Source organism: Streptomyces cyaneochromogenes, assembly GCF_003963535.1.
Classification (GTDB): domain Bacteria; phylum Actinomycetota; class Actinomycetes; order Streptomycetales; family Streptomycetaceae; genus Streptomyces; species Streptomyces shaanxiensis.
In genome coordinates, this window is the sequence record NZ_CP034539.1 from 7,120,948 (window position 1) to 7,582,320 (window position 461,373).

A 461,373-nucleotide genomic window follows, 5' to 3' on the forward strand; every position below is an offset into this window, starting at 1 on the left:
GGCGCGCACGAGCTGATCGTGGTCGACGACGAGAGCGAGCTGCACGCGCGGCTCATCCAGCACTTCACGGAGAAGTACGATGCGTCGGCGACCGCCTTCGTCGAATTGCGGCCGTCGGTCCTGGTCACGGAATAGAGGGCCTCAGCACATATGAGTTCAGCGCACCACCCCGCACCCGAGGACGGAGGCCCACGCTTCCGTGCCTTCACACCCCGTGACCTGGACGGCCTGCTGCGGCGGATGTCCCTCACGCCCGCCGAGAGCCTCGCCCTGCGGGCCGTGGCGACGGTCCTGCCGTTCCGCACGAACACGTACGTGATCGACGAGCTGATCGACTGGACGGCCGTACCCGACGACCCCATCTACCGGCTGACCTTCCCGCAGGCGGGCATGCTGCCCCCGCCCGAGCTGCGCCGGATGGCGGATCTGCTGTCCGCTCAGGCGCCGCGGGCCGAGATCCTGCGGGCGGCCCACGAGATCCGCATGCGGCTCAACCCGCATCCCTCGGGCCAGCTCGACGCCAACGTGCCCGTGCACGAGGGCCGTCGCCTCACCGGGCTGCAGCACAAGTACCCCGAGACCGTGCTGATCTTCCCGCGCCAGGGCCAGACCTGCCACGCCTACTGCACGTACTGCTTCCGCTGGCCGCAGTTCGTCGGCGAGGCCGATCTGCGCATCGCGACCGACGACATCACCGCCACGTCCGCCTATCTGCGTGCCCACCCCGAGGTCAGCAGCGCGCTGATCACCGGCGGCGACCCGTTGGTCATGAGCACCGACGTGCTGCGTCGCTACGTCGAGCCGCTCCTGGAGATCGACACGGTCCGGTCGATCCGGATCGGCACCAAGTCGCTCGCCTTCTGGCCGTACCGCTTCACGTCCGACCGGGACGCCGACGACCTGCTCAGGCTGTTCGAGCGTGTCGTGGCGAGCGGTCGCCATCTGGCGCTGATGGCCCACTTCACGCATCCGCAGGAGCTGCGGCCGCCGGTCGTGCGGGAGGCGATGCGCCGGGTACGGGACACGGGCGCCGTGATCCGCTGCCAGGGCCCGCTGGTGGCGGGCATCAACGACAGCGCGGATGCCTGGGCGGAGCTGTGGGACGTCACGACGACCCTGGGTGCGGTGCCGTACTACCAGTTCGTGGAGCGGGACACCGGCCCGCAGGGCTACTTCGGGGTACCACTCGCACGCGGTCACCAGATCTTCCGGGACGCCTACGCACGCGTCTCCGGCCTGGCCCGCACCGTACGCGGCCCCGTCATGTCGGCGATGCCCGGCAAGGTCTGCGTGGACGGTGTCGCCGAGGTGGCCGGCGAGAAGGTCTTCGTGCTGCACCTGATCCAGGCCCGCGACCCCGCCCTCGTGGACCGCCCGTTCTTCGCGGCGTACGACGAGGGGGCCACCTGGTTCACCGACCTCAAACCCGCTTTCGGTGCGGACGAGTTCCTCCCTGGGCTGGAGGTGGGCTGAGCCATGAACTCCTCGCCGAGCCAGTCCGCGTTCACTGCTGCCTGGATTCTGGTCGCGGTGTTGCTCTCCCTGGTCGTCGCTCTCATCGCGGTGATCCTCAAGGTCGCCCAGGGTGAAGGGCTGACGACAGCCCTGCCGTCGGCCGCAGTGGCTTTCGCCGGGACGATGGCACTCTGCCTGCCCACTCTCACCGCCGCAGGTCTGCTGCAGTAGAACCGATCTCCGGTACTACCTCGCCGGGGACGTCTGCGCGTGCGGACGCCCCTGGCGAGAGCGCCACGTACACCAGACCGCCCACCGCCCCCGACAGCAGGAAGCTGCAGTCCACCCCACCGGTCCACGTCAGCAACGGCCCCTCGTACGACGGTAGTGAGACTGTGAGCAGGCCGACCGTCGCCCCCAGTGCCCAGGCGACCGTCGCCGGGATGTTCCACCCGCCCCGGTACCAGTAGGTCCCGCCCCGCGCCCGCCGGTTGAACACCTGGAGTGCCTCCGCGTCGTACACCCCTCGGCACCGCGCGAAACCGATCAGGGTGATGACGGCCCAGGGTGTGCCGATCGCCGTCAGCAGCAGCACGAAGGACGTCATCGCGTCCTGCGCGGACGAGTGGTAGTGGCCGATGAACACGCAGGCCGTGGCGATCACCGCGACCGTGTACGTGGCCGTCGCCCGGGACGCGCGCGGCAGGATGGCGTCCAGATCGAGGCCCATGGAGTAGAGCATCAGACCGGCGTTGCCGACCGAACCCGCCGAGGCGGCCAGCAGGAGCGGGACCAGATACCAGGCCGGGGACGCCGAGACGAGCGGTCCGGCGTAGTCGAGGGCCGCCCGGGCCGCGTATGACGTGAAGGTGCCGAACAGTTGCGGGACCAGCAGTCCCAGCAGCAGACCGAGCCAGGTCGCGTGCAGCACCCGCCGTGCGGAGTGGCGGGCCGGGGAGATGTAGCGGGTGTAGTCGCCGAGGAGCGTGATGAAGGCGATCGGGCCGGACAGGCCGGCCGCCACCGTCGCCAGCAGCCACGTCGGCCAGAAGCCGCCCAGCAGATAGCCGCCCGTCTCCGGCAGCGCGGCCGTCGTGAAGTTCGGGGCGTAGGCGATCACGCCGAGGACCAGCAGGGCCGTCATGCCGACCGCGAGGCCCCGGGACATCGCGAGCAGCACGCGGTAGCCGTACACCGCCCCGGCGACGGTCGCGGCGGCGAGGAGCGCGTAGACGACGCCGTACGACACGTCGTTCGCCGGCATGCCGACCAGGCGGCTCAGCACGCTTACCATCACGTCGCCGCCGATCCACACCGTCAGCGCGGAGTAGCCCAGCGCCAGCAGCAGGCCGACGACCGAGCCGACCAGGCGGCCCCGGACCCCGAACTGGGCGCCGGAGGACGTGGAGAGGTTCGTCGCCGTGCGCAGGGAGATCAGCGCCAGCGGGGCGGTGAGGGCCGTGCCGAGCAGGGTGCCCACCACGATCGACGTGACCGACTCCCACCAGTTCAGGCCGAAGGACGGGGGCAGCCAGCCGAAGACGATCACCCCGAGGCAGAGGTTCGACCCCAGCAGGATCGAGACGAGGTCCTGTGGGCCGCTCGTGCGTTCCTCGTCGGGAATGGTGTCGACTCCGCGCTGTTCCATCGGCATGGGTGCCTCCCTCGGTTTGAGTGACGTTCAATCTGAAGGGGTCGATGTTTGCTGTCAACCTTTCGGTTCGAGGAATCTCGTGTTTAGAGTGATGCTCTAAAGTGAAGTCGGGCAAGGAGGTGCCGCGTCGTGAGACTGACCCCCACGGAACGTGACCGGCTGCTGCTCTTCGGAGCCGCCGAGCTGGCCCGGGCGCGCCGGGCCCGCGGGCTGCGGCTGAACGTCCCGGAGGCGACCGCGCTCGTCGCGGACACCGTGTGCGAGGCCGCCCGGGACGGGGCCCGGCTCGCCGAGGCGATCGAGCGCGCCCGCGGTGTGCTCGGGCCGGACGACGTGCTGCCCGGCGTGGCGGACGTCGTCACCGAAGTGCACGTCGAGGCGGTCTTCGACGACGGCTCGCGGCTCGCGGTCGTGTCCGATCCGATCGGGGGCGGGCCCGGTCCGCAGGCTCCCGGCGAACTGCTGCCGGGGCCCCGGCACGCCGAGCCGGAGGCGGTCGTACGGCTGACGGTCCTCAACACCGCCACTGTGCCCGTCTCCGTGACCTCCCACTTCCACTTCTTCGAGGCCAACCCGAGGCTCGACTTCGACCGCGCGACGGCCTACGGCATGCGGCTCGCCGTGCCCGCCGGGTCCTCGGCGCGCTTCGGGCCGGGGGAGAGCGTCGAGGTCGGGCTCGTGCCCATCGGGGGTGACCGGATCGCCATCGGGTTCGCCGGTCTTGTCGACGGGGCGCTGGACGCGCCGGGGGCGAAGGAAGAGGCCCTGCGCAGGGCCGCCGCCTGCGGATATCTGGGAGCAGACCGATGAGCATCGACCCTTACGCCTACGCCGCCACCCACGGCCCCCGCGCCGGCGACCGCGTCCGCCTCGGCGACAGCGGGCTGACGATCCGCGTCGAGTCCGACTCCCAGCGGTACGGCGACGAGTTCCTCGCCGGGTTCGGCAAGACCGCCCGGGACGGGCTGCACCTCAAGGCGGCCGCCGTCCGGGAGACCTGTGACGTCGTCGTCAGCAACGTCGTCGTGATCGACGCGGCGCTGGGGATCCGCAAGGTCTCCATCGGGATCAGGGAGGGCCGGATCTGCTCGATCGGGCGGGCCGGGAATCCCGACACCCTCGACGGGGTCGACGTCGTGGTCGGCACCGGGACCTCGATCGTGTCCGGCGAGGGGCTGATCGCCACCGCCGGGGCCGTCGACACACATGTCCATCTGCTGTCGCCGCGCGTCATGGAGGCGTCGCTGGCGTCGGGCGTGACCACCATCGTCGGGCAGGAGTTCGGGCCGGTGTGGGGCGTCGGGGTCAACTCCCCCTGGGCGCTGCGGCACGCGTTCAACGCCTTCGACGCGTGGCCGGTCAACATCGGATTTCTGGGGCGCGGTTCGTCCTCCTCGCCCGCGCCCCTGGTCGAGGCACTCGCCGAGGGCGGTGCCTCCGGTTTCAAGGTGCACGAGGACATGGGCGCCCACACCCGCGCGCTGGACACGGCGCTGCGCGTCGCCGAGGAGCACGACGTCCAGGTCGCCCTGCACAGCGACGGGCTGAACGAGTGCCTGTCGGTCGAGGACACCCTGCGGGTGCTGGAGGGCCGCACCATCCACGCCTTCCACATCGAGGGGTGCGGCGGCGGACACGTCCCGAACGTCCTGAAGATGGCAGGCGTCCCGAACGTCATCGGCTCCTCCACCAACCCCACCCTGCCCTTCGGCCGGGACGCGGTCGCCGAGCACTACGGCATGATCGTCTCCGTCCACGACCTGAAGACCGACCTGCCCGGCGACGCCGCCATGGCCCGCGACCGCATCCGCGCCGGGACGATGGGCGCCGAGGACGTGCTGCACGACCTGGGCGCGATCGGCATCACCTCGTCGGACGCGCAGGGCATGGGGCGGGCCGGGGAGACCGTGCGCCGTACGTTCGCCATGGCCGGGAAGATGAAGGCCGAGTTCGGCGCCCCGGACGACGGCCACGACAACGAGCGCGTCCTGCGCTACATGGCCAAGCTGACCATCAACCCGGCCATCGCGCACGGCCTCGCCCACGAGGTGGGGTCGCTGGAGGTCGGCAAGCTCGCCGACATCGTGCTGTGGCGGCCGGAGTACTTCGGCGCCAAGCCGCAGCTGGTGCTGAAGGCCGGCTTCCCGGCGTACGGCGTGGTCGGCGACCCCAACGCCGCGACCGACACCTGCGAACCCCTCGTCCTGGGCCCGCAGTTCGGGGCGTACGGCGCCACGCCCGCCGACATCTCGGTCGCCTTCGTCGCCCGGGCCGCTCTCGACCAGGGCGGCGACACGATGCCCACCCGGCGCCGCAGGGTCGCCGTGCGCGCCGCGCGGGGCATCGGGCCGGCCGACCTGCGCCTGAACTCCCGTACCGGAGCGGTCGACGTCGACCAGCGCACCGGCCTGGTCACGCTCGACGGCGAGCCGCTGCGCTCCGAGCCGGCCGACTCCGTCTCCCTCAACCGCCTCTATTTCCTGTGACGTTCGGACAAGGACCCGCCATGACCACTCCCGCCGCCGACGGCTTCCGCATGCCCGCCGAGTGGACCCCGCACGAGCGCACCTGGATGGCCTGGCCGGGTCCGAACGTGACCTTCGAGGACCCCGAGGACCTCACGGCCGCCCGCCTGGCCTGGGCGTCGGTCGCCCGTGCCGTCCGCCGCTTCGAACCGGTGACGGTGGTGTGCGGTCCGGGCCAGTCCGAGGAGGCCCGGACGCTGCTCGGGCCGGGTGTGCAGACCGTCGAACGGGAGCTCGACGACGCGTGGATGCGGGACATCGGCCCCACCTTCCTGACCAACGGCGCCGGTGAACTCGCGGCCGTCGACTGGACGTTCAACGGCTGGGGCGCGCAGGACTGGGCCTCCTGGGAGCACGACGCGAAGATCGCCGCGTACGTGTGCGACCTCGCGGGGACGGCGCGGACGTACGCCTCGAAGCTCGTCAACGAGGGCGGCGCCATCCATGTGGACGGCGAGGGGACGGTCCTGCTCACCGAGACCGTCCAGCTCGGCCCGGAGCGCAACCCGCACTGGACGCGGGAGGAGGTGGAGGCCGAGATCCACGCGCATCTCGGCACCCGCAAGGCGATCTGGCTGCCGCGCGGCCTGACCGGCGACTACCCCCCGTACGGCTTCGGCACCCTCGGCCATGTCGACATCGTCGCCGCCTTCGCCCGCCCCGGCGTGGTCGTCGCCCATGTGCAGCCGGACCCGGCGCACCCCGACCACGAGGTGACGAAGGAGGTCGTCGGCCTGCTGAAGTCGCAGACGGACGCGCGCGGCCGCCGCCTGGAGGTCGTCGAGGTGCCCGCCCCGACCGTCCTGGAGGCCGACGGCCACTGGGCCGACTACTCCTACATCAACCACTACCTCTGCAACGGCGGCGTGGTGCTCTGCGGCTTCGACGACCCGCGCGACGAGATCGCGGCCGGCATCTTCCGGCGGCTCTTCCCGGAGCGGACGGTGACGCTGGTGGACGCGCGGACGATCTTCGCCGGCGGGGGCGGCATCCACTGCATCACCCAGCAGCAGCCGAGGGCCCAGGTCAGGTAGAACGTACGGGTGAACGTACTGCTCTGCGCCACCTGCGGAACCCGGCTGACCGAACCGGTCCGGCGGCTCGACGAGATGCCCGAGTACCCCGGCTGGGACGGGCTCCCGGGTCCGGACGGCCGACGGCACGGTCCGCCGAGCGTGCCGCGCGGGACGTACGTCGTCGTCCCGCTGCCGTTCGGGGCGCCGTTCGAGCCGGCCGGCCCCGACGAGGAGTACGACGGCATCGTGCCCGGCGGCATGTGGATGTCCGACGAGCGGGGCTTCCTGGTCTCCGCCGGGCCGTGCGGGACCTACGTCCTGCACCCCGACGACGTCGTGGACATCGCACCTCATCCCGACCCGCACCGCCTCATCGGTTGCTGCGGTCCGCACGGCCGGGCCGGAGTCAACCACGTCTGCGCCTGCGGGGCCGAGGTGGCGGTCGTCGCCGCCGACTGCACGAGCGGCTACGAGACCCGGCTCGTCCCGGACGCGGTTCGCGTGGCGGCCGTCGCATGACTGCGCCCCGTCGCCGTACCCCGGCCCCGCCCCGCGACGAAGTCCTCGCCGCCGCCATGCAGATGATCGCCGAGCTCGGCCTGGAGAAGCTCACCATGGCCGCGCTCGGCCGTGCGGTCGGGATGAGCAGCGGGCATCTCCTCTACTACTTCCACTCCAAGGACGAGCTGCTGCTGCGCACCCTGGAGTGGAGCGAGGGCCGGCTCGGCGCCGAGCGCGGCCGGCTGCTGACGCGGACGGCGACCGCTCGGGAACGGCTCGACGCGTACGTCGACCTGTACGTCCCCGACGGCCACCGCGACCCGCACTGGACGCTCTGGCTGGAGGTCTGGAACCGCTCGCAGAACGCCGACGACGCCGCACGCGACCGGCAGGCCGCCATCGAGGGCGCCTGGCACCGGGACCTGGTGGCGCTGGTTGCGGAGGGCGTCTCACGGGGGGAGTTCCGGGCGGTCGACCCGGACCGGTTCGCCGCCCGGCTGCGGGCGCTGCTCGACGGGTTCTCCATCCATGTGGCCATCGGGCTGCGAGGCACCGACCGAGCGCAAATTCTGCGCCACGTACGGGAGTTCCTGGATGACAGCCTCCTCGCGGACACCTGAGCACAGGTCCAGGTTGTACGCAATACATCGGATTGACCCTGTAGCGCGTGGTGCGTTTGCCTCTTGGGGAGCGCCGACCGCAGCACCCGATCCGGTGGAGGGAGACACCAACGGGGTGTCGGACGTCTTCCTACGGACAGTGCAATGACAACGACCGACCACGGGGGAACAACCATGCACAAGAGCAAGCGGCTCACCGTACTCACCGCTGTCTGCGTCGCCGCCGCGACGGCGCTGACGGCGACGCAGGCGGGCGCCGCGCCCCAAGCCCCGGCCACCGAGCGGGTCACCGTCTCCGGCACGGGGGAGCAGGGCACGAGCGATGCCTCAGGCCCCTACCTCAGCGCGAACGGCCGCTACGCCGCGTTCGGATCCAACGCACCGAACCTCGTGCCCGGCGACACCAACGGCGTGCAGGACACCTTCGTACGCGATCTGCGCACCGGGAAGCTGGAGCGGATCAGTGTCGCGACGGACGGCACCCAGGCCGACAGCGGCACCGACCCCGCGGCCATCAGCGCCGACGGCCGCTACGTCGTCCTCGTCTCGACCGCCGGCAACCTCAAGGACTGGCCGGCGCCGAAGGAGTACTGGGCCAGGGACATCTACGTCCACGACCGCGTCACCGGCCGCACCGAGTGGGTCAGCACGACCCCGGACGGCGGCTCCGCCTACGCGCACGGCGACGCGGCCATCTCCGACGACGGCCGGTACGTCGCCTTCAACGCCCGGCCGAACCGGGTGGAGACGGGCGAGACGGTCATCCATCCCGTCGTGTACGTCACCGACCGCCGCACCGGCGCCGTCGAACGTGTCACCAACCGCGACCACCCGAGCCGGGGCTCGTACCACCTGGACATGAGCGCGGACGGCCGCTACGTGGCGTACGACCGGTTCGAGCCGCGGGGCGGGGGTGGCTCGCTGATGGTCCACGACCGCCGCACCGGTACCGAGGAACAGGCCGACGTCACCCCGCAGGGAAAGCCCGCCCAGCGCAACGGCCTCGACCCCTCGCTCTCGGCGGACGGCCGCCATCTCGCCTTCACCTACGTCGGCGACGACCTCGTGCCGGACGGCGCCGCCGTCAACACGTCGACCTATGTGCGCGACCTGCGCACCGACACCACCCGAGGCATCGTCCACGACGGCTCGGGCGGCTCCGCGGTCATCGCCGGCCCCGAGATCAGCCGCAACGGCCGCTACGTCGCCTACGGATTCCGGCCCTCGCAGGGCCAGGACAACATCCACGTGAGGGACCTGCGCACCGGCACCTCCACCCTGGCCAGCGCAGCGCTCGCCGGCGGCCCGGTCACCGACGACAGCGTCTACGCCACCTCGTTCGGCGGCGGCGACAAGCTGCTCGGCCTCGGTTCGAGCTCCGCCCAGCTGGTCGCCGGCGACACGAACGGCCTCGGCGACGGCTTCGTCCGCCGCCTGCGGTGATCAGCGCAGTGTTCGCATCCTGAGACGGACGGTGAGCACGGGGGCGACTTGTGCCAGACTGCCCCCGTGCTCTCGTTCGCCATGATTATTGGCAGCAGGCGCGCCGGTCCGCAGTGACCGCCACGTACGACCAGGTACGGGTGGACACCGTCGTCCTCGACCCGCGCGCAGACCTCTCGCACCCGCGAGAGGTTTTTCTGTTTCCCGGCCCACCCGCAGCCGGGCGGAGAGCGTGAGGGACCATAGGTGGGGGCGGTGGAACCGGTCATTCCGGTAGACCGAGATCCATACTTCAGGAGCCTTACGACCATGACGGTAACCAGCGAGCTCGACGACTCGTTCCACGTCTTCGACACCACCCTGCGCGACGGCGCCCAGCGGGAGGGCATCAACCTCACCGTCGCCGACAAGCTGGCCATCGCCCGTCACCTGGACGACTTCGGCGTGGGCTTCATCGAAGGCGGCTGGCCCGGCGCCAACCCCAGGGACACCGAGTTCTTCTTCCGCGCCCAGCAGGAGATCGACTTCAAGCACGCCCAGCTGGTCGCCTTCGGCGCGACCCGCCGCGCGGGCGGCAAGGCGAGCGAGGACCCGCAGGTCAAGGCGCTGCTGGAGGCCGGCGCCCCCGTGATCACCCTCGTCGCGAAGTCCCACGACCGGCATGTCGAGCTGGCCCTGCGCACCACGCTCGACGAGAACCTGGAGATGGTCCGCGACACCGTCTCCTACCTGGTGTCGCAGGGCCGCCGCGTCTTCGTCGACTGCGAGCACTTCTTCGACGGCTACCGCGCCAACCCCGAGTACGCGAAAGCGGTCGTCCGCACGGCGTCGCAGGCCGGCGCGGACGTGGTGATCCTCTGCGACACCAACGGCGGCATGCTCCCGGCCCAGGTCCAGGCGGTCGTCTCGACGGTCCTCGCCGACACCGGCGCCCGGCTCGGCATCCACGCCCAGGACGACACGGGCTGTGCGGTGGCGAACACGCTGGCCGCCGTGGACGCGGGCGCGACCCACGTCCAGTGCACGGCCAACGGCTACGGCGAGCGGGTGGGCAACGCCAATCTCTTCCCGGTCGTGGCGGCCCTGGAGCTCAAGTACGGCAAGAAGGTCCTCCCGGACGGCCACCTGCGCGAGATGACCCGCATCTCGCACGCGATCGCCGAGGTCGTGAACCTCACCCCCTCCACGCACCAGCCGTACGTCGGTGTCTCAGCCTTCGCGCACAAGGCCGGCCTGCACGCCTCCGCGATCAAGGTCGACCCGGACCTGTACCAGCACATCGACCCCGAGCAGGTCGGCAACACCATGCGGATGCTGGTCTCCGACATGGCGGGCCGCGCGTCCGTCGAGCTCAAGGGCAAGGAGCTCGGCATCGACCTGGGCGGTGACCGGGAGCTGGTCGGCCGGGTCGTGGAACGCGTGAAGGAACGCGAGCTCAAGGGCTACACGTACGAGGCGGCCGACGCCTCCTTCGAGCTGTTGCTCCGCGCCGAGGTCGAGGGCAAGCCCCTGAAGTACTTCCAGGTCGAGTCCTGGCGCGCGATCGTCGAGGACCGCCCCGACGGCACGCACGCCAACGAGGCCACGGTCAAGCTGTGGGCCAAGAGCGAGCGCATCGTCGCCACGGCGGAGGGCAACGGCCCGGTCAACGCCCTGGACCGGGCCCTGCGTGTGGCCCTGGAGAAGATCTACCCCCAGCTCGCCAAGCTGGACCTCGTCGACTACAAGGTCCGCATCCTGGAGGGCGTGCACGGCACCCAGTCCACCACCCGCGTCCTGATCTCAACGTCCGACGGGGCGGGGGAGTGGTCGACGGTCGGCGTCGCCGAGAACGTCATCGCGGCGTCGTGGCAGGCGCTGGAGGACGCGTACACGTACGGGCTGCTGCGGGCGGGCGTGACGCCGGCCGAGTAGGCCGAACGGACCTCGCACCTGCCCCCGGTGCCGTCGTCCACGGCACAGTGGAGCGATGGACGACAAGGACGACACGGACACGGACGCCAGGAATCTCCTGGCCCGGGGGCAGGTGGCGACCCGGCTGCCCGCCCGGGACCTGGAGCGTGCGCGGCGCTTCTACGCCGAGAAGCTCGGTCTGGAGCCCGTCGACGAACGGCCGGGTGGGCTGCTGTACCGGTGCGGAGGCGCGGAGTTCGCGGTGTTCCAGTCGACAGGCGCCTCCCCCGGCACCTTCACCCAGATGGGCTGGCAGGTCGACGACGTCGAAGCGGTCGTGGCGGAACTCCGGCGGCGCGGCGTGCAGTTCGAGGAGGTCGACGTGCCGGGCCTGCACACGACGGACGGCATCGCCGAGATCGAGGGCCACTACCCGAGCAAGGGCTTCCGCGGCGAACGCGCCGCCTGGTTCCACGACAGCGAGGGCAACCTGCTGGGGATCGGTCAGCCGGTCGTCTGAGGCATCCCCGACGGCGTGCCTGTGGGAGCTCCTTCTCCAGCAGCGTGAAGGACTTGGGCGCCCCGCCCGGCTGCGGCTTGCCCTCCTTGTGGCCCGCGACGTGGTAACCGGCGTCCTGGTAGTAGGCGTTGAGACGCGCGTTGCCGGCCAGACAGTCCAGGCGCACCGATGTCCGTCCCACCGCGGCCACTCGGCGTTCCGCGGCCCTCAGCAGCAGGCGCCCCGTCCCGCGAGCGGCGGTGCTCCGGTCGACCATGAGCCGGTGCACGTACCCGGCCTCGGGCGGCTGCGGACCCCAGGCGGCCTCGTCCTCCCACCACGGCTCCCAGGCGCCGGTGACGCGCCCGTCGGCCTCCGCGAGCCAGACCTCGCCGCGCGAGATGACCCGGCGGAAGTGGTCCTCGTCCAATTCCCCCGGCCGCCACTGGCCCGTCACGCCATGGGCCGTCATCCAGCGGGCCGCATCGTCGCGGAGGCGGACGAGGGTAGCCAGGTCGGCCTCGCCGGCCCGGCGGACACGTGGATCATTCACGCCGGGATCCTCGCGCATCCGTGCCGTGCGAAAGATGGTTTCGTATACGCGTCAAGGGGGGCGGGTCTTCACTTACTGAAGGAACAATGCCCCTGATCCGGCCAGGGGTTGAGCGTGCACCGGTCCTGACGTGAAGTCTTGACGCCAATCGGCGCCGCCAGTTAACTCACGGCGCGAGTTAAGTCAAAAGTGGACTATGAGAGTCGAGGGATGTTCCATGAGAAGAACCGCCCTGCTCGTCTCCGCCACCCTCCTGACCACCCTGCTCCCGCTCAGCGCGGCCGCCCCCGCATCCGCCGCCGACGACCCCGCCCCGGTCCCCGTCGACCGCTTCGAGGGCGAGGTCCCCTTCGCGAGCCCGCCTGCCGAGGGCGTCTTCACCTGGGGCGGCGACAACGACGACCCGCCGGCCCTCCGGCTGGCCGCCCGCGACGACGCGCCCGAGGGCGAGCAGGTCCTCTCCGGCACGTACGACATCAGCGGCTACGGCGGCTTCACCCACACCTTCGCCTATGCCGAACCCGCCCACGACTGGTCCGCCCACAAGGGCGTCCGCTTCTGGTGGGACGGCCGGAACAACGGCAAGAAGATCGCCTTCGAGCTCAAGGACGGCGGCGCCAACGGCGAGGCCACCGAGCTGTGGACGACCTCCTTCACCGATGACTTCGGCGGCTGGAAACAGATCGAACTGCCCTTCACCGACTTCACTTATCGCACGGACTACCAGCCCGTCGGCGGCATCGACCACATCCTCGGCCTCACCGAGACCTGGGGATACGCCGTCACCCTCCCCGTCGGCGTCAAGGCTGAATTCGCCATGGACGGCGTCGAGTTGTACGGCAGGGCCGACCAGTCCCTGAAAGCCTCGGTCCGCACCGACTCCGCCGTCTATCCGACCGTCGAGGGCGGCACGGCGACCGCACGGCTCACCGTGGCCACGACCGGCGCCACCCCCCTCGACGAACCCGTCACCGTCACCTACGAGACCACCGGCGGCACCGCCGACCCCGGCAAGGACTACACCCCGGTCACGGGCACCGTCACCTTCCCGGCCGGCACGGCCTCCGGGGCCGCCCGCGAGGTCCGCGTCCCCACCCTGAGGGACAGGTCCGCCGAGCCCGCCGAGACGATCCCGCTGAAGCTGACCGTCACGGGCGCCAAGGCCCCGGCCGAGACCCCGCAGATAGTGGTCGACGCGCACGGACTGCCCTATCTCGACAGCAAGTTGCCCGTGCGCAAGCGCGTCTTAGACCTCCTGTCCCGGCTGTCGCTGGAGGAGAAGGCCGGCCAGATGACCCAGGCCGAGCGCGGCGCGCTCGCCACCTCCGGCGACATCGCCACGTACGCCCTCGGCTCGCTCCTCTCCGGCGGCGGCTCCACCCCGACGCCCAACACCCCCGAGGCCTGGGCGAAGATGATCGACGGCTTCCAGCTGAGGGCGCGGGCGACCCGCTTCCAGATCCCGCTGATCTACGGCGTCGACGCGGTGCACGGCCACAACAACCTGGTCGGCGCGACGATCATGCCGCACAACATCGGACTCGGGGCGTCCAGGAACCCGCAGCTGGCCTACCGGGCGGGCGCGGTGACCGCCGCCGAGACACGGGCCACCGGAGTCCCCTGGAGCTTCGCGCCCTGCCTGTGCGTGACGCGGGACGACCGGTGGGGGCGGGCCTACGAGTCCTTCGGCGAGGACCCGGCGCTCGTCGAGTCGATGGAGACCGTCATCCAGGGCCTCCAGGGCAGGCCCGACGGACGGGACCTGGACCGTGGCGACAAGGTCCTCGCCACCGCCAAGCACTTCGTCGCCGACGGCGGCACCGAGTACGGCTCCTCCACCACCGGGACGTACACCATCGACCAGGGCGTCACCAAGGTCACCGGGCAGCAGCTGGAGGCCGTCCACCTGGCCCCGTACGAGACGGCCGTCGACCGTGGCGTCGGCACGGTCATGCCGTCGTTCTCCTCGCTCGACGTCGTCGGCGACGGCCTGGGCCCGGTGAAGATGCACGCCCGCGCCGACATGATCAACGGTGTCCTCAAGGACCGCATGGGCTTCGACGGCTTCGTGATCAGCGACTGGCAGGCCATCGACCAGATCCCGGGCGACTACGCCTCGGACGTCCGTACGTCGGTCAACGCGGGCCTCGACATGATCATGGTGCCGTACGCGTACAAGGAACTCCACGCCACCTTGGCCGACGAGGTGAGGGCCGGACGGATCGGCGAGCGGCGGATCGACGACGCCGTGTCCCGCATCCTCACCCAGAAGTTCCGCCTCGGGCTCTTCGAGAAGCCGTACGCCGACACGAGCGGCGCGTCGCAGATCGGGTCCGCCGAGCACCGGGCCGTGGCGCGGCGGGCGGTGGCCGAGTCGCAGGTGCTGCTGAAGAACGCGCAGGGCGTGCTGCCGCTGAAGCAGTCCGAGAAGGTGTACGTCGCCGGATCCAACGCCGACGACATCGGCAACCAGAGCGGCGGCTGGACGATCACCTGGCAGGGCTCCTCCGGGGACATCACACCCGGTACGACGATCCTGGAGTCGATGCGGAGGAACTCGGCGCGGCTGACGTACTCCAAGGACGCCTCGGCCCCGACGGACGGCCATGACGTCGGTGTGGTCGTCGTCGGTGAGACCCCGTACGCCGAGGGCGTCGGCGACGTCGGCAACGGCCACGACCTGCGGCTGAGCGACGCCGACCGCGCGGCCGTCGACAAGGTGTGCGGCGCGATGAGGTGCGTGGTGCTGATCGTCTCCGGGCGTCCGCAGCTCATCGACGACGCGGCACTGTCCGGGATCGACGCGCTGGTCGCCTCCTGGCTGCCGGGCACGGAGGGCGACGGCGTGACGGACGTCCTCTACGGCAGGCGGCCCTTCACCGGGCAGCTCCCCGTCACCTGGCCGAAGTCGGAGGCACAGCTGCCGATCAACGTCGGGGACGCGTCGTACGACCCCAGGTTCCCGTACGGCTGGGGTCTGACCACGCTGACCAAGGTGCCCGAGGGCGGCGCCGTGACCCTGAAGGCGCTCGGCATCGCGGCCGCGGCCGCCGAGAAGGCCGGGGCCGAGGAGGCGGGCCGGGCGCTCGTCACCAAGGCACGGCTGATCGTCCAGCAGCGGGCCGCGGGCACGGGGATCACCGCGGCGGTGGCGGGGCCCTTCGCCGAGGCCGACCATCTGCTGGTGACGGGCCGGTACGGGGCGGCCGTGGAGCGGCTGCGGGCGGCGTACCGCGCGGCCTGAGCCGTCGTACCGCAGCGCGGCGTGGCACGACATCGGTCCCGGTGGGATTCGCCCGCCGGGACCGACCCTTTTGTCCGGCCCATCAGGTAGCGTCGAGGGTATGAGGACTCCGCTCTCCCGGGGCCTTATGCGCTTGGCTGTCGTGCCGGTCGCCGCGACGGTCGCGGTGCTCACGGCCGGCGCGCCCGGCGCACATGCGGCCACGGATGTTTCCCAGGTCGCCGAGGCGCTGCGCGAGGGTCCCGTCTACGTGGACCCCGCCGCCTCGGACCAGCTGTCGTCGGCTGACGCCGAAGCGCTCGCCGACAAGATCAAGGACGCCGACAAGCCGGTCTTCGTCGCCGTTCTCCCGGCCGACCAGCCGACCCGGAACCTCCTGCTGAACCTCCGTACGGAGACCGGTGTCACGGGCCTGTACGGGGTCCGCGTCGGTGATCGCTTCGACGCGGCGGCCGACGCCACCGTGATGTCCCGGCAGGCGGTGGACAACCTGGTCACCTCGGTGCAGAGCGCCGGCGACCCCAAGGCCCAGCTGAACGACTTCGTCGACACCGCGCTGCGCAACGTGGGTGGCTCGGCACCCGCCAGTTGGAGCGACGGCGGGGACGGCACGGGTGTGGACGTCGGCGGCCTGGTCGCCGTCGGCGTGGTCCTGGCGGCGGGCGGCGCGGGCGCGTACGCGCTGGTCCGGCGCAACCGGCGACGCCACGAGGAGGAGCAGCGGGCGGCGCTGGAGAAGCTGCGGGTCGTGGTCGACGAGGACATCACCGCCTTCGGCGAGGAACTGGACCGCCTGGACTTCCACCCGGCCGAGACCGGCGCCGACGACGCGATGCGCGCGGACTACGAAACCGCCCTGGACTCCTACGACCAGGCGAAACGGCTCATGGACGGTGCCCGCAAACCGGAGGACGTCAAGGCGGTCACCCAGGCCCTGGCGGACGGCCGCTTCTCCCTCACCCAGCTGGCCGCCCGCCGGGAGCACCAGCCGCTTCCGGCCCGCCGGCCGCCGTGCTTCTTCGACCCGCGGCACGGCCCGGCGGTGGCCGACGAGACCTGGACCCCACCGGGCGGCGCGGCCCGCGAGGTCCCGGTCTGCGCGGCCGACCGGACCCGTCTGTCCGAGGGCCGTGACCCCGTGATCCGCGAGGTCGACACCGAGTACGGCCGCCGGCCCTACTGGGACGCCGGCCCCGCCTACGGCCCCTGGGCAGGCGGCTACTTCGGCGGCGGCATCCTTCCCGGCCTCCTCATCGGCACGATGTTGGGCAGCATGATGGCCGCGCCGGCCTACGCGGCCGACTACGGGGCGGGGTACGGGTACGGCGGTGGCGGCTACGAGGGCGGTGACGTGTCCGGGGCGGACTTCGACACCGGGGACTTCGGGGGCGGGTTCGGCGGTGGGGACTTCGGCGGGGGAGGGTTCGACGGCGGAGGCTTCTGAGGATCCGGCTACAGGCGGACGAGGCGGCCCTCGGCGCGTGCGGCGGTGTGCTTCGCCGGGTGGTCCTCGCGGCCGCCGGGGCGTACATGGCCGGGGCCGGCGGCGAGCAGCCCGGCGATCGCCTCCGGCACGACCAGGGCGATCAGGACGGCGAGGGGCGCGCGCCAGCCGTCGGTGACGTCGTGGAGGACGCCCAGGGCCAGCGGGCCGAGGCCGGCCAGCAGATAGCCGATGGTCTGCGCCATCCCCGAGAGATCGGCGGCTACCTGCGGGCCGTCCGCGCGCAGCCCGAGCAGCGTCATCGCCAGCGGGAAGGCGCTGCCGGTCGCCGTACCGAGCAGGCACACCCACGCCCAGCCGAGAGCGGGGGCCAGCAGCAGGCCCGCGAGGGAGAGCAGTTGCGCCGCCGTCACGGCCACCACGAGGAGCCGCTGGCCGCGCATACGGGCGGCGGCGAGGGGGACGACGAACCCCAGCGGGATGCCGACGGTCAGCATCAGCGACATCATCAGCCCGGCCTGGGCGGGCGTGTAGCCGCTCGCCCGCATGATCTGCGGCAGCCACGCCACCAGCGTGTAGAACATCAGCGAGACCAGCCCGAGAAACGCCGACACCCACCAGGCGAGCGGGCAGCGCAGTAAGGATCCGCCCGTCGTCCTCGGCACCGGAGGCGGGGTCCTGCGATGCCTGCCGTCCGCTCCGGGCGCGGCCAGCAGCCCCCACACCGCCGCGGCCAGCACCGCGGGCACCGCCCAACCCGCCAGCGCGGCCTGCCATCCGGTCGCGGCGGCAAGCGGCACCGCGGCTCCGGCGGCGAGGGCCCCGGAGACGGCCATGAGCGTCATGGTGAGGCCGGTGAACAGTCCGATCCGCCGGCCGAAGTGGTCCTTGACGATCGCGGGCAGCAGTACGTTGCCGACGGCGATGCCGGCCCCGGCCAGCACCGTCCCCGCGAAGAGCGCCGTCGGCCACGGAACCGCCCGCACGGCGGCGCCGAGCGCCAGCACCCAGAGGGCGGCGCACAGGGCGGCCTGCGTTCCGAACCGGCGGGCCAGCCGGGGCGCGATCCAGGCGAAGGCGCCCAGGCACAACACCGGCAACGTCGCCAGCACGCTGACCTCGGTGCCGGACAGGGCGAGAGCCTGCCGGACGTTCCCGATGAGCGGCGAGGTCCCGGTGATCGCCGCGCGTAGATTGACGGCCAGCAGTATCAGACCGGTGATGAGCCACAGTCTGGTGGTCACGTGTGTTTCCCCCGTGGACGTGACGGCGGCCCCCTCCTCCGTCCAGGAGAGGGCCGCCGGGCTTTCGAGAAGTGCTCGGTGTGCCGGTGGGCCCAGGTGCGCCCGTGGGCTTCGGTCAGATGCTCACGCTGTGGTTGACCGGACACTTGGCCCTGCCGGCGGTGCGGAACGCCACACCGGTCGCGCCGACGGAGGCGGGCGTGCCGAGCTGCTTCAGGATCTCGTCGGACAGCAGGTCCTCCTTGCCCTTGAGGGCGTCGGCAACCTTCTCGTCGGAGACGAACACCAGCTCCGCGGCGATGTTGTCCTGAACGATCCGCGCCAGGTTGTCCAGGGCCACCCCGATCGGGTCCGACGGCAACTGCGCCGTGGGGATGTCGATCAGATGGGAGTCCACCTTCTTCTGGTTCATCATCGGCTTGATGATGATCTCCGCCTGGTTCAGCACCGACGTCGTCCAGATCGACAGCACGACCGTGTACAGGTCGGCCCAGGCGGCCTCGCCGAGCTGTGCCCGCCACTTCTTGCACAGGCCCTGAACCCCGGAGATCTGTGCCTCGGCGGCGTACTGCATGTTCACGCGGATCGCTGGGTACACGCGCCCCGCGAAGACCTGGAACGAGGCGATGTCGAAGGCGCGGGACCGGATGGAGTCGGCGATGAACGTGAGCGCCTCGTCGAGGATCTTCGCGCAGGAGTTGTGCAGTGCCTGCGGCAGCTTCGCCGCGGCGAGGTTGCCCTTCGCGGTGGTCAGCTTGTCCGCGAAGGCCTGCAGGGGCGTCGTCCAGGCGTCGGTGCCGGGGCCCTGCATCGCCACCATGTCGAGGTCGTGGGCGTCGATGCGGTCGGCGTTGGGGACGTTGGGGACTTTGTCCGACAGGTACTCCGCGAGCGTGGAGAAGATCCCCAGCGGCACGTGGGCGATGGACTTCGCCAGCTCGAACTCCTCCGCCACCGGGTGTTCCACGTACCGTTTGCCCTCGTGGACGAGGGTGAAGGTGCCGCCCTTCGCGTCGTTCTGCACCACGATCACGGGTCCGAGGTTCTTGACCAGATCGGCCTTCAGCGCCGCGTAGTTGGTGCGCATCGCAGCGTTCACCGCGCGGATGGAGTCCCGGGCGGCGCTCTGGGCGCTCACCGCCTCCGCGGCCGGGGTGGCGTCGAGGACGGTTGCCGTGGCCGGCTGGGCCGCCGTGTGGCCCAGGAACGTCGCGGCGCCCATGCCGCCCGCGCCACCGATGAATGTCCGGCGTGTTGCCATGACTTGCTCTCCGTAACGAATCGGTCGTCAGGTGTTCCCGCCTGGGGGGAAAGCGGTGGTGTGGGGGGAACTGACCCGCCGGGAGCCACGAAGGGCCGGGACGCGGGGAGCACTGCGAGAGGTGGATCCCTCTCCGGTGGATCCCTCTCCGGCAGCGTGGGGCTGCGGGGGCGCCGGAGAGGGGCAGTCGCGGGCGCGACAGGCCCGTACCGGTGCCTGTCGGACTCGCGCTAGGGTCTGTCGTTTGGATCAGGTCGGCTAAGAGAGACTGCGCCTCCTGGCTGACCCGAGCGGGGCGTGGTGCGTGCAGCTGCAAGGCGGAGGAGGGCGGCGACGCGGAGCGTCGGCAACCGACGACAACGCGGCAGATGCGCGTGCCACGCCCCGCGACGCCGGCATGATCCAAACGACAGGCCCTAGTAGTGCTTCGTTAGGTCTATGCGTTTGTGCTGATCAAGAGCATGTTGGAAGTGTGGACACGCATGAAGTGAACCGATTACGGGCCGCGTTGGCGCTGTTCGTGGCCGATGTGTTCGCCTCGGTGCCGCGCAAGGATCAGCGGGCCAAGGGCGAGTGCTATCTGCGGGGGTTGATGCTGGACGGCCGGCGCAAGTCGATCCAGCCGATGGCCCAGCGGCTGCCGGACGGGAACATGCAGGCCCTGCAGCAGTTCGTCAACCAGTCGCCATGGCAGTGGACGCCGGTGCGGCGGCGGATCGCCGAGCGGCTGGTCGAGGTGGTCAAGCCCGATGTGTGGGTCATCGACGACGTGTCGTTTCCCAAGTACGGGCGGGCCTCGGTCGGGGTAGCCCGGCAGTACTGCGGAGCGTTGGGCAAACGGGCCAACTGCCAGGTCGCCGTCAGCGTGCACGCCGCCACCGACACCGCCTCCTGCCCGCTGGAGTGGGAGCTGTTCCTGCCCGAGGAATGGGCCCACGACCTCCCGCGGCGCACGGCTGCGGGCGTGCCCGACGAGATCGGGCATGTGACCAAGCCGCGTCTGGCGTTGGGGCTGCTGGAGAGGCTGGCGGACTGGCTGCCGTCGGTGCCGGTGCTCGTGGCCGATGCCGGCTACGGCCGCAGCGTCGCCTTCCGCCTGGCCCTGGAGGAACGCGGCTGGTCCTACATCATGGCCGTCGAGCCCAAGGAGATCGCCCGCCCGGCCAATGCCATCCCATATCTGCCGCCCTACCAGGGCCTGGGCCCGCCCACACTGCCCCGCTATCGCGAACCGGCCCGCCCCCTGCACCAGCTCATCGATGCGCACGCCCGCTTCGAAACCGTCACCTGGCGCCAAGGCAGCAAAGGAACGATGACCTCACGCTTTGCGGTGCTTGAGGTGCGGCCCTCGGGCAAGGAAGCTACCCGCACCGCGCAGGAACAGGCCGGTGGACGCGGCCGGTGGGACGGGGTGCTGCCGCTGCGGACGCTGCTGGTGGAACAGCCCGAAGACGCCGACGCACCCACCGGCTACTGGATGAGCAACCTGCCCGCCACCACCCCCATCGCCGACCTGGTGCGCTTTGCGAAGATGCGCTGGCGTATCGAGCACGATTACCGCGAGCTCAAGCACGGGCTGGGCCTGGACCATTTCGAGGGCCGCACCTGGCGCGGCTGGCACCACCACGTCACCCTCGTCACCGCCGCCCAGGCCTTCCTCACCCTGCGGCGTTACGACCCAAAAGCCCGCACGACAGCCTGAGTCTCTACCAGGTCCTCGACGCGTTGCAGGACCTGCTGCGCTGCTGGGACGGTACCTGCACCACCTGCGGCCGCCCCCTCACCCCAAGCAGAACCAGAACCTAACGAAGCACTACTAGGTCAGCGCGGTGTGGGAGGGAACGACGACGCCGTACAGGTCGGCGATCGTCGCCAGCGCGCTTTGGTGGATCTGGGCGGCGGACACTCCGCCGCCCACCGACGGCAGCGGCCGGGTGGCGCAGGCGTCGGCGACCACGGTGGGCTTGTTCCCGCGCAGGAACGCGCCCTCCGCGGTGAACGTCACGCACATGTGCGTCATGAACCCGGCGATGACCAGGTTCTTGTTGCCCGCCCGGTCGACGAGGTCACCGAGTTCGGTGTCGACGAAGGCGTTGGGGGCCTTCTTCACCACGGTCCGCTCGCCCTTGGCGGGCTTGACCTTGTCGTGGATGCGGCCGATCGGCCGGCGGACGTCGTACGGGGTGTTCTCCCCGCCGTCGTTGACGATGTGGATGACCGTCCCGCCCGCCTCGCGGGCCGCGCCCAGCAGTTCGGCCGCGGCGTCCAGGGCGGGCCGCCAGCCGTCGAGTTCCATCACACCGCGGGTGTAGGTGTTCTGGTAGTCCACCATGATCAAGGTGGCGGAGGCGAGCGAAGCCGGCTTGTCGGCCAGGCCGTTGAGCTTGCGCAGCGTCGTCGTACCCGACGTGTCCGCCTCCGCCGCCTGCGCGGGGGAGTCGCCCAGCCGGGTGGCGCCGAACACCGCGGCCCCGCCGACGACGGCCGCACCGCCGACCTTCAGGAACCCACGGCGGGACGTGCCGCCCCGCTCCTGCTCCGCCATGTCAGGCCAGCTCCTTCCCGGACGCGACGACGACGCCGTACGCGTCGGCGATGGCCGCCAGCCCGCTGCGGTGCAGTTCGTCGGCGGAGACGTTCACGATCGACCGGGTGGCACACGCGTCCGCCGGGACGGTGGGCCGGTTGCCGCGCAGGGCCGCCGACGCCGACGTGTACGCGATGCACATGTGGGTCATGAACCCGGCGACGATCACGTTCTCGTTCCCGGCCTCGTCCACGAGCTTGCCGAGGTCGGTCCCGTGGAAGGCGTCCGGGGCCTGCTTGACGACCACGGGCTCGCCGTCGATCGGTGCCACGCGGGGGTGGATCTCGCCGATCTCCGCGCGGATGTCGTACGGCGACCCCTCGCCGCCGTCGTGCTGGACATGGATGACCTCGGCTCCGGCCGCGCGGGCACGGGACAGCAGATCCGACGCCGCTTCCAGGGCGGGCTTCCAGCCGTCGAGTTCCATCACACCGCGGGTGTAGGTGTTCTGGTAGTCGACGAGGATCAGCGTCGAGGACGCGAGGGCCGCGGGGGTTTTGTCGGCACCGCCGAGTGCGCGCAGCGTCTTGCTTGCCACAGGTCTTCTCCAAGGGTCGGGGGACTCAGCGAGTTGTTCAACAAGTTGTTGAACACGTATGCGACGCTATGGCTCGCACCGGGCTGTCGGCAATGACGTGCTATTTGCAGAAACCGACACCCGCGACCGCAGGTCAAGCAGGGGGTTAAAAGGTGGGGACCGTCAACCGGTTGATCGTGATCGTGCTGTTCGAGGGCGTCGACCTCCTCGATGTCACCGGCCCGCCGGAGGTGTTCTCCCTCGTCCCGCGCGAGACCGCCGAGCGAGTCGGCTACGAGGTCGTCCTGGCCGCCGAGACCACGGCGCCGGTGACGACGGCGGCCGGCGTGCGGATCCTGCCCGACACCACGTTCCATGACGTCGCGGAACGGGCGATCGACACGCTGCTGGTGCCCGGCTCCGTCGAGGTGGACAGCGAGCGCCGCATCCACCCCATCACCGACCCCGGCACGGTGGCGTGGGTGAAGGCCCTGGCCACCCGCACCCGTCGGGTGACGTCGGTGTGCGTCGGCGCGCACATCCTCGCCGCCGCGGGGCTCCTCGACGGCAAGCGCGCCACCACGCACTGGTCGACCGCGCAGCGGCTCGCCGCCGACCACCCGGCCGTCCGGGTCGACCCCGATCCCATCTTCATCCGTGAGGAGGGCGAGGTCTGGACCGGCGCGGGGATCAGCGCCTGCCTGGACCTGTCCCTGGCCCTGGTCGCGGAGGACTTCGGCGAGCAGGTCGCGCTGCGCGTCGCCCGCCAGCTCGTGATGTACCTGAAACGGCCCGGCGGGCAGTCCCAGTTCAGCGTGCCGTTGGAGCGGGTGTCGCCGACCCGGCGCATCGAGGACCTCCGGCATCACATCCTGAACAACATCGGCCGCCGCCTGACCGTCCCGGACCTGGCCGCGTACGCGCACGTCAGCGACCGGCAGCTCACCAGGATCTTCAAGACCGAACTCGGCACGACACCGCACGCCTACATCGAATCGGCCCGGGTCGAGCTGGCCGGCAACCTGCTGGAGACCACCGACGACACGCTCGACCGGGTCGCCTCCGTCTGCGGGTTCGGCACCGTCGACACGCTCATCAGGGCGTTCCGCCGCCGCCACGCCACGACGCCGAGCGAGTACCGGGCACGGTTCCGCGCCGTGCCGGTCCGGGAGACGTCCGAAGCGGGATGAGCAGGGCGCGTGCGGCACGGTACGGGACGGCACGGGACGACACGGCACGGCACGGGCCCGGCGTCCGAGGACGCCGGGCCCGTGAAAATGGAGGATCAGTCGGATCGCTCAGATCGCTCAGATCACTCAGATCACTGGGATCAGTCGGATCCGTGGGATCGGCGACGCGGCTCGGTCAGAGAGACGACGCGGCCGACGCGATCGCCGAGGCGAACGTCGAGACCTCGGTGTAGACACCGGGCGCGTTCGGCCGGGCGCAGCCTATGCCCCAGCTGACGATGCCGACCTGGATCCAGGCGTTGCTCGCGTCGCGGCGGAACATCGGGCCGCCGGAGTCGCCCTGGCAGGTGTCGACGCCGCCGGACGGGAGGCCGGCGCAGATCTCCTCGCTCGCGACGAGCCCGCTGTAGCCGCTGTAGGAACGGCACTGGGCGTCGCTCATGAACGGCACGTTGGCCTTGAGCATGTAGCGCTGCTGGCTGCCGCCCTCGGTGGCCGCGCCCCAGCCGGCCACGGTGAAGGTACCGGTGTTGTACTGCGTGGTGGTGGCGATCTTCAGCGTCGGCAGGTTGATGGGCTGGGCGAGCTTGATCAGCGCCCAGTCCTTGCCGGTGCCGTTGTAGCCGGGGGCCCGGTACACGTACGTGGAACGGACCTGGACCCGGCCGCTGGTGGACTGCAGGTCCACGACGCCGGCGGTCGCGGTGATGCTGGTGTTCGGGCCGGTCGAGCCCACACAGTGCGCGGCGGTGAGCACGATCTGCTGGGTGTACAGCGCGCCGCCACAGCCCATGGAGAGCCGGACCATGAACGGGAACTCGCCCTGCGTGGCACGGGTTCCGCCGACGACGCGCGAGTCGGCGGCCTGCGCGGCCGAGACGGGCTGAAGGCTGACGATCGCGAGAGCGGCGGCGCCGAGGACCGCGCATCTCTTGAGGGCGGTGAGGAGCTTCTTCAACGTGATGCCTTCCGTGGGGGGTTGGACATACGAACGTGGAGAGAGCGCTGAAATGTCGGGGGCATGTCAGATAGGAAGAGGACGGGGAGCGTCTTCTGGTTGGTGACATGCGCCGGTCAATTCTGTTGCTGGATTATGTGGATCCTGTGACTGCCCGGACAAGGGGCCAAATCCGGCCACGCCCGTTTCAGGACACGGGCTTCCCGGCTCAGGACCCGGCCCTCCCGCCCGGCCGCAGCCGCGCGTACCGTTCCCCGGCGGCATGCCACCAGCCGGGCGGCGAGGGAGAGTTGACGACAGCGGTCGGCTGATCGGGATGCAGCCCGAGCCGCCACAGAGCACCGGCGTCCACATGGACGGTGATCCACGCACGCCAGTGCCCGTCGACCCCAGGCGCGCACACCCGGTCCCAGCGGACCTCGTCCGCGCCGAACGGCATCCAGTCGATGCCGCGCTCACGCAGTCAAGCGCGAACGGCGGCCTGGGGCAGGGGAGACCCCTTCTCGATCTCGTACGAGGCGATCGCGACCCGCGCGGAACCGGGTCGGGACGTGTGCGTGGAAGTGGACGTGTCGGTCACACCGACGAGGATGCCCGAGGGCGACGCCCGTCCGCGCCCCGATTTCGCCGCCACGCCAAGGCCCCGGCGCCGCGCTCACGTTGACCGTGGCGGTCGCGGACCCACCGCTCGGCGTGGGTGCACCGGGAGCCGTGTAGATCAGGACACCTGGCCCGCCCCCTATAGGCCAGATCCTGACCTGTAGGCCGCCTACGTTGTCCCCATGACCCCCTCGGACGGCACAGCCCCCCTCGCCTTCGACTCCGCCACCGCCCTCGACGCCTGGCTGACCAGCCACCCCGCCCCGCATCCCGGCCTGTGGGTCAAGGTCGCCAAGAAGGGCTCGGGCATCCCGTCCGTCACCGCCGCCGAGGTCAACGACGTGGCCCTCTGCCACGGCTGGATCACGGGTCAGCGCAAGGGGCTGGACGCCGGGTACTTCCTGCAGCGGATCACCCCGCGACGGCCCGGCAGCCTGTGGTCGATGGTCAATGTGCGGCGCGTCGAGGAGCTGGCGGACGCCGGGCGGATGCGGCCCGCCGGGCTCGCGGAGGTGGATGCCGCGAAGGCGGACGGCCGGTGGGCGGCGGCGTACGAGTCGCAGAAGGACGCCGCCGTCCCCGAGGACCTCGCGGCCGCGCTGGAGCGCAACCCCAGGGCCAAGGCCGTCTTCGAGGGGCTCGGCAGGACGGAGCAGTACCTCGCCATGCTCGGCATCCTCCGGGCTCGCACCCCGAAGAGCCGGGCGGCCCGACTGAAGGCAGCCGTGGCGAAGCTGGAGAACTCCGTCACTCCTCCAGCGCCGCCTTCGCGAGCTTGATCAGCCGGTCGAAGTCGACGGCTCCGGGATCCCCGTGCGCGTTCTCGGGGACGTGCATGTGCCCGCACACCCCTTTGAACCCGTTCCACTTCGCCCCGCTCATCCGCTGACCGCCCTCGTTCCCGTACGACTTCGGGTACGCGGGCCACAGGGTCGGGCCCCGCAGCGGTACGTCATGCTCGATGTGCATCCAGGCCAGGAAGCGGGCGACGCCGAGCAGGGCCCACTCGGGGGCCTGAGGCCAGTAGATGTGCGCCTTGCCCGCGTCCTTCCACTTCGCGTGGGTCTTCGGGTCGCAGGTGCCGACCAGTTCGGCCTGGCAGACGTTCAGTGTGTTGGTCTCGACGCCGCCCAGCTTGTTGCGCAGCGCGCGAGACGAGACGTCGATGTCGAAGTGCTGGTACCACTTCAGCTTCTTGGCGGCCGGATCCGGCACCGCCGTGAGGTTCGGTGCCAGGGCACCGCCCTGGTAGTCGGGCAGCGAGCGGCCCTCGGTGGTGTGCAGGACGACGACGTTGACCTCCATCGCCCTGCCGCCGAAGTCGTCCTGGTACCAGCGGTCGCGGCTTGCTCCCGGATAGCGTTGCGGTCCCGTCTTGTTGGGCATTTGCGCCTCCCCCGATGCGGAATCTCTGCCTACACGACCGAGCACCCGCCCTCCTGATACGGGGGAGTGGGGGGCGGGTGTGCTCAGAGTGGGCGCGGAAGGGGCGCGCGGCGTGGTCGCCGAAGGGTCACGCGTTGCGGATCGCCGAGATGTCGAAGTTCAGCTTGATCTTGTCCGAGATCAGCACGCCACCCGTCTCCAGCGCGGCGTTCCAGGTCAGGCCCCACTCAGAGCGCAGGATCTGCGCCTTGCCCTCGAAGCCGACGCGCTCGTTGCCGAACGGGTCCTTCGCGGCGCCGTTGAACTCCAGGTCGATGGTGATCGACTTGGTGGTCCCGAGGATCGTCAGGTCGCCGGTGATGCGGTAGTCGTCGTCGCCGAGGGCCTCCGCCGAGGTGGACCGGAAGGTCATCGTCGGGAACTCCTCGATCTTGAAGAAGTCCGCGCTCTTCAGGTGGCCGTCGCGGTCCGCGGAGCCGGTGTCGATGCTGTCCATCTTGACGTCGATGGACGCCGTGGACGCGGACGGTTCGCTGCCGTCCAGGTGCAGCGATCCACTGAAGTCGAGGAACTTGCCCTTGACGTTGGTGACCATGGCGTGGCGGACGGTGAAGCCGATCGTGGAGTGGGCGGTGTCGATCGTGTAGTCGCCGGTCAGGGTGGAGAGCTCGGTGTTCGCCATGACGTGCTCCTTCGAGGGAAGTAAGTGATGCGTGATCTGATGTTGAATCTTGAACTACATCAACACAGCCGACCGTAGACCTATTCCGTTCAGGATTCAACATCATCCGCAAAGTGTTGGCGTGATTACGCTGAGGTGGTAGATGCCCAGGCATGACCTCTCAGCGCACCGGGCCCACGAGACCCAGCCGCCGAGCCGTCCTGCTCGCGGCGACGCTCCTGGCCACCACCGCCGGCACCGCCACCGCCGCCCACTCGGCCCCGGCCGACGCCTACGACACCCTCCGCCGCCGCTGGCTCGACATCGCCCTCGGCACCGGCTACGACCCAACGGCACAGCCGTACGCCGCCCGCCTCGCCGAGACCGGCACCCTCGCCCGCGGCTTCCGGGCCACCATGGCCCCCACCCCCACCTCCCTCTGGCCCGGCCACCCCTACGACCCGCCCGCCGGCATCACCCAGAGCTACGGCCGCCTGTGGACCATGACCCAGGCCTACGTCCAGCCCGGCACCGGCTCCACCGCCGACCCGTCCCTCCTCGCCGACGTCCTGCGCGGCCTCGATCACCTCTCCGCCACCGTCTACAACCCCGCCACCACCCGCTACGGCAACTGGTGGGAATGGCAGATCGGCAGCCCCCGCCTGCTGATGGACATCACGGCCGCCCTGTACGGCCACCTCACCGCCGCCCGGATCGACGCCGCCTGCGCCGCCGTGGACCACTTCGTCCCCGACGCCATGCTCACCGACTACTCCGGCACCTCCACCGGCGCCAACCGCGTCGACCTGTGCCGCGGCGTCGCCCTGCGCGGCATCCTCGGCCGGACCCCGGCGAAGATCGCGCTCGCCCGTGACGCGCTCTCGCCGGTCTTCCCGTACGTCACCAAGGGCGACGGCCTCTACGCCGACGGCTCGTTCGTCCAGCACACCCGGGTCGCCTACTCCGGCACCTACGGCCAGGTCCTGCTCGACGGCCTCGGCCGCCTCTTCGCCCTGCTCGCCGGCTCCGAGTGGGAGGTGACCGACCCGGACAGGCAGATCGTCCTCGACAGCGTCGAGCGCGCCTACGCGCTCCTCATCCACGACGGGTTGGTGATGGACAGCGTCAACGGCCGTGCCATCAGCCGGGGTCACCTCAAGAGTGACGACCGGCATGTCCTGCGCAGCGATCACTACCACGGGCAGGGGATCATCGCCGCGATCGCTCTCCTCGCGGGCGGCGCGAGCCGGACGGAACGCGAGCGCTGGCACGGACGGATCAAGGGATGGATCGAACGGGACACTGTCACGCCGATCTTGACGGCCCGTCAGTTCGATGTCGCCGACCTCGCGCGGCTGCACGCCGTCGCCGCACAGCCGGTCGCCGCCGCGCCCGAGCCCACCGGCCACCACCTCTTCGCCGCGATGGACCGGGCCGTGCACCGCCGCCCACGCTTCGTCGCGAACATCGCCATGGCGAGCGACCGCATCGCGTACTACGAGTGCGGCAACGGCGAGAACCCGCGCGGCTGGCACACCGGAGCAGGGATGCTCTCCTGGTGGGCGGACGGCCTCGCGGGCCAGTACACGGACTGGTACTGGCCGACCGTCGACTGGTACCGGCTCCCCGGCACGACCGTCTCCACGCTCCGCCTCCCCGACAAGGCCGGCGGCGAGTGGGGTGAGCCCAAGCCCGACGTGCGGTGGGTCGGCGGCGCCACCGACGGCGAGTACGCGGCGATAGGACAGCACCTGAAGGGACTGGGGTCGACGCTGGAGGCCCGCAAGTCGTGGTTCTGCGTCGAGGACGCCGTGATCTGCCTCGGGGCCGGGATCACCTGCACCGACGGTGTCCCCGTCGAGACCGTCGTCGACAACCGCAACCTCGGGGAAGGCGGCACCCAGGCCTTCGTACGCGGACCCGGCTGGGCGCACCTGGAGGGCCACGGCGGCTGGGTGGTGCCGTACGGCGATCTGCGCACCCTGCGCGAGGACCGCACCGGCGCCTGGGCCGACATCAACACCACCAGCACGACGGAGCGCCGCACCCGCCGCTGGCAGACCCTCTGGCTGGACCACGGCACGGACCCCGTGGACGCGACCTACGTCTACCTGCTCATGCCCGGCGCCGGCCGGCACGAGGTTGCGGCACGGGCCGCCCGCCGGCTGTCGGTCCTCGCCAACGACCGTGCCTGCCAGGCGGTCGACGTCCCCTCCTTGGGTCTGACGGCCGCCAACTTCTGGCGGGCGGGCACGGCGGGCCCGCTCACCGCCTCCGCCGGGGCGAGTGTGCTGCTCCGCCGACGGGCCCGTACCGCTACCCTCTGCGTGAGCGAGCCGCCGCGCACCGGCGAGCCGCTGGAGATCATCTGGGACCGCCCGGTGGAGCGGGTCCTGCACGCGGACGACTCGGTCGAGGTCCTCTTCGCGGGCCGCCGGCTGCGGGTCCGTGTCACTCCGGGGATGGTATGTACGACCCACCGTTGTGAGGTGGCTCTCAGGTGACGGCTTTGTGCGACCCCTACAACGCGCACGCCCCCTGAGCAGTCGGAAGGGCTGCATGCCGCCATGGTTCTGTTCAGGGGTACCAGGAAATGGGTCCGGAGACTGTACGGAGTCAACGGCTCGCTTTCCTTGGTGTCCTTCGTAAGGTCGCTACATGACCGTTTTGGAAGAGGCACCGGGTGAGCCGATCGACGCCCGCGGGCGGACCGCCGAGCTGCACGAGATCCGTGCGCAGGCGCTGGCCGGCCCGAGCGAGAAGGCGACCGCGGCGCAGCACGCCAAGGGCAAGCTGACCGCCCGGGAGCGGATCGAGCTGCTGCTGGACCCGGGTTCCTTCCGGGAGGTCGAGCAGCTGCGCCGGCACCGTGCGGTCGGGTTCGGTCTGGAGGCCAAGAAGCCGTACACCGATGGTGTCATCACCGGTTGGGGCACGGTGGAGGGCCGTACGGTCTTCGTGTACGCGCATGACTTCCGTATCTTCGGCGGCGCGCTGGGCGAGGCCCACGCCACGAAGATCCACAAGATCATGGACATGGCCATCGCGGCCGGTGCCCCGCTGGTCTCCCTGAACGACGGCGCGGGCGCCCGTATCCAGGAGGGCGTCTCGGCGCTCGCCGGCTACGGCGGCATCTTCCAGCGCAACACCAAGGCGTCCGGCGTCATCCCGCAGATCTCGGTCATGCTCGGCCCCTGCGCGGGCGGCGCGGCGTACAGCCCCGCCCTGACCGACTTCGTCTTCATGGTGCGCGAGACCTCGCAGATGTTCATCACCGGCCCGGACGTGGTCAAGGCGGTGACGGGCGAGGAGATCACCCAGAACGGGCTCGGTGGCGCGGACGTGCACGCCGAGACCTCCGGCGTCTGCCACTTCGCGTACGACGACGAGGAGACGTGCATCGCGGAGGTGCGCTACCTCCTGTCGCTGCTCCCGCAGAACAACCGGGAGAACCCGCCCCGGGTGGAGTCCTCGGACGCGCCGGACCGCCGCAGCGAGGTGCTGCTGGACCTGGTCCCGGCGGACGGCAACCGGCCGTACGACATGGCGAAGGTCATCGAGGAGATCGTCGACGACGGCGACTACCTGGAGGTCCACGAGCGCTGGGCGCGGAACATCATCTGCGCGCTGGCCCGCCTGGACGGCCAGGTGGTGGGCATCGTGGCCAACCAACCGCAGTCCCTCGCCGGCGTCCTGGACATCGAGGCGTCGGAAAAAGCTGCGCGCTTTGTCCAGATGTGTGACGCTTTTAACATCCCGATCGTCACTTTCCTGGACGTCCCCGGGTTTCTCCCGGGCGTCGACCAGGAGCACGGCGGAATCATCCGGCACGGCGCGAAGCTCCTGTACGCCTACTGCAACGCGACCGTGCCGCGGATCTCGCTGATCCTGCGCAAGGCCTACGGAGGTGCCTACATCGTCATGGACAGCCAGTCCATCGGCGCCGACCTCACCTACGCCTGGCCGACCAACGAGATCGCCGTGATGGGCGCGGAGGGTGCGGCCAACGTCATCTTCCGCCGTCAGATCGCCGAGGCCGAGGACCCGGACGCCATGCGGGCCCGCATGGTCAAGGAGTACAAGGCCGAGCTCATGCACCCGTACTACGCGGCCGAGCGTGGCCTGGTGGACGACGTGATCGACCCCGCGGAGACCCGCGAGGTCCTCGTCCGCTCGCTGGCGATGCTCCAGACCAAGCACGCCGACCTGCCGTCCCGCAAGCACGGCAACCCCCCGCAGTAACCCAGCGGATCCTTCGCGGTACCCCCGCGGAAACCTCAGCCACGGAGACTGACACCCATGAACCTCCCTGATATCCGCGTCGAGAAGGGCCACGCCGAGCCCGAGGAAGTCGCCGCCATCACGGCGATCCTCCTGGCCCGCGCCGCCGCCCAGCCGGCCGACACCACCCCGGCCCACCGGGGCCGCGCCAAGGCGGGCTGGCGTCGCCTGGAGCGCGAGCCCGGCTTCCGCGCCCCGCACAGCTGGCGCTGAGCCCCACAGAGCCCAACACGGCCCCGTCCTCCCCCTGTCGGGAGGGCGGGGCCGTCGGCATGATGAGGGGCCGTACGGAAGTCACCTGGGGGCGGCATGGGGGTGCGGGCGCAGGCGGAGGCCGCGCTGCGGGACCTCATCGATCACTACGACCGCGGAGGAGAGCCGGAACGGGCCGCCGTACGGGCCCTGTTGAGCCGCCGCACGTCGTTCCGCCGGGACGTGACGTGAAACGGCCCCGGCCGCCTCCCGAAGGAAGCGGCCGGGGCCGAAACGCGTGTGAACCGCCGCAGGCGCCGCGTGCTACCGCAGGCGCGCCATCAGCGCGTGCTCCACCAGCGTGATCAGCGCCGACTTGGCGTCCGCGCGGTGGCGGGCGTCCGTCGTGATGATCGGGGTGTCGGGGCCGATCTGGAGGGCCTCGCGGACCTCGTCCGGGTTGTACGGCTGGTTTCCGTCGAAGCCGTTGAGGGCGATGACGAAGGGGAGACCCGAGTTCTCGAAGTAGTCGACCGCGGGGAAGCAGTCGGCGAGACGACGGGTGTCCACCAGGACGATCGCGCCGATCGCGCCGCGCACCAGGTCGTCCCACATGAACCAGAAGCGGTCCTGACCGGGGGTGCCGAAGAGGTACAGGATCAGGTCCTGGTCCAGGGTGATACGGCCGAAGTCCATGGCCACCGTGGTGGTGGTCTTGTCCCCGGTGTGGGTGAGGTCGTCGATGCCCGCCGAAGCGGAAGTCATCACGGCCTCTGTGCGCAGCGGGTTGATCTCCGAGACGGCGCCGACGAACGTGGTCTTGCCCACGCCGAAGCCGCCCGCCACCACGATCTTCGCGGAGGTGGTGGAGCGGGAAGGACCGCCGCTAGAGCTTGCGAAGTCCACTGAGCACCCTTTCGAGCAGTGTCACGTCTGGCTGGCCGCCGGCGTTCTCGTCGCCGCCGGGCTGATGGATGGCGACCAGTCCCGCCTCCGCCAAGTCGGCGACGAGGATCCTGGCCACGCCGAGAGGGATCGTCAGCAGGGCCGAGACCTCGGCGACCGACTTGATCTCACGGCAGAGGTTGCAGATCCGCTGATGCTCGGGCAGCTGGCCCTGCATCTGGTGCGGCTGCGCGGTGGTGTGCACCAGCGCCTCGATGGCGAGCTGGTAGCGCGGGCGCGTCCGGCCGCCGGTCATGGCGTACGGACGCACCAGGGGGTTGTTCGATGCCCCGGCGGGCGCCGGCTCGGGGGCGCGTCGCTGCGGCTGCACCGGCTGGATACGCGGCGCCGGCGGCTGGTCGTACGGCGAGGGCCCGGGGCCCTGCGGGGCGTACGGCTGTCGCTGGCTCGGCTGGGAGGGGAAGTTGTACCGGTTCTGGGAACCGTCGCCGTGCCCCTGGGCAGGGCCGTACGACCAGTTGCCCGATGACGAACCGTCTGGGGGTGTTGCCACTTTCTCTCCTCCTCCGACTGTGCCTGGCACCCATCATGTGGAGCCGCGTCCCGAAACCTTACGGCTACGGGACGCCAAAACGCACCGACTGTCTGTTAGTTGAGCAGGCTGCCCTGGAGCTCGGCACGCAGATCCGGCGTGAGGACCGTACCGGCACGGTCGACCAGAAGCGCCATCTCGTACCCGATGAGGCCGATGTCCGCCTCGGGATGTGCGAGAACTGCGAGCGAGGAACCGTCGGAGACGGACATGATGAAGAGGAATCCTCGCTCCATCTCCACAACCGTCTGGTTCACGCTGCCACCCTCGAAGATGCGGGAGGCGCCTGCCGTCAGAGACGTCAGACCGGAGGCGACGGCCGCGAGCTGGTCGGCGCGGTCGCGCGGGAAGCCTTCGGACATCGCCAGAAGGAGTCCGTCGGCGGAGACCACCACCGTGTGCGACACCCCGGGGGTGTTGTCCACGAAGTTGGTGATCAACCAGTTCAGGTTCTGTGCCGCCTGGCTCATCGGGCTCACACTAACGCTCCTGGTTGTAGGTGCTGTCAGGGCCGAAGCCCTGGCCGTTCGTTTCGCTGTTTGCGCTGCGTCCCCGCTGGACACCGCGGCGCAGGTTGCTCAGCCTGCCCCGGACGTCCTCGGGAGCGCGGGAGACCTGTGGGCCGCCCTGTGGGGTGGCTTCGGCGGCTCCCTGGACCAGGTTGGCCTTGGGCACCCGCCGCGGCAGGCCGGAGGAGGTGACCCCGCCCGCCTTGGGCTTCCGGAGCTGCGAGGCCTGCTGCCAGCGCTCGTCGTTCTGCGAACGCCAGCTGCTGTCGCCGTTGCTCTCCGGTGTGGGGGCCGGCGTCTCCTGTCGCGCGGGCCGTGCGCCGTTGGCACCGCTCGCGGCGGAACCGCGGCGCGGAAGCCCGGCGTCGGTCATCGCGTGGGGGGCGGCGGGAGCCGGTCCCGGACGGTCGAAGCCTACGCGGTCGCGCTCGTTCGCGTCATCGGCCTGCGCGGATTCCGTTTCCGGAGCGTAACCGTCCGAGTAACCGTTGCGGTAGCCGTTCGACTGCGGCCAGTCGTCCTGGTGACGCCGCTGCTCGAAGGCGGGGAAGGACTCCGGGGCGGACGGGCTCGGGGCCGCGGGCTCCTCGCGGGTCGGCTCCGGATACGCGGGCTCGGGGTAGCCGCCGCCCGACGAGAAGGTGTCGTTGTCGGGCAGGCCGCCGTTCGGCGCGAAGTACGGGTCGTCGTACGACTGCCGCTGAGGCTCGTCGTACGCGGCCCGCTGCTGCTCCTCGTACGCCGCCTGCTGCTCCTCGTACGGCGTCTGCCGCTGCTCCTCGTACGCCTGCTGCGGGTCGTAGCCGCCGGGCTGCTCGGGGAAGCCGCCTCGGGCGTCGTAGCCGCTCTGACCGGTGAACTCGTCGTACGCGGGTGCCTCGCCAGGGGCCTCCGGACCGTGCGCCTGGGCCTCCAGGGCCGCACGGCGCTCCTCGCGCATCAGGGAGCGGCCGACGGGGTCCAGCTCGCGGATGTCGTCCGGGACCTCGGTGTAGCGGCTGTCGTCGAAGCCGAGCTCGGCGGCCGTACGCAGCGGCTGCTGGTTGAAGTTCTCACCCTGGAAGGCCTGCTCCGGGATGATCTGCGAGACGGTGAACTCGTCCTGGGACGGCTGCTGCTCGCCGCCACCGCCGTGCGTGATCGCGTCCGGCAGCATGACCAGCGAGGTGGTGCCGGCCTGCTCGCCGGAGGGGCGCAGCTGGACGCGGATGCCGTGCCGGTCGGACAGCCGGCCGACCACGAACAGGCCCATGCGCTGCGAGATCGCGGCGTCCACCGTCGGCGGGTTGGCCAGCTTGTGGTTGATGTCGGCGAAGTCCTCGGCGGTGAGGCCGATGCCCTTGTCGTGGATCTCGATCATGACCCGACCGTCGGGGAGACGGGTGGCCGTGACACGAACCTTGGTCTGCGGGGAGGAGAACGTCGTCGCGTTCTCCAGCAGCTCGGCGAGCAGGTGCACGAGGTCGGTCACGGCGCGGCCGTGGATCTCGGCCTCCGGGACGCCGGAGAGCTCGATGCGCTCGTACTGCTCCACCTCGGAGGAGGCGGCGCGCAGCACGTCGACCAGCGGGACCGGCTGGTCCCAGCGGCGGCCGGGCTCCTCGCCGGCGAGGACCAGGAGGTTCTCGCCGTTGCGGCGCATACGGGTCGCGAGGTGGTCCAGGCGGAAGAGGTTCTCCAGCTGGTCCGGGTCGGCCTCGTTGTTCTCCAGGTCGGTGATCAGGGTCAGCTGGCCCTCGATCAGCGACTGGTTGCGGCGCGAGAGGTTGGTGAAGATCGCGTTGATGTTGCCCCGCAGCAGGGCCTGCTCGGCGGCGAGCCGGACGGCCTCGCGGTGGACCTGGTCGAAGGCGCGGGCGACCTCGCCGATCTCGTCCCGGGTGTTGATCGGGATGGGTGCGACGCGGGTGTCCACGCGGCCGGGGTCGGTGCGCGAGAGCTGGTCGACCAGCATCGGCAGACGCTGCTCGGCGATACCGAAGGCGGCGTTGCGCAGCTGGCGCATCGAGCGGGACATCTGGCGGGCCACCATGCCGGCCAGGATGAACGCGGCGAGCAGGGCGACCACGACGGCGGCACCGGTGATCAGCGCGTCGCGCTTGGCGTCGTCGGCGATGTCGGCGGCCTCGTTCACCGCGGTGTCGGCCAGGTCGGACTCGATCTGGCGGTAGGCGTTGAACTTGAGGGTGTTGACCGCCCACCAGTTCTCGGCGGTGACGCCCAGCTGGGCGATCTTGGTGCGCTCGCTGGTGTCCGTGGACTGCATGGAGGCGATGGCCTTGACCATGTCCTCGGTCTTGGCCGGCGGCGGTACGTAGTCCGGGTTCTTCTGCTTGGCCGCCTTGGCCATGGCCGCGCCCTCGGCGAGGACCTCCTTCTTGGCGTCCTCGAGCTTCTGCGCGTCGGCCTCGGTGCCACCGCCGATGTACTCCTCGACGGCGATGCCCTCGAGATAGGCGTACGACGTCAGAGCGACCCGCTGGCTGGCGAAGCTGCTCGCCGACGGGCCGGGCTTGACCAGCAGGTGCATGCCGATGGAGCGCTGCAGCGACAGCGCCGCCTTGGTCAGCTCGATCGCGTAGACGGTACGGCCGTAGGAGGTGATGTTGCCGGTGCCCAGGCCGAGCTCGTTGGCGAACTCCGTCAGGGGGTGTGCGACCTCGACATAGCCCTCTTCGGTCTGCACACCGGTCAGCTTGTTGCCGTACGCCTGCGCGCGCAGTTCCGCGAGGCCCGGCTCGACGTCGCGAAACAGCCTCAGGCGGCGCTCCAGGCCTGCCTTCTGCGGCATGTTCTGCGCGGCCTCGTCGAACTCGTCCGCCGCGTCGTCCGTGTTGTCACGGGCCGCGGTGACCGTCTTGTCGTCCTCGCCCTTGCCCTGCAGCAGCGGGGCGGCGGTCACGTCACGTTCGTTGTAGAGGGCGTCGGCGTAGTTCAGCGAGGCTCGCACCAGACGCGCGGTGTTCTCCGCGTCCTCGGCCTCCTGCCAGGTGTCGATCGAGCTCTTCACCTGGAAGCCGCCCATGACGAGGCCGACGAGCACGGGTATGAGCAGGATCGCGTTCAGCCGGGTCGGCACGCGCCAGTTGCGCGGCGAGAGACGGCCACCGCTGGGTGCCGGCGTGGCCGATGGTTCCGATCCGGGCACAGGGACAGGCGCCGCTCCGCGCGGCGGCGGGGTGAAGTTGCCCCGGGCCGACGGCTCGGGACTGTTCTTGCTTCGCCTCACTCGACCAACAACCTTCCGGCGGGGTCGGCACCCTTACGTTGTGCCGCAGTGTCTCAGAGCCCAGTTCACCATTGAGTACGCAGTACTGCTGAGTACGTCTTTGACTATTGGGCAGTTCAGGCATTCCAGCACGTCGGCCTGCGCTCTTCCAAACAGTGGAAGCGGCGGATTCGAAGTGATGTAAGCCCTAGATAAAACGGTCATAAAGAGCGAGCCCCGTCAAAAGACGGGGCTTTCGTGCGCGTAGCGAGACCACGCGACCGCGACGAGTGGCCGTACCACCCGATTCCTCTGCCGAAACGTTATGAACAACGAAGCCGACCGTGTCAAAGGCCACAGTCGGCTCCGGCACAACTACGACAACTGCCGTATGACGCTGCCGACTTGATCTACCGCAGCCGTGCCATCAGCGCGTGCTCCACCAGCGTGATCAGCGCACTCTTGGCATCGGCCCGGTGCCGGGCGTCCGTCGTGATGATCGGCGCGTCGGGGCCGATCTGCAGCGCCTCGCGCACCTCGTCCGGCGTGTAGGGCTGGTGCCCGTCGAAGCCGTTGAGCGCGATGACGAAGGGAAGCCCGCTGTTCTCGAAGTAGTCGACCGCGGGGAAGCAGTCGGCGAGACGACGGGTGTCGACCAGCACGACGGCACCGATGGCACCGCGCACCAGATCGTCCCACATGAACCAGAAGCGGTCCTGGCCCGGCGTACCGAAGAGGTACAGGATCAGGTCCTGGTCCAGGGTGATACGACCGAAGTCCATGGCCACCGTGGTGGTGGTCTTGTCCCCGGTGTGCGTGAGGTCGTCGATGCCCGCGCTCGCGGACGTCATCACGGCCTCGGTGCGCAGCGGGTTGATCTCCGAGACCGCGCCCACGAACGTGGTCTTGCCCACGCCGAAGCCACCCGCCACCACGATCTTCGCGGAGGTGGTCGCCCGGCCTGGTTCAGAGCTTGCGAAGTCCACTGAGCACCCTTTCGAGCAGCGTCACATCCGGAGCGCCGCCGTTGTTCTCGTCGCCGCCCGGCTGGTGGATGGCGACCAGGCCGGCCTCAGCGAGGTCGGCGACGAGGATCCTGGCCACGCCCAGCGGCATGGACAGCAGTGCGGAGACCTCGGCCACCGACTTCACCTCACGGCACAGGTGGCAGATGCGCTGGTGCTCCGGAAGGAGCCCCATGAGCGCTGCCGGGTCGGCCGTGGTGCTGATCAGCGCCTCGATGGCGAGCTGGTAGCGCGGCCGGGTCCGGCCGCCGGTCATCGCGTACGGACGTACCAGCGGCTGGTCGCCCTCATCCTCGTACGGCTCCGCGTACGGATCATGAGAGGCGGTGGGCGGGGTCATGAATCCTCCGGGCGGGGACAGCAAGTCGGTCAGTCACGCCGTCTGGGTGGGGGCCAGTGCGGGGATTGTGGCGGCCGGACGGTGATTTGGTGAGACGGGTGGATCCGGGGCTGATCAGTGGAGCAGACTGCCTTGGAGCTCGGCGCGCAGGTCGGGCGTGAGCACGGCGCCCGCGCGGTCGACCAGCAGCGCCATCTCGTAGCCGACGAGGCCGATGTCGCATTCGGGGTGGGCCAGGACGGCGAGGGACGAACCGTCCGAGACGGACATGAGGAAGAGGAATCCTCGTTCCATCTCGACGACGGTCTGTGCCACGTTGCCGCCGTCGAAGATCCGGGACGCCCCCGCCGTCAGCGAGGTCAGACCCGAAGCGACGGCCGCCAGCTGGTCGGCACGGTCGCGCGGGAAGCCCTCTGACATCGCCAACAGGAGACCGTCGGCGGACACGACGACGGTGTGGGACACCCCGGGGGTGTTGTCCACGAAGTTGGTGATCAACCAGTTGAGGTTCTGTGCCGCTTGGCTCATCTGGCTCAACTAACGCTCCTGCTGGTGAGTGGGGCTCGGGAAACTGCCCGTCTGGCCGGTGCCGGCCTGACGACCTTGCGCGATACCCCGACGGAGATTGGTCAGTCGGCCGCGCACGTCATCAGGCGCACGCGAGACCGCCGGACCGCTTTGGTGCTGTTGCTGCTGAGCCGTACCCGGGACGAGGTTCGCCCTGGGCACCCGGCGCGGCAGGCCGGAGGTGGTGACACCGCCCGCGGCCGGCTGCCGGACGCGTTCTGCCTGCCGGACGAGGTCGTCGTTCGGCGAGCTGCGCCACGCGGTCGTGGACGCGGGGGGCTGGGAGGGAGCCGCAGGGGCCTGCGGCTGCTGCTGCGGAGCGGCGGCCGGCGCGGAGCCGTTGGCGCCGGGCTGGCGTCCCTGGCCCTGCTGGCTGCCGTGGAACCAGTTGGTCTCCAGCGTGTCGTACAGCGGGGTACGACCGTCGCCGGGGCCCGTCGCGGGCGGCAGCGCCTCGGGCTCCTGGCGGGCGGGCCGCTGCTGCGGGCGCGCCGGGGCCGGGGGCTGCGGGGCACCGAAGCCGGAATTGCCGCCGTACGCGCCGTTGGCCTGGGGCCGCTCGAACTGCCCGGTGGACTCGGGGTTCTGGCGACCGGGCAGGGCGTGCTGGCCCGTCGAGCTGCCGTCGTAGGCCTGCGGTGCGGCGAACTGGCCCGTCTGCGACGAGTTGTTCTGCCCGCCCGGGGCGCCGAAGACGTCGGGGCGGACGAACTGGCCCGTGTTCTGCTGTCCGCTCCCACCGGCGGGCGGGAACTCCGGGGCCGAGCCCGGGCCCTGGCGGCCGTCGAGGCGCGGGAGCGCCGGGATCTCCGTCGCCGAGGCAGGGCCCTGGCGGTCGTCGATCCGCGGCATCCGGGAGGTCTGTGCGGGGTCCTCGTCGTGCCCGCGCGGGGTGTCGAGCGAGGCGCGCGGCACCGGCGGCTGGGCGTTCTCGTCGCTCCAGCTGGGCGTGCGCTGCTGGTTGCCGCCCGGCAGCTCGGCCCGCGCACCACCGCGCGGCGGCAGCTGCGGCCGACGGCCACGACGGCTCTTCTCGGCACCGGCGGACGGGGAGGCGGACGGCGGGGACGCGGGCCCCTGCGGCCGGGACTGGTCGCGGCCGGCGGAGCCGCCACGGGAGCCGCCGAAGGGGTCCTGACCGGAACCGAAGGCATCCTGCCCCGACCCGAAGGCCCCCTGGCCCGGCCCGAACGGGTCCTGACCGGTACCCGCGGCCTGCAGCCCCTGCGGAGCACCCGGAGCCTGGCCGCCGAACCCGGCGCCCGCACCGGCCGGCGGCCGGCCCTGCGAGGGCGCGCCCGGACCCTGCGGCCCGCGCGGGGCGCCCGGTCCACCGGGAAGTCCGCCACCGTCACGCCCGGGAAGCGCGGCCCGCGGTCCCTGACCGGCGCCGAGCAGGCCCCCGCCGGACGCACCGGAGCCGGCACCGAGGGCACCGCCACCCGGCGCACCCGCGCCGAGGGAGCCGCCACCGGCCTGGGCCTGGCGACGGGCGGCAGCCGCACCGGCGGCGGCCTGCGCCGCGGCCGGACCACCGGAGCCACCGGGACCCTGGCCGGGCTTGCCCGGAGCGGGCTTCTTGCCGCCCTGGGCGACATCGACGGGGAGCATGACCAGCGCGGTCGTACCGCCGGAGTCGGACGGGCGCAGCTGGATGCGGATGCCGTGCCGCTGCGACAGACGACCGACCACGAAGAGGCCCATGCGGCGGGAGACGGAGACGTCCACGGTGGGCGGCGAGGCGAGCCGCTCGTTGATCGCGGCGAGGTCCTCGGGGGAGAGGCCGATGCCGGTGTCGTGGATCTCGATCAGGACGCGGCCGTCGGGCAGCGCGTGACCGGTGACCTTGACCTTGGTCTGCGGGGAGGAGAACGAGGTGGCGTTCTCCAGCAGCTCGGCGAGCAGGTGCACGAGGTCGTTGACCACGCGGCCGGCCACTTCGGTGGTCGGCACGGAGGCCAGCTCGATGCGCTCGTACTGCTCCACCTCGGACGCGGCGGCACGGAGCACGTCGACCAGCGGGACCGGGCGGGTCCAGCGTCGGCCGGGCTCCTCACCCGCGAGGACGAGGAGGTTCTCACCGTTACGGCGCATGCGCGTCGCGAGGTGGTCGAGCTTGAACAGGGAGGACAGCTGGTCCGGGTCGGCCTCGCGGGACTCCAGTTCGGAGATGAGCGAGAGCTGACGCTGGATGAGGCCCTGGGAGCGGCGCGAGAGGTTGGTGAACATCGCGTTGACGTTGCCCCGCAGCAGGGCCTGCTCGGCGGCGAGGCGGACCGCCTCGCGGTGCACGTCGTCGAAGGCCGCGGCCACCTGGCCGATCTCGTCCCGGGAGTGCACACCGACCGACTCGACGGAGGTGTCGACGTCCTGCGGGTCCGACTCCGACAGCTGCTTGACCAGCTCGGGCAGACGGTCCTGGGCGACCTTGGTGGCGGTCTCCTCCAGGCGGCGCAGCGAGCGGATCATGGAGCGGGCGACGACGAAGGCGCCGACCAGCGAGACACCGAGCACGAGCAGGATCAGCGCACCGGAGATGATCGCCTCGCGCTCCGACTCGTTGCGCAGCTCGCGGGCCTTCTGCTCCATGTCCTCCAGCAGCGTCGTCTCGATGGCGCGCATCTGCTGGATCTTGGTGGTGCTGTCGTCCACCCAGTCCCGGTACGACCGCTTGTCCAGCGACTGCAGACCGTTCGCGGAGGACAGGGCCCGGCTGGCGTAGGTGTCGCTGGCCTCGATCGTCGCGTTGTTGTCCTCGATGGAGCGCAGCAGGCCGGCGGCGGCCTGGGTGCCGTAGATGCTCCGGAAGCTCTTCAGCTCGGACCGCTGGCTGGTCAGCGCGGACTCGGCGTACAGCCGGTCGTTCTCGGAGAGGTCACCGAAGGAGTCGTTGTTGGCGGGCAGCGCCGCGGCGAGGACCGCGCGCTGGATGGACGCGTACTCCTTGGCGGTGGAGAAGGCCGCCAGGGCACGCGTGCTCTGGATCATCTCCGGGTTGCTGGTCGCCTCGGCCATGTCCTGGGAGAGGCCCAGCAGGTTGGTGATCAGACGGTGATAGGCCTCGACCGTCTGGGTGGAGTTCTCCTTGGCCTCGTAGGCGGTGTTGCGGATCTTCGCGATGTCGTTCAGGTCCCCGACGAGCTGGACCAGGTTGTCGCGAACGCCCCTGAGGTTGCCGTCCGTGGCGTTGTTGTCGATCTCCTCGGACGCCTCGATGAAGCTGTCCGTGGCGCGGTCCGTCTTGTCGCGGTAGCCCTTGACCGTGTAGTCGGTCGCCTTGCCGCCGTGCGCGAGCGGACCGGCGGACTGGTCACGCTCCTCCTGGAGCGCCGCGGCCAGCTCGGTGGCCCGCTTGGTCATGTCCGTCAGCAGCTTCATGTTCTCGAGCTGCTGGATGTCGTCCATGTTGTCGCTGATACGCAGCGCGCCCAGCGAGGTGGCGGCGACCACGGGGAGGGTCAGCAGCGCCACCAGACGGGTGGAGATGCGCCAGTTGCGCAGGGCTATTCGCGCACCGGGGCCCGGGGTGCCCTTCGGCGGCTTCTTCGCCGGTGGCGTGGGGGGAGTCGCCGCCCCCGAGGACGCCGACACGGCCGGACGCCCGGAGCGGTCCCCGCCGTCGACCGACGGTGCCGAGCCCGGGTTCTGGGCGTGCTGGGGCGAGGGACCTCGGTCGGTCCCGCCGTGCTCCGGCTCCGCCGAAGCGCTGCCATCCCTCTTGAAACGTCCCTGCACTAGCGTCGCAACCTCTGGACCAGGCGCCCCTCCGCGTGAGCGGACGGACACGGTGTCGGCGTATTGGGGAGCATCCTGAACACGCTCCCTGATAGTCGTGAGTGACCGGCGCTGGCTCCCCCTTCTCGCCGCCACTCGGCGCGTCGGTGCGCCCCCTGTGCGCCGGCTCGATCCTGCGGCGGTCCGTGGAATTCCAGCACAGTGCAGGATCTCCAACAAGGCCCGTAGGTCGAGCCGTGACATACGTGACGCCGCGTGAGGGCGAGATTACCTGCCGTAGAAACTTATCCCACCCAAAACGGACCTATGCCCGCGATCCTCTTACGCGCGAGAGGTGTCCCAGTCGCCATGATCAGGAGCGGAATGATGGGTTCAGGGGGTGAATGTCCGTTTCGTTGGGGTGGAGTGCGAGCCTGAATTGCCCGGTTTATCCACGCTCCCGTGAGCAAACTCACATACAGATCAGAGAGCCCCGGTGACTTCCCCGGGGAATCGCATGTTTAGCCTGACGCTTTACAAGAGGGACGCTTCTGCCAACCCGCGCCAGGCCGCAGGCCGTCCCGAGCCAGGCCCGGCGCTCCGTCACGACAGGACTCGGTACAACCGTGAAGACGACGACGATGTTCCGCACGATAGCCAACCCGCGGCGCACGACGCTGGCGCACCTCACCGACGCCGACGAACTGCAGATCCCGCAGCAGCCGGAGCACTCCGTCGACCTTCCCGCCCAGACCGCGAACCCCAAGCGCACCATCCTCGACAAGATCCCCGTCGCCGCCGCCCGGTAGTACGGCGACGCGCCGCCGATTGTTCAATCACATACGAACTTTGGGGCGGTTCGGCACGACGGGCAGGGCGCCCGCGGTAATGCGCGAGGCGCCCACCCCTCCCCGCGTTAGCCTGGAGCGTCAGACTCCAGCCGGCTCAAGTGAGGGGCGCAGCATCCCGTGCGCATCGCCAGATTCTCCATCGACGGGAACGTCGCCTTCGGCGCGGTCGAGGGCGACAGGCCGGACGAGCTCGTCCTCGACATCATCAAGGGCATCCCGTTCGCGGACTTCGAGCTCTCCGGTACGAAGGTCCCGCTGAGCAAGGTCAGGCTGCTGCCCCCGGTGCTCCCCAACAAGGTCGTGGCCTTCGGCCGCAACTATGCCGAGCACGCGCGCGAACTCGGCAACGAGGTGCCCGACGCCCCGTTCGCCTTCTTCAAGCCGTCCACCGCGGTGATCGGCCCCGGCGACGAGATCCAGTACCCGTCCTTCACCGAGGACCTCCACCACGAGGCCGAACTGGCCGTCGTCATCGGCCGTATGTGCCGCGAGGTCCCGCGCGAGCGCGTCAAGGACGTGATCTTCGGCTACACCTGCGCGAACGACATCACCGCCCGTGACGTCCAGAAGCGCGAGAAGCAGTGGGCCCGGGCCAAGGGCTTCGACACCTCCTGCCCGCTGGGCCCCTGGGTGGAGACGGACCTGGACGTCGAGACCGCGTCCGACCTGACGATCCAGCTCACGGTCAACGGCGAACAGCGCCAGCTCGGCCGTACCAGCGAGATGATCCACTCCATCGAGGACCTGATCGTCAACATCTCCGAGGCCATGACGCTGCTCCCGGGCGACGTGATCCTCACGGGCACCCCGGCAGGCGTCGGGGCCCTCAACGTCGGCGACGAGGTCGCCGTCACCATCGAAGGCATCGGCACTCTCACCAACAAGGTTGTCAAGCGTGGCTAGCGCACCCGGCTCCCCCGTTCGCGTCCGTTTCTGTCCCTCGCCCACCGGTAACCCCCATGTGGGCCTGGTCCGCACCGCCCTGTTCAACTGGGCGTTCGCCCGGCACCACCAGGGCACCCTGGTCTTCCGCATCGAGGACACCGACGCGGCCCGCGACTCGGAGGAGTCGTACAACCAACTGCTCGACTCCATGCGCTGGCTCGGCTTCGACTGGGACGAGGGCCCCGAGATCGGCGGCCCGCACGCGCCGTACCGCCAGTCGCAGCGGATGGACCTCTACAAGGAGGTCGCGCAGAAGCTGCTGGACGGCGGCCACGCCTACCGCTGCTACTGCTCCCAGGAGGAGCTGGACACCCGCCGCGAGGCCGCCCGCGCCGCCGGCAAGCCGTCCGGCTACGACGGCCACTGCCGCGAGCTGACCGAGGCGCAGGTCGCGGAGTACACGGCCCAGGGCCGCGAGCCGATCGTCCGCTTCCGTATGCCCGACGAGACGATCACCTTCACCGACCTGGTCCGCGGCGAGCTGACGGTCACGCCGGAGAACGTGCCGGACTACGGAATCGTCCGAGCCAACGGGGCGCCCCTCTACACGCTCGTCAACCCCGTCGACGACGCCCTGATGGAGATCACCCACGTCCTGCGCGGCGAGGACCTGCTCTCCTCCACGCCCCGTCAGATCGCCCTGTACAAGGCGCTGATGGAGCTGGGCATCGCCAAGGGGATCCCGTCCTTCGGGCACCTGCCGTACGTCATGGGCGAGGGCAACAAGAAGCTGTCGAAGCGCGACCCGCAGTCGTCGCTGAACCTCTACCGCGAGCGCGGCTTCCTGCCGGAGGGCCTGCTCAACTACCTCTCCCTCCTCGGCTGGTCGCTCTCCGCCGACCAGGACATCTTCACGACGGACGAGATGGTCGCGGCCTTCGACATCGCCGACGTGCAGCCCAACCCGGCCCGCTTCGACCTGAAGAAGTGCGAGTCGATCAACGGCGACCACATCCGGCTGCTCGACGTGAAGGACTTCACCGAGCGCTGCCGCCCGTGGCTGCAGGCCCCGTTCGCCCCCTGGGCCCCCGAGGCCTTCGACGAGGTGAAGTGGCAGGCGATCGCCCCGCACGCCCAGACCCGTCTGAAGGTGCTGTCGGAGATCACGGACAACGTCGACTTCCTCTTCCTCGCCGAGCCCGTCTTCGACGAGCCGTCCTGGACGAAGGCGATGAAGGAGGGCAGCGACGCCCTCCTGCGCACCGCCCGCGAGAAGCTGGAAGCGGCCGACTGGGCCTCCCCGGAGTCCCTGAAGGAGGCCGTCCTGGCCGCCGGCGAGGCCCACGGTCTCAAGCTCGGCAAGGCCCAGGCCCCGGTCCGCGTCGCCGTCACCGGCCGCACGGTCGGCCTGCCGCTCTTCGAGTCCCTGGAGGTCCTGGGCAAGGAGACGACCCTGGCCCGGATCGACGCGGCGCTGGCGAAGCTGGCGGCGTAACACCGACGCGCAGGTGAGGGGCGGCACCCGGACAACCGGGTGCCGCCCCTTCGGCATTGCGCAGCCCCCAACCGGCAGACGCACCGCCGTACCCCGGGTTACCGTCGGATCATGAGCATCCGGGCCGTGGTGTGGGACGTGGACGACACCCTTTTCGACTACACCACGGCGGACCGCGTGGGCATGGGCGCACATCTGCTGGCCGAGGGCCTGCTCGACGGGTTCGACAGCGTCGAGCAGGCCATCGTGCGCTGGCGGGAGATCACCGACGCCCAGTGGGCGCGGTTCTCGGCGGGGGAGGCCACCTTCCAGGGCCAGCGCCGCGACCGTGTGCGGGTGTTCCTCGGCCAGGAGCTGACCGACGCCGAGGCCGACGCCTGGTTCGAGCGGTACATCGGGCACTACGAGATCGCCTGGGCCCTCTTCCCGGACGTCCTGCCCGTCCTGGACGCCCTCGCCGCCAGCCACCGGCACGCGGTGCTGTCCAACTCCAGCATCCACGTCCAGGACCGCAAGCTGCGCGTGCTCGGCGTGCACGACCGCTTCGAGGCCATCCTGTGCGCGGCCGAGCTCGGCGTCTCCAAGCCGCAGGCCGGGGCCTTCCACGCCGCCTGCGAGGCCCTCGACCTCGCCCCGCACCAGGTCGCCTACGTCGGCGATCACCCGGAGATCGACGGACGGGGCGCTGCCGACGCCGGGTTGCTGTCCGTCTGGATCGACCGCGACGGCGCCCGCACCAGCGGTGACGCGCCCACCGGCCCGCACCGGATCGCCTCGCTCTGCGAACTCCCCGCGCTCCTTGGCTCGGATACCCGTTTTGGAGCCCCGTCCACCTTCAGGTAATGTTCTTCCTGCGCCGCCGGGGAGCGGGCCGAAAGGCCGGAACCGACGGAGCAAACTAGAACAAGAACCCCTCAGGGGCTTGCGTTCCAGTGGCCTATGGTGTAATTGGCAGCACGACTGATTCTGGTTCAGTTAGTCTTGGTTCGAGTCCAGGTAGGCCAGCTCGCAGAGCTCATCTGCAAAGCCCCCGTTGTGTAGCGGCCTAGCACGCTGCCCTCTCAAGGCAGTAGCGCCGGTTCGAATCCGGTCGGGGGTACTGGTTCCGATCTTGTCGGAATCGCTAGGGCCCCCGTTGTGTAGCGGCCTAGCACGCCGCCCTCTCAAGGCGGTAGCGCCGGTTCGAATCCGGTCGGGGGTACGAACTGGTCTAAACCACATTGGTCTATGGTGTAATTGGCAGCACGACTGATTCTGGTTCAGTTAGTCTTGGTTCGAGTCCAGGTAGACCAGCTCGGATCTGCGGAAACGTTAGATCCACGCCCCCGTTGTGTAGCGGCCTAGCACGCCGCCCTCTCAAGGCGGTAGCGCCGGTTCGAATCCGGTCGGGGGTACAACAGGAAGGCCCTTCGCTTCGGCGGAGGGCCTTCGTCGTGCCCGGCGCCGGCTACTCGTCGAAGCCGTACCGCCGCGTCGACTCCTCCTCCTGGGCCAGCCGGTGCAGGGCCTGCAGGACCGGCTCGTTGAGGATCGCCCCCAGGATCGCGAACTCGATCCGCTCCGCCTGTGACGGGTACGTCTCCATGTTGTCCAGGTCGAGTACGGCCGTCCGGTGCATCAACTCGGCGTACGGCGCGAGGAGTTCGGCCCCGAAGCCGTAGCCGAGCCGGCGGAACGCGGCCACCGCCACCACCAGCGAGCGGTACGCGGGGGAGATGGTCGTGAGCTGCTTGGCGTTCTCCCAGCCGAGCTGGTCCAGGAGCGCGCTGACCTCCTGATGGGCGGCCTGGACGTACTCGTCGTCCTGGTCCGGCTCCGGCACCTGCGGCAGCGCCCACATCGCGGCGCCCAGGCGGATCGCGCGGGGCAGGGAGTCGTCGTCGACATGTCCCAGCACTTCCTTGACCGTCGCCACCGGGACCCGGCCGACCTGGATCATCGCGCGGATCAGTCGCAGCCGGCGCAGATGCTCCTCGTCGTACTCGGCCGTCGTCGTGTTGATCTGACGGCCCGGCGTCAACAGCCCCTCGCGCAGGTAGTACTTGATCGTCGCGGTGGACACCCCGCTGCGCTCGCTCAGTTCGGCCAGCCGCATCTCTTGCGCCCTTCCTTGGGGAGTGCCACTATCCAAGCATCACTCGCAAGGATAGCGACGCTATCCGACAGGGGGGACGGGGGCTCGTCATGTTCGCCAAGCCGGTGCCGGGTCGCACCACCGCGGACGCCGAGGGCGATGTGGTCGTCCTGCTGATCGGGATGCGCATCAACCACTTCTGGGCCGTGCACCACTGGCTGCCGGTGGCGGTGGCCATGCCGCGGATGCTGCGCGAGCTGGGGAAGGCGCCCGAGCGCGGCCTGCTCGGCCATGTCCTGCTGACGGCCTCGCCGCGGACGTACTACGTCGTCCAGTACTGGGAGTCGAAGGAGAAGCTGTACGCGTACGCACACGCGTCGGGCCTGCTGCACCGCCGGGCGTGGTCGATCTTCAACCGCAAGGAGAAGGCGGGCAGGATCCGCCAGCACGTGGGGCTGTGGCATGAGGCCTACGTCGTGCCGGAGGGGTCGTACGAGTCGATCTACGCGGACATGCCGGCGTTCGGGCTCGCGGCGGCGCATGGTCAGGTGCCGGTCGAGAAGCGGGGGCGCTACGCCAAGGACCGGTTCGCGCACCGGTCGGCGAAGGCGGCCGAAGAAGTCGGCTGAGTCGGGGGGATCGGGGGAACGAGGGGGCCTGCCGCGGCGTTGAGGCAGGCCCCCTCGTCGATGTCCCGTCCGGGGTCAGCCGGTGCGGCGCAGGGCCTCGGAGAGGCGGGCGGCGGCGTCGATGACCGCCTGGGCGTGCATACGGCCCGGGTGTCGCGTCAGGCGCTCGATGGGTCCGGAGACCGAGACGGCCGCCACCACGCGGTTCGACGGGCCGCGTACGGGCGCGGAGACGGACGCGACGCCCGGCTCGCGCTCGCCGATCGACTGGGCCCAGCCGCGGCGGCGTACGCCCGAGAGCGCGGTGGCCGTGAAGCGGGCCCCCTGCAGGCCCCGGTGCAGGCGCTCCGGCTCCTCCCAGGCCATCAGGATCTGGGCCGAGGAGCCCGCCTTCATCGTGAGCGTCGAGCCGACCGGGACCGTGTCCCGAAGGCCGGACAGACGTTCCGCCGCCGCGACGCAGATGCGCATGTCGCCCTGGCGGCGGTAGAGCTGCGCGCTCTCGCCGGTGACGTCACGGAGGTGGGTGAGGACCGGGCCCGCCGTGGCGAGGAGACGATCCTCACCGGCCGCCGCGGCCAGTTCTGCCAGGCGAGGGCCGAGAATGAAACGGCCCTGCATGTCACGCGCCACCATGCGGTGGTGTTCCAGAGCCACGGCCAGCCGGTGGGCCGTGGGTCGTGCCAGTCCGGTGGCCGAGACGAGCCCTGCGAGGGTGGCCGGACCGGACTCCAGGGCGCTCAGGACAAGGGCTGCCTTGTCCAGAACGCCGACGCCGCTACTGTTGTCCATGAAACGATACTCGCGTCTCACTCTGTGAAACGCAAGTTCAATTTTCCGTGGAACACGCCACTCTGGAAGAACGAAGGCAGAGCGGCCCGCGGACCAGAGCGGGCTTGTCGGCAGACGCCCGGAAGCAGGGGCGCGGGCGCCGGCCGCCTTCTCAAGATCTCTAGTTGGGCCGGTGGACCGTATGCCGGCCGGAGGGAAAGCGATGGGTAGGACACTCGCGGAGAAGGTCTGGGACGACCATGTCGTCCGGCGCGCCGAGGGCGAGCCCGACCTCCTCTTCATCGATCTGCACCTGCTGCACGAGGTGACCAGCCCGCAGGCCTTCGACGGCCTCCGCAAGAGCGGTCGCCAGGTGCGCCGGCTCGACCTGACCATCGCCACCGAGGACCACAACACCCCGACCCTCGACATCGACAAGCCCATCGCGGACCCGGTCTCCCGCGTCCAGCTGGAGACGCTGCGCAAGAACGCCGCCGACTTCGGTGTGCGGCTGCACCCGCTGGGCGACGTCGAGCAGGGCGTCGTGCACGTCGTCGGCCCGCAGCTGGGGCTGACCCAGCCCGGTATGACCGTGGTCTGCGGTGACTCGCACACCTCCACGCACGGCGCCTTCGGCGGTCTGGCGTTCGGTATCGGCACCTCCCAGGTCGAGCACGTGCTGGCCACCCAGACCCTGCCGCTGGTCCGCCCGAAGACCATGGCCATCACCGTCAACGGCGAACTGCCCGACGGCGTCACCGCCAAGGACCTGATCCTGGCGATCATCGCCAAGATCGGTACCGGCGGCGGCCAGGGCTACGTCCTGGAGTACCGCGGCTCCGCCATCGAGAAGCTCTCGATGGAGGCCCGGATGACCATCTGCAACATGTCGATCGAGGCCGGCGCCCGTGCGGGCATGATCGCCCCCGACCAGACCACCTTCGACTACCTCGAGGGCCGTCCGCACGCCCCCAAGGGCGAGGACTGGGACGCGGCCGTCGCGTACTGGAAGACGCTGAAGACGGACGAGGACGCCGAGTTCGACGCCGAGGTCGTGATCGAGGCCGCCGAGCTGTCGCCGTTCGTCACCTGGGGCACCAACCCCGGCCAGGGTGCGCCGCTTTCGGCGTCCGTCCCCGACCCTGCTTCGTACGAAGACGCTTCGGAGCGGCTCGCCGCCGAAAAGGCCCTGGAATACATGGGGTTGGAGGCCGGACAGCCGCTGCGCTCCATCAAGGTGGACACCGTCTTCGTAGGCTCCTGCACCAACGGCCGCATCGAGGACCTGCGCGCCGCCGCCGAGCTCGTCAAGGGCCGCAAAGTCGCCGACGGCGTACGCATGCTGGTCGTCCCGGGTTCCGCGCGCGTGGGCCTGCAGGCCGTTTCCGAGGGTCTGGACGTCGTCTTCAAGGACGCCGGCGCCGAATGGCGGCACGCGGGCTGCTCGATGTGTCTGGGCATGAACCCCGACCAGCTGGCCCCGGGTGAGCGCTCCGCGTCCACCTCCAACCGCAACTTCGAGGGCCGACAGGGCAAGGGCGGTCGTACGCACCTGGTGTCGCCGCAGGTCGCGGCGGCCACCGCCGTGCTGGGCCACCTGGCCTCCCCGGCCGATCTGTCCGACGCCGAGACCCGTACGCCCGCTGGAGTCTGAGAAGTCATGGAAGCATTCACCACGCACACCGGCCGGGCCGTTCCGCTGCGCCGCTCCAACGTCGACACCGACCAGATCATCCCTGCTCACTGGCTCAAGAAGGTGACCCGGGACGGGTTCGAGGACGGGCTGTTCGAGGCCTGGCGCAAGGACTCCGAGTTCGTGCTCAACCGGCCCGAGCGCGAAGGCGCCACGGTGCTGGTCGCCGGCCCGGACTTCGGCACCGGTTCCTCCCGTGAGCACGCCGTGTGGGCGCTGCAGAACTACGGCTTCAAGGCCGTGATCTCCTCGCGCTTCGCGGACATCTTCCGCGGCAACTCGCTCAAGAACGGCCTGCTCACGGTGGTTCTGGAGCAGAAGATCGTGGACGCGCTGTGGGAGCTCACCGAGAAGGACCCGACGGCTGAGGTCACTGTGGACCTTGAGGCGCGTGAGGTGCGCGCCGAGGGCATCACCGCCGCCTTCGAGCTGGACGAGAACTCCCGCTGGCGGCTGCTGAACGGCCTCGACGACATCTCGATCACCCTGCAGAACGAGGACGACATCGCCGCCTACGAGGCGAAGCGGCCGTCGTTCAAGCCGCGCACCCTCCAGGGCTGATCCGAGGCCGCCACGCAAGGCGACTTTCGGACACCGCAACACCCTCCCAGTACCCCCGATCGGCCCCGATCGGGGGTACTGCCATGTCTGCACCCGAACGGCCCCGTGCTGCTCGGCGCCGACCTCAACTGCCCATGTTACGAGGGGCGTTGTCGGGGTACGCGAGTGCTGTAGCCGTGGCTTCCGCAAGTGCCCGGAAGGCCAATTGAGGCCGGAGTTGCACCCCTGGCAGGCGACAACTCGCCCCAGATGGCACAATCTGTGCATGGAACACGACGGCCAACTCGAGCTCTATGCGGCAGTCGCGGACCAACTCAAGGAAGCGCACGCAAGAGTGCGCGCACTGCAAGTCCCGGAGGGCGTACGGATGGCGCTGACCCGGAAGCTGCTGGTCATTACGGCCGCGGCCAAGCACGACGTAGCCGAAGCGACAAGGCGTCTGGAGCGGTTCATCGCGGACCTCGACGCGGGGCGATTCCCCGAAGAGGAACGCTGAACACCTTCGAGACCGTCGAGTCTGTTGCGGCACAAGGGTGATTAGCCCGTTTCGTGTTTGATTTGCGGTATATATCTGCCTAACGTGCGAAAAAGCTTGAACACTTTCGTTCTGGCGATGTCTCCGAAGGGGAAGACGTGAACAAGGCGCAGCTCGTAGAAGCGATTGCCGACAAGATGGGCGGCCGCCAGCAGGCCGCCGAGGCTGTCGACCACGTACTGGACGCGATCGTCCGCGCGGTCGTCGCTGGTGAGCGGGTCTCCGTCACCGGCTTCGGTTCGTTCGAGAAGGTCGACCGTCCGGCTCGTTACGCCCGCAACCCTCAGACTGGCGAGCGGGTTCGGGTCAAGAAGACCTCCGTTCCCCGCTTCCGCGCGGGTCAGGGCTTCAAGGACCTGGTGAGCGGTTCGAAGAAGCTCCCGCGGGGCGGCGAGGTCGCCGTCAAGAAGGCGCCCAAGGGCAGCCTGACCGGTGGTGCCGCGGCGACGGTCAAGAAGGCCGCCGCGAAGAAGACCACCAAGGCGGCCGCGGCGAAGAAGACCACGGCGAAGAAGGCGGCTGTCAAGAAGACCACGGCCGCCGCCAAGAAGACCACGGCGAAGAAGACGACGGCGAAGAAGACCACGGCCGCCGCCAAGAAGACCACCGCGGCGAAGAAGACCACCGCCAAGAAGGCGACGGCCAAGAAGGCCCCGGCGAAGAAGGCGACCGCCAAGAAGGCGCCGGCCAAGAAGTCGACGGCGCGCAAGTCCACTGCCAAGAGGACCACGCGCAGCAGGTAGGACCGCGAAGGGCACTCACGCGCCGGGCCGGACTCCGTGTGGAGTCCGGCCCGCGGCGTGTTCGGGGTTCTGCGACGGTCAGAGACCCAGAGACCCAGAGACCCAGAGATCCAGAGGCCCAGGGGCCAGAGGTTCAGAGTGTCTGCAAGGTCACCAACGTGATCCGCAGGGCGTCGCCCTGGCCTTCCGTCTCGATGCGCACCCGCTGACCGGGGCGCAACAGCCTCAGTCCGCCCGCGTCGAACGCCGGGGCGTCGAAGGGGACGGGGGTGCCGTCGTCCAGCAGCACGCTGCCGGAGCGGGTTTCGGCGTCGTAGGTGTATGCGGTGGCCTGCATGGCTGTCACCCTACGACGGGTTGTGGGGCGCGGAGCGCGGGGGCGTGGCCGCTACGGTTCCTCGATCAGCAGCCGTGCCGCTGCCGCCGCCGTGCGTGGGCCCACGCCCAGGGCCAGTGCGGCTCTGAGGTCGGCGCCGGTGTCCACGTCCTGGCGTACGGAGTCCACGTCGTCGAGGTCGAGTTCCGTGGCACCCGAGGCGCGGTGGCGGGAACGGGAATCCTCGCCGAATGCGGGCAGTAATTCATATCCCGGGGCTGCGGCCAGCAGGGTCGTGCCGATTGCCGCGGCGTCCGGGAGGAAAGCGCGCGGGAATTCCGCTGCCGACTCCAGGACCCGGGCCAATTCCAGCGGGCGCAGGGCGGGGAGATCGGCGTTCAGGGCCGCGACGGGGGTTTCGGGGCGGGACGAGCGTACGACCGCCGCCGCGTGCGCCAGCGCCGCGTTCAGGCCGCCGCCCGGCTCGTCGGGGACGATGTGGGCGCCAAGTGCGCCCAGCTCGCGGCCCGCCAGCACGTCGTCCGTGACGACTGCCACATCCTTCACCGCGGGGCAGGCCAGCGCCGCCGCCACGGTGTCCAGGGCGAAGGCGAGGGCCAGGCCGGGGCGCAGCCCGTCCGCCGCGGTGTCCGCGAGCCTGCTCTTCGCCCGCGCCAAGGGCTTCAGGGGTACGACCAAGGTCCACTGCACCAGCGTTTCCGTCCCTCTCTAGTCGCGGCCATTGTCACTCAGCCGTCACCAAGGCCATCTGGCGGTGGTGGCGGCGAGGCGTACGGTGTTCTCGACAGACCGGCGGCCTGGGGCGACACTTGTGCGGCCCCCCGGCCCGACGTCCTTGATACCTAGAGGAAGGTGCACGCGTGCCCCGCCGCAGAATCGGCTTCTGGTACCGCTTCGCAGCGGTGATCGCCAAACCGCCGCTGGTGGTTCTGATCAAGCGGGACTGGCGTGGAATGGAGAACATTCCGGCCGACGGCGGATTTATCACCGCGGTGAACCATAATTCGCACATTGATCCCTTCGCGTACGCGCACTTTCAGTACAACACCGGGCGCCTTCCGCGATTCCTCGCGAAGAGCGGTCTTTTCAAGAAGGGATTCGTCGGCGCCTTCATGCGCGGCACCGGCCAGATCCCCGTCTATCGCGAGACCACCGACGCGCTGAGCGCGTTCCGGGCCGCGATCGACGCCGTGGAGCGCGGCGAGTGCGTCGCGTTCTATCCGGAGGGCACGATCACCCGGGACCCGGACCAGTGGCCCATGACCGGCAAGACCGGCGCCGCCCGTGTCGCCCTGCAGACCAAGTGCCCGGTGATCCCGGTCGCGCAGTGGGGCGCCAACGAACTGCTGCCGCCGTACTCCAAGAAGGCCAACGTCCTTCCGCGCAAGACCCACCGGGTGCTCGCGGGCCCGCCCGTGGACCTCGCGCCCTTCTACGACAAGGAGATGACCCCGGAGCTGCTGAAGGACGCCACCGAGGTCATCATGGCCGCCATCACCCGCCAACTGGAGGAGATCCGCGGCGAGAAGGCGCCCGAGAGGCCGTACGACCCGCGCCAGGAGCGCATCGAGCAGCGGCGCAGGACGGCCGCGCAGACCCAGCAGGCACAAGCGCCGAAGGCCGGGCAGGAAGAGGGGCAGGGCACGTGAGCAAGCCCGTCAAGGCGGCGGTCCTGAGCGCGGGTTCGTGGGGCACCGCTTTCGGTATCGTCCTCGCCGACGCGGGGTGCGAGGTCACCCTGTGGGCCCGTCGCGCCGAGGTCGCCGACGCCATCAACTCCACCCGCACGAACCCCGACTACTTCCCCGGAGTCGAGCTCCCGGAAGGCATGCGGGCGACCACGGACCCGGCCGAGGCCATGGCCGGCGCCGACTTCACGGTGCTGTCCGTCCCCTCCCAGACCCTGCGCGCCAACCTGGCCGAGTGGACCCCGATGCTGGCGCCGGGCACGGTCCTGGTGTCCCTGATGAAGGGCGTCGAACTCGGCACCACCATGCGGATGAGCGAGGTCATCGAGGATGTCGCCAAGGTCGGCCACGACCGCATCGCCGTGGTCACCGGCCCCAACCTCGCCCGTGAGATCGCCGCGCGGATGCCCGCCGCCGCGGTCGTCGCCTGCACCGACGAGGCCGTGGCCCAGCGTCTGCAGGCGGCCTCCCACACGCCGTACTTCCGGCCGTACACCAATACGGACGTGGTGGGTTGCGAACTGGGCGGAGCCGTGAAGAACGTCATCGGCCTCGCCGTCGGCATCGCGGACGGCATGGGCCTCGGCGACAATGCCAAGGGCTCGCTGATCACCCGCGGTCTCGCCGAGACGACCCGGCTCGGCGTCGCGCTCGGCGCCGACCCGCTGACGTTCTCCGGACTCGCGGGTCTCGGCGACCTGGTGGCGACCTGCTCCTCGCCGCTGTCCCGCAACCACACCTTCGGCACCAACCTCGGCAAGGGCATGACCCTCCAGGAGACCATCGCGGTCACCAAGCAGACCGCCGAGGGCGTCAAGTCCTGTGAGTCCGTGGCGGATCTGGCCCGCCGGCACGGCGTCGACATGCCGATCACCGAGACGGTCGTGGACATCGTGCACGAGGGCAAGCCCCCGGTCGTCGCCCTCAAGGAGCTGATGTCGCGCAGCGCGAAGGCGGAACGACGCTGAGCGACGCTGAGGGAACGCCGCCCTCCGGACGCTGACTCGGCCCCTACGGGCGGGTACGCTCAACGCGATATGAGCACCGAGAACCTCCCCCAGAGCCCTGACCAGCCGCCCCGCAAGCCGCGTGTGGCCGTCGTGTTCGGCGGTCGCAGCTCCGAGCACGGGATCTCCATGGTCACCGCCGGCGCCGTACTGGGCGCGATCGACCGGACGAAGTACGACGTCCTGCCGATCGGCATCACGCAGAGCGGCCGCTGGGTGCTCACCGCCGACGAACCGGAACGCATGGCGATCACCGAGCGCCGTACGCCCAACGTCGAGCAGCTGGCCGAGTCGAGCGAGGGCGGCGTGGTGCTCCCCGTCGACCCCGCGAGCCGCGAAGTCGTCTACACCGAGCCCGGATCGGTGCCCAAGGCGCTGGGCGAGATCGACGTGGTCTTCCCGGTGCTGCACGGCCCGTACGGCGAGGACGGCACCCTCCAGGGCCTGCTGGAGCTCTCCGGGGTGCCTTACGTCGGCTCCGGTGTGCTCGCCTCGGCGGTCGGCCAGGACAAGGAGTACATGAAGCGGGTGTTCACCTCGTTCGGGCTCAAGGTGGGCCCGTACGTGGTGATCCGGCCGCGCGAGTGGGAGCAGGACGAGTCCGGAGCCCGCAAGAAGATCATCGACCTCGCCGGGGACCACGGCTGGCCGCTCTTCGTGAAGCCCGCGCGCGCGGGATCGTCGATCGGTATCACCAAGGTCGAGGACCTGGCGGGGCTGGACGAGGCGATCGCCGAGGCCCAGCGGCACGACCCGAAGATCCTCTTCGAGGCGGCGCTGCGCGGCCGGGAGATCGAGTGCGGGGTGCTGGAGTTCGAGGACGGCCCGCGCGCCTCCGTACCGGCCGAGATCCCCCCGCCGGACGCCCACGCGTACTACGACTTCGAGGCCAAGTACATCGACTCGACGCCCGGCATCGTGCCGGCGCCCCTGACGCCCGAGGAGACGGCCGAGGTGCAGCGCCTGGCCGTGGACGCCTTCGAGGCGGCCTCGTGCGAGGGCCTGGTGCGGGCGGACTTCTTCCTCACCGAGGACGGGGAGTTCGTGATCAACGAGATCAACACGATGCCCGGCTTCACGCCGATCTCGATGTACCCGCAGATGTGGCAGGCGAGCGGGATCAGCTACCCGGACCTGGTGGACCTGCTGATCCAGGCGGCGTTGCGGCGGTCCACCGGGCTGCGCTGACGGCTGCGTCGGTCAGTTGCCCACGGTCAGGTCGGCGATCCCTTCGGGGATCGCCTTCTTGATGGCCGGGGCCAGGTCGATCAGGGCGCCCGAACTGTCCACGCCCTCCGGCACGGTGACCTCGACGTACGCGCGGCGGCTCGCGCTCGTGAACCGGTACGCCCCGTCGTCCTGCTTCTCCATCAGCCACTTGACGCCTTCGACGCCACCGGCCACCGCGTCCTGGTCCCGCCCCTCGGCGACCTTGGGGTCGATCATCTTCGGGGGCCGTTCGACACCGCACCGCAGTATGATCGCCGGGTCCCCCCATCCCGCGGTCAGCGCGGACGCGGGCGAGGGGTCCTCACGGCTCTCACCGTCCACCTTGGCCGGCAGCACCTTGTCGAGGTTCCGGCACAGCTGCGTCGCCTTCGCGCCGGGGCTGGGAACCGCCGCCGACCCGCTGTCGTCTGGTGATGAGCAGCCCGCGGCGGTGATCAGCAGGACGAGCGCGGGCGACCCGATGGCAGAGGTGACAGAAATGCGCCGGTGACGGAAAGAGTTCACCGGCCAAGGGTAGACGGGGGCTAAAGATGGACGACCGGGCAGGTCAGGGTGCGGGTGATGCCGTCCACTTGCTGGACTTTGGCCACCACCATGCGACCCAGGTCGTCGACTGTGTCAGCCTGTGCGCGCACGATGACGTCATAAGGTCCCGTCACGTCCTCGGCCTGGATGACTCCAGGGATCTTGCTGATCGTCTCGGCGACGGTCGACGCCTTGCCGACCTCCGTCTGGATCAGGATGTACGCCTGTACCACGGAACCTCCAGGGCGGCCACGAGGATCATGTGGGGAAAAGGAACGCCACGGTATCGCGTCGCCGCTCGCCGCGGGGAGACCTGCGGGGGCCGGGGCTTGCGCGCCGGGGTGCAGGCACGACAGTAGTTGACGTACACCTCGACCGTAGCGAGGACAGCAGTGACGCGCGACCGGGTACGGACAGGGACAGAAGGGGCGTAAGGGCAATGAAGGGCACTGTTGGTGAGCTAGGGGAGTTCGGGCTCATCAGGGAGCTCACCTCCCGTCTCACCACCACCCCGGCGGTCCGGGTCGGCCCCGGCGACGACGCCGCGGTGGTGGCCGCGCCCGACCGCAGGGTGGTGGCCAGCACCGACATCCTGCTGGAGGGACGGCACTTCCGCCGCGACTGGTCCACGGCCTACGACGTCGGCCGCAAGGCCGCCGCGCAGAACCTCGCGGACATCGCCGCCATGGGCGCCGTACCGACCGCGCTGCTGCTCGGCCTGGTCGTGCCGGCCGAACTCCCGGTGACCTGGCCCAGCGAGCTGATGGACGGACTGCGCGACGAGTGCCAGGTCGCGGGTGCCTCGGTGGTCGGCGGGGACGTCGTACGGGGCGACACGATCATGGTGTCGATCACCGCGCTCGGTGATCTGCGCAACCAGGAGCCCGTGACGCGAGCCGGCGCACAGCCCGGCGACCTCGTCGCGGTGACCGGCTGGCTGGGCTGGTCCGCCGCCGGATACGCCGTGCTCTCCCGGGGTTTCCGCTCGCCGCGTGCCTTCGTGGAGGCGCACCGGCGTCCCGAACCGCCGTATCACGCGGGGCCGGCGGCCGCCGGGCTCGGCGCGACCGCGATGTGCGACGTGAGCGACGGACTGATCGCCGACCTCGGGCACATCGCCGAGGCGAGCAAGGTCCGTATCGACATCCGCTCGGGCGCGATCGACATCCCGACCCAGATGAACGACATCGGGCAGGCCGTCGGCGTCGATCCCATGCAGTGGGTGCTGACCGGGGGAGAGGACCACGCGATCGTGGCGACCTTCCCGCCGGACGTGAAGCTGCCGGCCCGCTGGAAGGTCATCGGCGAGGTCCTCAACCCGTCCGCGCTGCCCCAGGTGACGGTGGACGGGGCGCCGTGGACCAAGAAGGGCGGCTGGGACCACTTCGGCGGGGACATCGAGTCATGATCCCGGGCGTCCTTGCGGTGGCGGGCTCCGACTCCGGTGGCGGCGCGGGCATCCAGGCCGACCTGAAGACGATGCTCGCGCTCGGCGTGCACGGCATGAGCGTGATCACCGCGGTCACGGCCCAGAACTCGCTCGGCGTGCAGGGGGCTTGGGAACTGCCGGTGGAGGCGGTGCGGGCGCAGTACCGCAGCGTCGTCGACGACATCGGCGTACAGGCGGTCAAGACGGGCATGCTCGCGTCGGCCGAACTCGTCGAGACGGTGGCCGAGTTGATCGGCGGGACGGACGCGCCCGCCGTGGTGGACCCGGTGGGCGTCTCGAAGCACGGGGACTCGCTGCTGGCCGCCTCCGCGCTCGACTCGGTGCGTACGAAGCTGCTGCCGGTCGCGACCGTGGCGACGCCGAACCTCGACGAGGTGGCGCAGATCACGGGCGTGCACGTCGAGTCGGAGGAGCAGCTGCGGGAGGCCGCGGCGGCTGTTCTGGCGTACGGGCCGCGGTGGGTGCTGATCAAGGGCGGCCATCTGCCCGGCGACGCCGTCGATCTGCTGACGGACGGGTCGCAGGAGCACTGGCTGCGGGCGCCTCGGTACGACAACCGGCACACGCACGGGACGGGGTGCACGCTCGCCTCCGCGATCGCCTCGGGGCTCGCGAAGGGGCTGTCCGTGCCGGAGGCCGTGGCGGCGGCCAAGGAGTACGTCACCGGGGCGATCGAGGCCGGGTTCGCGCTCGGCGAGGGGATCGGGCCGGTCGATCACGGGTGGCGGTTCCGCGGCCGCTCGTAGCCGCTCGGGTACAGCAAAAAGCCGGTCCACTCGAGGTGGACCGGCTTTGTGCAGCGAACCGGCAGTGGCCGCGCGCTCAGCTGAGCGTCAGCGCGAGACCTTGCCGGCCTTGATGCAAGACGTGCAAGCGTTCACGCGCTTCGGCGTCCCGCCGACCACGGTACGGACGCGCTGGATGTTCGGGTTCCAGCGACGGGACGTACGGCGGTGCGAGTGCGAGATGTTGTTGCCGAAGCCCGGCCCCTTGCCGCAGACGTCGCAGTTGGCAGCCACGGGTCACTCCAAAGACTTCAGATGCACTTACGGATAATCCCGGCTTGCCGGGATCGAGATCTAGGATCAGAGATCTGAATGGCGTTGCCAGGGGAACGGCCCGATCTGCATCGGGCAACCGGAGCAGCATACAACGACTGCGCCAGCAGTACGAAACTACCATGGCTGCTCAGGGGGCCGCTCCCGGCCCTCTTCCGGTGCACCCCGGCCCTGGGTCTACGCTGCGTGCCACGTCCAGCAGCTCAAGGAGGCGCAGGTGGCGCAGGTGCCGCAGACATTCTTCGATGCTCTCGCGGTGCGCACCTGGTGCGGCCTCGCGTTGGAGTCGCTCGGTCGCGCCCGTGAGGAGATCGACGCGATCAACGTCTATCCGGTGGCCGACGGGGACACCGGGACGAACCTGTACCTGACCGTGGAGTCGGCCGTGGGCGCGGTCGAGGCGGTGTTCGCCGGGTACGAGCTGGATGCCGCGCGCGCGGGCGCCCCCTCGCTGGCGGACGCCGTGCGCGCGATGGCCCACGGCGCGCTGATAGGCGCCCGGGGGAACTCCGGGACGATCCTCGCGCAGCTGCTGCGCGGCATGGCGCAGGTGCTCGCCGCCGACGGCGCGTCCGCTCACACCGACGGACCGGGGCTGCGACTGGCGCTGCGGCACGCCGCCGACTCCGCCCGCCAGGCCGTGGCCCACCCCGTCGAGGGCACGGTCCTCACGGTCGCCGCCGCGGCGGCCGACGCGGCCACCGGGGCCGAGGGGGACTGCGGGACGGTCGCACGGGCCGCCTACGAGGGGGCGCGGGCGGCGCTCGCCGCGACTCCGGGCCAGCTGGCCGTGCTGGAGCGGGCCGGGGTCGTCGACGCGGGCGGGCGGGGGCTGGTGGCCGTGCTGGCGGCGCTGGTGGAGACGTTCACGGGGGAGGCGCCCCGGGGGGTTGCCGCCGGGGCCGTGACGGCGGGAAGCGTCGGCGCGGTTCATGTCCTCGGTGGCCCGCAGGAGCCCGGCGAGCCGGGTGAGTGTGCCGACGGTGCTGTGGGCCATGGGCAGGGCGGCCATGAGCAGGGCGGGCCCGCCTTCGAGGTGATCTACCTGCTGGAGGCCGACGACGCGGCCGTGGCGCGGCTGCGGGAGCGGCTGGACGCCCTCGGGGACTCGCTCGTCGTGGTCGGGGGCGACGGGCTGTGGAACGTCCATGTGCACGTCGACGACGCCGGGGCCGCCGTGGAGGCCGGCGTCGAGGCCGGGCGGCCGTACCGGATCCGGATCACCCACTTCGGGGCCGGTGACGTGCACACCACCGGTGGGGGCCGGCCGCCCCGGGAACGGGCCCAGCGCGCCGTGGTCGCCGTCGTGCCCGGCGAGGGTCTGGACGGGCTGTACCGCGAAGCCGGAGCGACGACCGTCCTCGCCCGCCCCGGGGAGCCGCCCGCGAGCGGGGAGCTCGTGGAGGCCGTACGGCGTGCCCACGCGCGCGAGGTCGTGCTGCTGCCCAACGACGCCGAGCTGCGCCACACCGCCGCGGCGGCGGCCGAGCAGGCCCGCGCGGAGGGCATCCGCGTCGCGCTGATCCCGACCCGCTCGGCGGTCCAGGGCATCGCGGCGCTGGCCGTGCACGAGGCGGAACGCCGCTTCGACGAGGACGTCGTGTCGATGACCTCGGCGGCCGGCGCGACGCGCTACGCCGAGGTCGCCGTCGCCGAACGCCAGTCGTGGACCATGGCCGGCATCTGCCAGGCCGGGGACGTCCTCGGCCTCATCGACGGCGACGTGGCCGTGATCGGCTCGGACGTCACGGCCACCGCCGAGACCGTGCTCGACCGCATGCTCGCGGCCGGCGGCGAACTCGTCACGCTCGTCCTCGGCGACGAGGCGCCGGAGGCGATCGCCGACCACCTCGAGGCACGCGTGCGTGAGTCGTATCTCGCCGTCGACACGGTGGTGTACCGGGGCGGGCGGCAAGGGGCGTTGCTGCTCATCGGCGTGGAGTGAGCCGACCCGCGGCCGCGCGTCACTCCTTGTCCTGCTCCGCGTCGGCCTGCTCCCGCACCACCTGGAGCATCTGCTCGGCCTCCGCCCGCCGCTCCAGTGCCGCCTCGTCCCCCTCCTCGGCACGGTCGTACGCCGCCAGCACCGCACGCGCGCGTGCCGCGGCCCGTTCCGGGCGGCTCAGGTCGGCCTCCAGCCAGCCCGCGGCGAGTTCGGCGCCCGTGCGGCTGTGCAGGGCGTCGTCGCCGAGGGAGGCGAAGACCGCGACGGCCCGTGTCATCCGGGACAGGGCCTCCTCCAGCGAGGCCTGGATCGACTCGTCCTCGGCGTCCTCCGCGGCGGACCGGGCCAGGAGGTCGCCGAACTGGCGGTGGGTGTGGCCGAGTTCGGCGGTGAGCCGCTGCCGCGCCTCGTCGTCGTCCACGGCGTCCAGCGCCGCCGCGCACTCCTCGACCGCGCTCGCCATCAAAGCGGCCGCCGCGTCGTTCCTGTCCTGAGCCTGCGCCTCCTCCACGCGCAACGCCAGCCATGCGCGTGCGCGCAGCGCGCGGACGAGACCGTGGACGTTGCCGAGGGAGCGCCACAGCGTGCCCGCGCGCGCGTAGGCCTGGTCCGCGTCGGCCGGCAGCCCCGCGTGGCCGAGCGATTCGGCGGCGAGGTGGGCGAGCGTGGCGTGGTCGTGCTGCTCGGGCCAGTGCCGGGCGATCTCGGCGGCCTGCAACCGGCGTTCGGCCGCGGCGTGGTGTTCGCCGAGCTCGCTCAGGCAGTCGCCGAGCCACCACTGCGTCTGGACGACCGCCCCGTCACCGTGCGTCTCGGCGTTCAGGTCGGGCAGCGCCGACTCCAGCACCTCGGCGGCCTCGGCGAACCGCCCCTGCCGCAGCAGGAACCCGCCGAGCTGCTGCCGTGCCCAGGCGCCCAGCGTGCGACTCTCGCCCGCCTCGTCGGCCCAGTGCGCTGCCTCCAGGGCGTGTTCGGCGGCCTCCTCGGACAGCCCCCGGCCGCCGAGCACCTCGGCCAGCTGGAGATGCAGCTGGGCCCGCCCCGGGGCCTCCAGATGCGGCCCGCCGTGCTCCAGGGCCGCCCGCAGCGCCCGCTCGGCCTCCGCCGTGTCGCCGAGGTGGTGCGCGAGCCCGGCCAGCCGCGCCTCGTACTCCACCGCGAACCACGGCAGCCCCGCCCCGACGAACGCCGCCGAGGCCCGCGCGAACAGCTCCGCGGCCCCCTCCACGTCCCCGGTGAGCGCCGCCAGCTCCGCGAGCATCGCCCGCGCCTCCGCGGCCCGCGAGGCGAGCCGTACGTCGTCCTCTGCCTGCCCGTCGACGAGTGCGAGCACCTCACGGGCCGCGGTCTCGGCGTCGGCCGCGGCGGCCCGCGGCACGGAGTCCTCCGGCACGGCGGCCGCCGCCTCGTGCACCCGCCGCATCAGAATCCGCGCCCGGCTCATCAGGACCGCCGCGGTCTGCCGTACGCCCGTGCCGTCCTCGGCGTACAGCGCGAGCACCTGGTCGTACAGGCCGGCGATCACCGTGCGGGCCTGCGCCACCTCGCCCGTGAGAGCGCGTACGTACGCTCCACGCGCGCGTGCCGCCAGCGCCTCCCCGGGGTCGCCCGCCTCCGCGTACAGCTCGGCGGCCTCCTCGAAGAGGTCGATGCCCTCGGGGCCCAGATCCATCGCCCGGTGGTCGGTGATCTCCGCGCGGTCGAGGGCGGCGAGCTCGGCGCCCCGGGCGGCTCGGGAGACGGCCGCCCAGGCCTCGATGGCGTTCGGCTGGAGGGTGTCCGACAGCCGCCGCGCCTCGGCGATCAGCGCGGGCAGGTCGGGCTCCGCGTCCTGCGGCACATCGGCGACGGCCGTCGCGGGCGGGGACACCGCCGTCGGCCGGGCCGCCGTACGCACCCCCAGCGGCAGCCGCTCCACCAGCGGCCGCTGGTCCATACGCGCGCGTGCCCGCTCGCTGATGTGTGCTGTGCCGTTGCGCTCGTCGAAGCGCGCTGCCAGCCCGAGGGCCTCCTCGCGCGCGTGGGCGGCGAGTTCGCGGGCGGTCCAGGCACGGTCCGCAGGACCGGAGACCTGCCGGTCGCCCAGCCCGAGCTCGGTCAGGCGGTCCATGAGCAGGGCCACCACGGTCATGAACTCCAGCTTGCTGCGCGGATGCCCGTCGTCCGTGAAGTACGCAGGCCGCTGCGCGAGCAGCTCCAGGCCACGGGCCTCGTTGCCGGTCAGCGCACAGAACTCCACGTGGTCCGCGTACGCCCCGCGCATGCTCTCCATGGTCCGTACGAGCCGGAAACCCCGCAGATGGTGGGCGCGGGCCTCGTCCACGCGGCCCAGACGCAGCAGCGGCGCCAGCGAGGACGCGAGGACGGTGTGCGGCTCGTGGGCGCAGGTGAACTCGCCCTGCAGGACCGGGGCCCACAGCCGCAGCGCCTCCGCGTCCCGGCCCCGCTCCGCCTGCCACCACCCCTGCCCGTGCAGTTCGCACGCGTGGCAGTCGGCCATGCTGTCGCGGTCGGCGGCCAGCCAGGCGCCGTACGCCCGCTCCGCGCGCGGGACGTCACCGACATGCGCGGCCACGCTGAACTCCGCACCGCGCACGGCCCGTTCGGAGTGCCCGGCGAGCCGGTAGCGGTGCTCCATCTCGCCGAGCCACTTCTCGACGGAGGCGAGCGGGATGTGCGGCTGGTCGAGCATGCCGGACGACATCCACTTGAAGACCCAGTGCAGCGAGTGCGTCTCGTACACGTCGAAGTCCTCGGGCCGCTCGTCCCACATGCGCAGCAGACGCGCGAAGGGGACGAACATCTTGTCCTTCTCGGAGCTGTAGTTGTAGACCTTCAGCTGGTGTCCGAGCGCCTCGATCACCGCGAGCGGGATGTTCAGCTTCTCGGCCTCGGCGAGCAGCTGCTCCGCGCGCGCGTTGCGGGCCGGACCCTCCGGCTCCTCGGAGTTCTCCGCCATCGCCCGGCGCAGCGAGTCGAAGGCGGTGATCCCGTCGGCTCCGTCGATCCCGCTCATGAGCGGCCCTCCTCGCCGTTCGTGGCCCACTCCAGCAGACCGATGAAGGCCCGGTTCAGCAGCGCCGAGTCCGCGGGCCTGAGCGGGCGCTGCGCCATCAGCAGCGCCTGCCCGTAGAGGGACTCGGTCGCGGTGCCGATGAGCTCCGGATCGCCCAGTGAACTGATCCGCCGGATCAGCGGGTTGAGGTTGTTCAGCACGAGACGCGCGCGTGGCGCGCTGCCGCGCAGCGAGCCCAGGATGCCCGCCCACAGGTCGTCGGCCTGTTCCTCCGCCTCCGCGCGCGCCTGCTCGTGCCGGGCCGCCCGGTCGTCGAGGTGCAGCGCGGGCACGGACAGCGGATGGAAGGCGCGCAGGACGACGTCACAGCCCAGGGGGTCGAGCCTGGCCCGCGCGGCCGCGAGGAAGCCCGACAGGGCCAGTTCCTCGGCCGGGTCGACGGCGTCCAGGTGGGCGGTCACGGTGTCCGCGTCCAGCTCGGCGACGACCGTCCCGGGCCGCACCGACGGCAGCGCCTCGACCAGCTCGCTGTCGTATGTGTAACCGCCGTTGATCACCCCGACGCCCTGCGCGGACGCGATCGGCGCGACCTGGCGGTACTCCTCGACGGTCCGCGTGAAGTGCACCACCGGGTGCCGCTGGGCGAACTCCTCCAGGGACAGCCGCCCGTCGGTCGTCTCGAAGGGCAGCCACGGCAGCATCGTGCGCAGCATCTCCTTGTCGTGCCGCGCGAGCGACTTCACGCCCAGGTGGTGCACGGACAGGAAGGCCGCCAGCCGTTCCGGATCACCGGCCGCCAGCCCGGTCAGCCAGGACCGAATCCTTTCGCCGAGCGCCTCCCGCACGGCCGCCAGCGTCTCGTCCTCGTACAGCGACTCGCGCGAGGCCGTGGGCCGCAGGCTGTCCGTGTCGAGCACGCACCGCACGAAGAACGCCCAGTCCGGCAGCAGCTGTTCGGCCCGCTCGGTCAGCAGCATGCCCTTGAGGTGGACGCGATGGCCGGCCCGCTGGGCGGGGCTGACCGCCGAGGGAAGGACGTACGCCACGCCGCGGATCCCCGCGAGCGGCACGTCCAGCGTGATGGAGTCCAGCGGCGTGAAGCCGAACAGGTCGTGACAGTGCCGGGCCAGGGCCACCCGTCGGTTGGCGGGGGAGGGGTACGGCCGGTCCCAGGGCGCCGGCAGGTCGGTGACCGCCTCGTCGCCGACCCGGACGTCGTACGGCAGCAGTGAGCCGAAGTCCCGCGCCAGCGCCAGGACGCGGCCCTCGGCCAGCCATTCGGCGGCACCGGCCCGCGCCACCAGGTGCACGGTGGTGCCCGGTTCGGCGCGGGCGTCGTCCGGCAGCGTCCGCACGGTGTACGAACCGTCGTCCGTGGCCGTCCACTCCACGGGCGGCGCCTGCGGCGTACGGGCGCTGCGGCTGACCACCCGGATCCGCTCCGCGACCACGAAACAGGCCAGCAGACCGATGCCGAACTGCCCCAGGAAGTCGGACCGGGCCTCCTGCAGACCCTCGGCACGCTTGGAGCTGCGGCCGATCGTCGCGAGGAGGTCGTGCACGTCCGCCTCGGTCAGCCCGACCCCGGAGTCCTCGACCCGCAGGGCGCCCGCGTCGGCGTACAGCCGCACCTTGGCCGGCGCGCCCGGCTCCTCGGCACGTCTGGCGGTGATGGCGTCGACCGCGTTCTGCAGCAGCTCGCGCAGGTAGACCTTCGGACTGGAGTAGAGGTGGTGGGAGAGCAGGTCCACCAGACCACGCAGGTCGACCTGGAACGTATGAGGTGGCTGGGACGGCTGAGGTGCCTGGGATGACTGTGAGGTCTGGGAGTCCATCGTCGCAGCGCCGGTGGGGGGACTTGTCGACGGCGCGGGGTCGGGCGGTCCCGGTGAGGCGGTGACCGCGAAAGGATGGCCGGAGCGCGCCATCCTAGGGCCGGAACGAACCGGCTGACCAGGGGTTTCCGGGACGTTTACCTGCACGGCCCACGCGACCTCTACGGCATTGTCAGTGGCGTGGTGTGGAATGGATCTCGTGCCCGCACTGGAAGAACCACTGAAGAAAGTGCTCGGCCCTCCCACCGCGAAGGTGATGGCCGAGCATCTCGGCCTGCACACCGTCGGTGACCTGCTGCACCACTACCCGCGCAGATACGAGGAGCGAGGCCAGCTCACCCACCTCGCCGACCTCCCGATGGACGAACACGTCACGGTGGTCGCCCAGGTCGCCGACGCCCGCCTGCACACGTTCGCCTCCTCCAAGGCCCCACGCGGCAAGGGCCAGCGCCTTGAAGTCACGATCACCGACGGCAGCGGCCGGCTCCAACTGGTCTTCTTCGGCAACGGCGTTCACAAGCCCCACAAGGAGCTCCTGCCGGGCACCCGCGCGATGTTCGCGGGCAAGGTCTCCGTCTTCAACCGCCGTCTGCAACTGGCCCATCCGGCATACGAGTTGCTGCGGGGCGCCGACGACGACCAGGCCGCGGAAACCGTGGAGACCTGGGCCGGCGCGCTGATCCCCATCTACCCCGCCACCGCCAAGCTGGAGTCCTGGAAGATCGGCAAGGCGATCCAGACGGTCCTGCCGAGCGCCCAGGAGGCGGTCGATCCGCTCCCGGACACCCTCCGCGAGGGCCGCGGCCTGGTCCCGCTCCCCGAGGCCCTGCTCAAGATCCACCGCCCGCACACCAAGGCCGACATCGAGGACGCCCGCTCCCGCCTCAAGTGGGACGAGGCCTTCGTCCTCCAGGTGGCCCTGGCCCGCCGACGCCACGCCGACGCCCAACTCCCGGCGGTCGCCCGCAGGCCAAGCCCCGACGGCCTCCTCACGGCCTTCGACGACCGTCTCCCCTTCACCCTCACTCAGGGCCAGCAGAAGGTCTCGAAAGAGATCTTCGACGACCTGGCGACCGAGCATCCGATGCACCGGCTGCTGCAGGGAGAGGTGGGATCGGGCAAGACCTTGGTGGCGCTGCGCGCCATGCTCGCCGTCGTCGACGCCGGCGGTCAGGCCGCGATGCTCGCGCCCACCGAGGTGCTGGCCCAGCAGCACCACCGCTCCGTCGTCGAGATGATGGGCGAGCTGGCCGAGGGCGGGATGCTGGGCGGGGCCGAGCAGGCCACGAAGGTGGTGTTGCTGACCGGCTCCATGGGCGCGGCCGCCCGCCGCCAGGCTCTGCTCGACCTGGTCACGGGAGAGGCCGGGATCGTGATCGGCACGCACGCGCTGATCGAGGACAAGGTGCAGTTCCACGACCTCGGGCTGGTCGTCGTGGACGAGCAGCACCGGTTCGGCGTCGAACAGCGCGACGCCCTGCGCGGCAAGGGCAAGCAGCCGCCCCACCTGCTCGTCATGACGGCAACGCCCATCCCGCGCACCGTCGCCATGACGGTCTTCGGTGACCTGGAGACCTCGGTCCTCGATCAGCTCCCGGCCGGTCGCTCCCCGATCGCCAGCCATGTCGTCCCGGCCGCCGACAAGCCCCACTTCCTGGCCCGCACCTGGGAGCGCGTGCGGGAGGAGGTCGGCAACGGCCATCAGGCGTACGTCGTCTGCCCCCGCATCGGCGACGAGGAGGACGACCCGAAGAAGGCGAAGAAGTCCCCCGAGGACGAGGCCGAGAAGCGTCCCCCGCTGGCCGTCCTCGACGTGGCCGACCAGCTCTCCAAGGGGCCCCTGAGCGGCATCGAGGTCGAGGTCCTGCACGGCCGTATGCACCCCGACGACAAGGACGCCGTCATGCGCCGCTTCGCCGCCGGCGAGACCGGTGTCCTGGTCGCCACGACGGTCATCGAGGTCGGCGTGAACGTCCCCAACGCCACCGCGATGGTGATCATGGACGCCGACCGCTTCGGCGTCTCCCAGCTCCACCAGCTGCGCGGCCGCGTCGGCCGAGGCTCGGCGGCGGGCCTGTGCCTCCTGGTCACCGAGATGCCGGAGGCCAGCGCGGCCCGCCAGCGCCTCAACGCGGTCGCCTCCACCCTCGACGGCTTCGAGCTCTCCCGCATCGACCTGGAACAGCGCCGTGAGGGCGACGTCCTGGGACAGGCCCAGTCGGGCGCGCGGACCTCCCTGAAGGTCCTCGCCGTCATCGAGGACGAGGAGATCATCGCGGAGGCCCGGGAAGAGGCGGCGGCGATCGTGGCGGCCGATCCCGAGCTGACCGGTCTCCCGGGCCTGCGCACGGCCCTGGACGCCCTCTTGGACGAGGAAAGGGAGCAGTACTTGGAAAAGGGGTGAGGGCTGCCCACCCAGGGGCGCGGGGCCGTAATCCCTATGCGGCTACCGCCGCGCGGGCACGACCAGCCACACTGATACCCAAAGACGCCCACGAACAAGGACCGCAGATGACCCGCGTGATCGCCGGCGCAGCCGGCGGACGCCGCCTGGCCGTCCCGCCAGGGACCGGCACCCGCCCCACCTCCGACCGCGCACGCGAAGGTCTCTTCTCCACCTGGCAGTCCCTCCTCGGCGGCCCCCTGGAAGGCGAACGGGTCCTCGACCTGTACGCGGGCTCGGGCGCGGTCGGCCTGGAGGCCCTCTCCCGCGGCGCGGGCCACACCCTCCTCGTCGAGGCCGACGCAAGAGCCGCCCGCGTCGTCCGCGAGAACGTGAAGAATCTCGGCCTCCCCGGCGCCGAGGTGAGGGCAGGCAAAGCCGAACAGATCATCCAGTCACCGGCGCCGGCAGACCCGTACGACATCGTCTTCCTCGACCCCCCGTACGCCGTCACGGACGACGATCTTCGCGAGATTCTCCTCACACTCCGCTCAGGGGGCTGGCTCGCGCCGGAGGCGCTCGTCACCGTGGAGCGCAGCACCAGAGGCGGTGAATTCGGGTGGCCGGACGGCTTCGAAGCGCTCCGGGCCCGTCGTTACGGCGAGGGAACGTTTTGGTACGGTCGCGCCGCCTCTACGTGCGAAGACGCACGATGACCGGACCGGAGAGCGAGGGATCACAAGTGCGCCGCGCCGTCTGTCCCGGGTCGTTCGACCCGATCACCAACGGACATCTCGACATCATTTCCCGCGCCTCCAGGCTGTACGACGAGGTCTATGTCGCCGTCATGATCAACAAGGCCAAGAAGGGCCTGTTCGAGGTCGACGAGCGGCTCGACCTGATCCGCGAGGTCACCGCCGAGTACGGAAACGTGCGGGTCGAGGCCTTCCACGGCCTCCTCGTGGACTTCTGCAAGCAGCGCGACATCCCGGCCATCGTCAAGGGTCTGCGTGCGGTCAGCGACTTCGACTACGAGCTGCAGATGGCCCAGATGAACAACGGTCTGTCGGGCGTGGAGACGCTCTTCGTGCCGACCAACCCCACCTACAGCTTCCTGTCCTCGTCCCTGGTCAAGGAAGTGGCGACCTGGGGCGGCGACGTCTCCCACCTCGTGCCGCCGGTCGTCCTCGAGGCCCTGAACAAGCGCCTGCGCAAGGACTGATGGGACTACAGTCGTCCCGTCCGTCTCCAACACAGCTGTAGAGAGTGGCGAGCACAGGTGGACGTGCAGAAGAAGCTCGACGAGATCGTCGCCTCGGTCTCCGGCGCCCGGTCGATGCCCATGTCGGCCTCGTGCGTGGTCAACCGCGCCGAGCTGCTCGCGATGCTCGAACAGGTCCGTGAGGCCCTGCCCGGCTCCCTCGCCCAGGCCCAGGAGCTGATCGGCGACCGCGAGCAGATGGTCGAGCAGGCCCGCCAGGAGGCCGAGCGGATCATCCAGGGCGCACACGCCGAGCGCGGCTCCCTGATCTCCGACACCGAGGTCGCCCGCCGCTCCCAGGCCGAGGCGGAACGCATCCTCACCGAGGCCCGCCAGGAGGCCGAGGAGATCCGCGCCGAGGCCGACGACTACGTCGACTCCAAGCTCGCCAACTTCGAGGTCGTCCTCACCAAGACCCTCGGCTCCGTCGGCCGCGGCCGCGAGAAGCTCCTCGGTACCGGCCCCGGCACCGACGAGCAGGGCTACGAGGACGAGGACGCCCCCGAGCGCAGCCACGACCCGGAGACCCTGCGCCGCAGCGCCGACGAATACGTCGACGTCAAGCTCGGCGCCTTCGAGGCGGTCCTGGCCAAGACCCTGGAGGCCGTCGGCCGCGGCCGTCAGAAGCTGCACGGCCGGATCGCCACCGACGACCTCGGCGCCCTCGCCGACGACAACGGCACCGTCCAGCACTCCAGCGACGCCGACTACCTCGCCGACCTCGCCGCCCTCGCGGAGCGGGACGCCTCGACGGCCCCGGCCGAGCAGCCGGCCGTACCGCCGCAGCCGCAGTACGACCCGCAGACCGCGCAGCCGGCGTACGGCTACCAGCAGCAGGGCGCGGATCCGTACGGCGGCTACCAGCAGGGTTACGGCGGACAGCAGGACCCGTACGGCTACCAGCAGGCCGACCCCTACGCCTACCAGGGCTACGCGCCTCAGCAGGCCGCCTACGACCCGAACCAGACCCAGCACCAGGCTCCGCAGCAGGCCGCGCAGGGCAACCAGGGCTACGCCCTCGACGAGACCAGTCTCTTCGACACCAGCATGATCAGCGCGGAGCAGCTGCGGGCCTACGAGCAGGGGCGCGGTCAGTAGGCCACCCGGATTGGGCCGGGAGCGAAAGGTCCAGTATCCTGGCTCTTCGGTCGCGCGTACGTCCGCGATCAACGCTGCCCGGGAGCACCGAAGGGCAGTGACCCTCTGAGCTCAGCAGATCGAAAGCAGGAATGGCGTGACAGCCCGCCTCGACCACCGCAACCCTCTCGTGTTCGACACACACGAGCTGGGGCGGCGTCCTGGTGCGCTGCAGCGTCTGACCCGCTCGATCGACGCTCCCAAGGACTTCGGTATCCAGGGAGTCGTCGGAGTGCCGGAAGGCGCCCCGGTAGAGCTCGAACTCCGGCTCGAGTCGGTCATGGAAGGTGTGCTTGTCACAGGCACCGCCCGTGCACAGGCCGAGGGGGAGTGCGTAAGGTGTCTGGAGCCGCTTCAGCTCGACGTCGAAGCGGACTTCCAGGAGATGTTCTCGTACCCTGACGCCGACGACCGGGGCCGTGTGCACCACGCGGAACCCGGCGACGACGCCGAGGACGACGAGGACAGGCTCTTTCTCGAGGACGGCCTGTTCGACCTCGAACCCGTGCTGCGCGATGCGGTGGTGCTCGCACTGCCGATGCAGCCGGTGTGCCAGGAAGACTGCCCGGGACTGTGCGCCGAGTGCGGCGCGCGCCTCGCGGACGACCCGGACCACCACCATGACGCCGTCGACATCCGTTGGGCGGCACTGCAGGGACTCGCCGGTTCACTCGAAGACGGCGAGAAGGACGAGATGAGCGGCGCCGAACCGGGCGTCGACGAGAAGCAGGAGAAGTAGCCGTGGCTGTTCCGAAGCGGAAGATGTCGCGCAGCAACACGCGCCACCGCCGGTCGCAGTGGAAGGCTGCGGTCCCCACCCTGGTTGCGTGCGAGCGCTGCCACGAGCCCAAGCAGCAGCACATCGCGTGCCCGTCTTGCGGCACCTACAACAAGCGCCAGGTCCTCGAGGTCTGAGCGGCTGGTGAGAGGCACTGTGTCCACGCCTAAGAAGAACGCAGCGGACAACCAGGCCTCGTCCCACACGCTGTTGGAAGGGCGGCTCGGGTACAAGCTCGAGTCCGCCCTTCTGGTGCGTGCGCTGACCCACCGTTCCTACGCGTACGAGAACGGCGGTCTGCCGACCAACGAGCGACTGGAGTTCCTCGGGGACTCCGTCCTCGGCCTCGTGGTCACGGACACGCTGTACCGCACCCACCCCGACCTGCCCGAAGGCCAGCTGGCCAAGCTGCGGGCCGCGGTGGTCAACTCGCGTGCGCTGGCGGAGGTCGGTCGTGGCCTCGAACTCGGCTCCTTCATCCGGCTCGGCCGCGGTGAAGAGGGCACGGGCGGCCGGGACAAGGCGTCCATCCTCGCCGACACCCTGGAAGCGGTGATCGGCGCGGTCTATCTCGACCAGGGACTGGACTCGGCGGCGGAGCTGGTGCACCGCCTGTTCGACCCCCTGATCGAGAAGTCCTCGAATCTCGGAGCCGGCCTGGACTGGAAGACCAGTCTCCAGGAACTCACCGCGACCGAGGGGCTCGGTGTGCCCGAGTACCTGGTCACGGAGACCGGCCCCGACCACGAGAAGACCTTCACTGCTGCCGCCCGCGTCGGAGGCGTCTCGTACGGCACCGGCACCGGCCGCAGCAAGAAGGAGGCGGAGCAGCAGGCCGCGGAATCCGCGTGGCGGTCCATCCGGGCCGCGGCGGACGAGCGCGCCAAGAAGGCGAAGGCGGCAGCGGATGCCGCCGAGCCGGATGCCGCTGAGCCGGACGCCGACGCTCCGTCGGCCTCCGCCTGACCGAACAGCGCGATCCGAGCGCCCGTCCCGGCCATGGGGCGGGCGCTCGGCCCATAACCGCAAGGTGTGTACGGGGGATCCCATGCCCGAGTTGCCCGAGGTCGAGGTGGTCCGGCGCGGCCTGGAGCGGTGGGTCGCCCACCGCACGGTCGCCGACGCCGAGGTGCTGCACCCGCGTGCCGTACGTCGGCACCTCGCCGGTGCGGACGACTTCGCGCAGCGCCTCAAGGGCCTGCGCATCGGCACGCCGAGCCGCCGCGGCAAGTATCTGTGGCTGCCCCTGGAGAACACCGACCAGTCGATCCTGGCCCACCTCGGCATGAGCGGCCAGCTGCTGGTCCAGCCCAGCAACGCGCCGGACGAGAAGCACCTCCGGATTCGCGTGCGCTTCGCGGACGCCCTCGGCACCGAGCTGCGCTTCGTCGACCAACGAACCTTCGGCGGCCTGTCGTTGCACGACAACACCCCCGACGGCCTGCCCGATGTCATCGCGCACATCGCCCGCGACCCGCTCGACCCGCTCTTCGACGACGAGGCCTTCCACCAGGCCCTGCGCCGCAAGCGCACGACCATCAAACGGGCCCTGCTCGACCAGTCGTTGATCAGCGGCGTCGGCAACATCTACGCGGACGAGGCCCTTTGGCGCGCCCGCCTGCACTACGAGCGCCCGACCGGGACCTTCACCCGCCCACGCACCCTCGAACTCCTGGGCCACGTAAGGGACGTGATGAACGCCGCGCTCTCCGTGGGCGGCACCAGCTTCGACAGCCTGTACGTCAACGTCAACGGCGAGTCGGGCTACTTCGACCGGTCGCTGGACGCGTACGGCCGTGAGGGCCTGCCGTGCAAGCGGTGCGGTACGCCGATGCGCCGGCGGGCCTGGATGAACCGGTCCAGCTACTTCTGCCCGAAGTGTCAGCGGGCGCCGCGCGTCTCGTCGTAACGCCGGCGTGCTGCGAGCACGTCGTCCATCTGGCCCTCCACGAAGTGGATGAGGCCCAGCAGCCGCTCGGCGATCCCGCGCCCCAGCGCCGTCAGCTCGTAGTCGACCCGCGGCGGGTTCGTCGGCTGGGCCTCGCGGTGCACCAGGCCGTCGCGCTCCAGGGCATGCAGCGTCTGGGACAGCATCTTCTCGCTGACACCGTCGACGCGGCGGCGCAGCTCGTTGAAGCGCAGCGAACCCTCGTACAGGGCGCCGAGCGTGAGCCCGCCCCAGCGGCCCGTGACGTGCTCCAGCGTGCCGCGCGAGGGGCAGGCCTTGGCGAACACGTCGTACGGGAGGTCCTGCGCCTCCGTGCGCTCCTGCGTGGTGTCCATATCTGAAGCGTACTCGAACGCAGCGCTAACCCGTAGATTGCACTAACCAGGAGCTAGTACTTTCCTTTGCGTACATGGGCACCGCGTCCGGTGCTCAACCGCCTCGGCGTCTTCGCCGGCGCCGCCGGGTGGCCGAGACGGCGAAGGTGTTCGCGCACGGGCGCGCCGCGGTCGCCGCGTAGGCTCACCGAACGCGCGAGGGGCTCTCTTTCGGTCACCGGATGCCGGTCACCGGAAGGGAGCCCCTCGCCGTACGTGCTTCTAGTAGCCGAAGTCCTGCGTCCACCAAGGCCCGCCGGAGCCGAAGTGCACGCCGACCCCCAGTGTCTTGAAGTCGCAGTTCAGGATGTTGGCCTTGTGGCCCGGGCTGTTCATCCAGGCCTCCATCACGGCGGCGGCGTCGGACTGGCCGCGGGCTATGTTCTCGCCGCCGAGGTCGGTTATGCCTGCCTTCGCGGCCCGGTCCCACGGTGACGCGCCGTCGGGGTCGGTGTGGTCGAAGAAGCCCCGGTCGGCCATGGCCTCGCTGAAGTCCTGGGCCAGATCCGCCAGCGAGCTGTTGGCGGAGACCGCGCTGCAGCCCACCTTCGCGCGCTCCTCGTTGACCAGGTTCAGCACCTCGGCCGCGGCGGCGGCCTGAGCGGACACCGCCACGGGGTCGTTGGCCTTGTCCTTCTCCGGCTTCTTCTCCGGAGCCTTGGTGGCCGTACGGGACGGGGTTTCCTTCGGCTTCTCGCTGGGCGTCGCCGACGGCTTCTTCGGCGGGGTCTTCGTCGGCGCGGCCGACGACGTCGACGGGGCCGGCGAGGCGGGCCGCTGGACGTCGCGGCTCGTCGAGCCGTCGTCCTCGTGGCCCTCGGCGCTGCCGGAGGTGCCGCCCTGCTCGTTGGGAGAGTTGGTCGGGGTGTCCGCGGCCTGCACCCGGTCCGCGCTGCTGCCTCCGCCGAGCTGGTAGTTCTGGATGCCGGGCACCACGCCCGTCGCCACCGCGACCGTGCCGAGAGCGACCGCCGCGGAGACGCCGAGCAGGCCGGTCTTCACCGGCGCGGCGGCCTTCTTGCGGCGGCGGTGCGAGCCGCCGGGCCGCCGGGAGCCGGTGTCGGGCGTGAAGCCGTCACTCCGGAAGGCCGCGGTGGCCGTGGTGTCGTCGCTCGGGAAGGTCGTGGTGCCGGTGATCCGGTTGTAGTCGTCGTCCGAGGCGAAGAGGTAGGCGTCACTCTTCGCGTAGGCCTCGGCGTACGCCTCCGGGTTCAGATAGGGCGCGATGCCCATCGTGGGGCGGTCGTTCGTGTACGAGTCCAGGGGGTCGTGGCCCTCCGTGAAGGAGCCGTCCGTATGTGTGACCCCCGTGGCGCGGCCCCTGGCGGCGCGGCCGGCGGCGGAGCGTCGGTGGCGTCCCATGTTCTGGCCTTCCTCGTCCGTGCGGTCTCAACGTCCTCACAGAACTCACTCGATCGTGTGAGTTTCATATGGGATTCATTGGGTGGGGACGGTACCGCATGGCGCGCGGGGAGGAAGTGCCCGGAGAGACATTGGCCCGTTAGGTTGCAGTCATGAGCGAGGATGTACGGCTGGTCGCCTGGGTGCGTGGACGCGTCCAAGGTGTGGGTTTTCGCTGGTTCACGCGGGCCAAGGCCCTCGAGATCGGCGACCTGAGTGGTTTTGCTCTCAATTTGGACGACGGACGGGTCCAAGTGGTCGCGGAGGGCTCGCGGACGGGCTGTGAGGGACTTCTGGACTGGCTTCAGGGCGACGACACGCCCGGGCGGGTCGACGGTGTCACCGAGATCTGGGACACACCTCGCGGGGGTTACGACGGCTTCGCCATCCGCTGAGCCGGTTCTGTAAAGCGGGCCTGGCGCAAGCGGAAAGATCTGCCACTGGCAACTGCCCCGAGCAGAAATGAGCAGGTGGTTGCCAATAACCCCCTTGCAGTGGCAGGCTCCGCACGTAAGGATGATCGCCACGCCCCGAGGGGCCCGCAGGAGTCGTCGCACCGCCGCTTTCCGGCCGTGCGCCCCCGGGTTTCCCACCGATACGGGGCGTGATCGTGTTGACCGTCAAACTTTTTGGTGAGACGCTGAAAGCCCCGCGCACCTTAGCTGTTTGGCATGGCTGAACGGCAGCACAACTCCAGGCCTGCCAAGCAACCGCGGGTGCGAATCCCTCACGACCCACACCGCTTCGGTCGGTCACTCAGTGTGGAGGACCATCCATCATGGCAAAGGCGCTTCTCGGTTACGTCGGCGGCTCCGACCCTCGACTCCTCGCCGAGATGCGACGGCTCCAGCAGCGTGTCCAGGACCTGGAATCCGAGCTCGGACGGATCCAGGCGGAGAACGACGCCCTGCAGGCTGCCGCTTCTCACGACAGGATCATGGAGAGCATCGACGCACACCAGGCGGAGCCTGCGCTCACCTGATCACTGCATCGCTCCACAACAGCACCAGCAGTGGTTGGGCGGCCCGTATCAACCGCTAAGTTCAACCGCTAAGTTGTCAAACGGCTGGCCAGTCAGCCGTAAGAAGTTTGCAAGGGACGCTTCGGCGTCCCTTCTTTCTTGCCCCCGGCTTAATGCCCCGCGCATCCTTTCACCCTCTTTAACGTCTGGTGTGCCCTGCACGTTCATCGGTGAAACCGTGGGTTCATGGAGCGAGACATCCCCGGAAGGTAGAGTCCAGCGGCGTGCACCTCAAGGCCCTGACCCTCCGCGGCTTCAAGTCGTTCGCCTCGGCGACCACGCTCCGGTTCGAGCCGGGGATCACGTGTGTCGTCGGACCGAACGGCTCGGGCAAGTCCAACGTCGTGGACGCGCTCAGCTGGGTCATGGGCGAGCAGGGTGCCAAGTCGCTGCGCGGCGGCAAGATGGAGGACGTCATCTTCGCCGGCACCACCGGCCGTCCGCCGCTGGGCCGCGCCGAGGTGTCGCTGACCATCGACAACTCCGACGGGGCGCTGCCCATCGAGTACTCCGAGGTCACCATCACGCGGATCATGTTCCGCAACGGCGGCAGCGAGTACCAGATCAACGGCGACACCTGCCGGCTCCTCGACATCCAGGAACTCCTCTCCGACTCCGGCATCGGCCGCGAGATGCACGTCATCGTCGGCCAGGGCCAGCTCGACTCCGTCCTGCACGCCGACCCCATGGGCCGGCGCGCCTTCATCGAGGAGGCCGCGGGCGTCCTCAAGCACCGCAAGCGCAAGGAGAAGGCGCTGCGGAAGCTGGACGCGATGCAGGCGAACCTCGCGCGCGTGCAGGACCTGACGGACGAGTTGCGCAGGCAGTTGAAGCCGCTCGGCCGCCAGGCGGCGGTGGCGCGCAGGGCCGCGGTCATCCAGGCGGACCTGCGCGACGCCCGGCTCCGCCTCCTCGCCGACGATCTCGTACGGCTCCGGGAGGCGCTGCAGGCCGAGGTCGCCGACGAGGCCGCGCTGAAGGAGCGCAAGGAGTCCGCCGAGCAGGAGCTGAAGAAGGCCCTGCAGCGCGAGGCGCTCCTGGAGGACGAGGTACGGCAGCTCTCGCCGCGCCTGCAGCGGGCTCAGCAGACCTGGTACGAGCTGTCCCAGCTCGCCGAGCGGGTGCGCGGCACGATCTCGCTGGCCGACGCGCGCGTGAAGAGCGCCACCTCCGCGCCGCCGGAGGAACGCCGGGGCCGCGACCCCGAGGACATGGAGCGCGAGGCCGCCCGGATCCGCGAGCAGGAGGCCGAGCTCGAAGCGGCCCTGGAGGCGGCCGAGCGGGCTCTTGAGGACACAGTCGCCCACCGTGCCGAACTGGAACGCGAGCTCGCCCACGAAGAGCGGCGCCTGAAGGACGTCGCCCGGGCCATCGCCGACCGCCGTGAGGGGATGGCCCGGCTGAACGGGCAGGTCAACGCGGCGCGCTCGCGTGCCGCCGCCGCCCAGTCCGAGATCGACCGCCTGGCCGCCGCGCGCGACGAGGCCCAGGAGCGTGCCTTCGCCGCGCAGGAGGAGTACGAGGCGCTGAAGGCCGAGGTCGACGGCCTGGACGCCGGCGACGCCGAACTCGGCGAGCAGCACGAGGCGGCGAAACGGCAGCTCACCGAGGCTGAGGCCGCCCTCACGGCTGCCCGCGAGGCCGCCACGGCGGCGGAGCGCAGGCGGGCCGCGACCCAGGCCCGCCACGAGGCGCTGGCGCTCGGGCTGCGCCGAAAGGACGGCACCGGGATACTGCTCGGCGCCCGTGACCGCCTGACCGGCCTCCTCGGCCCGGCGGCGGAAATGCTGACGGTGACCCCCGGCCACGAGGTCGCCTTGGCGGCGGCCTTCGGAGCGGCGGCGGACGCGATCGCGGTGACCTCGCCGGCCGTCGCGGCGGATGCGATCCGGTTGCTGCGCAAGCAGGACGGCGGCCGAGCCGCACTGCTGCTGGCAGGGGAGCCGGAAGCGGCCCAAAGGGGCGCGGGGAACGGCGTGACAAGCCACGTCGCAACCGCGGACGCCCCGCCGCACCCTGGGGCACTTCCTGTCGCGGCACCTCCCGCCGGGCACTTCGCCGCCGAACTCGTCCGTGGCCCCTCCGACCTCATGCCTGCCGTACGCCGCCTCCTGCACGGCATCGTCGTCGTCGACTCGCTCGAGGACGCCGAGGACCTGATCTACTCCCACCCCGACCTCACCGCCGTAACCGCCGAAGGCGACCTGCTGGGCGCGCACTTCGCGCACGGTGGGTCCGCCGGTGCGCCGAGCCTCCTCGAAGTGCAGGCCTCCGTGGACCAGGCCGCCGCCGAGCTGGAAGAGCTGGCCGTGCGGTGCGAGGAACTGACCGAGGCGCAGCACGTTGCCACCGAGCGGCGCAAGGACTGTGCCGCGCTGGTCGAAGAACTGGGGGAGCGGCGCAGGGCCGCCGACCGCGAGAAGTCGGCCGTGGCCCAGCAACTGGGTCGGCTCGCGGGCCAGGCAAGAGGCGCGGCGGGCGAAGCGGAGCGTTCCGTCGCCGCCGCCGCGCGGGCTCAGGACTCCCTCGACAAGGCCCTCCAGGAGGTCGAGGAGCTGGCCGAGCGGCTTGCCGTGGCCGAGGAGATGCCGGTCGAGGAGGAGCCCGACACGTCGGTACGGGACCGTCTCGCCGCCGACGGCGCCAACGCCCGGCAGACCGAGATGGAGGCCCGGCTTCAGGCCCGTACGCACGAGGAGCGGGTCAAGGGCCTCGCCGGACGCGCCGAGTCCCTCGACCGGGCCGCCCGTGCCGAACGCGAGGCACGCGCGCGTGCCGAGCAGCGTCGGGCACGGCTGCGGCACGAGGCGGCCGTCGCGGAAGCCGTCGCCTCCGGCACGCGCCAACTCCTCGCGCACGTCGAGGTCTCCCTCGCCCGTGCCGACGAGGAGCGCACCGCCGCCGAGGCCGCCAAGGCCCGGCGCGAACAGGAACTCACCGTCGCCCGTAACCAGGGCCGCGACCTCAAGGCCGAACTCGACAAGCTGACCGACTCCGTCCACCGTGGCGAGGTACTCGGCGCCGAGAAGCGGATGCGCATCGAGCAGCTGGAGACCAAGGCGCTGGAGGAGCTGGGCGTGGAGCCCGCCGGGCTCGTCTCCGAGTACGGCCCCCACCAGCTCGTACCGCCCTCCCTGGCCGCCGAGGGCGAGCAGCTTCCCGAGGACCCCGAGCACCCCCGCAACCAGCCCAAGCCCTTCCACCGGGCTGAGCAGGAGAAGCGGCTCAGGGCCGCCGAGCGCGCCTACCAGCAGCTCGGCAAGGTCAACCCGCTCGCCCTTGAGGAGTTCGCCGCGCTGGAGGAACGGCACAAGTTCCTCAGCGAGCAGCTCGAGGACCTGAAGAAGACCCGCGCCGATCTGCTCCAGGTCGTCAAAGAGGTCGACGAGCGCGTCGAGCAGGTCTTCACCGAGGCATACCGGGACACCGCCCGGGAGTTCGAGGGCGTCTTCAGCCGGCTGTTCCCCGGTGGTGAGGGACGGCTGATCCTGACCGATCCCGACAACATGCTCACCACGGGTGTCGATGTCGAGGCGCGTCCGCCGGGCAAGAAGGTCAAGCGGCTGTCGCTGCTCTCGGGTGGTGAGCGTTCACTCACCGCCGTCGCCATGCTGGTGTCGATCTTCAAGGCCCGGCCGAGCCCGTTCTACGTCATGGACGAGGTCGAGGCCGCCCTCGACGACACCAACCTGCAGCGGCTGATCCGCATCATGCAGGAGCTGCAGGAAGCCTCGCAGCTGATCGTGATCACGCACCAGAAGCGCACGATGGAGGTCGCCGACGCGCTGTACGGCGTCTCCATGCAGGGCGACGGCGTGTCGAAGGTCATCAGCCAGCGGCTTCGCTGACGCCCCTCGGGGTCGTTTCGGTTCCTGCCAACCACCTTCACCTTCACTTCAAGAAGTGAACACACCTCACCTCGTCACGTCTAGAAACTCACAGCACCCGGGCTATTGACTTCGAAACTTGAAGGCATAGTCTCAGCAACGTTGTTTTTACCTTCAGGTATCACTACTTGGAGCGGCTGACCCCCACCCGGCAGCGTTGCCGGTGGCCCGAGGAGTACACGTGACCAGCACAGCGCAGGCACCCACGTCAGGAGCCAAGGCGGCGCACCCCGAACATCTCGGGCACGTCGTCTTCATCACCGCGGCGGCCGCGATGGGCGGCTTCCTGTTCGGCTACGACAGCTCCGTCATCAACGGAGCCAACGGCGGCATCCAGGCCAGGTTCGACCTCAGCTCCGGGGTCACCGGTACCGTCGCCGCCAGCGCCCTGCTCGGCAGTGCCCTCGGTGCCGCCATCGCCGGCCGCATAGCCGACCGCATCGGCCGTATCCGCGTCATGCAGATCGCGGCGGTGCTGTTCGCCGTGAGCGCCGTCGGTTCCGGACTGCCGTTCGCCGCGTGGGACCTCGCCGCCTGGCGTGTCCTCGGCGGTATCGCCATCGGTATGGCCTCGGTCATCGGCCCGGCCTACATCGCCGAGGTCGCCCCGCCCGCCTACCGAGGCCGGCTCGCCTCCTTCCAGCAGGCCGCCATCGTCATCGGCATCGCCGTCTCCCAGCTCGTGAACTGGGCCATCCTCAACATGGCCGACGGCGAGGAGCGCGGGACGGTCGCGGGCCTGGAGGCCTGGCAGTGGATGCTCGGCGTGATGCTCGTACCCGCGGTGATCTACGGTCTGCTGTCCTTCGCGATCCCCGAGTCCCCGCGCTACCTGATCAGCGTCGGCCGTATCGACGACGCGAAGAAGGTGCTCGCCGACGTCGAGGGCGGCGTCGACCTGGACGCCCGGGTCACCGAGATCGACCAGGCCATGCGCAGCGACCACAAGTCGACGTTCAAGGACCTGCTGGGCGGCCGGTTCGGCCTGCTGCCGATCGTGTGGATCGGTATCGGCCTCTCCGTGTTCCAGCAGCTGGTCGGCATCAACGTCATCTTCTACTACTCGAACCTGCTGTGGCAGTCCGTCGGCGTCGACCCGTCGAGCTCGTTCTTCTACTCGTTCGAGACCTCGATCATCAACATCATCGGCACCGTGATCGCGATGATCTTCGTCGACCGCATCGGCCGCAAGCCGCTCGCCCTCATCGGCTCCGTCGGCATGGGCCTCTCGCTCGCGGCGGCCGCCTGGGCCTTCTCCTTCCAGAACGGCAACGACCCGCTGCCGACCGCGCAGGGCTACGTGGCTCTCATCGCTGCCAACGCCTTCGTCCTCTTCTTCGCCCTGTCCTGGGGTGTGGTCGTCTGGGTCATGCTCGGCGAGGTCTTCCCGAACAAGATCCGCGCCGCCGCCCTGGGCGTGGCCGCCTCGGCCCAGTGGATCGCCAACTGGGTGATCACGATCACCTTCCCGGACCTGTCGGACTGGAACCTGTCGCTCACCTACGTCATGTACGCGGTGTTCGCCTTCCTCTCCATCCCGTTCATCCTCAAGTTCGTGCCCGAGACCAAGGGCAAGAAGCTGGAGGAGATGGGCTGACCGGCCCCCCGAACTCGGGGAGAAGGGCCAAGTCCCCGCTGCCCCTCTCCCCGTAACTCCGCCGCCGCCCCGGCTCGGCCACTGCCCGAGCCGGGGCGGCGGTTTCGTGCGGGCTCCCTCACCAGATGAGGACGCCGCCGCCGATCTCGACGGCCTTGCGGGCGCTCTCCTCGATGATCCGCAGACGCAGCTCGATCCCGTCCCGGTGCTCCTCGACCGTCCGCGGGTTTTCGGTGCCATGAGCGATCGCGTCCAGGTGGGCGCGCAGCAGTCCGACCTCGCTCAGGAACTCCGGCACCTGCTCGGCCTCCACCTCCAGATCCCGCTCGGCCAGCACGGGGAGGAAGCGGGCACCCAGCGAGCGTACGAACTCCGACCCCCACACGGTCCTACGCCAAGACTCGAAGCCGCCGGAGTGATAGGCGTCGTCCGGCACGTCGAGTATCTGCCTCTTCCCGTCCGGCTCCCGGACGAACACTTCCACCAGCAGACTCATGCGCCCAGTGGATCAGCCACCGCCCGGCCGGGCCATCGAATATCCGCGAGGGTCACGGGCCCAGCGCCGGAAGCACCTCCTCCGCGAACAACCGCAGGCTCCGCCACCCCTCCTCCACCGGCATCCCGCCCGCCAAGGGATGCAGTACGTAGTTCGCGTGGCCCAGCGCCACACACTCCTGAGGCGTCACGATCCGGTACACGCCCTCGGCACGCAGCTCCTGAACCGTCGTGGCCCCCGACTTCACGGCGGACCGCACGTCCCCGGACTGCCACGAGGCGTACGTCCGCGCCTCGTGCAGGAAGTGCCCGCCGTGCTCGGCCCACGTCCGGTCGGGGTCCTCGGCCACGTGCAGCAGCGGTGTCTCGGCGGCCGGCATCATGGTCCAGCCCTCGGTGCCGTACTCGACCAGCCGCTCCTTGTAGTACGCCTCCAGCTCCGGCAGATGCGCGCTGGGGAAGAACGGCAGGCCCAGCCGGGCGGCCCGGCGGGCGGCGGCCTTCGAGGAACCGCCGACCAGGAGCAGGGGGTGCGGGTCGGTGAAGGGGCGCGGAGTGATCCGTACCGTACGGCCGCGGTACTCGAACTCCTCGCCGGTCCACGCCTTCAGCAGGGTCTCCAGCAGCTCGTCCTGGATCCGCCCCCGCTGCTTCCAGTCCACGTCGAACAGGGCGTACTCCTCGGGCCGGTACCCGATCCCGGCGACCGTCACCAGCCTGCCGCCGCTCAGCAGATCCAGTACGGCGATCTCCTCGGCGAGCCGCAGGGGGTCGTGCAGCGGGCCGATGATCGCCGAGACGGTGACCGCGATGCGGCGCGTCGCGCCGAAGACCGCGGCCGCGAAGGCGAACGGTGACGGCACCCAGTTGTTCTCGGCGCCGTGGTGCTCCTCGGTCTGCACGGTGGTGATGCCGTGCTCGTCGGCGTACGCGGCCATCCGTACGGCCGCCTGGTAGCGGGCCGCGAGGGAGGCGGGGGTCGCGTCGGGCTCGACGAGGTTGAAGCGTACGACCGTGACGGGCATGGGGGTCCCCCTTCACCGGGCGGGTGTGAAGGCGGACGTTAGCTGACGGTGTGTCAGACATCCATAGGGGTGTCGCGGGACTCCATGGCCGATACTGGACGCGTTATGGACATCGTCATCCTTGCTGTAGTCATCGCCGTGGTCGTGCTCGGCGCGCTCGGCGGGCTCATCGTCGGCACCCGCCGCAAGAAGCAGCTGCCCCCGCCGCCGCCCGCCGCCCCCGACATCACCGCCCCTCCGGCCGAGCCGCACGTCGGCGACGAGGCCGAGACACCGCGCGACGAACCGCGCCGGACCATAGAGGAGGTGGACCTTCCCGGCGGCGGGGCACCGACCGCCGTCGAGGAACCGCCGGTCGTCGAAGAGCTCCCGCCGACCGAGATCGAGATCCCGGAGCCGACCGCCGGGCGCCTGATCCGTCTGCGTGCCCGGCTCTCCCGCTCGCAGAACGCCCTCGGCAAGGGGCTGCTCACGCTCCTGTCGCGCGAGCACCTCGACGAGGACACCTGGGAGGAGATCGAGGACACGCTGCTCACCGCCGACGTCGGCGTGCTGCCCACCCAGGAACTGGTCGACGGCCTGCGTGAACGCGTCAAGGTCCTCGGCACCCGCACGCCCGAGGAGCTGCGCGGCCTGCTGCGCGAGGAGCTGCTCAAGCTGGTCGGCACCGACTTCGACCGCACGGTCAAGACCGAGCCGGAGGCCAGCAAGCCCGGCATCGTGATGGTCGTCGGCGTGAACGGCACCGGCAAGACCACCACCACCGGCAAGCTCGCCCGCGTCCTCGTGGCCGACGGCCGCAGTGTGGTCCTGGGTGCCGCCGACACCTTCCGTGCCGCCGCCGCCGACCAGCTGCAGACCTGGGGCGAGCGCGTCGGCGCCTACACCGTGCGCGGTCCGGAGGGCGGCGACCCCGCCTCCGTCGCCTTCGACGCGGTGAAGGAGGGCAAGGAGATGGGCTCCGACGTGGTGCTCATCGACACCGCCGGGCGCCTGCACACCAAGACCGGGCTCATGGACGAGCTCGGCAAGGTCAAGCGGGTCGTCGAGAAGCACGCTCCACTGGACGAGGTGCTGCTCGTGCTGGACGCCACGACGGGGCAGAACGGCCTGGTCCAGGCCCGTGTCTTCGCCGAGGTCGTCGACATCACCGGCATCGTGCTCACCAAGCTCGACGGCACGGCCAAGGGCGGCATCGTCGTCGCGGTGCAGCGCGAGCTGGGTGTACCGGTGAAGCTGATCGGGCTGGGCGAGGGGGCCGACGATCTGGCGCCGTTCGAGCCGGAGGCGTTCGTTGACGCCCTTATCGGGGAGTGAAGACCGGCACCTACGACATTCGTATCTGCTCGAAGAAGCGCCCGCCTCCCAAGGTGCAGTTGGGGGACGGGCGCTTCGCTGTGTACGTCTATGCGCGCGACCTGTGGGCCACGTAGGCCAAGGTGCCCAGCAGCAACCGCGCCGCCGGCGGCTTGGTCGCCGTGTCCAGCGCGGGCGGCCGTAGCCATCGCACCGGACCCAGCCCGCCGCGGTCGGACGGCGGGGCCGTGATGTGCGCACCGGGGCCGAGGCCGCGCAGGTCGAGGTGGGTGGGGTCGTCCCAGCCCATGCGGTAGAGGAGGTCGGCGAGCTCGGCCGCGGCGCCGGGGGCGACGAAGAAGTGGGCGCGCCCCTCGGGAGTGGCGGTGACCGGGCCGAGGGGGAGGCCCATGCGCTCGAGCCGGGTCAGCGCACGGCGCCCGGCGGGCTCGGCCACCTCGATCACGTCGAACGCGCGCCCGGTCGGCAGCATCACCGCGGCGCCCGGAACCTCCGCCCAGGCCTTGCTCACGTCGTCGAGCGTGGCCCCGGCCGGAACCTCGGGGGCGAAGTCGAGGGGGTGTGCGCCGGGCGCGTCACAGTCGGGGCGGCCGCACGAACAGGCGCCTGCCGCGGCTCGCGCGCCGGGTACCACGTCCCAGCCCCACAACCCGGTGAACTCGGCGACGGCCGTGCACTCCGAGGAGCGGCCGCGTCGACGCGAGCCGGATCGGATCTCCCGGATGCCGCCGATCGTGAAGCCCATGCCCCCTCCAACGGGTCCAGCGCGCCGGTGGTTACGGCGCGGATGCGTGACGTGACCCTGTGTGTTCCTGGGCGGCCGGTACCCCGTGACGCCGCTCGATCCACGTGGCGCTCGGAAGCTCACCGGGTCGCGGACTCGGTGACGCGCGCCTCTGAGTGCTTCGCTCCGCCCACTCCCGGCCGTCCTATGTCAAGTGAATCGCGTGGAGGCCACCGTTAGTTCATCCGAAGGGGTGGCGAATGGTGGCGATTCAGGGATCGCCATGGCTGAGGGCGTGATCGTAGGATTACCGTGAGTGCACGGAGCCTCGGGGTACATGCACTCGTGGGTATGCCGGGGGCAAGTCGGCTTTCCGTTCGAAGGGTGAGAACTGCCGGACGGGCGACCGTATTTACCGGCATTCTGATAGGGCTTGGCGCACTCGGTGACAAGTGGTCCAAGGGATGGGGGCGTTCCAGTGAGCGGCAACAGCGGAAGCGGTACGAGTGCTGGTGGCGCATCGCACGCTGACAAGCGCCCCAACGAACTGCTCGCGTCCTGGTTCGTGCGCAGCGGCTGGTCGAAGGGCGAACTCGCCCGCCAAGTGAACCGCCGCGCCCGCCAGTTGGGTGCCAACCACATCTCCACGGACACCTCGCGGGTACGCCGCTGGCTGGACGGCGAGAACCCGCGGGAGCCGATCCCGCGGATCCTGTCCGAGCTGTTCTCCGAGCGGTTCGGCTGCGTCGTCTCCGTCGAGGACCTCGGCCTGCGCGCCGCCCGTCAGTCACCCTCCGTGTCCGGTGTCGACCTGCCCTGGACGGGCCCGCAGACGGTGGCCCTGCTCAGCGAGTTCTCGCGCAGTGACCTGATGCTGGCGCGGCGCGGCTTCCTCGGGACCTCGCTGGCCCTGTCCGCCGGCCCGTCCCTCATCGAGCCGATGCAGCGCTGGCTGGTCCCCGCGCCGCCCGCCCCGTACCAGGAGCCCGCGCCGATCCCGTCCTCACGCGCGCGTGGCCGGCTGTCCAGGCCCGAGCTGGACCTGCTGGAGTCCACCACCGTGATGTTCCGGCAGTGGGACGCCCAGTGCGGCGGCGGCCTGCGCCGCAAGGCGGTCGTGGGCCAGCTGCACGAGGTGACCGACCTGCTCCAGGAGCCCCAGCCCGAGGCCACCACCCGCAAGCTGTTCAAGGTCGCCGCCGAGCTGGCGGAGCTGGCCGGCTGGATGTCGTACGACGTCGGGCTGCAGCCCACCGCGCAGAAGTACTTCGTCCTCGCGCTGCACGCCGCCAAGGAGGCGGGCGACCGGCCGCTGGGCTCGTACGTCCTCTCCAGCATGAGCCGCCAGATGATCCACCTCGGCCGGCCCGACGACGCGCTGGAACTGATCCACCTCGCCCAGTACGGAAGCCGGGACTGCGCGAGCCCGCGCACCCAGTCGATGCTGTATGCGATGGAGGCCCGCGCCTACGCCAACATGGGCCAGCCCGGCAAGTGCAAGCGGGCCGTCCGGATGGCCGAGGACACCTTCGCCGAGGCGGGGGACTGGGACGAGCCGGATCCCGACTGGATCCGCTTCTTCTCCGAGGCCGAGCTGTACGGCGAGAACTCCCACTCCTACCGCGACCTCGCCTATGTCGCAGGCCGCAGCCCGGCGTACGCCTCGCTGGCCGAACCGGTGATGCAGCAGGCCGTGGACCTGTTCGCGAAGGACGGCGAGCACCAGCGGTCGTACGCGCTGAACCTGATCGGCATGGCCACGGTCCATCTGCTGCGGCGGGAGCCCGAGCGGAGCGCGGTCTATGCCGAGCAGGCCATGCAGATCGCGAAGAAGGTGCGCTCCGAGCGCGTCAACACTCGTATTCGAAAGACGGTGGACACGGCCGCCCGCGACTTCGGGGATCTCGCCGAGGTCGTGGACCTCACCGACAAGCTCGCCGTGGAGCTGCCGGAGACCGCGGAGGCGGTCTGACCGAGCCGGGCGAAATCCCGGAAACCCCAGAACCCCGGCCGCGGCCGGCCCTCCCGAACTGCCCGACTCGGCTCCCCCGTGCCAGGTCATCGGATGGCCGACCGCGGCCGGTTTCTTTTCCCTCAGTGAAGGTTGCGCCACGATAACGATCGTGCAGCCGAACATCTCGGAGTTCATCAACGCGTAACACGCAGGGTGCCTTCGTCACGGCGGCGAAACAACGAGGGGCTTCCATCGAAACGGCGCTGCGTCAATCTCGTGGCGCATAACCGGCCCACCCCTCAATCCGCTCAGGCTTCGCCCGCACGGGGCCGTACCAATGACGAGGAGACGCCGATGGCTCCAGCCATCATGATGGCGGCAGACAAGGTAGAGCTGTCGCCCGCCAACACAGGTTTCATGCTCATCTGTTCCGCCCTGGTGATGCTCATGACCCCGGGCCTGGCCTTCTTCTACGGAGGCATGGTCCGCGTCAAGAGCACCCTGAACATGCTGATGATGAGCTTCATCAGTCTGGGAATCGTCACCATCCTGTGGGTGTTGTTCGGCTTCTCGCTCGCCTTCGGCAAGGACTCCGGCGGCATCATCGGCTGGACCTCCGACTGGGTCGGCCTCAGCGGCGTCGACAAGGGCGACCTCTGGGTCCTGGGTGAGACGACGTACAACATCCCGCTGCTGGTCTTCTTCGTCTTCCAGCTGATGTTCGCGATCATCACGCCCGCCCTGATCAGCGGTGCTCTCGCGGACCGCGTGAAGTTCTCGGCCTGGGCGCTGTTCATCGCGCTGTGGGCCACGGTCGTCTACTTCCCGGTCGCCCACTGGGTCTGGGCCGACGGCGGCTGGGCCTTCGACCTGGGTGTGATCGACTTCGCCGGTGGTACGGCGGTCCACATCAACGCCGGTGCCGCGGCGCTCGGTGTGATCCTCGTGATCGGCAAGCGCGTCGGCTTCAAGAAGGACCCGATGCGTCCGCACAGCCTCCCGCTGGTCATGCTCGGCGCGGGCCTCCTGTGGTTCGGCTGGTTCGGGTTCAACGCCGGCTCCTGGCTCGGCAACGACGACGGCGTCGGTTCGCTGATGTTCGTCAACACGCAGGTCGCCACCGCTGCCGCCATGCTGTCCTGGCTCATCTACGAGAAGATCCGCCACGGCGCGTTCACCACGCTGGGCGCCGCCTCCGGTGCCGTCGCCGGTCTGGTCGCCATCACCCCGTCCGGTGGTGCGGTCTCCCCGGTCGGCGCGATCGCCGTCGGTGCCATCGCCGGTCTGCTGTGCGCCATGGCCGTGGGCCTGAAGTACAAGTTCGGCTACGACGACTCGCTCGACGTCGTCGGCGTCCACCTGGTCGGCGGTGTCGTCGGCTCCCTGCTGATCGGCTTCTTCGCCAGCGGCAAGGGTCAGTCCGAGGTCGAGGGTCTCTTCTACGGCGGCGGCCTGACCCAGTTCTGGAAGCAGTGCGCCGGTGTCTTCGTGGTCCTCTTCTACTCCCTGATCGTCTCCGCGATCCTCGCCTTCATCCTCGACAAGACCATCGGTATGCGGGTCTCCGAGGACGACGAGGTGGCCGGCATCGACCAGGCCGAGCACGCCGAGACCGCATACGACTTCAGTGGCGCCGGTGGCGGCGCCGCCCGGACCGCCGCCGCGGCCCCGGCCGCCGAAGCTGCGAGCAAGAAGGTGGACGCATGAAGCTCATCACCGCAGTCGTCAAGCCCCACCGGCTCGACGAGATCAAGGAAGCCCTCCAGGCCTTCGGTGTCCACGGACTGACGGTCACCGAGGCGAGCGGCTACGGTCGTCAGCGGGGCCACACCGAGGTCTACCGCGGTGCCGAGTACACCGTCGACCTGGTCCCGAAGATCCGCATCGAGGTCCTGGCCGAGGACGACGACGCCGAGCAGCTGATCGACGTCATCGTCAAGGCCGCCCGAACCGGCAAGATCGGTGACGGCAAGGTCTGGTCCCTGCCGGTCGAGACGGCCGTACGGGTCCGGACCGGCGAGCGCGGCCCCGACGCGCTCTGACAGAAGAAGAACAGGAGCTGCTGGGTGTCGAGTACGGATGTGCGTAACGAAGCAGAGGACTCGGGACCTAGCGGCTACGCGGCGGCCCGGCTGCGCCTCCTCACCGAGGGGGCGCGGTCCGGGCCGCCGCGCCGTTCCGCCCTCGCGGAACTGACCGACGACTGGCTGACCGGCCTGTTCGCCGCCGGTGCCGAGGGGCTGCGCGGCGTCTCCCTGGTCGCCGTCGGCGGCTACGGCCGCGGCGAGCTGTCCCCGCGCAGCGACCTGGACCTGCTCCTGCTGCACGACGGCGCCGACAGCAAGGCGGTGGCCGCCCTGGCCGACCGCATCTGGTACCCGGTCTGGGATCTCGGCCTGGCCCTCGACCACTCCGTGCGTACGCCCGCCGAGGCCCGCAAGACGGCCGGCGAGGACCTCAAGGTCCAGCTGGGTCTGCTGGACGCCCGCCACATCGCGGGCGACCTGGGGCTCACGGCCGGGCTGCGTACGGCGGTGCTGGCCGACTGGCGCAACCAGGCGCCCAAGCGGCTGCCCGAGCTCCAGGAGCTGTCCGCCGAGCGTGCCGAGCGGCAGGGCGAGCTGCAGTACCTCCTGGAGCCCGACCTGAAGGAGGCGCGCGGCGGCCTGCGCGACGCCACCATCCTGCGCGCCGTCGCCGCGTCCTGGCTGGCCGACGCCCCGCGCGAGGGCCTCGACGACGCCCGGCGCCGGCTGCTCGACGTCCGCGACGCCCTGCACCTGACCACCGGGCGCGCGACCGACCGGCTGTCGCTGCAGGAGCAGGATCAGGTCGCCGCCGAGCTCGGGCTGCTCGACGCCGACACCCTGCTGCGGCAGGTGTACGAGGCGGCGCGCGTCATCTCGTATGCGAGCGATGTCACCTGGCGTGAAGTGGGGCGTGTGCTGCGATCGCGCGCCGTGCGGCCGCGGTTGCGCGCCATGCTGGGCGGCAAGCCGACCGCGGAGCGCTCCCCGCTGGCGGAGGGCGTGGTGGAGCAGGACGGCGAGGTGGTGCTCGCCCGCGCCGCCCGCCCCGAACGCGACCCCGTGCTCCCGCTGCGCGCCGCGGCCGCCGCCGCGCAGGCAGGGCTCCCGCTCTCCCTGCACGCCGTACGGCGCATGGCGGCCACCGTGCGCGCCTTGCCCACCCCCTGGCCCGCCGAGGCCCGTGAGCAGCTCGTGACCCTGCTGGGCTCCGGTCGGCCGACGGTCGACGTGTGGGAGGCACTGGAGGCCGAGGGGCTGATCACCCGGTTCCTGCCCGACTGGGAGCGGGTGCGCTGTCGCCCGCAGCGCAACGCCGTGCACGTGTGGACCGTCGACCGGCACCTGATCGAGACGGCCGTCCGCGCCTCCGAGTTCACCCGCCGGGTCCACCGCCCCGACCTCCTCCTGGTCGCCGCATTGCTGCACGACATCGGCAAGGGCTGGCCCGGCGACCACTCCGTGGCCGGCGAGATCATCGTCAAGGACGTGGCCGCGCGCATCGGCTTCGACCGCGACGAAGTGACGGTGCTCTCCACCCTCGTACGCCATCACCTGCTGCTCGTCGAGACGGCCACCCGGCGTGACCTGGAGGACCCGGCCACCGTGCGCGCGGTCGCGGAGGCGGTCGGCTCGCAGGGCACCCTGGAGCTGCTGCACGCCCTGACCGAGGCCGACGCCCTGGCCACCGGCCCGGCCGCCTGGTCGTCCTGGCGGGGCTCGCTCGTCGCCGACCTGGTCAAACGGGTCGCGGCCGTGCTCGCCGGGGACGACCTCGACGAGCCCGAGGCCGCCGCCCCCACCGCCGAGCAGGAACGGCTCGCCATCGAGGCGATCGCGACCGGCAGCCCCGTACTTGCCCTGCGCGCCCAGACCGAGCCCGCGACCGAGGAGCAGCTCTCGGGCGACCCGGAGCCGCTCGGCGTGGAGCTCCTCATCGCCGTACCGGACCAGCCGAGCGTGCTGCCCGCGGTGGCCGGCGTCCTGGCGATGCACCGCCTGACCGTCCGCACCGCCGAGCTGCGCGCCCTGGACCTGCCCGACGGTGTCGACGGCTCCGTCCTGCTGCTGAACTGGCGGGTCGCCGCCGAGTACGGCTCGCTGCCGCAGGCCACCCGGCTGCGCGCCGACCTCGTACGGGCCCTGGACGGCTCCCTGGACATCGCCGGCCGTCTCGCCGAGCGGGACGCGGCCTATCCGCGCCGCCGGGGCGTCGTGCCGCCCCCGCCCAGGGTGTCGGTCCACCCGGCCGCCTCCCGGCTGGCCACGGTGATCGAGGTGCGGGCCCAGGATGCGCCGGGGCTGCTGTTCCGGATCGGCCGGGCGCTGGAGGACGCGAGCGTGCGGGTGCGCAGTGCGCATGTCAGCACGCTGGGCGCCAACGCCGTCGACGCGTTCTATGTCACAGGGCCCGGGGGCGCGCCGCTGCCCGGTGAGGAGGCGGCTTCCGTGGCCCGCAAGCTGGAGGAGACGTTGCGGGGCTGAACCAGGGATCCCGGCAACCTTCGATGCCGGGATACCCTGGAGGGCGATTCCCAGCTGCCACCGACCCCGAGGACCGCGAGCGCCGTGTTCGATACTCTCTCCGATCGCCTCTCAGCGACTTTCAAGAACCTGCGCGGCAAGGGACGGCTCTCCGAGGCGGACATCGACGCCACCGCGCGCGAGATCCGCATCGCACTCCTCGAAGCGGACGTGGCCCTGCCCGTCGTCCGGACGTTCATCAAGAACGTCAAGGAGCGCGCCCTCGGCGCCGAGGTGTCCCGGGCCCTGAACCCGGCCCAGCAGGTTCTGAAGATCGTCAACGACGAGCTCGTCACGATTCTCGGCGGCGAGACCCGGCGCCTGCGGTTCGCCAAGACGTCGCCGACCGTGATCATGCTGGCGGGTCTGCAGGGTGCCGGTAAGACCACCCTCGCGGGCAAGCTCGGCCACTGGCTGAAGGAGCAGGGTCACTCGCCGCTGCTGGTCGCCGCCGACCTGCAGCGTCCCAACGCCGTGAACCAGCTGAGCGTCGTCGCCGAGCGCGCCGGTGTCGCGGTCTACGCGCCCGAGCCGGGCAACGGCGTCGGTGACCCGGTCAAGGTCGCCAAGGACTCCATCGAGCACGCCAAGGCGAAGGTCCACGACATCGTGATCGTGGACACCGCCGGCCGCCTGGGCATCGACCAGGAGATGATGCAGCAGGCCGCGGACATCCGGGACGCGGTCTCGCCGGACGAGATCCTGTTCGTCGTCGACGCGATGATCGGTCAGGACGCCGTCAACACCGCGGAGGCCTTCCGCGACGGCGTCGGCTTCGACGGCGTGGTGCTCTCCAAGCTCGACGGTGACGCCCGCGGTGGTGCGGCCCTGTCGATCCGCCAGGTCACCGGCAAGCCGATCATGTTCGCGTCGAACGGCGAGAAGCTCGACGACTTCGACGCCTTCCACCCGGACCGGATGGCCTCCCGCATCCTCGACATGGGTGACCTGCTCACCCTGATCGAGCAGGCGGAGAAGACCTTCGACCAGGCCGAAGCCCAGAAGATGGCCGAGAAGCTGGCCTCCAAGAAGGGCCAGGACTTCACCCTCGACGACTTCCTGGCCCAGATGGAGCAGGTCAGGAAGATGGGCTCCATCTCCAAGCTGCTCGGCATGCTCCCGGGCATGGGCCAGATCAAGGACCAGATCAACAACCTGGACGAGCGGGACGTCGACCGCACGGCCGCGATCATCAAGTCGATGACCCCGGCCGAGCGCCAGGAGCCGACGATCATCAACGGCTCGCGCCGCGCCCGTATCGCCAAGGGTTCCGGTGTCGAGGTCAGCGCGGTCAAGAACCTCGTCGAGCGGTTCTTCGAGGCCCGCAAGATGATGTCCCGCATGGCCCAGGGCGGCGGGATGCCCGGGATGCCGGGGATCCCGGGCATGGGCGGCGGCCCCGGCCGCACGAAGAAGCAGCCGAAGAAGGCCAAGGGCAAGCAGCGCTCCGGCAACCCGATGAAGCGCAAGCAGCAGGAGCAGGAGGAGGCCGCCCGCCGTGCCGCCGCCGCTCAGGCCGGAGGCGCCCTCGGGCTGCCGGGCCAGCAGGCCGGGCAGGACTTCGAGCTGCCGGACGAGTTCAAGAAGTTCATGGGCTGACGGTTCGTTTCGTACGACCGCCTCCTCGCGTACGTCACTGAGGGCGCTCCTTCCGTAGGGGCGCCCTCAGCGCGTGCCAGGGACCGGCATCTGCCGTAACGTCCAGATATGAGCAATGCCGCGCCACCACGCAAGGCCCCTGACCAGCCGTGGCGCACCGAGGGCACACCGGACGAGCCGCCCGGGCGGCCCCGTGGCCGACGGATGCGCGGCCGCTGGTGGGGCCTGCTCCTCACCGCGGTGGTCGTGTTCCTGCTCGCCTATGTCGGGCTGACGTACCTCGACCGGGGCAACGAGCCGACGATCTCCTACACGGAGTTCAGCAGGCAGGTCGACGCCGGCAACGTCGACAAGATCTACTCCAAGGGCGACGCGATCCAGGGCGAGCTCAAGAGCGCCCGGGACAACCCCGACGGTGACGGCGACTACACCAGGTTCAAGACCCAGCGACCGGCCTTCGCGGACGACGATCTCTGGCAGCAACTGGACCGCCATGACGTGACCGTGACCGCCCAACCCGTCGTGCGGGAGCGCGGTGTCCTGTCCAACCTGCTGTTCTCCTTGATCCCGATCGTGCTGCTGCTCGCGGTCTGGATCTTCGTCGCCCGGCGGATGGGCGGGGGGCTCGGTGGGGCGGGCGGCATGCTCGGCCGCAAGGCGCCGCCCAAGCCGGTCGAGCTACAGCCCGGCAAGGAGCGCACGACGTTCGCGGACGTGGCCGGCATCGACGAGGTCAAGGGCGAGCTGGACGACGTCGTCGACTTCCTGGAGCACCCCGACGCCTATCGCAGGATGGGCGCGAAGATGCCGCGCGGCGTGCTGCTCGCGGGCTCGCCCGGCACCGGCAAGACCTTGCTGGCGCGTGCGGTGGCGGGCGAGGCGGGCGTGCCGTTCTTCTCCGCCTCCGCGTCCGAGTTCATCGAGATGATCGTCGGTGTCGGCGCGTCCCGGGTCCGGGAGCTGTTCGCCGAGGCCCGCAAGGTGGCGCCGTCGATCATCTTCATCGACGAGATCGACACCATCGGCCGGATGCGCGGCGGCGGCGCCTCGGTGAGCGGCCACGACGAGCGCGAGCAGACGCTGAACCAGATCCTCACCGAGATGGACGGCTTCTCCGGCTCGGAAGGCGTGATCGTCATCGCGGCGACCAACCGCGCCGACATCCTGGACCCGGCGCTGACCCGCCCCGGCCGCTTCGACCGGGTCGTCAGCGTGGCCCCGCCGGACCGCGGCGGCCGCGAGGCGATCCTGCGGATCCACACCCGCGAGATACCGCTCGCCGAGGACGTGGACCTGACCCAGCTGGCCCGCACGACCCCGGGCATGACAGGTGCGGATCTGGCCAATCTCGCCAACGAGGCCGCCCTGCTCGCGGTCAAGCGGGGGCAGGGGCAGGTGACCGCATCGGATCTGTCCGAGGCCCTGGAGAAGGTGCAGCTGGGCGCCGAGCGCACCCTCGTGATGCCCGAGGAGGACCGCCGACGCACCGCGTACCACGAGAGCGGACACGCCCTCCTCGGCATGCTGCAGCCGGGCGCCGACCCCGTACGCAAGATCACCATCGTGCCGCGCGGCCGGGCGCTCGGGGTGACGATGTCGACGCCCGAGGTGGAGCGGTACGCGCACTCGGAGGGCTACCTGCGCGGCCGCATCATCGGCGCCCTGGGCGGTATGGCGGCCGAACAGGTGGTCTACGACGTCGTCACCACGGGCGCCGAGAACGACCTCGAACAGGTCACCAACATCGCGCGCGGGATGGTCGCCCGCTGGGGCATGAGCGAGCGCGTGGGCCGGCTGTCCGCCCTGCCGAGCGACGCCCAGCAGGCGTACGGCCTCGCGGCCGCCCCGCAGACCCTCGACGTGATCGACGCCGAGATGCGCCGGATCGTCGAGGAGTGCTACGAGGAAGCGATCCGCAAACTCCGGGACCACCGGGGGCAGTTGAACGCCCTGGCCGAGGCGCTGCTGGAGAACGAGACGCTGGAGGAGGCAGACGCGTACCGGATCGCCGGAATCACCCGGCTGAGCAAGGACACGGACGCGTAGCGGACCCGCTCAGGGCACGCGGGCGATCAGGTACCGGAAGACGTTGGGCATCCACACCGTGCCGTCCTGCCGCTGGTGCGGATGCAGCGCCTCCGTCACCTCCTTGTCCACCTGCGCCTGGTCGGTCGCGGAGATCGCCGCGTCGAAGAGCCCCGTCGACAGCAGTCCCCGTACGGCACTGTCGACGTCCGCGTACCCGAAGGGGCAGGCCACCCGCCCGGAACCGTCGGGACGCAGGCCCGCGCGCTGGGCGACCTCCTCCAGGTCGTCGCGCAGGGCGGGGCGCCAACTGCCCGTGCTGCGCAAGGGATCGGCCAACTTCGTGGCGACCCGCAGCACGGACGAGGTGGCGCAGCGCTCCGGCGGACCCCAGCCGGCGAGCACCATGGGCGCCCCGCGCTCGGCCAGCGGAGTGGCGGCCGTGAGCGTCTCACCGAGCCCTTCGGAGTCACCCGCGAGGCACCCGATGGGTTCGAAGGCGGTCACCAGGGTGTACGGGGGCGTCGCCGCGTCGGCGGTGTCAGCGGCGTCGCGCGGCGAGCCGTCGACGAGCCGTGTGCCGGCACGCGCGCGCGTGTCCCACGCCTCCGGCAGCAACCGCTGCCGTGCGAGGGCGAGTCGTTCGGGGGAGGAGGACTCGACACCGGTGACGGCCGCGCCTCTGGATGCCGCGATCAGCAGGGCGAGCCCACTGCCGCAGCCGAGGCCCAGCAGCCGGGTGCCGGGGCCCACTTCCACTCGCTCGTAGACGGCCTCGTAGAGCGGAACCAGCATCCGCTCCTGGATCTCGGACCAGTCACGCGCGCGTGCACACAGGTCCACGCGGGGTGCCGCGCCCGCGTGAGGCAGGTGCTGCCGCACGAGCGTAGGTGTCATGTAAAGCGCCCCAATCCACCGAGAGTTGATGATGTGCCCGATTCGCTAGCCCCCGTGACATGCGCTCACGCTCCCCCCGTATGCCAGGAAACTCCGCGCTCGACGCCCCGTCCAGGGGTCGCGGAGCCCGGCTTGTGGGTTCGCTGTGTCCGTGGCCAGAATTCACATTCCGGCAACACGGGCCCGTACCATCGCGCCATGGCCAAGGCACCCGTACTCACACCACGGGCGGACGACTTCCCGCGCTGGTACCAGGATCTGATCAACAAGGCCGAGCTGGCCGACAACGGTCCGGTGCGCGGCACCATGGTCATCCGACCGTACGGGTACGGGCTGTGGGAGCGGATGCAGGCCGAGATGGACGCCCGGATCAAGGAGACGGGCACCCAGAACGCGTACTTCCCGCTGCTGATCCCGCAGTCGTACTTCGCCAAGGAGGCCGACCACGTCGAGGGCTTCGCGCCGGAACTCGCGGTCGTCACGCACGGCGGCGGCAAGGAGCTTGAGGAGCCGGCGGTGGTCCGCCCCACCTCCGAGATGATCATCAACGACTACTTCTCGAAGTGGGTGCAGAGCTACCGTGACCTGCCCCTGCTGATCAACCAGTGGGCGAACGTGGTCCGTTGGGAGCTCAGGCCCCGCCTCTTCCTGCGCACGACCGAGTTCCTCTGGCAGGAGGGCCACACCGCGCACGCCACGTACGAGGAAGCGCGCGACTTCGCCGCCCGGATCCAGAGCGATGTCTACGGCGACTTCATCCGCAACGTCCTCGCGATGGACTTCGTCTCCGGCCGCAAGACGGTCAAGGAGCGCTTCGCGGGGGCCGTCAACACCCTCACGCTCGAAAGCATGATGGGCGACGGCAAGGCCCTCCAGATGGTCACCAGCCATGAGCTGGGCCAGAACTTCGCCAAGGCCTTCAACACGCGGTACCTGTCGAGGGAAGGCAAGCAGGAACTCGTCTGGCAGACCTCCTGGGGCTCGACCACCCGCATGATCGGCGCCCTCGTGATGACTCACGGGGATGACAACGGACTGCGGGTGCCGCCGCGCCTGGCGCAGATCCAGGTCGTCGTCCTCGCGATCAAGGGCGACGAGACGGTTCTGGCCAAGGTCCGCGAGATCGGGGACCGATTGAAGGCCGCCGGCCTCCGCGTCCATGTCGACGACCGCACCGACATCCCCTTCGGCCGCCGCGCCGTCGACTGGGAACTGAAGGGCGTGCCCGTACGGATCGAGCTCGGGCCGCGTGACCTGGAGAACGGCACGGCGATGCTGGCGCGGCGGATTCCGGGCGGCAAGGAAGCGGTGCCCCTGGACGCGCTGGCGGCACTGCTCCCCACCGTCCTCGAAGAGGATCAGGAGCTGCTGCTTAGGCAGTCCCGCGAACGCCGCGAGTCCCGTACGTCCGAGGTCTCGACGATCGAGCAGGCCGTCGAGGCGACCGCCGCCGGCGGCTGGGCGCGCGTCCCGTGGGCCGAGCTCGGCGAAGAAGGCGAGGCCAGGCTGGCCGAGCACGCCGTGACCGTACGGTGTCTGGTCGCCGAGGACGGGTCGGTGCCGGACGCCGACGACGCGCCGGGTAACGTCGCCGTCGTCGCGCGCGCTTATTGAGATGACGCCCGTGTGGAACGAGAGCGACCGAAACGCCTCTTGCGCATCCGCGGACCACAGTCGCACCGGCGCGTGGACAGGGCGTACGCGCCGGGGCGTACGTCAGACTACGCACCGGCTTGGTATGAGCTGTGAGGCTTCTCCGCAGATCGGCGCACCCGCCCTCGTCGTGGCGCATCATTCGCAACTGACGGGTACGTGCAAATTATTTGGGATGGCCCGGAATCGGAACACAGCGGCACTCCGGCTCGTTGTCATTACGTGAGCACGACACAGACACCACCTGTTCTCGCCGCAGAGCTGGCAGAGGCGTGGGCCGACATTCAGCGGTACCACCCCGAACTGCCGGATCTCGCCGCGCCAGAGTCCCTGATCGGGGAGTCGTCGTCCGCCTGCGGTCACGAGCTCTCCTTCGAGCGACTGCTTCACGAGGCAGTCCATGGCATCGCCGCCGCGCGCGGCGTCCGCGACACCTCCCGGGCCGGCCGCTACCACAACCGCAGATTCCTTGCCATCGCCGAGGAGATGGGCCTGGACCACCCCGAGGAACCGCACCCGAGCAGCGGCTTCTCCCTGGTCACGCTCAACCCCGAGGCCAAGCGCCGCTACCGCCCGACCATCGAACGCCTCCAGCGTGCCCTCAAGGCCCACACGGCTGCGACCTCCGCCGACACGAGCCGGACCTTCCGGGGCCCGGCAGCCCGCCACGGCTCCTCCGGCGGCGGTGTCCGCGTCAAGGCGGTGTGCGACTGCGGCCGTAACGTCCGGGTCGTTCCGTCGGTCCTGGCCCAGGCCCCGATCGTGTGCGGCGGCTGCGGCAAGCCGTTCCGGATTCCGGAGGTCGTGGGAGCGGCGTAAGAGCGCCTCGTCGAGCACCGGCATCTCGTGGCTGCCGGTCGGACGCATGGCGCGCGGCGACGCACAGCGCGTCGGTACGCAATCGCGTCGGTACGCGCGGCGCCGGGGTGCCGCTGTCACCCGTTCAGGCGGCACCCCGTCAGCGCCGGGCTGCGCGACCCACCCTGACGGCACCCGAGGCGCCGGGTGCCCCTCAGTCGTGCCCGGGCACCCTCGCCGCCCCCTCGGCCAAAAGTGAGCCGCAGGGTGTGGCACAATGGCTAGCTGTACTCGACAGCCGCACAGGACCCCTCTCTCCTCCGGCTGACGCGTCCATCGGGCACTCGGGTACCGCAACCCCACGCGGCAGTCTCGCCGTGCCCAACCACGTCAAATCCAGGAGAATCCACTCCCGTGGCAGTCAAGATCAAGCTGAAGCGTCTGGGCAAGATCCGTTCGCCTCACTACCGCATCGTCGTCGCCGACTCCCGCACCCGCCGTGACGGCCGTGCGATCGAGGAGATCGGCAAGTACCACCCGACCTACAACCCGTCGGTCATCGAGGTGGACGCCGACCGTGTGGCCTACTGGCTGGGTGTCGGCGCGCAGCCGACCGAGCCCGTCCTCGCCATTCTGAAGAAGACCGGCGACTGGCAGAAGTTCAAGGGCGAGCCCGCCCCGGCTCCGCTGCTGGTTGCCGAGCCGAAGAAGGCGCGCCCGTCGTTCGAGGCCCTTGGTGGCGACGACGAGGGCAAGGGTGAGGCGATCACCCAGAAGAAGAAGGCGGAGAAGAAGGACGAGGCTGCCGCCGAGTCCGAGTCGGCCGAGGCCTGAGCATGCTCGAGGAGGCTCTCGAGCACCTCGTGAAGGGCATCGTCGACAACCCTGACGATGTGCAGGTCGCCTCGCGCAACCTGCGTCGCGGGCGTGTGCTCGAGGTCCGGGTCCACCCCGACGACCTCGGCAAGGTGATCGGCCGCAACGGCCGCACCGCACGCGCTCTGCGCACCGTCGTGGGCGCCATCGGCGGCCGGGGTGTCCGCGTCGACCTCGTCGACGTGGACCACGTCCGCTGACGCCGAACGCAGCACCGGCTCGGGCCGGGGAGGGCCACTGGGCCGTCCCCGGCCCGACGTCGTGATGACAGGAGAACTTCGAAAGTGCAGCTCGTAGTCGCGCGGATCGGCCGCGCCCATGGCATCAAGGGCGAGGTCACCGTCGAGGTCCGTACCGACGAGCCGGAACTGAGGCTCGGGCCCGGCGCCGTACTGTCCACGGACCCCGCATCGGCGGGCCCGCTCACCATCGCGACCGGCCGGGTGCACAGCGGCCGCCTCCTGCTGCGCTTCGAGGGCGTCGCCGACCGCACCGCGGCCGAGGCCCTGCGCAACATCCTCCTGATCGCCGAGGTCGACCCGGACGAGCTGCCCGAGGAGGAGGACGAGTACTACGACCACCAGCTGATGGACCTGGACGTGGTCACCGCCGACGGCGTGGAGGTAGGCCGTATCACCGAGATCTCGCACCTGCCCTCGCAGGACCTCTTCATCGTGGAGCGGCCCGACGGCAGCGAGGTCATGATCCCGTTCGTCGCGGAGATCGTCGCCGAGATCGACCTGGAGGAGCAGCGGGCGGTCATCACCCCGCCGCCGGGGCTGATCGACGACCGGGCCGAGATCGCCTCCACCAGGGACGGGGACGACAGCGCATGAGGCTCGACGTCGTCACGATCTTCCCCGAGTACCTGGAGCCGCTGAACGTCTCCCTCGTCGGCAAGGCACGCGCGCGTGGACAGCTGAACGTACAGGTGCACGACCTGCGGGACTGGGCGTACGACCGCCACAACACGGTCGACGACACGCCGTACGGCGGCGGCCCCGGCATGGTCATGAAGACCGAGCCGTGGGCGGACGCGCTGGACTCCGTCCTGGCCGACGGCTACGAGACGGGCTCGCGCGAGCCCACCTTGATCGTCCCGACCCCCAGCGGCCGTCCCTTCACCCAGGAGCTGGCCGTCGAGCTCTCCGAGCGGCCCTGGCTGATCTTCACGCCGGCCCGCTACGAGGGCATCGACCGCCGCGTCGTCGACGAGTACGCCACCCGGATGCCCGTCCACGAGGTGTCCATCGGCGACTACGTCCTGGCCGGCGGCGAGGCGGCCGTACTGGTCATCACGGAGGCAGTGGCCCGCCTGCTGCCCGGCGTCCTGGGGAACGCCGCCTCGCACCAGGACGACTCCTTCGCGCCCGGCGCCATGGCCAACCTCCTGGAGGGCCCCGTCTACACCAAGCCGCCCGAGTGGCGCGGCCGGGGCATTCCTGATGTGCTGCTCAGCGGGCACCACGGCAAGATCGCCCGTTGGCGCCGCGACGAGGCGCTCAGGCGTACGACGGCCAACCGGCCCGACCTCATCGAGCGCTGCGACCCCAAGGCCTTCGACAAGAAGGACCGCGAGATGCTCTCCATCCTGGGCTGGATGCCCGACCCGGAGGGGGAGCGGTTCGGCCGATTTTGGCGCAGGACCGAGGGCGTGGAAGAATAGGTCGCTGTTGTGCGTCGTCCGGCGTGCGCCCCTGCCACAGGGGGACACGACGCCCGCCCCGACACGGACAGCATCCTCATGAAACACCTAGCTCCCGCCTATGACCTGTGGCATGGGCGAAGAAAGCAGACGAAATGTCTCACCTGCTCGACTCCGTCGACGCCGCGTCGCTGCGCAGCGACGTTCCGGCCTTCCGCCCGGGCGACACCGTCAACGTCCACGTCCGCGTCATCGAGGGCAACCGCTCCCGTGTGCAGCAGTTCAAGGGCGTTGTGATCCGTCGCCAGGGCGCCGGCGTGCGCGAGACCTTCACGGTCCGCAAGGTCTCCTTCTCCGTCGGCGTCGAGCGCACCTTCCCGGTGCACACCCCGATCGTGGAGAAGATCGAGCTCGTCACCAAGGGTGACGTCCGCCGCGCCAAGCTGTACTACCTGCGCGAGCTGCGCGGCAAGGCGGCGAAGATCAAGGAGAAGCGCGAGAACTGAGCGCTTCAGGGGGCTCGCCCCCGCGGGGTCCAAAGCGGGGCCGGATAACATCTGGCCTCGATGGACACCGAAGCACAGCCGACGGAGCGCGACCGCTCCTCCCGCCCTTCCGACTCCGAGGAGACCTCGGACACACAGGGGCCGGGGGAACGGTCGCGCTTCGCGTTGGTGTCGCGGATCGCCGAGTGGCTCCCGGGCGGGCGTATCAGCCTGACGCTGCTGGTCTGCATGGCGTTCCTGCTGCTGCTCAACACGTTCGTCCTGCGGCCGTTCCAGATTCCCAGCGGATCCATGGAATCCGGATTGAGGATCGGCGACCGCGTTCTCGTAAATAAGTTGGCGTACCGTTTCGGTGCCGAGCCGCGGCGCGGCGATGTTGTCGTGTTCGACGGAACTGGGTATTTCGGGGATGCCGACTACATCAAACGCGTTGTGGGTGTGGGGGGAGACCATGTGGTCTGCTGTGACAAGGAGGGGAGGATCCAGGTGAACGGCCGGTCGGTCGACGAGTCGACGTTTCTGTACCCCGGTGACAGTCCGTCCAGGGTGCGCTTCGACATCGTCGTGCCCGACGGCACCCTGTTCGTCCTCGGCGACCACCGCAGCGAATCCAGCGATTCCCGCGACCGTCTGGGCTCGCCCGGCGGTGGCATGATCCCGGTCGACGACGTCATCGGCCGCGCCGACTGGATCGTATGGCCGACCGCGCACTGGACCCGCCTGCACCGTCCGGACGCCTACGCGCGCGTGCCTGCCGCCGAGGAGGGCGCGCATGGGTAACCGTGGCAAGCCCCGCGGCGTGCCCAGCAGCCCTGCCGACAATCTGCTGCCCACCGGTGCCCGGCGCGCCGCCAGCCCCGCCGGCGGTCGTACCCGCGCGGAGCGGCGCCAGCTCCAGCGCAAGGTGAAGCGGCGCCGCAGGCGCTCCGCGATGAAGGAGATACCCCTCCTCGTCGGCGTCGCGGTGCTCATAGCGCTCGTCCTGAAGACGTTCCTCGTCCAGGCCTTCGTGATCCCGTCCGGCTCCATGGAACAGACGATCCAGGTCGGCGACCGCGTCCTGGTCGACAAGCTCACCCCCTGGTTCGGCTCCAAGCCGCAGCGCGGGGACGTCGTCGTCTTCAAGGACCCCGGTGGCTGGCTCAACGACGAGCAGACGACGGTGAAGAAGGAGGATCCCGTCGTCGTCAAGCAGGTCAAGGAGGCGCTCACCTTCATCGGCCTGCTGCCGTCCGACGACGAGAAGGACCTCATCAAGCGCGTCGTCGGCGTCGGCGGCGACCGCGTCAAGTGCTGTGACACGCAGGGGCGGGTCACCGTCAACGGCGTTCCCCTGAACGAGGACTATCTGTATCCCGGCAACGCCCCCTCCAAAGCGGAGTTCGACATCACCGTCCCGCAGGGACGGCTGTGGGTGATGGGTGACCACCGAGCCGACTCCGCGGACTCCCGCGCGCACCAGGACCAGGGCTACAGCGGCACGGTCTCCGAGGAGGAGGTCGTGGGACGGGCCATGTGGATCGCCTGGCCGCTCGGTCACTGGACCTCCCTGGACGAACCGAAAACGTACGCGTCCGTGTCCGACTCGGCGACCGGGTCGACCGCGTCCGCCCAGCTGTCGCATAGGGTTGCTTCCGACGATTCGAACGGAACGATCCAGCTCCCGAGCCCTGCGGAACTCCCGCTCGTTATGGGAGTGGTGGGCCTGCGCCGCGTATGGGGCAGGCAGCGGCACACAGTAAGGAGTTGGCGTGGGGGATGTGGCGGTTGGCGCACGATCCGGGCACGACGGCGAGGAGCACCGCGGACGCCCCGTGGACGCGGCCGACCCGGCCACGGACGGCGCCGTGACCTCAGGGAATGACCTCGGACCGGACGGCTCCGGCGGAGGGTCGGGCGAGCAGCCCCCGACCGGCGGCCAGGAGTCGGGCGGGGCTTCCTCCAAGCCGAACAAGCAGCGCTCCTTCTGGAAGGAGCTGCCGATCCTGATCGGCATCGCGCTCGTCCTCGCGCTGCTGATCAAGACGTTCCTGGTACAGGCGTTCTCGATCCCCTCCGACTCGATGCAGAACACCCTCCAGCAGGGTGACCGCGTCCTGGTCGACAAGCTCACGCCCTGGTTCGGCTCCGAGCCCGAGCGCGGCGAGGTGGTCGTCTTCCACGACCCCGCCAACTGGCTGGCGGGTGAGCCCACTCCCGACCCGAACGCACTGCAGACCTTCCTGAGCTGGATCGGCCTGATGCCGTCCGCGGAGGAGAAGGACCTCATCAAGCGCGTCATCGGCGTCGGCGGTGACACGGTCGAGTGCAACGGCACCGGCCCCCTGAAGGTCAACGGCAAGGCACTGAGCGAGGCGTCCTACGTCTACGCCGGCAACACGCCGTGCAGCCAGGACGACCAGGGCGGCCAGTTCAAGGTGAAGGTCCCCGAGGGCTTCATCTGGGTCATGGGCGACCACCGGCAGAACTCCCGCGACTCGCGCTACAACCAGTCCGACAAGAACCACGGCATGGTCCCCGTCGACCAGGTCGTCGGCCGCGCCATCGTGATCGCCTGGCCGGTCAACCGCTGGGACAACCTGCCGGTTCCGGACACCTTCGAGCAGAACCTGAGCGCCCGCTCCGCCGCGCTGACGGTCGCGCCGCAGGGGCTCGCGCTGGCCGGTGCGGTGCCGCTGGTGCTGTGGCGCCGGCAGCGGATCAAGGCGGCGGAGAGCCGCTGACCGGGCGAGGCGCCTTGCCGCAGGCCTGAAGGGGCTGAAGGCCGGCGCCTTGGGAAAGCTTTGCCGAGCGTGTGACCTCGCCCGCTCGGGAGGGGCTGCCCGGTGTCGGTACCGCCGGGTAGGGTGCGGACCCATGGGTGGCGAGAGCACGATACGTACGGCGCCGCGTGACAGCGGCGCGAGCAGGGGCCCGGCGGGCAGCCGGACCGGACAGCGGTTGTCCGGGCTGGCCGTGGCGCTGGGCCTGGTGCTGTTCCTGGGCGGCTTCGCCTGGGGAGCGGTGGTCTACCGCCCGTACACCGTGCCCACCGGTTCGATGGTGCCGACGATCGGCGCGGGCGACCGGGTACTGGCCCAGCGGGTCGACGGCGCTGAGGTACGCCGTGGTGACGTCGTCGTGTTCACCGACAAGACCTGGGTGACCAACGCGCCCGTCGTCAAGCGTGTGGTCGCCGTCGGTGGGGACACGGTCGCCTGCTGCGCCGACGGCAAGCTGACCGTCAACGGCAAGAAGATCGACGAACCGTACCTGGCCGGGCACGGCCCGGCCGAGATCAAGAACTTCCCGACGGTGACGGTGCCGAAGGACAGGCTCTTCCTGCTCGGTGACGAACGCAGCGGCTCCCTGGACTCCACGGCCCACCTCACGGACGCCGCCGGCGGCACCGTGGCGCGCAGTGCAGTGTCGGCCCGGGTGGACGCCGTCGTATGGCCCATGGACGGCATGCTGCAGCGCCCCGCCGGCTTCGGGGAACTCGGCGCGCTGTCGTCGCCGGGGCCGCTGCGGACGATCGTCGCGCTGATCGTCCTGGGCGGTGTGCTGGTGATGGGCGGGGCGGCGTACGGGCCGATCGCCAACCGGCTGGCCAAGCGGCCGACGCCCCGGACGGAGCCCGCGGGTGCCCGCTGAGGCGGTGGGCGTGGGGAACGAGCCGTACGACGGGACGGAGGCGGGACAGACCCCGTACGGCGACTCGTACGACGGTGGGCTGCGCAAGGTCGCCCGCGTGGTGCTGCTCGACCCGCAGAACCGCATTCTGCTGCTGCACGGCCACGAGCCGGAGGATCCGGCGGACGACTGGTGGTTCACGCCGGGCGGGGGCGTCGAGGGCGACGAGAGCCGTGCGCAGGCCGCGCTGCGGGAACTCGCCGAGGAGACGGGCATAACAGAGGTGGAACTCGGTCCCGTGCTGTGGCGGCGGATGTGCTCCTTCCCGTTCGCGGGCCGCCGCTGGGACCAGGACGAGTGGTACTACCTGGCCCGTACGACGCAGACGGCGACCAGGGCCGTCGCTCTCACCGAACTGGAGAGGCGCAGCGTCGCCGGAGCGCGCTGGTGGACGTGTCAGGAACTTGCCCGAGCACATGAGACGGTGTATCCGACCAGACTCGCCGAGCTGCTGCGCACACTGCTCGACGAAGGTCCCCCCGCCGGGCCCGTGACCCTTGACCCCGAAATTGTCTAGGTGCTGACGGGACTGGCGCACAATGGTGGGATCGCACGGCTGAAGGGGAACATGCCATGAGCGCCGAGGACCTCGAGAAGTACGAGACCGAGATGGAGCTCAAGCTCTATCGGGAGTACCGCGATGTCGTCGGTCTGTTCAAGTATGTGATCGAGACTGAGCGGCGCTTCTACCTGACCAACGACTACGAGATGCAGGTGCACTCGGTCCAGGGTGAGGTGTTCTTCGAGGTGTCCATGGCGGACGCCTGGGTGTGGGACATGTACCGGCCGGCGCGGTTCGTGAAGCAGGTCCGGGTGCTCACGTTCAAGGACGTGAACATCGAGGAGTTGAACAAGAGCGATCTGGAGCTTCCGGGTGGTTAGCCGCCCTGTGGGTGAGGTTCACCCGGAGGGGTGAGGAAGTTATCCACAGTCGCGAACTTGTCCACCAAGATCCAATAGCTCGGTGAGCTGCCCTCAATGTTGGCGCCGGAGGTGGTGCCGACATGAGCACGAACACGAGCACGGGAAACGCACGCAGCGCACTGGGCAGGTACGGCGAGACGCTGGCCGCACGGCGGCTGGTCGAGGCCGGGATGACGATCCTGGAGCGCAACTGGCGCTGCGGCAGGACAGGCGAGATCGACATCGTGGCGCGGGACGGCGACGTCCTGGTCGTCTGCGAGGTCAAGACCCGCAGGACGGGTGCCTTCGAGCACCCGATGGCCGCGGTGACCCCTGAGAAGACCGAACGCCTCAGGGGCCTGGCGGAAAGCTGGCTCCACGCCCATGGCGGGGCCCCACCCGGAGGCGTCCGCATCGACCTGGTGGGCGTCCTCCTGCCACAGCGCGGCGCGCCGGTGGTCGAGCACGCGCGGGGGGTGGCCTGACATGGGGTTCGCTCGTACGTGCTCGGTGGCCCTGGTGGGCGTCGAGGGAGTCGTCGTCGAGGTCCAGGCGGATCTGGAACCGGGAGTGGCGGCGTTCACTCTGGTCGGGCTGCCCGACAAGAGTCTGTCGGAGAGCCGGGACCGGGTGCGGGCGGCCGTCGTGAACTCGGGTGGCGAGTGGCCGCAGAAGAAGCTGACCGTCGGGCTCAGCCCCGCATCGGTGCCCAAGGCGGGCAGCGGCTTCGACCTGGCCGTCGCATGCGCCGTCCTCGGCGCCTGCGAGCGGATCGATCCGCGGGTCCTCGCCGACATCGTGATGATCGGAGAGCTCGGCCTGGACGGACGGGTACGTCCCGTCCGGGGCATCCTGCCCGCCGTGCTGGCCGCGGCCGACGCGGGCTACGAGCAGGTGGTCGTCCCGGAGTGCGCCGCCGCCGAGGCGTCGCTGGTGCCGGGCGTGTCCGTACTGGGAGTGCGCAGCCTGCGCCAGCTCATCGCCGTCCTCGCGGACGAACCCGTACCCGACGAGGAACCCGAAGCGCAAGGCCGCCCGGATCCGCTGCTCGCGGGTCTGCGGGTGCCGGGGACGGGCGCGGCCACCGGCATGAACAGCATGGGCGCCGCCCAGCCCGACCACGGGCACGATCTCGCCGACGTGGTCGGCCAGATCTCGGCGCGTACCGCCGTGGAGGTCGCTGCGGCGGGCGGGCATCACCTGTTCCTGGAGGGACCGCCCGGCGCCGGCAAGACGATGCTCGCGGAGCGGCTGCCGGCCATCCTGCCCCTGCTCACCAGGGAGGAGTCGCTGGAGGTCACGGCGGTCCACTCGGTGGCGGGGCTGCTGCCTCCGGGCAAGCCCCTGATCGACGTGGCCCCCTACTGCGCCCCGCATCACTCGGCGACGATGCAGGCGCTCGTCGGCGGAGGCGCCGGGATCGCGCGGCCCGGTGCGGTGTCGCTCTCCCACCGAGGCGTCCTCTTCCTGGACTTTTCCAACCGGCCTTCAGGTGTCCGTGTCACTCGTTTGGGTCCTTCCTGTGGTCATCCCGTTCCGGTTAACCGACTGCCTCCGTTCCTTTCAGCACGTAGAAGGGAACACGCGGGGAGGCATGGGTGGCGCGGAGCCGGGTGGTACTCGACGACCTGAGAGTCCAGGTACTGAAGCGGTCCGGCGGCGGACTGTCGTACACGATCGTCTGTCCGGACTGCTCGGTCGATGAGGAAGCTGATGGCTATCTCAGGCCGTTCGAGGGGTCGGGGACGCAGAAGACCTATGCCTACTCCTTGGTGGACCACTTGCGGTGGCGGGTCCGTGAGGGGCTGACCACCGAGACGATCACGTTGCTCGATCTGAAGCGGTACATGGGTGCGGTGGGGGCAGAGGTGCCTATGCCCTGGGGGCAGCCGTGGCGGGTGCCGCCGCAGCGTCCCTACGGAGCCTCGGCTCTCCAGGTCGCGGCCGCATGCCTAAAGGGCTTCTACCTTCACGTCTGTGCCAGCCGGGGTGTGAACGAGGAGCTGCGGGCGGTGCTCGCGGTGGAACGGCTCCCGACGAAGGTGGACCGCAGTCGAGCCTTCTTGGGCCATGTGAAGAAGTCGATGCCGTCCAACCCGCTGGCGCCGAAGCGGCCGCCCCGCAGGCGGCATCCGAAGATGTTGCCGGAGGGTGCCAAGCCGGAGCTGGCCGAGGCGGTGAACACCGCCCGGGACGAGATGGTCGTGCGGTGGCTGTCCGACACGGCGCTACGGATCGGCGGGCTGACGGGGCTGCACCTGGTGGACCTGCATCTGCGGGAGAACGCGGCCTGCAACGAGTGTCAGAGTCCTCATCTGCATGTCTGTCACCGGTGGGGCAACCCGAACCGGTCGGCGGCGAAGATCAAGCCGGACTGGAAGATGGTCGATGGCGTGATCACCGGCGGGGAGATCTACCGCGCCAGCCCCGCCATGATCAGCTCCTACTTCAAGTACATGACGACGGAGTACGCGAAGTACGCCACAGGCCACGGCATGCTGCTGATCCAGCTTGCCGGGCCGAACGTCGGCGAACCCTGGAGCGCGGACGCGGCCCGCGGGATGCTGCGTCGCGCCGGCCGCCGGGCTGATCTGCCCGGCAGGGTCACGCCGAAGGCCTTTCGCCACCAGATCACCAACGACGTCCTGGACGTCACCGACGGCAACTCGATGGTGGCCAAGGTGGTCGGCAACTGGGCATCGGCGCAGATGGTCGACGGGGTCTACGGGCACCCGGACCTGCACTCGCCCCAGTTCACGGCCGCGCTGCAGAGCGTCTGGGGTGAGGAGGAGTGACGGCCCAGCCGCTCACGCTTACCGTCAGCTCTGCTGCGAAGACACGCACGGTCTCGGACCGGCTGGAGATTCTCCATGCGCTGATCGCGGCTCCGACTTTCGACCCGGTCTTCCGTGACGACGTCATCCAGGTTGCCCCTGACCACCCTGTCTACGGCTGGAACTGCCGGGTCCCCGGCTGCGAGCGGAGCCGCAACGCGTTCCTGGACTTCTGCGGCGAACACACCGCCGAATGGAACGCGGTGCAGCGCGTCGGCAATGGCATCGTCGAGTTCCTCAGCAAGGCCCAGCCCCTGAAGGTCCGGGGCGGGCGGAACCTTGACTCATGCGTGATCTGCTCGCACGCGCCGGCCTACAGCGGTGATGGCCTGTGCTTCCTGCACGCCGGAAACCTCGTGAAGTGGCGGAGCCGACAACGCCGCCAGGGGAAGCCCTGCGACTTTGAACTCTGGGCAGATGATCAGCTGCCCTACCCCGACTTCGGCCAGTGCAAGGTGGTGGCCTGCGGTCGGGCCGGAGCTCACTGGATCGGCTTGTGTCACCACCACCTTGAACGTTATCGCCGGGAAGGAAGTCCCGGTGGAGCCGAGAAGGTGAGGAACTGGGGCAAGCGCTCGCGGGAACTGTCGCTTCCCGTCGCCGTCACCTACACGGACCAGGTGCTCTTCCGGCGCTGGTGCACGCAGAGTGAGCCGATCGGCCGGATGGACGGCATGCTGTCGCTGCTGGGCCTGAGGCCTCTGGTCCGGGCGGAGATCAAGTGGACGCTCTTCCACCACGCTCAGTCCCCCGAGGAGGGCGCCCGCTGGTGTCTCAACATCGTGCAGCAGTTGGCGACCCAATGCCGCCGCCAGGACGTCAATTCACTGGCAGACCTCGACCTTGAGCAGTGTCCCCAGCATCCGTCCAAGGTCGCCCAGAGGATGCTGCACCACCTGCGGGTGGTCTACTTCAGTCGGCAGGACACCAAGGACGCGGGCTACATCGAAACCGCCCATTACGGGGTCCGACTCACCAACCACGGCAGCTACGTCGACATCTCCAACGTCAGTCAGCGCTGGCTCCGTGATCTTCTCTGGGACTGGATGGATACACGGCTGACGACCGACCCGCCCCGAAGTCGCCAGCCCTTCGACCGCACCCGGCGCGGATGCGTCGAACTCAGCGCCTATCTGGAAGCCCAGGCCCCGGGCGGCGGACACGATCCCACCATGCTGACCAAGGACCACATGGTCGGCTTTGTCGCTGACCAGCGTCATCGGGCCGAGCACGGGCTGAAGCCGCTCGGAGTCCACCACACCGTTCGCCGGCGAGGTCCCCAAGCGGCTGCGGACGTCACCAAGCTGCAGGTGTCCCGGATCTTCGGTGGCGCGCGGCTCATCCTGCGCAACGCTTTGGACTCTGGAGAAGCGCAGCGGATCGGACTCGACCGGATCTTCATCGTCACCCTCCCGCACGGCGGGGGCGGGAAGGCGGGCCGCCGCAGACCGTTCTCCGACGAAGTGGCGCGGGCACTCGCCAACGAACAGAACCTCAAATGCCTCGATGAGATGGACCTTGAGGACCGGGGACTGCGTGACTCCTGGGAAGCGATCGTCACTACCGGTCGCCGCGCCAGCGAGGTACTCGAACTGCGCTTGGAGTGCATCGGCCGATACAAGAACCTCCCTCTTCTCTGGCATGACCAGACCAAAGTGGGCAACGTGGACGAGGGAATCCGCATCTCGGAACGGCTCTACCAGCGCATCCAGGCCCGACAGGCCAAGACCGTGGCCCGCTTCGCTCAACGCCACGGACGCCAGCCCGCCGACGCCGAACGGCGCACTCTGGCTCTGTTCCCACGGCGGACGACCAACCGCACCTTCGTCAAGAGCGTGAGTTACGGCTGGTATCGGACGCTGTTCAGCGAGTGGGTGAGCACCCTCAACATCGGTCACTCCGTGTCGCACCAGGCCCGGCACACTCTGGCCACGAACCTGCTGAAGGCCGGCGCGAACCTCACGCACGTCAAGCGCTACCTGGGCCAGGTCTCCGACGCGATGGCCGAGCACTACGTCCACCTCGCCAACACCGACCCGATGCTCGACCAGGCCCTCCAGGCGATCTGGGTCGCGGGCCCGGGAGCGGCCCAGCCCGGCCTCATCCTGTCCGAGGGCGAACCCATGAGCCGCGAGGAGGCCGAGGCCCTGGCCATCGACCTCACCCGCCGGTCCACGCCTGCCGAAGGCGGCTTCTGCACCTTCCAGCACGTCGTCGACGGCAATGCCTGTCCGTGGAACCTGGACTGCCACAACTGCGACAAGTTCGTCATGTCCGGCGCCGACCTCGTCTACTGGCACCGCAAACGCGACCAATGGCGCACGCTCGCCGAACGCGCACCCGACCCGAAGGTGGCCGACTACCTCCACGAGCTCTTCGAACCCACCGCCCGCGCCATCGCAGGGCTCGAGAGAGCCCTGGAGGCCGTCGGACTCCTTGACGAAGCCCTCGCCCTCGACTTGCGCCGGCCACAGGACTACTTCGGACGCGTCTGGGCCACCGCCTTCAGGGCAGAGGAACTCGCTCGCCATGCCGACCTGCAGGCCACCGACAACGAGTACGGCACCGACCACATCGACGACGCCGAAGACAACGAGGACAGCGCATGAACGTCGCCGCACGCCGCCAACTGGTCACGGCACTGATCCGCAATACCCCGGCCGAGAACGTCCGCCGCGAACTGCGACACACCCCCAGCGCATCGGCTGAGCACTACGTCCGCTCCGCGGACGCCGCCGAGCCCGACGATGACGAACAGGACCCGGAGACGCGATGACCGCCGGGTCCAGCCAGACTGCGGCGGCCGTCGCTGCCCGCCGCCGACAGACACAAGAGAAACTCGCCCGCATCGAGAAGGCGATCAGTCAGCTCCGGCGCGAACGCGGCCGGCTCACCGTTCGCGGAATCGCTGAACGGGCGGACGTCTCGTCCACATTCCTCTACGAGAACGCGGAAGCTCGAACGATCGTCCGTCAGGCGGTCGCCGCCAGCAAGAGCAGACACGACCGGCTGACCGAGGACAAACACGAGCAGATCGAAGCATCGTGGCGCGAGCGGGCACTGAATGCCGAGGCGGCACTCACCCGCACCCAGCAAACGGTCTTCGCCCAGCGTCAGCAGATTGGCGAGCTCATGGGCCAGCTCCGAGACGCTGAGCAGATGGTCCCCGGCGAGTCCGTCCAGGCCCTCACCACCGAGAACACCACCCTGAAGCGACGAGTTCAGCAGCTCGCACGAGAACACCGCTCGCTACAGGAACGGCTGGAAGGCGCCCGCTCCAACAACCGCTTTGCCGAGAAGCGCATTGCTGACCTTGAGGTCCAGCTGCTCGAACTTCAGCAAAAGCCCTGATCTGAAAGACCTGGCCGGTCCGCCCGATCAACGTCCCGGACGCCTACGCGACGCATCAATCCAGTTCATCACCAATACGGACACTCGTCGACTAGGAAAACTGGACGAGACGCCGGAGTTCAACAGCCATGCCCTCGACGCCCTGCGGCAGCCCCTGGAGGCCGGCCACGTCGTGATCGCGCGCAGTGCGGGAGTCGTGCGATTTCCCGCGAAGTTCCTGATGGTGCTCGCGGCCAACCCCTGCCCCTGCGGCCGCTTCTCCCAGACCAACGACCTGTGCGAGTGCCCGCCCTCATCGATCCGCCGCTATCAGGCCCGGCTGTCCGGGCCGCTGCTCGACCGAGTCGACCTCCGGGTCGAGGTGGACCGTGTGACGCGCGCCCAGCTGACGGCGCGCGGGGCCCGGGGCGAGTCCACCGCGACGGTCGCCGATCGAGTGCGGGCCGCCCGGGAGCGCGCAGCGGCCCGGCTCGCCGGCACCCCGTGGCGGACCAACAGCGAGATCCCCGGACGTGAGCTGCGCAGCCGGTGGTATGCCGCGATCGGTGCCATGGACGAGGCCGAACGGAACCTTGAACGCGGCGTGCTGACCGCCCGCGGCCTCGACCGGGTCCTGCGCGTCGCCTGGACCGTCGCCGACCTCGTCGGGCACGACCGGCCCGACGCGACGGACGTCGCCCTGGCGCTGCAACTGCGCACCGGCGTTCCGCGAGGCGTGCCCATGGCCATCGGGGCGCTGACGTGAACGGGAGGGAGGCTCCGGACGACGAGTTGCTCGGCCGGGTCTTTCTCGGTCGGGTCGTCGAGCCCGGGGACGAGGTTGCCGGGCGGTGGGTACGGGAGTTCGGGGTGAGGGAAGTGGTGCGGCGGCTGCGGGAGGGGGTGGAGGTCTTACCCGGGGTGAGTTACAAGCGGTGGGACGGGTTGCGGGCTCGGGCCTTGCGGGCCGAGCCCGATCGGGATCTCGCCGTGGCCCGGGAGGCCGGCGTGCGGTTTCTGTGTCCCGGCGACGTCGAGTGGCCGCAGCAACTGGATGATCTGGGCGACGCCCGGCCCCTCGGGTTGTGGGTGCGGGGACGGGCCAGTCTGCGGATGTGGGCGTTGCGGTCCGTGGCCGTCGTCGGCGCTCGGGCCTGCACCGAGTACGGGGCCCACATGGCGGCCACCCTCGCCGGCGGGCTGGCCGAGCGGGGGTGGGTGGTCGTGTCCGGCGGCGCCTACGGGGTCGACGGAGCCGCTCACCGGGGTGCCCTGGGGGCCGGCGGCGCCACGGTCGCCGTGCTCGCCTGCGGGGTCGACCGGCCCTATCCCCGCGGGCACACCCAGTTGATCAACAGGATCGCGGACCAGGGACTCGTGATCGGGGAGCTGCCACCTGGTGATCACCCGACGCCCAGCAGATTCATCGTGCGAAACAGGGTGATCGCGGCACTCACTCGGGGCACGGTCGTCGTCGAGGCCGCCCATCGCAGCGGCTCACTCGTCACCGCGCGGGCGGCCCAGCGGCTGGGCCGTCACACGATGGGGGTGCCCGGCCCGGCCACCAGCGGGCTCTCCGCGGGCGCGCATGAACTCCTGCGCGGGGATGCCGTGCTGGTCACCGACGCCGCGGAGGTCGTCGAACTCGTGGGCGACATGGGAGAACTGGCGCCCGAGCGGCGCGGGCCCGTCCTCCCGCGCGACCTGCTGGAGCCGCGGGCTCGCAGAGTCCTGGCCGCGCTGCCCGGGCGCCGCACGGCACGGGCGGACGAGGTCGCGCGCGGCGCGCAGACCACCGAGGACGACGCGATCGCGAGACTGTACGAACTCCGCTCACTCGGTTACGTCGAACGACATGGCGACGGCTGGAAGTTGACACGCCAGGCGATGATGTCCGTTCGGGCCAGTCGAAGTCCATGCTGACCGAGCATGTTCGGCCGTACGGGGGAACACGGACGCCCTTGTGAATTCCCCCAGTTGGGGTGTTCGGGTGATCACGTAGAGCTATCGCCGTCCCCTGGCGGGGCGTCCAGCGGAACGTATCTGCGTACGGTTTGTGCTCCGCCCTTCGCGCACCGCGACACCGCAGTCACGCTACGCTCACGAGGATTCCGGCGCAGACCGGCACCTCGACCCCGCAACAGCGACAGAACGACATCAGACCGGCAGCTCCCCCAGGCGCCCCCACTTCACGGCAGAACGGCACAAGGCAACGAATGCCCCAGCACACCTCCGGGTCCGACCGGGCGGCCATCCCCCCAGCCGCCCGTGACGGTGGCAGCGTGCGGCCGCCCGCACCCTCGACACTCGACGAGCTGTGGCGGTCCTACAAGGCGACGGGGGACGAGCGGTTGCGCGAGCAGCTGATCCTGCACTACTCGCCCCTCGTCAAGTACGTGGCAGGCCGGGTGAGTGTCGGTCTGCCGCCCAACGTGGAGCAGGCGGACTTCGTGTCGTCGGGGGTGTTCGGGCTGATCGACGCGATCGAGAAGTTCGACATCGACCGGGAGATCAAGTTCGAGACGTACGCGATCACGCGGATCCGGGGCGCGATGATCGACGAGCTGCGGGCGCTGGACTGGATCCCGCGATCGGTGCGGCAGAAGGCGCGGAACGTGGAGCGGGCGTACGCGACGCTCGAGGCGCGGCTGCGGCGGACGCCGACGGAGGCCGAGGTCGCCGTCGAGATGGGGATCGCGGTGGACGAACTCCACGCCGTTTTCAGCCAGTTGTCGCTAGCGAACGTGGTGGCGCTGGAGGAGTTGCTGCACGTCGGCGGCGAGGGCGGCGACGGGCTGAGCGTCATGGACACCCTGGAGGACACCGCCGCGGACAACCCGGTCGAGGTGGCCGAGGACCGGGAGCTGCGGAGGTTCCTGGCACGGGCGATCAACACGCTGCCCGAGCGGGAGAAGACCGTGGTGACGCTGTACTACTACGAGGGGCTCACGCTCGCAGAGATCGGGAACGTGCTGGGTGTGACCGAGAGCCGGGTCAGCCAGATCCACACCAAGTCGGTGCTGCAGTTGCGGGCGAAGCTGGCCGGCTTCGGCCGTTGACCTGGCGGGACGTGTGGGGGGATCCGTGGAGAGACTCCCGTCGGCGGTGGCGCGTCCGTAGAGTGGTTGACGTGCCAAGGATTCGAGCGGCCTCCGTGGCCGAGCACCGGTCGATGCAGCGAGCCGCCCTGCTGGACGCGGCTCGATCCCTGTTGTCCGAGGGCGGTACGGAGGCGCTGACCTTCCCGGCCCTCGCCGAGCGGACGGGGCTCGCGCGGTCGTCCGTGTACGAGTACTTCCGGTCACGGGCCGCCGTGGTCGAGGAACTGTGCGAGGTCGACTTCCCCGTGTGGGCCGCGGACGTGTCCGCGGCGATGGAGCGGGAGTCGACGGCCGAGGGCAAGGTCGAGGCGTATGTGCGGCAGCAGCTCGCGCTGGTGGGGGATCGGCGGCACCGCGCCGTGGTGGCGATCTCCGCGAGCGAGCTGGACGCCGGGGCGCGGGAGAAGATCCGGGCGGCACACGGCGGGCTCGTCGCGATGATCGTCGAGGCGCTGGGGGAGATGGGGCACGCGGAGCCCCGGCTCGCGGCGATGCTGCTGCAGGGTGTCGTGGACGCGGCCGTGCGGCGGATCGAGCTGGGGGCTGCGGAGGAGCCGGCGGCGATCACCGAGGCGGCTGTGTCGATGGCACTGAGGGGCGTTCGGGGCTGAGCCGCGCCCACCCGTGCCGCTCGCGACATCGCCGCGCCACACGCGGGCCGCGGACGCCGTCGCCCATCCGTGATCATTACGGCAGCGGCACCCCCAGCACCGGCAGCAGCCTCGACGGGCCCCAGCCCAGTAGCTGTGGCGGTAGGAGTGAGAGTGGGTCCAGATAGCTCTCGCCGCTGCGCAGGCCCCAGTGCACGCACGTAGCCGTACAGTGCGAGCCGGTCGCCTCCACGGTGCCCACCACTTCTCCCGCCTCTACCGCGTCCCCCTTCTCCACCGCCGCCCGCACCGGTTCGTACGTCGTCCGCAGCGGCGGATCTCCTGTACCCGTCAACTCCACGGCCACGACGCCCTTGCCCGCGACCCGGCCCGCGAAGGACACCCGGCCCGCCGCGACCGCCCGTACCGGCGCTCCGGCAGGGGCCGACAGGTCCACACCCCGGTGGCCCCGGTCGTACGGTGTCGGAGGGGGCTCCCAGCCACGCAGGACCGGGGGACGTAACCCGACGGGCCAGGCTCGGCCGATCGCCGGCACCGTGGGGTCCGGGGCCGGCGCAGCGGGCCCGCTCGTGGCCGTCGGGGTCAGTCGTGGGGCCGGTGCCAGCAGGACGGTCGCCGTCAGGAGCAGCAGCAACACCAGTCGCCCGCATGTCCTTGCCCTGCGTGTCGTCTTCGCCCATCGCATCTCTCGCATGCCGGTAACGGTCCCGCACGCCCGCCGATCACGGCCGGGATCTGTGGATAACTCCCGAGTTGTGGACAGCGGCGTCACCCGGCGCCTCCCGGGTCCCGTACACTTCTTTTGGCGATCCGGGTCACCGGGTCGACTTCGCACGCCCCGACACGACAACCGGAAACGGTCCGTGTCAGCGCCCCTCGGTCCTTCGTGGCACGGCGCATGTGGGCGTCAGGCGCGGGAGCCGACCGGCCCCCGCGGCACAACCGAGAAATTCAAGGAGAACGGCCATGGCCGTCGTCACGATGCGGGAGCTGCTGGAGAGCGGCGTCCACTTCGGTCACCAGACCCGTCGCTGGAACCCGAAGATGAAGCGCTTCATCTTCACCGAGCGCAACGGCATCTACATCATCGACCTGCTCCAGTCGCTGTCGTACATCGACCGCGCCTACGAGTTCGTCAAGGAGACCGTCGCCCACGGCGGCACGGTCATGTTCGTCGGCACGAAGAAGCAGGCGCAGGAGGCCATCGCCGAGCAGGCCACCCGCGTCGGCATGCCCTACGTCAACCAGCGCTGGCTGGGCGGCATGCTCACCAACTTCTCCACCGTCTACAAGCGTCTGCAGCGCCTCAAGGAGCTCGAGCAGATCGACTTCGAGGACGTCGCCGCTTCGGGTCTGACCAAGAAGGAGCTCCTGGTCCTCTCGCGTGAGAAGGCCAAGCTCGAGAAGACCCTCGGTGGTATCCGCGAGATGCAGAAGGTGCCCAGCGCCGTCTGGATCGTGGACACCAAGAAGGAGCACATCGCGGTCGGCGAGGCCCGGAAGCTCAACATCCCGGTCGTCGCCATCCTCGACACCAACTGCGACCCCGACGAGGTCGACTACAAGATCCCGGGCAACGACGACGCGATCCGCTCCGTCACCCTGCTCACCCGTGTGATCGCCGACGCCGTCGCCGAGGGCCTCATCGCCCGCTCCGGCGTCGCCACCGGCGACAAGGGCGAGAAGGCCGCGGGCGAGCCGCTCGCCGAGTGGGAGCGCGACCTGCTCGAGGGCGAGAAGAAGGCCGACGAGGCTCCGGCCGCCGCCGAGGCTCCGGCCGCTGAGGCCCCCGCCGCCGAGGCTGCCGCCGCTGAGGCTCCGGCTGCCGAGGCTCCGGCCGCCGAGGGCGAGCAGGCCTGACACCGTCGGTGTTGACGGCGGGAGCAGTGACATGAGGTCCGCTCCCGCCGTTCACCCGTAGGTCGACGGAAGGTCAGCGGCCCCGGCTACTCCATGGGGCCGTAGACCCCGTAGATCTTCGATCTTCCAGACTTCGAGAAAGATTCACAGACTCATGGCGAACTACACCGCCGCCGACGTCAAGAAGCTCCGTGAGCTCACCGGCGCCGGCATGATGGACTGCAAGAAGGCGCTGGACGAGGCCGAGGGCAACGTCGAGAAGGCTGTCGAAGCGCTCCGCATCAAGGGCCAGAAGGGCGTCGCCAAGCGCGAGGGCCGCTCCGCCGAGAACGGCGCCGTGGTCTCCCTCATCGCCGACGACAACTCCTCCGGTGTCATCGTCGAGCTGAAGTGCGAGACGGACTTCGTCGCCAAGGGCGAGAAGTTCCAGGCCGTCGCCAACGCGATCGCCGAGCACGTCGCGAAGACCTCCCCGGCCGACATCGAGGCCCTGCTCGCCTCCGAGATCGAGGCCGGCAAGACCGTCCAGGCGTTCGTGGACGAGGCCAACGCCAACCTGGGCGAGAAGATCGTCCTGGACCGCTTCGCGCAGTACGCCGACGGCTTCGTGACCGCGTACATGCACCGCACGATGCCCGACCTGCCCCCGCAGATCGGTGTCCTCGTCGAGCTGGACAAGCCGAACGCCGAGGTCGCCAAGGGCGTTGCCCAGCACATCGCCGCCTTCGCGCCGAAGTACCTCTCCAAGGAGGACGTGCCGGCCGAGGTCGTCGAGTCCGAGCGCCGCGTCGCCGAGGAGACCACCCGCGCCGAGGGCAAGCCCGAGGCCGCCCTGCCGAAGATCGTCGAGGGTCGCCTCAACGGCTTCTTCAAGGACGCCACGCTGCTCGGCCAGCCGTACGCGCTCGACAACAAGAAGTCCGTCCAGAAGATCCTGGACGAGGCCGGTGTCACCCTGAAGCGCTTCTCGCGTATCAAGGTCGGCATCTGAGTCCGTGCCGCGATCGGCGCCCGGCCCCTATAAGGTCGAGGGCAGTCGTTGGCGGACGCCGTCACCGCGCACGCGCGCGTGACGGACGACAGCAGATCTGACGAGGAGGCCATTGCCGCGCATGGGATGCGAAACACACCCCAACCGGCAATGGCCTTCTTCGTATGTGCACCACGTAACAAAGGCGGGATCTCGATGACCACCAAGCCCCAGAAGAGCGACGACGGCAAAGTACGCGGCCGGTTTCTGCTGAAGCTGTCCGGAGAGGCCTTCTCCGGCGGCGGGGGCCTCGGCGTCGACCCGGACGTGGTGCACAAGATCGCCCGCGAGATCGCAGCCGTCGTCCGCGACGGCGCGCAGGTCGCGGTCGTCATCGGCGGCGGCAACTTCTTCCGCGGCGCCGAACTCCAGCAGCGCGGCATGGACCGGGCCCGCTCCGACTACATGGGCATGCTCGGCACCGTGATGAACTGCCTCGCCCTCCAGGACTTCCTGGAGAAGGAGGGCATCGACAGCCGGGTCCAGACCGCCATCACCATGGGCCAGGTCGCCGAGCCCTACATCCCGCTGCGTGCCGTACGGCATCTGGAGAAGGGCCGTGTGGTCATCTTCGGTGCCGGTATGGGCATGCCGTACTTCTCCACCGACACCACCGCCGCCCAGCGTGCCCTGGAGATCGACGCCGAGGCGCTGCTCATGGGCAAGAACGGCGTGGACGGGGTCTACGACTCCGACCCGAAGACCAACCCCGACGCGGTCAAGTTCGACTCCCTCGGCTACGGCGAGGTCATCACCCGCGACCTCAAGGTCGCCGACGCCACGGCGGTCACCCTGTGCCGCGACAACAAGCTCCCGATCCTCGTCTTCGAGCTTCTGGCGGAGGGCAATATCGCGCGCGCCGTCAATGGTGAGAAGATCGGCACGCTTGTGGGTGAGCAGGGCAGCCAGGGCTGACGCCCGAGAACGACCCCGTCCGGGGGACGGACGGGACGGACCCTGACCGGGGGATGGACAATGTCCTGCCGGTCGGGAACCGTGCAGGAAGAAGACGCGACGCAGCCGGCCGCCGCCCCCACCCTGGAACCGCAGCCGGGCCTTTAACTCAAGACACGCAGGAGCAAGTGGTGATCGAAGAGACCCTCCTCGAGGCCGAGGAGAAGATGGAGAAGGCCGTCGTGGTCGCCAAGGAGGACTTCGCTGCGATTCGCACCGGCCGTGCGCACCCGGCGATGTTCAACAAGATCGTGGCCGACTACTACGGCGCGCCGACGCCGATCAACCAGCTGGCTTCGTTCTCCGTGCCGGAGCCGCGCATGGCGGTGGTGACCCCGTTCGACAAGACGGCCCTGCGCAACATCGAGCAGGCGATCCGGGACTCCGACCTGGGCGTCAACCCGAGCAACGACGGCAACATCATCCGTGTGGTGTTCCCGGAGCTCACCGAGGAGCGCCGCCGCGACTACATCAAGGTCGCCAAGGGCAAGGCCGAGGACTCGCGAGTGTCCATCCGCTCCGTCCGCCGCAAGGCCAAGGACGCCATCGACAAGCTGATCAAGGACGGCGAGATCGGTGAGGACGAGGGCCGCCGTGCGGAGAAGGAGCTCGACGACACCACGCACAAGTACGTCGCCCAGGTGGACGAGCTCCTGAAGCACAAGGAAGCGGAGCTGCTCGAGGTCTGATGAACGACTCTTCCTGGGGGGCGCCGCCACAAGCCGGGCATGCCGGACACACCGGGCAAGCCGGGTACTGGGGGGCCGCCGCCGAGCGTGGATCTGTCCAGGGGGCTGCCCCGGCGGGTCCCGCGTACGATGCGCCTGAGGCGCACCAGACTCGCCCCATGCCCATCGTGCCCGACGGACCCGCTGTACCTCGATACGGCGACGACCAGGATGACGACCGGGGGGCCGCTCGCCTGAGCGGCCCCTTGTTCCGCGAACAGCCGCAGCACGCGCGGCCGTACGACACGCCGCAGGCGCGGCCCTACGAGGCGGCGCCGCAGAATCCGGAGCCCATGCCCGACGTCCCGCAGCCGGCGCCCCAGCCGCAGAAGAAGAGCGCGGGGCGCGACCTGGGTGCGGCCATAGGGGTCGGTGTCGGTCTCGGCGTGGTGATCGTCGCGTCGTTGTTCGTCGTCAAGGCCGTGTTCGTCGGCGTGGTCGCGGTCGCCGTCGTCGTGGGTCTGTGGGAGCTGACCAAGCGGCTCGAGGAGCGCAAGGGCATCAAGGCGCCGCTCGTCCCGCTCGCGCTCGGCGGTGCCGCCATGGTCGTCGCCGGGTACGTCCGCGGTGCCGAGGGTGCCTGGGTCTCGATGGCGCTGACCGCACTGGCCGTACTCGTCTGGCGCATGACCGAACCGCCCGAGGGCTACCTCAAGGACGTCACCGCGGGCGTCTTCGCGGCGTTCTACGTGCCGTTCCTGGCGACCTTCGTCGCGATGATGCTCACCGCCGAGGACGGCGCGTTCCGCGTCCTGACGTTCCTGCTCCTGACGGTCGTCAGCGACACCGGCGCGTACGCCGTCGGCTGGCGCTTCGGCAAGCACAAGCTCGCTCCCCGCATCAGCCCCGGCAAGACCCGCGAGGGCCTGCTCGGCGCGGTGAGCTTCGCGATGGTGGCGGGCGCGCTGTGCATGCACTTCCTGATCGACGACGGCACCTGGTGGCAGGGCCTGCTGCTGGGCCTCGCGGTCGCGGCCAGCGCCACGCTGGGTGACCTCGGCGAGTCGATGATCAAGCGCGACCTGGGCATCAAGGACATGGGCACGCTGCTGCCGGGTCACGGCGGGATCATGGACCGGCTGGACTCGCTGTTGCCGACGGCTCCTGTCGTGTGGCTCCTGTTGGTGCTTTTCGTGGGGAGCGGCTGACGGATCGGGCAGTGTCCGGGGAGCCTCCGCTTTCGTAGAGCGGGGGCTCCTCGTTCTTGCGCGCGATGGTGCCGCGCGTCGTCTGGTGGGACGATTCCGGTGTACGTCCTCAAGGCACCTCAAAGGGGGTCATCATGGCCGCCATCCGAGAAGTCATCGACGTCGACTGCGCGCCGGACGAGGTCTACGCGTATATCACCGATCCGTCCCACCTGCCGGAATGGCAACTGAGCGCCGTGTCCGCGGAGCAACTCGACGAGGGGCCCGTCCACACCGGCTCCCAGGTCCGGGTCACCCGGCGCATCGGCACCCGCGAGATCCCGATGACCGTGGAGTTCGACGAGCTCGACCCACCGCACAGCTGGGATCTGCACGGGGTCGACGGCCCCGTCAGGCCACGCACCCACGGTGAGATCGAGCCGCTCGACGACGGACGGCGCTCCCGCGTGACCATAGAGATCGACTTCGAAGGGCACGGCCTGGGCAAGGTCCTGGTGCCCCTCGTCGTCCGTCCGCAGGTCCGCAAGGAACTCCCGCGCGACGAGCAACTGCTGAAGGACCGGCTGGAGCGCACGACCGACTGAACGTCCTGCGCCCCGGTGCCGAACGGGCCACTCCAGTGGATCTGCGACACTGGTACGGCCATGCCTAAGCCCGGAGAACTCACATTCGTCGCCCCCCGCGGAGCCAAGAAGCCGCCGCGGCATCTTGCCGATCTCACGCCCGGTGAGCGTAAGGACGCCGTTGCCGCGATCGGTGAGAAGCCGTTTCGTGCCAAGCAGCTCTCGCAGCACTACTTCGCGCGGTACGCGCACGACCCGGAGCAGTGGACCGACATCCCCGCCGGGTCGCGCGCCAAGCTGCGGGAGGAGCTCTTCCCCGAGCTCATGACCGTCGTACGGCATCTGTCGACCGACCAGGGCGACACCCGCAAGACACTGTGGCGGCTGTTCGACGGGACGCTCGTCGAGTCGGTGCTGATGCGGTATCCGGACCGGGTGACCATGTGCATCAGCTCCCAGGCGGGTTGCGGGATGAACTGCCCGTTCTGCGCGACCGGGCAGGCGGGGCTGGACCGGAATCTGTCGACCGCCGAGATCGTCCATCAGATCGTGGACGGGATGCGGGCGCTCCGGGACGGGGACGTGCCCGGTGGGCCCGCTCGGCTGTCCAACATCGTCTTCATGGGGATGGGCGAGCCGCTCGCCAACTACAACCGGGTCGTGGGCGCCATTCGGCGGCTCACCGATCCGGAGCCGGACGGGCTCGGGCTGTCCCAGCGCGGGATCACCGTCTCGACCGTCGGCCTCGTCCCGGCCATCCACCGGTTCGCCGACGAGGGCTTCAAGTGCCGGCTCGCGATCTCGCTGCACGCGCCCGACGACGAGCTGCGCGACACCCTCGTACCCGTCAACACGCGGTGGAAGGTGCGCGAGGTCCTCGACGCCGGGTTCGAGTACGTCGAGAAGTCCGGACGCCGGCTGTCGATCGAGTACGCGCTGATCCGGGACATCAACGACCAGGCCTGGCGCGGTGACCGGCTCGGGCGGCTGCTCAAGGGCAAGCCCGTGCATGTCAATCTCATCCCGCTGAACCCGACTCCCGGGTCGAAGTGGACCGCGTCGCGGCCCGAGGACGAGAAGGCGTTCGTCGAGGCCATCGCCGCGCATGGTGTACCGGTGACGATCCGGGACACCCGTGGTCAGGAGATCGACGGGGCCTGCGGTCAGCTGGCGGCCACCGAGCGGTAATCTGAGCGCGTACACCCGTACGTACATCTTCATATTCCGACAGGGGAGCGCCACAGCGCTGAGAGTGCGGCAATCAGGCCCGCAGACCCTCTGAACCTCGCCCAGGTCATTCTGGGTAGGAAGTTCGGTCATCACTCAAGCTGTTGCGCCCTGCCCGGGAGCCGAAGAAGGACTCCCGGGCAGGGCCGCGTCTCTTCCTGGTCCATCCCAGGAGGAAGTCAGTGAGCACCACCAGCACCACCGGCACCACCAGGAAGTATCTGGCCCTGGCCGTCGGCCTCGGGCTCGTCACGCTGTCCGCGTGCGGATCGTCGTCCGACGACGAGGGATCCGGCGGGTCCGGCGGGTCCAAGACCGTGACGCTCGTCAGCCACAACTCGTTCGCCGCCTCGAAGAACGTCCTCGCCGCGTTCGAGAAGCAGTCCGGCTACAAGGTCAAGGTCCTGGAGGACGGCGACGCCGGGCAGGCCGTCAACAAGGCGATCCTGACCAAGGACAACCCGCAGGGCGACGTCTTCTTCGGTGTCGACAACACCCTGCTGTCGCGGGCGCTCGACAACGGGCTGTTCCAGTCGTACGAGGCGAAGGGCTTCGCCGAGATCGAGGAGCAGTACCGGGTCGACCAGGACAAGCACCGGGTCACCCCCATCGACACCGGCGACATCTGCGTCAACTACGACAAGGCGTACTTCAGCGAGCACAAGCTGGCCCCGCCGACGACGTACGACGATCTGATCAAGCCTGCGTACAAGAACCTCCTCGTCACCGAGAACGCCTCCACCTCCTCGCCCGGCCTCGGCTTCCTGCTCGGCACCGCCGCCAAGTACGGCGACGACGGCTGGGAGGACTACTGGAAGAAGCTCAAGGCCAACGGCGTCAAGGTCGTCGACGGCTGGGAGCAGGCCTACAACGAGGAGTTCTCGGGCTCGGCCGGCGGCAAGAAGGCCAAGGCCGACCGACCGCTCGTCGTGTCGTACGCCTCCTCGCCGCCCGCCGAGGTCATCTACGGTGACCCGAAGCCGACGACCGCGCCGACCGGCGTCGCGACCGGCACCTGCTTCCGCCAGGTCGAGTACGCGGGCCTGCTCAGCAACGCCAAGAACGCCGAGGGCGGCAAGGCGCTGGTCGACTTCATGCTCACCAGGACGTTCCAGGACGACATGCCGCTCAACATGTTCGTCTACCCGGTGCGCGAGGGCGCCCAGGTGCCCGAGGAGTTCACGAAGTACGGCCCCCAGGCCGAGAACCCCGAGACCATGGACCCGGCGAAGATCGCCGACAACCGTGACGACTGGGTCAAGTCGTGGACCTCGCTCGTACTGAAGTAGCCCCGGGCAAGGGCCGCACGAAAGCCCTCAAGGGCGGCGCGGCGCGGCTCGGCCTCATCGCCGTGCCCGTCGCGTTCTTCGCGCTCTTCTTCGCCTACCCCGTCGCCGCGATCGTCGCGCGCGGTCTGAAGGTCGACGGGGTGTGGCAGTTCGGGCGGCTCTGGGACGTGCTCGGGCAGTCCGACATCCGGCACGTCCTGTGGTTCACCACCTGGCAGGCGCTCGCGTCCACCGCGCTCACCCTGCTGCTCGCGCTGCCGGGCGCCTATGTCTTCGCCCGCTTCGACTTCCCCGGCAAGCAGGTCCTGCGGGCCGTGGTGACCGTCCCCTTCGTGCTGCCGACGGTCGTCGTCGGTACGGCGTTCCTCGCGCTCGTCGGCCGCGGCGGACTCCTCGACGAGCTGTGGGGCGTACGGCTCGACACCACCGTGTGGGCCATCCTGCTCGCGCACGTCTTCTTCAACTACGCCGTCGTCGTACGGACCGTCGGCGGGCTCTGGTCCCAGCTCGACCCGCGCCAGGAGGAGGCCGCGCGGATGCTCGGCGCGTCGCCTCTGAAGGCCTGGCGTCAGGTCACCCTCCCGGCCCTCGCGCCCGCCGTGGCGGCCGCCGCGCTCATGGTCTTCCTCTTCACCTTCACCTCGTTCGGTGTGGTGCAGATCCTGGGCGGCCCGACCTTCTCGACCCTCGAAGTGGAGATCTACCGGCAGACGTCCGAGATCTTCGACCTGTCCACGGCCGCCGTCCTGACGATCATCCAGTTCCTGGCGGTGGCCTGCATCCTCGCCGTGCACGCCTGGACGGTACGGCGACGGGAGAGCGCCCTGCGTCTGGTGGACGCGTCGGTGACCGCGCGGCGGCCGCGCGGGGCGGGGCAGTGGGCGCTGCTGGCCGGTGTCCTGGCCGTCATCGTCGTACTCCTGCTGCTGCCGCTGGCCGTGCTGGTGCAGCGGTCGCTGGACGCCCCCGACTTCGGCTACTACCGGGCGCTGACCAGCTCCGACGGCGGGGTCTTCCTCGTCGCGCCTATCGAGGCGATCGGCAACTCGCTGCAGTACGCCGTGGTCGCCACCCTCATCGCCGTGCTGATCGGAGGTCTGGCGGCGGCCGCGCTGACCCGACGGGACGCGGGCCGGTTCGTCCGCGGCTTCGACGCGCTGCTGATGCTGCCGCTCGGGGTGTCCGCGGTGACGGTCGGGTTCGGGTTCCTGATCGCCCTGGACGAGCCGCCGCTCGACCTGCGCAGCACCTGGATCCTGGTTCCGCTGGCCCAGGCGCTGGTCGGGGTGCCCTTCGTCGTACGGACCATGCTGCCCGTGCTGCGGGCCGTGGACCAGCGACTGCGCGAAGCGGCCTCGGTGCTGGGGGCCTCGCCCTGGCGGGTCTGGCGCGAGGTGGATCTGCCGATGGTGCGACGGGCGCTGCTGATCGCGGCCGGGTTCGCCTTCGCGGTGTCCCTCGGGGAGTTCGGGGCGACCGTGTTCATCGCGCGGCCCGACAACCCGACGCTGCCGGTCGCTGTCGCGCGGCTGCTGGGGCGGGCGGGCGAGCTCAACTACGGCCAGGCGATGGCCCTTTCGACGGTACTGATGGTGGTGTGCGCGGTGGCGCTGCTGGTGCTGGAGCGGCTTCGTACGGATCGGACGGGGGAGTTCTAGATGCTGACGGGTGACTTCCGGACGGTGCCGGGGCTGCTGAGCCTCGAGGGTGCGACCGTGCGCTTCGGCGGGCGTGCCGTGCTCGACGGCGTCGACCTCGAGGTCGCCGAGCACGAGATCGTGTGCGTGCTCGGGCCGAGCGGCAGCGGCAAGTCGACGCTGCTGCGGGCGGTGGCGGGGCTGCAACCCCTCGATGCCGGGCGGGTGTCGCTCGACGGGCGGGACCAGGCCGGGGTGCCCGCGCACAAGCGGGGCGTCGGGCTGATGTTCCAGGACCATCAGCTGTTCCCGCAGCGGGACGTCGGCGGCAACGTCGCCTTCGGGGCGCGGATGCACGGCGCCTCCAAGGGGGAACAGGCCGAGCGGGTACGGGAGTTGCTCGAGCTCGTCGGACTGCCGGGAGCTTCCGGGCGTGCCGTCGCCTCCCTCTCCGGCGGGGAGCAGCAGCGGGTCGCGCTGGCCCGCGCCCTCGCGCCCCGGCCCCGGCTGCTGATGCTGGACGAGCCGTTGGGCCAGCTCGACCGCTCGCTGCGGGAGCGGCTGGTCGTCGAACTGCGGGAGCTGTTCGGGCGGTTGGGCACCACCGTGCTGGCCGTGACGCACGACCAGGGCGAGGCCTTCGCGCTCGCCGACCGGGTCGTGGTGATGCGGGACGGGCGGATCGCCCAGAGCGGTACGCCGCTCGAGGTGTGGCAGCGGCCGGTGGACGAGTTCGTGGCGCGCTTCCTCGGGTTCGACAACGTGGTCGAGGGCACCGTCGCCGGGGAGGCCGCCGACACGCCCTGGGGCAAGCTGCCGGTGGGTGAGGGCGCCGCGCAGGGCACGCGGACGCTGCTGGTCCGGCCGGCCGGGGTGCGGCTCGTGGCCCCCGAGGCCGGGCTGCGCTGCACGGTCGCGGCGCGCACGTTCAAGGGCACGCATGTCGCCGTGCACCTCCAGCCGGAGGACGCGCCGCGCCTGGAGGCGGCGTGTGCGCTGCGCGACGCGCCGGAGGTCGGGGACACGGTCGGGGTGGAGTTCGACGCGGCGGAAATTGTCGTGCTCGGTTGATCGTCGCGCGCATAGGGTGCGGGGCATGACGCTGCTCGCACATGACCGTTACTGCGACGAGATCGCCCACCAGGTAGGCCTGTTGAGGACTGTCGTGACCTCCGGTGCCGACCTGTCGGCCACCGTGCCCACCTGCCCCGACTGGTCGCTGGAGCAGCTCGTACGGCACACGGGCGGCGCCCTGCGCTGGGTGGAGCTGATGGTGCGCACGCGGGCGCAGGAGGAGATCCCGGAGGAGCAGGTGCCGGGGGTCGAGGGGCCCGAGGACAGGGGAGACCCCGCGGCCCTGGACGCCTGGCTCGCGGAGACCGGCGAGATGATGGTCGCCGCCCTGCGAGAGGCCGGTCCGGATGCCAAGGTGTGGGGCTGGGCCGGGATCCTCAACGCCGGGTTCTGGGCCCGCCGTATGACCCACGAGATCACCGTCCACCGCGCGGACGCGACACTCGCCGCCGGGCTGCCCTACGAGGTCGCGCCGGATGTGGCCGCCGACGCGATCGACGAGTGGCTGCAGATCGTCGAGTGGGCGCAGCGGACGTTGCCGGACGATCCGGCGAGGGAGCTGCGTAGGCCGGGGAGCAGTATCCATCTGCACGCCACCGACAACACCCCCGACGTGAACGCGGAGTGGTTCATCGACCTCGCCGAGGACGCCGTCGCCTGGCGCCGGGGCCACGAGAAGGCGACCGTCGCGCTGCGCGGCCCGCTCACCGCCGTCCTGCTCGCCTTCTACCGCCGACTGCCGCTGGACAGCCCGCAGTTGGAGGTCCTCGGCGAGCGGGAGCTGCTGGAGTTCTGGCTGGAGCGGGCCACCTTCGGCTGACGCCGGCCGAGTAAGGCGAAGGCCCGCCCCCGGGAAGCGGGGACGGGCCCTACGGGCGTACGACGGCGTCAGCGGTCGCTGCTCGCCCCACGGCGGCGCATGCCGAAGAAGACGGCGCCACCGCCGAGCGCGACCAGACCGATCGCGATGCCGGCGATCAGCCCGGTGTTGGAGTTCGCACCGGTCTCGGCGAGGTTGGAGTCACCGGCGTCCGCCGGGGCCGGAGCGTTGCTCTCGGTGCCCGCGGGAGCGGTGCTCTCGCTCTCCGAGGGGGTCGGGGTCGGGGTGTCGGTCTCCTCCGCCGGAGTCGAGGCGGAGTCCGACGGGGTCGGGGTGTCGGACGGAGCCGGCGGCTCCTCCTCTTCCTTCTTGCACGCCGTGGACGGCGTCGTCAGGTTCGGCTTGATGTCCTCGTCGACATAGCCGGCGGCCTTGACGTGGACGCGGTACTCCGCGTCCGGCTTCCAGTTCTCGGTGAAGGTGATGGTGACACCCTCGCGCGAGCCCTTGACCACCTGCTCGCCGATCTTCTTCAGGTCGGCGCCGTTGTTCTGCAGGTACACGCTGACGGTCGCCGGGATCCCGCTGGGGTCCACGTCGGTGACCGTGATGACGCCCTTGTCGCCGTCGCACTTGGCTTCGGCGGAGAATTCACTGATGTCGCACGCGAGCGCGTTGCCCGCGAGGCCGAGCGCGAGCGCCGCCGAGGCGGAGGCGACACCCAGGGCGCGCACGGAACGTGCGACAGTACGGCGGTTTATGGACACGTTTGTCCTTACGAGTTGCACCACGGAGGGGGGTTGGAGAGGTCGGTGATGTGTCATCACCGTCCCCAGCAGTCTCACAGGTTTATAAGCGTGACATAAGCAGTGTCAACGTGTAGGCAGCCCACAGGCGTTGGCTTTGCCCTCTTATTAATCGCCGAGACGTTTCAACGCCTCCGGTACCTCCTCGATCCGGTCAACCAGGGCGATACGGGACTCCATCGAGCGGCCTCGCGCGAGCGACTGGAGCAGGGGCCAGGCAGGCAGTTCCTCGGTCCAGTGCGTGCGGTCGACCAGGACCATCGCAGTGGGCTCACCGCGCGACTCGTAGTAGTTCGGCGTCGCGTTGTCGAAGATCTCCTGGACGGTCCCGGCGGCGCCCGGCAGGAAGACCACGCCCGCGTTCGAGCGGGCCAGGAGGCCGTCCTCGCGGGTGGCGTTGGCGAAGTACTTGGCGATGTGGGAGGCGAAGGGGTTCGGCGGCTCGTGGCCGTAGAACCAGGTCGGGATGCCGACGGACGTGCCGCCCTTGGGCCAGCGGCCGCGCACCTCGAAGGCCGTCGTCGCCCAGTCGGTGATCGAGGGCGTGAACCCGGGCGCCTTCGCGAGGAGTTGGAGGGCGTCGGCGAGCATCTCGTCGTCGTGCGGGGCGGCGTACGCGCCGAGGTTCGCGGCCTCCATCGCGCCGGGGCCGCCGCCCGTGGCGACCGTGAAGCCGGCGCGGGCCAGCTCCCGGCCGAGCCGCGCGGCACCCTCGTACGCCTCCGTGCCGCGGCGCATCGCGTGGCCGCCCATGACGCCGACCACCCGGGCGCCGCAGAGGAGTTCGTCGAGGGCGTCGGAGACGGAGTCGTCGTGGACCGCGCGCAGCATGGAGGCGTGGATGTCGCCGTCCGCCCTGGTCCGCTGGAACCAGGCGTACGCGCGGGCGTCGGGCGTGGCCTCGTAGCCGTCCGCCAAGGACGCGAAGAGTTCGTCGGGGGAGTAGACCAGGCCGCGGTACGGGTCGAAGGGCAGGTCCGGGACCGGCGGGAAGACGAGGGCGCCGTCCGTGCGGATCTTCGCGGCCGCCTCCTCGCGCATCGGGCAGCCGAGGAAGACGGCGCCCGCCGTGTCCGTGCCGAGCAGTTCGCGCGTACGGTCCGTCAGGTCGACGGCCTGGACACGGAATCCGGCCAGGTTGCCGCGCGCCGAGACGGTCGCGTCGAACTCCTCCAGCGTCTCTATCTCACGGTCGTTGTGGTGGGCCGCATGGGCGGGCATCGTCTGCACGCGCCCATGCTAGGCACCGTGCTTCGTCCGGCGGGCGTCAGCCCTCGATGGCCGAGGGGTCCATCCAGACGACCTCCCAGGTGTGGCCGTCGAGGTCGTCGAAGGCGCGGCCGTACATGAAGCCCATGTCCTGGGTCTTCGCCGAGGCGGTACCGCCGGCGGCGACGGCCTTGTCGACGAGTTCGTCGACCTTGTCGCGGCTCTCGGCGCTCAGACAGACCAGCACCTCGCTGGTCTTCGTGGCGTCCGCGATCTCCTTGTCGGTGAAGGTCGCGTAGAACGGCCTGGTGAGCAGCATCGCGACGATGGTGTCGCTGATCACGACGGAGGCGGCGTTCTCGTCGCTGAACTGCGGGTTGATCGAGTATCCGAGCTCCGTGAAGAACTTCTTCGAGGCGTCGAGGTCGTTCACGGGCAGGTTCACGAAGATCATCTGCTGGTACGCGGGCGCGGTCATCGGGGTCTCTCCCATCGGGGTGGCTGCTGTTCGGTGGGGTAGACCGGGGGGTCGTGCGGAACTCATCGCCGGGCGGGAGATTTTTTCCCGTGAGTTTTTCGGCGGGGTGCCCTACGGCCTCAGCGCGCCAGGGGCAGTGCCGCCAGCTCGGCCACGATCAGGGTGAGGGGGCCGAAGAAGGCCATCAGGACGCCGGCGCGCAGGGCGGCCGCGCTGCGGAGCATCGAGGTGGGGGCGCCGAGGCGGAGCAGTGCGGCGGTGGTCTCGGCGCGTGCCTGCTTGGCCTCCAGGGTGGCCGTCAGGAGGGTGGCCACGGTGCAGCTGGTGACCAGGGTGACGCCGACGGTGGTGAGGGGTCCGAAGGCGGACGTGGCGTCGGGGTCGGAGAGGGTGGCCATCGCGTACGCGCCGGAGGTCGCGGCGCAGACGATGCCGAGGGGGCGGCCGATACGGACGGCTTCCGCCATGAGGACACGGCCGGCCAGCAGGCGCAGGGCGCCGGGGCGTGCGGTCTGGAGGAGGCGGCCGCACAGGTGGGTGAGGCCGGGGGCCGCCAGGGTGAGGCCGAGGGCGGTGAGGAGCCAGCCCAGCAGGGTGCCGGCGGGGCCGGTGGGGAGGGCGACGGGCATGGTGAGGGTGGTGCCGGTCGCCGCGTGGACCGCGTAGGCCTCCACGGTCAGGCCCGCGGCGATCACCGCGATGCCCCAGGGGAGGCCGGCGGGGGGTTTGCCGGGAGCCGGAGGGAGCACGGGAGCCGGGGCGGCGGCGTCGTCGGTGGGGTTGGCCACCGCTTCCGTCCAGTCGGTTGCCGGGTCGCCCGGAGTGGGGGCCGCTGTCTGGGGCGGGTCGCTCGGCTGTGCCTGCGGGGTGCCGTCCTGCGCGCCCTGCGCGGGAGCCCCACCCCGACCCGAATGGGCCCCGAACCTGCCGTACGCCCCGAAGGTCCCCCGTGCCGCCGACGTGCCGTACGCCCCGACGCGGACGGGCGACCGTCCCGCGGGCCGGGTCCGCGGGTGCCGTTCCTTCGGGCGGAGCGCGAAGGCCACCGCCAGGGAGGCGATCGCCGGTACCGGCGTGAGGAGGGTCAGGGTGGCCGGGAGAGGCAGGGGGGTGTCGGCGGCCAGGAATTCCGCGGCGGCGCCGTCGAAGGGCATGCCCGTCAGGTCGCCTCGCAGGTGGAGGAAGAACAGCAGGGCCACCATCGAGCCGAGCGTGCAGGACAGGGCGGTGGTCGTCGCCGAGACGGCCATCAGGCGGGCCGGGCCCAGACCGATCGCCGAGAGGCCGGAGCGGGGCTTGGCGCCGGGGTCCGTGCGGGCCACCGCCACCGCGAAGTGGATCGTCGCCGCCAGCGGGGGCAGGCACCAGGCCAGGCGAAGGAGCGAGGAGCCGGGGGAGCCGGGGTGGGACAGTGCGTAGCCCAGGGCGCTCAGGAGCAGGAAACTCGTGCCCGCGGACGCCGCCGCCACCAGCAGGCGGCGCAGCTGTACGGCGGGTTGGGCGCCGCGCGTCAGACGGAGAGCGAGCACGCGGCCCGGCCTTCCGCCTCGCCGACCGGGGGCAGTTGCACCGTGTTCACACGCCGTCCGTCCAGGAGGGTGATCCTGCGGTCGGCCAGGGGAGCCGCGTCCGCGTCGTAGCTGGCCAGGACGACCGTGATGCCGTGCGAGCGGGCCGCCGTAGTCAGGGTGCGCAGGACCTGTGTGCGGTCGGTGCGGTGCAGGGGCGCCGCCGGCTCGTCCGCGAACAGGACCGTGGGCGAGGGGGCCAGGGCCCGGGCGATGCAGACGCGCTGGCGTTCGGACTGGACCAGCTGGTGCGGGCGCTTGCGGGCCGCCTTGCCGACGTCCAGGCGCTCCAGCCACTCCAGCGCGGCCGTCTTGGCACGCCGACGGCTGGTGCCGCGCAGCATCAGCGGGAGGGCGGCGTTCTCCCAGACGTTCAGTTCGGGGACCAGGGACGGGGCCGGGTCGATCCAGCTGAAGCGGTCGCGGCGCAGCCGTTCGCGGTCCGTCGGGCCCATCTTGTGCACCGGCACGCTGTTGAACCAGACCTCGCCGCGCCGTACCGGGAGCAGGCCCGACAGGCATTGCAGCAGGGTCGTCTTGCCGCTGCCGCGCGGACCGATGACGGCGAGGACCTCGCCCTCCTGGACACCGAGCGAGACGCCGCTGAGCGCGGGTGAGCCGTCGTTGTAGGTGAAGTGCAGGGCGCGCGCCCAGAGCACGTCGTTGTCCGGCGGGGCCACCATGACGTACACCTCGCTTCTGATCCGTTTCCCGTACCTGATCCCCCGTGCGGGGGAACGATGGCTCGGCCGATCGGTCACAGGAACGCTAGGCAGCCGTCACCCGGACCCCGGACAACACACGGCCCCGGGCCGCCGTTTCTCACTCGAACGGGCGGCTCCGGGGCCGGTGTTGATCATCCAGACGGAAGATCAACTTCCGCCGGTCGGCGGGATCGGCCAGGTGGCCGGGCGCGTCACAGCTTGGTCCACGCCTCCGACAGCGTCGCGCGCAGGATCTGCTCGATCTCGTCGAACGTCTCCTGGTTGGAGATCAGCGGCGGGGCGAGCTGGATGACCGGGTCGCCACGGTCGTCGGCACGGCAGTACAGGCCGTTCTCGAAGAGCTTCTTGGAGAGGAAGCCGTACAGGACGCGCTCGGTCTCCTCGGCGTTGAAGGACTCCTTGGTCGCCTTGTCCTTCACCAGCTCGATGCCGTAGAAGAAGCCGTTGCCGCGGACGTCGCCGACGATCGGGAGGTCGTACAGCTTCTCCAGGGTCGAGCGGAACGCGGCCTCGTTGTCGAGGACGTGCTGGTTGAGCTTCTCGCGCTCGAACAGGTCGAGGTTGGCGATGCCCACCGCGGCCGACACGGGGTGGCCGCCGAAGGTGTAGCCGTGCAGGAAGGTGTTGTCGCCCTTGTAGAACGGCTCGGCGAGGCGGTCGGAGACGATGCACGCGCCGATCGGGGAGTAGCCCGAGGTCATGCCCTTGGCGCAGGTGATCATGTCCGGGACGTAGCCGAACTTGTCGCAGGCGAACATCGTGCCCAGGCGGCCGAAGGCGCAGATGACCTCGTCCGACACCAGCAGGACGTCGTACTGGTCGCAGATCTCCCTGACCCGCTGGAAGTAGCCGGGCGGGGGCGGGAAGCAGCCGCCCGCGTTCTGCACCGGCTCCAGGAAGACGGCGGCGACCGTGTCCGGGCCCTCGAAGAGGATCTGCTGCTCGATCTGGTCGGCGGCCCAGCGGCCGAAGGCCTCCGGGTCGTCGCCGTGGATCGGGGCGCGGTAGATGTTGGTGTTCGGGACCTTGTGCGCGCCCGGGACGAGGGGCTCGAAGGGGGCCTTCAGGCCCGGCAGACCCGTGATGGACAGGGCGCCCTGCGGGGTGCCGTGGTAGGCGACGGCACGCGAGATCACCTTGTACTTGGTGGGCTTGCCGACCAGCTTGAAGTACTGCTTGGCGAGCTTCCAGGCGGTCTCCACCGCCTCACCGCCGCCGGTGGTGAAGAAGACCTTGTTGAGGTCGCCCGGAGCGTGGTCCGCGAGGCGGTCGGCGAGCTCGACGGCCTTCGGGTGGGCGTAGGACCAGATCGGGAAGAACGCCAGCTCCTGCGCCTGCTTGAAGGCGGTCTCGGCCAGCTCGACGCGGCCGTGCCCGGCCTGGACCACGAACAGGCCGGCGAGACCGTCGAGGTAACGCTTGCCCTTGTCGTCGTAGATGGAGGTGCCCTCGCCCCGGACGATGGTCGGGACGGGGGAGTTCTCGTACGAGGACATGCGCGTGAAGTGCATCCACAAGTGGTCGTACGCAGTCCTGCTGAGGTCCTGAGGGCTGTTGGTGCTCACGGTTATCGGGTCCTCACGGTTATCGGGTTCCCCACATGTAGGTCTGCTTCTTGAGCTTGAGGTAGACGAAGCTCTCGGTCGAGCGCACTCCGGGGAGGGCCCGGATGCGTCGGTTGATGACCTCCAGGAGGTGGTCGTCGTCCTCGCAGACGATCTCCACCATCAGGTCGAAGGACCCGGCGGTCATCACCACGTACTCGCATTCGGACATGGCGGTCAGCGCGTCGGCCACGGACTCCACGTCGCCCTCGACGTGCACACCGACCATCGCCTGCCGGCGGAAGCCCACGGTGAGCGGGTCCGTGACGGCGACGATCTGCATGACGCCCTGGTCGAGCAGCTTCTGGACGCGCTGGCGCACGGCCGCCTCGGACAGGCCCACGGCCTTGCCGATGGCGGCGTACGGCCGGCGGCCGTCCTCCTGAAGTTGTTCGATGATGGCGAGGGAGACGGAGTCCAGCTGCGGACCCCCGCTCCTGGGCTCGCGTGAGTCCCTGTGCTCTGCGCTTCGACTGGCCACGACGTCACTGTGCACGACGTCTCGACAGTTCCGCAAGGCCACGGCGATGAAATTCGTTGTTTACGTGACTGAAGCCTGCGGATTTCGCAGAAGTGGGGGGAGTGGGGGTGTTGAAAACGTGGGGCAGCCGATTAGGGTGGGTGTCTCAGAGAGTGGACAACCGCAAGCAGTGAAGACCTGACAGGAGGCCGGCAGTGAGCACCGAGCTGCGTCGTCTGCGCAACTACATCGACGGTGAGTTCCGGGACGCCGCCGACGGACGGACCACCGAGGTGGTCAACCCCGCGACGGGCGAGGCGTACGCGACCGCGCCGCTGTCCGGGCAGGCGGATGTCGACGCCGCGATGGAGGCCGCTGCGCGCGCCTTCCCCGCCTGGCGTGACGCGACCCCCGCCGAGCGCCAGAAGGCCCTGCTGAAGATCGCGGACGCGTTCGAGGAGCGGGCCGAGGAGCTCATCGCGGCCGAGGTGGAGAACACGGGCAAGCCGATCGGGCTCACGCGGTCCGAGGAGATCCCGCCGATGGTCGACCAGATCCGCTTCTTCGCCGGCGCGGCGCGGATGCTGGAGGGCCGGTCGGCCGGTGAGTACATGGAGGGGATGACCTCGATCATCCGCCGGGAGCCGATCGGCGTCTGCGCGCAGGTCGCGCCCTGGAACTACCCGATGATGATGGCCGTGTGGAAGTTCGCGCCGGCCCTCGCGGCGGGCAACACGGTCGTGCTGAAGCCGTCGGACACGACCCCGGCGTCGACGGCCCTGATGGCCGACATCATCGGGTCGATCCTGCCCAAGGGTGTCTTCAACGTCATCACCGGTGACCGGGAGACCGGTCGCATGATGGTCGAGCACGAGACCCCGGCCATGGCCTCCATCACCGGTTCGGTGCGCGCGGGCATGCAGGTCGCCGAGTCGGCGTCCAAGGACCTCAAGCGGGTCCACCTGGAGCTGGGCGGCAAGGCGCCGGTCGTCGTCTTCGAGGACACCGACATCGCCAAGGCCGTCGAGGACATCTCCGTCGCGGGCTTCTTCAACGCCGGGCAGGACTGTACGGCCGCCTGTCGCGTCCTCGTCCACGAGGCCATCCACGACGAGTTCGTCGCCGCGCTCGCCAAGGCCGCCGCCGACACCAAGACCGGGCAGCCGGACGACGAGGACGTGCTGTTCGGCCCGCTCAACAACCCCAACCAGCTCAAGCAGGTCGAGGGCTTCATCGAGCGTCTGCCCGCGCACGCGCGCGTGGAGGCCGGCGGAAAGCGGGTCGGCGAGAAGGGCTACTTCTTCGCGCCGACCGTGGTCTCCGGCGTCAAGCAGGACGACGAGATCATCCAGAAGGAGGTCTTCGGGCCGGTCATCACCGTGCAGTCCTTCTCGGACGAGGCGCAGGCCGTCGAGTGGGCGAACGGTGTCGAGTACGCGCTCGCGTCGTCGGTGTGGACGAAGGACCACGGGCGGGCGATGCGGATGTCCAAGGCGCTGGACTTCGGGTGCGTGTGGATCAACACGCACATTCCGCTGGTCGCGGAGATGCCGCACGGCGGGTTCAAGAAGTCCGGGTACGGCAAGGACCTTTCGGCGTACGGGTTCGACGACTACACGCGGATCAAGCACGTGATGACGTCCCTGGACGCGTAGTTTTTCGGCTGCGGGTGCGTGGGGGCCGGTCGCGCGCCCGCGGCGGAGCCGCATTTCGAGCACAGCCCCGCGCCCCTGAGGCGTTGCAGTCCCGGGCGGATCAAGTTCCGTCCGGGACTTCGGTGTTTCTGATCGACAACGTGTCCGGCCTGTGCCGTTGCACTCGACGTGGCGTCGATTGCCCGGTCATCGGCAGCGGCGGCATGCTGCGGCAATGGCGCTCCCATCGAAACGTCCATCGCTGTCCCGCCGGACCCTCCTGCGCACCCTCGGCGCGGGCGCGCTGCTCGGCGGCCTCGCCGGCTGCGGTGTGCCCGCCGCCCACGTACCTCCCGGTGAGCGGGCCGCCGCCGATCTCTCAGCCACCGACAAGCGGCTGACCTGGGCCAACTGGCCGCTGTACATCGACACGGACGACGAGGACGAGGCGCGGCGGCCGACGCTGGAGGCATTCGAGGAGCGCACGGGCATCTCGGTCGAGTACGTCGAGGAGATCAACGACAACGACGAGTTCTTCGGCAAGGTCAGCCCCGCCCTGATGAACCGTCAGCGCACCGGCCGCGATCTCATCGTCATCAGCGACTGGATGTGCGCCCGGTTCGTACGGCTGGGCTGGGTGCAGGAGATGGACCGGGCACGGCAGCCCAACGTGACGAAGCACCTGGACCCGCAGCTGCGGTCACCGGCCTTCGATCCCGGACGCAGGTTCACCGTGCCGTGGCAGTCCGGCATCACCGGCATCGCGTACAACCGCCGCAGGCTGGGCCGCGAGATACGGCACGTCTCCGAGCTGTGGGCGAGCGACCTGAAGGGCCGGGTCACGCTGCTCTCCGGCCTGGACGAGGCCTTCGCACTCCTCATGCAGGGCAACGGCGTGGACATCACCCAGTGGACGGCGGACGACTTCCACACGGTCTGCGACCAGGTCGAGAAGCAGGTGCGCGGGGGCCAGATCCGCCGCTTCACCGGCAACGACTACATCAAGGACCTGTCGAGCGGCGACGTACTGGCCTGCCAGGCCTATTCGGGCGACGTCATCCAGCTCCAGGCGGACGACCCCGACATCCGCTTCGTCGTCCCCGAGGAGGGCGCCGAGCTCTGGTCGGAGTCCCTGATGATCCCCAACCTGGCCCGCCACAAGGCCAACGCCGAGCGGCTGATCGACTACTACTACGAGCCCGAGGTCGCAGCGGAGCTGGCCGCCTGGGTCAACTACGTCTGCCCGGTCCCGGCCGCCCAGGACGTCCTCGCCTCCGCCAAGGACGAGGAGACCGCCGCCCTGGCCGAGGACCCGCTGATCTTCCCGGACGCGGCGATGCGCGGGCGCCTGGCGATCGCGCGGGACATCACGTCCGGGGAGCGGGTGGAGTTCGCGAAGCGGTGGAACGTGATCGCGGGGTTGTAGCCGGATCCCGGTGCCTCGGCCGGCAGCGGTCGTCAGCCGACCCGCTCGAGGGCCACTCGGTTCTCAGCCGACCTGCTCGAAGACCATCGACCACCAGCTGTCCGGCTGCGCGAACGCGAACCGGTCGCGGGCCTGGAGGTACTCCACGAGCTTGTCCGTGTACGGGCCGCGGTCCTGCGCTGCGGCGTGCTCCAGGTGCTTGGTGCGCAGCGCGAAGCGGTACAGGAACTCGACGAGGTCGGCGAGGGTGCGGTTGACGATCTCGGCCTGCGGTTCCTCGCCGAAGGACATGAGGATGACGTAGCCGCGCTCCATGTCGAGGCAGTACCGCATCCCGGGGTCGTCGGTGGGCCCGCCCAGCACGAGGATCCGGGTCTCCTCGCCGCCCGCGGCCACCGGCACCACGGTGAAGGGGTCGGGCCCCTCATCGGCGGTGTCGACGGTGAACAGGACGTCGACGAACAGGGGCACACCGACGTCGCACAGCACCTCGGCGTCGGCCTCGGACAGTCCGCGCTCCTCGGCGACGGCACGGTCCAGCGTGAGCACGCGGTCCGCGCCGAACAGCTCCGTCATCTCGTCATGGGTGGCCATGCGTCCTCTTCTTCCCTTTCTTCCCTCGTACTCTGTACGTTCAGCCGGTGAGACCGGCCCGCCGCAGCAGCTTCAGCCAGTCGTTGTACTCCCAGAGCTCGTCGTCGACCGACTCAAGCCGCGCGTACTCGGCGGGAGTGACCAGCCGCTCCAGGAAGTACGCCTCAACACTCGGCGCGAGCGGCTCGAAGCGCTCAGCGTCGACCCACTCCCCATGTTCGTCCGGGATACCGAGGACACCGCCGCCCGCGCGGTCGAGGAAGACTGGTGTGTCGCCGATCAACCCGATGCAGAACAGCTTCGCCGGAGACAGCTCCAGCGGGGAGTCGACCACCGGCCCGCAGTAGAACTGGTGCTCTTCGGCCTCCTCCAGGCCGAAGAGCTGCACATTCGGCCCGCAGCTCACGCCGTCCAGCACCCGGCAGAAGTCGAGGAACTCCCGCGGCACCCCGTCGGCCTCCGCCTCGGCCGCGGTCGCCTCGTCGATCGTCCCGCCGAGCGTGAAGCTCAGCACGTCCGGGCTCTCCGCCAGCGCCGTCCGCAGGGCGTCGACGGCCTCGATCAGACGGGGTGATCCCGGGCTCGCGCTAGTCATCTGGCCACCACTTGATGTCGATGTTGATCGGATTGCCGTCCGGAAGATCCTTGATCTGCGGGCGTATCTGCTGCGTGCCGATGTCGAAGTTCGTCGTCCGGTCCAGCATCCGCAGGTTACGCCACGCGTCCGGACCACCGGTCTGCAGCTCGTTGACGTGGTCGGGCTGCATTGCACGGGCGGCCTCCGCCGCCTCGTTGGCGAACTCGGGATCGTCCTTGTGGTTCCTGCGGATCAGGGCTTCCAGGGCGCCCTTGTACTGCTTGGTGATCTCCTTGTCGCGGTAGTCCTCGGTCTTGCCCTTGAACTTGAAGAGCTTCCCCTCCTCGCCCAGCCGCTGCAGAGCCCTCGCCTTCCGCTCGAAGGCCTGCTTGGGCATGCCGGGCTTCCACTCCAGCGTGACGGTATGGGGATCCTTGCTCGCATCCGGCCGGTCCTTGCCGATTCCGCCACCGTCACGGACCGTGTCCTGGTTGCGGGAGCGGTTGACGATGTTGTTCAGCATCGTCTCGATGTTCTTGTCGTTGCGCGCGTGGTTCTCGCCCATCGCCCGCACGCCCTTGGACACGTCCTGGAGGTGCTTGTGCAGCTGGTCCTCGGCGTCCTCGATGGCCTTGAGGATCCGTTCCGCCCCGCTCTCCACGGCCGCCGCCATGCTGCCCCGGCCCCGCGTCCGGTCCAGCCCGGCACGGCTGCGGCGCAGTTGGGGACGGGCGCCGGACTCCTGCTCGTCGGCCTGGGAGGTGACCCGGTCGGCCAGCCGGTCGGTCAGGTCCTTGTCGTTGCGTACGGTGTCGCTCACGCGCCGCCTCCCCGTCCGGTGAACGTCCCGCCTGCGGCGTCCAGGCCCTCGGAGAAGCCCTCGCCGCCCGCGCGCAGGGTCTTGCCCGGGCTGTAACCGTCCTGGAGTCCCACGGCGTTGGCGCCGACCTGGATGACGAGGTCGGCGGCCATGTTGCCGAGTGCGGAGAAGACCGGGCCGGTGACCACGGTCATCAGTTCCTCGACGAGAAGCTGCTCCGCCTCCTTCAGCAGCCGCCGGACGATGACGCGCGTGGCCTGGGTGGCGCCGAGCGCGCCGAGTTCGGAGAGTCCGAGCGTGAACGGCGCGGCGGCCTGGGCGGCGATGATCTCCGCGGCGAGGATGCCGAGCTGGACGATGGCCGCCACCTTGGCGCCGGCCACCGCGATTGCCGCGCCGTCCAGGGCTGTCGCCCCGAGGCCGGCCGCCTCGGCCAGGCGTTCCAGATGGACGTCGCTGACCTTGCCCCAGTGCTGCTGGAAGGCCGCGGTCGCGATGCCCTCGTTGCCTTCGAGGAACTCGCGGACGACGCTTGCCGTCGCGTCCTTGCCCTCCCGCATCTGGGAGGCAAAGGTCCGCAGGCCGTCGGCCATGTCGCGGTAGTCGTCCTCGTCGACATTCGGCCATTCGATGCCGATGAGGTCCAGCACCCAAGCCGCCTCGTCGGGCAGTACGACTCCCAACTGCGTTTCCCCCTCCGCCGCGGCAGAACCAAATCGGTCACCTCTGCGAAGTTCGAACTTTACTACGCTGGCGTATTTCTGACGGTCCGGAGCCCCTCAAGTCACGCCAGTGAAGCGGGAGATGGGGTGGTCCGGATGCGGGGGTACGGGACTAGCGGTGACGGAAGGGGCTTTCCGGGCGCTTCGCCGCGGAGTGGCCTGGCGTGTCCTGTTCGGCGCGCTCGCGCTCGTCCTCGGCCTTACGTTCCTGCTGCCAGTCGGCGAAGCGTTCGCCGGCCTCCCGGGCCTCGCGGTCGGAACGCGCCTCCCCGGCGCGACGGACCTCGGCGGCGCCGGAGAACAGGGCGGCCGAGTACTCCCGGTCGGTGAACGCCTCCTGCGCCGTGATGTCGCCGCGCAGGACCGAGGTGGCCATCTCCCGCAGCTTCGGATCGGGCCCGGTGCTGAGGCTGCGCAGTGTGCGATGCAGGCTGCGAGCCCGGTCCTCGTCCTTCGCCACGTCCAGCAGTTCCTCCGGGCCCACGTCGCGCCGCTCCGGCATGCGAACCTCCCCCGTCCCTCTCCCTGTGCCAGTCGCACCAGTATCCAACAGACGTGCGAGGGAGGGGAGTCGGGGAATGTGCCCGGCGGTGGCCGGTGGCCGCTCACGGCGGAGACAGGCCGGGCGTCAGAGGAACGGCCCTCGCCGGTGCACCGCCGTCCGTCCCACCGTCGCCGCCAGCTTGCGCAACCGGCGCCAGTCCAGGCGGGGTGCGCGCGGCGGAACGCCGGGGCGTTTGCGGGGGACGCGGACGCGCAGGGCGCCGGGGGTGATCCGGCAGTGGACGGGGGCCGGCAGGACGAGGGCCTCGCCGTCGATGCCGGCCTCGATCTCCGCGCGGTCGGCCTCGATGACCGCGTCGGGCGCGGTGAGGATGGTGAGGCCGCGCGGCGCGGGATCGAGGATCAGCGCGGCGGCCTCGGCCGCGCTGTCCACCCTGATACCGAGGACCCCGAGGACGGCGGCGTCCAGGCGGTCGCGGCGGCCGAGCCCGAAGGGATCGTCGGTGCGGTAGGGGTTGTTGCTGACCAGCACGGCGTGCGGGGCGTCGAGCGTCCTGCCCGCCGCGCGGACGGTCAGCAGGGGGCCCTGCTGGCGGGTGAGCAGGTCGGGCAGCAGCTCCAGGGTGGTGCCGATCTTGTCGTCGCGGTAGGAGGGGCTCTGCACGATGGCCGCGTACGCCCCGAAGGAGGCGTTGTTGACGAAGGGCCGGCCGTTCGCGAACCCGAGGTCGACGCGGACCTCCACCCCGTCGGTGAGCGCGTCGAGGCAGGCGGCGGGGTTGTCGCGGTCGAGGCCGAGGTCCATGGCGAAGTGGTTGCGGGTGCCGGCGCTGATCACCAGGAACGGGATGTCGTACGCGGCGGCGACGGCCGCGACCAGCGCCTGGGTGCCGTCGCCTCCCGCGACGCCCAGCAGGTCCGCGCCCTCCGCGACGGCCTTGCGGGCCAGCGCGGTGACGTCCTCGTGCCGGTCCGGGTCGAGGAGGATGACGTGGGCGCCGAGCCGCTCGGCCTTCTCCTTCAGCTCGAAGCGGACCACCTTCCCGCCGCCCGAGCGGGGGTTCATGATCAGGTACGGCCGCCGCGGCGGGGCCGCCTTGCGCTCCCGCATCACCCGCACCCGCGTGCTGCCCGTGCCCCGCAGCGCGTACCGGCCGCTCCAGACGGCCAGCGTCCACAGCGCCACGGACGCCAGCAGTGCCCAGAACAGGGTGGCCGCGAACAGGGCCACGAGCGCGACCGGAACCAGCACGGCCAGGACGGCCGCCGCCCAGCGCAGCGGGCCGCGCAGGGTCAGCGTCCACCACACCGCGACCGCGCCGAGGACCAGACCCGCTGCGCCGGCCACCAGCAGCAGCACGCCGCCGACGCCGCCGTACGCGAGCGGCACGAGCACCGCGAGACCGGCCGCGGCCAACGCCGTACGCGCCGCCCACCGCTGGCCTCGGTAGGCCCGCTCGCTCAAGTCCCAGCTCATGGCTCCTCCGTCCGCCGCGGACATCGTAGAGCCGGCGCGTTACGGGAAGGTCCGGTGCGGGCGGCACGTAGGCGATCAGGGCCGGCAGTACCCGGGAATCACTTTTGAACATGTTCAATACGGGCGTACGCTGTCCTCATGAGCGACAGAGCCGCCCTGCTCAAGGGCATCCGCGTCTGGCTGGCCTTCTTCGTCGTCTGCCTGGTGCTCAGCGGCGCCACGGCCTTCCCCCTCGTCCATGAACTGCGCTGGACCGAGGACCTGTTGCGCGCCCTGTCCGTGCCGGAGCACCTTCCCGGCCTCATGGACTGGGTCGAGCGCGTCCGGCGCGGGCTCGACACCGCCGACGCCGAGTACCCCTTCCTGCTCTACGGCACCGACTGGCTGGCCTTCGCCCACCTCGTCATCGCCGTCGCCTTCTACGGCCCGTACCGCGACCCGGTCCGCAACATCTGGGTCGTCGAGTTCGGGATGATCGCCTGCGCGGGCATCATCCCGCTCGCCCTCGTCTGCGGGCCGATCCGCGGCATCCCCTTCTGGTGGTCGGTGATCGACATGTCGTTCGGCGTCTTCGGAGTGATCCCGCTGTACGTCGTGCGCAAGAGGATCAAGCGACTGGAGGTGCTGACCGAGCGGTCGGCGCCTCCGGTCCCCGCGGCCGTCGTCAGCGGTTGAACGCGGGGAAGGCGAAGCGCCGGGCTATGGCCTCGCCGTCGCCCCTCGCGTCGGTCGAGTTGACGGAGTAGACGACGCTCCGGGACAGGTCGCGGGTCGCCGCGACGACCGTGTGGTAGCCGGGGCGCGATCCCGTCTTGGCCCAGACCGTCCGGCCGTTCAGCTCGAACGGTGTGAACGGCGCGGCCATCGTGGCGTCCACCGCCTTCGGCACCGCGAACATCTCCTTCAGCTGCGGCTCGGGGACGACACGTCCCTTGAACACGCCCACCAGCAGCCGTTCGAGGTCCGCGGTCGTCGAGATCATGTCGCCGGCCGCCCACCGGTCGGACATGTTCCAGTCGGTCACGTCCACCAGTTTTCCGTCGAGCCACTCGTAGCCGCGGTTGTGCGGACCGTGGACGCGGGGATCGGGGCCGTCGGGGAACGAGGTGTGCCGCATGCCGAGCGGGCGGAAGATCCGTACGGCGGCCTGGTGGGCGTACGAGTCGCCGGTGACCTTCTCGATCAGCATGCCCAGCACGGTGTAGTGGATGTTGCCGTAGTCCTGCCGCTCGCCCGGCGCGTACTCGGGGTCCGGCCCCTTGGCGACGGACGCGGCGACGACCTCGGCCGGGGTCAGGGTCTCGAAGCGGTGCGGGTACATCTCCTCGGTGGTGTCGCCCAGTGACGCCCCCGGCCGCAGGCCGCTCGTGAAGTTCAGCAACTGCCGTACGGCGATGGGCGGGAAGTCCTTCGTGAGCAGGCCGGGCAGGTACTGCTGCACCGTCCCGTCGAGGGAGATCCGCCCCTCGGCGGCGAGTTGCAGCACGATCGCCGAGGTCACGATCTTCGTCGTGGAACCGGCGCGGAAGCGGGCGTTCTCGATCACCGGGGCCCCTGTTCTCATGTCGCGCACCCCGGCCGACCCCTGCCAGCTCCCCTTGCCGCCGACGCGGATCAGCGCCGCCGTCGCGTCCTGGTCGGGCAGTCCGGCGAGCGCCGCGCAGAGGGCCTTCACGTCGGGTCCGTCCGGCGTGGCCGCCTCGATCGCCTGCGCGGAGCACGACGATGACGGCGCGGGCCGCGCGGAGGCCGTCCCGGCCAGCGGCAGCGCGGTCAGGGCCAGGGCGAGCGCGGAGGTGAGGAGGACGGGAAGCGGGCGTACGGGCATCTGCTGCTCCTGAGGTCGAATGGGATGTCCGTGATCATCGTCGGGGCGGTACGGCCCTGGGCGGATCGTCGGTGAGGAGGGCTCGAACCCTGGGCGAGCCCGGAGCAAATGCCGTACGCGGCAAGGGGGTTGTAGGGGTTCGCCCCTACGGGCGGCTGCGGACGCCTGCGGACGCCCGGGGCGGCGTACTTCGGACGCGCGGACCGAAAAAGTGTTATCGCCGCCCCCTTCACCGCGTCTCCATTCGCGTCCCCCACCCCCACACCCCGGGAGTCCCCGCCATGCCCCGCCCGGCCCGGAAGCGGAATGTGATCTCCGACATAGCCAACGGCGCAGGTCAGGCTGAGAAGGTGCGTACGGGCAGCAAGTGACCCGGGAGAGGACGTACGTGGACGAGGCAGCCGGCAGGCAGTGGCGCTCCACCATCGCGGCGGCGCAGGCCGGTGACCGGCATGCCCTGGACGAGCTGGTCGAGGGCTGGCTGCCGCTCGTCTACAACGTGGTCGGACGCGCACTGAACGGCCATGCCGATGTCGACGACGTCGTCCAGGAGACCATGCTGCGCGCCGTCGACAACCTCGGTTCGCTGCGCGACCCGGACAGCTTCCGCTCCTGGCTCGTCGCCATCGCCATGCGGCAGATCCGGGACCGGGCGCGCCGCAGGCAGACCGCCCAACTGGACGAGTCGGCCGCGCACGAGGCCACCGACTTCGCCGAACTCACCGTGCTGCGGCTCCAGTTGGAGGGACAGCGGCGCGAGGTCGCGGAGGCGGTGCGCTGGCTCGACGACGAGGACCGGCAGCTGCTGTCGCTGTGGTGGCTGGAGGTCGCGGGCGAGCTGACCCGGCGCGAACTGGCCGCCGCGGCCGGAATCAGCCGGCAGCATGCCGCGGTGCGCGTCCAGCGGATCAAGGAACGGCTGGAGACCGCGCGCGGCATCGTCCGTGCGCTGGACGGCGCCTGCCCCGACCTGCGCGAACGGACCGCCCGCTGGAACGGCCGCCCCGACTCGGTCTGGCGCAAGCGGCTGGCCCGGCACATCAGGGGCTGCGGTTACTGCGGCGACACCCGCGAGGCCGTCGTACCGGCGGAACGGCTCCTCGTCGGCATCGCGCTGGTCCCGATCCCGGTCGGCTTCACCCTCTCCCTCGCCCTCGGCGGCAAGACGGCGGCCGCGGCGACGGTCACGGCGACCTCCGTCGGCTGGTCCGCGAAGGTGATGGCCGCGATCACCCAGCCCGCCGTGGCGGTGACGGCGGGCGCCACGTTCGTCGCGGGCGGCGCGTACGTCGTCACCCAGGCCCCGGACGCGCCGCCCCCGCGCGCGACAGCCTCCACGGTGGCCCCCACCGCGGCCAGCACGGCCCGCCCGCGGCCGTCACCCACGCCGTCCGTGTCACCGTCGGCGACGCCCTCACCGTCGCCGTCACAGACGCGCAAGGTCGAGCTGTACGGCACGGTCGTCGACGCCGTCGACCGGGCCCCGGACCCGAACGCCGCGCCCGCCGACCTGCCGCGCCGCCCCGAGTCCGGCATCACCAGCACCGGCGGCGCGCACGCCGTGATGAACCACCGCGGCGACAGCGCCACGCTCACCGGCCAGGGCTACGTCCTCGTCCGCTGGCAGATCGCACCGCAGTACCGGCCGGGCGGTCTCGTCATGCCGGCCTGGACCGGCCTGAAGGGCAGGCTCTTCCACGTCGCCTCGGGTGGCGGCCGCCGCATGGACGACCGCGTCAGCAGCACCGACAGCTCCGCCACCGGCATGGGCAGCACGACCACCGGGTACACCGTCCTGCCGCCCGGCACCCAGCAGATGTGGCAGAACGAGTGGTTCTACGTCGACGGCAGCGTCACCCTCGTCCAGAACGAACGCGGCGCCGACTACAACCTGAGCGTGTTCCCGTCGAACTGGAACGCCGTGAACGAGGACATCAACCACGGCCCACCCGACGGCGCGATCCGCTACGGCCTCGTCCGCGACACCGGCAAGGACGACACCCCCGTCCCGCAGTACGCCACCCGCGCGACCCCCGCGGACGCGGCGACCGTGCCTCAGGAGTCCCGCGTGCAGCGCTCCTGAGCCGCCATCACCTCGTCGCCGTGCTCGAAGGCCCAGGCCCCGAAGGCCTCGATGGGGTCGAGCAACGACCGCCCCAGTTCGGTGAGTTCGTACTCGACGCGCGGCGGAGCACCGCCGTACGCCCGCCGCGTCACGAGCCCGTTGAACTCCAGCCGGCGCAGGGTCTCGGTCAGCACCTTCTGGCTGATCCCGCCGATGCGGTCGCGGAGTTCGCCGTGCCGCACGGGCCCGTGCCGCAGCGCCCACAGCACCACGGCGTTCCAGGTGTTGGCGAGCAGGTCGAAGGCGAGGCGGGCGCGGCAGTCGGCGAGGAAGGGCCGGTCGGTGGTCACGCACCGAATGGTGCCCGAGCGGCTTCCTACTGTGCTGCCCATGCGAATAGGAATCCTGGGAACCGGGGGAATGGCGGACGCGCTCGGCACGCAGTGGCGGCGGGCCGGGCACGAGGTGCTGGCCGGGAGCCGCTCTGCGGGCGGGCTGCGCGAGGCCGCCGAGTTCGGGACGGACGCGGTGCTGCTGGCGGTGCCGTACGCGGCCGTAGTCGGGGTGGTCACCGGACTCGAACCGGTGCTGCGCGGGCGGGTGTTGATCGACTGCACGAATCCGGTGGGCCCGGGCTTCGGCCTGCTCACGGCGGGCGGCCCCGCCGCGGCCGAGCGCATCGCCTCCGCCGCCCCCGCCGCGCACGTGGTCAAGGCCTTCAACCTCTGCCACGTCGACGTCTGGCGGATGACACCGCCCGTGTTCGACGGCCGCCCCCTCGCGGTGCCGCTGTGCGGGGACGACGAGGCGGCCCTGTCGGTCGTACGACGACTCGTGCGCGACCTCGGCTGTGAGCCGCTGAACGCCGGGGGACTGGACCGGGCCGGGCTGCTGGAGGCGACCGCGGCGTTGCTGATCGGGCTGTGGGTGGGGGAGGGGGCGGACGCGCAGGCGATCGCGCCGCCGCTGCCGTTCGCCGCCGGCACCGCCTAGGCGGTGCGCAGTCCCAGCAGGACGTCGATCCGGTTCGTCGTGATCGAGTCGACGCCGACGTCCAGCAGGCGGCGCAGGGAGCGTCGGGTGTCCGGGGTCCAGACGGACAGCAGGTAGCCGTCGCGGTGGACGCGCTCGGCGAGAGCGTGGTCGACCAGGCCGAAGCGGTAGTTGAGCCAGCGGGGGCGTACCGCGTCCAGCAGTGCCGGGCGTGGCGGCGCCAGGGTCGTCCAGGTCAGGGCGATCTCGGCGGCCGGGTCGGCGGCGCGGACGGCGAGCATGGCGGGGGCGTCCGCGCAGTAGTACACGCGATCCTGCGCCCCGCACTCGCGCACGACGTCCACGATCCGGCGCGCCGCCCGCACATCGGGCGTGCCCGGCAGGTCGAGCATCACCCGGCTCCCGTCGCACACCGCCAGCGCTTCCCGCAGCGTCGGCACACCGCCCGCCGTCAGCCCCCGCACCTCGGCCGCCGACAACGCGAGCAGCGGCCGGTCCTGCTCCCACAACCGCTTCAGCGTGTCGTCGTGCAGCAGTACCGGCACACCGTCCTTGGTGAGGCGTACGTCGATCTCCACCGCGTCCGCGCCCTGTCCGAGCGCGGAGCGCAGGGAGGGGAGCGTGTTCTCGCGGACGCGGTAGGGGTCGCCACGGTGGGCGACGGCGGTCAGGTTCTGCATGAGGCCATTGTGGTGGGTCAGGGGGTGAGCCAGTCGGCGGTGTACGTGTCGATCTCGTCCGCGATCCGGGCCTTGCCGGGCTCGTCGAGGAAGGACGCCGCGACGGCGTTCTTGGCGAGGTCGGCCAGTCCGCGCTCGTCGAGGTCGAGCAGGCGGGCGGCGACCGCGTACTCGTTGTTGAGGTCGGTGCCGAACATCGGCGGGTCGTCCGAGTTGATGGTGACGATGATCCCGGCCTTCGCGAACTCCTTGATCGGGTGCTCGTCGATGGTGCGCACCGCGCGCGTGGCGATGTTGGAGGTCGGGCACACCTCCAGCGGGATCCGGTGCTCGGCGAGGTGCGCGAGCAGCTTCGGGTCCCGCGCCGAGCTGGTGCCGTGCCCGATGCGCTCGGCGCGCAGGTGGGTGAGGGCGTCCCAGACCGTCTCCGGCCCCGTGGTCTCGCCGGCGTGCGGCACGGAGTGCAGTCCGGCGGCGATCGCCCGGTCGAAGTACGGCTTGAACTGCGGCCTCGGCACGCCGATCTCGGGCCCGCCGAGCCCGAACGAGACCAGGCCCTCCGGGCGCACCCGGTCGTCGGTGGCGAGCCGCGCGGTCTCCTCGGCGGACTCCAGGCCGGCCTCGCCGGGGATGTCGAAGCACCAGCGCAGCACGGTCCCGAACTCGGCCTCGGCCGCCTTGCGGGCGTCCTCGATGGCGTCCATGAACGCGCCCTCGTCGATGCCGCGGCGGGTGGAGGAGAACGGGGTGATGGTCAGCTCGGCGTAGCGCACCTGCTGCCGGGCCAGGTCGCGGGCGACCTCGAAGGTCAGCAGCCGTACGTCCTCCGGGGTGCGGATCAGGTCCACGACGGACAGGTACACGTCGATGAAGTGGGCGAAGTCCGTGAACGTGAAGTAGTCGGCCAGGGCCTCCGGGTCGGTGGGGACCTTGGAGTCGGGGTGGCGGGCGGCGAGTGCCGCGACGATGCGGGGGGAGGCGGAGCCGACGTGGTGGACGTGCAGTTCGGCCTTGGGCAGTCCGGCGATGAAGGCGTGCAGGTCGCGCGGGACGCGGGCGTCTACGAGACGGTCGGTCAAGGTTCCTCCCCGGGAACGGCGTCCGCGGCCGGGTGTGTGAGCGGCGGGCGGGCGCAGGTGATCGGCTGATCGGTGACTCGGGGATCATCGTAGGCCGGGACCGCGGGGGCGCAGACGGGGCCTTAGCATGACGGCACGTACGACAAAGGGGGGCCCGGGCATGTCCGAGGACGCGCAGACGCCGCAGGCGCCGGAGGCATCGGGGGGATCGGCGGTGCGGGGGGACATGAGCGCAGGGGGATCAGGGGCTTCGCCGGAAGAGCCGAAGGTGTCGTTCGGGAAGGACGACGAGAGGGCGCCGTCGACGTCTTTGGACAAGCCGGGGGTGGCGGGTCCGAGTGATGCGGTGCCCGGTGGGGCGCAGCCGCTTCCCGAGCGGGATCCGTGGGCGCCTCCCGTCGAGGGCGCGCGGGCGGATTCCTCACCGACCGCGGGGCCCGGGAACACCAGTGCCTCGAACGTCCCGCCGACCTGGCCTGCTCCGCCCTGGCACGATCAGCAGACGGCTGCGTCGGGGCCGCCCATGGAGGTGCCGTCCGAGCCGCGGGACGCCGTGCCGCCGGGGGCGCCGTGGGAGAACCCCTCCGCCGGGGTGGGGCCCGCGATGGCGCCGGGCGGTTCGCCTGCCAACCCGTTCGCGCCGCCGGGGGCCTCGTCTCCCATGCCTCCCACGACTCCCATGTCTTCCGTGCCGCACGGCGCGCCGGTCAATCCCTTCGCGCCTCCGGCCGGGCACGGGCCCGGGCCCTACGGCGCTCATGGCGCCCATGGCGGGCATGTGCCCCCGCCGCCCATCGCGCCCGACGGGCCGGGGCAGGTGCCGTACGGCTATCCCGGCGGTCATGGGTTTCCGCCGGGGCCGGGTGTGGGGGGCTACTACGGGTGGCCCGGTATGCAGGCCCTGCCGAGCAACGGGATGGGGACCGCGGGGCTGGTGCTCGGGATCATCTCGGCCGTGATCTTCTGCATGTGGCCGGTGGCGATCGTGGTGGGCGTGCTCGCGGTGATCTTCGGTGCGATCGGGATGGGCAAGGCGCGGCGCGGCGAGGCGACGAACCGGGGGCAGGCGCTGGCCGGGGTCATCTGTGGAGTGGCGGGGCTGGTCCTCAGCCTGGTGATGCTGGCGTTCGTGATCGCGACGGCTTAGGGGTTGGTCTGGGGCTCCGCCCCAGACCCCGCTCCTCAAACGCCGGAGGGGCTGGATTTTGCCGGCGGCGCTGGATTTTGCCGGTCCAGGCATTTCAGCCCGTCCGGCGTTTGAGGACGAGGCCCTTCGGGCCGAAGCGGGGGTCTGGGGGCGGCAGCCCCCAGGGACGGGAGGGTAGGGGCGGCGGGGGCGAAACCCCTCCTACCCCCGCAACCGCTCCCGCGCCTCCATCAACGCGAACCCCAACAAATTCGGCCCCCGCCACCGCTCCGGATCCCCCGCCCCCTCATCCCGCACCGCCAGCCCGATCCCCCACACCCGGTCCACCGGACTCGCCTCCACCAGCACCCGATCCCCCGTGCCCAGCAGAAACCCCCGCAGATCCGCATGCGCGCCGAACTTGTGGACCGAGCCCTCGACGACGATCCGGAACCGCTCCCGCTCCCACACCCCGTCGTCGAACCCCCGCACCAGCCGCCCGGCCTTCTTCGCGACCGACGGATGCCCGGCGTCCAGCACCCGCCGCTCCGCCTCCGCGTCCCCGAACAGCCGTGCCTTCTCGGCCATCATCCAGTGCTCGGCGGTCGCGTACGCCACGCCGTCCACCGTGAACGGCGACGGCCACCACTGGCTCAGACAGCTCACGCCCACCCGGCCGTCGGGCAGCGGCCGGTGCCCCCAGAAGTGCAGATACTTGACTCTCGCCCCCGCACGGACCTCCCGGAGAAGGGAGTCCCAAGAATCGATCTTCGTCATGCCCCCGAGCATGGCACGCACCACCGACAATCCGTCCCGCGTTTATCCGGCCGACTCGACACCTGGTCGACAGATTCCGTCGCGTAACCAAAAGGCAACAACGGAATCACTTGTTGGAGTCCTCCTGCTCTGTCAGGATCGGCACTCAAATCGAGCCCGAGCCACGCCGGCCCCACCACGGGGACACGGAGGAGAGCCACATGCAGAACCCGGGCACCGCCACCCCGGAAACCGCCATCCCGGAATCCGCACCCCCGCAGCGATTCCCCGCCCAGGACCGCTTCGCGGACGGCGCGCAGTACATCGCGGGCCGGCCGGCGAAGGGGACCTCCGGTCGTACGCACGCCGTCGTCGACCCCGCCACCGGCGAGGAGGTGTACACGTACGACCTGGCCGGCGCCGATGACGTCGACGCCGCCGTCGCCGCCGCGCGCGAGGCCTTCCCGGCCTGGTCCGCCGCCACCCCGGGCGAGCGCTCCGACGCCCTGCACCGCTTCGCCGCCGTCATCGCCGAGCGTGCCGAGGAATTCGCCCGCGCGGAGTCCCTGCAGTGCGGCAAGCCGCTGAAGCTGACCCGTGAGTTCGACGTCCCGGGGACCATCGACAACACCGCGTTCTTCGCCGGTGCCGCCCGGCACCTGCAGGGGCAGTCCGCCGGCGAGTACTCCGGCGACCACACCTCGTACGTCCGCCGTGAACCCATCGGCGTCGTCGGCTCCATCGCCCCCTGGAACTACCCCCTCCAGATGGCGGCCTGGAAGATCCTCCCGGCCATCGCCGCGGGCAACACCATCGTGCTCAAGCCCGCCGAGCTCACCCCGCTCACCTCGCTCCTCTTCGCCCAGGCCGCCACCGACGCCGGCATCCCCGACGGTGTCGTCAACATCGTCACCGGGACCGGGAAGGAGGCGGGCGAGCATCTCGTCGGCCATCCCGACGTCGCCATGACCTCCTTCACCGGCTCCACCGCGGTCGGCAGGCGCGTCGCCGAGATCGCCACCGCGACCGTCAAGCGGATCCACCTGGAGCTGGGCGGGAAGGCGCCCTTCGTCGTCTTCGACGACGCCGACCTGGAAGCAGCCGTCCAGGGCGCCGTCGCGGGCGCGCTCATCAACACCGGGCAGGACTGCACGGCCGCCACGCGCGCGTACGTGCAGCGACCGCTCTACGAAGCCTTCGTCGAGCGGACCGCCGCCCTCATGGAGAGCGTGCGGCTCGGTGACCCGTTCGCGCCGGGCACCGATCTCGGGCCGCTCATCTCCCATGTCCAGCGCGACCGGGTCGCCGGGTTCGTCGACCGTGCGCGTGCCTACGCGCGCGTGGTGACCGGCGGGGCCGCGCCGAAGGGGGCGCTGGAGAACGGGGCGTACTATCTGCCCACCCTGGTCGCCGACGCGGCCCAGGACAGCGAGATCGTCCAGTCCGAGCTCTTCGGACCGGTCCTGGTCGTCCTGCCGTTCGACAGCGACGACGAGGGGATCCGGCTGGCCAACGACACCCCGTACGGACTCGCCGCCTCCGCCTGGAGCCGGGACGTCTACCGGGCGGGCCGCGCCACCCGCGAGATCAAGGCGGGCTGTGTGTGGGTCAACGACCACATCCCGATCATCAGCGAGATGCCGCACGGCGGCTACAAGGCGTCCGGCTTCGGCAAGGACATGTCCGCGTACTCCTTCGACGAGTACACCCAGATCAAGCACGTCATGTTCGACAACACCGCGGTGGCCAGGAAGGACTGGCACCGCACGATCTTCGGGGACCGGTAGCAGAAGACAGGCCGCCCGACCCGCGGCCGAACCCTCCGAAAGGGCACCACGCGCATGGAGCAGTACGAGCCCGACCGCCTGAGCCCGGCCCAAGTGGCCGCCATGCGGCGCAGCTTCCGCAACGGCCGGGCCGCCATGACCCGGCGGTCCCTGTTGCGCGCCTCAGCGGGCGGCGCGCTCGCGGTCGGCGGCCTCGGGGCGCTGACCGGCTGCGGCATCCCCGCGGCCGGCGACACCAAGGGCGGCGTCTCGGCAGAGGATCACTCGGAGAAGGAGAAGGTCGTCAACTTCTCCAACTGGACCGAGTACATCGACGTGGACGACAGCGAGAAGCACCACCCCACGCTCGACCAGTTCAGGAAGCGCACCGGCATCTCGGTCAAGTACACCGAGGACATCAACGACAACGTCGAGTTCTTCGGCAAGATCAAGCCGCAGCTCGCCGCGGGCCAGGACACCGGCCGCGACATCATCGTCCTCACCGACTGGCTCGCCGCCCGCCTCATCCGCCTCGGGTGGGTCCAGAAACTGGACCCGTCGAACCTGCCGCACGCCTACACCAACCTGTCGGCGCAGTTCCGCGATCCCGACTGGGACCCCGGCCGCGCCCACTCCTACGTCTGGCAGGGCATCTCGACCGTCATCGCGTACAACAAGAAGGCGCTCGACGGCGTCGAGGTGAAGTCCGTCTCGGACCTGCTCGACAACCCCAAGCTCAAGGGCCGGATCGGCTTCCTGTCGGAGATGCGCGACAGCATCGGCATGACCCTGCTCGACATGGGCAAGGACCCGGCGAACTTCACCGCCGACGACTACGACGCGGCGATCGCCCGTATCCAGAAGGCCGTCGACAAGGGCCAGATCCGCCGCTTCACCGGCAACGACTACACCTCGGACCTGACCAGCGGCGACTTCGCGGCCTGCATCGCCTGGGCCGGTGACGTCGTCCAGCTGAAGGCGGACAGCCCGGAGATCGACTTCCTGATCCCGGACAGCGGCTACATCACGTCGACCGACAACATGCTGATCCCGAACAAGGCCCGTCACAAGACGAACGCCGAGAAGCTGATCGACTTCTACTACGAGCCGCAGCCGGCCGCCGAGCTCGCCGCGTACATCAACTACGTGACGCCGGTCGACGGTGTGAAGGCCGAGCTGGAGAAGATCGACCCGGATGCGGCGAACAACCCGCTGATCATCCCGGACAAGGCCATGGCCGCGAAGTCCCACGCCTTCCGCTCGCTGAGCTCGAAGGAAGAGACCGAGTTCGAAGAGAAGTTCGCGAAGCTGACTGGGGCGTGACCACCGTGACCAACAAGACAGACAACACCGGCGACGTCCGCCTCTCGGGCATCAGCAAGACGTACGACAACGGCTTCACCGCCGTCCACCCGCTCGACCTGACCGTGCCCCAGGGCTCCTTCTTCGCCCTGCTCGGCGCCTCCGGCTGCGGCAAGACGACCACCCTGCGCATGATCGCCGGACTGGAGGAGCCCAGCAGCGGCACCGTCCACCTCGGTGAGCAGAACGTGACCGCGCTCCCGCCGTACAAGCGGCCGGTGAACACGGTCTTCCAGTCGTACGCCCTCTTCCCGCACCTCGACATATTCGAGAACGTCGCCTTCGGCCTGCGCCGGCGCGGCATCAAGTCGGTGAAGAAGCAGGTCGAGGACATGCTCGACCTCGTCCAGCTCGGCGAGCAGGCCCGCAAGAAACCGCACCAGCTCTCCGGTGGCCAGCAGCAGCGCGTCGCCGTGGCCCGCGCGCTGATCAACCACCCCAAGGTGCTCCTCCTCGACGAGCCCCTCGGCGCCCTCGACCTCAAGCTGCGCCGCCAGATGCAGCTGGAGCTCAAGCGCATCCAGACCGAGGTCGGCATCACCTTCGTGCACGTCACGCACGACCAGGAGGAGGCCATGACGATGGCCGACACGGTCGCCGTGATGAACGCGGGCCGTGTCGAGCAGCTCGGCTCGCCGGCCGACCTGTACGAGAACCCGCGCACGACGTTCGTCGCCAACTTCCTCGGCACCTCGAACTTCATCGAGGCCGAGGTCGACACGAAGAACGGCGACGACATCGTGCTGAAGGCGGGCGGCGGCAAGCTCGTCCTGCCCGAGGCGCGATGTTCCGCGCCCACGGCGACCGGCGGCAAGGTGCTGGTCGGCGTACGCCCCGAGAAGATCTCCCTCACGCATGCGGACGACGCGGGGGACATCCCGGAGGGCCGCAACCGGATCACCGGCAGGATCGCCGACTCCTCGTTCATCGGGGTCTCCACGCAGTACGTCGTCGACAGCCCCGTCTGCCCCGAGTTCGAGGTCTACGCCCAGAACATCGACCGCGACGCTCGCCTCGTGCCCGGCACGGAGGTCGTCCTGCACTGGAACCCGGCGCACACGTTCGGCCTGGACGCCGCACAGGACATCGACGCGGGCATCCAGGAAGAGGCGGCGGTCTGATGGCGACACTGACCGAGGCGCCACCGCCTCTGACCCCGACGGCTCCCGAGAAGAAGCCCCCGCGCAAGCGCGGCCGCCTGGTGCCGTACTGGCTGCTCCTCCCCGGCATCCTCTGGCTGCTGGTCTTCTTCGCGCTGCCGATGATCTACCAGGCCTCCACGTCCGTGCAGACGGGCTCCCTGGAGGCGGGCTACAAGGTCACCTGGCACTTCGCGACCTACTGGGACGCCCTGTCCGAGTACTACCCGCAGTTCCTGCGCTCGGTGCTCTACGCGGGCTCGGCGACGATCCTGTGCCTGATCCTCGGCTACCCGCTCGCGTACCTCATCGCCTTCCGCGCGGGCCGCTGGCGGAACCTGATCATGATCCTGGTGATCGCGCCGTTCTTCACCAGCTTCCTGATCCGCACCCTCGCCTGGAAGACGATCCTCGCGGACGGCGGCCCGGTCGTCGGCGCCCTCAACACGCTGCACGTCCTGGACGTCACCAGCTGGCTCGGCATGACCCAGGGCGACCGCGTGCTGGCCACGCCGCTCGCGGTGGTGTGCGGTCTGACGTACAACTTCCTGCCGTTCATGGTCCTGCCGCTCTACACCTCGCTGGAGCGCATCGACCCACGGCTGCACGAGGCGGCCGGCGACCTGTATGCCAAGCCGGTCACCACCTTCCGCAAGGTCACCTTCCCGCTGTCGATGCCGGGCGTCGTCTCCGGCACGCTGCTGACCTTCATCCCGGCGGCCGGTGACTACGTCAACGCGGACCTGCTCGGTTCCACCGACACCCGCATGGTCGGCAACGTCATCCAGACGCAGTTCCTGCGGATCCTGGACTATCCGACGGCTGCGGCTCTTTCCTTCATCCTCATGGCCGCCATCCTCGTCATGGTGACGGTCTACATCCGCAGGTCCGGTACGGAGGATCTGGTTTAAATGACCTTCGTCAAATGGCTCAAGCGCAATCTCGTCGTCATCGCGGGACTGCTGACGCTCGGATATCTCCTGCTGCCGAACGTCGTCGTGACGGTGTTCTCCTTCAACAATCCGAAGGGGCGCTTCAACTACGAATGGCAGCAGTTCTCCCTGGACGCCTGGAAGGACCCGTGCGGCGTCGCCGACATGTGCGGCTCGCTCTCGGTCAGCCTGCAGATCGCGTTCTGGGCGACGATCGGCGCCACTGTCCTCGGCACGATGATCGCCTTCGCGCTCGTCCGCTACCGCTTCCGCGCGCGGGGTGCCGTCAACTCGCTGATCTTCCTGCCGATGGCGATGCCCGAGGTCGTCATGGCGGCCTCGCTGCTCACCCTGTTCCTCAACATGGGCGCCCAGCTGGGCTTCTGGACGATCCTCATCGCCCACATCATGTTCTGCCTCAGCTTCGTCGTGACGGCGGTCAAGGCACGCGTGATGTCGATGGACCCGAGGCTGGAGCAGGCCGCTCAGGACCTGTACGCCGGCCCGTTCCAGACGTTCGTGCGGGTCACCCTGCCGATCGCCGCCCCCGGAATCGCGGCGGGCGCGATGCTCGCCTTCGCGCTCTCCTTCGACGATTTCATCATCACCAATTTCAACGCGGGTTCCACCGTCACCTTCCCGATGTTCGTCTGGGGATCGGCGCAGCGCGGAACGCCCGTTCAGATCAATGTCATCGGTACGGCCATGTTCGTCGTCGCCGTACTGTTCGTCCTGGCCTCCATGGTCATCAGCAACCGCCGTAACAAGCAAAAGGCATAAGCCCTGTAGGGAGTTGAAATCATGGCCCCAAGCGCCATGAGTTCTGGCAATCACTGGACGAAGGCACTATCCGAAGCCCAGCCGGTCCCGTACTGGCTGGAAGACCCCGGCAAGCCCCACCCGGAGCCCGCTCTCACCACCGCCGAGACCTGCGACCTGCTGGTCGTCGGCGGCGGATACAGCGGACTGTGGACCGCGCTCATCGCCAAGGAGCGCGATCCGCAGCGGGACGTGGTGCTGCTCGAAGGCCGCGAGGTGGGCTGGGCCGCCTCGGGCCGCAACGGCGGCTTCTGCGCCGCCTCCCTCACCCACGGTCTGCCCAACGGGCTCGCCCGCTGGCCGGACGAGATCCACAAGCTCCAGGAGCTGGGCGTCCGCAACCTCGACGAGATCGAGAAGGCGGTCGCCCGCTACTCCCTGGACTGCGACTTCGAGCGCACCGGCGAGATCGACGTCGCCACCGAGACGTACCAGGCGTGGGAGCTGCGCGACTGGTACGAGGAGCTGCGGGAGAAGGGCCTCGCCGAGGGCATCGAGTTCCTCGACGCCGACGCGGTGCGGGCACAGGTCGACTCACCGACCTTCCAGGCGGGCCTCTACGACCGCCGGGGCGTCGCCATGGTCAACCCGGCCAAGCTGGCGTGGGGACTGAAGCGGGCATGCCTGGACCTCGGCGTCCGCGTCCACGAGCACACCCCCGCCCTCACCCTGAAGCCGTACGGCGCCGGCATGGCCGTGCGCACCCCCTACGGCCAGGTCCGCGCCCGCAAGGTCGCCCTCGGCACGAACATCTTCCCGAACCTGGTCAAGCGGGTCCGCGCCTACACGGTCCCGGTCTACGACTACGCCCTGATGACCGAGCCGCTCACCGAGGACCAGCTCACCTCGATCGGCTGGAAGAACCGCCAGGGCCTCGGCGACTCGGCGAACCAGTTCCACTACTTCCGCCTCTCCGCCGACAACCGCATCCTTTGGGGCGGCTACGACGCCATCTACCCGTACGGCGGCCGGGTCCGCGCCGAGTACGACGACCGCCCGGAGACGTACGCCAAGCTCGCCGGGCACTTCTTCACCTGCTTCCCGCAGCTGGAGGGCGTCCGCTTCACGCACGCGTGGGGCGGCGCGATCGACACCTGCTCTCGCTTCTCGGCGTTCTTCGGGACGGCCCATCAGGGCAAGGTGGCGTACGCGGCGGGCTTCACGGGACTCGGCGTCGGCGCGACCCGGTTCGGCGCGGACGTGATGCTGGACCTGCTGGCGGGGGAGCACACGGAACGGACCCAGCTGGAGATGGTCCGCAAGAAGCCCCTGCCCTTCCCGCCGGAGCCGTTCGCCTGGACCGGCATCGCGCTCACCAAGTGGTCGCTGGCCCGCGCGGACGCGCACGGGGGGCGGCGCAATCTGTGGCTGAGGACGATGGACAGGCTGGGCCTCGGGTTCGACAGCTGAATGTGACCCAGATCACTTCAGATTGGTGCAGTGAACCCGCGTAATGCCGCGGGGTGACCTCCCTCTCTTCCGTGACGCGACCGGCGTCCACGAAGGAAAGGGAGGTCGCCGTCATGACAGCGCCGAAGCCGGCGGTCGAGTGGCTGACATCCGTTGCTCCGAATCCCGAAGCCTGCCGCTGGGAGTGGGAGCGCAACCCCCTCGGGGTGGCGCTGCTGCCGGCAGGCAAGGCCTGGGACGTACTGATCCTGCCGGGCGAGCTCGGCTATCCGACCCTGGACGTCCTCACCCGCATCCTCGACCAACTCGGCCCGGTCCTGGTCGACTTCGGCGACTCGCGCATGGGCTTCTTCGTGCCGCCGGGCACGGCTGCCCGCTGGCTCGGCACCGGTATCCGTACGGCCGGTGCCGGCACCTGGATCGTCGTCCCGTACCCGGGCCGCGCCACCGGCGGCATCCGCTGGCTGGTCCCACCGGACGGCAGCGGCACCCTCACCGACCCGGCCCTCCTGGAGCTGGCCATGCATGAGGCGGCGGCGGGGCTGGCCACGGAGGGGGAGGGGTAGCCCGCGAAATTCCTGGTCCCCTTGGGGGGTCTTGACAGACAGATTGGTCTGGACCAAGTTGTGGGCGGCTCCACCCTCCAATTCCCCCATGCCCGGAGGCACTTGTGGATCGCTTCAGACCCCTCGCCCTGCTCACCGCCGCGGCCCTGACCCTGTCCGGCCTCACCGCGCTCTCGTCGGCCGCCAGTGCGGCCGACGCGGACCTCGCCCGCAACGGCGGCTTCGAGGCGGGCCTCGACGGCTGGACCTGCACGGCGGGTACGACCGTGAACTCGCCCGTGCGAAGCGGCAGTTCCGCGCTGCAGGCGACCCCGGCCGGCGGCGACAACGCCCGGTGCGCGCAGACGGTGACCGTGAGACCGGACTCCCAGTACACGCTGTCCGGCCACGTCCGCGGTTCGTACGTCTATCTCGGCGCGAGCGGCACCGGCACCACCGACGTCTCCACCTGGACCCAGTCGGCCCCCACCTGGCAGCAGCTCACGACGACCTTCCGCACCGGCCCCTCCACCACCCGCGTCACCCTCTACACCCACGGCTGGTACGGCACCGGTGCCTACTACGCCGACGACATCTCACTGGTCGGCCCCGCAGTGGACGCCGGTCAGCCGCCCGCGCCACCCACCGGCCTCAAGACGGGCGCGGTCACCTCGTCCAGCGTCGCCCTGTCCTGGACGTCGGTCCCGGGCGCGACCGGCTACGCCGTCCACCGCGACGGCTCCAAGATCCAGACGGTGACCGGCACTTCGGCGACGGTCGGCGGACTCTCGCCCTCCACGGCGTACGCCTTCCAGGTCAGCGCGGTGAACGAGGCGGGCGAGTCCGCGAAGTCGGCCACCGTGACGGCCACGACCACCGCCCAGCCGGGCGGCGGGGACACGGACCTCCCGGCGCACGCCCTGGTCGGCTACCTCCACGCGAGCTTCGCCAACGGCTCCGGCTACACCCGCCTGGCCGACGTCCCCGACAGCTGGGACGTCATCGACCTGGCCTTCGGCGAACCGACGTCGGTCACCTCCGGAGACGTCCGCTTCGACCGCTGCCCCGTCACCGAGTGCCCGAACGTCGAGAGCGACGCCGACTTCAAGGCGGCGATCAAGGCCAAGCAGGCGGCCGGCAAGAAGGTGCTGATCTCCATCGGCGGCCAGAACGGCCAGGTGCAGCTGACGACCGCGGCGGCGCGGGACACCTTCGTCACGTCGGTGTCGAAGATCATCGACGAGTACGGCCTCGACGGCCTGGACATCGACTTCGAGGGCCACTCGCTCTCCCTGAACGCCGACGACACGGACTTCAAGAACCCGAGGACACCGGTGATCGTCAACCTCATCTCGGCCCTGAAGACCCTGAAGGCCAGGTACGGCGACGACTTCGTGCTGACGATGGCCCCGGAGACCTTCTTCGTCCAGCTCGGCTACCAGTACTACGGCACCGGCCCGTGGGGCGGCCAGGACCCGAGGGCGGGGGCGTACCTCCCGGTCATCCACGCCCTGCGCGACGACCTGACGCTGCTGCACGTCCAGGACTACAACTCGGGCCCGATCATGGGCCTGGACAACCAGTACCACTCCATGGGCGGCGCCGACTTCCACGTCGCCATGACCGACATGCTCCTGACCGGCTTCCCGGTCGCGGGCAACGCGAGCAACGTCTTCCAGCCGCTGCGCCCCGACCAGGTGGCCATCGGCATGCCCGCCTCGACCAACGCGGGCAACGGCCACGTCCCCCCGGCCGAGGTCACCAAGGCCCTCGACTGCCTGACGAAGAAGACCAACTGCGGCTCGTACGCCACCCACGGCACCTGGCCCGCGCTGCGCGGCCTGATGACGTGGTCGATCAACTGGGACCGGTACGGCGGCTGGGAGTTCCAGCGGACGTTCGACGGCTACTTCGGCTGAGGAAGAGCCACAACGAGACCAGGAGCACCGCGCCCAGGCACCAACTGGCCACGACGTCCAGTGGCCAGTGGTAGCCGCGCCGGATCAGGCCGAGGCCGACGGCCGCGTTGACCACCACGCAGGCGATGACGAGCTCACGGCGCGCGTAGGCGCTGCGCAGCCAGGGGAGGAGGAGCAGGGTGGCGGCGCCGTAGGCGACGGCGGCCGTGGCGGTGTGCCCGGAGGGGTAGTAGCCGGTCCCAGGAGGAACGGCCGAAGTGCCCGGGCGGTCGGTGAGTTCCTTGAGGGGCACCACCAGGGCCGGGACCAGCGCCATCAGGACCGCCGCCGCGGTGGCCGGCAGCCACCACCGGTCTGTACCAGTGAGGCGGGCCCGGCGGGCGACGTGGAGGAGGACCGCGGCGAGGACCGGGACCGCCACCTGGACGTTGCCGAGGTCGGCGAGGAACTCGGAGACGCCGTCCGGGCGGATCAGGGCTCGGGAGGCCCGCTCGTCCACACGCACAAGCGGCCCGTCCGCTTCGACCTGCCAGGTGATCAGGGCGAAGAGGAGGGCCGGAAGTCCGAGAAAGAGGAAGAGGGAGGTCGGCCGCCCCGGAACAGGGGGGGTGGTTCCGAGGCGGCCGTCCGGATCGGATGGTCGCGCGCCCCGGGGGGTTTGGGGCGGGCGACTGTCCGATCGGTGAGGAGATCCGGAGCCGGAGGCGCCGGTTGTGTGCGCGAGGGCACGACCAGGTCGAAGCTGGGGAGGCCTCGGCCCGATGTCACCCAGAGTCCCCTCTGGGCGGGGTGTATCTCTCATCTGCTTAGAACCTACGACAGGGCGAGGGCGTAAGACAGGCGGAATCGCGTCCTGACATCCACCTCGCACACCTTCTTCACACGCTCTGACGGTAGCCGCCCCAGCCCCGGAACCGCGAGCGGTGCCGGGGCTGGGGCGGATGAGGTTCCCGGGCCGGGGACCCGTCGCTCACCAGTGGTTTTGGTGGGGTCTCAGATGCGGGCGAAGGCCTGCTCGATGATGTCGAGGCCCTCGTTGAGGAGGTCGTCGCCGATGACCAGCGGGGGCAGGAAGCGGAGCACGTTGCCGTAGGTGCCACAGGTCAGGACCAGCAGGCCCTCCTGGTGGCAGGCCTTGGCGAGCGCGCCGGTCGCCTCCGGGTTGGGCTCCTTGGTGGCGCGGTCCTTGACCAGCTCGATGGCGATCATGGCGCCACGGCCGCGGACGTCGCCGATGATGTCGAACTTCTCGGCCATTGCGGTGAGGCGGGCCTTCATGGTCGCCTCGATCGCCTTCGCCCTGGTGTTGAGGTCGAGCTCCTTCATCGTCTCGATGGAGCCGAGCGCACCGGCGCACGCGACCGGGTTGCCGCCGTACGTGCCGCCCAGGCCGCCCGCGTGGGCGGCGTCCATGATCTCGGCGCGGCCGGTCACGGCGGCGAGCGGGAGACCGCCGGCGATGCCCTTCGCGGTGGTGATCAGGTCGGGGACGATGCCCTCGTCCTCGCACGCGAACCACTGACCCGTACGGCAGAACCCGGACTGGATCTCGTCCGCGACGAACACGATGCCGTTGGCGGAGGCGAACTCGCGGATCGCCGGCAGGAAGCCCTTGGCCGGCTCGATGAAGCCGCCCTCGCCGAGCACCGGCTCGATGATGACCGCGGCGACGTTCTCGGCGCCGACCTGCTTGCTGATCTGGTCGATGGCCTGCGCGGCGGCCTCGGGGCCCGCGTTCTCCGGGCCGGTCGGCCAGCGGTAGCCGTAGGCGACCGGCACGCGGTAGACCTCGGGCGCGAACGGGCCGAAGCCGTGCTTGTACGGCATGTTCTTCGCGGTCAGCGCCATCGTGAGGTTCGTACGGCCGTGGTAGCCGTGGTCGAAGACGACGACGGCCTGGCGCTTGGTGTACGCACGGGCGATCTTGACGGCGTTCTCTACGGCCTCGGCGCCGGAGTTGAACAGCGCCGACTTCTTGGCGTGGTCGCCCGGCGTCAGCTCGGCCAGCGCCTCGGCGACGGCGACGTAGCCCTCGTAGGGCGTGACCATGAAACAGGTGTGGGTGAAGTCGGCGAGCTGGGCGGTGGCCCGGCGTACGACGGCCTCGGCCGATGCGCCGACGGACGTCACGGCGATGCCCGAACCGAAGTCGATGAGCCGGTTGCCGTCGACGTCCTCGATGATGCCGCCGCCCGCACGCGCGGTGAACACGGGCAGTACGGAGCCCACGCCCTGAGCGACGGCGGCGGTACGGCGGGCCTGCAGCTCCTGCGACTTCGGGCCGGGGATGGCGGTGACGACGCGGCGCTCCTGAGGAAGTGCGCTCATGAGGGGCTCCCGGGGTTTTACGGACGTTTGTCTTCTCTTTTCTCGCAGGCTAGGGCCGTGAGCGGGGGGTGGGCATGCTCCATGTGGGCGTTGTCAGCGGCTGCGGTTGTCCGTCGTGGACATAGCGACGCCGATCGGTTCGGCGCCTCCGGGGACGGAGACGACGCAGGGGCCCTGCGCTGGGCCCGCGATCCACAGCCGGCTCGCCCGCTGGTCGACGTAGGCCCGGAACGGGCTGGGCGTCAGCGTGCGGCCGTCGACCTTGATCAGCTGCTGGTTGCCGCGGCTGCGGATCTCGCAGTCGACGCAGCGCCAGGGGTGCTCGGCCAGCCTCCGGGCCATGCGGCGGGTGGCGACGATCACGAAGACGTGGACCGGGAGGAGCGTCACCTCGAACAGCGCGCCCAACACGACCAGCCCGATCAGGTCGTGGCCCTCGTCGGCGACGATCTCGGCGATCTGGACCGCGAGCACCGCCGGCCAGACGAGGAGCAGTGCGGCGACCCGGTTGAACAGGCGGCGGCGCATCACGTGTGCCGTCGCCGGATGGGAGAGCGCGCTGCCGGCGGGGTCCGGAAGCGGGACGTCCGTCCGTTCGGGGCTGTCCGGCAGCAGTCCGTGGCGCAGATACCGGTGGCGCAGGCGGCGGGGTGCCTCCTGTGCGGTGCGGGAGGCGGCGATGACGACCTGGTCGTCGAGGAGGCCGCAGTACCAGAGCCGGGAGATCTGGGCCCTGCGGTCGGCGGGGGCGGAGCGCTCCATGCGCCGGCCCCACCACAGGGGTACCTTCATGATCAAGGGCAGACGGCGTCCGGGGGCGTCGGGGTCGGGGACCTCGAACCAGGCGTCGTTCACGTTCCGGGCCCTCGCGTGGCCCGAGAGGCCGTGCCGCGGGTTGTCCACGGTGCGCCAGGGGTGGGCGCGCAGGAGGCGGCGTACGCGCCAGGCGTTGGGGAGTTCGGCCAGCAGGTGGAGGGGCAGGCCGATGAGCGAGGCGAGGAAGAACGCCACGGTCGGCCAGACCACCCGCTCGCGCACCGCGACGGTGGTTCCGGAGTACCAGGTCCACCATGCGGCGCACACCCCGACGATCAGCAGGCTCCGCCCCGTCTGCCGCCACCAGGCCCGCCGAGTCGCCGCATCGTCCCAGGCGACGCCCGCAATGCCGGTCAAGTCCTTTTCGCCGAGGGGTAGTTGGTCCGTCACCGGGGAGTCTCCGTCTCCTGTTCCGCGCGTGGGAGGCAAGCCACGACGATATCCGGAGCATCTCGGTCCGTTCCGTCGGCCGCGTAAGCGGTGAACTCCCCAGGAGAGGGCGTTAGATTGACTCGCTGATGGTGCATGCATCCGATGGAACGGCTGGTCAGGGGGCAAGGGCGATGGACAGCGACGGGACGCAGGACGCGCGGGGCACGCACGCGACGCCGGTGCCGCGTCCGGCGGTGCCGCCGGAGGTCCCCGCGGTGCCGCCGCGGCCGACGCGGGCACCGGACAGCTCCGCCTTCCTGACCTGGCTGCGGGCACCGCGACCGGAGGCGGCGCCGGGCGTGTGGCGGTTCGGGCATGTGCCCCGGCCGGACGAGGAACCGGAGCAGATTCCGGCGCGGCAGCTGCTGAGCGGAGCGCTGGTGGCGTTCCTCGTGGGCTGGCTCGTCTGGTCCCTGCTGTGGAACGGCTACCTCGGCGGCTGGTGGGTGCTGCCCGTCGAGCTCCTCGTCCCGGACTCCTGGCGCCGCAACGGCGACGCGGGAAACGTGATCCTCTGGTACGGCTACTACGCCGTGATCATCCTCGGCATCCTGGTGGCCGTCGGCCGCCTGGGCCGCTGGGGCGAGGTCTGGCGCCGCTATGGCCCGCCCGCCTGGCGTCGCGCCGCCCCCGCGCCCGAGCGTCCGCCGGCCCCCGAGCAGGACCCCGCGTCCTGGCCCGCGCTGCGCGCCGCCGGAGCCGCCGACGCCGCCGAACGGCTCGCCGCCGACGCGCGGTCCGGAGTGATGCGCGACGTCGACTACGCCCGGATCACCCGCGCCTGGCAGGGCGTGCGCAGTGGACGGCACGACCTCGCCACCTTCAGCGGTGCCGTGCTCAGGGAAGGCGCCGCCGCCTGCCTGCACCCGTCGGGCGAGCGCGACCTGCCCGCCCGGACCGCCCGCCACGACCTGGTCACCGGTCAGGTGCGGCTCGGCACCACCGCCGAAGACCCGCGCAACCCCTACGCCTACCGTGGCGCCGGCCTCGGCCTCGGACCCGACCTGCTCGGCACCTCCCTGCTCGCCGTCGGCCCGGCCGGGTCCGGCAAGACGGGGACCGTGGTGCGACCGCTCGCCGAGTCACTGTGCCTGCACGCGCTGGCCGGGCGGGCCGCCGTGGTCGTGGTCGGCGCGGCGGGCGCGGGGCTCGGACCGGCGGACGCGTACGACGTCGTCGTACGGATCGGAAACCCGGACTCCGTCCACGACCTGGACCTGTACGGCGGCACCGGCGACCCCGACGAGGCCGCGGCCGTGCTCGCCGAGGCGCTCGTCGGTGACCTCGCCGACGCGCATCCGGGCAGCGACAGCCGGCGCTCCACGACCGTGCTGGCCCAGCTCCTCGGGCCGTTCCGGGCGGTGCACGACCGCTTCCCGTCCGTGCCGGAGCTGCGCCAGCTGCTGGACGGCGCGCCCGGGGCGCTCGGCGTGCTGCGCACGGCTCTGGAGGGCTCCGGGCAGGAGTCGCTGCTGCGCGAACTGGACGCGCGCGAGCGGCAGTCGGGGCACCCCGGTGATGTGTCGGCCGTGCTCGCGGACCGGCTGGCGCTGCTCGACCGGCCGGCGTTCGCGGGCTTCTTCGACACGTCCGGACAGTCGCGCCCCTTCTCGCTGAAGGCCCTCGACCACCCCGTCCGGGTCCGCATCGACCTGCCCGCGCGCGGGCACGCCGAGGCCTCGCGGATGCTGGCGCGGCTGGTGCTGGCCCAGTTCACGGCGAGTATCGCGGTACGGGAGGACCGCTCGCTGTTCGCCTGCCTGGTGCTGGACGACGCGACGGGGGTCGTGACGCCCGAGGCCGTCCGGGGCATCCAGCGGCTGCGGTCGGGCAACGCGGGCGCCGTCCTCACGCTGCGCACCCTGGACGACGTACCGAGGCCGCTGCGCGGACCGCTGCTGGGGTCGACCGGGTGCCGGATGGCGCTGGCCGGGGTCACGCCGTGGGACGGGCAGGACTTCGCCGAGGTCTGGGGCAAGGAGTGGACCGAGGCGCGGGACGTCACCGACCGGCAGATCATCGCGGAGACGCCGGCCGGGAAGGCGGTGCACGCGCTGCGGCGGGTGATCACCGGCAAGGCGCCGACCGCGCGGGCGGTGACCGTGCGCCAGGTCGAGCGGGAGCGGTGGTCGGCGTCCGAGCTGGCGCACGGGGTGCCGCCGGGGCACGCGGTGCTGTCGCTCACCAGCGTCCAGGGGGAGCACGCGCCGCCGTTGCTGGTGAACCTGCGGGGGTGACCTCGGTAAACGGGCGCGGGGCCACGCGGCGACCGTACGGTGAGGCAGAATCGGCACAGGTCGTTCATACATGGCGGCTAAAAGATCACCGAGATCACCGCGATCACACCGACTGAAGGCCTCATGCCCCCCACGCTCGCCTCGCTCGTCCACCACTCCGCGCTCAAGCTGACCGTGCGGGCGGGCGGGGACCGCCTGGACGTGCCCGTGCGGTGGGCGCATGTCAGCGAGCTCGCCGATCCCGTCCCCTATATGGAGGGCGGGGAGCTGCTGCTGATCACCGCGCTCAAGCTGGACGCGGAGAACCCCGAGACGATGCGGCGCTATGTGCGGCGCCTGGTGGGCGCGGGCGTGGTCGGGCTCGGTTTCGCGGTCGGCGTCAACTATGACGACATCCCCAAGGCGCTGGTCGACGCGGCGGCGGAGGAGGACCTGCCGCTGCTGGAGGTGCCGCGCCGCACGCCCTTCCTCGCCATCAGCAAGGCCGTGTCGGCGGCGATCGCGGCGGACCAGTACCGGGCGGTGACAGCCGGGTTCGCCGCGCAACGGGAGCTCACGAAGCAGGCGCTGACCGACGGGCCGGACGGGCTGCTGGCCGCGCTGGCGGCGCAGGTGAACGGCTGGGCGGCGCTGTACGACGCGTCCGGTGCCGTCGTCGCGACGGCGCCCGAGTGGGCGGGCCGGCGGGCGGCGCGGCTCACGGCGGACGTGGAGCGGCTGCGGGAGCGGCCCGCGCCGGCGTCGTCGGTGGTGGGCGGGCCGGAGCACGAGGACCGGGTGGAGCTGCACACGCTGGGGACCGGGCGGCGGCCCCGCGCCGCGCTGGCCGTCGGCACGGCGGCGGCGCTGGGCACGGCGGAGCGGTACGCGGTGCACTCGGCGATCGCGCTGCTGACGCTGACGACCGAGCGGTCGCGGTCGCTGCACGCGGCCGAGCAGCGGGTGGGGGCGGCGGTGCTGCGCATGCTGCTCGCCGGGGAGCCCGATCACGCGCGGGCCGTGGCGGGGGACCTGTACGGCGAACTGCTGGACGCGCCCTTCCGGGTGATCGTCGCCGAGGCGGCGCCGGTGTCGGCGGCGCGGGTCGTGGACTCCGGGGCCCGGGTGGCGCTCTCCACGACGTCCGCCGCGGTGCTGGTCGCCGCCTCCGAGGCGGGCGGTGATCCGCTGGGTGCGCTCACCGAGGTCGTGGAGTCCGCGGCGGCGCGGGCCGGGGAGGCGGTGCTCGTGGTGCCGGAGGGAGAGGGCGAAGCGGCTCGGGTGGTGGTGCTCGCGGCGGACGGGGGCGCGGCGGTCGCTAGGTGCGCGGAGTACGCGGCGGCGTTGGAGGCGGCGCGGGCGGGGACCGTACCCGAGGGGCGCGGCGCCGACGAGGACGAGCTGGTCGTGGGGCTCTCGGCACCGGCGGGGCCCATCGCCGCCGCGGCGGCGTACAAGCAGGCCGAGCAGGCCGTGTCGGTGGCCCGGCGGCGGGGGCGGGTGTGCGTGGAGCACGAGCAGCTGGCTGCCGGGTCCGTGCTGCCGTTGCTCGCGGACGACGCGGTGAAGGCGTTCGCGGACGGTTTGCTGCGGGCACTGCACGAGCACGACGCGACCGGGCGCGGAGACCTGGTGGCCTCGCTGCGGGCGTGGTTGTCGCGGCACGGGCAGTGGGACGCGGCGGCAGCGGACCTGGGGGTGCATCGGCACACGTTGCGCTACCGGATGCGGCGGGTGGAGGAGATCCTGGGGCGTTCGCTGGACGACGCCGATGTGCGGATGGAGCTTTGGCTGGCGTTGAAGGCCACGTCGGCCGAGTAGGCGGGGTGGGCGGTGCGGGCCCGGCGATTTCGCCCCCGCCGCGCTGAACGGGCCTCGTCCTCGAACGCCGGAAGGGCTGCGCTGCGCGACCCCGCCAAACCGGCACACCCCCGGCCTCCATCACTACACCTCGGACAAACGCCCCTCCGCCCGCGCGCCCCTACCGTGGACCCCGACACACCAGGACACCCCTAACGCGGAAGGGCCGGGATCGACATGACTTCCACCCACGCCTTCTGGCTCGCCGGTCGCCAGGTCAGTGGCGAGGACAGCTTTGATGTCACCTCCCCCTGGGACGGGCGGGTCGTCGGCACGGTGAGTGTGCCGACGGACGCGCAGATCGAGGAGGCCGTGGCCGCCGCGTACGCCGTCCGGGACGAGTTCGCCGCGACGCCCGCCCATGTGCGTGCCGCCGCCCTCGACCACGTCAGCCGGCGCCTCGTCGAGCGGACCGAGGAGATCGCCCGGCTGATCTCCGCCGAGAACGGCAAGCCCGTCAAGTGGGCCCGCGGCGAGGTCGGCCGTGCCGTGTCCGTGTTCCGGTTCGCGGCCGAGGAGGCCCGGCGGTTCAACGGCGGCGAGGCCCAGCGCCTCGACACCGACCTCGGCGGCCAGGGGCGGCTCGCCTTCACGCGGCGCTTCCCCAAGGGCGTCGTGCTCGGCATCGCGCCGTTCAACTTCCCGCTGAACCTGTGCGCCCACAAGATCGCCCCGGCCATCGCCGCCGGCGCGCCGATCATCCTCAAGCCCGCCCCGGCCACCCCGCTGTCCGGGCTGGTCATCGGTGAGCTGCTCGCCGAGACCGAGCTGCCCGCCGGCGCCTGGAGCATCCTCCCGGTGCCGAACGACCGTATGCCCGCGCTCGTCCAGGACCCCCGCCTGCCCGTGATCTCCTTCACCGGCTCCGAGACGGTCGGTTACGCGATCATGGACTCGGTGCCGCGCAAGCACTGCACCCTGGAGCTGGGCGGCAACGGCGCTGCGGTCGTGCTCGGCGACTTCGCGAGCGAGAAGGACCTCGACTGGGCGGCCACCCGCATCGCCACCTTCTCCAACTACCAGGGCGGCCAGTCCTGCATCTCCGTGCAGCGGGTGATCGCGGACGCGTCCGTGTACGACCGGCTCGTGCCGCGCATCGTCGCCGCCGTCGAGGCCCAGGTCACCGGTGACCCGGGCGACGACGCGACCGACGTCGGGCCGCTGGTCAGCGAGGACGCCGCCAAGCGCGTAGAGACGTGGGTGGACGAGGCCGTCGCCGCCGGGGCCGCCCTCCTCACCGGTGGCAAGCGCGACGGCGCCTCCTACGCGCCGACCGTCCTCACGGACGTACCGTCCGACGTCACCCTCGCCTGCGAGGAGGTCTTCGGCCCCGTCCTCACCGTGCAGAAGGCCGACGGGGAGGCCGCCGCCTTCGCCGCCGTCAACGACTCCAAGTACGGCCTCCAGGCAGGGGTGTTCACGCACGACCTGCAGACCGCCTTCCGGGCCCACCGGGCACTGGAGGTCGGCGGTGTCGTCATCGGTGACGTGCCCTCCTACCGTGCCGACCAGATGCCCTACGGCGGTGCCAAGCAGTCCGGTGTGGGGCGTGAGGGCGTGAAGTTCGCGATGGACGACTACACCTACGAGCGCGTGATGGTCCTCACGGGCCTCGCTCTCTGAGTGTTGCCGCCCCACCCCTAGCTAATGGGAACCATTTTCACATAGAATCCCCGAAGGGGCCCGGCACCGATGCCTTCCGGTGCCGGGCCCCTTCTTCGCGTCGGCCTCGTCCGGACCCTCAACCGGAGAAGCCGACGTGCGCGAGCCGCAGTGGTCCGCGCAGCCTGATGTGGACGTTGTGGACGCCCTCGGCGATGAAACCGGCGCTCAGCGTCGTGTAGTCGTACGGGTTCTCGTCCGGCGCTTGGGGCGTCAGTACGGCGAGTGCCGGACCCCCGTCCAGCGAGATCTCGACCACTCCGTCGCCGGACACCGTGGCCGTCACCTCCGTGACGCCGCCCCCGAAGTCGCAGTCCCGGTAGACCAGTTCGCCCGACCTGCCCTGCGCCGCCGTCACCGCGTCGCCCGACGTCTTCGTGCGGTCGACGATCGCGACGCCGCTCTGCTCGTCGAAGTCGGCCGCGCCCAGGCCGAGCCGGGTGACGGGGCGGGGTGCCGGGGCCTCACCGTCCAGGAGCACGGTCGTGCGCAGGCGGATGTCCTCACTGGAGGCGCCCGCCAGCAGCTCGTACGGGCCCGCCTCGCGGCGCCAACCGCCGCGCGCCACGTCCCAGAAGTCGAAGGCCCGCAAGGGGACTTCGAAGGACAGCTCCCGCTGCTCACCGGGTTCCAGGCGCACCCGGTCGTGCGCCAGCAGCTCGCGGCGCGGGCGCGGCACGGCCGGGTCCACGGCGCGTGTGTAGAGCTGGGCCACCTCGTCGGACGTCACGTCGCCGGTGTTCGTGACCGTGAAGGAGACCTTCAGCGCGTCGCCGTCCACCGTCGTCCTCAGGTCGGCGTACGAGAAGGCCGCGTACGACAGGCCGTGGCCGAACGGGAACAGCGGGGTGCCCTCGAAGTACAGGTACGTCTGACGGCTGCCGATCACGTCGTAGTCGAGGAGGCCGGGCAGGTCGGAGTCGGTGGCGTACCAGGTCTGCGGGAGGCGTCCCGCGGGGGAGACGTCACCGGCCAGGACGCGGGCCAGGGCGGCGCCGGCCGCCTGGCCGCCGTGGGACATCCACAGCATCGCCGGCAGGGACCCGTGGTCGATGGCGTACGGGTACGCCGACACCAGCGCCAGCACGGTGTTCGGGTTGGCCGCGTGGGCCGCGCGCAGCAGCCGCTCCTGGTGGGCGGGGAGGGCGAGCGTCGTACGGTCCTCGGTCTCGCGGCCGTTGATGTGCGGGTCGTTGCCCGCGACCACCAGGACCACGTCGGCCTGCGAGGTGATCCGCGTTACCGCGTCCTCGCCCCGCTCGACGACGACCAGCTCGAAGATCTCGGGATTCTCTTCGGCAACCCTGACGCCGTCGGCGGCGACCGAGACATGGCGACCCGTACCGATGTGCCTCAGGAGGTGTCCGTTCTCATGTGGTTCCAGGCGGAATGTCTCCTGGACGACCCAGCCTCCGGGCTGGTCGGCGGAGGCGCGGACACGGCCGTCCTCGGCGACGGAGAGGTAGCGGCCGTCCGGTGCGCGCAGGGTCAGCACGCCCTCGCCCCAGTCGACGAGCGCGAGTTCGGTGCCGGCCGGGTCGGTGGTCAGCGGGGGCAGGTCGGTGCGGCCCGCCAGCAGCGCCGGGTCGAGGGCGCCCTCGGCGCCGCGCACCTCGTCGGCGGCGTCGGCCTCGGGGACGTGCAGGAAGGTTCCGGCCGAGGTCTTCAGCAGGACGCGGTCCACGCCCTCCGCGAACTCCACCCGCTCCACGCCGAACCGCTCGTACAAGCCCTCCAGCGGGGTCGAGCGGTGGATGAGCGTGCCGCTGTACCAGTCGAGCTTGCACTCGTCGGCGAGCAGGCCGACCACCGCGAGCCGGGTGTCGGGCGCGAGCGGCAGCAGGCCCGAGTTGTTCTTGAGCAGGACTACCGACTGCTCCGCCGCCTCCTGCGCGAGATCGCGGTGGGCCGGGGTGTCGAAGTCCTTGGTGAGCGCGTGCGGGTCGTACTCCGGGTCGAACTCGCCGAGCCGGAAGCGCACCGAGAGCTGGCGGCGGACGGCCGCGTCGATGTCAGCCTCGGTCAGCAGGCCCCGGTCCAGGGCGCCGCGGACGCGCGCGGTGATCTTCGAGCTGTCGGTGCCGTGGTCGGTGAAGCTGTCGACGCCCGCCAGCAGCGAGGCGGCCGTCGCCTCCTCGTGGGTGTCGAAGTAGTGCTCGGAGTCCACCAGGTTGGACGGCGCGCCCGCGTCCGAGCAGACCAGCAGGTCCTCGTCGGTCCAGGTGCGCAGGTGCTCGCGCAGATACGGCGATACGTGGTTGGGGCGGCCGTTGACCAGGTTGTACGCCGGCATCACCCCCGCCGTCGCGCCCGCCTCGACCGTCTCGCGGAAGGCCCGCAGGTCGTACTCGTGCAGGACGCGCGGGCGCACCGAGCTGGACGTGGTGTCCCGGTTCGTCTCGTTGTTGTGCGCGAGCCAGTGCTTCAGGACGGGCGCGGTGCGCCAGTACGTCGGGTGGTCGCCGCGCAGGCCGCGGGTGTACGCGGTGGCGATGGCCGAGGTCAGCTTGGGGTCCTCGGAGTAGCCCTCCTCGTTGCGGCCCCACAGGGGGTGGCGCAGCAGGTTGACGGTGGGGGACCAGACGTTCAGGCCCACCCGGTCGTCGCGGGCGCGCATCGCGCGGATCTCCTTGGAGACGGCCTCGCCGACCCGTCGTACGAGATCGGTGTTCCAGGTCGCGCCGAGGCCGACGGCCTGGGGAAAGACGGTGGCCGGACCCATCCAGGCCGCGCCGTGCAGCGCCTCCTGGCCGGTGCGGAAATCCGCGATGCCGAGCCGCTCGACGGCGGGGACGAACTGGTGCAGGAAGCCGATCTTCTCGTCGAGCGTGAGCCGCGACAGAAGGTCGTCGATGCGCTTCGCGAACGGCAGGTGCTGATCGCGGAAAGGCGGCGTGGGCGGCGTGTTTGCGGTCACGTGGGGATCCCTTTGCGATGGATCGGTTCGGTGCTTTCGAAGCGCTTCGATGCTCATTCGATGCAAGGGCGGGTGTCAAGGGATCGGCACCATGACTTCAAGCAGTGCATAAGGAAAGGTCCCTTCCCTGGCCTCACAGGAATCTTGGGAACGACCCTTGTGTGCCCACTGGGCTTCACTTAACCTCGCAGCAACATCGAAGCGCTTCGACTACGAAAGTTGCGCCGCAGAGGTCGAAGAATCGCTTCAGCTCAGCCAGTTCCACTTACGACACCGCAGCCGACGGCCCACCGCCGGGTGTCCAGGTGCGCCACGAAGGGTTGACGCAATGACGCCGAACGCCGCCTCCGCCTCCGCCTTCTCCGGACCGAGCCGGAGAAGCTTCCTCGCCTCCACAGCGGTCGCCACCGCAGCGGTGGCCGGTGGGATGCCGCTGCTTGCCGCCTGCGGCGGTTCGGCCAGCGGGAAGCGTGAAGGGGCCACATCGGGCAAGGCAGCCGACAAGCTGATCCCGGCCTACGTCGCCAGCAAGATCGCCCAGCCGGACATTCCGTCGAAGAACGGTTCCGCGGCCGGCTACACCAGCAAGATCGACCTCGCGGCCCTCGCCGCCTCGGTCCCGGACAAGCTGGGTACCGGCGCTTCCCTCAAGATCATGTCCCCGCTCTGGGGCACTCCGCCGAAGCCTGATTGCGCGTACTACAAGGCACTCGACGCGGAGGCGGGCACCAAGATCACCTGGCAGAACCAGGACGGCAACACCTACGGCGAGAAGCTCGGCGCCGTCCTCGCCTCCAGCTCCATACCCGACATGGTGGTCGTGCCCAGCTGGGAGCTGGTCGGCAAGATCTCCAGCGCGGTCACCGCGAAGTTCATGGACCTCGGCCCCTACCTGGCGGGCGACAAGGTCAAGAAGTACCCGAACCTGGCCGCGATCCCCTCCGACGCCTGGCGCATGTCCATCTTCGGCGGCGCACTGCGCGGCATCCCGATGCCCGCCGCCCCCGTGCCCAACATCGTGCCCTTCTACCGCAAGGACATCTTCGACACGAAGGGCTACACCGTCCCCAAGTCGGCCGACGAGTTCCTCAGCTGGGCCAAGGAGGCCACCAGCGCCAAGGCCAAGGTGTGGGCCTGTGGTGACATGAGATGGTCGGCGGCAGGCTTCTTCGGTGTCCAGCCTGCCGGGCCGCTCGGCTGGAACATCGGGAGCGACGGCAAGCTGACGTATCGCATCGAGCATCCTGAGTACCTCGAACATCTGGAGTGGGTCCGCAAGCTGTTCGCCGCCGGTGTGGTCCATCCCGACGACAAGGCAAACACGGGCGATCCCACCCAGCGGTTCACCTCCGGGCAGACCCTGGTCGGCAACAGCGACATGTCCGGCTGGTACGGCATGACCACCGAACAGGCCCAGTCCAACCCCGACTTCGAGGTCGACGGCATGGACTACTTCGGCGCCGACGGCGGTACCCCGACGCTGTACGCCGGCCAGCCCGCCGGCATCTGGTCGATGATCCGCAAGGGCGCCTCGAAGGAGACGGTCGAGAACGCGCTGGCCGCCGCCAACTTCGCGGCAGCGCCCTACGGCACCAAGGAGCGGATGTTCGTCGACTACGGCGTCGAGGGCACCCACTACACGGTCAAGGACGGCGTCCCCGTCAAGAACGATCGGGGTGTCCAGGAGGTGAACAATGCCTGGGTGCTGCTGGCGGCCCCGGCTCCTTACCTGGCCCACCCCGACTTCCCCGAGATCGCCCGCAAGCAGGTCGAGTGGCAGCAGCGGCAGGGTGCCTTCGTGAAGAAGACGTCCACCTACGGCATGAACATCGTCGAGCCGACCCGCTACGCCACCCTCTCCAGCCAGTTCGAGCAACTGGAGATCGACTTCGTGCGCGGCAACAAGAAGCTGTCCGACGTCCAGCAGGCCATCTCCACCTGGAAGTCCTCCGGCGGCGACAAGCTGCGCGACTGGTACAAGCAGCTCCTCGACAAGAACGGCAGTGGCAACTGATGGCCCTCACGGCCGGGAGCAGGCCGGACGGGACACGTCCCCCCGCGGCGGTCGAGGAACCGGCGGCCGCGGTCGTCGCGGCCACCGCGAAGGAGAGCGTGCCGCGCAGGGCCGGCAAGGCCGGAAAGGTACCCTTCCGGGTCCGGTGGCGCCGCGACCGCGCGCTCATCCTGATGACCCTGCCGGTCATCGTCCTGCTCGTGATCTTCAACTACGTCCCGCTGCTCGGCAACGTCGTCGCCTTCCAGGACTACGACCCGTACGCCGCCGGCAACGGCATCACGGCGATCTTCCACAGCCCCTGGGTCGGGGTGGAGCAGTTCTCGCGGATGGTCGACGACCCGCTGTTCTGGAGCGCCACGAAGAACACCATCGTCCTGTTCATGCTGCAACTGGTGCTGTTCTTCCCGGTCCCGATCGCCCTCGCGCTGGTCATCAACAGCGTGATCCGGCCCCGGGTACGGGCCGTGGCACAGGCGATCATGTATCTGCCGCACTTCTTCTCCTGGGTCCTCGTGGTCACCGTCTTCCAGCAGATCCTCGGCGGCGCGGGCATCATCGCCCAGACCCTGGAGAAGCACGGGTGGAGCGGCTTCGACCTGATGACCGACGCGGACCTCTTCAAGTACCTGGTCACCGCGCAGGCCGTGTGGAAGGACGCCGGCTGGGGGATCATCGTCTTCCTCGCGGCCCTGTCCGCAGTCAGCACCGACCTGTACGAGGCCGCCGCCATGGACGGCGCGGGACGCTGGCGACGCATGTGGCATGTCACGCTGCCCGCGCTGCGACCGGTGATCGCGCTGCTGCTCGTCCTGCGGGTGGGCGACGCGCTGAGCGTCGGATTCGAGCAGTTCCTGCTCCAGCGGTGGGCGGTCGGTGCGGGAGCCAGCGAGGTCCTCGACACCTACGTGTGGAACATGGGTATCCAGAACGGCGACTTCAGCTACGCGGCCGCAGTCGGCCTCGTCAAGGGAGTCATCGGAGTCTGTCTCGTCCTGGGCGCGAACAAGGTCGCGCACCTGCTCGGCGAGCAGGGGGTGTATCAGAAGTGAGCCTCAACACGACACTCATCCGCAGCCTGAAGGCTCCCGCTCGCCCCGTGTGGGAGGAGCCGCCCAGCAAGGCCGGGCTCACCGCCAAGGGCGCATTCCTGGTCCTGTGCTGTCTGGGGGTCCTCGGGCCGCTGTGGATCGTGATCGTCACCAGCCTCTCGCCCAAACCGGTGATCGACCGGGTCGGCGGTCTGGTCGTGATCCCCCAGGGCATCACCTTCGTCAACTACACCGAACTGCTCAGCGGCGGACAGGTCAGCCGGGCGATCATGGTCTCGGTCGGCGTCACGCTCTTCGGCACGCTGTTCTCCATGACGGTGTCCGTACTCGCGGCCTACGGGCTGTCCAGGCCGGGCACTCTGGGCCACCGGTTCTTCCTGGTGACCATGATGGCCACCATGTTCTTCGGGGCCGGCCTCATCCCGACGTACCTTTTGGTGCAGTCACTGGGCCTCACCGACACCTATCTGTCCCTGATCCTGCCGAGCGCGGTCAGTGTCTTCAACATCCTGGTGCTGCGGGCCTTCTTCATGGGGATCTCGCCCGAACTCACCGAGTCGGCCCGCATCGACGGGGCCAGTGACCTGCGGATCCTGCTGACCATCATCATGCCGCTGTCCCGGGCGGTCCTGGCCGTCATCTCCCTGTTCTACGCGGTCGGGTACTGGAGCGCCTGGTTCAACGCCTCCATCTACCTCACCGACCAGCAGATGATGCCGCTGCAGAACGTGCTCATCCAGCTGGTCCAGAAGAACACCGAGGCGCCGGCCGGGCTCCAGCAGGCGGTCCGTACGGGGCAGCTCTCCGCGCTGGGGCTGCAGATGGCCGTCATGGTCCTCGCACTGATCCCCGTCGCGGTCGCCTCCCCCTTCGTCCAAAGGCACTTCAAGAAGGGCATGTTGACGGGAGCCATCAAGGGCTGACGGTCAGTTGTGGAGAACAGCGCCGTAGGGCCACCGGTCGCTCGCTGTCTGCGACTTCGTTGTGGCTGGTCGCGCAGTTCCCCGCGCCCCTAGGCAGGTATCCGCATCCCCAGTTGTAAGAACGAGGTGCGTCATGCGCTCGTCCCAGCCCAGCAGAAGAACCGTTCTCGCCGGGACCGCGGCCGCCGCCGGCCAGGCATACCGCTGGGACGACTGGAACCTCCTCGCGTCGAAGCCATAGCCGTCGACCCCGCCCATCCCGACCGCGTCTACCTCGCCCTCCTGACCGTCAGCAGCAGCTGACACCGCATCGGGGCCGGGGTCGGTCCGTGTCCTGTCTCAGGCGCGGTCGACCTCGGCCCGCAGTGCGTTGTACTGCGCGAACGCGGTCTCGACCTCGGCGCGGGTCAGGCCGTAGCGAGCCAGATCGTAGCGGTGCGGGCGGGTGCCCTTCGGGCGGGCCACGGCCCCGGCGAGCCGGGCCGCCTCGGCGTCGCCCCAGCGGGCGCCGACCGCGGCGTAGAGCTTGGGGGCGCCCGTGGCGGGCTCGGCGGCGAGCCAGGAGTACGGGGCGTCCACCAGTGCCTCCCGGGGCAGGGCGGCACGGGCCCGCAGGCCGCGTTCCATCGCACGGCTCAGCAGTGCGAACCAGGTCGCCCCGATGCCGTGCAGGTCCAGGGGGCGGGTGCTGACGGTCATGCCGTGCTCGATCAGGCTGCAGAACGAGGCCACGGCGGTGACCGGGTCGCGGTGACACCACACGATCGTGGCGTCCGGGAACACCCTGTGCAGGGCGTCCAGGTTGCCCAGGTGCAGGGGCGACTTGAGGATCCAGCGGCGGCGCGGACGGCCGTACTGGAGGACCTGGAAGACCTGTTTCAGATACCGGTAGTCCTCGACGAAGTCGCGCTCGCGGTACCACGCCACGTACTCGGGGATCAGGGCCTGCGACAGCGGCATCAGCGCGTGCGGCAGGGCGAAGGTGCACTCCTCCGGGCCCTCCGCGGCCATCGGGTGGATGTCGCGGAAGCGCGGCGCGAACAGGTTGGTGCCCTGGACCATACGGCGGCCCGCCGTGACCCTCTTGCGGCGCTTGCGTGGCGGCAACTCCAGGTCGGGTGCGAGCAGTTCCCACAGCAGAGGGCTGCGGTGCTCCCGGGACAGCGACAGTACGGCGTGGGTGACCGTCGTCGCGGTGCGCGGCAGGCCCACCACGAACACCGGCTTGTCGATGGGCTCCCGCTCGATCTCCGGGTGCTCGGCGATCAGCCCCCGCACCCGCGCCCGGTTGGCGAGATGCCTGCGGACGAAGGCCTGCGCCGACTGCCAGCCCACCGGCGTGAGGTTCTCGGCCTTCGCCCACCAGCCCAGCAGCGACCGGAAGTCGTCGACGAACCGCCCATCCCCCTTCGCCTCTCCCGCTTCCACGGCGATCCGGTCGAAGACACGGTCGGGGCTGCGGCGGGAGCCGAAGGCCGGCCGCAGCAGCTGGTCGGCCAGGGCGAGGGTGAGGGGAGGGGTGGACACGGAGGGACCCTATCGCGCTCAACTGGCGTGCAGTGTAGGTAAGTTGGACATGCTTGAGGGCGGCCGGAAGACCTCCATCGTCCGGCCGCCCTCTTCGACACGGCTACTCCGCTACAGGCAGCCGCGCCCCGTCCCGCAGGAACAGCGGGATCCGGTCCAGCGGGGCGTCGACCGTCACGGTCGCACCGCCCTCGTACGTCTCACCCGTCCACGCGTCCGTCCAGCGCGCGCCCGCCGGGAGATACGTCGTCCACGTCGTCGCGCCCGCCGTCAGTACCGGCGCGACCAGCAGGTCACGGCCGAGCAGGTAGGCGTCGTCGACCGACCAGGCGGCCCGGTCCTCGGGGAACTCCAGGAACAGTGGCCGCATCACCGGCAGGCCCTCCTCGTGGGCCTCGCGCATGACGTCGAGGACGTACGGCTTGAGGCGCTCGCGCAGCCGCAGGTACTTCTCCAGGATCGCGCCGGCCTCCTCGCCGTACGACCACACCTCGTTCGGGCCGCCGGTCATCGCCGGGCCGAGCGGCATGCCCGGGTCGCGGAAGCCGTGCAGGCGCATCAGCGGGGACAGGGCGCCGAACTGGAACCAGCGGACCATCACCTCGCGGTACGCCTCGTCGTCCGGGTCGCCGCCGTGGAAGCCGCCGATGTCCGTGTTCCACCAGGGGATGCCGGACAGCGCGGTGTTGAGGCCGGCCGCTATCTGGCGGCGCAGGGTCGGGAAGTCGGTGCCGATGTCGCCGGACCACAGGGCGGCGCCGTAGCGCTGGCTGCCGGCCCAGGCCGAGCGGTTCAACGTCACCACCTCGGTCTCGCCGGCGGCGTGCAGGCCCTCGTAGAACGTGCGGGAGTTCTCGGCCGGGTAGCTGTTGCCGACCTCCAGGCCGGGGCCCGTCCAGTAGCGCAGGTTCTCCTGGAAGCCGGGCTTCAGCTCCGGCTCGCAGGCGTCCAGCCAGAAGGCCGTGATGCCGTACGGGTCGAGGTAGTTCTGCTTGACCTTCGACCACACGAACTGCCGGGCGTCCGGGTTGGTGGCGTCGTAGAACGCCACCTGGACCGTGGAGGCCACCTCCTTGTCGGGCCAGTCGGCGTGCGCCATCGGGCCGTACTGGGTGCCGATGAAGTAGCCGCGCTGCTCCATGACCGGGTGGTTCTCCGAGAGCGGGGAGACCGACGGCCAGACGGACACGACGAGCTTGATGCCGAGCTCGTCCAGCTCACGCACCATCGCCGCCGGGTCCGGCCACTCCTTCGGGTCGAACTTCCACTCGCCGAGGTGCGTCCAGTGGAAGAAGTCGCAGACGATGGCGGAGATGGGCAGGCCCCGGCGCTTGTACTCCCGTGCCACGGCGAGGAGTTCGTCCTGCGTGCGGTAGCGCAGCTTGCACTGCCAGAAGCCCGCCGCCCACTCGGGCAGCATCGGCGTACGGCCCGTCACCGCGCTGTAGCGGCGCTGGCCGTCGGCCGGGGTGCCCGCGGTGATCCAGTAGTCGATCTGCCGGGCCGAGTCGGCTACCCAGCGCGTCCCGTTGCCGGCCAGCTCCACGCGGCCGATCGCCGGGTTGTTCCACAGCAGGGTGTAGCCGCGGCTGGAGGACACGACCGGGATGCCGACCTCGGCGTTGCGCTGGACCAGGTCGAGGACCAGGCCCTTCTGGTCGAACCGGCCGTGCTGGTGCTGGCCGAGGCCGTACAGCTTCTCGTCGTCGTACGCGGCGAAGCGCTGCTCCAGGCGGTGGTGGCCGTTGCCGACCGCGGTGTAGAGGCGCGGGCCCGGCCACCAGAAATGGGCGCGCTCCTCGGCGAGCACCTCCGTGCCGTCCTCGGTGCGCAGGAAGCGGATCAGGCCTTCGGCGTCGACCTGGACGGTCAGCGCGCCGACGGTCAGCACGCCCAGTCCGTCCTCGATCTTGACGGTCGACTCGGTCGCCGGGGCGGAGTCCAGCAGCGCCCCGGGGAGCCCGTCGAGGACCGGGCCGCCGAGCCGGGTCCGCACCCGGACCGCGTCCGGACCCCACGGCTCGACGCGCACGGTCTCCTGACGGCCGCTCCACTCCAGCGCGCCGTCCCGCTCACGGAACGTGCCGACGGTCGGGGACGACTGCGCGAGGCTGACCGTGCCCGGCAGGGACGGCTGTGTTTCGGCAGGCTGATTCACGGGGGCGCTCCTGAAGAGGGCGGCTGGGTGAGGAAGGCGACAGCGGTGCGGCCAGGGGGCGCCCGGAAGGGCACGGCGGGTGAGGTGGGTCAGTGCGTGGCGGACGGCGCCGGGCCCGTGCTCGTCCGCACCGTCAACTCGGGTGCGATCAGCAGGACTTCGTCGCTCCCGCGCCCGTCGAGCTTGGCGACCAGCTGCTCCACGGCATGCCGGCCCATCTCCTGCGCGGGGATGGAGACGGACGTCAGCCGCACCGACGCCTGGGTGGCCACCTGGTCGGGGCAGATACCGACCACCGACACGTCCTCGGGCACGGCACGACCCTGCTGGCGCAGCAGGGCGAGCAGTGGCTCGACCGCCGACTCGTTCTGCACGACGAACCCGGTGGTGCTCGGGCGCTCGTCGAGGATGCGGGCGAGGGTCACGGCCATCGCGTCGTACCCGCCCTCGCACGGCCGGTGCAGCAGCCGCATCCCCAACTCCTGGGAACGCGCCCGCAGTCCGTCGAGGGTGCGCTCGGCGAAACCGGTGTGCCGTTCGTAGACGGCCGGGGCCTCGCCTATGACAGCGATGTCGCGGTGCCCGAGCATCGCCAGATGCTCCACGCACAGCGCGCCGGTCGCCTTGAAGTCGAGGTCGACGCAGGTCAGCCCGGTGGTGTCGGCGGGCAGGCCGATCAGTACGGACGGCTGATCGGTGCCGCGCAGCAGCGGCAGCCGCTCGTCGTCCAGCTGGACGTCCATCAGGATCATCGCGTCGGCGAGCCCGCTGCCGGTGACCCGGCGTACGGCGTCGGGGCCCTCCTCGCCGGTCAGCAGCAGGACGTCGTAGCCGTGGGTGCGGGCCGTGGTGGCCACCGCGATGGCGATCTCCATCATCACCGGCACGTACATGTCGGTGCGCAGCGGGATCATCAGCGCGATGATGTTCGACCTGCTGCTGGCCAGGGCGCGGGCACCCGCGTTCGGGTGGTAGCCCAGCTCGCGGATGCTCTGCTCCACCCGCTGCCGGGTGGCCCCGGAGATGGACCGCTTGCCGCTGAGGACATAGCTCACCGTGCTCGCCGAGACTCCGGCGTGCTGGGCGACCTCGGCGAGGGTGACCATCCAGCTCTCCAAGCTTTGCGAAGCGCTTCGACAGTGCGCGCTACGTACAGGGGCGTGTGTGAGGGTGGTTCGACACTAGCTCTGGCGCGCGCGGGTGTCCATAGGTTGTCGAAGCGCTTCGACAGCTTTTCTCGTACGAGACTGTCGGCGCGGTGGGCGCAACCTCCCGGCGGGCCGGCGGCCACGGGGAGGTCGTACCGGAACCGTCCCCCGGAAGGACCCCCCGATGCAACACCGCCGACCGTGCCTGTCCAAGAAGCGCAAGACCCTCGACCTGGACGACTTCACCCAGGCACTCGTCCGGCGCAACCTGCTGAGCGACGACACGTACGTCTCCGCATCGAGTCCGGCACCGAGGTCTTCAAGGGCACGGGGCGACTGGACACCAAGGCGTACTCCGTCAACATCGGCTGAACAGGCGCGCGTGGGGTGGTGGGGGCGCCCGGAATCGGGTACATACGATCGGGTAGCACCCGTCGGTAACCAAACGGCCCAAGATCCCGATTCGCGGCGAGGTGAGCCTCATGTCCGCAGCACCCACGAAGCCTACTGTCACTGAGCGTGAGGCACGCCAGGTGGCGGAGGCGGCCCGGCAGCAGGAGTGGCGCAAGCCCAGCTTCGCCAAGGAACTGTTCCTCGGCCGCTTCCGCCTCGACCTCATCCACCCCCACCCGATGCCGACCGACGAGGCGGCCCAGCGCGGCGAGGAGTTCCTCGCCAAACTGCGCGACTTCGTCGAGACGAAGGTCGACGGCGCCCTCATCGAACGCGAGTCCCGGATCCCCGACGACGTGATCGACGGGCTCAAGGAACTCGGCGCCTTCGGCATGAAGATCGACACCAAGTACGGCGGGCTCGGCCTCGGCCAGGTCTACTACAACAAGGCCCTCGCCCTGGCCGGCTCGGCGTCCCCCGCGATCGGCGTGCTGCTGTCGGCCCATCAGTCGATCGGCGTACCGCAGCCGCTCAAGCTGTTCGGCACCCCCGAGCAGAAGGAACGGTTCCTGCCGCGCTGCGCCCGCACCGACATCAGCGCCTTCCTGCTGACCGAGCCGGACGTCGGCTCGGACCCGGCGCGCCTGGCCACCTCCGCCGTACCGGACGGGGACGACTACGTCCTCGACGGGGTCAAGCTGTGGACGACCAACGGCGTCGTCGCCGACCTCCTGGTCGTCATGGCACGCGTCCCCAAGTCCGAGGACCACAAGGGCGGCATCACGGCCTTCGTCGTCGAGACCAACTCGCCCGGCATCACGGTCGAGAACCGCAACGCCTTCATGGGCCTGCGCGGCATCGAGAACGGCGTCACCCGCTTCCACCAGGTCCGCGTCCCCGCCGCCAACCGCATCGGCCCCGAGGGCGCCGGCCTGAAGATCGCGCTGACCACGCTGAACACCGGGCGGCTCTCCCTGCCCGCGTCCTGCGTCGCCGCCGGCAAGTGGTGCCTGAAGATCGCCCGCGAGTGGTCGGCGGCGCGCGAGCAGTGGGGCAAGCCGCTCGCCCACCACGAGGCCGTCGGCTCGAAGATCTCCTTCATCGCGGCCACCACCTTCGCCCTGGAGGCCGTCACCGACCTCGCCTCGCAGATGGCCGACGAGGACCGCAACGACATCCGCATCGAAGGCGCCCTCGCCAAGCTGTACGCCTCCGAGATGGCCTGGCTCATCGCCGACGAACTCGTCCAGATCCGCGGCGGCCGCGGCTTCGAGACGGCCGACTCGCTCCGGGCGCGCGGCGAGCGCGGCGTCCCCGCCGAGCAGATCCTGCGCGACCTGCGCATCAACCGCATCTTCGAGGGCTCGACGGAGATCATGCATCTCCTCATCGCCCGCGAGGCCGTCGACGCCCACCTGTCGGTCGCCGGCGACCTCATCGACCCCGACAAGTCCCTCCAGGACAAGGCGAAGGCGGGCGCGAACGCCGGCGTCTTCTACGCCAAGTGGCTGCCGAAGCTGGTCGCGGGACAGGGTCAACTGCCCTACTCGTACGGCGAGTTCAAGCGCGGCGTCGACCTCTCCCCGCACCTGCGCTACGTCGAACGCACCTCCCGCAAGCTCGCCCGCTCCACCTTCTACGGCATGTCCCGCTGGCAGGGCCGCATGGAGACCAAGCAGGGCTTCCTGGGCCGTGTCGTCGACATCGGCGCGGAGCTGTTCGCCATGAGCGCGGCCTGTGTGCGCGCCGAGCACCTGCGCGCCCAGGGCGAGCACGGCCGTGAGGCGTACCAGCTCGCCGACGCCTTCTGCCGGCAGTCCCGGCTGCGGATCGAGGAGCTCTTCGGCCGGCTGTGGTCCAACACCGACGACCTCGACCGCAAGGTCGTCAAGGGCGTGATGGCGGGCACGTACGAGTGGCTGGAGCAGGGCATCGTCGACCCGTCGGACGACGGCGGCGTGTGGATCGCCGACGCGACGCCGGGCCCGAGCGAACGGGAGAACGTGCACCGGCCGATCCGCTGAGGTGACGGGACCGAAGGGGGACCGGGCTGAGCCCGGTCCCCTTTTCCCTGCCCTTTTCCCGCTTTCCCCGCCCGGTCCTCACGGCCGAGCGGGGCAAGGCCGGCACCGTAAACCACAGGCCGGTCACCGCGGAGCTGGTGAACAACGGCCACACCGCCTGGAGAACGAGGTGAACGTCACTCCGGAGCAGGTCGCCGCCTGCAAAGAGCTCTTCCCGGTGGGCAACAGGCCGGTGCAGGAGCGCAACGACCGTGAGGTCGACCACGTCGGCAACTGACACAACCGACATGCCGGGCCGCCTCCCGCGGGGGGAGAGGGGACACACGTCCGGGGAGGGTCGGACGTGTGTCCCCGGACGCGAGCGCGACCCGACACAATGGGGGCCATGAGCGACAGTCCAGCCCCTCTCGCCGACCCGCATCTCGTCTACGACCCCGTGGCGGGCGACGGCCCCAAGGACGTGGTGATCCTCGGCTCCACCGGGTCGATCGGCACCCAGGCGATCGACCTCGTGCTGCGCAACCCCGACCGGTTCCGGGTCACCGCCCTCTCCGCCAACGGCGGCCGGGTCGCCCTCCTCGCCGAGCAGGCGTACCGGCTGAGGGCGCGGACCGTCGCGGTCGCCCGCGAGGACGTCGTACCGGCGCTGCGCGAAGCCCTCCAGGCCCAGTACGGCACGGGGGAGCCGCTCCCCGAGATCCTCGCCGGCCCGGACGCGGCCACGCAGGTCGCCGCCTCCGACTGCCACACCGTCCTCAACGGCATCACCGGCTCCATCGGCCTCGCCCCGACCCTCGCCGCCCTGGAGGCGGGCCGCACTCTCGCGCTCGCCAACAAGGAGTCCCTGATCGTCGGCGGCCCCCTGGTCAAGGCGCTCGCCAAGCCCGGGCAGATCATCCCGGTCGACTCCGAACACGCCGCCCTGTTCCAGGCGCTGGCGTCCGGCTCACGCGCCGACGTACGCAAACTCGTGGTCACGGCGTCCGGCGGCCCCTTCCGCGGCCGTACGAAGGCCGAGCTGGCGAACGTGACCGTCGAGGACGCCCTCGCCCACCCCACCTGGGCGATGGGCCCGGTCATCACGATCAACTCCGCGACCCTCGTCAACAAGGGTCTGGAGGTCATCGAGGCGCACCTGCTCTACGACATTTCCTTCGACCGCATTGAGGTCGTCGTACATCCCCAGTCGTATGTTCACTCGATGGTTGAGTTCACGGACGGATCCACGATCGCCCAGGCGACGCCCCCCGACATGCGCGGGCCGATCGCCATCGGCCTCGGCTGGCCGGAGCGCGTCCCCGACGCCGCGCCCACCTTCGACTGGAGCAAGGCGTCGACCTGGGAGTTCTTCCCGCTCGACAACGACGCGTTCCCGTCGGTGAACCTCGCGCGCCACGTGGGCGGGCTCGCGGGCACGGCACCCGCGGTGTTCAATGCGGCCAACGAGGAGTGCGTGGAGGCCTTCCGGGCCGGCGCGCTGCCGTTCAACGGGATCATGGAGACCGTGACGCGGGTGGTGGAGGAGCACGGCGCCCCGAGTGCGGGAACTTCTCTCACCGTCGCGGACGTCCTCGAAGCGGAGACCTGGGCGCGCAGGCGGGCCCGGGAACTGGCGGCACACACGGCGGAGGCCCGTGCATGACGACCCTGATGTTCATCCTCGGCATAGTGCTGTTCGCGGTCGGGCTGCTCTTCTCGATCGCATGGCACGAGCTGGGCCACCTGTCCACGGCCAAGCTGTTCGGCATCCGAGTGCCGCAGTACATGGTCGGCTTCGGCCCGACCCTCTGGTCGCGGAAGAAGGGCGACACCGAGTACGGCATCAAGGCGATCCCGTTCGGCGGCTACATCCGCATGATCGGCATGTTCCCGCCGGGCCCGGACGGCCGCCTGGAGGCACGCTCCACGTCCCCGTGGCGCGGCATGATCGAGGACGCCCGCTCGGCCGCCTTCGAGGAGCTCAAGCCGGGCGACGAGACCCGCCTCTTCTACACGCGCAAGCCGTGGAAGCGGGTCATCGTGATGTTCGCGGGCCCGTTCATGAACCTGGTCCTCGCCTTCGGCCTGTTCCTCACCGTGCTGATGGGCTTCGGCATCCAGCAGCAGACCACCACCGTGAGCTCGGTCTCCCCGTGCGTCATCGCCCAGACCGAGAAACGCGACGAGTGCAAGGCGTCCGACCCCGAGTCCCCGGCCGCGGCCGCGGGCATGAAGGCCGGCGACAAGATCGTCTCCTTCGCCGGGGTCCGGACCGACGACTGGAACACCCTCTCCGACCTCATCCGCGACAGCGCCGGAAAAGAGGTGCCGATCGTCGTCGACCGCAAGGGCGAGCAGGTCACCCTGGAGGCGAAGATCGCCACCAATCGCGTCGTGAAGAAGGACGCGAGCGGGGCGTATGTCGAGGGCGAGTACATCAAGGCCGGCTTCCTCGGCTTCAGCGCGGCCACCGGCGTCGTCAAACAGGACTTCGGGGACTCCGTGTCCTGGATGACCGACCGGGTCGGCGACGCCGTCGACTCCCTGGTGGCCCTGCCCTCCAAGATCCCCGCCCTGTGGGACGCGGCCTTCGGGGACGGCCCCCGTGAGCCGGACTCCCCGATGGGCATCGTCGGCGCGGCGAGGGTGAGCGGCGAGATCGCGACGCTCGACATCCCCGCCTCACAACAGCTGGCCACCTTCGTGTTCCTGCTGGCCGGCTTCAACCTCTCCCTGTTCCTCTTCAACATGCTCCCGCTGCTGCCGCTCGACGGCGGCCATATCGCGGGCGCCCTGTGGGAGTCGCTGCGCCGCAACACGGCGAAGGTGCTGCGCCGCCCGGACCCGGGCCCCTTCGATGTGGCGAAGCTGATGCCGGTGGCGTACGTGGTCGCCAGCGTCTTCATCTGCTTCACCCTGCTGGTGCTGGTCGCGGATCTCGTTAACCCGGTCAGAATCTCCTAGTCACACGGCGTTCGAGGCGGCCCGGGATCCTATGTCCCGGGCCGCCTTCCATTGAGTGGGTTTACAGGGCGTGATGTGCTGGGGTGAACGCCCGTGCCGTAATCTCGAAGCCTGGAGCCCGCTGCTGACGGGACCGGACCTTGATCCACGACTTGGGGTTGCACAGCAGATGACTGCGATTTCTCTCGGCATGCCGTCCGTTCCGACCAGGGTTGCCGAGCGCCGCCGGAGCCGGCAGATCCAGGTCGGCTCCGTGGCGGTCGGCGGGGACGCCCCGGTCTCGGTCCAGTCGATGACGACGACCCGTACGTCGGACATCGGCGCCACGCTCCAGCAGATCGCCGAGCTCACCGCCTCCGGCTGCCAGATCGTGCGCGTTGCCTGCCCGACGCAGGACGACGCCGACGCCCTCGCGACGATCGCCCGCAAGTCCCAGATCCCGGTGATCGCGGACATCCACTTCCAGCCGAAGTACGTCTTCGCGGCCATCGAGGCCGGCTGCGCCGCGGTCCGCGTCAACCCCGGCAACATCAAGCAGTTCGACGACAAGGTCAAGGAGATCGCGCGGGCCGCCAAGGACCACGGCACGCCGATCCGCATCGGCGTCAACGCCGGCTCGCTCGACCGACGCCTGCTGCAGAAGTACGGCAAGGCGACGCCCGAGGCCCTGGTCGAGTCGGCCCTGTGGGAAGCCTCCCTCTTCGAGGAGCACGACTTCCGGGACATCAAGATCTCGGTCAAGCACAACGACCCGGTCATCATGATCGAGGCATACAAGCAGCTCGCCGCCCAGTGCGACTACCCCCTGCACCTCGGTGTGACGGAGGCGGGCCCGGCGTTCCAGGGCACGATCAAGAGCGCGGTCGCCTTCGGTGCCCTCCTCTCGCAGGGCATCGGCGACACGATCCGCGTCTCGCTCTCCGCGCCTCCCGCCGAGGAGGTCAAGGTCGGTATCCAGATCCTGGAGTCCCTGAACCTCAAGCAGCGCGGCCTGGAGATCGTCTCCTGCCCGTCCTGCGGCCGCGCCCAGGTCGACGTCTACAAGCTGGCCGAAGAGGTCACCGCCGGCCTCACCGGCATGGAGGTCCCCCTCCGCGTCGCCGTCATGGGCTGCGTCGTCAACGGCCCCGGCGAGGCCCGCGAGGCCGACCTCGGCGTCGCCTCCGGCAACGGCAAGGGCCAGATCTTCGTCAAGGGCGAGGTCATCAAGACCGTCCCCGAGTCCAAGATCGTCGAGACCCTCATCGAGGAGGCCATGAAGCTGGCCGAGCAGATGGAGGCGGACGGGGTGGAGTCGGGCGAGCCGTCGGTTGCGGTGGCGGGCTGACGGGGCCGGTGTTCTGCCGAGGGCCGCTTCCCGGCGCCGGTCCAGGCAGTCCCAGCCCGTCCGGCGCTTGAGGACGAGGCCCTTTCGGGGCTGAAGCGGGGGTCTGGGGGCGGTATCCCCCAGGGGCGGGACCGCAGCAGACGGTCCCTCCTCAACGGTCGCCGACCTCCACGGGCAGCGTCGCTCAGCTTCCACAGGTACAGTGCGGAGACCTGCAGTTCCCCGGAGGGCCCCCGCACGTGTTGACCCAGACCACCTCACGGGTGCTCGATCCGAGTGACCTGGACGCCGCGCTCGCCGTCCTCGACCGCGAGCCGGTCGCGAACGCCTTCGTGACGTCCCGCGTCCAGATCGCCGGCCTCGACCCGTGGCGCCTCGGCGGCGAGATGTGGGGCTGGTACGAGGGCGGCATGCTGACGTCCCTGTGCTACGCGGGCGCCAACCTCGTCCCGATCTGCGCGACCCCGCGAGCGGTACGGGCCTTCGCCGACCGGGCCCGGCGCGCGGGCCGCCGCTGCTCCTCCATCGTCGGCCCCGCCGAATCCACCGGCCAGCTGTGGCGCCTGCTGGAACCCGGCTGGGGTCCGGCCCGCGAGGTCCGCGCCCACCAGCCGCTCATGATCACTGACCGCATGCCGACCGACATCACCCCGGATCCGTACGTCCGCCGCATCCGCAAGGACGAGATGGAAACGATCATGCCGGCCTGTGTGGCGATGTTCACCGAGGAGGTCGGCGTATCGCCGCTGGCCGGCGACGGCGGCCTCCTCTACCAGGCCCGGGTCGCCGAACTCGTCGGCTCCGGCCGCTCCTTCGCCCGCCTCGACCAGAACGGCAAGGTCGTCTTCAAGGCGGAGATCGGGGCGGCGACGGACCGGGCCTGCCAGATCCAGGGGGTGTGGGTGGCCCCCGAGTACCGGGGCCAGGGCTTGGCGGCCCCCGGCATGGCGGCGGTCCTGCGCTACGCCCTCGCCGACGTCGCCCCGGTGGTCAGCCTGTACGTGAACGACTTCAACACGGCGGCGAGGCGGACGTATCAGCGGGTGGGCTTCCAAGAGGTGGGCGCGTTCATGAGCGTCCTGTTCTGATCTTGTTCCCTTCCAAAGGCGGCGGGGCAGTGCCCTCAGGGGCGCGGGTCTGTATCGATACGCGGCTCCGCCGCGTGGGCGCGACCAAGCCCCCACCGCCCGCAGCGGACGGACAACCCGAAGTCCCCGGCGCAAACCACTGAAGTGCACCGGTACGCTCCCCACATGCGTCTACCCGGTCACGGACACCGCCGCCACCCCGACGACATCGTGATCGGCCCACTGGACCTCTCAGCCCGCGTGGACGAGGCCCTGGCAGTCCAAGCCGTGGCCTTCGGCCTGGGCCCCGACGAGGTTGCCGTACGCCGCCAGATCGTCCTGCGCCACGTGACCTACCCAGGAGCAAGGGCCCTCGGCGCCACCGCCGGAGGCAACCTCGTGGGGTTCGTCTACGGCATGCCCAACGACCGCACCCACTGGTGGTCCACCGTCGTGGAGCCCTACCTCCGGGCCCAGGGCCACGACGCCTGGCTCGACGACTCCTTCGTCATCACGGAACTCCACGTTCACCCCCGTTACCAGAACCGCGGCGTCGGCCGTTCCCTGATCACCACGATCACGGACGGCGCCACCGAACCCCGCTCGATCCTCTCGGCGATCGACGTCGACAGCCCGGCCCGCGGCCTCTACCACTCCCTCGGCTACACGGACCTCGCCCGCCAGGTCCTCTTCCCCAGCGCCCCGAAGCCGTACGCCGTCATGGGCGCCCCCCTCCCGCTCCGCCGCCGCTAACCGATTTCCACCGCCCCCTGCCCCCCGGCTAACCTCCTGCCATAACCCAAACCAGCAGGAGTACGAGAACCATGGCGAACGCACCGGTCCAGCGCATGTCCCAGTTGATGGCGAAGACGCTGCGCGACGACCCGGCGGACGCCGAGGTACTCAGCCACAAGCTGCTCGTCCGGGCCGGCTACGTCCGCCGCACGGCGGCCGGTATCTGGTCGTGGCTGCCCCTCGGCAAGCGGGTCCTCGCCAACGTGGAGCGCATCGTCCGCGAGGAGATGGACGCCATCGGCGCCCAGGAGGTGCTGCTCCCCGCGCTGCTGCCGCGTGAGCCGTACGACGCCACGGGCCGTTGGGACGAGTACGGCCAGGAGCTGTTCCGCCTCAAGGACCGCAAGGGCGGCGACTACCTGCTCGGCCCGACCCACGAGGAGATCTTCACCCTGCTGGTGAAGGACCAGGCGTCCTCCTACAAGGACCTGCCGGTCATCCTCTACCAGATCCAGCACAAGTACCGCGACGAGGCCCGCCCGCGGGCCGGCATCCTGCGCGGCCGTGAGTTCCTGATGAAGGACTCCTACTCCTTCGACACCGAGGACGAGGGCCTGGCCCAGTCCTACGCCCTGCACCGCCAGGCCTACCAGCGCGTCTTCGAGCGCCTCGGCCTCGACTACCGCATCTGCGCCGCCACCGCAGGCGCGATGGGCGGCTCCAAGTCGGAGGAGTTCCTCGCCCCGGCCGGCGCCGGCGAGGACACCTTCGCGGACTGCCCGAACTGCGACTTCGCGGCCAACACCGAGGCGATCACGTACGAGCTGAAGCCGGTGGACGCCGACGGCGCGGCCGCGCTCGAGGAGATCCCCACCCCGGACACCCCGACCATCGAGACCCTCGCCGCCCACCTCGGCGTCCCGGCCTCCGCCACCCTGAAGAACCTCCTGGTGAAGGTCGACGGCGAGATCGTCGCCGTCGGCGTCCCCGGCGACCGCGAGGTCGACATGGACAAGGTCGAGGCCCACTTCGCCCCGGCCGTCGTCGAGATGGTCACCGAGGCGGACTTCGCGGGCCGCCCCGACCTGGTGCGCGGCTACGTCGGTCCGCAGGGTCTGGGCGAGAAGGTGAAGTACGTCGCCGACCCGCGCGTGGCTCCCGGGACGGCCTGGATCACCGGCGCCAACAAGGAAGGCACGCACGCCAAGAACGTCGTCGCGGGCCGTGACTTCGAGGTCGACGCGTACGTCGACGTCGTGGTCGTCCAGGAGGGCGACCCCTGCCCGAACTGCGGCACCGGCCTCAAGCTGGACCGTGCCATCGAGATCGGCCACATCTTCCAGCTGGGCCGCAAGTACGCGGACGCGCTGAAGCTCGACGTCCTCGGCCAGAACGGCAAGCCGGTCCGCGTCACCATGGGCTCCTACGGCATCGGCGTCTCCCGCGCCGTCGCCGCCCTCGCCGAGCAGACCGCCGACGACAAGGGCCTGTGCTGGCCCGCCGAGGTCGCCCCGGCCGACGTGCACGTGGTCGCCGCGGGCAAGGCGCTGCAGACCGAACTCGCCCTGGACGTCTCCGAGAAGCTGGCCACGGCCGGCCTGCGCGTCCTGTGCGACGACCGGGCGGGCGTCTCGCCGGGCGTGAAGTTCACCGACTCCGAGCTGATCGGCGTCCCGCAGATCCTGGTGGCCGGGCGGCGCGCGGCCGAGGGCGTCGTCGAGCTCAAGGACCGCAGGACCGGTGAGCGCGAGGAGCTGACGGTGGACGAGGCGATCGCCCGCCTGACGGCGTGAGCGAAGGCGTGCAGGAGCCCCTCGGAAGGCACCGCGGCTGCGGTCCCAAGAGGGGCTCCCGGCTGGTCAAGAGGGGCTCCCCGCTGGTCGGAAGAGAGGCTCCCGGCTGGTCGACGGAGCAGGCCGCCGGGGCCGCCCGGACGGGCTGACGCGGGCTCAGCCCGCCTCCGCCGTGAGGAAGCAGGGCAGGAGTTCGTACGGAAGCTCCACGCGCATACCGCAGAAGCAGCGCATCGGCCCCCCTCGTGACACTGGGGCGCCGAGGTCGATCATCAGGATGTCCCGTACTTCCTGGAGTGCGTCACGTGCCGGGGCGCTTCTGGCGACGCGGATACTGACCTCGTCCGGGTCCCAGATCGCGATTCTCGCCAGATCGTCCGTCATGACGATGTGGATGCACACAGCTGTCTCCCCAGGGATGCACTACGGCATGGAGTGATCCGCTCCGGGAGGTCAGCGGCTGACTGATGGTACCGACGGCGGTCGCGGCCGTGCGGACTTTCGTCATATTCCTCCGTCGCACCGACCACGTCCGTCACACGCGACGGACGCCGACGTCCCGGCCCGCGGGGCGGCCTGCCGCCGCCGACCTCACACGATGCGGCTGACCTGCAGCATCGCCTCGGCGTCCTTGAGCAGTGCGCGCTGACGTGCCTCCGGCAATTGCCGGTACAGCTTCAGCAGCCGGGCCTCGCGCTCGTCCCCATTGGGGCCCGGCACGGGGCGGCCCACCGCCTCGAAGAACTCCCTCGGCGTCGTCCGCACGCCCCAGCGCCGGAACACCTCGACCATGGCCCGCAGCTTCTCCGGATCGATGCGCGAGGTGCCGCGCGTCCGGTTCACCCAGGCGTTCAGCGTCGGGTAGGAGATGCCGGCCTCCGCGGCCAGGTCCTTCTGGGTCCTGTCCGGGGCCTGAGCCAGAAGTCGTTCGAGCAGAGCCGCCAGGTCCTCGTCCCGGGGAGAAGGTTGCTCCTGGCCGGTGTCCGGGTCTCCTGGGCGGCTCTGGTGGTTCGTCACGCATCCGAGGATCGGTCATCGATATCTACAAGCGCAAGTAGATCGCAGATCGGCCCGGTGCGGGCTACGGGGCAGGCGGCCCTCACGCCCTGTGGACCGGTTGACACGATATGCATCTACGTGAAGACTGTAGATGGCTCCGGATGTGGATCGCGGCCCCTGGCGTGGGTCGCTGACGTTCGTCTCGCGAATCTACATCTACATGAATATTGAAGATGCGACGGGGCGAGAAGTCTCCGCTCCGCACCTCGAAACGACACGACGGGAGAACCGACCGTGCCCTTAACGGACGACGTCACCATGGCCCCGGACGGCCCGGAACCCGAACTGGTCGCCCGAGCCCGCACGGGCGACCGTGGGGCGTTCGCCGCCCTGTACCACGAGCACTACCGCCTCGTGTACAGCTTTCTTCTCGTGCGCACACGCAACAGACACCTGGCGGAGGACCTGACCCAGGAGGCGTTCACCCGAGCCCTGCGGCGTATCGACGCCTTCACCTGGCAGGGCACGGCCTTCGCCGCCTGGCTGACCACCATCGCCAAGAACCTCTACCTCGATGAACTCGCCCACGGCCGCACCAGGCTGGAGACCCCGGTCGCCGAGTTCGACGACCCCCCGGAGTCCTGGCGGGACACGGAGGCGCTCGCCCTGCGCGAACTGGAGGCCGTCGAGGCGCACGAGACGGTCCGCACCGCCCTGCACACCCTCAACGCCCATCAGCGGCACTGCGTGGAACTGCGCTTCCTCGACGAACTGACGGCGCAGGAGACCGCCCTGGCGATGGGCCGGAGCGTCGGCGCGGTCAAGACCCTGACCTACCGCGCACTGCGGAAGCTGCGCCGGCCGACCGGGGCGGTGTCCGCGTGAACAGCAACCTCCCGCACGCCGTCGGCGTGATCAGCGCGGTACTGGAGACCGTCCGGTCCGAACAGGCGACCGCCGTCGCGCACGCACTCGACCTGGCCCGCCTCCTCGTCGACCCCGAGCGCTCCTTCGGCGCGGTGCTGCACCGGACGGCGCCGGACGGCGGCTGGTCCCGGGCCCCGCGCCCGGTCACCGACCTGGAGCGGCAGGCGCTGGCCTGGGACGCCTCCTGTGACCGGGCGCGGTCCGTCGCGCGCGTCATCGAGCGCCGCCTGACCGGGCACCCGGGGCCTTCCGGCGTCCGCGTCGACGGTGACCGTGTGCGGGTCGTGCTCCGCGTGGAGGGTCCCGCCCAATGGGCCCGCTGGCGTGCGTACTTCGGCATCGCGGTGGTCGGGGAGGGCACCCGCCCCCACACGGCGATCGGGGAGGGGGAACACAGCGGCGTCCGGGTGACGGTGGTCGCCCACGGGGCCACCGCGGCACCTGCGAGTACCTCTACCGGACAGGTGCCGCGTCCTTTCCGGCTCGGCGGCGCCACGTACGACCTGGCGCTTCCGCAGCGCGACGCGCACGGGGACGTGTGGTACTTCCAGGGCTGCCGGAAGCACGACGGCATGCCCCTGATGTCCCTGGTCGGCCGGCCCGAGCGGTGCTCGCTCGCCAATGTGGCGGCTCATCTGGGGCCGCTGTCCCCGGTGCGGACAGGCACGCCGGTGGGCGGCACGACCGGGCCGGTCGGATGAGCCGCGGTGGCCCGGTCCGACGAACCCGTGCCGACGCAGGGGCGGACGGGGGTTCGCGGGTCTGGGAGGCGAGAGCGGCCTGCCGGCAACGGGACGCGGACCTCTGGTTCTCGCGCCGGTCCTGGGCCGCGGCTGTCGAGATCTGCGCGTCCTGCCCCGTGCTCGATCCCTGTCGGGCCGCCGTGCTGCAACGGGAGAAGGGCCTTCCCCGGTGCCGTCGCCAGGGCGTCATCGCCGGGCTGACCGGCCCCCAGCGCCATGCACTGGAGCGCAGCGCGAACCGGCAGACGGAGCAGCGGCCGGCGCCCGAGCGGCGTCGGCAGGCCGGGCCGCCCGCAGATCCCGCCGCGGCGCGCGAACCCGGCGGACCTCCGCGACGGCAGCCCGCCCCCTGCGGAACCCGGGCGGCCTACCAACGCCATCTGAGCCGAGGCGAACCCGTCGACGAGGCATGCCGTGCCGCCAACGCCCGTGGCGCCGGCCGCTACCGCCGCACCGGCTCCACTCGCGATCAGCGCGATCAGGGCGATCAACAAAGTCAACAGAGTCAACGCGGTCAATGAGACCAACGAGACCAACGAGACCAACGAGAGCCAGAAGGAGGACGCCCGGACCCGCGACCCGGCCCGTAACGCGGCCGGGCCACGCCCCGGCGACCACAACTGACCCCGTCCACCGCCACCGGAGTACCCCATGCCCTCGCCCCCGTCGGACCGCTCGCCCGACGAGCCCGGGGCCGGCAGCCCCCGGACCCCGGGCCCTCCTGACCGGACCCTCGGGCCGCCGGCCGAGCCACCTCACCGCCTCGCGCTGGACCTGGATGACTGCCGGCAGGAGCGCGACCGCTGGCAGCGGCACGCCGACTCCTACGAGCGGGAACTGACCCGCGCCCTGCTCGAACGCGCACACCTCCTTGCGTGGCTGGCGGTGCTGCACCCGTCGAGCGCCGTCCTCACCCCCGTCACCGACAGCGACGGCCCCGGCGGCAGCCACCTGTTGCGCCTCGAAGCCGGAGGACAGCAGCTGTCCTGGCGGCTGGCACCCGCCGACCTCCCGCTGTTCACGCACGTCCCCTGCACGGAGCCCGCCACCGCGCCTCCACGAGGAGACGGTCAGGCACCTCTGGACCAGGCGGCTCACCTCCGCAGGCACATCCACCTGCTGGCCATGGAGGGGATCTTGTTCACCGCGCCGGCCGAGAAGCGGCCTGCGCCGGTGCGGCCCGTTCGGCCCGTGCGGCCCGGCGACCACTGAAGGCCCCGAGGGCCGCGGCGGGAACCCCACGAGACTCCGGCCGGCAGGCTCGGGAGGCACGTCGGCCGGACCCACCACGCCCCCCTGCAGGCACCCATGGCAGGGGGGCGTGGGCCGGTCCACGGCACGCGCCGCTGTCCGCGACCCGGTGCCGACCCGCCGCCCCTACAGCCAGCCCGCGAACTCCAGCAACAACTCCGCGTCCTTCGGCCGCCCCACCCGAAGCGCCCGCACCCCTGACTCCACGGCCCGGAACAACGTCCAGCCGCGCAGCCGCTCCTGGTCCACGTCCAGCGACTCCGCAAGCCGCTTCACCCGGCGCCGAGTCGTCGCCGCCCCCGACGGCGAGGCGATCAGATCCTCCACCCGATCCCGCACCAACCGGGCCAGATCGAACGCACACTCACCGACCACCGGATCCGGCCCCACCGCCAACCACGGCATCCGCTCCCCGGCCAGCACCTTGCTCTGCCGAAACGTCCCGTGCAGCAACCGCCGCTCGGGCGGCGCGGTCAGCAACTCCGTACGCGCGGCGAGAGCGGCATCCACGAGCGCCGATACCCCCGCATCGCCCGACGCGGTCGCCCGCATCGCCTCGGCCTGCCGGCCCGTCCGCTCGGCGACGGTCTCGAAGCGGTGCTCGCCGGGCGGCTCGACCCACAGCCGCCGCAACGTCCCCGCCGCCTCCAGCAACGCCTTCGCCTCGGGCAAGGACCGCACCGACACATCCGGGTGAAGCCGCTCCAGCAACAGCACACCCTCGACAGGGGGCTCGTCGAGCAGTTGTACGGCGCCCGCCCCACCCCAGTGCGCCAGCGCCGCCCGTTCGCTCTCCGGGCGGGCCCGGGGCGGGGCCAGCTTCAGCACGGCCGGGGTCCCGTCGGGGCGCCGCACCAGCACCACCAGGCTGCTGCGCCCGCCCGGCATCTGCACCCGCTCAACGGTCAACTCGCGTAGCGCGACGGCCTGGCGGGCCGCCTCCGGCAGCTTCTCCAACCAGTCGTCACCGTCCGGTGCCGTCTCACCGAGCGCCCTGACCAGACGCTGCGGCGGTTCGAAAGCCATGCGCGAGTGGTTCCCTTCCCGTACTGCCCGTACGTGTTCTGCGGCTCGCGTCACGCGCTGGGCGCCGCCGATGCCGAGGTGGTGCCCGACCGCTCGGCGAGCCCAGGGAAGGCTACGCTCTCGCCCCGCCAGCGCACCGCCCGCACCGCCGCCTCCCGCAACGCCTCGGCCGCCGTGCCCCGCAACTCACCCCCGGCTGCCCGCACCAGGTCCGAATACACCCCGGCCACCCGGTCCTCCAGTTCGGCGGCGAGGGCTACGGCAGCGGCCGAGTCCGGCACCGGGAACGGCAGCGCGTACGCCGCGCTCGCGGCCGCCGGCTCGGCGCCCAGGTCGCGTACCTCGCGCGCCAGCGCGTCCCGCCGCGCCCGGTGCGCGTCGTAGGCCGCGCGTGCTTCCGAGCGCTGCCCTTCCTGAATGCGACCGCCGACGACCCCGTATCCGTACACGGCGGCGTGCTCGGCGGCGAGCGCCGCCTGGAGAGCCTTCACCCGCTGCTTCTTGCCCGTCTCGCTCACTTGGCCCCCTCCGTCAGCAGATACGCGTGCGCGGCCCCGGCCGCCGCCACCGAGGCCAGCAGCCGCGCCAGTTCGCCCGGCACGTCGAGGAGCGCCTTCGCCCGCCGGTCCGCCAGCGCACGCTCGGCCGCGGCGAGTTCGGCGAGGGCGTCCTTCTCGTTCGCCGGCACGGCGGCCGACGGGGAGGCCGACGGCGACGCCTTCCCGTCCCGCGGCGCCCCGGACGTCGTGGAAGAGCCCGCGGACGGCCCGGAGGTTCCGGCCGTCCCGGAGGATCCGCCGCCGAACGCCTCCGCATGCCGTACGGCCTCCGCCCGCAACGGCCCCACCAGCCCCGCCAGCACCGGATGGGCGGCGAGCAGCGCGTCGTACCGCTCGACCATGCCCTCGCTCTCCCGGGCCGCACGCGCGCGTGCCCGCTCGGTGAGCGACGGGCTGCCGCTCGTGGCGCCGTCCGAGTCCTCGGACCCGGAGGAGCAGCCCACCAGCAGGGCGGCCCCGGCGGCCGAGACGAGCAGGGTCCTTCTGCGCGGTCCCGAGGGGGAGCGCGGCGGCGAGGGGTACGGCACGGCAGACGTCCTCGGGGAACTCGTACGAAAGCAGTTACGGAAGCAGTTGCGCAATCAACGGGCCGCTGGCCCGTGATCACGGTACCCGCGCAATCGGACGGCACCACTCATCGGCGCCGTTCGCGTGCAGGTGGACGGCAACACACCCTGCGACCCGATACCCTTTGACCAGACACGCGACCCATCCCACAACAGCACACGCGGCCGAGGAGTCACCCGGATGAGCACCACCCAGAGCGAGAGGCTGCGAGAACTTCTGGAACCGCTCGTCAGCTCCCAGGGTCTGGATCTCGAAGAGATCGCCGTGGACTCCGTCGGACGCAAGCGAGTGCTGCGCGTCGTCGTCGACTCCGACACCGGGGCGGACCTGGACAAGGTCGCCGATGTGAGCCGTGTGCTCTCGGCGAAGCTCGACGAGACGGACGCGATGGGCGAGGGCGAGTACACCCTCGAGGTCGGCACCCCGGGCGCGGAACGCCTCCTCAAGGAGCACCGGCACTACGTGCGCGCCGTCGACCGGCTGGTGAAGTTCCAGCTGGCCGAGGGCGGCGAGCTGGTGGCCCGAATCATGAAGGTCGACGACGAAGGCCTCGACCTCGAAGTGCCCGGAGTGAAGGGCCGCAAGGCCACCAGCCGCAGACTCGGCTTCCCGGAGATCGACAAGGCGCGCGTGCAGGTCGAGTTCAGCCGCAAGGACAAGAAGGAAGAGGAGGCGTAGCCGTGGACATCGACATGAGCGCCCTGCGGGGCTTGGTACGGGAGAAGGAGATCTCCTTCCCCCTGCTGGTCGAGGCGATCGAGTCGGCCCTCCTCATCGCCTACCACCGCACCGAGGGAAGCCGCCGCCACGCGCGCGTGGAGCTGAACCGGGAGACCGGCCATGTGACCGTGTGGGCGAAGGAGGACCCCGAGGACCTCGAGGAGGGCCAGGAGGCCCGCGAGTTCGACGACACCCCGTCCGGCTTCGGCCGTATCGCCGCCACCACCGCCAAGCAGGTCATCCTGCAGCGGCTGCGCGACGCCGAGGACGACGCGACGCTCGGCGAGTACGCCGGCCGCGAGGGCGACATCGTCACCGGCGTGGTCCAGCAGGGCCGCGACCCGAAGAACGTGCTCGTGGACATCGGCAAGCTGGAGGCCATCCTGCCGGTGCAGGAGCAGGTCCCGGGCGAGACGTATCCGCACGGCATGCGGATCCGGTCGTACGTCGTCCGGGTGGCGAAGGGCGTGCGCGGGCCGTCCGTGACCCTGTCCCGCACCCACCCGAACCTGGTGAAGAAGCTCTTCGCCCTGGAGGTGCCGGAGATCGCCGACGGTTCGGTGGAGATCGCGGCCATCGCCCGGGAGGCCGGCCACCGCACCAAGATCGCCGTACGGTCCACCCGCTCCGGCCTGAACGCCAAGGGCGCCTGCATCGGCCCCATGGGCGGCCGGGTGCGCAATGTCATGGGCGAGCTGAACGGCGAGAAGATCGACATCGTCGACTGGTCGGACGACCCGGCCGAGATGGTGGCGAACGCGCTGTCGCCCGCCCGGGTCTCCAAGGTGGAGGTCGTGGACATGGCGGCCCGCTCGGCACGCGTGACCGTCCCCGACTACCAGCTGTCCCTGGCGATCGGCAAGGAAGGGCAGAATGCCCGGCTTGCCGCCCGGCTCACCGGCTGGCGGATCGACATCCGCCCGGACACCGAGCAGGCCGGGGAATAGATCCAAGCCGCCGGTCGCTTAGATCACGTCAGGTTATCGCCCGGCAACTGTTCGAATCCTGCCCCAAAGGGGTGAGGTCGGTACGGGGAGGTAGACTTAGCTGTGTCTGGCCGGACACGCGTCCGCGCATGCCCTGAACGCACCTGTGTGGGGTGCCGGGAGCGAGCGGCCAAGGCTGATCTGCTGCGCATCGTGGCGATCAAGGACGAATGCGTCCCTGATCCAAGCGGTACGCTGCCCGGCCGGGGTGCGTATGTACACCCCGCCCTGGTCTGTCTCGACCAGGCGGTACGCCGTCGGGCGTTCACGCGGGCGTTGCGCGCCCCGGGAGCGCTGGACACAAAGGCGTTGCGCCGGTACGTCGAGCAGACAACAGTTGCTGAGCAGGCAACACCGTAAGAAGCGTCGTGCGGAACCGCCGTGCGGCCCAGGTACCCCGCGAGTTGGAAGTAGGTCGAGATTGCGATGAGCACTCGATGAGCACGCGATGAGTACGCCCATGAAGTAGCGACGGTCCGGCCGCAACCCGGACCTAAAAGGAGCGAAGTGGCTAAGGTCCGGGTATACGAACTCGCCAAGGAGTTCGGTGTGGAGAGCAAGGTCGTCATGGCCAAGCTCCAGGAACTCGGTGAATTCGTCCGTTCGGCGTCTTCGACCATCGAAGCGCCCGTTGTCCGCAAACTGACGGACGCCCTCCAGCAGGGCAACGGTGGCGGCAAGCCCGCCCCCGCCCGCAAGGCTGCCCCGGCCAAGCCGGCAGCCCCCTCCCCGGCGCAGGCTGCCCGTCCGGCCCCGCCGCGTCCGCCGGCCCCCAAGCCGGCAGCCGCCGAGAAGCCCGCGGCCCCGGCCGCCCCGGCTGCTCCCGGCCCCCGTCCCACTCCGGGCCCGAAGCCCGCGCCGCGGCCCGCCCCGGCGTCCCCGGCTCCGACCACGCCCGAGTTCACGGCACCCCCGGCGGCTCCCGCCGCGCCCGCCGCCTCCCAGGGCTCCGGCCCGCGCCCGGGCGCCCCGCGTCCGGCCGGCCAGGCCCCGCGTCCCGGCGCTCCGCGTCCGGGCGGTCCCGGGCAGGGCGGCCAGGGCCGTGGTGACCGCGGTGACCGTCCCGGCGCTCCGCGCCAGGGTGGCGGCGCCCCGCGTCCCGGTGCCCGTCCGGCCGGTCCCCGTCCGGGCAACAACCCGTTCACCTCTGGTGGCTCCACCGGCATGGCGCGCCCGCAGGCGCCCCGTCCGGGCGGTGCCCCGCGTCCGGGCGGCCCCGGTGGCCCCGGCGCTCCCGGCGGCGCTCCGCGTCCGCAGGGTCAGGGCGGTCCCCGTCCCCAGGGCGCGGCGGGCGGTCCCCGTCCGCAGGCTCCGGGCGGCGCGCGTCCCACTCCGGGCGGCATGCCCCGTCCGCAGGGCGGCGGCCCGCGTCCCGGCGGCGGCCCCGGCGGTCCGCGTCCCAACCCCGGCATGATGCCGCAGCGTCCTGCTGCCGGCCCGCGTCCCGGCGGCGGTGGCCCCGGTGGCCGTGGTCCCGGTGGCGGCGGTCGTCCCGGTGGCGGCGGCGGTCGCCCGGGTGGCGGCGGCTTCGCCGGTCGTCCCGGTGGTGGCGGTGGCGGCTTCGCCGGCCGTCCCGGCGGTCCCGGTGGCGGTGGCGGCGGTGGCGGCTTCGCCGGTCGTCCGGGTGGTCCCGGCGGTGGCGGCGGTGGCCGTCCCGGCTTCGGTGGTCGTCCCGGCGGTCCCGGTGGCCGTGGTGGCACGCAGGGTGCCTTCGGTCGTCCCGGCGGTCCCGCGCGTCGTGGGCGCAAGTCGAAGCGGCAGAGGCGCCAGGAGTACGAGGCCATGCAGGCCCCGTCGGTCGGCGGCGTGATGCTGCCTCGCGGCAACGGCGAGTCCATTCGCCTGTCGCGCGGTGCGTCGCTCACCGACTTCGCCGAGAAGATCAACGCCAACCCGGCGTCGCTCGTCGCGGTCATGATGAACCTCGGCGAGATGGTCACGGCCACGCAGTCCGTCTCCGACGAGACGCTGCAGCTCCTCGCCGGCGAGATGAACTACGAGGTTCAGATCGTCAGCCCCGAGGAGGAGGACCGCGAGCTGCTCGAGTCCTTCGACATCGAGTTCGGCGAGGACGAGGGCGACGAGGATGACCTGGTGGTCCGTCCGCCGGTCGTCACCGTCATGGGTCACGTCGACCACGGTAAGACCCGACTTCTCGACGCCATCCGCAAGACGAACGTCATCGCGGGCGAGGCCGGCGGCATCACCCAGCACATCGGTGCCTACCAGGTCTCGACCCAGGTCAACGACGAGGACCGCGCGATCACCTTCATCGACACCCCGGGTCACGAGGCGTTCACCGCCATGCGTGCCCGTGGTGCCCGGTCGACGGACATCGCGATCCTGGTCGTCGCGGCCAACGACGGCGTGATGCCGCAGACGGTCGAGGCGCTCAACCACGCCAAGGCGGCCGACGTCCCGATCGTCGTCGCGGTCAACAAGATCGACGTCGAGGGCGCCGACCCGACCAAGGTGCGCGGTCAGCTCACCGAGTACGGGCTGGTGGCCGAGGAGTACGGCGGCGACACCATGTTCGTCGACATCTCCGCCAAGCAGGGTCTGCACATCGACTCGCTGCTGGAGGCCGTGGTCCTCACGGCCGACGCCTCGCTCGACCTGCGGGCCAACCCGAACCAGGACGCGCAGGGTATTTCCATCGAGTCCCGCCTCGACCGCGGCCGCGGTGCCGTGGCGACGGTCCTCGTGCAGCGAGGAACCCTGCGGGTCGGCGACACGATGGTCGTGGGCGACGCCTACGGTCGCGTGCGCGCCATGCTCGACGACAACGGCAACAACGTCGCCGAGGCGGGCCCGTCGACGCCGGTCCAGGTCCTGGGTCTGACCAACGTCCCGGGTGCGGGCGACAACTTCCTGGTGGTGGACGAGGACCGTACGGCCCGTCAGATCGCCGAGAAGCGTGCCGCCCGTGAGCGCAACGCCGCGTTCGCCAAGCGCACGCGCCGCGTCTCGCTCGAGGACCTGGACAAGGTGCTCAAGGCCGGCGAGATCCAGCAGCTCAACCTCATCATCAAGGGTGACGCTTCCGGTTCCGTCGAGGCCCTCGAGTCCTCGCTGCTCCAGCTGGACGTCGGCGAAGAGGTCGACATCCGCGTCCTGCACCGCGGCGTCGGTGCGGTCACGGAGTCCGACATCGACCTGGCGATGGGCTCCGACGCCATCGTGATCGGCTTCAACGTGCGCGCCGCCGGGCGTGCGCAGCAGATGGCCGAGCGCGAGGGTGTGGACGTCCGGTACTACTCGGTCATCTACCAGGCGATCGAGGAGATCGAGGCGGCCCTCAAGGGCATGCTCAAGCCGGAGTACGAAGAGGTCGAGCTCGGCACGGCGGAGATCCGCGAGGTCTTCAAGTCGTCCAAGCTGGGCAACATCGCGGGTGTTCTCATCCGCTCCGGCGAGGTCAAGCGCAACACCAAGGCGCGCCTGGTCCGCGATGGCAAGGTCATCGCGGAGAACCTCAACATCGAGGGTCTGCGTCGCTTCAAGGACGACGTCACCGAGATCCGCGAAGGGTTCGAGGGTGGTATCAACCTCGGCAACTTCAACGACATCAAGGTCGACGACGTCATCGCGACGTACGAGATGCGTGAGAAGCCGCGGGCGTAACAGCCGACGGTTCGTGCTGGCCGGCGGGACTTCGGTCCTGTCGGCCAGCGCGCCGTTTGCCCACTGGTTCATATGAGCCCGCGGCCAGGTCTACGGAGCGTAATATCCGTCGATCGTCCCGGCCCCTTCGTTGTACGGTTTCTGATGTCCCCGCCCCACACGGTCGGCGGGGCCATCGATCCCGTACCGGCGGGTGAACCGGATACACACATGTACGTGGGGACGCTGTCCTTCGACCTCCTCCTCGGCGACGTACGGTCGCTGAAGGAGAAGCGCTCCGTCGTCCGCCCGATCGTCGCCGAGCTTCAGCGCAAGTACGCGGTGAGCGCGGCCGAGGTGGACCACATGGACCTCTACCGGCGGGCCGGGATCGGCATCGCCATGGTGTCCGGCGAGGCCGGTCACCTCACCGACGTACTGGACCGGTGCGAACGGCTGGTCGCCGGCCGTCCCGAAGTGGAACTGCTGTCGGTACGGCGGCGCTTCCACGGCGAGCACGACGACTGACGACCAACAGCCAAGAACGAAGAAGAAGAAAGAACGGGAGACGGACCAGTGGCCGACAACGCGCGGGCGAAAAGGCTGGCGGACCTCATCCGAGAGGTGGTGGCCCAGAAGCTGCAGCGCGGGATCAAGGACCCGCGGCTCGGCTCGCACGTCACCATCACGGACACCCGGGTCACGGGTGACCTGCGAGAGGCGACCGTCTTCTACACGGTGTACGGGGACGACGAGGAGCGGGCAGCCGCGGCCGCCGGACTGGAGAGCGCCAAGGGCGTGCTCAGGTCGGCCGTCGGGGCGGCAGCCGGCGTGAAGTTCACGCCGACCCTCACCTTCGTCGCCGACGCCCTGCCGGACACCGCGCGCACCATCGAGGACCTCCTCGACAAGGCGCGCCAGTCCGACGAGAAGGTGCGCGAGGTGTCCGCGGGCGCGAAGTACGCCGGAGAGGCGGACCCGTACCGCAAGCCGGGCGCCGAGGACGAGACGGACGGCGACACCGCGGAATGACGCAGAAGCACACCACGCCCGACGGCCTTGTCATCGTCGACAAGCCGTCGGGCTTCACTTCGCACGACGTGGTCGCCAAGATGCGCGGCATCGCGCGCACCCGCCGCGTCGGGCACGCCGGCACCCTCGACCCGATGGCAACGGGTGTCCTCGTCCTCGGCGTCGAGAAGGCGACCAAGCTCCTCGGTCATCTGGCCCTGACCGAGAAGGAGTACCTGGGCACGATCCGCCTGGGCCAGACCACCGTCACCGATGACGCCGAGGGCGAGATCACGGGGTCCACCGAGGCCTCGAAGGTCACCCGCGACGCCATCGACGCCGGTGTCGCCAAGCTGACCGGCGACATCATGCAGGTGCCGTCCAAGGTCAGCGCCATCAAGATCGACGGCGTGCGCTCCTACAAGCGGGCGAGGGAGGGCGAGGAGTTCGAGATCCCGGCCCGGCCGGTCACCGTCTCCTCCTTCGCGGTGTACGACGTCCGGGACGCCGTGGCCGACGACGGCACCGCGGTCCTGGACCTGGTCGTGTCGGTGGTCTGTTCCTCCGGTACCTACATCCGGGCCCTGGCCCGTGACCTCGGCGCCGACCTCGGCGTCGGCGGCCACCTCACCGCGCTGCGCCGCACCCGCGTCGGCCCGTACAAGCTGGACTCCGCGAAGACGCTGGACCAGCTCCAGCAGGAGCTGACCGTGCTGCCGATCGCCGAGGCCGCCACGGCCGCGTTCCCGCGCTGGAACGTGGACGCCAAGCGCGCCCGCTTGCTCCTCAACGGGGTCCGCCTCGACATGCCCGACGAGTACGCCGGTGCCGGTCCCGTCGGCGTCTTCGACCCCGAGGGACGCTTCCTCGCGCTCGTGGAGCAGCACAAGGGCAAGGCGAAGAGCCTGGCCGTGTTCGGCTGAGACGCCGGGCCCCGGGTGCCCCATCCGGGTGCCTGCCCGTGGAGCGGCGGTCACGGGGTTGTCCTCTGCCCGCCGCTCCACGGTCCCCCCTCGGTTCCCCCACCCCTAGGGTGTATCCAGCGACCCCCGTCTGTTCACCCGTCCGTGCGGGCGCTCGGAGTGAACCGAGGGAGCGGAAGGGGGCGCGTTCGCCGAGCGATCTGTCCCGCTGATCACATCGCACCTACCGTCGCAAACACAGGGCGCGAGCGTATGGGCGTGTGGCAGGCGGTACGGCGGGGAGGTTCGACGATGGCGGGACGGGGCCCGCGGGCGGGCGGCGACCGCCTGATGCCGGGAGTGGCCGGAGCGGCGGGGGACACGCCGGAGGACATCGGACGGTCCGAGAAGGACGCCTGTGTACGGCATTCGCGCCGTTCCCAGTCCCACGACGAGGACCGGGCTCGTCACGCGCGTGAGCGCCGGAACGGTGACTTTCCTGGCCACGCAGAGGACTCACGCGGTGAGCGCCCGGATGGGGAGCGCGGGGACGCCCGCATGCGCGACAGTGCCCAGGTCCCCACGCGTGACGACTCCCTGGTCCGCATCCACGACCTGGCCGGGCGGCCCCGTGGTCTCGGCTTCGTGGCCGACCATCACGGCACGGTCGTCACCAGCCACGAGGCCGTCGACGGCCTGCCCCGCCTGGTCCTGCACGCCGCCGGGAGCGACCGCAGCTGCGTGGTGGCCACGACCGCGGTGACGCCGCTGCCCGCGCTGGACCTGGCCCTCGTCCGCACGGAGGGCCTGGGCGTGGACCCGTTGCCGGTGACCGCGCGGGAGCGGATCGAGACCGGGGCGTACGTACGGATCGCGGCCGGCGGATGGCGCGAGGCGCGGGTGCTGGGCACGGCGTCCGTGACGTACACGGCGACGGACCGCTTCCATCTCCTCGACGGTGCCATGGAGTTGGCCATCGGCACGGCCGGCCGGGACGCGCTGCGGCTGGGCGGAGGGGCGGCCGGAGGACCCGTGCTCGACGCCAGGACCGGCGCGGTGGTGGGAGTCCTCGGCACAGCTCTGCAGTCCGGTGGGCGCGATGCCGGGTTCGCGGTGCCGCTGCTCCCGTCGGCCTGCGGGCCACTGGCCGAGCTGCTCGCCGAGAACGCGGCGACGGTTCCGGCGTACGGCGCCGACCTGAACCTGGCGGGCGTGCTGGAACTGACGGCCACGTCGGTCGGGCAGGACGGTCCGCCCGGGACGCTGGCGGGCTGTGTGGGCCGGGTGGAGGCCGGGGGAGTGGCGGCGGTCGGGGCGGTGGCCCCGGTCGAACGAGCCTCGGTGGCAAGGGAGTTCGACGCCTTCATCGGGAGTGAGTCGGCGGTACTGGGCCTGGTCGGGCCACCGGGCAGCGGTCGTACGACGGAACTCGCCGCCCTGGCCGCCCGCCGCCACCGCGGACCCGCACCGGCTCCCACACTGTGGCTGCGCGGCGCCGACCTGAAGGACGACGACGACTCCGTGGCCGACGCGGCCCGCCGCGCCCTGGCCCGGGCGGCCCGCATCGTGGCGGCGTCGACCTCGTCCGACCCCACCGCCCTGAGCGACACGACCCCCGAACACCTGGCCCACCACTCCCGCACCGCCGGCCGCCCCCTCCTGCTCCTCCTCGACGGCCCCGAGGAAATGCCCCCACTCCTGGCCCACCGCCTCACGGACTGGACGAAGGGCACGGCCGGGTGGCTGCGGGAGACGGGGGCGCGGTTGGTGGTGGCGTGCCGGGCGGAGTACTGGGAGGGGGCGGGGGAGGAGTTCCCGCAGGAGCTGCTGCACGGAAGCCCAGCCCGGCCGGGCGAGAAGAACTCCCGGCGCACCCCGCCCTGCGTACCGCTCGGCGACCTCACCCCCTCCGAGGCCCACCAGGCCCGCGTCCGCTACGGCATCCCGGAAGCCGCCCTGGCCGCCCCCGATGCCGGCCACCCGCTCACCCTCCGCCTCCTCGCCGAGGTCCGTGCAGCCCTCCCCGACACCTCCCACCCCCGGCTCGTCCGCGACGACGTCCTCTCCGCCCACCTCGACCTCATGTGCCTCCGCGTCGCCGTCCGCCTCGCCGCCGAGAACGGCCTGCGCGGCACCGCCGTACGCCGTCTCGCCGCCAAGGTCTCCGGCCAGGTCCACGAGGCCGCCCGACGCAGCCTCGGCCCGGGGCAAGGAGAGCTGGACCGTACGTCCTTCGAGGCCGTGTTCCCGTGGGGTCCCGCGCCCGCGAGGCTCGGCGGCGGTACCGGCTGGGCGTCCGCCGTCCTCACCGAGGGCCTCCTCGTCCCCGCCGGAAACGGCTACCGCTTCGCCCACGAGGAACTCGCCGACTGGCTCCAGGGCATGCACCTCGACCTGGACGAGGCCCTCCAGGCCCTGGTCCACCGGCGCCGCACCCACCCCGACGACGCGCACCCCCTCCCCGTACCGCACCACCGCATCGGCCCCGTCGTGCAGGCTCTACTCCTCCTGGCCCGCCAGCACGGCACCGCCCAACTCGCTTGCCGCATGGAGGAGTTGATGCACGCCGTCGACGCCGACCCGCACTCCTGGTGGGCGGCCCGTCTCCTCGCCGAGACCCTGCTGCGGGTCCCGGACGCGACGCCGTATCTGGACGTACTGCGCCTGCTCGCCGACCGCATCGTGGCCCTGCGGCACCGGGGACGGCCCGCGCCCCGGGACTTTCACCCGGACTTCTGGACCGCCCTGCGCCTCCCGGACTCCGACCGCTTCGACCTCCTGCGCGACCTCGTCCGCGCCGACGGGCCCCCGCACGAAACGGACAGCGTCCCGGGCGACGCCCTCCCGCCCACCGCAGGCGGCCGCGCACCGGAGCCGACCGCCTTCATCCATACCCCCTTCTCGCCCTCCTCCGGCACCCCCCGCTACCTCGACGCCACGGCCCACCTCCTCGCGGCGGCCCCCAGCGCCGTACAACCCCACCTCACCCGCTGGTTCGACGACGACCGCCCCCTGCCCGCCACCCCCCACGCGACCGTCGCCCGCGCGGCCCAGGCCCTGCTCTACGCCCACCGCAACCGCGCCCTGGACGAGCTGACCGAGACCCTTGTCGACAGCGCGCACCGCAGGGCCGACGAGCTCCTCGCGGTGCTGGCCGAGGAGGAACCCTCCGTCATCTGCCGGGCCGTCGACCGGTGGGCGCACGACGAGCGTCCGGCGCGGCGCGTCGCGGCCGTGGCGTACGGACTGCGCGCCGCGCCCCACGTCCACACCGAGGCCGACCGCGAACTCCTCCGCTACGCCTCCCTCGCCCTGCTCGCCCGCCCGGGCGACTGCTCACTGCACGGCGGTGCGCTCGCCCTCCTCGTGCGTGACCCGCGCACCCGTGCCCGCCATCTCCCGCAGGCGCTGGCGCTCTTCGCGGACGGCGACCCGCACTTCCCGCCCGGCGCCCTGGTCGCCGCCCTGGCCACCCACCCCGAACCGGTCCTGGACGCCTTCCGCGAACGCCTGAGGCACCCGGACCCCGGGCACGCCCTGCGCACCCTCGCCGACGTCACCACGCCCGGCCTGGCCCTGCGCGCGGCCGCCCTGGTACGGGAGGCGGTCCAGCGGCAGCCCGAGATCGCCGCCGACGTGGCCGCGTACGTCGACCGGCGCCTCGACCAGGGAGCCACTGCCCGAGCCGTACTCTTCCCGCTGGTCACCGGCCTGCTGGACGGCGGTACGGAACAGGTGCGGGCCGCGCTGGCCGCCGTACTCGCCACGTCGGGCAGCCCGGAGTCCCGCCCGCTGCGCCGCGAGTTCCGCGAGTTCCTCCTGGACCATGAACGCGCCCCCGCCGTCCTGGACGCCTTCCTGCACGCCACCGTCCAGCGGGGCGACCGGGTGGACGACGACCTGCGCGGGCTGGTCCACCACACCGGCCTGCTCCTCGTCCGCACCCCGGACGGCGCGGCCCGCTTCGACCGGGGCCTGGTCGACCTGGGCCGCCGCGTCCCGGGGTTCGCCGCACGGGTCGCCGGCTGGCTCACCGACGCCCCGCAGGACTGGGCGGCGGTGGTCGGGCCGAGCTCACGCCGGATGATCGAGAACCTGGCCGGCGCACGAGTCCCCGCCTGACCGGCGCGTCCTTACGTGTACCCGGTCACAGCCCCATGCCGATGCGGGCCCCAGGCGCCCGGCATGGCACCCTTAGACCTGCGTAAGAGCGTCTGAGGCACAGACGGACACGGGTTCGACGAGTTTGCGACAAGGAGCAGGCACAGTGCAGCGCTGGCGTGGCTTGGAGGACATCCCCGAGGACTGGGGGCGCAGCGTCGTCACCATCGGCTCCTACGACGGGGTGCACCGCGGACACCAGCTGATCATCCGGCACGCCGTGGACCGCGCCCGTGAGCTGGGCGTTCCCGCCGTCGTCGTCACCTTCGACCCGCACCCCAGCGAGGTCGTCCGCCCCGGCAGCCACCCGCCCCTGCTCGCCCCGCACCACCGCCGCGCCGACCTCATGGCCGAGCTGGGCGTGGACGCGGTGCTGATCCTGCCGTTCACGACCGAGTTCTCGAAGCTGTCGCCGGCCGACTTCGTGGTCAAGGTCCTGGTCGACAAGCTGCACGCCAAGGCGGTCGTCGAGGGCCCCAACTTCCGCTTCGGACACCGCGCCGCGGGCAACGTCGAGTTTCTCGCCGAGCAGGGCAAGGTCTACGACTTCGAGGTCGAGGTCGTCGACCTGTACGTGACCGGTGAGGCGGGCGGCGGCGAGCCCTTCTCCTCGACCCTGACCCGGCGTCTGGTCGGCGAGGGCGACGTCGAGGGCGCGGCCGAGATCCTGGGCCGCCCGCATCGCGTGGAGGGCGTCGTCGTCCGAGGAGCTCAGCGGGGGCGCGAACTCGGTTTCCCGACCGCCAACGTCGAGACCCTGCCGCACACCGCCATCCCCGCCGACGGCGTCTACGCCGGCTGGCTGCACGCCCAGGGCGAGGTGATGCCGGCCGCGATCTCCGTCGGCACGAACCCGCAGTTCGACGGAACGGAGCGGACGGTGGAGGCGTACGCGATCGACCGCGTGGGTCTGGACCTGTACGGCCTGCACGTCGCCGTCGACTTCCTCGCCTTCGTCCGCGGCCAGGCGAAGTTCGAGTCGCTGGAGGCCCTGCTGGAGCAGATGGCCGAGGACGTCAAGCGCTGCCGTGAACTGATCGAGGCGGCCGACGGCCGTACCTGACGCCAACGGCCGTACCTGACGCCAACGGCCGTACCTGAGGCCGACTGTCGTACCTGACGCCGGAGGGCCGGCACCGTGACGGTGCCGGCCCTCTCGCCGTGTCGGACGATCCGCTACTGCTGCGGCGGCACCTGTCCCGGAGGGAACCCCGGATGCGGCTGCCCGCCGCCGGTCTGGTCGTACGGCTGCTGGGTGAACCCGGGCTGCTGCGGCGGGCCGGACTGCCAGGGCTGGCCGGGCTGGACGCCGGGCGGGCCCTGGAACGGCTGTCCGCCCTGGGCCTGGTGGCCGGGCATCGGAGGCGCCATGGTCGGCGGCTGGTTGTTTCCGTCCCCCGTCCACAGACCCTGCTCCTGCTGGGCCCGTACGAAGTCCTCGGCCACCATCGTGGCGAGGTCGAAGTACGCCTCCCGTACCTTCGGCCGCATCATGTCGAGGTCGACCTCGGCACCGGCCGCCAGGTGCTCGTCGAACGGCACGACGATCACACCCCGGCAGCGCTGCTCGAAGTGGTTGACGATGTCCTCGACCTTGATCATCTTGCCGGTTTCACGGACCCCGGAGATCACCGTGATGGACCGCGAGACCAGGGCCGCGTACCCGTGCGCCGACAGCCAGTCGAGCGTCGTACTGGCGCTGCTCGCACCGTCCACGGACGGCGTCGAGATGATGATGAGCTGGTCGGCGAGGTCGAGCACACCGCGCATGGCGCTGTAGAGGAGACCAGTACCCGAGTCGGTGAGGATGATCGGGTACTGCCTGCCCAGTATGTCGATCGCGCGCCGGTAGTCCTCGTCGTTGAACGTCGTCGAGACGGCCGGGTCCACGTCGTTGGCGATGATCTCCAGGCCCGACGGCGCCTGCGACGTGAAGCGGCGGATGTCCATGTACGAGTTGAGGTACGGGATCGCCTGGACGAGGTCACGGATGGTGGCGCCGGTCTCCCGGCGCACCCGGCGGCCGAGCGTGCCGGCGTCCGGGTTGGCGTCGATGGCGAGGATCTTGTCCTGCCGCTCGGTGGCGAGCGTGGAGCCGAGGGCGGTGGTCGTGGTCGTCTTGCCCACGCCGCCCTTGAGGCTGATCACCGCGATCCGGTAGCAGGAGAGCACCGGCGTACGGATGAGGTCGAGCTTGCGCTGCCGCTCCTGCTCCTCCTTCTTCCCGCCGAGCTTGAACTTCGACCCGCCGGGAGCGGGACGGCTGCTCTTGGCCTTCTGCTTCCGGCTGTTGACCAGCCGGTCCGACGTCAGCTCGACGGCCGCGTTGTAGCCGAGCGGCGCGCCCGGACCGACCTGGCTGCGCTGGTCGTGCTGCACGCTCTGCGGCCAGGCGGCACCGGTGCGGGGGTCCACCCCGGGCTGGCCGGGAGCCTGCGCGTAGGGCTGCTGGGCCTGCGGCGGCTGCCCCGCCACGGGCGGCTGTCCGGGCTGACCCTGCCCGTGCCCCTGCGGCTGGGCCGGTGCCTGCGGCGCGGGCGCCGGGTGACCCTGCTGTGCCTGCGGGTGCTGCTGGGGGTGTGCGGGTGCGGGCTGCTGGGGGTAGCCGTAGGCGCCCTGCGGCGGCTGGGGTGCGGGCTGTTGCGGGTAGCCGTAGGCGCCCTGGGGGTTCTGCGGTGCGGGCTGCTGGGGGTAGCCGTACGCGCCCTGGGGCGGCTGAGGTGCCGCTTGCTGGGGGTAGCCGTAGGCGCCCTGCGGCGGCTGGGGTGCGGGCTGTTGCGGGTAGCCGTAGGCGCCCTGGGGGTTCTGCGCGGCGGCGTGTTGCGGGAAGCCGTCGCCCTGCGGAGCCGGGTTGGCAGCCGGGGCCTGGGCCGGGGGCGGCTGCTGTGCGGAGGCGGGCCAGCCGGGCGGCGTGGCCTGCGGCGCCTGGGGCTGAGCCGGGGCAGCCGGCGGCTGGGCGGCCGCGGGCGGGGCGGCGGGCTGCTGCTGCCCGGGCGCCGCGGACCACTCCGGCGCGGAGGCCGGCGCCGCGCCGCCCGTGGCCGCCGACGGGAACTCGGGCGGGAGCGGGGGAACGGCCCCTTGCGGAGCCGGCGGCGGAGTCCAGCCGGCCGACGCGTCCTGCTGGGGAGCGGCCTGAGGAGCCGCGTCCTGCTGGGGAGGAGTCGGCGCCTGCGGAGCGGTCGGAGGGGCCGGGGCCTGGGGAGCGGTCGGGGGAGCCGGGGGCTGGGGAGCGGTCGGAGGGGCCGGGGCCTCGGGAGCGGTCGGAGGGGCCGGTGCCTGCTGCTGTACGCCGTTCGGTGGGGTCGGGTCACTTCCCGCGGGCGCGGCGGCCTGCGGCTCGGCGGGGCCTGCTTCGGCATCGCCGGCCGGGGCGGCGGCCGTACCTGCGGCGCCGTCCGTGCCCTCCGCGGTCATGTCGTTGGCGGGACCCGGCCCTTGAGGGGCGTCTGCCGTGCCGGCACCGTCAGCCGCGCTCTGCCCGGCCGTGCCAACCTCGCCGGCGTCGGCCGCCGCTCCCGTCGGCACCTGGGCGCCGTCGGCGGGGGCCGCTGACGCGACGTCCGTGTCCTGCCCGGTGGAGGCCTCGGCGGTCACCGGGGCGGCCGGTGCGGCGGCGGGCTCCGGGACGTCAGTCGCGGACGGGGCGTCGGTAGGCTTCTCCGCCTCCCCGCTGCCGGAGTCCGCGGCGCCGACGACGGGCGCGGCAGGGGCGGGGCTGCCGGGGTGGGCGGCGGACGGTGCCGGAACCTCGGGGGCCGCCGGCGCAGGGGTGGTCGGCGCGGGCTGGTTCGGGACCGCGTACTGGTTGGGGGTCGTGTACTGGTTCGGGGCCACGTTCTGATCAGGAGCCGCGTACTGGTTCGGGGCCGCGTGGGGATTCGCCGCCCACGGAGCGGGCGGCGTCACACCGGCCGCACCCCCCGACGTGTCGCCGTAACCGGGATGGGGCGCGGGTGCCTGAGGAGCAGGCGCGGCCGGAGGAACCGGGGCAGTCGGGGGGACCGGGGCAGCCGGAGGAACAGGCGCGGCAGGGGCGGCGGGAGGCGCGGGAGGAGTGGGCGCCGGAGCAGCCGCCTCCTCGGCGGGTGCGGCGCCCTGGGTGTACCAGGCAGGCGCGGCGTAGTCGATGGTGAACTCACCCGTCATCTCGACGGCGGACTCCGCGTCGGACTGGTCATCGCTGGGCGTGGTCCAGCCCGCCCGCAGCCCGTCCCGATCGCTCTGCACAATTCCTCCTGGTGTGGTCGAGCACCCTCGTGCCCTGGGGCACTCATGTGCCGGGCTGGGGCGACCGTTCCTGTTGTCCGATCCGCTGGTTTCCCCTGGACGCGAACAACCCACCCGGGGGTTCCGTCGTCGCACCCGCATCAAGCGTAAACGCCACAGGTGTCGGCGGGGCAGGCCCGTCCTGTGTGCGCTTGTGCCCGCAGCACTGCTGCGTTCCCCGGGCTACTCCGCTGCGAGCCCTCCGTTGTGCGGTGCGGGCTCCAGGTCGAACTCGCCGTCACGCGCGCCGAGTACGAAAGCCTGCCACTCCGCCTCGGTGTAGCGCAGCACGGTGTCCGGGTCCAGGGAGGAGCGCATCGCCACCGCGCCGGCCGGGAGATAGGCGATCTCGACGCGCTCCTCGTGCTCCTCGGTGCCGGGTGCGCTGTGCCACTCGACATCGGAGATGTCCAGGGCGTACAGCTCGTCCCGCTCCCGTTCCTTACGTGCCCTGACGTCCTCGTCCTGCGTCCCCGCGGCGCTGTCGCGTGCGTCAGCCATGGTCAAAGGCCCTTTCTGGTGGGCGAACGACGTGCAGGATCACCTTACTCAGACTGCGCGGGCTCGCACGGCGCAACGATCTGGTCACGAAATGCAGCCAGGCGTCGAGGTGTTCGAGTTGCGCGGCACTTTCCGCTCACGGCGCGCCCTTCCGCCCAGCGGCAGCAGTCGCTTTCCTTCTCGAATGTGCCGTTACGGGCGGATGGTGACGTCGCGCAGGTCGAACTCCCCGCCATGACTTGCATGTTCCGTACGAAACCGGAATCCCGCCTGTCGTGGGACGAGGGCCTCATGAACGAGGCACCCTGCTCCCTCGCCGCGAACTCAGTCCATACGGCGGGCGGCTCCGAGGAGACCGGTCTCCGCGTCGGTGGGCTGCGTCATCACGTACTGCTGGTGCTTCTGCGTGGACCAGAGGGCGACACTGTCGGCCAGTGTCGGCAGGGACGCTATGTCGTCACGGCCCAGCCGCATCACCTTGCCCACGACGTCGGCCTCCTGGGGGGAGATCCGCTGCACACCGACGACGTCGGCGTTGGCCAGCAGTCGCGGCGCGGTGGGGCCGAGGTAGGGCAGCAGGGTCAGCACCGACTGCCAGGGCGCCGGGCTGAGGCGGCTCCTCGGCGGGCGGATGCCCAGGTCGCGGATGATGAGCACCGGGCTGGCGGGGGACGGGCCCTGGGGAGCGATCCGCCCCACCTGGTGGACGGTCACGCACTGCTGGCCGCCACCGGCCGCCTGCGCCATCGGCGACCACAGCTGCGGACGCGCCGTCTCCACGGCCACGCGGGCGCCGATCGCCGCGGCGCGCAGGGCGATGACCTGGGCCAGCCAGGTACCGCCCACCAGCAGGATGTCCAGCCGGGTGGGCCGGCACAGTCCCAGGATCGCCGGCTGGTTGTTGGGGTCGACCCCGAGGATCAGGCCGTCGTCCCCGACGGGCAGCGCCAGCTGCGCCAGCAGATCGGCGTCCACGAGGTGGCGCTCACGCCGGGGGCCGAGCAGACCGAAGGCCGAGCGCAGGCGTCGCTCGGGGCCGAGCCGGGCGGGCTCGGCGTTGCGCGGCAGATGGCCGGGACGCTGCCCGGGCACGCCCGGTGCCGCGGATCCGAAGCCGGGGCGGCCGGAGGCGGGAACGGTGGGGGCGGACATCAGCGAGTACCTCCCAGCGGCAGGGTGGCCAGAACTCCGGGCAGCTGTTCGCGGTCGAGCCGCAGCAGACCAACCTTGAACGCGGACGCGGACCGCTCCAAGTGCTGGGTCGCCTGCGCCAGTTCGTTCTCACCGCGACCGGTGACGCGTACGTGCCCGGCCAGCGCCAGGGTGTTGCCCCGCCTCTTGCTGATCGTGAGCGAGAAGGTGCTGGCGAGGGCGGGCGAGGAGGTCACCGCGCCGACCAGCTGGGAAAGAGGGGGCGTACCGGCGCCGAGCTGCGGCCACTTGGAGATCCAGTACGTGGTGTGCCAACGGTCGTCGCAGCGCCAGGCACGGGTGCTCTCGGCCGTACGGCGGTTGGAGCGGCTGCCGTCGAGCGCGGCACCGCCGGTGGTGGCCAGCGGGTTGACGCAGCTGGACGTGGCGATGGCCGCGACGATCTCCGACTCGGTCAGCACCTTGGCCTGCAGGCCGGCGCCCATGAGGCGGCTGGCCAGCTGGTCGGCGACCCGCAGCAGTGCCCGCCGGGCACCCTGCATACCGCCGCCGCGGGCCTCCACGGCCTCCGGGCACAGCTCCGGGTCGAGCTTCAGCGCGACCCACGTCAGCCGCAGCCCCGGTGTCATGCTCTGCGCCTGCAGCGGCCCGTAGGAGCGGACCGCCATGGCCTGCGGAGGCAGGTGCGTCGCCGGCGCGGGCTGGGTGTGCTGGACGACCTGGACGGAGGCGAGCCGGATGTCGTCCACCTCGAGCAGGCCCTGGATCAGATCGAGAGGAATGTCCCGGGTGCCCTGCGTCGGGCGCAGCGGGATGTCCGCGGCCTGCACCTGCACGAGAGCGGTGAGGAACGTACCGTCGCCGACCATGCCGATCTCGCGCTGCTCACGGTCCTGGAAGGCGTAGGTGCGCAGCGCCGGGTCGCACTCGACGGCCGGGGCGAAGCCGGGGTCGGTGCCGGGCGGCACGGGCTCGGCGTTGCGCTTGCGGCGGTCCCGCAGCGCACGAGAGATGGCGAGCCCCTCGGCCAGCGGGCGGCCGCGCCGGCGGAGCAGCCCGACCAGCACCAGCGGCACGGCCAGGACGATTCCGACGGTGAGACCGATGGGGCGCAGCAGCCAGCCGATCAGCAGCACGGCGGCGGCCAGCTCGAAGCCGACCAACTGCTGGACCCGGATGGGACCGATGCTGCCGGGCCGCCTGGCGAGCGTCGGCGCGGCCGGGCTCTGGCGACCGGGGGGTGCGGACCGCTGTGCGGGTTCCGGCCCTTGGTTCTCCTGCGTGCGACGGCTGCCGTTACGGCGCCGGGACCTGGTCGCAGTGCTCATCCCCCGCTACAACCCCTTTGCATTCTCTGGCCGCTGCTTGAGCTGGCGGCGCACCACCGTACCCCGTACCGTACGGTGCGATCGTCACACGGCATAGTAGAGGTCCCTGCAGGAGCAAACGCCACGGAGTACCGGGCGGCCCTGGGGAATTCCGCATACGGAAACAAAGCGAAAAAACGGGGAGTTGACCCATCGATGGCGACACGTCGGGATGAGCTGAACGCCTACTCCTTCGCGCGCAGGCGCACGGTGGCGGCGTTCTTGCAGCCGTCCCCGCACGGTTCGGAGGAGGCCGCGCCGCGCCCCCTCAAGACCGTCCTGCCGAGTCTGGGCGTGGCGGTGCTGGTGCTCGTCGTATTCGGGGCATGGGGCATGCTCAGCCCGACCGCCCCGAAGGGCTGGGACGACCAGGGCAAGAACATCCTCGTCGGCAGCGAGTCGACGACGCGTTACGTGCTGGTGAAGACCAAGGGCGAGAACAAGCTCAGTCTGCACCCGGTCCTCAACCTCGCGTCCGCCAAGCTGCTGCTGAACGGCGAGAACCCGCAGGTCATCAAGATCAAGGAATCGGTGCTCGACGAGAGCAAGTATCCGATGGGCGCGACTGTCGGCATCCCGTTCGCGCCGGACCGGCTGCCTTCTCCCGACGACGCGGAGAAGGCCAAGGTGTGGGCACTGTGCGAGGCGCCGGGCCAGGACGAGAACGGGCAGCCCGTCAAGGACGGTAAGCCCGTCAGGGCCACGTACGTGCTGGACCAGGGCGACTACAACAGCCTGCTCCACAAGGGCGGCAAGGAGCTGAACGAGCGCCAGGTGCTGTACGTCGAGGGCCCGAAGGACCCCGGCTCGGTCAGCGGCTTCGGACAGCGGTTCTTGGTCACCGCGGACGGGCGGGCCTACGCGGTCGGCGGCCCGACGTGGAGGCTGCAGCCCGAGAGGGAGCTGAACAACCTGCAGCGCGCCGTGCTCGGCGACGGGGTGGAGCCGCAGCCGGTCAGTGTGGACTTCCTCAAGACGCTGAACGTCGTGGGATCCCTCGAGTTCCCCGAACTGGCGGACGCGGGAGCGCAGGCGAACGTCGAGGGCCTCGACCCCCGCTACTCGAAGGTGGGCCTCGTCCTCGAGGCCGACTCGGGCCCCAAGAGGCAGAAGTACATCGTGCTGAAGGACAAGGTTCAGCCTGTGTCCAACTTCACGGCGCAGATGTGGCTGCGCAGTGAATTCATCAGCACCGTGTACGGCGCTCAGAGCCCGAAGCCAGTGGACGTCAACTACAACGACATCCAGCCGGAGAAGGGCGAGTGGATGTCGGAGAAGAACTGGCCCCAGGAGACGGTGGCCCAGGGCAACACCAACTGGTGGGAAAAGGGCGGCAACCGGGTCTCCTGCAGCATCTGGCACGGCAAGAAGGACGAGTACACCGGGCTGCAGAAGATGACGGTCTGGACCGGTCCGGAGTACCCGAAGGACGTCGCCCAGAGCGGCTCCAGCACGTACGTCTCGCCGGGCAGCGGCCTGCTCTTCACCAAGCTGACGGGGGCCACTGGCGGTGGCGGTAGCACCTTCCTGGTGACCGACACCGGACTGCGCTACTCGGTCCCCACACGTAACGACAGCGCGGTGACCGGCGGCGAGAAGTCCGACGGCCAGCAGCAGACCAACACCGCGCAGGTCCGGCTCGGGTACGGCAAGATCCGCCCGGTCCCGGTCCCGGCGACCTGGGCGGACCTGCTCGCCGCGGGGCCCGAGCTCAGCAGCGGCAACGCGCAGCAGGCGCAGGGGTCGTAGGCGGGGCCGGACGATCATCGACGCCATGTGGGCGCCCTCCAGGGCTTCTTGCCGGGAGGGCGCCCGCGGGCATCGAGCGGTGGCATTGGGTGCCATCAGGCGGATGCAGCGGATGCATCGGAAGCCGCGCGTCGGCGCGATGCGTTCGGGCGTGTACGTGTGGGCGTGTACGTGTGGGCGTGTGTTCGCGGTGGCAATTCCTGGTGAAGAGTCTGTGCACAGGGCGGTCGCCGCGACGGGTCACGCCTCTCGATCTCGCCCTCTCCTCCGGAGGGGGCGAGGCACTTGTGCGAAGCCGGTGCGGCGCGACTTCCACTCGACAAACAACTTGTGAAAAAGGTGAGTTGAGTTCATCGCGATCTTGCTACAGAACCCATCTGATGTTCGTTCTGTCGGCGGATGCGACTAGAGTGGAGCCAGACCAGACTGGATACGCCTGTCGTCGCGAGACGGTGGCGTACGAGTGTGGGTCTATCTAGAACTCCTACGTCTCATGGGGGACACAACATGGCTGGACAGCAGTTCACCATGACCGAGGAGGAGATGGTCGCGTTCAGCGGCAAGATCTCCTCGGTCAACTCCTCGATCCAGGGCGAGATTCGCCGGCTGCAGACCGTGATCGACACGATCACGGGCGGCTGGAAGGGCTCGGCGGCCACCGCGTACAACAACCTGCAGTCGCAGGTGAACCAGGATGCGAACAAGATCAACCAGATCTTGAACGACATCAAGGAAGCGATCGACCAGAGCACCAAGAGCTACGCGGCCTCGGAAGAGGAGCAGCGCGCTTCCATCCAGAACATCGCGGCCTCGTCCCCGTTCGGATGATCGGCCCCGTGTGCCGCGCGCGGCACACGTCCGTGACCGACCATTCACACATCTGAGGAGACATAGACATGTCCGGGCAGATCCTCGTCAATTTCTCCACGATCTCCCAGGCCTCCCAGGACGTCCGCTCGACGGCGAACAACATCCGTCGTCAGCTGGACGAGCTTGAGGCCGGCGTGAAGAAGATCGCGGTTAGCTGGGAAGGTTCCGCGCAGGAGGCCTACCGCGCCAAGCAGACCGAGTGGGACCAGCGCGCGGCTTCCATGCAGCAGACGCTGGAGGCCATCGCCAAGGCCCTCGACAGCGCCGCGCAGAACTACCAGGCCACCGAGTCGAAGAACGCCCAGATCTGGGGCGGCTGACGTGATCGCTTGATGGGGGCGGGTGCGCGACAGCGCGCTCGCCCCCATTGGCGGTTGACGGGACGTGCGGTTCATCGGCGGGTCGCCGATCCGCACGGCCCGTAAGGCCTGTATGGCCTGCACTGCCTGTACGGAAACGAAACGGGAGGACGTAAGACAGTGGGATCCGGGGCATCGCGCGCCGCGCGTCGGAGCGCCGCAGGCACCGCCGCTCTGGCGGTCCTCGCCTGTGGGCTGCCCTTCGCGGGCGCCGCACCGGCCGCCGCCGCGGAACACGTACGGACCACCTTGGCCGACGACGACGTGCGGTTCCAGGTCGACGACACCAGCTGCTCGTTCCCGTCCGACCCCATCAAGGGCACCCCCTGGTCCCTGCAGCGCGTCGTCCTCGACCAGCTGTGGCAGGACACCAAGGGCAAGGGCGTCAAGGTCGCTGTCATCGACACGGGCGTCAACACCGTCAACGGCCAGCTGAAGGGTGGCGCCGTCGCCAACGGCAAGGACTACTTGTCGAAGGGCGGAACCGGCAAGACCGACCAGGTGGGCCACGGTACGAAGGTGGCGGGCATCATCGCCGCCCGCCCGATCGACGGCACCGGCTTTGTCGGCCTGGCCCCGGAAGCGACGATCATCCCAATCCGACAGAACGACGACCAGGGCAGTGGCAATGTCGGGACGATGATCAACGCCATCATCTGGGCTGCCCAGCAGGGCGCCGACATCATCAACATCTCGCAGGACACCGCCTCGAAGATGCCCCCGAAGGTCGACGACGCGTTCCGGGCGGCAGTCCAGTACGCCCAGGAGAAGGACGCCCTGATCGTCGCCGCGGCCGGCAACAACGGCGCGGACGGCAAGATCAAGGAGACGTACCCGGCGGCGTACGAAGGCGTCCTGGCGGTCGCGGCCTCCGACCGCAACAACGCCCGCGCCCCCTTCTCCCAGTCCGGCAAGTTCGTGGGCGTCGCGGCACCTGGCATCGACATGGTCTCGACGGTCCCCGTGGGCGGCCACTGCGTGGACCAGGGCACGAGCTTCGCGGCCCCGTACGTCTCGGGTGTCGCGGCCCTGATCCGGGCCAAGCACCGGGACTGGAACTACAAGCAGGTCATCACCCAGATCGAGCAGACGGCGGACCGCACGAAGCCGAACCGTGACGACTTCGTAGGCTGGGGCGTCGTCGACCCGGCCGCCGCGGTCAACGACGACACGACGGCACCCTCCGAGGACGGCCCGAAGCCCGACCAGGTCGGCGCCGGGGGCGACGCCGCCGATGTCGAGGCCGCGACCCTGGTCCTCGGCGAGTCTCCTCAGGAGCGGACGGAGCGGTACGCGCTGTACGTGTTTGCGGCCGGGTTCGCTGGGGTGCTTCTTCTGTTCGGGGGTGGTCGGGTCTTGAGTGACTGGCGACGCAGGCAGGGCGTGGGTAACAACGTGGAGACAACGGGGAGCTGAAGATGGCTGGAGAAGTAAGCGTCGATCTCGACGAACTTGAGAAGACTGTCACCGCACTGAACCAGGTTCTCAGTGGTCTGGGTAAGGCGGGTACGGACACGGAGACCAACACCTACCTTCCGGAAGGTGCTCTCGGAACCGGATTCGATGAGGCGCACAAGCTCGCCAACGCTCACAACGAGATCAAGACGTACATCCAGGACGTTGTGAAGTACCTCAACACGGTCATGGACGAGTTCGGGCAGAAGACGAAGTATTCGCTGGGTGCGTACCAGGATTCCGACTACGACGCCCAGTCGAGCTTCCCGAACGCCGGAAAGTAGTGATCCATGAACCAGGTGCAGACTGAGGCGCGGAGTAACGAGGGGGTACAGGGGCATGGCTGACAGCGACAAGCAGATCGACTACGACTACGCCGAGATGAACAAGTGCTTCAACGAGAAGCACACGACGTCATTCGCCAGTGGCAAGAACATGGACGAGATGCAGGCCATGCTTCGCCATGCCGATCCAGTGGCTGTGAAGGGCGTCGCTACGGGCTGGTCTGGGCTGTCGTCGCAGCTGATCGATATCCAAAGGGATTTCGACAAGGAGGTCGCCCGTATCCAGGAGCACTGGAGGGGTGCGGCTGCCGACAGGTTTGCCGAGAAGGCCAAGCAGGTCAGCAAGAGCATCGGCGACACCGCCAAGTACGCCAGCCACACCTCGACCGCGATGGCGAACGCTGGCGCGATGCTGGAAAAGACGAAGCCCGCGGTCATGTCTATGGAGAAGCCGGGTGGGTTTTCCAGCGCGATGAACAGCCTGGGAGATGGCTTCACCCGCAGCGATGAGGGGCTCAACAAGGATCTTGCCTCGGGGAAGGGCGCGCAAGATGCGCTTGACGCCAACCACGACGACCTTTCGGCGGGGCGGGAAGCGCAGCTTGAAATGGCTGCGAAGATGGAGACGTTGGGGGCTGCTTACAACTCCCAGTCGATGGCTATGGGGTCGTGGAACAGGAAGCCCCCGATCGACGATGGGTCTGACGTTCCGGGGGACCCCGGCGGTGTCGCGCCCACACCGGTAGTCGTGCCCACTGCCCCTTCTCCTCGCAGCCCACAGAACGTGTCGCAGGGCACCGTACGATCTGCCCAGACAGGCACGATCAGCCAATCCAAGCCTGTGGCTCCGCCTTCGGGAGTCACGGGTGGAGCGCATAAGCCAACCGTGCCAACTCATAATGTCGGAACGGCGATTGATGGAATCTCCGGTGGTCGCACCGGGGCGCCGACGGTTGGTGGTGGAAGCACAGTCGGAGGTGGATCGGCGAACCTTGGTAGCCCGGCCGGCGGCACAGGTGTCGTTGGCGGCCCGGCTGGCGGAGCTGGAGTGGCTCGGGGTGCCACGGCCGCTCGTGGTGCTATGGGTGGCAGCGCTGGCACGACAGGTCGTGCTGGCGCTGCGGGCATGGGGGGGCGCCCTGGTGCTGGAGGCGTGGGTGGTGCTGGAACAGGTGCCGCCAAGGGCGGTGCTGCACGTTCCGGCGGTATGGCTCGCCAGTCCGGCGGCGTAGTTGGTGGCACGCCCAAGGCTGGTGGGGGCACGGGCAGGGGCACTTCCGGTGGTTCGGGCTTGCATGGCAGCCGCGGTGCCGCTGGACGGGGAGCTGGCGCTGTTCGTAGGGGCGGCATGGTAGGTGGACCCGGTCCACGCACCGGTCGTCCCCAGGACGAAGAGCAGCGCGAGGGCGAGCGCCCCGACTACCTGGTCGAGGACGAAGAGACCTGGGCCCCGCAGCGTAACGTGGCACCTCGGGTCATCGAGGAGTAAGTCGCGCGGCATGCCCTAGTTGATAGGAAGGTGCGGGGGGATTTTCCAATGTCCTCCCCGCACCGACCTCAGAGAGGAACACACGGATGGGCTTCACCCGAGTACTTCGCGCAGCTGGCTGTGGCGCGTTGGTAGGTGCGGTGCTGTTTGCTTCTGCACCAGTTGCGGCTGCGGACCAGATCAGAGAAATGCAGTGGGCCCTAGAGGCACTCAATGCTGACTCCGTGTGGAAAATCTCCAAAGGGCAAGGCGTCACAGTCGCTGTTATCGATGACGGGGTAAATTCCAGCCACGTTGATCTTCAGGGAAATGTTCTTGAAGGCAAAGATTTCATGGATGGGGGCAGTGCGACCCCAGATGCCGATGACGACCACGGTACGGCTATGGCGGCAATCATCGCCGGGCATGGCCATGGCGCTGACGCTGGCGTGATCGGCTTGGCGCCAGAGGCAAAGATTCTACCGGTCCGGGAATTTGGCACCAACGGGCCAGGAACTGATGTCGCTATTCGGTATGCAGTCGACAATGGCGCGTCCGTGATCAATGTCTCGCAGTGCTTTGATTCCACTTCCCAGGAAGAACTGGACAAAGTATCGACTGCTGTGGCCTATGCATTGAGTCGCGACGTATTGGTAGTTGGTGGCGCTGGAAATGACGGCGACTCAAGAAAGTGCTATCCGGCTGCGTCACCTGGGGCGCTAGGTGTGGGTGCTGTAAAGAATGACGGGCAAATCTGGGAGAACTCGAACTCCGGAGCCCATGTAGCATTGACGGCTCCCGGCACTAACATCGTTGGCGCGAAAGGCAAGGGCAACGGATATCGCAGCGGGACCGGCACGTCTGATGCGGCTGCATACGTCTCAGCAGCGGCCGCACTCCTGCGATCTAAGTTCCCTGACCTGACAGCGGGCCAGATTGCCAACCGTCTCGTAAAGACAGCGGTGTTGCCGGACACCGAGAAGGGGCTGTCCTTGCCGGATAAGAGCTATGGCTATGGCATCATCCAGCCGCTCTCCGCGCTGAAGGACGACATCCCGGCTGGCTCAAAGTACGGTCCGCTCACCGTTCCGGAGTCTCTAAAAGAGAAGTCGGCTGCCCCTGAGGCCGGTACGTCCGACGAGGAACAAGAGAAGGCTGACCAAAAGGCAATGCTTATCTGGGCTGTCATCGCGGTCGTGGGTCTGGCTGTCATCGGCCTGATTGTGCTCTTGATCGTCAAACGGTCGAGGCGAAACAGGAACTCCAACGGCGGCCCTGGCGGTCCCGCCGGCTACCTGCAGTACGGCCAGCAGCCTGTTCCGCCGCACCAAAACCCCTACCAGCAGCAGGCTTCGCAGCAGAACCCGTACCAACAGCCCACTCCGCCTCAGGGCCAGTGGCCGCCCCAGCAGTAGCTGTTGCCGGGTATGACTGGAAGCCAGCGGGCGTGACGCGGTAAGGCGTCACGCCCGTCCTGGTATTGAGGAGCAGGTCTGATTTCAAGATTGAGCATGGTCGCGCAAAGCCGTTACGTCGAGAAACAGCAGTAACGAGTGCGGGGTCACTCCTTCGTCTGTCCCAATGAAGTGCCCTGCGACCCCGAAGATCGGTCGCGGCTGTGTGGCGCCCTATTGATCGGGGTATGCCCAGTCGCCCGCTCGAGTCATCGTAAAGGGAAATGTCAAGTGCAATCCAATCACTCACCAGGGCATACGCCCGGGTCAGCCCCACAGGGTGTCTTTCATCAAGGAGCACCACCTCCTACGCCAGGAATGCCGAGTCCGACCTATCGGTCGACACCGCCGGCGAAGCCAAAAGGCCGTGCCCGCAAGGTCGTCGGTGTCCTGCTGCTCGTGTTCTGCGTCCTGCCGCTTCTTGGCACGGCCTTGACTGTCTACAAGACAATCAAGAGCGCCAAGGAACAGAACTCGAATGACGAGTTCATTCCCAAAGCGTGGCACAACCTTCGAAGCGATGAGATCTTCCCTGCCCGCATCGCCACTGATAGTACTGTCGGTGGCGCGAAGATTTGGGCGCGGCAGGGCATTGCAAAGGAAAGTTCATGCAAGGAAGCGTTCCCCGCTGATTTCGCTGACAATGTGATGGAAAGTAGCTGCAAGTTAGTACTCCGGGCGACATACACCGACCTGGGTGGCGATATGGCAGCGACCATTGGTCTCGTTGTCGCCAAGTCATCCGGTACCGCGAAAGTAATCGATGCCAAGATTAGCAAGGAGCAGAGCGAAGGGGTTGGGGAGGCTCGATTGCCGACGGTCCTGCCGTTTGCCGTTCCTGGTACTCAGACTGCTGATTGGGGCGAGAAGGCGGGCATTGGCGGTGCCTCGGCGCAGGTCTTCCTGCCGGATTCTCCATACACCGTGACCACCACAACCGGTCCTACTGACCCAGCCCGTTCGGTCGGTCAACTGCCTGAACCATGGGGCTTTGTGGGCTACGAAGAAAGATATCCCTACCGGGACGTGGCGAAAGCTCTTGCGACAATCTATGCCAGCGATCTTCGGAGGACGGTGCTGGGCAAGTGATCAAGCGTATTTCGACCAGTGTGCTTGCGACGACCGTCTTGACAGTGGCAGGTGTATCCGCCGCATCAGCCGATACGGCCCGCGGGTGGGAACGGGCAGCGATGTCCGTCCCCGCCGCTCAAACCATCAGCAAGGGCGAAGGGGTCACCGTCGCAGTCCTCGACACCGGCATCCGTACTGACCACCCTGCGTTGAAGGGCCGTGCCACGGAGGGACCGGACTACCTGAAGGAGAACGACAAGTCTGAGGCTTGGTACGGCGAACACGGCACGGCAATGGCTTCCAGTGTCCTCGACGTTGCCCCGGAATCGAAGGTGCTTGGCTTGCGGGTAATCCGAGACAATGACGACCCGGACTACCAGGGCGGGAGCTTGAACAATCCTGACGCGCTCTCGCAGGCGATCATCTACGCGACGGACCACGGTGCCGACGTCATCTCGATGTCCCTTGGTTCCAGGACCTCCTGGGGCGGTTACTCCGAGAAGGACTTGACGGCGATCGACTATGCGCTGTCCAAGGGAGTCGTAGTCCTCGGCGCAGTCGGTAACCTGGGAGACAAGAACGACGGAGGTGACAACGGCATTTCCTACCCGTCGGCCTATCCGGGGGTCATCACCGTGGCAGCTTCGGTCCCAGATGGCTCACGTGCGTCGTTCTCGTCTGTCCACTCCTACGTCGACATCGCCGCCCCGGGCGTTTCCATCTACGAAGCAGACCACCGCTCCAGCGGACGTAAGTCTGGAGAGGGAACTTCCGCGGCCTGCGCTCTGGCAGCAGGCGTGAGTGCACTGATCGTCTCGAAGTACCCGGACCTTGCGCCTCGCCAGGTAGAGCAAGTCCTCGAGAAGACTGCTTCGCATGCCTCCCGCGGCTACAGTGCGGAAACCGGATATGGCGTGATCAATGCCCAAGCGGCACTCCAGGCTGCCGCAAAGCTCACTCCGGAGAAGACGGTACTGACCGGCGAGACGGGCGTTGGCCTTCATTTCGGCCCCGGAGACGACGGCACACCCAAGACGTTCGACCAGGGTGTGGACTCCGCAAATGTTGGAATTGCGGTCTTCGGAGCGTTCGCGACACTCTTTTCGATCCTCGGAGGCCTCTGGCTCTTCAAGAGCGGTCGTCGACTGCAACGTCAGGGCGCCAATTACGGCGGGCCTGGTGGTTCGGTCGCCTACCCGCAGTACAGCGCCCATCCGGTACCTCCGCAGCAGTACCCGTACCAGCAGGCTGCCCAGTCAACGCAGAATCCGTATCAGCAGCCCAACCCGCCCCACGAGTAGCCGCAGGGTCTGGCGCGCATCTTGGTACGCCAACTGTGCGGGCGTAAAGACGCCCGTTTCTCTTTACGCCCACGCTGCTTGACACTGGCAGGTCGCCAGTGAGGATGATCCTCGGGACGTTGCGGTAGCTCCCAGCGAAGCAGAGCTACGAGTGCGTCGGACGGGGCCGCCGCACCGATTGGGCTGCCCACCTGCGCGGCGAGTGGCTCCGGATGTGCCGGCACCGACGCCACCAACGCGATCTACGCCCCGTCCGCAAACCCCAGCTCGAGACGACCTCGCCGGAAAACGTCCTTGGGGTTCGCGCGAACCCCAAGGACAGCGGCTCGAGGAGCCTCCCATTGCAGTTCGAACGTTCGTTGGTTTGCCAGACCTGTGCGCGGTCTGCGAGTACACGCACTCGGCGGTCGGTGAACGCGACTGCCAGCCTCATGGCCGGCAAACAATCCGCCGTGTGGTGGGGCGCCAAGAGTTGTCCGGCTTGGCTCTGCCACCGTGCATGCCCTTGCCGTGGCCGACCGTGCGGGGCCTTATCGACGGTCAGCTCGGTGCTTTCCATCGTCCGTTCCAGCCGGTGTCGGGTTTGGGTTCGCTCGGCTGCAGGAAACTCTGTAGGTCGTGGCATCGACGGCTCGTAGCGCGGTGAGTGCCTCGCGCGCCCGGTCCGGCCGACGACATCGCGAACTGGGCGACGGTTGCCGCTACGCATCGCCGGCGTCTTCCCCTGCACAGCCGGGCCCGCGACTAAGCTCAATTCGCCGCCGACACCGCCAGGTTCATTCGTGTAGACGTTAATTACGCATGGTCCGCGGCTACTGCGGTTCCAACACGTCTGCCACATCCTCGAATGAACCCTTTGAGTTTCGGATCAGTAGTCGTCAGACTGGGCCCCTCTGAGCGAGAACCTGAACGCGCATGGCACAGTAGTCCCTGTGTGCAATGCCGCGCTCCAAGGAAGGGACGGGAATTGACCGATGAAGTCACCCACTTTTGACGGAAGCCCGCAGCCGCCATCCAGGCTGGCTGTGCTGACATGGTTCACCTTCCAGTGGTTGTGTGTCCCCCTGGAGCTCGTCATCAGGCTCGTCTGGAATCTGGCCATGTTCTTCGGGGATGGCGTGGACGGCGCTGGAATGAAGGAGCCCTTGGCTCGGTTTATGTCGCCCGCAAAGCTGGCCTTGTCCATGAGCCGCAACCCCCGTCGTTGGGAAAGGCATGTGGACCGTCTCTTTGGCCATCTGGCCGATCAGTTGAGAGGGGAGAAGTTTACCTGGGGTACGTTGATTAGGCACCCACAGATGTATGTCTCGCGCGAATCTGCAGGTGTCAAGAGTCGCGTCAGAGCGCTTACGGTCGACTTTCGCGAATTCCGTGGCGCGAACTATCCTGTGGTTCAGGCCTCCCTGGCGCGTCATGGACTGAAAGCGAAACCTTGTGTCACTGGCGACCCGTCGCAAGGATTGTGGGTCTATCTGACCGACGACCTTGGCATCCCCGTCAGCGAATCCTCCGCCGCGTAAAGACGTGCTGCGGATGGAAGCTTCTCACCGTGAGATGGGGAGCGCACGGATGGTTGTCAGGCCGATGAACCTATCGCTTGGATCCGCAGCCGGGCGATTCTCCTTAACGAAGCGACTCGCTCGGCCTGACAACGTTCAACCAAAGACGGACCGGGTTTCTTCCTCGATGGTCAGGTGCTGATCTCGCCCCCGTGTAGCGCCTTCGTTCTCCTGTGCCGGGCTCTGGACTTGGGAGTTATCCCTACTGAACCGCACCGTATCTCCGAGGCGCGACATCAAGCCCACATAGACAGGGAGGTCGGCCAGACTGGGAGTGCTCAAGGTGGTGATCAGAAGGTCACCACCCAATGGCGATGGTACGTACAGTTCGACATGAGCGAAAGCGATGGGTTGCTGAATCTGGTCACCGCTGAACTCTGTGGCATGAAATGAGGCGACGGCAGGACCACAGGTTAGATCGACTCGGTGAACATCACGGTGCTCCTCGAGGGAGAGCATCTCGTGCAGTGAGGCGGCGATCACCTCGGGCCGGTCCAGTTCGATTTTTTCCATCCGGACCAACAGATTCGCGATGCTCACCCCCCCTGCTTCAGTCTCGAACAGGCCAACGGCCGCATGTACTGTGCCGTCCGCCTCCAAAGCCTCGGCCATGGCACCGTAAGCGGCTGCAGTTACTTCCCGTTGAAAGTCAGTTCCCCCTGGCCAGATTGCCAAGGCCAGTTCTTGGAGGGCTGCTTCGAACGCTTCAGGTGGCAGCATCAGCGGAATCTCATGGAAATCCTCGGGTATTTCAAACTCAATGAGAGCTTCGTGATTCGGGCGGAGTTCCGTTGTCATCAGGTCCTCAATCATCTCAGTTCCGGCACGCCGTCATAGTCTGCCGGCTGCAGGAGTGTCGGAGCCTGTGAAAGCGTTGTATAGGCCGAGCCCGATACCGGGCGCCTGACCGGCGATCTGGGTACCCCGGGACCACCAGGACATCGGATCGAGAGTTCCATCAGCGCGAATTGCGCTCTTCAAGGAATTCTTGAGGCTCTCCGGACCCCACTCGACGACCTTGCTGAGGGCGCGCTCTTTCACAGAAGCGCCCATATTATCGAGGACGTGGTTGTCCCAGGCCATCTTCATGCGATTACCCAGGCCGGAGGTAGTAAACTTATGGCTTCCTTCGGCGTACTGCCGCCCGAGACCAAAAAGGGACCTTCCTTCGAGCTTGGCGGCGTTGTATCCGGCCTCGCCCAGAGCTTCGATCTTTCTGGCGCGGTCGATCATCTGGACGCCGTTCTTGGCTGTCTTCATGGCAACCTTTACGCCTGCCGTGGCAGTTGTGGCCATCTTTCCCAGCGGGACGATCCCTATCGCGTCACCCACGAGATCCATCGTGCTGACGTTGGCCCCGCCGATCTTTGCTGCGCCGTGCGTAGCCAGCGCACCCAAGGACAATGCTCCACCGGCGAGAGCAAACGCACCCGAGAGAGGAGGACACCAAAGGGTGAGTAGCGAGAGCACGCCCATGGCGGTCGCGGCCATACTCATCCAGTCGCCGATCTTCTTCAGCAGGTCGGCATGTTTGGTGCACCAGTTTTGTATTTTGTGCCCGAGCTGAGTGAAGGCATCGGCAAGGCTTTCCCAGAATCCTGGATCTGGTGCGCCGTCTGTCGCCTTCTTGATCTGGCCGGCGATCTTCCGGCCATCCGCCTGGTGTTCCTCGAGAAGTTCCTTTGCGTGCTTGACGATCGCTTCGAACTCGTCAATGGCGCCCTCGAGTTTGCCCTTCGCGGAGTCGAGGGTCTCTCCGGCCTGCTTCAACCGGGCATTTGCCGCGTCGATCTTTGCCTGGGCGTCCCTGAGCGCGGTTGGGTCGGAGAAAGACATTCCAGAGAGGCGGAACGCGGGATCCTCGGCGGCCTGGTTGTAGGCGTTGGTGGCGCTGTCGTAGTCCCTGCGGAGAGTCTTTTCACGCTGCTTGGCTTCGGTCGCGTCGGACTCGTACTGCCGTGCCTTGGACTGGTAGTGGCTGAGCATGCCGTGCCATGACTTGAGCTGCGTTGAGGCTGAGCGGATGGCCTCTCGACTGTCACCGACGTACTTGGGTAGGTCACCGACCTTGTCTGCGAAGGCTTTCGCGGCTTCGCCTTCCCAGGCTCGTCCACCACCCTCGCCGCGGAGCGAGCGCAGAATCTCGTGAGCGCTGTCCAGGCCGCTCAGCGCGCTGTTGAGCTTTGTAACGAGGTCATTGACGCTCTCGACCTTGCCGGGTGCCGGATTGAAGCCGATCGCGGGGAAGTCCTGCGCGCTGCTCATCGGGCACCTGCCGCGGGACGAGCCGAAGGCGAGGGGGTAGCCGGACTCGAGGGAGTAAGTGGTGATCCTGGCGCCGGGGACGGACCGGACGAAGGCTGGTTCGCCTTCTCCGCCTTCTCAAAGGCGTCGCGTATCGCTTGCTCGGTCTGCTCGTAGTTGTTCTTCGTCTGCTTGAGTCTTTCCTCGATGGCCTCGGTGCCGTCCGCGATCTTCTTGATCGCGTTGTCCCAGGAGTCGTGGAACTCGTCGCAGGCGTTGTCGAGCGCCTCGCTGCCGGTGCTCTTCGGCCCCACGTCCTTGAGCGCGTTGAGGGCCTTGCGCATGTTGTCCTGGCTGCTGTGCAGCTCTTTGATGAGCCGGTCGAGATCGTTGACCTCAACCTTGAAGTGGTCGCCCATTGAAGTCCCCGTGTGTGCTGTCAGTACCGAATGCAAAGGGTGCGGGTCTGTTCAGTAACGTGATCATATCTGTCGTTGTCGCACGCTCGGCGGCCCGGGCGGACCGCGCCGCGGAAGCCGACGGGGCGATGCTCGGTTGCGGTAGGTGGCCGTCGCAAAGCGGCGCGCCGGAACATGGGCCTTCGTGCCGGCCGAGCGAACGGGCCTGTGGCACAGCCTTCTGAACAGCGAGCCAGGTGCAGGAGGATCCGGTATCTTCAGGCTCCTGATTGGCATGTCCTCGCCCGCTTTGCTGAGCGCCGGGCTCAGTCGGCGGGGTACCGCACGCCGTAACGGATGCAGTGATGAATCAGTGACGGAGTGAGTAGACCGGGCTTGCCTGCCATGTTGATAACGGGGATGGGACAAGGGATGAGCACTCCCTTCGATGCGCCACAGCACAGCGGAACCACCCACATGCGGCTGAACTCGCTACCCGCGCAAGGCAGCGGAGGAAGTGCCAGCGGGACCGCCAAGGTCGACACCCAGCGCCTGGACGAGGCCGCCAACGCCTTGGTCGACCTGCGCGGTGACACCGAGAACGTCGACAACGCCGCGGACGAGGACACCCTGGGCGCGGTCAGGGGCCTGAACGCGCACACCGTTCCGGGCCCGCCCGATGCGGGCTCGTGGGCCACTGCCGGCTCCCTGATGACCATGGACCTCCGGTGGGGCGACCAGGTCCTCAACCTCAAGCGCATGCTGCAGGACATCAGCGACAAGCTCCATACCACCTCCGGCCATTACACCCGTGCCGAGCAGGAGGAGCGAGCCCGCCAGACCTCGATCTCTCCTTTCGGATAGGCCGGTCACCGGGCAGGCGGAGCGCTGTCCGGTGCCTTCCCACAAGCCGGACCGAAACCCCATTCCCCGTCCCGGGCGGGATTAGGAGCTGTCGCACATGGTGTCCATCCCCTACCTCGACAAGGCCGACCTCGGCAAGCTGGCCGACGCCGCCGCTTCCTGGAAAGCGTTGCCGGCCAAGTACGAGGGCCTGCAGCGCGAGTTCGAGCGGCGCGTCATCAACCACCTCAAGGGTCACTGGGAGGGCGACGCGGCCGAGGCGGCCTTCGCCACCATGACCAAGGCCCGTACGGAGTACGAGAACGCCGCCACCGAGGCGGAACGCATAGGCAAGCTGCTGCAGGACGCCCACACCGAGTTCGCCGGCTTCCAAAAGCAGCTCCGCACTCTCCTCGACGAGGCACGTAACGACAAGTACAAGGTCCACGACGACGGCAAGATCGAAGACGTCGACTCGCGGTGGGACAGTCCGACCGCCTCCGCGTCGCCGGGCTTCGCCACTGAACGCAAGGAGAAGCTGGACTCGCTCGTGTCCCGGCTGACGCGGATCCTCGAACAGGCCACCGCGGCCGACGAAGCCGCCAGTGCTGCTCTGGAACGTGACGCCAACGGTGACAGCCGCTCCTTCAACACCAGCGTTTACACCAGCCTCGACGCCGTCGAAGTCGACCAGGCCGTGAACCTCGCCAACAAGGGCGAGAACCTGTCGGACGCCGAGCTCGACAAGCTGAATCGCATCCTTCACGCCAACAGCAAGGACCCCGACTTCACCACCGGTTTCTACGACAAGCTCGGCCCCAAGAAGACTCTCGACTTCTATGCCAACCTCACTGCCCAGGCAGGCGACGAGCCGGACTCGAGGCGCTTCAAAGAGGTCCAGGAGCTTCAGAAGAACCTGGGCTACTCCCTGGCCACCGCCACCGACCCGGGTGAGGACCCGCACCTGTCCGAGAAGTGGAACGAGGAACTGCGCGCCCAAGGCGCGCAGAAGATCACGGTCAGCGACAACACCGGTTACCCGTACCAGCCGTACGGATACCAGGTTCTCGGCGGCATCCTCCGGTATGGCGAGTACGACTCGAGCTTCCTCACTCCCATCGCCCAGCACGCGGTCTCGCTGGAGTCCAAGAATCCGGACATGTGGATCGAGAACTCCCCCCGTGGCTCGCTGAACGAAAACGTCACATCCAACCCCTCCGGGAAGGGCGGCGATGGTTTCGACCCCATGACAGGCATCCTGGAAGGTCTTGGCCACAGCCCCGAAGCCGCCAAGGACTTCTTCACCGGCGATGTGGTCGCCTACAACGAGGACGGCACCGTCGACCAGAGCGGCACGGTCAAGGTCGACTACGGCAACGGGGAGAAGGGCGTTTCCTCCTACCTGGACTATTTCACCGACTCGGAACGTGACTGGCTGCCCGATACAGCCAGCCGCGACCCTGAGGAAAGTGCCAAGGCCACCGTGTACGGGCCCGACGCCCTCGGCCATGCCCTGGAGGCGGCCACCAGCGGCGTCGCATACGACTACGAGGGCACGGCCCTGCCCAAGCACAGCGAGGGACAAGCCCAGTTGGTGAATGACATCGTGGGTAAGTTCGGTGGCGAGGGCGGCGGCGAACTGATCAACGGCAAGGATGGAGCGCCACTGGAGCCGATGCGTGACAGTCTTGGGCACATCGCCGCCAACTACATGGGTGACGTCCAGAGAGGGGTGTCGGGCGACGACAGCCTCCCGGTCCATGGGGCCTCAGCAGGGCTCGAAATGGATGCCTCCCGCGCCTTCCTCGCCGAGGTCGGGCAGGACCCCGATGCCTACCAGGCCATCACCGCTTCCCAACAGGCATACACCGCGGGTCTGGTCGACGAGGCTATGAACAGGCCGACTGACTCCCAAGTAGGAGTCAATGATCGTGTCGCCGGCGCCGTACACCCCGGAGCCGTTGTCTCGGGCATCATGAGTGAGGCGCGTGCTGACGCGGTCTGGGACACAAAACGTGCAGAGGACGACGACTTCAACAAGAACAACGAAGACATCGGCAAGTGGGTCGGTCGGGGCGCGGGGCTTGCGACGGGTGCCATCAAGGTTCCCGTCGTGGGGGATGTCGCGGGCTGGATGATCGAGGACGTTCAGGCGAGCGTACTGGAGTCCATGAAGCGCGACAGTTCGACTGAGGCCGAACACGAAGCGGGACGCGGATACAACAATGGTGAGGCCGAGGCTATCCGGTCTGCCCAGGTGGCGGTCGAAAGTGCTGGTAAGCGCGGCGGCTACGACAACGACACCATTGCCGACGTGAAACAAGAAGCTCTGCGTGAGATTAGTCAGAGTCATGCGGCCGGCGCTAAGGCTGAGGACGCTCGCCATGGATGAGCAGGGAAACGCCGTGCAAAGTCGTAAGAGGTCCATCTACGTCCTCATGGCTGTCGTGGTATTGGCAGCGGCAAGCGCTGGTGGATATGTCTGGTGGGGCAGCAGGAGCGAGAACGCCACGAGGCAGACCGCGACGCCACCCACTCTGCCCGCAACCCTCTGCGGAACCTCCATATCCACAAAGGCAGTCCTCCAGTTTCATGCGAAGCCTGTGCATGAAGCGTATGAGAGAGAGTACTTCGGCGGACTGAACGCGCCGCTCACAGAGCGATCTGCGGACGGTGACGGCGGCCAGTGTGCGCTGAATATCGACGACGAAGTCACCACGATCACGTCCGAACTCGATAATGAGCTCGTTGGTCGACAACATATTGCACAACAAGTCGACAAAGGTGGAAATTCCGTTGAGTGGGGTCCGGCACGCGGTTATGCCTACAGTGGCGGGTCCACCGAACTCGCAGTAATTAGCACTCCCTGCACGCTCCGCAATGAAACATCTGGCGAGCGGGATTACGCGATACGGGTCAGTGTGGCTGCGCCTGGCCTTCATGGGAGCGAGCAGAAGATCAGGAAGGCGCGAGAGGCCATGGTGGAACTCGCAGCTGACGTCACCCGCTACGTCACCAAGCATTCCGCAGAGTGCCTCAATGCCGACGAACTTCCCAGCACGGTACCTGTCCTCAAGTGATACCGGGAGGAGCGCAGTTGCACCCGTTCTGCGTGGATGTTTCGCGCTGGGCCACGATGAAACCCTGACCGGAGTTGGTGGTCCGGCCACGACGACGCCCTCCTCTCCGCATTCACAGCGGTTTTCTCAGCCGAACCGTTCTGAGTTTGGCTTGGACCACGCACATGCTTGCCGGTGTCGAGACCACCGTGATCCGCAAGTCCCCTCGGGGCACTGAGCCCTTTTCAAGCTGCGGTGCCTGACCGCGAGTTGGACTGTCCTGCGCAACGACGAAGCTCCTGGTAGACGGGTTCTCGACCAAGATCACCCGTGTCCGCCAGGAGCTTCGCGTGCTTGTCTACCCGTCCTCGATTGATCTGTCCAGCCGCACCCTGCGGTTCCTGACCGGACAACTGACAGCCCGGCGGCAGGAGATCGGAACGCGGTGGCGGCGCCTTCCCGCCGCACGTCAGGCACTGCTCGCCCTGGCCCATCTACGGTGCGGTGACACCTACGCCCAGCTCGCTGCCGGGTTCGACATCGGGATCGCGACCGTCTACCGCTACATACGTGAAGCCGTCGAAGCCCTGGCCGCCCTCGCCCCGTCCCTGGCCGAGGCGATGAAGACGATCCGGACGAAGGCGTTCGTGATCCTCGACGGCACCCTGCTGCCGATCGACCGCATCGCCGCCGACACCCCGTACTACTCCGGGAAACACAAACGCCACGGCATGAACGTCCAGGTCCTCACCGATCCGTTCGGACGGCTGCTCTGGGCCTCGCCGGCTCTGCCCGGCTCGACTCACGACCTGACCGCCGCGCGGCAGCACGGCATCATCGAAGCCCTCGCCGATGCGGGACTCAAATGCTGGGCGGACAAGGCATATCAAGGCGCCGGCGGACCCGTCCGCGTACCGTTTCGGGGCCGCCGCCTCAAGCGATGGAAGCGTCGCCACAACACCACCCACGCCAAGATCCGCTGCCTCGGCGAGCGGGCCATGGCCACCATCAAGGGCTGGCGCCTCCTGCGGAAGCTCCGCTGCAGCACCAACCGAATCACCGACGTGGTGAAGGCCGTCCTCGTCCTTCAGCACGCATCAGCGTGAGGTTGAAAAGGGCTCACTGACGGTTCTCTGTGTCACACTGCGCCTCATGCGATCACCGGTGCGTCCCTCATTCGCGGCTCTGGCTTTCCTCGGCGCGCTGACTGCCGGCGTGGTCGGCTGTTCTCCAAGCGGCGACGGAGACAACGGTGACGGGGGCGGGAAGGAGACAGGCCTCGAGGAGGCTCTCGCTGCTGTGCCTGATTCGGCTGCCGACGTGGCCATCCTGTACGTCGATGCCGCCACCACGCGCGACCTGGTCGCCAGGGACAAGAAGCAGTTCAGCGGTCTATGGGGCTATGGCATCCCGGAGCTGTCCGGTCACGCCGCGGACCCCCGCAAGGAGTGGGGCTTCGACGAAAGCGACGTAGCGACCTCCATCGTCGTCGGTAGCTACAACGCCCGTATGACGGGAGAGTTCGACACCGCCGCACTCACCAAGGCCCTTGAGAAGAAGGGCTATGGCCCGAGCGACGTGGACGGCGGCACCCGGTTCACGAAGTCGGGCGACGATTCCACTTTCCAGTTCTCGGACTCGATCCGAGTCTCCGTTCACGACAAGGACGGAGCCGGCCTGGGGCTCGACGATCCGGAGAAGTCCCTCGCGGGCGATCGCGCATATGCGGCTGTCGCCGACTGCCTTGGCGATGTCTACTATGCGTCGTTCTATGGTGAGGTAGAGAGGGAGGGCGTCGTTCTCCTTGCGCTTGGCGCACGGCTCGGTGCTGACGGCACCTCAACGGAGACCATCTGCACCGTCAACGCCTCCGAGAAGGCCGCCCGGAGCACTGCCGCCAAACTGCGCGGGAAGGCCAAGGACGGCGAAACCTACGCGGGTTCCAAGGTCATGATCGGGGGCGGCCAGACCCCAACTGTCTCCATGACCTGGAAGAACAGCAGCGAGGGACGCCTCCGGCCCGGGGACAACAACAAGACACTCGACCTGCCGGGCTTGCTGCTGTTTGGGCGGGGGTGACCTGAGCAGGGCCCGACAGGGAAGACGAGCTGTCCGTACCGCGCCGAAGAACTGCAAGACGATCGACAGCGCACGCGGCAGGCGCCGCCCCAGCAAAAGGTGGGCGGGCGCTGCTCTTTCAGCCCTGGTCCGGTTGGCGTCGGCGACGGCTGAAAAGTGGTTCTGGATCACTTTCCGTGCCGGAGCCACGGAGGGTCGCCACAAGCGCGATCATGAACGGCCTGGCGCCGTGAGAAGAACCGCTTGGGGGGCAGGTCGAAGTGGCGCGGCCGAACATCTGCCGCTTCAGCATCTTGATCTTGTTGTTGTGGTCCTCGAGGCGCCGGAGCTGTAGCGCAGGCTGATCCCGGCGACCACCGCGTCGAGGTCCTGGCCGAGTCCGTTGACGAAGCCGTGAAGGGCGGGCAGGTCGTCGGCCTGGACGTCCGCCGGTGGGGGCTCAAGTCCTTTGGCGTTACTGGGGGTTGGTGTTGGCCTGGGCGGCACATGCGCCGGTGAACGCCGGTTGTGTGTCACGGACTCCATGAAGTAGCTGGCATCCGCAAGCCGTGCAGCGCACGAGGACGGCGACCCTGCGTGGATTGGGAACACGTCGCCCGGGCCAGGCCGGCCGGCCGACGACGAGCCGCTCACTGCCCGGCAGGACCTTCGCCGCCCTTTCCCTCGCCTCCTTCATTGAAGTCCGTGCCTCCGGTGCCCCTTGTTGTCGGGCCGACCGACAGGGGAGCCAGGTCATGGCGCCGGGGCGACCTGTGTGGGGGACGGCATGTGCGGGGGCAACATGGTGCGTGAGCTTTGCGAACCTTCGCGTGGCCAGGGGGCGCTTGCGGCCCGCGGATGAGCCGCGTCCACATCGCGCCGCCCACTTTGCGGGTTCGCTCGATGGGTGGCCCGCTGAACTACGTGCTACCCAAAGGAGGATCCGGTATCTTCGGCTCCTGATTGGCATGTTCCCGCTCATACGCTCTCCTCGTACGACTGAGGTGAATGAACCTGTAGCCGAGTGAGCGAAACAGGCATGTCGGCGGTCGTTGTCAACGGGGACGGGCTGCTTGCCTTAGGCGGCAGGGTGCTCATAGGTGGCTTCCGCGCTGATGGGTTCTACGTCTTGATCCGCCGGTAGCGACTCGGATCCACCGGCAGTAAACAGGGGGTTCGTTTCGTGGTCCGGGTGCCACAGCGGTTGCGCAAGCCGCTGGTCATAGGGCTGCCGCTCGTGTTGCTCACAAGCGGGGCAGTCGGCGTCTTCCTCGGCTTCGATGGTTCCGGGGGCGGCCAGGCGGCAGCGAATCGGGCGCAGTTGAAGCATGCCTGCGCAGGGTTGCTGCCGTACGAGGAACTCAGCGGCTTCGTACCCGACGGCGTCGAGGGCGAAGTGAGCCAGTACGGCACCGTGCTGGAGCCCGATGAGGAGAGCCGTTCGCTGGTGAATTGTGCCGTGACGTGGCCGGGGCACGGGTCGGTGCGTGTACGTGCCGCCGCGCTTGTCTCCCCGATGCCGATGTCGGTGAAGCTCGAGGACATCGTGGCGGCCGGTGAAGACGGGGAGGGGTCGTACGAGGTGCCCGGGCTCACGGGCAGGGTCGATGAGGACGGGCGGGCGTGGATTGTTGCCGAGTGCGCCGGCGGACTCGACGGCCAGGTGCGGGACGTATCCGCGATGTACGTGACAGCCGATGTCGATCTGCCCGTTCCGGGCAAGGGGAAGCAGGCCAAGCACCTCGTGGACTTCACCACCGCCGTTCAGGTCGCCAACGGGATCACCGAGGCGCAGAACTGCGGTGGCACACCGCTGGCAAAGCCCACGCGGCTCATCGACACCTATGAGGCCGAGGTCACCGCGGATCCGGACGGCAGCAATATCAGGACCGTTCGGATCGACGAGCCCGGCCTGGGCGTCAAGAAGTGCCGCGGACTCGGCAAACGCGCGGGCTTCGCGGGCAATTGGACCGCCAGCGGCGACCTGCAGGACTCTCGGCTGCTGAGCGTCTGCACGGCCACCGTCAGGGACCGGGAGGACCCGGCGGAGATCGATCCGTCCTTGGAGTACGACGCGATCGATGCCTCTGCGGCGAGCTGGGCTGGGGCTCTCGGTTGGGCCGCCCTCGACCAGTACGACCGCACCGGTGACAGCTCGGTGTTCCAGGCAGGGCGTCGTACGAAGGTCGTCCCGGAGAGCGAGCCGACCGAGCTCGCCCTGTGGGCCAGGTCGAAGTGCGCGGCCGGCAGCACCTACCACAGAGTCACGGTGGGCATGGAGGACGCCGACTACAGCGAGCGCACGCTCAGCGATGCCGAACGGAACGAGTACTCCCGGAACGCCCGCAAACTCCTGGACAGCTATCTCACCGACCCTGACGGCTGGCCCCGGCAGCAGCGGTGCCACGGCACCGAGATCCTCGGAGAGGTGGAGGGATGGCGGTGAGGCGGATCGCCCTCCGGGCGATAACTGCCCTGGTTGCTACGGCCGTTGCCGTCTTCGGATATCTGGCCGCGCACGGAGATTTCCAGCGCTGGAAAGACGAGTCGGCACTCGACGGCGCCTGCGGTGGCCTCCTCGACCGGAACGTGGTGCGCAGTGTTCTCGGGCCGGGATCGGTTGAGGCCGAGGACGAGGACTGGGGCGGTGACGGATGGGTGGCCGTCTGCAAGGTGCACGTCGACGGTGGCGGCACCGCCTACATCCGTATCCTTGACACTGCCTATGCCGGGCAGAGTCCGGACTCCCTTTACACGGGCCCGGCCGGAGGGGACGCGCTCTCCGTTCCGGTCGGCCATGGATGGACGGGGCTGTTCGGGGCCGACCCGGATCCCGTCGAGGCCGACGAAGACCTCTTTGGCGCGGACGATGCCGAGGAGGTGACCGCGAGTGTGGTCCTGGAGTGCACCGAGGCCGGCAGCGTCAAGGGCCTGTACGTCACCGTCGAGACAGAGCTCGACAAGACACTCGACAACCCGGTGAACAGGCCGGAGTTCGTCAAGATCGCCACTTCCACCGCTGCGAAGGCATCGAAGGCCCGGCGTTGCGATGCCGAGCTGGGAAAGCCAGTACGCGATCTCGACCTGCCCGTGAACGAGGACGAGTACAAGCCGCTCGACACGGCGGACGGGACGTGCTCTGGCATTCCTACGGCACCGGGAGTGTCCATCGCCACGGAGACCGCCCGCGGGGATGCGCCTTACGAGGTCTGCCGACTGGCCGGCGCTGACCTCAGTAAGCGCTATGTGCTTGCCGCCGAGTTCGGCCCTCTTGCGCAAGAGTCGTTTGTCAACTATCAGGAATTCGGAGGGGAGGAGGACCTGCCGTCCCCCGACGTCCCCGCGCATGACCGCGATACCGGTGGCCTGCGCAGCTGGACGACCGCCAAGTGCCCTGACGGCCTTGCCCTGTTCACGCTGCTGCCCACCTCTGAGAGAGCCGACGAGCGGAAGGCCACCGCGAGCGATCCGGGCCTCGCTTACGAACGTGCCGCCCTCAGGGCTTTCGCCGAGCGCTCGGCAAGAGCCCACGGCTGTTCCAGTCCTGTGAAGCCTTGACGGCGTCCCCTGGGCAGGCTGTGACTCGGCTGGAGATGAGTGGGCTCGAGGCATGGCCTGGGCATGCTTGGTCGGTGCGGCAGCGGGGTTGCGGCCCGGGACGGCGGTCATCCGTCGAGCGAAGGGGCGCCGCAGTTGTCACCGCCGCTCACGGCGTGGGCGCGTCGCGCCGGAGCTGGGACGGAAGGCGTTCGAGGAAGTCCCGGTCCACCGGCGAGAAGTAGACGCGGGTCCAGGAGCCGTCCGTGAATCCGATCTCGTAGTTCTTGTTGGATACGTCGTCACGATTGCGTAGCCAGGCGACCTGGCGGATGTCCACTGCCCAACCGGGCTCGGCGTGGCCCAGTTCGGCACTCCGGCGGCCCCGCTGGACGTAGGTGACCCGCAGATGCCGGTCGGTCAGCAGGAGCACCTGTACCACGCCCGTCGTCTTGGAAATGGGATGCAGCGCTGCGGTGAACTGCCCGGCGAGGCTGTTCCAACCGCCTTTCAGGGGCTTGCCCTCTTGCGTTCCCAGTCGAACAGGGCCTCGAAGGCGGCGCCGGGGAGATCCGTCACCACCAGGAAGAACCAGAACCGGGCCTTGACTCCTTCCCAGCGATCGCCGGGCATCCGCAGACCGCGCAGGACACGGGGACGGCGCCCCCTACGCGGCTTGGGAACGTGGCGTCCGGGCCAGGCCGACTGGCTGGCCACGAGCCACTCACCGGCCGGTAGGACCTTCGCCGCCTTTTCCTCCGCCTCCTTCATTGAAGTCCCCGCTTCCGATGCCCCTTGACGTCGGGACGGCCGATATGGCCCGTCGCGCGCTCGGACTCGCCGAGCCACAGCTGTGGGACGTGCTGCTGCACAGCCGCGACCATCTGTTGCAGGAAAGCGGGCGGGAAGGGGAGTCGGTAGCGCAGGCGGGGAAGGCCGGGATGCAACGGCTCCTCGTCGCGGACCAGGCCCCACAGGACCGGGTCGTCCTGGTCGATGGGGCCGGCGGGGAACAGCTCCAGGGAGTAGACCTTCTGGCTTCGGCCGAGCTTGCTCCAGTAGAGGCTGACTCCGGCGAGCGTCTGCCAGGGGATGACGTTGCGAAGCTTTCCGTTGTCGACCCACAGGCCTGTGTGGTCCAGGAGGATCCTGTTGCGGCGGTTCGCCCAATGGCCGATGAAGAGGAACACGCCGAGCGCGCCGAGCGCCAGCATGAAGACGAGGCCCGCGAACCCTGCGGCTGTGAATTCTCCCTTCTGGTTCCCGGTAGCAATTACGACAGCGCCGAAGACGCCGATCGCGCCGATCGCGATGAGGAGGACGGAACAGGGGAGCCCGGTCACGGCGCCGCGGCGGCCGGTGCGTATGACCGTGGCGTCCGGTGCGGGGGAGGGCGTGTGCGGGGGCAACATGGTCCGTGAGCTTAGCGAAGCCCTTAATGTGGCCAGCGGGCGCTTGCGGCCAAGTGCTCTGACGGCGTTGACCTGTTCGCGCTGCTTCCCGCCTCCGAGCAGGACGACCAGCGCAAGACCCCTGCGAGCGACCCGCGCCCCGCTCACGAACGCGCCGCCCTCATGGCTTTCGCCGAGCGCTCGGCGAAAACCCACGCCCTTTCCCCTCCCGTGAAGCCCTGACGACGTCTCCCGGGTGGGTTTTGGCTCGGCACTACTGAGCTTGAACTCGGGTTGTCGTAGGTACTGACAGGGCTTGATCCTCGCGGTACGCCGTTGTCATGAGGTACGCGCAGGGTGGCGGACTGTCGGACGAACGCCGGCAGTTCCGCGAGGGCATCCGCATGATGGCCGCCGAGCGGTTCGCGCAGGGTGAGCCGAGCTCGGCGATTGCGAAGGAGTTACGGGTCAGCGTCCGTTCGGTCCAGCGGTGGCGACGATTATGGGACAAGGGTGGTCCGCGGGCCCTGCGATCAGCGGGATCCGCGTCCGTGCCACGGTTGAGCGAGGCTCAGTTCACCCAGCTGGAAGCGGAGTTGGCGAAGGGGCCGGTGGCGCACGGCTGGCCTGACCAGAGGTGGACACTGTCCCGGATCAAGACCGTGATCGGGCGGCGCTTCCACAAGAGTCTGGCGTTCACCTACGGTTGACGCCTCGCGGGCGTGAAAATCTGTTTGGGGCTGCCCGCCGACGCCGCTTGTAGTTTGGGTTGCGAGCCCGCACAAGAGTCTGGTGAGGGAGCCGTCCGAGGGGGCCGCGCACTGTCGTCTCGAACACGCCGTTCAGCTTCTCCACCTCCCCTCAGGCTCTCCGGGCAGCCCCTTGTCCGCACCGTGCGCAAGGGGGAAAGACATGGAGGAACTGAAGGAGGACCACGACGACGGAAGTGTTGCCCGAGTCGCGGCGATCGACATCGCCAAGGCGTCCGGGATGGTGTGTCTGCGTCTTCCGCACGACACCATCGAGGGCAGGCGGGTCCAGCAGATCTGGACGGTCGCATCCACCACGAACGCGATTCTGGAGCTCGGCGATCGGCTGGTCTGCCAAGGCGTCGAGCGAGTAGTAATGGAGGCGACGGGCAGCTATTGGCGGCCCTTCTTCTATCTCCTGGAAGCTCGCGGCCTGGAGTGCTGGCTGGTCAACGCGCGTGAGGTGAAGAACGTCCCTGGCCGGCCCAAGACAGACAAGCTGGATGCGGTCTGGCTGGCCAAGCTCGCCGAACGGGGCATGATCCGGGCTTCGTTCGTGCCTCCCAAGCCCATTCGGCAACTGCGGGATTTCACCCGGACCCGCACCGTCTTCGTCCAGGAACGCACGCGTCACAAGCACCGGGTCGACAAGGCCCTGCAGGACGCGCAGATCAAGCTCTCCCAAGTCGTCTCTGATCTCTTCGGCCTCTCCGGCCGGGCCATGCTCGATGGACTTGTCGGCGGTGAGCGCAACCCCAGAATCCTGGCGGATCTCGCCAAAGGGAGCCTGGTGAAGAAGAAGGCTGCCCTGGCTGAGGCGCTGACCGGGCAGTTCGAGGACCATCACGCCCGACTGCTGAGCGTGCTGCTGAGCACCGTCGACCATCTCACCGCACAGATTCAGGAACTTGACCGGCTGGTCACAGACCTCATGGATCAGTTTGCGGCTCCGCATGCCGATACCGGGCCAGTGCCATCTGCCACCGCCAACACCAGCACGCCGCCCGTACGCGCTGACATGACCGGGCGGCAACTGGCCGAGCGCCTGGACGCCATCCCGGGCGTCGGGCAGGCCACGGCTCAGATCATCCTTGCCGAGATCGGCCCGGACATGAGCTGCTTCCCCACCCCTGAGCATCTGGTCTCGTGGGCAAAGCTGTGTCCGCGAACCATCCAGTCCGGCGCAAAGAACACCGCAGGTCCGGCAGGCAAAGGCAACCCCTGGCTCAGAGGCGCCCTGGGCGAAGCCGCCAGCGCCGCTGCCCGCACCGACACCTTCCTCGGCGCCCGCTACCGCCGCATCGTCAAACGTCGTGGCCATACCAAGGCCCTGGTCGCTGTCGCCCGCTCGATACTCGTCATCGCCTGGCACCTACTCAACGACCTCGACGCCTCCTACCGGGAGCTCGGGCCCGACTGGCACCAACGCCACCTCAATCCCGCGCGCAGGACCCGCGACCTGGTTCGCCAGCTGCAGGCACTCGGGCACCAGGTTGCCCTCACCCCCACGGTCTGAACCCACTGCCCCTGATCAAGACGTCCGTTCTGCTTCGCAGAACGGACGCTGCCGCCTGCCCGCCCAGGGTTCGATTTTCCGTTCAGCTACACCCTGCAAGGGGTGCGCAAGCTGCTGATCCGGCATGGCTTCTCCTGCCAGATCCCGGCCAGACGGGCCGTCGAACGCGACGAGGACCAGGTCACCGGCTGGGTGAAGGAGACCTGGCCGCAGGTGGAAACCTCGCGGCGGCGCTCGGGGCGTGGATCGTCTTCGAGGACGAGTCCGGCTTTTCGATGACGCCGCCGGTTGCCCGCACCTGGGCCCGCCGCGGGCACACGCCCGTGATCCGGGTCCGCGGCCGTTCCCGCCGCCGGATCTCGATCGCTGCCCTGGCCTGCTACAAGCCAGGTGAACGCTCGCGGCTGATCTACCGGCCGCGCCGCGACGACGGCCGCCGTGACGGCCGCAAGAGCTTCGCCTGGACCGACTACCGCGACCTGCTCACCACCGCTCACATCCAGCTCGGCGGGCCGATCGTGCTCGTCTGGGACAACCTCAACGTCCATCTCGCCTACGGGATGCGGCAGTTCATCGACCGGCAGGACTGGCTGACCGTCTACCAGCTGCCCTCCTACGCACCCGACCTCAACCCCGTCGAGGGCATCTGGTCGCTGCTGCGGCGCGGCTGGCTGTCCAACACCGCCTTCACCACACCTGAGCACCTCATCCAGACCATCCGACAAGGGATGAGAAAGATCCAGTACCGGCCCCACCTCATCGACGGATGCCTCGCCGGGACCGGCCTATCCCTCACCTCAACGACTTCATGAGTTCAAACTCAGTAGCTGCGATGCGTCTTGCGGAGTGTCGGCGTCGGCTGAATTGTGGTTTTGGGATCACTCTCAGTGCTGGAGCCGTGTGGTCACCCCGACCGCGCTCATGAACGGACGTGGGCAATGCACTTCTACAGGCCTGTGGTGTCATCGGGACGATGGCGTCCTGATCGAAAAAGCGGGGTCTGCTTATGAACGCGCCGCACTCATGGCTTTCGCCGTCTGCTCCGCGAAAGCCCACGGTTGTTCTGCTCCTGTGACGCCCTGACGATTGCTTCGCTAGGTGCCCGTGCGCCGCGAAAGGCGACTGAGGTGAGGCGCGACGCGAAGAGCTGGGAGGCCGGTAAATGGGCTGGCGTGGAATCCAGTTGCGGGCAGGCGGCCCAGCGGGTGAGTAGTTGCCCGCCGGTGCCGGTGCCGGTGCCGGTGCCGGTGCCGGTGTGGGTGTGGGGCGTCCGCGGGCGTACCTCACGCGGCACGACTATGCATATGGCCCACTATGCTCACCTGCGGCGAGATCATCAGCGTACGCCCCTCAGATGCACCCGTGGCCCCGGCCACCGTGCGGTACAGGCACAGAAGGCGGTCCGGAACATGGCATTCCTCGGCGGGAGCGACAGCCTGGAGCTCTTCCTCTCGCGTTGCCAGGCCATGAGCGTCGCGTCGGTGCCGGCCTGTCTGGGGGTCACCGTCTTCCTCGTCAAGGAAGAGGGCTGGCACTACAGCTTTCTTGTCTGCTGCCTCCTGCCGTTGATCGCCGCTTACCTGGGGGTCAGGGGTAAGCGGGAGATCCGTGTTGGGGTGGCGGCTACGGGGCTCGTCCTGGCCGTTGCCGCACTGCCGTTGGCGTTCGCGCTGGCAATCCTCGAACGCGCCTGACTCGATCGGCCATTCGTTGATCTTGTTGGCGATCTTGAAATGGCAGGGCGCGTGCACTCGAATGTTTCATGATCGCTCGCTCACTCAATGTGACGATTCAGTCGTCACAAAATCTCCAAGACTCGACGATAGTCTGTGCCCGCGTCATCGCCACGGGGGTGCCCTATCGCCCCCTGCGTCGCAACTGATCGCTTCGCGCAACCAACAAGGGGGTCCTCAGTGGCTGGGGAATTCAAGGTCGATCTTGACCATTTGAAGTCGTTTGGTGACACATTGAAGCGGTCGGTTGAGGAACTGGAGGGGGCGCGCAAAGCGCTCGCGGATGTCCGGGCCGACCAGATCGGCACGCCTCGGCTCGACGAGGCCTGTGACACGTTCCAGGACAGGTGGGCGTACGGGACCGACCAGCTGAAGGACCTGATCAAGGCGGTCGGCGAGGGCGTCGAGACGACCATGCTGAGCTACAAGAAGTTCGAAGAGGAACTGTCCAAGGCCCTGAAGCAGATGAACGACACGGCGGCCGCGAACGCAGGGGGGACCCGCTGATGGCTGCCAACCCGTATGCGAACCTCGGCTGGAATCCCGTTCCCGGTGTACCGGAAGCGGTTTCGACGCTGCAGAAGAAGGTGAAGTCCGCAGCAGACACGCTGGACAACTGCCACAGCCAGATCGAGAGACTGCTCGCGGCCAGTTCCTCCTGGGAGGGGGACGCGGCAAATGCCTTCCGGGACGCCCTCGACGGTGACCTCAAGGAGTACATGAGGAACGCCGGGCAGTCCCTGGGGAAGGCCGCCGGCTGGCTGGGCACCTGGGACGGCGACCTGGCATCTCACCGCGACCTGGCCAAGAAGTACGACGACGCCGCAGGGGAGAAGAAGACCGCCCGCGATTCGGCCCAGCAGCGTCATGACGAAGCCAGCAAGCACCCGGACCTCAAGCTCGCAGGGAAGGAGTATCCCTCCCAGGCGGAGGCCGATGCCGCTACGGCTCGGCTGCGTGCCGCCGAGCGCGCGCTGAACGAAGCCACCACCCAGCTCAACAACGCCACCACCGCGTACAACGACGTCATCAAGAAGGCGCGAGAGCTGGAGGGCGACCACACCGAGCGGGCCAAGTTCATCGCCGGAAAGCTCGACGAGGCCGACGACAAGCTGGCTCCGAAGGAGCCGAATTGGTTCATGTCGGCCGTTCAGGCCATCGGTGAGGGCATCGCCTGGGTCGGTAAGCAGATCTACGAGCACGCCGGAACCATCGGCGCGATCGCCGGTCTCCTCGCCCTCCTCCCGACGCCGGCCGCGCCGATCTTCGCGGCGATCGCCGTGGGCGCCAGCGCGCTCGCCATGACCAAGAACCTCTCGAGCGAGGACTTCAGGGATTCCCTGATGGGCAAGTACGGGTGGAAGGAAGGGGCATTCGCCTGGGGCGCGATGGTCGGTGACACCCTCGGAATGGTGCCCGGCGTCGGAGCGCTCGCCAGGGCCGGCAGTGAGGCGGGGCTCGCGGCGGCGGTTGCCCGGGAGGGTGGAGAGGCCCTGTCACTCGGGTCGAAGATGGCCAACTTCGGCAGTGAAATCGTGCCGGCCTTCAAACTCAAGGCTCTGGAGGCCGCGACGGATCCCGCGGTCGGAGCGCTTCAGTACTCCATCCAAGGCGCGAACGTACTCGCGAACGCGGCGTCGTCGCTGGAGACCGCCGGCGTTCTTCCGAAGAACGGCTACGGACACGATTCCGCCGAGGTGACGAAGATCGGCGCCGCCTCGACCGGGCTGAAGAGCGGCGCCATCGGAATCCTGACGGACATGGGCGAAATGATGAGGGGCATCCGACTGTGAACAGCTTCCTTGACATCGCGCCGCCCGCGCCAAAGCCGGAGTACTGGTACGGACTCCCGTACGGCTACCTCAAGTTGGACCTCCAGCCGACGGCCGAGGGACTCCTGGAGATGGCCCGGCAGATCAACGAGCTGCCCGCTGAGGCCCGTGACCGCGCCGATCAGGTGTTCCGCCTCTATGCCGTCGTGGTGAGCATGCTGCAGAGCCAGCAGGTCCAGGGCTGCGCCCTCGGAATGCACCCCGACGACAACGGCGACCCCCTGATGTCCGTCCTGACGGTCTCCACGCTCGCGACGCCCAAGGGGAACGCCAAGGCCGCGCTCACCCAGATGCTGGCGGCCGGCGCCGGGACCGGCGTGGACAACGGCGTCGTTCCGGTGGAACTGCCGGTCGGGACGGGGTTCCTCATCGAGTCGGAACGGAGCACCGTGTCGCCGGGCGCTCCGCCCGAGGGGCAGGACGAGCCCGTGGAGGACACGGTCTGGCAGGGCACGGTGGTCATTCCGGACACGCGCTCCTCGTCGGTCATCACCGTGCAGTTGGTGACTTCGTCCACGCAGCTCGCCGACGACTACCGTGGAGTGCTGCTGGGCGTCGCCCGTACGGTGACTTTCACCGACCCGGCGGCACCGGCCGCGGCGAACGGCGCGTCCGGACCGTTCGGAGCTCCTGGGGCCGGGTCCGATACGAGGAATCCCTTCGGATGAAAAGGAACCCCTTCGAATGAGCACGGGCGAAACAGGAGGTTCCGCTGTGTCAGAGACCGCGCAGGCGCCTTATGCGACGGACGGCACGGACTTCAAGGGCGCACTGAGGTATTACTACCGCTCCGCGCTCGCGCGGTTCGCGAAGCTCGGCCTGCCCAGTGCGGTCCTGTTTGTTCAGATGTTCCTGTGGCCGATGGACGTCCGCGGATACCTGTTGCCGGTGGCCATCGTGGGAATGTTCGGATTCCTGTTCGCCTTTTTCCTTCTCTACGGCCGTCTGTTCCTGACCTGGCGGTGCGCACGGGCCCTGCGTACGTACCCCCTGGAATTCCGCTCGCCCGTCGAGAAGGTCAAGCTGGAAAGGCCCCTGCGGCTCCACCTGCGATACGGCGACAAGGCCGGTCAGCCGGTGACCCTGCTGGCCAAGGACCCCCTGGGGCGCTCCCGCTGGCCGGACGGCATCGCCAACGGCGTGTGGTTCGCCGGGGACGATCCGTTCGGCGGCGCGGCCATCGTGCCCGGCAGTGGTGAGCTGCTCTTCATGCAGCCCACCGAGTGGGCGTTGTCGGCGAAGGAGCGCGACAGCGCCGGGGAGGTCCGCATCGGGCAGGCCAAGCGGGCCGGGATCAAGAGGGCTGTGCGTTATCGGTAGTCGGCCTTTGCGGGCGGCCCCGGGCCGAATCCGGGAGAGATGCTGTGCAAGAGATCGGTCAGGTGCCTGGCGCGACGGCCGGAGCGGATGTCAGGCGTGCGCTGAAGGACCATTACGGCGTCGCGAATACCTCATCCCTCTCGCGATCATCGGGATGTTTGGATCTTTGATCACCGCGGTTGGCTTCTACGCGAGGCTCTCCTTGATCTGGAGGTGCTCGCGGGTCTTCCGTACGTACCCCATGGAATTCCGTGGGCCGATCGAGAAGATGAATCTGGAGAAGTACGCGAGGTCAGGCTCCGACTGCGCTTCGGCGAGAAGGCTGATCAATCGACGACGATGCAGGCGAAATCCGTCCTTGTACGCTACGGCTGGCCCACGGGCATCGAGAACGGCGTGTCGTTCGCCGGCGACGATCCCTTCGGTGGCGCGGCCATCGTCAAGAAGGCTGTTTCCTACCGGTAGTTCGACGAGGCCACGTCCGGGCCGGCCGCGCACTCGCGCTGCACGCTGGTCCTCCGCGGGCGTTGCCCCGGCTCAGCGACGGGGCTCGACCTCCATGAGGTCGGTGCCGCCGGGGAGAGCGAGGACACCGTGGCCCTCGACATCGCCCGCGTACCAGGCGCCGTACTCCATGGCTTGCGGCCAGTGGCGGCGGTGGACGGCACCGCGGGCCGACAAGAAGTGGTCCGACTGAGTGGGCCCTGCCGACTCGTTCAGCTGGAGCTGGATGGGCACGCCGTTCGGATCCTTGAGGGCGGGGTGCCTGCGAGCCCCGGGAATCCGTCGCCACGGGTGGGCCTCGAGGAGGCGCCGGACTCGCTGGAGGGAGCGCAGGGTGCTGACGTAGAGGTAGAGGAAAACGACGTAGACAAAGAGCAGCAGGCTCAGGACCAAGCCGAGGATGCCGCCGTCCTTTTTCTCCGTGCCGGGCAGAGCGACGATGCCGAACCCCTGCAGCACGCTGAGCGTGACGAACGACGCCACGAAGAGGAAGGTCGCGAGCGACAGGCGTGTGCGGATCGCGCGCCTTGCCTTGTCCCAGGCAGTACGAGTCCCCGGGTGGTCGAAGGCGGCCTTGTCCATGGGGACCTGTGTATCCCGTCCCCGCACAGATGGTTCTCGCATATCCTCCCCCTTTTCCCTTTCCCTCTCGCGGCTCCGGGAACGAAACGGGACTGTGCATCACCGGGCCGGGCCGCCGGAGCCGCCGTTCAGGTTGGCGAGGGCTTCCACCAGCGTTCCCCAGCCGGCGACAGGGAAGTGGACGCTCACCCAAGATCCGTCATCGAACCCGATCTCGTGGGTGCCGTGGCGCGCGCCATTGCGCTTACGGATCCATGCCACACGTGCCCGAGGAACACCCCACCCGTATCGGATACCTGGCTCCACCTCCCGCCCGTCCGGAGACTTCTGGACGTGGACCAGGTGCAGGCCGCGGTCCCCCAGCAGGAGGACCGACACGGCATGGCATTCCTCACGGGGTTGCAGAGCGCTTGCCATGTGCCCCGCAGCGCTGCCCCACTCCCCGAACAGCGCCTGCTCTTTGCGCTCGCCCCGGTTGTCGAAGGCGTCCACTGCCGCGTTCACCGGATTGATGCGGTCAAGGAACTGCTCGGTCCTGGCCGCGCGGTTCAGCCAGCGATCACTGGTCGACCTGGCCTCCGGTTGCGAGAACACGTCCGGCCGCAGGCGGTTCGGAGGTGTCGGAACGCCCTCGCCGATCGCGACTACGTGGGAATCGCTGAGTCGCTCTCCGGCGGGAAGGGCTGCCTTGGCCCGCGTGCGGGCCTCGCGAGCGATGGCGTGATGGTCGGGAGCTGCGGGACCTGAGATCCAGTCCTTGAATCCCGACCAGGTGAGCAACTCCGAGAATCTCACGCGATTATGTCTCTCACTGTGTTCCCGGCAGTTGTCTGAGCGGATCGTAGCTGACGGTCGGCGAGTGCCGAGGAGGAGCGTGGGCTCGGCTCTCGGCGGGGGTAGGCGTAGGGAGTTGCGGATGGATCGGATCGTCAGCAGTTGTTCGTTCACCGCCCGGCTGGAGGGCGCCTGGGAGTGGTGGTCCGCCGCCATCGACGAAGCGCAAGAGGGAGGCTGGGTCCGCGATGCCGTGGAACGGGAGGTGATGGCGGACATCAGGGCGGCGACCAATGCGCTGCACGGTGGGCGGTTGCCGCCGTTCACCGAGGACTCCTGGCATGTGCGCATCGGGCGTATCGCCAACTGGGCCGGTGTCCTTCGGCTGGCGGCGCGGGCGGGTGGGTGGGAGCTCCAACCCGTCATCGGGCAGAGACCGGCGCACCCTGCGGGGATGGCCGAGCTGCTGTCCGGCATCTACGCGGTCGGCGAGCAGGGCGAGATATGGATGAAGCAGCTCCGGGAGGGCTGCCCGCCACCAGAAGGTGAGATCGCCGAAGCCGAGGGGTTCTTGACCGGGCCGGGGTCCATCGAAGATCTTGAGTTGTTCTTCTATTGATCAGGCAGCCGGCAGCAACAGAGGCCCCACGCACATCGCCCCATTCCCCAGCTCCCATGCCCCACGCACCCCGCGACGATCGTGACCACACCCGATGAGGACAGACACGCACCCCAAACCCACCACCGCAGCCTCGCCCACCTCCTGGCGCCGCTGGTCCCTGCTGGTGCCCGTCCTGGTCGTCGCCTCGGCGGGGCTGGTGGCGGCGCACTTCTCGTTCGAGGGCGACAGTTTCCAGAACTGCCGGTATCTGGGTCCGTCCACACGCATGTACGTCACCGCCTGGGCCGGCCCGGTGTGTGCGCTGGCAGCCCTGCTGCTTCTGACGGGCCTGCGCAGTGGGGCGCGTCGGCGGGGGCAGCGACCGGGGGCGGCGTGGCAGGGACGCGTGGCCATGGTGGCCGTGTGCCTCGTCCCCGTACTGCTGCTGGTGCAACTGGCGGCCCTGGCCTGGGTGTACGAGCCGGATCCACCGGGTGGACATGACTGCTCGGGGCTGGCACAGGACCTTGACCGGGTTGCCGCCGCACCACCTGCCTGAACGGGAAGCGAAAACTCCTGTCGGCCGGAGGAACGCATGCGCGCCTCCGGCCGACAGGAGCTTCTCATCGAGCAGCAGTCCGGGGACTCAGCCCGGATTGGGCCCCTGAGGCGGCATCGTGCCCGCCGGTCCCATCGGCCCGGGCACCGGCGCGGGCGCCGGTGTCCTGCGGCGGCCGGACCGAATCAGGAGCACACCGCCGATCAGCATCACCACCCCCACGCCACCGGCGACCGCGCCGGTCATCCACAGCTCCTGCTCCAGCTCGGGGTGCGTGGTCTTCGGCGTGCCGTCCGGCGTCCCCAGGTACTGCTTGCCCTTGTACGCCATCGGCGCCGTCTTGTCCGCGGGCGGCGTGGAGGAGGCCTTCACGGCCGCGGCCGCGTCGATCTGTCCGTAGCCGAGCAGGGCGCTGCCGCCGCCGACGGGGCGGTTGGCGCTGGCGATCAGGACGTCGTTCACCTGGGCGGGGGTCAGCTTCGGGTTCTTCGCCTTCATGAGCGCCACGACGCCGGCGGCCAGCGCGCAGGCAGGCGAGGTGCCGTTGACCGCCTTGTAGCCGCCGTTGTTCGTCGCACTGGTGATGGCGACGCCCGGCGCGGCGACGTCGTTGTAGGTGTGCACCGTGGAGAACTCGGCGCGGGTGCCGTTCTGCTGGGTGGCGGCCACCGCGATCACTCCGGCGTAACCGGCCGGGTACGAAACGCTGTTGAGCCCGTCGCCCGAGTTGCCGGCTGAGGCGAGCACCGGCACGCCCGCGAGCAGGGCGTAGTCCACGGCTGCGGACTCCTCGGCGGAGTAGGTGTTGAACCAGTCGCTGCTGCCGAGCGACATGGAGATCACGTCGGCCCCGTGGTCGACCGCGTACTGGATGCCTGCCTCGATGGGGCTCTTGCCCTGGTTCCGAAGTTCTTCCAGGTCCTTGACGTCGGGCGTCTCGTCATCGCTGTCGTCGATCACGCGCACAGAGAGGATCTTGGCCTTGGGAGCGACTTTGAGGACGTCCGAGGCCATGGCGGTGCCATGCTCTCCCCACTTCGGGTCTCCCGGCTCCAGCCCGTCCTTGAGGAAGTCGGGGCCGGTGGTCACCCTGCCCTTGAGGGCGGGATGGTCCTCCATCACACCCGAGTCGAGAACCGCGACCGTCATTCCCTCGCCCTGGCTCTGCTGCTGCGCCGCGGACAGCCCGAGCGCCTGCCCTTCCCAGCCGACCGGCGTGGCCGCCTGCGCGGGCGTGGTGGCCAGCGTGCCCACCAGGCCGGTGAGGGCTACCGCGGTGCAGGTCGCGCGTATGCTTTGAAACTTCACCGTGGGGTTCACCTCGCCAGGTTCATGATGTGGCTGCCGAAGGTGCGGGCGAGGGCGTCGGCCTCGTCCATCCACGGCTTTCGGTCCTCGACCGTCCCGATGCCCTCGCCAAAGTCGCCGGGCAGGGTGGCCGGATTGCGTCCGTCGACCGCACCGGTCGTGACAGCGACGGCGTACGTTCCGAGGGGGTCCCCGCCCATGCCGTTGCGCCTGCTGTCCTGCCACTTGGCCGCGAGCGTTCCGGGAACCTGCAGCGGAACCACCGCGGCGTCGGGGACGTCCTCCCCCGACTGATCCTCGAGGTACTGGCCCAGTTCCGACCCGGCTTCGCTGTCCTTGGGCATCACGACGATCGCGACCGTGGCGACCATCTCACCGGTGAGATCGACATAGGTGGCGCGCAGCACGGCCTCGCAGCCGAGCTCCAGCGCCTTCTCCTTGGTCTCTCCGCTGAGGCCCTTGGAGCACGAGGTGTCCTCGGAGATGCCCATCCGGTTCCACTGGGCGATCTTCTTGTCCGACGCCTCGTACGTGTAGTTGGGCGGGTTGCCGATGGTCTCCGGGAAGAGATTGTCGGTGGTTTCGTTGCGCCACACCACCGCGTCGTAGGCCTGGTTGGGTATCACCTGCTGCGCGTTGCTGTACGCGTGCGCCACCAGCGCTCCGCCGCCGAGCATGCCGAGCACGCCGAAGACGGTCAGCACGATGCCGAACGCCTTACGGCCGGTCCGTCCGCCACCCGAGGGAGGTACCGGCGCCCCGGGCACGGGGCCGCCGGGGACGGCGTACCCCGGAACAGGGCCGCCGGGGACAGGCCCTCCGGGGACGGGACCGCCGGGGGCGGGGTGATGCGCGGGCGGGGCGGCGTATCCACCGTACGGAGACGGACCCGGCTGAGCCGGAGCGGCAGCCGGGGGGTGCCCTGCAGCCGGCGGAGGCCCTGGGGGCGCCGCCGGCATGGGCGGCGGTACCGGTGCCGCTCCCTGTCCTTGCGGTTGCCAACCACTTTGCGGTGGCGGTTGCCCATACGGATTACCGCCGCTGGGCGGCGTGGGGTAAGACATGGTTCCCTCTCACACGTCCTTCTGCGAGGGAGCACGATGCGTGGTCCGGGCTCACACGACAGGAGCCCGCATCTCCACCGACCCGTACCCAGGTCACCGCGAGGCTCGACTCGAGCCACTCGCACACCTTTCGGCGCCCCCGTGAGTCTCCCGACACCTTATGACCTTCGCAGACGCAAGGTGCGTGGGGTCCCGTGGAGCTCCTATAACGATCTTATTGACGGGCTTGTCTGCGGTAGAGAGCTATGGCTGTCTCCACCGGGTAGTTGGGGACGGCGACCGTCTCGCCGGTGTCCTTGGCGACGATGATCTTGCTGCCGCCCGGTGCGGCCGGTGCTGCGGGCCGGGTCGGGGCCGAGGCACCGGTGGCGGGTGGGAACGTCGCGTACACCAGGTAGCCGATGTCGAACTCGTGGACGTGCAGGGGAGCGGGGGTGCCGTCCGGCAGCTCGGGTTGTGCGTAGCGGCTGCGGACGATGGCGAGGGCCTGCTCGGGGGTTGTCGGTGGGGTGGGAGTGTCGGGCGGCATGAGGCCGGCGGTCTCCTTGGCGCGAGTAGTCGGGGTCGTCATACGGCCGGGTGCCCGATCCTCGTGGGAGTCGGGCACCCGGTGCCGTCCGCGCCGACGTCAGTCGGTTGTCGGAAGGGCGACCAGCGTGTACGCCTGTTCCCCGGCGAGCACGCTCGGCTTCGCCTCGGACACATAGAGCCGGTCCTTGTTCCAGAAGGGCATGGCGGAGATGGACATGCCCTTGTCGACCTTCTCCGGGTACTCGACGACGGTGTTCATCGCACCGTCCTCGGCACCGAACTCGACGAGCTCGGCCCCCTTGTCGTTGTCATTGTTGGTCACGTAGGCCAGGATGCGATCGCTTCCGGCCGCCGGCAGCGGGTAGTACTCCTTGAACTGGACCGACTCCGTTTTCCACAGCTGCTTACCGCTGTCGAGGTCGTACGCGACCATGAGGCCCTTGCTGTTCCCCTCGGACACGCCCATCACGAACGTGTCACCGAAGACGCCGGCCTCCGGCCAGCGACCGCCGTCCGAGCCGTGAGTCTGGAGGTATTCGGCGGGCTTGGCGGGGGAGAACTCGCTGCGTACCTTCCCTGTCTTGTCGTCGAGGGAGAAGAGCGCTTCTCCGTTGTCGCCTTCCCGGATCATGACGATGGGAGAGGTCGAAAGGACGTTGCCGCTGGAGAGCTCGCCGAAGCTGTCTTCGGGAATCTCGTGACGGTAGGTCCAGCGGGGCTTACCGGTGGCCGGGTCGACCAGCGAGACCTCGTCCCATCCATCGCCCCAGTCGGGGTCGTCGGGGTCGTTGATCTGGCAGTGACGGACCCTGAGCAGCGCCTCGCCACCGCTGAAGCCGCCGCTGGGGCAGTCAGCCGTCGCGAACCGCTTCGGGTTCCAGGCCGGGGTGCCGTCGGCCGCCTTCAGGGCAAGCGCCGTGTTTCCGCCATTGATGAGGACGACATCGCCGGCACGAGCGACCGACGCACCGTCCGAGGAGTCACCCAGGCTGATCTTCTTGTCCCAGAGCTCCTTGCCGGTGTTGAGGTCGTATGCCACGACGTGGTCGCAGGCCTTGCCCTCACCATGGGTGACGACGCCGATGTCGCCCGAGGAGTACTCGGGCGCGATGCACGAATGGTTGCTGCCGCCGGGGAGGGACGTGGCCCACAGCTGCTTCCCGGTATCGAGGTCGTACGCCTTCACACCGCCGGTCAGGACCTGGACCACCGCCTTGTCGGTAAACCAGGTGCCCCGGTTGCCGTCGATGTTCGAGCCGACGGAATTTCCCGCAGGCTTGGGGGCGGCAACACTCCACAGCACGTTGTTGCTGGCCGAGCCGACGAACATGTACCAGGCCCCGTAACCGGCCCCGCTCAGGACGAGTACGGCCATGACGAGCAGCACGATCATCCCGACCGGCTTCTTGCGCGCGTTCCCATGGTGAGGCGGGCCGACGGGGCCTGCAGGACCCCCGGGTGCGCCGTAGCCGTACCCCTGCGGGGGCTGCTGGGGGTAGCCGGGGCCCTGCTGAGGTTGCTGCGGGTGTCCGTACCCCTGCGGGGGCTGTTGGGGATGGCCGTAACCCTGCGGCGGCTGTTGGGGATAGCCGTACCCGGGCGGGGGTGCCTGCGGCGGCCCAGGCTGCGGGGCCTGCTGCGGCGCACCGTACCCGTATTGCTGAGGAGGCTGCGGAGGCTGTGGCGGGCTCTGCGGCGGGCCCTGAGGCGGGCTCTGCGGCGGCGCCGGAGGCTGCTGGGGGTAGCCGTATCCCGGCGGGGGTACGGGCGGTGGAGGCTGCTGGCCGTACCCGCCGCCGGCTCCCTGCATACCGTCTGTGGACATCAGCTGTTGCTCCTCACGTAACGGGCCCAGGCGGCCTCGAACTCGCTCTTGCCCATGCCCGTGGCCTCGCGCAGCTGCTGGTCGAGCTGGTCAGGGTTGTCGTAGTGGTCGGTGACGAACTTCAACGCAGCGGCCTCGCCGCCCTTTTCGGCGATGAACCGGATGGCCATGTAGCTGAGCGTGTAATTCGTGGAGACCTCGTCGTCGAACCCGGCTTCATTGGGCAGCGAGCCCCCGAACGCCTTACCGGTGACGTCGTTCCGGATGCTCCATTCGCCGAGCTCGCGGTCGAAACGGAACGCCATGTAATCGGCGAAACCCTCCACGACCCACCAGTTCGTGTAGGTCTCGGAGTCGAAGCCGGAAGCACCCTCGAGCGGCTGGACGATGGCGTGCGCGAACTCGTGGTGGGAGATCTCCTGAACGAGCTTCGGCCAGTACGTCGCGTTGGTGAAGCGCTTCCCGGACATGTCCATCTTCACTCGGGCGCCGCCGTACTCCAGGTCCTTCTCGTCGCCACTGGAATTGGCGTCGAAGGCGGGCATCGCCACGCTCTGGCCGGCTTCCCACGAGACGGATTCCGAGCCGTACAGGGAGGAATAGGTCTTGCGGTCGCGCTCGAGAACTGCCACGAATCCTGTGGGAGTCTCGGTTCCCGCGGGCCCCTTCGCCTTCCACAGCTCGATGTCGTCCTTCGCGGCCTTCTCGATGTACGGCGCGAAACGGTCCGTGTCCGCGGCGTACTTCTTGTCCGAGATCGTGAGCGTGTGGTCCTGCTTCACGACGTGCATGTCCTCATAGAGGTCCCAGGGCGCCGAGTTGTACACGTAGCTCGCGGAGCCGTAGGCGTCGGTCGCGGGCCCCACTCGGGTGATCTGCGGCTCGGCGTCCTTCGATTCCCGCTTGATGATCCAGCGGTACCACTCGGACACCGGCCGGACGTCCACGTTCTGGATCTTGTGGACGAAGGCGACATCGAGAGCGACCGTCGCCCCGTCGCCGTATTCGTCGGTGGTGTTGCCGCTTTGGTTGAGGATGGAGTACTCGGCCTGCGCGAAGGGTATTTTGCGCAGATTCCGGAAGAGGTTCTGCTGCTTGTCCTTGGCCTTGCCGGTGAAGGGGGCGAGATAGGCGTCCTCGTCACCGCTCTTCAACGCCTGGCTACGGCCGTCGAGCAACTCCTCGATGTCCTCGGGGCTGAGCAACTGCTCGCTCTGCGTGTCGCCGCCCGCGGAGGGCAGCGAGCCGCCGCCGACGGCCTTGTACACGGCGAGCCCGCCGACACCCAGGACCGCCAGCACGGCCAGGACGACAACGCCGATGACGGCCTTCTTCAGACCCTTGCCCTGATCACCGCCGCCGCCTCCACCCGGGGGCTGCTGTTGCGGGTACGGCGTGTGGGGCGCCGCCCCAGGCCAGCTCGGAGGCGTGCCGGGCGGATACTGCGGCGGGTAGCCGACAGGTCCCGGCGCGGCTTGGGGCGGGTACGGCGCGCCACCGTGCTGTGGCGCCGGCGCCCACCCTCCCTGCCCCTGCGGATACGCGCCGCCCGGGCCTGTGGGCGGCGGAGGGTACGACATGAACTCCCTCTCCCCTGAATCTCGATGGTGCGCGGGACCGGGAAGTGCCGCGCATGCATCGGAGAGCTCGTGGCCGCGAAGCCCACAGAGAAATGGAGCGCTGCCTGAACGCTCAACCCCCTCGGCTGAGCCTGATCAGCTCAGCGTGACCAACTTCAGTGTGTTCGCACGGGCGATGACTCGCCGCTCATGCCTCAGCATCCCCGTTAATGCTCATGACACCCTACAAGCAGGTCAGTTGCAGGCCGGGACGGTTCCCTATCCATGTGATAAAGCTCGTGAAGATGTTGTGGGGCCGGTCTTCACAGGTGCGGCGCCGCTGCCCCTTCGGAGGGGCCTGCGAAGGGAAGCGGGTCCGCCGCTTCTCCAGGGGCCACATGCCGTAGACGATGCCGGATGCGCCGTCGAGTGCGATGTCGCTGTAAACGGCCTTGCCGAGTTGAACCCAGTCGGTGAAGTCCGCCGGCGCTCCTTGGTACGTCGAGAAACCCGCCGTCGGCCGATGGGACAGCAGCGGCGTCAGGCCGTCGGCGAGGTCGCCCCTGATCTCGAACAGCACGCCTTCGGCTCTCGGGATCCCGATGTGGGCCAGGAACGTGCGGGAGTCGGTGTGGCGAGGCAGCGGACCTGCCGGTCCAGCGGCGTGCGTGAAATCTGGTCCGCCGGGAGGACGCTGCGAAGGATTTCGGCGGTGACCGGAGCGATCATTCTGCCTGCTCACCGAATCTCGGGACAGGCCACATACTCGAGAATTCCGTGCCAGCGGGAATGACTCACTGCCAGCGCTTCCGGATCGATCTCCCGCATCTCGTCGGCCAGACGCCGCGCCGCTCCCTCCGGGTCGAGCGTCTCCTGTTCCGACTCGAACTCGAAGTCGTAGTTCGGACGCTCCTTCTCCAGCAGGTGGAGAAAGTGAGCGAACGAGTCGAGGTCCTTGTTCAGCGGATAGATCTCGGACTCGTCACCCGGAAGGCAGTGGACGACCCCTGTGACCCCGTCGAGGGCGATGTCATCGTAGGGAATCACGCCGAGAAGAAGCCAACTCTCGGCGCTTTCGGGCAGGTTCGTCCACCGCTCGCGCAGATCGTCGTAGCAGTCACCGAGTGTCCTCGCCTGCTCTGCACTCCCGTCCACGAGGTCGAACCAGGGATTGGGGCGGGACGGAATGCCGACGTGGCGCAGGAAGCGCGAACTCGGCTGGTGCCGGATGCCTGCCACTGCCGCCGCTGAGAACGTCGTGAGCTCGTCCGGGCTGAATGCCGACTCCAGGGTCTTTCGGTCAATGGGCGTTGACATGGTGTGGTCCGGACACCTCGTACGTCGAGTTCGGCGTGGTGGTGTGGCCGTCCTGTGGAGGAGCGGTCAGCGAATCGCTCGGCCACCACCCGCCCCACGACATGCCCGACCCACCTCTGCGATCCTGAGTCTCGTCATCGTCATCGTCACACGGCAACGACAGTTGGGCGGCCATGAATTACAGCAGCCAGGGCCAGGGACGGGCTTCGGAAGGACAGCCGCCGGGGCAGCCGCAGGCGCCGGGACAGTACGGGCAGGCCCCGGCTTCAACGCCGTATCCGAATCCGAACCCCATGCCACTGACCATGATCGAGATCCAGAACTACAGGCTGAGCAGGTACGACCGGGTCCCGGCCGGGGAGCCGACCGTCACCATCCGTTCGGTGGACCCGGCGACGAAGGGCAACGCGATCGCGTACGTCCATGTGCCGCCGGACGCCCCGAAGGGAGGGCGCACGGCACGGCCGCCGTTCCACATCAGCGGCCTGCAGGGTGAGGTGCTCTGCTCCGTCCGGGCCGTCGGTGAAGGCGCTTACGACGTTCACGGTGGCGACGGCACGGTCATCGGGCGGATCACTCGGCGCGGCGGACGTGTGCTGCCCTGGCCGCGTCGAGTGCAGTGGACTCTCCAGCCGGCAACCAGGGCCGAGCCCTTGACCGCGAAGCGGGGAAGCGCGGGGGGCTGGGTGGCCTGGTCGCTCCTCGGGTTCCCGCTCTACTTGGTCTTCTGGGTGGTCTCGGCCGCCCAGGGGCTGCTTCTGCTGCTGGTCGGGGACAAGGAGGAGGCGAAGAAGGAATCGGCCTGGGAACTGGAGCCCCCGAGCCGTGCCGTGTGGCATCCGTCCGGTGGCTCCGGCGCGGTCGTCGACTACCGGGGTGGCAGCGTCTTTCACATCGAGTCGCAGCGGCTGGACCTCCGGCTCGCCTACGCACAGGCCGTGCTGCACATGTGGGACGGCATCTGAGGGGCACCATGCCATGTTGGCGACAGCGAACCTCTCCGTGTATCACGGAGGTTGGCTCCGATAATCTGTGCGGCGGTCACTTGATCACAACTACGGGGAGACACGGGGATGGCGGACTTCCAGATCGATGTCGATCGTATGAAGACCCTGATCAACAGGTTGGACCAGGTGGACGACCGCATGCGCGGCGCCCAGGAGCGGCTCAACAAGGTGGGTCCCAAGGGACTGGGTACGGACGGTCTCGACAACGCCTGTGACGACTTCCAGGACGACTGGGGCGACGGCATCAAGCGGATCGCCGACGGCGCCAAGCAGCTGCATGAGGGGCTCAAGAAGACGGTCGAGTCGTACGAGTCGACCGACAAGGAGCTGCAGAAGGGCTTCAGCCAGGCGTAGTTCCGGCCCCGCTGATCCGAAAACCTGCACAACTCGCACACAACGGGGAGAAGACGATGGGAATGTTCGACGATCCCAACTGGCCCGGTCTGACGTTCAACCCGGCCAAGGGCGATTTGCACACGATCGAGTCGCTGGCGTACGACGTCAAGACGGTCGGCGACGAGCTCGACGAGATGCGCGAGATGCTCCTGAGCATCGGTAAGACGGACGGGGTCTGGGACGGTGACGCCGCCAAGAAGTTCCAGGACAAGGTCGGCGAGCTGCCCAAGTACCTGAAGCAGGGCCACGAGTCGATGAACGCCTGCTCCAGGGCGCTCCGCAGCTGGCACGACGAGCTCCAGACCATGCAGCAGCGGGCCAAGAGCCTCGAGGAACAGGCGCTCGATGCCCGCAAGCGGCTCGACCAGAAGAACGAAGCGGTCGACCGGGTCAACGTCAAGATCGAAGGGGCGATGTTCCGCCAGCTCACCGAGCAGGAGGCCAAGTCCCTCTCGGAGGAGGCCGACTCCGCCTCGGCGGCGGCCAAGGAGGCCGCGGCCGATCTGCAGTCGCTCATCAAGAAGGGCGAGGAGCTCCGCAAGAACTGGGAGGAGCAGGCGGAGAAGGCCGAGAAGGCCATCCGCGAGGCTTCGAAGAACCGGCCGCCGGACATCAGCATCTGGGACAAGATCACGGATGGCCTGAAGGGCGCCTGGGACGGCTTCAAGAACTTCCTGATCGACAACGCGGACCTGTTCTCCACCATCTCCAGCGCACTCGCCGCCGCCGCGCTCGTCGTCAACGTCGTCCCGGTCTTCGGCCAGGCAGCTTCGGCGATCCTCGGTGCGGGATCGGTGGCCTTCGCCGGCGCGGCCATGGCCGGCCACATCATGGGCGGTGCCTCGCCCCTGAAGATCGGACTCGATGCGCTCGGCCTCATCCCGGGAGGAAAGGCGCTCTGGGCCGCGGCGAAGGCTCCCAAAGCCCTGGCGACGGTGTTCGGCCAGAGCTCCCGTATGGCACGCGCCGCGCACGGGCTGATGGATGGCATCAAGAATCCGCTCAGCACCAAGCTGATCAACGGCGGGATCAAGTTGTTCGGTGGAAAGCCGTTGCCGCCCGATCTCGTCTCGCTCGGGACCAAGAGCCTTGCCACGGGAATCGGCGTCGGCAAGGAACTCTTCGGCGGGGGAGGCGAAGGCCACTTCAGCAAGATCGAACAGCCGGTCAGGACCATGCCGGCCCCTGGTACCCCGCCCGTCACCACCATGCCGTATCCGGCCAGCCCCGATAAGTTCCACCAGTCCCTGGCGGCGTGACCGAGATGACCGAAATGGCGACCGACGAGCCGGTCAACGCCGGCTACCACGTTGGCTGGTTCGTCCCCCCGTTCTTCCACGAGCTTCCCGTGGACACGGAGGACACCGACGAGGCAGCGCAACGCCTGTTCGACCTGGTGCAGACCTTCCTCGGGCACGCCAGCGAGTACGAGCAGATGAGGATGTACGTGATCTATGCGCACATCCTGGAGCAACTGGTCGATGCCGGGGCCGTGTACGCGGGCATCGGCGCCATCGACATGGATGGGCGGCCCAGTACGGCGACTATCTCCGTGTACCGGACACAGATACCGGACACCACTGCCGAGGACATGCTGAGCGATCTGTCCACCGGCCTCGCACAGGCACACCCGGACGACGACATACGGATCGTTGAGCTGGCCTCCGGCAAGGCCGTGGTGAGAATCGGGGAGGCCCCCTTCGTCCTGTCCCCGGAAGTCTCACCGTCCGGGGAGCCGATCGAGGTTTCCCGAGGCCAGATCCAAGCCTTCGTCCCGTTGCCGAACAACTTCGAGCTGCTGACCTTCGAGCTCAGCACCCCCTCCATGGAGGACTGGGACTACTACTCGGAGCTCTTCGCGCAGACCGTACGGAGCCTCGACTGGTCCACCGACGAGGAGGTCCGCATGGCGGCCTCGCTCGCCGAGACGCGGCCGCCCGAAGCCATCGCTCCTACCCCCGAGGTCGTGCAGGAGCTGTACCGGTACTCGAGCCGGGTCCTGGACGCCCTGTCCGTCCTCGGTCGCATGGACCAGGGGAACCAGGTCTCCGCGATCACCTGCCCCGACTGCTGGACCAAGGGCCTGCGGTCGGCGTGTACGGCACGCCACCACTGGCAGGTGGACGACGTCGACGACGCGCTGCTGGCCGCCGCCGTCGATCGCCTCGGCGAGGCCTTCCAGAGCCAAGGCTGGCTCAAGCTCTCGGGCACACCGGGCCAGAGCGTGTCCCTGGCCGCGCACGGCGGCTCCGGGCACCAAGTCGACGCCACCCTGGTCGTCGGCCGACGACGGCTCGTCATCGAGGTCGTCGCTCCCTGCACGCGAACGGTGAGTAGCCCGGGCGACTCCGTTTTCGGGTAGGACCCCGGCCGGAGGAGGCGGCCACCACATGGGCAACAACGGCAGTGATCCCCTGCCGGTCAGCGCACGTGCGCTGACCGCCGACTCCCGGCTGGGCAACGCCGTACGGGAGTTCGGCAGGACCTACGGCTACGACTACTTCGACGACGAGGCGGTCAGACGTCAGCTGGCCGAGCACGAGGCGTCCCTGCGCCGCACCGCACGTGGCGGACTGGTGTGGACCGCCTCGCTCGCCGGCACCGTCGGGCTGGCCTGGCTGCTGTGGGGCGGTCTCAGCAAGCCGGAGAACGTCGGGCTCGCCGTCACACCCGGTGCCGCCCTGCTGTTGCTGGCGGTCGTCGCCTTCGTCCGTGTCTACCGGCAGGGGACGCGGAAGTTGCGTCACCCCTTCCTCGAGGGCTACCGCCATGTCCTCGCTGCGGCGCTCGCGCACGGCGCGCCCGTGGCCTTCGTCCCCGCCTGGCTGACCGGGCGTGGGGGTGGGGGAGCTGAGGCGGCCCCGCTGCCGCCGTTCACCGCGCCGCCGTTCACCGCGCCGCCGGTTGGCAGCACCGCCCCCGGCCGGCCGCGGTCCCCGGTCGGAGCCGGGGGCGCCGCGCCGTTGCCGTCCAAGCCCACGGCGGTCGCGGAGTACGAGCGGATCGCGGAGCAGGGCGGCTGGCACGACGAGGGCGGCTGGATCCTCGTCGGCGCCGGAGCAGCCGGGGTGGGCTACGCCGTGGTCAAGGACGTGCCGGCCGCGTTCGCCGCCGTGCTGCTGGTCGGCCTCGGCATCTGGACCTGGCTGGCCGGGTACAGGCTCGGCAAGCGGCAGCGGGAGCTGGCCGTGGAGGCGCGACGGTATCTCGACCAACTGACCAGCGCTCAGGCGGCTGGTGCCGTCGTCCCAGAACTCTCCCCTCAGCTCCGCAAGCTTTTCGACTCCCGCATTTGAGCGGTGTGAAGCGACGAGTCAAGCAGAGGCAGGACTGTGAGTGTTACCGCGTTCAAGGTGCATGTGCCCTCAGCGGACGAGAGGGAAAATGCGGCCTACGGTCTTCGGCACATCATCAAGGTCAGCGGCGAAAACCCTGTCCTGGTCGGACGAGGACTTCCGAACGAATTCGCGCCGGACGACCTGCGCGCTGGATTCACCCTTTATGAAGACCTTGCCGGTCTCAAGCCGTTGTGTTCTGTGGCCCCGCGGGCGACGGAGGCCGGTTCGGACGGCATCCTGGTCGTGCTGGCGCCCGACGGAGCGGAGTTGGGTGTGCTGCGGCCGCCCGCCCGAACCCAACGTTGGCGGCGGTCGTACGAGATGGGCCTGCCGGACGGCACGAGACTGGTCGGCCGCAGCGGAACCGTCACCTCGTGGGGCGTCTACGTCGTGCTCTGCCCGCTGTTGGCGATCTACAACGTGCTCGGCTTCCTCGGCGGGTACGGCGGGCCCGACTGGTTTCTGCCCACGCGCACTGTGTGGCGGACCAAGGACAGCCTCGAACTGGGGCGCGCGGCCCTGAAGTTCTATGGCACGACGGACAAGTACAAGGTCCGCGTGAAGCGCCTGGATCCGCGCTTGGCCTACGCCCAGGCGGTCCTGCACGACTCGTCCGGCTGAGTCAGAGTTTCGTTCGGCGGCCGGAACGCAGGGAACGCAGAGGGGGTGGCCCGGAAACCCGGACCACCCCCTCAACCGGAGCAGACTCAGCTCTCCGGCAGATACCCCGTCTGAACAAGCTGCCCGCTCGTCCGGCGCGAGATGAACTGACCACGTCCCGGCGGCATCGGCGCGGCCTTGATGTTGTTGAACACCGGCCCCTCCGACGGATCACCGGCGAGCACGATGCCCTGCGCGCCGAGCTCCTTGATCCGGGTGAGGACCGGCTCGAAGGACGACCGCGAGGCACCCGAGGTGGTGCGGGCCAGGATGATGCGCAGACCGAGGTCACGCGCGAACGGCAGGTACTCCATGAGCACCGACATCGGGTTGCCCATCGACGTGGCGACCAGGTCGTAGTCGTCGATGAAGATGAACGCGTCCGGCTCGTTGTACCAGCTGCGGTTGCGCAGCTGGTCCGGCGTCACGTCCGGCCCCGGCATACGGCGGCTCATCGAGCCGGCCAGCGACTCCATGACCTCCTGCAGCTGCGGACCCGAGGCGCAGTACTTGTACATGTGGCTCTCGGGCACCTGGCCGAGCAGCGCGCGCCGGAAGTCCGACACCACGAACAGCGCCTTGTCGGTCGCGTACCGCTCGGACACCTGCTTGGCGATGAACCGCAGCAGCGAGGACTTGCCGGACTCGCTCTCGCCGTAGATGACGAACAGCGGGTCGGTCTCGAAGTCCACGAAGACCGGGGACAGCGTGAGCTCGTCGACGCCGATCGCGATACCGCGGCTGCCGAAGTCGCCGCCGCCGGGCAGCTCGGAGGCGTGCAGCATCGTCGGCAGCATCCGCACCTTGGGCGCCGTCGGGCCCTGCCAGGCGTTGTTGACGTTCTGCACGAGGTTCGCCATGCCGTCGGCGAGGTCCTCCACCGCGGTCGACCCGTCGATACGGGGCGTGGCGGCGAGGTAGTCCAGCTTGTCCGGGGACAGACCACGACCGGGCTTGCCCATCGGCACGTTCTCGGCCCGCTTGCGGTCGAACTCCGACTCCATCGCGTCACCGAGACGCAGCTCGAGACGGCTCAGGATCTGGTCGCGCAGCGCCGGCCGCATCTCGGTGTACCGGGTCGCGGTGATGATCAGGTGGACACCGAAACCGAGACCGCGGGTCGCGATGTCCGCGATGACCGGGTCGAGCATCTCGTAGTCGTTCTTGAACGTCCCCCAGCCGTCGATGATGAGGAAGACGTCGCCCCACTGCTGGTCGGGGTAGTGCCCCTGCGCACGGCGGTTACGGAACGTCGCCATCGAGTCGATGCTCTTGGAGCGGAAGAACTCCTCACGGGCGTTGAGGATGCCGTGCACCTCCGCCACCGTACGCCGGACCTTCTCCTGGTCCAGACGGGAGGCCGCGCCGCCCATGTGCGCCAGGTTCTCCAGGGCGAGCATGCCGCCGCCGCCGAAGTCGAGGGCGTAGAACTGCACTTCGGTGGGCGTGTGCGTGAGCGCGAACGACGTGATCATCGTGCGCACGAGCGTCGACTTGCCGGACTGCGGACCACCGACGATCAGCGCGTGACCGGCGGACCCGGACAGATCCGCGTACATCACGTCACGGCGCTGCTCGAAGGGCTTGTCGACCAGGCCGACCGGGACGACGAGCTTGCTCTGGGCGTGGTAGCCCTCGGCGTGCAGACCGCGCTCCGCGCTGATGCCCAGCACCGGCAGGATCTGGTCGAGGCTGAACGGCTCGTCCAGCGGCGGCAGCCACACCTGGTGGGCGGGCGGGCCCTGACCGTCCAGGCGGCTGACGATGACGTCCAGCACGGTGTCGGCGAGCGCGTCGTCGACCTGGTTGCTGCGGGTCTCCGGCTCCGGCTCGGCGAGGATCCGCACCGGCACGGGTGCGGCGGTGAACAGCACCGGGGAGCGGTCGATCCGTCCGCCGCCCTGGACCGTCGGCCCGTTCGGCCGGTAGGTGCCCGACACGTACGCGGCCTTGAACTGCACCATCGTGTCGGTGTCGTACTTCAGGATGCCCGCGCCGGGCACGTTCGGCAGGTGGTAGGCGTCGGGCACACCGATCGCCGTACGCGACTCCGCCGCCGAGAAGGTCCGCAGACCGATCCGGTACGACAGGAACGTGTCGAGACCGCGCAGCTTGCCCTCTTCGAGGCGCTGCGAGGCGAGCAGCATGTGCACACCCAGCGAACGGCCGATCCGGCCGATCTGGATGAACATCTCGATGAAGTCGGGCTTGGCGGCGAGCAGTTCGCTGAACTCGTCGATGATCAGGACGAGCGACGGGAGCGGGTCGAGCGCGGCGCCCGCCGCGCGTGCCTTCTCGTAGTCGGTGATGTTGGCGTAGTTGCCGGACTGCCGCAGGAGTTCCTGGCGGCGCGTCAGCTCACCGGTGATGGAGTCGCGCATACGGTCCACGAGCGTGAGCTCGTCGGCCAGGTTGGTGATCACCGCGGAGACGTGCGGCATGGATCCCATGCCGGTGAAGGTGGCACCACCCTTGAAGTCCGCGAGGACGAAGTTGAGCGTCTCGGACGAGTGGGTCACCGCCAGGCCGAGGACCAGGGTGCGCAGCAGCTCGGACTTACCGGAACCCGTGGCGCCGACGCACAGGCCGTGCGGGCCCATGCCCTCCTGCGAGGCCTCCTTGATGTCCAGCATGACCGCCTCGCCGTTCTCACCGAGGCCGATCGGGACACGCAGCCGCTCATGCAGCGTACGCGGCCGCCACGTGCGCGAGACGTCCACGCTCGCCGCGTCACCGATCTGCATCAGATCGGTGAAGTCCAGGTTCGCGAGCAGCGGCTCGTCCGCGTCGGCCGCACCGAGGCGCAGCGGTGCCAACTGCCGGGCGAGCGACTCCGCCTGCGCCTGCGACAGCACGTCGGGCATACCGGTGAACACGCCGGTGCCCGCCTCGAGCTCCATGCCGTCGGGGTACACCCGAACCGACAGCGAGCCACGCAGCTCGTCGAGTTCACCGGGCACCACCTCGAGGATGGTCACGCCCTGCAAGCCCTCCGCCGAGGCGAGGACCGAGTCCGGCGGTACGCCGCCGCCGTCCAGCACGACGACCACGTGCGGCTGGTCCAGGACCGGCTGACCGTCCCGGCTCCAGCGGGCCCGTCCCTCCAGCTGGTGCGCGATCGCCTCTTCCAGCTCACCGAGGTCGTAGCACAGCAGCCGCCGCGTACCGGCACCGTCGGACTCCTTGTGCTGCATGTGCGGCAGCCACTTGGTCCACTCCCAGTCGACGGCAGCGCCCGGCGCGGCCACGACCGCGATCAGCACGTCCTCGGGCGAGTGCAGCGAGGCCAGTTGGCCGAGCACCGCCCGGGTCTGGCCGTAGACCGTCTCCGCCTCGCCCGAGATCGTCACGTGGTAGAAGGAGCGCAGCCCGATCGCCAGCGGAAGTTCGTTGATCGTGCCGTAGCTGGCGATGAACTGCTGCATCGCATGGGCGGTCAGCGGCTCCAGCTCGTCCACCGGCGCCGTCTCGGGCGCGACCAGCGGAGTCGCCAACTGCTGCGGGCCGAGACCGATGCGCACCTGGGCGAAGTCCTGGTCCGTGGAACGCCGTTCCCACAGCCGCGATCCCTCCGCGACCAGCGCCCACAGCTGCTCCGGCGCGGGGTGGAGGTAGTACTGGGCGTCGCGCTGCTTGTGCGCGGTGCGCCGGATCTCACGCCGCTTCTGGGCCAGGTACTTGAGGTAGTCCCGCCGCCCCTCGGCCATCTGCCCGGAGGGGCCCTTCCGGGCCCGCACGATCTGGGCGATGAGCATGGCGACCGTGGACACCATCATCAGCATGCCCATGATCTTCATAAAGCCCTGCGCGCCCGGCATGAAGAAGAACGCCGCCGACGAACCCATGCCGAGCATCGGCAGCAGGTTCATCAACAGGCTGTCGTCCTCGTTGCGAGGGATTTCGGGAGGGGATTCGAGCTTGACCTCCTCACTCGGCACCTCCGGCGGGAACACCCGCGGCGGGCGCTTGACGATGACGACGCTCACCGATCCACCAGTCCTTCACGCAATCGCAATCTTGAACCGCCCCCGTCGTGACGGCCCCCGTACGTACGCCAACTCGTGCCGGTCGAAGCCGGGTCCAGGAGTCGGGCGTTGATCCTACTGTTCTGCGGGGACATTGAGTCGGGAGGGGATGGGGAGATGCCGCGTGGGGACGGTAGGGTGACGCTCCAACCGAAGCGCGGAGCGGGAATCGCCCTGGCAAACCGCGACGAATCACCGAGTACTGGACGAGGGGGAACCGTCAGTGAGTACGGTTTCAGCAACCGGATTCTGCAGAGTCACGGTGGCGGCACCGAACAGCCGGATCGATGTGGCACTTCCCGAGGATGTGCCGCTCTCTGACGTGTACCCGGAGATCCTCCGGCTTTCGGGGCAGACGCCTGAGGAGGCCGCGCCCACCGGGTACAACTTGGTTCGCAGGGACGGCTCCGTCCTCGACGACGGCCGCTCGCTCGCCGAACTGCAAATCCGCGACGGCGAACTGCTGCTTCTGCGGCCGTTCGCGGACTCACTGCCGCCGGCGGTCTTCGACGACGTCGTGGACGCCGTGGCCTCCGCCGTCGAGACCGACCGCCGCAGCTGGAACGACCGCATGATGCGCAGCGTCGGACTGGTCGCCGGCGGGCTGCTGCTGACCATGATGGCCCTGGCCCTGTGGTTCTCGGAGCCGATCGCCCACGACATGAACGGCCTGCCGGGCATCATCGCCGGCGTCACCGGAGTCGTCCTCGTCGCACTCGCCGCCGTACGGGCGCGGGTCTACGACGACCACCTCGCGGCGGCGGCCCTGGGCCTGGCCTCGCTGCCCCACCTGATGGTGGGCGGCTCGGGCATCGTGGGCGTCTCCGCCGGCGAGGGGCCCGGACGGCTGCACCTCCTCATCGGGCTTTCGGTCGTCCTCGTCGCCTCGGTGCTGCTCGTCCTGATGCTGCCTCAGAACGACGCGCCCTTCATCGCCGCCGCGTTCGCCGCCGGCGTCGGCGTCCTCGCCACCTTCCTGGCGATCGTCACCGAGGCCGAGCCGCGTGAGACCGCCGCCGTCACCGCGGTGGTCATGATCGCCGTCATCGGCTTCCTGCCCGGCTGGTCCGCCCGCTTCGCCAAGCTCCCCATCGGCTTCCGCTCGCCCGACCAGATCGCCAAGCGCGGACGCTCCGAGGACCAGCAGGAGCAGGAGCCCGTCGACTTCCAGGTCATCAACGACCAGGCGCGCCGCGGCCACGAGCTGCTGCTCGGCCTCGTCGGCGGCTGCGCGGTCGGCGGCGTCGCCTCCGCGGGTGTGGTGCTCGGCTTCTCCACCAGCGGCTGGGCCCAGCTGCTGTCGCTGGCGGCCGGCCTCGCCCTGCTGATGCGGGCCCGCCTCTTCCTGTACACCTCCCAGGTCGTGACCCTGATGGTCTCCGGCATCATCACGATCTGCCTGCTGGTGCTCGGCCTCGCCCTGAACCCGCCGGCCGACATCCTGAAGGAACTGCTCTACAACAAGAACAGCGCCCCGCTGGACATCCGCACCATCTGGCTCTCCGCCGCGGTGGCCCTGGCCGCCATGCTCCTGGTGTCCATCGCCCTGATCGTCCCGCGCAAGGGCGTGACCCCCTTCTGGGGGCGCATGCTCGACCTGAGCGAAGGAGCGGTTCTGCTGTCGCTCGTCCCGCTCTGCCTGGCCGTCCTCGACCTGTACGCGGCCGCCCGGGGCATGACCAGCTGACAGCGGTCGTCCACCAGCAGCGCACAGCGGCTGTCACCTGCGAGGGTGGCAGCCGCTGTGCTGTGCCCACCCCACGACGATCACGCGTGCCCGCCCCGCCGTACCGCGGTCGGGGCCGCGCCGCCGGGCTGGTACGCTGTGTAACGGCCGTTTGTGTTTGCGCCCCCGGTTCACCTGGGGTTGCACCCAGCGGATCCCCGCCTCCCGAGTCACGGAAGCTTCCCTGAGATGAAGACCAGGGGCACTCGGCGGCAACCACAGAACATGAGGAGTACGCGTGTCGCTCGACGCCGCTACGAAGAAGCAGATCATCAGCGAGTTCGGTACCAAGGAGGGCGACACCGGCTCCCCCGAGGTCCAGGTCGCGATGCTCTCGCGTCGTATCTCGGACCTGACCGAGCACCTCAAGACCCACAAGCACGACCACCACTCCCGTCGTGGTCTGCTGATCCTGGTCGGTCAGCGCCGCCGCCTGCTGCAGTACCTGGCCAAGAAGGACATCCAGCGCTTCCGTACGCTGGTCGACCGCCTCGGCATCCGCCGCGGTGCGGCGGGCGCCAAGTAAGACGCCGTGAAGGGGAGCGGTTCCCGTGACGATCGGGGGCCGCTCCCTTTGCCGTACGTACGGAAAGTATTGCCGTGCGTGCGGAAACATGCGGAGTGTCACTCACGCTTTGTAGTGTGGTAGCACAACGCAATACGCACGACACAGTACGGCGTACAGGACGTCGTACCGCACGACGTACGGAACGACGTACAGAACGAGGAGAAGCGCACCTAGCCGCCGCCGGTCCTCGGTAGTGGCCCCCGGGGGAAGCGACCCCGGGTGCTTCGATCGAAGACCGGCCCGCACCGCACGGAGCGCTTCTCCGCCACCGTCCCCCTGCCACACGGGCAGCGACGGGACAAAAGACGACAAGTAACGGAGAAAACGCTAGTGGAGAACGAGACCCACTACGCCGAGGCCGTCATCGACAACGGCTCCTTCGGCACCCGCACCATCCGCTTCGAGACGGGCCGCCTGGCCAAGCAGGCCGCCGGCTCCGCCGTGGCGTACCTGGACGACGACACCATGGTGCTGTCGGCCACCACCGCCTCCAAGAACCCCAAGGACCAGCTCGACTTCTTCCCGCTGACGGTGGACGTCGAGGAGCGGATGTACGCCGCCGGCAAGATCCCCGGCAGCTTCTTCCGCCGTGAGGGCCGTCCCTCCGAGGACGCCATCCTCACCTGCCGCCTGATCGACCGCCCGCTGCGCCCGTCCTTCAAGAAGGGCCTGCGCAACGAGATCCAGGTCGTCGCCACGATCATGGCGCTCAACCCCGACCACCTGTACGACGTCGTGGCGATCAACGCCGCGTCCGCGTCCACGCAGCTGGCCGGCCTGCCCTTCTCCGGCCCGATCGGCGGCGTCCGCGTCGCGCTGATCAGCGGCCAGTGGGTGGCCTTCCCGACGCACACCGAGCTCGAGGACGCCGTCTTCGACATGGTCGTCGCGGGCCGCACTCTGGAGGACGGCGACGTCGCGATCATGATGGTCGAGGCCGAGGCCACCGAGGGGACCATCAAGCTGGTCCAGGGTGGCGCCGAGGCCCCCACCGAGGAGGTCGTCGCCGCCGGTCTGGAAGCCGCGAAGCCCTTCATCAAGGTGCTTTGCAAGGCCCAGGCCGACCTCGCCTCCAAGGCCGCCAAGCCGACCGGCGAGTTCCCGATCTTCCTCGACTACCAGGACGACGTCCTGGAGGCGCTGACCGCCGCCGTCAAGCCGGAGCTCGCCTCCGCGCTGACCATCGCCGGCAAGCAGGAGCGCGAGTCCGAGCTGGACCGCGTCAAGGCGCTCGCCGCCGAGAAGCTCCTGCCGGAGTTCGAGGGCCGCGAGAAGGAGATCTCCGCCGCGTACCGCTCGCTGACCAAGACCCTGGTCCGTGAGCGCGTCATCAAGGAGAAGAAGCGCATCGACGGCCGCGGTGTCACCGACATCCGCACCCTGGCCGCCGAGGTCGAGGCCATCCCGCGGGTCCACGGCTCCGCCGTGTTCGAGCGTGGCGAGACGCAGATCCTGGGCGTCACCACCCTGAACATGCTCCGCATGGAGCAGCAGCTGGACACCCTCTCCCCGGTGACCCGCAAGCGCTACATGCACAACTACAACTTCCCGCCGTACTCCACCGGCGAGACCGGCCGCGTCGGCTCCCCGAAGCGCCGCGAGATCGGTCACGGCGCCCTCGCCGAGCGCGCCCTCGTACCGGTCCTGCCGACGCGCGAGGAGTTCCCCTACGCGATCCGCCAGGTCTCCGAGGCGCTGAGCTCCAACGGCTCGACGTCCATGGGCTCGGTCTGCGCCTCCACCATGTCGCTGCTGAACGCCGGTGTGCCGCTGAAGGCCCCCGTCGCCGGTATCGCCATGGGCCTGATCTCCCAGGAGATCGAGGGCGAGACGCACTACGTCACCCTCACCGACATCCTCGGTGCGGAGGACGCCTTCGGCGACATGGACTTCAAGGTCGCGGGTACCAAGGAGTTCGTGACCGCGCTCCAGCTCGACACCAAGCTGGACGGCATCCCGGCCTCCGTCCTGGCCGCCGCCCTGAAGCAGGCCCGTGACGCCCGCCTCCACATCCTCGACGTGATGATGGAAGCGATCGACACGCCGGACGAGATGTCCCCGAACGCGCCGCGGATCATCACCGTGAAGATCCCGGTCGACAAGATCGGCGAGGTCATCGGCCCCAAGGGCAAGATGATCAACCAGATCCAGGAGGACACGGGCGCCGAGATCACGATCGAGGACGACGGCACGATCTACATCGGTGCCGCCGACGGCCCGGCCGCCGAGGCCGCCCGTACGACGATCAACGGCATCGCCAACCCGACGATGCCCGAGGTCGGCGAGCGCTACCTGGGCACGGTCGTGAAGACGACCACCTTCGGTGCGTTCGTCTCCCTGCTCCCCGGCAAGGACGGTCTGCTGCACATCTCGCAGATCCGCAAGCTGGCCGGCGGCAAGCGCGTGGAGAACGTCGAGGACGTCCTCGGTGTGGGCCAGAAGGTCCAGGTCGAGATCGCCGAGATCGACTCCCGCGGCAAGCTCTCGCTCGTCCCCGTGGTCGAGGGCGAGGAAGAGGCCTCCGAGGACAAGAAGGACGACACCGACAAGTGACGTCGAGTAGCTCCACGGCGACGGCCCGCACCTCTTCGGAGGCGCGGGCCGTCGCCCGTACCCAAACCATGATCAAGGGCACCAACGGCATCGGCACCGTACGCAAGACCACCCTCCCCGGTGGCCTGCGCATCGTCACCGAGACCCTGCCCTCGGTCCGCTCGGCGACCTTCGGCATCTGGGCGCACGTCGGGTCCCGTGACGAGACGCCGGCCCTGAACGGCGCCACGCACTACCTGGAGCACCTGCTCTTCAAGGGCACCACCCGCAGGTCGGCGCTGGACATCTCGTCCGCCATCGACGCGGTCGGCGGCGAGATGAACGCGTTCACGGCCAAGGAGTACACGTGCTACTACGCGCGCGTGCTCGACACCGACCTGCCGCTCGCCATCGACGTCGTCTGCGACATGCTGACCGGCTCGCTCATCCTCGAAGAGGACGTCAACGTCGAGCGGGGCGCGATCCTCGAAGAGATCGCCATGACCGAGGACGACCCGGGCGACTGCGTGCACGACCTGTTCGCGCACACCATGTTCGGCGACAACCCCCTCGGCCGCCCTGTCCTCGGCACGGTCGACACGGTCAACGCCCTCACCGCCGACCGCATCCGCCGCTTCTACAAGAAGCACTACGACCCGACCCACCTCGTGGTCGCGGCGGCCGGCAACATCGACCACAACAAGGTCGTACGACAGGTCCGCGCCGCCTTCGAGAAGGCGGGCGCCTTCAAGAACGGCGACGCCGCCCCCATCGCTCCGCGCAACGGCCGGCGCGCCCTGCGCACCGCGGGCCGCGTCGAGCTGATCGGCCGCAAGACCGAGCAGGCCCATGTCGTCCTCGGCATGCCCGGCCTGTCCCGCACGGACGATCGCCGCTGGGCGCTGGGCGTGCTGAACACGGCGCTGGGCGGCGGCATGTCGTCCCGCCTGTTCCAGGAGGTCCGCGAGAAGCGGGGCCTGGCCTACAGCGTGTACTCGTACACGTCCGGCTTCGCCGACTGCGGCCTGTTCGGTGTGTACGCGGGCTGCCGGCCTTCGCAGGTACACGACGTGCTGAAGATCTGCCGCGACGAACTCGACCACGTCGCCGAGCACGGCCTGTCCGACGACGAGATCGGCCGCGCCATCGGTCAGCTCCGCGGTTCCACGGTCCTCGGCCTGGAGGACACCGGTGCGCTCATGAACCGCATCGGCAAGAGTGAGCTGTGCTGGGGCGAGCAGATGTCCGTCGACGACATGCTGGCCCGGATAGCGGCGGTCACCCCGGACGACGTCCGCTCGGTCGCCCGCGACATCCTGGGCCAGCGGCCCTCGCTGTCGGTCATCGGCCCGCTGAAGGACAAGCAGGCGTCCCGGCTGAACGACGCCGTCGCCTGACCCGTCCGCCCTCGGAACCTCGGAACATCCGACGTAAGGAAGCAAGAGACATGAGCAAGCTGCGCGTGGCGGTCCTCGGCGCCAAGGGCCGTATCGGCTCCGAGGCGGTACGGGCGGTCGAGGCCGCCGAGGACATGGAGCTGGTCGCCGCCCTGAGCCGGGGTGACAAGCTGGAGACCCTCGCGGAGACGGGCGCCGAGGTGGTCGTCGAACTGACCACGCCGGATTCGGTGATGGCCAACCTCGACTACTGCGTGAACCGCGGCATCCACGCGGTCGTCGGTACGACGGGCTGGACCGACGAGCGCCTCGCGCAGCTGCAGGGCTGGCTGGCCGACTCCCCGGAGACGGGCGTGCTCATCGCGCCGAACTTCTCCATCGGGGCCGTCCTGAACATGAAGTTCGCGCAGATCGCCGCGCCCTACTTCGAGTCGGTGGAGGTCGTCGAGCTGCACCACCCGAAGAAGGTCGACGCCCCTAGCGGTACGGCCACGCGCACGGCCCAGCTCATCGCCTCGGCTCGCGCCGAGGCGGGCACGGCCCCGGCGCCGGACGCCACGGAGACGGCACTGGACGGCGCGCGCGGCGCGGACGTCGACGGCGTCCCCGTCCACTCCGTCCGCCTGCGCGGCCTGCTGGCCCACCAGGAGGTCCTCCTCGGCGGTGAGGGCGAGACCCTCACCATCCGCCACGACTCCCTCCACCACAGCAGCTTCATGCCGGGCATCCTGCTCGGCGCGCGCCGCGTGGTGACCACTCCGGGCCTGACCTTCGGCCTGGAGCACTTCCTGGACCTCGGCTGACACGAGGCTCACTGATGCGCGCGAAGCTCTCCTACGCCATAACGGCCGCCGTCCTGGTCGTCTACTTCGTCCTGGTCGGCAGCCGTGGCGTGATGCTCATCCAGTCCGGCACGCTCCTCACCGTCACCTTCGGCGTGGCGGTGCTCATCCTGCCGGTGATCGGGCTCTGGTTCCTGTGGAAGAACACCCAGTTCGTCCGCAAGGCCAACTCCCTAGCCGCCGAACTCGACGCCGAGGGCGCCCTGCCCGTCGACGAGCTGAGGCGCACGCCCAGCGGCCGTATCGACCGCGACTCGGCCGACGAGGTCTTCGCCAAGCGCAAGGCCGAGACGGAAGCCGCCCCCGACGACTGGCGCAGCTGGTTCCGCCTGGCCGTGGCCTACCACGACGCCCGCGACACCCCACGCGCCCGCAAGGCCATGCAGCGGGCGATCGCCCTGCACGACGGCAAGACCGTCGAGGCCTGAGCCCCGAGTCCCGCCACGACTCCTCAGCCGTACGCCGAAGGGGCCGGCCCGCATTCACCGCGGGCCGGCCCCTTCGGCATACACTTCACCCTCAGCCGCGGGAGTTCTCCGCGGCCCACGCCTCGACTGCGTCGGCGGCCCGGTCGAACGCCGTGACCCGCCCCAGGAAGTCGGCATTGTGCGTGGTCATCAGCACCGGCATGTCCTCCGCCGCACGACCTCGGCGTACGAGCAACAGCGCCTGTCCCTGCACCGTGCGCGGCAACCCCAGCCAGCGCACGGGCTGCTGCACCGTCCGCACGGCGACGACCTGCTCCCAGGGCGCCGTACGGGTCAGCAGGAAGCCGACCTGGCGCAGCCCGTGCGCGCTCACCCACACGCCCATGCGCAGCAGCCGCAGGGCGCCGGTGATGATCGCCAGGGCGATGCCGAAGACGACGGCCGCCCCGGTCACCGTGCCGGTGAGGGCGATGATGACCGCCGCGAACAGTACGTACGAGGCGAGCAGCAACCACAGCGCCGCCACGCCCACCCGCCACGGCCCGGGACGGTAGGGGCGCCGCCAGCGCTCACGGTCCTCGAAGGGCAACGCGACATCGTCGGCCGCCTCGAAGGTGCGGTCGGCCGTCAGGAAGGGCAGGGGCACGGCTGGTCCTCACTCAATCCATGCATGGGCTGTGCCCGGTGAGGTTATCGACCCGGGTGCCCCCTCACCACCTTTGGGGGGCCGAAGGAGTCAGCGCCCCTGGGACGCCTGCGACTGCTGGGTCTGCGCGCCGGTGTCGGTAGACAGCGCCGGCATGCCGACCACCAGCGAGCCCACGAGCCCGGCGACGATGGTCAGGCCCAGCAGCCAGCGTCCGGCGATCTGACCGATGGACGCCCGCTCACGGGGCGGGGGAGCGACATTGCTGCGGAATCGGTCGGCTTCGGCGAGGAAGGCGAAGGGAACGGGCTCGCGCCGACGGAACATCGGGAGGTCGTCTCCTCTCGGGATCGTATGGGTGACCGTCATCAACACAGACGAGCGAGTGCCCCAAATGGTGCCCGGTTTCACCGAATTCACAGAAATTCGCCGACGTATGTCGCGACCCGGCACCGAACGCCCTGTTGTCAGTGCCGACCCGTAGAGTGGGCGCCGCCCAGCGAAGTGATGGAAGGACCCTCCGAGCCGTGACCGACACCCCCGCCGACGACCTCAAGCCCAGCTTCCGCAGCGAAGTCACCGTCGAGCTGGTCAAGCACAGCGCGGCCGACTCCGACGTGCTGTGGGCCGCCCGCGTCTCCACCGCCGGCGAGCAGTCCCTGGAGGAGCTGCAGAAGGACCCCGAGCGCTCCAAGGGCCTGATCAACTACCTGATGCGGGACCGGCACGGCAGCCCGTTCGAGCACAACTCGATGACGTTCTTCATCAGCGCCCCGATCTTCGTCTTCCGCGAGTTCATGCGCCACCGCGTGGGCTGGTCGTACAACGAGGAGAGCGGCCGCTACCGCGAGCTCCAGCCCGTCTTCTACGTCCCCGACGAGTCCCGCAAGCTGGTCCAGGAGGGCCGCCCGGGCAAGTACGTCTTCGTGGAGGGCACCCAGGCCCAGCAGGAGCTGGTCGGCCGCGTCATGGAGGACTCGTACCGGCAGTCGTACGAGGCCTACCAGGAGATGCTCGCCGCCGGCGTCGCCCGCGAGGTCGCCCGCTCGGTCCTCCCCGTCGGCCTGTTCTCCTCGATGTACGCCACCTGCAACGCCCGCTCGCTGATGCACTTCCTCGGCCTGCGCACCCAGCACGAACTCGCCAAGGTCCCGTCCTTCCCGCAGCGGGAGATCGAGATGGTCGGCGAGCAGATGGAGGCGCAGTGGGCCAAGCTCATGCCGCTGACGCACGCCGCCTTCAACGCGAACGGCCGCGTGGCGCCGTAACGCACCGGCGTTCCCCGGCCGGGCACATCCGTTCCACGGTCGACCCCAGGCGCATGGACCAGCCTCATGAGGTGTCCGTATTGCGGCATTTAGTGAAGTTCATCTAGCCTGATCAAACGGACCCGGCACTGCTTGAACCCCCGAGCAGGCAGTGCCGGGCTCCATCTTTGTCCTGACTTATCCGAACCCCCCGAGGGCAGACCTGGCCGTGCGCAACGAGTAGCGTGTAACCCATGGCTCCGACCTCCACTCCGCAGACCCCCTTCGGGCGGGTCCTCACCGCCATGATCACGCCCTTCACGGCGGACGGCGCACTCGACATCGACGGCGCGCAGCGACTCGCCACGCACCTGGTGGACGCAGGCAACGACGGCCTGATCATCAACGGCACCACCGGCGAGTCCCCCACCACCAGCGATGCGGAGAAATCGGACCTCGTACGAGCCGTACTGGAGGCGGTCGGCGACCGGGCCCACGTCGTCGCCGGAGTCGGTACCAACGACACCCGCCACAGCCTCGAGCTCGCGCGCACGGCGGAACAGGTGGGCGCCCACGGCCTCCTCGTCGTCACGCCGTACTACAACAAGCCCCCGCAGGAGGGCCTGTACCGGCACTTCAAGGCCATCGCCGACGCCACCGAGCTGCCGGTCATGCTCTACGACATCCCCGGCCGCAGCGGCGTCCCGATCAACACCGAGACGATCGTCCGCCTCGCCGAGCACCCGCGGATCGTCGCCAACAAGGACGCCAAGGGCGACCTCGGCCGCGCCAGCTGGGCCATCGCCCGCTCCGGCCTCGCCTGGTACTCAGGCGACGACATGCTGAACCTGCCGCTGCTCTCCGTGGGCGCGGTCGGCTTCGTCTCCGTCGTCGGCCACCTGGTCACCCCCGACCTGCGCGCGCTCGTCGAGGCGTACACCTCCGGCGACGTCCAGAAGGCCACCGAGATCCACCAGAAGCTGCTCCCGGTCTACACCGGCATGTTCCGCACCCAGGGCGTCATGACGACGAAGGCCGCGCTCGCCCTCCAGGGCCTGCCCGCCGGCCCCCTGCGCGCGCCCATGGCCGAGTGCTCGCCCGAGGAGATCGAGCAGCTCAAGATCGATCTTGCCGCAGGCGGGGTACAGCTCTGACAACAGACTTGGCGCGCCCGGCGCGCAGCAGACTCCACAACTGAATAAGCGGGCCACCGGTGCCTGCGCACTACACACAATGACAACTGCTTCTGCACGAACGTCACGCGCGCCACGTGCCCTACCGGTACGTGGCGCGTGTGGTGAGGAGAGTCTTTTGAGTCATCCGCATCCTGAACTCGGCTCGCCCCCGCCGCTCCCCGAAGGCGGCCTGCGGGTCACCCCACTCGGCGGCCTCGGCGAAATCGGCCGAAACATGACGGTCTTCGAGTACGGCGGCCGCCTGCTGATCGTCGACTGCGGAGTGCTCTTCCCCGAGGAGGAGCAGCCCGGAATCGACCTGATCCTGCCGGACTTCTCGTCCATCCGGGACCGCCTCGACGACATCGAGGGCATCGTCCTCACGCACGGCCACGAGGACCACATCGGCGGCGTCCCCTTCCTGCTCCGCGAGAAGCCGGACATCCCGCTGATCGGCTCCAAGCTGACCCTCGCCCTCATCGAGGCCAAGCTCCAGGAGCACCGCATCCGCCCGTACACCCTCGAGGTGGCGGAGGGGAACCGCGAGCGCATCGGCCCCTTCGACTGCGAGTTCGTCGCGGTCAACCACTCCATCCCGGACGCCCTGGCGGTCGCCATCCGCACGCCGGCCGGCATGGTGGTCCACACGGGCGACTTCAAGATGGACCAGCTCCCGCTGGACAACCGCCTGACCGACCTGCACGCGTTCGCGCGGCTGAGCGAGGAAGGCATCGACCTCCTCCTCTCCGACTCCACGAACGCGGAGGTCCCGGGGTTCGTTCCGCCCGAGCGCGACATCTCCAACGTCCTGCGCCAGGTCTTCGCGGGCGCCCGCAAGCGGATCATCGTGGCCAGCTTCGCCAGCCACATCCACCGCATCCAGCAGATCCTCGACGCGGCCCACGAGTACGGCCGCCGGGTCGCCTTCGTCGGGCGCTCGATGGTCCGCAACATGGGCATCGCGCGGGACCTGGGCTACCTGAAGGTCCCGCCGGGCCTGGTCGTGGACGTCAAGACACTGGACGACCTCCCGGACAGCGAGGTGGTCCTGGTCTGCACGGGTTCGCAGGGCGAACCGATGGCAGCCCTGTCAAGGATGGCCAACCGCGACCACCAGATCCGTATCGTCCACGGCGACACGGTGATCCTGGCGTCGTCCCTCATCCCCGGCAACGAGAACGCGGTCTACCGCGTCATCAACGGCCTGACCCGCTGGGGCGCGAACGTCGTACACAAGGGCAACGCGAAGGTCCACGTCTCAGGCCACGCGTCAGCGGGCGAGCTGCTGTACTTCTACAACATCTGCCGCCCGAAGAACCTGATGCCGGTGCACGGCGAATGGCGCCACCTGCGCGCCAACGCAGAACTGGGCGCCCTGACCGGCGTCCCGCACGACCGCATCGTCATCGCCGAGGACGGCGTCGCCGTCGACCTCATCGAGGGCAAGGCCAAGATCTCCGGCAAGGTCCAGGCGGGATACGTGTACGTCGACGGCCTCTCGGTCGGCGACGTCGGCGAGCCGGCCCTGAAGGACCGCAAGATCCTCGGCGACGAGGGCATCATCTCGGTCTTCGTGGTGGTGGACTCCTCCACCGGCAAGATCACGGGTGGCCCGCACATCCAGGCCCGTGGCTCCGGCATCGAGGACTCCGCCTTCGGGGACGTCGTCCCGAGGATCACGGAGGTGCTGGAGCGGTCGGCCCAGGACGGCGTGGTCGAACCCCACCAGCTCCAGCAGCTGGTACGCCGGACCCTGGGCAAGTGGGTCTCGGACACCTACCGCCGCAGGCCGATGATCCTGCCTGTGGTGGTGGAGGTCTGACGGTCCGTCGGACGCTCGACCACGTGAACCCGGAGCGGGGCGCCTCGATTTGCATCGAGGCGCCCCGCTCCAGTACGTTTACGGCTCCGCCTGAACGGGAACCCGGCAGCTTCGTGCGCCGGAACCAGCTCCCGCAGGGGGCGGGAATTCCGACTCAGAATCTCTGATAAAGTCGGAACCGCCGGAAAGGGAAACGCGAGAGCGGAAACCTGGAAAGCACCGAGGAAATCGGATCGAGAAAAGATCTGATAGAGTCGGAAACGCAAGACCGAAGGGAAGCGCCCGGAGGAAAGCCCGAGAGGGTGAGTACAAAGGAAGCGTCCGTTCCTTGAGAACTCAACAGCGTGCCAAAAATCAACGCCAGATATGTTGATACCCCGTCTCCGGCCATCACGGTCGGGACGAGGTTCCTTTGAAAAAACACAGCGAGGACGCTGTGAACGGTCGGGCCTATTCCGCTCGACTGTTCCGCTCTCGTGATGTGTCGTCCCGATTACGGGAAAACATTCACGGAGAGTTTGATCCTGGCTCAGGACGAACGCTGGCGGCGTGCTTAACACATGCAAGTCGAACGATGAACCACTTCGGTGGGGATTAGTGGCGAACGGGTGAGTAACACGTGGGCAATCTGCCCTTCACTCTGGGACAAGCCCTGGAAACGGGGTCTAATACCGGATACCACTCTCGCAGGCATCTGTGAGGGTTGAAAGCTCCGGCGGTGAAGGATGAGCCCGCGGCCTATCAGCTTGTTGGTGAGGTAATGGCTCACCAAGGCGACGACGGGTAGCCGGCCTGAGAGGGCGACCGGCCACACTGGGACTGAGACACGGCCCAGACTCCTACGGGAGGCAGCAGTGGGGAATATTGCACAATGGGCGAAAGCCTGATGCAGCGACGCCGCGTGAGGGATGACGGCCTTCGGGTTGTAAACCTCTTTCAGCAGGGAAGAAGCGAAAGTGACGGTACCTGCAGAAGAAGCGCCGGCTAACTACGTGCCAGCAGCCGCGGTAATACGTAGGGCGCAAGCGTTGTCCGGAATTATTGGGCGTAAAGAGCTCGTAGGCGGCTTGTCACGTCGGGTGTGAAAGCCCGGGGCTTAACCCCGGGTCTGCATTCGATACGGGCTAGCTAGAGTGTGGTAGGGGAGATCGGAATTCCTGGTGTAGCGGTGAAATGCGCAGATATCAGGAGGAACACCGGTGGCGAAGGCGGATCTCTGGGCCATTACTGACGCTGAGGAGCGAAAGCGTGGGGAGCGAACAGGATTAGATACCCTGGTAGTCCACGCCGTAAACGGTGGGAACTAGGTGTTGGCGACATTCCACGTCGTCGGTGCCGCAGCTAACGCATTAAGTTCCCCGCCTGGGGAGTACGGCCGCAAGGCTAAAACTCAAAGGAATTGACGGGGGCCCGCACAAGCAGCGGAGCATGTGGCTTAATTCGACGCAACGCGAAGAACCTTACCAAGGCTTGACATACACCGGAAACGGCCAGAGATGGTCGCCCCCTTGTGGTCGGTGTACAGGTGGTGCATGGCTGTCGTCAGCTCGTGTCGTGAGATGTTGGGTTAAGTCCCGCAACGAGCGCAACCCTTGTCCTGTGTTGCCAGCATGCCCTTCGGGGTGATGGGGACTCACAGGAGACCGCCGGGGTCAACTCGGAGGAAGGTGGGGACGACGTCAAGTCATCATGCCCCTTATGTCTTGGGCTGCACACGTGCTACAATGGCCGGTACAATGAGCTGCGAAACCGTGAGGTGGAGCGAATCTCAAAAAGCCGGTCTCAGTTCGGATTGGGGTCTGCAACTCGACCCCATGAAGTCGGAGTTGCTAGTAATCGCAGATCAGCATTGCTGCGGTGAATACGTTCCCGGGCCTTGTACACACCGCCCGTCACGTCACGAAAGTCGGTAACACCCGAAGCCGGTGGCCCAACCCCTTGTGGGAGGGAGCTGTCGAAGGTGGGACTGGCGATTGGGACGAAGTCGTAACAAGGTAGCCGTACCGGAAGGTGCGGCTGGATCACCTCCTTTCTAAGGAGCACTTCTTACCGAGCTCTTCGGGGCGAGGTCAGAGGCCAGTACATCAGCGAATGTCTGATGCTGGTTGCTCATGGGTGGAACGTTGATTATTCGGCACACTCGGTCGTCTTCTCCTTCTAGTACTGCTCTTCGGAGCGTGGAACGTTGAGGGGAGCGGGGAGTGTGTCGGGCACGCTGTTGGGTGTCTGAGGGTACGGCCGTGAGGCCGGGAAGCCTTCGATGCCGGCCCCAGTGCACTCGGATCTGTTGGTTCGGGGTGATGGGTGGCTGGTCGTTGTTTGAGAACTGCACAGTGGACGCGAGCATCTGTGGCCAAGTTTTTAAGGGCGCACGGTGGATGCCTTGGCACCAGGAACCGATGAAGGACGTGGGAGGCCACGATAGTCCCCGGGGAGTCGTCAACCAGGCTTTGATCCGGGGGTTTCCGAATGGGGAAACCCGGCAGTCGTCATGGGCTGTCACCCATACCTGAACACATAGGGTATGTGGAGGGAACGCGGGGAAGTGAAACATCTCAGTACCCGCAGGAAGAGAAAACAACCGTGATTCCGGGAGTAGTGGCGAGCGAAACTGGATGAGGCTAAACCGTATACGTGTGAGACCCGGCAGGGGTTGCGTATGCGGGGTTGTGGGATCTCTCTTCTGTCGTCTGCCGGCGACAGGACGAGTCAGAAACCGTTGATGTAGGCGAAGGACATGCGAAAGGTCCGGCGTAGAGGGTAAGACCCCCGTAGTCGAAACGTCAGCGGCTCGTTTGAGAGACACCCAAGTAGCACGGGGCCCGAGAAATCCCGTGTGAATCTGGCGGGACCACCCGCTAAGCCTAAATATTCCCTGGTGACCGATAGCGGATAGTACCGTGAGGGAATGGTGAAAAGTACCCCGGGAGGGGAGTGAAATAGTACCTGAAACCGTGTGCCTACAAGCCGTGGGAGCGTCGGATACGTGCTTGCACGTATCTCGTGACTGCGTGCCTTTTGAAGAATGAGCCTGCGAGTTTGCGGTGTGTTGCGAGGTTAACCCGTGTGGGGAAGCCGTAGCGAAAGCGAGTCCGAACAGGGCGATTTAGTAGCGCGCTCAAGACCCGAAGCGGAGTGATCTAGCCATGGGCAGGTTGAAGCGGAGGTAAGACTTCGTGGAGGACCGAACCCACCAGGGTTGAAAACCTGGGGGATGACCTGTGGTTAGGGGTGAAAGGCCAATCAAACTCCGTGATAGCTGGTTCTCCCCGAAATGCATTTAGGTGCAGCGTCGTGTGTTTCTTGCCGGAGGTAGAGCACTGGATAGGCGATGGGCCCTACCGGGTTACTGACCTTAGCCAAACTCCGAATGCCGGTAAGTGAGAGCGCGGCAGTGAGACTGTGGGGGATAAGCTCCATGGTCGAGAGGGAAACAGCCCAGAGCATCGACTAAGGCCCCTAAGCGTACGCTAAGTGGGAAAGGATGTGGAGTCGCAGAGACAACCAGGAGGTTGGCTTAGAAGCAGCCACCCTTGAAAGAGTGCGTAATAGCTCACTGGTCTAGTGATTCCGCGCCGACAATGTAGCGGGGCTCAAGCGTACCGCCGAAGTCGTGTCATTGCGATATATACCCCCAACGGGGATCGTGATGGGTAGGGGAGCGTCGTGTGCCGGGTGAAGCCGCGCCGGAAGGCAGTGGTGGACGGTTCACGAGTGAGAATGCAGGCATGAGTAGCGATTCACACGTGAGAAACGTGTGCGCCGATTGACTAAGGGTTCCTGGGTCAAGCTGATCTGCCCAGGGTAAGTCGGGACCTAAGGCGAGGCCGACAGGCGTAGTCGATGGATAACCGGTTGATATTCCGGTACCCGCTGTGAAGCGTCAAACATCGAACCAGGCGATGCTAAGTCCGTGAAGCCGCCCTGGAGCCTTCGGGCAAAGGGGAGTGGTGGAGCCGACGGACCAGACTTGTAGTAGGTGAGTGATGGGGTGACGCAGGAAGGTAGTCCAGCCCGGGCGGTGGTTGTCCCGGGGTAAGGGTGTAGGCCGGTGTGTAGGTAAATCCGCACACCGTTAAGGCTGAGACCTGATGCCGAGCCGATTGTGGTGAAGTGGATGATCCTATGCTGTCGAGAAAAGCCTCTAGCGAGTTTCATGGCGGCCCGTACCCTAAACCGACTCAGGTGGTCAGGTAGAGAATACCGAGGCGTTCGGGTGAACTATGGTTAAGGAACTCGGCAAAATGCCCCCGTAACTTCGGGAGAAGGGGGGCCACACCTGGTGATGGCACTTGCTGCTTGAGCTGGGGGTGGCCGCAGAGACCAGCGAGAAGCGACTGTTTACTAAAAACACAGGTCCGTGCGAAGCCGTAAGGCGATGTATACGGACTGACGCCTGCCCGGTGCTGGAACGTTAAGGGGACCGGTTAGTCATTCTTCGGGGTGGCGAAGCTGAGAACTTAAGCGCCAGTAAACGGCGGTGGTAACTATAACCATCCTAAGGTAGCGAAATTCCTTGTCGGGTAAGTTCCGACCTGCACGAATGGCGTAACGACTTCTCGACTGTCTCAACCATAGGCCCGGTGAAATTGCACTACGAGTAAAGATGCTCGTTTCGCGCAGCAGGACGGAAAGACCCCGGGACCTTTACTACAGTTTGATATTGGTGTTCGGTTCGGCTTGTGTAGGATAGGTGGGAGACTGTGAAGCGGGCACGCCAGTGTTCGTGGAGTCGTCGTTGAAATACCACTCTGGTCGTGCTGGATGTCTAACCTGGGTCCGTGATCCGGATCAGGGACAGTGTCTGATGGGTAGTTTAACTGGGGCGGTTGCCTCCTAAAGGGTAACGGAGGCGCCCAAAGGTTCCCTCAGCCTGGTTGGCAATCAGGTGTTGAGTGTAAGTGCACAAGGGAGCTTGACTGTGAGACCGACGGGTCGAGCAGGGACGAAAGTCGGGACTAGTGATCCGGCGGTGGCTTGTGGAAGCGCCGTCGCTCAACGGATAAAAGGTACCCCGGGGATAACAGGCTGATCTTCCCCAAGAGTCCATATCGACGGGATGGTTTGGCACCTCGATGTCGGCTCGTCGCATCCTGGGGCTGGAGTCGGTCCCAAGGGTTGGGCTGTTCGCCCATTAAAGCGGTACGCGAGCTGGGTTTAGAACGTCGTGAGACAGTTCGGTCCCTATCCGCTGTGCGCGTAGGAGTCTTGAGAAGGGCTGTCCCTAGTACGAGAGGACCGGGACGGACGAACCTCTGGTGTGCCAGTTGTTCTGCCAAGGGCATGGCTGGTTGGCTACGTTCGGGAGGGATAACCGCTGAAAGCATCTAAGCGGGAAGCCTGCTTCGAGATGAGGACTCCCACCCACTTGATGGGGTAAGGCTCCCAGTAGACGACTGGGTTGATAGGCCGGATCTGGAAGCACCGTGAGGTGTGGAGGTGACCGGTACTAATAGGCCGAGGGCTTGTCCTCAGTTGCTCGCGTCCACTGTGTTGGTTCTGAAACCACGAACGGCCCCACGTTCCCATGGAGCGTGGTGCGGCATGTTTGACAGTTTCATAGTGTTTCGGTGGTTATAGCGTGAGGGAAACGCCCGGTTACATTCCGAACCCGGAAGCTAAGCCTTACAGCGCCGATGGTACTGCAGGGGGGACCCTGTGGGAGAGTAGGACGCCGCCGAACTCCTTTTATCGGGTTGGACCCGGAACTTCGGTTCCGGGTCCAACCCTTTTTTGTTGTGCGTCACCTGAAGTTCACGTTCCGCAACCAACATCCCCCACATGGGTACTGCTGCAATGCTCAGGGCTGCCGGCGTCGGTGTCGGTGATGAGGTTGTCGTACCGGCCTTCGGGAACGTCGAAGTCGCCGAGGCCGTGGTCCTGGCCGGGGCACTGCCGGTGTTCGCCGACATAGACCGGGTGACCTACTGCGTGGACGCTGTCGCCGTCGAGGCGGCCGTCACCCCGCGGACGGCGGCGGTTGTCGCCGTACACCGCTTCGGTCGGTCTGCCGACATCGCGCGGTTGCACGAGATCGGGCAGCGGCATGGGTTGCTGGTGCTGGAGCAGGGCGAGTCGGAGGCTCCGTACGACGAGATTGCTCAGCGGCGGCAGCGGGCGTCGTATCTGGATGCGAAGTTGAAGGGCGTGCTCACGCCCGATGGCGGTGATGGGCACACCTATCAGCAGTACGTCGTGCGCGTCCCGGGGAACGGGCGGCCGGATCGCGACGCTTTCGCTCGGGCCGTTCGGGCCAGGGGGGTTGAGTGTCGGGTGCCGGTGAAGACGCCCGTGCATCGGCTGCCGGAATTCCGGCGGTGTGTGTCCCTGCCGGAGACCGAGCGGGCAGCTGATGAAACGTTGGCTCTTCCTGTTGACGCCTCTCTGACCAAGAGGGAGATGCAGCGGATCGTGTCTGCCTGCAACGCGCTCGGAGGACTGCTCCAGCCTGCCTTCTGAGCGGGTTTTGGAGCACGGGTGTGTTCGGGGTATGATCTATTCCGTTGCCGCGAGGGAAACTTCGCAAAAGGTAGCAAGCCCCTATAGCTCAGTCGGCAGAGCGTCTCCATGGTAAGGAGAAGGTCAACGGTTCGATTCCGTTTGGGGGCTCCAGACAGAAAGGCCCCGCCCATTTGGGCGGGGCCTTTTTCATGCCCTTCTGTCAGTTCCTTCCTCAGTCCTTGTGGATGCCTGGCACGCGCATTGCGAGGATGGCCATGTCGTCGGACGGGGCGTCCGAGGCGAAGCGTTCGACCGCGCGCATGATGCGGGCCGCCACCGCGCCGGCCGTCAGGCCCGTGCAGGTGGTGAGGACGTCGGTGAGGCCGTCGTCGCCCAGCATGCGGGTGCCTTCGCGGCGTTCGGTGACACCGTCGGTGACGCACAGGAGGACGTCGCCGGGGTCGAGGGTGACCGTCTGCTCGTACAGCTCGAGGTCCTCCATGACGCCGAGGAGCGGCTGGGGTTCGGCGGCCGGTTCGACCGTGCCGTCCTGGCGCAGGCGGAGGGGGAGGGGGTGGCCGGCGCAGACCACCTTCAGTTCCGCGCTGCCGTCCTCCTGCGGCCGCAACTCGCCGTAGAGGAGCGTCAGGAAGCGGCTGCGGGCGCCCTCGTCGAGGATCGCGGAGTTCAGGCGCTCCAGTACCGCCGGGCCGCTCAGGCCCTCGCGGGCCAGGAGCCGGAGGGCGTGCCGGGCCAGGCCCGTGACCGCAGCCGCGTTCGGGCCCGTACCGCAGACGTCGCCGATGGCGAAGCCGTAGGCGCCGTCGCTGATCGGGAAGAGGTCGTAGAAGTCGCCGCCGACCTCGTTGCCCTCGCCGGCCGCGCGGTAGATGACCTCGACCTCGACGCCGTCGATCTCGGGGAGCTCGGGCGGCAGGAGGCTGCGCTGGAGGGACTGGCTGATGGCCGTGCGCTCGGAGTAGAGGCGGGCGTTGTCCAGGGCCAGGGCGGCTCGGCGGCTCAAGTCCTCGGCCAGTTCCAGGATTTCCTGGCGGAAGTGTTCGTCCGTCGGCTTGCCCAGCGTCAACATGCCGATGACGCGGTTGCGGGCCACCAGCGGCAGAACGACCGTCTCGCCGCCCACCGCGGACGCGGTGGCGAGGGTGGGGCCGATGCCCGCGCTGATGCGGCCGATGGGCTGGCCCAGGCCCAGGCTTCGCATGGAGGTGCGCAGGGCCGCCTGGTGGGCCGACTGGGCGGGGGCCGACCAGACGCGGGCGCCGGGGGTGGGGACCGGGTCCGGCGGGGGGATCTTCGAGAGCAACGACTTGATGCCGTCGATGAGTTCCTCGTCCTCGTGCAGGACGTACGACAGATACGGTTCCGAGGCCTGGTCGGCGATCGTGTAGACCGCGCACCAGGTGGCCAGAGTCGGGACCGTCATCTGGGCCATCAGGGCCAGGGTCTGGTCGCGGTCCAGGGTGCCGGCGAGCAGGTCGGAGGCCTCGACGAGGAAGCTGAGGGAGCCTCGGCGCAGGCGTTCGAGTTCGCCGAGGCGGGCCGACTCCACCGCCAGCGCGATGCGGTCGGCGGCGAACTGGAGGCGCAGGGCCTCCTCGTTGGAGTATCTGTTGGGCGCTTCGGCGGCGACGCCGAGGGAGCCGGTGAGGCGGCCCTCGACCTTCAGCGGGACCGTGACGACCGAGCGCATGCCGGTGCCGCTCAGCAGGGGTACGGCGCCGGGGACCATCGTGAGGTCCTCGTGGACCGACGGCATGCGGGCCGAGCCGTAGCGGCCGGGTCCCGCTTCCACGGGCACGCGCGCGAAGCGCTGGCGTGCGGAGGGCAGGCCGGTCGAGGCGCGGACCTCCAGCTCCGTTTCGTCGTCGGTCGCCAGCAGCAGGAACGCGGAGTCGCCGTCGAGCATGTCGCGGGCGCGCTCCACCGTGCGCTGGAGGAGGCCGTCGAGGTCGTCCGGGGCGGGGGAGCCGATGAACACCTCGAAGGGGTCGGTGCTCTGGGCCTCGCCGGTCGCGGCGGCGTCGGAGGACGGGACGCGCAACGGGGTCTGCAGGACGGCGCGTTCGTGGTCGCGGACCAGGAGGCAGACCGTGGACGGTTCGCCGCCGGTGTCGCGGACGCGGAGGTGGGAGGCGTACACCGGTGTGACGCGGCCGTTGGCGCCCCTTATGCCGTAGCTGCCCTCCCAGCGGGAGAGTTGGAGCGCCTCCGCGATGCCGGTGCTGGTGCCCGGTGTGTGCGGCCAGGCCGCGAGGTCGGTGAGGGGCTTGCCGATGACCTGCTCGGCCGCATAGCCGAAGAGATCCTCCGCGTCCTCGTTCCAGGACGCGATGGCGCCCGTACGGTCGATCTGGACCACGGCGACGCGGACGCGGCCGTCGGCGAGCGGGAGGAGGTCGGAGGGCAGGGACGGGCCCGCGGCGCGGGTGCCCACCGGGCGCTCGGGGAGATCGAGTTGGAACCAGACCTGCTTGTGGGTCGGCGTGTACTCGACACCCCAGCGGCCGGCCAGAGCGGCGCAGAGCTGGAGGCCGCGGCCGCCCTCGCGGTCGGGGCTGCCCATGTTGACGGGCGAGCCCTGGAGGGGGATCTCGCGTTCCGGATACCGGTCGGCCACCTCGATCCGTACACCGTCGTCACTGCGCAGACACAGGACGTCCGCTGACGTGCCCGCGTGCACGACGGCGTTGGTCACCAGTTCACTGGTGAGGACTACGGCGTCGTCGACGATGTCGGCGAAGCCCCACCCCTGGAGGGTGTCGCGGACGAAGGAGCGGGCGCTCGCGACCGATCGCCCGACGGGATCGAAGCTGGCTGCCGCGCGCGCGGTGATCACAGAACTCCTCGTCCGGTTGTCGACGTGCAGGACCCCGTGGCCGACCGGGTCGCGCCGCTGGTGCGGCATCTGCGCGCCCGTCGGCCGGTCCGGGGATGGTCCCCCCGGGATCAGTCCGGTGGTCATGTCCGGCTGCCCCTCCGATACCCGCTCGTACTCCTCCTGCCACCGCCCAGGCCGGACGGGACCGGCGCGGCTGGACAGCCGCATGCAAGGTTACTTACCTTCGCCGTCCATGCGGATGCCGGTCTGCAGTGTTTCCGTCCGGAGGGTGTGCGGACGATGTGCGAAGCTGCCGAACTGTTATGGCCGGGTTCAGCCGGGGTGAAACACTGGGCAAGCTTCTTGTGAAGGTCCGGGCAGGCTGAGTGTCATTCGCGTACCGCGGGCAGCAGCACGTGGTGTGGCCTGGTATATCCGGCAGGAATACCCAGCAGTAACGGGTACGCGCAGCAGTAGAAGCCGAGCACAGCAGTAACGGTCGACCCCTGCGGGAGGGACACAGTGGAGTCTGGCGCAGCGACGCGGGGCACTAAGACGCGCGCGAAAGGCGGACAGTCCCTGAAGAACGAGCGCAAATCGCGTGGCGGGACCACTGCCGTGGACACGGCCGCCCTGAACCGGCTGCTGGCGGCACTGGTGTCGATGCGGGACGGGAACTTCCGGAAGCGGCTCACGGTGTCCGGGGACGGCGTGATGTCGGAGATCGCCGCCGTCTTCAACGAGGTCGCGGACCGGAATCTCCAGCTGACGGGTGAGCTGGCGCGGGTGCGGCGCATGGTCGGGCGTGAGGGCAAGCTCACGGAACGGCTGGAGACGGGGGCCTGCGAGGGCTCCTGGGCGGCCGCCATCGACAACTCCAACGCCCTGGTCGACGACCTCGTACGGCCCGTCTCCGAGGTCGGCCGGGTGCTGTCCGCGGTGGCCGAGGGTGATCTGTCGCCGCGCATGGAGCTGCGGACACAGGCCCCGGACGGGACCGGGCATCCGCTGAGGGGTGAGTTCCTCAAGGTCGGGCGGACTGTGAACAACCTTGTCGATCAGCTGTCGACGTTCACCGACGAGGTCACGCGTGTGGCCAGCGAGGTGGGCACCGAGGGCAAGCTCGGCGGGCAGGCACGCGTGCGTGGCATGTCGGGTTCGTGGAAGGACCTCACGGACTCCGTCAACACGATGGCGTACCGGCTGACGGCCCAGGTGCGGGACATCGCGCTGGTGACCACGGCGGTCGCCAAGGGTGACTTGTCCCGGAAGGTCACGGTTCACGTGGCCGGCGAGATGCTGGAGCTCAAGAACACCGTCAACACGATGGTGGACCAGCTGTCTTCGTTCTCCTCCGAGGTGACGCGTGTCGCCCGTGAGGTGGGCACCGAGGGCGAGCTCGGCGGGCAGGCGCAGGTGCCGGGCGTGGCCGGTGTGTGGAAGGACCTCACCGATTCGGTGAACCTCATGGCCGGCAACCTGACCGCCCAGGTGCGCGGAATCGCCCAGGTGACCACCGCGGTCGCCAACGGTGACCTGTCGCAGAAGGTGACCGTCTCGGCACGCGGTGAGGTCGCTCAGCTCGCGGACACGATCAACCAGATGACCGAGACGCTGCGGATCTTCGCGGACGAGGTCACGCGTGTGGCCAACGAGGTCGGCGCCGAGGGGCGGCTGGGCGGTCAGGCGAATGTGCCGGGTGCGGCGGGTACGTGGAAGGACCTGACGGACTCCGTCAACACCGTGTTCCGGAATCTGACCATTCAGGTGCGGGACATCGCGGCGGTGACGACGGCGGTGGCCAACGGTGACCTGTCGCAGAAGGTCACGGTCGACGTGGCCGGCGAGATGCTGGAGCTGAAGAACACCGTCAACGGCATGGTCGACCAGCTGTCGTCGTTCGGTGCCGAGGTCACGCGTGTCGCGCGGGAGGTCGGTGTCGAGGGTGAGCTCGGCGGGCAGGCACAGGTGCCGGGGGCCGCGGGCACGTGGAAGGACCTGACGGACTCCGTCAACACGGCGTTCCGGAACCTCACCGGACAGGTGAGGAACATCGCCCAGGTGACGACGGCGGTGGCCAACGGTGACCTGTCGCAGAAGGTCACCGTGGACGTCTCCGGCGAGATGCTCCAGCTGAAGAACACCGTGAACACGATGGTGGACCAGCTGTCGTCCTTCGCCGACCAGGTCACGCGGATGGCCCGGGACGTGGGTACGGAGGGTCGGCTGGGCGGTCAGGCGGTCGTACCGGGTGTGGCCGGTACGTGGAAGGAACTCACCGATTCCGTCAACGGAATGGCAGGAAACCTCACCGCTCAGGTGCGCAACATCGCGCAGGTCACCACTGCGGTGGCCCGCGGTGACCTGTCCCAGAAGATCGACGTCGACGCGCGCGGCGAGATCCTGGAGCTGAAGAACACCATCAACACGATGGTCGACCAGCTCTCCGGCTTCGCCGACCAGGTGACGCGGGTGGCCCGTGAGGTGGGCACCGAGGGTCGCCTGGGCGGACAGGCGCAGGTGCCCGGCGTCGCCGGTGTGTGGCGGGACCTGACCGACTCCGTGAACGGAATGGCAGGAAACCTTACGGCCCAGGTGCGCAACATCGCGCAGGTCGCCACCGCGGTGGCCCGCGGTGACCTCTCGCAGAAGATCACCGTGGACGCGCGCGGCGAGATCCTGGAGCTCAAGAACACGCTGAACACGATGGTCGACCAGCTGTCGTCGTTCGCGGAGGAGGTCACCAGGGTCGCCCGTGAGGTGGGTACGGAGGGCCAGCTCGGCGGTCAGGCCGAGGTGCAGGGCGTCTCCGGCACCTGGAAGGACCTCACCCAGTCCGTGAACTTCATGGCGAACAACCTGACCATTCAGGTGCGCAACATCGCCGAGGTGACGACCGCGGTTGCCAAGGGCGATCTGTCCAAGAAGATCACCGTCGATGCCAAGGGCGAGATCCTCGAACTCGTCACCACGGTCAACACGATGGTGGACCAGCTGTCCAGCTTCGCGGAGCAGGTGACCCGGGTGGCCCGTGAGGTGGGCACCGAGGGCATTCTGGGCGGCCAGGCGAACGTCCCGGGCGTCGTCGGCATCTGGAAGGACCTCAGCGACAACGTCAACCTGATGGCCAAGAACCTCACCATGCAGGTGCGGAACATCTCCCAGGTCGCGAACGCGGTCGCCAACGGCGACCTCACGCGGACGGTGACGATCGAGGCACGCGGTGAGGTCGCCCAGCTCGCCGACACGTTCAACACCATGGTGAAGACGCTGAGTTCGTTCGCCGACCAGGTCACCAAGGTGGCCCGTGAGGTGGGCACGGACGGCATCCTCGGTGGTCAGGCGCATGTGCCGGGTGTGGCCGGTACGTGGAAGGACCTCACCGAGTCCGTGAACCAGATGGCGTCCAACCTGACCGGTCAGGTGCGGAACATCGCCATGGTCACCACAGCCATCGCCAAGGGTGACCTGACGAAGAAGATCGACATCGACGCTCGCGGCGAGATCCTCGAGCTTAAGACGACGATCAACACGATGGTCGACCAGCTGTCGTCCTTCGCCGAGGAGGTCACCCGAGTCGCCCGCGAGGTGGGCACGGAGGGGCAGCTGGGCGGTCAGGCACGCGTGCGTGACGTCGACGGCACGTGGCGCGACCTCACCGAGTCCGTGAACGAAATGGCAGGAAACCTTACCCGGCAGGTGCGTGCCATCGCGCGCGTGGCGACCGCGGTGACCCGCGGTGACCTGAACCTGAAGATCGACGTCGACGCGTCCGGCGAGATCCAGGAGCTCCAGGACTACATCAACAAGATGATCGCCAACCTGCGCGACACCACGATCGCCAACAAGGAGCAGGACTGGCTCAAGGGCAACCTCGCCCGGATCTCGGCGCTGATGCAGGGCCGCCGCGACCTGGAGGACGTGGCCTCGCTGATCATGAGCGAGCTGACGCCTGTCGTGTCCGCGCAGCACGGCGCGTTCTTCCTGGCGATGCCGCTGGTGGACGGCAAGGACATGAGTGCGGAGGGTGAGGACCAGTACGAGCTGCGGATGCTGGGGTCGTACGCCTACTCGATGGGTTCCATGCCGACGTCGTTCCGGCCCGGGGAGGGTCTGATCGGGACGGCCGCCATGGAGAAGCGCACGATCCTCGTGGAGAACGCGCCGAGCGGCTATCTGAAGATCTCCTCCGGGCTCGGCGAGGCGCCGCCGGCGCAGGTGATCGTCCTTCCGGTGCTCTTCGAGGGCAAGGTGCTCGGTGTGATCGAGCTGGCCTCCTTCACGCCGTTCACGCAGATCCAGAAGGACTTCCTCAACCAGATCGCCGAGATGATCGCGACCAGCGTCAACACCATCTCCGTCAACACCAAGACCGAGGTGCTGCTGAAGCAGTCGCAGGAGCTGACCGAGCAACTGCGTGAGCGGTCGGAAGAGTTGGAGAACCGGCAGAAGGCCCTCCAGGCGTCCAACGCCGAACTGGAGGAGAAGGCCGAGCTGCTGGCCCAGCAGAACCGCGACATCGAGGTCAAGAACACCGAGATCGAGGAGGCGCGGCAGGTCCTGGAGGAGCGCGCCGAGCAGCTCGCGGTCTCCATGCGCTACAAGAGCGAGTTCCTCGCCAACATGTCGCACGAGCTGCGTACGCCGCTCAACTCGCTGCTGATCCTGGCCAAGCTGCTCGCCGACAACGCCGAGGGCAACCTCTCGCCGAAGCAGGTCGAGTTCGCCGAGACCATCCACGGTGCCGGTTCCGACCTGCTCCAGCTGATCAACGACATCCTGGACCTGTCGAAGGTCGAGGCGGGCAAGATGGACGTCTCGCCGACGCGTATCGCGCTCGTCCAGCTCGTCGACTACGTGGAGGCCACCTTCCGGCCGCTGACCGCGGAGAAGGGCCTGGACCTGTCCGTCCGGGTCTCGCCGGAGCTGCCCGCCACGCTGCACACCGACGAACAGCGGCTGCTGCAGGTGCTGCGCAACCTGCTCTCCAACGCGGTGAAGTTCACCGACTCCGGATCGGTCGAGCTGGTCATCCGGCCCGCCGGGATGGATGTCCCGATGAAGATCCGGGAGCAGCTGCTGGAGGCCGGTTCGCTGACCGAGGCGGACGCGCCGCTGATCGCGTTCTCCGTGACCGACACCGGGATCGGGATCGCTGCCAGCAAGATGCGGGTGATCTTCGAGGCGTTCAAGCAGGCGGACGGCACGACCAGCCGCAAGTACGGCGGTACCGGGCTGGGGCTGTCCATCTCGCGGGAGATCGCGCAGCTGCTCGGCGGGGAGATCCACGCCCAGAGCGAGCCGGGACGCGGCTCGACGTTCACGCTGTATTTGCCGCTGCACCCCAGCGAACTGCCCCCGCACGGATACCAGCAGCAGCTGCCGCCGCTCGACGCCGGTGCCCTGGTGGCCTCCGCGGCCGACCTGGCGGAGCTGTCCGACGCGGAGATCGAGACGCCGGCCGAGGTGCGGTCGTACCGGGAGACGCAGAACGGCGCCGCCGCGCTCTTCAGGCGCCGCCGCAGGATGGCGAACGAGCTGGAGGCCCGGCCCGCGCAGCAGGAGCAGTGGTCGGCGGCGGAGCAGAACGTGGCTCCGCAGTCGATGCGGGGCATCCGGTTCGGCGGCGAGAAGGTGCTCATCGTCGACGACGACATCCGTAATGTCTTCGCGCTCACCAGCGTCCTGGAGCAGCACGGCCTGTCCGTGCTGTACGCCGAGAACGGCCGTGAGGGCATCGAGGTCCTGGAGCAGCACGACGACGTAGCGGTCGTCCTGATGGACATCATGATGCCCGAGATGGACGGGTACGCGACGACCACGGCGATCCGCAGGATGCCGCAGTTCGCCGGGCTCCCGATCATCGCGTTGACCGCCAAGGCGATGAAGGGTGACCGGGAGAAGGCGATCGAGTCGGGCGCTTCCGATTACGTGACGAAGCCGGTCGATCCCGATCATCTGCTGACGGTGATGAATCAGTGGATGAGGGAGCAGTGACAGGAACCAACAGTGTTCACACGGAGTTGCTGACTCAGTGTGCTCGAAGTCGTGTAGAAGCGCGGTATTCGGGGAACCTTCTGGTCTCCTGCTGCGTTTCTGCTACGTGCACAGTGACATCGCGGTGACAGGGTGTGGCGACAGGCAGGGTGCGGCTACCATGACCGGCACGAGGGCGGGCGGCGTAAGGGAGTCGTCCCCTGGGGCGGAGCCCGGTGCACTGCCGGGGCGAGGAGGGCGGGCCATGGTGCAGAAGGCCAAGATCCTCCTGGTCGATGACCGGCCGGAGAATCTGCTGGCGCTGGAGGCGATCCTCTCTGCGCTCGATCAGACCCTGGTGCGGGCATCGTCCGGGGAGGAAGCGCTCAAGGCACTTCTGACGGACGATTTCGCGGTCATTCTGCTGGACGTCCAGATGCCGGGAATGGACGGTTTCGAAACCGCGGCGCACATCAAGCGGCGGGAACGGACCCGGGACATCCCGATCATCTTCCTCACCGCGATCAACCACGGCCCGCACCACACCTTCCGCGGTTACGCGGCGGGCGCGGTGGACTACATCTCCAAGCCGTTCGACCCGTGGGTGCTGCGGGCGAAGGTCTCCGTGTTCGTCGAGCTGTACATGAAGAACTGCCAGCTGCGTGAGCAGGCGGCGCTGCTGCGGCTCCAGTTGGAGGGCGGCGGCAAGACCGCGGGCGCCGAGTCGAAGGAGCCGGCGGGTCTGCTCGCCGAGCTGTCGGCGCGGCTCGCCGCGGTCGAGGAGCAGGCCGAGGCGCTGTCCAAGCAGCTGGACGACGACTCGGCGGACGCCGCCGCGGTGGCCACCGCGGCCCATCTCGAACGCAAACTCACCGGATTGCGGCGGGCGCTCGACGCGCTGGAGCCGGGCACCGGGAGCACGTCCTCGGTGTCCTCGCAGAACTGACGCCGTGAGGGCGCCGGTTGGCGGGCCGGCGGCGCCGGATCGTCCGGTGTGTGACGGGTCCGTGAACGGGCGTCAGTTCGCCGCCTCCGCAAGGGCGACACGAACGGGTGAAGCAGTGGGCACACGTGTCCACTGTCTTCTCCACCGGTAACCTCACATCCATGGCCTCACGTTCCTCCGCAGCCAAGAAGCCGCCCGCGAAGAAGGCGGCCGCTTCCGCGAAGGCTCCGGCGAAGAAGGCCGCCGCCAAGAAAGCCCCCGCCAAGAAGGCGCCGGCCAAGAAGGCCGCGGCGAAGAAAGCCGCGCCCGCACCCAAGCCCGCGCCGAACCCCACCGGGGGCATCTACCGGCTCGTGCGCGCCGTCTGGCTAGGGCTCGCACATGCCGTGGGCGCCGTGTTCCGCGGCATAGGGCAGGGCGCGAAGAACCTCGACCCGGCCCACCGCAAGGACGGCATCGCGCTGTTGCTGCTCGGCCTCGCGCTGATCGTCGCCGCCGGCACCTGGTCCAATCTGCGCGGCCCCGTCGGCGACCTCGTCGAGATCATCGTGACCGGCGCCTTCGGCCGGCTCGACCTGCTCGTGCCGATCCTGCTCGCGGTCATCGCCGTTCGGTTCATCCGGCACCCCGAGAAGCCCGAGGCCAACGGCCGGATCGTCATCGGCCTGTCCGCACTCGTCATCGGCGTGCTCGGCCAGGTCCACGTCGCCGTCGGCTCGCCCGCCCGCAGCGACGGCATGCAGGCGATAAGGGACGCCGGCGGGCTGATCGGCTGGGGCGCGGCGACTCCGCTGACGTACACCATGGGCGAGGTCCTCGCCGTACCGCTGCTCGTGCTGCTCACGATCTTCGGGCTGCTGGTCGTCACGGCCACCCCGGTCAACGCCATCCCGCAGCGGCTGCGGCAGCTGGGAGTGAAGCTCGGCGTCCTGCCCGACCCCGCGGAGGACGACGAGTACACCGAGGACGACCAGCGCTACGACGACCAGTGGCGCGGGGCGCTGCCCGCGTCGCGCGGCCGCAAGCGCACCGCGGCCCCCGAGGCGTACGACCCCGACAGCGCCGAGCAGGAGGCCCTCTCGCGGCGTCGCGGACGTCCCAGGCGCTCCGCAGTGCCGCAGCCCGAGATGGACCGTCCCATGGACGCTGTGGACGTCGCGGCGGCCGCCGCTGCCGCGCTCGACGGCGCCGTCCTGCACGGGATGCCGCCCTCGCCGATCGTCGCCGACCTCACCCAGGGCGTCACCGTCGGCGACCGCGCGGAGACCACCCCCGTGCCGACGCCCGTCCCGGCCGCGCGCCCCAAGCAGGAGAAGCTCCCGAAGACCGAGGTCCCGGACCTGACCAAGGCCGGGGTGCCGGACCTCACCAAGGCCGCGCCCGACGAGATGCGCGACCTGCCGCCGCGCGCCGAACAGCTCCAGCTGTCCGGTGACATCACCTACTCGCTGCCGTCGCTCGACCTCCTGGAGCGCGGCGGCCCCGGCAAGTCGCGCAGCGCCGCCAACGACGCCGTCGTCGAGTCGCTGACCACCGTCTTCTCCGAGTTCAAGGTCGACGCCCGCGTCACCGGCTTCACCCGCGGGCCGACGGTCACGCGCTACGAGGTCGAGCTCGGCCCCGCCGTGAAGGTCGAGCGGATCACCGCGCTGACGAAGAACATCGCGTACGCCGTCGCCAGCCCGGACGTGCGGATCATCAGCCCGATCCCCGGCAAGTCGGCGGTCGGCATCGAGATCCCGAACACCGACCGCGAGATGGTCAACGTCGGTGACGTGCTGCGCCTCGCGGCCGCCGCCGAGGACGACCACCCGATGCTGGTGGCGCTCGGCAAGGACGTCGAGGGCGGCTATGTGATGGCCAACATCGCGAAGATGCCGCATGTGCTGGTTGCCGGTGCGACCGGTTCCGGTAAGTCGTCGTGCATTAACTGCTTGATCACTTCGGTCATGATGCGGGCGACCCCGGAGGACGTGCGGATGGTGCTGGTCGACCCCAAGCGCGTCGAGCTGACCGCCTACGAGGGAATCCCGCACCTGATCACGCCGATCATCACCAACCCGAAGCGGGCCGCCGAGGCGCTCCAGTGGGTCGTACGGGAGATGGATCTTCGGTACGACGACCTGGCGGCGTACGGCTACCGCCACATCGACGACTTCAACGAGGCCGTCCGCAACGGCAAGGTGAAGGCGCCCGAGGGCAGTGAGCGGGTGCTGCAGGCGTACCCGTATCTGCTGGTGATCGTCGACGAGCTCGCCGATCTGATGATGGTCGCGCCGCGCGACGTCGAGGACTCGATCGTGCGCATCACACAGCTCGCGCGCGCGGCCGGCATCCACCTGGTGCTCGCCACCCAGCGGCCGTCGGTCGACGTCGTCACCGGTCTCATCAAGGCGAACGTCCCCTCACGGCTCGCCTTCGCCACCTCGTCGCTCGCGGACTCGCGCGTCATCCTCGACCAGCCCGGCGCCGAGAAGCTGATCGGCAAGGGCGACGGGCTGTTCCTGCCGATGGGCGCGAACAAGCCGACGCGTATGCAGGGCGCGTTCGTGACCGAGGAGGAGGTCGCGGCGGTCGTCCAGCACTGCAAGGACCAGATGGCGCCCGTCTTCCGGGACGACGTCACCGTGGGCACCAAGCAGAAGAAGGAGATCGACGAGGAGATCGGCGACGACCTCGACCTGCTCTGCCAGGCGGCCGAGCTGGTGGTCTCCACGCAGTTCGGGTCGACGTCCATGCTGCAGCGCAAGCTGCGCGTCGGGTTCGCCAAGGCCGGACGGCTGATGGACCTGATGGAGTCGCGGGGCATCGTCGGGCCCAGCGAGGGCTCAAAGGCTCGTGACGTTCTTGTGAAACCTGACGAGCTGGACGGCGTGCTGGCCGTGATCCGCGGGGAGGCTTAAAGGGAGTCCGGGGTGGAAACGGGACATGATGATCACCTTGCGGACGGGTGGGTGATGGGTCGATGTCCGATCGTGACTCACCCGTAAGGGATCATTGAGCAACCGTTTCCCGTCGACGTACGTCAAGTTGAGCGAGGCGACAACCTCGTACCCCACCATCAGCGTGTCCGGCCATTCTGATGGCGTATAAAGTCCCACCGCCCGGTTGCCCCACCCTTTCGTACCCCCCCTAGACTGAACCTCCAGCACAGGTGGCTTAAACGCTCGAAAGGCGCCCCCGTGTCCATCGGCAACTCCCCTGAAGACGAGCGTCCGTTCGAAGACGTGTCCGACGAAGCCCGTCCCTCGATCGGCCGAGCCCTGCGGCAGGCTCGTATCGATGCCGGTCTGACCGTCGACGACGTCAGCAGCGCCACCCGGGTCCGCATCGCCATCGTGCACGCCATCGAGGCGGACAACTTCGCTCCCTGTGGGGGTGACGTGTACGCCCGAGGCCACATCCGGACCCTGGCCAAGGCCGTCCACCTCGATCCGGCCCCGCTTCTCGCCCAGTACGACGACTCGCACGGCGGGCGACCGGCGCCCACGCCTGCTGCCCCGCTGTTCGAGGCGGAACGCATCCGTCCCGAGCGACGCGGGCCGAACTGGACCGCGGCCATGGTCGCCGCGATCGTCGCCGTGGTCGGATTCGTCGGTTTCACCGCGTTCAAGGGCGATGGCGAGGGCGGCAAGTCGTCGGTGGCCGAGGGCGGCTCGACGTCGACGGCGGACAAGACCACGCCCACGCCGAAGACCGACAAGCCCAAGGACCCCAAGCCGGAACCGTCGGACAGCGCCATCGCCGCCGTCCCCCAGGACAAGGTGACCGTCAAGGTCAGCGCCGTCGACGGAAGGAGCTGGGTCGGTGTCAAGGACCACAACGGCCGGCTTCTCTTCGACGACCTGCTGAAGCAGGGCGACTCGAAGACGTTCCAGGACAGCGAGAAGATCAACCTCGTCCTCGGTGACGCGGGCGCGATCGACCTCTACGTCAACGGCAAGAAGATCGAGGACGACTGGCAGCCGGGCGCCGTGGAGCGCCTCACGTACACGAAGGGCGACCCGCAGGCCGGATAGGACCGGCTGAAGGGATGAGCTCGGGACGGGGTCTGCCAGGATCGGCAGGCCCCGTCCGGCGTATCTGGACGGCGTCGGCAACGCACGGCACCGCGGTATGGCCGGCCGGGGAGGCCCTGGCCCCGTCGACATGGGCTGTCAGTGAGACAAAGTAGTCTTGAGCCCATGCCTGAACGCCGTACCGTCGCACTCGTCACTCTTGGCTGCGCCCGCAACGAGGTGGACTCGGAGGAGCTCGCAGGCCGTTTGGAGGCGGACGGCTGGGATCTCGTGGAGGACGCCGGGGACGCGGATGTCGCCGTCGTCAACACCTGTGGCTTCGTCGACGCCGCCAAGAAGGACTCCGTCGACGCCCTCCTGGAGGCCAACGACCTCAAGGGGCATGGAAGAACCCAGGCCGTCGTGGCGGTGGGCTGCATGGCCGAGCGGTACGGCAAGGACCTCGCCGAGGCCCTCCCCGAGGCCGACGGCGTGCTCGGCTTCGACGACTACGCGGACATCTCGGACCGCCTGCAGACCATCCTGTCCGGCGGTGTCCACGCCTCGCACACCCCGCGCGACCGGCGCAAGCTGCTGCCGATCAGTCCGGCCGAGCGGCAGGAGTCCGCGGTGGCCGTCGCGCTCCCCGGGCACGGCCCCGCCGACCTTCCGCAGGGGGTCGCTCCGGCCTCCGGCCCGCGTTCACCCCTGCGTCGACGCCTCGACGGCGCCCCGGTCGCCTCGGTGAAGCTCGCCTCCGGCTGTGACCGGCGCTGCACCTTCTGTGCCATCCCGTCCTTCCGCGGCTCCTTCATCTCGCGTCGGCCCTCGGACGTCCTGAACGAGACGCGGTGGCTCGCCGAGCAGGGCGTCAAGGAGATCATGCTGGTCTCCGAGAACAACACGTCGTACGGCAAGGACCTGGGCGACATCCGGCTGCTGGAGTCCCTCCTGCCGGAGCTGGCCGAGGTCGACGGCATCGAGCGCGTCCGCGTCAGCTACCTCCAGCCGGCCGAGATGCGGCCCGGGCTGATCGACGTCCTGACCTCCACCCCGAAGGTCGCCCCGTACTTCGACCTGTCCTTCCAGCACTCCGCTCCCGACGTGCTGCGCGCGATGCGTCGCTTCGGTGACACCGACCGCTTCCTGGAGCTGCTCGACACCATCCGCGGCAAGGCCCCCCAGGCGGGCGTGCGCTCCAACTTCATCGTGGGCTTCCCCGGCGAGACCGAGGCCGACCTGGCCGAGCTGGAGCGGTTCCTGAACAACGCGCGGCTCGACGCCATCGGCGTCTTCGGCTACTCCGACGAGGAGGGCACCGAGGCCGCGACGTACGACAACAAGCTCGACGAGGACCTTGTCGCCGAACGGTTGGCACGAGTCTCCCGGCTGGCCGAGGAACTGGTCTCGCAGCGGGCCGAGGAGCGCCTCGGGGAGACCGTGCACGTGCTCGTCGAGGGGGTGGACGCCGAGGACTCGACGGAGGGCGCGTACGGCCGTGGCGCCCACCAGGCTCCCGAGACGGACGGCCAGGTGCTGCTCACGAGCGGCGCGGGGCTGGGCATCGGTCGTATGGTCGAGGCGAAGGTGGTCGGCACGGAAGGTGTCGACCTGATGGCCGAGCCGCTGCAGGGCACGCTCGCGTGTAGTGAGGAGGCGGGCAGATGACCGGAGTTCCGGCGTCCGCCGCGGGTGGCTCCTCCCGGGCGGGTGCGGCGGGCAAGGCCGGCGCTGTGGGTCTGTCCAAGGCGGGCGGCGCGAAGGCGGGCGGTGCGAAGGTCGCTGCCTCGAAGGCTTCCGGCACCGAATCCGACGGGCCGGACGGTGCCAAGCCCGCGCGCGGCGGGAAGATCGCGGCCGCGGCCGTCAACCAGGCCAGCGTCTGGAACATCGCCAACCTCCTGACCATGCTCCGGCTGGTCCTCGTGCCCGCGTTCGTCGCGCTGATGCTCGCCGACGACGGATACGACCCGGCGTGGCGCTCGCTCGCCTGGGCGGCCTTCGCCATCGCCATGATCACCGACCTGTTCGACGGTCATCTGGCACGGACGTACAACCTCGTCACCGACTTCGGGAAGATCGCCGACCCCATCGCCGACAAGGCGATCATGGGGGCCGCGCTGATCTGTCTGTCGGCGCTGGGCGATCTGCCGTGGTGGGTGACGGGCGTCATCCTCGGCCGGGAACTCGGGGTCACGCTGCTGCGTTTCATCGTCATCCGGTACGGCGTGATCCCGGCGAGCCGGGGCGGCAAGCTCAAGACGCTCACCCAGGGCGTGGCCGTCGGGATGTACATCCTGGCGCTGACGGGCTGGCTGGCCACCCTGCGGTGGTGGGTGATGGCCGCGGCGGTCGTCCTGACCGTGGCGACCGGGCTCGACTATGTGAGACAAGCCATTGTGCTGCGCAGGCAGGGAATCGCCGAGCGCAAGGCGGCGTTGGAGGAGACGGAAGCGTGAGTTCCCCGGCCACCGACGTGGTGCGACTACTCACAGTGAGGAGCGAGACGCTCGCTGTCGCCGAGTCGCTCACGGGCGGACTGGTTGCGGCGGAAATCACAGCCACTCCTGGGGCCTCCAAGGCCTTCAGGGGGTCGGTGACCGCCTATGCCACCGGGCTCAAGCATGAGCTGCTCGGGGTCGACGCCACTCTGTTGGCCCAGCACGGAGCGGTGAATCCGCAGGTGGCGGCCCAGATGGCGGCCGGCGTGCGGAAGGCTCTGGGGGCCGACTGGGGCATTGCGACGACTGGCGTCGCGGGGCCCGAGACCCAGGACGGTCAGCCCGTGGGGACGGTCTTCGTGGCCGTGGACGGACCTCTCGGACCCGGTTCCGGTTCTGCCGGTGGCGGAAAAGTAGAGGCCCTGCGGTTGAACGGCGGCCGCGAGGAAATTCGTATGGAGAGTGTACGGAGCGTACTCGCCCTGCTCCTGAAGGAGCTTGCGGGCGAACACACTGGGAATGAGCGGGCACAGGATACGGAACAGAACGGGGGGTTTTGATGTTTGCAGCCCTTAGTGAACACGACATCGCTCCCCGCACGGCCGCGGCGCAAGGCGGTACGGTGGGGCGTGAAGGATGCGGCTACGCGGTCCGAGGAGGGAGCCACCGATGATTCTGCTCCGTCGCCTGCTGGGTGACGTGCTGCGTCGGCAGCGCCAGCGCCAGGGCCGTACTCTGCGCGAAGTCTCCTCGTCCGCCCGAGTTTCACTCGGCTATCTCTCCGAGGTGGAGCGGGGGCAGAAGGAGGCTTCCTCCGAGCTGCTCGCCGCGATCTGCGACGCGCTGGACGTACGGATGTCCGAGCTCATGCGAGAAGTGAGCGACGAACTCGCCCTCGCCGAGCTGGCCCAGTCCGCTGCGGCCACCCCCAGCGAGCCTGTACCGGCATCGGTGCGTCCGATGCTCGGTTCCGTTTCGGTGACCGGCGTGCCACCGGAACGGGTGACCATCAAGGCGCCTTCCGAGGCGGTGGACGTGGTCGCCGCCTGACGGCGCCGCCGGTGCGCGTGGGATGACCACGCGCTGAGGAGTTGTGTGAGGCCCCGGCCGGGGCTTCTCCAGGGAAACCTGGGGGAGCGCGGTCGGGGTTTCGTGCTGTGCGGGGCCGTACGGGACGTGCCGGGTCCGTTTGCCGCCGTGGGGCGCGGAGGTCATCGTGGAGGGTGTTCACGGCGCGCTGACGCGCTGTGACGACGTTGGCCCGCGCTGCATCCGTGTGCCGTCGGTGCGCCCTCCCGGGCGGGTGGACGAGCGGCCTAGCCTCGGGCTGGAGGTGGGTGGATGGCACGGCCTATAGCGCGCTGGGGGGTGATCCTCGGGCTCGGGGCGCTGTGGTGGTGGGCCGTGCTGCGGCTCGCGCTCGCTCCGGAGGCGGGGGCGCTGGAGGCGGCCGTCGCCGCCGGAGGATGGGGGCTGAGCCTGCTGCCGGTGCACTGTGTGCCGAAGGCGCGGGCCGTCGGAGCCGTCGACCCGCGGCGGTGGGCGGAAGCCTGGCGGCGAGGGCGGCCTACCAAGGCATCGCCACACCGCCGTTCGGACGCAGGATCTGCCCCGTCGTGAACGACGAGGCGTCGGACGCCAGGTGCAGTACGGCGTGGGCGATGTCCTCGGGTTCGCCCACCCGTCCCAGCGGTGACATGCGGGCCATGAACGCCTCGGTCTGTGTCTGTGCCGCGCTGTCGTGGCGGTCGGTCATGGGGGTGCGGATCCAGCCCGGGGCGACCGCGTTGACGCGGATGCCGTGCGAGCCCATCTCCGTCGCCAGCGTCTTCGTCAGCTGCACGACGGCCGCCTTGGCCGCGCCGTAGCAGAGCAGGCCGGGGCCGCCGGTGTCGACGGCACCCGAGGCCATGGTGATGATGCTGCCCCTGACGCGCTGGGCGAGCATCGCTCGGGCGGCCTCCTGGCAGGCGTACAGCACACCCTTGAAGTTGACGTTCAGCACCCGGTCGAGATCCTCGTCGCGGGTCTCCAGGACCGGGCTGCTGTGCATGATCCCGGCGACCGCGGCCATCACGTCGAGGCGCTCGCAGGAGGCGACGGCCTGGCGGAGCTGTGCGCGGTCGGTGACGTCGACGTGGTGGGTCCGGGCGGTGCCGCCGCCGGCCTTGATCTGGGTCGCCGTGTCGTGCAGGCCCTGTTCGTCACGGTCGGCGCAGTGCACGGTGGCGCCGGCCTCGGCGAGCAGGACGGCACAGGCGCGGCCGATGCCGCTGGCGGCGCCGGTGACGAATGCGGTGCGTCCGGTGAGGTCGTACGCCTTGACGGCCATGAAGGGACGGTACGAGGGTTTCTGACGGGCCGTCAATTGGTCGTACGGTGCTGTGTTCCGCGGTGTGCGGTGGTGCCGGATGGCGTGCTCGGAGTTGGTCCCGCCTGGCAGTCGGGGCACCAGTAGGTGGGGCGTTCGCGGGAGCCGTCGCCCTGGTCGGCGGCGCGGATCGGTGTGCCGCAGCGCAGGCAGGGGCGGTCGGCGCGGCCGTACACGAAGAGATCCTGGCCGCGGCGGCCCGTCGTGCTGCGGACCGGGCGCTCGCGGTTGGCTTCCAGGAGCTTCTTGGCGAGGACGGGCAGTTGGGCCGTGTGCTGGGCCGGGAGTGCGCCGACGGGGAGCCAAGGAGTGACGCGGAGCAGGAAGCAGAGCTCGCTTTTGTAGACATTGCCGATGCCGGCGAGGTTGCGCTGGTCCAGCAGGGCCTCGCCGAGGGGGCGGGCGGGGTCTGTGAGGAGGTTGGCAAGGGCGCGGTCGGGGTCCCAGTCCGGGCCCAGGAGGTCGGGGCCGAGGTGGCCGACCGTGCGGTGTTCCTCGGTGGTGCGCAGGAGGTCGAGGACGGGGAGGCGGTAGCCGACGGCTGTTCGGGCGGTGCCGGTGCCAGGGTCTTTGCCGGTGCGGGTGTCGCTGGCTGGGGCGGCAGTGAGGATCACGCGGATCTGGTGGGCGGGGCCGCCCGTCCAGCGCTGCTGGTCGGCGTAGACCTTCCAGGAGCCCTCCATGCCGAGGTGCGAGTGGACTGTCAGGCCGCCCTCGATGCGGGTGAGGAGGTGTTTGCCGCGCGGGGTGACATCCAGGACGGTGCGGCCTGTGAGGTCGACCGTGGCGTACTTCGGGACCCGGAAGTCGGTGCGGGTCAGCGTCCTGCCCGCGAGGGCGGTGTGCAGCCGCCTCGCGGTCTGCCAGACCGTGTCTCCTTCGGGCATGGGTCAAGGGTGGCACGGGTCGGCGGGGCAGGGGGTGGGTGTGTGCCAGGGGCGAGGAGTCGCGGGGGAGGGAGCCGCGGCTCGGGTCAGGCGCGTAGGCGTAGGCCTCGGGGGGTCGCGATGAAGCCCGCTCCTTCCAGGAGGGTGCCTATGGGGGAGGTCAGGGCCGCGGCGCCGTTCACGCGTTCCACCGTGACCGTGCCGAGGGAGCCCGCGCGGGCGGCTGCGGCGAGGGCTTCCGCGGCCGTGTGCAGGCGGGGGTCGTCGGTGGGCTCGGTGTCCGGGGCCGAGGGCCAGGCCAGCAGTGTCTTGCCGCCGCGCTCCATGTAGAGCGTCAGCTCGCCGTCGACGAGCACCACGAGGGAGCCCGCCTTGCGGCCCGGCTTGTGCCCGGCGCCCGTGGGGGGCTCGGGCCAGGCGAGGGCGGCGCCGTACGCGTTCGCCGGATCGGCGGCGGCGAGGACGACGGCCCTGGTGTCGGCGCCGGGACGGGTGTGGCGGGAGGCGAAGCCGGGGCCGGATCCGTACGGTGTGCCGCTGTTGTGCCACGCGGGGTTGTTCGGGGTGCGCCGGCCGGCCTGGGGGGCGAGGTCGCGGGGGGAGACGTAGTCGCCTGGGCCGAGGTGGGCGTCCAGGAAGTCGTGGTCGAGGTCCGGGATGTCGTACGTGGGGGTGGTGTCAGGGGTGTTGTACGGGGTCGGACTCTCCGGGGTCGGGCTCTCCGGGGTGTTGTACGGAGTTGGGCTGTCGGGGGCGTCGTATCCGAAGGCGTTGCCCTGGCCGGTGTCCGATAGGGGCGAGCCGTCGGAGGCGTCGAAGTCGTCGGTGGTGCTGAGGCCGTCAGTGGTGCCGAGGCCGTCGGAGCCGGAGTCGTTGGTGCCGGGAGCGCCGTACGCGTCGGGGGAGCCCGGGCCCGGCAGGGTCTCGCCGCGGTCGCGGGCGTTGGCGACCGCGCGTAGGCGGTCCACCGCGCCGTCCATCGCGAACTGGGCGGCGCCGAGCCCTTCGACCACGTAGCCACGGCGTGCCTGGCCGCTCTCCTCGAAGGCGGACAGGATGCGATACGTCGCCGAGAAGCCGCCCTCGACGCCCTCCGCGGTGACCGCGCCCCGGGTCACCACACCGTGCCGGTCGAGGAGCGTGCGGGCCAGGGCGTGGGCGCGCACGGTGGGGTCGGGCTCGTGGGCCGGGAGCAGGGACCAGCGGCCGGCGACGGTCGGCGGGCCGGTGCGGGAGGCGGGGCGGGCGGCGGCGGTGAGGGAGCCGTAACGGCCGCGGGGGACGGTGCGCTTGGCGCGGTGGGCGGTGGAGCCGGCGGTGCGGCCGGAGCCCAGCAGGGAGCGCATGGGTGCGAGTGTGTCGTTGGTCAGGCGGCCCGACCAGGCCAGCTCCCAGAGGGCGTCGGCGAGTTGGGGGTCGGTGGCGTCGGGGTGGGTGGTGGCGCGGATCTGGTCGGCGATCTGGCGGAAGAACAGGCCGTAGCCGCCGGACAGGGCGTCCAGGACGGACTGGTGCAGTGCCGTCAGCTCCAGGGGGTGGGGTTGCGGCAGGAGCAAGGGGGCCGCGTCCGCCATGTAGAGGGAGACCCAGCCGTCCTTGCCGGGAAGCGAGCCCGCGCCTGCCCAGACGACCTCGCCGGCCGCGGTGAGCTCGTCGAGCATCGCCGGGGTGTAGCTCATGACGCGGGACGGCAGGACCAGCTTCTCCAGGGCGGACGCGGGCACGGAGGCGCCCTGCAACTGCTCGATGGCGCGCACGAGTCCGTCGATGCCGCGCAGGCCGTGGCCCTTGCCGATGTGCTGCCACTGCGGGAGGAACTGCGCGAGCGCGGTCGGCGGCACCGGCTCCAGTTCATGGCGCAGGGCGGCCAGGGAGCGGCGGCGCAGGCGGCGCAGGACCGCCGCGTCGCACCACTCCTGGCCGATGCCGGCCGGGTGGAACTCGCCCTGTACGACCCGTCCGCTCGCCGCCAGCCGCTGGAGGGCGCCCTCCGTGATCGCCACGCCGAGGCCGAAGCGGGCCGCCGCGGTGGCCGACGTGAACGGGCCGTGGGTGCGGGCGTAGCGCGCGAGGAGATCGCCGAGCGGGTCCTTGACCGGCTCGGTGAAGGCCTCGGGGACGCCGACCGGCAGGGCGGTGCCGAGCGCGTCGCGCAGGCGGCCCGCGTCCTCGATCGCCGCCCAGTGGTCGGTGCCGGCGATGCGGACCTTGATGGCGCGGCGGGCGGACGCCAACTCCTGTGCCCAGTGCGCGTCGGCGCCCCGCTCGACCAGTTCGGCGCTGGTGAGCGGACCGAGGAGGCGAAGGACGTCCGCGACGCCTTCCACGTCCTTGACGCGACGGTCCTCGGTGAGCCACTGGAGTTCTCGCTCCAGTTCGGTCAGTACCTCGGCGTCGAGCAGCTCGCGCAGCTCCGCCTGGCCGAGCAGCTCGGCCAGCAGCCGCGAGTCCAGCGACAGGGCGGCGGCGCGGCGCTCGGCGAGCGGGGAGTCTCCCTCGTACAGGAACTGGGCGACGTACCCGAAGAGGAGGGAGCGCGCGAAGGGCGACGGCTCGGGGGTGGTGACCTCGACCAGGCGCACCTTGCGGGACTCGAGGTCGCCCATCAGCTCGACGAGTCCGGGGACGTCGAAGACGTCCTGGAGGCATTCGCGCACCGCCTCCAGAACGATCGGGAACGAGCCGAACTCGCTGGCCACCTGGAGCAGTTGGGCGGCCCGCTGGCGTTGCTGCCACAGGGGTGTGCGCTTGCCCGGGTTGCGGCGCGGCAGCAGCAGCGCGCGGGCGGCGCACTCGCGGAAGCGGGACGCGAACAGGGCCGAGCCGCCGACCTGGTCCGTGACGACCTGGTCGACGTCACCCTTGTCGAAGACGACGTCCGCCGCGCCCACGGGTGCCTGGTCGGCGTCGTACTCCGTGCCGGCCTTCCTCGGTTCCTGGTCCAGCAGGTCCAGGCCCATGAGGTCGGCGTCGGGCAGGCGCAGCACGATGCCGTCGTCGGCGTGCATGACCTGCGCGTCCATGCCGTACCGCTCGGAGAGCTTCGCGCCGAGGGCGAGGGCCCAGGGGGCGTGGACCTGGGCGCCGAAGGGGGAGTGCACGACGACGCGCCAGTCGCCGAGTTCGTCGCGGAAGCGCTCGACGACGATCGTGCGGTCGTCCGGGACGTGGCCGCAGGCCTCGCGCTGCTCGTCCAGGTAGGACAGGACGTTGTCGGCCGCCCATGCGTCCAGGCCGGCGGCGAGCAGGCGCAGGCGGGCGTCCTCCTTGGACAGCGAGCCGACCTCGCGCAGGAACGCGCCCACCGCGCGGCCCAGTTCCAGCGGGCGGCCCAGCTGGTCGCCCTTCCAGAAGGGGAGTCGGCCCGGTACGCCGGGGGCGGGGGAGACCAGGACGCGGTCGCGTGTGATGTCCTCGATGCGCCAGGAGCTGGTGCCGAGCGTGAAGACGTCCCCGACGCGGGACTCGTAGACCATCTCCTCGTCGAGTTCGCCGACCCGGCCGCCGCCCTTCTTGGGGTCCGCTCCGGCGAGGAAGACGCCGAACAGGCCGCGGTCGGGGATCGTGCCCCCGGAGGTGACGGCGAGGCGCTGTGCGCCGGGGCGGCCGGTGATCGTGCCGGCGACGCGGTCCCAGACCACGCGGGGCCGAAGCTCCGCGAAGGCGTCGGAGGGGTAGCGGCCGGCGAGCATGTCGAGGACCGCGGTGAAGGCGGATTCGGGGAGGGACGCGAACGGCGCGGCTCGGCGGACGGTGGCGAGGAGGTCGTCGAGCTGCCAGGTGTCCATCGCCGTCATGGCGACGAGTTGCTGGGCGAGGACGTCCAGGGGGTTGGCCGGGACCTTGAGGGACTCGATGGAGCCGGTGCGCATCCGTTCGGTGACCACGGCTGCCTGGACGAGGTCGCCGCGGTACTTGGGGAAGACCACACCGGTGGAGACGGCGCCGACCTGGTGTCCCGCACGGCCGACGCGTTGCAGGCCGGAGGCCACGGAGGGGGGTGACTCGACTTGGACGACGAGGTCGACGGCGCCCATGTCGATGCCCAGTTCGAGGCTGGAGGTGGCTACCACTGCGGGGAGGCGGCCGGCCTTGAGGTCCTCCTCGACCAGGGCGCGCTGCTCCTTGGAGACCGAGCCGTGGTGGGCGCGGGCGATGACCGGGGGTGCGCCCTGCGCCGCGCCCGAGCCGCCCATCAGCTCGGCCGGGGCGTGGTGCTCGTCCAGGGATTCGCCGGTGGCCCGTTCGTAGGCGATCTCGTTGAGGCGGTTGCAGAGGCGCTCCGCGAGGCGGCGGGAGTTGGCGAAGACGATGGTGGAGCGGTGGGACTGGACCAGGTCGGTGATCCGCTCCTCGACGTGCGGCCAGATCGACGGGCGCTCCGCGCCTTCGCCGCCGTCGGCCACCGGGGAACCGGCCAGTTCGCCCAGGTCCTCGACGGGCACCACGACCGAGAGGTCGAACTCCTTGCCCGACTTCGGCTGGACGATCTCCACCTTGCGCTGGGGGGAGAGATAGCGGGCCACCTCGTCGACCGGGCGGACGGTCGCGGAGAGGCCGATGCGACGGGCCGGCTTCGGGAGGAGCTCGTCCAGGCGTTCCAGGGTGAGAGCGAGATGGGCGCCGCGCTTGGTGCCCGCCACCGCGTGGACCTCGTCGAGGATCACCGTCTCGATGCCGGTCAGGGCGTCGCGGGTGGCCGACGTCAGCATCAGGAACAGGGATTCTGGGGTGGTGATCAGGATGTCCGGGGGGCGGGTCGACAGGGCTCGGCGCTCTGCGGCGGGGGTGTCGCCCGAGCGGATGCCGACTTTCACCTCGGGTTCGGGCAGGCCCAGGCGGACGGATTCCTGGCGGATGCCGGTCAGTGGGCTGCGGAGGTTGCGCTCCACGTCGACGGCCAGGGCCTTGAGGGGGGAGACGTAGAGGACCCGGCAGCGTTTCCTGGGGTCGGCCGGTGGCGGTGTGGAGGCGAGCTGGTCGAGGGCGGCGAGGAAGGCGGCCAGGGTCTTGCCGGATCCGGTGGGGGCGACCACCAGCACGTCCGAGCCCTCGCGGATGGCCTGCCACGCGCCCGCCTGGGCCGCGGTGGGCGCGGAGAAGGCCCCCGCGAACCAGCCGCGGGTTGCGGGGGAGAAGCCGGCGAGGGCTCGCTGCGCGTTGCTGACCATGCGTCCATCCTGCACCCGGGCACTGACAATGGGGTTGAGCTGGGGAAATGTGGTCGGCCTGCGGGTGGGTCGGGCTGCGCGTCGATGCCTGTGGCGGCCTGCGTGTGCGTCGTGGGGGTTGGCGCAGCGACGGCGGTCGGCCTCCGGGTGGGGCAGGGCGTTCGTCCCCATCCCGTCGTGGGCGGCTGCGGGCCGGCGGGCCTACAGCCCTCCGCGCTCTGTCGGAGAATGGACCCATGGCGGGTTCGGGCGAGCAGGCGCGGCACTGGCAGTACACCGAGTTGCCCGGCGTCGATCTGCTGCGGGCCCGGTACATCCGCAAGACGTTCGTGCGGCACACCCACGAGAACTTCGTGATCGCCGCCATCGCGGACGGCGTGGAGGTATTTCACTGCCGAGGTGCCGATCAGTACGCGGGAGCCGGTGCGCTGGCGTTGGTCAATCCGGATACGGCGCACACCGGGCGGGCGGGGGTTCCTGAGGGGTGGCAGTACGGGGCGGTGTATCCGTCGCCGGAGGTGGTGGCGGAGATAGCGGCCGAGACCACCTCGATCCGCGGGACGCCGGGGTTCGTCAGGCCGGTGCTGGACGATCCGTACACCGTGGGCCTGGTGCATCAGGTGCTGCGCGCCGCCGACGAGGGCAACGCGCTGGCTGCCGACACGTTGCTGCGCGTTGCCGTGACGCGGCTGCTGCGGCTGAACGGCGGGGCCCTGCCGCAGCGGGACGTGGGGACGGCGGGGGCCAGGATCGCGGTACGCGCGCGTGAGGTGCTGGAGGAGCGGATGGCCGAGCCGCCGAGCCTGGAGAGGCTGGCCTCCGATCTCGGTACCGGGCCGTTCGCCTTGTTGCGGGCGTTTCGGGACCTGTACGGGATGCCGCCGCACACCTGGCTCACCGACGCGCGGGTACGGCGTGCTCGGCGGCTGCTGGACGCGGGGGGCTCACCGGCCGAGGCCGCAGTCGCCGTGGGGTTCACCGACCAGCCGCATCTGAACCGCCACTTCACCAGGATCGTGGGCGTGCCGCCAGGGGCCTATCAGCGGGGGCGCAAGAACGTACAAGACGCCTGACAGGGGCTTTCGTAGCGTCGCAGGCGTGGCAGAACAGAGAACTCTCGCAGACCTCCGCACCGCCGGGGGCAAGCCCGACGCGGCTGTCGTCCGGGACGCCCTGGGCGTCGGGGTCGCCGTCGGGCTGTCCGGGTTCGCCTTCGGGGTGACCTCGGCGGGCAGCGGCCTCACGCTCCTGCAGACCTGTGCGCTCAGCCTGCTGGTGTTCACGGGAGCGTCGCAGTTCGCGCTCGTGGGGGCGCTCGCGGCCGGCGGCAACCCGTTGACCGCGGCGGCGGGCGCCTTCTTCCTGGGGGTGCGCAACGCGTTCTACGGGCTGCGGCTGTCGCAGTTGCTCAGTCTCCCGCGCGCGGTGCGGCCGTTCGCCGCGCAATGGGTGATCGACGAGACGGCCGCTGTCGCGCTGGCGCAGCCGACGCGGCGCAGTGCGCGCATCGGGTTCGTGGTGACAGGGCTGAGTCTGTACGTGCTGTGGAACCTCACCACGCTGCTCGGTGCGTGGGGTGCCGAGGCCATCGGTGACACCGATGCCTGGGGGCTCGATGCCGCCGGGCCCACCGTGTTCCTGGCACTGCTGGCGCCGATGCTGAAGTCCGTGACCGAGCGTGCCGTCGCCGCCCTGGCCGTGGTCCTGGGGCTCGGGCTGTTGCCCGTGCTGCTGGCCGGAGTGCCTGTCCTGGTGGCCGCTCTGGCGGCGCCGGTCGTGCTGTGGGCCGAGGGGCGGCGCAGGGGAGATGCGCGGAAGGGAGAGCTGTGAGCACCTGGATCGCGATCGGCGTCACCGCTCTCGGCTGCTACGTCGTCAAGCTCGTCGGGCTGCTCGTGCCCGCGGGTGCTCTCGAGCAGCCGCTCGTCCGGCGTCTTGCCGCCCTGCTGCCCGTCGCGCTCCTCGCCGCCCTCACGGCTCAGCAGGCGTTCGGCGACGGGCATGCGCTGGTGCTGGACGCGAGGGCGGCCGGAGTCGCCGCGGCTGCCGTGGCGCTCGTCCTGCGCGCGCCGTTCCTGCTCGTCGTCGCGGCGTCCGTCGTGGTGACGGCGGGGGTGCGGGCCATGGGAGGGTGACACGGCAGGTCAGCCGATGCCGCGGCGGGGCCGCCGATGCCGCGGCAGGTCAGCCGATGTGGCGGCCGTGGGCCCTGAGAGTGCGCAGCGCCTCGATCGTCGCCATGGGGCGTGTCTCCAGGGCGGTGCCCGGTGCCCACTGGCGCCGGCGGACGGGCCAGCCGCCGTCCTGCTGCTGCTCGCCGACGAGGTGGTCCAGGGAGCGGGCCATTTCGTCGTCCGTGAACCACGCGCGCGCGAGGGAGCGCGGTGTCCTCGCGTAGTCGTGCGGGAAGTGGTGCTCGTCCGGGGCGCGGTCGGGCGGGGCCGGGCGCGTGTCGAGGCTGTCCGGCTCCAGCGCCGCCAGGCGCTGTTCGCGCACCATGCGGCCCAGGCGGTCGGCGGCCGCCTCCGCGCGCGTGCGGTCGGGAGCGGAGTCCAGGAAGGCCACGGCGGCCTCGATCTCGTACGGACGGGACTTCTCCAGGGACTCGACCGCCTGCCAGCAGAAGTCCGTGGCCCGGAACAGCCAGGCGTGCCACACCTCGTTGCGGTGCAGAAGGCCGACCACCGGCCCGGTGACCAGGAGCGCGCTGGGCGGGTCGTCCGTGATCGGCAGGAAAGGAGCCGAGGGGTAGCCGCGCTGGCTGGGGTGGATCGCGGGGAGGGCGCCGTCCGGCGTGGAGACCGAGGTGAGGTAGCGGCACACGCGGTCCACGCGCTGTCCGCCGCAGCGTTCGATGGCGTCCAGGATGTGCAGTGCGTGACCGGTGTGCAGCGGCTGGCTCACCGGACCGCGCAGGTCGGGTTCCAGCGCATGGCCGTACCCGCCGTCCTCGTTGCGGTAGGCGTCCAGCGCGGTCTCCACCGGGTCGGCGGCGCCGTTCAGGAAGTGGTACGCGAAGAGGCGCTGTTCGAGCACGCGCGCGGTGAGCCAGACGAACTGCTCGGCGCGGAAGAGCGGGGAGTGCGCCGGGGACGTCGGGGGGAGGGGGGCTCCTGTTTCGGCCATGCGACAGACCGTAGGACGGAAAGCGGTCTCGGCAAGCGGTCCCGGCGCAGGCCCACTCTCAGGGGCGGGATACTGGACGCATGCGGTTGACGGTCTTCTGGGAGCGGATGGCGGACCACTTCGGTCCGGGGTACGCCGACACCTTCGCGCGCGACCACGTGATGTCGGAGCTCGGCGGACGCACGGTGCACGAGGCGCTGGCGTCGGGCTGGGAGGCCAAGGACGTGTGGCGTGTGGTCTGCTCCGTCATGAACGTTCCGGGAGAGCAGCGCTGACCGGTAACGAAGATCGCAGGACGGCAGCCGGTTGTCGGTGGCGTGGGCGACACTTGCTCCGTGGCACGCACTGACGAGACCGGGCGGCCCGCCCGGCACGAATCACCGTTCGGCACGACGCCGCCCACCCCGCCGCCGGGCGAGGGCGCCGCCGGGCCGGACGCCCGCATGCCACGCTGGCTGCCGCGCGCCATGGTGCTCGCGCTGGCGCTCGTCGGCGCGTTCCAGCTGGGCAGCTGGGCCTTTCACCAGCTCACCGGGCTGCTGATCAACATCGTCATCGCGTTCTTCCTGGCCCTGGCCATCGAGCCCGCGGTGAGCTGGATGGCCTCGCGCGGCATGCGCCGGGGGCTGGCCACGGCAGTCGTCTTCCTCGCCGTGATCGTCGTGTCCGCCGGGTTCGTGACGCTGCTGGGGTCCATGCTCGCGGGCCAGATCATCAAGATCGTCGAGGACTTCCCGAACTACCTCGACTCCGTCATCAACTGGATCAACACGCACTTCAACACCGACCTGCGCCGCGTGGACGTCCAGGAGGGCCTCCTCCGCTCCGACTGGCTGCGCAACTACGTGCAGAACAGCGCCACCGGGGTCCTCGACGTGTCCGCCCAGGTCCTCGGCGGTCTCTTCCAACTGCTGACGATCACGCTGTTCTCGTTCTACTTCGCCGCCGACGGCCCGCGACTGCGCCGGGCCCTGTGCTCCGTGCTGCCGCCCGCCAAGCAGGCCGAGGTACTGCGCGCATGGGAGATCGCCGTCAACAAGACCGGCGGCTACCTGTACTCGCGCGGTCTGATGGCGCTCATCTCCGGCATAGCCCACTACATCCTGCTGGAGAGCCTGGACGTGCCGTACGCGCCCGTGCTCGCCGTGTGGGTCGGCCTGGTCTCGCAGTTCATTCCCACCATCGGCACCTATCTCGCGGGCGCCCTGCCCATGCTGATCGCCTTCACGGTCGATCCCTGGTACGCGCTGTGGGTGCTGATCTTCGTCGTGGTCTACCAGCAGTTCGAGAACTACGTGCTGCAGCCCAAGCTGACCGCGAAGACCGTCGACATCCACCCCGCGGTCGCCTTCGGGTCGGTGATCGCGGGCACCGCCCTCCTCGGCGCGGTGGGCGCGCTGATCGCCATCCCGGCGATCGCCACGCTGCAGGCGTTCCTGGGGGCGTACGTGAAGCGGTACGACGTCACCGACGACCCCCGCGTCCACGGACACCGGAGACGGGGAACGGGGCCCAGGCTGTTCTCACGCGCGCGTGAGCTGTGGGCACGACGACGCCCGGGGGAGCGGCCCCCGACGGAGACGGGGAGTTCCGGGGAGAACTCCTCCTCCTGAGCCCGGACGTGCGGACCGCTGTGCCGCGGTGACAGCTGCTGGGCGGGGATCCGGTGGCGACGGAGGTCCGCGCCGGAAACCGGCGGTGAGAGCGGTGGGGCGGGAGGCCGGCGTGACAGAGGCCGTGCGAGCCCGGGGCGTTGGCGGACCGCGAACGTAGTCTCGGAGGTGCCGTGTGGTGCGCTTGACACGAAAATCGAACATCCATTCTCATGGAAGCTCCGGCAAGGCTCCCGGCGGGCATTTCGCCACGGTTTCGACGTAGAAGTGCCCGAGTTATCCACAGGCCGGACGGGCGTCGGGGCGCATTGTCAGTGGCAGGCGTTAGCGTCTTTGACGTGAAGCGATCGACTCAAGCAAACCGGGTGGAACCCATGGCAGGAACCGACCGCGAGAAGGCGCTCGACGCCGCGCTCGCACAGATTGAACGGCAATTCGGCAAGGGCGCGGTCATGCGCATGGGCGAGCGGTCGATGGAGCCCATCGAGGTCATCTCGACCGGCTCGACCGCCCTCGACGTGGCCCTCGGCGTCGGCGGCCTGCCGCGCGGCCGTGTCGTGGAGATCTACGGCCCGGAGTCCTCCGGTAAGACGACCCTGACTCTGCACGCGGTGGCGAACGCCCAGAAGGCGGGCGGCCAGGTCGCCTTCGTGGACGCGGAGCACGCCCTCGACCCCGAGTACGCGAAGAAGCTCGGCGTCGACATCGACAACCTGATCCTGTCCCAGCCCGACAACGGCGAGCAGGCGCTGGAGATCGTGGACATGCTGGTCCGCTCCGGCGCGCTCGACCTGATCGTCATCGACTCCGTCGCCGCGCTCGTCCCGCGCGCGGAGATCGAGGGCGAGATGGGCGACAGCCACGTCGGTCTGCAGGCCCGTCTGATGAGCCAGGCCCTGCGGAAGATCACCAGCGCGCTCAACCAGTCCAAGACCACCGCGATCTTCATCAACCAGCTCCGCGAGAAGATCGGCGTGATGTTCGGTTCGCCGGAGACCACGACCGGTGGCCGGGCGCTGAAGTTCTACGCCTCGGTGCGTATCGACATCCGGCGCATCGAGACCCTGAAGGACGGCACCGAGGCGGTCGGCAACCGCACCCGCTGCAAGGTCGTCAAGAACAAGGTCGCGCCGCCCTTCAAGCAGGCCGAGTTCGACATCCTCTACGGCCAGGGCATCAGCCGTGAGGGCGGTCTGATCGACATGGGCGTGGAGCACGGCTTCGTCCGCAAGGCCGGCGCCTGGTACACGTACGAGGGCGACCAGCTCGGCCAGGGCAAGGAGAACGCGCGCAACTTCCTGAAGGACAACCCCGACCTGGCCAACGAGATCGAGAAGAAGATCAAGGAAAAGCTGGGCGTCGGCGTGCGACCGGAGGAGCCCGCCGCCGAACCCGGTGCGGACGCCGCGGTCTCCGCCACCCCGGACGACGCCGCGAAGACGGTGCCCGCCCCGGCGGCCAAGGCAGCCAAGACCAAGGCCGCCGCAGCCAAGAGCTGACCCGTGACGCGACGAACGGACTGGGCCGAGTACGCCGCCTATCCGGACGCTCCGCTGGAGCGGGGGAAAGGCGGCGACGAGGGCTCCTCAAGGATGGGCGGAGACGTCTACGGCGGGGACACGGCCCATGACACGGACGGGGGGAGCGGCGGCACGCGGCCGTACGGCACGAGTACGCGGGCGTCGTACGGGGGGTTCCAGGGCGAGTCGGGCCTGGCGTATGACGACGGCCCGGGCCGGACGTATGGCGACGGGTCCGGCCATGGTGCGGTGGACGGCGAGGCGTGGCCGGAAGACGGCTCGGTGCTCGATGCCGAGGGCGGTGCGCCCCGCGGTGGCTCGCGCCGGGGCCGTGGCGGGGCTCGGTATCGGGGTTCGGAAGGCTCGGGCGGCTCACGCGGGCGTCGTCGGCGCGGCCGCACAGAGCCGTCCGGTGAGGACGGAGGTGCCTCTTCCTCGTCGAGGGCCGAGGAGAGGACGCCCCCAGGGGACCCGGTGGAGCAGGCGCGGGCGATCTGTCTGCGCCTGCTCACCGGGACCCCGCGCACGCGGAAGCAGCTCGCGGACGCCCTGCGCAAGCGGGAGATCCCGGACGACGCCGCCGAGGAGGTGCTGTCGCGGTTCGAGGAGGTCGGCCTCATCAACGACAGCGCGTTCGCGGACGCCTGGGTGGAGTCCCGGCATCACGGCCGGGGACTGGCCCGACGCGCGCTCGCCCGGGAACTGCGGACCAAGGGCGTCGACTCCACGCTGATCGACGCGGCCGTCGCACAGCTCGACTCCGAGCAGGAAGAGGCGACCGCACGCGAACTCGTCGCCCGCAAGCTGGGCTCCACACGCGGCCTCGACCGCGACAAGCGCCTGCGCCGCCTCGCGGGCATGCTCGCCCGCAAGGGCTACCCCGAGGGGATGGCTCTGCGGGTGGTCCGACAGGCACTGGAGGAAGAGGGCGAGGACACGGAGTTCCTCGAGGACGAGGGGTTCTGATCCTGGTAGTGCGGCCGGGAGCGGGCGCTGGGAGCAGGCGGGCGGCGAGGTCCGTGGCCGCGGGATTCCGGCCCTGGCCCCGGCACGGTGGACGCGCGGGGGCGCCCATCGCGTTCGGGGCCGGGTTCGGAGCGGAGGGCGGGCCGCAGGGCGCGTCTCGCTCGCCCAGCCAGATGGCAGGCCGTGACTACGGGCACGACACGGGCGTGCGGATACGGCCCTGGTGTACGGGTATGGCACTGGTGCAGAGCTTCGCGGAACTGCGGGGCCGTTACCGGCCCTTCGGGACCGTGCGTGCCGCCCGCCCGCTCAAGGCGCGATGGAGCGGCCGCCAGAGGCTCCAAGGCCACGCGGACACGGCCGCTCTCCTGACCGCCGCGCCCCTGCCCTGCCCTCCGGGCGTCGTCCTCGGAACGCCTCTAGGCCTCCACCCCAGCCGCGACACCCGCTCCCGACGTCACCGCAAGCCCCTCCGCCCACCACGCCTGGAACCCCCCGACGAGATCGGTGGCCCGGTGCAGCCCCAGGCGTCGTAGCGACTCGGCTGCCAGACTCGACGCGTAGCCCTCGTTGCAGATCACCACGACTCGCAGGTCGTGGCTCGTGGCCTCGGGGGCTCGATGGCTGCCCTGTGGGTCGAGGCGCCACTCCAGTTCGTTGCGCTCGACGACGAGGGCGCCTGGGATCAACCCGTCCCGCTCGCGCAGGGCTGCGTAGCGGATGTCGACCAGCAGCGCTTCGCCGTGCTGCGCCAACTCGTACGCCTCACGTGGCTCGACCCGCGTGTAGCCGGCGCGTACCCGCTCCAGCAACTCGTCGATGCCGACAGGCGGTTCAGCCACGCCGTCGCCCACACCCGCCTGAGCCTCGCCTCCACGGAGCGCCTGCGCGCTCGCGCCGCCTATGCCTACTTCCAGCTCGCCCTGGCCGCCCGCAGGCCCGCTCGCGCCACTCACAGCCAGCTCACCCCCACCAACCGGCCGTCCGGCCAAGCCCCGCACCGAAGCAGCGCCGCTCACCTGCACAGATCACGTCCCCGTGCCACTCACTGCCAGTCCTCCGGCCGCTCCACCTGCTCCAGGCGCAGAATCGGGCCGCTGCGGCTGAAGCGGCGGATCTGCGGCAGGGGCGGGTAGTAGGCGTGAACGGAGATCGCGTGCTGTTCGGCGCTGGAGTCGTTGAGGACCTCGTGTACATGGTGGCGGCCGAAAGAGCGGCCCTTGCCGGCCGGCAGCCGGCGTTCGCGGTCCACGCCGTCCGCCAGTTCCAGCGTCTTCCAGCCGTCGGCGGGCAACCGGACGGCGAGTGAGTGCTCCTTGAGCTCACCGGCCGCCGTCACGAAGGCCCCGACCGACTCGGCGTGGTCGTGCCAGCCGGTGCCGGTTCCGGGCGGCCAGCCGATCAGCCAGGCCTCGCTGCCGCCGGGGCCTTCGAGCCGCACCCAGGTACGGCCCTCGGGGTCGAGCGGAAGCGAGGCGATCAAGTCGGCGTCGGCGGCGGCACGCCGGACGAAGTCGAGGAGATCCGCCTGCGTGGGCGTGGCAGCGGGAGCCGACGTGGAAACCGGTGAGGAAGTGGGCGTCGAGACCGGTGCGGCTACCGGCTGAGAAGCGGCAACGGCGGCAGAAGGGACAGACACGGGCACCGTCCTGAAGAGAGTTCGCGAAGAGCGCGCGACGGCAGAGGCGTCATACGACGGGAGCGGCGCGCGCTGGAGGAAAAGGGATGCGAGTTCAGCAGGACGGGCGACACACGCAGCCCGCATAGCGGACGAGGTCCATATGGACCCTCCGCCACAGGCGCACACAGGTGTCGGTCATGGTCGGGAGTACACCATGGCGGTGCGAACCGGTCAACTCGCTGCCATTTGATTCCTGCGAGGACACCCCGGCGCGCATGCCGGGGAACAATCGAGCCCTGTGACGGCGACGCGGAGCGTCGCCGTGTCCAATGTCTTGAGGCGCGGAGCGCCCGCGAGACCGTCGAGGGAAGCAGATAGGGTGCGAACGCACGTTCGCGTGTTCGCTAGTTGTGGTGGCTGCGGCGCGATGAGGGTACGGGTGTACGTCTATCGCACGTACGGTCTTGTCAGGGAATTGGGGATGAGCGGGCGAAGCTGTGGAGGAGGGTGGTGGCGTGCCGGTGCTGAAGGAGGGAGGGCATGCCCGGTACACGTACCGCCTGCGTGTGTCCTCGACCGCCCGCGCGCAACTGCTTGCGGACTGGGACCGCTGTCGGTGGGTATGGAACGAGTGCGTGGCCAAGTCCAAGGTCGTGCATGCTCACAACAAGGCGCACCCGGAGGGCAAGCAGACCTGTGGCCCGGCGCAGCTCGACAAGATGCTGACCGAGGCGCGAGAGCTTACGCCGTGGCTCCGCGAGGGCTCCAGCGTTCCGCAACAGCAGCTGATCCGGGACTTCGGCAAGTCCCGCGCCAAGGCACAGAAGGACGTCCGGGAACGCCTGCCTCAGCGGCGGCGGGCTGGTATGCCGAAGTGGAAGAAGAAGCGCGATGCCTTGCCAACGCTGAACTACTCCCGGCGCGGGTTCCGGCTGAAGGGCGATCGCCTGCACTTGGCGGGCGGGATCGTGTTAACCGTGGTGTGGTCGCGTAGCCTGCCCGCCGAACCCTCCTCGGTGCGTGTGTACCAAGACAGCGTCGGGCACTGGTACTGCTCCTTCGTGGCCCCCACGCATGTTCAGCCGCTACCGGAGACCGGCCGGGTACTCGGCGTGGACTGGGGAGTCAAGGAGACCGCCACCACCACCTCCGACGCCCACGACCTCGTGCACGCTCAGCACGGGAAGAAGGCCCATGCCAGGCTGACCCGGTACGACCGGATGATGGCCCGTCGAAAACCGAAAAAGGGGCAGGCCGCCTCGGAAGGCTACCGCGAGGCGAAGAAGCTGCGGGCGAAGACCTATCAGAAGATCGCCCGGCAGCGGCAGGACACCGGCCGCAAGTGGGCGAAGAGGGTCGTGACCGACCACGACGCCATCGCCGTCGAGGACTTCAAGCCGAATTTCCTCGCCAAGTCCTCGCTGGCGCGCAAGGCGGCGGACGCTGCCATCGGCGCCACCAAGAAGGCCCTGATCGACATGGGCCGCAAGCATGGGCGGGACATCCGTCTCGTGCATCCCGCGCACACCACTATGGACTGCGCGTCGTGCGGAGCGAGAACCAAGCACGCATTGCCGCTGTCCGAGCGCACCTACAACTGCACTGCGTGCGCTGTCGTCTCTCCCAGAGACAAGAACTCCGCACGCGTGATGCTCGTCCGGGCAGGTCTGATCCCGGCTGGTGCCGAGGGCGTAAGACCTCTGGGAGCGCTGCTCCCAGAGGCAGCCTGAGCCAGGAATCCCATCCCGTCAGGGAGGGGAGCAGTCAATATGCGGACCGCACAGTTGTATGAAATGAGTACCACTTCCGTAGGGCACCGTCAGCGCGACCCAGCCGCCGCCCCGGCCTGCACCTTGACCGGTCCGCCCAGCGCCGCCTCGGCCGCCGCGTACAGATCGGCCGGCCGCACCCCGCTCAACGCCGTCACCAGGTGCCCGTCGGGCCGCACCAGCAGGACCGAGTGCGCGGCCGCACCCGGGTAGCTCTCCGCGACCAGCAGCTCCGCCGGATAGGGGAGCGCCGTCACCGCCGCCACCAGCCGGGGCATGATCCCCGCGGTCACCCAGTGCTTGCGCTCCCACACGCCTGTGCCCGGCGCGATCAGCAGGACCAGCAGAGCGTTGCGACCGAGCCGGTCCCGCAGCCGTACGAAGGAGCCGTCCTCGGCAGTGACCCGTACGTCCACGACCTGCCCGCCGCGTGGTGTGTCCACGGGGACCTCGCCCTCAAGGTCCTGGGGCGCGAGCGGCGAGGCGGCATACGACCCCGGCCCACCGATCGCTCCCTGTCCCAGGTGGCCGTCCATCAGCAGCGCGTCGTGGCCGCGGGCGGAGCCGGGCACGTACGCGCGCAGCCCTCCGCCGCCGCGCAGCAGCGGCAGCGCCTGGTCAGCGGCGCGCAGCCGGGCGGAGACGACGGCGCGGCGCTCCGCCTGGTAGCTGTCGAGCAGCGCCTCGTGGTGCCCGTGGTGCCAGGCCGGCGCCAGCTTCCAGGCGAGGTTGTCGGCGTCCCGCAGCCCCTCGTCGAGCCCGTGCGTGCCCAGCGTGCCGAGGCAGTGCGCCGCGTCCCCGGCGAGGAAGACGCGGCCCACGCGCCAGCGGCGGGCCAGCCGGTGGTGGACCGTGTGAACTCCGGTGTCGAGGAGTTCGTACGGTGGTGTCGGCCCGTCGGCCCAGCCGGCGAGCGTCTCCCGGACGCGAGCTACCAGTACCTCGGGCGTGACCAGGTCCTTGCCCGGCGGCAGCAGCCAGTCGAGGCGCCACACCCCGTCCGGAAGCGGCCGTCCGGTGACCTCCCCGCCCGAGGGTCCGGACGTCCGCCACGGCGGCATCCGATGGAGCAACGCCTCACCGCCCCACGGAAGTTCCGCCCGCAGTGCGGCCACGGCGTGTCGCTCCACCGCCGTACGGCCGGGGAAACGGATGTCCAGGAGCTTGCGGACGGTCGAGCGCGGGCCGTCGCAGCCGACCAGGTAGCTGCCGCGCCACCAGGTGCCCTTGGGGCCGCGGGTGTGGGCGGTGACGCCCGAGGGCTCCTGCTCGACGGCGTCCAGTCGGCTGTCCACGGCGACCTTGACCAGCGGTTCGCCGACGAGGGCGGCGCGCAGGGCGCCGGTCAGCACGTGCTGGGCGATGTGCAGGGGCGCGGGGTTCGTGCCGCTCTCGGGGCCTTCCGCCGCGTCGTCGAATTTGACCTCGCGCATCACCTGCTTGCGCCGGATCGCCCGCCATCCGGCCCAACGGGCCCCTGCTTCGGCGAGCGGTACGCCTGTCAGGCGCTCCATGAGGGCGGCGGTGTCCTCGCGCAGTACGACGGTGCGCGCGAGACGGGGCTCGTCCTTGCCGGGCCCCTCGTCGAGAACGACGGACGGTACCTCCTGACGCGCCAGCGCCAGGGCGAGCGTGAGCCCGACGGGCCCCGCTCCGACGATGATCACCGGGTCCACGGCGCGGCGCCCCCTGCCCGCAGCGGTGTCCCGAAGGACGCAAGTGAACAGAAAGTTGGAGCAGGGTGCACGATCACAGAACGTATGCAACCCATTGCCGGTGCTTGCGTCAAGTGACGGAGGGCAGTGGCGATCAAGCCACTGCCCTCCGTGTTGCTCACGCCACTTGACGATGCGTCAGATGGACCCTCCGGCACCGGTCCCGAAGGTGCCGCCCGTCGCCGCCGGGTTCAGCTCCTCCATGTCCTCGGCGCTGAGCACCGCACCCGTGCTCTTCTTGCTGCGCCGCAGCCGCTTCTCCAGCCAGCTCGCGAAGCTGGTGAGGATGAAGTTGAGCACGATGTAGATGATCGCCACCACGACGAAGCTGGCGATGGGGTTGCCGTAGGCGGCCGCCAGGGTGCCGCGCGTGCTGAGCAGCTCGGTGAAGCCGATCATCACGCCGCCCAGGGCGGTGTCCTTCACGATGACCACGAGCTGGCTGACGATGGCCGGCAGCATGGCGGTGACGGCCTGCGGCAGCAGGACGATCCGCATCGTCTGGCCCTTGCGCAGGCCGATCGCCTTGGCGGCCTCCGACTGCCCCTTGGGCAGGGCGAGGATGCCGGCCCGGACGACCTCGGCGAGGACGGATGCGTTGTAGAGCACCAGGCCGGTGACGACCGCGTAGAGCTGCCGCTGTTCAGTGGTGAGGTTCGCCCAGCGGTCGTAGGCCTCGTTGGCGAACAGCATCAGCAGCAGGACCGGGATCGCTCGGAAGAACTCGACCACCCAGGCCGCCGGAAGTCGCACCCACAGGTGGTCGGAGAGACGTGCGATACCGAAGACCGCGCCGAGCGGAAGGGCGATCACCATGGCCAGCGCTGCGGCCCTGAGCGTGTCGGCCAGACCCGGCAGCAGGTAGGTCGTCCACGCCTGGGACTCGGTGAACGGCTTCCACAGGGCCCACTCCAGCTGGTTCTTCTCGTTCATGGCGTCCCAGACGAACCACACGAGAAGGGCGAGGAGGGCGAAGAAGATCACCGAGATGAACACATTGCGCCGCTTGGCGCGAGGGCCCGGGGCGTCGTAGAGAACGGAGCTCATCGCTTCACCGCCAGTCGCTTGCTCAGCCAGCCGAGGAGGAGGCCGGTGGGCAGGGTCAGTACCACGAAACCGAAGGCGAAGACGGCGCCGATGAGCAGCACCTGAGCCTCCTTCTCGATCATTCCCTTCATCAGGTAGGCGGCTTCGGCCACGCCGATCGCGGCCGCCACCGTGGTGTTCTTGGTCAGGGCGATCAACACGTTGGCCAGCGGGCCGATGACCGCGCGGAAGGCCTGCGGCAAAATGATGAGCCGGAGGGTCTGACTGAAGGTCAGCCCGATGGCGCGGGCCGCCTCGGCCTGGCCGAGCGGCACGGTGTTAATGCCGGAACGAATCGCCTCGCAGACGAAGGCCGCGGTGTAGGCGACGAGACCGAGGATCGCCAGGCGGAAGCCCCGGACCTGGAAGTCGGAGGCGCCCATCGTCACGCCGAAGACATCGGCGAGGCCGAGCGAGGTGAAGATGATGATGACCGTCAGGGGGATGTTCCGGACGATATTCACATAGGCCGTGCCGAACCCACGCATGAGCGGGACCGGGCTGACCCGCATCGCGGCCAGGAGAGTGCCCCAGATCAGGGAACCGAGGCCGGAGATGACGGTGAGTTTCACCGTCATCCAGAAGGCACCCAACAGGGTTGGGTTGTTGTAGTCAGAAAGAAAGTCGAACACGATCTCCCGCGCTTCCGGGTGGGTGGCGTATGTGGATAGCGCGGCGCGCCGCCGCCCTGATCGCGGTGGACGGCGGCGCGCCGGTGGATCCTTGCGCTACTGGACGATGACGCCGATCTTCGGCGCGGGCTCGTTCTTGTAGTTGGCCGGACCGAAGTTGTCCGTGACCGCCTTGTCCCAGGCCTTCGAGCTGACCATCTTCTCGAGGGCGGCGTTGATCTTGTTCAGGGTCTCGGTGTCACCCTTCTTCACGCCGATGCCGTAGTTCTCGTTGCTCAGCTTGAGACCGGCGAGCTTGAACTGGCCCTTGTACTGCTCCTGCGAGGCGAAGCCGGCGAGGATCGAGTCGTCCGTGGTCAGGGCGTCCACGGTGCCACTCTGCAGCGAGGAGATGCACTCCGAGTAACCGCTGTTCTCCTTGAGGTTGGCCTTGGGGGCGAAGTCGTTCTTGACGTTCTCCGCCGAGGTGGAGCCGGTCACCGAGCACAGGTTCTTGCCGTTGAGGTCGGTGGCCTCGGTGATGTCCGAGTCGGTCTTGACCAGCAGGTCCTGGTGGGCCAGCAGGTACGGGCCGGCGAAGTCGACCGACTTCTTGCGCTCGTCGGTGATCGAGTACGTGGCCGCGATGAACTTGACGTCGCCGCGCTTCAGCGCGTTCTCACGGTCGGCACTCTTGGTCTCGACGAACTCGATCTGGTCGGCGTCGTAGCCGAGCTCCTTCGCCACGTACGTCGCCACGTCCACGTCGAAGCCGGAGAAGGTGCCGTCGGGCTCCTTCAGGCCCAGACCCGGCTGGTCGTACTTGATGCCGATCTTGATCTTGTCGCCGCCGCCGGAGCCCGAGCCGCCCTCGTTGTCACCGTCGCCGCCACCACAGGCGGTGGCAGTGAGGGAAAGGACGAGTGCAGCGGCGGCCGCGGCGGAGGCCTTGCGGAGCTTCATGGTGAACATCCTTTGCGTGATGAAGAGATGCGTCGCCCGTCAGAGACGGGTGACACAGGTCGTCGGGTGCGTGAAGCGGTCCGTCAGTGGTGCAGGATCTTGGACAGGAAGTCCTTGGCACGGTCGCTGCGCGGGTTGCTGAAGAACTGGTCCGGCACAGCTTCTTCGACGATCTTGCCGTCTGCCATGAATACCACCCGATTGGCGGCGGAGCGGGCGAAGCCCATCTCATGAGTGACGACGATCATGGTCATGCCATCGCGGGCGAGCTGCTGCATGACCTCCAGGACCTCGTTGATCATCTCCGGGTCGAGAGCCGACGTCGGCTCGTCGAAGAGCATGACCTTGGGGTCCATGGCCAGCGCACGGGCGATGGCCACACGCTGCTGCTGGCCGCCGGAGAGCTGGGCGGGGTACTTGTCCGCCTGGTTGCCCACGCCCACCCGGTCGAGCAGGGAGCGGGCCTTCTCCTCGGCCTTCTTCTTGTCCGCCTTGCGGACCTTGATCTGGCCCAGCATCACGTTCTCGAGCACGGTCTTGTGCGCGAAAAGGTTGAAGGACTGGAAGACCATGCCGACGTCAGCACGTAGCTTGGCCAGCGCCTTGCCCTCCGCGGGCAGCGGCTTGCCGTCGATGGCGATCGCGCCGGAGTCGATCGTCTCGAGGCGGTTGATGGCGCGGCACAGGGTGGACTTCCCGGACCCGGAGGGTCCGATGACCACGACGACCTCGCCGCGGGCGATCGTCAGATCGATGTCCTGGAGCACGTGCAACGCGCCGAAATGCTTGTTCACGCTCTTCAGGACGACCAGCTCGCCGGTCGCGGCCATGTCTTCCTTGGCCACCGATACTTCGGTCATCGCTCTCAGGCTCCGTCCTCCTCGGTTTCGGAGGACAGTAATAACCGTATCCGACCTGCGTCATTAGTTCTGAGGGGAATCTGAGCATCACGATCCGATAGCAATCGGACACGTGTCGTAGCACTTGCGACCTGGGCGCGTACCGGGTGGATAACGGAAGCCGCCCGCAACCGGAACCCACTTGACGGCGTACTCGTCCATCAGCGTGACTTCCATGGTGCACGCGCGCGTGCACGCACTGTGTAGCTACCTGAATCGTACGGCCAGTGAACCGAAGGAGGCCGGGATGAGACTGCTCCTCGTCGAGGACGACAACCATGTCGCCGCCGCTCTGTCCGCGGTGCTGGCACGGCACGGTTTCGACGTCACGCACGCGCGTAGCGGCGAGGAGGCCCTGCAGGCGCTCGTTCCGGAGGGCAACGGCTTTGGTGTCGTCCTCCTCGACCTCGGCCTGCCCGACCAGGACGGTTACGAGGTCTGCGGCAAGATCCGCAAGCGCACCAGCACCCCGGTGATCATGGTCACCGCGCGTTCCGACGTCCGCTCCCGCATCCACGGCCTCAACCTCGGGGCCGATGACTATGTGGTGAAGCCGTACGACACCGGAGAGCTGCTCGCCCGGATCCACGCCGTCAGCCGGCGCACCGTGCAGGAGGATGATGCCGGGGCGGGCGGCGAGGGTGTGCTGCGTCTGGGCACGGTCCACATCGAACTGCCCACCCGGCAGGTCAGTGTCGACGGTTCGGTTGTCCAACTGACTCGCAAGGAGTTCGATCTCCTTGCCCTGCTCGCCCAGCGTCCCGGGGTGGTCTTCCGCCGGGAGCAGATCATCAGCGAGGTGTGGCGCACGAGTTGGGAGGGGACCGGGCGCACTCTTGAGGTGCATGTGGCGTCTCTGCGCGCCAAACTGCGCATGCCGGCCCTGATCGAGACCGTACGCGGCGTCGGCTACCGACTCGTCGCCCCGGCGTCGTAGCGGGCAAGGGTGCGCACTCGTCTCCTCCCGCTGCTGATCGTCCTGATGGCGGCCGTCCTGCTCGCACTCGGCGTTCCGCTCGCCGTCAGCCTGGCCTCGGCCCAGCAGCAGAAGGTGGTCGTCGACCGGATCGACGACACGGCGTACTTCGCGGCCATCGCACGCCCCGCCGCCGACGTCGCCACCGGCTCCCGCGACGATCTCCGCATCCTGAGCCGGGAACTGGACAGCTACTACGACGTCTACGGCATCCGGGCGGGTGTCTTCCTGCCCACCGACACGCCCCTGGCCAAGGGGCGGACGACTTGGTTCCTGCCCAGGACCGGCGAGGTGCGCGACGCCTTCGAGGAGTCGCTGCTGAGCCGGCGCAGCCACGACCCGAAGCAGGTGTGGCCCTGGCAGCGGGGCCGTCTCGTCGTCGCGTCGCCGGTCATCCGGGACGGTGACGTCGTCGCGGTCGTCGTCACCGACTCGCCGACCGGGCAGATGCGTTCGCGGATCCTGGAGGGCTGGCTGATCATCGGGGCCGGTCTGACGGCCGCGATGCTGGTGGCCGTCGGGGCCGCGCTCCGGCTGACCGGCTGGGTGCTCAGGCCGGTGCGCGTGCTGGACACCACCACGCACGCGATCGCGAGCGGCCGGCTGAAGTCACGCGTGGCGGTTGCCAGCGGTCCGCCGGAACTGCGGCGGCTGGCCCGGTCGTTCAACGAGATGGCGGACAACGTCGAGGACGTGCTGGAGCAGCAGCGCGCCTTCGTCGCCGACGCCTCGCACCAGCTGCGCAACCCGCTCGCGGCGCTGCTGCTGCGCATCGAACTGCTCGCGTTCGAGCTGCCGGAGGGGAACCAGGAGATCGCATCGGTCCAGGCCGAGGGCAAGCGGCTGGCCGAGGTCCTCGACGACCTGCTCGACCTGGCTCTGGCCGAGCACACCGAGGCCGACCTCAGGCTCACCGACGTCGGTGCGCTGGCCGCCGAGCGGGTCGCGGCGTGGGCTCCGACCGCCGAGGCCAAGGGTGTGCGCCTGGTGGGGGACTGCCCGCCGACCACAGCCTGGGCCGACCCGGTGGCGCTGTCCAGCGCGCTGGACGCCGTGATCGACAACGCGGTCAAGTTCACTCCGAAGGACGAGCGCGTCGACGTGACGGTGACCTCCAACGGCGGTGCGTCGACCATCGTGGTGGCCGACCACGGCCCCGGCCTCGCCGACGAGGAACTCGCTCGCATCGGTGACCGCTTCTGGCGCAGCGGCCGGCACCAGAACATCAAGGGCTCGGGCCTCGGCCTGTCGATCTCGCGGGCGCTGCTCGCGGCGGGCGAGGGCTCCATCTCGTACGGCCGCAACGAACCGCACGGGCTGCGGGTGACGGTGACGGTGCCCAGGTCGGCGCCGACGCAGTGACGGGGCGGGGGCCATGGCCGACCAGGTGCCGTCAGCTTCCTGCGGCCCGGCGTCGCCGCGTGCCATGGCCTGGCGTCGCCCCGTGCTGCGGCCCGGCGGCGCCGCGTTCCCACGGCCGGGACTCGCCGGTTCCTACGGCTTGACCGAGCGGTAGTAGCGCTTGGCGCCCTCGTGCAGGGACAGGGGGTCGGTGTAGATCGCCGTACGCAGGTCGACCAGTTGCGCCGAGTGGACGTGGGCCCCGATGCCGTCACGGCTCTTGATCACCGTACGGGTCAGCCATTCCGTGAGCCGGGGATCCATGTCCTTGCGGGTGATCAGCAGGTTGGAGACGGCGATCGTCGGCACCGTGTCGCCGTTCTGGATGGTGGGGTACGCCGACTCGGGCATGTTGGTCGCGCGGTAGAAGTGGGCCGTGTCCCCTGCGGCGTGCACCTTGGCGACGAGGCGGGCGTCGATCGGCACGAACCGGAACGAGGAGGTCTCGGCGATCTCCTCCAGCCCGTCCGTGGGCACCCCGCTGGACCAGAAGAACGCGTCGAGTTCGCGCCCCAGCCTCTTGGGCCCGGTGTCGATGCCGTCCGACCGGGGCGTGATGTCCTTCTCCGGGTCGATCCCGGCGGCCTCCAGCACCCGGGTGGCGATCAGCCGCACGCCGGAGTTCGCCCGCCCTATGGCCACCCGCTTGCCCTTCAGGTCCGCGACGGAGCGGATGTCGGAGTCCGGCGGTACGACGAGCTGGACATAGTCGTCGTAGAGGCGGGCGACACCGCGTAGCCGGTCGGTGACGGGCTTGCCGTCGATCTTGAACGTGTCCACCGCGTCGGCCGCGGCGATCGTGAAGTCGGCCTGCCCGGTCGCCACACGCTGGACGTTCTCCTGCGAGCCGTCACTCGTCTGCAGCTGCACCTTCAGCTCTGGCATGTCCTTGGCGAGCTCCTTGCGCAGGAGGGCGCCGTACTCCTGGTAGACACCCGCGCGCGTGCCCGTACTGAACGTGATCGTCCCGCTCGGCGGTTCCTCGCCCAGGGGCAGCAGCCACCACAGCAGCAACCCGAAGGCAACGAACCCGGCGGCCGCGCCCTGCAGGGCCCGGCGCCTGCTGATGCGGGTGAGTGCCTTGGACATGGCCGAGATCCTGCCAGCCGGTGCACGGTGCTGACCAGGGCAGGGGTCACAAAGGGCGGGTGCGCGGGCGGCCTCTCGAGCCCACGGGCCTTCGCACGGGGGACTGTCGGACCCGGCCGCTAGAGTCGGCGCATGAGCTCCTCGCCCGCCGACCTGGTCCGTGAATTCCACCTCGCCTTCGGCCTCGACGCCCGCAGTACGCCGACCGAGGTGTCCCCGAACATGGCCGCGCACCGGGGAGAGCTGCTTGCGGAGGAGGCCGCGGAGGTCGCCGAGGTGTCCGTCACCGGCCCGCTCGACAGGCTCGCGCACGAGCTGGCGGACGTCGTCTACGTCGCGTACGGCACGGCCCTGGTGCACGGCATCGACCTCGACGCCGTACTCGCCGAGATCCACCGCTCCAACATGACCAAGCTGGGCCCCGACGGCCAGGTGGCCCGCCGGGCCGACGGCAAGGTGCTCAAGGGCGAGCACTACGAGGCACCGGATGTGTCGGGTGTGCTGCGCAGCCAGGGATGGGGTGCCGACGGGGCGTAGTGCCGCCGTCGGCCGGAGGGCCCGTGCGTGCCGGGTCCGTCCTGGGGCGCGGGCCTTACAGGCCGGTCCTGGGACGCGGCTCTCCTCGGTCAGTCCTGAGCGTGGGTGCGTCGGGCCATGTCGCGCCCATGCGGGACGGCGAGGCCGACCCCGTGAGGTGGACCGCTCCCGGCCCACCGTGCACGGCCTCGCCGGGCGCTGTCAGCCATCGCCTCCGTAGGGAACCAGCTGGGCGGTCAGGAGATGGGAGTCGAGCAGGGTGACGTCGGCCGTGCGGGCGGCCTTCGCGTAGCCGGTGAGCATGCGTTTGGTCAGGAGGAGAGCCTCGGGGGAGCGCCGGGCGAGGGGTCTTGTCCAGGCGGCGACGGTGTCGTCCAGCTGGTCGAGGGGGGCGACCTTGTGGAGGAGACCGAGTCGGTGGGCGGTGACGGCGTCGAAGGCGTCGCAGGTGAGCATGAGTTCGCGGATCCTCGCGGCGCCGGCCTCCGCGATCAGGCGCCCCATGGCGCCGCCCCAGGCGGGGGCGAGACCGATGCCGACCTCCGGCATGCGGAACCGGCAGGAGTCCGCGCCCGCGCGGAGATCGCAGTAGGCGGCGAGTGCGAGGCCGGCTCCGATGACCTTGCCGTGGAGTCGGGCGATGGTGACGGCGTGGGTGTTCTCCAGGGCCTGGCACAGCCGGTGGGCCTTGTCCGTGACGCGGCGCAGCGCGGCTCCGGTCGGATCCAGCGCCAGGGCGTCCCGGTACTCCCGGCGGTCGGCTCCCAGGCAGAAGTCGTCGCCCATGGAGGAGAGGACCAGGATGCGGATGTCGGGTCGTTCGTGGAGGTTGTCGAGTGCGGCGATGAGGTCGTCCAGGACGGCGGTGCTCAGCGTGTCGTCCTGGACGGAGGGGTTGAGCCGCACGTGCAGGACGGGGCCGTCCTGCGTGACGCCGATGGGCGTGCGCGGGGGTATGGAGGTGGTGGCGGTCGGCGGGTTCATGCGAGGGCGACATCCAGGTTCAGCAGACGCCTGAACGCCACCCGGGGCGCCCGGTCAGGGCGGCGGGCCAGGGTCAGGCGAGGCAGGCGTGTGACTGTTCGGTGCAGAAGGGTCTGGGCCTCCAGCCGGGCCAGGGGCGCCCCGAGGCAGTAGTGGATGCCTCCGCTGAAGGAGAGGTGAGGGGCCTTGCGGCGGGGGTCGAACGCATCAGGGCGGTCGTACTGGGCGGGATCCCGGTGGGCGGCGCCCACCAAGAGGTGGACCATCTCGTCCGCGCGTACCTCGACGCCGTGCAGTAAGCAGTCCTCGGCTGCGACCCGGCTGATCACATGGGTCGGAGGGTCGTAGCGCAGCGCCTCCTCCACGAACGCGGGCACGAGGTCGGGCTGTGCGGCGAGCAGGCTCCACCGGCTGGGGTGTTCGACGAGCAGGAGCGTCATGGTGGACAGCAGGGTGGAGGTCGTCTCCAGGGCTGCCAGCAGGACGAACAGAACCAGGAAGTAGACCGCTTCGTCGGCCTTGTCCCGGTCCGGTTCCATGGCGTCCCATGTCCTGATCCACCGCGACACGGGATCCTCGCCGGGACGCGCGCGCCGCTCGTGCACCAAGTGCAGGAAGTAGGCGCGAAGTTCGGCCATGGCGGCGTCGGACCGGGCCAGCTGGCTGGCGGAGGGCAGCAGCTCCTGGGTGAAGACCTGGTCGTGGGTCAGCTCGCGCAGGCGGGGCCAGTCCGCGCGCGGCAGCCCGAGCCAGTCACCGATGGTGGCGACGGGGAGTTCCTCGCTCACCAGGGCGGCGAAGTCCGCTTCCCCCGTGTGCAGATGCTCCATCACGGTGTCGAGCAGGTCGTCGACCACCTGGCTCACCCTGCGGCCCATGCGGTCGATGGTGGTGCGGTCGAAGTTGCCGGCAGACCGGCGCACCCTGGTGTGCTCCGGGGGGTTGAGGGCGGGCAGCGTGCGGCTGATCTCACGGGAGGAGCTGGCGCCCCAGCGTGTGCTCACCCCCTGCCGTTCTCGCCATCGCGTATCCGGTTCCAGCCAGGCGTTGCCGCGCAGTATCTGGTCGCAGGTGCTGAAACTCGTCACGAGGAACCCTCCCCAGGGCGCGGGACTGATGGCGCCCCGCGCTCTGAGCTCCGCGTAGATCGGGAACGGATCTGCCTGGCCCTCGGCCTTCCGGAGACGGGAGAAGAGGGAGAGGTTGGCCCGACGGTCAAAGGACGGAGTGGTAATGCTCGCCACGTTGGCGGCTCCTTTCTGCCAGCCGCCATACGTACCCCTGGGGTAATTGAAACATCCACTAACACTGTGTCCTCACAGGGTTACCTGCGTCACTCCCCTCTCACCCATGCGCGGAAGCGGCTGAACAGCCCACCCTTGTGCTGCGCCGCGTGCTGGGCCGACCGCGGCGCCGCGTACCCCTGGGGCGAGGCAGGGGGCGCCGACTGGGCGGAGCGCGGTGGCGCGGGCTGGGCGGCCTGGGCCGAGGCCACGGTGCGCGGGGTGAACCGGACGGGAATCGTCACCAAGGAGCGGCTCCACGGCGTCGGAGCCCAGGCGAGGTCCTTGAACGGGACGCGCAGTTCGACGTCGGGCAGCCGGTTGAGCAGGGACTCCACCGCCGTGGACACGAGCATGAACGCGGGGTCCTTGGCCGGGCACGAGTGAGGGCCGGCACCGAAGGCCAGATGGGCCTTGGCGCTGAGCTGTTCGCGGTGTGCGGTCAGCTTGGGGTCGGTGTTGGCCGCCGCGAAGGAGATCACGACCGGGTCGTTGGCCCGGAGCGTCCGGCCGTTCAACTCGACGTCCTGGGTGGGGTAATGGGCCGCGTAGTTGGCGATCGGCGCATAGTTCCACAGGGTCTTCACCAGCGCTTCCTCGACCGGCAGGCCGGCCGGCCAGTCGTCGCTGAGATACAGCGCGCTGCTGGTGCCGATCGCGGCGGTCAGGGGTGCCGTGCCGCCGGAGAGCAGGGTCACGAGCTGGTGCAGCACCTCCTCGTCGGACAACCGGGCGGAGTGCACCATCAGGCGGGTGGTGAGGTCCTCGCCGGGCTGGTGGCGCTTGAGGGCGATCAGCTCGGCGAGCGCACCGCCGAGTATCTCGTCGGCACCGGGCGTGCCCTCGAAGATGCCGCTGATCCCGACGATGACGCGGTCGCCGATCTCGGGCGGGCAGCCGAACAGGTCGCTGAAGACCAGGAGGGGCAGCGGCTGGGCGTAGGCGGAGACCAGCTCGGCCTGGCCGAGGGGTTCGGCGCCGAAACGGCTGATCAGATAGTCGGCCGACTGCTGGGTCAGACGCACGAGCCGGGCTTCGTCGAGGGTGGCGAGGCTGTCCGTGACCGCCTGCCGCAGCCGGGCGTGTGCCGCTCCGTCGCTGAACAGCGCGTTGGGGCGGTAACCCATCATGGGCAGAGCCGGGCTGTCCGCGGGCACACGCCCCTCGTTCAGCGCGTTCCAGCGGCGTGAGTCCCGCACGAACAGGGTGGGGTTCTGCAGGATGTGCAGGCTCGCGTCGTAGCTGGTCACCAGCTCGACCTGGACGTCCGGTGCGATGTCGACCGGGGCACTGGGTCCGAGCGAGCGCAGGTGGGCGTAGTGGCGCTCGGGGTCCGAGCCGAATTCGGGTCCGTACAGCTGGATGTTGCCGTGAGCGGGGCAGCCGGCGGGTGCCCCGGTCCTGGCGGAGTGCTGTTGCATGCCGTGGCTCCTAGCCGAGTGTGGACATGAGGTGTTTCACGAGGGTGATGAGTGACTTGGCCGAGGAGTTCTCGTCACGGACGTCGCAGTGGACGATGGGGGTGTCCTCGGAGAGGTTGAGGGCCTCGCGCACCTCGTCGAGTGGGTAGTCGGGGGTGCCGTCGAAGCGGTTGACGCCGATGGCATAGGCCAGGCCGAACTGCTCGACCAGATCCAGGACGGGAAAGCTCTCGTGCAGCCGCTCGGGGTCCACCAGGACCAGGGCACCCAGCGCACCCCGGGACAGGCCCTGCCACATCTCCTTGAAGCGTTCCTGTCCCGGAGTTCCGAAGAGGTAGAGGACCAGGGTGTCGCTGAGGGTCAGGCGCCCGAAGTCCATGGCCACTGTCGTGGTCGTCTTGTCCGGCGTCTCCGAGAGGTCGTCGAGGCCCTCGCTGGCCTCGGTGATCTCTTCCTCGGTCTGCAGGGGCTCGATCTCGGAGATGCTTCCGATGAAGGTCGTCTTGCCGACCGCGAAGTGGCCCACGACCAGGACCTTCACGGAGCGCGAGACGGCTGGATCCAGGTACACGGCTTACGCTCCGAATCGGGTCTTCAGGCCGTCGAGCACGGCGGTGAGCAGTTCCCGGTCGGCACGTTGGTGGTGCGGCACCGGATTCCTCACGAAGATCAGGCCGTCCTCGGCCAGCTGCGCCAGCAGGATGCGCACGATCCCGAGCGGCAGCCGCGTGTGGCCGGACACCTCGGCAACGGACAGGAAGCCGTCGGTGATCAGCTCCATGACCGCGCGGCCTTCGGGGGTCAGGGTGCGGGCCGCGGCCGACGTGCCCTCCTGGGCGGTGACGAGCGTGGTGTGCTCGTACTCGTGCTCCGCGGGCAGCGCACGTCCCTTCGCGATGACGAAGAGCGGGACTAACGCGGACGTCAGCTCCAGCTCGCTGTCCGGTTCGTCATGCATCGCCGAACACCCCTCCCTGCGGCACCTGCCGCGCGGTGAGCGTGGGTATCACGTCGCTCAGACTGCTGGTGAACTCCTCGATGTCGCAGTCCGGTTCCGCGGCCGCCGCCAGGAAGGCGCCTTCGCCGGCCGCGATGAGAAAGATCCAGCCGTGCTGGAACTCGATGACCGTCTGCCGCCACTCGTCGTCCTGCAGCCCGCTCGCGAAGGGCGCCGTGGCACGGCTGTAGGCGTGGATGCCGGTCATGGCCGCCGAGATCGTGTCGGCCAGGTCCCGGCCGATCCCCGCGCTCGCACCGCGGGGCAGACCGTCCGCTCCGAGCAGCAGGGCGTGCCGCGCGCCGTGCACGGAGGCGATCGCCTCGTCCAGTTCGGCGAGGGCGAACCCCGCAGTGCCCGCCCCTTCGTCGCGCACCGACGTATCGCGTCCCGTGCGGGCGGGGTCACCGGCGTTCACCCGCGGCGCTGCGGTGAGGTTGTTGCCCAGCCGGGCGACCAGCCGGTGCATCCGGAAGGAGATCTGCTGCATGTCGACATCGGATTCCGCGGCGGCGGCCAGGTAGGCGCCCTGCCCGGCGCCGATCAGGAACACCCAGCCGTGTGCGAACTCGATGATCGTCTGGCTCCACTGCCGGTCCTGCGAGGGCCCGGCGAAGTGAGCTGTGGCCCGGCTCAGTGACTGCATGCCGGCCATGGCCGCGGAGATGGTCCGCACGTCCTCGGGGGCCAGGCCGTTCGTCGCCCCGCGGGTGATCCCGTCGGCGGACAGCACCACGGCGTGCCGTGCCCGGGGGACGTTGTCCACGATGTCCTGGACCATCCACGACATGTCTGTAGTAGTCATCCGTCTTCGGACCCTTCCGGCGTCGGGGCGTCGAGGTCACGGCCCGTCAGCGTGCCGCGCTGGAAAGCCCCGAGGCCTCCGCCGGAGCCACGAGGAGCTCTTCTGGGCTTCTGCTCGCCGCCAAGGGCGTTGCCGCCAAGGGCACTTCCGCCGGCGGTGCCCCCGCCGGACGGGACACCGACAATGGGCGACTTGCGGGCGCCACGCTTCGGCAGGCCGTGCATCGTACGGGCGTCGCCCTGTTCGCGGGCGTCGACCCGTCGGATGCCGCTCACCGGCGCCGCTGCCTCGGTGGCCTGCGGCGGGGTCTCCTCCATGGTCCACAGCTCCTCGGGCAGCAGGACGACGGCACGGACGCCGCCGTACCGGGAGACTCCGGTGACATCCACCTTGAAGCCGTACTGGCGGGCGATCAGGCCTATGACGGGGAAACCGAACTTCGGCTGGGTGCCCAGCTGGGACAGCCGCGGCACGGCCTCGCCGGAGAGCAGCGCGGTCGCCTTCTGGCGGTCCTCGTCGCTCATGCTCACGCCGGCGTCGTCGATGACGATGCACAGGTTCTTCTGGACCCGCTGGAACGTCACTTCAATCGGTGCGTCCGCCTGGGAGAAACTGGCGGCGTTGTCGAGCAGTTCGGCGACGGCCAGGGCGACCGGCGCCACGGCGGACGCCTTGAGCGCGATGCCGCTCGGCTGCATGATCTCGACGCGGTGGAAGTTGCGGATCTGGCTCTGGGCGCTGCGGACGACGTCGTAGACGCTGGCAGGCTGGTTGCGGCGGCCGAGGGGCGCACCGCACATGACCGCGATGCCCTGGGCCTTCCGCGCCATCTGCGCATTGGCGTGGTTGACGTCCATCAGGTCGGTGAGGACGGCGTGCCCGCCGTAGGTGCGCTGGATCTCGTCCAGCAGGTTCGTCTGCTCGGCCGCGAGGCTCTGCAGGAAGCGGGCGGCGCCCTTGAGGACCGCCTTGGTGCTCTCCTCGGCCGTTCGTTCGGCCTCACGGATGGCACCGTCCTGCTCGTCCCGGAGCCTTTGCAGTTCGCCCCGCACACGGCTGAGCTCGGTTTCGGTGTAACTCAGCCGCTGCCCCAGAGCGGCTTCGGCTTCCCGCTTTCTCACCTCGAGGGCTCTGTTGCGGAGAGCGAAAGCCACGACCGCGGCGGTGGCTGTCGCCACTATCGCAACCAGGCACCAGAGAAGCGCGTCTTGAGTCATGGAAACCTTTCCCGGCGCGTGGCATGCAGGCGTCGACGGATACGCATCGCGAGGATCCGCGACCCGTCACGAGGGGACTGCATGAATGCCGGCGTGAAGCGCACGCCGATGTCAGGTGAGCACCTGAGAAAAGATGATCAAGGTCGCAGACGGCGGAATGTTATCAGCTTCAAGTAACCCTGCAGAGACCGCTTACTAGCGCTCTTCACACGGTCAACAGACCTTTGTTCAAAAGGGGTTGGTGAAGGCGGACAGAACGCCGCGAGCCCGGCCCCGACCTCGCACGGGCCCTGTGTCGCCGAGGTCCGCACTCCCCGCCGGGGCGCCGGCCGTTCGGTGGCCGTGGACGGCCAGCTGATCCTAGACTCGGACGCACGCTCGGTGATCTTGGTGAGGGGGCCCGACTACGGTGTCGGACAAGCGGGTTGTCGTCGTGACCGGCGGAGGTACGGGCATCGGGGAGGCCACGGCCCGGCTGCTGCGCGAGGAGGGTCACCGTGTGGTCGTCTCCGGACGGCGGGCCGAGCCGCTGCGGCGCGTGGAGCGGGAGACCGGCGCTCTGGCCCATCCCTCCGACGTGGGTGATCCCGCAGCGGCCGAGGGTCTCGTCCAGGCGGCTCTGGCCGCGTACGGGCGGCTCGACGGGCTGGTGCTGAACGCGGGCATCGGGCGGGGTGGAGCCGTCGGCGACCTGTCGTTGGCGGACTGGGACGAGGTGATGCGCACCAATGTCACCGGTCCGCTGCTCCTGCTGCGCGCGGCGGTCCCGCACCTGCTGGAGAGCAGAGGCGCGGTCGTCGGCGTCGCTTCGGTGTCCGCGCTGCGCAACGGCACGAGCAACGCCCCGTACGCCACCTCCAAGGCGGCCCTGCTCCAGCTCTGCCGTTCCGTCGCCGTCGATTACGGGCGTCAGGGGGTGCGCGCCAACGTCGTGTGCCCCAGCTGGGTCCGGAGCGAGATGGCGGATCGGCGCATGGCGCGTTTCGCCGAGGAGACGGACCTGGCCGGTGGGGGCGTGGAGGGCGCCTACGAGGAGGCGACCCGGTTGCTGCCCATGGGGCGGCCGGGCGAGCCGCGTGAGATCGCCGAAGCGATCGGCTGGCTGCTGTCCCCGGCGGCGTCGTACGTCAACGGCGCGGTGCTCACCGTCGACGGCGGGGCGACCGCCCTCGACCCCGGAACGCTCGCCTTCGACTTCCACATCGCGCCGCGTGGCGGCGACGGCTCCGACACCCCTCGATGAGCAGGGGGCGGCCGGGGTCCGACGGTGTGGTGCTCCACGGGTTCCTCCGGGGGCCCTGCGGTCCGGCGGACCTCGGGTCTGGCATCTCCGGGGACCACCTACCCTTGACTCATGACCACCAGCAGCGACCGGAGCCCGGCAGTGGACGTTCGATCATCTAAGAGCTACGAGATCCGCACCTACGGGTGCCAGATGAACGTCCACGATTCCGAGCGATTGTCCGGGCTGCTCGAAGAGGCCGGTTACGTACGCGCCCCCGAGGGCTCGAACGGCGACGCCGACGTCGTCGTCTTCAACACCTGCGCGGTCCGCGAGAACGCCGACAACAAGCTGTACGGCAACCTCGGCCACCTCGCCCCGATGAAGACGAAGCGCCCGGGCATGCAGATCGCCGTCGGTGGCTGCCTCGCGCAGAAGGACCGCGACACCATCGTGAAGCGGGCGCCCTGGGTCGACGTCGTCTTCGGCACGCACAACATCGGCAAGCTGCCCGTCCTGCTGGAACGCGCGCGCGTGCAGGAGGAGGCGCAGGTCGAGATCGCCGAGTCGCTGGAGGCGTTCCCCTCGACGCTGCCGACCCGGCGCGAGAGCGCCTACGCGGCCTGGGTGTCGATCTCCGTCGGCTGCAACAACACCTGCACCTTCTGTATCGTCCCCGCCCTGCGCGGCAAGGAGAAGGACCGCCGCCCCGGCGACATCCTCGCCGAGGTCGAGGCCCTGGTCGCCGAGGGCGTCTCCGAGATCACGCTGCTCGGCCAGAACGTCAACGCGTACGGCTCCGACATCGGCGACCGCGAGGCGTTCAGCAAACTGCTGCGGGCCTGCGGGAACATCGAAGGCCTGGAGCGTGTCCGCTTCACCTCCCCGCACCCGCGCGACTTCACCGACGACGTCATCGCCGCCATGGCCGAGACGCCGAACGTGATGCCACAGCTGCACATGCCGCTCCAGTCCGGCTCGGACACCGTCCTGAAGGCGATGCGCCGCTCCTACCGCCAGGAGCGCTACCTCGGGATCATCGAGAAGGTCCGCGCCGCCATCCCGCACGCCGCGATCACCACCGACATCATCGTGGGCTTCCCCGGCGAGACCGAGGAGGACTTCGAGCAGACCCTGCACGTGGTCCGCGAGGCCCGGTTCGCCCAGGCCTTCACCTTCCAGTACTCCAAGCGCCCCGGCACTCCGGCGGCCACCATGGACAACCAGATCCCCAAGCAGGTCGTCCAGGCTCGCTACGAGCGTCTCGTCGCCCTCCAGGAGGAGATCTCCTGGGAGGAGAACAAGAAACAGGTCGGCCGCACGCTCGAGCTGATGGTCGCCGAGGGCGAGGGTCGCAAGGACGACACCACCCACCGTCTGTCCGGCCGCGCCGCCGACAACCGCCTCGTCCACTTCACCAAGCCGGACCAGGAGGTCCGCCCCGGCGACGTGGTCACCGTCGAGGTCACGTACGCCGCCCCGCACCACCTGCTCGCCGAGGGCCCTGTCCTCGACGTGCGCCGCACGCGCGCGGGTGACGCCTGGGAGAAGCGCAACGCCGCCGAGGCCGCCAAGCCGGCCGGTGTGATGCTCGGCCTGCCCAAGGTGGGCGTGCCGGAGCCGCTGCCGCTGGCCACCGGGGGCTGCGCCGTCGACTGATCGAACACCAAGGGGGGCCGCATGGCCCATTGGGTGATCACCGAGGAGTGCCTGCACAGGCTCCGGCCGGCACCTGCCGCCTGCGGTACTGCCTCGCCGAGCGCGGGTGGGGCGCGGACGCGTAGGGGCGAGGAGACGTAGGCTCCCGATCATGCTTGTCGCCGCCGCAGTCTGCCCCTGCCCGCCCCTCCTCGTGCCCGAGCTCGCCGCGGGCGCCGCACCCGAGCTGGCCGCCGCACGTGCCGCCTGCACGGACGCGCTCGGCGTGCTCGCGGCCGCCCGGCCGGACCGACTCGTCGTTGTGGGGCCCGCCGGGGAGAGCGGGCGCGGGGTCTCCGAAGAGGGGAACGGGCACGGGGCGTACGCCGAGGGGGCGCGGGGGTCGTTCCGGGGGTTCGGCGTGGACGTCGACGTACGGCTGGGGCGTGCCGGTGACGGGGCGACGGCCCCGGAGTCGTCGCGTCGACCGCTGCCGTCCTCGCTCGCCGTCGCCGCGTGGCTGCTGGAGCGGACCGGATGGGCGGACGCACCGATCGAGGGACTCGCGGTGGGGGAACCTCTGGCGGCCGAGCGGTGTACTGATATCGGAAGGGACATCGCCGCCCGGGCCGAGCGGGTGGCGCTGCTGGTGATGGGCGACGCCAGCGCCTGCCGCACGCTCAAGGCACCCGGCTACCTCGACGAGCGGGCGGAGCCGTTCGACGCGTCCGTCGCGCGTGCGCTGGGCAAGGCGGACGTGGCGGCGCTCAAGTCGCTGGACATCGAGCTCGCGCGTGACCTGAAGGCCTCGGGCCGAGCGCCCTGGCAGATCCTCGCGGGCGCCGCCGAGCAGGCGGGGCTATCCGGAACCTTGCTGTACGACGACGCGCCGTACGGGGTGGGATACCTGGTCGCGACCTGGTCGTAGGGCACGCCGACCGAAGCCGCCGGTGGGGCACGCCGGTCAAACGGCGGACGGCCGGGAGCAGTCAAGCTCCGCGGCCGTCCGGCGATGTGCCGTTCAGGTCGTCGGCGGGGGTGAGTCCGCAGGCGGCGTGCTGCTTCCGGTCGCCCTGTCGTGGCCCTTGTGCGTGAGTCGGTCCACGGCGCCCTTGGCCTTGCCCGTGCCCGTATGGATCTTCTCGCTGTACTTGCCCTTGGTCCTCTTGTCGACGACCTTCGCGGCCTTGTCGAGACCGTGCTGGACCGTGTCCTCGTGCCGGTGCGCGAAGTCGGAGACCTTGCCCTTGGCCGGGCCGAGTTTGGATTTCAAATTGTCCAGAAGACCCATCGTTCACCTTCCCGCGCGGGGCAGTTACGTGCGGGCGCCCTCACCGGCCTCGCTGTCGGCCGCCTCGTCGGAGGACTGCTGCTTGGGGATCTCGACACCGTCGTCGCCGTCGGCTTCGGTGGACTGCGCCGCGGCCGGCTGGGCCGCGTCCTCGGCCTTGGTCTCGGTGGACCCCTTCGCTTCTGCGGCCTCCTCCGCCGCGGGCTCGGCCGTTGGTGTGTCGGCCTGTACCTCGGCGGTTGACGCCTCCTCCGTGGCCTTCGACCGCCGAAGAAGTCGTGCAAAAACGCCCATATCCACTCCATACGTTACTCGTGCGGGCGAAATCCCGCGTCGTCCGGTGCGTCCGTTCGCGCCCCCGGGTCGCCGCCTCCGTGAAACCGGCGGCGGAAACCTCGCAACTGGCAACGACGCCGCGCGCGTGGCGTCACCTAACTCGTTCGAGTCCACCCCTTGAGGTTTGCGAGACTGGGGCGGTGAGCAGTGCGCCTTCCACCCCCCGTGTCATCGCCGTCGTCGGACCCACCGCGGCCGGAAAGTCCGATCTGGGCGTATTCCTCGCCCGGCGGCTCGGCGGTGAGGTCGTCAACGCCGACTCCATGCAGCTCTATCGCGGGATGGACATCGGCACCGCCAAGCTGACGCCCGAGGAACGCGCCGGCGTCCAGCACCACCTGCTGGACGTCTGGGACGTGACGGTCACCGCATCGGTCGCCGAGTACCAGCGGCTCGCGCGGGAGCGGATCGACACACTGCTCGCCGAGGGGCGCTGGCCGATTCTCGTCGGCGGCTCGGGGCTCTACGTCCGTGGCGCTGTCGACAACCTCGAGTTTCCCGGCACCGACCCCGAGGTCAGGGCCCGGCTGGAGGAGGAGCTCGCGCTGCGCGGCTCGGGTGCTCTGCACGCCCGCCTGGCCGCCGCCGACCCCGAGGCGGGGCAGGCGATCCTGCCGAGCAACGGCCGCCGTATCGTCCGGGCCCTCGAGGTGATCGAGATCACCGGCAAGCCCTTCACCGCCAACCTCCCGGGGCACGACTCGATCTACGACACGATCCAGATCGGCGTCGATGTGGCACGCCCCGAACTGGACGAGCGCATCGCGCGCCGGGTCGACCGGATGTGGGACGCCGGGCTCGTCGACGAGGTCCGCGCGCTGGAGGCGCAGGGGTTGCGCGAAGGGCGTACGGCCTCGCGTGCGCTCGGCTACCAGCAGGTGCTCGCGGCGCTCGCCGGGGAGTGCACCCTCGAAGAAGCGCGGGCCGAGACCGTACGTGCCACCAAGCGCTTCGCGCGCCGTCAGGATTCATGGTTCAGACGCGACCCGCGGGTGCACTGGCTGAGTGGGGCTGCGGCGGACCTCACAGAACTTCCGCAGCTCGCACTGGCGTTGGTCGAACGACCGGTTACAGCCTGATCACGTGATGGCATCGGGACGCTCCGGCCGTCATCGCGGCCTCCGACGCCATGCCATCATCGAGCTTCGATCGACCAAGTGGAGTCCGAGTTGGGAGGGCGCGTGGCGATGGAGGCCGGCCCTCGCGACACCGCACAAGACACCGAGAACGTCACCTCCGACCGGGGTGAGCGGGAGCAGGACGGCGACCGTCTGAGCCCCGACGGGCTCGACGAGGCGGAAGGCGGCGTCACCGACGACGGCCCGGAGCCCGAGGAGATGTACGCGAGCGGACCGGAGGTCGAGGTCGAGCTGCGCCCGCAGCGGCGACTGCGTATCTGGCAGCTCGCACCCATCGTGACCCTGGCCGCGGTCGGCTCCCTGATGTTCGCGTTCCCCCTGGCCTTCGACTTCGGCGACAGCGGGGCCGTGATCGCCATGCTGGGGCTCCTGATCTGCTCCTGCGCGGCCGGCTGGGGCATGATGGCCGCCCGCCGCGTGGGCTACACCTGGCCCGGACTGCCCCAGCGGGGTTCCGGGCGCAGAGCGGACTGGCGGGTCGTACTGGCCTACGCCCTGGTCGTCGCCGCGGTGGTCGTGCTGGCCGTGTGGCGCGTGGCGCGACTGCGCTGACCTTCACGCGCGCGTGGGCCGCCGTAGCCCCCCGCACGCTTGGCGGCGCCCCGCACGCGCATGGGGTGTCGTACCGACCCCTTACGATCGAGGAATGAGCACGCGGATCGCCTTCCTCAAGGGTCACGGCACCGAGAACGACTTCGTGATCGTCCCGGACCCGGAGAACGTCATCGACCTGCCCCCGGCCGCCGTCGCCGCCCTGTGCGACCGCCGCGCGGGCATCGGTGGTGACGGACTGCTGCACGTGGTGCGGTCCGCGGAGCACCCCGAGGCGCGGGACATGGCGGGCGACGCCGAGTGGTTCATGGACTACCGCAACGGCGACGGCTCGATCGCGGAGATGTGCGGGAACGGCGTGCGGGTGTTCGCGCGCTACCTCCAGCACGCCGGGTACGTCACTGAGGGTGACCTCGCGGTCGCCACGCGCGGTGGCGTGAAGACCGTGCACATCGCCAAGGACGGTGACGTCACGGTCGGCATGGGCAAGGCGCGGCTGCCCGAAGGGGACGTCACGGTCAGCGTCGGCGAGCGCAGCTGGCCCGCTCGCAACGTGAACATGGGCAATCCGCACGCCGTGGCCTTCGTGGACGACCTCGCGCACGCCGGTGATCTGTACTCCCCGCCGCCGTTCAGCCCGGCCTCGGCCTACCCGGACGGGGTCAACGTCGAGTTCGTGGTCGACCGGGGCCCGCGGCACGTCGCGCTGCGCGTCCACGAGCGCGGTGCCGGCGAGACCCGGTCGTGCGGCACGGGCGCGTGTGCCGTCGCCGTGGCCGCCGCGCGGCGGGACGGGGCCGACCCGGCGGCGACCGGTGCCCCGGCGACGTACACCGTCGATGTGCCCGGCGGCACTCTGGTGATCACCGAGCGGCCCGACGGCGAGATCGAGATGACCGGCCCCGCGGTGATCGTGGCCGAGGGCGAGATCGACGCCCAGTGGCTGGAAACGCTCGCTCTCTGAACGGCTCCGTGGCTTGGCATCACAGCCTGGGGCGGCTCACGGCCTGAGAGTGCGGCCGTCGGTGCCCCGGGCGCGTTCGGAATCGCCAACTCCGGTTCGTTGCATGGCGCGAAACCGTAAACCTGCAAACCCTCGCTCGAATGGGTGATCCGTTTCACGCTCGGCGAGAGGCGGTCAGCCGCACGTGATGGGCTCGGTAGCATCAAGCACCGGCCCGGACGGGGATGAAGTCGCCATCCCCTGTGCCGTGTCCGCCATGGGGCACCCCGTCCGCCGGTCCACGCAGCCGGAGGTGCCCATGAGTGCGGAGGCCACGAACCCCGCGACGCCAGGCCCGGTAGCAGGCCCTGCGACGCCTGCCGTACCCCGCAGGAAGGCCCGTGCCCGGATCGATCTGCGCCGCCTCGGCCGGGCCGCGCTGCTCGGCCCGGCCTCACGCGACCGGCTGCCGGACGCGATCAGCCATGTCGTCGACGCACATCGCGCCCACCACCCCGACGCCGACCTCGAACCGCTGCGCCGCGCCTATGTGCTGGCCGAGTCCTCGCACCGCGGCCAGATGCGCAAGAGCGGCGAGCCGTACATCACGCACCCGCTCGCCGTGACCCTGATCCTCGCCGAACTCGGCGCCGAGACCACGACCCTGACGGCCTCTTTGCTGCACGACACCGTCGAGGACACCGATGTGACGCTGGATCAGGTGCGGGAGCAGTTCGGGGAGGAGGTCCGCTTCCTCGTCGACGGTGTGACGAAGCTGGAGAAGGTCGACTACGGCGCCGCCGCCGAGCCCGAGACCTTCCGCAAAATGCTCGTCGCCACCGGCAACGACGTCCGCGTGATGTCGATCAAACTCGCCGACCGGCTGCACAACATGCGCACCCTCGGCGTGATGCGCCCCGAGAAACAGGCCCGCATCGCCAAGGTGACCCGCGACGTCCTCATCCCGCTCGCCGAGCGACTCGGCGTCCAGGCGCTCAAGACCGAACTGGAAGACCTGGTCTTCGCGATCCTGCATCCCGAGGAGTACGAGCACACACGGGAGTTGATCGTCGACAACGCCTCGCGCGCGGACGACCCGCTCGCAGTGATGGCCGACGAGATGCGCACGGTCCTGCGCGAGGCCGACATCCAGGCCGAAGTCCTCATCCGGCCACGCCACTTCGTCTCAGTGCACCGCGTGTCCCGTAAGCGGGGGCGGCTGCGTGGCGCCGACTTCGGACGACTGCTGGTGCTGGTGCACGAGGACGCGGACTGTTACGGCGTCCTGGGCGAACTCCACACCTGTATGACGCCCGTCGTCTCGGAGTTCAAGGACTTCATCGCGGTCCCCAAGTTCAACCTGTACCAGTCGCTGCACACCGCCGTCGCCCGCGAGGACGGCCAGGTCGCCGAAGTCCTCATCCGTACCCACCAGATGCACAAGGTCGCCGAGGCCGGTGTCGTCGCGCTCGGCAATCCCTACGCTCCTCCCGCGGAGGAGCAGACCGCTTCGAGCGACGGCGAGCGCGCGGACCCCACACGCCCCGGCTGGCTGTCCCGCCTCCTGGACTGGCAGGAGGGCGCACCCGACCCGGACACCTTCTGGTCCACCCTGCGCGAGGACCTCGCCCAGGACCGCGAGATCACCGTCTTCCGCCCCGATGGCGGCACCCTGGGGCTGCCCGAGGGCGCGACCTGTGTGGACGCCGCGTACGCGCAGTACGGCGAGGACGCGCACGCGTGCATCGGCGCCCGCGTGAACGGCCGCCTGGCGACCCTCAGCACGGTTCTGCGGGACGGCGACACAGTCCAGCTCCTCATGGGCCAGGACCCGGCCTCGGAGCCCTCCAGGGAGTGGCTGGAGCACGCCCACACGGCCGCGGCCCGCATCGCCATCCAGCGGTGGCTGGCCGCCCATCCGCCGCAAGGTGACACCCCTGGGGGCGAGGGAGCCGGAGTGGTGCCGTTCCGGCCCACGGTGGACGGATCGCTGTTCCGGTCCTCGGTGGACGCATCCCCGAGCCGGAAGGCCGTCGCGGAGGAGGCAGAGGGTGCCCGGCCGACTGTGGAGGGCGCGGACAGCAGTCCCGCCGGCGAGGGGCCGGATACCCGACGAGCGGCGGGAGCACCGGACGTCCGACGGGGCGTCGAGGGACCTGATGTCCGCCGGGTCGCTGAAGGGGCGGCTGTTCGCCCCACCGCCGCCAGCGTCCTCGTCGACCGCCCCGGCGCGACCGTACGCCTCGCCGGCTGCTGCACGCCCGTACCGCCCGACGAGGCCGTCGGGTTCGCCGTGCGCGGGGGAGTGGTGACCGTCCACCGCGTGGAGTGCGCCGCGGTGGCGAGGATGAAGAGCGCGGGGCGCCCGGAGGTCGGCGTGCGCTGGGGGGACACCACCGAATGCCGGGTCACCCTGGTCGCCGAATCGTTCGTTCGCCCGCATCTGCTGGCGGACCTCACGGAGGCGATGGCCCTGCAGGGCGCGGAGATCGTCTCGGCGACGGTCGAGCCCCCCAGCCAGCAGCGCGTGCGCCACACGTACACGGTCCAACTCCCGGACGCGGCACAGCTCCCGGGACTGATGCGGGCGATGCGGAACGTGGCGGGCGTGTACGACGTGAGCAGGGCGCAGCCGCAGACGCAGGGGGCGTGAGGGGAAGGGTTCGCGCCGGGTGGATTGGTGCGGGGGTGGGTGCGCGGGCATCGTCCGGTGCACCGGGTCGTACGGGTCGGTGAGGATGACGTCCTCCGTCGGCAGGGGCCGGCCTGGCCCGCCTCGCGGCTCCCCAAACCCTGCACCCACCTGACATACCCGTTCGAGTGTGCCGATCGCGCGTCGTCGACGCCCCGCACGCGCGCGCTGATAGCCGTGGTCCATGCTGCTCACCCCCCGCAACGAGGCTCGGCGACCAGTCCCTGGCGCCCCTCACCCCCGTCCCCGATCCACCCGGCGCCTCAGAATGCCCGCGCTGCTCGCCGTGGCCGTCTCCACCTGTCTCCTCGCCGCGAGTGCCCCGGCCAGGCCTCTGGGTGTCGGCGACCGCCTCTACCCCCACCTGGGCAACCCCGGCTACGACGTGGCGTCGTACGACCTCTCTTTCACTTATCCGGGCACCAACACCAAGCCCCTCCAGGCCGTCACCAAAATCGACGCCTGGACGACCACGGACCTCGACCGCATCAATCTGGACTTCGCCCACGGCAAGGTCGAGTCCGTCGAGGTCGACGGGGAGCCCGCGTCGTTCACCAGCGCGGGCGAGGACCTCGTGGTCACGCCCGAGAACCCGCTGCCCGACGGCAGCTGGACGCGGATCACCGTGCGGCACAGCAGCAACCCCGTGTACGGCAAGGAGCACGAGGGCGGCTGGCTACGGACCTCCGACGGCCTCGCGATGGCCAACCAGGCCGACGCCGCCCACGTGGTGTTCCCGTGCAACGACCACCCTTCCGACAAGGCGATGTTCACCATCCGGGTCACCGCGCCCAACGGCTACACCGCCGTCGCCAACGGCCTGCGGACCGACGTGGACCGCTCGGGCAAGACGACGACCTGGACGTACCGCACCGGGCATCCCATGGCCACAGAGCTCGCCCAGGTCTCCATCGGCCGCTCCACGGTGTTGCACCGCACCGGCCCGCACGGACTCCCCATCCGGGACGTCGTGCCCACCGAGCACCGTGAACGGCTCGAACCGTGGCTGGAGAAGACCGCCGGGCAGATCTCCTGGATGGAGGGCAAGATCGGCCGGTACCCCTTCGAGACGTACGGCCTGCTCATGGCCGATGCCGCCACCGGCTTCGAGCTGGAGACCCAGACGCTGTCTCTCTTCGAGAGAGAACTCTTCACCGGGACCACGTTCCCCAAGTGGTACGTCGAGTCGATCATGGTGCACGAGCTGGCGCACCAGTGGTTCGGCGACAGCGTCAGTCCGCGTACCTGGTCCGACCTGTGGCTCAGCGAGGGGCACGCCACCTGGTATGAGGCCCTGTACGCGGCGGAGAAGGCGGGTAAGCCGGTGGAGGCGCGGATGAAGGCCGCGTACGCCGCATCCGACCGCTGGCGCGCGGCAGGCGGACCACCCGCGGCTCCCAAGAAGCCCGAGGCCGGCAAGAAGAACGGCATCTTCCGGCCGAACGTCTACGACGGCGCGGCCCTGGTCCTGTACGCACTCCGCCAGGAGATCGGCCGTACGGCCTTCGAGAACCTGGAACGCGAGTGGGTCAGCCGTCACCAGGACGGTTCCGCTTCCACGGCCGACTTCATCGCGCTCGCGGAGGAGATCTCCGGACGCCACCTCGACGGGTTCATGCAGGCGTGGCTGTACGGGGAGAAGACCCCGCCGATGCCCGGTCAGCCGGAATGGAAGGCCGCGGACCCCGAGAAGCAGCCCGCGAGGGGCGGGAAGGCCGCGGCCGCTGCGAAGGCCGGGAAAGCTGCGAAGGCCGGGAAAGCTGCCAGGGCCGGCAAGACGGGGAAGACCGTGAAGACGGGGAAGAGCGGGCGGACGGGCAGGACCACGGAGCCCGCGAAGACCACGACGGCCGGGAAGGTCGCGAGGAGCGCGAAATAAGGCGGTGACGAGACGTCCCGTGCCGTGCGACCATTTTCAGGTCGGCGCGGCACGGGACACGGGAATCTCCCGGGGCACTCGTGCGTTGGGAGCAGTGACGGATCAGTTCCCGGGCGCTACGGACACGTTCCGAAGCGCCGGCGTCACTGCCGCCGTCGGCGCAAACGGATTCCCATAGACGTAAGGACCCAATGACCTCCTCTTCTTCCTTTTCCCAGGACAGTCAGCACTTCGCGCACAGCTACGCCGAAGGTCTTCGGGCCGATGCCCTGATGGAAGAGGACGTCGCCTGGAGCCACGAGATCGACGGAGAGCGGGACGGCGACCAGTTCGACCGCTCCGAGCGCGCGGCTCTGCGCCGCGTGGCGGGCCTCTCCACCGAGCTCGAGGACGTCACCGAGGTCGAGTACCGCCAGCTCCGTCTGGAGCGGGTCGTGCTCGTCGGTGTCTGGACCTCGGGGACCGTGCAGGACGCGGAGAACTCGCTGGCCGAGCTCGCCGCCCTCGCGGAGACCGCCGGCGCCCTGGTGCTCGACGGCGTGATCCAGCGCCGCGACAAGCCCGACGCGGCCACCTACATCGGCTCCGGCAAGGCCGAAGAGCTGCGGGACATCGTGCTCGAGTCGGGCGCGGACACTGTCATCTGCGACGGTGAGCTCAGTCCCGGCCAGCTCATCCACCTGGAAGACGTCGTCAAGGTCAAGGTCATCGACCGTACGGCCCTGATCCTCGACATCTTCGCCCAGCACGCCAAGTCCCGAGAGGGCAAGGCGCAGGTCGCGCTCGCGCAGATGCAGTACATGCTGCCGAGGCTGCGAGGCTGGGGTCAGTCGCTGTCCCGTCAGATGGGCGGCGGCAAGGGCGGCGGCCTCGCCACCCGTGGTCCCGGTGAGACCAAGATCGAGACGGACCGGCGCCGGATCCGCGAGAAGATGGCGAAGATGCGCCGGGAGATCGCGGAGATGAAGACCGGCCGCGAGATCAAGCGCCAGGAGCGCAAGCGCCACAAGGTGCCGTCGGTCGCGATCGCAGGCTACACCAACGCCGGCAAGTCCTCCCTGCTCAACCGCCTCACGGGCGCGGGCGTGCTGGTCGAGAACGCCCTGTTCGCGACCCTCGACCCGACCGTGCGCCGGGCCGAGACCCCGGGCGGAAGGCTGTACACGCTGGCCGACACGGTCGGTTTCGTGCGGCATCTGCCGCACCACCTGGTCGAGGCGTTCCGTTCCACCATGGAGGAGGTCGGCGAGTCCGACCTGATCCTCCACGTGGTGGACGGCTCGCACCCGAACCCGGACGAGCAGCTGGCCGCCGTACGCGAGGTGATCAGGGACGTCGGCGCCACCGACGTACCCGAGATCGTCGTGATCAACAAGGCCGACGCGGCCGATCCGCTGATGCTTCAGCGGCTGATGCGGATCGAGAAGCGTTCCATCGCGGTCTCGGCCCGGACCGGCCAGGGCATCGACGAGCTGCTCGCGCTGATCGACAACGAGCTGCCGCGCCCGTCGGTCGAGATCGAGGCGCTCGTGCCGTACACGCACGGCAAGCTGGTCGCCCGCGCCCACACCGAGGGCGAGGTGATCTCCGAGGAGCACACCCCGGAGGGCACCCTGCTCAAGGCGCGGGTGCACGAGGAACTGGCGGCGGATCTCGCGCCGTACCTTCCGGCGCCCACCGTCTGAGCCTTCGGAGCTGCCGTAGAACCGGTGAAGGCCCGCCCCCTGTCACAGGGAGCGGGCCTTCCGCATGTGTCAGTCCGCGCGTGTCACCGACCGCCGTACGTCTTGCTCATGTTCTGGTACAGCGCCTCGGCCTTCGCCCCCAACTGCGGGCCCGCGAGCCAGGTGTTGTCCTCCGGGCCGATGGACGTGTTCGACACCAGCTTGGTCTCGCCGTCCACCACCCGGAACCAGCCACCGCCCGACGAACCGCCGGTCATGGTGCAGCCGATGCGGTACATCGTCGGCAGGGTCGGGCTCAGCGAGAGGCGACCCGGCCGGTCGAGGCACCTGAACATCTGCAGTCCGCTGTACGGCGGCGCAGCCGGGTAGCCCCAGGCGCCCATCGTGGCGACCTCGGTCGCCGCCGGGGCCGAGAAGTCCACGTCGAGCGCGGCGCCGACCGTCTCCTCGAGCGACTTGGAGCCCTGCTCCGGCTTCACATGCAGCACGGCGTAGTCGTACGTGGCACCCGCGCCGCCCGTCTCCGAGCCGCCCTGGATCCACTCGTTCGAGGTCGAGACCCAGTCGGCCCACCAGTTGCCGTACGGGGCGACCTCCGACGCGTTCGCGTTGCGCAGCTGCGCCGCGGACTGGCCGAGGTCGTTGTAGGCAGGCGCGAAGACGATGTTGCGGTACCAGCCGCCGCTGCCACCGGCGTGCACGCAGTGGCCGGCGGTCCAGACGAGGTTGGACCTGCCGGGGTGGTTGACGTCCTTGATGACCGTCCCGGAGCACACTGCCGGTCCGTCGGGGGAGTCGAAGAAGACCTTGCCGACGGGGGCCGCGTTCTCGTGGTACGGCGTCTTCTCCGCCGTGGCCTCGACGGGCGCCGGCTCCGGGTCGCTCACGCCCTGGTCGGCCGCGGTGTCCTGCGTGGTGACCGTCTTGTTGGCCTCCTGCGCGGACTGCATCCGCTCAGGCTTCCACAGACCCTCGATCACCGGGTTGACGAAGTCCTTGGCCTCGCTGAGCCACTTGTCCTTGTCCCAGTTCTTCCAGGCGCCGTCCTTCCACTTGTCGACATCGATGCCGTGTTCTTTGAGCTTGTCCTTGATGTCGGCCGGGATCTGGATCTTGCCGTCGAGGCCGTCGGCGGCCTGGGACGCGGTCGCGTCGGCCTTGTCGCTCGCGATGTCCTGCGCCGAGCCGCCACAGGCGGTCGCGGTCAGGGCCAGGGCGGCGACGAGCCCGGTGGCGGTGAGGACGGAGCGCCGCCTGCGGCGTGGAGCTGCGGGCGTACGTGTGGAACGCATGGTGCGGTAACCCCCGTTGGAACGTGCCTTGTTGTCATGCCTGGTGTCATGCGCAGGTGACGAAGGGCGTGCAGGCTCCAGTGCCGACCCTTCGAACGCGACATCCCACTATGCCCGTGGAGTTGAGGGCGAACGGCGGCGAGGCGGTGAAGGTTTCTCCCCACCACCTCGCCGCCGATCCCCGCGGTGCCGTCACCTCACCGGCCGGCATCCGGGGGCGTCACTGACCGGCGTACTTCTCACTCACCGAGTCGTAGATGTCCTTGGCACCCTCGCCCAGCCGGGGGCCTGCGAGCCAGCCCGCCTCCACCGGCCCGATCGAGGTGTTGGACACGAGCGCCGGCTTGCCGTCCGAGCCCGTCGCGACCCAGCCGCCACCGGACGAACCGCCGGTCATGGTGCAGCCGATGCGATACATCGTCGGATCCGATGCGTTGATCGACAGCCGGCCCGGCTTGTCCTGGCACTGGTACATCGTCTCGCCGTCGAACGGCTTCGCGGCGGGGTAACCGAGCGCCTTGATGCTGGCCACGTCGGGCACGGCCGGGGCGTTGAAGTCCACCGGAAGGGCCGAACCCACCGTCTCCTCGAGGGACTTGCCGTTGCCGCCCGCCTCCGGCTTCACATGCAGCACGGCGTAGTCGTACGACGCGCCGTCCCCGCCCGTCTGGCCACCCTGCGCGATCCACTGGTCCGAGGTCTTCGCCCAGTCGGCCCACCACACGCCGTACGGAGCGATCTCCTCCCTGGTGGCGCTCTCCAACTCCGCGGTTCCCATGGCCTCGTCGTTGTACGAGGGCACGAACGCGATGTTGCGGTACCAGCCGCCGCTCTTGCCCGCGTGCACACAGTGGCCCGCTGTCCACACCATGTTGGACTTGCCGGGGTTGGCCGGGTCCTTCACGACCGTCGCCGAGCAGACGGCCGAGCCGTCGGGGGTGTCGAAGAGCACCTTGCCCGCCTGGGGGGCGTTGGCGTGGTACGTGGGCGACACGGCCTGCGCGTCCACGGGCTTCGGCGTCGGGTCGGTCACACCCTGGTCACCGGAGAGGTCGCTGTCGTCGACACTGCGGTCCGGGTCCTCGGCCTCCCGCATGCGGTCCGGGTTCCAGAGCCCTTCGATGATGGGGTTGATGTAGTCCTTGGCCTCGCGCAGCCAGTCGTCCTTGTCCCAGTTCTTCCAGGCGCCGTCCTTCCACTTGTCGACGTCGATGCCGTGCTCTTTGAGCTTGTCCTTGATGTCGTCCGGGATCGTGATCTTGCCGTCACCTCCGGCCGCCGCGGACGCGGTGGCCTCGCCGCCCGCGTCGGCTTTGCCCGACTCACAGGCCGTGACGGTAAGGGCCAGCGCCGCGGCGAGTGCGACCACGGGCAGCGGGGAGGTTCTGCGGAGCGCGCTCCTCCCCCGGCGAGCGGTGAACGACGGCCGTATCGATCGCATGATCTGACTCCCCCTGAGGTGACAGTACTTAGAAGCCGCAGCCGTGAACTCCCGCTGATCACTCTCTGGTTCCGCGTGATGTCACGGCGCGTTGTGACGGCATCACACACTATGCGGTCGCTGTGGGGGAGTTCCGACGGTACGGCAACGGTTTCGCTACGGAAAGGATCTTGAAGCAACCCGTAACCCGGTGAATGGTCCGGGGTTGGTAGCGGTTGGGGGCCCGCCGCCCGTGGGCGGCCCCCAGTGCCCAGTTCCCCGGAGTTTCGAGTGGACGCTCGCGGGGCTTCGTATGTCGGGTCGGGCGAGGATCACGAGAGACCTGCTCGCCCCTGGACAGCGGGAGGACAGGGAGCCATGGCCGTGACCGAATCTTTGCGCGGGGGGACGTCCGAGTCGGCGGGGGCGCGCGCCGTGCACGAGGGGATCCTGCGACGGCAGTCGGCGCGCGAGTCGGCGGCGCGCACCTACGCCCGTGCCCTGCCGATCGTCCCGGTGCGGGCGCGTGGACTGACCATCGAGGGCGCGGACGGCCGCCGCTACCTGGATTGCCTCTCGGGCGCCGGGACCTTGGCGCTCGGACACAATCACCCGGTCGTCCTGGAAGCCATCCGCAAGGTCCTCGACTCGGGCGCACCGCTGCACGTCCTCGACCTGGCGACCCCCGTCAAGGACGCCTTCATCACGGAGTTGTTCCACACTCTGCCGCCCGGTCTCGCCGGGCGCGCACGCGTGCAGTTCTGCGGACCGGCCGGCACCGATGCGGTGGAGGCCGCGTTCAAGCTCGTCCGCGCCGCGACCGGACGCACCGGAATACTCGCCTTCACCGGCGCCTACCACGGGATGACCGCCGGAGCGCTCGAAGCATCCGGCGGCGCCTGCGACGTACGGGTCGCGCGCTTGCCCTACCCGCAGGACTACCGCTGTCCCTTCGGAGTAGGCGGGGAACGCGGTGCCGAACTCGCCGCTCGCTGGACCGAATCCGTCCTCGACGACCCCAAGTCGGGCGTTCCGCGCCCCGCCGGGATGATCCTCGAACCCGTCCAGGGCGAGGGCGGAGTGATCCCCGCACCGGACGGCTGGCTGCGCCGCATGCGGCAGATCACGGCCGACCGATCCATCCCGCTGATCGCCGACGAGGTCCAGACGGGGGTCGGTCGCACCGGCTCCTTCTGGGCGGTGGAGCACAGCGGCGTCACTCCTGATGTGATGGTCCTCTCCAAGGCCATCGGAGGCAGCCTTCCCCTGGCCGTCATCGTCTACCGCGACGACCTCGACGCCTGGCAGCCCGGCGCCCACGCCGGCACCTTCCGCGGCAACCAACTCGCCATGGCCGCCGGCACGGCGACGCTCGCCTACGTCCGCGAGAACCGTCTCGCCGAGCGTGCGGCTGAACTGGGTTCGCGGATGCTCGGCCAACTTCAGGGACTTGCGGGGGAGTTCGCGTGCATCGGCGATGTGCGGGGCAGGGGGCTGATGATCGGGGTCGAGGTGGTGGAACCAGAGAGCGCCCCCGAGCGGGGCGAGCGTCATCGGGCGACCCCGGCAGGGGGCGAGGGGGACGCCAGCGGGCAGGGGCTGGAGCTTCTGGCAGCTCTTGAAGGGGGTCATCAGGGTGCCCCTGGCCAGGCCGAAGGGAGGGCTGCTGACCTCGGTCGTGCCGGAGGGGGGAGGGGCGCCCTGGTAGGGCTCGAACCTGCCGGAAGCGCGGACGGCTCCTCGGCAGGCCTCGCCTCCACGGCCCGAGCCGCAGGAGCGGCAGCGCAGGTCCCGGATCGTCACCCTCGACCAGCCGCCCCGGAACTGGCGATCGCCATCCAGCGGGAGTGCCTGCGACGCGGCCTGATCGTCGAACTCGGCGGCCGACACTCCAGCGTCGTGCGGCTGCTTCCGCCCTTGACCATCAGCGATGAACAGGCAGCCGCGGTACTGGACCGGTTGTCCGACGCGGTGGACGCGGTCTCCCGCGGCCACACAGGCAACGACCGGACGCACCAGCCGAACCCACGGCACCGCCGGCACGACGACCGGGCCGACTGCGCGGGATAGCGCGGCAGCCGAGGAGGTCGCGCCGACACGCACTCCGACCGCTGCCCTCGCGCCGACGTCCGCTGACGCCCCTACCCCAAAGTGGCTCGCTCCCCATCGACGCATCCCTTCCGCTCCGAACGTCTCTCCCAACCGCCGCACCTCCTCCAACCCCCACTTCACAGCTCCTCCGACCACACGCCTCAACGCGGACCACACGCCCACGCCCCGCCTCATCGCAGAACGTCGGCCGCCCCGCACGAGCCGGAACCACCCCAAGAGGACCAGCCTTGATCACCACCCCCGCATCCGACGGCCGTGCCGACACCAGCGCGCGAGGCTCCTCCGACGCACACCTCCCCCAGCCGCCGCCCGCATCGACGACCGCGTCGGCTCCCCGCGGGCAGGGACGAGCTTCCGAGCAGGTCGGTACATCCGCCGGGGCAGGTACTCCCGCCACGGCAGGTACTCCCGAGGGGGCTGGTGCTTGCACCTTGGCAGGTACCTCTGCACAGCCAGGTACCTCCGCACAGGCAGGTACGTCCGCGCGGACAGGCCCCTCCGCACCCACAGGAACACCCGCACAGGCGAGTGCACCGGCCCTGGACGAAGCCGTGTCGCAGGCACCCGCGCCGGCACAGGGAACTGCCGGTGCACAGGTGCCGGTACGGCCGCCGACGCAGGCAGGTGCCCCACGAGCCGAGCAACTGCACGGCGCCACCGCCGACCTCCTGGAGCATCCCGACCCGCACGCCGCGGCCCAGGCCGCCGCAGTGGAGAACCTGCTCCGCTGCTGGATCCGTGAGACCGACATCCCGGCTCCCGACAACGGGATTCTCCGCATTCCACTGCCTGCCACGGGTACGGACTTGCTGATCCCGGTCCCGTACTGGTCCCCGACGGGATGGCACCGTCTCGGCCACCCCCGCCTGGCCGACGCACCTGACCACGCCCCACCGATCGACGCCGTCACCCTCGCGGCACTGCTCAGCCGGGAGGCAAGCGAGAGAGCGAACACCACCTCCGCTGCCACCGACCTCGTCGCTCGCGTCGCCGACTCCGTCCGACGGACCGTCACGTTCATCAGTGAGCGCCGGGACAGTCCCGCCGAAGGCGCCGACCTCTTCCTCACGGCCGAGCAGGCCCTCGTGCTCGGACACCCACTCCACCCGACCCCGAAGAGCCGCGAAGGTCTCTCCGAGACCGAAGCACGGCTGTACTCACCCGAGTTGCGCGGCTCCTTCCCCTTGCATTGGCTGGCTGTCGCTCCCTCCCTCCTCGCCACCGACTCGGCGTGGACCGAGCGTGGTCGTGTCGTACCCGCGGCCCAGCTCACGGCCCGCGTGGCCGGCCCGGGCCTGCCGCTGCCCGACGGCTACGCGGCTTTGCCTCTGCATCCCTGGCAGTCGCGAGAGATCCGGCACCGACCCGAGACCGCGGCCCTGTTCGACGCCGGGCTGCTCCGGGACCTCGGCGCCCACGGCGCACCTTGGCATCCCACCTCCTCCGTCCGAACCGTCCACAGATCCGACGCCGCAGCCATGCTCAAGCTGTCGCTGGGCCTGCGCATCACCAACTCCCGGCGGGAGAACCTCCGCAAGGAGCTGCACCGCGGCGTCGAGGTCCACCGACTCCTGCGCAGCGGCCTGTCGGCACAGTGGCAGGCCGCACACCCCGGATTCGACATCGTTCGCGACCCGGCCTGGCTGGCCGTCGATGCGCCGGGCGGTGATCCCGTGGTCGGCCTCGATGTGGTGATCCGGCACAACCCGTTCAAGCCCACCGACGACGTGTCCTGCGTAGCCGGACTCGTCTCGCCGCGCCCTCGGGCACAGATCGGCGCCATCACGGATCTACCCCGGTCGGGCAGGCAACCTCTGCAGTCCCGACTGGCCGACCTGATCATGAGCCTGGCCGCCCGGACGGGCCGCCCTCGAGGGGCCGTGGCCGCCGAGTGGTTCCTGCGCTACCTCGAGCAGGTCGTCCGACCGGTGCTCTGGCTGGACGCCGAGGCGGGGATCGCCCTGGAAGCGCACCAGCAGAACACGCTGCTCCTGCTGGACAGCGACGGCTGGCCTTCGGGTGGCCGCTACCGCGACAACCAGGGCTACTACTTCCGTGCGTCCCGCCACGCGGATCTCGCTGCCCGGCTGCCCGGCATCGGCGAGCACAGTGACACCTTCGTCTCGGACGAGGTCACCGACGAACGCTTCACGTACTACCTGGCGATCAACAACGTGCTCGGTCTCATCGGAGCGTTCGGCTCGCAGCGTCTCGCCGACGAACAACTGCTGCTTGCCGCCTTCCGCCGGTTCCTGGGAGATGTGGCCTCCGGCCCCACCCGGCTGCGCACGTCACTGCCTGCCCGACTGCTCGACTCACCGGTTCTGCGCTGCAAGGCCAACATGCTGACCCGGCTGCACGGCCTCGATGAACTGATCGGCCCGGTCGACACTCAGTCCGTCTACGTCACCATCGCCAACCCCCTGCATTCCTGATCACCACCGTCACACCTCGGCAGCGCCACTTTCGACCACGGTTGACGAGCACCGCTGTCTTTCGATCATGGTCGACCGACTCCGCTGTCTGCCTGCGTCCCTGATCAAGGCCTCTGACTTCACCAACTTCCGTCATTCCTGGGGAACATGACCCACCCCGCCTCCTGAGAGGAGTGTCGCCGTGCCTCCCACCGATGCGAGTACCAACGCCGGCACCGTCCCCGTCTCCGATATCGGCATCGCCACGAGCCCGGGTACTCGTGAGAGTTCGATCGACACTGGCGCCGGCAAGGACGCAGACAGCGAGGACACGCTGGACCTACGCCTGCCCGACGAATTCGTCGCGCTGTTCGGGGACGGGCCTGACTCGGTCGGGGAACGGAGCCTGGGTGGTCTCAGCACGGTTGCACCCTCCTCCGTCCTGTCGATCGCCGATGATCTACTCGACTGCGTTGCCGACTGGGGACCGATCCGCACACCGGCAGGAGCGCTTCACCTTGCCCCCGTGAGGGTCGGGCGAGACCTCCCGATCATCAGCCAGTGGATGAACGACCCTGCCGTGGCGGCGTTCTGGGAACTCGGCGGACCTCAGGCCGCGGCCGAGGAACATCTGTGGTCCCAGCTCTCCGGTGACGGCCGCAGCGTTCCCTGTCTGGGGATGCTGGAGGGCACGCCGATGAGCTACTGGGAGATCTACCGCGCCGACCTCGACCCGCTGGCCCGGCACTACCCGGCTCGGCCTCATGACACCGGACTCCATCTCCTCATCGGCGCCGTCGGCGATCGTGGGAGAGGGCTCGGTGGAACCCTGCTCCGAGCCGTCGCCGACCTCGTGCTGGACCGGCGGCCTGCCTGCGCTCGCGTCGTAGCCGAACCCGACATTCGCAACACCCCTTCCATCGCCGCTTTCCTGAGCGCCGGCTTCCGGTTCTCTGCCGAGGTCGACCTGCCCGCCAAGCGGGCCGCCCTCATGGTCAGAGACCGGAGCCTGCGCTATCTGGTGTGACGCCGTGTCGCTGCAGCGTCACTTTTGGTACACCGCTCACGCCGAACCGGTTCCCACATTCGGCCAGCCGATCTCGGATCCCGCTGCGCCGATCTCACATCTCGCCCCGTCGCTCCACGACATTCGCTCCAGACCAGACCCCGAAACGCCTCGGACACCTCCGAACCGACCTCGACGGAACCGAACCGACTTCGATCGCGCCCGAACCCTCCCTGACTTCGATCGAACCGACCCCACACGAACCCGAACCGATCCGATCCACACCCGAGGAACCCCCGGTCTTGATCCCGCCCCTCGTCACCACCGTGATCACCCGCTTGTCAGTGCCGGGCCGTAGGGTGGTCGCGCTATGACGAAGCCCTCACTCCCCGAACTCCTGCATGCTGCCGTCACCGCCGTCGGCGGTACGGAGCGCCCCGGCCAGGTGACCATGGCCGAATCCGTCGCGGAGGCGATCGACGGCGGATCCCATCTGCTGGTCCAGGCCGGCACCGGCACCGGAAAGTCGCTGGGCTATCTCGTGCCCGCGCTCGCGCAGGGGGAGCGCGTCGTCGTGGCGACGGCCACGCTGGCGCTGCAGCGCCAGCTGGTGGAGCGGGACCTGCCGCGCACCGTTGACGCACTGCACCCGCTGCTGCGCCGTCGCCCCGAGTTCGCGATGCTCAAGGGCAGGTCCAACTACCTGTGTCTGCACCGCCTGCACGAGGGAGTCCCGCAGGACGAGGAGGAAGGCCTCTTCGACCAGTTCGAGGCAGCCGCCCCCACCAGCAAGCTGGGGCAGGACCTGCTGCGGCTGCGCGACTGGGCGGACGAGACGGAGACGGGCGATCGCGACGACCTCACGCCCGGCGTGTCCGACCGGGCCTGGGCCCAGGTCTCGGTGTCGTCGCGGGAGTGCCTCGGCGCTTCGAAGTGCGCGTACGGCGCCGAATGCTTCGCCGAGATGGCTCGTGAGCGGGCCAAGCTCTCGGAGGTCGTCGTCACCAACCACGCGTTGCTCGCGATCGACGCCATCGAGGGCGCACCGGTCCTCCCGCAGCACGAGGTCCTGATCGTCGACGAGGCGCACGAACTGGTCTCGAGGGTCACCGGAGTCGCCACCGGCGAACTCACTCCCGGCCAGGTCAACCGCGCGGTTCGCCGTGCCGCGAAGCTCGTCAACGAGAAGGCCGCCGACCAGCTCCAGACGGCCGCCGAGGGCTTCGAACGGCTGATGGAGCTGGCCCTGCCGGGCCGCCTGGAGGAGATCCCGGAGGACCTCGCCTACGCGCTCATGGCACTGCGCGACGCATGCCGCACCGTCATCTCCGCGATCGGTGCCACCCGTGACAAGTCCGTGCAGGACGAGGACGCGGTCCGCAAGCAGGCGCTCGCCTCGGTCGAAACCGTGCACGACGTGGCGGAGCGCATCACCAACGGCTCCGAGTGGGACGTCGTCTGGTACGAGCGCCACGACCGTTTCGGCGCGTCCCTGCGCGTGGCCCCCATGTCCGTGTCGGGACTCCTGAGGGAGAAGCTCTTCGCGGACCGCTCCGTCGTCCTGACCTCCGCGACCTTGAAGCTGGGCGGCGACTTCAACGGCGTCGGCGCGTCCCTGGGGCTCGCTCCCGAGGGGACAGAGGGCGATGACCTGCCGCAGTGGAAGGGAGTGGACGTCGGTTCGCCCTTCGAGTACCGCAAGCAGGGAATCCTGTACGTCGCCAAGCACCTGTCACGCCCCGCGCGAGACGGCGACCGTGTCGACATGCTCGACGAGCTGACCGAGCTGATCCAGGCCGCCGGCGGTCGCACGCTCGGTCTGTTCTCCTCCATGCGGGCCGCCCAGCTGGCCGCCGAGGAGCTCCGCTCCCGCATCCCCGAGTTCCCGATCCTTCTTCAGGGCGAGGAGACGCTCGGCGAGCTGATCAAGAACTTCGCGGCCGATCCCAAGACCTGTCTCTTCGGCACGCTGTCCCTCTGGCAGGGCGTCGACGTGCCCGGCACCAGCTGCCAGCTGGTCGTCATGGACAAGATCCCGTTCCCGCGCCCGGACGACCCGCTGATGAGTGCCCGCCAGAAGGCGGTGGAGGATGCCGGAGGCAACGGCTTCATGGCGGTCGCGGCCACCCACGCCGCCCTGCTCATGGCCCAGGGCGCCGGCCGCCTCGTACGGGCGTCGGGGGACCGCGGCGTGGTCGCCGTACTGGATCAGCGGCTGGCTACAGCCCGGTACGGCAGCTACCTGAAGGCTTCACTGCCCGACTTCTGGTACACGACGGACCGTAACCAGGTCCGGAAGTCGCTGTCCGCGATCGACGCGACGGCGAAGCAGGCGGAGGCGGACCAGCCACAGTGATCGGGGTGGGCCTGTCGTGGCCGCGCCGCCGCGACCACGACAGGCCCACCCCGATCCGGGATCCGGTGACTACGTCGGACCCCGCACAGCACCAGGGCGGCTCGGCCCCACACCGCACAGGGCCCCACACCACCGGGCACCGGACAGCACAGGGCCCCGGAACCGGCGCAGGGGTCCCGGGGCCCGGTCAGGGGGCGACGCCCTTCCGGCGTCGCCCGCCGCAGCCGTCACACGCGGCGCAGCACGGCCACCACCTTGCCGAGGATGGTCGCGTCGTCGCCCGGGATCGGCTCGTACGCGGAGTTGTGCGGGAGGAGCCAGACGTGGCCGTCCTCGCGCTTGAAGCGCTTGACCGTGGCCTCGCCATCGAGCATCGCGGCCACGATGTCGCCGTTCTCGGCGACCGGCTGGCGCCGCACCGTGACCCAGTCGCCGTCGCAGATCGCGGCCTCGATCATCGAGTCACCGACGACCTTCAGCACGAACAGCTCGCCGTCACCGACCAACTGCCGGGGGAGAGGGAAGACGTCCTCGACCGACTCCTCGGCGAGAATCGGGCCACCGGCGGCGATACGGCCGACCAGAGGGACGTAGGACGCGGCGGGTTTGCCCGCGGTGTCCGTGGGTTGCACGGAAGCGGCCTGGTCGGAGCCGCGCACCTCGTACGCGCGCGGGCGGTGCGGGTCGCGGCGCAGGAAGCCCTTGCGCTCCAGTGCCATCAGCTGGTGAGCGACCGAGGACGTGCTGGACAGGCCGACCGCCTGGCCGATCTCCCGCATCGACGGCGGGTAGCCGCGCCGCTGCACGGAATCCCTGATGACCTCGATCACGCGGCGCTGCCGGTCCGTGAGCCCCGAGCTGTCCGCCCGGATGCCCGGAGGTCGGCCCGGTAGGGAGCGCTTGTGCCCCTCGGGATTCATGGCTTCGTTCATCGCATGCACCGGCTCGAGTCGGCCCTGGGAGCGGTCCTGGGCAGTGATGGTGGCACTGTCTGCGGTGGTGGTCACGTCGGCCCCTCTCGATGGTCTCCCTGCTGCACAACGGTAGTTGCTTTCGAAAGGTTGCGCCAAACACACGTTCGAGTGAAAAATCGCGAATCGCCTGACGTGATCATGTGTCTGGGTGTATAGCTAACGCGCTTCCCGGCGGATAAAAGGGTCCATTGTTGTACTCTTCACCGCCGGTGAACGACCTCGTGGGTCATGGTCCAAGTCTGCCATCCGACATCGGGCCGACCGTGAAGTGACCCCCATTTGTGCGGGAGTCCCACGTCCCCTCCGTGTGGCGCTCACGGTATCTCCGTATGTGTCGCAGCGATACGGCAGTGCACGCACGCGTGCGGCGCGTCGGTATGGCAGTACCGCACATAGCTGTGCGCGTGCGACACGCGCGTAGGGCGTGCGTGTATGAGCCAATCCCCACATCTAGTGGTTGGATTGCAGCAGCAGCCCAGAAGTTGTGGTCCCCCCGGTCTTCGGACGCTCGGAGATCGCCTATGCTTGGGGCTGCTTCGAGGGGCCCGTGAGGCCCAGCGAGGCTATTGAGTCTGCTGTGAGGAGGGTTGGAGTTATGCACTGCCCCTTCTGCAGGCACCCCGACAGCCGTGTCGTCGACAGCCGTACGACCGACGACGGCACGTCGATCCGCAGGCGCCGACAGTGTCCTGACTGCTCCCGTCGTTTCACGACCGTGGAGACTTGCTCGCTGATGGTGATCAAGCGGTCCGGAGTCACCGAGCCGTTCAGCCGTACCAAGGTCATCAATGGTGTGCGCAAGGCATGCCAGGGACGGCCTGTCACCGAGGACGCGCTCGCCCAGCTCGGCCAGCGGGTCGAGGAGGCGGTGCGGGCCACCGGAAGCGCCGAGCTGACCACCCATGACGTGGGGCTGGCCATACTCGGCCCGTTGCAGGAGCTCGACCTCGTCGCATATCTGCGATTCGCCTCTGTCTACCGGGCGTTCGACTCGCTCGAGGACTTCGAGGCCGCGATCGTGGAACTGAGGGAGGCGACGGGACGCCCCGCCGCGGACGACGACGACCGCGAAGGCGACGCAGAAGCTGTCGCGGGGGGCCGGGAAGACGATCGCGGGTCCGGCGGGGCTGCACAGGTCCCCGTGCCCGCCAACGCCGCCGACTGAGGGCCGGCCGGTTCCGGTCCTCGGACTCGGGATCCGGCCGCGAGGCGGCGACACAAGACCTGCTGCGGGTGGCGATCAGAGGGTGCCCGCAGCACCAGACAGAACACGTGCCACGGGGAACATCGGGGCACTTCAGGGCGTTTTAGCCCGTAGAGGGAGGCGGCATGACAGAGACGGCGAGCGGTCCGGCACGGAGTTCCCGCGCCAAGGGCACCAAGGCGACCAAGGGACTGCGTATCGAGCGCATCCACACCACCCCCGGCGTACACCCGTACGACGAGGTGGCCTGGGAGCGCCGTGACGTCGTCATGACCAACTGGCGCGACGGCTCGGTCAACTTCGAGCAGCGTGGCGTCGAGTTCCCCGACTTCTGGTCGGTGAACGCGGTCAACATCGTCACCAGCAAGTACTTCCGCGGTGCGGTCGGTACCCCGCAGCGCGAGGTGAGCCTGAAGCAGCTCATCGACCGCATCGTGAAGACGTATCGGAAGGCCGGCGAGGACTACAAGTACTTCGCTTCCCCCGCCGACGCCGAGATCTTCGAGCACGAGCTGGCCTACGCCCTCCTGCACCAGATCTTCAGCTTCAACAGCCCTGTCTGGTTCAACGTCGGTACGCCCCAGCCCCAGCAGGTCTCCGCCTGCTTCATCCTGGCCGTCGACGACTCCATGGAGTCGATCCTCGACTGGTACAAGGAAGAGGGCATGATCTTCAAGGGCGGCTCCGGCGCCGGCCTGAACCTCTCCCGCATCCGCTCCTCCAAGGAGCTGCTGTCCTCCGGTGGCAACGCCTCCGGTCCCGTTTCCTTCATGCGCGGTGCCGACGCCTCCGCAGGAACGATCAAGTCGGGTGGTGCCACCCGGCGCGCCGCCAAGATGGTCATCCTCGACGTCGACCACCCGGACATCGAGGACTTCATCGAGACCAAGGTGAAGGAAGAGGAGAAGATCCGCGCGCTGCGTGACGCGGGCTTCGACATGGACCTGGGCGGCGACGACATCACGTCCGTCCAGTACCAGAACGCCAACAACTCGGTCCGGGTGAACGACGAGTTCATGAAGGCGGTCGAGCAGGGCGGCAAGTTCGGCCTGCGCGCGCGGATGACCGGCGAGGTCATCGAAGAGGTCGACGCCAAGGCGCTGTTCCGCAAGATGGCCGAGGCCGCCTGGGCCTGTGCCGACCCCGGCATTCAGTACGACGACACCATCAACCACTGGCACACCTGCCCGGAGTCCGGCCGTATCAACGGCTCGAACCCCTGCAGCGAGTACATGCACCTGGACAACACGTCCTGCAACCTCGCCTCGCTGAACCTGATGAAGTTCCTGAAGGACGACGGCAAGGGCAACCAGTCCTTCGACGTCGAGCGGTTCGCCAAGGTCGTCGAGCTCGTCATCACCGCGATGGACATCTCCATCTGCTTCGCGGACTTCCCGACGCAGAAGATCGGCGAGAACACGCGCGCGTTCCGTCAGCTCGGCATCGGCTACGCCAACCTCGGCGCCCTGCTGATGGCGACCGGCCACGCGTACGACTCCGACGGCGGCCGTGCGCTCGCCGGTGCCATCACCTCCCTGATGACCGGCACCTCGTACAAGCGCTCCGCCGAACTCGCCGCGGTCGTGGGCGCGTACGACGGCTACGCCCGCAACGCCCAGCCGCACCTGCGTGTCATGAAGCAGCACGCCGACGCCAACGGCGTGGCCGTCCGCATGGACGACCTGGACACGCCGATCTGGGCCGCCGCCACGGAGGCCTGGCAGGACGTGCTGCGTCTTGGTGAGAAGAACGGTTTCCGTAACTCCCAGGCGTCCGTCATCGCCCCGACCGGCACCATCGGCCTGGCGATGTCCTGCGACACCACCGGTCTTGAGCCCGACCTCGCGCTGGTCAAGTTCAAGAAGCTGGTCGGCGGCGGCTCGATGCAGATCGTCAACGGCACCGTCCCGCAGGCCCTGCGCCGCCTGGGCTACCAGGAGGAGCAGATCGAGGCGATCGTCGCCCACATCGCCGAGCACGGCAATGTCGTCGACGCCCCGGGCCTCAAGCACGAGCACTACGAGGTGTTCGACTGCGCCATGGGCGAGCGCTCCATCTCCGCGATGGGCCACGTCCGGATGATGGCCGCGATCCAGCCCTGGATCTCCGGCGCCCTGTCCAAGACGGTCAACATGCCGGAGTCGGCGACCGTCGAGGAGGTCGAGGAGATCTACTTCGAGGCCTGGAAGCTGGGCGTCAAGGCGCTCGCCATCTACCGCGACAACTGCAAGGTCGGCCAGCCGCTCTCCGCGAAGACCAAGGAGAAGGAGAAGACCGAGATCACGGAGAAGGCCGAGGCCACCATCCGTGAGACGGTCGAGAAGGTCGTCGAGTACCGCCCGGTCCGCAAGCGCCTGCCGAAGGGCCGTCCCGGCATCACCACGTCCTTCACCGTCGGCGGCGCCGAGGGCTACATGACCGCCAACTCCTACCCGGACGACGGTCTCGGCGAGGTCTTCCTGAAGATGTCCAAGCAGGGCTCGACTCTCGCGGGCATGATGGACGCCTTCTCGATCGCCGTCTCGGTCGGTCTGCAGTACGGCGTGCCCCTGGAGACCTACGTCTCGAAGTTCACGAACATGCGCTTCGAGCCGGCCGGCATGACGGACGACCCGGACGTGCGGATGGCGCAGTCGATCGTCGACTACATCTTCCGTCGTCTCGCGCTCGACTTCCTGCCCTTCGAGACGCGCTCCGCGCTCGGCATCCACTCGGCCGAGGAGCGTCAGCGTCACCTGGAGACGGGTTCGTACGAGCCCGCCGAGGACGAGGTCGACGTCGAGGGCCTGGCCCAGTCGGCGCCGCGCGCCCAGGAGCTGAAGGCCGTCGCCGCGCCGAAGGCCGAGGCCTCGGTGGCCAAGCCCGCTCCGCAGCAGGCCCACACCAGCGCCGAACTGGTGGAGATGCAGCTGGGTATCCAGGCGGACGCCCCGCTGTGCTTCTCCTGCGGCACGAAGATGCAGCGGGCCGGCTCCTGCTACATCTGCGAGGGCTGCGGCTCGACGAGCGGCTGCAGCTGACGCGGGCAGGGGCTTGGCCCCGACCGTTGGGACGCCCTTGAGGTGACCTGACGGAAGGCCCCCAGGGAGGGGCGCCGATCACATGTCGGCGCCCCTCCCTGCCGTATGTCCACGCGCGCGTGGAAACGGCACTTACGGTTGGCGAGGCCTGCCCATGGTCGCGGTGAACGTCGCCGGATCGTCCTCGAATCCGAGGATGCCCGGGCGGAATTCCCATGTGCCCGAGTCCTGACGTACGAACTCCGCGACCGTCGTCGCCGTCGAACCGAGCACGCCGCCGAAGTCGTCCTCGGCCAGGACGGTGTAGTCCTCACGGATGCGCAGGGCAGGCTTGATGACGCTGACGAAGGTGCGCTTGGCAGGGCGTTGCTGTATCACGACTCCGACCATCACGCGCGCGTACCGGCTGTCGAGCCGGTTGAGCTCCAAGGTCATGACCTCGTCCCAGCCGAAGCCCTTGCCGTCCTTGCTGTCCCGGTTCAGATAGATGGTGCCGTCGGGCGAGCGGCTGTCGAAGTGCACCACGTAGGCGGGATCGCCGTACGGGTCGCTCGCCAGGTAGGTCGCGGCGACGATGTCCAGGTCGGTGGGCGGTTCCCCGGCTGGACTGGGATCCCACTTGACCGAGACCTCGACTTTCCGGATCCCCTTGTTGATGGCGCTCACCAGGCTTCCCCTTCCCCGTTTCGCGTATGCCCTCAGCCTGAACTGCCCAGCAGATGAGGCCGGTTGTCCATCCTGCCACGCGCGAGGGATCGCGCGCCGGGGTGCTGTGCGGTCGAGCGTGACCGACGCCACGCTCCGTGGCCTTACCATGGCGCGGTGCTGGTCAAGTGGATTCGCTGCACCGTGGTGGACCGCCGCGGCTTCGAGCGGGGGCAGCGAAAATGGGCGGGGCTTCTGGGGGAGCCGGGATTTCGGGGGCAGGGGGGTGGCTGGAGCCGGGGGCGGCAGGGGGTGGTGCACGTCTTCTCGTTCTGGGAGAGCCGTTCCTTCTACGACTCCTTCATGGCCCGCTCCCACGACAGACTGGCGGCGGCCCAGTCGGGCACCTACAAGGACATGCAGGTCAAGCTCTTCGACTACCGCTTCGACGTGAAGACCGGCTTCGAGCCGCGCTTCACCGACGCGGACCTCGTCAGAGTGGCGCACTGTCGCGTTCACGAGGAGCGCGCCGAGCACTTCACGCTCATGCAGGAGAAGGTCTGGAACCCTGCGATGGCCGGCTCGCCCGGCATGGTGCGCGGACTGTTCGGCGAGGCGCCGGGCCACGAATTCCTCGTCCTGTCGATGTGGCACTCGGCCGCGGAGCACGGCAAGTACCGCACGGAGCGAGTGGAGCGACTGGCGCTACGAGCCCAGACGGAGGCGGACGTCGCGGCTCTCACGGGTGACATCGTGGAGCTCGAACCCACCTGGACCGTTTGACTTCCGGACCTGTTGATCGTGCTCCCTGGTGGGGCCAGTGGTGCAGGAAATGTGTGACCTACGCCGTATAGGGCCCGTACGAGTGCTCGATCGGTCTTCACCCGATCTAGGGTTTTGGCATGGCACGACCACGGCGCATCGTCCTTGTCCGGCACGGCGAGTCAACGGGCAATGTTGATGACACCGTCTACGAGCGTGAGCCCGACCACGCGCTTGCCCTGACCGAGCGGGGCTGGCGGCAGGCCGAGGAGACGGGAAAACGGCTGCGGGAGGTGTTCGGCCGTGAGCGCGTCAGCGTGTACGTCTCGCCCTACCGCCGCACGCACGACACGCTGCGCGCCTTCCATCTGGATCCCGAGCTCATACGGGTGCGCGAGGAGCCCCGGCTTCGCGAGCAGGACTGGGGAAACTGGCAGGACCGTGACGACGTACGCCTCCAGAAGTCCTACCGGGACGCCTATGGCCACTTCTTCTACCGCTTCGCACAGGGCGAGTCCGGCGCCGACGTGTACGACCGGGTCGGCAACTTCCTGGAGAGCCTCTACCGCAGTTTCGAAGCCCCCGACCACCCGCCGAACGTGCTGCTCGTGACCCACGGCCTGGCCATGCGGCTGTTCTGCATGCGCTGGTTCCACTGGACCGTCGCGGAATTCGAGTCGCTCTCGAACCCGGGGAACGCGGAGATGCGGATGCTCGTTCTGGGGGACGACGGCAAGTACACGCTTGACCGGCCTTTCGAACGCTGGCGGGATCCGGAACCGTATGGGATCACCGGATAGAGTGGCAGAGCGATGACCGCTGACTCCTCAACCGACGGGCGCCTGGAGCGCGCCCTCGCCAGCCTGCGCGCACTCGCGGTGGGGGACGCGCTGGGCTCACAGTTCTTCGTGCCGGTGAACTACCCGCTGCTCAAGCGCCGCGAGCTGCCCTCCGGCCCCTGGCAGTGGACCGACGACACGGAGATGGCCTGCTCCGTGGTCGCCGTCCTGGCCACTCACCACCGCATCGATCAGGATGCTCTGGCCCGCTCCTTCGCCGAGCACCACGACTTCGACCGGGGCTACGGTCCCGCCGTCAACCGGCTGCTGCGCCTGGTCCGCGAGGGCGGGGACTGGCGCGAACTCTCGGCCGCGCTCTTCAACGGACAGGGTTCCTGGGGCAACGGCGCCGCGATGCGCATCGCACCCCTCGGCGCGTGGTACGCCGATGACCCGGAGCAGGCGACGCACCAGGCCGAGATCTCGGCCTACCCCACGCACCAGCACCGCGAGGCCGTGGTCGGCGCCATGGCCGTTGCCGCGGCTGCCGCCCTGGCCGGCTCACCTGGCGGGCCGCCCAGCCCCGAAGCGCTCCTCGACGACGTCATCGCCCTCGTCCCGAAGAGCGCGGTCGGAGCGGGTCTCCGGCGCGCCCGGGACATGCTCGACTACGGCGACGCGGGCACCGTCGCGGCCGTCCTCGGCTGCGGTCGGCGTACGACGGCCCATGACACCGTGCCCTTCGCGCTCTGGTCGGCCGCGCGGGCTCTCGGCGACTACCAGCAGGCCTTCTGGACCACCGCGCAGGTCGGCGGTGACGTGGACACCACGTGCGCCATCGTGGGCGGCGTGATCGGCTCCGGGAAGGCCGGGGCAGTGCCGACCGAGTGGGTGGAGCGGACCGAGGCCTTCCCGGAGTGGATGCCGACGTCTGCGTAGCGCGGCGCCTCGGACCTGGTGGAACCCTCGACCTCGCGCACCATCGATAACTTTCTGTGCCCGCCGGGAACTCTGCGTGACAGTCAAGCCGTTGTCATGGCAGTTGGTGTGCGACCGCTGGGCCGCACAGGCCAGGTGACGTCCGAGGGGTGCGGGGGTGGGGTCATGGGAGTCACGTCGGTGCTGGGTGCGCTGATCGTCGTGGCGGCTGCCGTGTGGGGCGGGCTCCGGCTTCCCTACGCTGCCGTGGCCCGCCCGACGTCGGTCGCTGTGAGGGTGGTGCGGATGGCCGGCCCGTCGTCCTCGCCTTTCGTCCCCCGGACGCGATCCGGCCATCCGCTGCCCTTCGCGGGCCCGGCCGGGTCAGCCGGCCATCGGGCCCGCCGTTCCGGCGAGGGCTTCCAGGTCGCTCTTGCGCACCCGGATCACCAGCCATGCGGTGACCAGGGCGAGGACGGCCATCGCGGCGGCCGCCACGAAGCCCATCGAGATGCCCTGCGTGAGCACGTCGTGACCCCACGGGCCCGGCAGCTGCTGCGTCTTGGCGAACTCCGCCTTCTGCTCGGGCGACGCCTCGGCCAGGAACGCCGGAATCTGCTTCTCCGCCTCGTCCTTGCTGGCCGACCCGAACACCGTCGTCAGGATGGACAGTCCGAGCGAACCACCCACCTGCTGCGTGGCGTTGAGCAGCCCGGACGCGGCACCGGCCTCGTGCTGTGCGACGCCGGAAACCGCGGTGATCGTCAGCGTCACGAAGTTCAGGCCCATGCCGAAGCCGAACAACAGCATCGGCCCGAGCACCCCGCCGACATACGAGCTGTCGGCGCTGATGAGGGTCTGCCAGGCCAGCCCGATCGCCGTGAGTGCCGAGCCCACCAGCATGAACGGCTTCGGGCCGAGCACCGGCAGGAAGCGCTGCGAAAGACCGGCGCCGAGCGCGATCACGACCGTCACGGGCAGGAAGGCGAGACCGGCCTCGATCGGGGTGTACTGCAGGACGTTCTGCACGAACAGCACGATGTAGAAGAACATGCCGAACATCGCCGCGGCCAGACTGAGCATGATCACGTACGTGCCCGAGCGGTTGCGGTCGGCGAACATCCTGAGTGGGGTGATGGGCTCCTTGGCCCGCGACTCGATGAACGCGAAGGCCAGCAAGAGGACCACCGCGGCGCCGAAGGACCCGATGGTCAGACTGTCCCGCCAGCCTTCGTCCGCCGCGCGGATGAAGCCGTAGACCAGGGATGCCATGCCCAGTGTCGAGGTCAGGGCGCCGGCTATGTCGAAGCGCCCGCTGTGCCGTTCGGACTCACTGATGTACAGGGGTGTGAGTACGGCGATCAGGATGCCGATCGGCACGTTGACGAAGAGCACCCACCGCCAGTCGAGCCACTCGGTGAGCATTCCGCCGGCCAGCAGACCGATCGCACCACCACCCGCGGATACGGCGGCGAAGACGCCGAACGCCCGATTGCGTTCCGGGCCTTCGGGGAACGTGGTGGTGATGAGCGCCAGCGAAGTGGGCGACGCTATCGCGCCACCCACGCCCTGGAGCACGCGCGCGGCCAGCAACTGCCAGGGTTCCTGGGCGAGTCCGCCGAGCAGCGAGGCGAGGGTGAAGAGCAGGATGCCGGCCATGAAGACCCGGCGGCGCCCCAGGATGTCACCGGCGCGGCCGCCGAGAAGCAGCAGACCGCCGAAGGTGAGCGTGTAGGCGCTGACGACCCAGGTGAGGTCGGTGGTGCTGAACTTGAGCGCGTCTTGAATGTGCGGGAGTGCGATGTTCACAATCGTCGCGTCGAGTACCACCATGAGTTGGCAGGCCGCGATGACGGTGAGCGCGATGCCGGGATGCCCCTCCCGGCGGGCCGCACCTGGTTTCTGATCCTTGATCAACTGAGAGGTTGTCACTATGGGTCCCCCACAAGAGCGTTAGTGAACGCTCGCGTTCACTGTCGCGTCAACCGTAGTGAGTCCCCGGTAGTGAACGCAAGCGTTCACTTGTGTCGTCACCGCGCGGTGCGTCCCCCGCAGTTGCCGCATGGTGGTGGTCCCGTGTTCCCCGTAAGCCCCGCTTCCCTTGTTCGTTGGAGATGCTCAGATGGTTACCTCGCGCTGGACGGCCGCCCCCGCTCAGGCGGCCTCCCTCCGTCGGCGCGGCGCCGTGCTCGAACGCGCGATCCTCGATGCCGCACTGGAGCAGCTCAGTACCGTCGGCTGGAACGGTCTCACCATGGAGGGTGTCGCCGCCGGTGCCCAGACCGGCAAGGCCGCCGTCTATCGGCGCTGGCCGTCCAAAGAGGACCTCGTCGCCGATGCGCTGCGTGCTGGACTGCCTCGCTTCGAGTCGGCTCCCGACCTGGGGAGCGTGCGCGAGGATCTTCTCGAGCTGTGTCGGCAGGCGCGGGAGGCGATGTACTCGCGCCCTGGTTCCGCGCTGCGGTCGGTGATTCACGAATGCGACAGCCTGCAGGCCGAGCGCTTTCATGGCGTGATCCTCAAGGGGGTCGTCGAACCGACCATAGCCTTGCTCCGTGAGGTGATCACCCGCGGGATTGAGCGTGGAGAGGTGCGTGCCGATGCGGCGAACGGCTATGTCTTCGACGCCATCCCGGCGATGATGATGTACCGGTCGAAAATGTGCGCGAGCGAATGGGGTGATCGGGATCTGGAGGAGATGATTGACCAGTTGATGGTCCCTCTGCTCCGTCCGACGGGGCCTGAGGCTCAGCTCGACGGGGCCCTGGGGTTCCGCCCGACGGGGTCCTGAGGTTCGGCCCGGCTGGCTCTGACGCTCTGTGCGACGGAGCTCTGAGCGATCACTTCACCTGCCCGGAGGTTGCTTCGGTGGACCGGGGTGTCGAAGCGGGCTCCTGGCGGCGTACGCTAAGGGCGCCATGCCGTACGAACCGCCTACTCACACCGTCGAGCGCTCCCTTCGAGCCACGACCGGAGCGAAGATCATTGCCGGTGTCGACGAGGTGGGGCGGGGTGCCTGGGCCGGGCCCGTCACCGTCTGTGCGGCGATCACCGGACTACGTCGACCCCCCGAGGGTCTCACCGACTCCAAGCTGCTCACCATCAAGCGGCGCACCGAGCTCGCCGGCGAGCTGCGGAAGTGGGTGACCTCGTACGCCCTGGGGCACGCCTCTCCGGAGGAGATCGACCAGCTGGGGATGACGGCCTCGTTGCGGCTCGCCGCGATGCGTGCCCTGGAGACCCTGCCGGTCCGTCCCGACGCGGTGATCCTCGACGGGAAGCACGACTATCTCGGGGATCCCTGGAGGGTCCGTACGGTGATCAAGGGTGACCGGTCCTGCGTGGCCGTCGCGGCGGCCTCGGTGATCGCCAAGGTCCAGCGCGACAAAATGATGGCCGAACTGGGTATCGACCATGCAGACTTCGGTTTTGCGGACAACGCCGGGTATCCGTCGCCCGTGCACAAGGCCGCACTGGCGGAGCGGGGACCCACCCCGCACCACCGGTTGTCGTGGGCGTATCTTGATGCGCTGCCCCAGTGGCGGCACCTCAAGAAGGTCCGCGTCTGGGTGGAAGGAAGCGCTCCGGAGATCGAGGGACAGCTCGGCTTCGATTTCTGACGATTCCGATCGCACTTGTGTGCCACCCGCTCGTGCGAGTCGCACCAGCGTTTGATAAACATCAGCTCATGCCTCTCATTCCCGAGGAGCCTCAGATTCACGAGAGTGCCCAGGGTCCCCGCGCCACCCCGGCCAGCGGCCGCACCGCGCCGACCCCTCGTCCCGTACCCGGCCCCCGCCCCGCGGCTTCGTCGCGCCCCGGCCGACCCGGGCCCCCGCGGCCCGCGCCGCCGGTGCAACGTACGCCGCGCGACGTGGCCGTGGCCAAGCCCGGCCCCTCGGGCCCGGCTGCCCCTGCCGCCTCCGCCCACGCTGCGGCGACTCCACAGATCCAGCTGATCCCAGCCTCGCCCGAGGGTGCGCTCGACGCTGCCGAGGAGGCTGTCGATCTGCTCCTGGAGTCCGGCCGTGCCCCCGGCGACGTTCTGGTGATCACCACGGGCGAACAGCACCCGTGGGCCGCCCACGAGCTGTCCTTCGGCGAAGCCGCCTATTGGGCGCAGCACGATGCGGGTGACGACGTCTTCTACGCCGATGCCTCCGCCGTCGGCCGTGCCGCGTCGCGTCCCGTGGTCGTGGTCGCCGTCAACGGCGGTTCTGACGCCGTTGCCGCGACCGCCCTGCCTCTGGCCCTCGGCCGGGCGAGTGCCCTGCTGATCGTCTGCGGTGACCCACAGCGGATCAACTCGGTGCTGGGCGCGGGCGTCTGAGCCGGTTCCGGCTCGTCCGAGGGACATTCCGCAGAACACCAGGAGACGGACGCCGCCGTGGCGTCGTCAGCACGGCGGGGTTTTCGGTGTGCGCGGATGTACGGGGATGGTGTGCGGGGCTCGCCGCGCGCTCCTCGTCGGAGGCCGTTGTGCGGACCTCGGAGGAGCGGGATGCGGCTCCAGGACGTACGCGCGCACGCATGTGTCGTCATGGGAGGCGTTCGGACGCGTGACGGCTTCGGGCGTCGCGCCAGGGGCAGCCTCAGGCCGCCGCATCGCATGCGCAGGGCGGCGGGGCGCTCCCTCTGGGGCCGTGAACCCTTGTCGGTGTCCTCAGCGGGCCGCCGCGCGGCGCATGACCTCCGAAGCCGCGCCGCCGGTGCGGGGCAGCGGGAGCGGTGCCTCTGACGTGGCGAAGGGCTCCGGTGACGAGTCGGTGTTGGGACGGCGGCCGCCGCGGCCCTCGCCGAGGACCTGCCAGCCGTCACGGGTCAGCGTGATGTACGCGCCGCAGCGCAGGCCGTGCAGGGTGCAGGCGTCACGCAGGCCCCACATCCAGGCGCCGTCCTCCTCGGTCCAACGGGCGTCGCCCTCGCGGCAGTAGAGCAGCACCGCGGTGCGTACCGGGGTGCGGCGGCGAAGGTCGTGCGGGATGACGCGGCGCAACTGTGCGAGCAGGGCGTTGCGGAACATCCAGCCGTCGGCCGGTGCCTGGCGGCGGGTGAACGAGGCGCTCGCCCGCAGCCGTTCGTCCGAGTCGAGTACGGCCACGATCGCAGTGTCCGGCTTGGGGAGGTGCCGTGAGTGCAGCCCGCTGACGACCTCCCGCGGGTTGCGCAGCAGGGGGATTCCCGCGGCAGCCCACTCCGCGGGTTCGAGCATGCGGGCCAGAGGGTTGGCGGATGCGGCGGACAGGTCGGCTGACGTCGACGTGGCTGCCGCGGAGGACGGAGCGAATCCGAAGGTCACGGTCCTCCCTTCGGCTACGCGCCCACACTGCGGGCGAGGTCGGAATCGGGGGAGCGCACGCCGCAGCAGAGCCCTACCGGATCACGGGCGAGCCGTGCGGGGAGCGGACCTCAATTCTTCCTGGCGAACCGGAAAGCGGCAACGAGCAATTGGGGCCACCGTCCGATATCCAAGGGTGTGCGGGTTATATCCCTACCCAGTGCGTCACTCGGCGACGCATGCGGCGACCGTGCACAACCTGGTCGTACGGCTTGCTGCCGGAGGAACCCGGGGCGCGGGGCGGCGCGGGCCGGGATGTGTGCGGCACCGAGATCACGGTCGGGCGTCCCGTGCGGCCCTCGGAGGCTCGACCACTCGGTCCGTGGGCAGGTCGAGGATGGTCATGAGCAGGCGCTCCGTGTCGATGCGCGAGGTGAAGTGGCCGATTGTCAGTGCCGTCGGGTTGCATGGGGGCATGGACGTTCTGGAGCTGCGCGCTGAAGCCGATGCCATCCTCGCCGAGCTCGTCGGTGCCCCCGGTGGGTCGGCGCGGCTGCGGGAGGATCAGTGGCAGGCGGTGGCGGCCCTGGTGGAGGAGCGTCGGCGCGCCCTGGTGGTGCAGCGCACCGGCTGGGGAAAGTCGGCGGTGTACTTCGTGGCCACCGCCCTGCTGCGCCGACGTGGCTCCGGGCCCACCGTGATCGTCTCGCCGTTGCTGGCGCTGATGCGCAACCAGGTCGAGGCGGCCGCGCGGGCGGGTATCCGGGCGCACACGATCAACTCGGCCAATCCGGAGGAGTGGGAGGCCATCCACGAGGAGGTGGAGCGGGGAGAGACCGATGTTCTCCTCGTGAGCCCGGAACGCCTCAATGCCGTGGATTTCCGCGAGCAGGTGCTGCCCAAGCTGGCTGCCACGACCGGACTGCTGGTCGTCGACGAGGCGCACTGCATCTCCGACTGGGGCCACGACTTCCGCCCGGACTACCGGCGGCTGCGCGCGATGCTCGCCGAGCTGCCCGCCGGTGTGCCGGTCCTGGCCACCACCGCGACCGCCAACGCGCGCGTCACCGCGGATGTGGCCGAGCAGCTGGGCACCGGCGGCGGCGAGGCCTTGGTGCTGCGCGGCCCGCTGGACAGGGAGAGCCTGCGGCTCGGAGTGGTCCGGCTGCCGGACGCCGCGCATCGCCTGGGCTGGCTCGCCGAGCACCTGGACGACCTGCAGGGCTCCGGGATCGTCTACGCCCTCACGGTGGCCGCGGCCGAGGAAGCCACCGCCTTCCTGCGGCAGCGTGGCTTCCGGGTGGCCTCCTACACGGGGCGCACCGAGAACGCCGACCGACTGCAGGCAGAAGCCGACCTGCAGCAGAACCGCGTCAAGGCGCTGATCGCGACCTCGGCGCTGGGCATGGGCTTCGACAAACCGGACCTGGGCTTCGTGGTCCACCTCGGTTCGCCGTCCTCGCCGATCGCTTACTACCAGCAGGTGGGGCGCGCGGGGCGCGGCGTGGAGCACGCCGATGTGCTGCTGCTGCCGGGCAAGGAGGACGAGGCCATCTGGCGCTACTTCGCCGATACGGCCTTCCCGCCCGAGGCGCGGGTGCGCGAGACTCTGTCGGCTCTCGCCGGTGCGGGACGGCCGCTGTCCGTGCCGGCCCTGGAAGCCGTCGTCGACCTCCGGCGCACCCGGCTGGAGACCATGCTCAAGGTGCTGGACGTGGACGGAGCCGTCAAACGTGTGAAGGGCGGCTGGATCTCCACGGGAGAGCAGTGGGTCTACGACTCCGAGCGGTACGCCTGGGTCGCCCGGCAGCGGGCGGCCGAGCAGCAGGCCATGCGTGACTACGTGAGCACGACCCAGTGCCGGATGGAGTTCCTGCGCCGTCAACTGGACGACGAGGGGGCGGTACCGTGCGGACGTTGCGACAACTGCGCCGGCCCTTGGGTCGATTCCGACGTCTCGGCGGAGACGCTGACGGGAGCGGTGAAGGAACTGGACCGCCCGGGCGTGGAGATCGAGCCGCGCCGCATGTGGCCGACGGGGATGCCCGCGCTGGGTATCGACCTCAAGGGGCGCATCGCGGCCAAGGAGCAGTGCTCCACCGGACGTGCCCTGGGGCGGCTGTCGGACATCGGCTGGGGCAACCGGCTGCGCCCGCTGCTGGCCGAGAACGCCCCCGACGGTCCGGTACCTGACGATGTCCTGCAGGCCGCGGTGGCGGTCCTCGCCGACTGGGCGCGCTCCCCGGGTGGCTGGGCGCGCGACGTCCCGGACGCCTCTGCCCGGCCGGTGGGAGTGGTCGCCGTACCGTCCGTGACCCGCCCGCAGTTGGTCGGCTCCCTCGCGGAGGGAATCGCGTCCGTCGGCCGGCTCCCGTTCCTCGGCACCCTGACGTACGGCGGGCAGGGCGGCGCACATGCGGCGCGCCGCAGCAACTCCGCCCAGCGGCTCAGAGGTCTGTTCGGCGCGTTCACCGTTTCCGAGGAACTGGCCGGTGCGCTGGCTCGATCTCCCGGCCCCGTCCTGCTGGTCGACGACTGCACCGACTCCGGCTGGACCCTCGCGGTCGCTGCCCGGCTGCTACGCCAGGCAGGCGCTGAGCAGGTTCTCCCGCTGGTCCTCGCGGCTTCGGGCTGATCCTGGGGGCGGCCACGGGGAGGTGCCGGGTCTGAAGCCGTCGGGGAGATGTGCGAGCGGCAGGAGTCGATCTCTAGGCCTGACCGACATCGTGGCATGCCTCCTGTGGGCCCAGCGACGCCGTGGGCAGGGGGTTGTCGTGTCCCTGGTCGGACTTATCCACAGGCCAAACCGGAGCCTTGCGATCCGCGAGATCGTCTTCGCATGACGAATCACAGCGAAGCGACTGGATCTCCCGACGACAGTGCAGGCGAGTGCATCGCAGGCAACGACGGCGTAGGCAGCGCACAGCATCGCCGCCCTGGGGCAACCGAGTCGAATGGCGTGCACGAGGTATGCGAGGCGGCTGAGGTATCCAAGGCGATTGAGGCATCCCAGACGCCTGAGGCCTCTGAGGCGCACGGTGTGCGGGGTGGGCACGACGAGCACCGAGGGCGCTCGCAGGAAGCGGATCAACTCGACTGCACGTCGTACGACGGCCAGCTGGCCGAGCACCAGGTCACCCTGCGCACCCCGGCCGAACTGGCCGACGCGCTGCCGTATCTCCTCGGGTACCGCCCGGAGGACAGCATCGTGCTCGTGGCCCTGCATGACAGGGATGGGCGTGGTCGGTTCGGCGGCCGTGCGCGGCTCGGCATTCCCGCGAGCGCGGACGACTGGGAGTCCGCCGCCAGGCAGTTGGCCGACGGACTGGTGAGGGGCAGCGAGCGCAAGGGAGCCCGGCCCGAGCAGATGGTCGCCTTCCTCTGCCAGGAACCGGTGAAGGGGGAGACGGGCCGTCAGGTCATGGAGCGGCTGCGACCACTGGCGCAGAGGATGCGTGTCGCATGCGGCAGCTTGGACGTGCCGGTGATCGAGGCCCTGTGCATCTCGGACGGCTGCTTCTGGTCCTACTGCTGCGACAGGGAGGAGTGCTGTCCGCGTGAGGGTCGGCCGATGGGCCTGCCGGGTACGTCCGTGCTGGCCGCAGCGGCCACGTACGCCGGGGTTCAGGTGCGCGGCACGCTGCGCGAGTTGCGGGCCAGGCTGCTGCCCTGGGAGACAGCCGCCGCCCTGGAGCAGGAAATCGCCCTGGACACGGCAGGGATGACGTTGGTCCCCAGCATCCTCGACGAAGCGACACGCACGGGCGTGGCAGAGGAGACGCTGCGGCTGGCCGAACGGCTCATGACCCGGTTCGCCGCAGCACCCCTGATGTCCGGGACGCTCACCGCTGATCTCCGCGACGACGAACTGCTCGGACACGAAGAGGCCGCGAGGCTCATTCTCGGCTTGCAGGACCGCGCGACCCGCGACCGGGCGGCCGAGTGGATGGAGGGCGACGAGGCCGCTCCCGCCCTCCGGCTCTGGCGAGCGCTGGCTCGTCGCTGCGTCGGACCGTACCGCGAGCACGCGGCGGCGCCCCTCACTCTCGCCGGCTGGGTCGCCTGGTCCAGCGGCGACGACCTGGAGGCCCGAGAAGCCCTTGCCATGGCACTCGGCGCCGACTCCGACTACCTCTTCGCCCGTCTCCTGCACCAGGCCTGCAACGAGGGTTTGGACCCCGAGTCGATCCGCCGCTGCCTGCGCGCGGAGCGTTCGGGCCGCGAGCAGCTGGACGCCGGGCGGCTCGAGAAGCCGGAGGGCGGTGTCGCACAGCCGGTACCGGGTGAGGCGGTGGGCACCGGGCCGATGTCTGACGCGGGTGTCCGTCGCCGGGCTCGGCACCCTGCGGGTTCGGCGGGCAGCCTGCCTCGCTCTGCAACGGCTGCCGGGCGGGATCGGGTTACCCGCGCCCCGCGCTCTCGTACCTCGGCGGGTGCGCGCCTGGATGCCTCGCGCCCGGGCAGCACGGCGTCGCGCGCACCGAAGAATACGGCTCCGCGTACACCGAAGAACATGGCTCCGGGTACCCCGAATAAGGGAGGCGGCGTGCGTCGGGCTGGATCTCGCCCGGAAGGTGCGCGATCCAAGAACGCCGGCGTCGAGGGGGATGCGTGAGTCACCGAGGGCAGAGCCCGGACCGAAGTACTCGAGATGGCGGCTGTTGGGGTCGGAGTTGTGAGGGAGGCGGTCGCGGCGGGGGCTGTTGCGGGCGGGGCTCTGAGGTAGGTGCTGGCGGAGAGAGCCCTCGCGGGCGGGGCTCTGAGGGAGGAGGTCGCGACGAGGGTTGTCGTCGGAGGAGCTTTGAGGGAGCAGGCCGTGGAAAGGGCTCTTACGGGCGGACCGCTGAGCTATTCCGTCGTGGTGACGGCCGTGGTGGCGAGGGCTCTGATGGAGGGGATGGAGATGACGGCCGTGGTCGGCAGGCCGTTGACCGATGCCGGCATGGTGACGGCCGTCGCCTGCCGCGCACTGACTGATGCCGTGCAGGAGGGAGTGGTTGCGGGGCGCGGCGCGGGTGTCGATCAGGCCACCGCGTCCGTGAAACGGGTCGCCACGAGCAACTCCCTGATCCGAGCCGACGCTTACAGCCCGGATCGATCGCAGGGCTGCGCCCCGGTGCCCCGCATCGCCTCAACCTGTCCGGCGAACACGCTGGACGCGGCTTCCCTTCGGCGGAGTTACCCCATACCCGGCGTGACCTGGAGGAGTCCCTCCCCGTTCACCTGAGTGGCGGAACGGCTGGACCGGCTGTGCCGCCGCACCGCCCCTGTCACTCCGGGTCCCCCAGCCCGCGCCGCACCCGCCCGAGGCGCACTGAGCGCAGAGGAAGCCGCCCCATGCCACAGCCGACTCCGACCTCTCCGGCCGCCGACGATCGCACCGCGACGGATGAACCGGTGTCGCACTTCGGACTGGGTGACGAGCAGCCTGGGTTCGGGTGCAGTTCGGGGCGGGGCGCACCAAGGTCTCCGAGCGATGCCGCTCGCAGTTCCCCATCGGCCGGGCGCGACTGGCCCCTTCCGGACGCGGTGGACCAGGCGCGTTCCGTTGCTGTACCGGCGGACCAGGTCCCACGCCCTGTCCGGCGGCCGACGGCGGACCAGGACGGTCGTACCTACCCGTGGGAAGGGCGGACTGAGCTGCCGGTTCAGCCGACCGGGCCGACGTGGCGCGCGAAGCCGACAGACCAGAGCCTGAGCCCCTCGCACTCATCGCCCCTGGGTCAGGACCCGACCGCGTCACCGCATGCCGACACCACGAGGCTCTCCAGCCCGCCTTCTGGTCGGCCATGCGACGCCCCCTCGTCGGCTCGCTCGTCGGCCGCCTCCCGACCACACTCATCGACCTCAGTGCAGGCTCAAACGTCGGCTCGCCCGCCGGCATCGCAGCTGGTCTCCCTGCCGACACAGTTATCGACGTCCGTGCCGGCTCGGTCCTCGCAGCCCTCACCGGCACCGCTCCGGTCATCCGCACCGACGCTGCCACCAATCCCCACACCGACGCTGCCACAAGTCCCCGCACCGGCTCGGTCCTCGGCCCCCGCACCGATTGGCCCACCGGTCCCCGCACCAACCCGGCCCTCAGTAACCTCGGCAACACCCCCCTCCTTCACACACCGGTCCACCGACCTCCCTCCCACCCACGACGCATTGATCTGCGTCGCCCTCCCGGGCCTCGCCATCTCCACGGGGCAGGGGCAGTTGACCGGCCGGGGACTCGACGGGTTCTACCGCGCGGGGCGGCGTGTGCTCTCGCGCTGTCAGGTGCGGGTGGCCGGACGCCAACCGCTGGCGGTCCAGGCTCGGATGACCGCGGCCGACTGTGCCCGTTTCGTGGGCACACTGCGCGCTTCGCCACAGGCGGGCCCCGACCCGGACGTCCTCGTCGAGCGGACCCGTCGCGCGGACGGCAGCGAGCGGATCACGCTGCGCAGCGCGGCCGTTCGCCCCTTGTGGGTGCCGGTCGAGGTCGCCCTGGGGACGGACCTGGCCGACCTCGGTGCGATCGCGTCCGGTAACCCGGGACCGGAGCTGCCCGCCACTGTCCACGACTCCGGTCTGCGCTGGTCGTGCGCCAAGGGGAGCTCGACGGTGACGGCCGACCCGCCGCCCGCCGACGCGCTGGCCTCCGCGGGGCTGCTGCGCTGGGAGTTCGCACTGCCCCCTGGGGGCAGTGCGAGCATCGAGCTGCGGGTGCGGCTGGACGGGGCGGGACCCGTCCGGGCGGTGGGCCGCGCGGCGACCAGCCCGCTGGCCTCCGCGCTGGCCTCCGCGCGGGCGTCCGGCGACGAGCCCGCAGCGGAGGCCCTGCTACGGACGAGCATCGAGGACCTCCAGGCACTCCTGCTGCGTGACCCCGCCCACCCCTCCGACACCCACCTTGCCGCCGGGGTGCCCTGGCGCTGCGGTCCGGCTCCGGCCGACGCCCTTGCCGCGGCTCGGATGACCCTGTCCCTGGGTACCCGGCTCGCGGCGGGCACGTTGCGAGCCCTCGCCCGCACCCAACTCCGGGGCCGGGGACCGCAGTCCGGCATGATCCCCGGGCCGTTACGGGACGCGGGCACGCACCTGCCCCCGAGCTGCACGGGTACGGAGGCCACGCTGCTCTTTCCCGCGCTGCTCGCGGAAGCCCGACGCTGGGGTCTGCCTCAGCCCGATACCGAGGAACTTCTCCCGGCGGCCGAGCGGTGTCTGACCTGGCTGCGGACCACAGTGGGTGACGGCACCTGTCTGCGCGACCCGCACCCCGGCGGACCCGTCCGCTGCGAGACCCAGGCGCACGCCCATCGTGCGGCGTTGCTCGGCGCCGATCTCCTCGATGCCTGCGGCAGACCGGGTGGCGCCGGGTTGCGGGAGTGGGCCGGGGCGATGCGGACGGCGTTTCGCGCGGACCTCTGGATCGACGACGTGGGCGGTGGCCGACCTGCCGCCGCCCGGGCCCCGGACGGACGCCTGGTGCCGCATCTGGGCGCCGCCGCCGTCCATCTCCTCGACACCGGCCTGCTGGGTGGGGGAGAACAGGCGCCCGGCCTGCTCGACAAGGTGCAGACCGAACAACTCGCCCGGCTGCTCGGCGCACCGGCCATGGACTCGGGCTGGGGTCTGCGGGGGCTGGGTGCGAAGGAGGCGGGGTACAACCCGTTCGGTCACCGCAGCGGCGCGGTGCGGGTCCACGCGACCGCGCTCGCCGTCGCGGGCCTGGCCGCGGCCGACTACGAGAAGGAGGCGAGTGCGCTGCTGCGGGGCGTGCTGGCGGCGGCAGCGGCATTCGGCCACCGGCTTCCCGAGATGTACGCGGGGGAGCAGCGCACCGACGGGAGCGCTCCACTCCCGCACCCCGCGGCCTGCCGCCCCGCTGCCACGTCGGCGGCGGCCGGGGTGCTCCTGCTGACCACGCTGGCGGGCATCCGCCCGGACGCTCCCGGACGGACGGTCACCATGCGGCCGATGCGCAGTGCCCCACTGGGCGAGATCGTCCTGACGGGACTTCGCGTCGCCGGCGCCCCCTTCTCCATACGCGTCAGCAGGCTGGGCCTCGCCATGGTCGAGGAGGCGGCCGACGGACTCCAACTGCGAGCGTGACCTCCGGCTGCCCGCCACGTCACGGTATGCGTGACCTTGGATGACGACCCACGGCAGGGCATACGTGACCTGGATGACGACCCACGGCAGGGCATACGTGACCTCGGATGAGTCGTACGGCACGGCTCACGTGACCTTGGCCGACACCACACGGCACGGCACACATGAGCTTGGCCGAAACCACGCGGCACGACGCACGCGACCTAGGCCGACACCACACTGCACAACGCACCTGACCTCGGACGACGCCCCACGGCACGGCACACGCCACCTCGTACGGCGCCGCACTGCACGACATGCCGGAGGGACCGTGAGGCGCATACCCGGCTGAATTGGATCAACGGTCGACGGGACCGGCGAAGGGAGTGTTTATCGTCAGGCAGACGACTATGATCGCCGCATGCCCTACGACCCGTCAGCGTTTCCGCCCTTTGCCGTCACCGTGGACCTGGTCGTGCTGACCGTGCGCCGCCATGCCCTGTGCGCGCTGGCGGTGCGCAGGGGTGAACCGCCGTTCCAGGGGCGCTGGGCGCTGCCCGGCGGGTTCGTACGGGCCGACGAGGACCTGGCGCAGGCCGCGGCACGCGAGTTGGCCGAGGAGACCGGGCTGCGGGCCCACGATCCGGCTGTCCCCGTGCAGGACAACGGTGCTCACCTGGAGCAGCTCGCGACGTACGGCGACCCCAAGCGGGACCCCCGGATGCGCGTGGTCAGCGTCGCCCACCTCGCGCTGGCCCCCGACCTGCCCGCACCCCGTGCGGGCGGCGACGCCAGCAATGCCCGCTGGGCGCCGGTCGACGAACTGCTGCAGCAGGGCGGCTACGGCCGCGACGGCGAGCCGGTCGCGCCACTCGCCTTCGATCACGCGCAGATCCTGGCCGACGGGGTGGAACGCGCCCGCTCCAAGATCGAGTACTCGTCGCTGGCGACGGCGTTCTGCCCCACCGAGTTCACGGTCGGCGAGCTGCGCCGTGTCTACGAGGCGGTGTGGGGCGTGGCGCTCGACCCCCGTAACTTCCACCGCAAGGTGACGGGCACGCCGGGCTTCCTGGTCCCGACCGGCGGCACCACCACGCGGCAGGGTGGCCGCCCCGCCCAGCTCTTCCGGGCCGGCGGAGCCACGCTGCTCAACCCCCCGATGCTGCGCCCCGAGGTCTGACCGGAGCGCCTGAGGCGAGGCGTCCCGCCGGGGCCCCGTCGGGGTCTGACGACATGGATCTGGGCGCTGGAACGGCCGAGGCGAAGGGCAGATGATGGCGAATCCGGGCGCACTCAGAGGGGCAAGGATCCGGCCGAGTCGACTGCCGCCCGGGCTACGGGCCTTGCGCTGCCCGGAAAAACGGACATAACGCGCTATCTTGCTAAGGGTGATCCAGGCCATCGGACTGACCAGCGACCCTCGCAAGCAGCTTCCTCCCGCTGTCGACGACGTGTCCTTCGAGGCGCGCGCGGGCTGTGTCACCGCGCTGCTCGGGGCGGCGGGAGCGGGCAAGACGACGGCGCTCCGACTCATGCTCGAACTCCAACACGGCCGTGGGATCACCTACTTCAGAGGTCGTCCCCTGCACCGCATCGCCCATCCGTCGCGCGAGGTCGGTGTGCTACTGGGCGATGTTCCCGGGCACCCGGCCCGCACCGTCCGCGGCCATCTGCGCATGTTGTGCGCCGCCGCGGGCGTCCCGGCACGGCGCGCCGACGAAGTCTTGGAGGTGGTCGGCCTCGTCAGCCTGCGCGAAGAACGCCTCGGCACCCTCTCGCGTGGCATGGACCGCCGGCTCGGTCTGGCCTGCGCGCTGCTCGCCGACCCGCACACCCTCGTGCTCGACGAACCCGCGGACGGGCTGTCGACCCGCGAGAGCCGTTGGCTGCACGGCATGCTGCGCGCACACGCCGCCCAGGGCGGCACGGTTCTGCTGACCACGGCCGACCCCAAGGAGGCCGCACGCGCCGCCGACCGGGTCGTCACCCTGGAGCGGGGCAGACTCCTCGCCGACCAGGAAGCCGCCGACTTCTCCCGCACACGGCTGCGCCCCCGCGTCGCCGTCCGCACCCCGCACGCCTCCCGCCTCGCCGCGCTGCTCGCCAAGGAGGCGCGCACCACTCGGCGCTCCGTCGAGGTCGTGCGTGAAAGCGGCAACCGGCTCTCCGTGTACGGCAGTACATGCGCCGCGATCGGTGAGACCGCGTACCGCCACGGCATCCTCGTCCACCAACTCGCCGACGAGATCGGCGACATGGGTCCCGACAGTGCGGCGCGGCTCTCCGCGGAGTCGCGAGCCGACGAAGCGCCGCTGACGCCGGCCCGGGAAACGATCACGGCCCGTGAACACGAGCGCGCGGCCGCGCCGCCGGTGACGGTGCCGATGCGACACAAAGGGTCGGCCACAGCCGACGACCTCCCGGCGCCACGCGAGGCATCAGCGGCGCCGGACGGAAAGCCGACCACGCCGCAGGCGTCCACCGGCGAGCCGAGACGGGCCGACGCACCCACCGAGGACTATGGGCCTTCCTCGCCGGCCACCCCCCATGCCGCTGCCCCGAATGCCGCTGCCCCGAATGCCGCCGATCCGCATGCCACCGTCCCGCCGCTCGACGACTCGCGCGCCGCGGACTTCTCTCCCGACTGCCTTCCCGATCTCCCGCCCCCCATCGCCGTCCACCCCGCCCCCAGCCCCCTCCGCCCTCTCCGTTACGAACTCCGTCGCGCCGCCGGAGTCGGCACCGGGTTCCTCACCGCCGCCGCCGTGCTCGTGGTGTCCGCCCTCACCGCCGTACTGCTCGCCCGTGTCGGGCACACTCCGCATCCGCGCCTGCTGGTCGCATGGCCGCGGGAGCTCCCGTTGCCGCCCGCGGCGCTCGGGGCCGGGCTGCTCGGCGCGATCGCGTTCGGCGAGGAGTTCCGCCACCCCGCCCTGGCGGCGGATCGCGGCACCGTCCCCCGTCGGCTGGGGCTGCTGGCCGCGAAACTCCTCGTCGCCTCCGCCACCGCGCTGGCGCTGGCCGTCCTCACCGTCGGCTGCGACCTCGAAGTGCTCTATCTCGTCTACGGACGGGAGCTCGCGGAGGTTCCCGCCGACTGGCTTGCGCTGAGCGCGAGTTGGATCGGGCTCGTGGTCGGCTGTGCCTGGGCCGGCGTGCTGGCCGCGGGTCTCTTCCGGTCGACCACGGCGGGGCTCGCGGCGGTGGTCGCCGTACCCGTTCTCCTCGTACCCCTCGTGCAGAAGGTCCTGGAAGGGCCTTCGGTGCGGACGGCAGCCGGATTTCCGCTGCGGCTGCGCGAGCTGCTGCTGTCGCAGTGGCCGTTCGGGGGAGAGCGATATCTGGCCGCGGCCGCACGCGTCATCGCCCAACCCGTCGGCGGCGCACTGGCGTTGTCGCTGGCCGCTTTGCTCGCCGCCTATCTGCTCACGACCACGCGTAGCAGGGTCCGATGACGACCGTTCCTGCTCGTCCCGGCCCTGTCCTGCACGCAACTCCCTGGGGAAAGCCCATTTCTTTCCGATAAGGCGTCAATTGCGACGGGGTGAGCGATCACCCTTTCGTGTGCTTTTCACCAAAGACCTCAAGGGAGTTGGGGACGGCGCCGACAAAGGATCCGTGAGTACCCTTGCGCACACCATGATGACCGCCGCCCGCTCCGCCGACTCCGGTCTGGCCGGCCCGGGCGATCTCGACCGCTACCCCTACGCCGAGGCCCCCGTCGCCGACCGCGTCGGCGTCCCCGCGTGGGAAGGCGCGGACCCGGATCTGGGCCGTGTCGGCAGGCGCGCCGCCGGCAGCCGCGGACGCGGGCTGCACGGCCAACTCGTCCAGCAGCTCGGCCAGATGATCGTCTCCGGCGACCTGGGCGCCGACCGTCCGCTCGTGCCCGAGGAGATCGGCCAGCGCTTCGAGGTCTCCCGCACCGTCGTCCGCGAGTCGCTCCGCGTCCTGGAGGCCAAGGGCCTGGTCAGTGCCCGCCCCAACGTGGGCACGCGCGTGCGTCCCGTCAGCGACTGGAACCTCCTCGACCCGGACATCATCGAGTGGCGCGCCTTCGGGCCGCAGCGCGACGATCAGCGTCGGGAGCTGAGCGAGCTGCGCTGGACGATCGAGCCGCTCGCCGCCCGCCTCGCGGCCGGGCACGGGCGCGACGACGTCCAGCAGCGGCTCGCCGACATGGTCGAGATCATGAGCCACGCGATGGGCCAGGGCGACGTCCTCACCTTCTCCCGCGCCGACACCGAGTTCCACACGCTCCTCATCCAGGTCGCGGGCAACCGCATGCTGGAGCATCTGTCGGGGATCGTCTCGGCCGCCCTGCAGGTCTCCGGCGGGCCTGTCACGGGTTGTGACCGGCCGAACGAGGCGTCGCTGGCGCAGCACAGCAGGATCGTCGACGCGCTCGCCGCCGGCGACGGCGCGGCCGCCGAGACGGCCATGCGTCAACTTCTCACCGTCCATCCCGAGGTGGAGCGCGTGGTGCCCGCACCCCGTGAGCACTGACCGCCCACCCCGGTCGCGCGGCTGAGGAAGGCGCCTCCCCCCTCCTGGGGCGCCACTCGGTCCGCGCGTCCTCCCGTCGGACCCGCAGGATCCACCCCGGATCCTGCGGGTCCGACGGTGCGACGAGGCCGCGGAATCGCCGTACAGTTCATGGGTCAAGGCTTCGGGTGACACCTTCTGTGAGTATCTGCCCGTTTTTGAATGGTTACGGGATGTGACTCGGGCCACGCAGATTGGGCGTAACGCTCGGGGATGCAGCGCGATGACCTAAGAGGTGACAGCCGAGGAGGGAATACGGACGCCGTTCAAGGCGCTGTGCATCTTCCCGGCCCCCGCCCGCACCGTCGGCCCATCCCCAGGTCGGTGGTCGGCTCCTGTCCGCCGTGGACGGGGCCGGAAGCCGTTTTCCAACGTTCCGAGAGGTTGTTCGTGTCGGCCAGCACATCCCGTACGCTCCCGCCGGAGATCGCCGAGTCCGTCTCTGTCATGGCTCTTATCGAGCGGGGAAAGGCTGAGGGGCAGATCGCCGGCGACGATGTGCGTCGGGCCTTCGAAGCTGACCAGATTCCGGCCACTCAGTGGAAGAACGTACTGCGCAGCCTCAACCAGATCCTCGAGGAAGAGGGTGTGACGCTGATGGTCAGTGCCGCGGAGCCCAAGCGCACCCGAAAGAGCGTCGCAGCGAAGAGTCCGGCCAAGCGCACCGCCACCAAGACGGTCGCGGCGAAGACGGTGACCACCAAGAAGGCCACCGCCACCGCCACCCCGGCTGCGCCCGCCGCCGAGCCCGCCGTCGAGGACGAGGCGCCCGTGAAGAAGGCCGCCGCCAAGAAGACGACGACCGCGAAGAAGGCGGCCGCGAAGAAGACCGTCGCCAAGAAGACGGCGGCCAAGAAGACGACCGCCGGCAAGGACGACGCCGAGGTTCTCGAGGACGAGGTGCTCGAGGACGCCAAGCCCGGCGATGAGCCCGAGGGCGCCGAGAGCGCCGGTTTCGTGCTCTCCGACGAGGACGAGGACGACGCGCCCGCGCAGCAGGTCGCCGCGGCCGGCGCCACCGCCGACCCGGTCAAGGACTACCTCAAGCAGATCGGCAAGGTCCCCCTGCTCAACGCCGAGCAGGAGGTCGAGCTCGCCAAGCGCATCGAGGCCGGTCTGTTCGCCGAGGACAAGCTGGCCAACGCCGACAAGCTCGCCCCCAAGCTCAAGCGCGAGCTGGAGATCATCGCCGAGGACGGCCGCCGCGCCAAGAACCACCTCCTGGAGGCCAACCTCCGTCTGGTGGTCTCCCTGGCCAAGCGCTACACCGGCCGCGGCATGCTCTTCCTGGACCTCATCCAGGAGGGCAACCTCGGTCTGATCCGCGCGGTCGAGAAGTTCGACTACACCAAGGGCTACAAGTTCTCCACGTACGCCACCTGGTGGATCCGTCAGGCGATCACCCGCGCCATGGCCGACCAGGCCCGCACCATCCGTATCCCGGTGCACATGGTCGAGGTCATCAACAAGCTCGCGCGCGTGCAGCGTCAGATGCTCCAGGACCTGGGCCGCGAGCCCACCCCGGAGGAGCTGGCCAAGGAACTCGACATGACCCCGGAGAAGGTCATCGAGGTCCAGAAGTACGGCCGCGAGCCCATCTCGCTGCACACTCCTCTGGGCGAGGACGGCGACAGCGAGTTCGGTGACCTCATCGAGGACTCCGAGGCCGTCGTCCCGGCCGACGCGGTCAGCTTCACGCTTCTGCAGGAGCAGCTGCACTCGGTCCTCGACACCCTGTCCGAGCGCGAGGCGGGCGTCGTCTCGATGCGCTTCGGTCTCACCGACGGTCAGCCGAAGACCCTCGACGAGATCGGCAAGGTGTACGGCGTGACGCGCGAGCGCATCCGCCAGATCGAGTCCAAGACGATGTCGAAGCTGCGCCACCCGTCGCGGTCCCAGGTGCTGCGCGACTACCTCGACTAAGTCGCCTTCGTACGACACACAAGGCCCGGTCTCCCGAGTGGGGACCGGGCCTTCGCGCTGTTGCCGCAGGTGCGGGGTGCGGCGGCCTGACTCACTCTGGGTTTTCCACGAGCACCCGAGAGTGAGGAGCGTCATGCGTCGTACCTTTGCCCGGGCGCTGGCCGGGCCGCTGGTTATGGCGGCCGCGGCAGCCGCCATACCGCTGGTGTCCGCCGCCCCTGCTGCTGCCGACAGCGTCGTCGTCGGCGGGGCCCCGGTTGATGTGTCAGTCAGTCCCTGGACCGTGGCGCTGTCCAGTCGTGACCGGTTCGGAGGTACGCGGGCCGGCCAGTTCTGTGTCGGGGTGGCGGTCAGTCGGTCCACCGTCCTCACCGCGGCTCACTGCATGAGCGAGGAGGTTCTCGGGACGTCGCCGCAACAGATGCGCGACTTCAGTGTCATCGCGGGCCGTACGGACCTGCTGTCGAACCGGGGCCAGGAGATCCGAGTCCGCAACATCTGGGTCAACCCGGCCTACGACAGTGCCACCAACGCGGGCGACTTCGCCGTGCTCACCCTCGCCCAGCCGCTTCCCGCCGGCTCGGTGATCGGGATGGCAGGCGCGGGCGATCCCGCCTACACGCCGGGAGCCGGCGCCCTGGTCTACGGGTGGGGGGACATCACGGGCGCGGGTGACTACGCGCGAGGGCTGCGGGCGGCGCGGGTGCACGTGTTGCCCGACGCTCACTGCAGGAGGGCGTATCCGGGCGGTGGTGAAGGCACGTACATGGCAGACAGCATGGTCTGCGCCGGAGAGCCGCAGGGAGGGCGGGACGCCTGTCAGGGAGACAGCGGAGGGCCGCTGGTCGCTCACGGGAAGCTGATCGGGCTGGTGTCCTGGGGCACCGGCTGCGGCCGCGCCGGCAGTCCCGGCGTCTACACGCGGGTGTCCGAGATCGCACGGACCCTGCGGTGGACCGTCCGGGCGGCTGACAGGGCCTGAGGGATCGCGGGGTATGAGCGCGGGCGGCCGCCCCTGAGGTCAGGGGCGGCCGCCCGTCAAACCGGCCTGTGCCGGAGCTGGCTCGTCGTGGATGCGAGGTGTCAGCGCTCTTCTTCGGACGCCGATGCGGGAACGGACGTCAGCCGCTCCGTCTCGTCCTGTATCTCAGCGGCGATCTTCTTGAGTTCCGGCTCGAACTTGCGACCGTGGTGGGCGCAGAAGAGCAGTTCTCCGCCGCTGAGCAGGACGACGCGCACGTACGCCTGGGCGCCGCAACGGTCGCAGCGGTCAGCGGCCGTCAGCGGGCTCGCGGGGGTCAGAACAGTAGTCACGTCGCCTCTTCTCTAGCTCGACGAGCTGTCGTACCAGGGTCAACATCCAACCAGCCCCAAAACGTTCCCGCTCGTGGCTTCACCCAGAGTGAAATTTTTCCGGGGCGGCCGGCTGCTGCCGGTTTGGCGGCGAATGTGCCGTATTGCGTCTCTGTCGTGCTTACGGTTTCGCGCTGTCGGTCAAGGTCGGTCCTCCCGGCTGGCTTGCCGGTTTGTTCATGAGGACGTGCCCGGAGCCTATTTGGTTCATGCCTGGAAGGGAACGTGATATGTACTTCACCCCATCGAGGGATCGAACATGCATGCGACCCTGGACTAGTCTGTGGTTCGCACGAGGGTGGCGTTACAACGGCTCTACCAGGCCTCGGTACCCTCTTGACGGCGACCGAAGCCGCGCCCTTACCCATCAGGGCGTCATCTGAAATTCAGCGAGGAGCGAACCGCGTGACCGCCGAGACGTCCGTGCCGTCCACAGCGCTGCTGGCAGGAGCAGACCGGGACGGTTCCAACTACACCGCGCGGCACCTGCTCGTCCTCGAGGGGCTCGAGGCCGTGCGCAAGCGCCCGGGTATGTACATCGGGTCGACCGACAGCCGCGGTCTCATGCACTGCCTGTGGGAGATCATCGACAACTCCGTCGACGAGGCCCTCGGCGGCTACTGCGATCACATCGAGGTGATCCTGCACGACGACGGGTCCGTGGAGGTCCGGGACAACGGCCGGGGCATCCCGGTCGACGTCGAGCCCAAGACCGGTATGTCCGGCGTCGAGGTCGTCATGACCAAGCTGCACGCGGGCGGCAAGTTCGGCGGCGGCTCCTACGCCGCCTCCGGCGGTCTGCACGGCGTGGGCGCCTCCGTGGTGAACGCCCTGTCCGCGCGGCTGGACGTCGAGGTGGACCGCAACGGCCACACCCACGCCATCAGCTTCCGGCGCGGTGTCCCCGGGGCCTTCGCCGCCGACGGCCCGAACGCGAAGTTCGACGCCAAGAGCGGCCTGCGCAAGACCAAGAAGATCCCCAAGACCCGCAACGGCACGCGCGTGCGGTACTGGGCCGACCGCCAGATCTTCCTCAAGGACGCCAAGCTCGCTCTGGAGACGTTGCATCAGCGCGCCCGCCAGACCGCGTTCCTGGTGCCCGGCCTGACCATCGTCGTCCGCGACGAGTTCGGCCTCGGCGACGGCGGCAGCAAGGGCGAGGAGTCCTTCCGCTTCGACGGCGGCATCAGCGAGTTCTGCGAGTACCTGGCCGCCGACAGGCCGGTCTGCGACGTCCTGCGCTTCTCCGGCCAGGGCACCTTCCGGGAGACCGTCCCGGTCCTGGACGAGCACGGCCAGATGACCCCCACCCAGGTGACCCGTGAGCTCGACGTCGATGTCGCGATGCGGTGGGGCACGGGGTACGACACGACCCTGAAGTCGTTCGTGAACATCATCGCCACCCCCAAGGGCGGCACCCACGTCGCGGGCTTCGAGACGGCCGTGACCAGCACCATGAACGAGGTGCTGCGCGGCAAGAAGCTGCTGCGCGTCGCCGAGGACGACATCGTCAAGGACGACGCCCTGGAGGGCCTCACCGCGGTCGTCACCGTGCGCCTGGCCGAGCCGCAGTTCGAGGGCCAGACCAAGGAGGTCCTGGGCACCTCGGCGGCCCGGCGCATCGTGAACACCGTGATCTCCAAGGAGCTCAAGGCGTTCCTGACGTCCACCAAGCGGGACGCCGCGGCACAGGCGCGCGTGGTTCTCGAGAAGGCCGTCGCGGCGGCCCGTACGCGTATCGCGGCCCGCCAGCACAAGGACGCGCAGCGCCGGAAGACGGCGCTGGAGTCCTCGTCGCTGCCCGCCAAGCTCGCCGACTGCCGCAGCGACGACGTCGACCGCAGTGAGCTGTTCATCGTCGAGGGAGACTCCGCGCTCGGCACCGCCAAGCTCGCCCGGAACTCCGAGTTCCAGGCGCTGCTGCCGATCCGCGGCAAGATCCTCAACGTCCAGAAGTCGTCCGTGACCGACATGCTCAAGAACGCCGAGTGCGGCGCGATCATCCAGGTCATAGGGGCGGGGTCCGGCCGGACCTTCGACATCGACGCCGCGCGCTACGGCAAGATCATCATGATGACCGACGCCGACGTGGACGGCTCGCACATCCGGACCCTGTTGCTGACGCTCTTCCAGCGCTACATGCGGCCCATGATCGAGGCGGGCCGGGTGTTCGCCGCGGTGCCGCCGCTGCACCGGATCGAGCTCGTCCAGCCCAAGAAGGGGCAGGACAAGTACGTCTACACGTACTCGGACCGTGAGCTGCGCGACAAGCTCATGGAGTTCGAGACCAAGGGGGTCCGGTACAAGGACTCCATCCAGCGCTACAAGGGTCTCGGTGAGATGGACGCCGACCAGCTGGCCGAGACGACCATGGACCCGCGCCATCGCACGCTGCGCCGGATCACCCTGTCCGACCTGGAGGCCGCCGAGCGGGTCTTCGATCTGCTGATGGGGAACGATGTGGCGCCGCGCAAGGAGTTCATCTCAAGCTCCGCGGCGACGCTGGACAGGTCGCGCATCGACGCGTAGCCGCCGCGCTGGGCTTGGGCCGTGCTTTTCGGCCCTGGCTCCGCCTTCGGCCCTGACTCGGGTTCCCACCCGCACCGCTCGTGCGGCATTCGTCGCCAGGTGCGGGTGGCCTCAGTGGCGTGTTCTCGCCGTCGGCGGCAGTTGGCGGCCGTCGACGGACTGTCGGCGGTTATCCGGTATCGGGTCTTTGTGGGGTGCGTCACCTGATGGGGTGAAGCGCCCAAAGAAGAAGAGTCGGGGATCTTTCCGTTCTGTCCATGCTTGGTCATGCACTCAAGCGACGGTCGTCCCCGCGAAGCCGGAAGCGCGCGGTTCGACGATCCCTGGTACGACGCCCTCGCCTCCGGGTGGGGGGAGTTGGACGATACGGGCGCTCCCGAGGCGACCCCGCCGACCGCGGGCGACGTGTACCTCGAGGTGCAGCGCAGCGCGGCCTTCCGGGAAGTGCGCAGCCGCTACCGGAGGTTCGTGGTTCCGGCGGTTGCCGTGTTCCTCTCCTGGTACGTGGCGTACGTCGTGGCCGCCACCGCCGCGCCAGGGCTGATGGCCCGTCCCGTCGCGGGCGCGGTGAACGTCGCGATGATCGCCGGGCTCGGACAGTTCCTCAGCACTTTCCTGCTCACCTGGGCCTACGCGCGCCACGCGCGGCTGCGACGGGACCGTGCGGCGCTCGAACTGCGCTGGGACACCCAGGAGTTGACGCGCGTCACACAGGGGCGACCGGTAGGCGGTGCCTCGTGACGGTCGATCACCAGACCCTGGCGCTGCTGCTGTTCGGCGTGTTCGTCGCGATCACGCTGGGGATCACGACGTGGGTGAGCCGCAACCGGCATGGTTCGGCCGAGGAGTTCTACGCGGGCGGCCGGCTCTTCACGCCCATGGAGAATGGTTTTGCCATCGCAGGTGACTACATGTCGGCAGCCTCCTTCCTCGGCATCTCGGGGCTCATCGCCCTGTTCGGCTACGACGGGCTGCTGTACTCGGTCGGCTTCCTCGTGGCCTGGCTGGTGGTGCTGTTCCTCGTCGCCGAACTGGTCCGCAACTGCGGACGGTTCACCCTCGCCGACGTGGTCGCCGCTCGGATGCGGGAGCGTCCCGTGCGGATCGCGACGGGAACTTCCTCGGTCACCGTGTCCGTTCTGTATCTGGTGGCGCAGATGGTGGGCGCGGGCACCCTGGTCGCGTTGCTGCTCGGGGGCAGGAGCGAGGCGGCGCAGGCCTGGACCGTCATCGGCGTCGGCGCGCTCATGGTGATCTATGTGTCGTTGGGAGGGATGCGGGCCACCACCTGGATCCAGATCGTCAAGTCGGTCCTGCTGCTCGGCGGTACCGTCGCGTTGACCGTGCTCGTCCTGCTGCGCTTCCACGGCGACTTCGACCGGCTGCTGCTCACGGCGGCCGAGCGCAGTGGTCACGGTGACGCGTTCCTGGCGCCCGGGCTCAAGTACGGCGGGGACTGGACAGCCCGGTTCGACTTCATCAGCCTGGGCCTGGCGCTCGTGCTCGGCACCGCCGGACTGCCGCACATCCTGTCCCGCTTCTTCACCGTGCCCACCGCCCGCGCCGCACGGCGCTCCGTGGTCTGGGCGATCGGGCTCATCGGCGGTTTCTACCTGATGACCATCGTCCTCGGCTTCGGCGCGGCCGCCATCCTCGGGTCCGAGGCCGTCCGCGGGTCGAACGCGGCCGGGAACACGGCCGTACCGCTGCTCGCGCTCGATCTGGGCGGTGGCGCGGACTCCACCGGAGGAACGGTTCTCTTCGCGCTTGTCGCGGCCATCGCCTTCGCCACGATCCTCGCGGTCGTCGCCGGCATCACGCTCTCGTCCTCGGCCTCCGTGGCCCACGATCTGTACGCTTCACTACGACGCCGGGGCGCCGAGCCCCGCAGCGAGGTGGCCGTGGCACGGGTCGCCGCGGTCGGCATCGGCGTGGTCGCGATCGCCCTCGGACTGCTGGCCCGCGACCTCAACGTCGCCTTCCTCGTGGGCCTCGCCTTCGCCGTCGCCGCGTCCGCCAACCTGCCGGTGCTGCTCTACTCGCTGTTCTGGCGGGACTTCACCACGCGCGGGGCCGTATGGGCGGTGTACGGCGGTCTGATCCCGGCCGTGGTGCTCGTGCTGCTGTCGCCCGTGGTGTCGGGCAGCCCCGACTCGCTGTTCCCCGGGGTCGACTTCGAGTACTTCCCCCTGCAGAACCCCGGCCTGGTCTCGATCCCGCTGGGCTTCGTCGCCGGCTGGCTCGGCACCGTCACCTCGGCCGAGGTCCCCGACGAGGCCAAGCATGCGGAGACCGAGGTGCGCTCGCTGACAGGGGCGGGGGCGGTCTAGGAGGGTCTAGGAGTGGTCTACGAGGGGTCTAGGAGGCGTCTTCCCGCCATGCCGGGATCGCGGACCCGGCACTGGCGGGCGCCTTCATCGCCGTACGTTTCACCGGACGGCTGACGCTTGGGCGGCCCGCATCCGTATGTAGGGGTGGCACGGTTCCCTTCCCCCGCCCCCACGGACCGTGCCTCAGGCGCGGGTCGCCCACACGTAACGGTGTTCCGGGCGGCCCGCGTCCCCGTACTTCAGGGTGAGGCGGGCCCGTCCCGTGCGTTCCAGGAGCTTGAGATAGCGCTGGGCGGTCTGCCGGCTCACCCCGGTCCGCTCGGCGATCTCCTGGGCCGACAGGGGGCCTTCGGCGTTCATCAGGGAGCGGCGTACGAGTTCCGCGGTCGTGGGGGAGTGGCCCTTGGGCAGGTCGGGCTCCGAGGGGGCCGACAGGGCGCCGAAGATACGATCCACCTCGGCCTGTTCCGCCTCGCCTCCGCCGTCGAGGGTGCGGCGCAGCTCCGCGTAGGCCTCCAGCTTGGCGCGCAGGCCCGCGAAGGCGAACGGCTTGACCAGGTACTGCAGCGCGCCGTACCGCATGGCCGCCTGCACCGTCGACACGTCCCGCGCCGCCGTCACCATGATCACGTCGGTGTGGTGGCCGCGACGCCGCATCTCCTGGACGGCCGACAGCCCCGTCCCGTCGGGCAGATAGTGGTCCATGAGGACCAGGTCCAGCTGGGGCAGCTCCTCCACCTGGCGCAGCGCCTCCGCCACGTTGTGCGCCTCGCCCGCGACGTGGAAGCCCGGCACCTTCCCGACGTAGGCGGCGTTGACCCGCGCGACGCGTGTGTCGTCGTCCACCACCAGGACCTCGATCATCGCGACTCCTCCTCGGCGACGGACTGCGCATCTGACGGCACGGCGAGGGCGGGCTCCAGGTCCGGCTCGGCCAGCGCCTCGGGCAGGACGACGGTGAACTCCGCGCCCCCGCCGGCCGCCTCTTCCACCACCGCACTGCCACCCTGCCGTTCGGCGAGCCTGCGGACGAGGGAGAGACCGATGCCGCGCTCGCGGTGGGCCGGGCGCTTCTTGGTGGACCACCCGTCGGTGAAGATCAACTCGCGTTGCTCCTCGGGGATTCCCGGCCCCGTGTCGCGCACCCTGAGGATCGCGGTACGCCCCTCGGCGCGCAGTTCGACCTCCACGCGCGCGTGCGGGGTGCCCGCGACGGCGTCCAGCGCGTTGTCCACGAGGTTGCCCACGATCGTGACGAGCCCCCTGGGGTCGATCAGCCGGTCCGGGAGCCCCGTGCGGTCCGCCAGACGCAGCGCGACACCGCGCTCGGCCGCCACGGTCGCCTTGCCCACCAGCAGGGCGGCGAGCAGCGGGTCCTGGATCTTCTCGGCGACCTGCTCCGCGGTGGCCCGGTGATCACCGACCGCCTCGCCGACGAACTCCACGGCGTCGTCGTACATCTCCAGTTCGAGCAGACCGAGGAGGGTGTGCATACGGTTGGCGTGCTCATGGTCCTGGGCGCGCAGTGCGTCGATCAGGCCGCGCGTCGAGTCCAGCTCCCGGCCGAGCTGCTCCAGCTCGGTGCGGTCGCGCAGAGTGGCGACGGCGCCGCCGTCGTCGGTGGGCATGCGGTTGGTGACCAGGACGCGCTGGCCGCGGACCGTGAGCAGATCGGTGCCGGTCACCCGGCCGGCCAGCACGTCGGTCGTACGGCCCTCGCCGAGCGCCTCGTCGAGGGACCGGCCGACGGCCTCGTCACCGATGCCGAGCAGCCGCCGTGCCTCGTCGTTCAGGAGGCGGATACGGCCGCCGCGGTCCAGGGCGACGACGCCCTCCCGGATGCCGTGCAGCATCGCCTCGCGCTCCGCAAGGAGCGCCGAGATGTCGGAGAAGGCCAGGTCACGGGTCTGCCGTTGGACCCGGCGGGAGATGAGCCAGGCGGCCAGCGCGCCGACCGCCAGGGCGCCGCCCGCGTACGCGAACAGCCCCGGGATGGCGTGCAGCAGCCTGGCCCGCACGCTGTCGTACGCGATACCGACCGAGACGGCGCCGATGATCTTCCCGTCGCCGTCGCGCAACGGCACCTTGCCGCGTGCGGTGCGGCCCAGGGTGCCGCTGTCGATCTGCATGACCTCGTGGCCCGCGAGGGCCTGGCCCGGGTCGGTCGACACGATCCTGCCGATCTCGCTCGACGTGGGATGGGACCAGCGCACCCCGCGCCGGTCCATCACGACGACGTACTCGGCCTTGGTTGCCTCACGGATCCGCTCCGCCTCCCGCTGGACCGGCCCGCCGGCCGTCGCGGGCGTGCCCGCCAGGTCCTCGGCGATCTGCGGCTGTGCCGCGGTGGTCTGCGCGATCGACAGCGCGCGGCGCATCGCCTGGTCGTCCAGCTGGTCGCTGAGCGGGGCGAGGAACAGGCCGGTCGCGAGCACCGCGACTCCCGCGGCGATCGCCACCTGCATCAGCAGCACCTGCGCGAACATCTGCCGGGGCAGACCGAGGCGCAGGCGGCGGGCGGGGGGAGTGGGGCTCATACCCATGACGGTACGTGGGTGCGTGGGATGGCCCGTAGAGGGGTGTGGCGTGGATCTCGTGGTGGATGCCGGGTTGGGGGCCGGTTGGGAGGGGCTGGTCGTCGGGGCGGCGGGTCTCCCTCAGAGGTGGGGGCGGGTGGCCGGTCCTTGCGGGGGTGGGGTGGGACGGCCGGTCACGGAGAGATGGGTCGGGTGGCCGGTCCTTGCGGGGGTGGGGTCAGCTCGCGAGCGCCGCCGTAATCGTCAGCTCCCGCAGCGCCACCACGTCCATCCGCGCGGGCGAGCCGAGCACCGACCCGCAGCTCTCGGGGCGGGGCGGCAGGGAGGCGCCCTGAGCCACGTGGACGCGCCAGTGACGGCCGTCCACGTGGGCGACGGTCACCTCCCACCTCGGGGCCGCGCCGTCCGTCCGTACGACGCTCAGCGCCTCCGCGGCGTCCTCGCCGGTGGCCCGTCGCACGGCCAGCTCGGCAGCCTGGCCCGGCCGCTCCCAGGCCGAGTTCCCGCGGCAGCCGTCGACGATGATTCGGCCGTCCTGGACGCCGTGCAGGACCTCCTTGACGGCGTGGGCCTGAGCCCGGCCGTACGCGTAGCCGTACGGCAGCACGAGCAGCGTCGGCGAGAACCGGTGTCCACCCAGATGGGTGACCTCCCAGACGCCGTCGACGCCGGACGTGGCGAGCTCGGCCGCGAGAGGGCGGCCCAGGAGGGCGCAGCAGCGGTCCCGCTTGCCGTTGGTGCAGACGAGGGCAAGCGGGTCGCCTGTGTGGGGACGTCCCTGGAGGACCGAGTCGAAGGTGTGGGGGTCGCCCATGCCCAGCGCGGCGAAGTCCAGGTCGAGCAACTGCTGTGGGGCGTGAGTCGTGGCGGCGTGCAGCCAGACGTTGCCGGGCACGGTGTGGGCCACATAGACCTGGCGCTCGGCGGAGGTCCCGCAGTCGGCGTGCCGGCCGGGGCGGCGGATCAGCGCGACGCGTACGCCCGTGCCCTTCGCGGCTTCCTCCAGGGCGCGGCCCAGCGCGGGGTCCAGGTGGCTCTGGGTGAGCGCCTTGGCACCCCACGGACCGGACTGCTCCAGGAGCAGCCAGGTCGTCGCGGTCGCCGCGGTCCCCGCGATGGGCTCGTCGAGGTCCCGCGAGACGGTTGAGCACGTACTCACAGAGGTGAGCCTAACCTGACTTGAGTCGGGGTGACTTCCCGAGGGGGCTCCTGGGGCGACTCCTGAACCCTGCGCCACTGCCCTGTCCCGATAGGGCTGGAGGCCTACTCGGGCAGTGGCTGTGGCGGCTTCGGACCCGCGTAGTGCCCGCTCGGGCGCATGCGCAGCGGTCGCTCCTCATACTCCTCCAGCGCGTGGGCGATCCAGCCCGCCGTGCGGGCCACGGCGAAGATCGTCTCACCGGCCGTGGACGGCATGGCGGAGGACGCCGTGAACACGGCCAGGGCCAGGTCGACGTTGGCGTGGAGCGGGGTGTGGCGGGCGGCGGTGGCGACGATGTCGCGGGCCGCGGCGAGGGCGGGCGCGGAGTGGGGGAGCTCCTCCAGGAGCTCGAACAGGACACGCGCGCGTGGGTCCTCGCCGGGGTAGAGCCGGTGACCGAGTCCCGGAATGCTCCGGCCGGCCCGCAGCTCCTGTGCGATGACGGGCCCGGCGTCGCCCCGGTCGAGCACTTCCATGATCAGCTTGTGGGCGAGGCCGCTCGCCGCGCCGTGCAGGGGCCCCTCGATCACGCCGAGCCCGGCGGAGACGGCCGCGTAGGCGTGTGCGCGGGCCGACGCGGCGACCCGCACGGCCAGAGTCGAGGCGGCCAGGTCGTGATCGACGAGCAGGGCGAGGGCTGTGTCCAGGACCTTCAGCGCGGCCTCGTCGGCGGGCCGTCCGCTCAGCCGGTCCCACAGGCGCTGTGCGACCGAGCCCTCGTCGCGATAGGTGAACCCCGCAGGTGTGAGCGCGGCGACCAAGGTCGGGATGAGGACGCGGGCGGTGCCGAGCACGGCCTCCTCGGACAGGTCGAAGCGCAGCGGGTCCGTTGCGGCGGCGGCGATCGCCGCGACCCGCAACCGGTCGGTGGGGTCGGCGTGTTCGGGCAGGGAGCCGACGGCACGGCGGGCGGCGGCGACGTAGGCCTCGGGGGCGGTGAAGGTGACGCCGCGGCGCAACCGGCCGGTCCACAGCCACTCGGCGACCTCTTCGTAGGAGTGCCGGGAAGCCAGTTCGGTCGCGTCCACGCCCCGGAAGTAGTAGCGGTCGGTGTCGATGAACGTCAGGCGGGTCCGTACCGACAGCTCGCCGCCCGATGCCGAACCGCCCGCACTCTCCCGCTTGTTGCGCCGGGCGAGCGTCTCCACCTCCTTGGCGTCGAAGGTGCTTCCCCGGCCGCCGGGCGCGCGGCGACTGCTGAGGTGACCGCGGCTCACGTACGCGTACACGGTCTCGGGCTTCACGCCGAGCAGCTCGGCGGCCTCCTGGGTGGTCAGCCGCTGTTCGGCGGGACCGGGGCCGGGTTCTTGATCGCGCATGGGGTCACCGTATCCAGGGTGCTGGACATTGATTCGCATATTGATTGAATCAACATTGACAGGAATTGAGTCAAGCATAGACAGTCGAATCAAGTCCAGGGAGGAATCATGTCCGTCAACAGGTCAGCAACTGTGCTCGTCGAGGTGCCACGCGGACTCGCGGGTGTCGTCGTCACCGACACCGAGATCGGTGACGTCCGGGGACTCGAGGGCTTCTACCACTACCGCCAGTACTCGGCCGTCGAACTCGCGCAGACCCGCCCCTTCGAGGACGTCTGGCATCTCCTGGTCCACGGCGAACTGCCGGACGCCGAACGTGCCGCCGCGTTCGCCGCCGAGACCGCGGCACTGCGGCGGCTGCCCGACGACGTGCGAGCGGCCCTGCCCGCGATCGCGGCGGCGAGCGGACGGTCCGGCCCGCTGGCAGGCCTGCGCACCGCGCTCTCCCTGCTCGGCGCGGCACAGGGCTTCCGGCCGGTGTACGACATCGACACCGACGAGCGCCGCCGGGACGCCCTTCTCGCGGCCGCGGTCGTACCGACGCTGCTCACCGCCCTGCATCGGCTGGGCAAAGGGCTTGACCCTGTTGAGCCGCGTGAGGATCTCTCGTACGCGGCGAACTACCTGTACATGTTGACCGGCTCGGAGCCCGATCCGGCGCGGATTCGGGCGGTCGAGCAATACTTGATCTCAACCATTGACCACGGATTCAACGCGTCAACCTTTACGGCCCGGGTCATCACATCCACGGGTGCGGACATCGCGGCCTGCCTCGTCGGAGCCGTGGGCGCGCTGTCGGGGCCGTTGCACGGCGGTGCGCCCAGTCGTGCGCTGGACACGCTGGACGCCATCGGTACCCCCGAGCGCATCGACCCCTGGATCCGTGAACGCGTCCTCGCCGGCGACCGCATCATGGGCTTCGGCCACCCGGTCTACCGCACGGAGGACCCCCGTTCGCGGATGCTCCGCGAGATCGCCCAGAACTTCGGCGGCCCACGCGTCGAGTTCGCCGTAGAGGTCGAACGCCGCGTGGAAGCGATCCTGGCCGAGCTGAAGCCCGGCCGCGAGCTGCACACGAACGTCGAGTTCTACGCGGGCGTGGTCATGGAACTCTGTGGTCTGCCGCGCGAGATGTTCACCCCGACGTTCGCTGCGGCGCGGGTCGTGGGCTGGAGCGCCAACATCCTGGAACAGGCGCAGGACTCGAAGATCATCAGGCCGGCGGCTCGGTACGTGGGGCCGGGGGCGCCGGTGCGGGTGCCGGAGGCGGCCTGAGAGCGGCCCGAGAAACGCGTGTGGCCTGGTGCCGTTCTGGCGCCAGGCCTCATCGGTGGTGATCGAGCAGTGACGGGGTGCCGGCTGCTCGCCGGGTCGGCACCCGGCTCGCTCAACGGTTGCGCGCGGCCGGGGGAGTGTGACGGTACGGGTCTGGGGTGGACGCGTGCTCGTGCCGTGGGTTCAGGAGTCGGGGATGTCTGCCTTGGCGCGGATCAGAGTCTCTCTGCTCACAATGACGATGCGTTCGTAGTCGGCGCGAGCAGCGTCTGCGGGCAGTTCCGGCTCAAGCGCCTCGGTGGCCTCGGTGCCGATCACGGCGAAGTTACCGTCGCTGAGTTCGAACACGTCCGGGCAGGTAGCTCCTGAACTACTGCCTCGGGCGCTGGGAGGCACACCGATGCGGCGCACGATCTTCAAAGGTACCGGTCCTTACAAAAAAGGGGGTAGGCATACTGGGTGGGGAGCAGGCTACTGGTGTTTCTGAATCCCTAGTGGCTGGATGGCGAAAAGTCACCCGGTTGTTCGCCCGTACAGCTGTGGGGTTGACCCATGTGGCGTTGTGTGTGGTCTGCCCCCGGTCAGCAGACATCGTCAGGCCACTGCCAGAACCAGCGAGTGAACCGACCGGTCTCCCTTCCGGCCCAAGGGCCGTGAGCGCGGGATGGCGTCCCGTGCCGCTGAGGCCACCTCGCTGTCCTCAGGTGAGGGACCCGGCTCGTCACCCCGAAGGGATCTGGCGCAGTCACGCCCTGGCTGCCCCTGTCGACCGCTGCACCCGCAGGCTCCGGTCAGTCGGTCGGCGGCTCGCCGACGACCCACCACTCGTCGGTGTCGGATTCGTCGAGGTCCCGGACGAGTCCATCGACCATATGCCCCAGCTGGGCTTCCACGGACGACTCCTTGAGACTGGCGCGCATGTGTCGCGAGGCCTCCCAGTACTCCCGGAAGACCGGGCTCTGGAAGAACTCCCGCAGGCGCGTGTACAGCTCCTCCCGGTCCAGGAGTTCCGCCTGGTAGAGGTGGTAGAGGTGGGCGTACCAGGCGTTGGCGTAGAAGAACTGCCGTCGCCTCTCCGCCGGGATGCTCTGGTCGTAGGTGTCGATCACCGTGGCGAGGGAGGGGTCGTCGATCGCCCTCGCGAGCAACTCCCAGTGCATGCGCTGCTGATGGGCCAGCGTTGTTCGCCGGATCGCCAGCTCTTCGAGTTCCAGCCGTCGCTCATGCAGGCGTGCCTGCTCCGACCGCCATTGACGCGCTGCCAGCGTCGCGGTGGCGGTGGCGGCCAGGAGAGTGAGCGCGGCGGAACCGAGCCTCCGTGCAGAACGTTTCCGTGTGGCCATGTCAACCCCCGAATCAGGCGGCCGTCCGCCGGTCGTCGGGGTGCGGGTCGACTGGAGGGGACCGGCGAGCGGTGGGCGGCGCTTGCCGTCTCCCAGAGTGCCGAGCGGCTCTGATCGGCGGGGAGGCCGAGAGGAGGCGCACGGAGGGAAGCGAGGGTCGCACGCTCCGGTGCCTTGACGAACGTCTGCCCGGCAAGTGCTGCTAACAATCGTTCACTTCGCAGTGATTATTCCGGCTCGTATCCTGGATCGGCATTCAATCTTCGTACGTGCGCCGAGCCGTGAGCCGGTGCACCCGGCGGCGTGAGAAAGGTCGCACGTTGAGTCAGCCGAGCCCTGGTCCGCAGCAGATTCCGGTCGTCGTACTCGCCGGATTCCTAGGCTCCGGCAAGACCACGCTCCTCAACCACCTCCTCCACCGCAGCGGAGGCACCCGCATCGGCGCCGTCGTCAACGACTTCGGCGCCATCGAGATCGACGCCATGGCCGTCGCCGGCGCGCTCGGCGACTCCACCGTCTCCCTCGGCAACGGCTGTCTGTGCTGCGCGGTCGACGCAAGTGAGCTGGATGTCTATCTCGAGCGGCTCGCCCGGCCCTCCACCGGCATCGACGTCATCGTCATCGAGGCCAGCGGACTCGCCGAGCCGCAGGAGCTCGTGCGCATGGTGCTCGCCAGCGAGCACCCGGGCATCGTGTACGGCGGACTCGTCGAGGTCGTCGACGCCGCCGAGTTCGACGACACACGCGCGAAGCACCCCGAGATCGACCGGCACCTCGCCCTCGCCGACCTCGTCGTGGTCAACAAGCTCGACCGGGCGGCGGACGGTGAGCACGTCCTCGCGGTGGTGCGCGAGCTCACCGACCGCGCCGCCGTCGTCCCCGCCATCTACGGCCGGATCGACCCCGAGTTCCTCTTCGAGTGCAGGCCCAGCGAGGAGCGCATCGGGCAGCTGTCCTTCGACGACCTGGATCATCACCACGAGCCAGGCGAGGACCACGAGCGGCACGAGGACCACTCCGGCCATCTGCACACCGGCTACGACAGCCTGTCCTTCACCTCCGAAGTCGCCCTCGACCCGCGCCGGCTGATCGCTTTCCTCGACACCCGGCCCGAGGGGCTGTACCGCATCAAGGGGTACGTCGACTTCGGGCCGTACGACGTCCGCAACCGCTACGCCGTGCACGCCGTCGGCCGCTTCCTCCGCTTCTACCCGGAGCCTTGGGGGCCCGCCGACACCCGCCTCACCCAGCTCGTGCTCATCGGTTCCGGCATCGACGCCTCCGCTCTCGGCAAGGAGCTGGAGGGGTGCAAGAGCGACGCCCCACACGCCGACGAGCAGGGCATGTGGGGCGTTCTGCGCTATGTGCGGGATCCGGAGGAAGCGGCCTTCGAGGAGGCCTGACGCGGCCGGCCTCCGAGGAGGCCTAGAACGCCCCGGCCACCACCGCCACCGTCTTCGGCAGTGACACACCCGAGCCGTCGCGGCGCGGGTCCATGTCCGGGAGGTCCGCCGGGGTGCCGTTCTTCTGCGCGGCGCGTGCCGGTGCGGGGCCCGCCCAGGCCACGGACAGGCAGTCCTCGCCCTTCAGGAAGCGCTGGCAGCGGACGCCGCCGGTGGCGCGGCCCTTGCGCGGGTACTGGTCGAAGGGGGTCAGCTTGGCGGTCGTCTGGACGGAGTCGTCCAGCGTGCCGCGCGAGCCCGCGACCGTGAACACCACCGCGTCCGCCGCCGGGTCGACCGCGGTGAAGGAGATGACCTTCGCGCCCTCGGTGAGCTTGATGCCCGCCATACCGCCGGCGGCGCGGCCCTGCGGGCGGACCTGCGAGGCCTGGTAGCGCAGCAGCTGGGCGTCGTCGGTGATGAAGACCAGGTCCTCCTCGCCGGTGCGCAGCTCGACCGCGCCGACGATCCGGTCGCCCTCCTTGAGGGTGATCACCTCCAACTCCTCCTTGTTGGTCGGATAGTCGGGCACGACACGCTTGACGACGCCCTGCTCCGTGCCGAGCGCCAGGCCCGGGGAGGACTCGTCGAGCGTGGCCAGGCAGACCACCGTCTCGCCGTCGCTCAGGGAGAGGAACTCCGACAGCGGCGCGCCGCCCGAGAGGTTCGGTCTCGACGCCGTCTCCGGCAGCTGGGGCAGATCGATGACGTTGATGCGCAGCAGGCGGCCCGTGGACGTCACCGCGCCCACCTCGCCGCGAGCCGTGGCCGGCACGGCCGAGACGATCACGTCGTGCTTGGAGCGCTTCGCCTCGCCGTCCTCGGCGAACGGATCGCCGTTCGCCGTACGGGCCAGCAGACCCGTCGAGGACAGCAGCACCCGGCACGGGTCGTCCGCCACCTGGAGCGGTACGGCGGAGGCCGGGGCGCCCGCCGACTCCAGCAGGACCGTACGCCGCTCGGTGCCGAACTTCTTGGCCACCGCGGCCAGTTCGGCGGAGACCAGCTTGCGCAGCTCCGCGTCCGAGTCGAGGATCCGGGTCAGCTCGGCGATCTCCGCGTTGAGCCGCTCCTTCTCCGCCTCCAGCTCGATGCGGTCGTACTTGGTGAGACGGCGCAGCGGCGTGTCGAGGATGTACTGGGTCTGGATCTCGGACAGGGAGAAGCGCTCCATCAGGCGTTCCTTCGCCTGTGCGCTGTTCTCGCTGGAGCGGATCAGACGGATGACCTCGTCGATGTCCAGCAGCGCCGTGAGCAGGCCCTCGACCAGGTGCAGTCGGTCGCGGCGCTTGCTGCGGCGGAACTCGCTGCGGCGCCGTACGACCTCGAAGCGGTGGTCGAGGTAGACCTCCAGGAGCTCCTTGAGGCCGAGGGTGAGGGGCTGGCCGTCGACCAGTGCGACGTTGTTGATGCCGAAGGACTCCTCCATCGGCGTCAGCTTGTACAGCTGCTCCAGGACCGCTTCCGGCACGAAGCCGTTCTTGATCTCGATGACCAGGCGCAGGCCGTGCTCACGGTCGGTGAGGTCCTTGACGTCGGCGATGCCCTGGATCTTCTTCGAGCCGACGAGGTCCTTGATCTTGGCGATCACCTTCTCCGGGCCGACCGTGAAGGGCAGCTCGGTGACGACCAGGCCCTTGCGGCGGGCGGTCACGGTCTCGATCTCGACCGTGGCGCGGATCTTGAAGGTGCCGCGGCCCGTCTCGTACGCGTCCCGGATACCGGCGAGGCCGACGATCCGGCCGCCGGTGGGCAGGTCGGGGCCCGGGACGTGCTTCATCAGGGTGTCCAGATCCGCGCCCGGGTAGCGGATCAGGTGGCGGGCCGCCGAGATGACCTCGGCGAGGTTGTGCGGCGGCATGTTCGTGGCCATGCCGACGGCGATGCCGGACGCGCCGTTGACCAGCAGGTTCGGGAAGGCGGCGGGCAGCGCCACCGGCTCCCGCTCCTGGCCGTCGTAGTTGGGGGTGAAGTCGACCGTGTCCTCGTCGATCGACTCGGTCATCAGGCTCGTCGCCTGCGCCTGCCGGCACTCGGTGTACCGCATGGCGGCCGGCGGGTCGTCGTTGCCCAGCGAGCCGAAGTTGCCGTGACCGTCGACCAGCGGGACGCGCATCGAGAAGGGCTGGGCCATCCGCACCAGGGCGTCGTAGATCGACGCGTCGCCGTGCGGGTGCAACTTACCCATGACCTCGCCGACGACGCGCGCGCACTTCACATACCCGCGGTCGGGGCGCAGGCCCATCTCGTTCATCTGATAGACGATGCGACGATGCACCGGCTTGAGGCCGTCGCGAGCGTCCGGCAGGGCTCGGGAGTAGATGACCGAGTACGCGTACTCGAGGAAGGAGCCCTGCATCTCGTCGACGACGTCGATGTCGAGGATCTTCTCCTCGTACGAGTCGTCGGGCGGCGGGGTCTTCGTGCTGCGGCGGGCCATCGCTGCCGGCTCCTTGCTGAAGCGTTGACGGGATCTGACGCGGACCATTGTGGACCGAGGCACTGACAACCACCGACCAGGACCCGATGTTGGGCTCCGGCCCGGCGCGTGAGAAGTGTCCCCGACGCCCGGCCCCGTCTGCGAGCGGGGGGACTCATCGGACACCGACCGCCCCGGTCAAAGCGGTGCTTGCCACCGGAACGACCAAGCGTCCGACGGAGTTTCCCGGCGACCGGCGACCGGCGACCGGCGACCGGCGACCGGCGACCGGCGACCGGCGACCGGCGACCGGCGACCGGCGACCGGCGACCGGCGCACCCCTCGTTGGGACCGAGCACGGTCGGTGAGCGCCCCGCGAGCGCCGCCCCCTCCCGCGAGCGCCCCCGGCAGATGCTTCCCCCTGGCAGGTGCCGCCCCAGCCGCTCCCAGGCCGCCCGCAAGGACGCTCCGACCACGGCGGCAAGCTCGCGCCGCGAGACCGTTCACTCGCCGGAGTGATCGACGGGCAGCCGGGCGAGACAGCCGAAGGGACTCGGCGCCGCCGCACCCCCCTAGGGGCACCGGCAGGCCGTGTGCGACGAGGCACGCGCGCGTGCGAGGCGGCCGGCCCGGCACCCGGTGCCGACGCCGGAGGCGGCGTGGCGGGCGCGGGTCCCAGGGTGGCGGCGCCACTCGGCACGAGCGGTGACGGGACGGGGCGCAGGCCCAGCGGGTGAGAGCGGCGGACGCGTACCCAAGGGGTGAGAGCGACGGACGCAGGCCCAGCAGGCGAGAGCGATGGCCGCCCGCCGATCCGCGCGTCGAGGAGCGGGACAACGGACCGTCCCGCGGGGCGCCCCCGGCTCGTGACACCGCCCTGCACCCAGCCCCGCAGTCAAAGCGTTCTGACCGGGAACTTCGCCGACCCTTCGGACGCTGCATACAGTGGCAGGAACTTAAGCCGAACTGCTCGGCACAACGCAGTGCACGCGACCGGAAGGACACCTTGCCCATGGGTCACACGGCCACACCGGAGGCACAATCCGGCGGCCTCACCGCGACGGAGCACCGCCTGGCCAACGGCCTGCGCGTGGTGCTCTCCGAGGACCACCTCACGCCGGTCGCCGCCGTCTGCCTCTGGTACGACGTCGGCTCCCGCCACGAGGTCAAGGGCCGTACCGGACTCGCCCACCTCTTCGAGCACCTCATGTTCCAGGGTTCGAACAGCGTGAAGGGCACGGGCCACTTCGAGCTCGTCCAGGGCGCGGGCGGCTCGCCGAACGGCACCACCAGCTTCGAGCGCACCAACTACTTCGAGACCATGCCCGCCCACCAGCTGGAGCTCGCGCTGTGGCTGGAGGCCGACCGCATGGGCAGCCTCCTGGTGGCGCTCGACGAGGAGGGCCTGGAGAACCAGCGCGACGTCGTCAAGAACGAGCGCCGCCAGCGCTACGACAACGTCCCGTACGGCACCGCGTTCGAGAAGCTGACCGCCCTGTCGTACCCCGACGGACACCCGTACCACCACACGCCGATCGGCTCGATGGCCGACCTGGACGCGGCCAGCCTGGAGGACGCCCGCGCGTTCTTCCGGACGTACTACGCGCCCAACAACGCCGTCCTGTCCGTCGTCGGCGACATCGACCCCGAGCAGACGCTCGCCTGGGTCGAGAAGTACTTCGGCACCATCCCGGCCCACGACGGCAAGCCCGAGCCGCGCGACGGCTCGCTGCCCGAGATCATCGGCGAGCAGCTGCGCGAGGTCGTCGAGGAGAACGTCCCCGCGCGCGCGATGATGGCCGCCTACCGTCTGCCGCAGGACGGCACGCGCGAGTGCGACGCGGTCGACCTGGCGCTGACCGTCCTCGGCGGCGGTGAGTCCTCCCGCCTCTACAACAGGCTCGTACGGCGTGACCGTACGGCCGTGGCGGCCGGCTTCGGCCTGCTGCGCCTGGCCGGGGCGCCCTCCCTGGGCTGGCTGGACGTGAAGACCTCCGGCGACGTCGAGGTCCCCGTCATCGAGGCGGCCGTCGACGAGGAGCTCGCCCGCTTCGCGGCGGACGGCCCCACCGCCGAGGAGATGGAGCGCGCACAGGCCCAGCTGGAGCGCGAATGGCTGGACCGGCTCGGCACCGTCGCGGGCCGTGCCGACGAACTGTGCCGGTACGCCGTCCTGTTCGGCGACCCGCAGCTCGCGTTCACCGCCGTACAGCGCGTCCTCGACGTCACCGCCGAGGAGGTCCAGGCGGTCGCCAAGGCCCGCCTGCGCCCCGACAACCGCGCGGTGCTCGTGTACGAGCCGGTCGCCGGCGAGGCCGAGGACCTGGAAGCCGACGGGGCCGGACCCGCCGGGACCACCGACGAGAACGAGGAGTCGGCGCAGTGACCGAGCTCGCCAGCATGGAGTTCCACCCGCAGCCTCAGGCCGGCGAGGCCCGGCCCTGGGCGTTCCCGGCGCCCGAGCGCGGCAAGCTGGACAACGGCCTGACGGTCCTGCGCTGCCACCGCCCCGGCCAGCAGGTGGTAGCCGTCGAGGTGCTCCTGGACACGCCCCTGGACGCCGAGCCGAAGGGCCTCGACGGCATCGCCACGATCATGGCGCGCGCCTTCTCCGAGGGCACCGACAAGCACACCGCCGAGGAGTTCGCCGCCGAGCTGGAGCGCTGCGGCGCCACGCTCGACGCGTACGCCGACCACCCCGGTGTCCGCGTCAGCCTCGAGGTGCCCGTCTCCCGTCTGCCCAAGGCACTGGGCCTGCTCGCCGACGCCCTCAGGGCGCCCGCGTTCGACGACGCCGAGGTCGAGCGCCTGGTGCGCAACCGGCTCGACGAGATCCCGCACGAGATGGCCAACCCCTCGCGCCGAGCCGCCAAGGAGCTCTCCAAGGAGCTGTTCCCGGCGACCTCGCGCATGTCCCGTCCGCGCCAGGGCACCGAGGAGACGGTCGAGGGCATCGACTCCGCGGGCGTACGCGCCTTCTACGAGCGGCACGTCCGCCCCGCCACCTCCACCGTCGTGGTCGTCGGCGACCTCACCGGTGTGGACCTCGACGCCCTGCTCGGTGACACCCTCGGCGCCTGGACCGGCTCCTCGGCCGAGCCGCGGCCCGTCCCGCCGGTCACCGCGGACGACACCGGCCGTGTCGTCATCGTGGACCGCCCCGGCTCCGTCCAGACGCAGTTGCTGATCGGGCGGATCGGCGCCGACCGGCACGACCGCGTGTGGCCCGCGCAGGTGCTCGGCACCTACTGCCTCGGCGGCACCCTCACCTCCCGGCTGGACAAGGTCCTGCGCGAGGAGAAGGGCTACACCTACGGTGTGCGCGCGTTCGGGCAGGTCCTGCGCTCCGCCCCGGACGGCACGGGCGCGGCCATGCTGGCCATCAGCGGCTCCGTCGACACCCCGAACACCGGTCCCGCGCTGCAGGACCTCTGGACGGTGCTGCGGGGCGTCGCGGCCGAGGGCCTCACCGACGCCGAGCGGGACTTCGCCGTGCAGAACCTCGTCGGCGTCGCGCCACTGAAGTTCGAGACCGCCGCGTCCGTGGCGGGCACACTGGCCGACCAGGTCGAGCAGCACCTGCCCGACGACTACCAGGGCACGCTGTACCAGCAGCTCGCCGCCACCGGCACGGTCGAGGCCACCGCCGCGGCCGTGAGCGCCTTCCCGGCGGACCGCCTGGTGACGATCCTCGTCGGTGACGCGGCCGCGATCCGGGAGCCCGTCGAGGCCCTCGGCATCGGCGAAGTCACCGTGGTGGCAGCCGAGTAGGCGGCGTACCGGCAGGCGAGTAGACGGCGTGCCGGCAGGCGAGTAGGCGGCTGCGCCCGCCACGCGCGCGTAGGGGCCCTGGTGACGAAAGAGTCACCAGGGCCCCCTTATGCCCGAATTGGGGGAGAGGTTGCCTGTCTGGCCTGTGGGATGCGCTACAAAAGCCGGGATCCGTTTGGGGATTGAAAGACGTCCCGCTTAGCGTCTTCCGGGCTGTCCGTCAGGCAGTGCGCCGCGCCCGCGGCACCGGACAGTCATCGCCGAGTCCCCGCACGGCGCGAGCCAGGGGAGCCGGGGACCCGCCCTCCTGCCGCCGCTATCGCGGCTGGAGGGGCCCAGTAGTCCCTGGGGTGAATCGGACGCCCGCGCCATGGCGAGGGGCCCGTAGGAGACCTTCCTGCTCCGAACCCGTCAGCTAACCCGGTAGGCGAGAAGGAAGGAAAGGACCAGCCACTTCATGGCGTTCAGCTGCGCCACCGGGGCGAATCGTCCCACCGGGAAACACCGTCGTCCCAGCCGGATCGAGCGCTCCACCGCCCGTGCGGCCGGCGTCGCCGCCCTCACCGCCACCGGCGTCATAGGCACCCTGGCAGCCCCCGCGCTCGCCGCGGAACCCGCCGCCGAGCAGACCGGTCTCATCCCCGTGATCAGCGTCGACAACTCGATCGCCGACCAGATCGACGCCCAGGCAGCCGCTCAGGAGCGGGCAGCCAAGGAGGCCGCGGCCCTGAAGAAGGCCGCCCAGGAGGCCGCGCGCAAGAAGGCGGCCGAGAAGGCCGAGAGGGAGCGCGAGGCCAAGGAGCGCGCCGCCCGCGAGGCCGAGCGCAAGCGCCTGCTCTCCTACGTCTCCCCGATCACCGGCTCGTACGTCTCCACGGGCTACAAGACCGGCGGCGCCGTCTGGTCCTCCGGCAGCCACACGGGCGTCGACTTCCATGCCGCCAGCGGCACCTCCGTCCACGCGGTCGCCTCCGGCACCGTCGTGGAGGCCGGCTGGGGCGGGGCGTACGGCAACCAGGTCGTGATCAAGATGAACGACGGCACGTACACCCAGTACGGCCACCTGTCGTCCATCGGCGTCTCGGTGGGCCAGACGGTCACCCCGGGCCAGCAGATCGGCCTGTCCGGCGCCACCGGCAACGTCACCGGACCGCACCTGCACTTCGAGGCCCGCACGACGGCGGAGTACGGCTCCGACATCGACCCCGTCGCCTACCTCCGCTCGCACGGTGTGAATCTCTGACACCTGCCACGCACGCGTACGGCGCTCACCACCCCGTGATCGTCCGACGCCTTCCACGCACGCGTGCCGCGCTCGCCGCTGCCCCCGTGATCGTCTGACGACAGACAGTCCGCTCCCCGAAGCCCCGGTTCCCCCAGCCGGGGCTTTCGGCGTTTCGCACGACCCGCTGTCCAAAAAATATCCATGGATTCCGGCCCGCCGTCGGAAATTCCGGCCGGTTGCAATAGAGTCACTCAACACACGTCATTCGTCGACGTTTCACGGGGATTAAGGCGGAGGTCGGTCATGCGTATTCCGGCGCATTCGGTATGCACGGCGATCCGGGACGACATCGTCGCCGGTGTCTACGAGCGTGGCAGCCGGCTCACCGAGGAACTCCTCGCGCGCCGCTACGGCGTCTCCCGCGTCCCCGTCCGGGAGGCCCTGCGCACCCTGGAGGCGGAGGGCTTCGTGGTGACCCGGCGGCACGCGGGCGCGTGCGTCGCCGAACCGACCGAGCAGGAGGCCGCCGACCTGCTGGAGATGCGCACCCTCCTGGAGCCGCTCGGCGCCTCCCGGGCCGCCCAGCGGCGCACCGAGGCCCATCTCAAGGTGTTGCGCGGCCTGGTCAGGCTGGGCCAGGAGCGGGCCAGGCGGGGAAACAGCGAGGATCTGCGCTCCCTGGGTGGCTGGTTCCACGAGACGCTGGCCCAGGCCTCCGGCAGCCCCGCCCTGACCTCGATGCTGACCCAGCTGCGCCACAAGATCGCCTGGATGTACGCCGTGGAGTCGCCGGTCAACCCCGTGGAGTCCTGGACCGAGCACGGCGCGATCGTGGACGCGGTGGCGCGCGGCGACGGCGAACGCGCCCGCGCGATCACGGCGCTGCACACCGAGCGCTCGCTGTCCGTGCACCGGCTGCGGTTCGGCACCGGCGGTGACCGCGCGGAGCGTGTGAGGAATTCGCAACATCCCGTAAACATGCCGAGCCTGCGGCATTAACAAGGGCGCCGTATACAAAGAGGAGTAATTCGGTGGCGGGTAATTTCCGCTGCCCTTTTTCAGGTGCGCCGGTAATTCCTGTGGCTCCTGCCCGAAAACAGCGAAGCCGCGTCGGCCGGAAAGACCGACGCGGCTTCACCGCATGTCCGGAGATCCCTTCGGACGGTATTAGACCGTCTCGGGCAGCTCCTCGAGGCCCTCGGAGACCAGCTTCGCGAGGCGGTCGAGGGCGGCGTCCGCACCCTCGGCCTCGGAGGCGAGGACGATCTCCTCCCCGCCCTGGGCGCCCAGGCCCAGAACAGCCAGCATGGAGGCCGCGTTGACGGGGTTGCCGTCGGCCTTGGCGATCGTCACCGGGATACCTGCGGCCGTGGCGGCCCGGACGAAGATGGAAGCGGGGCGGGCGTGAAGACCCTCGGCCCAGCCGACGTTGACGCGGCGCTCAGCCATGTGATGCTGCCCTTCGGTGTTCAGGGTTGTCTAGACCAGTTTCCCACACCCGTGAAGCATGCCGGGAGGGACAAAACGTCCCTCCTCCGGTGACCGTCGGGTCGCGGCCTCGACCCGACATACGTCCTCCACAGACTGCCTCGCGCCGTTGTCGTACGCGAGCCGTACTCTGGGCCCCATGCAGAGCGCCTCGGACCGGCACGAGTACCCCGCCCACTGGGAAGCCGACGTGGTGCTGCGCGACGGCGGCACCGCGCGCATCCGCCCCATCACCGTTGATGACGCCGAGCGCCTGGTCAGCTTCTACGAGCAGGTGTCGGACGAGTCGAAGTACTACCGCTTCTTCGCGCCCTACCCGCGACTGTCCGCGAAGGACGTCCACCGCTTCACGCACCACGACTTTGTGGACCGGGTGGGACTCGCGGCCACGATCGGCGGCGAGTTCATCGCCACCGTACGCTACGACCGGATCGGAGCCGACGGAATGCCCGCGTCGGCACCCGCCGACGAGGCCGAGGTCGCCTTCCTGGTCCAGGACGCCCACCAGGGGCGCGGCGTCGCCTCCGCCCTGCTCGAACACATCGGCGCGGTCGCGCGCGAGCGTGACATCCGCCGCTTCGCCGCCGAGGTGCTGCCCGCCAACACCAAGATGATCAAGGTGTTCACGGACGCCGGATACACCCAGAAGCGCAGCTTCGAGGACGGCGTCGTGCGCCTGGAGTTCGACCTGGAGCCGACCGACCGCTCGCTCGCCGTGCAGTACGCGCGCGAGCAGCGTGCCGAGGCCCGTTCCGTGCGGCGGCTCCTGGTGCCCGGCTCCGTCGCCGTCATCGGCGCCGGCCGCACGCCCGGCGGGGTGGGCCGCGGCGTCCTGGGCAACATCAGGGACGCCGGGTTCACGGGGCGGCTGTACGCCGTGAACAGGGCGTTCGCGGAGGACCTCAAGGAGCTCGACGGAGTGCCCGCGCACCGCTCCGTGCGCGACATCGAGGAGCAGGTCGACCTCGCGGTGGTCGCCGTGCCCGCCGAGTACGTCCCCGAGGTGGTCGCCGAGTGCGGCGAGCACGGCGTGCAGGGGCTGGTCGTGCTCTCCGCCGGGTACGCCGAGAGCGGGCCCGACGGGCGCGAGCGGCAGCGCGAACTCGTACGGCACGCGCGCGCGTACGGCATGCGCATCATCGGGCCGAACGCCTTCGGGATCATCAACACCTCGGCCGACGTACGGCTGAACGCCTCCCTGGCACCCGAGATGCCCCGCCCCGGCCGGATCGGGTTGTTCGCGCAGTCCGGCGCGATCGGGATCGCCCTGCTGTCCCGGCTGCACCGGCGCGGCGGCGGTGTGACCGGGGACACGGGGGTGTCGACCTTCGTCTCGTCCGGTAACCGGGCCGACGTGTCCGGCAACGACGTCCTTCAGTACTGGTACGACGACCCGGACACCGACGTCGTCCTGATGTACCTGGAGTCCATCGGCAACCCGCGCAAGTTCACCCGCCTCGCCCGGCGTACGGCCGCGGCGAAGCCGCTGGTCGTGGTGCAGGGCGCGCGGCACGGTGGCGCGGCGCCGCAGGGGCACGCCGTCCGGGCCACGCGGCTGCCGCAGACCACGGTGTCCGCGCTGCTGCGGCAGGCCGGTGTGATCCGGGTGGACACGATCACCGAGCTGGTGGACGCGGGGCTGCTGCTCGCCCGCCAGCCGCTGCCGACCGGACCGAGGGTGGCGATCCTCGGCAACTCCGAGTCGCTGGGGCTGCTGACCTACGACGCGTGCCTCGCCGAGGGACTGCGGCCGCTGCCGCCACTGGACCTGACCACGGGGGCGTCGGCGGCGGACTTCCACGCGGCGTTGTCGCGCGCGCTCGCCGACGAGACGTGCGACGCGGTCGTCGTCACCGCGATACCGGCGATCGGCGATGCCACGACCGGGGACGCCGAGCTGGCGGAGGCCCTGAGGTCGGCGGCCGAGCGAGTGCCGGGAAAGCCGGTGCTGGTGGTGCACGTGGAACTCGGCGGGCTCGCGGAAGCGCTGTCGGCCGCGGCCAGCACCGCACCACAGCCGGGCACTACGGCCCCCGGCACCGCGTTCCGCCCCCACCCCTTCCGCCCCCTGGACTTCCCGGCCCAGGCACCGCCGGAGCAGTCGGACCCCTCCGAGACCACCTCACGCCTCATCCCCGCTTACCCCGCGGCCGAGCGCGCCGTCCGTGCCCTCGCCGAGGTCGTCAAGTACTCCCAGTGGCGCCGCGAGGCCGCCGACCCCGGCAAGGTGCCCGAGTACGAGGACATCGACGAGAAGGGCGCCGCCCAGCTGATCGACGGGCTGCTCGCGCGCGGGCAGGGACTCACGCTCGGCACGGACGAGACCTGCGACCTGCTCGGCAAGTACGGCATCCGGGTGCACCGCGCCCTGCACGCACCCACCCCCGACGCCGCGGCCGACGCCGCCCGCGCCCTCGGCTACCCCGTCGCCCTCAAGGCCACCGCCCCCCACCTGCGACACCGCGCCGACCTCGGCGGCGTACGGCTCGACCTCGCGGACGAGGAGCAACTGCGGCGGGCGTACGCCGAGTTGACCGCGCTGTTCGGCAAGCCGGAGGAACTGCGTCCGGTCGTGCAGGGTATGGCACCGCGCGGCGTAGACACCGTCGTACGGGCCGTGATCGACCCGGCGGCCGGGGCCGTGCTGTCCTTCGGGCTCGCCGGAGCGGCCTCGCAGCTGCTCGGGGACATGGCGCACCGGCTGATCCCGGTCACCGACCGCGAGGCGACCTCGATCGTCCGGTCGATCCGGACGGCGCCGCTCCTGTTCGGCTGGCGGGGCTCCGCTCCCGTGGACACACCTGCCCTGGAGGAACTGCTGCTGCGGGTGTCCCGCCTGGTCGACGACCACCCGGAGGTCGTCGCGGTCACCCTGGAACCGGTCGTCGTCGCCACCCACGGCCTGAGCGTGCTCGGCGCCTCCGTGCGGCTCGCGCCGCCGCCCGCCCGCGACGACCTCGGGCCGAGGACCCTCCCGACGTACTGAGACCGCCGTGAGCGGTGCCTCGCAGTCAGTGCTCCCCCGTAGGATGGGCGTCATGGCCAAGACCAGTACGACGACCCAGGGGCTGCGAGCGGCGATCGAGCGCAGCGGCTACTACCCGGCCCTCGTGGCCGAGGCGGTGGAGGCCGCCGTGGGCGGCGAGCCCATCCGGTCGTACCTGGTCCACCAGGAGACGACGTTCGACCAGAACGAGGTGCGGCGGCACGTGACCGTGCTCGTCCTCACCGGCAACCGCTTCATCGTCAGCCACACCGACGAGCAGGCCGCTGACAACACCTCCCCGACGCCGTACGCCACGACGTCCACGGAGTCCGTGAAACTCGGCCGGATCTCCTCGGTCGTGGTCAGCCGTGTCGTCGCCAACCCGGAGCAGTACGCCCCGGGCACGCTGCCCCGCGAGGTCGTGCTGACCATCGGCTGGGGCGCCGTCTCCCGCATCGACCTGGAGCCCGCCGCCTGCGGCGACCCCAACTGCGAGGCCGACCACGGCTACACGGGCAGCTCGACGGCGGACGACCTCAGCCTGCGCGTCAGCGAGGCCGGTGACGGCCCGGAGACGGTGCGCCAGGCGCTCGTCTTCGCGCAGTCGCTCTCCGAGGCGACCGCGGACGTCACTCGCTGAGATGATCCAGTCCACCGCCTGGGACTCCCACCCGGAACCTCTCGCCGTCGACTCCGCGCCTCCCCCCGAGTACGGCAGCGGCTCGCTCGCCGACCTGCTGCCCACCCTGGCCGCCGGCATGGCCGTACCGGGCATGACCGCCGCGATCCCCGAGCTCACCCCCGCCGACCGGAACTGCGTGTTCCTGATCGACGGCCTCGGCTGGGAGCAGCTCAGGGCGCACCCGGAGGAAGCCCCCTTCATGAGCTCGCTGCTCGGCAGCTCCCGCGGGGGCACCGGACGCCCGATCACCGCCGGCTACCCGGCGACCACCGCGACCTCCCTCGCCTCCGTCGGCACCGGCCTGCCGCCGGGCGCGCACGGCCTGCCCGGGTACACCGTGCGCAACCCGGAGACCGGCGCGCTCATGAACCAGCTGCGCTGGAACCCGTGGACGCCACCGCACGTCTGGCAGCCGTATCCCACCGTCTTCCAGCTGGCGCAGAAGGCGGGCGTGCACGCGGCCCAGGTGTCCTCGCCCACCTTCCAGAGCACCCCCCTCACCAAGGTCGCGCTCAGTGGAGGAACGTTCCACGGGCGGCTGACCGGCGAGGACCGCATGGACCTCGCGGCCGAGCAACTGGCCGCGGGCGACCGCTCCCTGGTCTACACGTACTACGCCGAACTGGACGGCGCCGGCCACCGCTACGGGGTCGACTCCGACACCTGGCGCGGCCAGCTCATGTACGTCGACCGCCTCGTCCAGCGTCTCGCCGAGCAACTCCCGCCGCGCAGCGCGCTCTACGTCACCGCCGACCACGGCATGATCGACGTGCCCTTCGACGAGCAGCACCGCATCGACTTCGACGAGGACTGGGAACTGCGCGCCGGCGTCGCCCTGCTGGGCGGCGAGGGCCGGGCGCGGCACGTGTACGCCGTGCCCGGCGCCGCGAGCGACGTCCTGACCTGCTGGCGCGAGGTCCTCGGCGAACAGTTCTGGGTGGCGTCGCGGGACGAGGCGATCGAGGCGGGCTGGTTCGGGCCGCGGATCGACGAGCGGGTGTACGACCGCCTCGGCGACGTGGTCGCGGCCGCTCGGGACGACGTCCTGATCATCGCCTCCGAGCGGGAGCCGAAGGAGTCGGCGATGGTCGGCAACCACGGCTCGATGACCCCCGCCGAGCAGTTCGTCCCCCTGCTCGAAGTACGCTCCTGAAGCCGTCCTCACCACCTCCCGCCCCCTCCGCTGCCGAAAGGTGCTCAACTCAACATGCCCGAGCTGGTGTTCTTCTCCGGAACGATGGACTGCGGGAAGTCGACGCTGGCTCTCCAGATCGAGCACAACCGTTCGGCGCGTGGGCTGCAGGGCATCATCTTCACGCGTGACGACCGCGCGGGCGAGGGCAAGCTGTCCTCGCGGCTCGGCCTGGTCACGGACGCGGTGGAGGTCGAGGACGGCATGGACCCGTACGCCTACGTCGTCGACCACCTCTCCCGGGGCGGCCGCGCGGACTACGTCATCGCCGACGAGGCCCAGTTCCTCGCGCCGCAGCAGATCGACCAACTCGCGCGTGTGGTCGACGACCTCGGCCTCGACGTCTACGCCTTCGGCATCACGACCGACTTCCGCACCAAGTTGTTCCCCGGCTCCCAGCGCCTGGTGGAACTCGCCGATCGCGTCGAGGTGCTCCAGGTCGAGGCCTTGTGCTGGTGCGGCGCCCGCGCGACGCACAACGCCCGCACGACAGGCGGTCAGATGGTCGTCGAGGGTGCCCAGGTGGTCGTCGGCGACGTCAACCAGGCCGACGCCGTCGGCTACGAGGTGCTGTGCCGCCGCCACCACCGCCGCCGTATGACCGCGGCCGCCGCACGGGCAGCGGCGTTGTCCCCCGACGTCCTGCCGGTGCAGCCGGCCTGAATCACGGCCCCGTTGTGCGCTCGGCTCCCGGGCGCCGTCAGGCGGCAGTGAGGTCAGAGCGTCAGCGCGGATTCTCGATGACGGAGAACCGCGCCCCCTCCGGGTCCGACACCGTCGCCACGCGGCCGTGGGCGCTGTCGTGGGCCGGTTTGAGGACGTGGCCGCCGAGGTCGGTGATCCGGGCCAGCGTCTCGTCCGCGTCGGCGACCTCGAAGTACGTCATCCAGTGCGGGCCCCGGTCGCGGGGCAGGGCGTTGCCGACGCCGTGGATGCCGGCGACCGGGCGGCCGTCGATGTGCAGGGTGACGTAGTCGAAGTCGGCGGAGACGACCGGCTCCTCCTCGTAGGCGAACACGGTCTCGTAGAACTTGGCGACGGTCACGGACTCGAAGGTCAGCAGCTCGTTCCAGGCCGGTGTGCCGGGCACACCGGTGACCGCCGTGCCCCGGTGGGCCGCCGCCTGCCACACGCCGAAGACGGCGCCGGAGGGGTCGGAGCAGATCGCCATCCGGCCGGCCTCGGCGGCGTCCAGGGGACCCACTCCGACCGTGCCGCCGCACAGCCGTACCGTGTCGGCGGTCAGGTCCGCGTCGTTCGAGGCGAGGTAGGGCGTCCAGGCGATGGGGAGGTGGCGGTCGGGCGGCAGCTGGCCGATGCCGGCCACCTCACGGCCGTCCAGCAGGGCCCGCACATAGGGGCCGAGTTGCTGGGGTCCGGGCTGGAACTCCCAGCCGAACAGCGCACCGTAGAACTCCTGGGTCGCGGCCAGCCCGTGCACCATCAGGCTCACCCAGCAGGGCGTGCCGGGCGCGTGCAGGGCGTGCGTGGCGCCGGTCGGGCCGGCCGACCCCCGTGCCTCGGTCATCGTCACTCTCTCCTCGGTCCCTCGCGGTGGCCGCGTCGCTTCCGCTGTCCGCACCCCGTGCCGATGCTCGCACCACCCGTGGCCGCGCGCGCTGCGGGCGCGCCGCGCACGACGGCCGGTGCCCGGAGGATGCCCGGTGTGCGATTTACCGCCCGTTTCCGTGCGATTGCCGACGGATGTCGATCGTCTGTACAGCATGTGCCCGGTCCCGTACGCCTCGTGATCGGGCCTGTCCGGCGGGCAGAGTATCCGGAGCGCGCCGACGCGGCCACCCCGTGCGCAAGGATGGGGGCATGAACGCCATCATCTCCGCATCCGAACTCGCGAGCGCGGCGGCGGGCGGGAACCCGCCGGTGCTGCTCGACATCCGCTGGCAACTGAGCATGCCGAAGGCCGATGAGCCCCCGTTCGACGGCCGTGCCGAGTACGAGGCGGGGCACATCCCCGGCGCGGTCTACGTCGACCTGGACCGGGAACTGGCCTCCGCGCCCGGCCCGCGCGGCCGCCACCCCTTGCCGGATCTGACCGATTTCGGCACGGCGATGCGGCGCGCGGGCGTGTCGTCCGGGACGCCGGTGGTCGTGTACGACGGCGGGCTGGGCTGGGCGGCGGCCCGGGCATGGTGGCTGCTGAGCTGGACCGGGCACCCGGATGTGCGGGTCCTCGACGGCGGACTGCCGGCCTGGGAGGGGCCACTGGAGACGTCCGTACCGACCCCGGCGGAGGGCGACTTCGAGCCGGCGCCGGGAGCGACGGCGCTGCTCGACGCCGACGGCGCCGCGGCGCTCGCCCGGTCGGGGGTGCTGCTGGACGCCCGTGCGGGGGAGCGGTACCGCGGCGAGGTCGAGCCGATCGACCCGGTCGGCGGCCATATCCCGGGCGCCGTGTCCGCACCCACGAACGACAACGTCGGCGCGGACGGCCGCTTCCTCCCCGTCGAGGAACTCCGGTCCCGCTTCAAGAAGGTGGGCGCCGCCGAGGGCGCGGAAGTCGGCGTGTACTGCGGCTCGGGCGTCTCCGCCGCGCACCAGGTGCTGGCCCTGGCGGTCGCGGGGATTCCGGCGGCGCTGTACGTCGGTTCCTGGTCGGAGTGGTCCTCGGACCCGTCCCGGCCGGTCGCCGTGGGGCCGGATCCGCAGTAGGGCCAGCAGGGCAGGGCCGGTCACGACCCTGAACGGCACGAGGGCCGCGTGGTCACCCACGCGGCCCTCGTCCTCGTACGGCCGCATCCGCAGCCGTACGACCGACTACTCCTGCTTCTTCCTCCGGGTCCCGAACACGATCTCGTCCCAGCTCGGGACGGCGGCCCGGCGGCCCGGGCGGACGCCGTCCGCTTCGGCCTGGCGGTCCGTGGCGCCGATGAGGCGGTCGCGGTGGCTGCCGACGGAGCGGGGCATGAGCACGTCCGCGTAGGCGGAACCTGCCGAGGCCGCGGGGGCGGGAGGTTCCTCCGCCTCCGGTTCGGCGGGGGGCTCCTCCACCTCCGGCTCCGGTGGGCGCTCCGGCACCACCAGGTCGCCACGGAAGCTGGGCACCGCCTCCAGCAGGCTGGTCAGCGAGTCCCGTTCCTCCGCGGTCTCCTCGGCCGGTTCGGAGGCCTGGGCGGGCAGGCTGGGCCGCGCGGTGTCCAGGGCACGGTCCATCGAACGCTCGCGCGGAAGTCGGGCGATACGCGGCACGAACGGGAAGCTGGGCTCCGGCGCGGCGAGGTCCTCGGACTCGCCGATCAGCGAGCGGGCCTCCTCGTCGACAGCCTGCACGAGCCGCCGGGGCGGGTCGTACGTCCAGCTCGCCGAGTGCGGTTCGCCCGCCACCATGTAGACCAGCAGCACTTCCCAGGTGCCGTCGTCGCGGCGCCACGAGTCCCACTGCACGGTGTCCTTGTCGGCGCCGCGCAGCAGCAGCCGCTCCTGGACGGCCTCGCCGAGCTGCGGACCGGCGGCGTTCTCGCCGGGTCGGCGGACGGGAGTCTTGCGGGCCCGTTCGGCCATGAACGCGCGCTCGGCGAGCACGGGGCCCTCGAAGCGCCGTACGCGGTCGACGGGGATGCCGGCGAGTTGGGCGACCTCTTCCGCGGTCGCACCAGCGCGTATACGCGCCTGGATGTCACGGGGGCGGAGATGGCTCTCCACCTCGATCTCGATCTGGCCGAGGCGCGGACGGTCGCCGCGCACGGCTGCGCGCAGGCGTTCGTCGATCGGAAGGGTGTACTCCGTTGCGTCGGCAGCCTTCAGCACCAGCCGTGTGCCGTCATTCGAGACGGCCACGACACGCAGTTCGGGCATGGGGACCTCCCGGGTGGTGCCTGCCGACGTCACGTGCGTCGCTGCTTCCGCTAGTCGAGTGTGGCCTGCCCGGGTGCAGCCTGCCACAACCTTGCCGAGTTGCCCGGCGTGTCGGGCACGGGCCCTGGATCGCCGTTATGGCACGGTTACCTATTCGCAACGCTAAGTGACCAACTCCGTCACCCTGTGCAACTAGCCCCCTCCCGGCGGTCCTTGAAGGCCACGGACGCCCAGGCGGGAGACCGGACCCAGGGCTCGCAACAGTACTCCATTTGGGCCACGTGCGTGGATTGGCACGCCGCCCAACTTCTGGCAAGGACCGTGACTCGGCCGTCCGTTGGGCGGTTATCCGATCTTCTGCGTGGCGCACTTCACGCAATCCGCAGAAACGGAACTTATGGTTTCGTGCGTACGTTCCCTTGCCGCGCGGTTGCCCGAACGGCTGGATCGCGCCGGTCGAGCGCTACGCCCCCAACACCCTCCGCAGGTAGTCGTTCTGGAACCGGCGGTCGGGATCGAGCCGGTCCCGCAGCGCCGTGAACTCGCCGAAACGCGGGTACACCTGGGCGAAGTACTCGGCGTCCCGCGTGTGCACCTTGCCCCAGTGCGGTCGCCCCTCGTGCGCGGTGAAGATCCGCTCGGCAGCGGTGAAGTACCGCTGATGCGGGGTCCCCTTGACCATGTGGACGGCGATGTACGCGCTGTCGCGGCCGGACGCGGTGGACAGCGTGATGTCGTCGGCCGGGGCGGTGCGCACCTCGATGGGGAAGCTGACCCTGAGGCCGGAGCGGTCGACCATGGCCCTGAGCTCGCGCAGCGTCTCGACGACGGCCGCGCGCGGGACGGCGTACTCCATCTCCACGAAGCGCACCCGGCGCGGCGATGTGAAGACCTTGTACGGGATGTCGGTGTAGGTCCGCGAGGACAGGGCCTTGCTGGAGATCTGGGCGATCGCCGGGATCGCGCCGGGCACCGCGCGGCCGACCCACTGGGCCACCTGGAAGACGCCGTTGGAGAGGAACTCGTCCTCGATCCAGCCCTGGAGCTGCGGCACCGGCTTCTCGGGGCCGGCGCTGCGGTTGTTGCGCTTGGTGTTGGTGCTTCCTGTGTGCGGGAACCAGTAGAACTCGAAGTGCTCGTTCTCGGCCCAGAGTTCGTCGAACTCGGCCAGGACCTTGTCCAAGGGCATCGGCTCCTCGCGCGCGGTGAGCAGGAAGACGGGCTCCACGGCGAAGGTGATCGCGGTGACGATGCCGAGTGCGCCGAGACCGATCCGGGCGGCCGCGAAGACCTCCGGGTTCTCCTTCTCGGAGCAGGTCAGCACCGAGCCGTCGGCGGTGACCAGCTCCAGTGCCTTGATCTGGGCGGCGATCGAGCCGGAGTCACGGCCGGTGCCGTGCGTGCCGGTGCTGGTGGCGCCGGAGACCGTCTGCTCCATGATGTCGCCCATGTTCGTGAGCGACAGGCCCTCGCGCGCCAGGGCCATGTTGAGCCGCTTGAGCGGAGTGCCGGCCTCGACCGTGACGGTCATGGCGTCCCGGTCGATGTTGCGGATACCGGTCAACAGTTGAGGGCGGATCAACACGCCGTCGGTGGCGGCTATGGACGTGAAGGAATGCCCGCTTCCGACCGCCTTCACCTTCAGGCCGTCCTCGGCGGCCCGGCGTATCGCCGCCGACAGCTCCTCGACGGAGGCCGGAGCGACCTCCCGCGCGGGACGGGCGGCGACATTGCCGCCCCAGTTACGCCACGTGCCGTTCTTCCCGCTCGCTGTGCTGCTCAACGGTGCCTCCCCGACGCGGAGCCGGCCTGCTGAGCCGGCGGTACCCCAGGAAACCGACCGCGACCGCGGCGGCCCCGGACACCGCCGGAACCCCGTACCCGGCCTTCGCACCGGCCGCGTCGATCACCCAGCCGGCCCCGGAGGAGCCGAGCGCCACCCCGACCGCGAGCCCGGTGCTCACCCAGGTCATGCCCTCGGTCAGTTGCGCGCGTGGTACGTGCTCTTCGATCAGGGACATGGTGGTGATCATCGTGGGAGCGACGGCCATGCCCGCAACGAACAGCGCCACGGCCAGAAACGGCAAGTTTCCGACCAGTAGGAGGGGGATCATACTCACGGCCATCGCGCATATGCCCAGCAGCCAACGGCGTTCCGGCGCCCCCTTGAAGCGCAGCAGCCCGAACACGGCGCCCGCCGCGCAGGAGCCGGCGGCGTACAGGGCGAGGACCACGCTCGCGGCGCCCTTGTGACCCCGCTCGTCGGCGAAGGCCACGGTGACCACGTCGACCGACCCGAAGATCGCTCCGGTCGCCACGAAGGTGGCCACCAGGACCTGCAGTCCGGGGGCGCGCAGGGCCGAGCTGCCGCCGTGGCGCTCGCGCGGATGCGGCGTGGGTTCGGTGGCCCGCTGTGCGGTCAGCCAGAAGACGCCGACGGCGAGGAAGCAGCCGGCGAGCAGCGGCCCGGCCTCCGGGAACCACGCCGTGGACAGGCCGATGGAGATGATCGGCCCGAAGATGAAGCACACCTCGTCCACCACGGACTCCAGCGAGTACGCCGTGTGCAGCTGAGGCGTCCCCCGGTACAGCGCGGCCCAGCGGGCGCGGATCATCGCCCCGACGCTGGGCACGCAGCCGATGCCGGCGCAGGCCACGAACAGCACCCAGTCCGGCCACCCGTAGTGCGCGGCGAACAGCAGCACGGCCCCCGCCGCGAGCGAGATCAGCGTCGCCGGACGGAGCACCCGCCGTTGCCCGTGCTGGTCGACCAGCCGCGAGACCTGCGGGCCCGCCACCGCCGCGGCGAGCGCGATGGTGGCCGACAGGGCACCGGCCAGGCCGTAGCGCCCGGTCAGCTGCGAAACCATCGTCACCACGCCGATGCCCATCATCGACAGCGGCATCCGGCCGAGGAAGCCCGCGGCGGAGAAGGCCCTGGTGCCAGGGGCGTCGAACAGGGCGCGGTAGGGGCTGGGCACGGGGGACTCCGGTCAGGCGGAAGCAGCGGGGCTGCTGCGACTCAGGCAGGGCAGGGCGGATCAGGGTCGGATCAAAGGCGGATCAGGGGTGGAGCAGGGGCAACTCGGGGCAGCGCAAGGGCAATTCAAGGGGCGACTCAGTAAGGCGCGTGGACGGCCGATACAGCTTACGAGTTAGGTGACCCTAACGCACCTGTCCGGATGAACCGGGAACCCGGGTGGTCACCCCGCCGTTTCTTGGCTGTCAGTACCGGATGACAGGATCGACCCATGCCAGACGCGCGCCAAGCCACCCCCTACGACGCCCTGCTCCTCCTCTCCTTCGGAGGTCCCGAGGGCCCGGACGACGTGATCCCGTTCCTGGAGAACGTCACCCGTGGGCGGGGCATCCCCAAGGAACGCCTGAAGGAAGTCGGCGAGCACTACTTCCTGTTCGGTGGGGTCAGCCCCATCAACGACCAGAACCGAGCCCTGCTGGACGCCCTGCGCAAGGACTTCGCCGAGCACGGCCTGGATCTGCCGATCTACTGGGGCAACCGCAACTGGGCGCCGTACCTGACGGACACCCTGCGCGAGATGGTCGCCGACGGCCGCCGCCGCATCCTCGTCCTCGCCACCAGCGCCTACGCCTCCTACTCGGGCTGCCGCCAGTACCGCGAGAACCTCGCCGACTCGCTCGCGGCCCTGGAGGCCGAAGGCGTCGAACTCCCCAAGATCGACAAGCTGCGGCACTACTTCAACCACCCGGGCTTCCTGGAGCCGATGATCGACGGCGTGCTCGAGTCCCTCGCCGACCTGCCCGAGGACGTCCGCGGCGGCGCCCACATCGCCTTCTCGACCCACTCGATCCCGAACGCCTCCGCGGACACCTCCGGCCCCGTCGAGGACCACGGCGAGGGCGGCGCCTATGTCGAGCAGCATCTGGAGGTCTCCCGGCTGATCGCAGAGGCCGTCCGTGAGCGCACGGGCGTCGACCACCCCTGGCAGCTCGTCTACCAGTCCCGCTCCGGTGCCCCGCACATCCCGTGGCTGGAGCCCGACATCTGCGACCACCTCGAGGAGCGGCACGAGTCCGGAGCACCGGCCGTCGTCATCGCGCCCATCGGCTTCGTCTCCGACCACATGGAGGTCCTCTACGACCTCGACACCGAGGCCAAGGCCAAGGCCGCGGAGCTGGGCCTGCCGATGCGCCGCTCGGCCACCGTCGGCGACGACCCGCGGTTCGCCGCCGCGATCCGTGACCTCGTCCTGGAGCGTGCCGCGGTGGAGCGCTCGGAGGAGGTCACGCCGTGCGTCCTCGGCGCGCTCGGCGCCAGCCACAACCTGTGCCCGGTGGGCTGCTGCCCGGCCCGCGCGCCCAGGCCCGCCGCCGCGGGCGCCGACAGCCCCTACGCATGAGGAGCCCTGTGACCGACGCCCTGCACACGGAACTGCTCACCCTGGCCCAGGAGGCCGCCCGGCGCGCCGGCGAGCTGCTGCGCGACGGGCGCCCGGCCGACCTCGCCGTCGCCGCGACCAAGTCCAGCCCGATCGATGTCGTCACGGAGATGGACATCGCGGCCGAGAAGCTGATCACCGACCTGATCTCCGAGCAGCGCCCGGACGACGGCTTCCTCGGCGAGGAGGGCGCCTCCACCGAGGGCACGAGCGGCGTCCGCTGGGTGATCGACCCGCTCGACGGCACGGTCAACTACCTCTACGGGCTGCCGACCTGGTCCGTCTCCATCGCCGCCGAGCAGGACGGCGAGACGGTGGTCGGCGTCGTCGCGGCCCCCATGCGGGGCGAGACCTACCACTCGGTCCGGGGCGAGGGTGCCTGGGCGACCGGCCCCTGGGACGGCGAGCGCAGGCTCACCTGCCGCCCCACGGCCCCGCTCGACCAGGCCCTGGTCTCGACCGGCTTCAACTACGTCACCGAGGTGCGCACCCACCAGGCCGAGGTCGCCCGGAAGCTCATCCCGCTGCTGCGCGACATCCGACGGGGCGGCTCGGCCGCCATCGACCTGTGCGACCTCGCGGCGGGCCGGCTCGACGGCTACTTCGAGCGGGGTCTCAACGCCTGGGACATGGCGGCGGGGGACCTGATCGCTCGGGAAGCGGGCGCCCTCACGGGTGGACGGCCCGGAGAGCGCCCGTCCGGCGACCTGGCGGTCGCGGCCACCCCGGGCGTCTTCGAGCCCCTCCAGCAGCTGCTGGAGGACTTCGGCGCCTGGCACGACTGACCGGGTGTCGAGCAGACCGCCGCACGGCCAACAGCACGTGAACGCGGTCGTACGACAACGCGGCGGGCCCCCGGGCGCTGGATTCGCCGGGGGCCCGCCGTCGTGCGTACGAGCTGGTCAGACGCTAGACGCGCCGACTTCCACACCGTGCTCGGCGGCGAGGCGGCGCAGGTCGTCGAGCTCGCCCTGCTCCACCTCGACGAGGAAGTCGTCGCCCTCGTCGCGAGCCCGCGTCAGGTCGGACTCGGTCGCCTTTATGCGCTGCAGAAGTCCTGCGGTGAATGCGTCCATGCTGCGCCCCCTCGTCCTGGGTCGTGGGTCGGTGGCACGGGGGTGTGCCGTTCGGAAGGGGCGATCACGTCTCCAGTAGATGCCCAGCGCTGCCCATGCCGGGCGGCGACGGTGCCGGACACCCACACCCACTCTGCGGAAAGCGGATTGCGCTGTACCGCATGGTGGTGCAGTACATGCAGAGCGTGATCGCGGGGTGTACAAGCCGTCCTCCCCCCGCTCTCTTCCACGGAAACCTCAACCGGAAGAGGAAATCTCGCATTCCCGGGCTTCACACCCGCCCTTCATGCACCGCCCACTCGTCTTACCGCCGACTTATGGCGGAAAAGGGCAGGATGGAGGCCAGGAAACCCCATTCACAGGACCCTGCCCGCGCGCTGGACGAGCGCTACGCGGGTGGACACAGGAAGGACAAGCGACGTGCGCGTACTCGTCGTCGAGGACGAGCAACTGCTCGCCGATGCGGTGGCCACCGGACTGCGCCGGGAGGCCATGGCCGTCGACGTCGTGTACGACGGTGCGGCCGCCCTGGAACGCATCGGCGTCAACGACTACGACGTGGTCGTCCTCGACCGCGACCTCCCGCTGGTGCACGGCGACGACGTCTGCCGCAAGATCGTCGAACTCGGCATGCCCACACGCGTGCTGATGCTCACGGCCTCCGGCGACGTCAGCGACCGTGTCGAGGGGCTCGAGATCGGCGCCGACGACTATCTGCCCAAGCCCTTCGCCTTCAGCGAGCTGACGGCACGCGTGCGTGCCCTCGGCCGTCGCACGAGCGTGCCGCTGCCGCCCGTCCTGGAGCGCGCAGGCATCAAGCTCGACCCGAACCGCCGCGAGGTCTTCCGTGACGGCAAGGAGGTGCAGCTCGCCCCCAAGGAGTTCGCCGTCCTGGAAGTGCTGATGCGCAGCGAGGGCGCGGTCGTCTCGGCCGAGCAGCTCCTGGAGAAGGCCTGGGACGAGAACACCGACCCGTTCACCAACGTCGTGCGGGTCACCGTGATGACACTGCGCCGCAAGCTGGGCGAGCCGCCGGTCATCGTCACCGTGCCCGGCTCCGGCTACCGGATCTGATCGGCCATGGCAGCGACTCCCGCGCCTCCCCAGGCGCCCCCCAAGCCCACCTGGGCCCCCCGGAGGGTGGAGCCCCCCTTCCCGTGGCTGCGCCCCACCATCCGGATAAGGCTCACGCTGCTGTACGGCGGCATGTTCCTGATCGCCGGCATCCTGCTGCTGTCGATCATCTATCTGCTGGCCGCGCAGGCCATCAGTACGGGCAACCAGCCGCCGTTCAAGATCGTGGGCGCCACTGACGAGATCAAGGTCGCCAGCGCCGACTGTCCCGCGGTCAACAACGCCACGGGCCTGACGCTGACCCAGTTCAACTCCGCGATCAGCGCCTGCATCGACCACCAGCGCCAGGTCGCCCTGGACGATCTCCTCAGCCGCTCGCTGCTGGCCCTGCTCGGCCTCGCCGTCATCGCCTTCGCCTTCGGGTACGCCATGGCCGGCCGTGTCCTGTCGCCGCTCGGCCGGATCACCCGTACCGCGCGCGCCGTGGCCGGCTCGGACCTGTCCCGTCGTATCGAGCTGGACGGACCGGACGACGAGCTGAAGGAGCTGGCCGACACCTTCGACGAGATGCTGGAGCGGCTGCAGCGGGCCTTCACCGCCCAGCAGCGCTTCGTCGGCAACGCCTCGCACGAACTGCGCACCCCGCTCGCGATCAACCGCACGCTCCTCGAAGTGCATCTGTCCGATCCGAACGCGCCGGTGGAGCTCCAGCAGCTCGGCAAGACGCTGCTGGCCACCAACGAGCGCAGCGAGCAGCTCGTGGAGGGCCTGCTGCTGCTCGCCCGCAGCGACAACCAGATCGTGGAGCGCAAACCGGTGGACCTCGCGGAGGTGGCCGAGCAGGCCGTCGACCAGGTGCACGCGGAAGCGGAGTCCAAGGGCGTGGTGATCCGCGGCGAACAGAAGCCCGCGGTCGTCCAGGGCAACGGTGTGCTGCTGGAGCGCATCGCGCTGAACCTGGTGCAGAACGCCGTCCGGTACAACGTCCCGGAGGGCGGCTGGGTCGAGGTCACCACCGAGGTCCAGCACGGACATGCGGTCCTGGTCGTCACGAACACCGGGCCGGTGGTGCCGGCCTACGAGATCGACAACCTCTTCGAGCCGTTCAGGCGCCTGCGCACCGAGCGCACGGGCAGTGACAAGGGTGTGGGCCTCGGGCTGTCCATCGTGCGGTCCGTGGCGCGGGCGCACGGCGGGCACATCGCGGCGCAGCCGCGAGAGGGAGGAGGACTCGTGATGCGAGTCACCCTGCCGATCTGAGACCATGTGCGCCGACACTTTGCCGCTACGCGGGGATGTTCGCTTTGCGCGGAATTTTCTGGGCACTCGTCGAGCAGTCTCGTGTGTGATCGATCACAAGGGCGAATTTCCGGCCATCTACTCTCCGTGATCATGTGGCCAGTCGGAAAGCCGGGAAAATCCGGGTTTTCAGGGGTCTTGATCACGGGAAGTACACGGTGAGACGCCTTTGAACTGCGGCATTAGGACCGTGTACGGTCCCGTTCGCCATCCAAGCCGATCACTCTTGAGGAGTCCGGTTGGGTGTCGATTGAGTAACAGACCTTGATGTGAGGCAAAATCTCCGCCTCGGGTCGGGCACAAGTCCGGCCTCTCACGCGTTACGTGCGCTGGAGACACCGCAGACACCCAGAGGGGGAGAGCGACATGGCAACGGATTACGACACCCCACGCAAGACCGACGACGACGTCGACTCGGACAGCCTTGAAGAGCTGAAGGCCAGGCGGAACGACAAGTCGACGTCCGCTGTGGACGTCGACGAGTTCGAGGCCGCGGAGGGCCTGGAGCTGCCCGGCGCCGACCTCTCCAATGAGGAGCTGGCGGTTCGGGTCCTGCCCAAGCAGCAGGACGAGTTCACCTGCATGAGCTGCTTCCTGGTGCACCACCGCAGCCAGCTGGCCCGGGAGAAGAACGGCCAGCCGATCTGCCGCGACTGCGACTGAGGTCGGGTCGGGCATGACTGGCTCGACCCCTCCTCGGAAGCGCCGCTTCCTGTCGCGGGGAGCGGACCCAGGGCCGTCCGACGGCCCGCGTGACGACGAGCGGGGCTCACCCGGTGCGGGAGCCTCGCTCGAACCGGCGCCCGGCCGGGCCGACGTTGCGGCGCAGTCGGCGGTTCGCGCGCCTGTGGCCGGACGCAGGGTCGCGGTCATCCGGGAGAGGGCCCGGGAAGGCGTCCGTAAGGGCGGCAGCCGCGCGAAAGCGGGGCTCGGGTACCTCGCCGACCGGATCATCGAGAACGCCCCGCGGATCCCCGTACGGGACCTCGCGACGCTTCGCCGGCAGTTCCCGGGCCTCGGACCCGAGCAACTCGCGGACAAGCTCGTGGCCGGCGCGGCGAACGCGAGCTCGACGGTCGGCGCGGGAGTCGGCGCGGCGGCGATGCTGCCGGTGCCGCCCGCGATGCCCACGGAGCTGGCCGCTGAGATCACCGGTGTGGCGGCGATCGAGCTGAAGCTGATCGCCGAACTGCACGAGGTGTACGGCGTACGCCCGCCCGGCAATCTCAAGGCCCGCAGCACCGCGTACCTGACCTCGTGGTCCGAGGAGCGCGGCATCGACCCGATGAAGCCGGCGACGGTCAACGCCGCGCTCGGCGTGCAGATGAAGCGGGAGCTGCGTCAGCAGATCATGAAGCGGATGGTCCGCAACCTGCCGAACCTGATGCCCTTCCTGGTGGGCGCCGCCGTGGGTGCGGTCATGAACCGCCGGGACACCAAGAAGCTCGCCGCGCGGATCCGCGCGGACCTGCGCAAGGTCCAGGTGGCGTGGGAGGAACTGCCGCAACTGCCCCCGCTGGAGCGCCCCGAACGGCCGCTGGACATGGGGGAGATCATGCGGCCGCGCAGGCGCCGGAAACTCGGGGGCGGCTGAGCCCGCGGCCGAGTCCCGCGAAGTTTTTGCTCCGGTCACACCAAGTCTTGACCGGAGCGGTGACGGCCCGTTCGGGTGTGCTAGGCCGAGGCCTTGGCCGCCTTGATCGCCTCTGCCAGGCGCTCCGGCTCGCGGGTCGACAGATACAGGTACGGGGTCGGGTCCTCGGGGTCCGTGACCTCCACCCGCAGGGCCCTGGGGATGTACGCGCGCAGCAGCAGGAAGGCCCGGGTGTCGGCCTTGTACGTCCGCCAGGCGCGGGCCTCCTCCGGGTCCAGGACATGCGCCTCACCCAGCGCCCGCAGCGGGATCTTCGCCTCGCCCGCGATCAGCGAGTCGCCCACCACACGGATGCGGACCGAGCCGTACGAACTGGCCATGACGGCCGCCGCGGCGGTGCCGCCGACCAGGCCCACGAGCAGGGGCAGCGTGCCGAACGGCAGGAGGATCAGGGCCAGGGAGAGCCCGACCAGGAAAGAGACCAGCCACCACGAGCGCGGGGCCGTGAGGCGTTCTTCGTAGGGGGCGGCGGAGAGCTGCATGGAGCCAAGCTTGGCACGGTGTCCGGTTACGTCCGGAGTCAGGGGGCCCGGCGCGAAGCGCCGTCAGGCAGGGCGGCGGTGGGAGACGGGCGGGCGGGTAAGGTCTGCGGCTGTGAGAGGTACTTCCGCAGCTCTTAAGCCGCCGGCCGACGCCGTGAAACCCGTGCGGCACCCGGATGCTCCCGCGCCCGGTGAGCTTCTCGGCGCGCACTACGGCGAGTGTTTCGGCTGTGGCGGCGAGCAGCCCCACGGGCTGCATCTGGAGTCGCGGGCGGGGGACGGCGTCAGCATCATCGCCGAGTTCACCGTGCAGCCCGCCCACCAGGGAGCGCCCGGGCTCGCGCACGGCGGTGTGCTCGCGACCGCCCTTGACGAGACTCTCGGCTCGCTCAACTGGCTGCTGCGGACCATCGCCGTGACCGGGCGGCTGGAGACCGATTTCGTCCGGCCGGTTCCGGTGGGCACGGTGCTGTATCTGGAGGCCGAGGTGACGGCGGTGGCGGGGCGCAAGATCTACTCCTGCGCCACCGGACGGATCGGCGGCCCCGACGGGCCCGTGGCCGTGCGCGCCGATGCCCTCTTCATCGAGGTGAAGGTCGATCACTTCATCGACAACGGCCGCCCGGAGGAGATCCGGGCCGCCATGGACGACCCGGACCAGGTCCGGCGTGCCCGTGCCTTCGAGGTGAACCCGTGAGCCGTGCCCCCCTGAACGTGGCGATCCGGCGCGTCGACCCCGACGTACCGCTTCCGACGTACGCGCATCCCGGTGACGCCGGAGCCGATCTGCGCACCACCGAGAGCCGCGAACTCAAGCCGGGTGAGCGGGCCGTACTGCCCACCGGGGTGTCGATCGCCCTCCCGGAGGGGTACGCGGCCTTCGTGCACCCGCGCTCGGGTCTCGCCGCCCGCCTCGGTGTCGCTCTCGTGAATGCCCCGGGGACGGTTGATGCCGGGTACCGTGGGGAGATCAAGGTGATCGTGGTGAATCTCGACCCGCATGAGACCGTGCGGTTCGAGCGCTTCGACCGGATCGCCCAACTGGTCGTCCAGCAGGTCGAGAGGGTCCGCTTCCAGGAGGTCGCGGAGCTTCCCGATTCGGCACGGGCCGAAGGGGGCTTCGGGTCCACCGGGGGCCATGCCGCGGTGGGCGGCACAAGCAGCACAAGCGGTCAGGCCGCCGACGGCGGCCGGGCGGGTGGGAATCGATACGCTTCGGTCGTATCCGACCGGGAAGGACAGTGACGTGTTCGGACGTCGCAAGAAGAAGGGTGCCGCCGAGGACGCGGCCGGCGAGCCCGAGCAGGTCGTCGACATCGACACTGAGGCGGACGACGACGGCACGCGCGAGCGCGTTCGGCTCGAGCCGGAACCGCGGCCCGACGGGCCCTGGGACAGCACCGAGGTCCGTGAGCCCGGCGAGGGCCGGGTGGACCTGGGCGGCCTGCTCGTGCCGGGCGTCGACGGCATGGAACTGCGCGTGGAGGTGGCGGGCGACGCGATCGTCGCGGCGACCGTCGTGCTGCGCGACAGCGCCATCCAGCTGCAGGCCTTCGCGGCACCCAAGCGCGAGGGCATCTGGGGCGAGGTACGCGAGGAGATCGGCTCCGGCATCACCCAGCAGGGTGGCATCATCGACGAGGTCGAGGGGCCGCTGGGCTGGGAGCTGCGGGCCCAGGTGCCGGTACAGCTGCCGGACGGCACGGGTGGTTTCCAGGTCGTGCGGTTCGTCGGTGTGGACGGTCCCCGCTGGTTCCTGCGCGGTGTGATCTCGGGCCAGGGCGCGGTGCAGCCGCAGGCGGCCGGTCTGCTCGAGCAGATCTTCCGGGACACGGTCGTGGTCCGCGGCGAGGGTCCGATGGCCCCCCGTGACCCGATCGTCCTGCAGTTGCCGAACGACGCCCAGATGGTTCCCGAGGGTGTCCAGCAGGAGGAGGCGGGTTCGCGCTTCTCCGGCGGCATGGGCCAGCTCCAGCGCGGTCCGGAGATCACCGAGGTGCGCTGAGCTTCGTAGAGACAACCAGGGCCGTACCCCTCAGGGTGCGGCCCTTTCTCGTGCGTGAACCCTTGACGGTGCATTGGTCTGTACCTACCGTCTCCGGCCAACGCGTCTGTTCATAAAGGCGCTTCGCGTTCACATACGAGAACGGAAGGCCCCCCACGTATGCGCAGAACCGCACTCTTCGCGGCCGCGGCCGCCCTCGTCGCCGGTGTCCTCGCCTGGCCCGCCGGCGCCGCTCCCACCACCTTCGTCCACCCCGGAGTCACCGTCTCCAAGGGTCAGTTGGACTTCGCCCGCTCCCAGGTCAACGCCGGCGCCCAGCCCTGGAAGGGCGCCTTCGACCGGATGATGGCGGGCAAGTACGCCGATCTGAACCGCACCCCCAAGCCCCGCGCGGTCGTCGAGTGCGGCTCGTACTCGAACCCCAATTACGGCTGCACCGACGAGCGCGAGGACGCGATAGCCGCCTACACGCAGGCCCTGGCCTGGTATGTCACCCGCGACGAGCGGCACGCGAAGAAGGCCATCGAGCTGATGGACGCCTGGTCCGCTGTGATCAGGGACCACACCAACAGCAACGCGCCCCTGCAGACGGGCTGGGCCGGCTCCTCCTGGCCCAAGGCAGCCGAGATCATCAAGTACACGTACACCGGGAGCTGGCCGAACTCCGGCCGGTTCGCCACCATGCTCCGCACCGTCTATCTCCCCGAGATCATCAACGGCTCGAACTCCAACGGCAACTGGGAGCTGTCGATGATGGAGGCCGCCGTCGGCATCTCGGTCGTCCTGGAGGACAAGGCGTCGTACGACAAGGCCATGGCGAAGTTCCGCACCCGCACCGCCGCCTACGTCTACCTGTCCTCCGACGGTGACCTGCCGAAGACCGTGCCGAGCCAGAACCTCGACACCCGCGACAAGATCGTCAACTACTGGCAGGGGCAGTCCACCTTCGTCACCGGCCTCACCCAGGAGACCTGCCGCGACCTCACCCACACCGGATACGGCGTCTCCGCGATCTCGCACGTGGCGGAGACCAGCCGGATCCAGGGGCAGGACCTGTACGGCACCGACGTCGGCGAGCGGCTGCGGCACGCGCTCGGGTTCCAGGCCAAGTACGAACTCGGAACGGCCGTGCCCAGCTGGCTGTGCCGGGGCTCGCTGAAGCTCGGGTTCGGTCCGGTCACCGAGGTCGGGCACAACGCGCTGGCCAATCGGCTCGGCCATGGCATGACCAACACCGAGACGCTCACCGAGCGCAACCGCCCGTCCGGCAGCAACAACCTCTTCGTCGCCTGGGAGACCCTCACTCACGGCGACAACCCCGGCTGAGTCGGGGCACGGCGGCGGTGGGAGCGTCAGAGTTCCGTCAAAGACGGTCCCGCCGCCGTACCCGGTCCTCTTTGTCGCGATTATTGGCCGTAAGGTCGACGCTGCGTAGGCAGTAGGGGCCGGAACACAATGGGGACCATGGGACGCGGCAAGCTTCGGATCTACCTCGGTGCGGCACCGGGCGTCGGCAAGACGTACGCGATGCTGTCCGAGGCGCACCGCCGTGCCGAGCGCGGCACCGACTGCGTGGTCGCCTTCGTGGAGCACCACGACCGGCGACGCACCGAGGTGATGCTCCACGGGCTGGAGCAGGTGCGGCGGCGGGAACTGGAGTACCGGGGCACCTCCTTCACCGAGATGGACGTCGACGCCGTCCTGGCGCGGCGCCCACAGGTGGCGCTCGTCGACGAGCTCGCCCACACCAACATCCCCGGCTCGCGCAACGCCAAGCGCTGGCAGGACGTGGAGGAGCTGCTGGCGGCCGGGATCGACGTGATCTCGACCGTCAACATCCAGCACCTGGAGTCGCTGGGCGACGTCGTCGAGTCGATCACCGGGGTACGCCAGCAGGAGACCGTGCCGGACGAGGTGGTGCGCCGGGCCGACCAGGTCGAGCTTGTCGACATGTCGCCCCAGGCGCTGCGGCGTCGTATGGCGCACGGCAACATCTACAAGCCGGACAAGGTCGACGCGGCCCTGTCGAACTACTTCCGTCCGGGCAACCTGACCGCGCTGCGCGAGCTGGCGCTGCTGTGGGTGGCCGACCGGGTCGACGAGTACCTGAACGCGTACCGCAGCGAGCACGAGGTCTCGACGATCTGGGGTTCCCGGGAGCGGATCGTGGTCGGCCTGACCGGCGGCCCGGAGGGCCGGACCCTGATCCGGCGGGCCGCCCGTCTCGCCGAGAAGGGCGCCGGCGGTGAGGTGCTCGCCGTCTACATCGCCAGCAGCGACGGCCTCACCTCCGCCTCACCCAAGGAACTGGCCGTCCAGCGCACCCTCGTCGAGGACCTGGGCGGCACCTTCCACCACGTCGTCGGCGACGACATCCCCGCGGCTCTGCTGGACTTCGCACGCGGTGCCAACGCCACCCAGATAGTGCTCGGCTCCTCACGCCGCAGAAGCTGGCAGTACGTCCTCGGACCGGGTGTGGGCGTCACCGTGGCCCGGGAGTCGGGCCCCGACCTCGACGTGCACATCGTCACGCACGAGGAGGCCGCCAAGGGGCGCGGACTGCCCGTGGCCCGGGGAGCGCGCCTGGGCCGGTCGCGGATTCTGTGGGGCGGGCTCGTCGGCGTCGGCGGTCCCGTGCTGCTCACCCTGCTGCTGACCCACGTCGACGCCGACCTCGGGCTCGCGAACGACATGCTGCTGTTCCTGACCCTGACGGTGGCGGCGGCCCTGCTCGGGGGGCTCTATCCGGCACTGGCCTCGGCGGCGGTCGGGTCACTGCTGCTGAACTGGTACTTCACCGCACCGGTGCACCACATCACGATCGCCGACCCGAAGAACCTCCTCGCCCTCGTGATCTTCGTGTTCGTGGCCGTGGCGGTCGCCTCGGTGGTCGACGTCGCCGCCCGCCGCACCCAGCAGGCGGCCCGGCTGCGCGCCGAGTCGGAGATCCTCTCCTTCCTCGCGGGCAACGTGCTGCGCGGCGAGACCAGCCTGGAGGCGCTGCTGGAACGCGTCCGGGAGACCTTCGGCATGGAGTCGGCGGCGCTGCTGGAGCGGGCGAGCGATGTCGAGCCGTGGACCTGCGCGGGCAGCGTCGGTACGGGGCGCTCACTGGCGCGGCCCGAGGACGCGGACGTGGACGTGCCGGTCGGCGACCACATGGCGCTGGCGCTGACCGGCCGGGTGCTGCCCGCCGAGGACCGCCGGGTGCTCGCCGCCTTCGCCGCGCAGTCCGCCGTCGTCCTGGACCGCCAACGCCTCCGGCACGAGGCCGACCAGGCCAAGGAGCTGGCCGAGGGCAACCGCATCCGCACCGCCCTGCTCGCCGCTGTCAGCCACGACCTGCGCACCCCCCTCGCCGGCATCAAGGCGTCCGTCTCCTCGCTGCGGTCCGACGACGTGGCCTGGTCCGAGGAGGACGAGGCCGAGCTGCTGGAGGGCATCGAGGAGGGCGCCGACCGGCTCGACCACCTTGTGGGGAACCTCCTCGACATGTCCCGGCTGCAGACCGGCACGGTCACACCGCTCATCCGCGACATCGACCTCGACGAGGTGGTGCCGATGGCGCTGGGCGGGGTGCCGGAGGACAGCGTGGAGCTGGACATTCCGGAGACGCTGCCCATGGTCGCCGTGGACCCGGGGCTGCTGGAGCGGTCGGTGGCCAACCTGGTCGAGAACGCCGTCAAGTACAGCCCGGACGGCAGCCCCGTCCTCGTCGCCGCGAGCGCCATCGCCGACCGGGTCGAGGTCCGGGTGGTCGACCGCGGGCCGGGCGTCCCCGACGAGGCCAAGGAACGTATCTTCGCGCCCTTCCAGCGCTACGGTGACGCCCCGCGCGGCGCCGGAGTGGGCCTCGGCCTCGCGGTAGCGCGCGGCTTCGCCGAGGCCAACGGCGGCACCCTCAACGCCGAGGACACACCCGGCGGCGGCCTCACCATGGTGCTCACCCTCCGCGCGGCTTCGCGGGGCGGAGAACCTCCCGGCCCGGGCGAGTCCGCGCACGCCGGGCAGCTGCCGCACTCCGACCGGCTGCTGCACGCCGACGGGACGCTCCGCTCCGACGGGCGGCCGGTCCGCTCCGAGGAGCCTCTTCACTTCGTACGACCGGAAAGGCAGGCCACATGCTGAGCCCTACTGGGGGGACCCCCCAGACCTCCACAAGGGTTCTGGTGATCGACGACGAGCCGCAGATCGTGCGCGCCCTCGTGATCAACCTCAAGGCACGCAAGTACGAGGTCGACGCGGCCCATGACGGGGCCACCGCCCTGGAACTCGCCGCCACCCGCCACCCCGACGTGGTCGTCCTCGACCTCGGACTGCCCGACATGGACGGCGTCGAGGTGATCCGGGGGCTGCGCGGCTGGACCCGGGTGCCGATCCTGGTGCTGTCCGCCCGGCACTCCTCCGACGAGAAGGTCGAGGCGCTCGACGCGGGCGCCGACGACTACGTCACCAAGCCGTTCGGCATGGACGAGCTGCTGGCCCGGTTGCGGGCCGCCGTACGCCGGGCCGAGCCCGCCGGGGGCGGCGAGGACGACGTGATGGTGGAGACCGAGGAGTTCACCGTCGACCTGGCCGCGAAGAAGGTCAACCGGGGCGGGAAGGACGTACGGCTGACACCTACCGAATGGCATCTGCTGGAAGTGCTCGTCCGCAATACGGGGCGTCTTGTCAGCCAGCGGCAGTTGCTGCAGGAGGTGTGGGGGCCGTCGTACGGGACGGAGACGAACTACCTGCGGGTCTACATGGCTCAGCTGCGCAGGAAGCTGGAGGCCGACCCGTCGCACCCCAAGCACTTCGTCACGGAGCCGGGGATGGGCTATCGGTTCGAGAAGTGATGCCCGGTAGGCTTCAAGTCATGAGTGCTGTTCCTCGTTCCGAAAAGTCGGTGGGCCGGTTCCGGCGCATGCTCGACCGGCTCTCCTCGTCGCAGGAGGACCTGGAGTCCGAGGAGCTGCGTGAGGACGCAGAGACGGCCGGCTGTATCAAGATCGGTGACTGCCGTGACCGACAGATAGTGACGGTTACTGGTACCTTGCGCACGGTCACCCTGCGGCCGCGTGCGGGAGTCCCGGCCCTGGAGGCCGAGCTGTTCGACGGCTCCGCCGCCCTGGACGTGGTGTGGCTCGGCAGACGCTCCATCGTCGGCATAGAGCCGGGGCGCCGGCTGATCGCATCGGGCCGGATCTCCATGAGCCGGGGCCGCCGGGTGCTGTTCAACCCGAAATACGAACTGAGACCCCTCGGACGGGAGTAGCCGGTGACGTCGCTCGACAAGCCGACCGAAGACACCACCGCAGACGCCGAGCACGACGCCCGGGCGGTGACCGAGGCCGCGCTGTTCGAGGCCTTCGGCGGCATGCGCGGCATGATCGAGACAGTGCTGCCCGGTCTGCTCTTCGTCACCATCTACACGATCAACAAGGACCTGCACCTCTCGGCGATCGCCGCGCTCGCGGTGTCCCTTGTCCTCGTGGTCGTGCGCCTGGTGATGCGGGACACCATCAAGCACGCGTTCAGCGGTGTCTTCGGTGTCGCCTTCGGTGTCGTGTTCGCGATGATGACGGGCAACGCGAAGGACTTCTACCTGCCCGGCATGCTCTACACGCTGGGGCTGGGGCTCGCGTACATCATCACGACGCTGTGCGGGGTGCCGCTGATCGGCCTGATCCTCGGGCCGGTGTTCAAGGAGAACCTCTCCTGGCGCAAGCGCAATCCCGGCCGCAAGAAGGCGTACGCGAAGGCCAGTTACGCGTGGGGCCTGATCCTGCTGGCCAAGTGCGCGATCCTCTTCCCGCTGTACTGGTGGGCCGACACCACCCAGTTCGGCTGGGTGCTGGTCGCCCTGAAGATCCCGCCGTTCCTGCTGGCCGTGTGGCTGACGTGGGTGTTCCTGGCGAAGGCGCCGGCGCCGATCGACGTGTTCGCGGAGATGGAGGCGGCGGAGAAGGCCGAGGAGGACCGCAAGGCGGCGCTCGCCGCGGAGCGCGAAGAGGCCGCGGGCGGGCAGCACCGCCGAGAGCCCTAGATCTCCGTACGACGGTCTCTGTACGACCATCTCTCCAACAGCGACCAAGGGCGCCCCGCACACGCGGGGCGCCCTTGGTCGTCGTAGGCCTCGAAGGGCTCAGCTGCCCTCGCGTCGCACCGACAGCAGGTCCTCCAGCTGCTCCTCGCGGGCCTGGGCGGCGACGAAGAGCAGCTCGTCGCCCGCTTCCAGGGAGTCCTCGCGGGACGGGGTGAGGACGCGGGTGCCGCGGATGATCGTCACCAGGGACGTGTCCTCCGGCCACTCCACGTCGCCGACCTGGGTGCCGGCCAGGGCCGACTCCTCCGGCAGGGTCAGCTCGACGAGGTTGGCGTCGCCGTGGCTGAAGCGCAGCAGGCGGACCAGGTCGCCGACGCTCACCGCCTCCTCGACCAGGGCCGACATCAGGCGCGGGGTGGAGACCGCCACGTCCACGCCCCAGGACTCGTTGAACAGCCACTCGTTCTTGGGGTTGTTCACCCGGGCCACGACGCGCGGGACGCCGTACTCCGTCTTCGCCAGCAGCGAGACGACCAGGTTGACCTTGTCGTCGCCCGTCGCGGCGATCACCACGTTGCAGCGCTGCAGGGCCGCCTCGTCCAGCGACGTGATCTCGCAGGCGTCGGCCAGCAGCCATTCCGCCTGCGGGACGCGTTCGACCGAGATGGCGGTCGGCGCCTTGTCGACGAGCAGGACCTCGTGGCCGTTCTCCAGCAGTTCGCCCGCGATGGAGCGACCCACCGCGCCGGCACCGGCAATGGCGACCCTCATCAGTGACCGCCCTCCTCTTCGGGACCCTTGGCGAAGGACGCCTCGACCTTGTCGACCTCGTCGGTGCGCATCATCACGTGCACCAGGTCGCCCTCCTGCAGCACCGTCTGCGACGTGGGCAGGATCGCCTCGCCGAGCCGGGTGAGGAACGCGACGCGCACGCCGGTCTCCTCCTGCAGCTTGCTGATCTTGTGGCCCACCCACTCCGTGGAGGCGTGCACCTCGGCGAGTTGGACGCCGCCGGTGGGGTCCCGCCACAGCGGCTCGGCGCCCGAGGGCAGCAGACGGCGCAGCATCTGGTCGGCCGTCCAGCGGACCGTGGCCACGGTGGGGATGCCCAGGCGCTGGTAGACCTCGGCGCGGCGGGGGTCGTAGATACGGGCCGCGACGTTCTCCACGCCGAACATCTCGCGGGCCACGCGCGCGGAGATGATGTTCGAGTTGTCACCGCTGGAGACCGCGGCGAAGGCGCCGGCCTCCTCGATGCCCGCCTCGCGCAGGGTGTCCTGGTCGAAGCCGACGCCGGTGACCCGGCGGCCTCCGAATCCGGGGCCCAGGCGGCGGAAGGCGGTGGGGTCCTGGTCGATCACCGCGACCGTGTGCCCTTGTTGCTCCAGGGTCTGCGCCAGAGCGGAGCCCACCCTTCCGCAACCCATGATGACGATGTGCACGGCGTTTACCCCGCACTCCTCGTGAGGCGTCTGACTTGCGTGAACGTGGTGCTCATATCCTTCTCTCGGTTCGCCGGGCAACAGGCGCGGACCGGTCGCGGACCGCTGGGCAACATCATGCCGGGGAATGCCGCGGATGATCCCTCGCGGTTCGGATCGTGGGCTCGCGTGTGCCTCGGTCCACCGTAACGTTCGGCTCGCCGTGTCCCGTACGAGCCCTCAACGGCGGTTGAAGCTGCGCACGCTGGCCAGCACCAGGGCGCCGAGTCCGGCGAGCGAGACGAGGGCTCCGACGAGCTGAGCGGTCGTCTGCGACATGAGGTCTCCTGGATGTGATGAGCGTACCGACGCAGGTCATGGAGGCACGCGCGCGCCGCCCGGACCGGCGCTCGGCGCGTGCGCGGCACGGAATTCACCCCCGCGCCGCGCGCGATTTCACCCGGATGTGCTCCGCCCCAGGCTGGGGGCCTACGATTCTCTGTTGTGTCCAAACTGACCGACGTGCCCAAACGGATTCTGATCGGGCGCGCGCTGCGCAGTGATCGGCTGGCGGAAACGCTCCTGCCGAAGCGCATCGCACTGCCCGTCTTCGCCTCCGACCCGCTGTCCTCCGTGGCATACGCGCCCGGAGAAGTACTGCTGGTCCTCTCCATCGCGGGCGTGTCGGCCTACCACTTCAGCCCCTGGATCGCGGTCGCGGTGGTCGTGCTGATGTTCACGGTGGTCGCCTCCTACCGGCAGAACGTGCACGCCTACCCCAGCGGTGGCGGCGACTACGAGGTGGCCACCACCAACCTCGGCCCCAAGGCCGGCCTGACGGTCGCGAGCGCCCTGCTCGTCGACTACGTCCTGACCGTCGCCGTCTCCATCTCCTCCGGCATCGAGAACCTGGGCTCGGCGGTCCCGTTCGTCGTCGAGCACAAGGTCGAGTGCGCGGTCGGCGTGATCGTGCTGCTGACGCTGATGAACCTGCGCGGCGTCAAGGAGTCCGGCAGCCTCTTCGCGATCCCGACGTACGTGTTCGTCGCGGGCGTCTTCATCATGATCGCGTGGGGCGCGTTCCGCGGGCTGGTCCTGGACGACACCATGCGGGCGCCCACGGCGTCGTACGAGATAAAGCCGGAGCACGAGGGTCTCGCGGGCTTCGCGCTCGTCTTCCTCCTCCTGCGCGCCTTCTCCTCCGGCTGTGCCGCGCTGACCGGTGTCGAGGCGATCTCCAACGGTGTCCCGGCCTTCCGCAAGCCCAAGTCGAAGAACGCCGCGACGACGCTCGCGATGATGGGCCTGCTGGCCGTCACCATGTTCTGCGGCATCATCGGGCTCGCCATGGTGACCAAGGTCCGCATGGCCGAGAACCCGGCCGTCGACCTGCTCAAGGACGGTGTCGCGGTCGGCGCCGACTACGTCCAGAACCCGGTGATCACCCAGGTCGCCGAGGCCGTCTTCGGCAAAGGCAGCTTCTTCTTCATCGTGCTCGCCGCGGCCACCGCCCTGGTGCTGTTCCTGGCGGCCAACACCGCCTACAACGGCTTCCCGGTGCTCGGCTCGATCCTCGCCCAGGACCGCTACCTGCCGCGCCAGCTGCACACCCGCGGTGACCGGCTCGCCTTCTCCAACGGCATCGTGCTCCTGGCGGGCGCGGCCATCCTGCTGGTGTGGATCTACGGCGCCGACTCCACCCGGCTGATCCAGCTGTACATCGTCGGCGTGTTCGTGTCCTTCACGCTCAGCCAGATCGGCATGGTCCGCCACTGGAACCGCCTCCTGGCGACGGAGACCGACCAGGCCAAGCGCCGCCACATGATCCGCTCCCGCGCGATCAACACCTTCGGCGCCTTCTTCACCGGCCTGGTCCTGGTCGTCGTCCTCGTCACCAAGTTCACGCACGGCGCCTGGGTCGCCCTGCTCGGCATGGTGATCTTCTACGTGACGATGACGGCCATCCGCCGCCACTACGACCACGTCTCCGACGAACTCGCCGCCCCCGAGGGCCCGAGCGACGACAGCGTACGGCCGTCCCGTGTGCACTCGGTCGTCCTGGTCTCCAAGATCCACCGCCCCGCGCTGCGCGCCCTGGCCTACGCCAAGCTGCTGCGCTCGGACACCTTGGAGGCGCTCAGCGTCAACGTCGACCCGGCGGAGACCAAGGCGCTGCGCGAGGAGTGGGAGCGGCGCGGGATCGACGTACCGCTGAAGGTCCTCGACTCGCCCTACCGCGAGATCACGCGGCCGATCATCGAGTACGTGAAGAGCCTGCGCAAGGAGTCACCGCGCGACGCCGTGTCGGTGATCATCCCCGAGTACGTGGTCGGCCACTGGTACGAGCACCTGCTGCACAACCAGAGCGCGCTGCGCCTGAAGGGCCGGCTCCTCTTCACGCCGGGCATCATGGTGACCTCGGTGCCCTACCAGCTCCAGTCCTCGGAGGTGGCGAAGGCCCGGGCCCGTAAGCGGCAGGAGTGGAACGCTCCGGGTTCGGTGCGGCGCGGGCCCGCCCAGGAGCGGGCGAAGGAGCCGGACGGCCGGCGCTGACGGCGGGGCGGGGTGCGGGCGGGGAGCACGTAGACTGGTGGGCTGTTGTCAGGCCCTCCACAGCCCTTGGGGAGAGGGCCGCATCCCCTCTCGATCTGGAGTCACCCCGCCATGCAGGCAGAACCGAACAAATCGCAGGCGGGGTCGCTGGTGGGGGAGGAGTACGAGGTCGAGATCGGCCCCGTCGCCCACGGCGGGCACTGCATCGCCCGCACCGATGCCGGCCAGGTGCTGTTCGTCCGGCACACGCTGCCCGGTGAGCGGGTCGTCGCCCGGGTGACCGAGGGCGAGGAGGGTGACCGCTTCCTGCGCGCCGACGCGGTCGAGATCCTGTCCGCCTCCAAGGACCGCATCGAGGCGCCCTGCCCCTTCGCCGGCCCCGGCCGCTGCGGCGGCTGCGACTGGCAGCACGCCAAGCCGGGGGCGCAGCGCCGGATGAAGGGCGAGGTCATCGCCGAGCAGCTGCAGCGGCTCGCGGGGCTGACGCCGGAGGACGTCGGCTGGGACGGCACGGTGATGCCGGCCGAGGGCGACAAACTGCCGGCCGGGCAGGTGCCGCAGTGGCGGACGCGGGTGCAGTACGCCGTCGACGCCGACGGTCACGCCGGACTGCGCCGGCACCGCTCGCACGAGGTGGAGCCGGTCGACCACTGCATGATCGCCGCGGAGGGTGTCAGCGAGCTGGGCATCGAGAAGCGGGACTGGACGGGCATGGCGTCGGTGGAGGCGATCGCGGCGACCGGTTCGCAGGACCGCCAGGTGATCCTGACGCCTCGGCCGGGCGCGCGGCTGCCGATCGTGGAGCTGGACAAGCCGGTCTCCGTGATGCGGGTCGGCGAGAAGGACGGCGGCACCCACCGCGTCCACGGCCGCCCCTTCGTCCGCGAGCGCGCGGACGGCCGTACCCACCGGGTCGGCAGCGGCGGCTTCTGGCAGGTCCACCCGAAGGCGGCGGACACCCTGGTGACGGCCGTCATGCAGGGCCTGCTGCCACGCAAGGGCGAGATGGCCCTCGACCTCTACTGCGGCGTGGGCCTCTTCGCGGGCGCCCTGGCCGACCGCCTCGGCGACAAGGGCGCGGTCCTCGGCATCGAATCCGGCAAGCGTGCCGTGGAGGACGCCCGGCACAACCTCGCCGACTTCGACCGCGTGCGGATCGAGCAGGGCAAGGTGGAGGCCGTACTGCCGCGCACCGGGATCACCGAGGTGGATCTGATCGTGCTGGATCCGCCGCGGGCGGGGGCCGGGCGGGGGACGGTGGCGCAGCTTGCGTCGCTCGGGGCGCGGAGGATCGCGTATGTGGCTTGCGATCCGGCGGCGTTGGCCCGGGATTTGGGGTACTTCCGGGATGGGGGGTATCGGGTGCGGATGCTTCGGGCGTTTGATCTGTTTCCGATGACTCATCATGTGGAGTGCGTTGCGATCCTGGAACCGGCCGCGAAGGGCTCCTGAGCTGCGGATTTGCCGCTGCCCGTTATGTGGGGTGCGGCAGCCGATGCGCAGGATGACTCATTCGACCGCCGCCCCTCCCGACAGGCGCACCTCTTCGCTGTCGAGGGCGGCCTGCAGGCGGCGCAGTACGGTGTCGTCGATCTGGTGCTCGTCGCGGAGCCTGACGACGGTGGCGCGTTTGTTGGCTATGCGAGCGAGGCGCAGCGCGAGGTGGTCCTGGTGCTGAAGCACCGCGGGGTCGTCGTGGGCGCCCGCGCTGCGGGCCCGGACGGACGTCAGGTGCGCCTCGTACTTCTGCCGTCCAGTCCGAGGGATCGAAGTCCTCGCGCAGCCGGCCCGAGGCCTTGGCGCGGTCGATGAGGTGCACCATGCCCTCGTACGCCTCGTTGCGGCGCTCCTCCATGGCCTTGGCGGTGGGGAAGGGCGTGGTCAGGACGTCGGCGAAGCCATGGTCGGCGGCCTGCATCGCACCGGCGGTCTCGATGTAGCCGACGAAACCGCGGAACCGGCGGCAAAGGATCCCGGCCTGCGGTTCAGGCCGGCGGAGCCACCAGGCTGTCGGACTGTCCCGCGCGGCGCAACGACGCGGCGACGAAGCCGTTCGCCTTGAGTTCCTCGACCAACTCCCGCAGGAACCGTACGGTTTCCGGACGCCGGGACTTTGTCGTGCCGACGGCCTGCCGGATCTGCATGAACCCCTCCTGGATCAGCCGCACTTCGGGGTGTGCGTCCGCGTAGGCGGTCATCGGCTGCCGGATGCCCGCGCCCGCCTCCAGGCCTTGCGCGGCAAAGGTGTCGACGCCTTCGTCGCCGCGAACGAGGGTGGCGTGGCGCAGGGTTCGGGTGAGGTGGAGGTCGTAGGCGGACCCGGACTTCACGCCGATCCTGACCCCGGGTGCGTCGACGTTCTCGGGCTTCGTCAGCTCGGAGTCCCGGGGCACCGCGTACACGCCCTCGATGAGCACGTACGGGGCCGAGAACGCGACCTCCGCCTCGCGGGCGGGGTCGATCGCGAGGAAGCACACATCGGCCCGTCCGTCGGCCATCGCCTCGAAGGACTTCCGCGCGGCGTCGAAGCAGAGGAACTCCACGGGCACGCCGAGTCGGGCCGCGATCTCCCGGGCCAGATCGACCGTGATGCCGCTCGGCGCGTCCGGCGTGCCCTGGGCGAGGACGGGATTGCCGAGGTTGACGGAAGCGCGCAGGACACCGGTGGGCGCGAGGTCGGCGGCGAGGGAGGGCAGGCTCATGGCGAGAGTCTAGGTCGGGCGGTGAATGCGCCGGGCGGGGCGGAGGGTTGAGGGCCGAAACGACGCCGGTGGTCACGACGGCTTCGGGTCGCCTCGGGAGGGGGGGCAGGCCGCCCGCGCGCTGTTCTGGAGCTGTGTCTGTGCGTCGCGCCGGCCGATCGCGTCACGTCGGTCGGGCCGCAGCCGTGGGCAGGATGCACGGCACGCCCTCGGTCGTCGGGCGGGTCGCGTCGCTGAGGGTTCGTAGGAGGACCGCCGCCGCGGGGATGTTCCGGGCGTCCGGCCAGAGAGGGCGAAGACCCGGCGGATCGGGAAACCGGTCAGCGGGCGGGCGACCACACCGGGGTCGGTGTGGGCGGTGACCGCCAGGGTATTGAGGACCGCGAGGCCGATGCGGTGGGCCACCAGGGGGTGCAGGGTGCGTTGGTCGTCGACGGTGGCGGCGATCCGGGGGGAGCCGGCGTCGCGGCAGGCCGCCAGGAAGCCGGCCCGGCCGGACTCCAGCACCCAGCGCTCCTCGGCGAGGTCCGCCAGTGAGACGAAGGGCTGGGCGGCGGCCGGGTCCTGGAGATCCGCCGCTCCCGCCTGCGGGCCTGCGTCCACCGTGAGGTCGTTGCCGAGCAAAACGGGGTAGAGACCGGGCAGGACCCGAGGGGAGGTGGGATGCGATGAACAAGATTCCCCGCTGGGTCGCCCAGGCCGTCGCCGTGCTGGCCTGCGTCGCGGTGCTGCTGCTGGCGGCGACCTGGGCCGTGCAGAACTTCTGAGGCGGCCCTCCCGCCGAGGCCGGCTGGCGATCCGGTCGCAGAACTCCCGTATGGCTCTAGGCTGATCCCATGCCTGAGCGCCACGCCGTATCACCTGCAGTCGGTGCGCATCTGCGTGCCCCGGACAGCGCGCGGCTCGCCGAGGCGACCGGGGTGTTCGCGATGCTCTCGGACGTCACCAGGCTGCACTTGTTGTGGCTGCTCTCGCAGGACGAGGCGGACGTCGGTTCGCTCGCCGAGCAGTGCGACGCCTCGCGCACAGCGGTCAGCCAGCATCTGGCGAAGCTGCGGCTTGCCGGGCTCGTGGACACCCGTCGCGAAGGGCGGCACATCTACTACCGCCTCAGCGACGGGCATCTGCGGCGCCTGGTCGTGGAAGCGCTCAGCCACGCGGACCACCGGGTGAGCGGGACGGCTCCGCACGACTGAGCCGAGGTGTCGTACGTGGACCCTCACTGCCGAGTCACCGGTCAGGACGTGCCGTCGGCCGGGAGTTCGAGGTGGACCTCGTAGCCGCCGTCGGCCGTGGGGCCGGAGGTGATCGTGCCGCCGAGGAGCTCGGCACGCTGGCGCAGTCCGACCAGGCCGTGGCGGGAGCCGGGCAGCGGGAGCGGGGGCCGGGTGGGGGCGGTGTTGGTGACGGTGGCGAGCACGGTGCCGTCCTCGTGCTGGACGCGGATCGTCGTTCTGGCCCCTGGCGCGTGTTTGCGTACGTTGGTCAGCGCCTCCTGCACCGTGCGGTAGACGGCGCGCTGGAGGGGCGGCGCCAGGCCGTCGGGCAGGTCGGTGTTGAGCTGGGCGTCGAGGCCGCTGCCGACCACCAGCTGTCGCAGATCGGCGAGGGACGGCTGCGGGGTCAGCTCCGTCGGGCGGCTCCCCGAGGCGCGCAGCACGCTCACCATGTGCCGCAGCTCGTCGAGGGTGTGCACGCTGAGCCGCCGGATCGCGGACGCCGTCTCCCGGACCTCCGCGTCATGGCTGCGCACCTGCAGCGCCCCGGCCTGCACGGCGATCAGGCTGACCTGGTGGGAGACCACGTCGTGCATCTCCCGGGCGAGCTGTGCGCGTTCCTTGGCCAGCACCGTCTGCGTGATCAGCGACTGCTCGCGCTCGCGCACCTTGGAGATCTCGGCCAGCCGCAGCGACAGTTCACGTCTGGCCTGGGCGAGCTGGCCCAGGAAGACGGGCGCGACCGCTTCCGCCAGGCTGTAGCTGACGGCGATGAGGGTGGAAGAGGCGTCCGAAGGATCGGCGAACTCCGGTGTCGGCCAGGACCAGACGGTGATGTTGCAGGCGGTGAAGGCGGCGGCGCAGACACCCAGCAGGACCCGGTGGCGGGTGAGGGAGGCCAGCGTGTACAGCGCGGCCAGGGTGGCGAACACCGCGTCGGTGACCAGGACACTGGGCAGGGTGAGGACGAAGGTCGTCAGCGGCAGCCGGCGGCGCAGCATGAGCGCGAAGGCTCCGAGCAGGGCACAGGCCAGGGCCGGCCGCTCGTCGCCGTGCACATTGACCCAGACGTCCAGCAGCGACACTCCCACCAGAGCGAGGTCGATCAGCGGGGCGGGCGGGCGGCGTGGTCTCATCCGCCCTCCCGGTGTCCGGGTTGTCTCAGCAGACCCGCGCGTTCGGCGAGCAGGGCGGCCTGGACCCGGCTGCCCACCTCCAGCTTGCCGAGGACGGTGCTCACATGATCCTTGACCGTGCCGGTGCTCAGGTGCATCCGCCGGCCGATGTCGGCATTGGACAGCCCCTCGGCGACGAGGGCGAGGACGGCACGCTCGCGCTCGGTCAGCCGGGCGACGGCGCGGACGGCGGCTTGCTGGTGGCTGTTGTCGAGATAGCCGTCCACGACGGTGCGGGTGACCGCGGACGACAGCACGGCACCGCCGTCGGCCAAGGTGCGCACCAGATGCGGCAGCTGCTGGGGATCGGTGTCCTTGAGCAGGAAACCGGCGGCCCCCGAACGCAGCGCCGCCGCCACGTACTCGTCCATGTCGAACGTCGTGAGCATGGCCACCACCGGTGGATCCGGCAGCCGCCGCAGATCCGCCAGGACGGTGAGCCCGTCGACGTCCGGCATACGGATGTCGAGCAGCACCACATCCGGACGTGATCGCCGTACCGCGCCGACGGCCTGCCCGCCGGGGACGGCCGCCACCACCTCGATGTCGTCCGCGCTGTTCAGAATGTGCTGGAAGCCCGTACGGATCAGGGCCTCGTCGTCGACCACCAGTACCCGGATCACCTGTGCTCCACCCGTCGTCGGACCAACGCCGGACTCCCACGACGCACTGCGCGGCTTTCAGGTTACTTTGTGCCGGTTGTTGCTACATGGTGAGAAAAGTACCGCCGGTCGGCGGGGTGGCTCCGGCGGGCCGACGGGTGGTTGGCGGCACGTTCACCGCAGATCGTGGAGCCCATGACCGGCAACGCATCCTCGGCCGTACCGCCGACGGTGAAACCCGCCCCGGCGACTCCGCTCTGTTCGCCGTACTCGCCGGATTCACCCTGGTCATCATCACCGGGCGCCCGTCCCCACGGACCGGGCGCGACGGGCGGCAAGCGGCCGGCCGGGTCGTCACCCGCGGCGTCGTCCTGATCGCGCTGGGCTTCGCCCTGACCGCCCTGGACACCTCGATCGACGTGATCCTCTCCTTCTACGGGCTGATCTTCCTCGTCGTCCTCCCGCTGTACCGACTGCGGGCCACGACGCTCGCGGTGATCGCCGCAGGAGCCCTCGTCCTGCCCCAGGTGCTGTACGGCGTACAGCAGTCGATCTACGACGGAGCGTGGTCGGACACGGTCATCGCCTGGGACCCGCCGGCCCGGATCGGCGACTCGGACGGATTCACGGAACTGCTGTTCACCGGCGAGTACCCGGTGCTCACCTGGGCACCGTTCATGATCGCCGCCATGGCGGTGGCCCGGCTCGACCTCACCGACGCCAAGGTCCGCGCCCGCCTCGCCCTGACCGGCGGCGCGCTGGCCGTGGTCGGCTACGGCGGCTCCTGGCTGGCCCTGCGCCTCGTCCCGCAGGCCCGCACCGTCATCGCCGACGCCACGGACGGCGGTTCGGCGTCCTCCGCCTGGTGGTCCGACACCGTGGGTGACATCACGGACAGCACCCCGCCGCAGTGGCTGCTGGTGGCGGCGCCGCACAGCCAGACGACCTTCTCCCTCCTCGGCAACGCGGGCGTCGCCCTCGTCGTCGTGGCGGCAGGCGTCACCGTCGCGGACCGAACACCGCGCGTCATGCGACTGCTGCGCCCCGCCGCCGCGGTGGGCATGGTGGCGCTCAGCGCCTATGTGCTGCACGTCGTCGCCGTCCGTGTCCTCGGCACTGAGGGCGGCTCGATGTCCGCCCTGCCGGTGCTGTCCGGCTACATCGCGGGAGCCATGGTGTTCGCCATGGTCTGGACCCGCCATTTCCGCCGGGGTCCGCTGGAGTACCTCCTCCATACCGCGACCCGGCCGGCCCGCCACATCAGGTGACGACCTGCTCCGACCCTGGACCGGAACCGGTCGTCGGCTCCGCCCACGCCCGCGACACCCTGGTCGTCCGGGCCCGGGCCCGGGCCCGCGGCCGTGCCGTCACCGCTCGCGCCCTCGCGCGCCCCGTGCCCGAACCGGGTGCCCAGCTTCGCCGCGAGGCCCATCGCGCGGTCGTCGGCGGTCCGGGTGCTGAGCACCACCGGCTCGCCGGGAAGCGCGCCGGTGAACCAGTCGAGTGCCGCCACGCACGCCTCGGCGGCGTACCCGCACACCCACGCCTCCGGCAGGAACAGGTAGCCGAGCTCGGCCTCCCCGGCATCCGGACGGACGTGGCCCGGACGCTCCGCGTCACGCCGATCGAGCGTGATCATGCCGATCGTCGCTCCGTCGAGCCCTGCGGCCAGGCGCCGAGTCCGAGGGCGGTCATGGCGGGCAACCCAGCGCACGCGAACCCGGGTTCGCCGCCGTGGCGACCGTACGGAGAACGCATGCCACTGACAACGCAGGTCGCACAGGCCAAACCCGCCCCTGCGGACACGCGCATTTCCGCGCGCGAAGCGGTTCCTTCCTGTCAGGCTCGGACATGTGACGTACGTAGTGACCGTGGACACCTGCATCCCGGAGGACACTCCGGAGATGGACCCGCTGCAGCGCGCCGGCGCCGTGGCACTCATCGAGGACGGATTCGACTCCGTCCGGGCGATCGAAGGGCCCGACGGTGTGGAAGTCGATCTTCTCGACACCATCGTGGCGGTCCACCCCGGAGGAGCTCTTCTGAAGGTCATCGTCGATGCTCCGGCCCTGGCGTTCGCCGAGGACTCGGTGCGGGCGCTCGTGGACGAACTGCTGGAACGCACCGAACTGTTGGCGGACTGGACGATCGAGCGGTGCGAGGTCGAACTGCACCAGGACCTGGCGAAGGCGAGCCTCGACGCGGCCGACGGGCCGGATGCCCCACCCGACGATCCCGCCGCCCGGAAGGCACGCCACGCCGAGCCCCCGACGCCCGAAGGCGCAGATGAGTCGGACGACGCCGAGGCGAAGGCGACGGCTGTGCGAACGCAGATGCTGCGGCTGGCGGACGATCTGCGCTCCTTCCCTCCGGTCATGTTCGGCGTGCTCGACAACGACAACGACAAAGACAACGAGGACGGGGAGCGGGAGGACGGCGACGACGGGTTCGCCGTCCCGCCGGAAAGCGCCAGGCTCGCCGCCGGCGCCCTGGTCTACGCAACCGACATCCTGGTGGACGAGCTGTTCGAAGACGTGCAGGTCCTGACACAGGAGGACGCCGCCGTCGCCGAATGCGAAGGCCCCTTGTGGCACCTGGAACGCCTTCCCGACCGGTACGCGCTCCAGTACGACGCCCACTTCGCCCGCCGCTTCCTGGTGACGGCGATCGCCATGACCACCCGTTTCACCGACGGGAGCTTCGAGCGGCTCAGCTGCGTGGCGGAGGAACTCGCCCTGAGGTTCCTGCTGAGCCGGACGACCATGACCCTGGAGCTGTACGACCTTCTCGACGACGACGTGTCAGCCGCTCTGGAGGCCTTCGCCGACAACGTGTACGAGGACCGGGACCACGAGTGGCTCTACGACGACTCGACGGACGGGATCGACGAGTCTCCCGTGGGCGTCACGCTCGGGGTCGCGCCCATGGAGTTCAAGACGTGGTTCACCCCCTTCAAGGAGGGCAGATACGTTCACCCGTCCGCGGCGAACGAATCCGAGGCCGCGGCGTAGGAGATGAGCATGTTCCGGTGGGCCGTCGGGGTTCGCCGTGATCTGGCCGCTCATGGCCACGGCGCCGCTCGGCATGGTCGGCAGCGTCCCTTGCTCGCCCTGGGCATCGGCGTCGCCAGCCGGGATGATGGGCGAGCTGGATGTGGCGATCACCTCGGGGGAGTGGCAGCTGATGAAAGCGTGTGTGGTCGGGGCCGGCCCCGGCGGAATCGTCACCGCCAAGGTGCTGCTGGAGAACGGCTTCGACGTCACGGTCTTCGACAAGTACGAGCAGGTCGGCGGGATCTGGTCGGCGGAGGGCTGCTACGACGGGCTGGCCAACCAGGCCGCGCTCCGCCTCTTCGAGTTCGCGGACCTGCCCAACCGCCTGCACTTCGCCGACGCGCGGGACACGCAACGCTATCTGGAGGACTACGCCGAGCAGTTCGGCGTGCTGGACCGCGTACGGCCCGGCACCGAGGTGATCTCCGTCCGGCCGGTGGAGGGGCCCGGGCGGGTGGGTGCCCGCGGCTGGTCGGTCGACTCCCGGCCCGTCGGCGACAGGACGGCGGACCCTCATCGGGAAACAGCGGACCTTCATCGGGAAACCTTCGACTACGTCGTCGTCGCCAGTGGGGCTCATCATCATGCCCACCTGCCCGAGCTGCCCGGGCGGGAGTTGTTCCGGGGGACCGTGCTGCACTCCAACGAGGTGCGCGCCGGCACCTTCGCCGACCGGCGGGTGGTCGTCGTAGGCGGCGGAAAGTCCGCGCTGGACCTGGCCACCCGCGCCTCACGCGAGGCGGCCTCGGCCACGCTCGTGCAGCGCAAGGTGAACTGGATGGTCCCCGAGCGGCTTCTGCTCGGTCTGGTCGGCTACAAGTGGATCCTGTTCACCCGGCTCGGTGAGGCGCTCCTGCCCCGCTACCACGATCCTGCCTGCGTCCGTCCGGTCGACCGTGTCGACGAGCGGGTCAAGCGGGCTCTGTGGTGGCTCATCACGCGCGACATGCTGTTCTCCAGCGGGCTCTACCGGCTGCCGAAGCGGCTGCGGCCCGCCTACGCGCTCCCCTTCCACCTGGCCCACGCCGGAGTGATGCCACGCGGGTACACGCGGGCCGTCCGCCGCGGCCTGATCGACGCCAAGGTCAGTGCCGTCGAGGCGTACACCGACAAGGGGCTGCGACTGGCGACAGGTGAGGAAGTGACGGCGGATGTCATCGTGTTCGCCACGGGGCACCACAAAGTCTTCCCGTTCCTGGACGCGAGCGTGCCGGTGCACGACGCCGACGGACGGCTGCGGCTCTACCGAGGCATCGTGCCACCCGGCGCCGACCGGCTGGGGTTCGTCGGTTTCCGCCAGGTCTTCAACAACATCATGGGCGTGGAACTCACCGCGCACTGGCTGACCCGTCACTTCCGGGCAGCCCTGCGCACCACCCCGGGCGAGCAGGAGATGCAGGAGGCCATCGACGCCCGCCTGACCTGGCAGGAGCAGGTGCTGCCCGGCTCCGGCGGCTACGACTTCGGCCCCTATGACATCCACTGCGCGGACGAACTCCTGCACGACATGGGGTTGCCGTCCCGCCGCGCCGGCAACCTACTGGCCGAATACCTGCTTCCGGGCGGAGTCGCACACCGCTACGCGGGTCTGCAGGGGGCACGGTCGAAGCCGTAAAAACATGGCCCGTACACTCATCCGCATGGTTGAGCATCGGGGCGCACCGGTCGCCTGGCACACCGCCCTGCTGCGGCCGGACATGGTGCTCGGCGTGGCCGGTCTCAGCGTGCCGCCCCCGTTCCGGGGAACCGAACCTCCGCTGGCCGCCATGGAGGAGAGGTTCGGCGGCCGGTTCTACTGGAACTACTTCAACCGCCCCGGTGTCGCCGACGCCGAGTTCGCGAAGGACACGCGTACCACCCTGCGGAAGTTCTTCTACGCGGCGTCCGGCGACGCTCCCGACGCCGAGCACGGCAAGCAGCCGCTGGTCGACCCCGAGCGCGGCTGGCTCGCGGACATGACGGACCCCGAAGTACTGCCGGCCTGGTTCACCGAGGACGACCTCGACACCCTCACCGAGAGCTTCTCCCAGGGCTTCACCGGCGCCCTCAACTGGTACCGCAACCTCGACCGCAACTGGGAACTGACCGCTCCCTGGCACGGCGCCGTCGTCACCCCGCCCGCCCTGTACGTCTACGGCGACCGCGACCTGGTTCCGGCGTTCCCCGGCACACCCGAGCTCATCGAGAGCCTCCCCGACCTGATGCCCAACCTGTGGCGCGAGCCAGTCAAGTTGGCGGGCTGCGGACACTGGACCCAGCAGGAGCGCCCGGACGACGTGAACCGGGCACTCGTCGAGTTCCTCACGGCCGTCAGGAGCCGCCACGCCTCGTAGGACCGAACCCCACGCCCGCGAGCGCGCCCAACTCGCCCGTCACCGGTTCGTGGTCACACGTCCCAGGTGACCGGGAGGCTCTTCACCCCGTAGATGTCCGCGGTCTCCGGGCGCAGGCCGGCTTCTTCGGCCGGTACGCCCAGACGCGGCGTGGGGAAGCGGTTGATCAGTGCGGAGAGGGCGATCCGCATGTGCGCGAGCTGAACCGTGGATCGGCCAGGACCGACCTGACCAGGTCGTATCCGGTGATCAGCCGGCCGGGCTTGCCGCCGGGGTGGGTGGCGGCTGATGGGACGGTGTCGGCGGGCGTCGATCAGCACGCCAGTGAAGTTGTGCAATCTCTTGACGGCCGCAAGAAATTGGCCCTACATTCTCGGACGCCTTCGTTCAGCGCACTGAGCATCTGCTCCGGCCCCGCCCCACCCCCACCCGCAAGGAGCCGCCCATGCCTGCCGGCACGCGCCCCCGTATCCGCCGCACCCGCCTGCGCATCGCCCTCGCCGCCCTGGCCACACTGGCGTCCGCGGCCCTCGCCACCTTCCCCTCGCCGGCCGCCCAGGCGGACACGGCGGCCACCACCCACCTCACCGGCACCCTCCCCGACGGCGCCACCTGGATCGCGGACGTCCCCGACCGCTGGAACGGCACCCTGCTGCTGTTCAGCCACGGATTCGGCCCCCTCGTCGCCAGGAACGCCCCCACCGAGGCCGTACGCACGGAGTTGCTCGCCAAGGGCTATGCGATGGCCGGGTCGTCGTACGACCCCCATGGCTCGATGTGGGCCCTGAACAGCGCCGAACGCGACCAGTTCGCCACGCTCGACGCCGTCACCACGAAGATCGGCACCCCGCGGCGCACGCTGGCCATCGGCAACTCGATGGGCGGGCTCGTCAACGCGCAGCTGGCGCGGGACGGCGGCGGGCGCATCGACGGTGCGCTCGGCCAGTGCGGTCTCGTCGCGGGCGGCACCGACCTGGACAACTACCAGTTGGACGCCGAGTACACGATCGCCCGCCTGCTGCTGCCCGGACAGGACGTGAAACTCGTGCGGTTCGGCACCGCCGCCGAGGCGTCCGCCACCGCCGACCTGCTCACCAAGGCGGTCACCGCCGCACAGAGCACCCCGCGGGGCCGGGCCCGGGTCGCGCTGGCCGCCGCCTTCCTCAACCTGCCCGCGTGGTCGCCCGGAAAGGACCGGCCCGCCCCGACCGACTGGGCGGGCCTGCAGGAGCAGCAGTACGACTGGTTCGCGCAGGGCGTCCTGTCGTTCGTCGAGGGCGGCCGGTACGCCATCGAGCAGTCCGTCGGTGGCAACAACTCCTGGAACAAGGGCGTCGACTACGCCCGCCTGCTCGCCGGCTCCGCACACGCACCCCAGGTCCGCGCCCTCTACCGGGTGGCCGGCCTCGATCTCCGCGCCGATCTGCGCACGCTGACCGAGGGCGCCACGATCGCCGCCGATCCCGACGCCGTCCGCACCGCGCAGCGGACGTCCACCGCGGGCCAGGGACTCGAGGTGCCCTTGCTCAACGTCCACACCACCGCCGACAACCTGGTCCCGGTGGAGCAGGAGAACCGCTTCGCCGCCCGCGTGCGCGCCTCCGGCGACGGCGCGCTGCTGCGGCAGGCCTACGTCGAGCGGCAGGGCCACTGCGCGTTCACCACCGCCGAGACCGTGGCCGCCCTGCACGCTCTCGAACACCGCGTCGAGACCGGCCGTTGGGACGACGCCGCGACCCCGGAGGCACTCCAGCGGTCCGCCACCGAACTCGGTCTGGACGGGGCGGCGTACGTCCCGTACCGCCCGGCCCGGCTGACGGTCGGCCGCGATGGGCGGTAGGAGCGGCCCTCCGGGAGGTGGGGCTCCTGGCCGATCCCGCGGTTGGCGATGCCGTCGCCGTCGGGGACGGGTGCGGCGAGGAGACGTGGGGGTGTTCCGGATCTGGACGGAGCCTATTTGAACGTGTTCAAATAGTGGCGCACGGGGGACCGCCGTGCGGAAGTCGCCGCCGCTGTTGCGGTGGGTGTCGCGGGGAGGAAGCCTTGGGGTCCGGTGCGTTCGGCGTCGTCTGGGCGGTGTTCTTCTTCTACGTGCTCCTCATGGGGCCGTTCTGCGTCCTCATCGGCTCCAGGACGTCCTCGAGCGTGGGCTGGCTCATGTCAGTTCCCTTGGTCTTCCTGCCTTTCGCCTGGCTGGTCGGCCTTCTGACGCGCTGAGCCGCCCGAGTCCCGGTCGTGTGCCCGCCGTGCGGCGGCGATGTCGCGCATGGCCAGCAGAAAGCGGCGCACC

391 protein-coding genes, 6 tRNA genes, 3 rRNA genes, 10 pseudogenes and 1 riboswitch (2 of these 411 cut by a window edge) are annotated in these 461,373 nt (G+C 69.8%); of the genes and pseudogenes, 268 read left to right on the forward strand and 142 right to left on the reverse strand.

Annotated elements, in window-relative coordinates; all coding sequences use genetic code 11:
- The 3 genes in view from EJ357_RS32545 to EJ357_RS32555 are tightly spaced (at most 15 nt apart) and all read left to right on the forward strand, a layout consistent with a single transcriptional unit that may run on beyond the window.
- Positions 1-135: the 3' end of a hypothetical protein gene (locus EJ357_RS32545; protein WP_126395291.1), read on the forward strand. The gene continues 936 nt to the left of window position 1, outside the view; only the last 135 of its 1,071 coding nucleotides appear in the window; its start codon lies off the left edge, out of view; its stop codon occupies positions 133-135.
- Between the two features lie 15 nt (positions 136-150).
- Entirely contained in the window at positions 151-1,473 is a 1,323-nt protein-coding gene (locus EJ357_RS32550) for a KamA family radical SAM protein (RefSeq protein WP_126395292.1), read from the forward strand.
- 3 nt (positions 1,474-1,476) lie between these two features.
- Positions 1,477-1,686, forward strand: a complete 210-nt coding sequence (locus tag EJ357_RS32555; protein ID WP_126395293.1) for a hypothetical protein — start codon at positions 1,477-1,479, stop codon at positions 1,684-1,686.
- Here EJ357_RS32555 and EJ357_RS32560 read toward each other — a convergent pair.
- Entirely contained in the window at positions 1,661-3,109 is a 1,449-nt protein-coding gene (locus EJ357_RS32560; RefSeq protein WP_126395294.1) for a cytosine permease, read from the reverse strand. The two genes, EJ357_RS32555 and EJ357_RS32560, sit on opposite strands and share 26 nt — an antisense overlap.
- Before the next feature lie 129 nt (positions 3,110-3,238).
- Between EJ357_RS32560 and ureA the strand changes: the two genes are divergently transcribed.
- The 8 genes from ureA to EJ357_RS32600 all read left to right on the forward strand — a co-directional run bounded on the left by ureA (position 3,239) and on the right by EJ357_RS32600 (position 11,627).
- On the forward strand, positions 3,239-3,919 hold the full coding sequence (gene ureA / locus EJ357_RS32565) for an urease subunit gamma (RefSeq protein WP_126395295.1): 681 nt from the start codon (positions 3,239-3,241) through the stop codon (positions 3,917-3,919).
- Positions 3,916-5,595 (forward strand): urease subunit alpha, encoded by a 1,680-nt coding sequence (locus EJ357_RS32570; RefSeq protein WP_126395296.1) that lies wholly within the window; start codon positions 3,916-3,918, stop codon positions 5,593-5,595. The genes ureA and EJ357_RS32570 overlap by 4 nt, the downstream gene beginning before the upstream one ends.
- Positions 5,596-5,615: 20 nt before the next feature.
- Positions 5,616-6,668, forward strand: a complete 1,053-nt coding sequence (locus EJ357_RS32575) for an agmatine deiminase family protein (protein WP_126395297.1) — start codon at positions 5,616-5,618, stop codon at positions 6,666-6,668.
- A 9-nt stretch (positions 6,669-6,677) separates the two neighbouring features.
- Entirely contained in the window at positions 6,678-7,169 is a 492-nt protein-coding gene (locus tag EJ357_RS32580; RefSeq protein WP_126395298.1) for a hypothetical protein, read from the forward strand.
- Positions 7,166-7,771, forward strand: a complete 606-nt coding sequence (locus EJ357_RS32585) for a TetR/AcrR family transcriptional regulator (RefSeq protein ID WP_126395299.1) — start codon at positions 7,166-7,168, stop codon at positions 7,769-7,771. Before EJ357_RS32580 ends, EJ357_RS32585 begins: the two co-directional genes overlap by 4 nt.
- A 174-nt stretch (positions 7,772-7,945) precedes the next feature.
- A complete protein-coding gene (locus EJ357_RS32590; protein ID WP_126395300.1) occupies positions 7,946-9,214 on the forward strand; it encodes a TolB family protein in 1,269 nt (422 codons plus the stop codon).
- A gap of 309 nt (positions 9,215-9,523) precedes the next feature.
- Positions 9,524-11,128, forward strand: a complete 1,605-nt coding sequence (gene cimA, locus EJ357_RS32595) for a citramalate synthase (RefSeq protein WP_126395301.1) — start codon at positions 9,524-9,526, stop codon at positions 11,126-11,128.
- Between the two features lie 55 nt (positions 11,129-11,183).
- The gene (locus tag EJ357_RS32600) at positions 11,184-11,627 is read left to right on the forward strand and encodes a VOC family protein (RefSeq protein WP_126395302.1); all 444 of its coding nucleotides are present in this window, start codon (positions 11,184-11,186) and stop codon (positions 11,625-11,627) included.
- Between the two features lie 25 nt (positions 11,628-11,652).
- On the opposite strand, the pseudogene EJ357_RS32605 reads toward EJ357_RS32600, so the two are convergent.
- Positions 11,653-12,177 (reverse strand): annotated as a pseudogene (locus EJ357_RS32605) (N-acetyltransferase family protein); the annotation flags it as partial.
- 199 nt (positions 12,178-12,376) lie between these two features.
- Between EJ357_RS32605 and EJ357_RS32610 the strand changes: the two are divergent.
- Together EJ357_RS32610 and EJ357_RS32615 are read left to right on the forward strand one after the other, a co-directional pair.
- Positions 12,377-15,403: a glycoside hydrolase family 3 protein gene (locus EJ357_RS32610; protein WP_126395303.1), complete on the forward strand. Its 3,027-nt coding sequence runs from the start codon at positions 12,377-12,379 to the stop codon at positions 15,401-15,403.
- Positions 15,404-15,530: 127 nt separating this feature from the next.
- Positions 15,531-16,847, forward strand: coding sequence for a hypothetical protein (locus EJ357_RS32615; RefSeq protein ID WP_407698530.1), 1,317 nt, complete (start codon positions 15,531-15,533; stop codon positions 16,845-16,847).
- Between the two features lie 8 nt (positions 16,848-16,855).
- Here EJ357_RS32615 and EJ357_RS32620 read toward each other — a convergent pair whose 3' ends face one another.
- Positions 16,856-18,091 carry an MFS transporter gene (locus EJ357_RS32620; RefSeq protein ID WP_228472680.1) on the reverse strand — a complete coding sequence of 412 codons (1,236 nt, stop codon included), beginning with the start codon at positions 18,089-18,091 and terminating at the stop codon, positions 16,856-16,858.
- Positions 18,092-18,206: 115 nt separating this feature from the next.
- Complete coding sequence (locus tag EJ357_RS32625; protein WP_175647604.1) at positions 18,207-19,352, reverse strand: hypothetical protein; 1,146 nt, start codon at positions 19,350-19,352, stop codon at positions 18,207-18,209.
- Between the two features lie 472 nt (positions 19,353-19,824).
- Here EJ357_RS32625 and EJ357_RS32630 point away from each other — a divergent pair, with 472 nt between their 5' ends.
- On the forward strand, positions 19,825-21,054 hold the full coding sequence (locus EJ357_RS32630) for an IS701 family transposase (RefSeq protein ID WP_126395305.1): 1,230 nt from the start codon (positions 19,825-19,827) through the stop codon (positions 21,052-21,054).
- 114 nt (positions 21,055-21,168) lie between these two features.
- Here EJ357_RS32630 and EJ357_RS32635 read toward each other — a convergent pair whose 3' ends face one another.
- Positions 21,169-21,897, reverse strand: a complete 729-nt coding sequence (locus EJ357_RS32635) for a cysteine hydrolase family protein (protein WP_126395306.1) — start codon at positions 21,895-21,897, stop codon at positions 21,169-21,171.
- 1 nt (position 21,898) lies between these two features.
- Positions 21,899-22,477 (reverse strand): cysteine hydrolase family protein, encoded by a 579-nt coding sequence (locus EJ357_RS32640; RefSeq protein ID WP_126395307.1) that lies wholly within the window; start codon positions 22,475-22,477, stop codon positions 21,899-21,901.
- Between the two features lie 152 nt (positions 22,478-22,629).
- On the opposite strand from EJ357_RS32640, the gene EJ357_RS32645 reads away from it, so the two are divergent.
- The gene (locus tag EJ357_RS32645) at positions 22,630-23,646 is read left to right on the forward strand and encodes a GlxA family transcriptional regulator (RefSeq protein WP_126395308.1); all 1,017 of its coding nucleotides are present in this window, start codon (positions 22,630-22,632) and stop codon (positions 23,644-23,646) included.
- Between the two features lie 175 nt (positions 23,647-23,821).
- Here EJ357_RS32645 and EJ357_RS32650 read toward each other — a convergent pair whose 3' ends face one another.
- Together EJ357_RS32650 and EJ357_RS32655 are read right to left on the reverse strand one after the other, a co-directional pair.
- Positions 23,822-24,604, reverse strand: coding sequence for a S1 family peptidase (locus EJ357_RS32650; protein WP_126395309.1), 783 nt, complete (start codon positions 24,602-24,604; stop codon positions 23,822-23,824).
- A 208-nt stretch (positions 24,605-24,812) separates the two neighbouring features.
- Entirely contained in the window at positions 24,813-25,043 is a 231-nt protein-coding gene (locus tag EJ357_RS32655) for a hypothetical protein (RefSeq protein WP_126395310.1), read from the reverse strand.
- A 343-nt stretch (positions 25,044-25,386) separates the two neighbouring features.
- Here EJ357_RS32655 and EJ357_RS32660 point away from each other — a divergent pair, with 343 nt between their 5' ends.
- Positions 25,387-25,983: a YdeI/OmpD-associated family protein gene (locus EJ357_RS32660; RefSeq protein ID WP_126395311.1), complete on the forward strand. Its 597-nt coding sequence runs from the start codon at positions 25,387-25,389 to the stop codon at positions 25,981-25,983.
- Here EJ357_RS32660 and EJ357_RS32665 read toward each other — a convergent pair.
- Both EJ357_RS32665 and EJ357_RS32670 read right to left on the reverse strand, forming a co-directional pair.
- A complete protein-coding gene (locus EJ357_RS32665; protein ID WP_126395312.1) occupies positions 25,952-26,590 on the reverse strand; it encodes a hypothetical protein in 639 nt (212 codons plus the stop codon). The genes EJ357_RS32660 and EJ357_RS32665 overlap by 32 nt on opposite strands.
- Positions 26,591-26,717: 127 nt before the next feature.
- Complete coding sequence (locus EJ357_RS32670; RefSeq protein WP_126395313.1) at positions 26,718-27,272, reverse strand: YceI family protein; 555 nt, start codon at positions 27,270-27,272, stop codon at positions 26,718-26,720.
- Positions 27,273-27,424: 152 nt separating this feature from the next.
- Here EJ357_RS32670 and EJ357_RS32675 point away from each other — a divergent pair, with 152 nt between their 5' ends.
- The 4 genes from EJ357_RS32675 to EJ357_RS50300 all read left to right on the forward strand — a co-directional run bounded on the left by EJ357_RS32675 (position 27,425) and on the right by EJ357_RS50300 (position 31,976).
- Complete coding sequence (locus tag EJ357_RS32675) at positions 27,425-29,755, forward strand: polysaccharide lyase 8 family protein (RefSeq protein WP_126395314.1); 2,331 nt, start codon at positions 27,425-27,427, stop codon at positions 29,753-29,755.
- Between the two features lie 154 nt (positions 29,756-29,909).
- A complete protein-coding gene (locus EJ357_RS32680) occupies positions 29,910-31,493 on the forward strand; it encodes an acyl-CoA carboxylase subunit beta (protein ID WP_126395315.1) in 1,584 nt (527 codons plus the stop codon).
- A 57-nt stretch (positions 31,494-31,550) separates the two neighbouring features.
- Positions 31,551-31,745: an acyl-CoA carboxylase subunit epsilon gene (locus EJ357_RS32685; RefSeq protein WP_126395316.1), complete on the forward strand. Its 195-nt coding sequence runs from the start codon at positions 31,551-31,553 to the stop codon at positions 31,743-31,745.
- A 96-nt stretch (positions 31,746-31,841) separates the two neighbouring features.
- Entirely contained in the window at positions 31,842-31,976 is a 135-nt protein-coding gene (locus tag EJ357_RS50300; RefSeq protein WP_267132813.1) for a hypothetical protein, read from the forward strand.
- A gap of 72 nt (positions 31,977-32,048) precedes the next feature.
- On the opposite strand, the gene EJ357_RS32690 is transcribed toward EJ357_RS50300, so the two are convergent.
- The 8 genes from EJ357_RS32690 to EJ357_RS32725 all read right to left on the reverse strand — a co-directional run bounded on the left by EJ357_RS32690 (position 32,049) and on the right by EJ357_RS32725 (position 42,606).
- Entirely contained in the window at positions 32,049-32,630 is a 582-nt protein-coding gene (locus EJ357_RS32690) for a GTP-binding protein (RefSeq protein WP_026248371.1), read from the reverse strand.
- Positions 32,611-33,183: a DUF742 domain-containing protein gene (locus tag EJ357_RS32695; protein WP_126395317.1), complete on the reverse strand. Its 573-nt coding sequence runs from the start codon at positions 33,181-33,183 to the stop codon at positions 32,611-32,613. The genes EJ357_RS32690 and EJ357_RS32695 overlap by 20 nt, the downstream gene beginning before the upstream one ends.
- Before the next feature lie 95 nt (positions 33,184-33,278).
- Entirely contained in the window at positions 33,279-33,692 is a 414-nt protein-coding gene (locus tag EJ357_RS32700; RefSeq protein ID WP_005479603.1) for a roadblock/LC7 domain-containing protein, read from the reverse strand.
- Between the two features lie 10 nt (positions 33,693-33,702).
- Positions 33,703-36,960, reverse strand: coding sequence for a sensor histidine kinase (locus EJ357_RS32705; RefSeq protein ID WP_126395318.1), 3,258 nt, complete (start codon positions 36,958-36,960; stop codon positions 33,703-33,705).
- A 389-nt stretch (positions 36,961-37,349) separates the two neighbouring features.
- Complete coding sequence (locus EJ357_RS32710; protein ID WP_030051303.1) at positions 37,350-37,925, reverse strand: GTP-binding protein; 576 nt, start codon at positions 37,923-37,925, stop codon at positions 37,350-37,352.
- Entirely contained in the window at positions 37,906-38,304 is a 399-nt protein-coding gene (locus tag EJ357_RS32715) for a DUF742 domain-containing protein (RefSeq protein ID WP_003997626.1), read from the reverse strand. Before EJ357_RS32715 ends, EJ357_RS32710 begins: the two co-directional genes overlap by 20 nt.
- A gap of 114 nt (positions 38,305-38,418) precedes the next feature.
- On the reverse strand, positions 38,419-38,832 hold the full coding sequence (locus EJ357_RS32720) for a roadblock/LC7 domain-containing protein (RefSeq protein WP_048580707.1): 414 nt from the start codon (positions 38,830-38,832) through the stop codon (positions 38,419-38,421).
- Between the two features lie 9 nt (positions 38,833-38,841).
- Positions 38,842-42,606, reverse strand: coding sequence for a sensor histidine kinase (locus tag EJ357_RS32725; protein WP_126395319.1), 3,765 nt, complete (start codon positions 42,604-42,606; stop codon positions 38,842-38,844).
- A 605-nt stretch (positions 42,607-43,211) separates the two neighbouring features.
- On the opposite strand from EJ357_RS32725, the gene EJ357_RS32730 reads away from it, so the two are divergent.
- From EJ357_RS32730 to EJ357_RS32770, 9 genes are all read left to right on the forward strand, one after another.
- Positions 43,212-43,394, forward strand: a complete 183-nt coding sequence (locus tag EJ357_RS32730; protein ID WP_126395320.1) for a hypothetical protein — start codon at positions 43,212-43,214, stop codon at positions 43,392-43,394.
- 159 nt (positions 43,395-43,553) lie between these two features.
- Positions 43,554-44,339, forward strand: coding sequence for a fumarylacetoacetate hydrolase family protein (locus EJ357_RS32735; protein ID WP_126395321.1), 786 nt, complete (start codon positions 43,554-43,556; stop codon positions 44,337-44,339).
- Positions 44,332-45,816 carry a glutamate--tRNA ligase gene (gene gltX, locus EJ357_RS32740; RefSeq protein WP_126395322.1) on the forward strand — a complete coding sequence of 495 codons (1,485 nt, stop codon included), beginning with the start codon at positions 44,332-44,334 and terminating at the stop codon, positions 45,814-45,816. Before EJ357_RS32735 ends, gltX begins: the two co-directional genes overlap by 8 nt.
- A gap of 111 nt (positions 45,817-45,927) precedes the next feature.
- Positions 45,928-46,659, forward strand: coding sequence for an HAD family hydrolase (locus EJ357_RS32745; RefSeq protein ID WP_126395323.1), 732 nt, complete (start codon positions 45,928-45,930; stop codon positions 46,657-46,659).
- A 90-nt stretch (positions 46,660-46,749) separates the two neighbouring features.
- Positions 46,750-46,821 (forward strand) — tRNA-Gln (locus EJ357_RS32750).
- A 21-nt stretch (positions 46,822-46,842) separates the two neighbouring features.
- Positions 46,843-46,915, forward strand: a tRNA-Glu gene (locus EJ357_RS32755).
- Between the two features lie 29 nt (positions 46,916-46,944).
- Positions 46,945-47,017: transfer RNA gene (locus EJ357_RS32760), tRNA-Glu, on the forward strand.
- Between the two features lie 20 nt (positions 47,018-47,037).
- Positions 47,038-47,109 (forward strand) — tRNA-Gln (locus EJ357_RS32765).
- A 28-nt stretch (positions 47,110-47,137) separates the two neighbouring features.
- Positions 47,138-47,210 (forward strand) — tRNA-Glu (locus tag EJ357_RS32770).
- Between the two features lie 53 nt (positions 47,211-47,263).
- Here EJ357_RS32770 and EJ357_RS32775 read toward each other — a convergent pair.
- Complete coding sequence (locus EJ357_RS32775; protein ID WP_126395324.1) at positions 47,264-47,911, reverse strand: MerR family transcriptional regulator; 648 nt, start codon at positions 47,909-47,911, stop codon at positions 47,264-47,266.
- Between the two features lie 89 nt (positions 47,912-48,000).
- Here EJ357_RS32775 and EJ357_RS32780 point away from each other — a divergent pair, with 89 nt between their 5' ends.
- Positions 48,001-48,519, forward strand: a complete 519-nt coding sequence (locus tag EJ357_RS32780) for a DUF4188 domain-containing protein (protein WP_126395325.1) — start codon at positions 48,001-48,003, stop codon at positions 48,517-48,519.
- A gap of 75 nt (positions 48,520-48,594) precedes the next feature.
- On the opposite strand, the gene ndgR is transcribed toward EJ357_RS32780, so the two are convergent.
- A complete protein-coding gene (ndgR, locus tag EJ357_RS32785) occupies positions 48,595-49,311 on the reverse strand; it encodes an IclR family transcriptional regulator NdgR (RefSeq protein WP_031485194.1) in 717 nt (238 codons plus the stop codon).
- A 202-nt stretch (positions 49,312-49,513) separates the two neighbouring features.
- Here ndgR and leuC point away from each other — a divergent pair, with 202 nt between their 5' ends.
- The 4 genes from leuC to EJ357_RS32805 all read left to right on the forward strand — a co-directional run bounded on the left by leuC (position 49,514) and on the right by EJ357_RS32805 (position 52,822).
- Positions 49,514-50,944: a 3-isopropylmalate dehydratase large subunit gene (leuC, locus tag EJ357_RS32790; protein WP_126395326.1), complete on the forward strand. Its 1,431-nt coding sequence runs from the start codon at positions 49,514-49,516 to the stop codon at positions 50,942-50,944.
- Between the two features lie 6 nt (positions 50,945-50,950).
- Entirely contained in the window at positions 50,951-51,544 is a 594-nt protein-coding gene (gene leuD, locus EJ357_RS32795) for a 3-isopropylmalate dehydratase small subunit (protein WP_126395327.1), read from the forward strand.
- 265 nt (positions 51,545-51,809) lie between these two features.
- Positions 51,810-52,040 (forward strand): SCO5555 family protein, encoded by a 231-nt coding sequence (locus EJ357_RS32800; protein ID WP_003997611.1) that lies wholly within the window; start codon positions 51,810-51,812, stop codon positions 52,038-52,040.
- 137 nt (positions 52,041-52,177) lie between these two features.
- Positions 52,178-52,822 (forward strand): HU family DNA-binding protein, encoded by a 645-nt coding sequence (locus EJ357_RS32805; protein ID WP_126395328.1) that lies wholly within the window; start codon positions 52,178-52,180, stop codon positions 52,820-52,822.
- 133 nt (positions 52,823-52,955) lie between these two features.
- Here the strand turns inward: EJ357_RS32805 and EJ357_RS32810 are convergent, their stop codons facing one another.
- Positions 52,956-53,159 carry a hypothetical protein gene (locus EJ357_RS32810; protein ID WP_126395329.1) on the reverse strand — a complete coding sequence of 68 codons (204 nt, stop codon included), beginning with the start codon at positions 53,157-53,159 and terminating at the stop codon, positions 52,956-52,958.
- Positions 53,160-53,210: 51 nt separating this feature from the next.
- Positions 53,211-53,849, reverse strand: a complete 639-nt coding sequence (cofC, locus tag EJ357_RS32815) for a 2-phospho-L-lactate guanylyltransferase (protein ID WP_126395330.1) — start codon at positions 53,847-53,849, stop codon at positions 53,211-53,213.
- Between the two features lie 170 nt (positions 53,850-54,019).
- Here cofC and EJ357_RS32820 point away from each other — a divergent pair, with 170 nt between their 5' ends.
- From EJ357_RS32820 to EJ357_RS32830, 3 genes are all read left to right on the forward strand, one after another.
- A complete protein-coding gene (locus tag EJ357_RS32820) occupies positions 54,020-54,808 on the forward strand; it encodes a lysophospholipid acyltransferase family protein (protein ID WP_126395331.1) in 789 nt (262 codons plus the stop codon).
- Positions 54,805-55,815, forward strand: a complete 1,011-nt coding sequence (locus tag EJ357_RS32825) for an NAD(P)H-dependent glycerol-3-phosphate dehydrogenase (RefSeq protein WP_126395332.1) — start codon at positions 54,805-54,807, stop codon at positions 55,813-55,815. Before EJ357_RS32820 ends, EJ357_RS32825 begins: the two co-directional genes overlap by 4 nt.
- A gap of 69 nt (positions 55,816-55,884) precedes the next feature.
- Positions 55,885-57,042: a D-alanine--D-alanine ligase family protein gene (locus EJ357_RS32830; protein WP_126395333.1), complete on the forward strand. Its 1,158-nt coding sequence runs from the start codon at positions 55,885-55,887 to the stop codon at positions 57,040-57,042.
- 12 nt (positions 57,043-57,054) lie between these two features.
- Here the strand turns inward: EJ357_RS32830 and EJ357_RS32835 are convergent, their stop codons facing one another.
- The gene (locus EJ357_RS32835; RefSeq protein WP_126395334.1) at positions 57,055-57,588 is read right to left on the reverse strand and encodes a DUF3515 domain-containing protein; all 534 of its coding nucleotides are present in this window, start codon (positions 57,586-57,588) and stop codon (positions 57,055-57,057) included.
- A gap of 20 nt (positions 57,589-57,608) precedes the next feature.
- Positions 57,609-57,842: an Lrp/AsnC family transcriptional regulator gene (locus EJ357_RS32840; RefSeq protein WP_003997603.1), complete on the reverse strand. Its 234-nt coding sequence runs from the start codon at positions 57,840-57,842 to the stop codon at positions 57,609-57,611.
- Positions 57,843-58,048: 206 nt separating this feature from the next.
- On the opposite strand from EJ357_RS32840, the gene EJ357_RS32845 reads away from it, so the two are divergent.
- Together EJ357_RS32845 and thiD are read left to right on the forward strand one after the other, a co-directional pair.
- On the forward strand, positions 58,049-59,017 hold the full coding sequence (locus EJ357_RS32845; RefSeq protein ID WP_126395335.1) for a thiamine-phosphate kinase: 969 nt from the start codon (positions 58,049-58,051) through the stop codon (positions 59,015-59,017).
- Positions 59,014-59,805, forward strand: a complete 792-nt coding sequence (gene thiD / locus EJ357_RS32850) for a bifunctional hydroxymethylpyrimidine kinase/phosphomethylpyrimidine kinase (protein ID WP_126395336.1) — start codon at positions 59,014-59,016, stop codon at positions 59,803-59,805. The genes EJ357_RS32845 and thiD overlap by 4 nt, the downstream gene beginning before the upstream one ends.
- 87 nt (positions 59,806-59,892) lie before the next feature.
- Here thiD and rpmB read toward each other — a convergent pair whose 3' ends face one another.
- Complete coding sequence (rpmB, locus tag EJ357_RS32855; protein WP_003993230.1) at positions 59,893-60,078, reverse strand: 50S ribosomal protein L28; 186 nt, start codon at positions 60,076-60,078, stop codon at positions 59,893-59,895.
- Between the two features lie 256 nt (positions 60,079-60,334).
- Here rpmB and EJ357_RS32860 point away from each other — a divergent pair, with 256 nt between their 5' ends.
- Positions 60,335-62,062: a DAK2 domain-containing protein gene (locus tag EJ357_RS32860; RefSeq protein WP_126395337.1), complete on the forward strand. Its 1,728-nt coding sequence runs from the start codon at positions 60,335-60,337 to the stop codon at positions 62,060-62,062.
- 19 nt (positions 62,063-62,081) lie between these two features.
- On the opposite strand, the gene EJ357_RS32865 is transcribed toward EJ357_RS32860, so the two are convergent.
- Both EJ357_RS32865 and EJ357_RS32870 read right to left on the reverse strand, forming a co-directional pair.
- Positions 62,082-65,078 carry a tetratricopeptide repeat protein gene (locus EJ357_RS32865; protein ID WP_126395338.1) on the reverse strand — a complete coding sequence of 999 codons (2,997 nt, stop codon included), beginning with the start codon at positions 65,076-65,078 and terminating at the stop codon, positions 62,082-62,084.
- The gene (locus tag EJ357_RS32870; protein ID WP_126395339.1) at positions 65,075-66,913 is read right to left on the reverse strand and encodes an HSP90 family protein; all 1,839 of its coding nucleotides are present in this window, start codon (positions 66,911-66,913) and stop codon (positions 65,075-65,077) included. The genes EJ357_RS32865 and EJ357_RS32870 overlap by 4 nt, the downstream gene beginning before the upstream one ends.
- Before the next feature lie 190 nt (positions 66,914-67,103).
- Between EJ357_RS32870 and recG the strand changes: the two genes are divergently transcribed.
- The 8 genes from recG (at position 67,104) to mutM (ending at position 74,381) form a co-directional block, all read left to right on the forward strand.
- Entirely contained in the window at positions 67,104-69,317 is a 2,214-nt protein-coding gene (recG, locus tag EJ357_RS32875; protein ID WP_126395340.1) for an ATP-dependent DNA helicase RecG, read from the forward strand.
- Between the two features lie 107 nt (positions 69,318-69,424).
- The gene (gene rsmD / locus EJ357_RS32880) at positions 69,425-70,012 is read left to right on the forward strand and encodes a 16S rRNA (guanine(966)-N(2))-methyltransferase RsmD (protein WP_126395341.1); all 588 of its coding nucleotides are present in this window, start codon (positions 69,425-69,427) and stop codon (positions 70,010-70,012) included.
- 26 nt (positions 70,013-70,038) lie between these two features.
- Positions 70,039-70,518 (forward strand): pantetheine-phosphate adenylyltransferase, encoded by a 480-nt coding sequence (gene coaD, locus EJ357_RS32885; protein ID WP_228472682.1) that lies wholly within the window; start codon positions 70,039-70,041, stop codon positions 70,516-70,518.
- Between the two features lie 57 nt (positions 70,519-70,575).
- On the forward strand, positions 70,576-71,655 hold the full coding sequence (locus EJ357_RS32890; protein ID WP_126395343.1) for an ATP synthase F0 subunit B: 1,080 nt from the start codon (positions 70,576-70,578) through the stop codon (positions 71,653-71,655).
- A 136-nt stretch (positions 71,656-71,791) separates the two neighbouring features.
- Positions 71,792-72,433 carry a YceD family protein gene (locus EJ357_RS32895; RefSeq protein ID WP_126395344.1) on the forward strand — a complete coding sequence of 214 codons (642 nt, stop codon included), beginning with the start codon at positions 71,792-71,794 and terminating at the stop codon, positions 72,431-72,433.
- Between the two features lie 2 nt (positions 72,434-72,435).
- On the forward strand, positions 72,436-72,609 hold the full coding sequence (rpmF, locus tag EJ357_RS32900) for a 50S ribosomal protein L32 (RefSeq protein WP_003951102.1): 174 nt from the start codon (positions 72,436-72,438) through the stop codon (positions 72,607-72,609).
- A gap of 19 nt (positions 72,610-72,628) precedes the next feature.
- Complete coding sequence (gene rnc / locus EJ357_RS32905; protein ID WP_126395345.1) at positions 72,629-73,438, forward strand: ribonuclease III; 810 nt, start codon at positions 72,629-72,631, stop codon at positions 73,436-73,438.
- Between the two features lie 82 nt (positions 73,439-73,520).
- Positions 73,521-74,381 (forward strand): bifunctional DNA-formamidopyrimidine glycosylase/DNA-(apurinic or apyrimidinic site) lyase, encoded by an 861-nt coding sequence (gene mutM / locus EJ357_RS32910; protein WP_126395346.1) that lies wholly within the window; start codon positions 73,521-73,523, stop codon positions 74,379-74,381.
- Here the strand turns inward: mutM and EJ357_RS32915 are convergent.
- The gene (locus tag EJ357_RS32915; protein ID WP_126395347.1) at positions 74,354-74,755 is read right to left on the reverse strand and encodes a winged helix-turn-helix transcriptional regulator; all 402 of its coding nucleotides are present in this window, start codon (positions 74,753-74,755) and stop codon (positions 74,354-74,356) included. The two genes, mutM and EJ357_RS32915, sit on opposite strands and share 28 nt — an antisense overlap.
- A gap of 261 nt (positions 74,756-75,016) precedes the next feature.
- Positions 75,017-76,156 (reverse strand): CAP domain-containing protein, encoded by a 1,140-nt coding sequence (locus EJ357_RS32920; RefSeq protein ID WP_126395348.1) that lies wholly within the window; start codon positions 76,154-76,156, stop codon positions 75,017-75,019.
- Between the two features lie 152 nt (positions 76,157-76,308).
- On the opposite strand from EJ357_RS32920, the gene EJ357_RS32925 reads away from it, so the two are divergent.
- The 4 genes from EJ357_RS32925 to EJ357_RS32945 all read left to right on the forward strand — a co-directional run bounded on the left by EJ357_RS32925 (position 76,309) and on the right by EJ357_RS32945 (position 82,700).
- Positions 76,309-76,590, forward strand: a complete 282-nt coding sequence (locus tag EJ357_RS32925; protein WP_126395349.1) for an acylphosphatase — start codon at positions 76,309-76,311, stop codon at positions 76,588-76,590.
- Positions 76,591-76,973: 383 nt separating this feature from the next.
- Positions 76,974-77,177 carry a hypothetical protein gene (locus EJ357_RS32930; RefSeq protein ID WP_007493378.1) on the forward strand — a complete coding sequence of 68 codons (204 nt, stop codon included), beginning with the start codon at positions 76,974-76,976 and terminating at the stop codon, positions 77,175-77,177.
- 263 nt (positions 77,178-77,440) lie between these two features.
- Positions 77,441-81,064 carry a chromosome segregation protein SMC gene (gene smc, locus EJ357_RS32940; protein ID WP_126395350.1) on the forward strand — a complete coding sequence of 1,208 codons (3,624 nt, stop codon included), beginning with the start codon at positions 77,441-77,443 and terminating at the stop codon, positions 81,062-81,064.
- Positions 81,065-81,284: 220 nt separating this feature from the next.
- Complete coding sequence (locus EJ357_RS32945) at positions 81,285-82,700, forward strand: sugar porter family MFS transporter (RefSeq protein ID WP_126395351.1); 1,416 nt, start codon at positions 81,285-81,287, stop codon at positions 82,698-82,700.
- Between the two features lie 118 nt (positions 82,701-82,818).
- Here EJ357_RS32945 and EJ357_RS32950 read toward each other — a convergent pair whose 3' ends face one another.
- Together EJ357_RS32950 and EJ357_RS32955 are read right to left on the reverse strand one after the other, a co-directional pair.
- Positions 82,819-83,196: a hypothetical protein gene (locus EJ357_RS32950; RefSeq protein ID WP_126395352.1), complete on the reverse strand. Its 378-nt coding sequence runs from the start codon at positions 83,194-83,196 to the stop codon at positions 82,819-82,821.
- Positions 83,197-83,248: 52 nt separating this feature from the next.
- Positions 83,249-84,220: an LLM class flavin-dependent oxidoreductase gene (locus EJ357_RS32955; RefSeq protein ID WP_126395353.1), complete on the reverse strand. Its 972-nt coding sequence runs from the start codon at positions 84,218-84,220 to the stop codon at positions 83,249-83,251.
- 105 nt (positions 84,221-84,325) lie between these two features.
- On the opposite strand from EJ357_RS32955, the gene ftsY reads away from it, so the two are divergent.
- A complete protein-coding gene (gene ftsY / locus EJ357_RS32960; RefSeq protein WP_126395354.1) occupies positions 84,326-85,537 on the forward strand; it encodes a signal recognition particle-docking protein FtsY in 1,212 nt (403 codons plus the stop codon).
- A gap of 88 nt (positions 85,538-85,625) precedes the next feature.
- On the opposite strand, the gene EJ357_RS32965 is transcribed toward ftsY, so the two are convergent.
- A complete protein-coding gene (locus EJ357_RS32965) occupies positions 85,626-86,282 on the reverse strand; it encodes a bifunctional DNA primase/polymerase (protein WP_126395355.1) in 657 nt (218 codons plus the stop codon).
- A 457-nt stretch (positions 86,283-86,739) separates the two neighbouring features.
- On the opposite strand from EJ357_RS32965, the gene nsdA reads away from it, so the two are divergent.
- The 6 genes from nsdA to ftsH all read left to right on the forward strand — a co-directional run bounded on the left by nsdA (position 86,740) and on the right by ftsH (position 96,410).
- Positions 86,740-88,233: a transcriptional repressor NsdA gene (nsdA, locus tag EJ357_RS32970; RefSeq protein WP_126395356.1), complete on the forward strand. Its 1,494-nt coding sequence runs from the start codon at positions 86,740-86,742 to the stop codon at positions 88,231-88,233.
- A 336-nt stretch (positions 88,234-88,569) separates the two neighbouring features.
- Positions 88,570-89,922: an ammonium transporter gene (locus tag EJ357_RS32975; protein WP_126395357.1), complete on the forward strand. Its 1,353-nt coding sequence runs from the start codon at positions 88,570-88,572 to the stop codon at positions 89,920-89,922.
- Entirely contained in the window at positions 89,919-90,257 is a 339-nt protein-coding gene (locus EJ357_RS32980) for a P-II family nitrogen regulator (protein ID WP_003997576.1), read from the forward strand. The genes EJ357_RS32975 and EJ357_RS32980 overlap by 4 nt, the downstream gene beginning before the upstream one ends.
- 24 nt (positions 90,258-90,281) lie before the next feature.
- Positions 90,282-92,726, forward strand: a complete 2,445-nt coding sequence (locus EJ357_RS32985) for a [protein-PII] uridylyltransferase (protein ID WP_126395358.1) — start codon at positions 90,282-90,284, stop codon at positions 92,724-92,726.
- A gap of 84 nt (positions 92,727-92,810) precedes the next feature.
- Positions 92,811-94,364, forward strand: a complete 1,554-nt coding sequence (gene ffh, locus EJ357_RS32990) for a signal recognition particle protein (RefSeq protein ID WP_126395359.1) — start codon at positions 92,811-92,813, stop codon at positions 94,362-94,364.
- A gap of 108 nt (positions 94,365-94,472) precedes the next feature.
- Entirely contained in the window at positions 94,473-96,410 is a 1,938-nt protein-coding gene (ftsH, locus tag EJ357_RS32995) for an ATP-dependent zinc metalloprotease FtsH (RefSeq protein WP_126395360.1), read from the forward strand.
- 9 nt (positions 96,411-96,419) lie between these two features.
- On the opposite strand, the gene EJ357_RS33000 is transcribed toward ftsH, so the two are convergent.
- Positions 96,420-97,286 (reverse strand): SAM-dependent methyltransferase, encoded by an 867-nt coding sequence (locus EJ357_RS33000; RefSeq protein WP_126395361.1) that lies wholly within the window; start codon positions 97,284-97,286, stop codon positions 96,420-96,422.
- Positions 97,287-97,484: 198 nt separating this feature from the next.
- Here EJ357_RS33000 and proS point away from each other — a divergent pair, with 198 nt between their 5' ends.
- The 23 genes and pseudogenes from proS to EJ357_RS33110 all read left to right on the forward strand — a co-directional run bounded on the left by proS (position 97,485) and on the right by EJ357_RS33110 (position 117,215).
- On the forward strand, positions 97,485-98,900 hold the full coding sequence (gene proS / locus EJ357_RS33005) for a proline--tRNA ligase (protein ID WP_126395362.1): 1,416 nt from the start codon (positions 97,485-97,487) through the stop codon (positions 98,898-98,900).
- A 261-nt stretch (positions 98,901-99,161) separates the two neighbouring features.
- Positions 99,162-99,758 (forward strand): hypothetical protein, encoded by a 597-nt coding sequence (locus EJ357_RS33010; RefSeq protein WP_126395363.1) that lies wholly within the window; start codon positions 99,162-99,164, stop codon positions 99,756-99,758.
- A gap of 393 nt (positions 99,759-100,151) precedes the next feature.
- Complete coding sequence (gene rpsP, locus EJ357_RS33015) at positions 100,152-100,571, forward strand: 30S ribosomal protein S16 (protein WP_030048919.1); 420 nt, start codon at positions 100,152-100,154, stop codon at positions 100,569-100,571.
- Positions 100,572-100,573: 2 nt separating this feature from the next.
- On the forward strand, positions 100,574-100,813 hold the full coding sequence (locus EJ357_RS33020) for an RNA-binding protein (protein WP_003973401.1): 240 nt from the start codon (positions 100,574-100,576) through the stop codon (positions 100,811-100,813).
- A gap of 84 nt (positions 100,814-100,897) precedes the next feature.
- Entirely contained in the window at positions 100,898-101,449 is a 552-nt protein-coding gene (gene rimM / locus EJ357_RS33025; RefSeq protein ID WP_126395364.1) for a ribosome maturation factor RimM, read from the forward strand.
- Positions 101,446-102,279, forward strand: coding sequence for a tRNA (guanosine(37)-N1)-methyltransferase TrmD (gene trmD, locus EJ357_RS33030; protein WP_126395365.1), 834 nt, complete (start codon positions 101,446-101,448; stop codon positions 102,277-102,279). Before rimM ends, trmD begins: the two co-directional genes overlap by 4 nt.
- Before the next feature lie 134 nt (positions 102,280-102,413).
- Complete coding sequence (gene rplS, locus EJ357_RS33035; RefSeq protein WP_018531094.1) at positions 102,414-102,764, forward strand: 50S ribosomal protein L19; 351 nt, start codon at positions 102,414-102,416, stop codon at positions 102,762-102,764.
- A 60-nt stretch (positions 102,765-102,824) separates the two neighbouring features.
- Positions 102,825-103,544, forward strand: a complete 720-nt coding sequence (gene lepB, locus EJ357_RS33040; protein ID WP_126395366.1) for a signal peptidase I — start codon at positions 102,825-102,827, stop codon at positions 103,542-103,544.
- Positions 103,537-104,628, forward strand: coding sequence for a signal peptidase I (gene lepB / locus EJ357_RS33045; protein ID WP_126395367.1), 1,092 nt, complete (start codon positions 103,537-103,539; stop codon positions 104,626-104,628). Before lepB (EJ357_RS33040) ends, lepB (EJ357_RS33045) begins: the two co-directional genes overlap by 8 nt.
- Positions 104,516-105,487 carry a signal peptidase I gene (gene lepB, locus EJ357_RS33050; RefSeq protein ID WP_126395368.1) on the forward strand — a complete coding sequence of 324 codons (972 nt, stop codon included), beginning with the start codon at positions 104,516-104,518 and terminating at the stop codon, positions 105,485-105,487. The genes lepB (EJ357_RS33045) and lepB (EJ357_RS33050) overlap by 113 nt, the downstream gene beginning before the upstream one ends.
- A gap of 133 nt (positions 105,488-105,620) precedes the next feature.
- The gene (lepB, locus tag EJ357_RS33055) at positions 105,621-106,397 is read left to right on the forward strand and encodes a signal peptidase I (RefSeq protein WP_126395369.1); all 777 of its coding nucleotides are present in this window, start codon (positions 105,621-105,623) and stop codon (positions 106,395-106,397) included.
- 10 nt (positions 106,398-106,407) lie between these two features.
- Positions 106,408-106,953 (forward strand): NUDIX hydrolase, encoded by a 546-nt coding sequence (locus EJ357_RS33060; RefSeq protein ID WP_407698531.1) that lies wholly within the window; start codon positions 106,408-106,410, stop codon positions 106,951-106,953.
- 56 nt (positions 106,954-107,009) lie between these two features.
- Complete coding sequence (locus tag EJ357_RS33065; RefSeq protein WP_003965949.1) at positions 107,010-107,318, forward strand: DUF2469 domain-containing protein; 309 nt, start codon at positions 107,010-107,012, stop codon at positions 107,316-107,318.
- Positions 107,319-107,440: 122 nt separating this feature from the next.
- The gene (locus EJ357_RS33070; RefSeq protein WP_126395370.1) at positions 107,441-107,824 is read left to right on the forward strand and encodes a YraN family protein; all 384 of its coding nucleotides are present in this window, start codon (positions 107,441-107,443) and stop codon (positions 107,822-107,824) included.
- A gap of 1 nt (position 107,825) precedes the next feature.
- Positions 107,826-108,816: pseudogene (locus tag EJ357_RS33075) on the forward strand (YifB family Mg chelatase-like AAA ATPase); the annotation flags it as partial.
- Positions 108,817-108,937: 121 nt separating this feature from the next.
- Positions 108,938-110,134, forward strand: a complete 1,197-nt coding sequence (locus EJ357_RS33080) for a site-specific integrase (RefSeq protein ID WP_126395371.1) — start codon at positions 108,938-108,940, stop codon at positions 110,132-110,134.
- Positions 110,131-112,782: a tyrosine-type recombinase/integrase gene (locus tag EJ357_RS33085; RefSeq protein WP_126395372.1), complete on the forward strand. Its 2,652-nt coding sequence runs from the start codon at positions 110,131-110,133 to the stop codon at positions 112,780-112,782. Before EJ357_RS33080 ends, EJ357_RS33085 begins: the two co-directional genes overlap by 4 nt.
- On the forward strand, positions 112,779-112,949 hold the full coding sequence (locus EJ357_RS48535; protein WP_175647605.1) for a hypothetical protein: 171 nt from the start codon (positions 112,779-112,781) through the stop codon (positions 112,947-112,949). Before EJ357_RS33085 ends, EJ357_RS48535 begins: the two co-directional genes overlap by 4 nt.
- Entirely contained in the window at positions 112,946-113,524 is a 579-nt protein-coding gene (locus tag EJ357_RS33090) for a DUF6262 family protein (RefSeq protein WP_126395373.1), read from the forward strand. Before EJ357_RS48535 ends, EJ357_RS33090 begins: the two co-directional genes overlap by 4 nt.
- 100 nt (positions 113,525-113,624) lie before the next feature.
- Positions 113,625-114,269 (forward strand): annotated as a pseudogene (locus EJ357_RS33095) (ATP-binding protein); the annotation flags it as partial.
- Positions 114,266-115,426 carry a DNA-processing protein DprA gene (gene dprA, locus EJ357_RS33100; RefSeq protein ID WP_126395374.1) on the forward strand — a complete coding sequence of 387 codons (1,161 nt, stop codon included), beginning with the start codon at positions 114,266-114,268 and terminating at the stop codon, positions 115,424-115,426. The pseudogene EJ357_RS33095 and the gene dprA, both read left to right, overlap by 4 nt.
- 293 nt (positions 115,427-115,719) lie before the next feature.
- On the forward strand, positions 115,720-116,562 hold the full coding sequence (gene whiG, locus EJ357_RS33105) for an RNA polymerase sigma factor WhiG (protein WP_003997555.1): 843 nt from the start codon (positions 115,720-115,722) through the stop codon (positions 116,560-116,562).
- Between the two features lie 95 nt (positions 116,563-116,657).
- A complete protein-coding gene (locus EJ357_RS33110) occupies positions 116,658-117,215 on the forward strand; it encodes a TetR/AcrR family transcriptional regulator (RefSeq protein WP_126400355.1) in 558 nt (185 codons plus the stop codon).
- A 76-nt stretch (positions 117,216-117,291) separates the two neighbouring features.
- Here the strand turns inward: EJ357_RS33110 and EJ357_RS33115 are convergent, their stop codons facing one another.
- Complete coding sequence (locus EJ357_RS33115; protein WP_126400357.1) at positions 117,292-117,900, reverse strand: murein hydrolase activator EnvC family protein; 609 nt, start codon at positions 117,898-117,900, stop codon at positions 117,292-117,294.
- A 281-nt stretch (positions 117,901-118,181) separates the two neighbouring features.
- Between EJ357_RS33115 and rpsB the strand changes: the two genes are divergently transcribed.
- The 11 genes from rpsB to EJ357_RS33170 all read left to right on the forward strand — a co-directional run bounded on the left by rpsB (position 118,182) and on the right by EJ357_RS33170 (position 129,545).
- Entirely contained in the window at positions 118,182-119,075 is an 894-nt protein-coding gene (rpsB, locus tag EJ357_RS33120) for a 30S ribosomal protein S2 (protein ID WP_126395375.1), read from the forward strand.
- Between the two features lie 154 nt (positions 119,076-119,229).
- Positions 119,230-120,066, forward strand: a complete 837-nt coding sequence (gene tsf, locus EJ357_RS33125) for a translation elongation factor Ts (protein ID WP_126395376.1) — start codon at positions 119,230-119,232, stop codon at positions 120,064-120,066.
- 195 nt (positions 120,067-120,261) lie between these two features.
- Positions 120,262-121,020: a UMP kinase gene (gene pyrH, locus EJ357_RS33130; RefSeq protein ID WP_126395377.1), complete on the forward strand. Its 759-nt coding sequence runs from the start codon at positions 120,262-120,264 to the stop codon at positions 121,018-121,020.
- A gap of 170 nt (positions 121,021-121,190) precedes the next feature.
- Positions 121,191-121,748 (forward strand): ribosome recycling factor, encoded by a 558-nt coding sequence (gene frr / locus EJ357_RS33135; protein ID WP_126395378.1) that lies wholly within the window; start codon positions 121,191-121,193, stop codon positions 121,746-121,748.
- Complete coding sequence (locus EJ357_RS33140) at positions 121,748-122,935, forward strand: phosphatidate cytidylyltransferase (protein WP_126395379.1); 1,188 nt, start codon at positions 121,748-121,750, stop codon at positions 122,933-122,935. Before frr ends, EJ357_RS33140 begins: the two co-directional genes overlap by 1 nt.
- A 134-nt stretch (positions 122,936-123,069) precedes the next feature.
- Entirely contained in the window at positions 123,070-123,519 is a 450-nt protein-coding gene (locus EJ357_RS33145) for an SRPBCC family protein (RefSeq protein ID WP_126395380.1), read from the forward strand.
- A gap of 60 nt (positions 123,520-123,579) precedes the next feature.
- Positions 123,580-124,686 carry a 23S rRNA (adenine(2503)-C(2))-methyltransferase RlmN gene (gene rlmN, locus EJ357_RS33150; protein ID WP_126395381.1) on the forward strand — a complete coding sequence of 369 codons (1,107 nt, stop codon included), beginning with the start codon at positions 123,580-123,582 and terminating at the stop codon, positions 124,684-124,686.
- A 221-nt stretch (positions 124,687-124,907) separates the two neighbouring features.
- Entirely contained in the window at positions 124,908-126,014 is a 1,107-nt protein-coding gene (locus tag EJ357_RS33155; protein WP_126395382.1) for a thiamine ABC transporter substrate-binding protein, read from the forward strand.
- On the forward strand, positions 125,990-127,672 hold the full coding sequence (locus tag EJ357_RS33160; RefSeq protein ID WP_126395383.1) for an ABC transporter permease: 1,683 nt from the start codon (positions 125,990-125,992) through the stop codon (positions 127,670-127,672). The genes EJ357_RS33155 and EJ357_RS33160 overlap by 25 nt, the downstream gene beginning before the upstream one ends.
- Positions 127,673-128,722, forward strand: a complete 1,050-nt coding sequence (locus EJ357_RS33165; RefSeq protein WP_126395384.1) for an ABC transporter ATP-binding protein — start codon at positions 127,673-127,675, stop codon at positions 128,720-128,722.
- A 25-nt stretch (positions 128,723-128,747) separates the two neighbouring features.
- The gene (locus EJ357_RS33170; protein ID WP_126395385.1) at positions 128,748-129,545 is read left to right on the forward strand and encodes a maleylpyruvate isomerase family mycothiol-dependent enzyme; all 798 of its coding nucleotides are present in this window, start codon (positions 128,748-128,750) and stop codon (positions 129,543-129,545) included.
- A gap of 68 nt (positions 129,546-129,613) precedes the next feature.
- Here EJ357_RS33170 and EJ357_RS33175 read toward each other — a convergent pair whose 3' ends face one another.
- The 7 genes from EJ357_RS33175 to EJ357_RS33205 all read right to left on the reverse strand — a co-directional run bounded on the left by EJ357_RS33175 (position 129,614) and on the right by EJ357_RS33205 (position 136,431).
- Positions 129,614-130,279: an LAETG motif-containing sortase-dependent surface protein gene (locus EJ357_RS33175; RefSeq protein ID WP_228472684.1), complete on the reverse strand. Its 666-nt coding sequence runs from the start codon at positions 130,277-130,279 to the stop codon at positions 129,614-129,616.
- Positions 130,280-130,459: 180 nt separating this feature from the next.
- Positions 130,460-131,581, reverse strand: coding sequence for an LOG family protein (locus EJ357_RS33180; RefSeq protein ID WP_126395387.1), 1,122 nt, complete (start codon positions 131,579-131,581; stop codon positions 130,460-130,462).
- Positions 131,582-131,618: 37 nt separating this feature from the next.
- Positions 131,619-132,038 carry a VOC family protein gene (locus tag EJ357_RS33185; protein WP_126395388.1) on the reverse strand — a complete coding sequence of 140 codons (420 nt, stop codon included), beginning with the start codon at positions 132,036-132,038 and terminating at the stop codon, positions 131,619-131,621.
- A 119-nt stretch (positions 132,039-132,157) separates the two neighbouring features.
- Positions 132,158-133,567 (reverse strand): hypothetical protein, encoded by a 1,410-nt coding sequence (locus tag EJ357_RS33190; protein WP_126395389.1) that lies wholly within the window; start codon positions 133,565-133,567, stop codon positions 132,158-132,160.
- Complete coding sequence (locus tag EJ357_RS33195) at positions 133,549-134,289, reverse strand: ABC transporter ATP-binding protein (protein WP_126395390.1); 741 nt, start codon at positions 134,287-134,289, stop codon at positions 133,549-133,551. Before EJ357_RS33195 ends, EJ357_RS33190 begins: the two co-directional genes overlap by 19 nt.
- 233 nt (positions 134,290-134,522) lie before the next feature.
- The gene (locus tag EJ357_RS33200; protein ID WP_126395391.1) at positions 134,523-135,896 is read right to left on the reverse strand and encodes an aspartate aminotransferase family protein; all 1,374 of its coding nucleotides are present in this window, start codon (positions 135,894-135,896) and stop codon (positions 134,523-134,525) included.
- Positions 135,897-135,915: 19 nt separating this feature from the next.
- A complete protein-coding gene (locus tag EJ357_RS33205; protein WP_175647606.1) occupies positions 135,916-136,431 on the reverse strand; it encodes an Lrp/AsnC family transcriptional regulator in 516 nt (171 codons plus the stop codon).
- A gap of 179 nt (positions 136,432-136,610) precedes the next feature.
- Here EJ357_RS33205 and EJ357_RS33210 point away from each other — a divergent pair, with 179 nt between their 5' ends.
- Positions 136,611-138,050, forward strand: coding sequence for a gamma-aminobutyraldehyde dehydrogenase (locus EJ357_RS33210; RefSeq protein ID WP_126395393.1), 1,440 nt, complete (start codon positions 136,611-136,613; stop codon positions 138,048-138,050).
- Positions 138,051-138,264: 214 nt separating this feature from the next.
- Positions 138,265-139,455: a polyamine ABC transporter substrate-binding protein gene (locus EJ357_RS33215; RefSeq protein ID WP_126395394.1), complete on the forward strand. Its 1,191-nt coding sequence runs from the start codon at positions 138,265-138,267 to the stop codon at positions 139,453-139,455.
- 63 nt (positions 139,456-139,518) lie between these two features.
- Here the strand turns inward: EJ357_RS33215 and EJ357_RS33220 are convergent, their stop codons facing one another.
- The 6 genes from EJ357_RS33220 to EJ357_RS33245 form a co-directional block, all read right to left on the reverse strand.
- Complete coding sequence (locus EJ357_RS33220; RefSeq protein ID WP_126395395.1) at positions 139,519-140,049, reverse strand: SUKH-4 family immunity protein; 531 nt, start codon at positions 140,047-140,049, stop codon at positions 139,519-139,521.
- A 40-nt stretch (positions 140,050-140,089) separates the two neighbouring features.
- The gene (locus EJ357_RS33225) at positions 140,090-140,644 is read right to left on the reverse strand and encodes a hypothetical protein (protein WP_126395396.1); all 555 of its coding nucleotides are present in this window, start codon (positions 140,642-140,644) and stop codon (positions 140,090-140,092) included.
- Complete coding sequence (locus EJ357_RS33230) at positions 140,637-141,446, reverse strand: hypothetical protein (RefSeq protein ID WP_126395397.1); 810 nt, start codon at positions 141,444-141,446, stop codon at positions 140,637-140,639. Before EJ357_RS33230 ends, EJ357_RS33225 begins: the two co-directional genes overlap by 8 nt.
- Positions 141,443-142,129 carry a WXG100-like domain-containing protein gene (locus EJ357_RS33235; protein ID WP_126395398.1) on the reverse strand — a complete coding sequence of 229 codons (687 nt, stop codon included), beginning with the start codon at positions 142,127-142,129 and terminating at the stop codon, positions 141,443-141,445. Before EJ357_RS33235 ends, EJ357_RS33230 begins: the two co-directional genes overlap by 4 nt.
- Positions 142,130-142,280: 151 nt before the next feature.
- The gene (locus EJ357_RS33240; protein WP_175647607.1) at positions 142,281-142,670 is read right to left on the reverse strand and encodes a hypothetical protein; all 390 of its coding nucleotides are present in this window, start codon (positions 142,668-142,670) and stop codon (positions 142,281-142,283) included.
- A gap of 126 nt (positions 142,671-142,796) precedes the next feature.
- The gene (locus EJ357_RS33245) at positions 142,797-144,149 is read right to left on the reverse strand and encodes a diacylglycerol/lipid kinase family protein (protein WP_126395399.1); all 1,353 of its coding nucleotides are present in this window, start codon (positions 144,147-144,149) and stop codon (positions 142,797-142,799) included.
- Between the two features lie 138 nt (positions 144,150-144,287).
- On the opposite strand from EJ357_RS33245, the gene EJ357_RS33250 reads away from it, so the two are divergent.
- Positions 144,288-144,824, forward strand: a complete 537-nt coding sequence (locus EJ357_RS33250) for a hypothetical protein (RefSeq protein WP_126395400.1) — start codon at positions 144,288-144,290, stop codon at positions 144,822-144,824.
- On the opposite strand, the gene EJ357_RS33255 is transcribed toward EJ357_RS33250, so the two are convergent.
- Positions 144,814-145,977, reverse strand: coding sequence for a serine hydrolase domain-containing protein (locus EJ357_RS33255; protein WP_126395401.1), 1,164 nt, complete (start codon positions 145,975-145,977; stop codon positions 144,814-144,816). The genes EJ357_RS33250 and EJ357_RS33255 overlap by 11 nt on opposite strands.
- A gap of 388 nt (positions 145,978-146,365) precedes the next feature.
- Between EJ357_RS33255 and EJ357_RS33260 the strand changes: the two genes are divergently transcribed.
- Positions 146,366-148,060 carry a sigma-70 family RNA polymerase sigma factor gene (locus EJ357_RS33260; RefSeq protein WP_228472685.1) on the forward strand — a complete coding sequence of 565 codons (1,695 nt, stop codon included), beginning with the start codon at positions 146,366-146,368 and terminating at the stop codon, positions 148,058-148,060.
- Here EJ357_RS33260 and EJ357_RS33265 read toward each other — a convergent pair.
- A complete protein-coding gene (locus tag EJ357_RS33265; protein ID WP_126395403.1) occupies positions 148,033-148,392 on the reverse strand; it encodes a winged helix-turn-helix transcriptional regulator in 360 nt (119 codons plus the stop codon). The genes EJ357_RS33260 and EJ357_RS33265 overlap by 28 nt on opposite strands.
- A gap of 40 nt (positions 148,393-148,432) precedes the next feature.
- Here EJ357_RS33265 and EJ357_RS33270 point away from each other — a divergent pair, with 40 nt between their 5' ends.
- Positions 148,433-149,035, forward strand: a complete 603-nt coding sequence (locus tag EJ357_RS33270; protein WP_126395404.1) for an NADPH-dependent F420 reductase — start codon at positions 148,433-148,435, stop codon at positions 149,033-149,035.
- On the opposite strand, the gene EJ357_RS33275 is transcribed toward EJ357_RS33270, so the two are convergent.
- The 3 genes from EJ357_RS33275 to EJ357_RS48540 all read right to left on the reverse strand — a co-directional run bounded on the left by EJ357_RS33275 (position 149,032) and on the right by EJ357_RS48540 (position 151,457).
- Positions 149,032-149,715 carry a glycerophosphodiester phosphodiesterase gene (locus tag EJ357_RS33275; RefSeq protein WP_126395405.1) on the reverse strand — a complete coding sequence of 228 codons (684 nt, stop codon included), beginning with the start codon at positions 149,713-149,715 and terminating at the stop codon, positions 149,032-149,034. The two genes, EJ357_RS33270 and EJ357_RS33275, sit on opposite strands and share 4 nt — an antisense overlap.
- Positions 149,716-149,732: 17 nt before the next feature.
- Positions 149,733-150,794 carry an adenosine deaminase gene (locus tag EJ357_RS33280; RefSeq protein WP_126395406.1) on the reverse strand — a complete coding sequence of 354 codons (1,062 nt, stop codon included), beginning with the start codon at positions 150,792-150,794 and terminating at the stop codon, positions 149,733-149,735.
- A gap of 495 nt (positions 150,795-151,289) precedes the next feature.
- Positions 151,290-151,457: a hypothetical protein gene (locus tag EJ357_RS48540; RefSeq protein ID WP_175647608.1), complete on the reverse strand. Its 168-nt coding sequence runs from the start codon at positions 151,455-151,457 to the stop codon at positions 151,290-151,292.
- Between the two features lie 16 nt (positions 151,458-151,473).
- Between EJ357_RS48540 and EJ357_RS33285 the strand changes: the two genes are divergently transcribed.
- A complete protein-coding gene (locus EJ357_RS33285; RefSeq protein WP_228472686.1) occupies positions 151,474-151,941 on the forward strand; it encodes a DUF4190 domain-containing protein in 468 nt (155 codons plus the stop codon).
- 201 nt (positions 151,942-152,142) lie between these two features.
- Here EJ357_RS33285 and EJ357_RS33290 read toward each other — a convergent pair whose 3' ends face one another.
- The gene (locus EJ357_RS33290; RefSeq protein ID WP_228472687.1) at positions 152,143-152,697 is read right to left on the reverse strand and encodes an NADAR family protein; all 555 of its coding nucleotides are present in this window, start codon (positions 152,695-152,697) and stop codon (positions 152,143-152,145) included.
- A gap of 200 nt (positions 152,698-152,897) precedes the next feature.
- Between EJ357_RS33290 and EJ357_RS33295 the strand changes: the two genes are divergently transcribed.
- The 8 genes from EJ357_RS33295 (at position 152,898) to EJ357_RS33330 (ending at position 162,568) form a co-directional block, all read left to right on the forward strand.
- Positions 152,898-154,463, forward strand: a complete 1,566-nt coding sequence (locus tag EJ357_RS33295) for a gamma-aminobutyraldehyde dehydrogenase (protein WP_126395408.1) — start codon at positions 152,898-152,900, stop codon at positions 154,461-154,463.
- 54 nt (positions 154,464-154,517) lie between these two features.
- On the forward strand, positions 154,518-155,765 hold the full coding sequence (locus EJ357_RS33300; RefSeq protein ID WP_126395409.1) for a polyamine ABC transporter substrate-binding protein: 1,248 nt from the start codon (positions 154,518-154,520) through the stop codon (positions 155,763-155,765).
- On the forward strand, positions 155,762-156,925 hold the full coding sequence (locus EJ357_RS33305; RefSeq protein WP_126395410.1) for an ABC transporter ATP-binding protein: 1,164 nt from the start codon (positions 155,762-155,764) through the stop codon (positions 156,923-156,925). The genes EJ357_RS33300 and EJ357_RS33305 overlap by 4 nt, the downstream gene beginning before the upstream one ends.
- Positions 156,925-157,854 (forward strand): ABC transporter permease, encoded by a 930-nt coding sequence (locus EJ357_RS33310; RefSeq protein WP_126395411.1) that lies wholly within the window; start codon positions 156,925-156,927, stop codon positions 157,852-157,854. The genes EJ357_RS33305 and EJ357_RS33310 overlap by 1 nt, the downstream gene beginning before the upstream one ends.
- Positions 157,855-158,655 (forward strand): ABC transporter permease, encoded by an 801-nt coding sequence (locus EJ357_RS33315; RefSeq protein ID WP_126395412.1) that lies wholly within the window; start codon positions 157,855-157,857, stop codon positions 158,653-158,655.
- Positions 158,656-158,676: 21 nt separating this feature from the next.
- Complete coding sequence (locus EJ357_RS33320) at positions 158,677-160,104, forward strand: NAD(P)/FAD-dependent oxidoreductase (RefSeq protein WP_126395413.1); 1,428 nt, start codon at positions 158,677-158,679, stop codon at positions 160,102-160,104.
- Between the two features lie 113 nt (positions 160,105-160,217).
- Positions 160,218-160,670, forward strand: a complete 453-nt coding sequence (locus EJ357_RS33325; RefSeq protein WP_126395414.1) for a hypothetical protein — start codon at positions 160,218-160,220, stop codon at positions 160,668-160,670.
- Positions 160,671-160,774: 104 nt separating this feature from the next.
- Positions 160,775-162,568 (forward strand): chitinase, encoded by a 1,794-nt coding sequence (locus EJ357_RS33330; RefSeq protein WP_175647609.1) that lies wholly within the window; start codon positions 160,775-160,777, stop codon positions 162,566-162,568.
- On the opposite strand, the gene EJ357_RS33335 is transcribed toward EJ357_RS33330, so the two are convergent.
- The 3 genes from EJ357_RS33335 to EJ357_RS33345 all read right to left on the reverse strand — a co-directional run bounded on the left by EJ357_RS33335 (position 162,507) and on the right by EJ357_RS33345 (position 166,102).
- Entirely contained in the window at positions 162,507-163,340 is an 834-nt protein-coding gene (locus EJ357_RS33335; protein ID WP_228473217.1) for a phosphatase PAP2 family protein, read from the reverse strand. The genes EJ357_RS33330 and EJ357_RS33335 overlap by 62 nt on opposite strands.
- 221 nt (positions 163,341-163,561) lie before the next feature.
- Entirely contained in the window at positions 163,562-164,896 is a 1,335-nt protein-coding gene (gabT, locus tag EJ357_RS33340) for a 4-aminobutyrate--2-oxoglutarate transaminase (RefSeq protein WP_126395417.1), read from the reverse strand.
- Positions 164,897-164,989: 93 nt separating this feature from the next.
- Positions 164,990-166,102 carry a hypothetical protein gene (locus EJ357_RS33345; protein WP_126395418.1) on the reverse strand — a complete coding sequence of 371 codons (1,113 nt, stop codon included), beginning with the start codon at positions 166,100-166,102 and terminating at the stop codon, positions 164,990-164,992.
- Positions 166,103-166,275: 173 nt separating this feature from the next.
- Here EJ357_RS33345 and EJ357_RS33350 point away from each other — a divergent pair, with 173 nt between their 5' ends.
- From EJ357_RS33350 to EJ357_RS33360, 3 genes are all read left to right on the forward strand, one after another.
- Positions 166,276-168,381 carry an ATP-binding protein gene (locus EJ357_RS33350; protein WP_126395419.1) on the forward strand — a complete coding sequence of 702 codons (2,106 nt, stop codon included), beginning with the start codon at positions 166,276-166,278 and terminating at the stop codon, positions 168,379-168,381.
- Between the two features lie 123 nt (positions 168,382-168,504).
- Positions 168,505-170,181, forward strand: a complete 1,677-nt coding sequence (locus EJ357_RS33355; protein ID WP_126395420.1) for a PucR family transcriptional regulator — start codon at positions 168,505-168,507, stop codon at positions 170,179-170,181.
- Positions 170,182-170,397: 216 nt separating this feature from the next.
- The gene (locus tag EJ357_RS33360; protein WP_126395421.1) at positions 170,398-171,843 is read left to right on the forward strand and encodes an aldehyde dehydrogenase family protein; all 1,446 of its coding nucleotides are present in this window, start codon (positions 170,398-170,400) and stop codon (positions 171,841-171,843) included.
- 118 nt (positions 171,844-171,961) lie between these two features.
- On the opposite strand, the gene EJ357_RS33365 is transcribed toward EJ357_RS33360, so the two are convergent.
- Positions 171,962-174,799, reverse strand: a complete 2,838-nt coding sequence (locus EJ357_RS33365) for a glycoside hydrolase family 3 C-terminal domain-containing protein (RefSeq protein WP_126395422.1) — start codon at positions 174,797-174,799, stop codon at positions 171,962-171,964.
- A gap of 328 nt (positions 174,800-175,127) precedes the next feature.
- Between EJ357_RS33365 and EJ357_RS33375 the strand changes: the two genes are divergently transcribed.
- The 3 genes from EJ357_RS33375 to EJ357_RS33385 are packed head-to-tail and all read left to right on the forward strand — an operon-like array spanning position 175,128 to position 178,788.
- The gene (locus tag EJ357_RS33375) at positions 175,128-176,813 is read left to right on the forward strand and encodes an extracellular solute-binding protein (RefSeq protein WP_126395423.1); all 1,686 of its coding nucleotides are present in this window, start codon (positions 175,128-175,130) and stop codon (positions 176,811-176,813) included.
- Positions 176,813-177,865 (forward strand): ABC transporter permease, encoded by a 1,053-nt coding sequence (locus EJ357_RS33380; RefSeq protein ID WP_126395424.1) that lies wholly within the window; start codon positions 176,813-176,815, stop codon positions 177,863-177,865. The genes EJ357_RS33375 and EJ357_RS33380 overlap by 1 nt, the downstream gene beginning before the upstream one ends.
- On the forward strand, positions 177,862-178,788 hold the full coding sequence (locus tag EJ357_RS33385; RefSeq protein WP_126395425.1) for a carbohydrate ABC transporter permease: 927 nt from the start codon (positions 177,862-177,864) through the stop codon (positions 178,786-178,788). The genes EJ357_RS33380 and EJ357_RS33385 overlap by 4 nt, the downstream gene beginning before the upstream one ends.
- 339 nt (positions 178,789-179,127) lie before the next feature.
- Here the strand turns inward: EJ357_RS33385 and EJ357_RS33390 are convergent, their stop codons facing one another.
- From EJ357_RS33390 to EJ357_RS33400, 3 genes are all read right to left on the reverse strand, one after another.
- Positions 179,128-180,315 (reverse strand): sulfotransferase family protein, encoded by a 1,188-nt coding sequence (locus tag EJ357_RS33390; protein WP_126395426.1) that lies wholly within the window; start codon positions 180,313-180,315, stop codon positions 179,128-179,130.
- Positions 180,316-180,418: 103 nt separating this feature from the next.
- A complete protein-coding gene (locus tag EJ357_RS33395; RefSeq protein WP_126395427.1) occupies positions 180,419-182,473 on the reverse strand; it encodes a glycoside hydrolase family 31 protein in 2,055 nt (684 codons plus the stop codon).
- Positions 182,474-182,562: 89 nt separating this feature from the next.
- Entirely contained in the window at positions 182,563-183,579 is a 1,017-nt protein-coding gene (locus tag EJ357_RS33400; protein WP_126395428.1) for a LacI family DNA-binding transcriptional regulator, read from the reverse strand.
- 524 nt (positions 183,580-184,103) lie between these two features.
- Between EJ357_RS33400 and EJ357_RS33410 the strand changes: the two genes are divergently transcribed.
- The 7 genes from EJ357_RS33410 (at position 184,104) to EJ357_RS33440 (ending at position 193,903) form a co-directional block, all read left to right on the forward strand.
- A complete protein-coding gene (locus EJ357_RS33410) occupies positions 184,104-186,038 on the forward strand; it encodes an acyl-CoA dehydrogenase family protein (protein ID WP_126395429.1) in 1,935 nt (644 codons plus the stop codon).
- A gap of 385 nt (positions 186,039-186,423) precedes the next feature.
- Entirely contained in the window at positions 186,424-187,680 is a 1,257-nt protein-coding gene (dxr, locus tag EJ357_RS33415) for a 1-deoxy-D-xylulose-5-phosphate reductoisomerase (RefSeq protein WP_126395430.1), read from the forward strand.
- A gap of 8 nt (positions 187,681-187,688) precedes the next feature.
- Positions 187,689-188,981 (forward strand): M50 family metallopeptidase, encoded by a 1,293-nt coding sequence (locus tag EJ357_RS33420; RefSeq protein WP_175647864.1) that lies wholly within the window; start codon positions 187,689-187,691, stop codon positions 188,979-188,981.
- Positions 188,982-189,150: 169 nt separating this feature from the next.
- Positions 189,151-190,308, forward strand: coding sequence for a flavodoxin-dependent (E)-4-hydroxy-3-methylbut-2-enyl-diphosphate synthase (ispG, locus tag EJ357_RS33425; RefSeq protein ID WP_126395432.1), 1,158 nt, complete (start codon positions 189,151-189,153; stop codon positions 190,306-190,308).
- 239 nt (positions 190,309-190,547) lie between these two features.
- Positions 190,548-191,396: a GNAT family N-acetyltransferase gene (locus EJ357_RS33430; RefSeq protein WP_126395433.1), complete on the forward strand. Its 849-nt coding sequence runs from the start codon at positions 190,548-190,550 to the stop codon at positions 191,394-191,396.
- A gap of 165 nt (positions 191,397-191,561) precedes the next feature.
- A complete protein-coding gene (locus tag EJ357_RS33435; RefSeq protein WP_126395434.1) occupies positions 191,562-192,128 on the forward strand; it encodes a GNAT family N-acetyltransferase in 567 nt (188 codons plus the stop codon).
- A gap of 71 nt (positions 192,129-192,199) precedes the next feature.
- Positions 192,200-193,903, forward strand: coding sequence for a proline--tRNA ligase (locus EJ357_RS33440; RefSeq protein ID WP_126395435.1), 1,704 nt, complete (start codon positions 192,200-192,202; stop codon positions 193,901-193,903).
- 156 nt (positions 193,904-194,059) lie between these two features.
- Here EJ357_RS33440 and EJ357_RS33445 read toward each other — a convergent pair whose 3' ends face one another.
- Positions 194,060-194,287 (reverse strand): hypothetical protein, encoded by a 228-nt coding sequence (locus EJ357_RS33445; RefSeq protein ID WP_228472688.1) that lies wholly within the window; start codon positions 194,285-194,287, stop codon positions 194,060-194,062.
- 207 nt (positions 194,288-194,494) lie between these two features.
- The gene (locus EJ357_RS33450; protein WP_126395437.1) at positions 194,495-194,920 is read right to left on the reverse strand and encodes a helix-turn-helix domain-containing protein; all 426 of its coding nucleotides are present in this window, start codon (positions 194,918-194,920) and stop codon (positions 194,495-194,497) included.
- A gap of 276 nt (positions 194,921-195,196) precedes the next feature.
- On the opposite strand from EJ357_RS33450, the gene EJ357_RS33455 reads away from it, so the two are divergent.
- The 5 genes and pseudogenes from EJ357_RS33455 (at position 195,197) to EJ357_RS33470 (ending at position 197,784) form a co-directional block, all read left to right on the forward strand.
- Complete coding sequence (locus EJ357_RS33455) at positions 195,197-195,787, forward strand: RNA polymerase sigma factor (protein ID WP_228472689.1); 591 nt, start codon at positions 195,197-195,199, stop codon at positions 195,785-195,787.
- On the forward strand, positions 195,784-196,530 hold the full coding sequence (locus tag EJ357_RS33460; RefSeq protein WP_175647610.1) for a BN159_2729 family protein: 747 nt from the start codon (positions 195,784-195,786) through the stop codon (positions 196,528-196,530). The genes EJ357_RS33455 and EJ357_RS33460 overlap by 4 nt, the downstream gene beginning before the upstream one ends.
- Positions 196,527-196,784 (forward strand): annotated as a pseudogene (locus tag EJ357_RS50790) (WhiB family transcriptional regulator); the annotation flags it as partial. The gene EJ357_RS33460 and the pseudogene EJ357_RS50790, both read left to right, overlap by 4 nt.
- A 202-nt stretch (positions 196,785-196,986) precedes the next feature.
- Positions 196,987-197,196, forward strand: coding sequence for a hypothetical protein (locus EJ357_RS49600; RefSeq protein ID WP_228472690.1), 210 nt, complete (start codon positions 196,987-196,989; stop codon positions 197,194-197,196).
- A 27-nt stretch (positions 197,197-197,223) separates the two neighbouring features.
- Positions 197,224-197,784 (forward strand): hypothetical protein, encoded by a 561-nt coding sequence (locus EJ357_RS33470; RefSeq protein WP_126395439.1) that lies wholly within the window; start codon positions 197,224-197,226, stop codon positions 197,782-197,784.
- Positions 197,785-197,949: 165 nt separating this feature from the next.
- On the opposite strand, the gene EJ357_RS33475 is transcribed toward EJ357_RS33470, so the two are convergent.
- Genes EJ357_RS33475 through EJ357_RS33485 form a run of 3 tightly spaced genes read right to left on the reverse strand, consistent with a single transcriptional unit; the run spans position 197,950 to position 199,936 of the window.
- The gene (locus EJ357_RS33475) at positions 197,950-198,849 is read right to left on the reverse strand and encodes an aminoglycoside phosphotransferase family protein (RefSeq protein ID WP_126395440.1); all 900 of its coding nucleotides are present in this window, start codon (positions 198,847-198,849) and stop codon (positions 197,950-197,952) included.
- A 50-nt stretch (positions 198,850-198,899) separates the two neighbouring features.
- On the reverse strand, positions 198,900-199,367 hold the full coding sequence (locus EJ357_RS33480; RefSeq protein WP_126395441.1) for a ferritin-like domain-containing protein: 468 nt from the start codon (positions 199,365-199,367) through the stop codon (positions 198,900-198,902).
- Complete coding sequence (locus EJ357_RS33485; RefSeq protein ID WP_126395442.1) at positions 199,364-199,936, reverse strand: hypothetical protein; 573 nt, start codon at positions 199,934-199,936, stop codon at positions 199,364-199,366. The genes EJ357_RS33480 and EJ357_RS33485 overlap by 4 nt, the downstream gene beginning before the upstream one ends.
- Positions 199,937-200,156: 220 nt before the next feature.
- On the opposite strand from EJ357_RS33485, the gene rimP reads away from it, so the two are divergent.
- The 9 genes from rimP (at position 200,157) to EJ357_RS33535 (ending at position 212,422) form a co-directional block, all read left to right on the forward strand.
- Complete coding sequence (rimP, locus tag EJ357_RS33495) at positions 200,157-200,654, forward strand: ribosome maturation factor RimP (protein WP_126395443.1); 498 nt, start codon at positions 200,157-200,159, stop codon at positions 200,652-200,654.
- A gap of 2 nt (positions 200,655-200,656) precedes the next feature.
- Positions 200,657-201,643, forward strand: coding sequence for a transcription termination factor NusA (nusA, locus tag EJ357_RS33500; protein ID WP_062702002.1), 987 nt, complete (start codon positions 200,657-200,659; stop codon positions 201,641-201,643).
- Between the two features lie 102 nt (positions 201,644-201,745).
- Complete coding sequence (locus EJ357_RS33505; RefSeq protein ID WP_126395444.1) at positions 201,746-202,042, forward strand: YlxR family protein; 297 nt, start codon at positions 201,746-201,748, stop codon at positions 202,040-202,042.
- A gap of 147 nt (positions 202,043-202,189) precedes the next feature.
- On the forward strand, positions 202,190-205,306 hold the full coding sequence (infB, locus tag EJ357_RS33510) for a translation initiation factor IF-2 (protein WP_126395445.1): 3,117 nt from the start codon (positions 202,190-202,192) through the stop codon (positions 205,304-205,306).
- 210 nt (positions 205,307-205,516) lie between these two features.
- A complete protein-coding gene (locus tag EJ357_RS33515; protein WP_126395446.1) occupies positions 205,517-205,813 on the forward strand; it encodes a DUF503 domain-containing protein in 297 nt (98 codons plus the stop codon).
- Positions 205,814-205,861: 48 nt separating this feature from the next.
- Complete coding sequence (gene rbfA / locus EJ357_RS33520; protein WP_031484943.1) at positions 205,862-206,317, forward strand: 30S ribosome-binding factor RbfA; 456 nt, start codon at positions 205,862-205,864, stop codon at positions 206,315-206,317.
- On the forward strand, positions 206,314-207,219 hold the full coding sequence (truB, locus tag EJ357_RS33525) for a tRNA pseudouridine(55) synthase TruB (RefSeq protein WP_126395447.1): 906 nt from the start codon (positions 206,314-206,316) through the stop codon (positions 207,217-207,219). Before rbfA ends, truB begins: the two co-directional genes overlap by 4 nt.
- 537 nt (positions 207,220-207,756) lie before the next feature.
- Complete coding sequence (locus EJ357_RS33530; protein ID WP_126395448.1) at positions 207,757-211,320, forward strand: trypsin-like peptidase domain-containing protein; 3,564 nt, start codon at positions 207,757-207,759, stop codon at positions 211,318-211,320.
- A 145-nt stretch (positions 211,321-211,465) separates the two neighbouring features.
- Positions 211,466-212,422: a bifunctional riboflavin kinase/FAD synthetase gene (locus tag EJ357_RS33535; RefSeq protein ID WP_126395449.1), complete on the forward strand. Its 957-nt coding sequence runs from the start codon at positions 211,466-211,468 to the stop codon at positions 212,420-212,422.
- A 113-nt stretch (positions 212,423-212,535) separates the two neighbouring features.
- Here the strand turns inward: EJ357_RS33535 and EJ357_RS33540 are convergent, their stop codons facing one another.
- The 4 genes from EJ357_RS33540 to eccE all read right to left on the reverse strand — a co-directional run bounded on the left by EJ357_RS33540 (position 212,536) and on the right by eccE (position 218,609).
- The gene (locus EJ357_RS33540) at positions 212,536-215,589 is read right to left on the reverse strand and encodes an SCO5717 family growth-regulating ATPase (RefSeq protein WP_126395450.1); all 3,054 of its coding nucleotides are present in this window, start codon (positions 215,587-215,589) and stop codon (positions 212,536-212,538) included.
- A 222-nt stretch (positions 215,590-215,811) separates the two neighbouring features.
- Positions 215,812-216,129: a DUF397 domain-containing protein gene (locus tag EJ357_RS33545; protein ID WP_126395451.1), complete on the reverse strand. Its 318-nt coding sequence runs from the start codon at positions 216,127-216,129 to the stop codon at positions 215,812-215,814.
- A 324-nt stretch (positions 216,130-216,453) separates the two neighbouring features.
- Positions 216,454-217,281 carry a hypothetical protein gene (locus EJ357_RS33550; protein ID WP_126395452.1) on the reverse strand — a complete coding sequence of 276 codons (828 nt, stop codon included), beginning with the start codon at positions 217,279-217,281 and terminating at the stop codon, positions 216,454-216,456.
- Positions 217,281-218,609, reverse strand: a complete 1,329-nt coding sequence (gene eccE, locus EJ357_RS33555) for a type VII secretion protein EccE (protein ID WP_126395453.1) — start codon at positions 218,607-218,609, stop codon at positions 217,281-217,283. Before eccE ends, EJ357_RS33550 begins: the two co-directional genes overlap by 1 nt.
- A gap of 195 nt (positions 218,610-218,804) precedes the next feature.
- Between eccE and eccB the strand changes: the two genes are divergently transcribed.
- From eccB to EJ357_RS33605, 10 genes are all read left to right on the forward strand, one after another.
- On the forward strand, positions 218,805-220,397 hold the full coding sequence (eccB, locus tag EJ357_RS33560) for a type VII secretion protein EccB (RefSeq protein WP_126395454.1): 1,593 nt from the start codon (positions 218,805-218,807) through the stop codon (positions 220,395-220,397).
- A 507-nt stretch (positions 220,398-220,904) separates the two neighbouring features.
- The gene (locus tag EJ357_RS33565; protein ID WP_093911577.1) at positions 220,905-221,225 is read left to right on the forward strand and encodes a WXG100 family type VII secretion target; all 321 of its coding nucleotides are present in this window, start codon (positions 220,905-220,907) and stop codon (positions 221,223-221,225) included.
- Between the two features lie 68 nt (positions 221,226-221,293).
- A complete protein-coding gene (locus tag EJ357_RS33570) occupies positions 221,294-221,587 on the forward strand; it encodes a WXG100 family type VII secretion target (RefSeq protein WP_126395455.1) in 294 nt (97 codons plus the stop codon).
- Between the two features lie 159 nt (positions 221,588-221,746).
- Positions 221,747-223,042: a type VII secretion-associated serine protease mycosin gene (gene mycP / locus EJ357_RS33575; protein WP_228472691.1), complete on the forward strand. Its 1,296-nt coding sequence runs from the start codon at positions 221,747-221,749 to the stop codon at positions 223,040-223,042.
- 2 nt (positions 223,043-223,044) lie between these two features.
- Positions 223,045-223,365, forward strand: coding sequence for a hypothetical protein (locus tag EJ357_RS33580; RefSeq protein WP_126395456.1), 321 nt, complete (start codon positions 223,045-223,047; stop codon positions 223,363-223,365).
- A gap of 55 nt (positions 223,366-223,420) precedes the next feature.
- Positions 223,421-224,854, forward strand: a complete 1,434-nt coding sequence (locus EJ357_RS33585; RefSeq protein ID WP_126395457.1) for a WXG100 family type VII secretion target — start codon at positions 223,421-223,423, stop codon at positions 224,852-224,854.
- A gap of 86 nt (positions 224,855-224,940) precedes the next feature.
- Complete coding sequence (mycP, locus tag EJ357_RS33590) at positions 224,941-226,248, forward strand: type VII secretion-associated serine protease mycosin (protein WP_228472692.1); 1,308 nt, start codon at positions 224,941-224,943, stop codon at positions 226,246-226,248.
- A 357-nt stretch (positions 226,249-226,605) separates the two neighbouring features.
- Positions 226,606-227,376, forward strand: a complete 771-nt coding sequence (locus EJ357_RS33595; RefSeq protein ID WP_126395458.1) for a hypothetical protein — start codon at positions 226,606-226,608, stop codon at positions 227,374-227,376.
- On the forward strand, positions 227,373-228,659 hold the full coding sequence (locus EJ357_RS33600; RefSeq protein WP_175647611.1) for a S8 family serine peptidase: 1,287 nt from the start codon (positions 227,373-227,375) through the stop codon (positions 228,657-228,659). Before EJ357_RS33595 ends, EJ357_RS33600 begins: the two co-directional genes overlap by 4 nt.
- A gap of 974 nt (positions 228,660-229,633) precedes the next feature.
- Complete coding sequence (locus EJ357_RS33605; RefSeq protein WP_126395460.1) at positions 229,634-230,179, forward strand: hypothetical protein; 546 nt, start codon at positions 229,634-229,636, stop codon at positions 230,177-230,179.
- Positions 230,180-230,314: 135 nt separating this feature from the next.
- Here the strand turns inward: EJ357_RS33605 and EJ357_RS33610 are convergent, their stop codons facing one another.
- The 3 genes from EJ357_RS33610 to EJ357_RS33620 are packed head-to-tail and all read right to left on the reverse strand — an operon-like array spanning position 230,315 to position 232,881.
- Complete coding sequence (locus EJ357_RS33610; RefSeq protein WP_126395461.1) at positions 230,315-231,031, reverse strand: hypothetical protein; 717 nt, start codon at positions 231,029-231,031, stop codon at positions 230,315-230,317.
- 18 nt (positions 231,032-231,049) lie between these two features.
- Positions 231,050-232,483, reverse strand: a complete 1,434-nt coding sequence (locus tag EJ357_RS33615; protein WP_126395462.1) for a putative T7SS-secreted protein — start codon at positions 232,481-232,483, stop codon at positions 231,050-231,052.
- Positions 232,480-232,881, reverse strand: coding sequence for a WXG100 family type VII secretion target (locus EJ357_RS33620; RefSeq protein ID WP_126395463.1), 402 nt, complete (start codon positions 232,879-232,881; stop codon positions 232,480-232,482). The genes EJ357_RS33615 and EJ357_RS33620 overlap by 4 nt, the downstream gene beginning before the upstream one ends.
- A gap of 411 nt (positions 232,882-233,292) precedes the next feature.
- Here EJ357_RS33620 and EJ357_RS33625 point away from each other — a divergent pair, with 411 nt between their 5' ends.
- The 5 genes from EJ357_RS33625 to EJ357_RS33645 all read left to right on the forward strand — a co-directional run bounded on the left by EJ357_RS33625 (position 233,293) and on the right by EJ357_RS33645 (position 238,841).
- A complete protein-coding gene (locus EJ357_RS33625) occupies positions 233,293-233,724 on the forward strand; it encodes a hypothetical protein (RefSeq protein WP_228472693.1) in 432 nt (143 codons plus the stop codon).
- A 97-nt stretch (positions 233,725-233,821) separates the two neighbouring features.
- Positions 233,822-236,095 carry a WXG100 family type VII secretion target gene (locus tag EJ357_RS33630; RefSeq protein WP_126395464.1) on the forward strand — a complete coding sequence of 758 codons (2,274 nt, stop codon included), beginning with the start codon at positions 233,822-233,824 and terminating at the stop codon, positions 236,093-236,095.
- Entirely contained in the window at positions 236,088-236,783 is a 696-nt protein-coding gene (locus EJ357_RS33635; protein ID WP_126395465.1) for a hypothetical protein, read from the forward strand. The genes EJ357_RS33630 and EJ357_RS33635 overlap by 8 nt, the downstream gene beginning before the upstream one ends.
- A 329-nt stretch (positions 236,784-237,112) precedes the next feature.
- Positions 237,113-237,868 (forward strand): transposase family protein, encoded by a 756-nt coding sequence (locus EJ357_RS33640; protein ID WP_126395466.1) that lies wholly within the window; start codon positions 237,113-237,115, stop codon positions 237,866-237,868.
- Positions 237,869-237,914: 46 nt separating this feature from the next.
- Complete coding sequence (locus EJ357_RS33645; protein ID WP_126395467.1) at positions 237,915-238,841, forward strand: hypothetical protein; 927 nt, start codon at positions 237,915-237,917, stop codon at positions 238,839-238,841.
- 262 nt (positions 238,842-239,103) lie between these two features.
- Here the strand turns inward: EJ357_RS33645 and EJ357_RS50995 are convergent.
- A pseudogene (locus EJ357_RS50995) lies at positions 239,104-239,264 on the reverse strand (ISL3 family transposase); the annotation flags it as partial.
- A gap of 739 nt (positions 239,265-240,003) precedes the next feature.
- On the opposite strand from EJ357_RS50995, the gene EJ357_RS33650 reads away from it, so the two are divergent.
- Both EJ357_RS33650 and EJ357_RS33655 read left to right on the forward strand, forming a co-directional pair.
- Positions 240,004-241,266, forward strand: a complete 1,263-nt coding sequence (locus tag EJ357_RS33650) for a hypothetical protein (RefSeq protein WP_126395468.1) — start codon at positions 240,004-240,006, stop codon at positions 241,264-241,266.
- Entirely contained in the window at positions 241,257-242,378 is a 1,122-nt protein-coding gene (locus EJ357_RS33655) for a hypothetical protein (protein ID WP_145978905.1), read from the forward strand. Before EJ357_RS33650 ends, EJ357_RS33655 begins: the two co-directional genes overlap by 10 nt.
- A 148-nt stretch (positions 242,379-242,526) precedes the next feature.
- Here EJ357_RS33655 and EJ357_RS33660 read toward each other — a convergent pair whose 3' ends face one another.
- The 3 genes from EJ357_RS33660 to EJ357_RS33670 all read right to left on the reverse strand — a co-directional run bounded on the left by EJ357_RS33660 (position 242,527) and on the right by EJ357_RS33670 (position 243,769).
- Entirely contained in the window at positions 242,527-242,799 is a 273-nt protein-coding gene (locus EJ357_RS33660; protein WP_126395470.1) for a hypothetical protein, read from the reverse strand.
- Positions 242,800-242,867: 68 nt separating this feature from the next.
- Positions 242,868-243,128: a hypothetical protein gene (locus EJ357_RS33665; protein ID WP_126395471.1), complete on the reverse strand. Its 261-nt coding sequence runs from the start codon at positions 243,126-243,128 to the stop codon at positions 242,868-242,870.
- Positions 243,125-243,769, reverse strand: a complete 645-nt coding sequence (locus EJ357_RS33670) for a hypothetical protein (RefSeq protein ID WP_175647612.1) — start codon at positions 243,767-243,769, stop codon at positions 243,125-243,127. Before EJ357_RS33670 ends, EJ357_RS33665 begins: the two co-directional genes overlap by 4 nt.
- A gap of 320 nt (positions 243,770-244,089) precedes the next feature.
- Between EJ357_RS33670 and EJ357_RS33675 the strand changes: the two are divergent.
- The 9 genes and pseudogenes from EJ357_RS33675 to EJ357_RS33725 all read left to right on the forward strand — a co-directional run.
- A pseudogene (locus EJ357_RS33675) lies at positions 244,090-244,431 on the forward strand (helix-turn-helix domain-containing protein); the annotation flags it as partial.
- 229 nt (positions 244,432-244,660) lie between these two features.
- Positions 244,661-246,013, forward strand: a complete 1,353-nt coding sequence (locus EJ357_RS33680; RefSeq protein WP_126395473.1) for an IS110 family RNA-guided transposase — start codon at positions 244,661-244,663, stop codon at positions 246,011-246,013.
- An 81-nt stretch (positions 246,014-246,094) separates the two neighbouring features.
- Positions 246,095-246,825 (forward strand): annotated as a pseudogene (locus EJ357_RS33690) (IS630 family transposase); the annotation flags it as partial.
- Between the two features lie 597 nt (positions 246,826-247,422).
- A complete protein-coding gene (locus tag EJ357_RS33700; RefSeq protein ID WP_126395474.1) occupies positions 247,423-247,707 on the forward strand; it encodes a hypothetical protein in 285 nt (94 codons plus the stop codon).
- A gap of 219 nt (positions 247,708-247,926) precedes the next feature.
- The gene (locus tag EJ357_RS33705; RefSeq protein WP_093911592.1) at positions 247,927-248,253 is read left to right on the forward strand and encodes a DUF6317 family protein; all 327 of its coding nucleotides are present in this window, start codon (positions 247,927-247,929) and stop codon (positions 248,251-248,253) included.
- On the forward strand, positions 248,253-249,539 hold the full coding sequence (locus EJ357_RS33710) for a putative T7SS-secreted protein (protein ID WP_126395475.1): 1,287 nt from the start codon (positions 248,253-248,255) through the stop codon (positions 249,537-249,539). Before EJ357_RS33705 ends, EJ357_RS33710 begins: the two co-directional genes overlap by 1 nt.
- Complete coding sequence (locus EJ357_RS33715) at positions 249,536-250,246, forward strand: hypothetical protein (RefSeq protein WP_126395476.1); 711 nt, start codon at positions 249,536-249,538, stop codon at positions 250,244-250,246. Before EJ357_RS33710 ends, EJ357_RS33715 begins: the two co-directional genes overlap by 4 nt.
- Before the next feature lie 46 nt (positions 250,247-250,292).
- The gene (locus EJ357_RS33720; protein ID WP_228472694.1) at positions 250,293-250,898 is read left to right on the forward strand and encodes a hypothetical protein; all 606 of its coding nucleotides are present in this window, start codon (positions 250,293-250,295) and stop codon (positions 250,896-250,898) included.
- A gap of 213 nt (positions 250,899-251,111) precedes the next feature.
- Positions 251,112-251,363, forward strand: a complete 252-nt coding sequence (locus EJ357_RS33725; protein ID WP_126395478.1) for a hypothetical protein — start codon at positions 251,112-251,114, stop codon at positions 251,361-251,363.
- Positions 251,364-251,435: 72 nt separating this feature from the next.
- On the opposite strand, the gene EJ357_RS33730 is transcribed toward EJ357_RS33725, so the two are convergent.
- A complete protein-coding gene (locus tag EJ357_RS33730; RefSeq protein WP_126395479.1) occupies positions 251,436-251,984 on the reverse strand; it encodes a hypothetical protein in 549 nt (182 codons plus the stop codon).
- A gap of 99 nt (positions 251,985-252,083) precedes the next feature.
- The gene (locus EJ357_RS33735) at positions 252,084-252,779 is read right to left on the reverse strand and encodes a hypothetical protein (protein ID WP_126395480.1); all 696 of its coding nucleotides are present in this window, start codon (positions 252,777-252,779) and stop codon (positions 252,084-252,086) included.
- 121 nt (positions 252,780-252,900) lie between these two features.
- Between EJ357_RS33735 and EJ357_RS33740 the strand changes: the two genes are divergently transcribed.
- Positions 252,901-253,377, forward strand: coding sequence for a hypothetical protein (locus EJ357_RS33740; protein WP_126395481.1), 477 nt, complete (start codon positions 252,901-252,903; stop codon positions 253,375-253,377).
- Positions 253,378-253,471: 94 nt separating this feature from the next.
- Positions 253,472-253,918: a hypothetical protein gene (locus EJ357_RS33745; RefSeq protein WP_126395482.1), complete on the forward strand. Its 447-nt coding sequence runs from the start codon at positions 253,472-253,474 to the stop codon at positions 253,916-253,918.
- A gap of 87 nt (positions 253,919-254,005) precedes the next feature.
- Here the strand turns inward: EJ357_RS33745 and EJ357_RS33750 are convergent, their stop codons facing one another.
- The 7 genes from EJ357_RS33750 to EJ357_RS33785 all read right to left on the reverse strand — a co-directional run bounded on the left by EJ357_RS33750 (position 254,006) and on the right by EJ357_RS33785 (position 261,522).
- Entirely contained in the window at positions 254,006-255,226 is a 1,221-nt protein-coding gene (locus tag EJ357_RS33750) for a S8 family peptidase (protein ID WP_228472695.1), read from the reverse strand.
- An 8-nt stretch (positions 255,227-255,234) separates the two neighbouring features.
- The gene (locus tag EJ357_RS33755) at positions 255,235-255,930 is read right to left on the reverse strand and encodes a hypothetical protein (RefSeq protein ID WP_126395483.1); all 696 of its coding nucleotides are present in this window, start codon (positions 255,928-255,930) and stop codon (positions 255,235-255,237) included.
- A 574-nt stretch (positions 255,931-256,504) separates the two neighbouring features.
- The gene (locus tag EJ357_RS33765; RefSeq protein WP_126395484.1) at positions 256,505-256,819 is read right to left on the reverse strand and encodes a hypothetical protein; all 315 of its coding nucleotides are present in this window, start codon (positions 256,817-256,819) and stop codon (positions 256,505-256,507) included.
- 99 nt (positions 256,820-256,918) lie between these two features.
- A complete protein-coding gene (locus EJ357_RS33770) occupies positions 256,919-258,214 on the reverse strand; it encodes an outer membrane protein assembly factor BamB family protein (RefSeq protein WP_175647613.1) in 1,296 nt (431 codons plus the stop codon).
- A 431-nt stretch (positions 258,215-258,645) separates the two neighbouring features.
- Complete coding sequence (locus EJ357_RS33775; protein ID WP_126395486.1) at positions 258,646-260,226, reverse strand: hypothetical protein; 1,581 nt, start codon at positions 260,224-260,226, stop codon at positions 258,646-258,648.
- A gap of 223 nt (positions 260,227-260,449) precedes the next feature.
- Entirely contained in the window at positions 260,450-260,947 is a 498-nt protein-coding gene (locus tag EJ357_RS33780; protein ID WP_175647614.1) for an SUKH-4 family immunity protein, read from the reverse strand.
- Positions 260,944-261,522, reverse strand: coding sequence for an SUKH-4 family immunity protein (locus EJ357_RS33785; protein ID WP_126395488.1), 579 nt, complete (start codon positions 261,520-261,522; stop codon positions 260,944-260,946). Before EJ357_RS33785 ends, EJ357_RS33780 begins: the two co-directional genes overlap by 4 nt.
- A 305-nt stretch (positions 261,523-261,827) precedes the next feature.
- Here EJ357_RS33785 and EJ357_RS33790 point away from each other — a divergent pair, with 305 nt between their 5' ends.
- From EJ357_RS33790 to EJ357_RS33815, 6 genes are all read left to right on the forward strand, one after another.
- A complete protein-coding gene (locus EJ357_RS33790) occupies positions 261,828-262,487 on the forward strand; it encodes a hypothetical protein (protein WP_126395489.1) in 660 nt (219 codons plus the stop codon).
- Between the two features lie 108 nt (positions 262,488-262,595).
- Positions 262,596-262,883 (forward strand): WXG100 family type VII secretion target, encoded by a 288-nt coding sequence (locus EJ357_RS33795; RefSeq protein ID WP_093911607.1) that lies wholly within the window; start codon positions 262,596-262,598, stop codon positions 262,881-262,883.
- 56 nt (positions 262,884-262,939) lie between these two features.
- Complete coding sequence (locus EJ357_RS33800) at positions 262,940-264,184, forward strand: WXG100 family type VII secretion target (RefSeq protein WP_126395490.1); 1,245 nt, start codon at positions 262,940-262,942, stop codon at positions 264,182-264,184.
- 5 nt (positions 264,185-264,189) lie between these two features.
- Complete coding sequence (locus tag EJ357_RS33805; protein WP_126400386.1) at positions 264,190-265,287, forward strand: hypothetical protein; 1,098 nt, start codon at positions 264,190-264,192, stop codon at positions 265,285-265,287.
- Between the two features lie 28 nt (positions 265,288-265,315).
- On the forward strand, positions 265,316-266,221 hold the full coding sequence (locus EJ357_RS33810) for a hypothetical protein (protein ID WP_126395491.1): 906 nt from the start codon (positions 265,316-265,318) through the stop codon (positions 266,219-266,221).
- A gap of 63 nt (positions 266,222-266,284) precedes the next feature.
- A complete protein-coding gene (locus EJ357_RS33815; RefSeq protein WP_126395492.1) occupies positions 266,285-266,884 on the forward strand; it encodes a hypothetical protein in 600 nt (199 codons plus the stop codon).
- Positions 266,885-266,970: 86 nt separating this feature from the next.
- Here the strand turns inward: EJ357_RS33815 and eccCa are convergent, their stop codons facing one another.
- The gene (gene eccCa / locus EJ357_RS33820; protein WP_126395493.1) at positions 266,971-270,909 is read right to left on the reverse strand and encodes a type VII secretion protein EccCa; all 3,939 of its coding nucleotides are present in this window, start codon (positions 270,907-270,909) and stop codon (positions 266,971-266,973) included.
- Positions 270,910-271,171: 262 nt separating this feature from the next.
- On the opposite strand from eccCa, the gene eccD reads away from it, so the two are divergent.
- The 6 genes from eccD (at position 271,172) to EJ357_RS33850 (ending at position 278,441) form a co-directional block, all read left to right on the forward strand.
- Positions 271,172-272,635 carry a type VII secretion integral membrane protein EccD gene (eccD, locus tag EJ357_RS33825; RefSeq protein WP_267132816.1) on the forward strand — a complete coding sequence of 488 codons (1,464 nt, stop codon included), beginning with the start codon at positions 271,172-271,174 and terminating at the stop codon, positions 272,633-272,635.
- Positions 272,636-272,912: 277 nt separating this feature from the next.
- A complete protein-coding gene (gene rpsO / locus EJ357_RS33830; protein ID WP_033529274.1) occupies positions 272,913-273,200 on the forward strand; it encodes a 30S ribosomal protein S15 in 288 nt (95 codons plus the stop codon).
- Between the two features lie 372 nt (positions 273,201-273,572).
- Positions 273,573-275,795, forward strand: a complete 2,223-nt coding sequence (locus EJ357_RS33835) for a polyribonucleotide nucleotidyltransferase (RefSeq protein ID WP_126395495.1) — start codon at positions 273,573-273,575, stop codon at positions 275,793-275,795.
- The gene (locus tag EJ357_RS33840; protein WP_126395496.1) at positions 275,792-277,171 is read left to right on the forward strand and encodes a M16 family metallopeptidase; all 1,380 of its coding nucleotides are present in this window, start codon (positions 275,792-275,794) and stop codon (positions 277,169-277,171) included. The genes EJ357_RS33835 and EJ357_RS33840 overlap by 4 nt, the downstream gene beginning before the upstream one ends.
- A 50-nt stretch (positions 277,172-277,221) precedes the next feature.
- The gene (dapB, locus tag EJ357_RS33845; RefSeq protein WP_126395497.1) at positions 277,222-277,974 is read left to right on the forward strand and encodes a 4-hydroxy-tetrahydrodipicolinate reductase; all 753 of its coding nucleotides are present in this window, start codon (positions 277,222-277,224) and stop codon (positions 277,972-277,974) included.
- A gap of 14 nt (positions 277,975-277,988) precedes the next feature.
- Positions 277,989-278,441 (forward strand): tetratricopeptide repeat protein, encoded by a 453-nt coding sequence (locus EJ357_RS33850; RefSeq protein ID WP_126395498.1) that lies wholly within the window; start codon positions 277,989-277,991, stop codon positions 278,439-278,441.
- Positions 278,442-278,532: 91 nt separating this feature from the next.
- On the opposite strand, the gene EJ357_RS33855 is transcribed toward EJ357_RS33850, so the two are convergent.
- Positions 278,533-279,087 (reverse strand): hypothetical protein, encoded by a 555-nt coding sequence (locus EJ357_RS33855; protein ID WP_126395499.1) that lies wholly within the window; start codon positions 279,085-279,087, stop codon positions 278,533-278,535.
- Positions 279,088-279,177: 90 nt separating this feature from the next.
- Positions 279,178-279,414, reverse strand: coding sequence for a hypothetical protein (locus EJ357_RS33860; protein WP_126395500.1), 237 nt, complete (start codon positions 279,412-279,414; stop codon positions 279,178-279,180).
- Positions 279,415-279,614: 200 nt separating this feature from the next.
- Here EJ357_RS33860 and thyX point away from each other — a divergent pair, with 200 nt between their 5' ends.
- From thyX to EJ357_RS33905, 8 genes are all read left to right on the forward strand, one after another.
- Entirely contained in the window at positions 279,615-280,355 is a 741-nt protein-coding gene (gene thyX, locus EJ357_RS33865; protein ID WP_126395501.1) for an FAD-dependent thymidylate synthase, read from the forward strand.
- Between the two features lie 233 nt (positions 280,356-280,588).
- Entirely contained in the window at positions 280,589-281,488 is a 900-nt protein-coding gene (dapA, locus tag EJ357_RS33870; RefSeq protein WP_126395502.1) for a 4-hydroxy-tetrahydrodipicolinate synthase, read from the forward strand.
- Positions 281,489-281,645: 157 nt separating this feature from the next.
- Positions 281,646-283,331 (forward strand): ribonuclease J, encoded by a 1,686-nt coding sequence (locus EJ357_RS33875; protein WP_126395503.1) that lies wholly within the window; start codon positions 281,646-281,648, stop codon positions 283,329-283,331.
- A 506-nt stretch (positions 283,332-283,837) separates the two neighbouring features.
- Positions 283,838-285,363: ribosomal RNA gene (locus tag EJ357_RS33885) — 16S ribosomal RNA — on the forward strand.
- A gap of 319 nt (positions 285,364-285,682) precedes the next feature.
- Positions 285,683-288,804 (forward strand): 23S ribosomal RNA (locus EJ357_RS33890).
- 93 nt (positions 288,805-288,897) lie between these two features.
- A 5S ribosomal RNA gene (gene rrf, locus EJ357_RS33895) occupies positions 288,898-289,014 on the forward strand.
- Together the 16S, 23S and 5S rRNA genes form the textbook arrangement of a ribosomal RNA operon.
- 113 nt (positions 289,015-289,127) lie before the next feature.
- Entirely contained in the window at positions 289,128-289,790 is a 663-nt protein-coding gene (locus EJ357_RS33900) for a DegT/DnrJ/EryC1/StrS family aminotransferase (protein ID WP_126395504.1), read from the forward strand.
- A gap of 77 nt (positions 289,791-289,867) precedes the next feature.
- A tRNA-Thr gene (locus EJ357_RS33905) sits at positions 289,868-289,943 on the forward strand.
- Positions 289,944-290,004: 61 nt separating this feature from the next.
- Here the strand turns inward: EJ357_RS33905 and EJ357_RS33910 are convergent.
- Entirely contained in the window at positions 290,005-292,755 is a 2,751-nt protein-coding gene (locus EJ357_RS33910; protein WP_126395505.1) for a SpoIIE family protein phosphatase, read from the reverse strand.
- A gap of 378 nt (positions 292,756-293,133) precedes the next feature.
- Here EJ357_RS33910 and EJ357_RS33920 point away from each other — a divergent pair, with 378 nt between their 5' ends.
- The 9 genes from EJ357_RS33920 (at position 293,134) to EJ357_RS33960 (ending at position 307,592) form a co-directional block, all read left to right on the forward strand.
- Positions 293,134-298,608, forward strand: coding sequence for a HAMP domain-containing protein (locus EJ357_RS33920; RefSeq protein ID WP_126395506.1), 5,475 nt, complete (start codon positions 293,134-293,136; stop codon positions 298,606-298,608).
- A 244-nt stretch (positions 298,609-298,852) separates the two neighbouring features.
- Complete coding sequence (locus EJ357_RS33925; protein WP_126395507.1) at positions 298,853-299,533, forward strand: response regulator; 681 nt, start codon at positions 298,853-298,855, stop codon at positions 299,531-299,533.
- Positions 299,534-299,694: 161 nt separating this feature from the next.
- A complete protein-coding gene (locus tag EJ357_RS33930) occupies positions 299,695-302,436 on the forward strand; it encodes a DNA translocase FtsK (RefSeq protein WP_126395508.1) in 2,742 nt (913 codons plus the stop codon).
- Between the two features lie 279 nt (positions 302,437-302,715).
- Positions 302,716-303,552, forward strand: coding sequence for a helix-turn-helix domain-containing protein (locus tag EJ357_RS33935; protein ID WP_126395509.1), 837 nt, complete (start codon positions 302,716-302,718; stop codon positions 303,550-303,552).
- A gap of 165 nt (positions 303,553-303,717) precedes the next feature.
- Positions 303,718-305,199, forward strand: a complete 1,482-nt coding sequence (gene rimO, locus EJ357_RS33940) for a 30S ribosomal protein S12 methylthiotransferase RimO (protein ID WP_126395510.1) — start codon at positions 303,718-303,720, stop codon at positions 305,197-305,199.
- The gene (gene pgsA, locus EJ357_RS33945; protein WP_126395511.1) at positions 305,196-305,990 is read left to right on the forward strand and encodes a CDP-diacylglycerol--glycerol-3-phosphate 3-phosphatidyltransferase; all 795 of its coding nucleotides are present in this window, start codon (positions 305,196-305,198) and stop codon (positions 305,988-305,990) included. Before rimO ends, pgsA begins: the two co-directional genes overlap by 4 nt.
- Positions 305,987-306,532: a CinA family protein gene (locus EJ357_RS33950; RefSeq protein ID WP_126395512.1), complete on the forward strand. Its 546-nt coding sequence runs from the start codon at positions 305,987-305,989 to the stop codon at positions 306,530-306,532. Before pgsA ends, EJ357_RS33950 begins: the two co-directional genes overlap by 4 nt.
- Before the next feature lie 109 nt (positions 306,533-306,641).
- A complete protein-coding gene (locus EJ357_RS33955; RefSeq protein ID WP_030046881.1) occupies positions 306,642-307,022 on the forward strand; it encodes a helix-turn-helix domain-containing protein in 381 nt (126 codons plus the stop codon).
- Between the two features lie 291 nt (positions 307,023-307,313).
- Positions 307,314-307,592 carry a hypothetical protein gene (locus EJ357_RS33960; RefSeq protein WP_126395513.1) on the forward strand — a complete coding sequence of 93 codons (279 nt, stop codon included), beginning with the start codon at positions 307,314-307,316 and terminating at the stop codon, positions 307,590-307,592.
- Here EJ357_RS33960 and EJ357_RS33965 read toward each other — a convergent pair.
- From EJ357_RS33965 to EJ357_RS33975, 3 genes are all read right to left on the reverse strand, one after another.
- Complete coding sequence (locus EJ357_RS33965) at positions 307,540-308,304, reverse strand: SDR family NAD(P)-dependent oxidoreductase (RefSeq protein WP_126395514.1); 765 nt, start codon at positions 308,302-308,304, stop codon at positions 307,540-307,542. The genes EJ357_RS33960 and EJ357_RS33965 overlap by 53 nt on opposite strands.
- Before the next feature lie 32 nt (positions 308,305-308,336).
- Positions 308,337-309,230, reverse strand: a complete 894-nt coding sequence (locus EJ357_RS33970; protein ID WP_126395515.1) for an Fpg/Nei family DNA glycosylase — start codon at positions 309,228-309,230, stop codon at positions 308,337-308,339.
- 86 nt (positions 309,231-309,316) lie between these two features.
- Complete coding sequence (locus tag EJ357_RS33975) at positions 309,317-314,401, reverse strand: ATP-dependent helicase (RefSeq protein ID WP_126395516.1); 5,085 nt, start codon at positions 314,399-314,401, stop codon at positions 309,317-309,319.
- A 236-nt stretch (positions 314,402-314,637) separates the two neighbouring features.
- On the opposite strand from EJ357_RS33975, the pseudogene EJ357_RS33980 reads away from it, so the two are divergent.
- From EJ357_RS33980 to EJ357_RS33990, 3 genes and pseudogenes are all read left to right on the forward strand, one after another.
- A pseudogene (locus EJ357_RS33980) lies at positions 314,638-315,617 on the forward strand (AraC family transcriptional regulator); the annotation flags it as partial.
- On the forward strand, positions 315,500-316,231 hold the full coding sequence (locus tag EJ357_RS33985; RefSeq protein WP_126395518.1) for an AzlC family ABC transporter permease: 732 nt from the start codon (positions 315,500-315,502) through the stop codon (positions 316,229-316,231). The pseudogene EJ357_RS33980 and the gene EJ357_RS33985, both read left to right, overlap by 118 nt.
- Positions 316,228-316,536, forward strand: coding sequence for an AzlD domain-containing protein (locus tag EJ357_RS33990; protein WP_126395519.1), 309 nt, complete (start codon positions 316,228-316,230; stop codon positions 316,534-316,536). Before EJ357_RS33985 ends, EJ357_RS33990 begins: the two co-directional genes overlap by 4 nt.
- A gap of 49 nt (positions 316,537-316,585) precedes the next feature.
- Here the strand turns inward: EJ357_RS33990 and EJ357_RS33995 are convergent, their stop codons facing one another.
- Positions 316,586-317,527 carry a hypothetical protein gene (locus EJ357_RS33995; RefSeq protein ID WP_126395520.1) on the reverse strand — a complete coding sequence of 314 codons (942 nt, stop codon included), beginning with the start codon at positions 317,525-317,527 and terminating at the stop codon, positions 316,586-316,588.
- An 80-nt stretch (positions 317,528-317,607) separates the two neighbouring features.
- Between EJ357_RS33995 and EJ357_RS34000 the strand changes: the two genes are divergently transcribed.
- From EJ357_RS34000 to recX, 4 genes are all read left to right on the forward strand, one after another.
- Positions 317,608-317,802: a DUF3046 domain-containing protein gene (locus EJ357_RS34000; protein WP_126395521.1), complete on the forward strand. Its 195-nt coding sequence runs from the start codon at positions 317,608-317,610 to the stop codon at positions 317,800-317,802.
- Positions 317,803-317,862: 60 nt separating this feature from the next.
- Positions 317,863-319,140, forward strand: coding sequence for an AI-2E family transporter (locus EJ357_RS34005; protein ID WP_126395522.1), 1,278 nt, complete (start codon positions 317,863-317,865; stop codon positions 319,138-319,140).
- A 374-nt stretch (positions 319,141-319,514) separates the two neighbouring features.
- Complete coding sequence (gene recA, locus EJ357_RS34010) at positions 319,515-320,639, forward strand: recombinase RecA (protein ID WP_126395523.1); 1,125 nt, start codon at positions 319,515-319,517, stop codon at positions 320,637-320,639.
- 3 nt (positions 320,640-320,642) lie between these two features.
- Positions 320,643-321,626, forward strand: a complete 984-nt coding sequence (recX, locus tag EJ357_RS34015; protein ID WP_126395524.1) for a recombination regulator RecX — start codon at positions 320,643-320,645, stop codon at positions 321,624-321,626.
- Between the two features lie 419 nt (positions 321,627-322,045).
- On the opposite strand, the gene EJ357_RS34020 is transcribed toward recX, so the two are convergent.
- The 3 genes from EJ357_RS34020 to EJ357_RS50795 all read right to left on the reverse strand — a co-directional run bounded on the left by EJ357_RS34020 (position 322,046) and on the right by EJ357_RS50795 (position 323,524).
- Positions 322,046-322,468 (reverse strand): rhodanese-like domain-containing protein, encoded by a 423-nt coding sequence (locus EJ357_RS34020; protein ID WP_228472697.1) that lies wholly within the window; start codon positions 322,466-322,468, stop codon positions 322,046-322,048.
- 203 nt (positions 322,469-322,671) lie between these two features.
- Positions 322,672-323,265 carry a cysteine dioxygenase gene (locus tag EJ357_RS34025; RefSeq protein ID WP_126395525.1) on the reverse strand — a complete coding sequence of 198 codons (594 nt, stop codon included), beginning with the start codon at positions 323,263-323,265 and terminating at the stop codon, positions 322,672-322,674.
- Between the two features lie 94 nt (positions 323,266-323,359).
- Positions 323,360-323,524, reverse strand: coding sequence for a putative leader peptide (locus EJ357_RS50795; RefSeq protein ID WP_368858108.1), 165 nt, complete (start codon positions 323,522-323,524; stop codon positions 323,360-323,362).
- Between the two features lie 238 nt (positions 323,525-323,762).
- On the opposite strand from EJ357_RS50795, the gene EJ357_RS34030 reads away from it, so the two are divergent.
- A complete protein-coding gene (locus EJ357_RS34030) occupies positions 323,763-324,977 on the forward strand; it encodes an RNA-guided endonuclease InsQ/TnpB family protein (protein WP_126395526.1) in 1,215 nt (404 codons plus the stop codon).
- 89 nt (positions 324,978-325,066) lie between these two features.
- Here the strand turns inward: EJ357_RS34030 and EJ357_RS34035 are convergent, their stop codons facing one another.
- The 5 genes from EJ357_RS34035 to EJ357_RS34055 form a co-directional block, all read right to left on the reverse strand.
- The gene (locus tag EJ357_RS34035) at positions 325,067-326,692 is read right to left on the reverse strand and encodes an FAD-dependent monooxygenase (protein ID WP_126395527.1); all 1,626 of its coding nucleotides are present in this window, start codon (positions 326,690-326,692) and stop codon (positions 325,067-325,069) included.
- Between the two features lie 177 nt (positions 326,693-326,869).
- A complete protein-coding gene (locus EJ357_RS34040; RefSeq protein ID WP_126395528.1) occupies positions 326,870-327,778 on the reverse strand; it encodes an amino acid ABC transporter permease in 909 nt (302 codons plus the stop codon).
- On the reverse strand, positions 327,775-328,449 hold the full coding sequence (locus tag EJ357_RS34045; protein WP_126395529.1) for an amino acid ABC transporter permease: 675 nt from the start codon (positions 328,447-328,449) through the stop codon (positions 327,775-327,777). Before EJ357_RS34045 ends, EJ357_RS34040 begins: the two co-directional genes overlap by 4 nt.
- A 96-nt stretch (positions 328,450-328,545) precedes the next feature.
- Positions 328,546-329,391 (reverse strand): glutamate ABC transporter substrate-binding protein, encoded by an 846-nt coding sequence (locus tag EJ357_RS34050; protein ID WP_175647616.1) that lies wholly within the window; start codon positions 329,389-329,391, stop codon positions 328,546-328,548.
- Positions 329,392-329,474: 83 nt separating this feature from the next.
- Positions 329,475-330,251, reverse strand: a complete 777-nt coding sequence (locus EJ357_RS34055) for an amino acid ABC transporter ATP-binding protein (protein WP_126395531.1) — start codon at positions 330,249-330,251, stop codon at positions 329,475-329,477.
- Between the two features lie 286 nt (positions 330,252-330,537).
- Here EJ357_RS34055 and EJ357_RS34060 point away from each other — a divergent pair, with 286 nt between their 5' ends.
- Entirely contained in the window at positions 330,538-331,227 is a 690-nt protein-coding gene (locus EJ357_RS34060) for a response regulator transcription factor (RefSeq protein ID WP_126395532.1), read from the forward strand.
- A gap of 9 nt (positions 331,228-331,236) precedes the next feature.
- Entirely contained in the window at positions 331,237-332,628 is a 1,392-nt protein-coding gene (locus tag EJ357_RS34065) for a sensor histidine kinase (protein ID WP_126395533.1), read from the forward strand.
- 132 nt (positions 332,629-332,760) lie between these two features.
- On the opposite strand, the gene EJ357_RS34070 is transcribed toward EJ357_RS34065, so the two are convergent.
- Complete coding sequence (locus EJ357_RS34070) at positions 332,761-333,756, reverse strand: TAXI family TRAP transporter solute-binding subunit (protein ID WP_126395534.1); 996 nt, start codon at positions 333,754-333,756, stop codon at positions 332,761-332,763.
- A 132-nt stretch (positions 333,757-333,888) separates the two neighbouring features.
- Between EJ357_RS34070 and EJ357_RS34075 the strand changes: the two genes are divergently transcribed.
- A complete protein-coding gene (locus tag EJ357_RS34075; RefSeq protein ID WP_126395535.1) occupies positions 333,889-334,293 on the forward strand; it encodes a pyrophosphohydrolase domain-containing protein in 405 nt (134 codons plus the stop codon).
- A gap of 201 nt (positions 334,294-334,494) precedes the next feature.
- Here EJ357_RS34075 and EJ357_RS34080 read toward each other — a convergent pair whose 3' ends face one another.
- From EJ357_RS34080 to EJ357_RS34110, 7 genes are all read right to left on the reverse strand, one after another.
- Positions 334,495-335,277, reverse strand: a complete 783-nt coding sequence (locus tag EJ357_RS34080) for an enoyl-CoA hydratase/isomerase family protein (protein ID WP_126395536.1) — start codon at positions 335,275-335,277, stop codon at positions 334,495-334,497.
- Complete coding sequence (locus EJ357_RS34085; RefSeq protein ID WP_126395537.1) at positions 335,274-336,521, reverse strand: cytochrome P450; 1,248 nt, start codon at positions 336,519-336,521, stop codon at positions 335,274-335,276. Before EJ357_RS34085 ends, EJ357_RS34080 begins: the two co-directional genes overlap by 4 nt.
- An 89-nt stretch (positions 336,522-336,610) precedes the next feature.
- Complete coding sequence (locus EJ357_RS34090) at positions 336,611-337,981, reverse strand: cytochrome P450 family protein (protein ID WP_126395538.1); 1,371 nt, start codon at positions 337,979-337,981, stop codon at positions 336,611-336,613.
- Positions 337,982-337,991: 10 nt separating this feature from the next.
- Positions 337,992-338,552, reverse strand: a complete 561-nt coding sequence (locus EJ357_RS34095; RefSeq protein WP_126395539.1) for a GTP-binding protein — start codon at positions 338,550-338,552, stop codon at positions 337,992-337,994.
- 3 nt (positions 338,553-338,555) lie between these two features.
- Positions 338,556-338,939 (reverse strand): DUF742 domain-containing protein, encoded by a 384-nt coding sequence (locus EJ357_RS34100; protein WP_126395540.1) that lies wholly within the window; start codon positions 338,937-338,939, stop codon positions 338,556-338,558.
- Complete coding sequence (locus EJ357_RS34105; RefSeq protein WP_126400392.1) at positions 338,932-339,759, reverse strand: roadblock/LC7 domain-containing protein; 828 nt, start codon at positions 339,757-339,759, stop codon at positions 338,932-338,934. The genes EJ357_RS34100 and EJ357_RS34105 overlap by 8 nt, the downstream gene beginning before the upstream one ends.
- A 20-nt stretch (positions 339,760-339,779) precedes the next feature.
- On the reverse strand, positions 339,780-341,000 hold the full coding sequence (locus EJ357_RS34110; protein WP_228472698.1) for an ATP-binding protein: 1,221 nt from the start codon (positions 340,998-341,000) through the stop codon (positions 339,780-339,782).
- A gap of 409 nt (positions 341,001-341,409) precedes the next feature.
- Between EJ357_RS34110 and EJ357_RS34115 the strand changes: the two genes are divergently transcribed.
- From EJ357_RS34115 to EJ357_RS34125, 3 genes are all read left to right on the forward strand, one after another.
- A complete protein-coding gene (locus EJ357_RS34115) occupies positions 341,410-342,243 on the forward strand; it encodes an SDR family NAD(P)-dependent oxidoreductase (RefSeq protein WP_126395542.1) in 834 nt (277 codons plus the stop codon).
- A 111-nt stretch (positions 342,244-342,354) separates the two neighbouring features.
- Entirely contained in the window at positions 342,355-343,881 is a 1,527-nt protein-coding gene (gene miaB / locus EJ357_RS34120; RefSeq protein ID WP_126395543.1) for a tRNA (N6-isopentenyl adenosine(37)-C2)-methylthiotransferase MiaB, read from the forward strand.
- A gap of 151 nt (positions 343,882-344,032) precedes the next feature.
- A complete protein-coding gene (locus tag EJ357_RS34125) occupies positions 344,033-344,788 on the forward strand; it encodes a class III extradiol dioxygenase subunit B-like domain-containing protein (RefSeq protein WP_126395544.1) in 756 nt (251 codons plus the stop codon).
- 93 nt (positions 344,789-344,881) lie between these two features.
- Here the strand turns inward: EJ357_RS34125 and EJ357_RS34130 are convergent, their stop codons facing one another.
- On the reverse strand, positions 344,882-345,151 hold the full coding sequence (locus EJ357_RS34130; RefSeq protein WP_126395545.1) for an antitoxin: 270 nt from the start codon (positions 345,149-345,151) through the stop codon (positions 344,882-344,884).
- 24 nt (positions 345,152-345,175) lie between these two features.
- A complete protein-coding gene (locus tag EJ357_RS34135; protein ID WP_126395546.1) occupies positions 345,176-345,445 on the reverse strand; it encodes a hypothetical protein in 270 nt (89 codons plus the stop codon).
- 182 nt (positions 345,446-345,627) lie between these two features.
- Here EJ357_RS34135 and miaA point away from each other — a divergent pair, with 182 nt between their 5' ends.
- From miaA to hflX, 6 genes are all read left to right on the forward strand, one after another.
- On the forward strand, positions 345,628-346,566 hold the full coding sequence (gene miaA / locus EJ357_RS34140; protein WP_126395547.1) for a tRNA (adenosine(37)-N6)-dimethylallyltransferase MiaA: 939 nt from the start codon (positions 345,628-345,630) through the stop codon (positions 346,564-346,566).
- 108 nt (positions 346,567-346,674) lie between these two features.
- A complete protein-coding gene (locus EJ357_RS34145; protein ID WP_126400396.1) occupies positions 346,675-347,178 on the forward strand; it encodes a hypothetical protein in 504 nt (167 codons plus the stop codon).
- 94 nt (positions 347,179-347,272) lie between these two features.
- A complete protein-coding gene (gene dapF / locus EJ357_RS34150) occupies positions 347,273-348,142 on the forward strand; it encodes a diaminopimelate epimerase (protein WP_126395548.1) in 870 nt (289 codons plus the stop codon).
- Positions 348,143-348,440: 298 nt separating this feature from the next.
- Positions 348,441-350,774: a RelA/SpoT family protein gene (locus EJ357_RS34155; RefSeq protein WP_126395549.1), complete on the forward strand. Its 2,334-nt coding sequence runs from the start codon at positions 348,441-348,443 to the stop codon at positions 350,772-350,774.
- Between the two features lie 223 nt (positions 350,775-350,997).
- Positions 350,998-352,692, forward strand: a complete 1,695-nt coding sequence (locus tag EJ357_RS34160) for a M1 family metallopeptidase (RefSeq protein WP_126395550.1) — start codon at positions 350,998-351,000, stop codon at positions 352,690-352,692.
- Between the two features lie 191 nt (positions 352,693-352,883).
- Positions 352,884-354,377 (forward strand): GTPase HflX, encoded by a 1,494-nt coding sequence (gene hflX / locus EJ357_RS34165; protein WP_126395551.1) that lies wholly within the window; start codon positions 352,884-352,886, stop codon positions 354,375-354,377.
- Positions 354,378-354,460: 83 nt separating this feature from the next.
- On the opposite strand, the gene EJ357_RS34170 is transcribed toward hflX, so the two are convergent.
- Together EJ357_RS34170 and EJ357_RS34175 are read right to left on the reverse strand one after the other, a co-directional pair.
- Positions 354,461-355,669 (reverse strand): trypsin-like serine peptidase, encoded by a 1,209-nt coding sequence (locus tag EJ357_RS34170; protein WP_126395552.1) that lies wholly within the window; start codon positions 355,667-355,669, stop codon positions 354,461-354,463.
- A 220-nt stretch (positions 355,670-355,889) separates the two neighbouring features.
- Positions 355,890-357,110: a trypsin-like serine peptidase gene (locus EJ357_RS34175; protein ID WP_126395553.1), complete on the reverse strand. Its 1,221-nt coding sequence runs from the start codon at positions 357,108-357,110 to the stop codon at positions 355,890-355,892.
- Positions 357,111-357,467: 357 nt separating this feature from the next.
- On the opposite strand from EJ357_RS34175, the gene EJ357_RS34180 reads away from it, so the two are divergent.
- The 4 genes from EJ357_RS34180 (at position 357,468) to EJ357_RS34195 (ending at position 364,977) form a co-directional block, all read left to right on the forward strand.
- A complete protein-coding gene (locus tag EJ357_RS34180; RefSeq protein ID WP_175647617.1) occupies positions 357,468-359,159 on the forward strand; it encodes a diaminobutyrate--2-oxoglutarate transaminase family protein in 1,692 nt (563 codons plus the stop codon).
- 593 nt (positions 359,160-359,752) lie between these two features.
- The gene (locus tag EJ357_RS34185; protein WP_407698431.1) at positions 359,753-361,636 is read left to right on the forward strand and encodes an IucA/IucC family protein; all 1,884 of its coding nucleotides are present in this window, start codon (positions 359,753-359,755) and stop codon (positions 361,634-361,636) included.
- 181 nt (positions 361,637-361,817) lie between these two features.
- The gene (locus tag EJ357_RS34190) at positions 361,818-362,642 is read left to right on the forward strand and encodes a GNAT family N-acetyltransferase (protein ID WP_126395554.1); all 825 of its coding nucleotides are present in this window, start codon (positions 361,818-361,820) and stop codon (positions 362,640-362,642) included.
- 349 nt (positions 362,643-362,991) lie between these two features.
- Entirely contained in the window at positions 362,992-364,977 is a 1,986-nt protein-coding gene (locus EJ357_RS34195; protein WP_126395555.1) for an ATP-dependent DNA helicase, read from the forward strand.
- Between the two features lie 227 nt (positions 364,978-365,204).
- Here the strand turns inward: EJ357_RS34195 and lexA are convergent, their stop codons facing one another.
- The gene (gene lexA / locus EJ357_RS34200) at positions 365,205-365,984 is read right to left on the reverse strand and encodes a transcriptional repressor LexA (protein WP_093911680.1); all 780 of its coding nucleotides are present in this window, start codon (positions 365,982-365,984) and stop codon (positions 365,205-365,207) included.
- A 562-nt stretch (positions 365,985-366,546) separates the two neighbouring features.
- Between lexA and nrdR the strand changes: the two genes are divergently transcribed.
- Both nrdR and EJ357_RS34210 read left to right on the forward strand, forming a co-directional pair.
- Positions 366,547-367,116, forward strand: a complete 570-nt coding sequence (nrdR, locus tag EJ357_RS34205) for a transcriptional regulator NrdR (RefSeq protein ID WP_126395556.1) — start codon at positions 366,547-366,549, stop codon at positions 367,114-367,116.
- Positions 367,117-367,280: 164 nt separating this feature from the next.
- Complete coding sequence (locus EJ357_RS34210) at positions 367,281-370,175, forward strand: vitamin B12-dependent ribonucleotide reductase (RefSeq protein ID WP_126395557.1); 2,895 nt, start codon at positions 367,281-367,283, stop codon at positions 370,173-370,175.
- 132 nt (positions 370,176-370,307) lie between these two features.
- Here EJ357_RS34210 and EJ357_RS34215 read toward each other — a convergent pair whose 3' ends face one another.
- Positions 370,308-370,841, reverse strand: coding sequence for a TerD family protein (locus EJ357_RS34215; RefSeq protein WP_126395558.1), 534 nt, complete (start codon positions 370,839-370,841; stop codon positions 370,308-370,310).
- Between the two features lie 156 nt (positions 370,842-370,997).
- Here EJ357_RS34215 and EJ357_RS34220 point away from each other — a divergent pair, with 156 nt between their 5' ends.
- The 3 genes from EJ357_RS34220 to EJ357_RS34230 all read left to right on the forward strand — a co-directional run bounded on the left by EJ357_RS34220 (position 370,998) and on the right by EJ357_RS34230 (position 373,300).
- Positions 370,998-371,603: a YdbC family protein gene (locus tag EJ357_RS34220; protein ID WP_126395559.1), complete on the forward strand. Its 606-nt coding sequence runs from the start codon at positions 370,998-371,000 to the stop codon at positions 371,601-371,603.
- A 119-nt stretch (positions 371,604-371,722) separates the two neighbouring features.
- The gene (locus tag EJ357_RS34225; RefSeq protein WP_126395560.1) at positions 371,723-372,382 is read left to right on the forward strand and encodes a histidine phosphatase family protein; all 660 of its coding nucleotides are present in this window, start codon (positions 371,723-371,725) and stop codon (positions 372,380-372,382) included.
- Positions 372,383-372,394: 12 nt separating this feature from the next.
- The gene (locus tag EJ357_RS34230; RefSeq protein WP_126395561.1) at positions 372,395-373,300 is read left to right on the forward strand and encodes an ADP-ribosylglycohydrolase family protein; all 906 of its coding nucleotides are present in this window, start codon (positions 372,395-372,397) and stop codon (positions 373,298-373,300) included.
- 363 nt (positions 373,301-373,663) lie between these two features.
- Here the strand turns inward: EJ357_RS34230 and EJ357_RS34235 are convergent, their stop codons facing one another.
- The gene (locus EJ357_RS34235) at positions 373,664-375,211 is read right to left on the reverse strand and encodes an MFS transporter (RefSeq protein ID WP_126395562.1); all 1,548 of its coding nucleotides are present in this window, start codon (positions 375,209-375,211) and stop codon (positions 373,664-373,666) included.
- A 190-nt stretch (positions 375,212-375,401) separates the two neighbouring features.
- On the opposite strand from EJ357_RS34235, the gene EJ357_RS34245 reads away from it, so the two are divergent.
- The 3 genes from EJ357_RS34245 (at position 375,402) to EJ357_RS34255 (ending at position 377,609) form a co-directional block, all read left to right on the forward strand.
- A complete protein-coding gene (locus EJ357_RS34245; protein WP_126395563.1) occupies positions 375,402-376,070 on the forward strand; it encodes a TetR/AcrR family transcriptional regulator in 669 nt (222 codons plus the stop codon).
- 127 nt (positions 376,071-376,197) lie between these two features.
- Positions 376,198-376,899, forward strand: coding sequence for a ribonuclease HII (locus EJ357_RS34250; protein WP_126395564.1), 702 nt, complete (start codon positions 376,198-376,200; stop codon positions 376,897-376,899).
- A 68-nt stretch (positions 376,900-376,967) separates the two neighbouring features.
- On the forward strand, positions 376,968-377,609 hold the full coding sequence (locus EJ357_RS34255) for a hypothetical protein (RefSeq protein WP_126395565.1): 642 nt from the start codon (positions 376,968-376,970) through the stop codon (positions 377,607-377,609).
- Between the two features lie 333 nt (positions 377,610-377,942).
- Here EJ357_RS34255 and EJ357_RS34260 read toward each other — a convergent pair whose 3' ends face one another.
- Positions 377,943-378,578 carry a hypothetical protein gene (locus EJ357_RS34260; RefSeq protein WP_126395566.1) on the reverse strand — a complete coding sequence of 212 codons (636 nt, stop codon included), beginning with the start codon at positions 378,576-378,578 and terminating at the stop codon, positions 377,943-377,945.
- 454 nt (positions 378,579-379,032) lie between these two features.
- On the opposite strand from EJ357_RS34260, the gene EJ357_RS34265 reads away from it, so the two are divergent.
- From EJ357_RS34265 to EJ357_RS34305, 9 genes are all read left to right on the forward strand, one after another.
- Positions 379,033-381,192, forward strand: a complete 2,160-nt coding sequence (locus tag EJ357_RS34265; RefSeq protein WP_126400404.1) for a RecQ family ATP-dependent DNA helicase — start codon at positions 379,033-379,035, stop codon at positions 381,190-381,192.
- 204 nt (positions 381,193-381,396) lie between these two features.
- On the forward strand, positions 381,397-383,172 hold the full coding sequence (locus EJ357_RS34270; RefSeq protein ID WP_228472700.1) for a DUF4192 domain-containing protein: 1,776 nt from the start codon (positions 381,397-381,399) through the stop codon (positions 383,170-383,172).
- 111 nt (positions 383,173-383,283) lie between these two features.
- Positions 383,284-383,784 carry a hypothetical protein gene (locus EJ357_RS34275; RefSeq protein WP_126395567.1) on the forward strand — a complete coding sequence of 167 codons (501 nt, stop codon included), beginning with the start codon at positions 383,284-383,286 and terminating at the stop codon, positions 383,782-383,784.
- 926 nt (positions 383,785-384,710) lie between these two features.
- Entirely contained in the window at positions 384,711-386,639 is a 1,929-nt protein-coding gene (locus EJ357_RS34280; protein WP_126400408.1) for a glycogen debranching N-terminal domain-containing protein, read from the forward strand.
- A gap of 400 nt (positions 386,640-387,039) precedes the next feature.
- Positions 387,040-387,798 (forward strand): NUDIX hydrolase, encoded by a 759-nt coding sequence (locus tag EJ357_RS34285; protein ID WP_126395568.1) that lies wholly within the window; start codon positions 387,040-387,042, stop codon positions 387,796-387,798.
- Between the two features lie 208 nt (positions 387,799-388,006).
- Positions 388,007-390,073: an ABC transporter ATP-binding protein gene (locus EJ357_RS34290; protein WP_126395569.1), complete on the forward strand. Its 2,067-nt coding sequence runs from the start codon at positions 388,007-388,009 to the stop codon at positions 390,071-390,073.
- A 163-nt stretch (positions 390,074-390,236) separates the two neighbouring features.
- The gene (locus EJ357_RS34295) at positions 390,237-391,124 is read left to right on the forward strand and encodes a FadR/GntR family transcriptional regulator (RefSeq protein ID WP_126395570.1); all 888 of its coding nucleotides are present in this window, start codon (positions 390,237-390,239) and stop codon (positions 391,122-391,124) included.
- A gap of 429 nt (positions 391,125-391,553) precedes the next feature.
- On the forward strand, positions 391,554-393,086 hold the full coding sequence (locus EJ357_RS34300) for an RNA polymerase sigma factor (protein ID WP_126395571.1): 1,533 nt from the start codon (positions 391,554-391,556) through the stop codon (positions 393,084-393,086).
- 133 nt (positions 393,087-393,219) lie between these two features.
- A complete protein-coding gene (locus EJ357_RS34305; RefSeq protein WP_126395572.1) occupies positions 393,220-394,068 on the forward strand; it encodes a S1 family serine peptidase in 849 nt (282 codons plus the stop codon).
- A 101-nt stretch (positions 394,069-394,169) separates the two neighbouring features.
- Here EJ357_RS34305 and EJ357_RS34310 read toward each other — a convergent pair whose 3' ends face one another.
- Positions 394,170-394,400 (reverse strand): DUF7455 domain-containing protein, encoded by a 231-nt coding sequence (locus EJ357_RS34310; RefSeq protein ID WP_030945102.1) that lies wholly within the window; start codon positions 394,398-394,400, stop codon positions 394,170-394,172.
- A 444-nt stretch (positions 394,401-394,844) separates the two neighbouring features.
- Between EJ357_RS34310 and EJ357_RS34315 the strand changes: the two genes are divergently transcribed.
- The 3 genes from EJ357_RS34315 to EJ357_RS34325 all read left to right on the forward strand — a co-directional run bounded on the left by EJ357_RS34315 (position 394,845) and on the right by EJ357_RS34325 (position 399,298).
- Complete coding sequence (locus EJ357_RS34315) at positions 394,845-396,968, forward strand: DNA gyrase/topoisomerase IV subunit B (protein ID WP_126395573.1); 2,124 nt, start codon at positions 394,845-394,847, stop codon at positions 396,966-396,968.
- 267 nt (positions 396,969-397,235) lie between these two features.
- The gene (locus EJ357_RS34320; protein ID WP_126395574.1) at positions 397,236-397,709 is read left to right on the forward strand and encodes a DUF485 domain-containing protein; all 474 of its coding nucleotides are present in this window, start codon (positions 397,236-397,238) and stop codon (positions 397,707-397,709) included.
- The gene (locus EJ357_RS34325) at positions 397,706-399,298 is read left to right on the forward strand and encodes a solute symporter family protein (protein ID WP_126395575.1); all 1,593 of its coding nucleotides are present in this window, start codon (positions 397,706-397,708) and stop codon (positions 399,296-399,298) included. Before EJ357_RS34320 ends, EJ357_RS34325 begins: the two co-directional genes overlap by 4 nt.
- Positions 399,299-399,481: 183 nt before the next feature.
- On the opposite strand, the gene EJ357_RS34330 is transcribed toward EJ357_RS34325, so the two are convergent.
- From EJ357_RS34330 to EJ357_RS34345, 4 genes are all read right to left on the reverse strand, one after another.
- Positions 399,482-400,162, reverse strand: coding sequence for a response regulator (locus tag EJ357_RS34330; protein ID WP_126395576.1), 681 nt, complete (start codon positions 400,160-400,162; stop codon positions 399,482-399,484).
- Positions 400,159-401,835 (reverse strand): ATP-binding protein, encoded by a 1,677-nt coding sequence (locus tag EJ357_RS34335; protein ID WP_175647619.1) that lies wholly within the window; start codon positions 401,833-401,835, stop codon positions 400,159-400,161. Before EJ357_RS34335 ends, EJ357_RS34330 begins: the two co-directional genes overlap by 4 nt.
- 217 nt (positions 401,836-402,052) lie before the next feature.
- Entirely contained in the window at positions 402,053-402,994 is a 942-nt protein-coding gene (locus EJ357_RS34340) for a sucrase ferredoxin (protein ID WP_126395578.1), read from the reverse strand.
- Between the two features lie 104 nt (positions 402,995-403,098).
- The gene (locus EJ357_RS34345; RefSeq protein WP_126395579.1) at positions 403,099-404,355 is read right to left on the reverse strand and encodes a citrate synthase; all 1,257 of its coding nucleotides are present in this window, start codon (positions 404,353-404,355) and stop codon (positions 403,099-403,101) included.
- A gap of 108 nt (positions 404,356-404,463) precedes the next feature.
- On the opposite strand from EJ357_RS34345, the gene EJ357_RS34350 reads away from it, so the two are divergent.
- Entirely contained in the window at positions 404,464-405,630 is a 1,167-nt protein-coding gene (locus EJ357_RS34350) for a citrate synthase/methylcitrate synthase (RefSeq protein ID WP_126395580.1), read from the forward strand.
- A 183-nt stretch (positions 405,631-405,813) separates the two neighbouring features.
- Here the strand turns inward: EJ357_RS34350 and EJ357_RS34355 are convergent, their stop codons facing one another.
- Both EJ357_RS34355 and EJ357_RS34360 read right to left on the reverse strand, forming a co-directional pair.
- Positions 405,814-406,050, reverse strand: coding sequence for a hypothetical protein (locus tag EJ357_RS34355; RefSeq protein ID WP_126395581.1), 237 nt, complete (start codon positions 406,048-406,050; stop codon positions 405,814-405,816).
- Positions 406,051-406,421: 371 nt separating this feature from the next.
- Positions 406,422-406,973, reverse strand: coding sequence for a DUF6082 family protein (locus EJ357_RS34360; RefSeq protein WP_126395582.1), 552 nt, complete (start codon positions 406,971-406,973; stop codon positions 406,422-406,424).
- 320 nt (positions 406,974-407,293) lie between these two features.
- Here EJ357_RS34360 and EJ357_RS34365 point away from each other — a divergent pair, with 320 nt between their 5' ends.
- Positions 407,294-408,376, forward strand: a complete 1,083-nt coding sequence (locus EJ357_RS34365) for a CobW family GTP-binding protein (RefSeq protein WP_126395583.1) — start codon at positions 407,294-407,296, stop codon at positions 408,374-408,376.
- A 22-nt stretch (positions 408,377-408,398) separates the two neighbouring features.
- Here EJ357_RS34365 and EJ357_RS34370 read toward each other — a convergent pair whose 3' ends face one another.
- Entirely contained in the window at positions 408,399-410,855 is a 2,457-nt protein-coding gene (locus EJ357_RS34370) for a DNA gyrase/topoisomerase IV subunit A (protein WP_126395584.1), read from the reverse strand.
- Between the two features lie 991 nt (positions 410,856-411,846).
- Here EJ357_RS34370 and EJ357_RS34380 point away from each other — a divergent pair.
- The 4 genes from EJ357_RS34380 (at position 411,847) to EJ357_RS34395 (ending at position 416,829) form a co-directional block, all read left to right on the forward strand.
- Positions 411,847-413,220, forward strand: a complete 1,374-nt coding sequence (locus EJ357_RS34380) for a M16 family metallopeptidase (RefSeq protein ID WP_126395585.1) — start codon at positions 411,847-411,849, stop codon at positions 413,218-413,220.
- Positions 413,217-414,605 (forward strand): M16 family metallopeptidase, encoded by a 1,389-nt coding sequence (locus tag EJ357_RS34385; protein WP_126395586.1) that lies wholly within the window; start codon positions 413,217-413,219, stop codon positions 414,603-414,605. The genes EJ357_RS34380 and EJ357_RS34385 overlap by 4 nt, the downstream gene beginning before the upstream one ends.
- Positions 414,606-414,853: 248 nt before the next feature.
- Positions 414,854-415,049, forward strand: a riboswitch (cyclic di-AMP (ydaO/yuaA leader).
- 13 nt (positions 415,050-415,062) lie between these two features.
- Positions 415,063-415,848, forward strand: a complete 786-nt coding sequence (locus EJ357_RS34390; RefSeq protein WP_126395587.1) for a M23 family metallopeptidase — start codon at positions 415,063-415,065, stop codon at positions 415,846-415,848.
- Between the two features lie 285 nt (positions 415,849-416,133).
- On the forward strand, positions 416,134-416,829 hold the full coding sequence (locus tag EJ357_RS34395; protein ID WP_126395588.1) for a GntR family transcriptional regulator: 696 nt from the start codon (positions 416,134-416,136) through the stop codon (positions 416,827-416,829).
- A gap of 168 nt (positions 416,830-416,997) precedes the next feature.
- Here EJ357_RS34395 and EJ357_RS34400 read toward each other — a convergent pair whose 3' ends face one another.
- Positions 416,998-417,279 carry an HPr family phosphocarrier protein gene (locus EJ357_RS34400; RefSeq protein WP_126395589.1) on the reverse strand — a complete coding sequence of 94 codons (282 nt, stop codon included), beginning with the start codon at positions 417,277-417,279 and terminating at the stop codon, positions 416,998-417,000.
- A 178-nt stretch (positions 417,280-417,457) separates the two neighbouring features.
- On the opposite strand from EJ357_RS34400, the gene EJ357_RS34410 reads away from it, so the two are divergent.
- The 4 genes from EJ357_RS34410 to EJ357_RS34425 are packed head-to-tail and all read left to right on the forward strand — an operon-like array spanning position 417,458 to position 422,841.
- A complete protein-coding gene (locus tag EJ357_RS34410; protein WP_126395590.1) occupies positions 417,458-420,304 on the forward strand; it encodes a bifunctional acetate--CoA ligase family protein/GNAT family N-acetyltransferase in 2,847 nt (948 codons plus the stop codon).
- Between the two features lie 52 nt (positions 420,305-420,356).
- Positions 420,357-420,944: a DUF5998 family protein gene (locus tag EJ357_RS34415; RefSeq protein ID WP_126395591.1), complete on the forward strand. Its 588-nt coding sequence runs from the start codon at positions 420,357-420,359 to the stop codon at positions 420,942-420,944.
- A gap of 1 nt (position 420,945) precedes the next feature.
- Positions 420,946-422,139 (forward strand): alkaline phosphatase family protein, encoded by a 1,194-nt coding sequence (locus tag EJ357_RS34420; protein ID WP_126395592.1) that lies wholly within the window; start codon positions 420,946-420,948, stop codon positions 422,137-422,139.
- Positions 422,140-422,193: 54 nt separating this feature from the next.
- Positions 422,194-422,841 carry a thymidine kinase gene (locus EJ357_RS34425; RefSeq protein WP_126395593.1) on the forward strand — a complete coding sequence of 216 codons (648 nt, stop codon included), beginning with the start codon at positions 422,194-422,196 and terminating at the stop codon, positions 422,839-422,841.
- Positions 422,842-422,902: 61 nt separating this feature from the next.
- On the opposite strand, the gene EJ357_RS34430 is transcribed toward EJ357_RS34425, so the two are convergent.
- A complete protein-coding gene (locus tag EJ357_RS34430; protein ID WP_126395594.1) occupies positions 422,903-423,706 on the reverse strand; it encodes a VOC family protein in 804 nt (267 codons plus the stop codon).
- 293 nt (positions 423,707-423,999) lie between these two features.
- Between EJ357_RS34430 and EJ357_RS34435 the strand changes: the two genes are divergently transcribed.
- A complete protein-coding gene (locus tag EJ357_RS34435; protein WP_126395595.1) occupies positions 424,000-424,848 on the forward strand; it encodes a sulfurtransferase in 849 nt (282 codons plus the stop codon).
- Between the two features lie 105 nt (positions 424,849-424,953).
- Here EJ357_RS34435 and sepH read toward each other — a convergent pair whose 3' ends face one another.
- From sepH to EJ357_RS34450, 3 genes are all read right to left on the reverse strand, one after another.
- Positions 424,954-425,991: a septation protein SepH gene (gene sepH, locus EJ357_RS34440; protein WP_126395596.1), complete on the reverse strand. Its 1,038-nt coding sequence runs from the start codon at positions 425,989-425,991 to the stop codon at positions 424,954-424,956.
- 463 nt (positions 425,992-426,454) lie between these two features.
- The gene (locus EJ357_RS34445; protein WP_126395597.1) at positions 426,455-427,774 is read right to left on the reverse strand and encodes a D-arabinono-1,4-lactone oxidase; all 1,320 of its coding nucleotides are present in this window, start codon (positions 427,772-427,774) and stop codon (positions 426,455-426,457) included.
- A complete protein-coding gene (locus tag EJ357_RS34450; RefSeq protein WP_126395598.1) occupies positions 427,734-428,972 on the reverse strand; it encodes an MFS transporter in 1,239 nt (412 codons plus the stop codon). Before EJ357_RS34450 ends, EJ357_RS34445 begins: the two co-directional genes overlap by 41 nt.
- Positions 428,973-429,242: 270 nt before the next feature.
- Here EJ357_RS34450 and EJ357_RS34455 point away from each other — a divergent pair, with 270 nt between their 5' ends.
- Complete coding sequence (locus tag EJ357_RS34455) at positions 429,243-430,370, forward strand: ferrochelatase (RefSeq protein WP_126395599.1); 1,128 nt, start codon at positions 429,243-429,245, stop codon at positions 430,368-430,370.
- Between the two features lie 8 nt (positions 430,371-430,378).
- Positions 430,379-431,194: an inositol monophosphatase family protein gene (locus tag EJ357_RS34460; RefSeq protein ID WP_126395600.1), complete on the forward strand. Its 816-nt coding sequence runs from the start codon at positions 430,379-430,381 to the stop codon at positions 431,192-431,194.
- Positions 431,195-431,311: 117 nt separating this feature from the next.
- Here EJ357_RS34460 and EJ357_RS48545 read toward each other — a convergent pair whose 3' ends face one another.
- On the reverse strand, positions 431,312-431,485 hold the full coding sequence (locus EJ357_RS48545) for a hypothetical protein (protein ID WP_167348321.1): 174 nt from the start codon (positions 431,483-431,485) through the stop codon (positions 431,312-431,314).
- Between the two features lie 420 nt (positions 431,486-431,905).
- On the opposite strand from EJ357_RS48545, the gene EJ357_RS34465 reads away from it, so the two are divergent.
- The 4 genes from EJ357_RS34465 (at position 431,906) to EJ357_RS34480 (ending at position 435,452) form a co-directional block, all read left to right on the forward strand.
- Positions 431,906-432,559, forward strand: coding sequence for a response regulator transcription factor (locus tag EJ357_RS34465; protein ID WP_007385219.1), 654 nt, complete (start codon positions 431,906-431,908; stop codon positions 432,557-432,559).
- A 6-nt stretch (positions 432,560-432,565) separates the two neighbouring features.
- On the forward strand, positions 432,566-433,819 hold the full coding sequence (locus EJ357_RS34470; protein ID WP_126395601.1) for a sensor histidine kinase: 1,254 nt from the start codon (positions 432,566-432,568) through the stop codon (positions 433,817-433,819).
- Positions 433,820-434,224: 405 nt separating this feature from the next.
- Positions 434,225-434,521 carry a DUF4193 domain-containing protein gene (locus tag EJ357_RS34475; protein WP_005481602.1) on the forward strand — a complete coding sequence of 99 codons (297 nt, stop codon included), beginning with the start codon at positions 434,225-434,227 and terminating at the stop codon, positions 434,519-434,521.
- A gap of 13 nt (positions 434,522-434,534) precedes the next feature.
- Positions 434,535-435,452 (forward strand): hypothetical protein, encoded by a 918-nt coding sequence (locus EJ357_RS34480; RefSeq protein ID WP_126395602.1) that lies wholly within the window; start codon positions 434,535-434,537, stop codon positions 435,450-435,452.
- Between the two features lie 80 nt (positions 435,453-435,532).
- Here EJ357_RS34480 and EJ357_RS34485 read toward each other — a convergent pair whose 3' ends face one another.
- Complete coding sequence (locus EJ357_RS34485; protein ID WP_126395603.1) at positions 435,533-435,994, reverse strand: DUF3093 domain-containing protein; 462 nt, start codon at positions 435,992-435,994, stop codon at positions 435,533-435,535.
- A gap of 112 nt (positions 435,995-436,106) precedes the next feature.
- Between EJ357_RS34485 and EJ357_RS34490 the strand changes: the two genes are divergently transcribed.
- The 8 genes from EJ357_RS34490 to EJ357_RS34525 all read left to right on the forward strand — a co-directional run bounded on the left by EJ357_RS34490 (position 436,107) and on the right by EJ357_RS34525 (position 444,027).
- The gene (locus EJ357_RS34490; protein WP_126395604.1) at positions 436,107-436,691 is read left to right on the forward strand and encodes a PaaI family thioesterase; all 585 of its coding nucleotides are present in this window, start codon (positions 436,107-436,109) and stop codon (positions 436,689-436,691) included.
- Positions 436,688-437,239 (forward strand): dUTP diphosphatase, encoded by a 552-nt coding sequence (gene dut, locus EJ357_RS34495; RefSeq protein ID WP_126395605.1) that lies wholly within the window; start codon positions 436,688-436,690, stop codon positions 437,237-437,239. The genes EJ357_RS34490 and dut overlap by 4 nt, the downstream gene beginning before the upstream one ends.
- A 1-nt stretch (position 437,240) precedes the next feature.
- Entirely contained in the window at positions 437,241-437,999 is a 759-nt protein-coding gene (locus EJ357_RS34500) for a DUF3710 domain-containing protein (RefSeq protein WP_126395606.1), read from the forward strand.
- Between the two features lie 159 nt (positions 438,000-438,158).
- A complete protein-coding gene (locus EJ357_RS34505) occupies positions 438,159-439,325 on the forward strand; it encodes an alginate lyase family protein (RefSeq protein ID WP_126395607.1) in 1,167 nt (388 codons plus the stop codon).
- A 138-nt stretch (positions 439,326-439,463) separates the two neighbouring features.
- Positions 439,464-442,127: a sensor histidine kinase gene (locus EJ357_RS34510; protein ID WP_126395608.1), complete on the forward strand. Its 2,664-nt coding sequence runs from the start codon at positions 439,464-439,466 to the stop codon at positions 442,125-442,127.
- Complete coding sequence (locus EJ357_RS34515) at positions 442,121-442,837, forward strand: response regulator (protein ID WP_126395609.1); 717 nt, start codon at positions 442,121-442,123, stop codon at positions 442,835-442,837. The genes EJ357_RS34510 and EJ357_RS34515 overlap by 7 nt, the downstream gene beginning before the upstream one ends.
- Before the next feature lie 20 nt (positions 442,838-442,857).
- Complete coding sequence (locus tag EJ357_RS34520) at positions 442,858-443,256, forward strand: OB-fold nucleic acid binding domain-containing protein (protein ID WP_037642785.1); 399 nt, start codon at positions 442,858-442,860, stop codon at positions 443,254-443,256.
- A gap of 3 nt (positions 443,257-443,259) precedes the next feature.
- Positions 443,260-444,027, forward strand: coding sequence for a DUF3159 domain-containing protein (locus EJ357_RS34525; RefSeq protein ID WP_126395610.1), 768 nt, complete (start codon positions 443,260-443,262; stop codon positions 444,025-444,027).
- A 99-nt stretch (positions 444,028-444,126) separates the two neighbouring features.
- Here the strand turns inward: EJ357_RS34525 and EJ357_RS34530 are convergent, their stop codons facing one another.
- Both EJ357_RS34530 and EJ357_RS34535 read right to left on the reverse strand, forming a co-directional pair.
- A complete protein-coding gene (locus EJ357_RS34530) occupies positions 444,127-444,798 on the reverse strand; it encodes a potassium channel family protein (protein ID WP_126395611.1) in 672 nt (223 codons plus the stop codon).
- On the reverse strand, positions 444,798-445,469 hold the full coding sequence (locus tag EJ357_RS34535; protein WP_126395612.1) for a potassium channel family protein: 672 nt from the start codon (positions 445,467-445,469) through the stop codon (positions 444,798-444,800). The genes EJ357_RS34530 and EJ357_RS34535 overlap by 1 nt, the downstream gene beginning before the upstream one ends.
- A 483-nt stretch (positions 445,470-445,952) precedes the next feature.
- Here EJ357_RS34535 and EJ357_RS34540 point away from each other — a divergent pair, with 483 nt between their 5' ends.
- Positions 445,953-448,001, forward strand: a complete 2,049-nt coding sequence (locus EJ357_RS34540; RefSeq protein WP_126395613.1) for an APC family permease — start codon at positions 445,953-445,955, stop codon at positions 447,999-448,001.
- Between the two features lie 111 nt (positions 448,002-448,112).
- Positions 448,113-449,453: a class I SAM-dependent RNA methyltransferase gene (locus EJ357_RS34545; protein WP_126395614.1), complete on the forward strand. Its 1,341-nt coding sequence runs from the start codon at positions 448,113-448,115 to the stop codon at positions 449,451-449,453.
- A 57-nt stretch (positions 449,454-449,510) separates the two neighbouring features.
- Here EJ357_RS34545 and EJ357_RS34550 read toward each other — a convergent pair whose 3' ends face one another.
- The 3 genes from EJ357_RS34550 to EJ357_RS34565 form a co-directional block, all read right to left on the reverse strand.
- Positions 449,511-449,684: a hypothetical protein gene (locus tag EJ357_RS34550; RefSeq protein ID WP_175647620.1), complete on the reverse strand. Its 174-nt coding sequence runs from the start codon at positions 449,682-449,684 to the stop codon at positions 449,511-449,513.
- A gap of 302 nt (positions 449,685-449,986) precedes the next feature.
- Positions 449,987-450,703: a transporter substrate-binding domain-containing protein gene (locus tag EJ357_RS34560; protein ID WP_126395615.1), complete on the reverse strand. Its 717-nt coding sequence runs from the start codon at positions 450,701-450,703 to the stop codon at positions 449,987-449,989.
- 72 nt (positions 450,704-450,775) lie between these two features.
- Positions 450,776-451,306, reverse strand: a complete 531-nt coding sequence (locus EJ357_RS34565) for a LysR substrate-binding domain-containing protein (RefSeq protein WP_175647621.1) — start codon at positions 451,304-451,306, stop codon at positions 450,776-450,778.
- 233 nt (positions 451,307-451,539) lie between these two features.
- Between EJ357_RS34565 and EJ357_RS34570 the strand changes: the two genes are divergently transcribed.
- A complete protein-coding gene (locus tag EJ357_RS34570) occupies positions 451,540-451,899 on the forward strand; it encodes an ArsR/SmtB family transcription factor (RefSeq protein WP_126395616.1) in 360 nt (119 codons plus the stop codon).
- A 41-nt stretch (positions 451,900-451,940) separates the two neighbouring features.
- On the opposite strand, the gene EJ357_RS34575 is transcribed toward EJ357_RS34570, so the two are convergent.
- Together EJ357_RS34575 and EJ357_RS34580 are read right to left on the reverse strand one after the other, a co-directional pair.
- Positions 451,941-453,056, reverse strand: coding sequence for a sensor histidine kinase (locus EJ357_RS34575; RefSeq protein WP_126395617.1), 1,116 nt, complete (start codon positions 453,054-453,056; stop codon positions 451,941-451,943).
- Positions 453,053-453,718: a response regulator gene (locus EJ357_RS34580; protein WP_126395618.1), complete on the reverse strand. Its 666-nt coding sequence runs from the start codon at positions 453,716-453,718 to the stop codon at positions 453,053-453,055. The genes EJ357_RS34575 and EJ357_RS34580 overlap by 4 nt, the downstream gene beginning before the upstream one ends.
- Positions 453,719-453,804: 86 nt before the next feature.
- Here EJ357_RS34580 and EJ357_RS34585 point away from each other — a divergent pair, with 86 nt between their 5' ends.
- Positions 453,805-454,965, forward strand: coding sequence for a DUF418 domain-containing protein (locus EJ357_RS34585; RefSeq protein ID WP_126395619.1), 1,161 nt, complete (start codon positions 453,805-453,807; stop codon positions 454,963-454,965).
- Between the two features lie 140 nt (positions 454,966-455,105).
- Here EJ357_RS34585 and EJ357_RS50580 read toward each other — a convergent pair.
- Positions 455,106-455,639: pseudogene (locus EJ357_RS50580) on the reverse strand (GNAT family N-acetyltransferase); the annotation flags it as partial.
- On the opposite strand from EJ357_RS50580, the gene EJ357_RS34595 reads away from it, so the two are divergent.
- The 3 genes and pseudogenes from EJ357_RS34595 to EJ357_RS34605 all read left to right on the forward strand — a co-directional run.
- Positions 455,551-456,708 (forward strand): hypothetical protein, encoded by a 1,158-nt coding sequence (locus tag EJ357_RS34595; RefSeq protein WP_126395620.1) that lies wholly within the window; start codon positions 455,551-455,553, stop codon positions 456,706-456,708. The pseudogene EJ357_RS50580 and the gene EJ357_RS34595 sit on opposite strands and share 89 nt — an antisense overlap.
- A gap of 37 nt (positions 456,709-456,745) precedes the next feature.
- On the forward strand, positions 456,746-458,365 hold the full coding sequence (locus tag EJ357_RS34600) for a flavin-containing monooxygenase (protein WP_126395621.1): 1,620 nt from the start codon (positions 456,746-456,748) through the stop codon (positions 458,363-458,365).
- A 40-nt stretch (positions 458,366-458,405) separates the two neighbouring features.
- Positions 458,406-459,083, forward strand: a pseudogene (locus EJ357_RS34605) (alpha/beta fold hydrolase); the annotation flags it as partial.
- Positions 459,084-459,136: 53 nt separating this feature from the next.
- Here the strand turns inward: EJ357_RS34605 and EJ357_RS34610 are convergent.
- Entirely contained in the window at positions 459,137-459,274 is a 138-nt protein-coding gene (locus tag EJ357_RS34610) for a hypothetical protein (RefSeq protein ID WP_407698432.1), read from the reverse strand.
- Between the two features lie 254 nt (positions 459,275-459,528).
- Between EJ357_RS34610 and EJ357_RS34615 the strand changes: the two genes are divergently transcribed.
- The gene (locus tag EJ357_RS34615) at positions 459,529-460,923 is read left to right on the forward strand and encodes an alpha/beta hydrolase (protein WP_126395622.1); all 1,395 of its coding nucleotides are present in this window, start codon (positions 459,529-459,531) and stop codon (positions 460,921-460,923) included.
- A gap of 320 nt (positions 460,924-461,243) precedes the next feature.
- On the opposite strand, the gene EJ357_RS34620 is transcribed toward EJ357_RS34615, so the two are convergent.
- Positions 461,244-461,373, reverse strand: the end of a protein-coding gene (locus EJ357_RS34620) for a MarR family winged helix-turn-helix transcriptional regulator (RefSeq protein WP_126395623.1). 398 nt of this gene lie beyond the right edge of the window; the window shows 130 of its 528 coding nt (coding positions 399-528); the start codon falls outside the window, past its right edge — the gene reads right to left on this strand; it ends in the stop codon at positions 461,244-461,246.

What these genes read in the sequence shown, in the direction of transcription:
- EJ357_RS32550 (WP_126395292.1), top strand. Translation starts at nt 151, where the DNA reads ATGAGTTCAGCGCACCACCCCGCACCCGAGGACGGAGGCCCACGCTTC.
- EJ357_RS32555 (WP_126395293.1), top strand. Translation starts at nt 1,477, where the DNA reads ATGAACTCCTCGCCGAGCCAGTCCGCGTTCACTGCTGCCTGGATTCTG.
- EJ357_RS32560 (WP_126395294.1), bottom strand. Translation starts at nt 3,109, where the DNA reads ATGCCGATGGAACAGCGCGGAGTCGACACCATTCCCGACGAGGAACGC.
- EJ357_RS32570 (WP_126395296.1), top strand. Translation starts at nt 3,916, where the DNA reads ATGAGCATCGACCCTTACGCCTACGCCGCCACCCACGGCCCCCGCGCC.
- EJ357_RS32575 (WP_126395297.1), top strand. Translation starts at nt 5,616, where the DNA reads ATGACCACTCCCGCCGCCGACGGCTTCCGCATGCCCGCCGAGTGGACC.
- EJ357_RS32585 (WP_126395299.1), top strand. Translation starts at nt 7,166, where the DNA reads ATGACTGCGCCCCGTCGCCGTACCCCGGCCCCGCCCCGCGACGAAGTC.
- EJ357_RS32590 (WP_126395300.1), top strand. Translation starts at nt 7,946, where the DNA reads ATGCACAAGAGCAAGCGGCTCACCGTACTCACCGCTGTCTGCGTCGCC.
- cimA (WP_126395301.1), top strand. Translation starts at nt 9,524, where the DNA reads ATGACGGTAACCAGCGAGCTCGACGACTCGTTCCACGTCTTCGACACC.
- EJ357_RS32600 (WP_126395302.1), top strand. Translation starts at nt 11,184, where the DNA reads ATGGACGACAAGGACGACACGGACACGGACGCCAGGAATCTCCTGGCC.
- EJ357_RS32610 (WP_126395303.1), top strand. Translation starts at nt 12,377, where the DNA reads ATGAGAAGAACCGCCCTGCTCGTCTCCGCCACCCTCCTGACCACCCTG.
- EJ357_RS32615 (WP_407698530.1), top strand. Translation starts at nt 15,531, where the DNA reads ATGCGCTTGGCTGTCGTGCCGGTCGCCGCGACGGTCGCGGTGCTCACG.
- EJ357_RS32625 (WP_175647604.1), bottom strand. Translation starts at nt 19,352, where the DNA reads ATGGCAACACGCCGGACATTCATCGGTGGCGCGGGCGGCATGGGCGCC.
- EJ357_RS32635 (WP_126395306.1), bottom strand. Translation starts at nt 21,897, where the DNA reads ATGGCGGAGCAGGAGCGGGGCGGCACGTCCCGCCGTGGGTTCCTGAAG.
- EJ357_RS32655 (WP_126395310.1), bottom strand. Translation starts at nt 25,043, where the DNA reads ATGCCGTTCGGCGCGGACGAGGTCCGCTGGGACCGGGTGTGCGCGCCT.
- EJ357_RS32660 (WP_126395311.1), top strand. Translation starts at nt 25,387, where the DNA reads ATGACCCCCTCGGACGGCACAGCCCCCCTCGCCTTCGACTCCGCCACC.
- EJ357_RS32665 (WP_126395312.1), bottom strand. Translation starts at nt 26,590, where the DNA reads ATGCCCAACAAGACGGGACCGCAACGCTATCCGGGAGCAAGCCGCGAC.
- EJ357_RS32670 (WP_126395313.1), bottom strand. Translation starts at nt 27,272, where the DNA reads ATGGCGAACACCGAGCTCTCCACCCTGACCGGCGACTACACGATCGAC.
- EJ357_RS32675 (WP_126395314.1), top strand. Translation starts at nt 27,425, where the DNA reads ATGACCTCTCAGCGCACCGGGCCCACGAGACCCAGCCGCCGAGCCGTC.
- EJ357_RS32680 (WP_126395315.1), top strand. Translation starts at nt 29,910, where the DNA reads ATGACCGTTTTGGAAGAGGCACCGGGTGAGCCGATCGACGCCCGCGGG.
- EJ357_RS32685 (WP_126395316.1), top strand. Translation starts at nt 31,551, where the DNA reads ATGAACCTCCCTGATATCCGCGTCGAGAAGGGCCACGCCGAGCCCGAG.
- EJ357_RS50300 (WP_267132813.1), top strand. Translation starts at nt 31,842, where the DNA reads ATGGGGGTGCGGGCGCAGGCGGAGGCCGCGCTGCGGGACCTCATCGAT.
- EJ357_RS32700 (WP_005479603.1), bottom strand. Translation starts at nt 33,692, where the DNA reads ATGAGCCAGGCGGCACAGAACCTGAACTGGTTGATCACCAACTTCGTG.
- EJ357_RS32715 (WP_003997626.1), bottom strand. Translation starts at nt 38,304, where the DNA reads ATGACCCCGCCCACCGCCTCTCATGATCCGTACGCGGAGCCGTACGAG.
- EJ357_RS32720 (WP_048580707.1), bottom strand. Translation starts at nt 38,832, where the DNA reads ATGAGCCAAGCGGCACAGAACCTCAACTGGTTGATCACCAACTTCGTG.
- EJ357_RS32745 (WP_126395323.1), top strand. Translation starts at nt 45,928, where the DNA reads ATGAGCATCCGGGCCGTGGTGTGGGACGTGGACGACACCCTTTTCGAC.
- EJ357_RS32775 (WP_126395324.1), bottom strand. Translation starts at nt 47,911, where the DNA reads ATGCGGCTGGCCGAACTGAGCGAGCGCAGCGGGGTGTCCACCGCGACG.
- EJ357_RS32780 (WP_126395325.1), top strand. Translation starts at nt 48,001, where the DNA reads ATGTTCGCCAAGCCGGTGCCGGGTCGCACCACCGCGGACGCCGAGGGC.
- ndgR (WP_031485194.1), bottom strand. Translation starts at nt 49,311, where the DNA reads ATGGACAACAGTAGCGGCGTCGGCGTTCTGGACAAGGCAGCCCTTGTC.
- leuC (WP_126395326.1), top strand. Translation starts at nt 49,514, where the DNA reads ATGGGTAGGACACTCGCGGAGAAGGTCTGGGACGACCATGTCGTCCGG.
- leuD (WP_126395327.1), top strand. Translation starts at nt 50,951, where the DNA reads ATGGAAGCATTCACCACGCACACCGGCCGGGCCGTTCCGCTGCGCCGC.
- EJ357_RS32800 (WP_003997611.1), top strand. Translation starts at nt 51,810, where the DNA reads ATGGAACACGACGGCCAACTCGAGCTCTATGCGGCAGTCGCGGACCAA.
- EJ357_RS32810 (WP_126395329.1), bottom strand. Translation starts at nt 53,159, where the DNA reads ATGCAGGCCACCGCATACACCTACGACGCCGAAACCCGCTCCGGCAGC.
- EJ357_RS32830 (WP_126395333.1), top strand. Translation starts at nt 55,885, where the DNA reads ATGAGCACCGAGAACCTCCCCCAGAGCCCTGACCAGCCGCCCCGCAAG.
- EJ357_RS32845 (WP_126395335.1), top strand. Translation starts at nt 58,049, where the DNA reads ATGAAGGGCACTGTTGGTGAGCTAGGGGAGTTCGGGCTCATCAGGGAG.
- thiD (WP_126395336.1), top strand. Translation starts at nt 59,014, where the DNA reads ATGATCCCGGGCGTCCTTGCGGTGGCGGGCTCCGACTCCGGTGGCGGC.
- EJ357_RS32865 (WP_126395338.1), bottom strand. Translation starts at nt 65,078, where the DNA reads ATGAGCGGGATCGACGGAGCCGACGGGATCACCGCCTTCGACTCGCTG.
- EJ357_RS32870 (WP_126395339.1), bottom strand. Translation starts at nt 66,913, where the DNA reads ATGGACTCCCAGACCTCACAGTCATCCCAGGCACCTCAGCCGTCCCAG.
- recG (WP_126395340.1), top strand. Translation starts at nt 67,104, where the DNA reads ATGGATCTCGTGCCCGCACTGGAAGAACCACTGAAGAAAGTGCTCGGC.
- rsmD (WP_126395341.1), top strand. Translation starts at nt 69,425, where the DNA reads ATGACCCGCGTGATCGCCGGCGCAGCCGGCGGACGCCGCCTGGCCGTC.
- mutM (WP_126395346.1), top strand. Translation starts at nt 73,521, where the DNA reads ATGCCCGAGTTGCCCGAGGTCGAGGTGGTCCGGCGCGGCCTGGAGCGG.
- EJ357_RS32915 (WP_126395347.1), bottom strand. Translation starts at nt 74,755, where the DNA reads ATGGACACCACGCAGGAGCGCACGGAGGCGCAGGACCTCCCGTACGAC.
- EJ357_RS32920 (WP_126395348.1), bottom strand. Translation starts at nt 76,156, where the DNA reads ATGGGACGCCACCGACGCTCCGCCGCCGGCCGCGCCGCCAGGGGCCGC.
- EJ357_RS32925 (WP_126395349.1), top strand. Translation starts at nt 76,309, where the DNA reads ATGAGCGAGGATGTACGGCTGGTCGCCTGGGTGCGTGGACGCGTCCAA.
- EJ357_RS32930 (WP_007493378.1), top strand. Translation starts at nt 76,974, where the DNA reads ATGGCAAAGGCGCTTCTCGGTTACGTCGGCGGCTCCGACCCTCGACTC.
- EJ357_RS32950 (WP_126395352.1), bottom strand. Translation starts at nt 83,196, where the DNA reads ATGAGTCTGCTGGTGGAAGTGTTCGTCCGGGAGCCGGACGGGAAGAGG.
- EJ357_RS32955 (WP_126395353.1), bottom strand. Translation starts at nt 84,220, where the DNA reads ATGCCCGTCACGGTCGTACGCTTCAACCTCGTCGAGCCCGACGCGACC.
- ftsY (WP_126395354.1), top strand. Translation starts at nt 84,326, where the DNA reads ATGGACATCGTCATCCTTGCTGTAGTCATCGCCGTGGTCGTGCTCGGC.
- EJ357_RS32965 (WP_126395355.1), bottom strand. Translation starts at nt 86,282, where the DNA reads ATGGGCTTCACGATCGGCGGCATCCGGGAGATCCGATCCGGCTCGCGT.
- EJ357_RS32975 (WP_126395357.1), top strand. Translation starts at nt 88,570, where the DNA reads ATGGCTCCAGCCATCATGATGGCGGCAGACAAGGTAGAGCTGTCGCCC.
- EJ357_RS32980 (WP_003997576.1), top strand. Translation starts at nt 89,919, where the DNA reads ATGAAGCTCATCACCGCAGTCGTCAAGCCCCACCGGCTCGACGAGATC.
- ftsH (WP_126395360.1), top strand. Translation starts at nt 94,473, where the DNA reads ATGAGCAATGCCGCGCCACCACGCAAGGCCCCTGACCAGCCGTGGCGC.
- EJ357_RS33000 (WP_126395361.1), bottom strand. Translation starts at nt 97,286, where the DNA reads ATGACACCTACGCTCGTGCGGCAGCACCTGCCTCACGCGGGCGCGGCA.
- proS (WP_126395362.1), top strand. Translation starts at nt 97,485, where the DNA reads ATGGCCAAGGCACCCGTACTCACACCACGGGCGGACGACTTCCCGCGC.
- EJ357_RS33020 (WP_003973401.1), top strand. Translation starts at nt 100,574, where the DNA reads ATGCTCGAGGAGGCTCTCGAGCACCTCGTGAAGGGCATCGTCGACAAC.
- trmD (WP_126395365.1), top strand. Translation starts at nt 101,446, where the DNA reads ATGAGGCTCGACGTCGTCACGATCTTCCCCGAGTACCTGGAGCCGCTG.
- rplS (WP_018531094.1), top strand. Translation starts at nt 102,414, where the DNA reads ATGTCTCACCTGCTCGACTCCGTCGACGCCGCGTCGCTGCGCAGCGAC.
- lepB (WP_126395366.1), top strand. Translation starts at nt 102,825, where the DNA reads ATGGACACCGAAGCACAGCCGACGGAGCGCGACCGCTCCTCCCGCCCT.
- lepB (WP_126395367.1), top strand. Translation starts at nt 103,537, where the DNA reads ATGGGTAACCGTGGCAAGCCCCGCGGCGTGCCCAGCAGCCCTGCCGAC.
- lepB (WP_126395369.1), top strand. Translation starts at nt 105,621, where the DNA reads ATGGGTGGCGAGAGCACGATACGTACGGCGCCGCGTGACAGCGGCGCG.
- EJ357_RS33065 (WP_003965949.1), top strand. Translation starts at nt 107,010, where the DNA reads ATGAGCGCCGAGGACCTCGAGAAGTACGAGACCGAGATGGAGCTCAAG.
- EJ357_RS33070 (WP_126395370.1), top strand. Translation starts at nt 107,441, where the DNA reads ATGAGCACGAACACGAGCACGGGAAACGCACGCAGCGCACTGGGCAGG.
- EJ357_RS48535 (WP_175647605.1), top strand. Translation starts at nt 112,779, where the DNA reads ATGAACGTCGCCGCACGCCGCCAACTGGTCACGGCACTGATCCGCAAT.
- EJ357_RS33090 (WP_126395373.1), top strand. Translation starts at nt 112,946, where the DNA reads ATGACCGCCGGGTCCAGCCAGACTGCGGCGGCCGTCGCTGCCCGCCGC.
- whiG (WP_003997555.1), top strand. Translation starts at nt 115,720, where the DNA reads ATGCCCCAGCACACCTCCGGGTCCGACCGGGCGGCCATCCCCCCAGCC.
- EJ357_RS33115 (WP_126400357.1), bottom strand. Translation starts at nt 117,900, where the DNA reads ATGCGATGGGCGAAGACGACACGCAGGGCAAGGACATGCGGGCGACTG.
- rpsB (WP_126395375.1), top strand. Translation starts at nt 118,182, where the DNA reads ATGGCCGTCGTCACGATGCGGGAGCTGCTGGAGAGCGGCGTCCACTTC.
- tsf (WP_126395376.1), top strand. Translation starts at nt 119,230, where the DNA reads ATGGCGAACTACACCGCCGCCGACGTCAAGAAGCTCCGTGAGCTCACC.
- pyrH (WP_126395377.1), top strand. Translation starts at nt 120,262, where the DNA reads ATGACCACCAAGCCCCAGAAGAGCGACGACGGCAAAGTACGCGGCCGG.
- EJ357_RS33140 (WP_126395379.1), top strand. Translation starts at nt 121,748, where the DNA reads ATGAACGACTCTTCCTGGGGGGCGCCGCCACAAGCCGGGCATGCCGGA.
- EJ357_RS33145 (WP_126395380.1), top strand. Translation starts at nt 123,070, where the DNA reads ATGGCCGCCATCCGAGAAGTCATCGACGTCGACTGCGCGCCGGACGAG.
- rlmN (WP_126395381.1), top strand. Translation starts at nt 123,580, where the DNA reads ATGCCTAAGCCCGGAGAACTCACATTCGTCGCCCCCCGCGGAGCCAAG.
- EJ357_RS33165 (WP_126395384.1), top strand. Translation starts at nt 127,673, where the DNA reads ATGCTGACGGGTGACTTCCGGACGGTGCCGGGGCTGCTGAGCCTCGAG.
- EJ357_RS33170 (WP_126395385.1), top strand. Translation starts at nt 128,748, where the DNA reads ATGACGCTGCTCGCACATGACCGTTACTGCGACGAGATCGCCCACCAG.
- EJ357_RS33185 (WP_126395388.1), bottom strand. Translation starts at nt 132,038, where the DNA reads ATGACCGCGCCCGCGTACCAGCAGATGATCTTCGTGAACCTGCCCGTG.
- EJ357_RS33195 (WP_126395390.1), bottom strand. Translation starts at nt 134,289, where the DNA reads ATGGTGGCCCCGCCGGACAACGACGTGCTCTGGGCGCGCGCCCTGCAC.
- EJ357_RS33215 (WP_126395394.1), top strand. Translation starts at nt 138,265, where the DNA reads ATGGCGCTCCCATCGAAACGTCCATCGCTGTCCCGCCGGACCCTCCTG.
- EJ357_RS33220 (WP_126395395.1), bottom strand. Translation starts at nt 140,049, where the DNA reads ATGGCCACCCATGACGAGATGACGGAGCTGTTCGGCGCGGACCGCGTG.
- EJ357_RS33225 (WP_126395396.1), bottom strand. Translation starts at nt 140,644, where the DNA reads ATGACTAGCGCGAGCCCGGGATCACCCCGTCTGATCGAGGCCGTCGAC.
- EJ357_RS33240 (WP_175647607.1), bottom strand. Translation starts at nt 142,670, where the DNA reads ATGCCGGAGCGGCGCGACGTGGGCCCGGAGGAACTGCTGGACGTGGCG.
- EJ357_RS33245 (WP_126395399.1), bottom strand. Translation starts at nt 144,149, where the DNA reads ATGAGCTGGGACTTGAGCGAGCGGGCCTACCGAGGCCAGCGGTGGGCG.
- EJ357_RS33250 (WP_126395400.1), top strand. Translation starts at nt 144,288, where the DNA reads ATGAGCGACAGAGCCGCCCTGCTCAAGGGCATCCGCGTCTGGCTGGCC.
- EJ357_RS33255 (WP_126395401.1), bottom strand. Translation starts at nt 145,977, where the DNA reads ATGCCCGTACGCCCGCTTCCCGTCCTCCTCACCTCCGCGCTCGCCCTG.
- EJ357_RS33270 (WP_126395404.1), top strand. Translation starts at nt 148,433, where the DNA reads ATGCGAATAGGAATCCTGGGAACCGGGGGAATGGCGGACGCGCTCGGC.
- EJ357_RS33275 (WP_126395405.1), bottom strand. Translation starts at nt 149,715, where the DNA reads ATGCAGAACCTGACCGCCGTCGCCCACCGTGGCGACCCCTACCGCGTC.
- EJ357_RS48540 (WP_175647608.1), bottom strand. Translation starts at nt 151,457, where the DNA reads ATGGGAGACGAGGCCCCCGGCGGCGCGAACGGGTTGGCAGGCGAACCG.
- EJ357_RS33285 (WP_228472686.1), top strand. Translation starts at nt 151,474, where the DNA reads ATGTCTTCCGTGCCGCACGGCGCGCCGGTCAATCCCTTCGCGCCTCCG.
- EJ357_RS33290 (WP_228472687.1), bottom strand. Translation starts at nt 152,697, where the DNA reads ATGACGAAGATCGATTCTTGGGACTCCCTTCTCCGGGAGGTCCGTGCG.
- EJ357_RS33295 (WP_126395408.1), top strand. Translation starts at nt 152,898, where the DNA reads ATGCAGAACCCGGGCACCGCCACCCCGGAAACCGCCATCCCGGAATCC.
- EJ357_RS33300 (WP_126395409.1), top strand. Translation starts at nt 154,518, where the DNA reads ATGGAGCAGTACGAGCCCGACCGCCTGAGCCCGGCCCAAGTGGCCGCC.
- EJ357_RS33310 (WP_126395411.1), top strand. Translation starts at nt 156,925, where the DNA reads ATGGCGACACTGACCGAGGCGCCACCGCCTCTGACCCCGACGGCTCCC.
- EJ357_RS33315 (WP_126395412.1), top strand. Translation starts at nt 157,855, where the DNA reads ATGACCTTCGTCAAATGGCTCAAGCGCAATCTCGTCGTCATCGCGGGA.
- EJ357_RS33320 (WP_126395413.1), top strand. Translation starts at nt 158,677, where the DNA reads ATGGCCCCAAGCGCCATGAGTTCTGGCAATCACTGGACGAAGGCACTA.
- EJ357_RS33325 (WP_126395414.1), top strand. Translation starts at nt 160,218, where the DNA reads ATGACAGCGCCGAAGCCGGCGGTCGAGTGGCTGACATCCGTTGCTCCG.
- gabT (WP_126395417.1), bottom strand. Translation starts at nt 164,896, where the DNA reads ATGAGCGCACTTCCTCAGGAGCGCCGCGTCGTCACCGCCATCCCCGGC.
- EJ357_RS33350 (WP_126395419.1), top strand. Translation starts at nt 166,276, where the DNA reads ATGGACAGCGACGGGACGCAGGACGCGCGGGGCACGCACGCGACGCCG.
- EJ357_RS33355 (WP_126395420.1), top strand. Translation starts at nt 168,505, where the DNA reads ATGCCCCCCACGCTCGCCTCGCTCGTCCACCACTCCGCGCTCAAGCTG.
- EJ357_RS33360 (WP_126395421.1), top strand. Translation starts at nt 170,398, where the DNA reads ATGACTTCCACCCACGCCTTCTGGCTCGCCGGTCGCCAGGTCAGTGGC.
- EJ357_RS33375 (WP_126395423.1), top strand. Translation starts at nt 175,128, where the DNA reads ATGACGCCGAACGCCGCCTCCGCCTCCGCCTTCTCCGGACCGAGCCGG.
- EJ357_RS33380 (WP_126395424.1), top strand. Translation starts at nt 176,813, where the DNA reads ATGGCCCTCACGGCCGGGAGCAGGCCGGACGGGACACGTCCCCCCGCG.
- EJ357_RS33400 (WP_126395428.1), bottom strand. Translation starts at nt 183,579, where the DNA reads ATGGTCACCCTCGCCGAGGTCGCCCAGCACGCCGGAGTCTCGGCGAGC.
- EJ357_RS33410 (WP_126395429.1), top strand. Translation starts at nt 184,104, where the DNA reads ATGTCCGCAGCACCCACGAAGCCTACTGTCACTGAGCGTGAGGCACGC.
- dxr (WP_126395430.1), top strand. Translation starts at nt 186,424, where the DNA reads ATGAGCGACAGTCCAGCCCCTCTCGCCGACCCGCATCTCGTCTACGAC.
- EJ357_RS33420 (WP_175647864.1), top strand. Translation starts at nt 187,689, where the DNA reads ATGTTCATCCTCGGCATAGTGCTGTTCGCGGTCGGGCTGCTCTTCTCG.
- ispG (WP_126395432.1), top strand. Translation starts at nt 189,151, where the DNA reads ATGACTGCGATTTCTCTCGGCATGCCGTCCGTTCCGACCAGGGTTGCC.
- EJ357_RS33435 (WP_126395434.1), top strand. Translation starts at nt 191,562, where the DNA reads ATGCGTCTACCCGGTCACGGACACCGCCGCCACCCCGACGACATCGTG.
- EJ357_RS33440 (WP_126395435.1), top strand. Translation starts at nt 192,200, where the DNA reads ATGGCGAACGCACCGGTCCAGCGCATGTCCCAGTTGATGGCGAAGACG.
- EJ357_RS33445 (WP_228472688.1), bottom strand. Translation starts at nt 194,287, where the DNA reads ATGACGGACGATCTGGCGAGAATCGCGATCTGGGACCCGGACGAGGTC.
- EJ357_RS33470 (WP_126395439.1), top strand. Translation starts at nt 197,224, where the DNA reads ATGCCCTCGCCCCCGTCGGACCGCTCGCCCGACGAGCCCGGGGCCGGC.
- EJ357_RS33475 (WP_126395440.1), bottom strand. Translation starts at nt 198,849, where the DNA reads ATGGCTTTCGAACCGCCGCAGCGTCTGGTCAGGGCGCTCGGTGAGACG.
- rimP (WP_126395443.1), top strand. Translation starts at nt 200,157, where the DNA reads ATGAGCACCACCCAGAGCGAGAGGCTGCGAGAACTTCTGGAACCGCTC.
- EJ357_RS33515 (WP_126395446.1), top strand. Translation starts at nt 205,517, where the DNA reads ATGTACGTGGGGACGCTGTCCTTCGACCTCCTCCTCGGCGACGTACGG.
- truB (WP_126395447.1), top strand. Translation starts at nt 206,314, where the DNA reads ATGACGCAGAAGCACACCACGCCCGACGGCCTTGTCATCGTCGACAAG.
- EJ357_RS33530 (WP_126395448.1), top strand. Translation starts at nt 207,757, where the DNA reads ATGCGCGACAGTGCCCAGGTCCCCACGCGTGACGACTCCCTGGTCCGC.
- EJ357_RS33545 (WP_126395451.1), bottom strand. Translation starts at nt 216,129, where the DNA reads ATGGCTGACGCACGCGACAGCGCCGCGGGGACGCAGGACGAGGACGTC.
- EJ357_RS33550 (WP_126395452.1), bottom strand. Translation starts at nt 217,281, where the DNA reads ATGTCCGCCCCCACCGTTCCCGCCTCCGGCCGCCCCGGCTTCGGATCC.
- eccE (WP_126395453.1), bottom strand. Translation starts at nt 218,609, where the DNA reads ATGAGCACTGCGACCAGGTCCCGGCGCCGTAACGGCAGCCGTCGCACG.
- eccB (WP_126395454.1), top strand. Translation starts at nt 218,805, where the DNA reads ATGGCGACACGTCGGGATGAGCTGAACGCCTACTCCTTCGCGCGCAGG.
- EJ357_RS33565 (WP_093911577.1), top strand. Translation starts at nt 220,905, where the DNA reads ATGGCTGGACAGCAGTTCACCATGACCGAGGAGGAGATGGTCGCGTTC.
- EJ357_RS33570 (WP_126395455.1), top strand. Translation starts at nt 221,294, where the DNA reads ATGTCCGGGCAGATCCTCGTCAATTTCTCCACGATCTCCCAGGCCTCC.
- EJ357_RS33580 (WP_126395456.1), top strand. Translation starts at nt 223,045, where the DNA reads ATGGCTGGAGAAGTAAGCGTCGATCTCGACGAACTTGAGAAGACTGTC.
- EJ357_RS33585 (WP_126395457.1), top strand. Translation starts at nt 223,421, where the DNA reads ATGGCTGACAGCGACAAGCAGATCGACTACGACTACGCCGAGATGAAC.
- mycP (WP_228472692.1), top strand. Translation starts at nt 224,941, where the DNA reads ATGGGCTTCACCCGAGTACTTCGCGCAGCTGGCTGTGGCGCGTTGGTA.
- EJ357_RS33595 (WP_126395458.1), top strand. Translation starts at nt 226,606, where the DNA reads ATGCCGAGTCCGACCTATCGGTCGACACCGCCGGCGAAGCCAAAAGGC.
- EJ357_RS33605 (WP_126395460.1), top strand. Translation starts at nt 229,634, where the DNA reads ATGAAGTCACCCACTTTTGACGGAAGCCCGCAGCCGCCATCCAGGCTG.
- EJ357_RS33610 (WP_126395461.1), bottom strand. Translation starts at nt 231,031, where the DNA reads ATGATTGAGGACCTGATGACAACGGAACTCCGCCCGAATCACGAAGCT.
- EJ357_RS33615 (WP_126395462.1), bottom strand. Translation starts at nt 232,483, where the DNA reads ATGAGCAGCGCGCAGGACTTCCCCGCGATCGGCTTCAATCCGGCACCC.
- EJ357_RS33620 (WP_126395463.1), bottom strand. Translation starts at nt 232,881, where the DNA reads ATGGGCGACCACTTCAAGGTTGAGGTCAACGATCTCGACCGGCTCATC.
- EJ357_RS33625 (WP_228472693.1), top strand. Translation starts at nt 233,293, where the DNA reads ATGAGCACTCCCTTCGATGCGCCACAGCACAGCGGAACCACCCACATG.
- EJ357_RS33630 (WP_126395464.1), top strand. Translation starts at nt 233,822, where the DNA reads ATGGTGTCCATCCCCTACCTCGACAAGGCCGACCTCGGCAAGCTGGCC.
- EJ357_RS33635 (WP_126395465.1), top strand. Translation starts at nt 236,088, where the DNA reads ATGGATGAGCAGGGAAACGCCGTGCAAAGTCGTAAGAGGTCCATCTAC.
- EJ357_RS33645 (WP_126395467.1), top strand. Translation starts at nt 237,915, where the DNA reads ATGCGATCACCGGTGCGTCCCTCATTCGCGGCTCTGGCTTTCCTCGGC.
- EJ357_RS33655 (WP_145978905.1), top strand. Translation starts at nt 241,257, where the DNA reads ATGGCGGTGAGGCGGATCGCCCTCCGGGCGATAACTGCCCTGGTTGCT.
- EJ357_RS33665 (WP_126395471.1), bottom strand. Translation starts at nt 243,128, where the DNA reads ATGAAGGAGGCGGAGGAAAAGGCGGCGAAGGTCCTACCGGCCGGTGAG.
- EJ357_RS33670 (WP_175647612.1), bottom strand. Translation starts at nt 243,769, where the DNA reads ATGTTGCCCCCGCACACGCCCTCCCCCGCACCGGACGCCACGGTCATA.
- EJ357_RS33680 (WP_126395473.1), top strand. Translation starts at nt 244,661, where the DNA reads ATGGAGGAACTGAAGGAGGACCACGACGACGGAAGTGTTGCCCGAGTC.
- EJ357_RS33700 (WP_126395474.1), top strand. Translation starts at nt 247,423, where the DNA reads ATGGCATTCCTCGGCGGGAGCGACAGCCTGGAGCTCTTCCTCTCGCGT.
- EJ357_RS33710 (WP_126395475.1), top strand. Translation starts at nt 248,253, where the DNA reads ATGGCTGCCAACCCGTATGCGAACCTCGGCTGGAATCCCGTTCCCGGT.
- EJ357_RS33730 (WP_126395479.1), bottom strand. Translation starts at nt 251,984, where the DNA reads ATGGACAAGGCCGCCTTCGACCACCCGGGGACTCGTACTGCCTGGGAC.
- EJ357_RS33740 (WP_126395481.1), top strand. Translation starts at nt 252,901, where the DNA reads ATGGATCGGATCGTCAGCAGTTGTTCGTTCACCGCCCGGCTGGAGGGC.
- EJ357_RS33745 (WP_126395482.1), top strand. Translation starts at nt 253,472, where the DNA reads ATGAGGACAGACACGCACCCCAAACCCACCACCGCAGCCTCGCCCACC.
- EJ357_RS33765 (WP_126395484.1), bottom strand. Translation starts at nt 256,819, where the DNA reads ATGCCGCCCGACACTCCCACCCCACCGACAACCCCCGAGCAGGCCCTC.
- EJ357_RS33770 (WP_175647613.1), bottom strand. Translation starts at nt 258,214, where the DNA reads ATGATCGTGCTGCTCGTCATGGCCGTACTCGTCCTGAGCGGGGCCGGT.
- EJ357_RS33775 (WP_126395486.1), bottom strand. Translation starts at nt 260,226, where the DNA reads ATGTCGTACCCTCCGCCGCCCACAGGCCCGGGCGGCGCGTATCCGCAG.
- EJ357_RS33785 (WP_126395488.1), bottom strand. Translation starts at nt 261,522, where the DNA reads ATGTCAACGCCCATTGACCGAAAGACCCTGGAGTCGGCATTCAGCCCG.
- EJ357_RS33790 (WP_126395489.1), top strand. Translation starts at nt 261,828, where the DNA reads ATGATCGAGATCCAGAACTACAGGCTGAGCAGGTACGACCGGGTCCCG.
- EJ357_RS33795 (WP_093911607.1), top strand. Translation starts at nt 262,596, where the DNA reads ATGGCGGACTTCCAGATCGATGTCGATCGTATGAAGACCCTGATCAAC.
- EJ357_RS33800 (WP_126395490.1), top strand. Translation starts at nt 262,940, where the DNA reads ATGGGAATGTTCGACGATCCCAACTGGCCCGGTCTGACGTTCAACCCG.
- EJ357_RS33805 (WP_126400386.1), top strand. Translation starts at nt 264,190, where the DNA reads ATGACCGAAATGGCGACCGACGAGCCGGTCAACGCCGGCTACCACGTT.
- EJ357_RS33810 (WP_126395491.1), top strand. Translation starts at nt 265,316, where the DNA reads ATGGGCAACAACGGCAGTGATCCCCTGCCGGTCAGCGCACGTGCGCTG.
- dapB (WP_126395497.1), top strand. Translation starts at nt 277,222, where the DNA reads ATGAGCAAGCTGCGCGTGGCGGTCCTCGGCGCCAAGGGCCGTATCGGC.
- EJ357_RS33850 (WP_126395498.1), top strand. Translation starts at nt 277,989, where the DNA reads ATGCGCGCGAAGCTCTCCTACGCCATAACGGCCGCCGTCCTGGTCGTC.
- EJ357_RS33860 (WP_126395500.1), bottom strand. Translation starts at nt 279,414, where the DNA reads ATGTTCCGTCGGCGCGAGCCCGTTCCCTTCGCCTTCCTCGCCGAAGCC.
- dapA (WP_126395502.1), top strand. Translation starts at nt 280,589, where the DNA reads ATGGCTCCGACCTCCACTCCGCAGACCCCCTTCGGGCGGGTCCTCACC.
- EJ357_RS33900 (WP_126395504.1), top strand. Translation starts at nt 289,128, where the DNA reads ATGCTCAGGGCTGCCGGCGTCGGTGTCGGTGATGAGGTTGTCGTACCG.
- EJ357_RS33910 (WP_126395505.1), bottom strand. Translation starts at nt 292,755, where the DNA reads ATGACCACCGGACTGATCCCGGGGGGACCATCCCCGGACCGGCCGACG.
- EJ357_RS33925 (WP_126395507.1), top strand. Translation starts at nt 298,853, where the DNA reads ATGGTGCAGAAGGCCAAGATCCTCCTGGTCGATGACCGGCCGGAGAAT.
- EJ357_RS33930 (WP_126395508.1), top strand. Translation starts at nt 299,695, where the DNA reads ATGGCCTCACGTTCCTCCGCAGCCAAGAAGCCGCCCGCGAAGAAGGCG.
- rimO (WP_126395510.1), top strand. Translation starts at nt 303,718, where the DNA reads ATGCCTGAACGCCGTACCGTCGCACTCGTCACTCTTGGCTGCGCCCGC.
- pgsA (WP_126395511.1), top strand. Translation starts at nt 305,196, where the DNA reads ATGACCGGAGTTCCGGCGTCCGCCGCGGGTGGCTCCTCCCGGGCGGGT.
- EJ357_RS33955 (WP_030046881.1), top strand. Translation starts at nt 306,642, where the DNA reads ATGATTCTGCTCCGTCGCCTGCTGGGTGACGTGCTGCGTCGGCAGCGC.
- EJ357_RS33960 (WP_126395513.1), top strand. Translation starts at nt 307,314, where the DNA reads ATGGCACGGCCTATAGCGCGCTGGGGGGTGATCCTCGGGCTCGGGGCG.
- EJ357_RS33965 (WP_126395514.1), bottom strand. Translation starts at nt 308,304, where the DNA reads ATGGCCGTCAAGGCGTACGACCTCACCGGACGCACCGCATTCGTCACC.
- EJ357_RS33970 (WP_126395515.1), bottom strand. Translation starts at nt 309,230, where the DNA reads ATGCCCGAAGGAGACACGGTCTGGCAGACCGCGAGGCGGCTGCACACC.
- EJ357_RS33975 (WP_126395516.1), bottom strand. Translation starts at nt 314,401, where the DNA reads ATGGTCAGCAACGCGCAGCGAGCCCTCGCCGGCTTCTCCCCCGCAACC.
- EJ357_RS33995 (WP_126395520.1), bottom strand. Translation starts at nt 317,527, where the DNA reads ATGGCCGAAACAGGAGCCCCCCTCCCCCCGACGTCCCCGGCGCACTCC.
- EJ357_RS34000 (WP_126395521.1), top strand. Translation starts at nt 317,608, where the DNA reads ATGCGGTTGACGGTCTTCTGGGAGCGGATGGCGGACCACTTCGGTCCG.
- recA (WP_126395523.1), top strand. Translation starts at nt 319,515, where the DNA reads ATGGCAGGAACCGACCGCGAGAAGGCGCTCGACGCCGCGCTCGCACAG.
- EJ357_RS50795 (WP_368858108.1), bottom strand. Translation starts at nt 323,524, where the DNA reads ATGCGCGCCGGGGTGTCCTCGCAGGAATCAAATGGCAGCGAGTTGACC.
- EJ357_RS34040 (WP_126395528.1), bottom strand. Translation starts at nt 327,778, where the DNA reads ATGAGCTCCGTTCTCTACGACGCCCCGGGCCCTCGCGCCAAGCGGCGC.
- EJ357_RS34050 (WP_175647616.1), bottom strand. Translation starts at nt 329,391, where the DNA reads ATGAAGCTCCGCAAGGCCTCCGCCGCGGCCGCCGCTGCACTCGTCCTT.
- EJ357_RS34055 (WP_126395531.1), bottom strand. Translation starts at nt 330,251, where the DNA reads ATGACCGAAGTATCGGTGGCCAAGGAAGACATGGCCGCGACCGGCGAG.
- EJ357_RS34060 (WP_126395532.1), top strand. Translation starts at nt 330,538, where the DNA reads ATGAGACTGCTCCTCGTCGAGGACGACAACCATGTCGCCGCCGCTCTG.
- EJ357_RS34070 (WP_126395534.1), bottom strand. Translation starts at nt 333,756, where the DNA reads ATGTCCAAGGCACTCACCCGCATCAGCAGGCGCCGGGCCCTGCAGGGC.
- EJ357_RS34075 (WP_126395535.1), top strand. Translation starts at nt 333,889, where the DNA reads ATGAGCTCCTCGCCCGCCGACCTGGTCCGTGAATTCCACCTCGCCTTC.
- EJ357_RS34080 (WP_126395536.1), bottom strand. Translation starts at nt 335,277, where the DNA reads ATGAACCCGCCGACCGCCACCACCTCCATACCCCCGCGCACGCCCATC.
- EJ357_RS34090 (WP_126395538.1), bottom strand. Translation starts at nt 337,981, where the DNA reads ATGCAACAGCACTCCGCCAGGACCGGGGCACCCGCCGGCTGCCCCGCT.
- EJ357_RS34100 (WP_126395540.1), bottom strand. Translation starts at nt 338,939, where the DNA reads ATGCATGACGAACCGGACAGCGAGCTGGAGCTGACGTCCGCGTTAGTC.
- EJ357_RS34105 (WP_126400392.1), bottom strand. Translation starts at nt 339,759, where the DNA reads ATGGTCCAGGACATCGTGGACAACGTCCCCCGGGCACGGCACGCCGTG.
- EJ357_RS34110 (WP_228472698.1), bottom strand. Translation starts at nt 341,000, where the DNA reads ATGACTCAAGACGCGCTTCTCTGGTGCCTGGTTGCGATAGTGGCGACA.
- miaB (WP_126395543.1), top strand. Translation starts at nt 342,355, where the DNA reads ATGACCACCAGCAGCGACCGGAGCCCGGCAGTGGACGTTCGATCATCT.
- EJ357_RS34125 (WP_126395544.1), top strand. Translation starts at nt 344,033, where the DNA reads ATGCTTGTCGCCGCCGCAGTCTGCCCCTGCCCGCCCCTCCTCGTGCCC.
- EJ357_RS34130 (WP_126395545.1), bottom strand. Translation starts at nt 345,151, where the DNA reads ATGGGTCTTCTGGACAATTTGAAATCCAAACTCGGCCCGGCCAAGGGC.
- EJ357_RS34135 (WP_126395546.1), bottom strand. Translation starts at nt 345,445, where the DNA reads ATGGGCGTTTTTGCACGACTTCTTCGGCGGTCGAAGGCCACGGAGGAG.
- EJ357_RS34145 (WP_126400396.1), top strand. Translation starts at nt 346,675, where the DNA reads ATGGAGGCCGGCCCTCGCGACACCGCACAAGACACCGAGAACGTCACC.
- dapF (WP_126395548.1), top strand. Translation starts at nt 347,273, where the DNA reads ATGAGCACGCGGATCGCCTTCCTCAAGGGTCACGGCACCGAGAACGAC.
- EJ357_RS34155 (WP_126395549.1), top strand. Translation starts at nt 348,441, where the DNA reads ATGAGTGCGGAGGCCACGAACCCCGCGACGCCAGGCCCGGTAGCAGGC.
- EJ357_RS34160 (WP_126395550.1), top strand. Translation starts at nt 350,998, where the DNA reads ATGCTGCTCACCCCCCGCAACGAGGCTCGGCGACCAGTCCCTGGCGCC.
- hflX (WP_126395551.1), top strand. Translation starts at nt 352,884, where the DNA reads ATGACCTCCTCTTCTTCCTTTTCCCAGGACAGTCAGCACTTCGCGCAC.
- EJ357_RS34170 (WP_126395552.1), bottom strand. Translation starts at nt 355,669, where the DNA reads ATGCGTTCCACACGTACGCCCGCAGCTCCACGCCGCAGGCGGCGCTCC.
- EJ357_RS34175 (WP_126395553.1), bottom strand. Translation starts at nt 357,110, where the DNA reads ATGCGATCGATACGGCCGTCGTTCACCGCTCGCCGGGGGAGGAGCGCG.
- EJ357_RS34180 (WP_175647617.1), top strand. Translation starts at nt 357,468, where the DNA reads ATGGCCGTGACCGAATCTTTGCGCGGGGGGACGTCCGAGTCGGCGGGG.
- EJ357_RS34195 (WP_126395555.1), top strand. Translation starts at nt 362,992, where the DNA reads ATGACGAAGCCCTCACTCCCCGAACTCCTGCATGCTGCCGTCACCGCC.
- nrdR (WP_126395556.1), top strand. Translation starts at nt 366,547, where the DNA reads ATGCACTGCCCCTTCTGCAGGCACCCCGACAGCCGTGTCGTCGACAGC.
- EJ357_RS34210 (WP_126395557.1), top strand. Translation starts at nt 367,281, where the DNA reads ATGACAGAGACGGCGAGCGGTCCGGCACGGAGTTCCCGCGCCAAGGGC.
- EJ357_RS34225 (WP_126395560.1), top strand. Translation starts at nt 371,723, where the DNA reads ATGGCACGACCACGGCGCATCGTCCTTGTCCGGCACGGCGAGTCAACG.
- EJ357_RS34230 (WP_126395561.1), top strand. Translation starts at nt 372,395, where the DNA reads ATGACCGCTGACTCCTCAACCGACGGGCGCCTGGAGCGCGCCCTCGCC.
- EJ357_RS34245 (WP_126395563.1), top strand. Translation starts at nt 375,402, where the DNA reads ATGGTTACCTCGCGCTGGACGGCCGCCCCCGCTCAGGCGGCCTCCCTC.
- EJ357_RS34250 (WP_126395564.1), top strand. Translation starts at nt 376,198, where the DNA reads ATGCCGTACGAACCGCCTACTCACACCGTCGAGCGCTCCCTTCGAGCC.
- EJ357_RS34255 (WP_126395565.1), top strand. Translation starts at nt 376,968, where the DNA reads ATGCCTCTCATTCCCGAGGAGCCTCAGATTCACGAGAGTGCCCAGGGT.
- EJ357_RS34265 (WP_126400404.1), top strand. Translation starts at nt 379,033, where the DNA reads ATGGACGTTCTGGAGCTGCGCGCTGAAGCCGATGCCATCCTCGCCGAG.
- EJ357_RS34270 (WP_228472700.1), top strand. Translation starts at nt 381,397, where the DNA reads ATGACGAATCACAGCGAAGCGACTGGATCTCCCGACGACAGTGCAGGC.
- EJ357_RS34285 (WP_126395568.1), top strand. Translation starts at nt 387,040, where the DNA reads ATGCCCTACGACCCGTCAGCGTTTCCGCCCTTTGCCGTCACCGTGGAC.
- EJ357_RS34305 (WP_126395572.1), top strand. Translation starts at nt 393,220, where the DNA reads ATGCGTCGTACCTTTGCCCGGGCGCTGGCCGGGCCGCTGGTTATGGCG.
- EJ357_RS34320 (WP_126395574.1), top strand. Translation starts at nt 397,236, where the DNA reads ATGCACTCAAGCGACGGTCGTCCCCGCGAAGCCGGAAGCGCGCGGTTC.
- EJ357_RS34330 (WP_126395576.1), bottom strand. Translation starts at nt 400,162, where the DNA reads ATGATCGAGGTCCTGGTGGTGGACGACGACACACGCGTCGCGCGGGTC.
- EJ357_RS34335 (WP_175647619.1), bottom strand. Translation starts at nt 401,835, where the DNA reads ATGAGCCCCACTCCCCCCGCCCGCCGCCTGCGCCTCGGTCTGCCCCGG.
- EJ357_RS34345 (WP_126395579.1), bottom strand. Translation starts at nt 404,355, where the DNA reads ATGCGCGATCAAGAACCCGGCCCCGGTCCCGCCGAACAGCGGCTGACC.
- EJ357_RS34350 (WP_126395580.1), top strand. Translation starts at nt 404,464, where the DNA reads ATGTCCGTCAACAGGTCAGCAACTGTGCTCGTCGAGGTGCCACGCGGA.
- EJ357_RS34360 (WP_126395582.1), bottom strand. Translation starts at nt 406,973, where the DNA reads ATGGCCACACGGAAACGTTCTGCACGGAGGCTCGGTTCCGCCGCGCTC.
- EJ357_RS34370 (WP_126395584.1), bottom strand. Translation starts at nt 410,855, where the DNA reads ATGGCCCGCCGCAGCACGAAGACCCCGCCGCCCGACGACTCGTACGAG.
- EJ357_RS34380 (WP_126395585.1), top strand. Translation starts at nt 411,847, where the DNA reads ATGGGTCACACGGCCACACCGGAGGCACAATCCGGCGGCCTCACCGCG.
- EJ357_RS34390 (WP_126395587.1), top strand. Translation starts at nt 415,063, where the DNA reads ATGGCGTTCAGCTGCGCCACCGGGGCGAATCGTCCCACCGGGAAACAC.
- EJ357_RS34395 (WP_126395588.1), top strand. Translation starts at nt 416,134, where the DNA reads ATGCGTATTCCGGCGCATTCGGTATGCACGGCGATCCGGGACGACATC.
- EJ357_RS34400 (WP_126395589.1), bottom strand. Translation starts at nt 417,279, where the DNA reads ATGGCTGAGCGCCGCGTCAACGTCGGCTGGGCCGAGGGTCTTCACGCC.
- EJ357_RS34410 (WP_126395590.1), top strand. Translation starts at nt 417,458, where the DNA reads ATGCAGAGCGCCTCGGACCGGCACGAGTACCCCGCCCACTGGGAAGCC.
- EJ357_RS34415 (WP_126395591.1), top strand. Translation starts at nt 420,357, where the DNA reads ATGGCCAAGACCAGTACGACGACCCAGGGGCTGCGAGCGGCGATCGAG.
- EJ357_RS34420 (WP_126395592.1), top strand. Translation starts at nt 420,946, where the DNA reads ATGATCCAGTCCACCGCCTGGGACTCCCACCCGGAACCTCTCGCCGTC.
- EJ357_RS34425 (WP_126395593.1), top strand. Translation starts at nt 422,194, where the DNA reads ATGCCCGAGCTGGTGTTCTTCTCCGGAACGATGGACTGCGGGAAGTCG.
- EJ357_RS34430 (WP_126395594.1), bottom strand. Translation starts at nt 423,706, where the DNA reads ATGACCGAGGCACGGGGGTCGGCCGGCCCGACCGGCGCCACGCACGCC.
- EJ357_RS34435 (WP_126395595.1), top strand. Translation starts at nt 424,000, where the DNA reads ATGAACGCCATCATCTCCGCATCCGAACTCGCGAGCGCGGCGGCGGGC.
- sepH (WP_126395596.1), bottom strand. Translation starts at nt 425,991, where the DNA reads ATGCCCGAACTGCGTGTCGTGGCCGTCTCGAATGACGGCACACGGCTG.
- EJ357_RS34455 (WP_126395599.1), top strand. Translation starts at nt 429,243, where the DNA reads ATGCCAGACGCGCGCCAAGCCACCCCCTACGACGCCCTGCTCCTCCTC.
- EJ357_RS48545 (WP_167348321.1), bottom strand. Translation starts at nt 431,485, where the DNA reads ATGGACGCATTCACCGCAGGACTTCTGCAGCGCATAAAGGCGACCGAG.
- EJ357_RS34470 (WP_126395601.1), top strand. Translation starts at nt 432,566, where the DNA reads ATGGCAGCGACTCCCGCGCCTCCCCAGGCGCCCCCCAAGCCCACCTGG.
- EJ357_RS34475 (WP_005481602.1), top strand. Translation starts at nt 434,225, where the DNA reads ATGGCAACGGATTACGACACCCCACGCAAGACCGACGACGACGTCGAC.
- EJ357_RS34480 (WP_126395602.1), top strand. Translation starts at nt 434,535, where the DNA reads ATGACTGGCTCGACCCCTCCTCGGAAGCGCCGCTTCCTGTCGCGGGGA.
- EJ357_RS34485 (WP_126395603.1), bottom strand. Translation starts at nt 435,994, where the DNA reads ATGCAGCTCTCCGCCGCCCCCTACGAAGAACGCCTCACGGCCCCGCGC.
- EJ357_RS34505 (WP_126395607.1), top strand. Translation starts at nt 438,159, where the DNA reads ATGCGCAGAACCGCACTCTTCGCGGCCGCGGCCGCCCTCGTCGCCGGT.
- EJ357_RS34510 (WP_126395608.1), top strand. Translation starts at nt 439,464, where the DNA reads ATGGGACGCGGCAAGCTTCGGATCTACCTCGGTGCGGCACCGGGCGTC.
- EJ357_RS34515 (WP_126395609.1), top strand. Translation starts at nt 442,121, where the DNA reads ATGCTGAGCCCTACTGGGGGGACCCCCCAGACCTCCACAAGGGTTCTG.
- EJ357_RS34520 (WP_037642785.1), top strand. Translation starts at nt 442,858, where the DNA reads ATGAGTGCTGTTCCTCGTTCCGAAAAGTCGGTGGGCCGGTTCCGGCGC.
- EJ357_RS34530 (WP_126395611.1), bottom strand. Translation starts at nt 444,798, where the DNA reads ATGAGGGTCGCCATTGCCGGTGCCGGCGCGGTGGGTCGCTCCATCGCG.
- EJ357_RS34545 (WP_126395614.1), top strand. Translation starts at nt 448,113, where the DNA reads ATGCAGGCAGAACCGAACAAATCGCAGGCGGGGTCGCTGGTGGGGGAG.
- EJ357_RS34560 (WP_126395615.1), bottom strand. Translation starts at nt 450,703, where the DNA reads ATGAGCCTGCCCTCCCTCGCCGCCGACCTCGCGCCCACCGGTGTCCTG.
- EJ357_RS34570 (WP_126395616.1), top strand. Translation starts at nt 451,540, where the DNA reads ATGCCTGAGCGCCACGCCGTATCACCTGCAGTCGGTGCGCATCTGCGT.
- EJ357_RS34575 (WP_126395617.1), bottom strand. Translation starts at nt 453,056, where the DNA reads ATGAGACCACGCCGCCCGCCCGCCCCGCTGATCGACCTCGCTCTGGTG.
- EJ357_RS34585 (WP_126395619.1), top strand. Translation starts at nt 453,805, where the DNA reads ATGGTGAGAAAAGTACCGCCGGTCGGCGGGGTGGCTCCGGCGGGCCGA.
- EJ357_RS34610 (WP_407698432.1), bottom strand. Translation starts at nt 459,274, where the DNA reads ATGCGGATCGCCCTCTCCGCACTGATCAACCGCTTCCCCACGCCGCGT.
- EJ357_RS34615 (WP_126395622.1), top strand. Translation starts at nt 459,529, where the DNA reads ATGCCTGCCGGCACGCGCCCCCGTATCCGCCGCACCCGCCTGCGCATC.